The 461,373-nt window shown below is 72.4% G+C and carries 401 protein-coding genes, 3 tRNA genes, 3 rRNA genes and 30 pseudogenes (2 of these 437 running past the window's edge); 302 read left to right on the forward strand and 135 right to left on the reverse strand.

The annotated features are described in order from the left end of the window. On the reverse strand, positions 1 to 856 hold the 5' portion of the coding sequence (locus ET495_RS02560; protein ID WP_129202369.1) for a DUF58 domain-containing protein. Its footprint begins 443 nt before the window's first position; the window shows 856 of its 1,299 coding nt (coding positions 1-856); it begins with the start codon at positions 854 to 856; its stop codon lies beyond the left edge, outside the window. After that, on the reverse strand, positions 856 to 1,839 hold the full coding sequence (locus tag ET495_RS02565) for an AAA family ATPase (protein WP_211340953.1): 984 nt from the start codon (positions 1,837 to 1,839) through the stop codon (positions 856 to 858). Before ET495_RS02565 ends, ET495_RS02560 begins: the two co-directional genes overlap by 1 nt. A gap of 438 nt (positions 1,840 to 2,277) precedes the next feature. On the opposite strand from ET495_RS02565, the gene mraZ reads away from it, so the two are divergent. The 25 genes and pseudogenes from mraZ to ET495_RS02685 all read left to right on the forward strand — a co-directional run bounded on the left by mraZ (position 2,278) and on the right by ET495_RS02685 (position 28,933). Further along, positions 2,278 to 2,745, forward strand: a complete 468-nt coding sequence (mraZ, locus tag ET495_RS02570) for a division/cell wall cluster transcriptional repressor MraZ (protein ID WP_129202370.1) — start codon at positions 2,278 to 2,280, stop codon at positions 2,743 to 2,745. 173 nt (positions 2,746 to 2,918) lie between these two features. Next, the gene (rsmH, locus tag ET495_RS02575; RefSeq protein WP_129202372.1) at positions 2,919 to 3,941 is read left to right on the forward strand and encodes a 16S rRNA (cytosine(1402)-N(4))-methyltransferase RsmH; all 1,023 of its coding nucleotides are present in this window, start codon (positions 2,919 to 2,921) and stop codon (positions 3,939 to 3,941) included. Beyond that, positions 3,938 to 4,366, forward strand: a complete 429-nt coding sequence (ftsL, locus tag ET495_RS02580; protein ID WP_211340897.1) for a cell division protein FtsL — start codon at positions 3,938 to 3,940, stop codon at positions 4,364 to 4,366. The genes rsmH and ftsL overlap by 4 nt, the downstream gene beginning before the upstream one ends. Positions 4,367 to 4,440: 74 nt before the next feature. After that, complete coding sequence (locus ET495_RS02585; protein WP_129202374.1) at positions 4,441 to 6,444, forward strand: peptidoglycan D,D-transpeptidase FtsI family protein; 2,004 nt, start codon at positions 4,441 to 4,443, stop codon at positions 6,442 to 6,444. 109 nt (positions 6,445 to 6,553) lie between these two features. Further along, positions 6,554 to 8,251: a UDP-N-acetylmuramoyl-L-alanyl-D-glutamate--2,6-diaminopimelate ligase gene (locus ET495_RS02590; RefSeq protein WP_129202376.1), complete on the forward strand. Its 1,698-nt coding sequence runs from the start codon at positions 6,554 to 6,556 to the stop codon at positions 8,249 to 8,251. Further along, positions 8,248 to 9,462 (forward strand): annotated as a pseudogene (locus ET495_RS02595) (UDP-N-acetylmuramoyl-tripeptide--D-alanyl-D-alanine ligase); the annotation flags it as partial. The gene ET495_RS02590 and the pseudogene ET495_RS02595, both read left to right, overlap by 4 nt. Before the next feature lie 89 nt (positions 9,463 to 9,551). Further along, positions 9,552 to 9,737 (forward strand): hypothetical protein, encoded by a 186-nt coding sequence (locus tag ET495_RS19345; RefSeq protein WP_342770142.1) that lies wholly within the window; start codon positions 9,552 to 9,554, stop codon positions 9,735 to 9,737. After that, positions 9,734 to 10,816 (forward strand): phospho-N-acetylmuramoyl-pentapeptide-transferase, encoded by a 1,083-nt coding sequence (gene mraY / locus ET495_RS02600; RefSeq protein WP_129202378.1) that lies wholly within the window; start codon positions 9,734 to 9,736, stop codon positions 10,814 to 10,816. The genes ET495_RS19345 and mraY overlap by 4 nt, the downstream gene beginning before the upstream one ends. After that, positions 10,816 to 12,285: a UDP-N-acetylmuramoyl-L-alanine--D-glutamate ligase gene (gene murD, locus ET495_RS02605; RefSeq protein WP_245993267.1), complete on the forward strand. Its 1,470-nt coding sequence runs from the start codon at positions 10,816 to 10,818 to the stop codon at positions 12,283 to 12,285. The genes mraY and murD overlap by 1 nt, the downstream gene beginning before the upstream one ends. 25 nt (positions 12,286 to 12,310) lie before the next feature. Continuing rightward, positions 12,311 to 13,630 (forward strand): putative lipid II flippase FtsW, encoded by a 1,320-nt coding sequence (ftsW, locus tag ET495_RS02610; protein WP_129202380.1) that lies wholly within the window; start codon positions 12,311 to 12,313, stop codon positions 13,628 to 13,630. Between the two features lie 30 nt (positions 13,631 to 13,660). Then, the gene (gene murG, locus ET495_RS02615; protein WP_129202382.1) at positions 13,661 to 14,806 is read left to right on the forward strand and encodes an undecaprenyldiphospho-muramoylpentapeptide beta-N-acetylglucosaminyltransferase; all 1,146 of its coding nucleotides are present in this window, start codon (positions 13,661 to 13,663) and stop codon (positions 14,804 to 14,806) included. Between the two features lie 5 nt (positions 14,807 to 14,811). Beyond that, complete coding sequence (murC, locus tag ET495_RS02620; RefSeq protein ID WP_425471228.1) at positions 14,812 to 16,263, forward strand: UDP-N-acetylmuramate--L-alanine ligase; 1,452 nt, start codon at positions 14,812 to 14,814, stop codon at positions 16,261 to 16,263. Between the two features lie 540 nt (positions 16,264 to 16,803). Further along, on the forward strand, positions 16,804 to 17,493 hold the full coding sequence (locus ET495_RS02625; RefSeq protein WP_245993268.1) for a cell division protein FtsQ/DivIB: 690 nt from the start codon (positions 16,804 to 16,806) through the stop codon (positions 17,491 to 17,493). A 175-nt stretch (positions 17,494 to 17,668) separates the two neighbouring features. Continuing rightward, positions 17,669 to 18,967: a cell division protein FtsZ gene (gene ftsZ / locus ET495_RS02630; protein ID WP_129202388.1), complete on the forward strand. Its 1,299-nt coding sequence runs from the start codon at positions 17,669 to 17,671 to the stop codon at positions 18,965 to 18,967. Positions 18,968 to 18,998: 31 nt separating this feature from the next. Next, the gene (gene pgeF, locus ET495_RS02635; RefSeq protein WP_245993269.1) at positions 18,999 to 19,982 is read left to right on the forward strand and encodes a peptidoglycan editing factor PgeF; all 984 of its coding nucleotides are present in this window, start codon (positions 18,999 to 19,001) and stop codon (positions 19,980 to 19,982) included. After that, positions 19,933 to 20,421: a cell division protein SepF gene (locus tag ET495_RS02640; protein WP_129205850.1), complete on the forward strand. Its 489-nt coding sequence runs from the start codon at positions 19,933 to 19,935 to the stop codon at positions 20,419 to 20,421. Before pgeF ends, ET495_RS02640 begins: the two co-directional genes overlap by 50 nt. Positions 20,422 to 20,562: 141 nt before the next feature. Next, positions 20,563 to 20,850, forward strand: coding sequence for a YggT family protein (locus ET495_RS02645; protein ID WP_170220566.1), 288 nt, complete (start codon positions 20,563 to 20,565; stop codon positions 20,848 to 20,850). Positions 20,851 to 20,997: 147 nt separating this feature from the next. Further along, the gene (locus ET495_RS02650; protein ID WP_129202390.1) at positions 20,998 to 21,609 is read left to right on the forward strand and encodes a DivIVA domain-containing protein; all 612 of its coding nucleotides are present in this window, start codon (positions 20,998 to 21,000) and stop codon (positions 21,607 to 21,609) included. Between the two features lie 120 nt (positions 21,610 to 21,729). Further along, positions 21,730 to 22,203: a TraR/DksA family transcriptional regulator gene (locus tag ET495_RS02655; RefSeq protein ID WP_129202392.1), complete on the forward strand. Its 474-nt coding sequence runs from the start codon at positions 21,730 to 21,732 to the stop codon at positions 22,201 to 22,203. Positions 22,204 to 22,245: 42 nt separating this feature from the next. Next, positions 22,246 to 22,917, forward strand: a complete 672-nt coding sequence (locus ET495_RS02660) for a signal peptidase II (protein WP_129202394.1) — start codon at positions 22,246 to 22,248, stop codon at positions 22,915 to 22,917. Continuing rightward, positions 22,917 to 23,848: pseudogene (locus tag ET495_RS02665) on the forward strand (RluA family pseudouridine synthase). The gene ET495_RS02660 and the pseudogene ET495_RS02665 overlap by 1 nt, the downstream one beginning before the upstream one ends. Next, the gene (locus ET495_RS02670) at positions 23,841 to 24,308 is read left to right on the forward strand and encodes a GNAT family N-acetyltransferase (RefSeq protein ID WP_170220567.1); all 468 of its coding nucleotides are present in this window, start codon (positions 23,841 to 23,843) and stop codon (positions 24,306 to 24,308) included. Before ET495_RS02665 ends, ET495_RS02670 begins: the two are co-directional and overlap by 8 nt. A 64-nt stretch (positions 24,309 to 24,372) precedes the next feature. Then, the gene (gene dnaE / locus ET495_RS02675) at positions 24,373 to 27,945 is read left to right on the forward strand and encodes a DNA polymerase III subunit alpha (RefSeq protein WP_129202398.1); all 3,573 of its coding nucleotides are present in this window, start codon (positions 24,373 to 24,375) and stop codon (positions 27,943 to 27,945) included. 50 nt (positions 27,946 to 27,995) lie between these two features. Further along, positions 27,996 to 28,529: an NUDIX hydrolase gene (locus ET495_RS02680; protein ID WP_245993270.1), complete on the forward strand. Its 534-nt coding sequence runs from the start codon at positions 27,996 to 27,998 to the stop codon at positions 28,527 to 28,529. Further along, positions 28,529 to 28,933 (forward strand): pyridoxamine 5'-phosphate oxidase family protein, encoded by a 405-nt coding sequence (locus tag ET495_RS02685; protein ID WP_129202402.1) that lies wholly within the window; start codon positions 28,529 to 28,531, stop codon positions 28,931 to 28,933. The genes ET495_RS02680 and ET495_RS02685 overlap by 1 nt, the downstream gene beginning before the upstream one ends. Positions 28,934 to 28,985: 52 nt before the next feature. Here the strand turns inward: ET495_RS02685 and ET495_RS02690 are convergent, their stop codons facing one another. After that, entirely contained in the window at positions 28,986 to 29,219 is a 234-nt protein-coding gene (locus ET495_RS02690; protein WP_211340898.1) for an RNA-binding S4 domain-containing protein, read from the reverse strand. Positions 29,220 to 29,261: 42 nt separating this feature from the next. Between ET495_RS02690 and hisD the strand changes: the two genes are divergently transcribed. Together hisD and ET495_RS02700 are read left to right on the forward strand one after the other, a co-directional pair. Further along, positions 29,262 to 30,587, forward strand: a complete 1,326-nt coding sequence (gene hisD / locus ET495_RS02695) for a histidinol dehydrogenase (RefSeq protein WP_129202406.1) — start codon at positions 29,262 to 29,264, stop codon at positions 30,585 to 30,587. A gap of 27 nt (positions 30,588 to 30,614) precedes the next feature. Continuing rightward, positions 30,615 to 31,151, forward strand: coding sequence for an AAA family ATPase (locus ET495_RS02700; RefSeq protein ID WP_211340899.1), 537 nt, complete (start codon positions 30,615 to 30,617; stop codon positions 31,149 to 31,151). Between the two features lie 129 nt (positions 31,152 to 31,280). Here the strand turns inward: ET495_RS02700 and ET495_RS02705 are convergent, their stop codons facing one another. The 3 genes and pseudogenes from ET495_RS02705 to ET495_RS02710 form a co-directional block, all read right to left on the reverse strand. After that, entirely contained in the window at positions 31,281 to 32,108 is an 828-nt protein-coding gene (locus tag ET495_RS02705) for an alpha/beta hydrolase (RefSeq protein WP_129202408.1), read from the reverse strand. Positions 32,109 to 32,245: 137 nt separating this feature from the next. Then, on the reverse strand, positions 32,246 to 32,584 hold the full coding sequence (locus tag ET495_RS19610; protein ID WP_425471229.1) for a phosphoribosyltransferase: 339 nt from the start codon (positions 32,582 to 32,584) through the stop codon (positions 32,246 to 32,248). A 100-nt stretch (positions 32,585 to 32,684) separates the two neighbouring features. After that, positions 32,685 to 34,582: pseudogene (locus tag ET495_RS02710) on the reverse strand (RecQ family ATP-dependent DNA helicase); the annotation flags it as partial. A 181-nt stretch (positions 34,583 to 34,763) separates the two neighbouring features. On the opposite strand from ET495_RS02710, the gene ET495_RS02715 reads away from it, so the two are divergent. The 7 genes and pseudogenes from ET495_RS02715 (at position 34,764) to ET495_RS02745 (ending at position 39,849) form a co-directional block, all read left to right on the forward strand. Continuing rightward, complete coding sequence (locus ET495_RS02715) at positions 34,764 to 35,192, forward strand: QcrA and Rieske domain-containing protein (RefSeq protein ID WP_129202410.1); 429 nt, start codon at positions 34,764 to 34,766, stop codon at positions 35,190 to 35,192. Between the two features lie 79 nt (positions 35,193 to 35,271). Next, positions 35,272 to 36,458, forward strand: a pseudogene (locus ET495_RS02720) (histidinol-phosphate transaminase). Continuing rightward, entirely contained in the window at positions 36,458 to 37,060 is a 603-nt protein-coding gene (gene hisB / locus ET495_RS02725) for an imidazoleglycerol-phosphate dehydratase HisB (RefSeq protein WP_129202412.1), read from the forward strand. Before ET495_RS02720 ends, hisB begins: the two are co-directional and overlap by 1 nt. Beyond that, a complete protein-coding gene (locus ET495_RS02730; RefSeq protein ID WP_129202414.1) occupies positions 37,057 to 37,557 on the forward strand; it encodes a hypothetical protein in 501 nt (166 codons plus the stop codon). Before hisB ends, ET495_RS02730 begins: the two co-directional genes overlap by 4 nt. After that, positions 37,554 to 38,294 (forward strand): imidazole glycerol phosphate synthase subunit HisH, encoded by a 741-nt coding sequence (gene hisH / locus ET495_RS02735; RefSeq protein WP_129202416.1) that lies wholly within the window; start codon positions 37,554 to 37,556, stop codon positions 38,292 to 38,294. Before ET495_RS02730 ends, hisH begins: the two co-directional genes overlap by 4 nt. Before the next feature lie 48 nt (positions 38,295 to 38,342). Then, a pseudogene (gene priA, locus ET495_RS02740) lies at positions 38,343 to 39,073 on the forward strand (bifunctional 1-(5-phosphoribosyl)-5-((5-phosphoribosylamino)methylideneamino)imidazole-4-carboxamide isomerase/phosphoribosylanthranilate isomerase PriA). After that, complete coding sequence (locus tag ET495_RS02745; RefSeq protein ID WP_129202418.1) at positions 39,070 to 39,849, forward strand: SseB family protein; 780 nt, start codon at positions 39,070 to 39,072, stop codon at positions 39,847 to 39,849. The pseudogene priA and the gene ET495_RS02745 overlap by 4 nt, the downstream one beginning before the upstream one ends. A gap of 49 nt (positions 39,850 to 39,898) precedes the next feature. On the opposite strand, the gene ET495_RS02750 is transcribed toward ET495_RS02745, so the two are convergent. From ET495_RS02750 to ET495_RS02760, 3 genes are read right to left on the reverse strand one after another with little or no spacing between them, the layout of a single operon-like run. Continuing rightward, positions 39,899 to 40,684 carry a S1C family serine protease gene (locus ET495_RS02750; RefSeq protein WP_245993271.1) on the reverse strand — a complete coding sequence of 262 codons (786 nt, stop codon included), beginning with the start codon at positions 40,682 to 40,684 and terminating at the stop codon, positions 39,899 to 39,901. Then, the gene (locus tag ET495_RS02755; protein ID WP_245993272.1) at positions 40,681 to 41,307 is read right to left on the reverse strand and encodes a hypothetical protein; all 627 of its coding nucleotides are present in this window, start codon (positions 41,305 to 41,307) and stop codon (positions 40,681 to 40,683) included. The genes ET495_RS02750 and ET495_RS02755 overlap by 4 nt, the downstream gene beginning before the upstream one ends. A gap of 13 nt (positions 41,308 to 41,320) precedes the next feature. Next, entirely contained in the window at positions 41,321 to 41,686 is a 366-nt protein-coding gene (locus tag ET495_RS02760) for a DUF1844 domain-containing protein (RefSeq protein WP_129202420.1), read from the reverse strand. A gap of 452 nt (positions 41,687 to 42,138) precedes the next feature. On the opposite strand from ET495_RS02760, the gene infC reads away from it, so the two are divergent. The 7 genes and pseudogenes from infC (at position 42,139) to pheT (ending at position 49,347) form a co-directional block, all read left to right on the forward strand. After that, complete coding sequence (infC, locus tag ET495_RS02765) at positions 42,139 to 43,056, forward strand: translation initiation factor IF-3 (RefSeq protein ID WP_245993398.1); 918 nt, start codon at positions 42,139 to 42,141, stop codon at positions 43,054 to 43,056. A 102-nt stretch (positions 43,057 to 43,158) separates the two neighbouring features. After that, on the forward strand, positions 43,159 to 43,353 hold the full coding sequence (gene rpmI / locus ET495_RS02770) for a 50S ribosomal protein L35 (RefSeq protein WP_111249828.1): 195 nt from the start codon (positions 43,159 to 43,161) through the stop codon (positions 43,351 to 43,353). Between the two features lie 64 nt (positions 43,354 to 43,417). Next, the gene (rplT, locus tag ET495_RS02775; RefSeq protein WP_129202424.1) at positions 43,418 to 43,801 is read left to right on the forward strand and encodes a 50S ribosomal protein L20; all 384 of its coding nucleotides are present in this window, start codon (positions 43,418 to 43,420) and stop codon (positions 43,799 to 43,801) included. A 119-nt stretch (positions 43,802 to 43,920) separates the two neighbouring features. After that, entirely contained in the window at positions 43,921 to 44,784 is an 864-nt protein-coding gene (locus tag ET495_RS02780) for a TrmH family RNA methyltransferase (RefSeq protein WP_245993399.1), read from the forward strand. 73 nt (positions 44,785 to 44,857) lie between these two features. Further along, entirely contained in the window at positions 44,858 to 45,484 is a 627-nt protein-coding gene (gene thpR, locus ET495_RS02785) for an RNA 2',3'-cyclic phosphodiesterase (protein WP_129202428.1), read from the forward strand. Between the two features lie 175 nt (positions 45,485 to 45,659). Continuing rightward, positions 45,660 to 46,736 (forward strand): phenylalanine--tRNA ligase subunit alpha, encoded by a 1,077-nt coding sequence (gene pheS, locus ET495_RS02790; protein WP_129202430.1) that lies wholly within the window; start codon positions 45,660 to 45,662, stop codon positions 46,734 to 46,736. After that, positions 46,736 to 49,347 (forward strand): annotated as a pseudogene (gene pheT / locus ET495_RS02795) (phenylalanine--tRNA ligase subunit beta). The gene pheS and the pseudogene pheT overlap by 1 nt, the downstream one beginning before the upstream one ends. A 61-nt stretch (positions 49,348 to 49,408) precedes the next feature. On the opposite strand, the gene ET495_RS02800 reads toward pheT, so the two are convergent. Continuing rightward, positions 49,409 to 50,401, reverse strand: a complete 993-nt coding sequence (locus ET495_RS02800; protein ID WP_211340900.1) for a glycoside hydrolase family 43 protein — start codon at positions 50,399 to 50,401, stop codon at positions 49,409 to 49,411. A 315-nt stretch (positions 50,402 to 50,716) separates the two neighbouring features. Between ET495_RS02800 and ET495_RS02805 the strand changes: the two genes are divergently transcribed. Next, the gene (locus ET495_RS02805; RefSeq protein ID WP_245993273.1) at positions 50,717 to 51,301 is read left to right on the forward strand and encodes a TetR/AcrR family transcriptional regulator; all 585 of its coding nucleotides are present in this window, start codon (positions 50,717 to 50,719) and stop codon (positions 51,299 to 51,301) included. 4 nt (positions 51,302 to 51,305) lie between these two features. Here ET495_RS02805 and ET495_RS02810 read toward each other — a convergent pair whose 3' ends face one another. Beyond that, positions 51,306 to 52,289, reverse strand: a complete 984-nt coding sequence (locus tag ET495_RS02810) for a quinone oxidoreductase family protein (protein ID WP_129202434.1) — start codon at positions 52,287 to 52,289, stop codon at positions 51,306 to 51,308. A gap of 169 nt (positions 52,290 to 52,458) precedes the next feature. Here ET495_RS02810 and argC point away from each other — a divergent pair, with 169 nt between their 5' ends. The 27 genes and pseudogenes from argC to ET495_RS02945 all read left to right on the forward strand — a co-directional run bounded on the left by argC (position 52,459) and on the right by ET495_RS02945 (position 86,839). Next, positions 52,459 to 53,535, forward strand: a complete 1,077-nt coding sequence (gene argC / locus ET495_RS02815) for an N-acetyl-gamma-glutamyl-phosphate reductase (RefSeq protein ID WP_129202436.1) — start codon at positions 52,459 to 52,461, stop codon at positions 53,533 to 53,535. Then, entirely contained in the window at positions 53,532 to 54,734 is a 1,203-nt protein-coding gene (gene argJ, locus ET495_RS02820; protein ID WP_129202438.1) for a bifunctional glutamate N-acetyltransferase/amino-acid acetyltransferase ArgJ, read from the forward strand. Before argC ends, argJ begins: the two co-directional genes overlap by 4 nt. Then, positions 54,731 to 55,663 carry an acetylglutamate kinase gene (gene argB / locus ET495_RS02825; RefSeq protein WP_129202440.1) on the forward strand — a complete coding sequence of 311 codons (933 nt, stop codon included), beginning with the start codon at positions 54,731 to 54,733 and terminating at the stop codon, positions 55,661 to 55,663. Before argJ ends, argB begins: the two co-directional genes overlap by 4 nt. Continuing rightward, on the forward strand, positions 55,660 to 56,946 hold the full coding sequence (locus tag ET495_RS02830; RefSeq protein WP_129202442.1) for an acetylornithine transaminase: 1,287 nt from the start codon (positions 55,660 to 55,662) through the stop codon (positions 56,944 to 56,946). The genes argB and ET495_RS02830 overlap by 4 nt, the downstream gene beginning before the upstream one ends. Further along, a complete protein-coding gene (gene argF / locus ET495_RS02835) occupies positions 56,943 to 57,878 on the forward strand; it encodes an ornithine carbamoyltransferase (protein ID WP_129202444.1) in 936 nt (311 codons plus the stop codon). Before ET495_RS02830 ends, argF begins: the two co-directional genes overlap by 4 nt. After that, positions 57,875 to 58,387 (forward strand): arginine repressor, encoded by a 513-nt coding sequence (locus ET495_RS02840; protein ID WP_129202446.1) that lies wholly within the window; start codon positions 57,875 to 57,877, stop codon positions 58,385 to 58,387. The genes argF and ET495_RS02840 overlap by 4 nt, the downstream gene beginning before the upstream one ends. A 42-nt stretch (positions 58,388 to 58,429) precedes the next feature. Continuing rightward, positions 58,430 to 59,878 carry an argininosuccinate lyase gene (gene argH / locus ET495_RS02845; protein ID WP_129202448.1) on the forward strand — a complete coding sequence of 483 codons (1,449 nt, stop codon included), beginning with the start codon at positions 58,430 to 58,432 and terminating at the stop codon, positions 59,876 to 59,878. 163 nt (positions 59,879 to 60,041) lie between these two features. Then, on the forward strand, positions 60,042 to 60,662 hold the full coding sequence (locus tag ET495_RS02850) for a uridine kinase family protein (RefSeq protein WP_129202450.1): 621 nt from the start codon (positions 60,042 to 60,044) through the stop codon (positions 60,660 to 60,662). An 88-nt stretch (positions 60,663 to 60,750) separates the two neighbouring features. Then, positions 60,751 to 61,419: a DNA-3-methyladenine glycosylase gene (locus ET495_RS02855; RefSeq protein ID WP_129205856.1), complete on the forward strand. Its 669-nt coding sequence runs from the start codon at positions 60,751 to 60,753 to the stop codon at positions 61,417 to 61,419. Positions 61,420 to 61,515: 96 nt separating this feature from the next. Beyond that, positions 61,516 to 62,774: pseudogene (tyrS, locus tag ET495_RS02860) on the forward strand (tyrosine--tRNA ligase). A 486-nt stretch (positions 62,775 to 63,260) separates the two neighbouring features. Continuing rightward, positions 63,261 to 64,779: ribosomal RNA gene (locus ET495_RS02865) — 16S ribosomal RNA — on the forward strand. 449 nt (positions 64,780 to 65,228) lie between these two features. After that, a 23S ribosomal RNA gene (locus tag ET495_RS02870) occupies positions 65,229 to 68,334 on the forward strand. A gap of 75 nt (positions 68,335 to 68,409) precedes the next feature. After that, a 5S ribosomal RNA gene (gene rrf, locus ET495_RS02875) occupies positions 68,410 to 68,526 on the forward strand. The 16S, 23S and 5S rRNA genes sit together here, the layout of an rRNA operon. Positions 68,527 to 69,061: 535 nt before the next feature. Further along, positions 69,062 to 69,757 (forward strand): hypothetical protein, encoded by a 696-nt coding sequence (locus ET495_RS17485; protein ID WP_162616340.1) that lies wholly within the window; start codon positions 69,062 to 69,064, stop codon positions 69,755 to 69,757. 76 nt (positions 69,758 to 69,833) lie between these two features. Then, the gene (locus ET495_RS18410; RefSeq protein WP_245993275.1) at positions 69,834 to 70,874 is read left to right on the forward strand and encodes a tetratricopeptide repeat protein; all 1,041 of its coding nucleotides are present in this window, start codon (positions 69,834 to 69,836) and stop codon (positions 70,872 to 70,874) included. Continuing rightward, a pseudogene (locus ET495_RS02890) lies at positions 70,871 to 71,886 on the forward strand (HAD-IIA family hydrolase). Before ET495_RS18410 ends, ET495_RS02890 begins: the two are co-directional and overlap by 4 nt. Before the next feature lie 238 nt (positions 71,887 to 72,124). Next, positions 72,125 to 72,415, forward strand: coding sequence for a hypothetical protein (locus ET495_RS02895; RefSeq protein WP_129202452.1), 291 nt, complete (start codon positions 72,125 to 72,127; stop codon positions 72,413 to 72,415). Continuing rightward, entirely contained in the window at positions 72,412 to 73,395 is a 984-nt protein-coding gene (locus ET495_RS02900) for a TlyA family RNA methyltransferase (RefSeq protein WP_129202454.1), read from the forward strand. Before ET495_RS02895 ends, ET495_RS02900 begins: the two co-directional genes overlap by 4 nt. After that, positions 73,392 to 74,380 (forward strand): annotated as a pseudogene (locus ET495_RS02905) (NAD kinase). The gene ET495_RS02900 and the pseudogene ET495_RS02905 overlap by 4 nt, the downstream one beginning before the upstream one ends. A 1-nt stretch (position 74,381) precedes the next feature. Continuing rightward, positions 74,382 to 76,091, forward strand: a complete 1,710-nt coding sequence (gene recN, locus ET495_RS02910) for a DNA repair protein RecN (protein ID WP_129202456.1) — start codon at positions 74,382 to 74,384, stop codon at positions 76,089 to 76,091. Positions 76,092 to 76,096: 5 nt separating this feature from the next. Further along, a complete protein-coding gene (gene steA / locus ET495_RS02915; protein ID WP_170220568.1) occupies positions 76,097 to 77,299 on the forward strand; it encodes a putative cytokinetic ring protein SteA in 1,203 nt (400 codons plus the stop codon). A gap of 62 nt (positions 77,300 to 77,361) precedes the next feature. Continuing rightward, the gene (locus tag ET495_RS02920; RefSeq protein WP_162616341.1) at positions 77,362 to 78,450 is read left to right on the forward strand and encodes a copper transporter; all 1,089 of its coding nucleotides are present in this window, start codon (positions 77,362 to 77,364) and stop codon (positions 78,448 to 78,450) included. Continuing rightward, the gene (locus ET495_RS02925) at positions 78,450 to 79,280 is read left to right on the forward strand and encodes a hypothetical protein (RefSeq protein ID WP_129202462.1); all 831 of its coding nucleotides are present in this window, start codon (positions 78,450 to 78,452) and stop codon (positions 79,278 to 79,280) included. The genes ET495_RS02920 and ET495_RS02925 overlap by 1 nt, the downstream gene beginning before the upstream one ends. Further along, positions 79,277 to 80,920 carry a murein biosynthesis integral membrane protein MurJ gene (gene murJ, locus ET495_RS02930; protein WP_245993276.1) on the forward strand — a complete coding sequence of 548 codons (1,644 nt, stop codon included), beginning with the start codon at positions 79,277 to 79,279 and terminating at the stop codon, positions 80,918 to 80,920. The genes ET495_RS02925 and murJ overlap by 4 nt, the downstream gene beginning before the upstream one ends. Positions 80,921 to 81,112: 192 nt before the next feature. Further along, complete coding sequence (locus ET495_RS02935; protein WP_129202464.1) at positions 81,113 to 82,795, forward strand: CTP synthase; 1,683 nt, start codon at positions 81,113 to 81,115, stop codon at positions 82,793 to 82,795. Further along, positions 82,792 to 83,430, forward strand: coding sequence for an NUDIX domain-containing protein (locus ET495_RS02940; protein ID WP_129202466.1), 639 nt, complete (start codon positions 82,792 to 82,794; stop codon positions 83,428 to 83,430). Before ET495_RS02935 ends, ET495_RS02940 begins: the two co-directional genes overlap by 4 nt. 385 nt (positions 83,431 to 83,815) lie before the next feature. After that, positions 83,816 to 86,839 (forward strand): ATP-binding protein, encoded by a 3,024-nt coding sequence (locus tag ET495_RS02945; RefSeq protein ID WP_162616342.1) that lies wholly within the window; start codon positions 83,816 to 83,818, stop codon positions 86,837 to 86,839. 55 nt (positions 86,840 to 86,894) lie between these two features. On the opposite strand, the gene ET495_RS02950 is transcribed toward ET495_RS02945, so the two are convergent. The 5 genes from ET495_RS02950 to ET495_RS02970 all read right to left on the reverse strand — a co-directional run bounded on the left by ET495_RS02950 (position 86,895) and on the right by ET495_RS02970 (position 91,441). Next, complete coding sequence (locus ET495_RS02950; protein ID WP_129202470.1) at positions 86,895 to 87,719, reverse strand: ABC transporter permease; 825 nt, start codon at positions 87,717 to 87,719, stop codon at positions 86,895 to 86,897. Next, positions 87,716 to 88,699, reverse strand: coding sequence for an ATP-binding cassette domain-containing protein (locus tag ET495_RS02955; protein WP_129202472.1), 984 nt, complete (start codon positions 88,697 to 88,699; stop codon positions 87,716 to 87,718). Before ET495_RS02955 ends, ET495_RS02950 begins: the two co-directional genes overlap by 4 nt. A 93-nt stretch (positions 88,700 to 88,792) precedes the next feature. Then, complete coding sequence (locus tag ET495_RS02960) at positions 88,793 to 89,722, reverse strand: COX15/CtaA family protein (RefSeq protein ID WP_245993277.1); 930 nt, start codon at positions 89,720 to 89,722, stop codon at positions 88,793 to 88,795. Between the two features lie 94 nt (positions 89,723 to 89,816). Continuing rightward, positions 89,817 to 90,578, reverse strand: a complete 762-nt coding sequence (locus ET495_RS02965; RefSeq protein ID WP_129202476.1) for an ABC transporter permease — start codon at positions 90,576 to 90,578, stop codon at positions 89,817 to 89,819. After that, positions 90,575 to 91,441, reverse strand: coding sequence for an ABC transporter ATP-binding protein (locus ET495_RS02970; protein ID WP_129202478.1), 867 nt, complete (start codon positions 91,439 to 91,441; stop codon positions 90,575 to 90,577). The genes ET495_RS02965 and ET495_RS02970 overlap by 4 nt, the downstream gene beginning before the upstream one ends. Positions 91,442 to 91,594: 153 nt before the next feature. Here ET495_RS02970 and ET495_RS02975 point away from each other — a divergent pair, with 153 nt between their 5' ends. The 8 genes and pseudogenes from ET495_RS02975 to ET495_RS03010 all read left to right on the forward strand — a co-directional run bounded on the left by ET495_RS02975 (position 91,595) and on the right by ET495_RS03010 (position 98,305). Further along, positions 91,595 to 92,350, forward strand: a complete 756-nt coding sequence (locus ET495_RS02975) for a helix-turn-helix transcriptional regulator (RefSeq protein WP_245993278.1) — start codon at positions 91,595 to 91,597, stop codon at positions 92,348 to 92,350. Continuing rightward, positions 92,347 to 93,774, forward strand: a complete 1,428-nt coding sequence (gene sufB, locus ET495_RS02980; protein ID WP_129202482.1) for a Fe-S cluster assembly protein SufB — start codon at positions 92,347 to 92,349, stop codon at positions 93,772 to 93,774. Before ET495_RS02975 ends, sufB begins: the two co-directional genes overlap by 4 nt. Before the next feature lies 1 nt (position 93,775). Continuing rightward, complete coding sequence (gene sufD / locus ET495_RS02985) at positions 93,776 to 95,008, forward strand: Fe-S cluster assembly protein SufD (protein WP_129202484.1); 1,233 nt, start codon at positions 93,776 to 93,778, stop codon at positions 95,006 to 95,008. Positions 95,009 to 95,015: 7 nt separating this feature from the next. Next, positions 95,016 to 95,356: pseudogene (locus ET495_RS02990) on the forward strand (non-heme iron oxygenase ferredoxin subunit). Positions 95,357 to 95,380: 24 nt separating this feature from the next. Next, positions 95,381 to 96,148 carry a Fe-S cluster assembly ATPase SufC gene (sufC, locus tag ET495_RS02995; RefSeq protein WP_129202487.1) on the forward strand — a complete coding sequence of 256 codons (768 nt, stop codon included), beginning with the start codon at positions 95,381 to 95,383 and terminating at the stop codon, positions 96,146 to 96,148. Between the two features lie 9 nt (positions 96,149 to 96,157). Continuing rightward, positions 96,158 to 97,468, forward strand: coding sequence for a cysteine desulfurase (locus tag ET495_RS03000; RefSeq protein WP_129202490.1), 1,311 nt, complete (start codon positions 96,158 to 96,160; stop codon positions 97,466 to 97,468). A gap of 10 nt (positions 97,469 to 97,478) precedes the next feature. Continuing rightward, positions 97,479 to 97,958, forward strand: coding sequence for a Fe-S cluster assembly sulfur transfer protein SufU (sufU, locus tag ET495_RS03005; protein WP_129202491.1), 480 nt, complete (start codon positions 97,479 to 97,481; stop codon positions 97,956 to 97,958). Positions 97,959 to 97,969: 11 nt separating this feature from the next. Further along, complete coding sequence (locus tag ET495_RS03010) at positions 97,970 to 98,305, forward strand: metal-sulfur cluster assembly factor (protein WP_129202492.1); 336 nt, start codon at positions 97,970 to 97,972, stop codon at positions 98,303 to 98,305. A gap of 593 nt (positions 98,306 to 98,898) precedes the next feature. Here ET495_RS03010 and ET495_RS03015 read toward each other — a convergent pair. Continuing rightward, a complete protein-coding gene (locus tag ET495_RS03015; protein ID WP_129202493.1) occupies positions 98,899 to 99,087 on the reverse strand; it encodes a hypothetical protein in 189 nt (62 codons plus the stop codon). 510 nt (positions 99,088 to 99,597) lie between these two features. Between ET495_RS03015 and ET495_RS03020 the strand changes: the two genes are divergently transcribed. The 7 genes from ET495_RS03020 (at position 99,598) to ET495_RS03050 (ending at position 106,362) form a co-directional block, all read left to right on the forward strand. Beyond that, on the forward strand, positions 99,598 to 100,041 hold the full coding sequence (locus ET495_RS03020) for a hypothetical protein (RefSeq protein ID WP_245993279.1): 444 nt from the start codon (positions 99,598 to 99,600) through the stop codon (positions 100,039 to 100,041). Then, positions 100,034 to 100,858 (forward strand): zeta toxin family protein, encoded by an 825-nt coding sequence (locus tag ET495_RS03025; RefSeq protein ID WP_162616343.1) that lies wholly within the window; start codon positions 100,034 to 100,036, stop codon positions 100,856 to 100,858. Before ET495_RS03020 ends, ET495_RS03025 begins: the two co-directional genes overlap by 8 nt. A 298-nt stretch (positions 100,859 to 101,156) precedes the next feature. Further along, positions 101,157 to 101,414, forward strand: a complete 258-nt coding sequence (locus ET495_RS03030; protein ID WP_129202496.1) for an antitoxin — start codon at positions 101,157 to 101,159, stop codon at positions 101,412 to 101,414. After that, complete coding sequence (locus tag ET495_RS03035) at positions 101,411 to 101,764, forward strand: type II toxin-antitoxin system PemK/MazF family toxin (RefSeq protein WP_129202498.1); 354 nt, start codon at positions 101,411 to 101,413, stop codon at positions 101,762 to 101,764. Before ET495_RS03030 ends, ET495_RS03035 begins: the two co-directional genes overlap by 4 nt. 551 nt (positions 101,765 to 102,315) lie before the next feature. Beyond that, positions 102,316 to 103,137: an ABC transporter ATP-binding protein gene (locus ET495_RS03040; protein WP_129202500.1), complete on the forward strand. Its 822-nt coding sequence runs from the start codon at positions 102,316 to 102,318 to the stop codon at positions 103,135 to 103,137. A 77-nt stretch (positions 103,138 to 103,214) separates the two neighbouring features. Further along, on the forward strand, positions 103,215 to 104,234 hold the full coding sequence (locus tag ET495_RS03045) for an ABC transporter substrate-binding protein (protein ID WP_129202502.1): 1,020 nt from the start codon (positions 103,215 to 103,217) through the stop codon (positions 104,232 to 104,234). A gap of 4 nt (positions 104,235 to 104,238) precedes the next feature. Beyond that, positions 104,239 to 106,362 (forward strand): iron ABC transporter permease, encoded by a 2,124-nt coding sequence (locus ET495_RS03050; RefSeq protein ID WP_129202504.1) that lies wholly within the window; start codon positions 104,239 to 104,241, stop codon positions 106,360 to 106,362. Between the two features lie 153 nt (positions 106,363 to 106,515). Here ET495_RS03050 and ET495_RS03055 read toward each other — a convergent pair whose 3' ends face one another. The 4 genes from ET495_RS03055 to ET495_RS18420 all read right to left on the reverse strand — a co-directional run bounded on the left by ET495_RS03055 (position 106,516) and on the right by ET495_RS18420 (position 111,183). Further along, positions 106,516 to 107,349 carry an MBL fold metallo-hydrolase gene (locus tag ET495_RS03055; RefSeq protein ID WP_245993280.1) on the reverse strand — a complete coding sequence of 278 codons (834 nt, stop codon included), beginning with the start codon at positions 107,347 to 107,349 and terminating at the stop codon, positions 106,516 to 106,518. Between the two features lie 160 nt (positions 107,350 to 107,509). Next, positions 107,510 to 108,334, reverse strand: a complete 825-nt coding sequence (locus tag ET495_RS03060; protein WP_129202506.1) for an alpha/beta fold hydrolase — start codon at positions 108,332 to 108,334, stop codon at positions 107,510 to 107,512. Between the two features lie 96 nt (positions 108,335 to 108,430). Beyond that, positions 108,431 to 109,678 (reverse strand): helix-turn-helix transcriptional regulator, encoded by a 1,248-nt coding sequence (locus ET495_RS18415; RefSeq protein WP_245993281.1) that lies wholly within the window; start codon positions 109,676 to 109,678, stop codon positions 108,431 to 108,433. Beyond that, positions 109,675 to 111,183 carry an AAA family ATPase gene (locus tag ET495_RS18420; RefSeq protein ID WP_245993282.1) on the reverse strand — a complete coding sequence of 503 codons (1,509 nt, stop codon included), beginning with the start codon at positions 111,181 to 111,183 and terminating at the stop codon, positions 109,675 to 109,677. Before ET495_RS18420 ends, ET495_RS18415 begins: the two co-directional genes overlap by 4 nt. 108 nt (positions 111,184 to 111,291) lie before the next feature. Between ET495_RS18420 and ET495_RS03070 the strand changes: the two genes are divergently transcribed. Next, positions 111,292 to 112,134, forward strand: a complete 843-nt coding sequence (locus ET495_RS03070) for an alpha/beta fold hydrolase (protein WP_129202508.1) — start codon at positions 111,292 to 111,294, stop codon at positions 112,132 to 112,134. Between the two features lie 108 nt (positions 112,135 to 112,242). On the opposite strand, the gene ET495_RS03075 is transcribed toward ET495_RS03070, so the two are convergent. Next, positions 112,243 to 113,442, reverse strand: a complete 1,200-nt coding sequence (locus ET495_RS03075; RefSeq protein ID WP_245993283.1) for a GTP-binding protein — start codon at positions 113,440 to 113,442, stop codon at positions 112,243 to 112,245. A gap of 55 nt (positions 113,443 to 113,497) precedes the next feature. On the opposite strand from ET495_RS03075, the gene rpmB reads away from it, so the two are divergent. The 7 genes from rpmB to ET495_RS17490 all read left to right on the forward strand — a co-directional run bounded on the left by rpmB (position 113,498) and on the right by ET495_RS17490 (position 115,447). Beyond that, positions 113,498 to 113,734 (forward strand): 50S ribosomal protein L28, encoded by a 237-nt coding sequence (gene rpmB, locus ET495_RS03080; protein WP_129202512.1) that lies wholly within the window; start codon positions 113,498 to 113,500, stop codon positions 113,732 to 113,734. After that, positions 113,734 to 113,898 (forward strand): 50S ribosomal protein L33, encoded by a 165-nt coding sequence (gene rpmG, locus ET495_RS03085; protein WP_129202514.1) that lies wholly within the window; start codon positions 113,734 to 113,736, stop codon positions 113,896 to 113,898. The genes rpmB and rpmG overlap by 1 nt, the downstream gene beginning before the upstream one ends. Next, entirely contained in the window at positions 113,898 to 114,203 is a 306-nt protein-coding gene (gene rpsN / locus ET495_RS03090) for a 30S ribosomal protein S14 (RefSeq protein ID WP_129202516.1), read from the forward strand. The genes rpmG and rpsN overlap by 1 nt, the downstream gene beginning before the upstream one ends. Before the next feature lie 21 nt (positions 114,204 to 114,224). Continuing rightward, complete coding sequence (locus tag ET495_RS03095; RefSeq protein WP_129202518.1) at positions 114,225 to 114,506, forward strand: type B 50S ribosomal protein L31; 282 nt, start codon at positions 114,225 to 114,227, stop codon at positions 114,504 to 114,506. Continuing rightward, the gene (ykgO, locus tag ET495_RS03100) at positions 114,503 to 114,625 is read left to right on the forward strand and encodes a type B 50S ribosomal protein L36 (protein WP_111250312.1); all 123 of its coding nucleotides are present in this window, start codon (positions 114,503 to 114,505) and stop codon (positions 114,623 to 114,625) included. The genes ET495_RS03095 and ykgO overlap by 4 nt, the downstream gene beginning before the upstream one ends. Before the next feature lie 30 nt (positions 114,626 to 114,655). Then, the gene (rpmF, locus tag ET495_RS03105) at positions 114,656 to 114,823 is read left to right on the forward strand and encodes a 50S ribosomal protein L32 (RefSeq protein ID WP_129202520.1); all 168 of its coding nucleotides are present in this window, start codon (positions 114,656 to 114,658) and stop codon (positions 114,821 to 114,823) included. Positions 114,824 to 114,973: 150 nt separating this feature from the next. Further along, entirely contained in the window at positions 114,974 to 115,447 is a 474-nt protein-coding gene (locus tag ET495_RS17490; protein ID WP_211340901.1) for a hypothetical protein, read from the forward strand. An 81-nt stretch (positions 115,448 to 115,528) separates the two neighbouring features. On the opposite strand, the gene ET495_RS03115 is transcribed toward ET495_RS17490, so the two are convergent. The 4 genes from ET495_RS03115 to ET495_RS03130 all read right to left on the reverse strand — a co-directional run bounded on the left by ET495_RS03115 (position 115,529) and on the right by ET495_RS03130 (position 119,607). Then, positions 115,529 to 115,924 carry an MmcQ/YjbR family DNA-binding protein gene (locus tag ET495_RS03115; RefSeq protein WP_245993284.1) on the reverse strand — a complete coding sequence of 132 codons (396 nt, stop codon included), beginning with the start codon at positions 115,922 to 115,924 and terminating at the stop codon, positions 115,529 to 115,531. Positions 115,925 to 115,969: 45 nt separating this feature from the next. Then, a complete protein-coding gene (locus ET495_RS03120; RefSeq protein ID WP_129202522.1) occupies positions 115,970 to 118,033 on the reverse strand; it encodes an elongation factor G in 2,064 nt (687 codons plus the stop codon). Between the two features lie 178 nt (positions 118,034 to 118,211). Next, a complete protein-coding gene (locus ET495_RS03125; protein WP_129202524.1) occupies positions 118,212 to 118,550 on the reverse strand; it encodes a YciI family protein in 339 nt (112 codons plus the stop codon). An 82-nt stretch (positions 118,551 to 118,632) separates the two neighbouring features. Beyond that, on the reverse strand, positions 118,633 to 119,607 hold the full coding sequence (locus ET495_RS03130; protein WP_129202526.1) for a LysR family transcriptional regulator: 975 nt from the start codon (positions 119,605 to 119,607) through the stop codon (positions 118,633 to 118,635). On the opposite strand from ET495_RS03130, the gene ET495_RS03135 reads away from it, so the two are divergent. Next, positions 119,533 to 120,720, forward strand: a complete 1,188-nt coding sequence (locus tag ET495_RS03135) for a YeiH family protein (RefSeq protein WP_211340902.1) — start codon at positions 119,533 to 119,535, stop codon at positions 120,718 to 120,720. The two genes, ET495_RS03130 and ET495_RS03135, sit on opposite strands and share 75 nt — an antisense overlap. Positions 120,721 to 120,723: 3 nt before the next feature. Here the strand turns inward: ET495_RS03135 and ET495_RS03140 are convergent, their stop codons facing one another. Further along, positions 120,724 to 121,359 (reverse strand): dihydrofolate reductase family protein, encoded by a 636-nt coding sequence (locus ET495_RS03140; RefSeq protein WP_129202530.1) that lies wholly within the window; start codon positions 121,357 to 121,359, stop codon positions 120,724 to 120,726. A 174-nt stretch (positions 121,360 to 121,533) separates the two neighbouring features. Between ET495_RS03140 and ET495_RS03145 the strand changes: the two genes are divergently transcribed. Further along, the gene (locus ET495_RS03145) at positions 121,534 to 121,896 is read left to right on the forward strand and encodes a PadR family transcriptional regulator (protein WP_129202532.1); all 363 of its coding nucleotides are present in this window, start codon (positions 121,534 to 121,536) and stop codon (positions 121,894 to 121,896) included. After that, the gene (locus ET495_RS03150) at positions 121,896 to 123,278 is read left to right on the forward strand and encodes a permease prefix domain 1-containing protein (RefSeq protein ID WP_129202534.1); all 1,383 of its coding nucleotides are present in this window, start codon (positions 121,896 to 121,898) and stop codon (positions 123,276 to 123,278) included. Before ET495_RS03145 ends, ET495_RS03150 begins: the two co-directional genes overlap by 1 nt. Before the next feature lie 48 nt (positions 123,279 to 123,326). On the opposite strand, the gene ET495_RS03155 is transcribed toward ET495_RS03150, so the two are convergent. After that, positions 123,327 to 124,385: a DNA glycosylase AlkZ-like family protein gene (locus ET495_RS03155; protein WP_129202536.1), complete on the reverse strand. Its 1,059-nt coding sequence runs from the start codon at positions 124,383 to 124,385 to the stop codon at positions 123,327 to 123,329. Between the two features lie 43 nt (positions 124,386 to 124,428). Here ET495_RS03155 and ET495_RS03160 point away from each other — a divergent pair, with 43 nt between their 5' ends. Beyond that, positions 124,429 to 124,986 carry a P-loop NTPase family protein gene (locus ET495_RS03160; protein ID WP_129202538.1) on the forward strand — a complete coding sequence of 186 codons (558 nt, stop codon included), beginning with the start codon at positions 124,429 to 124,431 and terminating at the stop codon, positions 124,984 to 124,986. Here the strand turns inward: ET495_RS03160 and ET495_RS03165 are convergent. Then, positions 124,959 to 126,557 (reverse strand): ABC-F family ATP-binding cassette domain-containing protein, encoded by a 1,599-nt coding sequence (locus tag ET495_RS03165; protein WP_129202540.1) that lies wholly within the window; start codon positions 126,555 to 126,557, stop codon positions 124,959 to 124,961. The genes ET495_RS03160 and ET495_RS03165 overlap by 28 nt on opposite strands. Positions 126,558 to 126,676: 119 nt before the next feature. On the opposite strand from ET495_RS03165, the gene ypfJ reads away from it, so the two are divergent. Continuing rightward, the gene (ypfJ, locus tag ET495_RS03170) at positions 126,677 to 127,582 is read left to right on the forward strand and encodes a KPN_02809 family neutral zinc metallopeptidase (protein WP_129202542.1); all 906 of its coding nucleotides are present in this window, start codon (positions 126,677 to 126,679) and stop codon (positions 127,580 to 127,582) included. Positions 127,583 to 127,622: 40 nt separating this feature from the next. Here ypfJ and ET495_RS18425 read toward each other — a convergent pair whose 3' ends face one another. The 4 genes from ET495_RS18425 to ET495_RS03185 are packed head-to-tail and all read right to left on the reverse strand — an operon-like array spanning position 127,623 to position 129,156. Then, complete coding sequence (locus ET495_RS18425; protein WP_245993285.1) at positions 127,623 to 128,066, reverse strand: SURF1 family protein; 444 nt, start codon at positions 128,064 to 128,066, stop codon at positions 127,623 to 127,625. Positions 128,067 to 128,068: 2 nt separating this feature from the next. Beyond that, complete coding sequence (locus ET495_RS18430; RefSeq protein WP_245993286.1) at positions 128,069 to 128,524, reverse strand: SURF1 family protein; 456 nt, start codon at positions 128,522 to 128,524, stop codon at positions 128,069 to 128,071. After that, positions 128,521 to 128,775 carry a hypothetical protein gene (locus ET495_RS03180; RefSeq protein WP_129202544.1) on the reverse strand — a complete coding sequence of 85 codons (255 nt, stop codon included), beginning with the start codon at positions 128,773 to 128,775 and terminating at the stop codon, positions 128,521 to 128,523. Before ET495_RS03180 ends, ET495_RS18430 begins: the two co-directional genes overlap by 4 nt. Beyond that, positions 128,776 to 129,156 (reverse strand): DUF3099 domain-containing protein, encoded by a 381-nt coding sequence (locus ET495_RS03185; protein ID WP_245993287.1) that lies wholly within the window; start codon positions 129,154 to 129,156, stop codon positions 128,776 to 128,778. A gap of 251 nt (positions 129,157 to 129,407) precedes the next feature. Between ET495_RS03185 and ET495_RS03190 the strand changes: the two genes are divergently transcribed. The 3 genes from ET495_RS03190 to ET495_RS03200 are packed head-to-tail and all read left to right on the forward strand — an operon-like array spanning position 129,408 to position 131,431. Next, positions 129,408 to 130,073, forward strand: coding sequence for an SDR family oxidoreductase (locus ET495_RS03190; RefSeq protein ID WP_245993400.1), 666 nt, complete (start codon positions 129,408 to 129,410; stop codon positions 130,071 to 130,073). Between the two features lie 49 nt (positions 130,074 to 130,122). After that, positions 130,123 to 130,893, forward strand: coding sequence for an enoyl-ACP reductase FabI (fabI, locus tag ET495_RS03195; RefSeq protein ID WP_129202548.1), 771 nt, complete (start codon positions 130,123 to 130,125; stop codon positions 130,891 to 130,893). A 25-nt stretch (positions 130,894 to 130,918) separates the two neighbouring features. Next, a complete protein-coding gene (locus tag ET495_RS03200) occupies positions 130,919 to 131,431 on the forward strand; it encodes a SixA phosphatase family protein (protein WP_129202549.1) in 513 nt (170 codons plus the stop codon). Positions 131,432 to 131,526: 95 nt separating this feature from the next. Here ET495_RS03200 and serB read toward each other — a convergent pair whose 3' ends face one another. Both serB and glgC read right to left on the reverse strand, forming a co-directional pair. After that, a complete protein-coding gene (gene serB / locus ET495_RS03205) occupies positions 131,527 to 132,201 on the reverse strand; it encodes a phosphoserine phosphatase SerB (protein WP_129202551.1) in 675 nt (224 codons plus the stop codon). Then, positions 132,198 to 133,439: a glucose-1-phosphate adenylyltransferase gene (gene glgC, locus ET495_RS03210; RefSeq protein WP_129202553.1), complete on the reverse strand. Its 1,242-nt coding sequence runs from the start codon at positions 133,437 to 133,439 to the stop codon at positions 132,198 to 132,200. The genes serB and glgC overlap by 4 nt, the downstream gene beginning before the upstream one ends. 153 nt (positions 133,440 to 133,592) lie before the next feature. On the opposite strand from glgC, the pseudogene glgA reads away from it, so the two are divergent. Further along, a pseudogene (gene glgA / locus ET495_RS03215) lies at positions 133,593 to 134,836 on the forward strand (glycogen synthase). Between the two features lies 1 nt (position 134,837). On the opposite strand, the gene ET495_RS03220 reads toward glgA, so the two are convergent. Then, positions 134,838 to 135,491 carry a hypothetical protein gene (locus ET495_RS03220; protein WP_342770143.1) on the reverse strand — a complete coding sequence of 218 codons (654 nt, stop codon included), beginning with the start codon at positions 135,489 to 135,491 and terminating at the stop codon, positions 134,838 to 134,840. A gap of 161 nt (positions 135,492 to 135,652) precedes the next feature. Here ET495_RS03220 and ET495_RS03225 point away from each other — a divergent pair, with 161 nt between their 5' ends. The 8 genes and pseudogenes from ET495_RS03225 to ET495_RS03260 all read left to right on the forward strand — a co-directional run bounded on the left by ET495_RS03225 (position 135,653) and on the right by ET495_RS03260 (position 145,330). After that, positions 135,653 to 136,465, forward strand: a complete 813-nt coding sequence (locus tag ET495_RS03225) for an ABC transporter ATP-binding protein (protein WP_129202557.1) — start codon at positions 135,653 to 135,655, stop codon at positions 136,463 to 136,465. A gap of 112 nt (positions 136,466 to 136,577) precedes the next feature. Then, a complete protein-coding gene (locus tag ET495_RS03230; protein WP_129202559.1) occupies positions 136,578 to 137,036 on the forward strand; it encodes an NfeD family protein in 459 nt (152 codons plus the stop codon). A gap of 52 nt (positions 137,037 to 137,088) precedes the next feature. After that, positions 137,089 to 138,282, forward strand: coding sequence for an SPFH domain-containing protein (locus tag ET495_RS03235; protein ID WP_425471188.1), 1,194 nt, complete (start codon positions 137,089 to 137,091; stop codon positions 138,280 to 138,282). A 147-nt stretch (positions 138,283 to 138,429) separates the two neighbouring features. Beyond that, positions 138,430 to 139,125, forward strand: coding sequence for a TetR/AcrR family transcriptional regulator (locus ET495_RS03240; protein WP_129202561.1), 696 nt, complete (start codon positions 138,430 to 138,432; stop codon positions 139,123 to 139,125). A gap of 77 nt (positions 139,126 to 139,202) precedes the next feature. After that, on the forward strand, positions 139,203 to 140,954 hold the full coding sequence (locus tag ET495_RS03245; RefSeq protein WP_129202563.1) for an ABC transporter ATP-binding protein: 1,752 nt from the start codon (positions 139,203 to 139,205) through the stop codon (positions 140,952 to 140,954). Continuing rightward, positions 140,951 to 142,962 (forward strand): annotated as a pseudogene (locus ET495_RS03250) (ABC transporter ATP-binding protein). Before ET495_RS03245 ends, ET495_RS03250 begins: the two are co-directional and overlap by 4 nt. A gap of 119 nt (positions 142,963 to 143,081) precedes the next feature. Further along, on the forward strand, positions 143,082 to 144,371 hold the full coding sequence (locus ET495_RS03255; protein WP_129202565.1) for an endo-1,4-beta-xylanase: 1,290 nt from the start codon (positions 143,082 to 143,084) through the stop codon (positions 144,369 to 144,371). 87 nt (positions 144,372 to 144,458) lie between these two features. Further along, positions 144,459 to 145,330, forward strand: a pseudogene (locus ET495_RS03260) (TrmH family RNA methyltransferase). A 108-nt stretch (positions 145,331 to 145,438) separates the two neighbouring features. On the opposite strand, the gene ET495_RS03265 reads toward ET495_RS03260, so the two are convergent. After that, complete coding sequence (locus ET495_RS03265; RefSeq protein ID WP_129202567.1) at positions 145,439 to 146,293, reverse strand: hypothetical protein; 855 nt, start codon at positions 146,291 to 146,293, stop codon at positions 145,439 to 145,441. A 531-nt stretch (positions 146,294 to 146,824) separates the two neighbouring features. Here ET495_RS03265 and ET495_RS03270 point away from each other — a divergent pair. The 3 genes from ET495_RS03270 to ET495_RS03280 all read left to right on the forward strand — a co-directional run bounded on the left by ET495_RS03270 (position 146,825) and on the right by ET495_RS03280 (position 155,467). Further along, positions 146,825 to 147,796, forward strand: coding sequence for a siderophore-interacting protein (locus ET495_RS03270; RefSeq protein ID WP_129202569.1), 972 nt, complete (start codon positions 146,825 to 146,827; stop codon positions 147,794 to 147,796). Between the two features lie 439 nt (positions 147,797 to 148,235). Continuing rightward, the gene (locus ET495_RS03275; RefSeq protein ID WP_129202571.1) at positions 148,236 to 153,482 is read left to right on the forward strand and encodes a DUF7927 domain-containing protein; all 5,247 of its coding nucleotides are present in this window, start codon (positions 148,236 to 148,238) and stop codon (positions 153,480 to 153,482) included. Positions 153,483 to 153,610: 128 nt separating this feature from the next. Beyond that, complete coding sequence (locus ET495_RS03280) at positions 153,611 to 155,467, forward strand: sigma-70 family RNA polymerase sigma factor (protein ID WP_162616345.1); 1,857 nt, start codon at positions 153,611 to 153,613, stop codon at positions 155,465 to 155,467. A 223-nt stretch (positions 155,468 to 155,690) separates the two neighbouring features. Here the strand turns inward: ET495_RS03280 and ET495_RS03285 are convergent, their stop codons facing one another. Next, a complete protein-coding gene (locus tag ET495_RS03285) occupies positions 155,691 to 156,221 on the reverse strand; it encodes a YbhB/YbcL family Raf kinase inhibitor-like protein (RefSeq protein WP_129202575.1) in 531 nt (176 codons plus the stop codon). A gap of 201 nt (positions 156,222 to 156,422) precedes the next feature. On the opposite strand from ET495_RS03285, the gene ET495_RS03290 reads away from it, so the two are divergent. The 3 genes and pseudogenes from ET495_RS03290 to ET495_RS03300 all read left to right on the forward strand — a co-directional run bounded on the left by ET495_RS03290 (position 156,423) and on the right by ET495_RS03300 (position 162,568). Continuing rightward, entirely contained in the window at positions 156,423 to 157,301 is an 879-nt protein-coding gene (locus tag ET495_RS03290) for a hypothetical protein (protein ID WP_211340903.1), read from the forward strand. After that, positions 157,298 to 158,983, forward strand: coding sequence for a Y-family DNA polymerase (locus tag ET495_RS03295; RefSeq protein WP_245993288.1), 1,686 nt, complete (start codon positions 157,298 to 157,300; stop codon positions 158,981 to 158,983). Before ET495_RS03290 ends, ET495_RS03295 begins: the two co-directional genes overlap by 4 nt. Further along, positions 158,980 to 162,568, forward strand: a pseudogene (locus ET495_RS03300) (error-prone DNA polymerase). The gene ET495_RS03295 and the pseudogene ET495_RS03300 overlap by 4 nt, the downstream one beginning before the upstream one ends. A gap of 19 nt (positions 162,569 to 162,587) precedes the next feature. Here the strand turns inward: ET495_RS03300 and ET495_RS03305 are convergent. Further along, positions 162,588 to 163,409, reverse strand: coding sequence for a serine protein kinase RIO (locus ET495_RS03305; RefSeq protein WP_129202577.1), 822 nt, complete (start codon positions 163,407 to 163,409; stop codon positions 162,588 to 162,590). Between the two features lie 445 nt (positions 163,410 to 163,854). Then, positions 163,855 to 164,529 (reverse strand): annotated as a pseudogene (locus ET495_RS18435) (metal-dependent hydrolase); the annotation flags it as partial. Between the two features lie 188 nt (positions 164,530 to 164,717). On the opposite strand from ET495_RS18435, the gene ET495_RS03315 reads away from it, so the two are divergent. After that, positions 164,718 to 165,035, forward strand: coding sequence for a YrdB family protein (locus ET495_RS03315; RefSeq protein WP_162616346.1), 318 nt, complete (start codon positions 164,718 to 164,720; stop codon positions 165,033 to 165,035). Between the two features lie 38 nt (positions 165,036 to 165,073). Here the strand turns inward: ET495_RS03315 and ET495_RS03320 are convergent, their stop codons facing one another. Further along, a complete protein-coding gene (locus ET495_RS03320; RefSeq protein WP_129202581.1) occupies positions 165,074 to 166,441 on the reverse strand; it encodes an FAD-binding oxidoreductase in 1,368 nt (455 codons plus the stop codon). 129 nt (positions 166,442 to 166,570) lie between these two features. Then, complete coding sequence (locus tag ET495_RS17495; RefSeq protein ID WP_162616347.1) at positions 166,571 to 166,720, reverse strand: hypothetical protein; 150 nt, start codon at positions 166,718 to 166,720, stop codon at positions 166,571 to 166,573. A gap of 184 nt (positions 166,721 to 166,904) precedes the next feature. Here ET495_RS17495 and ET495_RS03325 point away from each other — a divergent pair, with 184 nt between their 5' ends. After that, a complete protein-coding gene (locus tag ET495_RS03325) occupies positions 166,905 to 169,880 on the forward strand; it encodes a glycosyl hydrolase 115 family protein (protein ID WP_129202583.1) in 2,976 nt (991 codons plus the stop codon). 92 nt (positions 169,881 to 169,972) lie between these two features. Here the strand turns inward: ET495_RS03325 and ET495_RS03330 are convergent, their stop codons facing one another. From ET495_RS03330 to ET495_RS03345, 4 genes are all read right to left on the reverse strand, one after another. Then, positions 169,973 to 170,917 carry a D-2-hydroxyacid dehydrogenase family protein gene (locus ET495_RS03330; protein ID WP_129202585.1) on the reverse strand — a complete coding sequence of 315 codons (945 nt, stop codon included), beginning with the start codon at positions 170,915 to 170,917 and terminating at the stop codon, positions 169,973 to 169,975. 9 nt (positions 170,918 to 170,926) lie between these two features. Further along, entirely contained in the window at positions 170,927 to 171,568 is a 642-nt protein-coding gene (locus ET495_RS03335) for an acetyltransferase (protein WP_129202587.1), read from the reverse strand. Positions 171,569 to 171,817: 249 nt separating this feature from the next. Then, complete coding sequence (locus tag ET495_RS03340) at positions 171,818 to 172,486, reverse strand: SIMPL domain-containing protein (RefSeq protein ID WP_162616348.1); 669 nt, start codon at positions 172,484 to 172,486, stop codon at positions 171,818 to 171,820. 269 nt (positions 172,487 to 172,755) lie between these two features. Further along, positions 172,756 to 173,091: a hypothetical protein gene (locus ET495_RS03345; protein ID WP_129202591.1), complete on the reverse strand. Its 336-nt coding sequence runs from the start codon at positions 173,089 to 173,091 to the stop codon at positions 172,756 to 172,758. Between the two features lie 580 nt (positions 173,092 to 173,671). Here ET495_RS03345 and ET495_RS03350 point away from each other — a divergent pair. Together ET495_RS03350 and ET495_RS03355 are read left to right on the forward strand one after the other, a co-directional pair. Beyond that, positions 173,672 to 174,019 (forward strand): hypothetical protein, encoded by a 348-nt coding sequence (locus ET495_RS03350; RefSeq protein ID WP_129202593.1) that lies wholly within the window; start codon positions 173,672 to 173,674, stop codon positions 174,017 to 174,019. Between the two features lie 80 nt (positions 174,020 to 174,099). Beyond that, the gene (locus ET495_RS03355) at positions 174,100 to 175,035 is read left to right on the forward strand and encodes a hypothetical protein (protein WP_129202594.1); all 936 of its coding nucleotides are present in this window, start codon (positions 174,100 to 174,102) and stop codon (positions 175,033 to 175,035) included. A gap of 159 nt (positions 175,036 to 175,194) precedes the next feature. On the opposite strand, the gene ET495_RS03360 is transcribed toward ET495_RS03355, so the two are convergent. The 4 genes from ET495_RS03360 to ET495_RS03375 all read right to left on the reverse strand — a co-directional run bounded on the left by ET495_RS03360 (position 175,195) and on the right by ET495_RS03375 (position 178,831). Continuing rightward, positions 175,195 to 176,442 carry an IS256 family transposase gene (locus ET495_RS03360; protein ID WP_129201780.1) on the reverse strand — a complete coding sequence of 416 codons (1,248 nt, stop codon included), beginning with the start codon at positions 176,440 to 176,442 and terminating at the stop codon, positions 175,195 to 175,197. A gap of 126 nt (positions 176,443 to 176,568) precedes the next feature. Beyond that, positions 176,569 to 177,024 (reverse strand): hypothetical protein, encoded by a 456-nt coding sequence (locus ET495_RS03365; RefSeq protein WP_129202596.1) that lies wholly within the window; start codon positions 177,022 to 177,024, stop codon positions 176,569 to 176,571. Positions 177,025 to 177,599: 575 nt separating this feature from the next. After that, complete coding sequence (locus ET495_RS03370; RefSeq protein ID WP_245993289.1) at positions 177,600 to 178,496, reverse strand: IS3 family transposase; 897 nt, start codon at positions 178,494 to 178,496, stop codon at positions 177,600 to 177,602. Positions 178,497 to 178,513: 17 nt separating this feature from the next. Then, positions 178,514 to 178,831, reverse strand: a complete 318-nt coding sequence (locus ET495_RS03375) for a transposase (protein ID WP_129202598.1) — start codon at positions 178,829 to 178,831, stop codon at positions 178,514 to 178,516. Between the two features lie 228 nt (positions 178,832 to 179,059). Between ET495_RS03375 and ET495_RS19615 the strand changes: the two genes are divergently transcribed. Beyond that, the gene (locus tag ET495_RS19615; protein ID WP_425471230.1) at positions 179,060 to 179,230 is read left to right on the forward strand and encodes a hypothetical protein; all 171 of its coding nucleotides are present in this window, start codon (positions 179,060 to 179,062) and stop codon (positions 179,228 to 179,230) included. 442 nt (positions 179,231 to 179,672) lie between these two features. After that, positions 179,673 to 180,086, forward strand: a complete 414-nt coding sequence (locus ET495_RS03385; RefSeq protein WP_211340904.1) for a hypothetical protein — start codon at positions 179,673 to 179,675, stop codon at positions 180,084 to 180,086. An 88-nt stretch (positions 180,087 to 180,174) separates the two neighbouring features. On the opposite strand, the gene drmC is transcribed toward ET495_RS03385, so the two are convergent. The 5 genes from drmC to ET495_RS03410 all read right to left on the reverse strand — a co-directional run bounded on the left by drmC (position 180,175) and on the right by ET495_RS03410 (position 189,134). After that, positions 180,175 to 180,924: a DISARM system phospholipase D-like protein DrmC gene (gene drmC / locus ET495_RS03390; RefSeq protein ID WP_245993290.1), complete on the reverse strand. Its 750-nt coding sequence runs from the start codon at positions 180,922 to 180,924 to the stop codon at positions 180,175 to 180,177. Continuing rightward, complete coding sequence (gene drmB, locus ET495_RS03395) at positions 180,908 to 182,782, reverse strand: DUF1998 domain-containing protein (protein WP_245993291.1); 1,875 nt, start codon at positions 182,780 to 182,782, stop codon at positions 180,908 to 180,910. Before drmB ends, drmC begins: the two co-directional genes overlap by 17 nt. Before the next feature lie 138 nt (positions 182,783 to 182,920). Then, positions 182,921 to 186,688, reverse strand: coding sequence for a DISARM system helicase DrmA (gene drmA, locus ET495_RS03400; protein WP_342770144.1), 3,768 nt, complete (start codon positions 186,686 to 186,688; stop codon positions 182,921 to 182,923). Then, positions 186,685 to 187,821 carry a PDDEXK nuclease domain-containing protein gene (locus ET495_RS03405; protein ID WP_245993292.1) on the reverse strand — a complete coding sequence of 379 codons (1,137 nt, stop codon included), beginning with the start codon at positions 187,819 to 187,821 and terminating at the stop codon, positions 186,685 to 186,687. The genes drmA and ET495_RS03405 overlap by 4 nt, the downstream gene beginning before the upstream one ends. Beyond that, positions 187,818 to 189,134 (reverse strand): recombinase family protein, encoded by a 1,317-nt coding sequence (locus ET495_RS03410; protein WP_129202604.1) that lies wholly within the window; start codon positions 189,132 to 189,134, stop codon positions 187,818 to 187,820. The genes ET495_RS03405 and ET495_RS03410 overlap by 4 nt, the downstream gene beginning before the upstream one ends. Positions 189,135 to 189,273: 139 nt before the next feature. Between ET495_RS03410 and ET495_RS03415 the strand changes: the two genes are divergently transcribed. After that, entirely contained in the window at positions 189,274 to 190,422 is a 1,149-nt protein-coding gene (locus tag ET495_RS03415) for a type IIL restriction-modification enzyme MmeI (protein ID WP_129202606.1), read from the forward strand. 55 nt (positions 190,423 to 190,477) lie between these two features. Here ET495_RS03415 and ET495_RS18440 read toward each other — a convergent pair whose 3' ends face one another. The 3 genes from ET495_RS18440 to drmD are packed head-to-tail and all read right to left on the reverse strand — an operon-like array spanning position 190,478 to position 197,642. Next, positions 190,478 to 190,672: a hypothetical protein gene (locus tag ET495_RS18440; protein ID WP_245993293.1), complete on the reverse strand. Its 195-nt coding sequence runs from the start codon at positions 190,670 to 190,672 to the stop codon at positions 190,478 to 190,480. A 20-nt stretch (positions 190,673 to 190,692) separates the two neighbouring features. Continuing rightward, positions 190,693 to 194,448 (reverse strand): Eco57I restriction-modification methylase domain-containing protein, encoded by a 3,756-nt coding sequence (locus tag ET495_RS03420; RefSeq protein WP_245993294.1) that lies wholly within the window; start codon positions 194,446 to 194,448, stop codon positions 190,693 to 190,695. Next, entirely contained in the window at positions 194,445 to 197,642 is a 3,198-nt protein-coding gene (drmD, locus tag ET495_RS03425) for a DISARM system SNF2-like helicase DrmD (RefSeq protein ID WP_342770145.1), read from the reverse strand. Before drmD ends, ET495_RS03420 begins: the two co-directional genes overlap by 4 nt. Positions 197,643 to 198,125: 483 nt before the next feature. Between drmD and ET495_RS18035 the strand changes: the two genes are divergently transcribed. Further along, positions 198,126 to 199,142, forward strand: a complete 1,017-nt coding sequence (locus ET495_RS18035) for a M15 family metallopeptidase (protein WP_129202608.1) — start codon at positions 198,126 to 198,128, stop codon at positions 199,140 to 199,142. Positions 199,143 to 199,201: 59 nt separating this feature from the next. On the opposite strand, the gene ET495_RS03435 is transcribed toward ET495_RS18035, so the two are convergent. Then, positions 199,202 to 200,449, reverse strand: coding sequence for an IS256 family transposase (locus ET495_RS03435; protein ID WP_129201780.1), 1,248 nt, complete (start codon positions 200,447 to 200,449; stop codon positions 199,202 to 199,204). Positions 200,450 to 200,598: 149 nt separating this feature from the next. Here ET495_RS03435 and ET495_RS17500 point away from each other — a divergent pair, with 149 nt between their 5' ends. Genes ET495_RS17500 through ET495_RS03450 form a run of 3 tightly spaced genes read left to right on the forward strand, consistent with a single transcriptional unit; the run spans position 200,599 to position 201,736 of the window. Continuing rightward, entirely contained in the window at positions 200,599 to 201,096 is a 498-nt protein-coding gene (locus ET495_RS17500) for a hypothetical protein (protein WP_162616349.1), read from the forward strand. Next, the gene (locus tag ET495_RS03445) at positions 201,093 to 201,368 is read left to right on the forward strand and encodes a hypothetical protein (protein WP_129202612.1); all 276 of its coding nucleotides are present in this window, start codon (positions 201,093 to 201,095) and stop codon (positions 201,366 to 201,368) included. Before ET495_RS17500 ends, ET495_RS03445 begins: the two co-directional genes overlap by 4 nt. After that, positions 201,365 to 201,736, forward strand: coding sequence for a hypothetical protein (locus ET495_RS03450; RefSeq protein WP_129202614.1), 372 nt, complete (start codon positions 201,365 to 201,367; stop codon positions 201,734 to 201,736). The genes ET495_RS03445 and ET495_RS03450 overlap by 4 nt, the downstream gene beginning before the upstream one ends. 38 nt (positions 201,737 to 201,774) lie before the next feature. On the opposite strand, the gene ET495_RS03455 is transcribed toward ET495_RS03450, so the two are convergent. Then, positions 201,775 to 202,737, reverse strand: a complete 963-nt coding sequence (locus tag ET495_RS03455; protein WP_129202615.1) for a hypothetical protein — start codon at positions 202,735 to 202,737, stop codon at positions 201,775 to 201,777. A 160-nt stretch (positions 202,738 to 202,897) separates the two neighbouring features. Here ET495_RS03455 and ET495_RS03460 point away from each other — a divergent pair, with 160 nt between their 5' ends. Continuing rightward, positions 202,898 to 204,145: an IS256 family transposase gene (locus tag ET495_RS03460; protein WP_129201780.1), complete on the forward strand. Its 1,248-nt coding sequence runs from the start codon at positions 202,898 to 202,900 to the stop codon at positions 204,143 to 204,145. Positions 204,146 to 204,669: 524 nt separating this feature from the next. On the opposite strand, the gene ET495_RS03465 is transcribed toward ET495_RS03460, so the two are convergent. Beyond that, positions 204,670 to 205,416: an MBL fold metallo-hydrolase gene (locus ET495_RS03465; protein WP_129202617.1), complete on the reverse strand. Its 747-nt coding sequence runs from the start codon at positions 205,414 to 205,416 to the stop codon at positions 204,670 to 204,672. 170 nt (positions 205,417 to 205,586) lie between these two features. On the opposite strand from ET495_RS03465, the gene ET495_RS17505 reads away from it, so the two are divergent. The 5 genes from ET495_RS17505 to ET495_RS03485 all read left to right on the forward strand — a co-directional run bounded on the left by ET495_RS17505 (position 205,587) and on the right by ET495_RS03485 (position 208,263). Next, on the forward strand, positions 205,587 to 206,069 hold the full coding sequence (locus ET495_RS17505; protein ID WP_162616350.1) for a hypothetical protein: 483 nt from the start codon (positions 205,587 to 205,589) through the stop codon (positions 206,067 to 206,069). Then, positions 206,066 to 206,380: a DUF2637 domain-containing protein gene (locus tag ET495_RS03470; RefSeq protein ID WP_162616351.1), complete on the forward strand. Its 315-nt coding sequence runs from the start codon at positions 206,066 to 206,068 to the stop codon at positions 206,378 to 206,380. Before ET495_RS17505 ends, ET495_RS03470 begins: the two co-directional genes overlap by 4 nt. Further along, positions 206,377 to 206,865: a hypothetical protein gene (locus tag ET495_RS03475; RefSeq protein ID WP_162616352.1), complete on the forward strand. Its 489-nt coding sequence runs from the start codon at positions 206,377 to 206,379 to the stop codon at positions 206,863 to 206,865. Before ET495_RS03470 ends, ET495_RS03475 begins: the two co-directional genes overlap by 4 nt. Beyond that, entirely contained in the window at positions 206,862 to 207,689 is an 828-nt protein-coding gene (locus ET495_RS03480) for a hypothetical protein (protein ID WP_129202623.1), read from the forward strand. The genes ET495_RS03475 and ET495_RS03480 overlap by 4 nt, the downstream gene beginning before the upstream one ends. A 109-nt stretch (positions 207,690 to 207,798) precedes the next feature. Continuing rightward, positions 207,799 to 208,263, forward strand: a complete 465-nt coding sequence (locus ET495_RS03485; protein WP_162616353.1) for a flavodoxin domain-containing protein — start codon at positions 207,799 to 207,801, stop codon at positions 208,261 to 208,263. 235 nt (positions 208,264 to 208,498) lie between these two features. Here ET495_RS03485 and ET495_RS03490 read toward each other — a convergent pair whose 3' ends face one another. Then, positions 208,499 to 209,659, reverse strand: coding sequence for a DUF3631 domain-containing protein (locus tag ET495_RS03490; protein WP_129202627.1), 1,161 nt, complete (start codon positions 209,657 to 209,659; stop codon positions 208,499 to 208,501). A gap of 61 nt (positions 209,660 to 209,720) precedes the next feature. Continuing rightward, positions 209,721 to 209,888 (reverse strand): hypothetical protein, encoded by a 168-nt coding sequence (locus ET495_RS17510; protein ID WP_162616354.1) that lies wholly within the window; start codon positions 209,886 to 209,888, stop codon positions 209,721 to 209,723. A gap of 308 nt (positions 209,889 to 210,196) precedes the next feature. Between ET495_RS17510 and ET495_RS03495 the strand changes: the two genes are divergently transcribed. Both ET495_RS03495 and ET495_RS03500 read left to right on the forward strand, forming a co-directional pair. Further along, on the forward strand, positions 210,197 to 210,406 hold the full coding sequence (locus ET495_RS03495) for a helix-turn-helix domain-containing protein (RefSeq protein ID WP_129202629.1): 210 nt from the start codon (positions 210,197 to 210,199) through the stop codon (positions 210,404 to 210,406). Continuing rightward, positions 210,403 to 210,666 (forward strand): hypothetical protein, encoded by a 264-nt coding sequence (locus ET495_RS03500; RefSeq protein WP_129202631.1) that lies wholly within the window; start codon positions 210,403 to 210,405, stop codon positions 210,664 to 210,666. The genes ET495_RS03495 and ET495_RS03500 overlap by 4 nt, the downstream gene beginning before the upstream one ends. Positions 210,667 to 210,808: 142 nt before the next feature. Here ET495_RS03500 and ET495_RS03505 read toward each other — a convergent pair. Continuing rightward, positions 210,809 to 210,893 (reverse strand) — tRNA-Leu (locus tag ET495_RS03505). Between the two features lie 164 nt (positions 210,894 to 211,057). Between ET495_RS03505 and ET495_RS03510 the strand changes: the two genes are divergently transcribed. From ET495_RS03510 to ET495_RS03520, 3 genes are all read left to right on the forward strand, one after another. Further along, a complete protein-coding gene (locus ET495_RS03510) occupies positions 211,058 to 212,188 on the forward strand; it encodes an AI-2E family transporter (protein WP_129202633.1) in 1,131 nt (376 codons plus the stop codon). 55 nt (positions 212,189 to 212,243) lie between these two features. Further along, positions 212,244 to 212,849, forward strand: coding sequence for a GNAT family N-acetyltransferase (locus ET495_RS03515; RefSeq protein ID WP_129202636.1), 606 nt, complete (start codon positions 212,244 to 212,246; stop codon positions 212,847 to 212,849). 177 nt (positions 212,850 to 213,026) lie between these two features. Continuing rightward, positions 213,027 to 214,646: an ABC-F family ATP-binding cassette domain-containing protein gene (locus tag ET495_RS03520; protein ID WP_129202638.1), complete on the forward strand. Its 1,620-nt coding sequence runs from the start codon at positions 213,027 to 213,029 to the stop codon at positions 214,644 to 214,646. 22 nt (positions 214,647 to 214,668) lie between these two features. Here ET495_RS03520 and ET495_RS03525 read toward each other — a convergent pair whose 3' ends face one another. Further along, positions 214,669 to 215,421 carry an isochorismatase family protein gene (locus tag ET495_RS03525; RefSeq protein ID WP_129202640.1) on the reverse strand — a complete coding sequence of 251 codons (753 nt, stop codon included), beginning with the start codon at positions 215,419 to 215,421 and terminating at the stop codon, positions 214,669 to 214,671. Between the two features lie 377 nt (positions 215,422 to 215,798). After that, the gene (locus ET495_RS03530; RefSeq protein ID WP_129202642.1) at positions 215,799 to 216,713 is read right to left on the reverse strand and encodes a VOC family protein; all 915 of its coding nucleotides are present in this window, start codon (positions 216,711 to 216,713) and stop codon (positions 215,799 to 215,801) included. Between the two features lie 108 nt (positions 216,714 to 216,821). Here ET495_RS03530 and ET495_RS03535 point away from each other — a divergent pair, with 108 nt between their 5' ends. Genes ET495_RS03535 through ET495_RS03545 form a run of 3 tightly spaced genes read left to right on the forward strand, consistent with a single transcriptional unit; the run spans position 216,822 to position 220,878 of the window. After that, complete coding sequence (locus ET495_RS03535; protein WP_129202644.1) at positions 216,822 to 217,421, forward strand: MarR family transcriptional regulator; 600 nt, start codon at positions 216,822 to 216,824, stop codon at positions 217,419 to 217,421. A gap of 53 nt (positions 217,422 to 217,474) precedes the next feature. Beyond that, positions 217,475 to 219,532 (forward strand): M3 family metallopeptidase, encoded by a 2,058-nt coding sequence (locus ET495_RS03540; protein ID WP_245993296.1) that lies wholly within the window; start codon positions 217,475 to 217,477, stop codon positions 219,530 to 219,532. Beyond that, the gene (locus ET495_RS03545; RefSeq protein ID WP_129202648.1) at positions 219,529 to 220,878 is read left to right on the forward strand and encodes a M20/M25/M40 family metallo-hydrolase; all 1,350 of its coding nucleotides are present in this window, start codon (positions 219,529 to 219,531) and stop codon (positions 220,876 to 220,878) included. The genes ET495_RS03540 and ET495_RS03545 overlap by 4 nt, the downstream gene beginning before the upstream one ends. Before the next feature lie 3 nt (positions 220,879 to 220,881). Here the strand turns inward: ET495_RS03545 and ET495_RS03550 are convergent, their stop codons facing one another. After that, complete coding sequence (locus ET495_RS03550; protein ID WP_129202650.1) at positions 220,882 to 221,100, reverse strand: DUF5703 family protein; 219 nt, start codon at positions 221,098 to 221,100, stop codon at positions 220,882 to 220,884. Positions 221,101 to 221,172: 72 nt separating this feature from the next. Here ET495_RS03550 and ET495_RS17515 point away from each other — a divergent pair, with 72 nt between their 5' ends. Continuing rightward, positions 221,173 to 221,475, forward strand: coding sequence for a primosomal protein (locus ET495_RS17515; RefSeq protein WP_162616355.1), 303 nt, complete (start codon positions 221,173 to 221,175; stop codon positions 221,473 to 221,475). 16 nt (positions 221,476 to 221,491) lie between these two features. On the opposite strand, the gene ET495_RS03560 is transcribed toward ET495_RS17515, so the two are convergent. Then, positions 221,492 to 222,364, reverse strand: coding sequence for an aldo/keto reductase (locus tag ET495_RS03560; protein ID WP_425471189.1), 873 nt, complete (start codon positions 222,362 to 222,364; stop codon positions 221,492 to 221,494). A 122-nt stretch (positions 222,365 to 222,486) separates the two neighbouring features. Between ET495_RS03560 and ET495_RS03565 the strand changes: the two genes are divergently transcribed. Continuing rightward, positions 222,487 to 223,359, forward strand: coding sequence for an undecaprenyl-diphosphate phosphatase (locus ET495_RS03565; protein ID WP_129202656.1), 873 nt, complete (start codon positions 222,487 to 222,489; stop codon positions 223,357 to 223,359). After that, the gene (mshC, locus tag ET495_RS03570; protein WP_129202658.1) at positions 223,359 to 224,567 is read left to right on the forward strand and encodes a cysteine--1-D-myo-inosityl 2-amino-2-deoxy-alpha-D-glucopyranoside ligase; all 1,209 of its coding nucleotides are present in this window, start codon (positions 223,359 to 223,361) and stop codon (positions 224,565 to 224,567) included. Before ET495_RS03565 ends, mshC begins: the two co-directional genes overlap by 1 nt. Before the next feature lie 9 nt (positions 224,568 to 224,576). Here mshC and ET495_RS03575 read toward each other — a convergent pair whose 3' ends face one another. Next, complete coding sequence (locus ET495_RS03575) at positions 224,577 to 225,440, reverse strand: PAC2 family protein (protein ID WP_129202660.1); 864 nt, start codon at positions 225,438 to 225,440, stop codon at positions 224,577 to 224,579. A gap of 99 nt (positions 225,441 to 225,539) precedes the next feature. Here ET495_RS03575 and ET495_RS03580 point away from each other — a divergent pair, with 99 nt between their 5' ends. Beyond that, positions 225,540 to 226,175, forward strand: a complete 636-nt coding sequence (locus ET495_RS03580) for an HAD family hydrolase (protein ID WP_129202662.1) — start codon at positions 225,540 to 225,542, stop codon at positions 226,173 to 226,175. On the opposite strand, the pseudogene ET495_RS03585 reads toward ET495_RS03580, so the two are convergent. After that, positions 226,168 to 227,030: pseudogene (locus ET495_RS03585) on the reverse strand (RecB family exonuclease). The gene ET495_RS03580 and the pseudogene ET495_RS03585 overlap by 8 nt on opposite strands. Before the next feature lie 72 nt (positions 227,031 to 227,102). Here ET495_RS03585 and ET495_RS03590 point away from each other — a divergent pair. The 23 genes and pseudogenes from ET495_RS03590 to pyk all read left to right on the forward strand — a co-directional run bounded on the left by ET495_RS03590 (position 227,103) and on the right by pyk (position 256,065). After that, complete coding sequence (locus ET495_RS03590) at positions 227,103 to 228,272, forward strand: site-2 protease family protein (protein WP_245993297.1); 1,170 nt, start codon at positions 227,103 to 227,105, stop codon at positions 228,270 to 228,272. Positions 228,273 to 228,422: 150 nt separating this feature from the next. After that, entirely contained in the window at positions 228,423 to 229,319 is an 897-nt protein-coding gene (locus tag ET495_RS03595; protein WP_245993402.1) for a tRNA (adenine-N1)-methyltransferase, read from the forward strand. A gap of 119 nt (positions 229,320 to 229,438) precedes the next feature. Further along, positions 229,439 to 231,073 carry a proteasome ATPase gene (arc, locus tag ET495_RS03600; RefSeq protein WP_129202666.1) on the forward strand — a complete coding sequence of 545 codons (1,635 nt, stop codon included), beginning with the start codon at positions 229,439 to 229,441 and terminating at the stop codon, positions 231,071 to 231,073. Positions 231,074 to 231,111: 38 nt separating this feature from the next. Next, on the forward strand, positions 231,112 to 232,746 hold the full coding sequence (gene dop / locus ET495_RS03605; RefSeq protein WP_129205867.1) for a depupylase/deamidase Dop: 1,635 nt from the start codon (positions 231,112 to 231,114) through the stop codon (positions 232,744 to 232,746). A gap of 39 nt (positions 232,747 to 232,785) precedes the next feature. Beyond that, entirely contained in the window at positions 232,786 to 232,986 is a 201-nt protein-coding gene (locus ET495_RS03610) for a ubiquitin-like protein Pup (RefSeq protein ID WP_129202668.1), read from the forward strand. Further along, on the forward strand, positions 232,983 to 233,801 hold the full coding sequence (prcB, locus tag ET495_RS03615; RefSeq protein WP_129202669.1) for a proteasome subunit beta: 819 nt from the start codon (positions 232,983 to 232,985) through the stop codon (positions 233,799 to 233,801). Before ET495_RS03610 ends, prcB begins: the two co-directional genes overlap by 4 nt. A 40-nt stretch (positions 233,802 to 233,841) precedes the next feature. Further along, positions 233,842 to 234,562: pseudogene (gene prcA, locus ET495_RS03620) on the forward strand (proteasome subunit alpha). Next, the gene (pafA, locus tag ET495_RS03625; RefSeq protein WP_129202671.1) at positions 234,562 to 235,923 is read left to right on the forward strand and encodes a Pup--protein ligase; all 1,362 of its coding nucleotides are present in this window, start codon (positions 234,562 to 234,564) and stop codon (positions 235,921 to 235,923) included. The pseudogene prcA and the gene pafA overlap by 1 nt, the downstream one beginning before the upstream one ends. 34 nt (positions 235,924 to 235,957) lie before the next feature. Then, positions 235,958 to 236,875: an FKBP-type peptidyl-prolyl cis-trans isomerase gene (locus tag ET495_RS03630; RefSeq protein ID WP_245993298.1), complete on the forward strand. Its 918-nt coding sequence runs from the start codon at positions 235,958 to 235,960 to the stop codon at positions 236,873 to 236,875. Beyond that, positions 236,872 to 237,641: pseudogene (hisF, locus tag ET495_RS03635) on the forward strand (imidazole glycerol phosphate synthase subunit HisF). Before ET495_RS03630 ends, hisF begins: the two are co-directional and overlap by 4 nt. Before the next feature lie 91 nt (positions 237,642 to 237,732). Next, complete coding sequence (locus ET495_RS03640; RefSeq protein WP_129205869.1) at positions 237,733 to 239,505, forward strand: ABC transporter ATP-binding protein; 1,773 nt, start codon at positions 237,733 to 237,735, stop codon at positions 239,503 to 239,505. Next, on the forward strand, positions 239,502 to 241,289 hold the full coding sequence (locus ET495_RS03645) for an ABC transporter ATP-binding protein (RefSeq protein WP_129202673.1): 1,788 nt from the start codon (positions 239,502 to 239,504) through the stop codon (positions 241,287 to 241,289). The genes ET495_RS03640 and ET495_RS03645 overlap by 4 nt, the downstream gene beginning before the upstream one ends. A 142-nt stretch (positions 241,290 to 241,431) precedes the next feature. Beyond that, positions 241,432 to 241,809 (forward strand): phosphoribosyl-AMP cyclohydrolase, encoded by a 378-nt coding sequence (hisI, locus tag ET495_RS03650; RefSeq protein WP_129202675.1) that lies wholly within the window; start codon positions 241,432 to 241,434, stop codon positions 241,807 to 241,809. Then, positions 241,806 to 243,359 carry an anthranilate synthase component I gene (locus tag ET495_RS03655; protein WP_129202677.1) on the forward strand — a complete coding sequence of 518 codons (1,554 nt, stop codon included), beginning with the start codon at positions 241,806 to 241,808 and terminating at the stop codon, positions 243,357 to 243,359. Before hisI ends, ET495_RS03655 begins: the two co-directional genes overlap by 4 nt. Continuing rightward, positions 243,356 to 243,937 carry a Trp biosynthesis-associated membrane protein gene (locus tag ET495_RS03660; protein WP_129202679.1) on the forward strand — a complete coding sequence of 194 codons (582 nt, stop codon included), beginning with the start codon at positions 243,356 to 243,358 and terminating at the stop codon, positions 243,935 to 243,937. Before ET495_RS03655 ends, ET495_RS03660 begins: the two co-directional genes overlap by 4 nt. 47 nt (positions 243,938 to 243,984) lie before the next feature. Beyond that, the gene (locus ET495_RS03665; RefSeq protein ID WP_129202681.1) at positions 243,985 to 244,248 is read left to right on the forward strand and encodes an HGxxPAAW family protein; all 264 of its coding nucleotides are present in this window, start codon (positions 243,985 to 243,987) and stop codon (positions 244,246 to 244,248) included. Further along, positions 244,245 to 245,069 carry an indole-3-glycerol phosphate synthase TrpC gene (trpC, locus tag ET495_RS03670; protein WP_129202683.1) on the forward strand — a complete coding sequence of 275 codons (825 nt, stop codon included), beginning with the start codon at positions 244,245 to 244,247 and terminating at the stop codon, positions 245,067 to 245,069. Before ET495_RS03665 ends, trpC begins: the two co-directional genes overlap by 4 nt. 49 nt (positions 245,070 to 245,118) lie before the next feature. Beyond that, positions 245,119 to 246,408 carry a tryptophan synthase subunit beta gene (gene trpB, locus ET495_RS03675; RefSeq protein WP_425471191.1) on the forward strand — a complete coding sequence of 430 codons (1,290 nt, stop codon included), beginning with the start codon at positions 245,119 to 245,121 and terminating at the stop codon, positions 246,406 to 246,408. After that, the gene (gene trpA, locus ET495_RS03680) at positions 246,405 to 247,235 is read left to right on the forward strand and encodes a tryptophan synthase subunit alpha (RefSeq protein WP_129202685.1); all 831 of its coding nucleotides are present in this window, start codon (positions 246,405 to 246,407) and stop codon (positions 247,233 to 247,235) included. Before trpB ends, trpA begins: the two co-directional genes overlap by 4 nt. Then, complete coding sequence (gene lgt / locus ET495_RS03685; protein ID WP_129202687.1) at positions 247,235 to 248,242, forward strand: prolipoprotein diacylglyceryl transferase; 1,008 nt, start codon at positions 247,235 to 247,237, stop codon at positions 248,240 to 248,242. Before trpA ends, lgt begins: the two co-directional genes overlap by 1 nt. A gap of 172 nt (positions 248,243 to 248,414) precedes the next feature. Further along, complete coding sequence (gltB, locus tag ET495_RS03690; RefSeq protein ID WP_129202689.1) at positions 248,415 to 252,986, forward strand: glutamate synthase large subunit; 4,572 nt, start codon at positions 248,415 to 248,417, stop codon at positions 252,984 to 252,986. After that, entirely contained in the window at positions 252,979 to 254,442 is a 1,464-nt protein-coding gene (locus ET495_RS03695; RefSeq protein ID WP_129202691.1) for a glutamate synthase subunit beta, read from the forward strand. The genes gltB and ET495_RS03695 overlap by 8 nt, the downstream gene beginning before the upstream one ends. 189 nt (positions 254,443 to 254,631) lie before the next feature. Next, positions 254,632 to 256,065: a pyruvate kinase gene (gene pyk / locus ET495_RS03700; RefSeq protein WP_129202693.1), complete on the forward strand. Its 1,434-nt coding sequence runs from the start codon at positions 254,632 to 254,634 to the stop codon at positions 256,063 to 256,065. A gap of 92 nt (positions 256,066 to 256,157) precedes the next feature. Here pyk and ET495_RS03705 read toward each other — a convergent pair. Beyond that, positions 256,158 to 256,239 (reverse strand) — tRNA-Leu (locus ET495_RS03705). Between the two features lie 114 nt (positions 256,240 to 256,353). Between ET495_RS03705 and ET495_RS03710 the strand changes: the two genes are divergently transcribed. Together ET495_RS03710 and ET495_RS03715 are read left to right on the forward strand one after the other, a co-directional pair. Then, positions 256,354 to 257,019 (forward strand): ANTAR domain-containing response regulator, encoded by a 666-nt coding sequence (locus ET495_RS03710; protein ID WP_425471193.1) that lies wholly within the window; start codon positions 256,354 to 256,356, stop codon positions 257,017 to 257,019. 5 nt (positions 257,020 to 257,024) lie between these two features. After that, positions 257,025 to 257,687, forward strand: coding sequence for a GNAT family N-acetyltransferase (locus tag ET495_RS03715; protein WP_129202697.1), 663 nt, complete (start codon positions 257,025 to 257,027; stop codon positions 257,685 to 257,687). Positions 257,688 to 257,705: 18 nt separating this feature from the next. Here the strand turns inward: ET495_RS03715 and ET495_RS03720 are convergent, their stop codons facing one another. Continuing rightward, positions 257,706 to 258,134, reverse strand: coding sequence for a PaaI family thioesterase (locus ET495_RS03720; protein WP_129202699.1), 429 nt, complete (start codon positions 258,132 to 258,134; stop codon positions 257,706 to 257,708). Between the two features lie 84 nt (positions 258,135 to 258,218). Here ET495_RS03720 and polA point away from each other — a divergent pair, with 84 nt between their 5' ends. The 4 genes from polA to ET495_RS03740 all read left to right on the forward strand — a co-directional run bounded on the left by polA (position 258,219) and on the right by ET495_RS03740 (position 263,298). Further along, positions 258,219 to 260,855: a DNA polymerase I gene (gene polA, locus ET495_RS03725; RefSeq protein ID WP_129205871.1), complete on the forward strand. Its 2,637-nt coding sequence runs from the start codon at positions 258,219 to 258,221 to the stop codon at positions 260,853 to 260,855. Positions 260,856 to 260,911: 56 nt separating this feature from the next. Next, complete coding sequence (locus tag ET495_RS03730) at positions 260,912 to 261,766, forward strand: DUF368 domain-containing protein (RefSeq protein WP_129202702.1); 855 nt, start codon at positions 260,912 to 260,914, stop codon at positions 261,764 to 261,766. Between the two features lies 1 nt (position 261,767). Continuing rightward, the gene (locus ET495_RS03735; protein ID WP_129202704.1) at positions 261,768 to 262,118 is read left to right on the forward strand and encodes a DUF2200 domain-containing protein; all 351 of its coding nucleotides are present in this window, start codon (positions 261,768 to 261,770) and stop codon (positions 262,116 to 262,118) included. A gap of 70 nt (positions 262,119 to 262,188) precedes the next feature. Beyond that, positions 262,189 to 263,298: a DMT family transporter gene (locus tag ET495_RS03740; protein WP_129202706.1), complete on the forward strand. Its 1,110-nt coding sequence runs from the start codon at positions 262,189 to 262,191 to the stop codon at positions 263,296 to 263,298. 16 nt (positions 263,299 to 263,314) lie between these two features. Here the strand turns inward: ET495_RS03740 and ET495_RS03745 are convergent, their stop codons facing one another. Continuing rightward, positions 263,315 to 264,136: a class I SAM-dependent methyltransferase gene (locus tag ET495_RS03745; RefSeq protein WP_245993299.1), complete on the reverse strand. Its 822-nt coding sequence runs from the start codon at positions 264,134 to 264,136 to the stop codon at positions 263,315 to 263,317. Positions 264,137 to 264,276: 140 nt separating this feature from the next. Here ET495_RS03745 and ET495_RS03750 point away from each other — a divergent pair, with 140 nt between their 5' ends. The 4 genes from ET495_RS03750 to ET495_RS03765 all read left to right on the forward strand — a co-directional run bounded on the left by ET495_RS03750 (position 264,277) and on the right by ET495_RS03765 (position 268,506). Further along, a complete protein-coding gene (locus ET495_RS03750) occupies positions 264,277 to 265,302 on the forward strand; it encodes a 6-phosphofructokinase (protein ID WP_129202710.1) in 1,026 nt (341 codons plus the stop codon). 174 nt (positions 265,303 to 265,476) lie between these two features. Next, the gene (gene rpsA, locus ET495_RS03755; protein WP_129202712.1) at positions 265,477 to 266,940 is read left to right on the forward strand and encodes a 30S ribosomal protein S1; all 1,464 of its coding nucleotides are present in this window, start codon (positions 265,477 to 265,479) and stop codon (positions 266,938 to 266,940) included. 84 nt (positions 266,941 to 267,024) lie between these two features. Beyond that, positions 267,025 to 267,579: an NUDIX domain-containing protein gene (locus ET495_RS03760; RefSeq protein ID WP_129202714.1), complete on the forward strand. Its 555-nt coding sequence runs from the start codon at positions 267,025 to 267,027 to the stop codon at positions 267,577 to 267,579. Between the two features lie 36 nt (positions 267,580 to 267,615). Next, positions 267,616 to 268,506: a TIGR01777 family oxidoreductase gene (locus ET495_RS03765; RefSeq protein ID WP_129202716.1), complete on the forward strand. Its 891-nt coding sequence runs from the start codon at positions 267,616 to 267,618 to the stop codon at positions 268,504 to 268,506. Positions 268,507 to 268,521: 15 nt separating this feature from the next. Here the strand turns inward: ET495_RS03765 and ET495_RS03770 are convergent, their stop codons facing one another. Continuing rightward, positions 268,522 to 270,429: an ABC transporter ATP-binding protein gene (locus tag ET495_RS03770; RefSeq protein ID WP_129202718.1), complete on the reverse strand. Its 1,908-nt coding sequence runs from the start codon at positions 270,427 to 270,429 to the stop codon at positions 268,522 to 268,524. Positions 270,430 to 270,513: 84 nt separating this feature from the next. On the opposite strand from ET495_RS03770, the gene ET495_RS03775 reads away from it, so the two are divergent. Both ET495_RS03775 and coaE read left to right on the forward strand, forming a co-directional pair. Further along, positions 270,514 to 270,945: a MarR family winged helix-turn-helix transcriptional regulator gene (locus tag ET495_RS03775; protein WP_129202720.1), complete on the forward strand. Its 432-nt coding sequence runs from the start codon at positions 270,514 to 270,516 to the stop codon at positions 270,943 to 270,945. A gap of 16 nt (positions 270,946 to 270,961) precedes the next feature. Then, complete coding sequence (gene coaE / locus ET495_RS03780) at positions 270,962 to 271,594, forward strand: dephospho-CoA kinase (protein ID WP_129202722.1); 633 nt, start codon at positions 270,962 to 270,964, stop codon at positions 271,592 to 271,594. On the opposite strand, the gene ET495_RS03785 is transcribed toward coaE, so the two are convergent. From ET495_RS03785 to ET495_RS19620, 6 genes and pseudogenes are all read right to left on the reverse strand, one after another. Then, the gene (locus ET495_RS03785; protein ID WP_162616356.1) at positions 271,522 to 272,301 is read right to left on the reverse strand and encodes a sortase domain-containing protein; all 780 of its coding nucleotides are present in this window, start codon (positions 272,299 to 272,301) and stop codon (positions 271,522 to 271,524) included. The two genes, coaE and ET495_RS03785, sit on opposite strands and share 73 nt — an antisense overlap. Then, positions 272,285 to 273,151 carry a class C sortase gene (locus tag ET495_RS03790; RefSeq protein ID WP_162616357.1) on the reverse strand — a complete coding sequence of 289 codons (867 nt, stop codon included), beginning with the start codon at positions 273,149 to 273,151 and terminating at the stop codon, positions 272,285 to 272,287. Before ET495_RS03790 ends, ET495_RS03785 begins: the two co-directional genes overlap by 17 nt. A 60-nt stretch (positions 273,152 to 273,211) precedes the next feature. After that, positions 273,212 to 274,585: a SpaH/EbpB family LPXTG-anchored major pilin gene (locus tag ET495_RS03795; protein ID WP_129202728.1), complete on the reverse strand. Its 1,374-nt coding sequence runs from the start codon at positions 274,583 to 274,585 to the stop codon at positions 273,212 to 273,214. A gap of 23 nt (positions 274,586 to 274,608) precedes the next feature. Then, positions 274,609 to 275,535: a prealbumin-like fold domain-containing protein gene (locus tag ET495_RS17520; RefSeq protein ID WP_162616358.1), complete on the reverse strand. Its 927-nt coding sequence runs from the start codon at positions 275,533 to 275,535 to the stop codon at positions 274,609 to 274,611. After that, positions 275,493 to 275,834, reverse strand: coding sequence for a DUF5979 domain-containing protein (locus tag ET495_RS17525; RefSeq protein WP_162616359.1), 342 nt, complete (start codon positions 275,832 to 275,834; stop codon positions 275,493 to 275,495). Before ET495_RS17525 ends, ET495_RS17520 begins: the two co-directional genes overlap by 43 nt. 74 nt (positions 275,835 to 275,908) lie before the next feature. Further along, positions 275,909 to 277,051: pseudogene (locus ET495_RS19620) on the reverse strand (choice-of-anchor A family protein); the annotation flags it as partial. Positions 277,052 to 277,258: 207 nt separating this feature from the next. Between ET495_RS19620 and uvrB the strand changes: the two are divergent. The 3 genes from uvrB (at position 277,259) to ET495_RS03815 (ending at position 281,547) form a co-directional block, all read left to right on the forward strand. Beyond that, complete coding sequence (uvrB, locus tag ET495_RS03805; RefSeq protein ID WP_129202732.1) at positions 277,259 to 279,373, forward strand: excinuclease ABC subunit UvrB; 2,115 nt, start codon at positions 277,259 to 277,261, stop codon at positions 279,371 to 279,373. A gap of 165 nt (positions 279,374 to 279,538) precedes the next feature. After that, complete coding sequence (locus ET495_RS03810) at positions 279,539 to 280,561, forward strand: TerC family protein (protein WP_129202734.1); 1,023 nt, start codon at positions 279,539 to 279,541, stop codon at positions 280,559 to 280,561. Next, positions 280,561 to 281,547: a TerC family protein gene (locus ET495_RS03815; RefSeq protein ID WP_129202736.1), complete on the forward strand. Its 987-nt coding sequence runs from the start codon at positions 280,561 to 280,563 to the stop codon at positions 281,545 to 281,547. Before ET495_RS03810 ends, ET495_RS03815 begins: the two co-directional genes overlap by 1 nt. Before the next feature lie 33 nt (positions 281,548 to 281,580). Here ET495_RS03815 and ET495_RS18445 read toward each other — a convergent pair whose 3' ends face one another. The 3 genes from ET495_RS18445 to ET495_RS03830 form a co-directional block, all read right to left on the reverse strand. Next, a complete protein-coding gene (locus ET495_RS18445) occupies positions 281,581 to 281,847 on the reverse strand; it encodes a hypothetical protein (RefSeq protein ID WP_245993300.1) in 267 nt (88 codons plus the stop codon). Positions 281,848 to 282,136: 289 nt separating this feature from the next. After that, complete coding sequence (locus ET495_RS03825; protein ID WP_342770146.1) at positions 282,137 to 282,439, reverse strand: YciI family protein; 303 nt, start codon at positions 282,437 to 282,439, stop codon at positions 282,137 to 282,139. Continuing rightward, positions 282,436 to 283,449, reverse strand: coding sequence for an alpha/beta hydrolase (locus ET495_RS03830; RefSeq protein WP_129202738.1), 1,014 nt, complete (start codon positions 283,447 to 283,449; stop codon positions 282,436 to 282,438). Before ET495_RS03830 ends, ET495_RS03825 begins: the two co-directional genes overlap by 4 nt. Before the next feature lie 122 nt (positions 283,450 to 283,571). On the opposite strand from ET495_RS03830, the gene ET495_RS03835 reads away from it, so the two are divergent. After that, the gene (locus ET495_RS03835) at positions 283,572 to 284,144 is read left to right on the forward strand and encodes a TetR/AcrR family transcriptional regulator (RefSeq protein ID WP_129202740.1); all 573 of its coding nucleotides are present in this window, start codon (positions 283,572 to 283,574) and stop codon (positions 284,142 to 284,144) included. Positions 284,145 to 284,154: 10 nt separating this feature from the next. Continuing rightward, the gene (locus ET495_RS03840; RefSeq protein ID WP_129202742.1) at positions 284,155 to 284,847 is read left to right on the forward strand and encodes an ABC transporter ATP-binding protein; all 693 of its coding nucleotides are present in this window, start codon (positions 284,155 to 284,157) and stop codon (positions 284,845 to 284,847) included. A 124-nt stretch (positions 284,848 to 284,971) separates the two neighbouring features. Here the strand turns inward: ET495_RS03840 and ET495_RS03845 are convergent, their stop codons facing one another. After that, complete coding sequence (locus ET495_RS03845; RefSeq protein ID WP_129202744.1) at positions 284,972 to 285,520, reverse strand: hypothetical protein; 549 nt, start codon at positions 285,518 to 285,520, stop codon at positions 284,972 to 284,974. 180 nt (positions 285,521 to 285,700) lie between these two features. Between ET495_RS03845 and ET495_RS03850 the strand changes: the two genes are divergently transcribed. The 14 genes and pseudogenes from ET495_RS03850 to ET495_RS03915 all read left to right on the forward strand — a co-directional run bounded on the left by ET495_RS03850 (position 285,701) and on the right by ET495_RS03915 (position 301,879). Then, positions 285,701 to 286,333: a hypothetical protein gene (locus ET495_RS03850; protein ID WP_129202746.1), complete on the forward strand. Its 633-nt coding sequence runs from the start codon at positions 285,701 to 285,703 to the stop codon at positions 286,331 to 286,333. 92 nt (positions 286,334 to 286,425) lie between these two features. Then, positions 286,426 to 289,317 (forward strand): excinuclease ABC subunit UvrA, encoded by a 2,892-nt coding sequence (gene uvrA, locus ET495_RS03855; protein WP_129202748.1) that lies wholly within the window; start codon positions 286,426 to 286,428, stop codon positions 289,315 to 289,317. A 212-nt stretch (positions 289,318 to 289,529) separates the two neighbouring features. Continuing rightward, entirely contained in the window at positions 289,530 to 289,877 is a 348-nt protein-coding gene (locus tag ET495_RS03860; RefSeq protein WP_129202750.1) for an OsmC family protein, read from the forward strand. Between the two features lie 35 nt (positions 289,878 to 289,912). After that, positions 289,913 to 291,954, forward strand: a pseudogene (gene uvrC, locus ET495_RS03865) (excinuclease ABC subunit UvrC). After that, positions 291,951 to 292,889, forward strand: a complete 939-nt coding sequence (rapZ, locus tag ET495_RS03870; RefSeq protein WP_129202752.1) for an RNase adapter RapZ — start codon at positions 291,951 to 291,953, stop codon at positions 292,887 to 292,889. The pseudogene uvrC and the gene rapZ overlap by 4 nt, the downstream one beginning before the upstream one ends. 51 nt (positions 292,890 to 292,940) lie before the next feature. Beyond that, the gene (locus ET495_RS03875; protein WP_129205873.1) at positions 292,941 to 293,906 is read left to right on the forward strand and encodes a gluconeogenesis factor YvcK family protein; all 966 of its coding nucleotides are present in this window, start codon (positions 292,941 to 292,943) and stop codon (positions 293,904 to 293,906) included. A gap of 178 nt (positions 293,907 to 294,084) precedes the next feature. Next, a complete protein-coding gene (locus ET495_RS03880; protein WP_129202754.1) occupies positions 294,085 to 295,914 on the forward strand; it encodes an AMP-dependent synthetase/ligase in 1,830 nt (609 codons plus the stop codon). A gap of 43 nt (positions 295,915 to 295,957) precedes the next feature. Then, positions 295,958 to 296,605, forward strand: a complete 648-nt coding sequence (locus ET495_RS03885) for a YgjV family protein (protein ID WP_129202756.1) — start codon at positions 295,958 to 295,960, stop codon at positions 296,603 to 296,605. A gap of 70 nt (positions 296,606 to 296,675) precedes the next feature. After that, the gene (gene whiA / locus ET495_RS03890) at positions 296,676 to 297,656 is read left to right on the forward strand and encodes a DNA-binding protein WhiA (protein WP_129202758.1); all 981 of its coding nucleotides are present in this window, start codon (positions 296,676 to 296,678) and stop codon (positions 297,654 to 297,656) included. A 282-nt stretch (positions 297,657 to 297,938) separates the two neighbouring features. Beyond that, positions 297,939 to 298,943 (forward strand): type I glyceraldehyde-3-phosphate dehydrogenase, encoded by a 1,005-nt coding sequence (gap, locus tag ET495_RS03895; RefSeq protein ID WP_129202760.1) that lies wholly within the window; start codon positions 297,939 to 297,941, stop codon positions 298,941 to 298,943. A gap of 144 nt (positions 298,944 to 299,087) precedes the next feature. After that, complete coding sequence (locus ET495_RS03900) at positions 299,088 to 300,308, forward strand: phosphoglycerate kinase (protein WP_129202762.1); 1,221 nt, start codon at positions 299,088 to 299,090, stop codon at positions 300,306 to 300,308. A 5-nt stretch (positions 300,309 to 300,313) separates the two neighbouring features. Continuing rightward, positions 300,314 to 301,101, forward strand: a pseudogene (tpiA, locus tag ET495_RS03905) (triose-phosphate isomerase). A 107-nt stretch (positions 301,102 to 301,208) separates the two neighbouring features. Next, the gene (gene secG / locus ET495_RS03910) at positions 301,209 to 301,451 is read left to right on the forward strand and encodes a preprotein translocase subunit SecG (protein WP_129202764.1); all 243 of its coding nucleotides are present in this window, start codon (positions 301,209 to 301,211) and stop codon (positions 301,449 to 301,451) included. Between the two features lie 122 nt (positions 301,452 to 301,573). Continuing rightward, positions 301,574 to 301,879 carry an RNA polymerase-binding protein RbpA gene (locus ET495_RS03915; RefSeq protein WP_425471194.1) on the forward strand — a complete coding sequence of 102 codons (306 nt, stop codon included), beginning with the start codon at positions 301,574 to 301,576 and terminating at the stop codon, positions 301,877 to 301,879. 89 nt (positions 301,880 to 301,968) lie between these two features. On the opposite strand, the gene pgl is transcribed toward ET495_RS03915, so the two are convergent. From pgl to tkt, 5 genes are all read right to left on the reverse strand, one after another. After that, positions 301,969 to 302,715 (reverse strand): 6-phosphogluconolactonase, encoded by a 747-nt coding sequence (gene pgl, locus ET495_RS03920; RefSeq protein WP_129202768.1) that lies wholly within the window; start codon positions 302,713 to 302,715, stop codon positions 301,969 to 301,971. Between the two features lie 118 nt (positions 302,716 to 302,833). After that, positions 302,834 to 303,661, reverse strand: coding sequence for a glucose-6-phosphate dehydrogenase assembly protein OpcA (locus ET495_RS03925; protein ID WP_342770147.1), 828 nt, complete (start codon positions 303,659 to 303,661; stop codon positions 302,834 to 302,836). Further along, entirely contained in the window at positions 303,658 to 305,199 is a 1,542-nt protein-coding gene (zwf, locus tag ET495_RS03930; RefSeq protein WP_129202770.1) for a glucose-6-phosphate dehydrogenase, read from the reverse strand. The genes ET495_RS03925 and zwf overlap by 4 nt, the downstream gene beginning before the upstream one ends. Beyond that, entirely contained in the window at positions 305,196 to 306,320 is a 1,125-nt protein-coding gene (gene tal, locus ET495_RS03935) for a transaldolase (RefSeq protein WP_129202772.1), read from the reverse strand. The genes zwf and tal overlap by 4 nt, the downstream gene beginning before the upstream one ends. Before the next feature lie 118 nt (positions 306,321 to 306,438). Then, complete coding sequence (gene tkt, locus ET495_RS03940; protein WP_129202774.1) at positions 306,439 to 308,547, reverse strand: transketolase; 2,109 nt, start codon at positions 308,545 to 308,547, stop codon at positions 306,439 to 306,441. A 301-nt stretch (positions 308,548 to 308,848) separates the two neighbouring features. Between tkt and ET495_RS03945 the strand changes: the two genes are divergently transcribed. From ET495_RS03945 to ET495_RS03995, 12 genes and pseudogenes are all read left to right on the forward strand, one after another. Next, positions 308,849 to 309,802, forward strand: a complete 954-nt coding sequence (locus ET495_RS03945; RefSeq protein ID WP_129202776.1) for a heme o synthase — start codon at positions 308,849 to 308,851, stop codon at positions 309,800 to 309,802. A 182-nt stretch (positions 309,803 to 309,984) separates the two neighbouring features. Continuing rightward, a complete protein-coding gene (locus ET495_RS03950) occupies positions 309,985 to 310,923 on the forward strand; it encodes a site-specific tyrosine recombinase XerD (RefSeq protein ID WP_211340956.1) in 939 nt (312 codons plus the stop codon). A gap of 84 nt (positions 310,924 to 311,007) precedes the next feature. Continuing rightward, positions 311,008 to 311,880, forward strand: a complete 873-nt coding sequence (locus ET495_RS03955; RefSeq protein ID WP_129205874.1) for a ParA family protein — start codon at positions 311,008 to 311,010, stop codon at positions 311,878 to 311,880. A gap of 29 nt (positions 311,881 to 311,909) precedes the next feature. Beyond that, positions 311,910 to 312,737 (forward strand): segregation and condensation protein A, encoded by an 828-nt coding sequence (locus ET495_RS03960; RefSeq protein ID WP_129202780.1) that lies wholly within the window; start codon positions 311,910 to 311,912, stop codon positions 312,735 to 312,737. Next, positions 312,734 to 313,435, forward strand: coding sequence for an SMC-Scp complex subunit ScpB (gene scpB, locus ET495_RS03965; RefSeq protein ID WP_129202782.1), 702 nt, complete (start codon positions 312,734 to 312,736; stop codon positions 313,433 to 313,435). Before ET495_RS03960 ends, scpB begins: the two co-directional genes overlap by 4 nt. 161 nt (positions 313,436 to 313,596) lie before the next feature. Further along, complete coding sequence (locus ET495_RS03970) at positions 313,597 to 314,340, forward strand: pseudouridine synthase (RefSeq protein ID WP_245993301.1); 744 nt, start codon at positions 313,597 to 313,599, stop codon at positions 314,338 to 314,340. Between the two features lie 92 nt (positions 314,341 to 314,432). Beyond that, a pseudogene (locus ET495_RS19350) lies at positions 314,433 to 314,960 on the forward strand ((d)CMP kinase); the annotation flags it as partial. A 66-nt stretch (positions 314,961 to 315,026) separates the two neighbouring features. Continuing rightward, positions 315,027 to 316,525 (forward strand): annotated as a pseudogene (gene der / locus ET495_RS18450) (ribosome biogenesis GTPase Der). A 74-nt stretch (positions 316,526 to 316,599) separates the two neighbouring features. After that, complete coding sequence (locus tag ET495_RS03980; RefSeq protein ID WP_129202784.1) at positions 316,600 to 317,829, forward strand: MFS transporter; 1,230 nt, start codon at positions 316,600 to 316,602, stop codon at positions 317,827 to 317,829. A 61-nt stretch (positions 317,830 to 317,890) separates the two neighbouring features. After that, entirely contained in the window at positions 317,891 to 318,490 is a 600-nt protein-coding gene (locus ET495_RS03985; RefSeq protein WP_129202786.1) for a GNAT family N-acetyltransferase, read from the forward strand. 43 nt (positions 318,491 to 318,533) lie between these two features. Beyond that, a tRNA-Pro gene (locus tag ET495_RS03990) sits at positions 318,534 to 318,607 on the forward strand. Positions 318,608 to 318,823: 216 nt separating this feature from the next. Beyond that, positions 318,824 to 319,558, forward strand: a complete 735-nt coding sequence (locus ET495_RS03995) for a hypothetical protein (RefSeq protein ID WP_129202788.1) — start codon at positions 318,824 to 318,826, stop codon at positions 319,556 to 319,558. A 252-nt stretch (positions 319,559 to 319,810) separates the two neighbouring features. Here the strand turns inward: ET495_RS03995 and ET495_RS04000 are convergent, their stop codons facing one another. From ET495_RS04000 to ET495_RS04015, 4 genes are all read right to left on the reverse strand, one after another. Beyond that, positions 319,811 to 320,104 carry a single stranded DNA-binding domain-containing protein gene (locus ET495_RS04000; RefSeq protein WP_129202790.1) on the reverse strand — a complete coding sequence of 98 codons (294 nt, stop codon included), beginning with the start codon at positions 320,102 to 320,104 and terminating at the stop codon, positions 319,811 to 319,813. A gap of 362 nt (positions 320,105 to 320,466) precedes the next feature. Further along, a complete protein-coding gene (istB, locus tag ET495_RS04005; RefSeq protein ID WP_129202792.1) occupies positions 320,467 to 321,273 on the reverse strand; it encodes an IS21-like element helper ATPase IstB in 807 nt (268 codons plus the stop codon). Then, positions 321,273 to 322,328, reverse strand: a complete 1,056-nt coding sequence (locus ET495_RS04010; RefSeq protein ID WP_211340849.1) for a Mu transposase domain-containing protein — start codon at positions 322,326 to 322,328, stop codon at positions 321,273 to 321,275. The genes istB and ET495_RS04010 overlap by 1 nt, the downstream gene beginning before the upstream one ends. Before the next feature lie 177 nt (positions 322,329 to 322,505). Beyond that, complete coding sequence (locus tag ET495_RS04015; protein ID WP_129201780.1) at positions 322,506 to 323,753, reverse strand: IS256 family transposase; 1,248 nt, start codon at positions 323,751 to 323,753, stop codon at positions 322,506 to 322,508. A 76-nt stretch (positions 323,754 to 323,829) separates the two neighbouring features. On the opposite strand from ET495_RS04015, the gene ET495_RS04020 reads away from it, so the two are divergent. After that, a complete protein-coding gene (locus tag ET495_RS04020) occupies positions 323,830 to 324,933 on the forward strand; it encodes an IS110 family RNA-guided transposase (protein WP_129202794.1) in 1,104 nt (367 codons plus the stop codon). A gap of 15 nt (positions 324,934 to 324,948) precedes the next feature. Here ET495_RS04020 and ET495_RS04025 read toward each other — a convergent pair whose 3' ends face one another. The 6 genes and pseudogenes from ET495_RS04025 to ET495_RS04050 form a co-directional block, all read right to left on the reverse strand. Then, the gene (locus ET495_RS04025; RefSeq protein ID WP_211340822.1) at positions 324,949 to 325,299 is read right to left on the reverse strand and encodes a helix-turn-helix domain-containing protein; all 351 of its coding nucleotides are present in this window, start codon (positions 325,297 to 325,299) and stop codon (positions 324,949 to 324,951) included. A 167-nt stretch (positions 325,300 to 325,466) separates the two neighbouring features. Further along, on the reverse strand, positions 325,467 to 326,717 hold the full coding sequence (locus ET495_RS04030) for an IS256 family transposase (RefSeq protein ID WP_129205876.1): 1,251 nt from the start codon (positions 326,715 to 326,717) through the stop codon (positions 325,467 to 325,469). A 129-nt stretch (positions 326,718 to 326,846) separates the two neighbouring features. Beyond that, positions 326,847 to 327,335, reverse strand: a pseudogene (locus ET495_RS04035) (transposase); the annotation flags it as partial. 41 nt (positions 327,336 to 327,376) lie between these two features. Continuing rightward, positions 327,377 to 328,453, reverse strand: a complete 1,077-nt coding sequence (locus ET495_RS04040) for an IS110 family RNA-guided transposase (RefSeq protein WP_129202796.1) — start codon at positions 328,451 to 328,453, stop codon at positions 327,377 to 327,379. Positions 328,454 to 328,754: 301 nt separating this feature from the next. Then, a pseudogene (locus ET495_RS04045) lies at positions 328,755 to 329,501 on the reverse strand (IS256 family transposase); the annotation flags it as partial. A gap of 69 nt (positions 329,502 to 329,570) precedes the next feature. Then, positions 329,571 to 329,909, reverse strand: a pseudogene (locus ET495_RS04050) (transposase); the annotation flags it as partial. Positions 329,910 to 330,287: 378 nt separating this feature from the next. Here ET495_RS04050 and ET495_RS04055 point away from each other — a divergent pair. The 20 genes from ET495_RS04055 to ET495_RS04145 all read left to right on the forward strand — a co-directional run bounded on the left by ET495_RS04055 (position 330,288) and on the right by ET495_RS04145 (position 351,528). Next, entirely contained in the window at positions 330,288 to 330,773 is a 486-nt protein-coding gene (locus ET495_RS04055) for a hypothetical protein (protein ID WP_129202798.1), read from the forward strand. A 1,014-nt stretch (positions 330,774 to 331,787) separates the two neighbouring features. Further along, on the forward strand, positions 331,788 to 332,297 hold the full coding sequence (locus ET495_RS18055; RefSeq protein ID WP_425471195.1) for an ISAs1 family transposase: 510 nt from the start codon (positions 331,788 to 331,790) through the stop codon (positions 332,295 to 332,297). Between the two features lie 1,023 nt (positions 332,298 to 333,320). Next, positions 333,321 to 333,590 (forward strand): helix-turn-helix domain-containing protein, encoded by a 270-nt coding sequence (locus tag ET495_RS04065; RefSeq protein WP_129202800.1) that lies wholly within the window; start codon positions 333,321 to 333,323, stop codon positions 333,588 to 333,590. Between the two features lie 203 nt (positions 333,591 to 333,793). After that, complete coding sequence (locus ET495_RS04070) at positions 333,794 to 333,949, forward strand: signal protein (RefSeq protein WP_129202802.1); 156 nt, start codon at positions 333,794 to 333,796, stop codon at positions 333,947 to 333,949. A 135-nt stretch (positions 333,950 to 334,084) separates the two neighbouring features. Next, positions 334,085 to 335,197, forward strand: a complete 1,113-nt coding sequence (locus ET495_RS04075; protein WP_129202804.1) for a serine hydrolase — start codon at positions 334,085 to 334,087, stop codon at positions 335,195 to 335,197. 15 nt (positions 335,198 to 335,212) lie between these two features. Further along, positions 335,213 to 336,223, forward strand: coding sequence for a phosphotransferase (locus ET495_RS04080; protein WP_129202806.1), 1,011 nt, complete (start codon positions 335,213 to 335,215; stop codon positions 336,221 to 336,223). After that, positions 336,220 to 337,161: a T3SS effector HopA1 family protein gene (locus ET495_RS04085; protein ID WP_129202808.1), complete on the forward strand. Its 942-nt coding sequence runs from the start codon at positions 336,220 to 336,222 to the stop codon at positions 337,159 to 337,161. The genes ET495_RS04080 and ET495_RS04085 overlap by 4 nt, the downstream gene beginning before the upstream one ends. Next, on the forward strand, positions 337,158 to 338,120 hold the full coding sequence (locus tag ET495_RS04090) for a 5,10-methylene tetrahydromethanopterin reductase (protein WP_129202810.1): 963 nt from the start codon (positions 337,158 to 337,160) through the stop codon (positions 338,118 to 338,120). Before ET495_RS04085 ends, ET495_RS04090 begins: the two co-directional genes overlap by 4 nt. Positions 338,121 to 338,122: 2 nt before the next feature. Then, on the forward strand, positions 338,123 to 338,323 hold the full coding sequence (locus ET495_RS04095; protein ID WP_129202812.1) for a PLDc N-terminal domain-containing protein: 201 nt from the start codon (positions 338,123 to 338,125) through the stop codon (positions 338,321 to 338,323). After that, positions 338,316 to 339,212, forward strand: a complete 897-nt coding sequence (locus tag ET495_RS04100) for an ABC transporter ATP-binding protein (RefSeq protein ID WP_129202814.1) — start codon at positions 338,316 to 338,318, stop codon at positions 339,210 to 339,212. The genes ET495_RS04095 and ET495_RS04100 overlap by 8 nt, the downstream gene beginning before the upstream one ends. Then, positions 339,212 to 339,964: a hypothetical protein gene (locus tag ET495_RS04105; RefSeq protein WP_129202816.1), complete on the forward strand. Its 753-nt coding sequence runs from the start codon at positions 339,212 to 339,214 to the stop codon at positions 339,962 to 339,964. Before ET495_RS04100 ends, ET495_RS04105 begins: the two co-directional genes overlap by 1 nt. After that, on the forward strand, positions 339,961 to 340,962 hold the full coding sequence (locus ET495_RS04110) for an ABC transporter ATP-binding protein (RefSeq protein WP_129202818.1): 1,002 nt from the start codon (positions 339,961 to 339,963) through the stop codon (positions 340,960 to 340,962). Before ET495_RS04105 ends, ET495_RS04110 begins: the two co-directional genes overlap by 4 nt. Continuing rightward, positions 340,959 to 341,774, forward strand: a complete 816-nt coding sequence (locus ET495_RS04115) for an ABC transporter permease (protein ID WP_129202820.1) — start codon at positions 340,959 to 340,961, stop codon at positions 341,772 to 341,774. The genes ET495_RS04110 and ET495_RS04115 overlap by 4 nt, the downstream gene beginning before the upstream one ends. Before the next feature lie 59 nt (positions 341,775 to 341,833). Further along, complete coding sequence (locus ET495_RS04120; protein WP_162616360.1) at positions 341,834 to 342,979, forward strand: iron-containing alcohol dehydrogenase; 1,146 nt, start codon at positions 341,834 to 341,836, stop codon at positions 342,977 to 342,979. Positions 342,980 to 343,001: 22 nt separating this feature from the next. After that, positions 343,002 to 344,009, forward strand: coding sequence for an ABC transporter ATP-binding protein (locus ET495_RS04125; protein WP_129202824.1), 1,008 nt, complete (start codon positions 343,002 to 343,004; stop codon positions 344,007 to 344,009). Next, positions 344,006 to 344,842 (forward strand): ABC transporter permease, encoded by an 837-nt coding sequence (locus ET495_RS04130; protein WP_129202826.1) that lies wholly within the window; start codon positions 344,006 to 344,008, stop codon positions 344,840 to 344,842. The genes ET495_RS04125 and ET495_RS04130 overlap by 4 nt, the downstream gene beginning before the upstream one ends. A 182-nt stretch (positions 344,843 to 345,024) precedes the next feature. Further along, entirely contained in the window at positions 345,025 to 345,195 is a 171-nt protein-coding gene (locus ET495_RS17535; RefSeq protein WP_162616361.1) for a hypothetical protein, read from the forward strand. 88 nt (positions 345,196 to 345,283) lie between these two features. Then, positions 345,284 to 348,241, forward strand: a complete 2,958-nt coding sequence (locus ET495_RS04135; RefSeq protein WP_162616362.1) for a type 2 lanthipeptide synthetase LanM family protein — start codon at positions 345,284 to 345,286, stop codon at positions 348,239 to 348,241. Next, positions 348,238 to 350,373 (forward strand): peptidase domain-containing ABC transporter, encoded by a 2,136-nt coding sequence (locus ET495_RS04140; RefSeq protein ID WP_129202830.1) that lies wholly within the window; start codon positions 348,238 to 348,240, stop codon positions 350,371 to 350,373. Before ET495_RS04135 ends, ET495_RS04140 begins: the two co-directional genes overlap by 4 nt. A gap of 96 nt (positions 350,374 to 350,469) precedes the next feature. Continuing rightward, the gene (locus ET495_RS04145) at positions 350,470 to 351,528 is read left to right on the forward strand and encodes a helix-turn-helix transcriptional regulator (RefSeq protein WP_129202832.1); all 1,059 of its coding nucleotides are present in this window, start codon (positions 350,470 to 350,472) and stop codon (positions 351,526 to 351,528) included. Between the two features lie 1,009 nt (positions 351,529 to 352,537). Here ET495_RS04145 and ET495_RS04150 read toward each other — a convergent pair. Continuing rightward, positions 352,538 to 352,894, reverse strand: coding sequence for a hypothetical protein (locus ET495_RS04150; RefSeq protein ID WP_129202834.1), 357 nt, complete (start codon positions 352,892 to 352,894; stop codon positions 352,538 to 352,540). 53 nt (positions 352,895 to 352,947) lie between these two features. On the opposite strand from ET495_RS04150, the gene ET495_RS04155 reads away from it, so the two are divergent. The 4 genes from ET495_RS04155 to ET495_RS04170 all read left to right on the forward strand — a co-directional run bounded on the left by ET495_RS04155 (position 352,948) and on the right by ET495_RS04170 (position 357,801). After that, positions 352,948 to 353,241 (forward strand): hypothetical protein, encoded by a 294-nt coding sequence (locus ET495_RS04155; RefSeq protein ID WP_129202836.1) that lies wholly within the window; start codon positions 352,948 to 352,950, stop codon positions 353,239 to 353,241. 167 nt (positions 353,242 to 353,408) lie between these two features. Beyond that, on the forward strand, positions 353,409 to 355,106 hold the full coding sequence (locus tag ET495_RS04160; RefSeq protein ID WP_211340907.1) for a DUF726 domain-containing protein: 1,698 nt from the start codon (positions 353,409 to 353,411) through the stop codon (positions 355,104 to 355,106). Positions 355,107 to 355,286: 180 nt separating this feature from the next. Further along, complete coding sequence (locus tag ET495_RS04165) at positions 355,287 to 355,805, forward strand: tetratricopeptide repeat protein (protein WP_129202838.1); 519 nt, start codon at positions 355,287 to 355,289, stop codon at positions 355,803 to 355,805. Positions 355,806 to 356,115: 310 nt separating this feature from the next. Further along, positions 356,116 to 357,801: a ribonuclease H-like domain-containing protein gene (locus tag ET495_RS04170; protein ID WP_129202840.1), complete on the forward strand. Its 1,686-nt coding sequence runs from the start codon at positions 356,116 to 356,118 to the stop codon at positions 357,799 to 357,801. Positions 357,802 to 358,318: 517 nt separating this feature from the next. Here the strand turns inward: ET495_RS04170 and ET495_RS04175 are convergent. After that, positions 358,319 to 358,504, reverse strand: a complete 186-nt coding sequence (locus tag ET495_RS04175; protein WP_129202841.1) for a hypothetical protein — start codon at positions 358,502 to 358,504, stop codon at positions 358,319 to 358,321. Positions 358,505 to 358,850: 346 nt separating this feature from the next. On the opposite strand from ET495_RS04175, the gene ET495_RS04180 reads away from it, so the two are divergent. Next, a complete protein-coding gene (locus tag ET495_RS04180; RefSeq protein ID WP_129202843.1) occupies positions 358,851 to 359,645 on the forward strand; it encodes an SDR family NAD(P)-dependent oxidoreductase in 795 nt (264 codons plus the stop codon). A 169-nt stretch (positions 359,646 to 359,814) separates the two neighbouring features. Here ET495_RS04180 and ET495_RS04185 read toward each other — a convergent pair whose 3' ends face one another. Further along, on the reverse strand, positions 359,815 to 360,735 hold the full coding sequence (locus ET495_RS04185; RefSeq protein ID WP_129202845.1) for a LysR family transcriptional regulator: 921 nt from the start codon (positions 360,733 to 360,735) through the stop codon (positions 359,815 to 359,817). Positions 360,736 to 360,855: 120 nt separating this feature from the next. Here ET495_RS04185 and ET495_RS04190 point away from each other — a divergent pair, with 120 nt between their 5' ends. From ET495_RS04190 to ET495_RS04235, 9 genes are all read left to right on the forward strand, one after another. Next, positions 360,856 to 361,398 carry a flavin reductase family protein gene (locus ET495_RS04190; RefSeq protein ID WP_129202847.1) on the forward strand — a complete coding sequence of 181 codons (543 nt, stop codon included), beginning with the start codon at positions 360,856 to 360,858 and terminating at the stop codon, positions 361,396 to 361,398. Between the two features lie 55 nt (positions 361,399 to 361,453). After that, positions 361,454 to 362,671 carry an acyl-CoA dehydrogenase family protein gene (locus tag ET495_RS04195; protein WP_129202849.1) on the forward strand — a complete coding sequence of 406 codons (1,218 nt, stop codon included), beginning with the start codon at positions 361,454 to 361,456 and terminating at the stop codon, positions 362,669 to 362,671. 54 nt (positions 362,672 to 362,725) lie between these two features. Then, entirely contained in the window at positions 362,726 to 363,088 is a 363-nt protein-coding gene (locus ET495_RS04200) for a hypothetical protein (RefSeq protein ID WP_129202851.1), read from the forward strand. Next, entirely contained in the window at positions 363,085 to 363,828 is a 744-nt protein-coding gene (locus ET495_RS04205) for an SDR family NAD(P)-dependent oxidoreductase (protein ID WP_129202853.1), read from the forward strand. Before ET495_RS04200 ends, ET495_RS04205 begins: the two co-directional genes overlap by 4 nt. Beyond that, entirely contained in the window at positions 363,825 to 365,450 is a 1,626-nt protein-coding gene (locus tag ET495_RS04210; RefSeq protein ID WP_129202855.1) for an AMP-binding protein, read from the forward strand. The genes ET495_RS04205 and ET495_RS04210 overlap by 4 nt, the downstream gene beginning before the upstream one ends. Then, on the forward strand, positions 365,447 to 366,628 hold the full coding sequence (locus ET495_RS04215; protein WP_129202857.1) for a thiolase family protein: 1,182 nt from the start codon (positions 365,447 to 365,449) through the stop codon (positions 366,626 to 366,628). The genes ET495_RS04210 and ET495_RS04215 overlap by 4 nt, the downstream gene beginning before the upstream one ends. 122 nt (positions 366,629 to 366,750) lie before the next feature. Further along, positions 366,751 to 366,996 (forward strand): hypothetical protein, encoded by a 246-nt coding sequence (locus ET495_RS04220; protein ID WP_129202859.1) that lies wholly within the window; start codon positions 366,751 to 366,753, stop codon positions 366,994 to 366,996. 253 nt (positions 366,997 to 367,249) lie between these two features. Continuing rightward, a complete protein-coding gene (locus tag ET495_RS04225) occupies positions 367,250 to 368,620 on the forward strand; it encodes an MFS transporter (RefSeq protein WP_129202861.1) in 1,371 nt (456 codons plus the stop codon). Positions 368,621 to 369,096: 476 nt separating this feature from the next. Continuing rightward, on the forward strand, positions 369,097 to 369,819 hold the full coding sequence (locus tag ET495_RS04235) for a dienelactone hydrolase family protein (protein ID WP_129202865.1): 723 nt from the start codon (positions 369,097 to 369,099) through the stop codon (positions 369,817 to 369,819). A gap of 68 nt (positions 369,820 to 369,887) precedes the next feature. Here the strand turns inward: ET495_RS04235 and ET495_RS04240 are convergent, their stop codons facing one another. The 3 genes from ET495_RS04240 to ET495_RS04250 form a co-directional block, all read right to left on the reverse strand. Beyond that, positions 369,888 to 371,147 carry an arginine deiminase gene (locus ET495_RS04240; RefSeq protein WP_129202867.1) on the reverse strand — a complete coding sequence of 420 codons (1,260 nt, stop codon included), beginning with the start codon at positions 371,145 to 371,147 and terminating at the stop codon, positions 369,888 to 369,890. Between the two features lie 185 nt (positions 371,148 to 371,332). Further along, the gene (locus ET495_RS04245; protein ID WP_129202869.1) at positions 371,333 to 372,511 is read right to left on the reverse strand and encodes a thiolase domain-containing protein; all 1,179 of its coding nucleotides are present in this window, start codon (positions 372,509 to 372,511) and stop codon (positions 371,333 to 371,335) included. A gap of 94 nt (positions 372,512 to 372,605) precedes the next feature. After that, on the reverse strand, positions 372,606 to 374,042 hold the full coding sequence (locus ET495_RS04250) for an RNA-guided endonuclease TnpB family protein (RefSeq protein WP_162616363.1): 1,437 nt from the start codon (positions 374,040 to 374,042) through the stop codon (positions 372,606 to 372,608). Between the two features lie 171 nt (positions 374,043 to 374,213). Between ET495_RS04250 and ET495_RS04255 the strand changes: the two genes are divergently transcribed. Further along, positions 374,214 to 374,942 (forward strand): IS5 family transposase, encoded by a 729-nt coding sequence (locus ET495_RS04255; protein WP_245993302.1) that lies wholly within the window; start codon positions 374,214 to 374,216, stop codon positions 374,940 to 374,942. Positions 374,943 to 375,008: 66 nt separating this feature from the next. On the opposite strand, the gene ET495_RS04260 is transcribed toward ET495_RS04255, so the two are convergent. Beyond that, positions 375,009 to 376,841, reverse strand: a complete 1,833-nt coding sequence (locus ET495_RS04260; protein WP_129202875.1) for a sigma-54-dependent Fis family transcriptional regulator — start codon at positions 376,839 to 376,841, stop codon at positions 375,009 to 375,011. A gap of 198 nt (positions 376,842 to 377,039) precedes the next feature. Here ET495_RS04260 and ET495_RS04265 point away from each other — a divergent pair, with 198 nt between their 5' ends. The 10 genes from ET495_RS04265 to ET495_RS17540 all read left to right on the forward strand — a co-directional run bounded on the left by ET495_RS04265 (position 377,040) and on the right by ET495_RS17540 (position 388,244). Continuing rightward, positions 377,040 to 378,953 carry a hydantoinase/oxoprolinase family protein gene (locus ET495_RS04265; protein ID WP_129202877.1) on the forward strand — a complete coding sequence of 638 codons (1,914 nt, stop codon included), beginning with the start codon at positions 377,040 to 377,042 and terminating at the stop codon, positions 378,951 to 378,953. Between the two features lie 36 nt (positions 378,954 to 378,989). Then, positions 378,990 to 379,418 (forward strand): acetone carboxylase subunit gamma, encoded by a 429-nt coding sequence (locus tag ET495_RS04270; protein WP_129202879.1) that lies wholly within the window; start codon positions 378,990 to 378,992, stop codon positions 379,416 to 379,418. Positions 379,419 to 379,444: 26 nt separating this feature from the next. Next, positions 379,445 to 381,574 carry a hydantoinase/oxoprolinase family protein gene (locus ET495_RS04275; protein ID WP_129202881.1) on the forward strand — a complete coding sequence of 710 codons (2,130 nt, stop codon included), beginning with the start codon at positions 379,445 to 379,447 and terminating at the stop codon, positions 381,572 to 381,574. A 26-nt stretch (positions 381,575 to 381,600) separates the two neighbouring features. Beyond that, a complete protein-coding gene (locus ET495_RS04280) occupies positions 381,601 to 383,901 on the forward strand; it encodes a hydantoinase B/oxoprolinase family protein (protein ID WP_129202883.1) in 2,301 nt (766 codons plus the stop codon). Between the two features lie 57 nt (positions 383,902 to 383,958). After that, on the forward strand, positions 383,959 to 384,759 hold the full coding sequence (locus ET495_RS04285) for a hypothetical protein (protein WP_129202885.1): 801 nt from the start codon (positions 383,959 to 383,961) through the stop codon (positions 384,757 to 384,759). 13 nt (positions 384,760 to 384,772) lie between these two features. Beyond that, positions 384,773 to 385,558, forward strand: a complete 786-nt coding sequence (locus tag ET495_RS04290; RefSeq protein ID WP_129202887.1) for a CoA transferase subunit A — start codon at positions 384,773 to 384,775, stop codon at positions 385,556 to 385,558. A 1-nt stretch (position 385,559) separates the two neighbouring features. Next, positions 385,560 to 386,195, forward strand: a complete 636-nt coding sequence (locus ET495_RS04295) for a 3-oxoacid CoA-transferase subunit B (protein ID WP_129202889.1) — start codon at positions 385,560 to 385,562, stop codon at positions 386,193 to 386,195. 92 nt (positions 386,196 to 386,287) lie between these two features. Then, a complete protein-coding gene (locus ET495_RS04300; RefSeq protein ID WP_245993303.1) occupies positions 386,288 to 386,761 on the forward strand; it encodes a PH domain-containing protein in 474 nt (157 codons plus the stop codon). Continuing rightward, a complete protein-coding gene (locus tag ET495_RS04305) occupies positions 386,758 to 387,714 on the forward strand; it encodes a PH domain-containing protein (RefSeq protein WP_129202893.1) in 957 nt (318 codons plus the stop codon). Before ET495_RS04300 ends, ET495_RS04305 begins: the two co-directional genes overlap by 4 nt. 50 nt (positions 387,715 to 387,764) lie before the next feature. Next, positions 387,765 to 388,244, forward strand: coding sequence for a PH domain-containing protein (locus ET495_RS17540; RefSeq protein ID WP_162616364.1), 480 nt, complete (start codon positions 387,765 to 387,767; stop codon positions 388,242 to 388,244). Here ET495_RS17540 and ET495_RS04315 read toward each other — a convergent pair. Further along, complete coding sequence (locus tag ET495_RS04315) at positions 388,216 to 389,016, reverse strand: fructosamine kinase family protein (RefSeq protein WP_129202897.1); 801 nt, start codon at positions 389,014 to 389,016, stop codon at positions 388,216 to 388,218. The two genes, ET495_RS17540 and ET495_RS04315, sit on opposite strands and share 29 nt — an antisense overlap. Positions 389,017 to 389,114: 98 nt before the next feature. Here ET495_RS04315 and ET495_RS04320 point away from each other — a divergent pair, with 98 nt between their 5' ends. The 12 genes and pseudogenes from ET495_RS04320 to ET495_RS04365 all read left to right on the forward strand — a co-directional run bounded on the left by ET495_RS04320 (position 389,115) and on the right by ET495_RS04365 (position 399,231). After that, positions 389,115 to 389,606, forward strand: a complete 492-nt coding sequence (locus ET495_RS04320) for a YbaK/EbsC family protein (RefSeq protein ID WP_129202899.1) — start codon at positions 389,115 to 389,117, stop codon at positions 389,604 to 389,606. Positions 389,607 to 389,754: 148 nt separating this feature from the next. Beyond that, entirely contained in the window at positions 389,755 to 390,531 is a 777-nt protein-coding gene (locus ET495_RS04325) for an ABC transporter ATP-binding protein (RefSeq protein ID WP_129202901.1), read from the forward strand. Continuing rightward, the gene (locus ET495_RS04330; protein ID WP_245993304.1) at positions 390,531 to 392,333 is read left to right on the forward strand and encodes an FtsX-like permease family protein; all 1,803 of its coding nucleotides are present in this window, start codon (positions 390,531 to 390,533) and stop codon (positions 392,331 to 392,333) included. The genes ET495_RS04325 and ET495_RS04330 overlap by 1 nt, the downstream gene beginning before the upstream one ends. Before the next feature lie 20 nt (positions 392,334 to 392,353). Beyond that, positions 392,354 to 393,097: an ABC transporter permease gene (locus tag ET495_RS18455; RefSeq protein WP_245993305.1), complete on the forward strand. Its 744-nt coding sequence runs from the start codon at positions 392,354 to 392,356 to the stop codon at positions 393,095 to 393,097. 108 nt (positions 393,098 to 393,205) lie between these two features. Further along, entirely contained in the window at positions 393,206 to 393,952 is a 747-nt protein-coding gene (locus ET495_RS04335) for an SDR family NAD(P)-dependent oxidoreductase (protein WP_129202903.1), read from the forward strand. 169 nt (positions 393,953 to 394,121) lie between these two features. Beyond that, the gene (locus tag ET495_RS04340; protein WP_129202905.1) at positions 394,122 to 394,883 is read left to right on the forward strand and encodes a DeoR/GlpR family DNA-binding transcription regulator; all 762 of its coding nucleotides are present in this window, start codon (positions 394,122 to 394,124) and stop codon (positions 394,881 to 394,883) included. Further along, a pseudogene (locus ET495_RS19115) lies at positions 394,880 to 395,338 on the forward strand (1-phosphofructokinase family hexose kinase); the annotation flags it as partial. The gene ET495_RS04340 and the pseudogene ET495_RS19115, both read left to right, overlap by 4 nt. A 137-nt stretch (positions 395,339 to 395,475) precedes the next feature. Then, on the forward strand, positions 395,476 to 395,835 hold the full coding sequence (locus tag ET495_RS19120) for a PfkB family carbohydrate kinase (protein ID WP_281276192.1): 360 nt from the start codon (positions 395,476 to 395,478) through the stop codon (positions 395,833 to 395,835). Between the two features lie 3 nt (positions 395,836 to 395,838). Then, positions 395,839 to 396,291 carry a PTS sugar transporter subunit IIA gene (locus ET495_RS04350; RefSeq protein WP_129202907.1) on the forward strand — a complete coding sequence of 151 codons (453 nt, stop codon included), beginning with the start codon at positions 395,839 to 395,841 and terminating at the stop codon, positions 396,289 to 396,291. Further along, positions 396,288 to 397,799, forward strand: coding sequence for a PTS fructose transporter subunit IIC (locus ET495_RS04355; RefSeq protein WP_129202909.1), 1,512 nt, complete (start codon positions 396,288 to 396,290; stop codon positions 397,797 to 397,799). Before ET495_RS04350 ends, ET495_RS04355 begins: the two co-directional genes overlap by 4 nt. 281 nt (positions 397,800 to 398,080) lie before the next feature. Beyond that, positions 398,081 to 398,404 (forward strand): hypothetical protein, encoded by a 324-nt coding sequence (locus tag ET495_RS04360; RefSeq protein WP_129202911.1) that lies wholly within the window; start codon positions 398,081 to 398,083, stop codon positions 398,402 to 398,404. Continuing rightward, complete coding sequence (locus ET495_RS04365; RefSeq protein ID WP_129202913.1) at positions 398,287 to 399,231, forward strand: acyltransferase family protein; 945 nt, start codon at positions 398,287 to 398,289, stop codon at positions 399,229 to 399,231. The genes ET495_RS04360 and ET495_RS04365 overlap by 118 nt, the downstream gene beginning before the upstream one ends. A 360-nt stretch (positions 399,232 to 399,591) precedes the next feature. On the opposite strand, the gene mgtE is transcribed toward ET495_RS04365, so the two are convergent. Beyond that, positions 399,592 to 400,692, reverse strand: a complete 1,101-nt coding sequence (gene mgtE, locus ET495_RS04370; RefSeq protein ID WP_129202915.1) for a magnesium transporter — start codon at positions 400,690 to 400,692, stop codon at positions 399,592 to 399,594. Between the two features lie 483 nt (positions 400,693 to 401,175). Here mgtE and ET495_RS04375 point away from each other — a divergent pair, with 483 nt between their 5' ends. Together ET495_RS04375 and ET495_RS04380 are read left to right on the forward strand one after the other, a co-directional pair. Beyond that, positions 401,176 to 401,847 carry a MarR family winged helix-turn-helix transcriptional regulator gene (locus ET495_RS04375; RefSeq protein ID WP_129202917.1) on the forward strand — a complete coding sequence of 224 codons (672 nt, stop codon included), beginning with the start codon at positions 401,176 to 401,178 and terminating at the stop codon, positions 401,845 to 401,847. 272 nt (positions 401,848 to 402,119) lie between these two features. Then, positions 402,120 to 402,374, forward strand: coding sequence for a hypothetical protein (locus ET495_RS04380; RefSeq protein WP_129202919.1), 255 nt, complete (start codon positions 402,120 to 402,122; stop codon positions 402,372 to 402,374). Positions 402,375 to 402,595: 221 nt separating this feature from the next. Here the strand turns inward: ET495_RS04380 and ET495_RS19625 are convergent, their stop codons facing one another. The 6 genes and pseudogenes from ET495_RS19625 to ET495_RS04410 form a co-directional block, all read right to left on the reverse strand. Continuing rightward, on the reverse strand, positions 402,596 to 403,483 hold the full coding sequence (locus ET495_RS19625; protein ID WP_425471201.1) for a GntR family transcriptional regulator: 888 nt from the start codon (positions 403,481 to 403,483) through the stop codon (positions 402,596 to 402,598). A 138-nt stretch (positions 403,484 to 403,621) separates the two neighbouring features. Continuing rightward, positions 403,622 to 404,343, reverse strand: a pseudogene (locus tag ET495_RS04390) (amino acid ABC transporter ATP-binding protein). Further along, positions 404,340 to 404,561, reverse strand: a complete 222-nt coding sequence (locus ET495_RS04395; protein ID WP_129202921.1) for a hypothetical protein — start codon at positions 404,559 to 404,561, stop codon at positions 404,340 to 404,342. Before ET495_RS04395 ends, ET495_RS04390 begins: the two are co-directional and overlap by 4 nt. Beyond that, positions 404,558 to 405,046 (reverse strand): amino acid ABC transporter permease, encoded by a 489-nt coding sequence (locus ET495_RS04400; RefSeq protein ID WP_129202923.1) that lies wholly within the window; start codon positions 405,044 to 405,046, stop codon positions 404,558 to 404,560. Before ET495_RS04400 ends, ET495_RS04395 begins: the two co-directional genes overlap by 4 nt. Next, positions 405,039 to 405,710, reverse strand: a complete 672-nt coding sequence (locus ET495_RS04405; protein WP_129202924.1) for an amino acid ABC transporter permease — start codon at positions 405,708 to 405,710, stop codon at positions 405,039 to 405,041. Before ET495_RS04405 ends, ET495_RS04400 begins: the two co-directional genes overlap by 8 nt. Before the next feature lie 59 nt (positions 405,711 to 405,769). Beyond that, positions 405,770 to 406,603, reverse strand: a complete 834-nt coding sequence (locus ET495_RS04410) for a transporter substrate-binding domain-containing protein (RefSeq protein WP_162616365.1) — start codon at positions 406,601 to 406,603, stop codon at positions 405,770 to 405,772. A 537-nt stretch (positions 406,604 to 407,140) separates the two neighbouring features. Between ET495_RS04410 and ET495_RS04415 the strand changes: the two genes are divergently transcribed. From ET495_RS04415 to ET495_RS19630, 3 genes and pseudogenes are all read left to right on the forward strand, one after another. Further along, on the forward strand, positions 407,141 to 408,193 hold the full coding sequence (locus ET495_RS04415; RefSeq protein WP_129202928.1) for an acyltransferase family protein: 1,053 nt from the start codon (positions 407,141 to 407,143) through the stop codon (positions 408,191 to 408,193). Beyond that, positions 408,079 to 408,591 (forward strand): hypothetical protein, encoded by a 513-nt coding sequence (locus ET495_RS04420; protein ID WP_129202929.1) that lies wholly within the window; start codon positions 408,079 to 408,081, stop codon positions 408,589 to 408,591. The genes ET495_RS04415 and ET495_RS04420 overlap by 115 nt, the downstream gene beginning before the upstream one ends. A gap of 137 nt (positions 408,592 to 408,728) precedes the next feature. After that, a pseudogene (locus tag ET495_RS19630) lies at positions 408,729 to 408,893 on the forward strand (TMEM175 family protein); the annotation flags it as partial. Between the two features lie 425 nt (positions 408,894 to 409,318). Here the strand turns inward: ET495_RS19630 and ET495_RS04430 are convergent. Continuing rightward, the gene (locus ET495_RS04430) at positions 409,319 to 410,542 is read right to left on the reverse strand and encodes a cation:dicarboxylate symporter family transporter (protein WP_211340908.1); all 1,224 of its coding nucleotides are present in this window, start codon (positions 410,540 to 410,542) and stop codon (positions 409,319 to 409,321) included. Between the two features lie 494 nt (positions 410,543 to 411,036). Here ET495_RS04430 and ET495_RS04435 point away from each other — a divergent pair, with 494 nt between their 5' ends. The 8 genes from ET495_RS04435 to metE all read left to right on the forward strand — a co-directional run bounded on the left by ET495_RS04435 (position 411,037) and on the right by metE (position 417,642). Further along, entirely contained in the window at positions 411,037 to 412,704 is a 1,668-nt protein-coding gene (locus tag ET495_RS04435) for a complex I subunit 5 family protein (protein WP_129202933.1), read from the forward strand. Then, positions 412,701 to 413,180 (forward strand): Na+/H+ antiporter subunit E, encoded by a 480-nt coding sequence (locus ET495_RS04440; RefSeq protein ID WP_129202935.1) that lies wholly within the window; start codon positions 412,701 to 412,703, stop codon positions 413,178 to 413,180. The genes ET495_RS04435 and ET495_RS04440 overlap by 4 nt, the downstream gene beginning before the upstream one ends. Continuing rightward, complete coding sequence (locus ET495_RS04445; RefSeq protein ID WP_129202937.1) at positions 413,171 to 413,434, forward strand: MrpF/PhaF family protein; 264 nt, start codon at positions 413,171 to 413,173, stop codon at positions 413,432 to 413,434. Before ET495_RS04440 ends, ET495_RS04445 begins: the two co-directional genes overlap by 10 nt. Beyond that, on the forward strand, positions 413,427 to 413,708 hold the full coding sequence (locus ET495_RS04450) for a monovalent cation/H(+) antiporter subunit G (RefSeq protein WP_162616366.1): 282 nt from the start codon (positions 413,427 to 413,429) through the stop codon (positions 413,706 to 413,708). Before ET495_RS04445 ends, ET495_RS04450 begins: the two co-directional genes overlap by 8 nt. Next, positions 413,708 to 414,475, forward strand: coding sequence for a hydrogenase subunit MbhD domain-containing protein (locus ET495_RS04455; RefSeq protein ID WP_129202941.1), 768 nt, complete (start codon positions 413,708 to 413,710; stop codon positions 414,473 to 414,475). The genes ET495_RS04450 and ET495_RS04455 overlap by 1 nt, the downstream gene beginning before the upstream one ends. Beyond that, entirely contained in the window at positions 414,472 to 414,621 is a 150-nt protein-coding gene (locus tag ET495_RS17545; protein ID WP_162616367.1) for a hypothetical protein, read from the forward strand. The genes ET495_RS04455 and ET495_RS17545 overlap by 4 nt, the downstream gene beginning before the upstream one ends. After that, on the forward strand, positions 414,618 to 415,004 hold the full coding sequence (locus tag ET495_RS04460; protein WP_162616368.1) for a sodium:proton antiporter: 387 nt from the start codon (positions 414,618 to 414,620) through the stop codon (positions 415,002 to 415,004). Before ET495_RS17545 ends, ET495_RS04460 begins: the two co-directional genes overlap by 4 nt. A gap of 292 nt (positions 415,005 to 415,296) precedes the next feature. Next, positions 415,297 to 417,642 carry a 5-methyltetrahydropteroyltriglutamate--homocysteine S-methyltransferase gene (metE, locus tag ET495_RS04465; protein WP_129202945.1) on the forward strand — a complete coding sequence of 782 codons (2,346 nt, stop codon included), beginning with the start codon at positions 415,297 to 415,299 and terminating at the stop codon, positions 417,640 to 417,642. A 39-nt stretch (positions 417,643 to 417,681) separates the two neighbouring features. Here metE and ET495_RS04470 read toward each other — a convergent pair whose 3' ends face one another. The 3 genes from ET495_RS04470 to ET495_RS04480 all read right to left on the reverse strand — a co-directional run bounded on the left by ET495_RS04470 (position 417,682) and on the right by ET495_RS04480 (position 421,357). Further along, positions 417,682 to 418,914 (reverse strand): cation:proton antiporter, encoded by a 1,233-nt coding sequence (locus ET495_RS04470; protein ID WP_162616369.1) that lies wholly within the window; start codon positions 418,912 to 418,914, stop codon positions 417,682 to 417,684. A gap of 84 nt (positions 418,915 to 418,998) precedes the next feature. Continuing rightward, positions 418,999 to 420,261, reverse strand: coding sequence for an MFS transporter (locus tag ET495_RS04475; RefSeq protein WP_245993306.1), 1,263 nt, complete (start codon positions 420,259 to 420,261; stop codon positions 418,999 to 419,001). Between the two features lie 115 nt (positions 420,262 to 420,376). Beyond that, positions 420,377 to 421,357: a helix-turn-helix transcriptional regulator gene (locus ET495_RS04480; protein ID WP_129202951.1), complete on the reverse strand. Its 981-nt coding sequence runs from the start codon at positions 421,355 to 421,357 to the stop codon at positions 420,377 to 420,379. A gap of 196 nt (positions 421,358 to 421,553) precedes the next feature. Here ET495_RS04480 and ET495_RS04485 point away from each other — a divergent pair, with 196 nt between their 5' ends. Further along, positions 421,554 to 422,054: a P-loop nucleotide/nucleoside kinase family protein gene (locus ET495_RS04485; RefSeq protein ID WP_129202953.1), complete on the forward strand. Its 501-nt coding sequence runs from the start codon at positions 421,554 to 421,556 to the stop codon at positions 422,052 to 422,054. Positions 422,055 to 422,103: 49 nt separating this feature from the next. Here the strand turns inward: ET495_RS04485 and ET495_RS04490 are convergent, their stop codons facing one another. From ET495_RS04490 to ET495_RS04520, 7 genes are all read right to left on the reverse strand, one after another. Next, positions 422,104 to 423,306, reverse strand: coding sequence for an MFS transporter (locus tag ET495_RS04490; protein WP_129202955.1), 1,203 nt, complete (start codon positions 423,304 to 423,306; stop codon positions 422,104 to 422,106). A 48-nt stretch (positions 423,307 to 423,354) separates the two neighbouring features. Then, positions 423,355 to 424,806 carry an isopeptide-forming domain-containing protein gene (locus ET495_RS04495; RefSeq protein ID WP_129202957.1) on the reverse strand — a complete coding sequence of 484 codons (1,452 nt, stop codon included), beginning with the start codon at positions 424,804 to 424,806 and terminating at the stop codon, positions 423,355 to 423,357. Then, the gene (locus ET495_RS04500) at positions 424,803 to 425,720 is read right to left on the reverse strand and encodes a class C sortase (RefSeq protein WP_129202959.1); all 918 of its coding nucleotides are present in this window, start codon (positions 425,718 to 425,720) and stop codon (positions 424,803 to 424,805) included. Before ET495_RS04500 ends, ET495_RS04495 begins: the two co-directional genes overlap by 4 nt. Before the next feature lie 94 nt (positions 425,721 to 425,814). Continuing rightward, entirely contained in the window at positions 425,815 to 427,227 is a 1,413-nt protein-coding gene (locus ET495_RS04505) for a SpaH/EbpB family LPXTG-anchored major pilin (protein WP_129202961.1), read from the reverse strand. A gap of 61 nt (positions 427,228 to 427,288) precedes the next feature. Then, positions 427,289 to 429,076, reverse strand: a complete 1,788-nt coding sequence (locus ET495_RS04510; protein ID WP_129202963.1) for a DUF7507 domain-containing protein — start codon at positions 429,074 to 429,076, stop codon at positions 427,289 to 427,291. Positions 429,077 to 429,494: 418 nt separating this feature from the next. After that, complete coding sequence (locus ET495_RS04515; protein WP_129202965.1) at positions 429,495 to 429,773, reverse strand: acylphosphatase; 279 nt, start codon at positions 429,771 to 429,773, stop codon at positions 429,495 to 429,497. A 68-nt stretch (positions 429,774 to 429,841) separates the two neighbouring features. Further along, positions 429,842 to 431,245 (reverse strand): hypothetical protein, encoded by a 1,404-nt coding sequence (locus tag ET495_RS04520; protein ID WP_129202967.1) that lies wholly within the window; start codon positions 431,243 to 431,245, stop codon positions 429,842 to 429,844. Positions 431,246 to 431,421: 176 nt separating this feature from the next. Here ET495_RS04520 and ET495_RS19125 point away from each other — a divergent pair, with 176 nt between their 5' ends. From ET495_RS19125 to ET495_RS04540, 5 genes are all read left to right on the forward strand, one after another. Beyond that, positions 431,422 to 431,553 (forward strand): hypothetical protein, encoded by a 132-nt coding sequence (locus ET495_RS19125; protein WP_281276171.1) that lies wholly within the window; start codon positions 431,422 to 431,424, stop codon positions 431,551 to 431,553. A gap of 117 nt (positions 431,554 to 431,670) precedes the next feature. Further along, positions 431,671 to 432,117, forward strand: coding sequence for an HNH endonuclease (locus ET495_RS04525; protein WP_129202969.1), 447 nt, complete (start codon positions 431,671 to 431,673; stop codon positions 432,115 to 432,117). Positions 432,118 to 432,237: 120 nt separating this feature from the next. After that, positions 432,238 to 434,172, forward strand: coding sequence for an ABC transporter ATP-binding protein (locus ET495_RS04530; RefSeq protein ID WP_342770148.1), 1,935 nt, complete (start codon positions 432,238 to 432,240; stop codon positions 434,170 to 434,172). Continuing rightward, on the forward strand, positions 434,169 to 435,971 hold the full coding sequence (locus tag ET495_RS04535; protein WP_129202973.1) for an ABC transporter ATP-binding protein: 1,803 nt from the start codon (positions 434,169 to 434,171) through the stop codon (positions 435,969 to 435,971). Before ET495_RS04530 ends, ET495_RS04535 begins: the two co-directional genes overlap by 4 nt. Before the next feature lie 116 nt (positions 435,972 to 436,087). Continuing rightward, complete coding sequence (locus ET495_RS04540; RefSeq protein WP_245993407.1) at positions 436,088 to 437,329, forward strand: Fic family protein; 1,242 nt, start codon at positions 436,088 to 436,090, stop codon at positions 437,327 to 437,329. Here the strand turns inward: ET495_RS04540 and ET495_RS04545 are convergent. Continuing rightward, on the reverse strand, positions 437,283 to 438,242 hold the full coding sequence (locus tag ET495_RS04545; protein ID WP_129202977.1) for a LysR family transcriptional regulator: 960 nt from the start codon (positions 438,240 to 438,242) through the stop codon (positions 437,283 to 437,285). The genes ET495_RS04540 and ET495_RS04545 overlap by 47 nt on opposite strands. 51 nt (positions 438,243 to 438,293) lie before the next feature. Between ET495_RS04545 and ET495_RS04550 the strand changes: the two genes are divergently transcribed. The 3 genes from ET495_RS04550 to ET495_RS04560 all read left to right on the forward strand — a co-directional run bounded on the left by ET495_RS04550 (position 438,294) and on the right by ET495_RS04560 (position 441,661). Beyond that, positions 438,294 to 438,914 (forward strand): L-threonylcarbamoyladenylate synthase, encoded by a 621-nt coding sequence (locus ET495_RS04550; protein ID WP_129202979.1) that lies wholly within the window; start codon positions 438,294 to 438,296, stop codon positions 438,912 to 438,914. Positions 438,915 to 438,954: 40 nt separating this feature from the next. Continuing rightward, entirely contained in the window at positions 438,955 to 440,364 is a 1,410-nt protein-coding gene (locus ET495_RS04555) for a UTP--glucose-1-phosphate uridylyltransferase (protein WP_129202981.1), read from the forward strand. Between the two features lie 127 nt (positions 440,365 to 440,491). Then, positions 440,492 to 441,661, forward strand: coding sequence for an FAD-dependent oxidoreductase (locus tag ET495_RS04560; protein ID WP_162616370.1), 1,170 nt, complete (start codon positions 440,492 to 440,494; stop codon positions 441,659 to 441,661). A gap of 91 nt (positions 441,662 to 441,752) precedes the next feature. Here the strand turns inward: ET495_RS04560 and ET495_RS04565 are convergent, their stop codons facing one another. Beyond that, positions 441,753 to 442,400, reverse strand: coding sequence for a YigZ family protein (locus ET495_RS04565; protein ID WP_129202985.1), 648 nt, complete (start codon positions 442,398 to 442,400; stop codon positions 441,753 to 441,755). Between the two features lie 71 nt (positions 442,401 to 442,471). Between ET495_RS04565 and ET495_RS04570 the strand changes: the two genes are divergently transcribed. After that, entirely contained in the window at positions 442,472 to 443,167 is a 696-nt protein-coding gene (locus tag ET495_RS04570) for a site-specific integrase (protein WP_245993307.1), read from the forward strand. 96 nt (positions 443,168 to 443,263) lie between these two features. On the opposite strand, the gene ET495_RS04575 is transcribed toward ET495_RS04570, so the two are convergent. The 8 genes from ET495_RS04575 to ET495_RS04610 are packed head-to-tail and all read right to left on the reverse strand — an operon-like array spanning position 443,264 to position 449,757. Further along, the gene (locus tag ET495_RS04575; protein ID WP_129202987.1) at positions 443,264 to 443,932 is read right to left on the reverse strand and encodes a GNAT family N-acetyltransferase; all 669 of its coding nucleotides are present in this window, start codon (positions 443,930 to 443,932) and stop codon (positions 443,264 to 443,266) included. Beyond that, positions 443,929 to 444,483: a Dps family protein gene (locus ET495_RS04580; RefSeq protein WP_129202989.1), complete on the reverse strand. Its 555-nt coding sequence runs from the start codon at positions 444,481 to 444,483 to the stop codon at positions 443,929 to 443,931. Before ET495_RS04580 ends, ET495_RS04575 begins: the two co-directional genes overlap by 4 nt. A gap of 26 nt (positions 444,484 to 444,509) precedes the next feature. Next, complete coding sequence (locus ET495_RS04585) at positions 444,510 to 445,055, reverse strand: hypothetical protein (RefSeq protein ID WP_129202991.1); 546 nt, start codon at positions 445,053 to 445,055, stop codon at positions 444,510 to 444,512. Further along, entirely contained in the window at positions 445,052 to 446,350 is a 1,299-nt protein-coding gene (locus tag ET495_RS04590) for a DUF58 domain-containing protein (protein WP_129202993.1), read from the reverse strand. The genes ET495_RS04585 and ET495_RS04590 overlap by 4 nt, the downstream gene beginning before the upstream one ends. Continuing rightward, a complete protein-coding gene (locus ET495_RS04595) occupies positions 446,347 to 447,330 on the reverse strand; it encodes an AAA family ATPase (RefSeq protein WP_129202995.1) in 984 nt (327 codons plus the stop codon). The genes ET495_RS04590 and ET495_RS04595 overlap by 4 nt, the downstream gene beginning before the upstream one ends. Further along, positions 447,327 to 447,854, reverse strand: a complete 528-nt coding sequence (locus ET495_RS04600) for a hypothetical protein (RefSeq protein ID WP_129202997.1) — start codon at positions 447,852 to 447,854, stop codon at positions 447,327 to 447,329. The genes ET495_RS04595 and ET495_RS04600 overlap by 4 nt, the downstream gene beginning before the upstream one ends. After that, positions 447,851 to 448,537 (reverse strand): DUF4129 domain-containing protein, encoded by a 687-nt coding sequence (locus tag ET495_RS04605; protein ID WP_129202998.1) that lies wholly within the window; start codon positions 448,535 to 448,537, stop codon positions 447,851 to 447,853. The genes ET495_RS04600 and ET495_RS04605 overlap by 4 nt, the downstream gene beginning before the upstream one ends. Positions 448,538 to 448,596: 59 nt before the next feature. Further along, the gene (locus ET495_RS04610) at positions 448,597 to 449,757 is read right to left on the reverse strand and encodes a DUF3866 family protein (protein ID WP_129203000.1); all 1,161 of its coding nucleotides are present in this window, start codon (positions 449,755 to 449,757) and stop codon (positions 448,597 to 448,599) included. A 34-nt stretch (positions 449,758 to 449,791) separates the two neighbouring features. On the opposite strand from ET495_RS04610, the gene ET495_RS04615 reads away from it, so the two are divergent. The 11 genes and pseudogenes from ET495_RS04615 to lnt form a co-directional block, all read left to right on the forward strand. Continuing rightward, positions 449,792 to 450,856 (forward strand): helix-turn-helix transcriptional regulator, encoded by a 1,065-nt coding sequence (locus ET495_RS04615; RefSeq protein ID WP_129203002.1) that lies wholly within the window; start codon positions 449,792 to 449,794, stop codon positions 450,854 to 450,856. Beyond that, positions 450,849 to 451,841, forward strand: coding sequence for a helix-turn-helix transcriptional regulator (locus ET495_RS04620; protein ID WP_129203004.1), 993 nt, complete (start codon positions 450,849 to 450,851; stop codon positions 451,839 to 451,841). The genes ET495_RS04615 and ET495_RS04620 overlap by 8 nt, the downstream gene beginning before the upstream one ends. Positions 451,842 to 451,851: 10 nt before the next feature. Continuing rightward, positions 451,852 to 452,238 carry a hypothetical protein gene (locus ET495_RS04625; RefSeq protein ID WP_129203006.1) on the forward strand — a complete coding sequence of 129 codons (387 nt, stop codon included), beginning with the start codon at positions 451,852 to 451,854 and terminating at the stop codon, positions 452,236 to 452,238. A 59-nt stretch (positions 452,239 to 452,297) separates the two neighbouring features. Then, positions 452,298 to 452,531, forward strand: a complete 234-nt coding sequence (gene tatA / locus ET495_RS04630) for a Sec-independent protein translocase subunit TatA (protein ID WP_129203008.1) — start codon at positions 452,298 to 452,300, stop codon at positions 452,529 to 452,531. A 37-nt stretch (positions 452,532 to 452,568) separates the two neighbouring features. Continuing rightward, a complete protein-coding gene (tatC, locus tag ET495_RS04635; protein ID WP_129205880.1) occupies positions 452,569 to 453,309 on the forward strand; it encodes a twin-arginine translocase subunit TatC in 741 nt (246 codons plus the stop codon). A 19-nt stretch (positions 453,310 to 453,328) separates the two neighbouring features. Continuing rightward, a pseudogene (locus tag ET495_RS04640) lies at positions 453,329 to 454,156 on the forward strand (diacylglycerol/lipid kinase family protein); the annotation flags it as partial. 107 nt (positions 454,157 to 454,263) lie between these two features. Then, positions 454,264 to 454,416, forward strand: a complete 153-nt coding sequence (locus tag ET495_RS19130) for a hypothetical protein (protein ID WP_342770149.1) — start codon at positions 454,264 to 454,266, stop codon at positions 454,414 to 454,416. A gap of 5 nt (positions 454,417 to 454,421) precedes the next feature. Beyond that, entirely contained in the window at positions 454,422 to 457,343 is a 2,922-nt protein-coding gene (locus ET495_RS04645) for a DEAD/DEAH box helicase (protein WP_129203010.1), read from the forward strand. 527 nt (positions 457,344 to 457,870) lie between these two features. Next, a complete protein-coding gene (locus ET495_RS04650; RefSeq protein WP_162616371.1) occupies positions 457,871 to 458,680 on the forward strand; it encodes an RNA polymerase sigma factor in 810 nt (269 codons plus the stop codon). Positions 458,681 to 458,739: 59 nt separating this feature from the next. Continuing rightward, on the forward strand, positions 458,740 to 460,401 hold the full coding sequence (locus ET495_RS04655; RefSeq protein WP_129203015.1) for an amidohydrolase: 1,662 nt from the start codon (positions 458,740 to 458,742) through the stop codon (positions 460,399 to 460,401). Positions 460,402 to 460,452: 51 nt separating this feature from the next. Beyond that, on the forward strand, positions 460,453 to 461,373 hold the 5' portion of the coding sequence (gene lnt / locus ET495_RS04660; protein ID WP_129203017.1) for an apolipoprotein N-acyltransferase. Its footprint extends 792 nt past the window's final position; 921 of the gene's 1,713 nt are visible here — the first part of the coding sequence; its start codon is at positions 460,453 to 460,455; its stop codon lies off the right edge, out of view.

Consider the following 461,373-nt stretch of genomic DNA (forward strand, 5'->3'; position numbering starts at 1 on the left):
CGAGCGACGCGACGAGCTCGACCGCCCACTCGCCGTCGCCGTGCAGCGTCCCGGCGACCGACCGCTGCTCCCCGGGAGCGGGCAGGAGCGCGCGGTCGAGCACGACGGAGACGGGCCGCACCCCGGCGGCCTCGTCGGTGCGCACCATGAGGCGTCCCTGCCGGGCCGCGGTCGGCCAGTGCACGCGGCGCGGGTCGTCGCCGGCCACGTACTCGCGCAGCACCGCGTCGTCGGGTGCGGTGCGGCGTGCGCCTGTGCCCACGTTCTCGAGGTCGCCCAGCAGACCGGTGTGCACCGCCAGCTCGGTCGTGCGGGGCCACACGGTGACGACGGTGGGTGCGCCGAGCGGCTGAGTGGTGCGGACGAGCCCGAACGCGTCGGTCCGCGTGGTCAGCAGCGGTCCCAGCGGCCAGTGCCCGCGCCGTGCGGGGTGGATCGCGTACCGGACCTGGATGCGGTCGGGTCGTGCGGACACGCGTGCGCGCACGCCCGAGGAGCCGGCGAGCTCGTGCGAGGCCTGCTCGGAGAGCCGGATGCGCGCGAGCCTCTCGAAGGCGGCCGCCGTCGGCCGCGCGGGGCCGACGAGCAGCTGTGTTGCGGCCTCCTGGCCACGCACGACGGGGTCGGGCGTCACCTGCCGTGTCACGGCCAGGGCGCCGCGCCCGGCGTCGAGGCGCTGCACCCCGTGGGTGATCCAGGCGACGGCCACGGCGCCGAGTGCGGCTGCGCCGAGGCCGACGGCGTCGGGCACGCGCAGCAGACCTCCGAGCACGGTGAGGACGACGCCGACCACGGCCAGCGTGACGCCGCGGCGTGTGGGGCGCACCCGCGCGATGCGGCGCAGCGTTCCCGTCATCAGCGACGGCCTGGGGCAGGTGGCACCGGCGTGCGCTCGACGATCTGTGTCACGACGTCCTGCGGCGTCGTGCCCTGCAGGCGCGTCTCGGTCGTGAGGATGAGGCGGTGGGCGATGACGGGGACGGCCAGCGCCTGGACGTCGTCGGGCAGGACGTGCTCGCGCCCGGCCATGGCGGCGCTGGCCTTGGCCGCCTTGAGCAGCTGGAGCGACGCGCGCGGTGACGCGCCGAGCCGCAGCGCGGTGTGCCCGCGCGTGGCGCCGACGAGCTCGAGGACGTACTGCTTGACGGCCGGTGCGGCGTACACGTGCCGCACGAGGTCCGCCAGCCGGAGCATCGTCGCGCCGGTGGTCACGGGCGCCAGGTGCGCGAGCGGCGAGGTTGCCTCCTGCCGGTCCAGCATGAGCATCTCGGCGTCGTGGTCCGGGTAGCCGACGGTCAGGCGGGCCATGAACCGGTCGCGCTGCGCCTCGGGCAGAGGGTAGGTGCCCTCCATCTCGACGGGGTTCTGCGTTGCGACGACGAGGAAGGGGCGCGGCAGCCGGTGCGTCGTGCCGTCGACCGTCGTCTGCCCTTCCTCCATGCACTCCAGGAGCGCCGACTGCGTCTTGGGCGACGCGCGGTTGATCTCGTCGCCGATCACGATGTTGCTGAAGACGGGTCCCGGGCGGAACTCGAACTCGTGCGTCTGGGCGCGGAAGATGTTGACGCCCGTGAGGTCGCTCGGCAGCAGGTCGGGCGTGAACTGGATGCGGCCGACCTGGCAGTCGATCGAGCGCGCGAGCGCCTTGGCCAGTGTGGTCTTGCCGACGCCGGGCACGTCCTCGACCAGGAGATGCCCCTCGGCGAGGAGCACGGCGACCGTGAGCCAGGCCAGGCTCGGCCGCCCCGTGGCGACGGACTCGATCGCGTCCCGGACGCGTGACGTCACGTCGACGAGCTCGTCCAGGCCGGCCCTCAGTGCACCCTGTTCCGACCCCAGGCCTGCCGACTGCTCGGCGCCCGGGGTGCCGGCGTCTGCGGGGCGGCGTGCGGGGGGTTCGGAGAGCGTCGGTGTGGCGGGCTCGGGGTGCACGGGAACCTCCGCGTCGAGGGCGAGAACCCCGTTCGGGGACACGGCCGAGCCTAATCGACCGACTCCCCGAACGGGGCTCTCCCCGCGCCTCCCTGCGGCCCCCCGGGACCCCGCGGGGCCGCGCCACGGTGGGTCGCGCAGCTGGTTCCGGGCCGCCCGAGGCGCCCGGGGTGTCGCGGCATGTCCAAGTCCCTCCACCGCTCTCCACTGCGGCTTCGTGGCGCTGACCTGCACCGTCGCTCGCTGTCTGCGTCGTGGTGGGCCCCGCGCCGCCGAGTTGCCGGGTCTGGTGGAGGGAAGTGGAGTACGGTGGAGCCTGCGGGAGCGCTGAGGGAGGTGCAGGCCGTGGCAGGAGTGGAGTCGTTCGTCGGCACGGGCCTGCTGCTGGGCACGTACACCCCGAAGCTCGACGAGAAGGGCCGGCTGATCCTCCCCGCGAAGTTCCGGGCCCGACTCGCTCCCGGACTGGTCATGACGCGAGGGCAGGAGCGCTGCCTCTTCCTCTTGCCGATGGACGAGTTCGGCCGCATGTACGAGCAGGTCCGGCAGGCTCCCGTGACCTCCCGTCAGGCGCGCGACTACCTGCGCGTGCTCCTGTCGGGGGCGAGCGACGAGGTGCCGGACAAGCAGGGCAGGGTCTCGATCCCGCCCGTGCTGCGCGAGTACGCAGGGCTCGACCGGGAGGTCGCCGTGATCGGCGCCGGCACCCGTGTCGAGGTCTGGGACCGCGTGGCGTGGGAGAGCTACCTGGCCGCACAGGAGTCGGCGTACTCCGAGACGGCCGAGCAGATCTTCCCGGACCTCGCCTTCTGACCGACAACTCCACAGCACGACCTCGGGGCCCCGCCCCGCGAGGCCTCCTCCCGCGAGGGGCTGACGCCACTTCCCCGGCGCCAGCAGGACGCGGAGGGAGACCTGGCCGGACGGGGTCCCGCTCGCCCCGGGTCCCTCCCGGGGCTCAGGCCGATCGAGACGAAGGAGGAGCCTTGGCCGACGACGAGCGCAGCACCGCGGACCGCCACCAGCCGGTGCTCCTCCAGCGTTGCGTCGACCTGCTCGCTCCGGCGCTCGCCGAGCCCGGCAGCGTGCTGGTGGACTGCACGCTCGGCATGGGTGGTCACACCGAGGCGGTGCTGGAGCAGGTGCCCGGTGCGCGAGTCGTGGGCATCGACCGCGACCCGCAGGCGCTGCGTCTGGCAGGCGAACGGCTCGCGCGCTTCGGCGACAGGTTCACCGCGGTGCACGCGGTCTACGACGAGATCGGCGACGTCGTCGCGCGTCTGGGGCTCGACGGCGTCCAGGGCGTGCTCATGGACCTCGGGGTCAGCTCGCTACAGCTCGACGAGGCCGGGCGCGGCTTCGCGTACGCCCAGGACGCGCCGCTCGACATGCGCATGGACCAGACGACCGGCATCACGGCGGCCGAGGTGCTCAACACCTACGACGAGCGCGAGCTCACGCGGGTCCTGCGCGAGTACGGCGAGGAACGCTTCGCCGCGAAGATCGCCCGTTCCGTCGTCCGACGACGCGTCGAGCGTCCCTGGGCACGCACGCACGAGCTCGCCGACCTGGTGCGCGCGTGCATCCCGGCCGCGACCCGCAAGACGGGCGGCAACCCGTCGAAGCGCACGTTCCAGGCGTTGCGGATCGAGGTCAACGGAGAGCTCGAGGTGCTCGAGCGGGCCGTTCCGGCCGCGATCGAGGCACTGGCCCTGGGTGGGCGCATCGTCGTCGAGTCGTACCACTCGCTCGAGGACCGCATCGTCAAGCGCGCCATCGCGCGCGGGACGACGTCGTCGGCGCCGCCTGGGCTGCCCGTCGAGCCCGAGACGCACCGGCCCTACCTCGAGGCGCTGACGCGCGGTGCCGAGGAGGCCGACGCCGACGAGCTCGTGCGCAACCCCCGCTCGGCCTCCGTACGGCTGCGTGCGGCGACCCGGACGCGGCCCACGCCCGCACACCTGAAGACAGGCACCCCCAGCATCACCCGCAAGGAGGAACGTCGATGAGCGCACTTCGAGCCCCGGCCGCAGTTCCGAGCCGCCCGGTCGCGCCGTCGCGACGCACCCGCCTGACCGCGCTGCCCGGAGGCCGCGCCGAACGGGGGCGGCGGTTCGCCGCCGTGCGCGCGCCGCTCCAGGCGCGCTCGGGCGTGCCGTTCCTGGTGATGTGCGGGTCGGTGCTGGCCGCGGCGCTGCTGGCCGTGCTCGTGCTCAACACCACGATGGCGCGGGGCTCCTACGAGATGACCCGGCTGCAGTCCGACGGCGTTCGTGCGGCGCAGGACGTCGAGTCGACGCAGGAGAGCCTGCGCGCGGCCGAGGCCTCGCTCGAGCAGCGGGCGACGCGCCTGGGCATGGTGCCGAGCGAGGGTGCGGCGTTCCTCGACGTCACGGCCGCGGCGGCCGCCGCCGTGCCCGAGGCCGGGCAGTGACGCGGCGCGAGGTTCCCGCGACACGCGCGGGCGCCTCGCGCCCTCCAACGGGCTCGACCGCGCAGAATCGGGACGTGACCGGGAGCCGGGGCGGTGCCCGCCAGCAGCCGAACGCGGCGCGCACGACGCGCGGTGCGGCGTCGGCCCGTACGCCGGCAACCGCGCGCGCGGGCAAGCCGGCCGTCGGCGCGGCCGCGAGGCCCGCGGCGGGGCGTGCCGCCCGGCCTGCTCGTACGACGCCGCGTGCCCAGGCCCGCCCCACGGCCGTTGCGCGCTCGTCGGGCACGGTCCAGCGCCGCGTCGTGCCACCTCGCCCGCCGCGCGCGGCGTCGCCCGAGAAGCGGCAGCGCTGGCTGACGGTGATCGCGGCGCTCGTCGTCGCCGTGTTCATCGGCCGGCTCGTCCAGGTCCAGGTCTTCATGGCGCCGGACCTGGCCGCGGAGGCGCGCAGCCTGCGCACCACGACCGTCGTCGAGCCCGCGCACCGCGGGGAGATCACCGACCGCAACGGCGTCGTGCTCGCGACGTCGGTCGACCGGTACACGGTGTCGGCCGACCCCAAGGCCGTCCAGAGCTTCCGCGCGTACGGCCGCACCGACGCCGACGACCACCCGGTCGCGGACGGGGCGCTCGGCGTGGCACAGCTGCTGGCACCCGTGCTGGGCACGAACAAGGCCGAGCTCGCCGCGAAGATCAACGGCACGTCGCGGTACGTGCTGCTCGCGCGCAACGTCGAGCCGGAGAAGCAGCGTGAGATCCGCGCGCTCAACCTCCAGGCGTACATCCGCACCGAGCTGGTCTCCAAGCGCGTCTACCCCGCGGGTTCGGTGGCGGGGACGCTGGTCGGCTTCGTCGACGACGAGCAGAAGGGGCAGGGCGGCCTCGAGAAGGCGTACGACGCCGTGCTCGCGGGAACGGCGGGCAAGGTCACCTACGAACGCTCGCTCGACGGCGTGCGCATCCCCGGCGCCGAGCAGGACTCGACGCTCGCCGTGCCGGGCGGCGACGTCGTGCTGACGATCGACCACGACGTCCAGTGGAAGGCCGAGTCGGCGATCAACGACATGGTGAGCAAGTCGGGTGCGGCCTACGGCATCGTGCTCGTCGAGGACGCGAAGACGGGGGAGATGCTCGCCATCGCCGACTCGGGTTCGGCCGACCCCAACGACCGCTCGACCGCGAGCGTCGCCAAGGGATCGCGTGCCGTTCAGGACGTGTTCGAGCCAGGCTCGACCGGCAAGGTCGTCACGATGGCAGCCGCGCTCGAGTCGGGGGCGTGGACGCCCGGCAGCCAGTTCACGGTGCCGTACATGTTCACCACGCCCAACGGGCAGACGTTCCGGGACTCCCACGACCATCCCGTCGAGCAGCTCACGCTCGCCGGGGTGCTCGCGCAGTCGTCGAACTCGGGCACGGTGCAGATCGCGGAGAAGATCCCGCCGCAGGTCCAGTACGACTACATGCACAAGTTCGGGTTCGGCCAGACGACCGGACTGGGCCTGCCGGGCGAGTCGCGCGGCATCCTGCACCCCGCCGACCAGTGGGACGGGCGCACCCGCTACACCGTGGCGTTCGGCCAGGGCGTCTCGGTCAACGCCATGCAGGCGACCGGCGTGTTCACGACGGTCGCCAACGGGGGAGTCAGCGTGCCTCCGACGCTGGTCAAGGGCACGCGTACCCCGGGCGGCGACCTGGAGCCCACCTCGACCGCCGCAGGGTCGCGCGTCATCTCCGAGGAGACCGCCGCGACGCTCCTGCACATGCTGGAGGAGGTCACCGGTGAGGACGGCACCGCTCAGGCGGCGCAGATCCCCGGGTACCGCGTCGCCGGCAAGACGGGCACGGCGCAGATCTTCCTGCCGAGCGGCGGCTACACCTACATGGCGTCGTTCATCGGCGTCGCCCCGGCGGACAACCCGCGCTACACCGTGTCGGTGTTCCTCAAGAGCCCGCACAGCTCGATCTTCGGCGGCGTCGTGGCGGCGCCGGTGTTCCGGGACGTCATGAGCTTCGTGCTCCAGAAGGAGGCCGTACCGCCGAGCGAGCCCGCGCCCGAGCCGCTTCCGCTGACCTGGTGAGCGCCGACCGACGGGTGCCGTGCCGGTACCGGTGTCCAGCCGCCGCGAACAGCGGCGGAGCGCGTCCGTCCCGGCCGGTTCCGGGCGTGGCACGGGCTAGGGTCTACTCGTGACATCCCCGTTCGACCGGATCCGGCCCGAGGCCACCACGCCACGCCGGGTGCGGGACCTGGCCCACACGTTCGACCTGAGCGTCGCCGCAGGTCTGCCGCCCGGTGACGGAGGGCCGACGGTCACCTCGGTCGCCTCGGACAACCGAGTGGTCGCCGACGGCGACCTGTTCGTCGCGCTGCCCGGCGCTCACGCCCACGGTGCCCGGTTCGCCGCCGACGCCGTCGCCCGAGGGGCGCGCGCGATCATCACCGATGGAGCAGGAGCGGCGATGCTCGGGGCGGCCACGGGTGTGCCGGTGCTCGTCGCGGCCGACCCCCGCACGGTGCTCGGCCCGGTCGCCGCGTGGGTCTACGGGGCGCCCGGAGAGCACCTGACGACGTTCGCCGTCACCGGCACCAACGGCAAGACGACGACGACCTACCAGCTCGACCACCTGCTGCGCGCGCTGGGCTTCACCTCAGGGCTCGTCGGCACCGTCGAGATGCGTTCGGGCGACCGCGTCCTGCCGTCGCGTCTGACGACGCCCGAGGCCGCCGACCTCCAGGCGCTGCTGGCGGCGATGCGCGAGGACGGCGTGCGCACGCTGGCCATGGAGGTCAGCTCGCACGCGCTCGCGCTGCACCGCGTCGACGGCGTGCGCTACGGCGTCGCCGGGTTCACCAACCTCAGCCAGGATCACCTCGACTTCCACGGCGACCTGCAGTCGTACTTCGCGGCCAAGGCACTGCTCTTCACACCCGAGCACGCGCGCTGCGGCGTCGTGGTCGTGGACGACGCCTGGGGCGAGCGCATGGCGGAGGTCGCGACCATCCCCGTCGCGACGCTGCGCACCACGCCGGCGCGTGACGACGGCGGCCACGCCGCCGACTGGGTCGTGACCGACGTCGAGCCGCACGGCACCGGGTCGGCGTTCACCGTGACGCACCGCGACGGCCGGTCGCTGCGCACCTCGACGACGCTGCCGGGCGGCTTCAACGTCGCCAACGCGGCGCTCGCACTGGTCATGGTGCTCGAAGGCGGGGCACACCTGGAGGACGTCGCCGAGGCGCTCGACGCGTCGGGCGGGCTCGCCGCCGTCGTCCCGGGGCGGATGGAGGTCGTGGGTGCCGGTGGAGCGGACGCGCCGCGGGTCGTCGTGGACTTCGCGCACAACACCGAGGCGCTCGAGCTCGCGCTGGGCGCGTTGCGGCCCACCACGCCCGGACGCCTGATCGTCGTGTTCGGCGCGACGGGAGACCGGGACGCGGGCAAGCGGCCGGCGATGGGCGCGGCCGCGGTCGCCGGCGCGGACGTCGTCGTGGTGACGGACGACGACCCGCACGGCGAGGACGCGGCCGCGGTGCGGGCCCAGGTCATGGCCGGAGCGCGTGCGGCGCGGGCCGTCGCCGCGCAGGCTGGACCCACGCACACCGGGTCCGTCCCGTCGGCTCCGGCGTCCGTACCGACCCCATCCGCGCGGCATCCTCAGGCCCGTACGGTTGCCGTGCACGAGATCGCGCCGCGGTCCGAGGCGATCCGCGTGGCCATCGCCCAGGCAGCCGAGGGGGACACGGTGCTCGTGGCCGGCCGCGGGCACGAGACCATCCAGGACGTCGCGGGGGTCGACGTCCTGCTCGACGACCGGGTCGAGGCCCGGGCCGCACTCGCGGCCCGGCCGGGCACCGGCAGGAACGAAGGGACCACCACCCCATGATCGAGCTGACCGCGTCCGAGGTCGCGCAGGCGACAGGAGGCCGGCTCGCGGCCGACCCGCAGGTGCGGGTCACCGGCCCGGTGGTCGCGGACTCGCGGCTCGTGGAGCCGGGGTCGCTGTTCGTCGCCCTGCCGGGAGAGCGCGTCGACGGCGCCGACTTCGCTTCCGGTGCCGTCGCTGACGGTGCCACGCTCGTGCTGACCGAGCGCGAGCTCGACGTGCCCGCCGTCGTCGTCGCCGACGTGCGCAGGGCGCTGGGCGACCTCGCACGGGCCGTGCTCGAACGGCTGCGCGCGCAGAACCCCGACGTCCACGTCTTCGGCATCACGGGATCGGTCGGCAAGACGACGACCAAGGACCTGCTGGGTCTGCTCGTCCAGGGGGAGGACCCGCGTGACACCATCGCGCCGCGCGGCTCGTTCAACAGCGAGGTGGGCCTGCCGCTCACGGTGCTGCGCGCGTCGGCCCGGACGCGGCACTTCGTCATGGAGATGGGCGCGGACCGCCCCGGCGACATCGCCTACCTGGCCACGATCGCGCCGCCGCAGATCGCGATCGTGCTCGCGGTCGGCACGGCGCACATCGCCAACTTCGGCAGCATCGAGGCCATCGCCAACACCAAGGCCGAGGTCATCACCGGCCTGCGCCCGAGCTCCGTCGCCGTGCTCAACGCCGACGACGAGCGCGTGCTCGGGCTCGCGCCGCGCGCGACCGGGCTGGGCCACCGCGTGGTGACGTTCGGCCGCGTTCCGTCGGCGGACGTGCGCGCCGAGGACGTGCGTATCGACGCGACGGGCCGGGCGTCGTTCACGCTGCGCGTCAGCGGCCGGCTTGCCGCCGCGGGCGAAACCGCCGAGGACGTGCGTGTCCCGGTGACGCTGCGCCTGGTGGGCGAGCACCACGTGTCGAACGCGCTCGCTGCCGCGACGGCCGCGATCCTCGCGGGGCAGGCGCCGGCCGTCGTGGCCGAGCGGCTCGGGCGGGCCGAGCCGGGCAGCCCGCACCGGATGGCCGTGACCGAGCGCCCCGACGGGATCACGGTCGTCGACGACGCCTACAACGCGAACCCCGAGTCGATGCGCGCCGCGCTCCGGTCCTTGGCCGTCATGGCGGGGCGTGAGCGGCGCTCGGTGGCCGTGCTCGGGGAGATGCTCGAACTGGGCGAGGGGTCGCGCGTGGCACACCACGAGATCGGCCTGCTCGTGGTGCGATTGAACGTCAAGCTCCTCGTCGTCGTCGGTGACGGGGCGTACCACATTCACGAGGGAGCGCTCCAGGAGGGCTCCTGGGGGAGGAGAGCGTGTTCGTGCCCGACCTCGACGCCGCGCGTGCCGTGCTCGACGAGCGCCTGCGCCCCGGAGACGTCGTGCTGGTCAAGGCATCCAACGGCTCGGGACTGTGGCGTCTCGGTGACGAGCTCGCCGCGGGCGAGGTCGGCGGGCGCGCCGCTGCCGGCGAACCCGGGGATCGGAGTGCCGCGCGGTGATCGCGATCCTCGTCGCCTCGGGCGTCTCCCTGCTCGTGGCGTTGTTCGGCACGCCGCTGTTCATCCGCTTCCTGGTGCGTCGCAACTACGGTCAGTTCGTCCGTCAGGACGGCCCGACGGCGCACTTCACCAAGCGTGGGACGCCGACCATGGGCGGCGTCGTCATCATCGGGGCGACGCTCATCGGTGTCGCGGCCTCGATGGCGGTGGCCGAACGCCTGCCGAGCGCTACCGCGTGGCTCGCCCTGTACCTCATGGTGGGACTGGGCGTCGTCGGGTTCGCCGACGACTTCACCAAGATCCGCAAGCAGCGTTCGCTCGGGCTGACCCCGCGCGCCAAGATCATCGGCCAGGGATTCGTCGGGATCACGTTCGCCGCGCTCGCGCTGCAGTTCCCGAACGCGAACTGGCGCACGCCCGCCTCGACCCGCATCTCGTTCTTGCGCGACACCAACCTCGACCTCGCGTTCGCGGGGACGACGGTGGGCCTGATCCTCTTCGTCATCTGGGCGAACTTCCTCATCACGGCGTGGTCGAACGCGGTCAACCTCACCGACGGCCTCGACGGCCTGGCGACGGGTGTCTCGCTCGTGGTCTTCCTCGGGTACGTGCTGGTGGGCATCTGGCAGCTCAACCAGTCGTGCCAGCGTTTCGCCGTCGCCGGGCCACGGTGCTACGAGGTGCGCGACCCGCAGGACATCGCGATCGTCGCTGCGGCCATCGTGGGCGCGTGCTTCGGGTTCCTGTGGTGGAACGCGAGCCCCGCCAAGATCTTCATGGGCGACACCGGTGCGCTCGCGCTGGGCGGCGCGCTGGCAGCGCTGTCCATCCTGTCGCGCACGCAGATCCTCGCGGCGATCATCGGTGGCATGTTCGTCATCATCGTGATGAGCGACGTCATCCAGATCGGGTTCTTCAAGATGACCCGCAGACGGGTGTTCAAGATGGCACCGCTGCACCACCACTTCGAGCTGTCGGGGTGGGGCGAGGTCACGATCGTCATCCGGTTCTGGCTCATCGCCGGGCTGTTCGCGGCGCTGGGCATGGGCATCTTCTACGCGGAGTGGGTGGTGTCGTAGTGGGCTTGCGGGATCACGGGCCCGTCGAGCCTCGGGTCCCTCTGGCGCAGGCACGCGTGCTGGTCGCCGGGCTCGGGGTCACGGGCCGTGCCGTCGCCGGTGCGCTGCCCGGGCGGGTGGCGTCGGTCGTGACGGTCGCGCCGGACGACGACGCCGACGTGGCGACGCCGTCCGACGACGCGGGCCGCGCTGCGCTGCTCGCTCGCGCCGACGTCGTCGTGACCTCGCCCGGGCTGCGTCCCGCGGACCCGCTGCTGGTCGCCGCGCGCGCGGCGGGGGTGCCGGTGTGGAGCGAGGTCGAGCTCGCATGGCGGCTGCGCGTCGCGCGGAGCGGGGGGCGCGGGCCTGCTCCGTGGCTGGCCGTCACGGGCACCAACGGCAAGACGACCACGGTCGAGATGCTTGCCTCGATCCTGGCCGCCGCAGGTCTGCGCACGCGTGCGGTGGGCAACGTGGGCACACCGCTCGTCGAGGCGGCGCTCGACCCGGACCTCGACGTGCTGGCCGTCGAGCTGTCGAGCTTTCAGCTCCACTTCGCGCACACGCAGCAGGTCCAGGCGGGGGCGGTCCTCAACATCGCCGACGACCACCTCGACTGGCACGGCTCGTCCGAGGCGTATGCCGCCGACAAGGGGCGCATCTTCGAGCGCGCCGAGGTCGCATGCGTCTACAACGCCGGCGACGCGCGCACCGAGGGCCTCGTGCGCGAGGCCGACGTCACCGAGGGCGCTCGCGCCGTCGGGTTCGCCGTCGGCGTCCCTGGTCCCGGCATGCTCGGGCTCGTGGAGGACGTCCTGGTGGACCGGGCGTTCCACGCTCCGGACGACGCCGTCGACCGGCTGACGACCGCGGCCGAGCTCGGCACGCTGACCGACCTCGCGCATCTCGCTCCGGGCGACGGCCCGACGCCGCCGCACGTCGTGGCCAACGCGCTCGCCGCGGCCGCGCTCGCGCGCGCGCACGGCGTGCCGGCCCGCGCGGTGCGCGACGGCCTGCGGGCCTTCCGCCCGGGCGGCCACCGCATCCAGCAGGTCGGGGCGCTCGACGGCGTCGCCTACGTCGACGACTCGAAGGCGACCAACGCGCACGCGGCAGCCGCATCGCTCGCCGGGTTCGCGCCCGGCAGCGTCGTGTGGGTCGCGGGTGGTCTGGCCAAGGGTGCGCGCTTCGACGACCTTGTCGCGCGACGCGCGGACCGGCTGCGCGCCGTCGTCGTCATCGGTGTCGATCCCGAGCCGTTCACGACGGCGCTTGCCCGACACGCGCCGAAGATCCCCGTCCTCGTGGTCGACCCCGGCGAGACTGACACGGTGATGCGCCGTGCCGTCGACGCCGCACGTTCGTTCGCCCGGGCGGGCGACACCGTGCTGCTGGCCCCGGCGGGTGCCTCCCAGGACCAGTTCCGCTCGTACGCGCAGCGGGGCGAGGCCTTCGCCGACGCGGTGGGGGCGATCGTCGCCGGCGCGTGAGGGCGGCTCACGCGGAAGGTGCGGCATGGCGGTGGCAACGACGGAGGAGCGGCCCTGGCTCGGCCAGTGGAACTCGGCCGTCACGTCCTATTACACCTTGGTCGGAACCACGAGCCTGCTGCTCGTGCTCGGACTGGTCATGGTGCTGTCCAGCTCGGCGGTGACGTCGATCGCCGGTGGGGCTTCGCCGTACGCGGCGTTCTTCAACCAGGCGAAGTTCGCCATCATGGGCCTGCCGGTCATGCTGATCGCGACGCGCATTCCGGTGCGCTGGTACAAGCGTGTGGCGTGGCCTGCCCTGCTGGTCGTGCTCGCGCTGCTGGTCGCGGTCATGTTCGTCGGCATCGAGGTCAAGGGCAACAGGAACTGGCTCGGGCACGGGTCGTTGCGGTTCCAGCCGTCGGAGGTCGCCAAGGTCGGGCTCTCGTTGTGGCTCGGTGCGGTGCTGGGCCGCAAGCAGCGCCTGCTGGGCAAGTGGAGCCAGGTGATCGTGCCGGCGGTGCCCGGCGTCTTCCTCGTTCTCGCGCTGGTGCTCGCGGGGCACGACCTGGGGACCGCGCTCATCCTCATCGCGCTCGCGCTGGGTGCCTTCTGGGTCTCGGGTGCCCCGGCCCGGCTGCTCGGCCTCGGCGCGGGGCTCGCCGCCGCCATCGTCGGGTACGTGTTCATCTACGCGCAGACGGGCAGCGACCGCCTCAACCGCATCCTCGCCACCTACGGTCCCTGCACCGACACGCAGGGCGAGTGCTATCAGTCGCTCCACGGCCTGTACGCGCTCGGCAGCGGTGGCGTGCTGGGGCTGGGCCTCGGGGCGAGCCGCGAGAAGTGGCGCTACCTGCCCGAGGCGCACAACGACTTCATCTACGCCGTCATCGGTGAGGAGCTCGGGCTGCTCGGCACGCTGACGGTGCTGGGCCTGTTCGTCGCCCTGGGCATCGCGATGAGCCGTGTGGTGCGACGCCATCCGGACCCGTTCGTCAAGGTCGCCACGGCCGCCGTGGCGTGCTGGGTCGTGGGCCAGGCCTTCGTCAACATCGGCGTGGTCATCGGCGTGCTGCCCGTCATCGGCGTGCCGCTGCCTCTGGTCTCCGCGGGCGGCTCGGCTCTCGTGACGACGATGGCGGCTCTCGGCATGGTCATCTCCTTCGCGAGAGACGAGCCTGGAGCCGCCGAGGCCCTGGCCGCCCGGGGGAGCGTCGTACGCCGGTCGCTCGCCGTCATCGGCGTGCAGCGGCCGGGCGGGCTCAGCGACCGCGCGGGCCGCGCGGGCTGGCGGGGACGTCTCGGGGAGCGACGGCGTTCACGCGGGCGCCAGAACCGCGCGCGTGGCGGGCGGGGGCGTTGAGTCGCTGCGCATCCCGGTAGGGTCGCGTGTGTGAGTGACAGCAAGGTCGAGTCCGTCGTGCTTGCCGGCGGTGGCACCGCCGGCCACGTCAATCCCCTTCTCGCGGTTGCCGACGAGCTGCGCGCGCGCGAGCCCGACGTCAGGGTGCTGGTGCTCGGCACCACGACGGGGCTGGAGGCAGAGCTCGTGCCCGCGCGTGGCTACGACCTGCGGCCCGTGCCGCGCGTGCCGCTGCCCCGGCGCCCTTCGGTCGACCTGTTGACGCTCCCCGGCAAGCTCAACGCCGCGGTCCGTGCGGCCGAGGCGGCGATCGAGGAGGTCGGAGCGCGCGTCGTGGTCGGTTTTGGCGGCTACGTCTCGACGCCCGCCTATCTCGCGGCACGCCGTCACGGCGTGCCCGTGGTGATCCACGAGCAGAACGCGCGCCCGGGCCTGGCCAACAAGCTCGGAGCCCGTTGGGCCGCGCGCGTGGGGCTGACGTTCGCGGGCACGCCGTTGCGCGGCGGCGTCGTCACCGGCCTGCCGCTGCGACGCGAGATCGCCGCGCTGGTCAGCGCGCGCGAGGCCGACGGCGCGGGCACGCGGGTCGCGGCCGCCGACGCGCTCGGCCTGGACCCCACGCGTCCGACCGTGGTCGTCACCGGCGGATCGTCGGGTGCGCTCAACCTGAACGCCGCGGTCGCAGGAGCGGCCGGCGCGCTGCTCGCGTCGGGAGCCCAGGTGCTGCACCTGACGGGCAAGGGCAAGGACGGACCGGTCCGTGAGGCTGTCGCCCTGCTCGGCTCGGCGGTCGAGGCCGGTCGTTACCAGGTGCGCGAGTACCTGTCCGAGATGCACCTCGCGCTCGCCGTGGCGGATCTCGTCGTCGCACGCTCGGGCGCCGGGACCGTCTGCGAGCTTGCGGCCCTGGGCATCCCCGCCGTGTACGTGCCGTTGCCCGTCGGCAACGGGGAGCAGCGGCTCAACGCCGCCCCGCTGGTGCGTGCGGGTGGCGGCGTGCTCGTCGACGACGCCGACCTGACCCCGAAGTGGGTGGCCGCCGAGGTTCCGGCGCTCCTGGGCGACTCGCCGCGACTGGCCGCGATGGCCGAGGCCGCGCTGCGCACCGGGGTGCGCGACGGTGCGGCCCGGGTCGCCGATCTCGTCGGCCAGGCGGCAGCCGGAGGTGCCGCGTGAGCGAGGTGCTCGCCCCTGACCGGCTGGGCCGGGTGCACCTGATCGGTGTCGGCGGGGCGGGCGTGAGCGTCGTCGCCCGCCTGCTCGCCGCGCGTGGCGTGCCCGTCCAGGGTTCGGATGCGGTCGCGGGTCCCGCTCTCGACGCGTTGCGTGCCGATGGCGTGCGCGTCTGGGTCGGGCACGACGCCGCCCACGTCGTCGCGCCTGACGGCAGCCCGCGGGCCGACACTGTCGTCGTCTCGACCGCGGTGCGTGAGTCGAACCCCGAGCTGGCCGCGGCGCGCGCTGCCGGGATCCGGGTGCTGCACCGCTCGCAGGCCCTCGCCTCGCTGATGCTCGGCCGGAGGGCCGTCGCGGTCGCGGGAGCGCACGGCAAGACGACGACGTCGGCCATGGTTGCGACGGTGCTGCGGGCCGCAGGGACGGACGCTTCGTTCGCCATCGGCGGCACCGTGCGCGTGCGCGGCGAGGACGGCACGGTGACCACCGTGCCCGGCGGCCACCTGGGCGACTCGGACGTGCTGGTGGCCGAGGCCGACGAGTCCGACGGGTCGTTCCTCAACTACGCCCCGACCGTCGCCGTCGTCACCAACGTCGAGCCCGACCACCTCGACCACTACGGCACGCGCGAGGCGTTCGACGCCGCGTTCGTCGCGTTCGCCGCGCGCCTTCGGCCCGGCGGCGTGCTCGTCGCGTGCGCCGACGACGCCGGCGCCGCCGCGCTCGCGGCGACGCACCGAGCGGGTGGGGGTGCCGCCGTGACCTACGGGACGGCGGAGGGTGCCGACGTCCGCGTCCGTGACGTCGTCTCGGCGCCCGACGGTGCGTACGCGACCGTCGGTGGCGGGCCCCTCGGGGACGTGTCGCACGAGCTGCGGCTCGCGGTCACCGGGGCGCACAACGTGCTCAACGCGACGGCGGCGGTCGTGGCCGCGGCCCTCCTGGGCACCGATGCCGCGGACGCCGTCGCGGGGGCTGCGGCCTTCGTCGGCACCGGGCGCCGCTTCGAGGCGCGCGGCGAGGCGGGCGGCGTGCGTGTGGTGGACGACTACGCGCACCATCCGACCGAGATCGAGGCGCTCCTGCGTGCGGCGCGGCCGGTGGCCGGTGCGGGGCGGGTGCTCGCGCTGTTCCAGCCGCACCTGTACTCGCGGACGCGCCTGTTCGCCGACCGCTTCGCGGACGCGCTCGCGCTGGCCGACGAGGTCGTCGTGACGGGGGTCTATCGGGCGCGCGAGGACGTGGACCCGGACGTGACGGCCCGCACGATCACCGATCTGCTTCCGGCGACCGCGTCGGGTGGCCAGGTGAGAGCGGTCGAGGACCGCCTGGCGGCGGCGCACGCCGTCGCGGCACTCGCACGGCCTGGCGACCTCGTGCTGACGGTCGGAGCCGGGGACGTGACGGAGCTGGGGCAGGTGATCCTGGACGATCTGGGGCGGGCCCCTGCGCCGTGAGCGGCCGCGCCGCCGTGCGGGTGATCCCTAGGTCGGCGCTGATGGGCGGGTGCTGTCGCGTGGTGGGGCGCCACCCGCGTGCTGCCGCCTGAGCCGAGGCACGTCCGGAACGCGGCCGCGGCACGGACGGCGGTCCCCCGGGCGCCACGGAGCCGGGCGCGCGGGATCGCCGACGGCCTGGCTCGTGCACGTATCCGCGACGGAGGTTGCGTGGATCACGTCCGCCGACGGCGGTGCCTGCCCCGGTTCGGTGGCCGCGCGCGGCAGGATGGCGATGTGCGCCCTCCTGCCCGTCCCCGCGTGCCGCCCAAGCCGCCCGTCGCGAAGAGCGCGATGCCGGCGCCGACGGCCCCGGTGTCGCGCGCCGCGCGGGCCGACGCGGGTGCGCGGACCGAGGTGGTCCCGCAAGTGCCCGTGCAGGCGCCTCGCACCCCGGCGCCCCGCACCCCGGCGCCTCCCACGCAGGCGCTCCGCACCGCTGCGCGTGGACGCCCGGCGGTCTCGACGGCCATGACGCGTCGCCTGGACGAGAAGCGCGCGATGGCGCGTCACCGTCTGGTGCGGCGGGTTGCCCTGTGGGCGTCGGGGGCAGCGGTACTCGCCGCCGTGGTGTGGGGGGCGTTCTTCTCGCCCCTGCTGGCGCTCGACGCGCGCCAGGTGGAGATCTCGGGGCAGGGAACGACTGTCGACGTGGCACAGGTGCAGGCCGTGATCGCCCAGAACGTGGGCGTCCCGCTGCCGCGTCTGGACACCGTCGGCCTGCGCGACCGCTTGCTCGAGCTCGGCGGAGTCAAGGACGCGCGCATCCTGCGTGCGTGGCCGCACGGCTTGGACGTCGCGCTCACCGCGCGCGAGCCTGCGGCCGCGGTGCCGGTCGCCGAGGGGTTCGCGCTGGTCGACACGGAAGGGGTCCGGGTCGGCTCGGCACCGGAGCCGCCTGCCGGGCTGCCGATCGTCGAGGCGAGCCTCGAGCCCGACGGCGCGCCGGCGCTCCTGGCCGCGCTGCGCGTGCTGGCCGGGCTGCCGCCAGACCTTGCGGGCGAGGTGACGCACGTGTCCGCGGCGTCGCGTGACGACGTGCGGACGACTCTGGCATCGGGCCAGGAGGTGCGGTGGGGGAGCGACGACCGCGTGCCGCTCAAGGTGGCGGTCGTCCAGACGTTGCGGCAGGCCGACCCCGGGGCGCGGGTGTACGACGTGGGCTCGCCCGACCTTCCGGTGACGCGCTGAGCGGATGCGTTCTCGTGCGCGGGGGCGACACGCCGGTGCGTGGTCCCCGTGAGGTCGCGCTGCGCCGCATACCGTCAGGGACAGCAGCAACCTGACATAACTCTGACCCTCAAGTCGAACCTTAGGGTTCAGAGCGCGGGCGTCGGGGACAAGGATCGACCCGAGAGGCATCGACGTGGCAACTCCGCAGAACTACCTGGCCGTCATCAAGGTGGTGGGCATCGGCGGCGGCGGCGTGAACGCTGTGAACCGCATGATCGAGGTCGGGCTCAAGGGCGTCGAGTTCATCGCGATCAACACCGACGCCCAGGCGCTGCTGATGTCGGACGCCGACGTCAAGCTCGACGTCGGCCGCGACCTGACGCGCGGCCTCGGTGCCGGCGCCGACCCCGAGGTCGGCCGCAAGGCCGCCGAGGATCATCAGGAGGAGATCGAGGAGGTCCTGCGCGGGGCCGACATGGTCTTCGTGACCGCAGGCGAGGGCGGCGGCACGGGCACGGGCGGCGCGCCCGTGGTCGCGCGGATCGCCCGCGCGCTCGGCGCGCTGACGGTGGGGGTCGTGACCCGGCCGTTCACCTTCGAGGGGCGTCGTCGCTCGGTCCAGGCCGAGCAGGGCATCGAGAACCTCCGCGAGGAGGTCGACACGCTCATCGTCATCCCCAACGACCGGCTGCTGCAGATGTCGGACCGCAACGTCTCGGCGATCGCGGCGTTCCATTCGGCCGACCAGGTGCTGCACTCGGGCGTCCAGGGCATCACCGACCTCATCACGACCCCGGGCCTCATCAACCTCGACTTCGCGGACGTCAAGTCGGTCATGCAGGGCGCCGGTTCTGCGCTCATGGGCATCGGCTCGGCCCGCGGCGAGGACCGCGCGGTCCAGGCCGCCGAGCTGGCGATCTCGAGCCCGCTGCTCGAGGCCAGCATCGACGGCGCCCACGGCGTGCTGCTCTCGATCCAGGGCGGCAGCGACCTCGGGCTGTTCGAGGTGCACGAGGCCGCTCGCCTCGTGCAGGAGGCCGCCCACCCCGAGGCCAACATCATCTTCGGCACCGTGATCGACGACGCCCTGGGCGACGAGGTGCGCGTCACCGTCATCGCCGCGGGCTTCGACGGCGGCGTGCCGCAGGCCCGCAAGGACGGGCGCGGACTGGGCCAGATCGCCGGCCAGCCGGCCCGGCCCGCCGTCACGACCTCGGCCACCGGCCAGGTCGCGGTCAGCTCCGCGGGTCCCGCCACGGTGCCGGTCCCGCAGCCTCCGGTCTCGGGCGCGCACACGCAGCCCCGGCCCATCCCGGCAGACCCGGACGACGTGCCGGCCAGCCTTCAGCCCGCGGCCCAGGGCAGGCAGGTCCCTGCCGCGGTGGTCGAGGAGGCCAACGGCGTGACCGTCGAGCGACCGGTCGAGGTGCCGCGCATCTGGGACGCCGCTCCTCCGCACGAGGAGCTCGACGTTCCCGACTTCCTCAAGTGAGCCGCGGCACGCGCCCGCGCGTGTGCGAGTCGTGACGGCCCAGCCGGCCGACGCACCGGCGCCGTCCGGGTGGTCGCAGGACTCCCTGCTGCCGGACGGCGTCGGCGCGGGCCTGTTGCGCGTCGAGCTTGGCGAGGGGGTCGTCGCGGGCTTCACCACCCGGCACGGCGGAGTCTCCCCGGCGCCATGGTCCTCGCTCGACCTCGGGCTCGGCACGGGGGACGACCCCGTGCGCGTGCGCGCGAACCGCGCACGGGTCAGCGCGTGGCTCGGCGCGCCGGTCGCGTACGCCGCACAGGTGCACGGCGACGACGTCTTGCTTCTTGGCGAGGCCGAGCGCGCGGAATGGGCGTCCGAGGCCCCGCCTGTCGCCGCGGGACAGGCCGACGCCGTCGTCACGACGGCCGGCGGACTGGGCCTGGGCGTGCTCGTCGCCGACTGCGTGCCCGTGCTGCTGGCCGATCCCGTGGCCCGCGTCGTCGGCGTCGTCCATGCAGGGCGAGCGGGTGTGCGGCTCGGCGTCGTGCACCGTGCCGTCGACGCGATGATGGCCGCCGGTGCGACGGCGTCACGGCTGCGCGCCGCCGTCGGACCAGCCGTGTGCGGGCGGTGCTACGAGGTGCCCGCGGACCTGCGCGAGGACGTCGCGGCCGTCGTGCCGGCCGCGCACGCCACGACCCGTGCCGGCACGCCGTCTCTGGACCTGCCTGCGGCCGTGCTCGCGCAGCTTGCCGAGCGCGGCCTCGCGGAGTGCACGCACGTCGACCGGTGCACGCTCGAGGACCCCGACCTGTTCTCCCACCGGCGGGCGACCGCCGCCGGGGGACCACCGGACGACAGGCAGGGGTGGTCGTGCTGGCGTGACCCGGCCGCGCCGACGCATCGGCGTGTCGCGTGCTCCTCAGCGTGTCGGCGTGGTTACCGTCAAGACACCGACCGCAGGGGCGACGAACGGAGTAGGAGCGATGGCCGGAGCGCTTCGCAAGACGATGCTCTATCTGGGGCTTGCCGATGATCAAGGGCAGCCGGACAACTACGCCGAGGAGTACGGCGATGAATTCGGGGATGAGCTGGAGGCACCCGTGCGCGAGCGCGACGACTACCCAGCCGAGGTGACGCCGTTGCGCCGACCCGCGCTGAGGGAAGTGGCGACGTCGTCCGAGCTGCGGCGGATCACCACGATCCACCCGCGGTCCTACAACGACGCCCGCCTCATCGGCGAGGCGTTCCGCGGCGGCACGCCCGTGATCATGAACCTGTCCGACATGGACGACGCCGACGCCAAGCGCCTCGTCGACTTCTCGGCTGGCCTGATCTTCGGCCTGCATGGCGCGATTGAGCGTGTGACGAACAAGGTCTTCCTCCTGTCGCCCGAGCACGTCGAGATCCTCGGCGAGGAGGACGTCGACGGCCCGCCGGCCAAGGGCCCCGGGCATTTCTACAACCAGAGCTGACCGGCTCCACGCCCCGTTCCGAACGTGGCGGCGGGTTCCGGCCCGGATGCCCGCCGCCATCGTCGTCAGCCCGTAGGGTGGTTGCGTGAATCTCACCCACGGTGTTGCTTGCCGATGCCACGGCCGCGCGGCGGTCTCCCGATGATCGCCCAGATCCTGCACGTCATCGGTCTTGTCCTATGGATCTACCTGGTGTGCCTGGTCGTCCGCATGGTGCTCGACTGGGTCCAGTACTTCGCCCGCGACTGGCGGCCCACCGGCGCCGTCCTCGTGCTCGCAGAGGTGGTGTACACGTTGACGGACCCGCCCCTGCGCGCCGTGCGACGCGTCATCCCGCCACTGCGCATCGGCAGCGTTGCCCTCGACCTCGGGTTCATGCTGGTGTTCCTCGTCGTGCTGATCGCGTCGCGGACACTGTCGCTGGCCTGAGACCCAGGCGGGGACGCGCGAGAAGATGCCCGCGAATCGGTGCAGGAACCGTGAGCGGGCGGCGACGTCACCATGCTGGTGACTGGCACGTCGGCTACCGTGGTCGTTCGACGGCGGGACGAACCAACTGAAGCGTGAGGTGAAAAGATGGCGCTGCTGACCGCAGAAGACATCCTCAACAAGAAGTTCGCGGCGACGAAGTTCCGTGAGGGCTACGACGTGGAGGAGGTCGACGACTTCCTCGACGAGGTCGTGCGCACACTCTCCGCGGTCCAGGAGGAGAACGAGGAGCTGCGGTCGAAGCTGACGGCGGCTGAGCGGCGTGTCGCCGAGCTGTCCCGTTCCGACGCCGCGGCCGCCGCCGCCGTGCAGGCCCCCGTCGCTGCCCCGGTGGTCCACGCGCCTCCGGCGCCGAAGGCCGCCGAGCCGGAGTCCGCGACGGGCATGCTCCAGCTCGCGCAGAAGCTGCACGACGACTACGTGCGCTCCGGCCAGGAGGAGGGCGACCGCCTGATCTCCGAGGCCAAGGCCGAGGGGTCGCGCATCGTGCGCGAGGCCGAGGAGACCAGCCACCGCACGCTGTCCCAGCTTGAGCAGGAGCGCTCGCTCCTGGAGCGCAAGATCGACGAGCTGCGGCTGTTCGAGCGTGACTACCGCACGCGTCTGAAGAGCTTCCTGCAGAACCTGCTCGGCGAGCTCGACGCGCGTGGCTCGGCGCTCCCGGCGCGCAACAACCAGGCGTCGGCGCCGCAGCTCTGACGCTGGATCCCGAGGTCACAGGACCGGCTCGCACCCATCCTCGCGCCGCCCGGCGTGGCGCGGGTTGTGCGGGCCGGTTCGCACCTCTACGCTGCGGTGACTTCGACCAAAGGGGATGCGATGAGCAAGGCAACTCCCGCAGCCGAGCCGACGGTGGCAGACGTGGTGCAGGAGACGTTCCCCGACCTCACGCGGGACGTCTCGACCTTCCCGGTGCGCGAAGGTGAGCAACCGTGGACCCTCGCGGAGATCCGCGAGCTCGCCGCGGGGCTGCTCGCCGACCGTGACCGGCTCGAGGCCGAGCTGGCAGCCGCAGACCGAGACCTGAGCGACCTGCTGCGCAACTCCGGCGACGGCGCCGGAGACGACCAGGCCGACTACGGGTCGAGTGCGCTCGAGCGCGAGCAGGAGCTCACCCTCGTGAACAACATGCGCGATCTGCTGGCGCAGACCAAGCACGCGATCGAACGCATCAAGGCCGGGACGTACGCGACGTGCGAGGCGACGGGGCTGCCGATCGGCAAGGCCCGCCTGCAGGCGTTTCCCCGGGCGACACTCTCGGTCGAGGCCAAGGCGCGCGAGGAACGGCGCTGACCGGCGCTCGTCACGTGACGGCGCGCCCTAGACTGGCGCGCGATGTCTACCGAACCCGACGCCACGCCCGTCGCACCTGAGTCCACGTCGGCGCCCTCCGGGAGCCGCCGACTCGCGGTCGCCACATTCGTGCTCGCGGCGGCCGTGCTCGCCGTCGACCAGCTCACGAAGTGGTGGGCGCTGACGGCCCTCGAACGGGGTGCGCCCCAGCGGCAGGTGATCGGGGACTTCATCACGTTCCGGCTCGTGCTCAACCCGGGCGCGGCCCTCAGCATCGGGTACTCCTACACCTGGGTGCTGACCATCGTGGTGATCGCGGTCGTCGTCGTCATCGTGCGCATGATCGGGCGCATCCGCTCGCGTGCCTGGGCCGTGACGCTCGGGATGCTGCTCGGCGGCGCCGTCGGCAACCTCGCCGACCGGCTGTTCCGCGAGCCTGGCTTCGCGCACGGGAAGGTGGTCGACTTCATCGGGTACGCGGACTGGTTCACCGGGAATGTCGCCGACATCGCCATCGTGGCCGCTGCCGTGCTGCTCGCGCTGCTGTCCATCCTGGGGATCGGCCTCGACGGGCGCCGCGAGGGACACGGCGCGGCCGGCAAGAAGGCCGACGACCGCGACGCCCACGAGGCGGACGGCGCAGAAGGCGCCGCCGAGGCCCGGGGCGCTGACACGACCGAGACGACGACCTCCGACGCGGAACCCGAGGCCTGATGACGCTGCGGACCCTCCCGGTCCCCGACGGGCTCGCGGGCGAACGCGTCGACGCCGCGCTCGCCCGCATGCTCGGCTTCTCGCGCACGCAGGCCGCGGAGCTCGCGTCCGCCGGTGCGGTGACGCTCGACGGGCGTCCGGTCGGCAAGTCCGACCGCCTGCAGGCCGGGGGTGGCTCGAGGTCGACGTGCCCGACCCGTCGCAGGCGCCATCCCCGGAACCCGAGCCGGTCCCCGGCATGGGCGTCGCGTACGAGGACGACGACGTCGTGGTGGTGGACAAGCCGGTCGGCGTCGCGGCGCATCCCTCGCCCGGCTGGACCGGGCCGACGGTCGTCGGGGCCCTCGCGGCCGCGGGGTACCGCGTCTCGACATCGGGTGCCGCCGAGCGCCAGGGCATCGTGCACCGGCTCGACGTCGGCACGTCGGGGCTCATGGTGGTCGCCAAGAGCGAGGCCGCCTACTCGGGGCTCAAGCGAGCCTTCAAGGAGCGAACCGTCGAGAAGGTCTACCACGCGCTCGCCCAGGGACACCCCGAACCGACGGTCGGCACGATCGACGCGCCCATCGGCCGCCACCCGAGCAACGACTGGAGGTTCGCCGTCGTCGCCGACGGCAAACCGTCGGTGACGCACTACGAGGTGCTGGAGATGCTGCCCGCGGCCTCGCTCGTCGAGGTTCACCTCGAGACCGGTCGCACGCACCAGATCCGCGTGCACTTCTCGGCGGTGCGTCACCCCCTCGTGGGTGACCTCACCTACGGCGCCGACCCCGTGCTGGCCTCGCAGACGGGGCTCACGCGCCAGTGGCTGCACGCCGTCCGGCTGGGCTTCGAGCAGCCGGTGACGGGCGAGTGGGTCGAGGCGACGTCTGCGTACCCGGACGACCTCGCGCACGCACTCGAGTCGATCCGGGGCGCCTACGGTGGCTGACGTCGAGATCGAGCGCGTGGCGACGCCCGCTCAGCTCGACGAGGCGTTCGCGGTGCGGCTGGACGTCTTCGTCGACGAGCAGCGGGTGCCGCGCGAGCTCGAGCTCGACGACCTCGACCACGCGCCGACGACGACGCACGTGCTCGCCCGGCACCCCGGTGGGGTGGCGGTCGGCACGGCGCGGCTGCTGGTCGATGCGCGCCACCCTGACGTGGTCCACATCGGGCGCGTGGCCGTGCGTGCGCAGGCGCGCGGTACGGGCGCGGGCCGGGCGCTGATGGGAGCGCTCGAAGAGATCGCGCTCGCCGAGCACGGTGCGCGCGGCAGCGTGACGGTGCAGCTGAGCGCCCAGGTCCAGGCCATCGGCTTCTACGAGCGTCTCGGCTATCAGGTGTCCGGGCCCGTCTACCTCGATGCGGGGATCGACCACCGGGACGCCGAGAAGGTGCTCACGGCGTAGCCCGCGTGGCGCGCGCCGGGCAGCGAGTCGGGTCCTGTCGGTGCCCGCTCATAGACTCGGCCCCATGCCCGCGGCGACCGACGACTTCGTCCACCTCCACGTCCACACCGAGTACTCGATGCTCGACGGCGCGTCGCTGCTCGACGGGCTGTTCGAGCGAGTGACCGACCAGGGCATGTCGGCCATCGCGATGACGGACCACGGCAACATGCACGGCGCCTACGACTTCTACTCCAAGGCCAAGCGCAGCGGCGTCAAGCCGATCATCGGGATCGAGGCGTACCTGACGCCGGGGACCGCGCGGGGAGACCGCACCCGTGTGCGCTGGGGCAAGGGCGAGACCGCTGAGGAGGGCGGCGACGACGTCTCGGGCGGCGGTGCTTACACGCACCTGACGATGTGGTCGGAGACAACCGAGGGCATGCACAACCTCTTCCGGCTCTCGTCGCTCGCGAGCCTGGAGGGCTACTACTTCAAGCCCCGGATGGACAAGGAGCTGCTCCAGCGGTACAGCAAGGGCCTCATCGTCTCCACGGGCTGCCCCAGCGGCGCCGTCCAGACGCGGCTGCGCCTGGGCCAGTACGAGGAGGCCGTCCGCGAGGCCGCCGACCTGCAGGACATCTTCGGGCGCGACAACGTCTACCTCGAGCTGATGGACCACGGCATCTCGATCGAGAAGAGGGTCCGGGACGACCTGCTGCGGCTCGGCCGCGAGCTCGGCCTGAAGCCCGTGGCGACCAACGACTCGCACTACAACAACCCTGAGGACGCCAGCGCTCAGGAGGCGTTGCTGTGCGTCAACTCGGGCAGCAGGCTCTCCGAGCCCACGTACGCGCAGGGCGGCAAGCGGTTCGCCTTCGACGGGAACGGCTACTACATCAAGTCCGCCCGCGAGATGCGTGACCTGTGGGACGGACAGGGCCTGCTGGAGGCCTGCGACACGACCCTCGAGATCGCCGAGCGGTGCGACGTCGCGTTCGTCGAGTCGACCGGCGGGTACATGGCCCGGGCCGACATCCCGGCCGGCGAGACCGAGGAGAGCTGGTTCCGCAAGGAGGTCTGGCGCGGTATCGAGTCGCGCTACCCGGGCGACGCGCTCACGCAGGAGGTGCGCGACCGTGTCGAGATGGAGCTCGGCGTCGTCGCCCAGAAGGGCTACTGCGGCTACTACCTCGTGGTGGCCGACTTCATCCAGTGGTCCAAGCGCAACGGCATCCGGGTCGGGCCGGGCCGTGGCTCGGGCGCCGGCTCGATCGCGGCCTACGCGCTGCGGATCACGGACCTGGACCCGCTCGAGCACGGGCTGTTCTTCGAGCGCTTCCTCAACCCGGAGCGCCCGTCGATGCCCGACTTCGACATCGACTTCGACGACCACCGCCGCGGCGAGGTCATCGCCTACGTGACCGAGAAGTACGGCACGGAGCGCGTCGCCCAGATCGCCACGTTCGGACGGATCAAGGCCAAGGCCGCGATCAAGGACGCTGCGCGCATCCTCGACTACGACTTCGCCACCGGCGACCGGATCACCAAGGCACTGCCGCCCGACGTGATGGGCAAGTCCATCAAGCTCAAGGCCGTCTTCGACGAGAAGGACCCGCGGTACGCCGAGGCGGGCGAGTTCCGCGCGCTGCACGACAGCGACCCCAACGTCCAGAAGATCTACAAGACCGCGCTCGGCCTCGAAGGCCAGATCCGGCAGACGGGCGTGCACGCCGCCGGCGTCATCATGTCGAGCGAGCCGATCATCGACGTCGTCCCGATCATGGACCCCAAGGGCGACGGTCAGGTCATCACCCAGTTCGAGTACCCGATGGCCGAGGCGCTCGGGCTGGTCAAGATGGACTTCCTCGGCCTGTCCAACCTGCACACGATCGAGGACGCCCTGGAGAACATCCGGGCGAACCTCGGCGAGGACCTGGTGCTCGAGGACGTCCCGTTCGACGACCGGGCGACGTATGAGCTCATGGGCCGTGGCGAGACGCTGGGCGTGTTCCAGCTCGATGGCAGTGGCATGCGCGCGCTGCTGCGCTCGATGCAGCCGGACGTCTTCGCCGACATCACCGCCGTCTCCGCGCTCTACCGGCCCGGGCCGATGGGTGCCGACTCGCACAACAAGTACGCGCACCGCAAGAACGGGCGCCAGCCGATCGAGCCGATCCACCCCGAGCTTGCCGAGGCGCTCGAACCGGTGCTGGGGGAGACCTACGGCCTGATCGTGTACCAGGAGCAGGTCATGGCGATCGCCCAGGTGCTCGCCGGGTACTCGCTCGGCGCCGCAGACAACATGCGCCGCGTCATGGGCAAGAAGAAGAAGGCCGAGCTCGACAAGCAGTTCGACGGCTTCCAGGCGGGCATGCTCGAGCGCGGGTTCTCGAAGGCCGCGGTCAAGACGCTGTGGGACATCCTCGTCCCGTTCGCCGACTACGCGTTCAACAAGTCGCACTCGGCGGCGTACGGCGTCGTCACCTACTGGACGGCCTACCTCAAGGCGAACTACCCGTCCGAGTACATGGCCGCGCTCCTGCAGTCCGTCAAGGACGACAAGGACAAGATGGCGCTCTACCTCAACGAGTGCCGCCGCATGCACATCACCGTCCTGCCCCCGGACGTCAACGACTCCGCGGCGAAGTTCACGGCGGTCGGCACGGACATCCGCTTCGGCCTGGGCGCGGTGCGCAACGTCGGCGCCAACGTCGTGGCCGCGATCGTCGAGGCGCGCGAGGCGGCCGGACGGTTCACGTCCTTTACCGACTTCCTCGACAAGGTCCCGGCCGTGGTCTGCAACAAGCGCACCATCGAGTCGCTCATCAAGGCGGGGGCGTTCGACTCGCTCGAGCGCTCGCGCCGGGCGCTGCTCGTCGTGCACGAGCAGGCCGTCGACGCCGTCATCGCGGTCAAGCGCAAGGAGGCCGAGGGCCAGTTCGACCTGTTCGCCGGGTTCGGAGGCGACGACGACGATGACGGCTTGAGCTTCGCCGTCGACGTGCCGGACCTGCCCGACTGGGACAAGAAGCAGAAGCTTGCCTTCGAGCGCGAGATGCTCGGCCTCTACGTCTCCGACCACCCGCTCTCGGGCCTCGAGCACGTGCTGGCGCGCGCCGCCGACACGTCGATCGCCGCGCTCGTTGGCGACGAGGGGCGCGCGGAGAACTCGACGGTCACGGTTGCGGGGCTGATCACCAGCCTGCAGCGCAAGATGAGCAAGAACGGCAACCCGTGGGCGGCCGTCACCGTCGAGGACCTCGAGGGCTCGGTCGAGGTCATGTTCTTCGGCGAGACCTACCTCGCCTATTCGACGGCGCTCGCCGAGGACCAGGTGGTCGCCGTCCGTGGTCGTGTGCGGCGCCGCGACGACCAGCTCTCGCTGCAGGCGATGGAGGTCGCGCTCCCTGACACGTCGGCCGTCGCGGACGCGCCCGTGCACGTCGCCGTGCCGCACACGCGGTGCGTCGAGCCCGTCATGGTCAGGCTGCGCGAGGTCCTCTCGTCGCATCCCGGGTCGGCCGAGGTGCACGTCACCGTCGCAGAGCCCGGCAAGCGCACCGTGGTGCGGGCCGCGGACTCGCTGCGCGTCGAGAAGTCGCCCGCGCTCTTCGGCGACCTCAAGGCGCTGCTCGGCCCGGCGTGCCTGGGATGACCGGGGCTGAGCCCGCCGCACAGGACGGACCGAGCCCTGCGCGGGCGGTCGTGAGGCCTCGGACGCCGGGCCGCGCGCCCGACGTCTCGACGGCCTGGACCGACGACGGCTCCGCGGACCACCGGTTCCGTGTCGTCCCAGCCGCGTACGTCTTCCTGCGCCGACGCGTCGGTGACGGCCCTGGGGAGGTGCTGCTCCAGCTCCGCGAGGGCACGGGTTTCATGGACGGCCACTGGGCCGCCGGTGCGGCCGGCCACGTGGAGGCGGGCGAGTCGGTCGTCGCGGCCGCCGTACGTGAGGCCCGCGAGGAGCTCGGCATCGCGATCGACCCCCGGGACCTGCGCCCCGTCACCGCGATGCACCGCGGTCAGCCGGGCGGGCCCGCGCTCGAGCAGCGGATCGACGTGTTCTTCGAGGCGTACCGCTGGACGGGCGACCCGAGGCGTGCCGAGGCGGCCAAGGCCGCCGACCTGCGCTGGTTCGCCGCCGACGGGTTGCCGGAGCCGGTGGTGCCGCACGAGCTTCGCGTGCTGCGGGCTCTCGCCGCAGGCGACGTGCCGAGGCTCATGGTCGAGGGCTTCTGATGCTGCGCCTCAACCCCGAACAGCTCGTCTTCGTCACCGAACGCCACCTCGCGACGCTGACGACGCTGCGCGCCGACGGCTCGCCCCACGTCACGCCGGTGGCCTTCATGTGGGACGCCGCGACGGGTGCCGCCGTCATGACGACCGAACGAGGGTCCGCCAAGGCCGTCAACGCGCGCCGCCGCGACCCGTCGGGGCGAGCCCCGCGCGCCGCGCTGTGCCAGGTCGACGGGGGCCGCTGGCTCACGATCGAAGGCACCATCGAGGCGGTCGACGACGAGGCCGCGGTCGCGGACGCCGTCGCCCGCCACGCACGGCGCTACCACGCACTCGAACCGGACGCGGCGCGCATCGTGCTGCGTCTGACGGCCGACCGTGTGCTCGCGAGCGACTACATGGCGTGACGGGCGACCGGGGGCCGTGGCGGCGGACCGACGACCGTGACGGGCCGACGGCCTACGCGACGACGGCGCTGCGCTCGCCCTGGGGGCTCGCGACCGACACGACGTCCCCACGGCCGAGCTGCCGCCCACGACGAGTCTCGACCTGGCCGTTGACGCGAACCTCGCCGTCGGCCACCAGGTCGCGGGCCTCGTTCCCTGTGTCGGCGAGGCCGGCGAGCTTGAGGAACTGGCCGAGCCGGATCATGTCGTCGCGGATCGGGACCGCTTGGGGACTCATGCGTGCCATTTTCCCCGGACTCGTGGTGTGCTCGGCACCTAGACTGGCGCCGTGATCCAGCGCATCGACCTCCGCGGCCGCACGCTCACGCGCCGCGACCTGCTCGCCGTCCTCCCGCGCGCCGAGGTGGGGGTGGACGAGGCGATCGAGTCCGTCGCCCCGATCGTGGCCGACGTCCGCGCGCGCGGCGCTGCGGCGCTGCGCGACATCGCCGAGCGTTTCGACGGCGTCCGTCCCGCCGACCTGCGGGTTCCCGCCCCTGCGCTCGCCGAGGCGCTGGCGAGCCTGACGGGTCCCGTCCGCGCGGGGCTCGAGGAGGCGATCGTGCGGGTGCGCGCCGTCCACACGGCGCAGGTGCCGCCCGAGCACAGCACGCAGCTTGCCGAAGGTGCCGTCGTGCGTCAGCGCTACGTGCCCGTGGAGCGCGTCGGCCTGTATGCGCCGGGCGGCCTGGCCGTGTACCCGTCGAGCGTGATCATGAACGTCGTCGCGGCCCAGGCCGCGGGCGTCGAGGGCATCGCGCTGGCGTCCCCTCCGCAGAAGGACCACGGCGGGCTCCCGCACCCGACCATCCTCGCCGCGTGCGCGCTGCTCGGCGTCGACGAGGTCTACGCCGTCGGCGGCGCGCAGGCCGTGGCCATGTTCGCCTACGGTGCCGCAGGCAGCGAACCGCAGGACGGTGCCGTGCTGTGCGAGCCGGTCGACGTCGTCACGGGCCCGGGGAACGTGTACGTCGCGGCGGCGAAGCGTCTCGTGCGCGGCGTCGTCGGCATCGACGCCGAGGCCGGGCCGACGGAGATCGCCGTCCTCGCCGACGACACGGCCGACGCCACGCACGTCGCGCTCGACCTCATCAGCCAGGCCGAGCACGACCCGATGGCGGCGTCGGTGCTGGTGACCCCGTCGGAGCGGCTCGCCGCGGCCGTCGAGGAAAAGCTGACCGAGCTCGCGGTCGCGACCAAGCACGCGGGCCGGGTCGCGATCGCCCTCGGTGGCCCGCAGTCGGCGATCGTCATGGTCGACGACGTCGAGCAGGGCGTGCAGGTGGTTGACGCGTACGGCGCCGAGCACCTTGAGCTGCACACCGCCGACGCCGCAGCGCTGGCCGACCGGATCCGCAGCGCGGGCGCGATCTTCGTCGGGCCGTGGGCGCCGGTGTCGCTGGGCGACTACATGGCCGGCTCGAACCACGTGCTGCCCACGGGCGGCACCGCCCGGTACGCGAGCGCGCTGAGCGTGCTCTCGTTCCTCAAGTCGGTGCAGGTCGTCGAGTACACGCGCGACGCGCTCGCCGAGCTCGCGGACCGGATCGTCGCCGTCGCCGACGACGAGGACCTGCCCGCGCACGGCGAGGCGGTGCGCGGGCGATTCCGGTAGCAGGCCGTGGGCGCGGGGTCGCAGGGCGTGACGGCGCCGCGCGTCGTGGTGCTGCTCACCGGGATGTCGGGTGCGGGCAAGACCGAGGCGCTGCGTGGTCTCGCCGCGCGCGGGCATGCGATCCGGGACCTCGACTATGACGGGTACTCCGTGCTGAGGCGCGCGCCCGATGCGCCGGTCGGCTGGGAACAGCTCTGGGACCTGCCCAAGGTCGAGGCGCTGATCGACGCCCACACCTCCGGGGCGCTGTTCCTGGCCGGGACCGTGCGCAACCAGGGCGTGCTCCGTGACCGGTTCGACGCGGTCGTGCTGCTCACCGCGCCCCGCGACGTGCTGCTCGCACGCGTCGCGGCCCGCAGCGACAACCCGTACGGCAAGGACGCGGCTGGTCGCGCCCAGATCGAGCACGACATCGACGCTGTCGAGCCGTTGCTGCGGCGGGGGGCGAGCCACGTCGTGCCGACGGATCGCCCGGTGGGCGAGGTGGTCGCCGATGTCGAGCGCATCGCCACGTGTGCCGGCGGAACCGGGAGGAAGGACGGTCCGCGCCCGACGCAGCCGTGAGTGCTTCGGGCCCGCCCGCGTCGCGCCCGGGAGGCGCGGCCGTCGCGCGTAGACCGCCGCCTGGGGCCGCTCCGTCACCCGGCCGCAACCGCGCTTCGGTCGACGACTGCGTTGCCCGGCGCCGACGTGTCACCCGGCCGCGACCGCGTCGCCCAGACGCTCGACCGCGTCGGCGACCGTCGGGCCGAGCCAGAGCGCGTCGTTGTGCCGGGCGCCCTCGACGACGAGGTGCTCGAAGAGGTTGCGCGCCGCTGCCGCGACGGCGTCGCTCTGCCCGGGTGGGACCACCTCGTCGGCCGATCCGTGGATCACCGTGACCGGGACATCGCTCGCGGCCACCTGTTCGGCGACGGGGTAGATGTTGCGGTCGATGATGAACCGCACGAGCGGGCGTGGCAGCGGCACGAGGCTGCGCGCGACGTCCTCGAACGAGGTGAAGGGCGAGCGCAGCACGAGCCCGGCCGGCGGTACCTGGGCCGCGAGTCCCGACACCACACCGGTGCCGATCGACTCGCCGAGGTAGATCGTGCGCTCGGGCGGGAACCCGCGTGCGGCCAGCTCGTTCTGCCCGGCGAGCGCATCGAGCACCAGACCGTCCTCCGACGGCGTCCCGGGGTTCCCCGAGTAGCCTCGGTAGCCGAGCATCAGCACGGCGAACCCGCGGTCGGCGAGCTCGGCGCCGAGCCGGGCACGCCCCGAGAGGGCACCGCCGTTGCCGTGCGCGAACAGCACCGCCTGGTCGCGTGCCGGGGACCCGGGGCTGGGCGGGACGAACCAGGCGCGCAGCGCGAGCCCGTCGTGCGTGGTCAGGGTGACGTCGTCGGCGCCCGGCAGGACGGACGCGGCGGCGGCGAGCGGGGTACGTGACGGGTGGTAGGCGAGGGTGTGCTGCATGGCTCGCGCTGCGAAGGTGAGGCCCACGGCAACCGCGATCGTGACCACGGCTGCGACGGCCACGCGCCGGACTCTCGCCCACCTGGGCCGTGCACTCCCCGGCCGTGCACTCCCCGGCCGTGCACTCGGTGGCCGTGCACTCCCTGACCGCGCGCCCACGGGCCGCCCGCTCGTCGCGGGCCGTCCCGGCGGAGGCGAGCTCACCGGATCCCCAGGACGAACGGGAACACGCGGGCCGCGCCGGCCTGCCGCAGGAGCCGCGCGGCCACCGTGAGCGTCCAGCCCGACTCGGTCCAGTCGTCGACCAGCAGCACCGTCCGGCCGGGCAGCCCGCGCAGCGCCGGCTCCGAGAGCTGGAGCTCGAGGCGCCGGGCGACACCCGCGAGCCGCATCGCCGAGTTGACGTCGTGCCGCCCGGGCTCCTCGAGCCCGGCCACGGGACCGACCGCACCGATGAGCGGGACCCCGAGATAGCGCGCGAGCCCGTCTGCCAGGTGGAAGGAGAGCCGGGGCCGGGTCACCGACCGGACGGCGACCACGCCTTCGACCAGCAGCCTCTGCCGGGCAGGTTCGCCCGAGCCGATCCCGGCGCCCCCGCGGAACCGGGGTCCGAGCCGGCAGCGAGATCGTCCGGCACCCCTGCGGCCTCCGGTGACGGGGCGCGGCCCGCAGGGCGCCCCAGTCGTCGAGCACGCGCGCCGCGGCGCGTCGCAGCGGGACGGGCAGCTCGCCGTCGTCTCCCTGCGCGTCCTGGGCCCGCCCGGCGGCGGGGACACCGCCGAACAGCTCGCGCAGCGGGCCGGACCAGCCCAGGCCGTCGAGGCGCGCGACGGCACGTCCGGTCTCGGCCAGCTCGTCCGTGCCGATCCGCCCGCGCAGGTCGAGGCCGAGCGACGCGAGCCCGGCGGGCCACAGGTGGCGAGGCTCGACCTCGACGCCCGGCCGGTCCATCTCGTGCCGGGCGGCGGCGACCGCCTCGGCGTCGGGCATGGTGGGCAGCTCGACGCCGTCGCACCGGTCGCAACGGCCGCACCGCCAGGCGGCGCCCTCGGGTCCGGCCAGCTCCGGGTCGTCGAGCTGTCGGCGCAGGAACGCCATGCGGCACCCGGGCGTGTGCACGTAGTCGAGCATCGCGCGCTGTTCGGCCTCCCGGGTCGCGCTCACGCGGGCGTACCGCTGGGCGTCGTACGCCCACGGCTGCCCGGTCGCCGTCCAGCCGCCCTGGACGCGGCGGACGGCGCCGTCGACGTCGAGCACCTTGAGCATCGTCTCCAGGCGCGAGCGCTTGAGGTCGACGAGCGGTTCGAGTGCCGCCGTCGAGAGGGGGGAGCCGGAGGCGGCGAGTGCCGCGAGGGTCGCGCGCACCTGCTCCTCCGCGGGGAACGCCTGCGCTCCGAACCAGTCCCAGATCGCCTGGTCTTCCTGCCCGGGCAGCAGCACGACGACCGCGGAGTCGACGCCACGGCCCGCTCGGCCAACCTGCTGGTAGTAGGCGATGGGCGACGCCGGCGCGCCCAGGTGGACGACGAACGCCAGGTCCGGCTTGTCGAAGCCCATGCCCAGGGCGCTGGTGGCGATCAGGGCCTTGACCCGGTTCTCCTTGAGGTCCTCCTCGAGCGACTCGCGCAGCGTCGGGTCGGTGCGCCCGGTGTACGCGGCGACACCCAGCCCCGCGGCGCGCAGCTGCTCGGCGACCTGCTCGGCCGCCGAGACCGTGAGGCAGTAGACGATTCCCGAGCCCTCGACGTCCTGGAGCGTCTCCGCGAGCCAGGCCACCCGCGTCGGCTGGTCGGGCAGCTCGAGCACGGCCAGGTGCAGCGACTCGCGGTCGAGGCCGCCCCGCAGCACCAGGACGTCCGTCGCGGGCGAGCCGTCGGCGTGCACCGCGAGCTGCTCCGCGACGTCGTGCGTGACGCGCTCGTTGGCCGTCGCCGTCGTCGCGAGCACGGGGATGCCGGGCGGCAGGTCGGCCAGGAGCGTGCGGATGCGGCGGTAGTCGGGGCGGAAGTCGTGGCCCAGTCGGAGATGCAGTGCGCCTCGTCGACGACGACGAGCCCGGCGTCGGCGGCCAGGCGGGGCAGCACCTCGTCGCGGAAGCCCGGGTTGTTGAGCCGCTCGGGCGAGCACAGCAGCACGTCGACCTCGCCGCGTGCGATGGCCGCGTGCACGTCGTCCCACTCGGTGACGTTGGCCGAGTTGATCGTCACGGCGCGGATCCCGGCACGCGCGGCGGCGGCGATCTGGTCGCGCATGAGCGCCAGGAGCGGCGAGACGATGACCGTCGGCCCCGCGCCGCGCGCCCGCAGGAGCGACGTCGCGACGAAGTACACCGCCGACTTGCCCCATCCGGTGCGCTGCACGACCAGTGCCCTGCGGCGGAACGCCACGAGCGCCTCGATCGCGCGCCACTGGTCCTCGCGCAGCGCCGCGTCGTCGCGGCCCACGAGCGCTCGCAGCGCCGACTCCGCCTGGTCGCGCAGCGTGCTCGCCCCGTGCTCGCCGTCGGCGCCCACGGAGTCGATGAGCCCGCGCAGCATGGCGAGGGTCGCGCGCTTGGCCGGGTCGATCGTCGGGTCGTCGTCCTGGGAGGTCACCCCGCGATCGTAGGCGGGGGCACCCACGCCCCGGTGCGGGGGGCGCCGCCCTGTGGACGACGCCGTCGCGCTGCGGTGCGACGGCCGGCTGGACCGTCACGGCGCACGTGGCCAAGATGGCGCCATGACCGACCTCTCTCGCCGCCAGGTCCTGGGCGTGGCAGGCGCCACCGTGGCGGGCACCTGCCTGCTGTCGGCGTGCGCCGCACCGCGCGCCACCCCCCAGGACGACGCCTCGGCGGTCGCGGCACGCGGCGCGGGCACGCGCGTGGCGGGCCTGGCCGACGTCGCGGTCGGTGGCGCGCTCGCGGTCGACGTCGACGGGCACGCGCTGCTCCTGACCCGGCCGGCCGAGCGCGAGGTGCACCTGTTCAGCTCGATCTGCCCGCACGCGGGCTGCAAGGTGGCGCCCGCCGGCGACGAGCTGGACTGCCCGTGCCACGGCTCGCGCTTCGCGCCGACCGACGGCGCCGTGCTCGGCGGACCCGCAGGGGCGCCGCTCGCGCAGATCCCGGTCGAGATCCAGGGCTCCGACGTCGTGCTGGCCGGGTGAGGCCCGCCCGGGGCGGGCGTCCCGCTCGCCCTGTGAACCGGCGTCCGGCCCTCCCGCGTGCCTTCCGTAGACTGACCCGGTGACGACCCACACCGCCGCGGCGACCCCCCGGGTCACCGCGCTGCCCCTGCGGCCCGAGCTCGCCGACGAGGAGCCCTACGGCGCCCCGCAGCTCGACGTCCCGGTGCTGCTCAACGTCAACGAGAACCCGTACGCGCCATCCGACGAGGTCGTCGCGACGATCGCCGCCGACGTCGCCGCCGCGGCCCGCGGCCTCAACCGGTACCCGGACCGCGACTTCCTGGGCCTGCGCGGCGACCTCGCCGCCTACCTGCGCCGCGAGTCGGGTGTCACCCTGCGCGCCGAGCAGGTGTGGGCCGCCAACGGTTCCAACGAGGTCATGCTGCACCTGCTGCAGGCCTTCGGCGGGCCCGGCCGCACCGTCGTCTCGTTCGCCCCGACGTACTCGATGTACCCCGAGTACGCGCGGGACACGCACACGCGCTGGGTCGCCGGTCGCCGCAACGAGGACTTCACGCTCGACGCGGCCCACGCCGTCGAGACGATCGAGCGCGAGCAGCCCGCGGTCGTCCTGCTGACCAGCCCCAACAACCCGACCGGCACCACGCTGCCGCTGGACGTCGTGGAGGCCGTGCTCGATGCCGCGGCGCGCGTGCGCATCGCCGACGCTCCCGACGGCGCGGGGGCGGTCGTCGTCGTCGACGAGGCGTACGCCGAGTTCCGGCGTGCTGGGACGCCGTCCGCGCTCGCGCTGCTGGACGCCCACCCGAACCTCGCCGTCACGCGCACCATGTCCAAGGCGTTCGCCGCGGCCGGGCTGCGGCTGGGCTACCTGGCCGCGAGCACCGCGCTCGTGGACGCGCTGCGCGTCGTGCGCCTGCCGTACCACCTGTCGGCGATCACGCAGGCGGCGGCACGGGCCGCCCTCAAGCACACCGAGTCGCTGCTCGCCCAGGTCGACGCGTTGCGCGCCGAGCGCGACGGGCTCGTCGCCTGGCTCCGGGCGCAGACCGGGACCGGGGGCAGCCGCTCGTCGTCGCCGAGACCGACGCCAACTTCGTCCTCTTCGGCCGGTTCGCCGACCGCCACGCCGTCTGGCAGGGCCTGCTCGACCGCGGGGTGCTCATCCGCGAGGTCGGCCCGGCCGGATGGCTGCGCGTGTCCGTCGGCACCCCCGAGGAGACCGCGCGATTCAAGGACGCCCTGAACGACGTCGTCACCGCCATCACCGAGCAGGAGGCCTGATGGGTACCCGCACCGCCCGCATCGAGCGGTCCACCAGCGAGTCCAGCGTCGTCGTCGAGGTCGACCTCGACGGCACGGGCCGCACGGACATCTCGACGTCCGTGCCGTTCTACGACCACATGCTCACCGCACTGGGCAAGCACTCGCTCATCGACCTCACGGTCAAGGCCACGGGCGACACCCACATCGACGCCCACCACACGGTCGAGGACACCGCGATCGTGCTCGGCCAGGCGCTGCGCCAGGCCCTCGGCGACAAGCAGGGCATCGCACGCTTCGGCGACGCGACCGTGCCGCTCGACGAGGCGCTGGCCCTCGCCGTCGTCGACGTGTCGGGGCGCCCCTACCTCGTGCACGAGGGCGAGCCCGCCGGGCAGGAGTACCACCTCATCGGCGGTCACTTCACCGGGTCGCTGACCCGGCACGTCCTGGAGTCGATCGCGCACCACGCCGGCATCTGCCTGCACGTGCGGGTGCTCGCCGGGCGCGACCCGCACCACATCGTCGAGGCCCAGTTCAAGGCACTGGCGCGCGCGCTGCGTGCCGCCGTCGCCCTCGACCCGCGCGTCGAGGGCGTCCCGTCGACCAAGGGAGCGCTGTGAGCCAGGACCTGCCCGAGGACTTCGAGGTCCCCGACGACCTGTCCGCGCTCACCGCGCCGAGCGAGCGCGAGCTCGCCGTCCTGCTGACCCAGATCGCGGACGCCGAGGCGCTCGCGGCCGCCTGTGCGCTCGGCGAGCTCGACGTCGACGCGGCCCCGTCGCCCGTCGGCGCGCTGGCGGTGCTGCGCGACGCGTCGGGCGAGGCGCCCGAGCGGGCCGCCGCGGCGGTCTCCCAGCTCGTCGCCGGGGTGCCGCTCGTCCTGGTCACGCGCGCCGAGGGGCAGCTCACCGCGGTGCGCTACCAGGACGGCAAGCCTGCCGGGGAGCTGCCGCCCGGGCTGGTGCTGTCAGGGGCCCCCGAGGCGCTCGAGGACCTGCTCACGGGCCAGCTCGCGGTCCGCGACCTGCCGGGCGTGATCGCCTCGGCGGGCATCGGCCGGTTCAAGGCCATGCGGATGCTGACCGGCGTCGCGCGCAAGGCCAGGAAGAACAAGTGAGCCTCCCACCGCTGCTGCCGCACGACGGCGTCGCGGCCGAGCTCAACCCGCGCGCCGCGGCCTCGCGAGGCGCCGGGTCGCGCGCGCCCCGGGTGGTCGTGCTCGACTACGGGTTCGGCAACGTCCGCTCGGCCGTGCGCGCGCTCGAACGCGTGGGCGCACAGGTCGAGCTCACCGCAGACAACGACGCCGCGCTGGCCGCCGACGGCCTGGTCGTCCCCGGCGTGGGCGCGTTCGCGGCGTGCATGGCAGGGCTGCGTGCGGTGCGCGGCGACCAGGTGGTCGACCGCCGCCTGGCCGGGGGCCGACCCGTGCTGGGCATCTGCGTGGGCATGCAGGTCATGTTCGACCGCGGCGTCGAGCACGGCGTCGAGTCCGACGGCCTGGGGGAGTGGCGCGGCGTCGTCGAGCGCCTGGACGCTCCCGTCGTGCCGCACATGGGCTGGTCCACGGTCGAGGTGCCCGCCGGTTCGCGGATCTTCGCCGGCGTCGAGCACGAGCGGTTCTACTTCGTGCACTCCTACGCCGCCCAGGCCTTCACCCAGGGGCACGACGACGCCGCCGACCCGCGCTTCACGCCCCCGCTCGTGACGTGGGCGCACCACGGCACGGCGACCCGCGGGGCGCGCTTCGTCGCGGCCGTCGAGGACGGCCCGCTCGCCGCCACCCAGTTCCACCCCGAGAAGTCGGGCGACGCCGGGGCGACCCTCCTCGAGAACTGGGTCACGTCCCTCTAGCACCAGCCGGTGGCCACTGCCGGGCCGCTGGGAACGAACGGAGAACTCATGACCGACCGCCTCGTGCTCCTGCCCGCCGTCGACGTCGCGGACGGCCAGGCCGTCCGCCTCGTCCAGGGCGAGGCCGGCTCTGAGACGTCCTACGGCGACCCGCTGGCCGCGGCGCTCGACTGGCAGTCGGGGGCGCCGAGTGGATCCACCTCGTGGACCTCGACGCGGCGTTCGGTCGCGGCTCCAACGCGGATCTGCTCGCCGACGTCGTCGCCCGTCTCGACGTGCAGGTCGAGCTCTCGGGCGGCATCCGTGACGACGCCTCGCTCGAGCGCGCCCTGGCGACCGGGGCGCGGCGCGTCAACATCGGCACGGCCGCGCTCGAGGACCCGGAGTGGACCGCGCGCGTCATCGACCGGTACGGCGACCAGGTCGCCGTGGGCCTCGACGTGCGCGGCACGACGCTCGCCGCGCGCGGCTGGACCCAGGAGGGCGGTGACCTGTGGGAGGTGCTCGCGCGCCTCGACGCCGCCGGCTGCTCGCGCTACGTGGTCACCGACGTCACCAAGGACGGCACGCTGCGCGGCCCCAACGTCGACCTGCTGCGCGAGGTCGCCTCGCGCACCCCGGCCGCCGTCGTCGCGTCGGGCGGCATCTCGTCGCTCGACGACCTGCGGGCGCTGCGTGCGCTGGTCCCCGGCGGGGTCGAGGGCGCCGTCGTGGGCAAGGCGCTGTATGCCGGGGCGTTCACGCTGCCCGAGGCCCTCGACGTCGCGGGCCGGCCGTGACCGGACCCGACGGGGTGCTCCCCGGTCACCTGCGGTCCATCCAGCCGACGTCGCAGTTCGCGGACGACGACGGCTCGGCCGACGCCGAGCTCGCGGCGCTGCTCGCGGGCCACGCGGAGGGGACGGTGCCGCTGCGCGACGTCGTCGCCCGGCTCGCGGTCGCGCGCGTGCTCGTGCCGGTCCTCGCCGAGCTCGAGGTCGGTGCGGCGGTCGCACACCCCGACCGGCCCGGGCAGGACCTGCACGTCGAGAAGGAGGCGTCGTCGGGCGTCGTCGCGCTGGAGGCTCCCGACGGCCGCCGGGCCCTGCCCGTGTTCACGTGCGTGGACTCCATGCGGGCGTGGCGGGCGTCGGCCCGGCCGGTCCCGGTCGAGGCGGCTCGGGCCGCGTTGTCGGCCGTGGGCGAGGACTGGGCGCTGCTCGTGGTGGACCCGGCAGGTCCGGTCCCGGTGACGGTGCCGCGCCCCGCGGTGTGGGCGCTGGCCCAGGGCACGACGTGGCGGCCCGCGCTGGTGACGACGGCTGACGGCCTCGCCGTCGACGACGAGGTGCGGGCGGCCGTGCGGTTGGCCGCCGAGCCGGTGCAGCACGTCGTGCGGGTCGACGCCGAGCCGGGGCGTTCGGCCGAGGTCGCCGTCGTGCTCGGCATCGACGCCGGGCTCGACCGTGCCGGCCTGGACGTGGTGCTGCGCCAGGTCAACGCGCGGCTCGGCGCGTCGGACGTCGTCGCCGAGCGTGTCGACTCGCTCGAGCTGCGCGTCGGCGCCGTCCGCTGAGCGCCCCGACCGGGCCGCGCGCCCCGCGCGGGGGCGGAGCCGCGGTGCGCTACGAGCAGGGCGTGACGGGCGTGAACGCTCCGGTGTCGGTCAGCAGCATGCGCAAGGTCGAGACGGGAACGAGCAGGGACCGCTCGTCGTCAGTCTTCGCGTAGACGACGCCGACGACCCGGCCCGCCTCGTCGAGCGCGGCCGACCCGGACGACCCCGGCTCCACCGGGGCGTCGGTGAGGAGCACCTCGCCGAGGTTCTCGTGCAGCGGGTCGCTCGTGGGCCCCAGCACGCGACCCTCGGTGACGGTCAGCGCTCCGCCCTCGGGGTAGCCGACGACGGTCACGTGATCGCCCGCGACGGGGTCGGCATCGCCGAGCTGAGGGGCCGAGGGCAGCGCGTCCTTGGTGCGGACGACGGCGAGGTCCGCGAGCGCGGCGGTGCTCGCCGTCGCGACGTCGAGGTCACGACCGTCGTACGTGCTGACCTGGAGCGATGCCGCGTCGGCGACGACGTGCCGGTTGGTGATGAGCGTGTGGTCGTCGATCGCGAAGCCCGAACCCGTCGAGATCCGCCCGCAGCCGACGTTGCGGATGCGCACCGCCATCCGCTGGACGGCGCCGAAGCCGTCCGGGGACAGCGCGGCCGCGTCGGACGGGGCGATCGACGGCGCGACGGGGGCGCTCGGGACGAGATCGCGCGCGGCGATATCGGAGGGCGCCGCCGTGGGCAGGGTGGGGAACGGCGGCAGGGCGCCGCACGCGGCGAGCGTGGCCGTGATGGTGAGCGCCGCCGCGGCGCCGCGCAGGGCGCGTCCTGTCTGCCACGAGGCATGTCCTGTCACCGCTGGAGCTCCTGCTGCAGCTGGCTGTTGGCCTCCGAGGCCTGCTGGCACAGCGTGTCGACCTCGTTCGCGTAGCGCTCGAGGTCCGCGGCGTCGTACTGGTCCGGCGTGCGCAGGTAGGTGATGAGCTGCGCCTGCCCGTCGGTGCAGCGGTCGAGCGCGTCGGCGACGACGCCGGCCGCGGCGCTGACGCGCTTCTGGTAGTCGACGTACTGCTGTGCGGCGGCGTTCGCGTCTCCGAGCTGCGCCTTCTCGTTCGCGAGCGTGGTGATGCGGGTGGTGGCCGTGGCGAGCTGGTCGCGTGCGGAGGTCAGCTCGTGGTTCGCGGCCTCGAGGTCGTTCTGCAGCTCACCGACACGCTGGGCCTGGGCGTGGGCCTGGGACTGCCAGGCGTTCGAGGCGGAGCGCCAGCGGTCCGCGGCGAGCCACAGGTATGCGCCGAGCCCGAGCGCGGCGACCAGCAGGACGCTCAGCGTGAGGACGGCGACTGCGCCGCTGCGGCGACGGCGTGGCGCCGGCGGGGCCGTGCGGTCGGCAGGGCCGGGCCAGGACGGACCCGCGGCCCCCGAGCCCGGGGCGACGGAAGGGGGGAGCGGTGGGCCGCCGGGTCGCTCGTCGCTCACGGGTCCTCCAGCGTCAGGCGTCGCCGGTGGGGGCGACGTAACCGGTGTACTTCTCTCCTGGGCCATCGCCCGGGGCGTCGGGGATGACGGACGCCTCGCGGAATGCGAGCTGGAGCGTGCGCAGCCCGTCGCGCAGCGAGCGCGCGTGCACGTTTCCGACGTCGGGCGCCGACGCGGTCACGAGCGCAGCGAGCGCGGTGATGAGCTTGCGTGCCTCGTCCAGGTCGAGGTGGCCCTGCTCCTCGGCGTCTTCGGCGAGCCCGCACTTGACGGCGGCGGCGCTCATGAGGTGGACGGCCGCGGCGGTGATGACCTCGACGGCAGGGACGTCGGCGATGTCGCGCGCGGCCTGCTCGGCGGCGTCGGGGGAGGTGCTCATGGGGGGATCATAGGTGGCGGCTCCTGCCGGGATGCCTCGCCGGACGCCTCGCCGGGCGCCCGCCTGCCATGGGCCGGGACGCTGGTCGGCCACGGGCCGGTTACGAGGAACGGGCTCGTGCGTGCTAGTCTTGGCGGCTGACCCACCCAGCCTGCCTTCCGAGGTCCGGCCGGGTGCATCAAGTGGAGAACCTCCCACCCGAGTTCCGACTGGCGGCAGCCGACAGGGGCCGGGTCCGGTCGGACGGCGGTGCCCTCGCCAGAGGGTCGTCGTCCATCCCGTTCGCGGGTGCGGCGTCGCCGCACCGTCGTCGGGTGTGCCGAAGGCCTCCATCCTGATGCTCAGGGCGGGGGCCTTTCCTCGTTCCTGATGGTCCACCGACGACTTCTAGGAGCATCACCATCAGCGAGCCTCGCATCAACGACCGGATCCGCGTCCCCGAGGTCCGGCTCATCGGTCCTGGCGGAGAGCAGGTCGGCGTTGTCGCCACGGCAGTCGCCCTGAAGCTCGCCCAGGACGCCGACCTCGACCTCGTCGAGGTCGCCCCGGACGCCCGGCCGCCGGTCGCCAAGCTCATGGACTTCGGCAAGTTCAAGTACGAGTCCGACATGAAGGCGCGCGAGGCGCGCCGCAACCAGGCGAACACGGTCCTCAAGGAGATCCGCTTCCGCCTGAAGATCGACCCGCACGACTACGAGACCAAGAAGGGCCACGTCGTCCGGTTCCTCGAAGGCGGCGACAAGGTCAAGGTCATGATCATGTTCCGCGGCCGTGAGCAGTCGCGCCCCGAGATGGGCGTGCGTCTGCTGACGCGTCTGGCGGAGGAGGTCGCCGACCTGGGCAACGTCGAGTCGATGCCGAAGCAGGACGGTCGCAACATGACCATGGTCCTCGGCCCGCTCAAGAAGAAGGCCGACGCCAAGGCCGAGCAGCGTCGTCGTGCCTCGGAGGTCAACGCCCAGCGCGTGACCAAGTCGGAGGCTCGCCGCGCGGCGACCGCCCCCGACGACCTGGTCGAGGAGCCGGAGAGCAGGCAGGAGCCGGAGCAGGACGTGACCGAGGAGGTCGCCGAGGTGTCGTTCGCGGACGCGGTCGCGGCCGCGACCGCGGAAGCCGTGGCGGCCCCCGCCGCGCCGGCCGCCCCCGCCGCAGCGCCGGCCCCGGCGCCGGAGCCCGTAGCGAAGGCTCCCGCCGCGAACGCTCCCGCCGCGCCGCGCCCCGTCACGCCGCGCCCCGCGCCCAAGCCGGCGACCGCACGGCCTGCCGCACCGCGACCGGCTGCCCCGACGTCTGCCGCCCCGAAGGCGGCGGTCCCCAAGCCGGCCGCGCCCAAGCCGGCACCGAAGCCCAGCCCGCGCGCCCCGCGCTGACGGGTGACCAGCAACCGATGAACCCGGGCGACGGCAACCCGTCGCCCGCACCACGTCCCCGCCGAACCTGACGGGCGACCGACACGAGGAGAGACGGCAGTCATGCCGAAGAACAAGACGCACTCCGGCGCCAAGAAGCGCTTCCGGATCACCGGGAGCGGCAAGGTCATGCGTGAGCAGGCGAACGCCCGCCACCTGTTCGAGCACAAGCCGAGCACCCGCACGCGCCGTCTGGCCCAGGACCAGGTCGTCGCGCCCGCCGACGTCAAGAAGATCAAGAAGCTGCTCGGTAAGTGACCTCCCGCCGCGGCCGTCCGGCCGCGCGGAGCAACTCGAGCCCCGATAACGCAAGGAGCATCACGTGGCACGCGTGAAGCGGGCGGTCAACGCCCAGAAGAAGCGCCGTACGACCCTCGAGCGCGCCAGCGGTTACCGCGGCCAGCGCTCGCGCCTCTACCGCAAGGCGAAGGAGCAGGTCACCCACTCCCTCGTCTACGCCTACCGTGACCGCAAGGTCAAGAAGGGCGACTTCCGCAAGCTGTGGATCCAGCGCATCAACGCTGCGGCCCGCGCCCAGGGTCTGACCTACAACCGCTTCATCCAGGGTCTCGGCCTCGCGGGTGTCGAGGTCGACCGCCGCATGCTCGCGGAGCTCGCGGTCAACGACATCGCGGCGTTCAACGCCCTCGTCGAGGTGGCCAAGGCCGCTCTCCCCGAGGACGTCAACGCGCCCAAGGCCGCCTGAGGCTCGCGCCCAGAGCGTCTGTTGTGAGCACGCCGGACGCCCGGACAGGTCCCACCGCCGACGAGTCGGCGCCCCCCGAGTCCCCCCGCCGCACGGCGGGGGCGACGGGGGCGCCGCCCGTGTCGCTCGCCAACCCGCGAGCCGACCGCGTCAGGCAGGTGCGGGCGCTGTCCGGGCGTTCGGCGCGTCAGCGTCACGGGCGGTTCCTCGTCGAGGGGCCGCAGGGCGTGCGCGAGGTCGTGCGCTGCGCGCCCGACGCCGTCCGGGACGTCTACCTGACCCCTGCGGCGGCCGAGCGGTACGACGAGATCGTCAGCGAGGCGCGCGCCGCCGGGCTCTTCGTCCACCGCGGCACCCCCGAGGTGCTGACCGCGATGAGCCCCGACGCGCAGGGGATCCTCGCCGTGGTCGACGCCCGCCCGCGCGGGCTGACCGAGGCGCTTGCCGCGCTCGCCGACCCGGACGGTGGGCGGCGTCGCGCGCTGCTGGTCGTCGTGCTCGCCACCGTGCGCGACCCCGGCAACGCCGGCACGGTCATCCGAGCCGCCGACGCCGCCGGTGCCGACCTCGTCGTGCTCGCGGGCGACAGCGTCGACCTGCACAACCCCAAGGTCGTCCGGGCGACCGCCGGGTCGCTGTTCCATGTGCCCGTCGTCGCGGGCGTGCCGCTGCCCGACGTCGTCGACACGCTGCACGCGGCGGGGCTTGCCGTGCTGGCGGCCGACGGCGCGGGCGACCACGACCTGGACGACCTGCTCGACGTCGCCGGGCCGGCGGGGCGCGGTGCGCGAGCGGCCGGCACCCCCGACCTCGCGGCATCGACCGCCTGGGTCTTCGGGAACGAGGCGTGGGGCCTGCCGCACGCCGACCGCGCGCTCGCCGACGCCGTCGTCCGCGTGCCGATCCGCGGGCGGGCCGAGTCGCTCAACCTCGCGACGGCGGCCACGGTGTGCCTGTACGCGTCGAGCCGCGCTCAGCGCTGAGCGCAGCGACCGCCCGGCCCGGGCAGGGCCGCGTCCCGCGACGGGGCAGGCGGGAACCTGCCACGATCGGGGCATGCGCCTGTTCACCGCGGTCTACCCGTCGGCAGCCGCCTCCGCCCACCTCGACCTCGCGCTCGGCGGCATCGGCGGTGCGACCGTCGCCGATCCTGGCGCAGGGCTGCGCTGGGTCCCCAAGGAGCAACGACACGTGACCGTGGCGTTCCACGGCGAGGTGCCCGACGGCGCGGTGCCCGGCTACGTCGCCGCGCTCACCGGCGCGCTCGCGCAGGTCGCGGCGTTCGACCTCGAGTTCGCGGGTGGTGGGTCGTTCGGCGGGCGCACGCTGTGGGTGGGGGTCGCCGAGGGCACGGGCGGCCTGCGCGCCCTCGCAGCCGCAGCCGAGGAGGCCGCCGCCGAGGCAGGGCTGCGCGCCGACGAACGAACGGGGCGCCCGCACCTGACGCTTGCCCGCGCCTCCGGGGCGCGGGGCGCCACCCGCGGTGGACCGCGAGGAGGGTCGCGCCGCCCGCGCGGGCGGTCCGACGACGGCGGTGTGCTCGCCTCCTGGGCGCGGGCGCTGGCCGTCTACCGCGGCCCGGCGTTCCGCGTCGAGGCGGTCCACGTCGTCTCGTCGCGCCTCGGCGAGGGCCGCTCGGGTGGCCCGCTGCACCGCGACGTGGCGGTGCTCGCGCTCGGGTGAGCGGCGATCCGCCAGGATGCGGCGGCGCGACCACGCGACGCCCGCCGACGGCGGCGCGACCGTGCCCCGAGTGCACGGCGCCTGCGGGCGGCCACCTAGACTGGTCTCGGCCTTGGCCCGGGCATGCACGTGCGCCTCGCGGGGCCGTGACCCGTCCCGACCTGCGGAAGGCACCATGTCTGCTCCTGCCGAGCCCCTGCCCGAGGGCCCGAGCCCCCTCGACGTCGCCGCGCTCGACGCCGTCGTCGCCAAGGCCCTCGCCGACATCGCGGCGGCGGGTGACCTCGACGCCCTCAAGGCCGCGCGCACGCTGCACACCGGCGACCGCAGCGCGCTCGCGCTGGCGAACCGCGCGATCGGCGCGCTGCCCGGCCCCGACAAGGCGGCCGCGGGCAAGAACCTCGGGCCGCGCCGCGGGAAGGTGGCCCAGGCGATCACGGCCCGGCAGGCCGAGCTCGAGGCCGAGCGCGACGAGCGGGTGCTGCTGGAGGAGGCCGTGGACGTCACGCTGCCGACCGGTCGCAGGCCCGCGGGGGCACGGCACCCGATCGAGGCGATCCAGGAGCGCATCGCGGACTTCTTCCTCGGCATGGGCTGGGAGATCGCCGACGGCCCCGAGGTCGAGGCCGAGTGGTTCAACTTCGACGCCCTGAACTTCGGCCCCGACCACCCAGCCCGGCAGATGCAGGACACGTTCTACGTGTCGCCGACGGACCAGGGCGTCGACAGCAACCTCGTGCTCCGCACGCACACGAGCCCCGTGCAGGCGCGGTCGCTGCTCGCGCGCGGCGTCCCGCTCTACGTCGCCTGCCCCGGCAAGGTGTTCCGCACCGACGCCCTCGACGCGACCCACACGCCGGTGTTCCACCAGGTCGAGGGTCTCGCGATCGACAAGGGGCTGACCATGGCCAACCTGGTCGGCACGCTCGACGCGTTCGCGCGCGCGATGTTCGGCCCCGAGGCCAGGACGCGCCTGCGCCCGAGCTTCTTCCCCTTCACCGAACCGTCGGCCGAGATGGACCTGTGGTTCCCGCAGAAGAAGGGCGGCGCGGGCTGGATCGAGTGGGGCGGCTGCGGCATGGTCCACCCCAACGTGCTGCGCGCCACCGGCGTCGACCCCGACGAGTACCAGGGCTTCGCGTTCGGCATGGGCATCGAGCGCACGCTGATGCTCCGCCACGCGATCGCCGACATGCACGACATCGTGGAGGGCGACGTGCGCTTCTCCACCCAGTTCGGGACGGAGATCTGATGCCCCTCGTCGTCACGGAGTGGCTCGCCGACCACGTCGAGCTTCCGCAGGACCTTACCGCCGAGCAGCTCGCGGCCGCCCTCGTCAAGGTCGGGCTGGAGGAGGAGGCGATCCACGCGGCGAAGGTCACCGGACCCCTCGTCGTCGGCCGCGTGCTGACGCAGGCCAAGGAGCCGCAGAAGAACGGCAAGACCGTCAACTGGTGCCTCGTCGACGTCGGCCCCGAGCACAACGCCACGGCGATCAAGGGTGTCGATCCCGCAGACGTCCCCGCAGGTGGCGCGCGCGGCATCATCTGCGGCGCGCACAACTTCGGGGTGGGTGACCTCGTCGTCGTCGCGCTGCCCGGGACGGTGCTGCCCGGCCCGTTCCCCATCGCCGCACGCAAGACGTACGGCCACGTGTCGGACGGCATGATCTGCTCGCAGCGCGAGCTGGGCCTGGGGGAGGACCACGACGGCATCATCGTGTTGCCGCGGCTCGGCTTCGACGCCGCCGCGCTGACGCCCGGCCAGGACGCGATCACGCTGCTGGGCCTGGGCGACGAGGTGCTGGAGATCAACGTGACCCCCGACCGCGGGTACGCGTTCAGCTATCGCGGCGTCGCGCGCGAGTTCGCGCACTCCACGGGCGCACGGTTCACCGACCGCGGCCTGGCCGAGAACCTGCCCGCCGCGCCTCCCGTCGCTACCGGGGACGGCTTCGCCGTCGACGTCGACGACGCCGCGCCGATCCACGGCGTCGTCGGGTGCGACCGGTTCGTCACGCGGGTCGTGCGCGGCATCGACCCCACGGCGGCCACCCCGGCGTGGATGAAGCGCCGCCTGGAGGGTTCGGGCATGCGCTCGATCTCGCTCGCCGTCGACGTCACCAACTACGTGATGCTCGACCTGGGCCAGCCGCTGCACGCCTACGACCTCGACCAGGTCGCCGCCCCGATCGTGGTCCGCCGCGCGAACCCCGGCGAGCGCCTCACCACGCTCGACGACGTCGACCGCGCGCTCGACACCGGGGACCTGCTCATCACGGACTCGCCCTCGGGCGAGCGCGCGAGCCGCGTGCTCGGCATCGCGGGCGTCATGGGCGGCGCGTCGTCCGAGGTCACGGACTCCACGACGGCGGTGCTCGTCGAGGCCGCCCACTTCGACCCGACGACGGTCGCCCGCAGCGCGCGCCGCCACAAGCTGCCCTCGGAGGCCGCCAAGCGATTCGAGCGCGGCGTCGACCCGCGGCTGCCCGCCGTCGCGGCGCAGCGCGTCGTCGACCTCCTGGTCGAGCACGGCGGCGGGGTCGCCGACCCGGCCGTGAGCGACCTCGACGCGACCACCGCGCCCGCTCCGATCACGCTGCCGGTCGGCCTGGCGACGCGCGTGGCCGGCGTCGAGTACGCGCGCGAGCGGGTCGTCGGCATCCTGGAGGAGATCGGCTGCGCCGTGGCCCCCGGGCCGGACGCGGACACCGTCCAGGTCACGCCGCCGACGTGGCGACCCGACCTGACCGAGCGCGTCGCGCTGGTCGAGGAGGTCGTCCGCATCGCGGGGTACGACCAGGTGCCGTCGACCGTGCCGGCAGCACCGGGCGGCACGGGCCTGACCGCCGAGCAGCGCACGCGCCGCTCCGTCGCGCGCGCGCTCGCCGAGGCGGGCCTCGTCGAGACCCTCAGCTACCCGTTCGTCGGCGAGGCCGAGCTCGACGCGCTCGGGCTGCCGCCGGGCGACGCGCGCCGCCGCGCGCTGCGGCTGGCCAACCCGCTCGCCGACGACCGGCCGCTGCTGCGCACGTCGCTGCTGGCCACGCTGGTCGAGACCGCACGCCGCAACGTCGCCCGCGGCCTGCCCGACGTCGCCGTCTTCGAGGTCGGTCTGGTGACTCTCCCGGCACCTGGCGCCCCGCGGCCCCGCAGCTGCCGGTCGGCGTGCGCCCGTCGGACGACGAGCTTGCGGCGCTCGCGGCTGCCGTCCCGGCCCAGCCGCGCCACGTGGCCGGCGTCGTGACCGGGCGCCGCGACCATGCCGGCTGGTGGGGTGCGGGCCGTGACGCCGACTGGGCGGACGCGATCGAGCTGGCACGCCTGGTGGCTGCGCGGGCCGGGGTCGAGGTCGACGTCGTCCCCGCCACCGACGTCATGCCGTGGCACCCGGGCCGCTGTGCGGCCCTCGTCGTGGCAGGGGGGCGCACGCCCGAGCGCGTCGTCGGCTACGCGGGCGAGCTGCACCCCAAGGTCGTCGAGCGCGCGGGGCTGCCACGGCGGTCCGTCGCGTTCGAGGTCGACCTGTCGGCGCTGGTCGACGCCGCCTCGGGCGATCCGGTCGAGGCGGCCGCCGTGTCGGCGTTCCCGGCCGCCAAGGAGGACTTCGCGTTCGTCGTCGACGCCGCGGTTCCTGCCGAGACGGTGCGTTCCGCCGTCGTGGCGGGCGCGGGCGACCTGTTGGAGGACGTCAGCCTCTTCGACGTGTTCACCGGCGAGCAGATCGGCGCGGGCAAGAAGTCGCTGGCGTACTCGGTGCGCCTGCGCGCGGCGGACCGCACCCTGACGGCCGACGACGTGCGTGCCGCCCGCGACGGCGTCGTCGCGCAGGCCGCGCAGGTCGGGGCCACGCTGCGAGGCTGAGCGGACAAGGGCTCGGCCACCGCGAGGTGGCCGAGCCCTTGCGTCGTCTACCGCCTGCTCGTCACTGGACGGCGGGCGTGACCGTGGTGATGGTGCCGTCCTCGGCGATCTCCAGCGGCGTGTACTTGATGTTGCGCAGCTGGGTCTTGCCGCCCGACAGCTCCGAGTCGTGGTAGAAGAGGCACCACGTGCCGTCGATCTCGACGATCGAGTGGTGCGTGGTCCAGCCGAGCACGGGCTCCAGGATGCGGCCCTTGTAGGTGAAGGGGCCGAGCGGCGTCTCACCCTCGGCGTACACGAGGTAGTGCGTGTCACCGGTGGAGTACGAGAAGTAGTACTTGCCGTTGAACTTGTGGACCCACGAGCCCTCGAAGAAGCGGCGGTCGGTGTCGGAGGCCTTGAGCGGCTCGCCGTTCTCGTCGCGGATCTCGATGGTGCGCAGCGGCTCGGCGAGCGAGACCATGTCCTCGTTCAGCTCGGCCGCGTACGGCAGCAGGGCCGGCTCGTCGCCCTGCGGGCCGTCCTCGCCGGCGCTGAGGCCGGGCGCGTCGACGAACTCGCCGGTCTGCCACTTCTCGAGCTGGCCGCCCCACAGCCCGCCGACGTACAGGTACGCCCTGCCGTCGTCGTCGACGAACACCGCGGGGTCGATGGTGAACGTGCCGGCCATGTAGTCCGGCTCGGGCGTGAACGGGCCGGCGGGGGAGTCGCCGACGGCGACGCCGATGCGGAAGATGCCGTCCTTGTCCTTGGCCGGGAAGTAGAAGTAGTACGTGCCGTTCTTGGTCGCGGCGTCGGGCGCCCACATCTGCTCGCTCGCCCACGGCACGTCCTTGACGTGCAGGACCTCGCCCTCGTCGACGGCCTCGGCGTCGAGCGACTCCAGCGAGAAGACGTGGTAGTCCTCCATCCAGAAGTGGTCGCCGCTGCCGTCGTCCTCCTTGTCGTTGCCCAGGTCGTGCGACGGGTAGACGTAGATCTTGCCGTCGAAGACGTGCGCGGACGGGTCGGCGGTGTAGATCCCGGTGACAAGGGGGGTGTTCGGCTGGGCCACGCTGTGCCTCATTCGTCGAGTGGTCCGTGCGGGTACACGGGGCGAAAACGGTTTCCGCGCGCCAGGTTAGCCCGCGCCGCGCCCGCCCACGCGCCGGATGTCTCCCAGCCCTGCGTGAGCCGTCCTCAGGCTCGCCCGGCCGCGCACATCGCGCCAGCCGACGGCCCCCGGCGGTGCCAGCCGTGGGCCAGTGGGCCGCGGGTCCCGGCCGCGCCGCGCGGGCGTGCGACTGCGTACGATGGGTGGAAAGTCCCGTTCGGCGGAGTTCTCCCCGCCGACGCACGAGCCGGGACCGTGCATGCACCAGGAGGCAACGTGGCCACCTCGTCCAGCGACCTGCCCGCGTGGCTCGGTGTCCAGCGCCCGCAGCGCGCCGACGCCCGCCGCAACTTCGACGCTTTGCTCGCCGCAGCGCGCGAGGCTTTCGCCGAGCGCGGCGCGCGCGCCTCTCTCGAGGAGGTCGCGCGGCGCGCGGGCGTCGGCATCGGCACGCTGTACCGCAACTTCCCCACGCGTGATGCGCTCGTCGAGGCGGTGTACGTCACGGAGATCGAGCGACTGGTCGAGGCCGGGCGCGACGCCCAGGAGCGCGGCCCGTGGGAGAGCCTGGCGGCGTGGCTCGCCAGGTTCGTCGACGACCTCGGCGCCCAACGGGTGCTGCTCGACGGGCTCAACCGCGACTCGTGCGACATGCGCGCGTGCCGGCGCGCCATCCACGTCGCGGGCGAGCCGCTGCTGCGCACCGCCCAGGCCGCGGGCGTCGCGCGCCAGGACGTCACGATCGACGACGTCGTGCGGTTGGTCTCGGGCGTGGCGGGTGTCGACTACCCGGACCCTGCGCAGCGCGCCCGCGTCGTCGGCATCGCGATCGACGGCCTGCGGGCTCGTCCATCGCGGTGACGGCTCAGGGGACGAGCAGCACCTTGCCCGTGGTGCCGCGGCCTTCGAGCGCGCGGTGGGCCTGCGCGGCGTCGGCCAGCGGGTACGTCGCCCCGACGCGCACGTCGAGGTCGCCTGCGGCGGCCGCCGCCATCAGCTCGCCCGATCGCCATTCGAGCTCGGCCCGCGTGGCGAGGTAGTCGCCGATGCTCGGCCGGGTCAGGAACACAGACCCGGCGCGGTTGAGGCGCTGGGGGTCGAACGGGGGCACCGGGCCCGATGCGGCGCCGAACAGCACGAGCATCCCTCGCGGCCGCAGCGAGGCGAGCGAGCCGTCGAACGTCGAGCGGCCGACGCCGTCGTACACCACGTGGACGCCGGCGCCGTCGGTCAGCTCGCGGACGGCCGCGGGCAGCTCGGTGGTCAGGTCGCTCATCGCCGCGTAGTCGAGGGTGTGCGCGGCGCCCGCGGCGCGCGAGAGGGCCGCCTTCTCGGCGGAGGAGACCGTCGTGATGACGCGCCCGCCCCGGGCGACGGCGAGCTGGGTGGCCAGCAGGCCGACGCCGCCGGCGCCCGCGTGCAGCAGGACGTCGTGGCCAGGGCCGACCTCGAACGTCGAGGCGACGAGGTAGTGGGCGGTCATGCCCTGGAGCGGCAGCGCGGCCGCGTGGACGAGGTCGAGCCCTTCGGGCACGGCGACGGCGTGGACGGCGGCCACGAGCACGAGCTCCGCGTAGCTGCCGGGGCCCTCGCTCCAGGAGACGCGGTCGCCGATGGCGAAGCCCGTCACGCCGTCGCCGATCCCTTCGACGACGCCGGCGCCCTCGACGCCGACCACGTGCGGGTACGGCATGGGGTACAGGCCGCTGCGGCGGTAGGTGTCGATGAAGTTCACGCCCGCGGCGGCGACGCGGACCAGGAGCTGGCCGGGGCCGGGCTCGGGGTCGGGGAGCTCGACGTAGGAGAGAACCTCGGGACCGCCCGCCTCGCGGGCCTGCACAGCGCGCATGGGGCGAGCGTAGTGCCGAGGGCGCGCCAGCGGGTGCGCGGATCGAGTCAGGGCCGCGGCGGGTCGCGTCGGCGTGTGCTGGGGTTGGGGCGGATGCCGTGGCGCGCGTCGTGGCCTGCCTGGTGAACCCCGCCCCACGTGTCGTGGCTATGCATTGCTATGTATAGTCATGCACATGACCAGTGTGCAGCGCGCACGCGTCGCCGTCGCCGGCGCGTCGGGTTACGCGGGCGGAGAGTTCCTCCGCATCGCCGCGAACCATCCCCACCTCGAGGTCGGCACCGTCACGGCCCACTCCAACGCCGGTGCCACGCTCGGCAGCCTTCACCCGCACCTGCGCTCGCTCGCCGACCGCGTGCTGGCCCCCACGAGCGTCGAGGCCCTCGCGGGGCACGACGTGGTCGTGCTGGCCCTGCCGCACGGAGCGTCGGGCGAGATCGCCGCGCAGCTTCCCGACGACGTCCTGGTGCTCGACCTCGGCGCGGACCACCGCCTCGTCTCCGCGGCGGCCTGGGAGCAGTTCTACGGCACGCCGCACGCGGGCACCTGGCCCTACGGCCTGCCCGAGCTGCTGCACGTGCACGACGGCGCCGTGACCGGCCGGCAGCGCGACGCCCTGCGCGGCGCAACCCGTATCGCCGTGCCCGGCTGCAACGTCACCGCGGTCACGCTCGGCCTGCAGCCGGGCGTCGCGGCCGGCCTGATCGAGCCGCGCGACGTCGTCGCGGTGCTCGCCAACGGCTACTCGGGCGCGGGCAAGGCGCTCAAGGCGCACCTGCTGGCGTCCGAGGCGCTCGGTGCCGCCGCACCGTACGCCGTCGGCGGCACCCACCGGCACATCCCCGAGATCCAGCAGAACCTGCTCACCGCCGGGGCCGACGCCGTCACGCTCAGCTTCACGCCCACGCTCGTGCCCATGGCGCGCGGCATCCTCGCCACCGCGACCGCCCGCCTCGTGCCGGGCGCCGACCCTGCCGCCGTGCGCGACGCCTGGGCGCAGGCGTACGCCGACGAGCCGTTCGTCCACCTGCTGCCCGAGGGCCAGTGGCCGAGCACGGCGATGACCCTCGGCGCGAACACCGCGCTGGTCCAGGTCGCCGTCGACGCCGCCGCGGGGCGCGTCGTCACGGTCACCGCGATCGACAACCTCGTCAAGGGCACCGCGGGCGGCGCCGTCCAGTCCCTCAACCTCGCCCTCGGCCTGCCGGAGACGGCGGGCCTGACCACCGAAGGAGTCGCCCCGTGAGCGTCACCTCACCCGCAGGCTTCCGGGCCGCCGGCGTGACCGCCGGCCTCAAGACGTCGGGCAGGCCCGACGTGGCGCTCGTCGTCACCGAGGGGCCACGCCACGTCGCGGCCGCGGTGCTCACGTCCAACCGCGTCCACGCGGCCCCGGTGACCTGGACGCGCCAGGCCGTCAAGGACGGCACGGCCCGTGCCGTCGTGCTCAACTCGGGCGGCGCCAACGCCTGCACCGGGCCCGAGGGCTTCGCCGACACGCACCGGACCGCCGAGCACACCGCGGCCGCGCTGGGTGCCGCGGGCATCGGCGGCGAGGACGGCGTGGGCGCGGGCGACGTGCTCGTGTGCTCCACCGGGCTGATCGGCGTCCGCCTGCCCATGGACCTGCTGCTGCCGGGCGTCGACGCCGCCGTCGCGGCGCTGGCCGCCGACGGCGGAGACGCGGCCGCGCACGCCATCATGACCACCGACACCCGCTCCAAGCAGACGCTCGTCACCGGCGAGACGGCCGGAGCGGGCTGGAGCGTCGGCGGCATGGCCAAGGGCGCGGGCATGCTCGCCCCAGGCCTGGCGACCATGCTGTGCGTCCTGACGACCGACGCCGACGTCGACGCCGCGACCGCCGACGCCGCGCTGCGCGCCGCCACCGCGGCGACGTTCGACCGCGTCGACTCGGACGGCTGCATGTCCACCAACGACACCGTGATCCTCCTGGCGAGCGGCGCGAGCGGCGCCACGCCGTCGGCGGCCGAGCTCACCCGGGCCGTCACCGCCGCCTGCGCGGACCTCGCCCGCCAGCTCGTCGCCGACGCCGAAGGCGCCAGCCACGACATCGCCATCACCGTCCGGGGCGCCACGACGCAAGACGCCGCCCTGGCCGTCGCGCGGGCCGTGTCGCGCTCCAACCTCTTCAAGGCCGCCATCTTCGGCAACGACCCCAACTGGGGCCGCGTGCTGTCCGCGGTCGGCACCGTGCCCGAGGACGTCGCCCCCTTCGACGCCCTGACCCTCGACGTGGCCGTCAACGGCGTCCAGGTCTGCCGGGCCGGCGGCGTCGGAGAGCCGCGCGAGCTCGTCGACCTCGCCGCCGCCCGCGAGGTCACCGTCGAGGTCGACCTGCACGCCGGGGACGCCGAGGTCACGCTGTGGACCAACGACCTCACGCACGACTACGTCCACGAGAACAGCGCGTACTCCTCATGAGCGACTTCGTGTTCGACACCCGCACCGACCTGCGCCCCGAGCAGAAAGCCGAGGTCCTCATCGAGGCCCTGCCGTGGCTGCAGGAGTTCTCGGGCGCGCTCGTCGTCGTCAAGTACGGCGGCAACGCCATGGTCGACGACACGCTCAAGGCCGCGTTCGCGCAGGACATGGTGTTCCTGCGCCAGGTGGGCCTGCGCCCCGTCGTCGTGCACGGCGGCGGCCCGCAGATCAACGCGATGCTCGGGCGGCTCGACATCCCCAGCGAGTTCCGCGGCGGCCTGCGCGTGACCACGCCCGAGGCCATGGAGGTCGTCCGGATGGTCCTCACCGGCCAGGTCGGCCGCGAGCTCGTGGGGCTGGTCAACGCGCACGGCCCGCACGCCGTCGGCCTGTCGGGCGAGGACGGGGGGCTGTTCCAGGCCACGCGGCGCACCGCCGTCGTCGACGGCGAGCCCGTCGACGTGGGCCTGGTCGGCGACGTGACCGCGGTCGACCCGTCGGCGGTCGAGGACATCCTCGCCGCGGGCCGCATCCCCGTGGTCTCCACGGTCGCGCCCGACGTCGCCGACCCCACGCAGGTGCTCAACGTCAACGCCGACACGGCGGCGTCGGCGCTCGCGGTCGCGCTCGGCGCCAAGAAGCTCATCGTGCTGACCGACGTCGAGGGCCTGTACACCTCGTGGCCCGACCGGTCGTCGCTGGTCGAGCGCATCACCGCGAGCGAGCTCGCCACCCTTCTGCCGTCCCTCGAGTCCGGCATGGTGCCCAAGATGGAGGCGTGCCTGCGCGCCGTCGAGGGCGGCGTGCCGGCCGCGACCGTCATCGACGGCCGCCAGCCGCACTCCGTGCTGCTCGAGGTCTTCACCGCCCGCGGCAACGGCACGATGGTCGTGCCCGACGCCGCCACGCTTCCTAAGGACCCTGCATGAGCGAGCTGCTCGACCTCGTCACCGAGCCGTCCGGACACGTCGCCACGGTCGCCGCCTGGACGGACCGCTACACGCACGCCGTGATGGACACGTTCGGGCCGCCGCAGCGCGTCCTCGTGCGCGGCGACGGCTGCTACGTGTGGGACGCCGACGGCAAGCGCTACCTCGACCTGCTCGCCGGGATCGCGGTCAACGCCCTCGGCCACGCGCACCCCACGCTGACCGCGGCGATCTCCGCCCAGCTCGGCACGCTCGGCCACGTGTCCAACTTCTTCGGCACGCCCACCCAGATCGCGCTCGCCGAGACGCTGCTGCGGCTGGCGCAGGCCCCGGAGGGGTCACGTGTCTTCCTCACCAACTCGGGCACCGAGGCGGTCGAGGCGGCGTTCAAGATGACCCGCCGGGTGCGCCCGGGCGGGCAGGTGGGGCGCGTGCTCGCGCTCGAGGGCGCGTTCCACGGCCGGTCGCTGGGTGCGCTCGCGCTCACCGCGAAGGCCGCCTACCGCGAGCCGTTCGAACCGTTGCCGGGCGGCGTCGAGCACGTGGCGTTCGGCGACACCGCCGCGCTCGACGAGGCGTTCTCGCCCGCCGCGGTGGCCGAGCGCGGCCCCGTCGCCGCCCTCGTCGTCGAGCCGATCCAGGGCGAGGCGGGCGTGCGCCCGCTCCCGCCGGGCTACCTCGCGCACGCACGCCGCCTGACGTCCGACGCCGGCGCGCTGCTGATCCTCGACGAGGTGCAGACCGGGATGGGCCGCACCGGCGCCTGGTTCGCCTACCAGCACCCCGAGGTCGGCGGTGGCGTGATGCCCGACGTGGTCACGCTCGCCAAGGGGCTCGGTGGAGGCTTCCCGGTGGGTGCCGTGATCGCCTTCGGCGAGCGCGCCGCGACGCTGCTGGGCCGCGGCCAGCACGGCACGACGTTCGGCGGCAACCCGGTCGCCGCGGCGGCCGCGCTGGCGACCATCGGCGTCATCGAGCGGGACGGCCTGCTGGCGCACGTGCGCACGGTCGGAGCGCTGCTGCGCGAGGAGATCGAGCTGAGCGGATCACCGCTCGTGCGCGAGGTGCGCGGGCGTGGTCTGCTGTGGGCGGTCGTCCTGAACCGCCCGGTCGCAGCACAGGTCGCGGCTGCCGCGCTGGAGGCCGGGCTCGTCGTGAACCCTGTCGCCCCGGACGCGATCCGCCTGGCCCCGCCGCTCATCCTCACCGCTGACCAGGCGCGCGTCGCCGCCCAGTTCTTCGCCACCCTGACCGTTCCCACCGAGCCGGAGGAGACCCCGTGACCGTCCGCCACTTCCTGCGCGACGACGACCTGACGCCGTCGGAGCAGAAGCAGGTGCTTGAGCTCGGCCTGGCGTTCCGCGAGGACCGCCACGTGCGACAGCCCTTGTCCGGCCCGCGCGCGGTCGCCTTCATCACCGACAAGCCGACGCTGCGCACCCAGGTGTCCTTCGCGACAGGCATCGCCGAGCTCGGCGGCTTCCCGCTCATGGTCGACGGCAACCTGGCGCAGATCGGGGTCCGCGAGTCGATCGCGGACACCACGCACGTGCTCGACCGCATGGTCTCGGCCATCGTGTGGCGCACGTTCGGCGACGACCGCATCCAGGAGATGGCCGCCGCGTCGCGCGTGCCCGTCGTCAACGCGCTCACCGACGGCTTCCACCCGTGCCAGATCCTCGCCGACCTGCTCACGGTCGCCCAGCACCGCGGGGGAGTCACGGCCCTGCCCGGGCAGGCCTTCGCCTACGTGGGCGACTGCGCGAACAACATGGCGCACAGCTACCTGCTCGGCGGTGCCACCGCAGGCCTGCACGTGCGCGTCGCCGGGCCGCAGGGCTACCTGCCCGACGCCGCGATCGTCGCCCGGGCGCGGGCGATCGCGGAGGAGACCGGGGGATCGGTGACCGTCACGGACGACCCGGTCGAGGCCGTCACGGGCGCCGACGCCGTCGCGACGGACACCTGGGTGTCGATGGGTGCCGAGGCGCAGGCCGCCGAACGGTCCCGGCCGTTCGTGCCGTTCCAGCTCGACGCCGGCCTGCTCGCGCACGCCCGGGCCGACGCGATCGTCCTGCACTGCCTGCCCGCCTACCGTGGCAAGGAGATCACCGCCGACGTCATCGACGGCCCGCAGTCGGTGGTCTTCGACGAGGCCGAGAACCGCCTGCACGCGCAGAAGGCGCTCCTGACGTGGCTGCTGGAGCAGCGATGACCGACGGCCCGGTCGCCCCGCTCACGAAGGCGGCCCGGCAGGCGCGCGTCGTGGACCTGCTGCGCCGCGGCGCCGTCCACTCCCAGTCCGAGCTGGCGCGCCTGCTCGCCGAGGAGGGCCTGTCGGTCACGCAGGCGACGCTGTCCCGCGACCTGATCGAGCTGCGGGCCGAGAAGATCCGCACCACCTCGGGCGCCCTGGTCTACGCCGTCCCCGGCGAGGGCGGCGACCGCAGCGTGCTCGCCGACCAGGACGGCGAGTACATGGCCGCGCGCCTGGCCCGCCTGTGCGCCGACCTGCTGGTGTCGGCCGAGGCGTCGGCGAACCTCGTGGTGCTGCGCACGCCCCCCGGGGCGGCCAACTTCCTCGGCTCGGCGATCGACCACTCGCTGTTCCCGAGCGTGCTGGGCTGCATCGCGGGAGACGACACGATCCTCGTCATCTCGCGCGACCCGGCCGGCGGCGAGGAGCTCGCGCAGCGGTTCCTCGCGCTCGCCACCTCGTCCTGACCCCGGACCACGCCCCTGACCGTTCCACCTGAAAGGCCCACCATGCCCGAGTCCGAGACCCCCGCCCAGCCGACCGCCGCCGCGCAGCCCACGGTGGCGCTGTGGGGCGGCCGCTTCGCGGGCGGGCCCTCGCCCGAGCTGCAGGCGCTGTCGCTGTCGACCCACTTCGACTGGGCGCTCGCCGCGTACGACATCCGCGGCTCGCAGGCGCACGCCAAGGTGCTGCACCGCGCCGGGCTGCTGACCGACGACGAGCTGACCGCGATGGCCGAGGCGCTCGACGTGCTCGCTGCCGACGTCGCGGACGGCACCTTCGGGCCGGCTCCCGACGACGAGGACGTCCACACCGCGCTCGAACGCGGCCTGATCGAGCGCGCAGGAGCCGAGCTGGGCGGCAAGCTGCGTGCCGGCCGTTCGCGCAACGACCAGATCGCCACCCTCGTGCGCCTCTACCTGCGCGACCAGGCCCGCACGATCGCCGGCCAGGTGCTGACCGTCGTCGACGAGCTCATCACCCAGGCGCACACCGCCGGGACCGCCGTCATGCCGGGCCGCACGCACCTGCAGCACGCGCAGCCCGTGCTGCTGGCCCACCACCTGCTCGCGCACGCGTGGCCGCTGCTGCGCGACGTCGACCGGCTCATCGACTGGGACGTGCGCGCCGCGCGCAGCCCCTACGGCTCGGGGGCGCTCGCGGGCTCGTCGCTGGGCCTGGACCCGGCGGCCGTCGCGGCCGATCTCGGGTTCGACGGCCCGGTCGAGAACTCGATCGACGGCACCGCCGCGCGCGACGTCGTCGCGGAGTTCGCGTTCGTGGCCGCGATGATCGGCGTCGACCTGTCGCGGCTCGCGGAGGAGATCATCCTGTGGAACACCAAGGAGTTCGGCTTCGTGCGCCTCGACGACTCCTACTCCACGGGGTCGAGCATCATGCCGCAGAAGAAGAACCCGGACATCGCCGAGCTCGCGCGCGGCAAGGCGGGTCGCCTCATCGGTGACCTGGCCGGTCTGCTGGCCACGCTCAAGGGCCTCCCGCTGGCCTACAACCGGGACCTCCAGGAGGACAAGGAACCGGTCTTCGACCAGGTCGCGACACTCACGGTGCTGCTGCCGGCCTTCGCCGGCATGGTGCGCACGCTGACGTTCGACACCGCCCGCCTGGCGGCGCTCGCCCCGCAGGGCTTCTCCCTGGCCACCGACATCGCCGAGTGGCTGGTGCGCGAGGGCGTCCCGTTCCGTGTCGCGCACGAGGTCGCCGGGGCGTGCGTCAAGGCGTGCGAGCAGCGCGGCATCGAGCTGTGGGACCTGTCGGACGCCGACCTCGCCGCGATCAGCGAGCACCTGCACCCCGAGGTCCGGTCGGTCCTGTCGGTCGAGGGCTCGGTCGCGTCGCGCGACGCCGTCGGCGGCACCGCCCCGGCACGCGTCGCCGAGCAGCTCGAGCAGGCGAAGGAGCGCGCGACGGAGTACCGGTTCTGGGCCCAGTCATGACGCGCGCGGGGCGACCGCCTGCGCGGCGCCCGGCCGGGCCGGGCGGGCGCGGCCCGGTCCGCCCGCCGGGCCGTGGCGGAGAGCGGCCGCACGGCCCCGGCGCGCCGCCGCGCGGTGTGGCCGCGGCGGCGGCACCGCCCCGCCGGCCTCGCTCGCGGTTCGCATGACCGTCTCGCCGGGGGTGCTGGCCGACCTGGAGGCGCTCGCGCGGACGTCCCGCGGCGCGGCACCCGCGCACGCTCCGTTCCTCGTCGTGGTCGACGGCCCCGCAGGGTCGGGCAAGACGACGCTCGCCGCCCAGCTCGCGCCCCGCCTCGGCGAGGGCTCGTGCGCCGAGGCACCCGTCGTCCACCTGGACGACCTCTACGAGGGCTGGGAGGCCGGCCCCGACGGCGGCGCCGAGCGCCTGGCGGCGTGGGTGCTCGACCCGCTCTCCACGGGTAGCACGGGCCGCTACCGGCGCTACGACTGGACGCGCGGCGCCTACGCCGAGGAGCACGAGGTCCCGCCCGCGCCGTTCGTCGTGATCGAGGGATGCGGCGCCGGAGCCCGCGCCGTCGACGCGCACCCGCGCCTGCTCGTGTGGGTCGAGGCCGACGACGCCGAGCGGCTGCGCCGCGGCCTGGCTCGCGACGGCCACGCCCAGGAGGCGCACTGGCTCGCCTGGATGCGCGACGAGGCCGCCCACTACGCCCGTGAGCGGACGCGCGAGCGCGCGGACGTGCGCCTCGACGGCGTCGGGCGCGTGCGCGCCTGGCCGGTCGCGCCGGCGGCGGGCTCGTGAACCCGCCCGTGCCCCGGCCGCCGTCCCGGAAGCCGGGCCCGGCCCCCAGGGGCTGCTCCGCCGTCGTAACGTCGGGCGGGTGAGCACGATCGCCGGTACGCCGGAATCCGACGCCGTCAGCCCGTGGGAGGTCCCGGGGCGCGCCTGGTACGCCCGGGGCGTGCACGACGTCGCCCGTGACCTGCTGGGCGCCTGGCTCGTGCGCCGCACGGCGGAGGGCGCGGTGGCGCTGCGCGTGACGGAGGTCGAGGCGTACGACGGCGAGAACGACCCCGGCTCGCACGCCTTCCGCGGCCGCACGGCCCGCAACGCCACGATGTTCGGCGAGCCCGGTCGGCTGTACGTCTACCGGCACCTCGGCCTGCACCACTGCGTCAACGTGGTGTGCGGCCCGGTCGGCCGCGCGTCCGCGGTGCTGCTGCGGGCGGGGGAGGTGGTCGACGGCGTCGCGCTCGCCCGCGCGCGCCGCCTCGCCGCGGGGGCCTGCGACACCGACCGCCAGATCGCACGGGGGCCCGCGCGGCTCGCGGTCGCGCTCGCCCTGACCCTGCCCGACGACGGCGCGGACCTCACCGATCCCGGCGCGCCGCTCGTCGTGACGCTGCCAGTGGACCGCGAGCGCGGTGCGATCGCCACGGGGCCGCGCGTCGGCGTGGGCGGCGACGGCGGCAGTGCCGATCGCTTCCCGTGGCGGTCGTGGCTCGTGGGGGAGCCGACGGTCTCGGCGTACCGGCCGGTCTCGCCGCGCCGACGATGACGTCGGAGCCCCGGGCCGCGCTCCCCGGGCGTCGCCGTCGGGCAGACTAGGGCGGGTGGCCCGACCGGGCCGCGCGACGACGCAAGGAGTACCACGGTGACCGACGTTCTCGACGAGCTGCAGTGGCGTGGCCTGGTGGCGCAGACCACCGACGAGGCTGCGTTGCGTTCCGCGCTGGCCGAGGGACCGATCACCTACTACGTGGGCTTCGACCCGACCGCGCGCAGCCTGCACGTCGGCCACATGGTGCAGCTGCTCAACATGCGCCGGCTGCAGCGGGCCGGCCACCGGCCGCTGGCGCTCGTGGGAGGCGCGACGGGCCTGATCGGTGACCCGCGCCCGACGACGGAGCGCGCGATGAACTCGCGCGAGGTCGTGGCGGGCTGGGTCGACAGCATCCGCCGCCAGATCGAGCCGTTCCTCGACTTCGAGGGCCCGAACGCCGCGGTCATGGTCAACAACCTCGACTGGACCGCGCCGATGAGCGCGATCGACTTCCTGCGCGACGTCGGCAAGCACTTCCGCCTCGGCACGATGCTCTCGAAGGACATCGTGGCGCGGCGGCTGGCCTCGGACGAGGGGATCAGCTTCACCGAGTTCAGCTACCAGATCCTGCAGGGCATGGACTTCGCGGAGCTGTACCGCCGCCATGGGTGCACGTTGCAGATGGGCGGCAACGACCAGTGGGGCAACCTGCTCGCGGGAGTCGAGCTCATCCGCAAGACCGAGCAGGCGTCGGTGCACGCGCTCGCCACGACCCTCGTCACCAAGGCCGACGGCTCGAAGATGGGCAAGTCCGAGGGGGCGCCGTCTGGCTCGACCCGGAGCTGACGAGCCCGTACGCCTTCTACCAGTTCTGGCTCAACGCGGCCGACGACGACGTCGTGCACTACCTCAAGGTGCTCACGTTCCGCAGCCGGGAGGAGATCGAGGCGCTCGCGGCCGAGGTCGCCGAGCGGCCGTTCGCCCGGGAGGCGCAGCGCGCGCTCGCGGGCGACCTGACCACGCTGATCCACGGCCAGGCGGCCACGGACGCGGTGATCTTCGCGAGTCAGGCCCTGTTCGGCAGGGGCGACCTGAGGGACCTCGACGAGGCGACCTTGCGTGGCGCCGTGGCCGAGCTGCCGCGCACGACGGCGAAGGCGGGCGATCTCGTGGTCGACGCACTCGTGGCGAGCACGCTGGTGGCGTCGAAGTCGGCGGCGCGTCGCGCGATCGCCGAGGGCGGCGCCTACGTCAACAACGTCAAGGTGACCTCGGAGGACCAGGTCCTTGCCGTGGACGACCTGCTCCACGGGCGCTACGCCGTGCTCCGCCGGGGCAAGCGCACACTCGCGGTCGCGGAGGCCTCCTGACGTCTTCCGGGGGCGCGGGGAGTGCCCTGACCTGCGGATTTGGCGCTCCCCGCCACCCCGTGTAATGTTCTTCGACGTCGCCCGGAACGGGGAACGGACACCGCAAGGTGGCCGGGCCGGCCGGGCAAGACCAAGAACCACTCTCCTTCACAGGGGCGTTCTGCGCCTCGGAGTGGGCTCGGTGCCTCTCGGTCCAGAATCGCTCGGAAGAGCGGATTGGACGAAGGGAAGCGGACCGGGTAAGGTTGAAGGGTTGCCCCGGACGGGGCCGGATCGCGGAAGCGGCTGGTCCTGATGGTGTGCGTCGGTTGTTTGAGAACTCAACAGTGCGTTTGATAGTCAATGCCAAATTTTTGAACCCGGGCCGCGCATGCTTTGGTGTGTGTGGTTTGGATTCCTTTGGACAAATCAAGCAGTTCAGCTTGGTTCTGTCAGTGTTGAATGAACCGTATGGTTGTTACCTCGTTCTCGGGGTGGCGCGATACTTTTACGGAGAGTTTGATCCTGGCTCAGGACGAACGCTGGCGGCGTGCTTAACACATGCAAGTCGAACGGTGAAGCCCTTCGGGGTGGATCAGTGGCGAACGGGTGAGTAACACGTGAGCAACCTGCCCTTCACTTCGGGATAAGCCTTGGAAACGGGGTCTAATACCGGATATGAGCCTTGCCTGCATGGGTGGGGTTGGAAAGTTTTTCGGTGAGGGATGGGCTCGCGGCCTATCAGCTTGTTGGTGGGGTGATGGCCTACCAAGGCTTCGACGGGTAGCCGGCCTGAGAGGGCGACCGGCCACACTGGGACTGAGACACGGCCCAGACTCCTACGGGAGGCAGCAGTGGGGAATATTGCACAATGGGCGAAAGCCTGATGCAGCGACGCCGCGTGAGGGATGACGGCCTTCGGGTTGTAAACCTCTTTCAGCAGGGAAGAAGCGAGAGTGACGGTACCTGCAGAAGAAGCGCCGGCTAACTACGTGCCAGCAGCCGCGGTAATACGTAGGGCGCAAGCGTTGTCCGGAATTATTGGGCGTAAAGAGCTCGTAGGCGGTCTGTCGCGTCTGGTGTGAAATCCCGAGGCTCAACCTCGGGCTTGCATCGGGTACGGGCGGACTAGAGTGCTGTAGGGGAGACTGGAATTCCTGGTGTAGCGGTGGAATGCGCAGATATCAGGAGGAACACCGATGGCGAAGGCAGGTCTCTGGGCAGTTACTGACGCTGAGGAGCGAAAGCATGGGGAGCGAACAGGATTAGATACCCTGGTAGTCCATGCCGTAAACGTTGGGCACTAGGTGTGGGGGCCATTCCACGGTTCCCGTGCCGCAGCTAACGCATTAAGTGCCCCGCCTGGGGAGTACGGCCGCAAGGCTAAAACTCAAAGGAATTGACGGGGGCCCGCACAAGCGGCGGAGCATGCGGATTAATTCGATGCAACGCGAAGAACCTTACCAAGGCTTGACATGCACCGGAAACTGCCAGAGATGGTGGCCCCGTAAGGTCGGTGCACAGGTGGTGCATGGTTGTCGTCAGCTCGTGTCGTGAGATGTTGGGTTAAGTCCCGCAACGAGCGCAACCCTCGTCCCATGTTGCCAGCGGGTTATGCCGGGGACTCATGGGAGACTGCCGGGGTCAACTCGGAGGAAGGTGGGGATGACGTCAAATCATCATGCCCCTTATGTCTTGGGCTTCACGCATGCTACAATGGCCGGTACAGAGGGCTGCGATACCGCAAGGTGGAGCGAATCCCAAAAAGCCGGTCTCAGTTCGGATTGGGGTCTGCAACTCGACCCCATGAAGTCGGAGTCGCTAGTAATCGCAGATCAGCAACGCTGCGGTGAATACGTTCCCGGGCCTTGTACACACCGCCCGTCAAGTCACGAAAGTTGGTAACACCCGAAGCCCATGGCCCAACCACCTTGTGTGGGGGGAGTGGTCGAAGGTGGGACTGGCGATTGGGACTAAGTCGTAACAAGGTAGCCGTACCGGAAGGTGCGGCTGGATCACCTCCTTTCTAAGGAGCTCACCAGTGTCTGCCTGGGGCCTTCGGGTCTGGGGTGGGTGCTCATGGTGGACCACGCGCCGGCCGAGTGTGCTGGTGGTGGTGCTCTGGGTGGAACGTTGACTGTTGTCCGTGCCCTGTGTTGGTGCTGGTCAGTACGCCTGCTTGCAGGTGGGAACGCTGGTGCTGGTGTGGGGTGGGGGCGTGAACGCACTGTTGGGTCCTGAGGCAACCGGCCGCGTGGTCGGGGGTGCTCAGTACGGGTCACTGGTGGGGTTTCCGAACCGGTCGTGTCCTTGCTTCCCTGTTGTGGGGGTGGGGGTGTGGTCAGGCGGTCCTGGTCTGGTGGGTTCGTCCGTAGCTTGAGAACTGCACAGTGGACGCGAGCATCCAAGATGTTCAAGGCGGCGATCCCTTCTGGGGGTTGTCGTCCCTGACGTCTCTGTAGTGTGATCATTTTTGTTGAAGTTTTTAAGGGCACAGGGTGGATGCCTTGGCACCAGGAGCCGAAGAAGGACGTCGTAGCCTGCGATAAGCCTCGGGGAGTTGGCAAACGAGCTGTGATCCGAGGATTTCCGAATGGGGGAACCCACCCGCGGTCATGCGCGGGTACCCGCACCTGAATATATAGGGTGTGTGGAGGGAACGCCGGGAAGTGAAACATCTCAGTACCGGCAGGAAGAGATATTCCGTGAGTAGTGGCGAGCGAAAGCGGATGAGGCCAAACCGCGGCAGTGTGAAAGCTGTCAGGCGTTGCTGTCGCGGGGTTGTGGGACCTTCTAGCAGTTGCTGACAAGACTGCAGCCAGTCAGAAAGTCGCGTCATAGTCGAACCGGGTTGAATACCGGACCGTAGAGGGTGGTAGTCCCGTAGACGAAATGTCGTGGCCTGGTTGAGGGGATCCCAAGTAGCACGGGGCCCGAGAAATCTCGTGTGAATCTGGCAAGACCACTTGCTAAGCCTAAATACTACCTGGTGACCGATAGCGGACTAGTACCGTGAGGGAAAGGTGAAAAGTACCCCGGGAGGGGAGTGAAATAGTACCTGAAACCGTGTGCCTACAATCCGTCGGAGCCTCCCTAGCTGGGGTGACGGCGTGCCTTTTGAAGAATGAGCCTGCGAGTTAGTGCTCGGTGGCGAGGTTAACCCGTGTGGGGAAGCCGTAGCGAAAGCGAGTCCGAATAGGGCGCCCATAGTCGCCGGGTCTAGACCCGAAGCGAAGTGATCTAGCCATGGGCAGGTTGAAGCGACGGTAAGACGTCGTGGAGGACCGAACCCACCAGGGTTGAAAACCTGGGGGATGACCTGTGGTTAGGGGTGAAAGGCCAATCAAACTTCGTGATAGCTGGTTCTCCCCGAAATGCATTTAGGTGCAGCGTCTCGTGTTTCTTGCCGGAGGTAGAGCTACTGGATGGCCGATGGGCCTCACCAGGTTACTGACGTCAGCCAAACTCCGAATGCCGGTAAGTGCAAGCGAGGCAGTGAGACTGCGGGGGATAAGCTCCGTAGTCGAGAGGGAAACAGCCCAGATCACCGGCTAAGGCCCCTAAGCGTGTGCTCAGTGGGAAAGGATGTGGAGTTGCACAGACAACCAGGAGGTTGGCTTAGAAGCAGCCACCCTTGAAAGAGTGCGTAATAGCTCACTGGTCAAGTGATTCCGCGCCGACAATGTAGCGGGGCTCAAGCACACCGCCGAAGCCGTGGCAGTGCAGCGATACCCTAGCCTTCGTGGTTCAGGGGCTGTGCTGGGTAGGGGAGCGTCGTGTGGGCGGTGAAGCCGCGGGGTGACCCAGCGGTGGAGACCACACGAGTGAGAATGCAGGCATGAGTAGCGAATGACGGGTGAGAAACCCGTCCGCCGAATGACCAAGGGTTCCAGGGCCAGGTTAATCCGCCCTGGGTAAGTCGGGACCTAAGGCGAGGCCGACAGGCGTAGTCGATGGACAAGGAGTTGATATTCTCCTACCGGCGAAGAACCGCCCGTACCGAACCTCGAGATGCTAAACGCCCCAAGACCACGCCGGCACCTTCGGGTGCCACTGTGGAGGCGGCGCGTGACCCGATCGGGTAGTAGGTAAGCGTATTAACAGGGGTGACGCAGGAAGGTAGCCCGGCGTGGCGATGGTAGACCACGTCCAAGCCCGTAGCCCGGTGTGTAGGCAAATCCGCACACCATCAAGGGTGAGAGGCGATAGTGACCGCGTATGCGGGATATCGGGTGATCCTCAGCTGCCAAGAAAAGCCTCGACGCGAGGTTCTAGCCGCCCGTACCCCAAACCGACTCAGGTGGTCAGGTAGAGAATACCAAGGCGATCGAGCGAATCGTGGTTAAGGAACTCGGCAAAATGCCCCCGTAACTTCGGGAGAAGGGGGGCCCGAACCGTGAACACCCTAGCGGTGGGAGCGGGGACGGCCGCAGAGACCAGGGAGAAGCGACTGTTTACTAAAAACACAGGTCCGTGCGAAGTCGCAAGACGATGTATACGGACTGACGCCTGCCCGGTGCTGGAAGGTTAAGAGGACGAGTCAGCGTAAGCGAAGCTCAGAATTTAAGCCCCAGTAAACGGCGGTGGTAACTATAACCATCCTAAGGTAGCGAAATTCCTTGTCGGGTAAGTTCCGACCTGCACGAATGGCGTAACGACTTCTCCGCTGTCTCAACCGCGAGCTCGGCGAAATTGCACTACGAGTAAAGATGCTCGTTACGCGCAGCAGGACGGAAAGACCCCGGGACCTTTACTATAGCTTGGTATTGGTGTTCGGTGCAGTTTGTGTAGGATAGGTGGGAGACTATGAACCCCGGGCGCCAGCTCGGGGGGAGTCAACGTTGAAATACCACTCTGACTGCTTCGGACATCTAACCTCGGTCCGTGATCCGGACCAGGGACAGTGCCTGGTGGGTAGTTTAACTGGGGCGGTTGCCTCCCAAAATGTAACGGAGGCGCCCAAAGGTTCCCTCAGCCTGGTTGGCAATCAGGTGTCGAGTGCAAGTGCACAAGGGAGCTTGACTGTGAGACCGACAGGTCGAGCAGGGACGAAAGTCGGGACTAGTGATCCGGCGGTGGCTTGTGGAAGCGCCGTCGCTCAACGGATAAAAGGTACCCCGGGGATAACAGGCTGATCTTGCCCAAGAGTCCATATCGACGGCATGGTTTGGCACCTCGATGTCGGCTCGTCGCATCCTGGGGCTGGAGTAGGTCCCAAGGGTTGGGCTGTTCGCCCATTAAAGCGGTACGCGAGCTGGGTTTAGAACGTCGTGAGACAGTTCGGTCCCTATCCGCTGCGCGCGCAGGAAACTTGAGAAGGGCTGTCCCTAGTACGAGAGGACCGGGACGGACGAACCTCTGGTGTGCCAGTTGTACTGCCAAGTGCACCGCTGGTTAGCTACGTTCGGGAAGGATAACCGCTGAAAGCATCTAAGCGGGAAGCCTGCTTCAAGATGAGGTTTCCATGACCTACGGGTCTGAAGGCACCCAGCGAGACCACTGGGTAGATAGGCCGGATGTGGAAGGCAGGACCAACGACTGCCGCAGCTGACCGGTACTAATCAGCCAACAACTTCAACACACACACACTTCATGCAACGCGTCCACTGTGCGGTTCCCGAGAAACGGGCAACCAACCCGAACAACTCGATAAAGTTACGGCGGTCATAGCGTAGGGGAAACGCCCGGTCCCATTCCGAACCCGGAAGCTCAGCCCTACAGCGCCGATGGTACTGCCCTGGAGACGGGGTGGGAGAGTAGGACGCCGCCGGACACCCTTCACGAAAGACCCCGCACCCACGGTGCGGGGTCTTTCGCATGTCGGCAGCAGCCCGATGTCACAACCCCGTGCGCGACGGCAGAAGGTGCCCGCCGGTGGCGGCGTGGGAGAATTGACTGACCACGAACCGAGAGGACGACCGTGAACGATTCTGCCCGTGAGCAGGGTGACGAGCGAGGCGGTGAGCGCCGCCCGCGGCGCTTTGACGACGACCGCCGGAGCCAGCGCCCCGGAAGCCGGGCGGGTGGCGACCGGTCAAGGCCGAGCAGCCCTCGCGGCGCTTCCGGGCGAGACGAGGGTCGGACGGGCGGGCCGAGTCGGGAGTACCGCGGCGGTGGTCGTGGATCCGACGGTCGCAGTGGCGCAGGGTGGCGCGACGATCGGAGCGGTGCGGAGCAGGGACGGAGCTCGGGTCGTGCGGCGGGGGACGACCGGCGACCTCGGGGTGCGGCCGGTCGCGATGGCGCCGGTCGCTCCGACGCCGGCTCCTTCCGGGGGAGCGCGCGCTCAGCCGATGCATCACGCGGTGGTGACCGCCGTGAGGGTGGTGCTCGCCGTGATGACCGGTGGGGTGGTGACCGCCGTGAGGGTGGTGTTCGCCGTGATGACCGGTGGGGTGGTGACCGCCGTGAGGGTGGTGCTCGCCGTGACGAGCGGTGGGGTGGTGACCGCCGTGAGGGTGGTGCTCGCCGTGACGAGCGGTGGGGTGGTGACCGCCGTGAGGGTGGTGCTCGCCGTGACGAGCGGTGGGGTGGTGACCGCCGTGAGGGTGGTGCTCGCCGTGACGAGCGGTGGGGTGGTGACCGCCGCGAGGCGCCGTTCCGCCGGGAGGACGGCGGGCAGCGCTATGCGGACCGACGCTCGGAGGGCTACGGCCGCGACTCCCGAGGCGACGGCGCGCGTCGGGACGATCGAGCGGGCGGGTTCGGCCGTGGCGGCGCGGAGCAGCGCGGGCCTCGGGACGACCGTCGCGACGGGGCACCCCGGCGGGACGACCGTTCTGGACAGCGTGACGGGTCGGGCTCGCGTGGTGCTGGCGCTTGGACTCCGGACCGTGATCGTGGAGCAGACCGCCGCGCGGGCGGGGCTGGGCGCGACGATCGCGGGGACCGGACCCCGCGGCGCGACGACTCGTCCCGGGGATTCCGGCGCGACGACCGTGGCGCGACGGGCGCGCGGTATGAGGACCGCCGCGAGGGGGCTTTCGGGGTGGCGACCGGCGTGAGGGTGGCTTCCGCCGGGAGGATCGCGGTGCGCAGCGGGGCGGCTTCCAGCGTGACGGTGGCCGTCCCGGAAGAGACGTGCGGCCCGCACGCGACGTGCGTCCGGAGAGGGAGCGTGTCGTCGAGCCGGAGATCGCCGAGGACGTCTCGTTCCGTCAGCTCGCCAAGGATGCACGCGAGCGCTTGCGCGGCCTGAACAAGGAGAACGCCGAGCGTGTCGGCGAGCACCTGGTGATGGCGGGTCGACTGCTCGACGTCGACCCTGAGCTGGCGTACGAGCACACGCAGGCGGCGGTTCGCCGTGGCGGTCGCATCGACGTCGTCCGCGAGGCAGCGGGCATCGCGGCGTATCGCACCGGCCGCTTCGCGGAGGCGTTGCGCGAGCTGCGCACCGTCCGTCGGCTCAACGGCTCGTCGGAGCACCTGCCGATCATGGCCGACGCCGAGCGTGGTCTGGGCCGACCGGAACGGGCGATCGCCCTGGCGGCGAGCCCTGAGGCCGACGAGCTCGATCCAGCGGGCAGGGTCGAGCTCGCGCTTGTCGTCAGCGGCGCCCGGTCCGACCTGGGTGAGCACGATGCTGCGCTGGCCGTCCTCGACAAGATCCCGCCGCAGCGCGGCGACCTGGGTCTGCGGGTCCTGGCGGCGCGCTCCGCGGTGCTTGAGGCCGCGGGCCGGGACGAGGAGGCGGCCGCCGTCCTGGCGGGCGTCGACCCGGAGGACCTGGAGCGTGCGACCGGCAACGCGATGCCCGAGGAGGACGTCGTCGTCTACGACGTGTACGACGAGACTCTGGAGGAGGAGGCCCCGGCGTCGGACGCCGGCGGTGGTGCCGAGAGCGGGGCCGGCGACGAGTCGGACGCGGAGTCCGGTGGCGACCGCGCGTCTGCGGACGAGTCGGACGAGGCCGGTGCGCCCGCGGACGCGCCGAGCGGTCGTCGCGACTCCGGCGACGAGTCCGACACCGGTCACGCTGATCGACGCGAGCCGGGTGTCGAGCCCGCCGGTGACCTCGGGCCGGACGACGTGCGAGGTGTCGAGACAGACTCACCGGAGCCTGAGGCCGGCGGCGTCGGGTCCGAGGGTGACGGCGAGGAGCGCGAAGGGGACCTGTCGTGACCGCGCAGGGACTGCTGGGCAGCGAGCTGGCGCTGGCCGACGCGCACGACCTCGCGCTCGTGGACCTGGACGGGGTCGCCTACCGGGGGCACCTGCCGATCGAGCACGCGTCCGAGAGCCTCGTCGAGGCTCGCTCACGCGGCCTGCGGCTGCTGTTCGTCACGAACAACGCGTCGCGGGAGCCCGAGGACGTCGCGCGCCAGCTCACCGGGCTGGACATCCCGACATCGCAGGACGAGGTTCTCACGGCGGCTCAGGCGTGCGCGGCGCTGCTGCGCACGCGGCTCGCGCCGGGGGCACGCGTCCTGGTGGTCGGCGGCGCCGGGCTGCTGACGGCGGTCCGGGCGGCCGGGTTCGAGGTCGTCTCCTCGGCCGACGACGCGCCGGCCGCGGTCGCGCAGGGGTTCGCGCCCGACCTCGCGTGGGCCGATCTGGCCGAGGCCGCGTACGCGGTCGCGGGGGCGCGTGGCATGTCGCGAGCAACCGCGACCTGTCGTTGCCGACGGCGCGCGGCTATGCGCCGGGCAACGGCGCGCTGGTCGGCGCGGTGGTGGCCGCGACCGGCGTCGAGCCGTCGAGCGCGGGCAAGCCGTCGCCGACGATGTACCGGCTCGCGGTCGACAGGGCGGGGGCAGCGCGCCCGCTCGTCGTCGGTGACCGGCTCGACACCGATCTCGCGGGGGCACGCTCGGGGGGCTACCCGGGCCTGCACGTGCTGACCGGAGTGTCCTCGGCGCGCGACGACGTCCTCGCCGAGCCGTGGCTGCGGCCGCACTTCGTGGGTGCCGACCTGCGGGCCTTGCTCGAACCGCATCCGCTCCCGGTGCTCGGCGCCGACGGCTGGTGGGAGTGCGCGGGGCGCGGTGCGCGTGTGGCCGCCGGGCGGCTCGAGGTCGACAGGCAGGGGCCGGTGGGCATCGACGTCGTGCGTGCGGCGTGCGCGGCGGCGTGGGCGGCCGCCGACGGCGGTGCACCGGTCGACCCGGCGAGCGTCCCGGAGCTGACGGCCTGAGCGAGGGCCCGTCGGCGCGGGCGACGCTCCGGGCGCGAGGCGGCGCGCGGGCCGGTGGACAGGTGGCGACACGGCCTGCCCGCGCCTGTGGGCGGACCGAGGTCGTCGTCGGTGGCAGCCGGTAGCGTGGTGGCGGGCAGGACGTACCCGACCGACGACCCGACCGACGACCGTCCGGCGAGCGACCGGCCAGGTCGTGACCGGCCGCGCGAGCAGCGCACGAGCAACGAGGAAGACGATGCCGCAGGAGCTGAGCGGGATGGGGGCCGAAGAGCGGCCGTCGGGTGCGCCGACGCCCGCCGACGTCGCTTCGCGGGCAGCATCGGCTCCGCCGTCGGGCCCGGCCGGGGTGGAGCAGGTGGCACCCACGCCGGTGGCCGACGTGCTCGCGGGACTCGACGACCTGCCGCTCGAGGAGCATGTGACGCGCTTCGCCGCGCTGCACGAGACTCTGAACGCACGGCTCGCCGACGGACCCGGCGACGACGGACCCGGAGACGTGGGGCCCTCCGACGGGGGACACGCGTGACGCCGGTGCGCGTCGACGCCGCTCTGGTGCGTCGACGCCTGGCTCGGTCGCGCGCGCAGGCCGCCGAGCTCGTGCGGGCGGGCCGGGTGACGGCAGCGGGGCTTCCTGTCACCAAGCCGTCGGCTCCGGTGCCGGACGACGCGGAGATCGTGGTGGTCGCCGACCCGGGTGATCCCGGGTGGGCGTCACGGGCCGCGCTCAAGCTGGCCGGTGCGCTCGACGCGCTCGCGGCCGACGAGGCAGGCGGTCGCCTGGCGAAGATCGAGGGGTCGTGGTGCCTCGACCTCGGCGCCTCGACCGGTGGGTTCACCGACGTCCTGCTGCGCCGGGGCGCCGCCCACGTCGTCGCGCTCGACGTCGGGCACGACCAGCTCGTGACGCGGCTGCGCGAGGACGCGCGCGTCACGGTGGTCGAGGGGTTCAACGTTCGCACCCTGGGGCGGGGGGACCTCGCTCGGCGTCCTGACGTCGTGGTGGGTGACCTCTCGTTCATCTCGCTGCGGCTCGTGCTGCCCGTGCTCGCGCCGGTGCTCGAGACGGGCGCACCTGCGCTGCTCCTGGTCAAGCCGCAGTTCGAGGTCGGCAGGGAGCGGCTCGGTGCCGGTGGCGTCGTGCGCGATCCCGCGCTGCGCGCCGCGGCCGTTCTCGACGTGATCGACGCGGGGGCCCGGGTGGGGCTTCATGCGCGCGCCGTCGTCCCCAGCCCGTTGCCCGGCCCCAGCGGGAACCACGAGTACTTCGTCGCGTTCGAGCGCGGGGAGCCGTCGCCCGCGCTCGGCGTCCGTGCCGGGGCGGGCGAGACGGGGCCGCCGGGCACCGGCACGCCGGGCGAGCGCATGCCCGGCGTCGTCACGCAGGTTGCCGCGGCCGTGCAGGCCGCGGTCGCGTGGCGCCCCGACGACGACGGCGCCGCGCGCCCGCCCGTCGTGCCGGTCGTTCCGCAGGCGCGTCCGTCCCTGGGCACTGGAGGTGCACCGTGACCCGCAGAGTCCTGGTCGTGACGCACGGCGGACGCGCGGAGGCGGTCGCCGCGCTCCGCGAGGCCGTGCGCGAGCTCGAGGCGTCAGGGTTCGAGGTCGTGCTGCACGACGACGACCTGGCCGAGAGGTTCGGAGACCACATGGTCGCCGCGCGGCTGCGCGAGGGCGTCACGGAGTCCGAGGTCGTCATGGTGCTCGGGGTGACGGCACGATCCTGCGTGCCGCCGAGCTCACGCACGGCACGCGCGTGCCGCTGCTGGGCGTCAACCTCGGGCACGTCGGGTTCCTGGCCGAGTCGGAGCGCGAAGACCTGCGCGCCGCGGTCCAGCGGCTCGCGCAGCGCGACTACGTCGTCGAGGAGCGCAGCGTCGTCGCCGTGCGTGTCCACCTGCCCGGTGAGGACGAGCCGATGACCGGCTGGGCGCTCAACGAGGCGACCATCGAGAAGGCCGAGCGTCAACGCATGGTCGAGGTCGGCATCGAGGTCGACGGGCGCCCGCTGTCGAGCTTCGGGTGCGACGGCGTCATCCTCTCGACGTCGACGGGGTCGACCGCGCACGCGTTCTCGGCCGGCGGACCCGTGATGTGGCCCGAGGTCGACGGCGTGCTCCTCGTACCGCTGTCGGCACACGCGTTGTTCGCGCGACCCCTGGTCATCGGGCCGCGGTCGGCGTACCGGATCACGGTGCTCGACCGCTCGCCGGTGCCTGCGGTGCTCACGTGCGACGGGCGGCGCACCATCGACCTGCCCGCAGGATCGACCGTCGAGGTGCGCCGGGGTGAGCAACCACTGCGCTTCGCGCGCCTGTCGACGTCGCCCTTCACCGACCGGCTCGTCTCGAAGTTCTCCCTGCCGGTGGTGGGATGGCGCGAGGCCGCCGACGACGCCGCCGCCGCCCGCGCCCGGGCCGCGGCCCTCACCGACGCCGCGACGGACGGCGACGAGGACGGCCTGCGCGACGCCGACGACGTCAGGAAGGTGTGAGGTGCTCGAGGAGATCGCGATCGAGAACCTGGGAGTCATCCGGGCAGCGCGTGTCGCGCTCGCCAGCGGCCTGACGGTCATCACTGGCGAGACCGGCGCGGGCAAGACCATGGTGCTGACGGGTCTCGGCCTGCTCATGGGAGGCAAGGCCGACGCCGGTGCGGTCCGCCCCGGCGCGCGCAGCGCCGCGGTCGAGGGGCGGTGGCGGGTCGCCGACCGTCCCGGCGTCGTCGAACGGGTCGAGGACGCCGGAGGCGCGGTCGACGACGACGGCACCGTGGTCGTGCTGCGGACCGTCGCCGCCGAGGGACGCTCACGGGCCCACCTGGGTGGGCGAGGGGTGCCGCAGGGCGTGCTCGCCGAGATCGCCGACGAGCTGGCGACCGTGCACGGGCAGGCCGACCAGCTCCGGCTTCGCACGCCGTCCAAGCAGCGCGAGGCCCTCGACGCGTTCGCCGGCCCGGCTCACCGTGCCGCGCTGGACGCCTACCGTGCCGCGTGGACCGAGCGGGCCGCGCTCCAGGCGGAGATCGACGACCTGACCCAGCGCGCTGCCGAGCGAGCACGCGAGGCCGAGCTCCTGCGGCTGGGGCTCGCAGAGATCGAGCGCGTCGACCCCCGCCCCGGGGAGGACGCCGAGCTGCAGACGCTCGTCACCAGGCTGGGCAACGTCGAGGAGCTGCGGGTGGGTGCGGGCGAGGCGCACGAGGCGCTCGCGGGCGAGAGCGACGAGGTCGCCTCGGCCGTCGCGCAGCTCACGCGGGCGCGGCGCGCACTCGAGTCGGTGGCGAGCGACGACCCGGCGCTGGCCGAGCTCGCAGGGCGCATCGCCGAGGTGGGCTATGTCGTCGCGGACGTCGCGACCGAGCTGTCCGCGTACGTCGACGACCTCCAGGCCGACCCGGCAGGCCTTGAGACGGCCCACGAACGGCTCGCCGCGCTCACCGCGCTGACCCGCTCGTACGGCGAGACGGTCGACGACGTGCTGCGGTGGGCCTCCGACGCGGGGCTGCGGCTGCTCGACCTCGACGACGGCGGCGAGAGGCTGCGCGGCCTGACGCAGCGGAGCGGCGAGCTCGACGACGAGCTGGCGCGGCTCGGGGCGGAGCTGAGCGAGGGCCGTGCGGCCGCAGGCGAGCGGCTGGCCGCGGCCGTCACGACGGAGCTCGCCGGCCTGGCGATGGGGGGCGCACACCTCGAGGTGGGCGTCGCTCCGGGCGAGCCCGGGCCCTTCGGTGCCGACCAGGTCACGTTCTCGCTGGTCCCGCACCCGGGTGCACCCGCACGTCCGCTCGGCAAGGGAGCCTCGGGCGGCGAGCTCTCGCGCGTCATGCTCGCGCTCGAGGTCGCGCTCGCGACCGCGGCCGTCGGAGGGGCCGGTGCGGCGAGCCTGCCCACCTTCGTGTTCGACGAGGTCGACGCCGGGGTCGGCGGGCGGGCCGCCGTCGAGGTCGGGCGCCGGCTGGCGGTTCTCGCGCGCGCCACGCAGGTGATCGTCGTCACGCACCTGGCACAGGTCGCGGCGTTCGCCGACACCCACCTCGTGGTCACCAAGTCGGCCGGTGAGGCGGGCACGGTGACCGGGGTCGAGGAGGTGTCGGCCGACGACCGGGTGCGTGAGCTCGCCCGGATGCTCTCCGGCCAGGACGACAGCGCGACCGCCCGGCGGCACGCGCTCGAACTTCTGGAGAGCTCGTCCGTGGGACGATGAGCGTGATGAAGCTGATTCCCCGCAGGTCAGGCAGCTCCCGCGCGCGCTCGCACGTCGCCGAGAACGGATCGGTGACGCGCGGTCCCGCACGCGTCGGGACCCGCACCAAGGACCTCACCAAACGCCTCGCGCCGGGCGACGTCGCGGTCATCGACCACGTCGACATCGATCGTGTCGCCGCTGACGCCCTCGTCGCGGCCCGGCCCGCGGCCGTGCTCAACGCCGCCCGTTCGACGTCGGGCCGCTACCCGAACGCTGGCCCGGGCATCCTCCTCGACGCGGGGATCTGCCTCGTCGACGATCTCGGACCCGACGTCATGCAGCTGCCGGACGGCGCCGACGTCGAGGTCGACGGCGGGCGCGTCGTCGTCGACGGGCAGACCGTGGCCGAGGGCACGAGGCAGACGGAGGAGACCGTCGAGGAGGCGGTCGCGGCCGCCCGCGAGGGCCTGTCGGCCGAGATCGAGCGGTTCGCCGAGAACACCATGACGTACCTGCAGCGCGAGCGGGACCTGCTGCTCGACGGCGTCGGCGTGCCCGACGTGCGGACGGTGTTCGAGGGCAGGCACGTGCTCATCGTGGTGCGCGGCTACCACTACCGCGAGGACCTCGCGATCCTGCGGCCGTACATCGTCGACAACCGGCCCGTGCTCATCGGCGTCGACGGTGGCGCCGACGCCATCCTCGACGCGGGGTTCAAGCTCGACATGATCGTCGGCGACATGGACTCGGTGTCCGACGCGGCGTTGTCGTCGGGGGCCGAGATCGTGGTGCACGCCTACCGGGACGGCAACGCGCCGGGGCTCGAACGTGTGAAAGCCCTCGGCGTCGACCCCGTCGTCTTCCCGGCGACGGGCACGAGCGAGGACATCGCGATGCTGCTGGCCGACGACAAGGGCGCCGAGCTCATCGTCGCCGTCGGGACGCACGCCACGCTCGTCGAGTTCCTCGACAAGGGCCGCGCGGGCATGGCCTCGACGTTTCTCACGCGGCTGCGCGTGGGCGGCAAGCTCGTCGACGCCAAAGGCGTCTCGCGCCTGTACCGCACGCGCATCTCGAACACCCAGCTCGCGCTGCTCTCGCTCGCCGGTGTCGCGGCGGTCGCGGCGGCGCTCTGGTCGACCAACGTGGGTCAGACGTTCTTCGGTATCGTGGCGGCCCGGCTCGACGACATCGCGTCGTGGATCGGCCGGCTCCTCGGCGGCTGAGCTCGCGACGTCCAGCACCCAGCAGCACCGACTCAGAACCGGCCAAGGAGCGCCTGCACACCGTGATCGACTTCCGCTACCACCTCGTCTCGCTGATCTCGGTGTTCCTCGCGCTCGCCGTGGGGATCATCCTGGGCGCCGGACCGCTCCAGGGAACGATCGGCGCCCAGCTCACCGACCAGGTCGACGCGCTGCGCACCGAGCGCAACGACCTGCGCGACTCGCTCGCGCAGGCCCAGGGCGACGCAGACGAGCGCCTGACGTTCATCGAAGCGGCTGGACCGGCGCTCCTGGAAGGGACGCTGCTGGGTCGTGACGTCGCCCTCGTCGACCTCGACGGCGTCGCCGACGACGTCCGCGAAGGCGTGCGCCAGCGCATCGAGGACGCCGGCGGCACGGTCGTGGCGTCTGCCGAGCTCACCAAGGCGTGGACCGACGACGACCACGCCGGGTTCCGCGACACGGTCGCGAGCGGCATGCGGCCACGCCTGGCCGCGGCAGTGCCCGGACTGCCCACGGACGCCTCGAGCGAGGCGCTTCTGGGGACGGCGCTCGCGGTCGCGCTCACGCACGAGTCGGGGGCCGGCGTGCGCAGCGACGACGCGACGGCTCTTGAGCAGCAGCTCGTGCAGGGCGACCTGATCGCGGTCGACGGCCAGACGCAGGACAAGCCCGCCGACGCCGTCGTGCTGCTGTCGGGTGCCGTCGGGTCCAAGGCCTCGACGTCCGACGGCGAGACGCCGCCGCCCGCCGAGGCGGAGGTGGCCGCGATGTCGGTGCTGGCGACGGCCGTGCAGGGGGTCGCCCCCGTCGTGGTGGCAGGGCCGACCCCGACGTCCGGCGACGTCGTGTCGGGCGTGCGCGGCGACAGCGCGGCGGCCGAGCACGTGACGACCGTCAGCGGTGTCGAGACGCCGACCGGCCAGATCGTGGTGCCGCTGGCCGTCGCAGCACAGCTCGCGGGCACGACGGGCCACTACGGGTTCGCCGATGGCACGTCCCCGCTGCCCCCGATCGTGCGCGACACGGGCACGCCGACCGGCCTGGGCGGCATCGGCGTGCCGACCAACGGCGACCTCACCGACGGGGCCTCCGACGACCCGCAAGCCTCCGACGACCCACAAAACTCCGACGACGGCGGGAACGACTGATGGGCGCCCGCCGGTTCCTGGGCGCCGCGGCGGTGGCAGCCGGGGTCGCGTCGGCCGCCCGTGCCGTCGCCGGACGCATGCCGCCCGGCGGTGCCGACCGCTGGACCCGCACCAACCACCGTGGCGAACCCATCAGTCTGCTCGAAGGCCCAGCCGTCGCGGCAGGGATCGCCGCCGGAGCGCTCGTCGCCGGGCAGGGCCGCGGCCGGGCTGCGGGCCTCGTCGCGGCCGCGGGCGCGGGTGCCTTCGGGCTCGTCGACGACCTCGCGGAGGACACCGCCGCGCGCACCAAGGGCCTGCGTGGTCACCTCGGCGCGCTCGCCGAGGGACGCCTGACCACCGGAGGCCTCAAGGTGATCGGCATCGGTGCGACGTCTCTCGCCGCGGCGGCCGTCGGCACCCGACGCACCGGTTCGGCCGGGCGCTGGGTCTCCGACGTCCTCGTCAACGGCGCCCTCGTCGCAGGCACCGCCAACCTGGCCAACCTCCTCGACCTGCGCCCGGGCCGTGCGCTCAAGGCGTCGGCCGTCGTCGCAGCCGTCCCCGCCGCCGGGCCGCTGGCCGCGGCGGGCAGCGGTGCGGTGCTCGGCGCCGCGACCGCAGCGTGGGCGGGGGACCTGGGGGAGCGCGACATGCTGGGCGACTGCGGCGCCAACGCGCTCGGTGCGCTGGCGGGCGCTCGGCTCGCGCTCGGGATGCCGCGTCCCTTGCGCGTGGCGGCGCTCGCGGGTGTCGTCGGGCTGACGCTCGCGAGCGAGCGGGTGAGCTTCTCGAAGGTCATCGCCGAGACGCCGTGGCTCAAGGCGGTCGACGACCTGGGCCGGCGGTGACCGACGAGCGCGGCCCGGCGGCGGGCACGCGCCGCGCGCAGTCGGTCGCGGGCGCGGCGCTGCTCATCACGGCCGTCACGTTGGCGAGCCGTGTCGTCGGGTTCGGGCGCTGGCTCGCCCAGGCGCAGTCGCTGGGCACCGGCGGCATCGACGGCCCGTTCAACTCGGCGAACATCCTGCCCAACATCCTCTTCGAGGTCGCGGCGGGCGGGGCGCTGGCGGGTGCGGTCGTCCCGCTCGTCGCGGGCCCGCTCAGCCGCGCGGCGCTGACGACCGAGGGGGCGGCGGCGGCGCGCGCGACGGCCTCACGCTCGGCGTCGGCGCTGCTGTGCTGGTCGTTCGTCGTGCTCGTCCCGCTCGGCGCGCTCACGGCGCTCCTGGCCGAGCCGGTCGCGGGCGCGCTGCGTCTCGACGACCCGGTGATGGTCGACGCTGCGGCACGGTTCCTGCGCGTGTTCGCCGTGCAGATCCCCGTCTACGGGCTGGCCGTGGTGCTCGGCGGGATCCTCCAGGCGCACAAGCGGTTCTTCTGGCAGGCGTTCGCGCCGCTCGTGTCGAGCCTCGTCGTCATCGTCGTCTACGTGGTCTTCGCGGGACTCGCGGACGGGCATCAGGGCGACGTCGGTGCACTGCCACGGGCCGCGTTCGAGTGGCTCGCCTGGGGGACCACGGTGGGGGTCGCGTTCCTGGCGCTCCCGCTGCTGCTGCCCGTGCACCGCACGGGGCTGCACCTGCGCCCCACCCTGAGGTTCCCCGCGGGGGAGGGATCCCGCGCGGCGCGGCTGGCGTTCGCCGGGATCGGCGCGCTCGTCGCTCAGCAGCTGTCGGTGTTCGTCGTCATGCGGACCGCCAACGCGGTCGGCGGGCTCAGCGTCTGGACGGTCTACCAGTACGTGCAGCAGGTCTATCTGCTGCCGTACGCGGTGCTCGCGTTCCCGATCGCGACGAGCGCCTTCCCGCACCTGACCGGGCACGCGGCCGCGGGGCGTCTTCAGGAGATGCGCGCGCTCGTCGCGAGCACCACCCGCAGCCTCGTGCTCGCCGTCGGGGCCGGCGTGGCGGCGCTGCTGGCCGCCGCGCCGTTCGTGCAGCTCGTCTTCGACGTCGTCGCGCGCGGCCGTGGCGCCGAGGGGCTGGCCACGGGTCTGACCTGGATGGCTCCCGGGATGGTCGGCTTCGCGCTCATCCTGCACCTGTCACGCGCGCTGTACGCGGTCGACGCGGGGCGTGCGGCCGTGACCGCGACGGCCGCCGGCTGGCTCGTGGTCACCGGTGCGGCGCTCCTGGTGCCCGTGGTCGTGTCGCGGATCGCCGGCGCAGACCCGTCGTGGGGCACCGTGCTGGGGCTGCTGGGCGGGGCGGGAACGCTCGGCATGTGCGTCGCCGGGCCGGGCTGCTGGTCGCGGTGCGTCGCCGGATCGGTGCGCAGGCGCTGGTGGGGGTGCCGTGGGCGCTGGGCCTCGTCGCGGTCGGCGCCACGCTCGGCACCCTCGTCGGCCGGCTCGTCCCCGTGCCGGGCACCCTCGGCGGGGCGTCGGCCATCGCCGCGGGCATCGGGCTCGGGGCAGCGGCCGGCGCGGCGGCGGCGGTCGTCGTGCTGCTCGTCGCGCTCGCCGACCCGCGCCTGCGGCGGCGGGTGACGGATCTCGGGCGGGGCACCGTGCGGCGGCTGCGCCGAGGCTGACGCCACCCGGATCGCGCGACGCCGTGCGGCCGCGCGGTGCCGCTCGGGCCGCGCTCGGGAAGGGGCCGTCGACCGCGCGCCCGACCGTGCCGCGTCCCACACCGCGCACGCCAGGCGCCCGAGGCAGCGTCGGATAGCATGGAGTTCCGTGGCAGACCACGTGAATCGACTTCAGCCCCGCTCCTCCGGCCGCTCGGGTGCCACGCACACGACGCGCCACATCTTCGTGACGGGCGGTGTGGTCTCCTCTCTCGGCAAGGGCCTCACGGCGTCCTCGCTCGGCCGCCTGCTGCGCTCGCGCGGCCTGCGCGTGACCATGCAGAAGCTCGACCCGTACCTCAACGTCGACCCGGGCACCATGAACCCGTTCCAGCACGGCGAGGTGTTCGTCACCGAGGACGGCGCCGAGACCGACCTCGACATCGGCCACTACGAGCGCTTCCTGGACGTCGAGCTGCCCGCGTCGTCGAACGTGACGACCGGCCAGGTCTACTCGCGCGTCATCGCCAAGGAGCGGCGCGGTGAGTACCTGGGCGACACCGTGCAGGTCATCCCGCACATCACCGACGAGATCAAGTCCCGCATGCGCGACCAGGCAGGCGACGACGTCGACGTCATCATCACGGAGATCGGCGGCACCGTGGGCGACATCGAGTCGCTGCCGTTCCTCGAGGCCGCGCGCCAGGTGCGTCACGAGCTCGGCCGCGACGACTGCTTCTTCCTGCACGTCTCGCTCGTTCCGTACATCGGCCCGTCGGGCGAGCTCAAGACGAAGCCGACGCAGCACTCGGTCGCCGCGCTGCGCAACATCGGCATCCAGCCGGACGCGATCGTGCTGCGTTCGGACCGCCCCGTCCCGCAGGCCATCAAGACCAAGATCGCGCTCATGTGCGACGTCGACAACGAGGCCGTCGTCAACTGCGCCGACGCGCCGAGCATCTACGACATCCCGCGCGTCATCCACACCGAGGGCCTGGACGCCTACGTGGTGCGCCGGCTCGACCTGCCGTTCCACGACGTCGACTGGGCCGGCTGGGACACGCTGCTCCAGCGCGTCCACGAGCCCGAGCGCACCGTCGAGGTCGCGCTGGTCGGCAAGTACATCGACCTTCCCGACGCGTACCTGTCGGTGACCGAGGCGCTGCGCGCCGGCGGGTTCGCCAACGACGCCAAGGTGTCGATCCGGTGGGTCGCGGCCGACGACTGCCAGACCCCGGAGGGTGCGCAGGCCTCGCTGGAGGGCGCCGACGCGGTGCTCGTGCCCGGCGGGTTCGGCGTGCGCGGCATCGACGGCAAGATCGGCGCGCTGCGCTGGTCGCGCGAGAACCTCGTGCCCACGCTGGGCATCTGCCTGGGCCTGCAGTCGATGGTCATCGAGTACGCGCGCAACGTGCTCGGCCTCGCGGACGCGTCGTCGACCGAGTTCGACCCCGCGACCGCGCACCCCGTGGTGGCGACCATGGCCGAGCAGCTCGCCATCGTGGACGGCAAGGGAGACCTCGGGGGCACCATGCGTCTCGGCGGGTACCCCGCCGCGCTGACGCCGGGCTCGCAGGTCGCCAAGGCGTACGGCACCGTCGAGGTCTCCGAGCGGCACCGCCACCGCTACGAGGTCAACAACGCCTACCGCGAACAGCTCGAGGCCGCAGGCCTGCGCATCTCGGGCGCCTCGCCCGACGCGAGCCTGGTCGAGTTCGTCGAGCTGCCGGAGCAGACGCACCCGTACTACGTCTCGACGCAGGCGCACCCCGAGTTCAAGTCGCGTCCCACGTCCGCGCACCCGCTGTTCTCGGGGCTGATCGCCGCGGCGATCGAGCGTCAGAGCGCGTGAGCGCGTCGTTGCACGACGTCGTCGCACCGCGTCCCGCGACGCGGCGCGACGGCGCGTTCGCGGGCCGCATCTTCGACGTCGTGCGTGAGGACGTCGACCTCGGCGACGCCGGGACGGTGCTGCGCGAGTACGTCGACCACCCGGGTGCGGTCGCGATCGTCGCGCTCGACGCCGACGACAACGTCGCGCTGGTCGACCAGTACCGCCACCCGGTGCGCTCGGTGCTGTGGGAGATCCCCGCCGGGCTGCTCGACGTCGAGGGCGAGGACGCGCAGCTCGCGGCCGCCCGTGAGCTGGCCGAGGAGGCCGACCTGCGCGCGGGACGCTGGGACGTGCTCGTGGACTTCCTGACCTCGCCCGGTGGCAGCAACGAGGCGCTGCGCGTGTTCCTCGCACGTGACCTGACGTCGGTGCCGGAGGCCGAGCGGCACGTGCGCACCGACGAGGAGGCCGCCATGCAGGTGCGCTGGGTGCCTCTCGACGAGGTCGTCGCGGGCGTGCTCGACGGGTCCCTGCACAACCCGTCGACGGCGGTGGGCGCGCTCGCCGCGGCCGCCGCGCGCGCCGGCGGGTGGGACGCGCTGCGTCCCGCAGACGCGCCCTGGCCGTACCGGCGCGGCGCCCTGCCGCGCTGATCCCGCCCGGGCCCGCCACAGGCCGGCGGGCGGCGGCGGCACACGACGTCACGCGGCCCGCCCGGTGGGGCGTCCGCGCAGGTTGCGCCAGTTAGGGTTGCCTCGTGCTCCACCCCGCCCCGCCCGCAGTCGGCGTCCTGGGACCCGTGACCGTCGCGGGTCCGGACGGGCCACGCCACCCGCGCGGCGAACGCGCCGCGGCGCTGCTGGTCGCGCTCGCGCTCGCGGACGGCCGGGCCGTGCCCGTCACGTCGCTGGTCGAGGACCTGTGGACCGACGGCATCCCCGCCGACCCTCGCGCCGCCCTGCAGTCGCTCGTCTCGCGGCTGCGCGCGACGGCGGGCGGCGCCGTCGTCGTCGCCCGGACCGGGGGTACGCGCTCGACGTGCCGAGCGACCTCGGCGCGGCCGAGGCCGAGCTGGCCGCGGCGCGGCAGGCGCTCGCGCACGGAGCCGCCGACGACGCCGCCGCGACCGCGCGGCGGGCGCTGGCACGCTGGCGGGGCACGCCCGGCGACGGCCTCGGCCCCGCGTTCGAGACCCTGGCGGGCGTGCTGCGCGCCACGGCGGAGCGGCTGCGTGACGACCTCGTCGCGGTGCACCGCCAGGCCGCGGTCGCCCTGGGCGACCATGAGACCGTCGTCGCGCTCGCGACGCCCGCGTTCGACGCCGACCCGACCGACGAGGTCGCGGCACGCGACCTGCTCACGGCGCTCGGCGCGCTCGGGCGCCGCGACGAGGCGGCGCGCGTCTACGCGCACCTGCGGCACGCGCTGGTCACCGAGCTGGGCAGCGACCCGTCCCCCGAGCTGGAGACCCTCGCCCGCAAGGCCGAGGCCACGGCGCCGGAACCCCGCGCCGCGGCGCCGGTGCCGCCGCGCGACGCGCGCGCCCTGCGCGCGGCGGGGCCCCCGCTGCTCGGCCGTGACGCCGACGTCGCCGCGGTGCTCGACGCCGTCGAGCGCCAGCGCCTGGTCACGATCCTCGGGCCGGGCGGGCTGGGCAAGACGCGCCTCGCGCTCGAGGTCGCCGGGCGCGTGCGCGACCGGACGCCCAGCGAGCCGCTCCAGGTCGCCGTCGCCGAGCTCGCCGGCGTGCGCACCGACGACGACGTGCCGCTGGCGCTCGCGGACGCCCTCGGCATCGCGGCGACCACCACGGCGCGCATCCGCGACCGGATGCTGGCCGGTGACGCGCGCGACCAGCTCCTGGAACGGGTGCGGTCGGTGCCGACGCTGCTCGTGCTCGACAACTGCGAGCACGTCGTGGCCGGGGCCGCGGAGTGGGCGGACGAGCTGCTCGCCTCGGCCCCCGGCCTGCGCGTGCTGACGACGTCGCGCGCCCCGCTGCGGCTCGCCGCCGAGCAGGTGTACGCACCCGCGCCGCTCGACGCGCGCGGCGCGGGCGCCGAGCTGTTCCGGCGGCGCGCCACGGCCGCGAGGCCGGGTGTCCACCTGCCCGACGACGTCGTCGTCAGGCTCGTCGAACGGCTCGACGGGCTGCCCCTGGCGATCGAGCTCGCCGCGGCGCGGGTGCGGACCCTGAGCGTCGAGGAGATCGAGGCGCACCTCGACGAGCGGTTCGCGCTGCTGCGCGGCGGCGACCCCACGGCCCCCGAACGGCACCGCACCCTGGAGGCCGTCATCGCGTGGAGCTGGAACCTGCTCGACCCCGCGCAGCAGGAGCTGTGGCGGCGCGTGGCCGTGCTTCCCGACGGCTTCTCCGCGCGGGCGGCGGCGGTGCTCGGCCGTCTCGACCCGGGAGCCCGGCCGTTCGACGCGCTCGACGACCTGGACGCGCTCGTGACGCAGTCGATCGCGGCCGCGACCGACGTGCCGGGCGGGACGCGCTACCGCATGCTCGAGACGGTCCGCGAGCTGGGCCTCGTGCGGCTCGACGAGGCCGGCGAGGCGCCCGCGGTGCACGCCGCGCTGTGGGCGTGGGCGACCGAGGTCGCGGACCGCTGCTCGAGCGCCCTGCTCGGGCCGGGCCAGCTCGACGCGCTCGACGAGATCGTGCGTGAGCACGAGAACCTGCTCTTCGCGCTGCGTGCTGCGGCGGCACCCGCAGACGGGCCGTTCCGGGCCGGTGCGTCCGCGGCGCAGCGACCGGACGTCGTCGTGCGCGTCTTCGTCTCGCTCGCCGGGCTGTGGCTGCTGCACGGCGCCCCGGAGCGGGCGGCGGGGCTCGCCTCGGCGGTCGCCGATGCCGCCACCTGGTGGGACGTGCCGCGATCCGACCGCGACCGCGCCGCGCTCGCCTTCGTGTTCGCGGGCGTGTCGCGCTTCATGGAGGGCGGGCCCGGGGCCGCCCGGCTGCTCGCCCGCCTGGTGCGCCTGCTGCGCACCGACGACGCCGACCCGGCCGGGACCACCATCGGGCGCCGGACACGGCTCGTGGCCCGGACGCTGCTGGCCGCGCTCGGACGCGAGCTCGACGACGTCGTGCAGGTCATGGCTGCGCTGCGCCAGGACGACGATCCGTTCCTCGTCTTCATGGCCCACGCGGCCCTCGCGCAGGAGGCCGAGAACGACGGACGCCTCGCCGACTCCGTCCGGCTGGCGATCACCGCGTACGAGGCGGCCGAGCCCGTGGGCGACGTCGCCTCCCGCGCGTTCGCGGCCATGCTCGCTGCCTCGGGGCTCAGCGAGGACGGCGACTCGGTCGCCGCCGTCGTGTGGTCGGCCCGCGCCCGCGCTGGGCTGGGGCGGATCGGCACCGGGGACGCGGCCCGCATGCTCGACTGGATCGACCTCGCCGCGGCGCTCGACCGCGGCGACCTCGCGGAGGCCGAGCGGCTGTGCGAGTCGCTCGACGACGCCGACGGCGAGGCCGTGCGCGGAGGAGGGGGAGTGGAGGGCAAAGCCGTCGTGTTTGCCGGTCGCGCCGAGGTGGCGCACGCGCGCGGCGATGTCGCCGGGGCGCTCGAGGCGTACCGGCAGGCCCGGGAGGCGCTCGCGGGCGAGGAGGGGCCGGCGGCCCCGTGGGCGATCATGATGGGTGCGGCGTCGGCGGTCCGTCTCGCGCAGGCCGGGCGCCGCGCGGAGGCGCTCGACGCGGCGCGTGACGCGAGCCGGCGGGCGTCGTCGTTCATGGCGTTCTGGGCTGCGCGCGGCGTGGACCGTCCGGTGCTGGGCACGACGTGCGTCGGTGCGGCCGCCGCGCTGGCGCTGGGCGCCGAGGCGGCGCCCGCCGACGTGGACCTGGGCCTGGAGCTGCTGTGCCTCGGGGACGCGCTCGGCGCGCGCCAGGACCTGGCGGCGCTGCGCCGCGAGCCGCTGCGCGCCGCGCTCGCGGCGTGCCACGGCGCGGCACTGGATGCCGCGGTCGTGCGGGTCGCGGCGCTCGATCGAGAGGACCACCCGGCGCGGGCGCTGGCCCTGCTGGAGTCGTTCGCCGGCCCCGCCTGACGCATGCGACCGGCCCCCGGCAGCGATGCTGCCGAGGGCCGGCCGGGCGAGCGGGCTACGCCTTGCGCATGTAGGCGCGCACGGCCAGCGGGGCGAAGACCACGACGACGACGGCGGCTCCGGCCAGGGCGAGGAGCACGTCGCTGCCGCCCGAGCCGCCCGACGCCAGCTCGCGCACCGCGGTGACCAGGTGCGAGACGGGGTTGACGTTGACGAACCCCCGCAGCCAGCTCGGCAGGGTGTCGGCCGGCACGAAGGCGTTGGACAGGAACGTCAGCGGGAACATGATCAGCATCGAGATGCCCTGCACCGACGAGGCCGTGCGGGCGATCATGCCGAAGAACGCCCAGATCCAGCTCACGGCCCACGCGACGAGCATCACCAGGAGCGCGGCGGCGATCACGCGGAGCGCGCCGCCGTCCGGGCGCCAGCCCATGATCAGACCCATGACGATGGTCAGCGTCGTGGCGATGAAGTAGCGCACGGTGTCCGCGAGCAGGGCACCGGCCAGCGGCGCGATGCGCGCGATGGGCAGCGACCGGAAGCGGTCGAACACGCCCTTGTCCATGTCCTCACGGAGCTGGGTGCCCGTGACGACCGACGTCGTGATGACGGTCTGCACGAGGATGCCGGGGATGATCGTCGGCAGGTAGTCGGTGACGCTGCCGGCGATGGCGCCGCCGAAGATGTACGTGAACATCAGCGTGAAGATGATCGGCTGCAACGTCACGTCGAAGAGCTGCTCGGGCGTGCGGCGGATCTTCACCAGCCCTCGCCAGGCCATGGTCAGGGACTGCGAGACCGTCGTGGCGAACGTGACGGGGTGCGCGGCGTGGGCACGCGACGTGCCGACGGCGGTGGGAACGGTCAGGGTGGTCATGCGAGCACCTTCTCTGCGGCGTGGGCGTCGTCGTCGCTGGTCGCGGCGTGCCCGGTGAGGGTGAGGAAGACCTCGTCGAGCGACGGCTTGGCGAGCGCCAGCTCGAGCACCTCGACGCCGGCCTCGCGCAGGCGCAGCAGCACCTCGGTGACGACCGTCGAGTCGTCGACGGGCACGGACACGCGCAGGCCGTCGGCGAGCGGCGTGGACGAGGGCGCCTGCCCGACGACGGAGAGCAGCACGCCCCGGGCCCGGTCGGCGCCCTGGCGGGCGATGGTCACCTGCAGGGACTGCTGGCCGACCGAGCGCTTGAGCTCGTCGGCCGTGCCCTCGGCGACGACGCGGCCGCGGTCGATGACGGCGATCCGGTCGGCGAGCTGGTCGGCCTCGTCGAGGTACTGCGTGGTGAGCAGCACCGTCGAGCCGTCCGCGACCAGGCGGCGGATGGTGTCCCACATCTGGTTGCGGGTGCGCGGGTCGAGACCCGTGGTGGGCTCGTCGAGGAAGATGAGCGGCGGCTGCGCGATGAGGCTCGCGGCCAGGTCGAGACGGCGGCGCATGCCGCCGCTGAACGCCTTGAGCGGCTTGCGTGCGGCCTCGGTCAGCGCGAACTCCTCGAGCAGCTCGACCGACTTGGCCTTGGCCGCGCGGCTCGACAGGCCCAGCAGCCGGCCGAAGATCACGAGGTTCTCGGTGGCGGACAGGGTCTCGTCGACCGATGCGTACTGGCCGGTCACGCCGATGAGGGAGCGCACGGTCTGCGGGTCGCGGACGACGTCGCGCCCGAAGACCCGGGCGTGGCCGCCGTCGGGCCGCAGGAGCGTGGCGAGCATGCGGATGGTGGTGGTCTTTCCGGCGCCGTTGGGGCCCAGGACGCCGTAGACCGAGCCGGTCGCCACCGTCAGGTCCACGCCGTCGACGGCGCGGTTGGCGCCGAAGACCTTGACGAGGCCCTCGGCCTCGATCGCGGGTGTGTTCATGCCCCCCACGATGGGCGAGGCCGCTGTCACGGCCCTGTCACGGGCCTGTCATGCGCTGTCAGCGCGCCGTCTCGCCCGCGCGCGGCGCGATGGTCAGGCGCGTGTGCGCAGGTGGAGCACCGTGTTCGCGGTCGCCCACAGCAGCAGCGCGGACCCGGCCATGTGGAAACCCACGAGCAGCGCGGGCAGGCCCGTGAAGTACTGCGTGTATCCGATGGCGCCCTGGGCGGCGGTGACGACGACGAGCAGCCAGGCGGCGCGGCGGGCCGCCGCGACCTGCGGCGTCGTCGTCGTGCGGTGCAGCAGCACGAGCAGCAGCGCCAGCGTCAGCACGAACAGCCACACCGTTCCCGAGTGGGACCGCGTGATCGCCTGGGGGTCGAGCGCGAAGCGGTAGCCGACGGTCGTGTCGCCGGAGTGCGGTCCCGAGCCGGTGACGAGCACACCGAGGGTGACGACGGGCACCAGCAGCACCGCGAGAACGCGCGCGGCCCCGGTCGTGGCGCGGCCGGCGACGGCGACGGGTTCCCCGTCGCCCTCGCCGTGGCGGTGCAGCAGGTAGGCCGAGCACCACACGAGCGCCGCGGACACCCCGAAGTGCAGCGACACCCAGCGCGGGTCGAGCTCGAGCAGCACGACGACGCCGCCGATGACGGCCTGGGCCACCACGCCCAGCAGGGGGACGAGGCCCAGCGCACGGTAGGCGTTCGATCGCGTCCGGTCGGTCCACACCAGCGCGAGCACCGCGAGCGCGAGGACCAGCAGGACGCCGGTCAGCGTGCGGTTCCCGAACTCGACGAACGCGTGGTACGTCGTGGCCGGGTGGTACTGGGGCGTGAAGTGCCCGGGGGTGCAGAAGGGCCAGTCGGAGCAGCCCAGGCCCGAGCCGGTCAGGCGGACGGCACCGCCCGTGACGATGATGAGCACCTGCCCGATCACGTTGGCGATCAGCACGCCGCGGGTCCAGCCGCGGAATCGGGCCAGGACGTCACGAGACTCGGGCGGGGTGGCGGTCGCGGTCACGGCGTCCACGCTAGCGCCCGCGACCGGCGCGACGAGCCGGGTCCGGGACGTGCGGATGTGAGATTGCCCGCTCGCCGCGGCCGGACCGGACCGGTCACTGCCACCGGAACAGCCGCGCGGCGCTCCACCCGAACGCGGCGGTCCAGGCGGTGAGCACCACGATCGAGGCCACCGGCACGCCGCCGCCGAGCAGCGCGCCGCGCATGGCCTCGCCCAGCGCACCCGAGGGCAGCAGCGCGGCGACGTGTGCGAGGGGGCCGGGCATGCGGTCGGGCGGGACGAGCACGCCGCCTCCGGCGATGAGCAGCACGAGCACGAGGTTGGCGACGGCGAGCACGCCCTCGGCGCGCAGGACGCCCGCGATGAGCAGTGCGAGCGCCGTGAACGCGGCCGTGCCCAGCAGCCCGGCGCCGACGGCGGCCGCGACGCCCGCGGTGTGCGGGTGCCAGCCGAGGGCGAGCGCCACGGCCGTGATGACGACCGCCTGGACGACCTCGACGGCGAGGACGCCGAGCACCTTGCCGGCGAGCAGGCCGCCGCGGCCGAGCGGCGTCGTGGCCAGCAGCCGCAGCACGCCGTTGCGCCGGTCGAACGCCGTGGCGATCGCCTGGGAGGTGAACGCCGTCGACATCACGGCGACCGCGATGACGCCCGGCGTGGCGAAGTCCACGCGGGTGGCGCCCGCGGTGTCGAGCTCGAAGATCGACGTGCGCACGAGCCCCACGAGCAGGAACAGCGGCAGAGCGATCGTCACGAGGAGCTGCTCGCCGTTGCGCAGGATGGTGCGCGTCTCGAATCCGGCCTGGGCGGCGACGCGGCGCCAGGCGGGTGCCGCGACGGCAGGAGCGTGGGTCATCGCAGGTGCCTCCCGGTGAGGTCGAGGAACACGTCCTCGAGCGTGCGGCGCCCGACGCTCACGCTCGGGTCGACGACGCCGCGCCCGGTGAGCCAGTCCGTCAGCACGGCGATGTCGAGGCCCGCGGGTGCGGCGAACCGGACGGTCACCTCGGTGTCCCCGCCGCCGTCGCGGGCCAGCAGCTCGGGCACGGTGCCCGAGGCGATGACCTTGCCGTGGTCGACGACGTGGACGACGTCGGCCAGCGCCTCGGCCTCGTCCATGAGGTGGGTGGTGAGCACGACGGCGACGCCGTCGGCCCGCAGCTCGCGCACCAGGTCCCACACGGCGTGCCTCGACTGCGGGTCCATGCCCGCGCTGGGCTCGTCGAGGAACACCAGGTCGGGCCGGCCGACGACGGCGCACGCGAGCGCGAGCCGCTGCCGCTGCCCGCCCGACAGCCGCCGCACGGCGGTGCGCGAGAACGAGGCGATGCCGAGCCGTTCGACGAGCTCGCCGACGTCACGCGGGGCCGTGTACATCGCGGCCACGTGCCGCAGCACCTCGAGCGCGCGCGCACCGCTGGGCAGGCCGCCGTCCTGCAGCATGACGCCGACGCGCGGGCGCAGCGCGGCCGCGTGGGCGCGCGGGTCGCGGCCCAGGACGCGCACGGTGCCGGCGTCGGGCGTGCGCAGGCCCTCGCAGCACTCGATGGTGGTGGTCTTGCCGGCACCGTTGGGGCCGAGGACGGCCGTGACCTCGCCGGCGCGTGCGGTCAGTGCGAGCCCGTCGACGACGGCGCGGCCGGCGTAGCGCTTGACGAGCCCGTCCACCTCCAGGGCGGCGCCGGGCGCGCGCGGGAGCGGTGCGGAGGGGGAGGGCACGTGGTGATCGTACGGGTCCGGCCGGGTGCGGCGGTCTCGAAGTGAGGTAACCCTTGCTTGACACGGTGGATTACGCAACAGGTATGTTCCGTATATCGCGTGCGGCGCTCGGCCGTGTGCGGATCCGACGACAGACGCCAGGGGGTGAGGACTGTGAGCACACCTGCCCACGCCGACCCCGACGGCGTTCCCCTGGAGGCCGCCGACGACTCGGCCGAGTCGACGCGCCGGCGGGTCCTGGAGCTCGTCGCGAGCGACGGCCCCGTCACGGCCGCGGACCTGGCCACGTGCCTGGGCCTCACGGCCGCCGGCGTGCGGCGCCACCTCGCCCAGCTCGAGGACGACGGCACCATCACCGTGCACGCCGCCCCCGGCGTCGCACCCGTGCGGCGCGGGCGGCCGGCGCGCGCCTACGTCGTGACCACGGTCGGTCAGGCCGAGCTGCACGACGCCTACTCCGACCTCGCCGTCCAGGCGCTGCGGCACCTGCGCGCCGTGGGCGGGGACGCCGCCGTCACGGTCTTCGCGGCCCACCGGTACGACGACCTCGTCGAACGCGTCGGGCCACGGCTCGCGTCCACCGACCCTGCTGAGCGGGCGGGCCAGCTCGCCGCGGCGCTCTCCGAAGAGGGCTACGCGGCCTCCGTGCGACCCGTCGCGGGCGCCACGCTCGTGCCGATCGCCCAGCTGTGCCAGGGCCACTGCCCCGTGCAGCACGTCGCCGAGGAGTTCCCGGAGCTGTGCGAGGCGGAGGCCCGCGCGTTCTCCGAGCTGCTGGGCACCCACGTCCAGCGCCTGGCCACCATCGCGGGCGGCGCCCACGCCTGCGTCACGAACCTCCCCCTGGGCACCGCCCATCACGCCACTCTGGGCGTCGCCCAGCACGCACCCGCGGAAGGAACACGATGACTGCACCCACGGAGCAGCGCACCGATGAGGAGATCATTGCCTCCATCGGCTCCTACGAGTACGGCTGGCACGACTCCGACGCGGCCGGCTCGACCGCGCAGCGCGGCCTGAACGAGGACGTCGTGCGCAACATCTCGGCGCTGAAGAACGAGCCCGAGTGGATGCTCAACCAGCGCCTGCGCGCGCTGCGCCTGTTCGGCAAGAAGCCCATGCCGAACTGGGGTGCCGACCTGACCGGCATCAACTTCGACAACATCAAGTACTTCGTGCGCTCGACCGAGAAGCAGGCCACCTCGTGGGAGGAGCTGCCCGAGGACATCCGCGCGACCTACGACCGGCTCGGCATCCCCGAGGCCGAGAAGCAGCGCCTGGTGGCCGGCGTCGCCGCGCAGTACGAGTCCGAGGTCGTCTACCACCAGATCCGCGAGGACCTGGAGGCGCAGGGCGTCATCTTCGTCGACACCGACACCGGCCTGCGCGACTACCCGGAGATCTTCCAGGAGTACTTCGGCACCGTCATCCCCGCCGGCGACAACAAGTTCGCGGCGCTCAACTCCGCGGTGTGGTCGGGCGGCTCGTTCGTCTACGTCCCGCCGGGCGTGCACGTCGAGATCCCGCTCCAGGCGTACTTCCGGATCAACACCGAGAACATGGGCCAGTTCGAGCGGACGCTGATCATCGCCGACGAGGGCTCCTACGTGCACTACGTCGAGGGCTGCACCGCGCCGATCTACTCCAGCGACTCGCTGCACTCCGCCGTCGTCGAGATCATCGTCAAGAAGAACGCGCGGGTGCGGTACACGACCATCCAGAACTGGTCGAACAACGTCTACAACCTCGTGACCAAGCGGGCCACCGCGGCCGAGGGCGCCACCATGGAATGGGTCGACGGCAACATCGGCTCCAAGGTGACGATGAAGTACCCCGCGATCTACCTGCTGGGCGAGCACGCCCGCGGCGAGACCCTGTCGATCGCGTTCGCGGGCGAGGGCCAGCACCAGGACGCCGGCGCCAAGATGGTGCACGCGGCCCCGCGCACGTCGTCGTCCATCGTGAGCAAGTCCGTGGCGCGCGGCGGCGGGCGCACCTCCTACCGCGGGCTCGTCCAGGTGCTCGAAGGCGCCGCGCACTCGGCGTCCAACGTGCTGTGCGACGCGCTGCTGGTCGACCAGATCTCGCGCTCCGACACCTACCCCTACGTGGACGTCCGCGAGGACGACGTGTCGATGGGTCACGAGGCCACCGTGTCCCGCGTCAGCGAGGACCAGCTGTTCTACCTGATGTCCCGAGGCATGCCCGAGACGGAGGCCATGGCCATGATCGTGCGCGGGTTCGTCGAGCCCATCGCGCGCGAGCTGCCCATGGAGTACGCGCTCGAGCTCAACCGCCTCATCGAGCTGCAGATGGAAGGGTCCGTCGGCTGACATGACCAGCACCACCGAGATCACCACCGACCACACGCGGGCGAAGGCCGACGGCGCGCACTCCCACTCCTTCGGGCAGGGCGTCGTACCCGCCGGGTCACGCGCGGAACGGCTCACCTCCTTCGACCTCGCCGACATCCCCGTGCCCACGGGCCGCGAGGAGGAGTGGCGGTTCACCCCCGTCGCCCGCCTCCAGCCGCTGTTCGCGGCCGAGCTCGGCGACGCCGGGGTGACCGTGACCGTCACGCCCGCCCCCGAGGTCAAGGTCGAGACCGTCGGCCGCGACGACGCCCGGCTCGGCACCGCGGGCAAGCCCGGCGACCGCACCGCAGTCACCGCGTGGAACGCGTTCACCGACGCCACCGTCGTGACCATCCCCGCCGAGACCGTGGCGTCCGACGTCACCGCCGTGCGCGTCACGGGCGTGTCGGCCCAGGCGAGCGCCGCGCACCTGCTCGTGCACGCCGAACGGTTCAGCCAGGCCGTCGTCGTGATCGACCACGTCGGGGACGCGCTGCTCACCGAGACCGTCGAGATCGTCGTCGACGAGGGCGCGCACCTGACCGTCGTCTCCGTCCAGGACTGGGCCGACGGGGCCGTGCACGCCTCCTCGCACCGCTCCGTCGTCGGGCGCGACGCACGCCTCAAGCACGTCGTGGTCACCTTCGGCGGCGACGTCGTACGGCTCACCCCCGACGCGTCGTTCGCCGGCGAGGGCGGCGAGGTCGAGATGGTCGGCCTGTACTTCGCCGACACCGACCAGCACCAGGAGCACCGCCTGTTCGTCGACCACGGACAGCCGCGCTGCCGCAGCCGCGTCACCTACAAGGGCGCCCTCCAGGGCGCCGGCGCACACGCCGTGTGGGTCGGCGACGTCCTCATCCAGCACCACGCCGAGGGCACCGACACCTACGAGCTCAACCGCAACCTCGTCCTGACCGACGGTGCCCGCGCCGACTCGGTGCCCAACCTCGAGATCGAGACGGGCGAGATCGAGGGCGCCGGGCACGCGTCGGCAACCGGCCGGTTCGACGACGAACAGCTCTTCTACCTGCAGTCGCGCGGCATCCCCGAGGCCGACGCCCGGCGCCTGGTGGTGCGCGGCTTCTTCGCCGAGCTCATCGACCAGATCGGCGTGCCCGCCGTGCAGGAGCGCCTGCTCGCCTCGATCGAGGCCGAGCTCGAGAAGTCCATGAGCGTCATCACCGGGGTCGCCCCCGCCGACGCGGAGTGACCACGCCGTGACCCTTCAGTACGCCTGCGGCGTCGCCGACCTCGCCCCGAGGAGGCCATGCTCGTCGAGCTCGACGGGCTCGACGGCGCGGCCGTGCCCGTCGCCGTCGTGCGCGACGGCGACGGCGGCTACCACGCGCTGAGCGACATCTGCTCGCACGGGGCGGTCTCGCTGTCCGACGGCGAGGTCACCGGCTGCCTCGTCGAGTGCTGGCTCCACGGCTCGCAGTTCGACCTGCGCACCGGCAAACCCGTCCAGCTCCCCGCGATCAAACCCGTGCCCGTGTACCCCGTGACGATCGACGGCGAGAACGTCCTGGTCGACGTCGACGCCCCCGTCACCTTCTGATCTTCGAACGAACCTGGAGTAGATATGGCCACCCTGGAGATCCGCGACCTGCACGTCTCCGTCGAGACCAAGGAGGGCGCCAAGCCCATCCTGCGCGGCGTCGACCTGACCATCGGCAGCGGCGAGACCCACGCCATCATGGGCCCCAACGGCTCCGGCAAGTCCACGCTCGCCTCGGCGCTCGCGGGCCACCCGAAGTACGCGGTCACCTCCGGCACCGTCACACTCGACGGCGACGACGTGCTCGCGATGTCGGTCGACGAGCGCGCCCGCGCCGGCCTCTTCCTCGCCATGCAGTACCCCGTCGAGGTGCCGGGCGTGTCGGTCGCGAACTTCCTGCGCACCGCCAAGACCGCCATCGACGGCACCGCCCCGGCCCTGCGCACGTGGGGCAAGGAGGTGCGCGGCGCCATGGAGAACCTGCGCATCGACCCGACGTTCGCCGAGCGCTCGGTCAACGAGGGCTTCTCCGGAGGCGAGAAGAAGCGCCACGAGATCCTCCAGCTGGAGCTGTTCAAGCCGCGCTTCGCGATCCTCGACGAGACCGACTCGGGCCTCGACGTCGACGCCCTGCGCGTCGTGTCCGAGGGCGTGAACCGGGCGCTGGCCGCGACCGACGTCGGCGTGCTGCTCATCACGCACTACACGCGCATCCTGCGCTACATCAAGCCCGACTTCGTCCACGTGTTCGTCGACGGGCGCATCGCCGAGGAAGGCGGCCCCGAGCTGGCCGAGCGCCTCGAGAACGAGGGCTACGACCGATTCGTCGGCACCGGCGCCACGATGGCGTGAGGACCTGACATGACCGTGACTGACACCGTGCTCCCGGGCGCCGCGGGCGCCCCCGCAGCCGTCGACTGGGCCGCCGTCCGGGCCGACTTCCCCCTGCTCGGGCGCACGGTGCGGGGCGGTCGACCACTCGTCTACCTCGACTCGGGCGCGACCTCGCAGAAGCCGAACGTCGTGCTCGAGGCCGAGGTCGACTTCTACGAGCGCCGCAACGCCGCCGTCCACCGCGGCGCGCACCAGCTCGCCGAGGAGGCCACCGAGGCGTTCGAGTCCGCGCGTGCCGCCGTCGCGTCGTTCGTCGGCGCCGACGACGACGAGATCGTGTGGACCTCCGGCGCGACCGCGGCCCTCAACCTGATCGCGTACGCGTTCTCGAACGCGACCCTCGGGCGCGGCGCACCCGAGTCGAGCCGGTTCGTGCTCAGGCCCGGCGACGAGATCGTCGTGACCGAAGCCGAGCACCACGCCAACCTCGTGCCATGGCAGGAGCTGTGCGCGCGCACCGGGGCGGTCCTGCGCTGGTTCGGCGTGGGGGAGGACGGTCGGCTCGACCTCACCGACGTCGCCTCGGTCATCGGGGAACGCACCCGGATCGTCGCGTTCGGGCACGTCTCGAACGTCACCGGAGCCGTGGCCCCCGTCGCCACGCTCGTCGCCGCCGCGCGCGCCGTGGGCGCCTACACGGTGCTCGACGCCTGCCAGTCCGTGCCGCACCTGCCTGTCGACCTGCACGCGCTCGACGTCGACTTCGCGGCCTTCAGCGGGCACAAGATGCTCGGACCCACCGGCGTCGGCGCCCTCTACGGGCGGCGCGAGCTGCTCGCCGCCATGCCGCCCTTCCAGACCGGCGGGTCGATGGTCGAGGTCGTCACCATGCAGACCACGACCTACGCGCCGCCACCCCAGCGGTTCGAGGCCGGCACGCAGATGGTCGCCCAGGCCATCGGCATGGGGGTCGCCGCACAGTGGCTCGGCGAGCTCGGGATGCCCGCCGTCGCCGCACACGAGCAGACCCTCGCGGCCGAGCTCCTCCAGATCGCGACCATCCCCGGCGTCCGCGTCATCGGGCCCCTCGACACCACCGACCGGCTCGCCGTCGTCAGCTTCGTCGTCGACGGCGTCCACGCCCACGACGTCGGACAGGTGCTCGACGACCAGGGCATCGCCGTGCGCGTCGGCCACCACTGCGCCCAGCCGCTGCACCGCCGGTTCGGCATCGCCGCGACCGCGCGCGCCTCCGCGTCGGTCTACACGACGCTCGACGAGGTCAGGGCGTTCCGGGAAGCACTGGCCGGGGTCCGCGCGTTCTTCGGAGCGGAGTGAACGGAGCATCATGAGCGCGCTCGAACAGCTGTACCAGCAGGTCATCCTCGACCACGCCAAGCACCCGCACGGACGAGGGCTTCAGCCCGCCCGGCCCGACGGGCTCGTGGGGGAGTCCCACCAGGTCAACCCGACCTGCGGTGACGAAGTGACCCTCCGCGTCGCCGTGGCGACGCGGGCAGGAGCGCCCGTCGTCGACACCGTGTCCTGGGAAGGGCAAGGGTGCTCCATCTCGCAGGCGTCCATCTCCGTGATGACCGAGCTCGTCAGCGGGCAGACCGTCGACGACGTCGAACGGCTCGACAAGCTGTTCCACGACCTCATGGCCTCCCGCGGCAAAGGACTCGCCTCCGAGGACGACGAAGACCTGCTCGGGGACGCGACAGCCTTCACCGGCACCTCGCAGTTCCCCGCCCGCATCAAGTGCGCGCTGCTCGGCTGGGCCGCGCTCAAGGACTCGCTGGCGCGCAGCGGCGCGCTGGCCCAGTGAAGGATGACCACATGACAGATTCGACGGTGTCGCCCGGAGCGACCACGGTGGCCGACGTCGAGGAGGCCCTGCGCGACGTCATCGACCCCGAGCTCGGAATCAACGTCGTCGACCTCGGACTCGTGTACGGAGTCCAGATCGACCAGAACAACGTGGCCACCATCGACATGACCCTCACCTCGGCCGCCTGCCCGCTGACCGACGTGATCGAGGACCAGTCGGCGGCCGCACTCGAAGGGCTCGTGGCGGACTTCCGGGTCAACTGGGTCTGGATGCCGCCGTGGGGGCCGGAGAAGATCACCGAGGAGGGGCGGGAGCAGCTGCGGATGTTGGGGTTCAACGTCTAGGCGGAGCAACTTCTGCACCGCTGGACTTGAGGCCGTTGGCACGCTGGAAGACCCACCGTGGCCCCATGGCCGGCCGGGCGGCCACGTGGACGCAGGTCAGCGACCGAGCCGCCACTAGCGTGAAGCAAGTGACGCGGCGACAGACGGCCGCCACGGTCCATCTCGGGAGGCAGTCGGGTCGCAAGGTGGCAGCGTTTCCAAAGGTCACACGGCATGGAGGGTCATGCGCGAGTACTCGGCAGGGCTCGAGGCGCTATCTGCGCGCCTAGCGGGCGGTCCGGCCTTCCTGATCAGTGGAGCGCGGCCGGATAGGCCCTCCTCGACCGTCGTCGACAAGGGGTCGGTTCCTCGGTGAGCCGACCCCTTCTCTGGCTGCGTCTCTGGCGTTTACCGATCGGTCCAGCTGCGACGGGGCGGTTGTGCGTGGTCAGTCCCGAGGCTAGCCTCGCACTGGCCGAACCGGATCCGCGCTTGCAGCGACGACACCAGCGGTTCACCCACCCGCCCCGGGCGGTCTCGTGGCGGTGAAAGCGTGCGTCGACGGCGAGGGCGCGAGCAGTTCGCGGGAGGTCTCGGCGTCCATGGCGCACTGCTCAGGTCATGGGCGGGCCGTCGAGACCCGAGTTCCCGAGTCTGGGTGTTCGCCGTGGAAGACCTCCGCCGTCGACGGTCGGCGAGTCCAGGGTGTGCGGCGCCTTGACCTCGTTGTGGATCGCGAGGACGCCCCTGCCGGCGACGTACTCGGCCTGCTCGTATGCGATGCCGTCGTGTCGTGCGGCCATAGCGATGTGCCCGAGCGCCGCACGCAGCTCTTGGCATACTTGCCCGGGCTTCCGGTCACGGTGAGGATCGGGTCGCCGGTGGGTCGGTGGAGCGCTCCGACCTGGCCGAGCATGTGCTCGGGGTTCCTGGCGAAGTACGTGTTGATCGGGATGCGGACGCCGTCGACGGGGACGTGCACGGCGTCGACGAAGTCCCGCGTTCGCGAGGGCGTGGTCTCGGGCCGACGGGCGAACAGGAGGATGTCGGTTCTCGGTTCGGGAAGGTGGGGGTCACTGGGTCGGCGTAGCAGAGGTGGCTCCAGGGGCCGGCTCCAGGCGATGGCTTCGCGGGGCGCTCGACTTGGGCGGCCAGACTGGTGGGGTGCGCGCGGCAAGCGCCAGCCAGCCGAGCACGGGCCGAGACGTCGACGGCGTTGACACTGCGCAAGGGAACAGGTGCACGCCGTCATGTGCGTGGGCGAGTGGACTCCCGATGGCGGGTTGATTCATGATGAATCACACCGTAGCCTGGTGGCCGAGGAGGACGCCATGTCTGCTGTGACTGTTGCCGCCCACGAGCCGAGCCTCAGGCTGTCCTATGCCCGGGCTCGTCTGGCTGAGATCGACCGGATGCGGCAGGTGTACCTGGCGTCGCTGGACGGGGTGCCGCAGCGAGACATCGCTGCGGCGGTGCACCTGTCTCAGGCCAGCGTGCACCGGTTGATCGTCCGGGCACGCGCGTTGGGTATGCCGCGTGAGTCGGTCGAGGAGGTCGTCCTCCAGCGGTTCGTCGGGGGCATCTCGACCGTGCAGATGCTCGAGCGCCTGGCCTCGATCGAGTCGTGGGTGCCGCGCGTGGTCGACCCGGTCGATGGTGTCCTGCCCGGCGACTCCCAGGCCGACCTGGAAGAACTGTGCGAGGACGGGCTGATCAGCGAGGATGAGGTCAACCAGGTTCTTGACGAGCATGAGTGACCTGCGCGGGAGCACGCACGCTGCGGCGTGCGTCGCTGTCCGCGGCGGGGCCCCGTTGGACTCGCTGCTGACCCGCGGGGAGCAGCGGCGCCTGGTGCGCGAGGCTCGCGACTGGTACCTGAATGTCCATGCCGGGAACGTCACGCGCCAGGGCACCTGTGTGGTCGCCACGGCTGGGCCGCCAGGGGCGGGCAAGTCCTCGGTCCTGCCCGCCGCGGTCCCGGATCTGGGTTCCCGGTTGGTGATCGACCCGGACACGGTCAAGGACTACCTCGCCCGCTGGTGCACCGAGCACGGCGCGTACTACGACGACCTGCTGGCCACGGTCCTGCCCGACGGCGGCACCCTGCGTCCCCTGGAGTTGTCACCGCTGCTGCAGACCATGTCTACCGAGGTGGCGAACGCGGTGCGCCGCGACGCCCTCGCCCAGCGCATGGACATCGTGGTCGAGGCCACCATGGCATCACCCGCGTACGGCGAGCGGCTCCTGCTGTCCCTCGCGAAGGCCGACTACCGGGCGTTGCTCATCGTGTCCGTCGAGACCGACCAGCAGACCGCGCATGCCCGCGCCGTCGAGCGGTGGTGGACGGGCCGCCAGGCCGAACCTGAGCTCGGCGGACGCCTGGTCCTGCCCGAGACCATCGACGCCGCCTACCCCGGCACCAGGTCGGCCAGCGCCTGCCGCACCAACGCCCGCAACCTCACCGAGACGATTCGTGCCGGCGGGAGCGCAATCGAGCACGTCACCATCGCCGAGTACGACGACGGCGCACTCGCCCGACTCGACGCCGACCCGCCACGCGCACTCGACGCCTGACACCCCTGGTGTTGAGCGCCGCGTTGGACATCACCACCGGGCAGGTCGCCGCGGCGCTCAAGCGTCGCCGCCGCTGCCGGGAGTTCCTCGCCGTCATCAAGCAGATCTCTCTCGCCTACCCGACCGGCAGTTGCACCCGGCGATGGACAACTGCGCCTCGCACAAGCCTCCCAGGGTCAAGGCGCGTGTCTGGCGGCCAACCCCGTGGATCGTCGTCCACGTCACCTCGTACTTCGGAGTCGCGCCGATCTGACCGCTCCGGGTAGGACCTTCGCTGAAGCGAAGTAGGATCGTTGGTATGACCGTTGGTGCGAGGGACCGTGGGACCGTCAAGCTCAGTGCAAGCCTGCCGGCCGCAGACGTGGCGTACCTGGAGCGCTACGCAAGGCGCCACCGGCTGCCCTCGCGATCGGCCACACTGCACGCCGCGGTGCAGGCCCTTCGCGAACGCGAGCTCGAAGCGCAGTACGCGGAGGCGTATCGCGAGTGGGAGGAGTCCGGAGAGGCGGCGGTGTGGGACGTGGCGGTTGCCGACGGGATCGAGCCGGTCGCATGAGGCGTGGCGAGGTCTGGGCGGTCGAGCTTGACCCTGCGCGAGGCTCGGAGGCATCCAAGACAAGGCGGTGCGTGATCGTCTCTCGCGACGCGAGCAACAAGGCCGTCGAGACGCACGGGAGGGGTGTCGTCACGGTGGTTCCGTTGACGTCGTCCGTTGCTCGAGTTCTTCCCTTCCAGGCGCTCGTCCCTGCGGAGCCAGGAAACGGACTCGACCACGACTCGAAGGCTCAGGCCGAACAGGTCCGCTCCGTGGATGTGTCGCGGCTGGTGGCCCGCGTCGGGACGCTTCGCTCCGAGCATGTGGGTGCGGTGGACGACGCGCTGATCACTCACCTGGGCCTGGACTGATCGCACCGAGGCCCGCGGCCCCGCTGCACAGCAGGCAGACCGGAAGGCCGGCGCCGAGCGCAACCGCGACGAGCCGGAGTGCACCGCCGTTCCGAGGGAACGCCGAGCCGGCGGCCGCGACGGCCGCGACGACCGAGGCGACGGCCAGGCTCAGCGCGGTAGTGACCGGCCCGATCCACGACGCGTGCGCGGCGACGCGAAGGGGGACGGGTGGTGCGGCGGTGTGGAGGGGGCCGCGGGCTGGGTCCCGTCGTCATCGTGGCCGACGTCGGACAGGTTCGGCGCCGCCCGGCCAGCGCGTCACCGGAACCTTCACCGGCCCGCTGGGGTCGCTGCACGGATCGGTGACAACCGACGTGGCCTGCCGAGGCGGGCTGAAGGGACCCAAAGCCGCACCCGCAGAGTCCCGCGCCTCGGGGTCCCTGCCGTCCGTTTCGCTGCGGATTCTTGCCAACCTACCTGGCGGGTCCTATAGGTTAGGCGTGCCTTACCTCACTTGAGGGAAGGCTTCGTTTTGCGACCCCTGACGTCGCCACCGACAAGGAGCACCCGTGACGGCCACGACCGCCCTGCGAGGCGAGAACCTGGTGCTCGGCTACCAGCGCACCACGGTCGTGCACGGCGTCGCCGTGTCGCTCAGAGCCGGGTACGTCACCGCGCTGGTCGGCCCCAACGGGTCCGGGAAGTCGACAGTGCTGCGCTCGCTCGCCCGCCTGCATCACCTGGACGACGGCGAGGTCCGGCTCGACGCCGGCGGCGCGGTCGCCGTCGACGTCGCCGCGCTCTCCGCGCGGGACTTCGCCCGGCGCGTGACGTTGCTCGCCCAGTCTCGCCCGCACCCGTCCGGGCTCGAGGTGCGCGACGTCGTCGGGTTCGGGCGGCACCCGCACCGGCGCCGCTTCGCGGGCCTGACCGGCGCGGACGTCGCCGCGATCGACCGCGCGATGGCGATCACCGGCATCGACGCGATGGCGCGGCGCGGAGTCGACCAGCTCTCAGGCGGCGAGCTCCAGCGCGTCTGGCTGGCGACCTGCCTCGCGCAGGAGACGGGCGTCGTGCTGCTCGACGAGCCGACCAACCACCTCGACCTGCGCTACCAGGTCGAGACGCTCGACCTGATGCGCGACATGGCCGAGGTGCACGGCACCGCCGTCGGCGTCGTCCTGCACGACCTCGACCACGCGGCATCGGTCGCCGACGACGTCGTGCTGCTGCACCACGGACGGGTGCTCGCCGCCGGGGAGCCCGCCGAGGTGCTGACCAGCGAGCACCTGTCGCACGCCTACGGCCTTCCCATCGACGTCACCACCGACCCCGGCACGGGCCGCGTCCGCGTGCACCCGCGCGGTCGCCACCACGGCCGGACCCGCTGAACCCTCCGATCCCCGCGTGCGGCCGCTGGTCCGCGCGCTCCGCCACGACACATCGTCACGACCGTTCGAGGAAACCCATGTCTTTGCGCACGACCGCGTCCCTGGTGGGCGCTGCCCTTCTGCTGCCCCTGGCACTGTCAGCCTGCGGTACCACCGACCCCGGAGCGGCCGCGGCCGCGCCCACCGCGGCCGCGAGCGGCGAGTGCGCCGGCGTCGCCACGTCCACCGGCCCCGTCACTCTGACGGACTCGTTCGGCCGCACCGTCGAGCTCGACAAGCCGGCCGCGCGGGTCGCCGTGCTGGAGTGGCAGCAGGTCGAGGACGTGCTCACGCTGTGCGTCGCCCCCGTCGCGGTCGCCGACGTCGCCGGCTACACGACGTGGAACGGCGCCGAGACGCTGCCCGAGGGCGTGACCGACGTCGGCACCCGTGGTGAGCCCAACCTCGACACGCTCTACGCCGCCGAGCCCGACCTCGTCATCGTCGAGGCGTACACGCCCGACGACGAGATCATCGCGACGCTCGAGGCGTACGACGTGCCCGTCCTGGCGACCAAGGGCGCCGACGCCGCCGACCCCGTCGCGAACATGCTCGCGACGTTCGACCTGATCGCCCAGGCGACCGGCCGGGAGGAACGTGCCGCGACCGTCGTCGACGAGTTCGAGACGCACCTCGCCGACGCGAAGCAGCAGATCGCCGACGCCGCCCCCGAGCGCACGGACTTCGTCTACTTCGACGGGTGGATCGACGGCGGCAACGTGGCGCTGCGCCCCTTCGGCCAGGGGTCGCTCGTGGGCGAGCTCGGCGAGGCGCTGGGCCTGACGAACGCGTGGACAGGCGAGGTCGACCCGGCCTACGGGCTGGGGCAGTCGGACATCGAAGGCATGTCCGCCGTCGGAGACGCGACCTTCCTGTACACCGGGACGCAGGACGACGAGGACTGGACCGCCGGGCTGACGAAGAACGCGGTCTGGGCCAACCTGCCTGCCGTCGTCGACGGCCGCACCCACGCGTTCCCCGCGCACACCTGGACCTTCGGCGGGCCGCGGTCGTCCGAGAAGGTCATCGACGCCTACGTCGACGTCTTCACGAAGTGACGTGATGACGGCCACCACGTCCCGCACGGACGCACCGCCGCTCGCGGAAGGGCTCGCGAGATCGACCCGGCCCGCCGTCTGGGCCACGGGGGCGGCCGCGGTGCTCGCGCTCGCCCTCGCCGTCGTCCTGGTCGGTGCCTGGCACCTCACCCAGGGCACGTCGGACGTCGGGGTGCGGGAGCTGCTCGGTCTGCTGACCGGCGGCGGCGACGTGGCCGTCCGCGACATCCTCGTCGGCTCACGCCTGCCGCGCCTCGCGGCGGGCGTGGCCGTCGGGTTCGCGCTCGGCGTCGCGGGGGCGCTCTTCCAGTCCGTGTCACGCAACCCCCTCGCGTCGCCCGACACCCTCGCCGTCACAGGCGGCTCCTACCTGGCGGTCGTGATCGTGGCCGCGTTCGGCCTCTCCGTGCCGTTCTGGGCGTCAGGAGCCGTCGCGTTCGCCGGGGGGATCGCCGCGGCCGCGCTCGTGCTCGGTCTCGCCGGTGGGGCCGGTGCCGGCGGCAGCAGGCTGGTCCTGGCCGGCGCCGCCGTCGCCATGGCGCTCCAGGCCGCCGTCTCCGCCCTGCTGATCCTGTTCGAGACGGAGACGACCGGGCTGTTCGCCTGGGGCAGCGGGTCGCTGAGCCAGCTCGACCTCACGGCGTTCTGGCGCGCGCTGCCCGTCGTCGTCGCGGCCACGGCCGGGGGGATGCTGCTCGCACGCCGCCTCGACGTCCTCGGGCTCGGTGACGACACCGCCCGGGCCCTGGGCGTTCCCGTGCGGGGCACCCGTGCCGGCGCCGTCGTGCTGGCGGTCCTGCTGACGGCGGCGGCGGTCACGCTCGCAGGGCCGATCGGGTTCGTCGGGCTCGCCGCACCCGTCGTCGCACGCCTGCTGGCGCGCGTCCTGCCCGCGCTGAACCGGCACGTGCTGCTTCTCCCGGCGGCGGGCCTGCTCGGCTCGTTCGTCGTCGTGCTCGCCGACGCCGCGGTGCGCGCCCTCCTGGGAGCGGACGCGGCGCTCGCCGTGCCCACCGGCGTGGCGACGACGGTGATCGGCGCGCTGATCATGGTGCTGCTCGCCCGCCGTCTGCGCGACGCCGGGCCGACGAGGCGGCCGCCGGCGGCCGTCGGCGGGCCGCGGGGCACGCGACGCTTCGTCGTCGTGCTCACCGGCGCGGCCCTGCTCGCAGGGGCCGTCGTCGTGGCCGGGCTGCTCGCCGGGTCGACGTGGCTGCGCACGGGAGACATCGCCCTGTGGATGCAGGGCGAGGGTCCTGCCGTCGTCCGGTTCGCCCTCGACGAGCGGGCTCCGCGCGTCGCGGCCGCCGTGGTCGCCGGGGCCGCGCTCGCACTCTCGGGAACGATGGTGCAGGCCACCGCCCGCAACCCGCTGGCGGAGCCCGGCATCCTCGGCATCACCGGCGGCGCCGGCCTCGGCGCCGTGGTGGCCGTGACCGCGGTCGCGGGCACCGCCTGGGGCAACGGGGTCGCGGCCAGCGCCGGCGCCACGCTCGTCGCGGCCGTCGCCGGAGGTCTGGGCGCGTTCGTGCTGGTCTTCCTGCTCGCGTGGCGCTCCGGCCTCCTCGCCGACCGGCTCGTGCTCGTCGGCATCGGCCTGTGGAACCTGACCGCCGCAGTGTCGGCGTTCCTCCTGCTGCGCGCGGACCCGTGGAACACCCCACGCATCTACACGTGGCTGTCCGGGACGACCTACGGACGCGACTTCCCCGAGGTGCTGCCCGTCGTCGTCCTGCTCGGCCTGGCCGTGCCCCTCGCCGCCGCGATGCCGCGCGAGCTGGACCTGCTCGCGCTCGACGACGACACGCCCCGCCTGGTCGGGATCGGGCTGGAGCGCACGCGGCTGCTCGTCCTGGCCGTCGCGGCGGCGCTCGCGGCCACGAGCGTGACCGCGGTCGGCGTCGTCGGGTTCGTCGGCCTGGTCGCACCGCACGCCGCGCGCGCCCTCGTCGGCGGACGCCACGCGCGCGTGCTGCCCGTCGCGATGCTGCTCGGCGCCGTGCTGCTCGGCCTCGCGGACCTGGCGGGCCGCACCGTGATCGCACCCGCGCAGCTCCCGGCGGGTCTTGCCGTCGCGCTGCTCGGGGCGCCGTACTTCGTGTGGCTGCTGGCGCGGTCGCGCCGCTGAGGCGGGGCCGCTACGCCGGACGGCCGGTGCGTCCACCCGGGCGCGGCCCGTCGGGCCCCGCCCGCGCACCGCGCACACGGCCGCCCGCCCAGGGCGAGCGCCCCGGTCGAGGGCCACGCCCAGCGCCCGGCCCTCCGGCGTCGTCGGCGGTGTTCACGGACCATGCAGGGCGAGGGCCGCCGCGCGCCCTCGCTCAAGCCAGGTGACGGTGGTTCCGGCGGGTAGCCGATCCGCGTGGAGGTTCTCGCGTGCCCGTTCTTCGGCTTCGGAGAAGTGCGACCACCCCTCGTAGTGGACGGGCACGACGACGCGCGGCCTCGTCGCGGCGAGGAGTCCCGCCGCGTCCGTGCTGTTCATGGAGTAGCGCAGCGGGCCGGTGAGCGGGAAACGCACCGCTCCGAGATGCAGCAGGAGGACGTCCACGTCCAGATGGCGTGCCGCCCGCCGCAGCGGCCGGTGCAGCACGGTGTCGCCGGTCATCCAGACCGCGGTCCGTGGGCTGCCGGCGAGGGAGACGGCGAACCCGATCACCGTTCCGGCAACGGGCCGGCTCAAGGGCGGCCCGTGCCTGCAGGGTGTGGCCAGGACGTGCAGGTCCGGCCGTCCGACGGCGGAGGCGGTGGTGGCCTGGCCCGGCCGCAGGCCTCGCGTGTTCGGTGCGCGCAGCCGCCGCGCGCCGGGAACGGTGGTCAGGACGGTGCCCGCGGAGGGCAGGAGGCTGCGGCCGTGGTCGTCGAGATTGTCCGCGTGGTGGTCGTGGCTGAGCAGGATCAGGTCCACCGGACCTACCTCGTCGGGCGCGACGGCCGGGCCGGTGGTCTTGGTCGAGCGGGTGCCGAGCCCGAACTCGTACGTGCGTCCGGGAGGGTCGAACGTGGGGTCGGTCAGGATGCGCCAGCCGGCGAGCTCGATCAGGACGGTGGGCCCGCCCACGTGCGTGACGCTCAGCGTGGGTGAGCCGGCCGGCGTGGGGTCGATGCCGGTCACGCGACGGAGCCCTCGGATTCGGCGCACGCCCGGTCCGAGACCGGGGTGCGGTCGGATGCGTCGCGCGAGCGTGGCGTCGGGCCGGCGACGGCGGCTGCGGTGGCCTGTCTTCGGACGTTCCGGTGCACGGTTGCGGTCCTCGGGGTGAGGGGTCGCCCGCTCAGGCGTCGACGAACGCCAGCAGGTCGGCGTGAAGGCGGTCGCGGTCGGTGTCGGGCAGGGCGTGGCTGCTGCCCTCGTAGACGGTGAGGGTCGCGCCGTCGACCAGCGCGGCCGACCGCTTGCCGCCGACGGCGAACGGCACGATCTGGTCGTCGTCGCCGTGGATGACCAAGGTCGGCACGTCGACCTTGGCCAGGTCGGGACGGAAGTCCGTGGCGGAGAACGCCGCGATGCACTCGTATGCGCCGCGGTGGCCGGCGGCCAGACCCTGGAGCCAGAACGCGTCGCGGAACCCTTGGTCGACGTCCTGGTGCCGGTTGTGGCCGAAGAACGGGCCGTCGGCAAGGTCTCGGTAGAGCTGGGACCGGTTGGCCTTCTCGCCCGCGCGGATCGTGTCGAAGACCTCGATCGGCAGGCCGTCAGGGTTGTCGTCGGTTTGCAGCATCAGGGGCGGGACCGCCGAGACGAGGACGAGCCTGGCCACGCGGGCGGTGCCGTGCCGCCCGATGTAGCGGACGATCTCGCCACCGCCGGTCGAGTGGCCGACCAGGGTCAGGTCGTGCAGGTCGAGCGTGTCGATCAGGCAGGCGAGGTCGTCGGCGTAGGTGTCCATCTCGTTGCCGCCCCACGTCTGGCTGGACTTGCCGTGCCCGCGCCGGTCGTGCGCGATGGCGCGGTGACCGTGCTCGGCGAGGAACAGCGCGGCCGCCTCCCACGCGTCGGAGTTGAGCGGCCAGCCGTGGCTGAGCAGGACGGGCGTCCCGCCGGTGCCCCAGTCCTTGTAGAAGATCTGGGCGCCGTCATCGGTGGTGACGTAGGGCATGGCGACCTCCTCGGGTCCGGTCGTGTTCTGGCCGTTCGACCTTGCCCCGCGGCGTGACGTGTCCGGACCACGTGCTCCCCGTAGTCCGTGCTGCGCCTACGGCGTGGTCGTGTGGCCTGCGGCCGACGGCGTGAGCCGGTCGGCCAGCTGCCGCCGCGAGGACACTCCGAGCTTCTGGAAGACCTTGCGCAGGTGGTAGTCGACCGTGTTCGTGCTGATGAACAGGTTCGCGGCGATCTCGGAGTTGGTGCGTCCTTGCGCGGCGAGCCGCGCGACCGTGTGCTCCTGGGTTGTCAGGTCGGAGCGTCGCGGCGCGCTCTCGACGTCACCGGCGTCTCCGAGGGCCGCCAGCTCGGCGGTGGTGCGGGCGACGAACAGGTCGGCACCGCTGCGCCGGAAGTGCCTGAGGGCGAGGTGGAGCTGTTCGCCTGCCGCGTGGCGTCGGCGCGCGCGGCGGAGCCATTCCCCGTACACGAGGTGGGACCGTGCCAGGTCCATCTCTGCCCCGGTCGTCCCGAGGGCCTCGATCGACGCCCGGTGGTGCGGCTCGGCGTCGTCCGCGCTGGTCAGCGCGAGCGCTCGTTCGGCCACGCCGCGGCACCATGCGGAGCGGTTCGCGTCGGCCAGCGACGTCAGCAGCCGCGAGACCGTGGCTGCCTCCTGCGGGTGCCGGCTGCGTGCCGCGGCCTCGACGTAGTCGGGGTACTGGACGGGTGTGGCCTGGAGGAACGGGTCGTCGACGAGCGGGCCGAGGCGGTCGAACGCGCTCTGGTAGCGGCCTTCGGCCAGGTCGCGGACCGCGAGCGACGCGGTGCCGGACGCCGCGACCCCGCCGAAACCCGTCCGGGCCGCGTCCTGTGCCATGCCCTCGACGACGTCGCAGGCGGTGCCGGTCCAGGCCAGGACCGCGACGTTGGGGACGTTCTCGCCGTCGTAGCCCATCGCTCGCCGCACCTCGCGCACCAGCTCCTCGACCCGGACGGCCCGGCGCACGGTGCCGCCCCACAGGTCCGAGAGGGCCGTGGTCCACAGGAGGCTGTCGAGCGCTTGCAGCGCGCCCGTGTCTCGCGCGGCCTTCGCCGCGTGCTCAAGTGCGGCCGAACGTCCTGCCGCGTCCCACAGGAACGTCCCGAGCGATGCGACGGCCGAACCCAGGTGCATCATCTCGGCGTCGGGCAGGGTGCGGATCGCGTCGAAGGCGGCTCGGGCCGGGGCGACGGCCTCGGCGTAGGGGAGGAGGATGATGGCTCCCAGCCCGCGCAGGATCTGCGACGTCGGGCCCCCGGCGAGGTCGGCGCCGGCGACGAGCCGGTGCCCCAGTTCGTCGCGCGTGACGCCGTTCATGAGCCGGTCCGCGACGACGCATCGCTCGAACGCGTGCAGCAGCGCGCGCTGTTCGCGCGCCGTGTCCCGCCCGCGGTGGAACTCGTCGGCCGCGTCCAGGTACGCCGCCGTGCCCCGCGCACACCGTCGGCGTCGGCCGAGAAGAGGCCGAGCGCGCTGCGCACGGTGACCGCTCGGCCTCGCGTGACGGCGTCGACTGCGGTCACGTCGATCTGGCCGACGAGCCGCTGGGCGACGTGGGCGGCCCCTGCCGCCAGGGCCGCCTCGGCCGCGCCGATCTGTCGTGAGTCACGGTCCGGCCCGGGCAGGCTGAGCTCTGCCGCGCGGGCGAGGATCGTCGCCTGCGACGCCAGACCGCCGCGCTGTGCGGCCAGGTCGGCTGCGTGTGCGAGCCGGTCGGCGACCGCTGGGTCGGTGCCCAGGACGGTCCGGGCGGCATGCCAGGCCTCCACCTCCACCAGGCCGAGAGCGTCGGCCGCGCAGGCGAGGGCGCGGTGCGCCCGCCGTCGTTCGGCCCCCGGCGCCGCGTTGTAGACGGCCGACCGCACCAGCGGGTGCCGGAACCGCACGACGGGCGCCAGTTCCACCAGGCCGGCGACCTCGGCCCGGTCGCTGCCGTCCGGGCTCAGGCCCAGGTGCTCGGCCGCCGCGGCCAGGAGGTCGACGTTGCCGGTCGAGTCGGCGGCGGCCAGCAACACCCAGGTCTGGACCTGCGGATCGGCCTGCCGCACCTGACGGATGTAGTGCGCCTCGAGATGCCGGCCGACGGGGACGGGCGCGTCGGAGAGTCCCAGGTCGGGTCGCTCGTGCACGAGCACCTCGCCGGCCAGATCGACCAGGGCCAGCGGGTTGCCGCCGGTGGCCCGGGCGATCGCAGCGGCCGCCGACGGCGCGAGCGGCGCGGCCGCGGAGCGGTTGAGAAGCCGCACCGCTGCGTCCAGGGTCAGGCCGGTCAGGACGAGCCGCGGGACACCGCCCATGCGGTCGACCACGTCGGCGTCGTCTCTGGCCGCGAGGACGACGGCGACGTGCTCGACGGCCAGGCGGCGGGCCACGAACGCCAGCACGTCCAGGCTCTCAGCGTCGATCAGGTGCGCGTCGTCGACGACGCACACCACGGGCGCGCGAGCGCCCGCCGCCGCGAGGAGCCCCAGCACCCCGAGCCCGACGAGGAACCGGTCCGGCGCCGGGCCGTCCGTCATCCCGGACGCGACCTGCACGGCCTGCCGCTGACGTTCGGGCAGCTGTGCGTGGTGCTCGTGAAGGGCGGCGGCGAGCCGCTGCACGGCGGCGAACGGCATGGCCGACTCCGACTCGTACCCGTCGAGCCGCACGAGATCGACGCCCGCGTCCCTGATCGCCTCGGCGACGAGGTACGTCTTGCCGATCCCTGGTTCGCCGAGGACCAGCAGCGCGCCCCCGCGTCCGTTGCGTGCGCCACCGACGAGCGTCGCCAGCGTGCGCAGCTCCTCGTCGCGACCCAGCACGCCGCCGGCGGTCGTCATGAGCCCACCGTAGGACGGCTCGCGCGGGACTACGCGGCGCACGTGGTCCAGTTCACCCGCCGTCGTACCGATGATCGTCGCGTCCCCACCCCGACAGGAGGCTTCCCGATGACCAGGAGAGGCATCAGCCGCCCCACCGCACTGATCGCCGCGCTCGCCGCGGCCCTGCTCGCGCTCGCACCCGCAGCCGGCTCGGCGTCGCCTGCGCGCTCGCACGGCTCGCACGGCGGGGGCACAGGCTCCCACGCGAAGCCCACCATCGTTCTCGTCCACGGGGCGTTCGCCGACTCCAGCGGCTGGGACGCCGTCGCCGCGCGCCTGATCGAACGTGGCTACCCCGTCCTGGCGTTCCCCAACCCGCTGCGCGGCCCGGTGACCGACGGGGAGTACCTGCGTCAGTTCCTCGACACCGTCTCCGGGCCCGTGGTGCTCGTCGGGCACTCCTACGGCGGCGCCGTCATCACCAACGCCGCGACCGGCGACCCCGACGTCGAAGCGCTCGTGTACGTCGCCGCCTACGCGCCGGCCGAGGGGGAGAGCGTTGCCGCCGCCAACGAGCTCGGCGGCGGTCACACCGTCGTCACCGACCACCTCGTGCTGCGCCCGTATCCTGGAGCGCCCGCGGGCGACGCGGACGCCTACATCGATCCCGCCTGGTTCCACCAGCTCTTCGCCCAGGACCTCCCGCGCGACACGGCACGCGTCATGGCCGCCAGCCAGCGCCCCGGCGCGCTGGGCGCGCTGCTCACCCCGTCCGGCGCCCCGGCCTGGGCCGACATCCCCAGCTGGTACGTCGTGGCGAAGCAGGACCGCATCATCCCGCCCGAGGCCGAGCGGGCGATGGCCAGGCGGGCCGGAGCACTCACCATCGAGGTCAAGAGCTCGCATGTCGTCATGGTGACCGAGCCCGGCACCGTCACCAAGGTCATCCTCGACGCTGCGCGCGACTGACGGCGTCGGCCGCACGCGGTCGCCACCGCCTGCGCCCGGTGTCGCGCCCGCGCCGACCGGCCCGTGCCGGTGCCGCCCGCGCGGCGTCGCCCGATCGACGGCCCGAGCTCAGACCGCCGTGCGCTCGCCGAGCCAGGGCGCGAGGACGTCGTCGCGGCCGAGCCAGCGCAGGCCGCCGTCTGCGGCTTCGCCGGGGGTGGCGAGCGCCGTGCGGAAGGCGTCGCTGATCCGCTGCCGCAAGACCTGCGCATCTGCGTCGTCGCCCGCGCCGACGACGCAGATGCGCGTGCGCGGGCCGGACCCGGTCATGGCCTCGCCCCAGGGGCCGAGGCCGGCGATGCACGTCTGGCCGCCGGCCGAGTCCCACAGGCAGGCCGAGTCGGGCCGGTTGGCGACGTGGAAGACGCCGCGGGAGCGGATCCGGCCGGTGCCGAGCGCTTCGACCTGGGCCAGCAGACGCTCGGGGTCGAACGCCTGGGACGAGTCGAGCACGAGGGTCCAGCTGCGGTCCCCGCCCGGCCCGTGCGCCCCGCCGATGGCGTCTGCGCCTCGCGCGCGCAGCGGGTTGGCTCGCCGCTCGGCGGCGACCGGGTCGTGCCGGAGGGCGGCGAGGTCTGCGGCGTCGAGGTGGTGGAGGCCGTCGGTGCGGGTGGTTCCCTCGCCGCGCAGCCGGTCCACCAGTCCGAGGCCGGTGGGGGACGTCCCCGTGGTGACGACGAGGTCGGCTTGCTCGAGCTGGGCCGCGAGCGCCTCGCCGACGGAGCGTTCGTCGTCGTCGGCGAGCTCCAGGCCGCGGTCCCCGCAGAGCTGGTCGCCGAGGAGGTCTTCTTCGAGGGTGTCCACGTCGGCGACTGCCGCGGTGGTCGCCAGCCGGTAGCGCGCCAGCGGGCCTCCCGGCTCGGTGGCGATCTCGAGGGCGCGGACGACGGCGATCGGCTCGGCCGTGGCGGGCAGGGCGAGTACCGCGTCGGTCCATCGTCCGTCGTCGGCGAGGCGGGTGAGCGTGGGGATCGCGTCCTCGCGCACGCAGCACGACAGGCACGCGTGCTCCAGGGGCAGCAGTGCGTCCTCGACGACGCCGCTCGCGTCGACGACGACGCGCCGCAGGGCGCCGTCGTCGACGAGCAGGTCGTGGCGGACGGCGACGGTGCCGGGTGAGCCGAGCACGATGCCGGTGACGGCGGCGTCGCGCAGCACGGGGTCGATGGCGGCCAGCACGCTGAGGCGGAGCTTCTCGGGCGTGCCGGGGGCGGGGGAGCGGGGTGCACGAAGCCTCCTTGTTGAGAACGGTTCTCGGTTGTGCTTCACTATAGCCGGTTGAGAAGCGTTCTCAACAACCCTTTCATGCGACGAAGGAGGCACGGTGTCAGCCCGCTGCCAGGTGCTCGGAACCATCCCGGGCTTCGGAAACTCGATATCCCACTCCCATGTGCGCACCAAGCGCCGGTGGAACCCGAACATCCAGACCAAGCACTACTGGGTGCCCTCGCTGGGCCGCAAGGTCACGCTGCAGGTCAGCGCCAAGGGGATCAAGACCATCGACCGGCAGGGGATCGACGCCGTCGTCGCGCGCATCCTCGCCCGAGGGGAGAGGGTCTGATGGCCCGCACCGACCTGCGCCCGATCGTCAAGCTGCGCTCGACCGCCGGCACGGGCTTCACGTACGTGACGCGCAAGAACCGGCGCAACGACCCCGACCGGATCGTGCTCAAGAAGTACGACCCGGTGGTCCGCAAGCACGTCGACTTCCGCGAAGAGCGCTGATGGCCAAGAAGTCGAAGATCGCCGCGAACGAGCGCCGCCGTGCCGTCGTGGCCCGGTACGCCGCCCGGCGCGCCGAGCTCAAGGCCGTGATCGTGGCGCCGTCGTCGAGCGCCGAGCAGCGCGCGGCCGCGGCCGCCGAACTGCGGCGCCAGCCGCGCGACGCCAGTCCCGTGCGCGTACGCAACCGCGACGCGGCAGACGGACGCCCGCGCGCCTATCTGCGCGCGTTCGGGCTCTCGCGCATTAACGTGCGCACCCTCGCCCACCGTGGCGAGCTGCCCGGCGTGACCAAGTCCAGCTGGTGACCAGCGAACCCGAGGAGAACAGTGAAGAAGGACATCCACCCCGCCTACGGGCCCGTCGTCTTCCGCGATGCGAGCGCCGGGTTCGCCTTCCTGACCCGCTCGACCCTGAGCGCGGACGTCCCGGGTGGGCCAGGGCGCCCCGCGAAGACCATCGAGTGGGACGACGGCCGCACCTACCCCGTCGTCGACGTGGAGATCTCCAGCGCGTCCCACCCCTTCTGGACCGGCAGCGCGCGCGTCGTCGACACCGCAGGCCGCGTCGAGAAGTTCCGACGGCGCTACGCCGCGAAGGAGGCACGGTGAAGGTTCGCGCCTCCCTGCGCTCGCTCAAGCTCGCTCCGGGCTCCAAGGTCGTCCGGCGCCGCGGCAAGACGTACGTCATCAACAAGCAGAACCCCCGGTTCAAGGCCCGTCAGGGCTGAGAACACCGCTAGAGAGACGAGGAGGGCGCCATGGCAGTCCCGAAGAGGAAGACGTCGAGATCCCGCACACGGTCCCGTCGGGCACGATGGACGGCCTCGGAGCCGGCGCTGGTCCCCGTCGTCGTGCAGGGCAGGACCGTCCTCGTGCCGCCGCGGCTGACGCGGGCGGTCCGGCGGGGACTGGTCGCGGCCGACTGACGCGGGCACCCCGTCGCCTGGCGGCGTGCGAGGCCCGGCGCCGCGCCGGCCGCCCTGCACGCCTCTGCGCTGATAGCGTCGCCAGCCACGTGATCACGATCGGGAGGGTCCATGCGCGGGATGCGGGCGGTAGGGGCATCAGCCTTGCTGATGGCGGCTCTGATGGCGGCAGGCTGTGACGCTGCAGGCGGCGCGGAGCCCGAGCCCGACCCCGCACGGGAGGCGGAGCAGGGTGACGAGGCTCAGGCGGACGCGGCCCCGGACGAAGCGCCCACGGCTGACGCTGCACGGGAGGCCGCCGCGTGCGCGGCCGTCTCCGACGTCATGACGATCGTCGAGAACGCCGACAACGCACTGCGCGAGGGCCGCATGACCGCCCAGGAACAGCGAGGCTGGTACGGAGTTGCGACACGCTCGCTCGGCCGCATCCCCGCGGCCGGTGCCGGTGCTGTCAGCCAGGGGGTCGCCGACCTGCAGGCGGCTGCCCCCGCGGTCGACGCCGGGGCGGCCGACGAGCCCGCCGGGATCGGGACGGCGGCCTGGGACGACGCCCTGGCCGCGCTCGCCGAGCCCTGCCTGGCGGCGGACGCGGAACTGACCGTCTCCGCCTTCACCGGTGGCTGACGTCGTCCCGCACACGGTCGCCGACGGCCACGTGCCGCGCAGTGCGCCGACCGGTGCGCGCCCGGCGCGGCGGGCCGACCGTCAGCCGTCGCCGAGGCCGGCCAGCTCGGCCTGCCGGTAGCGGGGCAGCTTCGCACGGATGAAGTCGTACGCCTCGTCGGTCATCTCGATCAGGTGACCGTCAGGCACGCCGCCGTCGAGCGGCATGGTGTTGGCGTACCGGGCCTCCGCCGGCGGGCAGTGGTACCCGCGCACGACGACGCCCGGGTACATGTCCCGGTAGGTCAGGGCGGCGTCGTGCTCGCAGCGCAGCGTGGCGACGTCGACGCCGCGCAGCGTGAACACCTCGGCGAAGATGCGGCCCTTGTCCATGCTCGGGGTCTTGAGCCGGACGGCGGTGTGCTCAGGGTGGAACGGGTGGTCGAGGTAGGCACCCGGCATGGCGAGGCAGTGGCCGAGCAGCGCGTCCGGTGACATGGCTTCGACGCTACCCGGGGAACGTGCCAGGAGTCGCCGCACGCGTCAGGGCACCCGCGACGGCGTCGACGCCACCTCGTAGTGGTCCGGCTCGATCGTGAGCTGCCCGTACCCCTGCGTGAGCGAGCGCAGGTCGAGCACGTAGCGCTGCAGCTCCACGTCAGGCACGGTCGCGATCACGACGGCGTCCCCGGCGTCCGTCATCCGGGTGTCGTGCACGCGGCCGTGCCGTCCTGCCAGGTCGGTCATGACGGCCCCCTGGTAGGCCACCGGGACAGTGACGGTCACGGCCGAGACGGGTTCGAGCACGACCGTCCCGGCCTTGGCGAGAGCCTCGTGCACCGCCAGCGACCCCGCGGTGCGGAACGCCATGTCGGAGGAGTCGACCGAGTGCGACTTGCCGTCGACGAGCTCGACCCGCACGTCGACGACGGGGTGCCCGTGCGGGCCACCGCGTTCGAGGGCGTCCCGCACGCCCTTCTCGACGGCGGGGATGTAGTGCCGTGGTACGGCGCCCCCGACGACGGAGTCGACGAACTCGAACCCGCCACCGGGTCCGAGCGGGGAGACGACCACATGCACGACGGCGAACTGGCCGTGGCCGCCCGACTGCTTCTTGAGGCGGCCCTCCGCCCGGGTCTCGCGCGCCACCGTCTCGCGGAACGCGACGGGTGCGGGACTCGTCGTGACGCTCACCCCGAAGATGCGCTTGAGCCGGTCGACCAGGATCTCGAGCTGGGTGTCGCCGAGGCCGTGCACGATGGTGCGGCCGTCGCTGTACTCGACCGAGAGCGTGTGGTCCTCGGTGAGCGCGCGTGCGAGCGCCGTCGAGAGCTTCTCGACGTCGGGCTGGCTGACGGGGTCGAGCGAGAGCGAGTACACCGCGGGGTGCTCGGGGAGCGCCCGCGGCCGCGCCTGGCCGGTGGGCCGGGACCACAGCAACGACCCGGCCGGGGTGCCCACGAGCTTCGCGGCACCGCCGACGTCACCGGCCCGCAGCTCGTCGCAGGGCAGGCGCTGCGCGCCGCGCAGCCGGAAGAGGTTCCCGAGACGCTCCTCGGTGCCCGTCGTCGCGTTGCGCAGCCGGTCGCCGGCGCGGACGGTGCCCGAGAGCACCTTGAGCATGGTGATCTGCCCGAGGAACTGGTCGGCGACGACGTCGAACGCGTACGCCAGCGGCTCGCCCTGCGGATCGCGGGCCACGGAGACCTCGGTGCCGTCGGACGCGACGATGGCCGAGTCGCGCGCGCTGAGCGCGGGGATGAGCTGGCACAGGATGTCGATGAACCGGTCGACCCCCGTCTCGGTGACGCCCGACGAGACGACGACCGGCACGGCGTCGCCGGCGGCGGTCTGCTCCGCGAGCCGCCGCTGGAGCTCGTCGAGCGAGGGCTCCTTGCCCTCCAGGTACGCCTCGAGCAGGGCGTCGTAGTGCGAGACGATCTCCTCGGTCACGTCGCTGTGCAGGGTCTGGCTCTCGTCGGCGACGTCGTCGGGCAGCGGTTCGACGATCTGCTCGTGCTTGGGGCCCTGCGCGAGCGCCCGGCTGCCGAGCACGTCGGCCACGGCACGGAAGTCCTCCTCCGAGCCGATGGGCAGCTCGATGGGCCACAGGTGGGGCCCGAACGTCTCGCGCAGCTCGCCGAGCACGCGGTGAAAGCTGGCCTGGGGGCGATCGGCGCACGTCACCATGACGATGCGGGGCACGCCTGCGGCGTCGGCCGCGGCCCAGGCGGCGCGCGTTCCGGCGGTGACGCCCGCGACCGCGGACACGACGACGACGGCGAGGTCGCAGGCCGACAGGGCGGCGTCGACGCTCCCGATGAAGTCCGGGTGCCCGGGCGTGTCGGCCAGCGTGAGCGTGTAGTGCTCGCCGTCGTCGGAGTCCCACTCCAGATAGGTCAGGCCGGTCGTGAGCGTGGTGCCGCGCGCGACCTCCTCGGGCTGGTAGTCGCCGACCGTCGTGCCTGCGGCGATCGTGCCCGGACGCGCGATGGCCCCCGATCGGTGCAGGACGGCTTCGACCAGCGTCGTCATGCCGGATCCGGCGCTGCCCACGAGGGCCGCCATGATGTGTCGGTTGACCTGAGCCTCAGCGTCGAGTGCCATGGTCCGAACCTAGCGGGAGGGGGGCGTGGCGGCGCGCGTTCCGACCGATCCCGGCGTCCGTGAGATTCGTCTCGGCGGCCGCTTAGCACCGTCGCGGGGTCGTTCCGCCGTGTGACGGTGCGCTCGTGGGGCGGCGCGGCGTCACCGCCGCAGCGGTCGGCTCGTGTCGGGCCGCGCTTCAGCCGGCCGGGTCGTGCATGATCTCGCGCACCTCCTGGGCGCACCGGCATGCGGCCGCGAGCCGGGCGGCCCACGCCAGCGCGTCCTCTCGCGTCGGCACGTCGATGACGCTGAACCCGCCCAGCACGGCCTTGGTCTCGGGGTAGGGCCCGTCGGTGACCGCCCCGTCGGTAGCCACGATGCTCGCCCGCTGGCTGAGCAGGCCACCGCCGTAGACCCAGACCCCGGCGTCTCGGGCCTCGTCGACGACCGCGTGGCTCGCCTCGGAGACGGCGGGAAGGTCCTCCGGGCTGACGATCATCGTGCCGTCGTCGAACGAGATCAGGTAGTGCGGCATCACGTGGCTCCTTGCTCGTGACCGTGGGTGCGGGGTGCGCCCTCGTCCAGGGTGGACCTGGGGTGACCGCCCGGCACCTCGGTCACTCCACCGCGCCGCCGCGTTCGTCGTCCGCCGCGACGTCGTCGAGGAGCGCTCCCGCCCGTGTCGCGACCGCCGCGAACCGCCGCGCCGTGGCCGACAGCCCGGCGCCGTCCTTCCAGACCAGGCGCAGGCGCCTGCGCAGGTCGAGCCCGGCGATCGAGACGCGCGCGAGCGAGCCGCGCGCGACGTCGTCGGCCACGCCCAGGGCCGAGACGACGGTGACCGCGCCGCCGTGCACGACGGCGGAGGTGAGCGCCACGGTCGAGCCCATGGTCGGCAGGTGCGGGGGCAGGGCGTGCCCTGCGCGCTCGAGTGCGGCCTCCAGCACCTCGCGCGTGCCCGAGCCCGCCTCGCGCACCACCAGCCGGGCACGGAGCAGGTCGCCGACGGCGACGGTGCGGCGTCCGGCCCAGGGGTGTGTGGGGGCGACGACGGCGACGAGCTCGTCGTCGGCGACCGTGCGGCTGCGCAGGCCCCGCCGCACGCCCGGCCCTTCGACGAAGCCCAGGTCGGCGCCGTCGGCGAGCACGAGGTCCATGACGTCGCGCGAGTTGCGGACGACGAGCTCGACGTCGGGGGCCGCGCCGGCGCGCGGGGCGGCGGCGAGCGCGGCGAGCCAGCGCGGGGCGAGGTGCTCGGCGACGGTCAGGCTCGCGGCGACGCGCAACCGCTCGTGCGTGGTGGTGCGCAGCGCGGTCACGGCCTCCTCGAACCGCTCCGACGCAGCCACGAGCTCGCCCGCCCAGGTGGCGACCAGGCGGCCGGTCTCGGTGAGGCTCGTGCCGCGCGGGGCCCGCACGAGCAGGTCGATGCCGAGGCGGCGTTCGAGCGTGCGGAGCCCGGCCGAGGCGGTCGGTTGCGCGACGCCGCGAGCGCGGGCCGCGGCGCTGATCGAGCCGTGCTCGTCGAGCGCGACGAGCAGCTCGAGCAGGGCGAGCGACGTGCGTTCGGTGCGGCGGGTCCGATCAGCCATAGGCGAATCCTATGGCTCTCTCGGGCGGTCGGGCTTCCGCGGCCGCCGCCGGCGCCCGACGCTGGGAGTCGTGCGCCTGATCCCCGGACTTGCCCTCGCCGTGCTCGCCGGGGCCGGCCTGCTCGCGGTGTCCCCCTCGTTCCCGCCGTCTCCCCGCTCGTCCTCGCGCTCGTCCTGGGTGCGGCCGTCGGCACGGGCGCAGGCGCGTGGGTGCGCCGCGCGCCCGTCGAGCGGGGGCCGCTGTGGGCGGCGCTCGCGCCGGGCACGGCCGTCGCCGCCAAGCACGTGCTGCGCACCGGCGTCGTGCTGCTGGGGCTGCGCCTGTCGGTGCCCGACGTGCTCGCGCTGGGCTGGCGCGGGCTCACCGTCGTCGTGGTCACGCTTGCGGTGACGTTCGCCGGCACGCAGTGGGCCGGACGCCGGCTGGGCGTGCCGCGCGAGGCGGCGCTGCTGGTCGGCACGGGGTTCGCCGTGTGCGGGGCCGCGGCCGTCTCGGCGATGACGGGCGTGGTCGAGCGTTCCCGCCCGCCCGAGGCGCGGCACACCGCCGACGCCGACGCCGTCGCGGCGGCGCTCGCGCTCGTGACCGTCTACGGCACGGTCGCCGTGTTCGTGCTGCCCCCGCTCGCACGCGCGATCGGGCTCGACGACGCACGCACCGGCCTGTGGATCGGCGCGAGCGTGCAGGAGGTCGCCCAGGTGGTCGCGGCCGCGGGAGCCGTCTCGGCAGCCGCCCTCGCGACGGCGACCATCGCCAAGCTGGCGCGCGTCGCGCTGCTCGCGCCGATCGTGGCGGGCACGGGCGCGGTGCTCGTGCGCCGCGAGCCCGGGCGCGCGCTGCCGGAGGAACGGCGCACGCCGCCCGTTCCGCTCTTCGTCCTGGGGTTCCTCGTCGCCGTCGCCGCGCGCTCGACGGGCCTGGTGCCTGCTGGCGTGCTGCATGCCGCAGACGCGCTGACGACGGTGCTGTTCGTCGTCGCGATGGTCGCCCTCGGGCTGGGCGTCGACGTGCCCCGGCTGGTGCGCACCGGGCGCCGCACGCTGCTGCTGGGCGGGATCTCGGCGCTGCTCGCGTCGAGCGTGTCGCTGGCCGGGGTGCTTGCGCTCGGGTGAGCCTCACACCCCGTGGTCGGCGGCCGCCATGTCGCCCGTGCCGGGCACCCCGTCGGCCAGCGCGTAGCGCAGGAACACGGTCCCCGACGGGCTCGCGGCCGGCGGGGCGGCGAGCGTGAGGTTGGCGGGGACCGCGCCGCCGTCGAACACCTTCTTGCCCGTGCCGAGCACGATGGGGTGGACCCACAGGTCGAGGCGGTCGAAGAGCCGTTCGCGCAGGAGCGTCTGGACCAGGTCGAGGCTCCCGACGACCCGGACCTGCTCGTGGCGCTCGCGGATCTCGCGCACCGCGTGCGGGAGGTCGGGCCCGAGCAGCGAGGACCCGGCCCAGTCGAGCCGCGGGCGCCCGCGCGAGGCGACGTACTTGGGGACGGTGTTGAACAGGGTGGCGAACGCGGCGTCCTCGCCTCCCTCGTAGCGCGGCCAGTACGCCGCAAAGATGTCGTAGGTGCGCCGGCCCAGCAGCAGCGCGTCGGTGCCCTCGTAGGCGGCGGCGATCTGCGCGCCTGCGACGTCGTCGAGCAGGGGCGCCTGCCAGCCGCCGAACGCGAAGCCGCCGTCCGGGTCTTCCTCCGGGCCGCCCGGCGCCTGGGCGACGAGGTCAAGGGTGGTGAACAGCTCGATCTGGATCAGGCCCACGATTCCTCCCGGGTGGTGGTGGTTCCCGGGGTAGACGCGCGCGCCGTCCCGGACTCATCGCCGGCCGCGGGCGCCGTCGGCGGGTGTGCGTGGCCGCGCGGCAAGGCTCGTGGTGCTATGCCTTGTGGTGCTAGGGTACGAACCCCTAGCACCACAAGGTATGGGAGCACTCTCGTGCACATCGACAAGGACCTGGTCGCGGCGTCCGCGACGCCGCTCGTCCTCGGCATCCTCGCCGACGGCGACCTCCACGGCTACGCCATCCTCAAGAGGGTCGGCGAGCTCTCGGGCGGGCGCATGCAGTGGACCGACGGCATGCTCTACCCGCTGCTGCACCGGCTCGAGCGCAACGGCTGGGTGTCCGCCCGGTGGGGCGTCTCGGAGGCGGGGCGCAAGCGCAAGCACTACGCGCTGACCACCGCCGGGCGCGAGGCCCTGGGCGAACGGCAGGCACAGTGGAGCGTCGTCGCCGACGCGCTGCGGCAGGTGTGGGACCGGCTCGAAGGCGGCCACGCCGCGGCGGAGGTGTGGGCGTGATGACCGAACCGATCCACGAGCCGCTCGACGCACACGCGGCGCTGGAGGCGCAGATCGACCAGTGGCGCCGCTGGGTGGTGCGCCGCACGGCGATCGCGGTCACCGACGCCGAGGAGCTCGAGGACAACCTGCGCGGCCAGGTCGCCGACCTGCGCGCCGGCGGCCTCGACGACGACGAGGCGTTCCTCGTCGCCGTCAAGCGCATGGGCAACCTCGACGACGTCTCGCGCGAGTTCGCGCGCGAGCACTCCGAGCGGCTGTGGAAGCAGCTCGTGCTCGTGCCCGAGGAACCCGTCGCCACCTCGCCTCGCCTGCGCGAGCTGGGCGTCGTCGTCACGCTCGCCGTCGGCGCCGGCATCGCGGTCAAGGCCCTGCTCGCCACCGGCGACGACCAGGTGCTCGTCGCCAACGTCGCGTTCGCCGTCCTGCCCTTCCTCGCCGCCTACTTCGCCTGGTCGCGGCGGCTGCCGGGGCGCATCAGCGGGATGCTGGTGGCGCTCGCCGCGGTGCCCGCACTGGCGGTCAACCTGTTCCCGTTCGAGAACCTGGCCGGCGGCGGGTCCGGGATGACCTTCGTCCTGGCGGCGACTCACCTGCCCGTGCTGCTGTGGCTGCTGCTCGGCGTCGCGTACACCGGAGGCGACTGGCGTTCGGACGCCCGGCGCATGGACTTCGTCCGGTTCACCGGCGAGCTGCTCATCTACTTCGCGCTCATCGCGATGGGCGGTGGGCTGCTGATCGGCCTCACGGTCGGCACGTTCACCATCGCGAACGTCGACATCGAGCCGTTCCTCGGGGACTGGCTCATGCCGTTCGCCGTGCCGGGCGCGTTCCTCGTGGCCGCGTGGCTCGTCGAGGCGAAGAAGAACGTCGTCGAGAACATGGCGCCCGTGCTGACGCGCGTCTTCACGCCCCTGACCATCGTCATGCTGGCCGCGATGCTCGTGGTGCTGCTGGCCCACGGGTCGCTCATCTCCGTCGACCGCAACCTGCTGATCCTCATGGACGCGGTGCTGGTGCTCGTGCTCGCGCTGCTGCTTTACTCGATCTCGGCGCGCGACCCGCTCGCGCCGCCCACCGTGTTCGACTGGCTCCAGCTCGTGCTGGTCGCGGTCGCGTTCGCCGTCAACGCCGTCGCGCTCACCGCGATGGTCTCGCGCATCGCCGAGTTCGGCTGGACGGCCAACAAGTCGGCGGCGCTGGGCCTGAACGTCGTGCTGTTCGCCCACCTGATCGGCACGGGCTGGCTGCTGCTGCGGTTCCTGCGCGGCACCCGGCCGTTCGGTGCCACGGAACGCTGGCAGACCCGCTACCTGCCGGTCTACGCGGCCTGGGCGGCGCTGGTCACGCTGGCGTTCCCGCCGCTGTTCTCCTTCTCGTGACGCGCGCGCCCGGGTGACGCCTCCGGGCCACGCTCGGTGTCCGGCGCCTCAGGCGCGGACGCTGAGCGTGGCCCGCACGCCGTCCCCGGCGAAGGCTGCGAAGCGCGCCGCCTCCGCGTCGAGCGCGGCCCCGTCCGGGACCGCGAGCGGGGTGGTGACGGTCAGCGCCACCCCCGCCGCCGACGTCGAGCGGGTCCACGAACCGGCCAGGGCGCCGTCGAGCAGGAGCAGACCCTGGGCTCGCAGCACCGCGTCGGTGCCGTGCGGTCCCCAGTCGCCCGGGTCCCGTCGGTAGGAGATCAGCTCGTCGTAGTTCGAGATCAGCAGAGCCCCGGGCACCGGCACCGGGTAGGCCCCCGGGGCGTCGGTGAACAGGCCGACGCCCGCGAGCGTGACCGGCCGCAGTTCGGCGAGCGCGAACGCGCGGCGTGCCACGGTGACCGGCAGCGACGCCCACCACGCCAGGTCCTCGGGCCGCGCAGGCCCGTGCCCGCGCACGTAGGTGCGCGCGAGCCACGCGAGACGGTCGTCGGGCGTGCGCGACGACGTCGGCAGGTCGAGCGCGCGATAGGTGTGCTGCCTGCCGCGCACGGGACCGGAGCCGACCTCTCCGCGCAACTCGGCCTCCATGAGCACGTGCGCGAGGGGCTGCGTCGACCACCGCCCGCCCGGCCCGCCGAGACCCGCACCGGTCAGCCGGTCGGCGACCTCGCCGCGCGTGAGCGGCCCGTCCGCGCGCACGGCCTCCACGACGACGTCGGCCGCGGCGTGCCGTCGTGCCGGCGGCAGCCCGGCGCCGGGGGCGGCCGTGTCGAGCGTGCGGCGCACCCGGTCCGCGGTGAGTGCCAGCAGGTCCGGCAGGTCGGCCGCGAGCACGTGGTGCCAGGTGGGTCGCAGCACGTGCGTGCGGACGAACGCCCCCGCGTCGAACTCCGCCGACAGCTCGGCCCGGGTGCGCCCCGTCCGCCGCGACAGCGCCCACAGCGACATGTCGTGCAGCTGCGCCTGCACCGCCCCGAGATGCCCGACGGCGGCCGCGCCGTCGGACGCCGCCGGCCCCGCGAGGAGCTGGGCGCGCAGCCGGTACGGGAGCAAGGCGGCCTTCATGCCGCTACCGTGCCACGCGCCACCGACGCTCTACGCTGGCGCGATGCGCAGAGTGTCGGTGGTCGGGGCGGCGGGTGCCGGGAAGACGACGCTGTCGGCCCGCCTCGCCACCGCTCTCGGGAGCCGGCACGTCGAGCTCGACGCGTTCTTCTGGGGGCCGGACTGGACGCCGCGTCCTCCCGAGGCGTTCGAACGCGACGCCGAGCGCGCGCTGGGCGGCGAGACCTGGGTGGTCGACGGCAACTACGCCGGGTTCCAGCCCCAGGTCTGGGCGCGTGCCGACACGGTCGTATGGGTCGACCCGCCGCGAGCCGTCGTGCTGCGCCAGGTCGTGGCGCGCACGCTGCGGCAGGCGGCCGGCCGCCGTGAGCTGTGGCCCGGCACGGGCAACCGGCAGCGCCTGACATGGCTCTGGCCGGCGCACGAACGCTCGATCCTGCGATGGACGTGGCGCCAGCTCGGCGAGCTCCCGCAGCGGTACGCCGCCGCGATGGGCGATCCGCAGAACGCGCACCTGACGTTCCACCGCCTGCGCACGCGCCGCGACATCGAGCGATTCCTCGCCGAGGCATCTCACGCCAGCGACACGAGCTCCCGGTAGGCGTCGCTCCACAGGTCCTCGTCGCCGTCGGGCAGCAGCAGCACCCGCTCGGGCTCCAGCGCGTCGACCGCGCCGTCGTCGTGCGTGACCATCACGACCGCGCCCTCGTACGTCTTGAGCGCGCCCAGGATCTCGGCGCGCGAGGCGGGGTCGAGGTTGTTCGTCGGCTCGTCGAGCAGCAGCACGTTGGCGCTCGACACCACGAGCGTCGCCAGCGCCAGGCGCGTCTTCTCGCCGCCCGAGAGCACGTTCGTCGGCTTGTCGGCGTCGTCGCCCGAGAACAGGAACGACCCGAGCACCGAGCGCACCTCGGTGTCGGTGAGGTCGGGAGCGGCGTGCCGCAGGTTCTCCACGACGGTCACGTCCATGTCGAGGGTGTCGTGCTCCTGCGCGTAGTAGCCGAGCTTGAGGCCGTGGCCGGGCACGACCTCGCCCGTGTCGGGCTTCTCCACGCCCGCGAGGATGCGCAGCATCGTCGTCTTGCCTGCGCCGTTGAGGCCCAGGATGACCACGCGCGAGCCGCGGTCGATCGCCAGGTCCACCCCGGTGAACACCTCGAGCGAGCCGTACGACTTCGACAGGTCGGAGGCCGTGAGGGGAGTGCGACCGCTCGGCGCGGGCTTCGGGAACCGCAGCCGCGCCACCTTGTCGGCCTGGCGCACGCCCTCCAGCCCGCCCAGCATCGTCTCGGCGCGGCGGATCATGTTCTGCGCCGCGACGGCCTTGGTGGCCTTCGCCCGCATCTTCTCGGCCTGCGCGAGCAGCGCGCCGGCCTTCTTCTCGGCGTTGGCACGCTCGCGGCGGCGGCGCTTCTCGTCCTGCTCGCGCTGTTCGAGGTACTTGTCCCAGCCGAGGTTGTACTGGTCGAGCTCGCCACGGTTGGCGTCCAGGTGGAACACCTTGTTGACCGTGTTGCGCAGCAGGTCGACGTCGTGGCTGATGACGATGAACCCGCCCGGGTAGGTGCGCAGGTAGTCGCGCAGCCAGACGATCGAGTCGGCGTCCAGGTGGTTGGTCGGCTCGTCGAGCAGCAGCGTGCCGACGCCGGAGAACAGGATGCGGGCCAGCTCGATGCGGCGGCGCTGGCCACCCGACAGGGTGCGCAGCGGCTGGGCGAGCACGCGGTCGTCGAGGCCCAGGTTGCTGGTGATGCGGTGCGCCTCGGACTCGGCGGCGTACCCGCCGGCGGCCAGGAACCGCGCCTCGAGCTTGGGGTAGCGCTCGAGCGCCGCCGTCATGGTGTCGGGGTCGGGGTCGGCCATCCTCGCCTCGGTCTCGCGCATCGCCTTGACGAGGTAGTCGAGGCCGCGCGCCGAGAGCACGCGGTCCATCGCGATGACGTCGAGATCGCCCGTGCGCGGGTCCTGCGGCAGGTAGCCGACGTCGGAGGCGCGCACGATCTGCCCGGCCGTGGGCTGGGTCTCGCCCGCGAGGGTCTTGGTGAGCGTCGTCTTGCCGGCGCCGTTGCGGCCCACGAGGCCGATGCGGTCGCCTGCGGCGATGCGGAAGCTCGTCTCGTGCAGCAGGACGCGGGCGCCGATGCGCAGCTCGACGCCGTGGGCGGTGATCACGGTGGGGGTGCCTCGAAGTCTGTGGGGGAGCGGGTGCCGTCGCGCGAGGGTCGGGCGTCGGCGACAGCGCCCGAGTCTAGCGGTGCGCGGGTGTCGGCCCCGCGACTTACCGTGAGCGCATGACGTTCACGGAGGGCGGGAAGTTCGAGGGCGGCCGCGTCCGCAAGGGCGGCGGGGGCGGCCGGACGGGCATGATCGCGGGCGGCGGGCTCGGCGCCGTCGTGGTCGCGCTCCTGGCCTTGTTCTTCGGCAACGGAGGTGATCTCGGGCAGCTCGCCGGCGCACTCTCGGGCGCGGGCGAGCAGTCCCAGCCGCAGGTCGGTGACGGCGGGTTCGTCGACGAGTGCACGGCCGCGCAGGCGAACACCGACCTGGAGTGCGGGCTGTCGGCGACCATCCAGTCGCTCGACGCGTACTGGCAGGACGTGCTGCCCCGGCAGGCGGGCGTGCCGTACGCCCAGCCCGACGTCGTGAGCTTCAGCGGCTCGACGAACACCGCGTGCGGTCCCGCGACCGCCGACGTCGGCCCCTTCTACTGCCCGCCCGACCAGACCATCTATATCGACGTCAGCTTCTATCAGGAGCTGGAGACCCGGTTCGGCGCGTCGGGCGGCCCGCTGGCGCGCGAGTACGTCGTCGCGCACGAGATGGGCCACCACATCGAGAACCTCATCGGGGCGATGGACGAGGCGCAGCGCGGCGGATCGGGCGCCGACTCGGACTCGGTCCGCATCGAGCTGGAGGCCGACTGCCTCGCCGGCATGTGGGCCTCGGCGGCGTCGTCGACGATCGACCCGGACACGGGAGTGGTGTTCCTCGAACCGCTGACGCAGCAGGACCTCCAGGACGCCGTCTCGGCCGCGCAGGCCGTCGGTGACGACCACATCCAGCAGCAGGCGACGGGCCAGATCCGCCCCGACCTGTTCACGCACGGCACGTCCGCACAGCGGGTGCGCTGGTTCCAGGTGGGTTACGACGGGGGCACGCTGCGAAGCTGCGACGCCCTGCACGCCGAGCAGCTCTGACCACCCGCGCGGTCCGGACCGCCTGCGCGACGAGCGCCGGTCACTCCTCGCCCAGTCCCGCGTCCTCGATCTCCTCGTCCGACGGCCTCCGCCGGCGTGGCGCGCGCGGCGCGCGCGTGCCCGCCTCTCCGGTGGCGAGCAGCAGGTCGCCCGCGGACGGCTGGGAGCCGCGCGTCTCGCGGCGCCACAGCACGAGGTACCCGCCGATCGCGCCGGCCGCGAAGACGCACCACTGGAACGTGTATGACAGGTGCGAGCCGGGGTCGAGGTCGGGCGCGGGGAGCGCGAGCAACGACACCGGCAACGGCTCGGCCCCGACGGCGGTCCGCTCCGAACGCAGCTGCCCGTAGGTGCCCACGGTGCGACCGCCCGCCCACGTGTCCCCGTCCGCCCCGGCCGCCAGCACCTGCGCGGTCGAGATGGCCTGCACCTGGCCTGCCGGGGCCCCGCGGGTCGACGCCGGCTCGTCGGGGCGCAGCGTCACGGTCACGGTGACGTCGCCGCCCGGGGAGCGGCGAACGCGTCCGGTTCGCTCGAGTCCTCGCCGAGCGGCACGAACCCGCGGTCGACGACGATCACGATCCCGTCGTCGGACTCGAACGGCACCAGCACGTGGAAACCGGGCGTCGACTCGACCGGCCGGTTGCGCAGCAGCACCGTGTCCTGCGGCCGGTACCTCCCGGTCACGGTCGCGGGGCGGTACGCGTCGCCGGGTGCGAGCACCGCACCCGGTGCGGGCACCAGGTCCCGCAGCGCGACCGGCGTCGCACCGTAGTTCGCTTCCACGAGGTGGATCTGCGCCTCACGCGCGGTGTACCGGTGCCACTGCCAGACGGCTGCCAGCACGCACAGCGCGGCGAGCACGACGGCGCCGACGCCCAGCGTGACCCACTGACGGCGCGTTCGGGGCGCCGCGGCCTGGGGCGCGGTCGCGAGCGTCATGGGCGGGCGTCCGGGTCGAACCGGGCGAGGTCGGCGACGGGCACCGTCTGCTTCCAGTAGTCGCGGCGGCCGAGGAACTCCTCGAGCGTGGGCCGGTGCGTGTCGCACGCGAGCCAGACCTTGCGGCGCTGCGGCGTGTGGATCTTCGGGTTGTTCCACAGCAGGCCCCACGCTGCGGGGGCGCGGCATCCTTTGGCGGAGCAGACGAGATCGCCCTCGGCGACCGGGTCGGCAGAGCCCAGCAGGTCCATTCAGCCCTCCTCGTGCCCGGGTGCGGGGTCGACGTCGACGTGCTCGACGACGACCGCGCCGTCGCGTGCGGGCGGCAGCTCTCGGGGCTGTGCGGGAGCCACCGCCGACGTGTCGTACTCGACCTTGTCGCGCCCCGCGTTGACGAGCAGCACGGCCACGTACGGGATGACGACCGCGAACGCGACCAGCGTCCAGCGGAGCCAGCCCGAGGCGACGTAGGCCCCGAGGAAGCACACCACACGGAAGCCCATCTGGAGCAGATAGCGGCGCATGCGGCGCGACTGGTCGTCGGCCAGGGACTGCGGCGCGTTCGTGATCGACGGCACCACGTCGTCCCGCCGGCGCGCGGGGATGTGCGGCGTTGCCGCAGGGGTGCTCACCCGGCCAGTCTACGAGCGCGGGGGAACACCTCCGTCAGTTGTAGGAATCCGGCAACTCAGGGCCGCGAAGCGGTCCGACGCGTGCGCGTGGCCGACGCCCGTGGCGGGGTACGTTCGCAGACGGCCGACCTCCGACGAAAGGAACCGCTGTGACCACGACCCCTCGTGTCCCCGCCCCGGATGCCTCCGCGCCGCGACCCGAGGGTGGCCGGCCACCCCGCGTCGTCGTCGTCACCGGGGCGTCGCGCGGCATCGGCCGGGCGACCGCCGAGGCCTTCGTCGCCGCGGGAGACACCGTCGCTGCGCTGCACCGAGGCGGCGACGTGCCCGAGGGGGCGCACGGATATGTGGCCGACGTCACCGACGCCGACGCGGTGGACCGTGCCTTCACGGCGATCGAGCAGGAGCTCGGCGCGGTCGAGGTGCTCGTGGCCAACGCCGGAGTCACGCGCGACGGGCTGCTGCTGCGCATGAGCGACGAGGACTTCGACGCCGTCGTGAACACCAACCTCACGGGCACGTTCCGGGTGGTCCGCCGCGCGTCCAAGGGCATGATCCGCCTGCGCCGGGGCCGCATCGTGATGATCGGGTCGGTCGTGGGCCTGTACGGCGGCGCAGGCCAGGTCAACTACGCGGCGTCGAAGGCGGCGCTCGTGGGCATGGCTCGCTCGATCACGCGCGAGCTCGGCGGGCGCGGGATCACGGCCAACGTCGTCGCGCCCGGCTTCGTCGAGACGGCGATGACGGCCGTGCTGCCCGAGGACACGCAGAAGCAGTACAAGGCCGCGATCCCCGCAGGGCGGTTCGCCACCGTGGACGAGGTCGCGGGCGTCGTCCAGTTCCTCGCCTCCGACGCCGCGGCCTACGTCTCGGGTGCGGTGATTCCCGTCGACGGTGGTCTCGGGATGGGCCACTGACGGCCGCCTTCGCTACTCTCCCCCCAGCACAGTCCACCGAAAGGTCATCATGGGTCTGCTCGACGGCAAGAAGCTCCTCGTCACCGGTGTGCTCACGGACAGCTCGATCGCGTTCCACGCGGCGCGCCTCGCGCAGGAGGAGGGTGCCCAGGTCGTGCTCTCGTCGTTCGGCCGCCAGATGAAGCTCACGCAGGCGTTCTCGCGGCGACTGCCCGTCGAGGCGCCCGTCGTGCCGCTCGACGTGACGAGCCAGGAGGACCTCGACGGCCTCGCCGACGCGGTGCGGGCCGCCGGTCTGGACCGCCTCGACGGCGTCGTCCACTCGATCGGGTTCGCGCCGCAGTCGGTCATGGGCGGCAACTTCCTCACGGGCACCTGGGAGGACGTCGCCACCGCGATCCAGGTGTCGACGTTCTCGTACAAGTCGCTCGCCGTGGCGGCCAAGCCCCTCATGTCGGCGGGCAGCGCCGTCGTCGGCCTGACGTTCGACGCCCAGTTCGCGTGGCCCGTCTACGACTGGATGGGCGTCGCGAAGGCCGGGCTCGAGTCGGCCAACCGCTACCTGGCACGCGACCTCGGCCCCGACGGCATCCGCGCGAACCTCGTCTCGGCAGGGCCGATCCGCACGACGGCCGCGAAATCGATCCCGGGCTTCGAGACGATGGAGGACGCGTGGCCGCGCCGGGCGCCGCTGGGCTGGGACCAGACGACGGCCGAACCTGCTGCACGCGCTGTCGTCGCTCTGCTGTCGGACTGGTTCCCCGCCACGACAGGTGAGATCGTTCACGTCGACGGTGGCGTCCACGCCATGGGGCAGTGACGACGGTGACGACCAGTGAGGGACGATGAGCGCACGACGTCTTGTGCTCCTGCGGCACGCCAAGGCTGAGCCAGGCCGTGACCGCGTGCCGGACGAGATGCGACCGCTGACGACCAACGGCCGCAACCAGGCCACCCGTGTCGGCAAGGCGTTCGCGGGTGCGGGCCTGGTCCCCGATCTCGTCCTCGTCTCGACGGCGCTGCGCACGCGCCAGACGTGGGAGCTGTTGTCGCGGCAGGTCGACGACCTCGCCGCGGACGTGCAGCTGCGTGCCGAGCTCTACGAGGCCTCGGTCGCCGACGTCCTCGACCTCGTCCGCGAGGCCGACGACGGCGTGGGCACGGTCCTGGTCGTCGGCCACGAGCCGACGATGGCGGCCGCCGCCGCGCACCTCGCGGGGCCGGGCTCGGACGACGCGGCGCTCGCCCAGGTGCGCGTGGGCGTGCCGACGGCGACCTACTCGATCCTCGAGTCGGACTCCGAGTGGGCAGCGTGGGGCCGTTCGGGTGCCCGGCTGCTGTCGGTCGCCCGGCCGTAGGACCCGCAAAGGGACCCGGGTCTGCCGTCGGTCACGACGGACGGGCCCGGGTCCCTTCGCGCACGGTCTTGCCCGACGCCGTCGGGCGAGCGGTGTCAGGCGTGCGGTGTCAGGCGGTCCACGATCTCGAGGACCTCGTCGAGGCGCCCGTCGACCGCGTGGCCGGCCTGGGCGCGCACCACGGGCTTCGCCCGGTAGGCCACGCCCACGCCCGCGGCCGCGATCATGTCGAGGTCGTTGGCGCCGTCGCCGACGGCGACCGTGTCCGCCAGGGCCACGCCCTCGGCGTCGGCCCACTCGCGCAGCGTCGCCGCCTTGACCGATCTGTCGACGACCGTGCCCACCGTGCGGCCCGTCAGCACCCCGTCGGCGATCTCGAGCCGGTTGGCGCGCACGCGCGTGATGCCCAGTGACGCCGCGAGCGGCCCGACGACCTCCTCGAAGCCTCCCGAGACCAGCCCGAACGCCCAGCCTCGCCGATGGCACTCGGCGACGAGGTCGGCGGCACCGGGCGAGAGCACGACCGCCGCACGGACGTCGTCGAGCGCGCCGACCGGGACCCCGGCGAGCGTCGCCACGCGTTCGCGCAGCGACGCCGCGAAGTCCAGCTCGCCCCGCATGGCACGCTCGGTCACCGCGGCGACCTGGTCGCGTGTGCCAGCATGCTCGGCGAGGAGCTCGATGACCTCCTGCTGGATGAACGTGGAGTCGACGTCGGTGACGACGAGGCGTCGTCGAGACGGGGCCTGCGGCCCGGGGGCGTGAGTCACGTGACGATTGTGCCCTTCGGCACCACGGTGATGCCCGACTCGGTCACGGTGAACCCGCGGGCCCGGTCCTCCTCGTGGTCGACGCCGATGCGGGCGCGCTCGCCCACGACGACGTTCTTGTCGAGCACGGCGCGGTGGACCTGGGCGTGGCGGTACACCTGCACGTCGTCCATGAGGACGGCGTTGGTGACCGTGGCCCACGAGTGGAGGTGGACGCCCGGCGACAGGATCGACCCGGCGACCGTCGCACCCGAGACGAGCACGCCGGGGGAGACGATCGAGTCCGCGGCGTGACCGAGGCGACCGGGGCCCGCGTGCACGAACTTGGCCGGCGGCAAGCCGATGTACCCCGTGTAGACAGGCCACTCGTCGTTGTAGAGGTTGAACACCGGCTGGATCGCGATGAGGTCCTTGTTGGCCTCGAAGTAGGCGTCCATGGTGCCCACGTCGCGCCAGTAGTCGCGGTCGCGGTCGGTCGAGCCCGGCACGTCGTTGCGGATGAAGTCGTAGACGCCGGCGGTGCCCTGCTCGACGAACGCCGGGATGATGTCGCCGCCCATGTCGTGGCGCGAGTTCGGGTCGGCGGCGTCCTTGGTGACGGCCTCGACGAGCGCTTCGGTGTCGAAGACGTAGTTGCCCATGGAGGCCAGGACCTCCTGCGGGGAGTCCGGCAGGCCGACGGGGTTGACCGGCTTCTCGAGGAACTCGCGGATGCGGTCGGGCTGGGTCGGGTCGACGTCGATCACACCGAACTGGTCGGCGAGCGCGATCGGCTGGCGGATCGCCGCGACGGTCGCGCGGGCTCCGGTCTCGACGTGTGCCGCGACCATCTGCGAGAAGTCCATGCGGTACACGTGGTCGGCGCCCACGACGACAACGATGTCCGGTCGCTCGTCCTCGATGATGTTGAGGCACTGGTAGATGGCGTCCGCGCTGCCGAGGTACCAGTGCTTGCCCACGCGCTGCTGCGCCGGCACCGACGACACGTAGTTGCCCAGCAACGGAGACATGCGCCACGTCTTGGACACGTGCCTGTCGAGCGAGTGCGACTTGTACTGGGTCAGCACGACGACACGCAGGTAGCGGGAGTTGATGATGTTCGAGAGCGCGAAGTCGATGAGGCGGTAGATCCCGCCGAACGGCACCGCGGGCTTGGCGCGGTGAGCGGTCAGCGGCATCAGCCTCTTGCCCTCGCCACCGGCGAGGACGATCGCGAGCACGCGGGGGTTAGACGCCATGGCATGACCCTATTGCCGAGCGCGCCGACGTGCGCTGCCAGGCCGCGACGTGTCCGTAGCGTGGCGCCGCGTCGCTCGCTACCGTGAGCGCGTGACCGAAACGAACGGCCCTTCCCCCTCGCCATCGACCTCCACGCCGTCCCGGGGGGACGCCTGCACGTCGACCTGCTGACCCGCGAGTTCCCGCCACACGTGTACGGCGGAGCGGGGGTGCACGTCGCCGAGCTGTCGCAGGTGCTGCGACCGCACGCCGACGTGCGGGTGCGGGCGTTCGACGGCCCCCGCGGCCCCGAGGCCGCGGCCGAAGGGATCTTCGGCTACGACGTCCCCTCCACGCTCGCGACGGCGAACCCGGCGCTGGCGACGCTCGGCGTCGACCTCGCGATGGCGAACGATGTCGGCGGCGCCGACCTGGTCCACTCGCACACCTGGTACGCGAACATCGCGGGCCACCTCGGCGGGCTGCTGCACGGCATCCCGCACGTCGTCTCGGCGCACTCGCTCGAGCCGCTGCGCCCGTGGAAGGCGGAGCAGCTCGGCGGCGGGTACGCCATCTCGAGCTGGGCCGAGCGCACCGCCTACCTCGGCGCTGCGGGCATCATCGCGGTCTCGGGTGGCATGCGCGCCGACATCCTGCGCTGCTACCCCGAGCTCGACCCGGCCACGGTGCACGTGGTCCACAACGGCATCGACCTGGCGGGCTGGAAGCGCCCTGCCGAGACCGGCCCGGAGGCGGACGCCGCGTTCGCCGCGGTGCGCCGCCTGGGCATCGACCCGTCGCGGCAGTCGGTGGTGTTCGTCGGCCGTATCACGCGGCAGAAGGGCCTGCCGTACCTGCTGCGCGCGGCCGAGGCGCTGCCGCACGACGTCCAGCTGGTGCTGTGCGCCGGCGCCCCCGACACCCCCGAGATCCTCGCCGAGGTCAAGTCGCTCGTCGCCAACCTGCGTGAGCGCCGCGGCGGTGGGTCCGCCGGCGACGCGGGTGTCATCTGGATCGAGGAGATGCTGCCGCGCCCCGACCTCGTCGCGGTGCTCGCCGCGAGCACGGTGTTCGTGTGCCCGTCGGTCTACGAGCCCCTGGGGATCGTCAACCTCGAGGCGATGGCCGTGGGCCTGCCCGTGGTCGGTTCCGCGACGGGCGGCATCCCGGAGGTGGTCGACGACGGCGTCACGGGGTGCTCGTGCCGATCGAGCAGGTGAACGACGGGACGGGCACGCCCGTCGACCCGCCACGGTTCGTCAAGGACCTCGGCGACGCGCTCCTGCGCGTCCTGGCCGACCCGCAGCGGGCGGCCGACATGGGCGCCGCCGGCCGGCGTCGCGCGGAGCAGCACTTCGCGTGGGAGGCCATCGCGGTGCGGACCATGGACGTCTACCGCCGGGTCCTGGCCGGCTGAGTCAGTCTCCGACGCGTGCGTAGGTGGCGGCGGACAGTGCGTGGCGGGCCGTGCGCTCGACCTCGCGCAGCGCCGTCGAGCGCTGGTCCGCCTGCCACACGTTGACGGCGCCGCCGTCGTCCGTCCCGGCGACGCCGACGATCGCGAGCAGCCGCGTGGCGAGCTGGAGCACGCGTGCTCGTCGGCCGTCGAGCGGCGGCACCGGCCAGGCGTCGGTCGACGAGCGGCGCACGGCCTCGATGGCGTCGGCGGCGTCGTCGCGCCAGCGGGCCACGTCGAGCTGGTCGAGCGCCTCGGTCGCGGTGACGAGCGCGGTGCGCAGCTCGCGCTCGGCCTCGGCGAGCGAGCCCAGCGCGCCGGCCACGGCCGTCGACCACGGGGGTACGTCGAGCACGCGCCACTCGACCAGGTGGCCCTGTTCGAGCGCGCTGCCGAACGTCGTCACCTGCGGCACGGCGACCCACGCCCCGTCCGGTGTCGCGACGGCGAGGCACTCGCCGGCCGCGGTCGCGTCGGTCGTGGCGGCGGCGGGAACGCCTACCGGGTCGCCTGGCGCCGGCCGCAGCGCCACCAGCTCGCGCGGGCCGGCCGACCACGTCTCGACGAGGTCCCTGAGAGTGGCGGTGTCGGCGCCGAAGCCTGGGAGGCCGGTCACGGTGTGCGGCTCGTCGTCGCCCTGCACGCACCGGACGACGGCGCCGGGGGCGGCAGGCTCACCTGCGAGCCACAGCGCGAGCAGGGCGCTGCGGGGAGCCCGGCGGGGTTCACAGCGGGGGTCACGGGCACCGGCTCAGGTTACCTATAGGGTCGGGCACCATGAGCTGGGTTCTCGACCTGCAGGGCGTCACTGTGCGACGCGGGACCACCACGATCCTCGACGAGCTCGACTGGCAGGTCGAGGAGGGTGAGCGCTGGATCGTCCTGGGACCGAACGGCGCCGGCAAGACGACGCTCATGCAGATCGCGTCGGCGCGCATGCACCCTACGTCCGGCACGGCCACCCTGCTGGGCGAGACGCTCGGGAGGGTGGACGTCTTCGAGCTGCGCCCGCGTATCGGTCTCGCGTCGGCCGCGCTGGCCGAGCAGATCCCGGGCGGCGAGCTCGTGCGCGACGTCGTCATCACGGCCGCCTACGGCGTCACGGGCCGCTGGCGGGAGCAGTACGAGGAGCTCGACGCGCGGCGCGCGACACAGCTCCTCGTGGCGTTCGGCGTCGATGCGCTCGCGGACCGCACGTACGGCACCCTCTCGGAGGGTGAGCGCAAGCGCGTGCAGATCGCGCGTGCCCTGATGACCGACCCCGAGCTGCTCATCCTCGACGAGCCGGGCGCCGGCCTGGACCTGGGCGGCCGTGAGGAGCTCGTCGGGGCGCTGTCGGAGCTCGCGAGCGACCCACGGTCACCGGTGCTGCTTCTCGTGACGCACCACGTCGAGGAGATCCCGCCCGGGTTCACCCACATGCTGCTGCTCGGCGCGCACGGGCGGGTCCAGGCATCGGGTCCGCTCGCGGAAGTCCTGACGGCGGAGAACCTGTCGGCGGCGTTCGGCCTCGACCTCATCGTGGCCCACGGAGGCGGGCGCTGGCTGGCGCGCGCGGCGGCATCGGCCGCGGGCCGAGGGCGTCACTGACCATTCGGTCGGAATCGGTCATCTTGGGGTGTGCCGCTGGCCGCTGAGGCTGCTCGCGGGTAAAGTTCAGGCAAAAGGCTGCGGTCGGCTGGCTCTCGTCGGAAGGTGCACGATGGACTGGCTCTGGTGGGTAGGCGCGGCGATCGCGCTGGGGATCGTTGAGATCATCGTTCTGGATGTCGTCGTCCTGATGCTGATCGGTGGCGCGCTCGCGGGAGCGGTCGCCGCTGCGCTCGGGGCGCCCGTCTGGGTGCAGGTCGTCGTGGCTTGCGCGACCTCGGCGCTGCTCGTGGTGACGTTGCGCCCGTGGGTGCTGCGCACATTGCGCAAGCGGGTCTCGCTGGCGGAGACGAACGCCGCCGCGCAGGTGGGCCGGCGTGCCGTCGTCGTCGCCGAGGTGAGCGAGGCCGGCGGGCGCATCAAGCTGGTCGGAGAGGTGTGGACCGCCCGCCTCGACGACGACGGGCTGCCCGGGTCGCCCGTGCTGGCCGTCGGGACCGAGGTCGAGGTCGTCCGGATCGACGGCGCCACGGCCGTCGTCGCGCCCGTGGGCGCGGCTTCCACGACCTGAGTACGTCCTCCGTCGCCATCGCGGCGGGGTCAAACCATCGAAGGGAGGCGCATTGATCGACAACGGCAGCTTCAACCCCGCCACGATCGTGCTGTACCTGGTGCTCATCGTCCTGCTGATCTTCGTCGTCACGGCGCTCGTGCGGGCCGTGCGGATCGTCCCGCAGGCCGTCTCGCTCATCGTCGAACGGCTCGGGCGGTACCAGAAGACGCTCGAACCGGGCCTGCACATCCTGGTGCCGTTCATCGACAAGGTGCGTGCCGGCGTCGACCTGCGTGAGCAGGTCGTCAGCTTCCCGCCACAACCGGTGATCACCTCGGACAACCTCGTGGTGTCGATCGACACGGTCATCTACTTCCAGGTGACCGACCCCAAGTCGGCCGTCTATGAGATCGCCAACTACATCACCGCCATCGAGCAGCTGACGGTCACCACGCTGCGTAACGTCGTCGGGTCCATGGACCTCGAGCAGACGCTGACCAGCCGCGACCAGATCAACGGCCAGCTGCGCGGCGTGCTCGACGAGGCGACCGGGCGCTGGGGCGTGCGCATCAACCGCGTCGAGCTGCGCTCGATCGACCCGCCCGCGTCGGTGCAGGGCTCGATGGAGCAGCAGATGCGTGCCGAGCGTGACCGCCGCGCCGCGATCCTCACGGCCGAGGGTGTCAAGCAGTCGCAGATCCTCACGGCCGAGGGCGAGAAGCAGTCGGCCATTCTCCGCGCCGAGGGTGACGCGCAGTCGCGCGTGCTGCGGGCCGAGGGTGAGGCTCGAGCGATCCTCCAGGTCTTCGACGCCATCCACACGGGTGACGCCGACCCGAAGCTGCTGGCGTACCAGTACCTGCAGATGCTGCCGCAGATCGCCAATGGCACGGCCTCGAAGCTGTGGGTCGTGCCCACGGAGTTCACGGCTGCGCTCGGCTCGATCTCCAAGGGCTTCGGCGGGTCGGGCGTGCCGGGAGTTCCGGTGGCACCGGCACCCGAGCCGCCCGCGCAGGAGGAGTCGGCCGCGGCCCGCGCGCTGCGCCAGGAGCGCAAGGAGCGCATGGAGGCCATGGGTGGCGTCGCGCTCGCCGACGCCGCGGAGGCGCTGCGTGAGGCGCAGCGGCAGTCCGAGGCCGCGGCGGCCGACGCGACGGCGTCGGGGACGCGGTCGGGCCTGCCGTTCGACCCGGCGCACGAGGCCGGGCAGCACCCGGGTGAGCCGCCGCTGCCGCCCGTCCCGCCCGCTCCGCCGGCGGTCTGACCGGCCGTACACCCATGACGGGCCCGTGGCCCCGACGACGCGACTCCTGGTCGCTCGTCGGGGCCACGGGTCTTTTGTCGCTCACCGGGCGTCACACGGCCCGGCTGCTTGCGGAGTGAGCGCTCACTCACTTAGCGTGGCGGTGTGATGACCGTCGAGCAGGACGCCGGGCGGCGCCGCGCCACTCCGCTCTCTCCCGACGAGCGGCGCGCGGCGATCGTCGAGGCCGCGCTGCCGATCGTCGCCGAGCACGGGCTCGACGTGACGACGAGGGAGCTGGCCGCCGCCGCGGGCGTGGCCGAGGGCACGCTCTTTCGCGTCTTCCCCGACAAGAACACGCTCGTGGGCGAGGTCGCGATCACGGGCCTGCTGCGCGCCTCCGAACCCGCCACGACGCGCGACGACCTCGCCTCCGTCGACCGCGACCTCCCGCTGGTCGAGCGGGTCACCCGCATCATCGAGCTCGGCCAGGAACGCATGGGCGAAGCCGCGCAGTGGATGACGGTGCTGCACACGCTGCGCGGCCGCGTGGGTGACTCCGTGCCGCGCACCCCCGAGGACGAGGCGCGCATCGCCGAGCTGCGTGGCCGGCTCATGGCCCAGCACGAGCTGCACCGCGCCGTGATCGCCGAGGGCCTGCGGACAGCGCTCGCCCCCGACCTGGACCGGCTGCGCGTCCCCGTCGACGTCGCCGCCTCCCTCATCGAGGCCGCCGTCGTCCACCGGCGTGCCGGGCCGAACCGGCTCACGCCGCCACTGTCGGCCGACGTGCTGGCCGACGCCGTGGTGCACGGGATCGTGAGCGACGAACCGCGCGACCACGCCCGCGCGGGCGCTCCCTGAGCGCCGCAGCACGCGTTCCCGCGCGACCCTCCCGCAGTCGTGCCCCCGCACAGCCCATCCAAGAGCAAGGAACCCTGATGCTCCTCACCCTGGCCCGCAGATACCTGCGGCCCTACGGCGCCGCCGTCGGCGTCCTGCTGGTGCTGCAGCTGCTGCAGACGCTGGCCAACCTCTACCTGCCCACGCTCAACGCCGACATCATCGACAACGGCGTGGTCGCGGGCGACATCGGCTACATCTGGCGCACCGGCGGCTGGATGCTCGCCGTCAGCCTCGGGCAGATGGCGTGCTCCATCGGTGCGGTGTTCCTGGGCGCGCGCGCCGCGACGGCGTTCGGGCGCGACCTGCGGCACGACCTGTTCGACGCCGTCCAGGGCTTCAGCGCCCGTGAGGTCGGCAAGTTCGGCGCGCCGTCGCTCATCACCCGCACCACCAACGACGTCCAGCAGGTCCAGATGGTCCTGCTCATGACCTTCACGATCATGATCATGGCCCCGATCATGGCCATCGGCGGCGTCATCATGGCGCTGCAGCAGGACGTGACCCTGTCGGGCCTGCTCCTGGTCATCGTGCCGGTGCTCGGCGTCGTCATGGGCCTGCTCCTGTGGCGCATGGTCCCGTACTTCCGTGCGATGCAGGGCCGGATCGACGTCATCAACGGCGTGCTGCGCGAGCAGATCTCGGGTCTGCGCGTGGTGCGCGCGTTCGTGCGCGAGGGCCGCGAGATGGAGCGGTTCGGCGACGCCAACCGGAAGCTCTTCGAGACGTCGCTGGGCGCGGGCAAGCTCATGGCGCTCGCGTTCCCCACGGTCATGCTCATCATGAACGTGTCCTCGGTCGCGGTGCTGTGGTTCGGTGCGCGGCAGATCGACACCGGCGGCATGCAGGTGGGCTCGCTGACGGCGTTCCTCAGCTACCTCATGTACATCCTCATGGCCGTGATGATGTCCACGATGATGGTCATGATGGTGCCGCGCGCCGCGGTCGCCGCCGACCGCATCGGCGACGTGCTCGGCACGACGTCGTCGGTCACCGAGCCGCAGGTGCCCGTCACGCTCGCCTCCCTGAACGACGGCGCGGGGCCGCGGGGCCGCCTGGAGCTCGACGACGTCGAGTTCCGCTACCCGGGCGCCGACGCGCCCGTGCTGTCGGGGCTGACGTTCACGGCCGAGCCCGGCACGGTCACCGCCGTCATCGGCTCGACCGGCGCGGGCAAGACGACGCTGCTCAACCTGGTGCCCCGGCTGTTCGACGCGACCGGGGGAGCGGTGCGCGTCGACGGCGTCGACGTGCGCTCGCTCGCGACCGGCGACCTGGGCTCGGTGCTGGGCCTGGTGCCGCAGAAGGCGTTCCTGTTCAGCGGGACCGTCGCCTCCAACCTCCGGTACGGCAAGCCCGACGCGACCGAGGAGGAGATGTGGGAGGCGCTCGAGGTCGCGCAGGCGCGCGACTTCGTCGAGGCGCTCCCGGGCGGGCTCGAGGCGCCGGTCGCCCAGGGCGGCACGACGTTCTCGGGTGGCCAGCGTCAGCGCCTGGCCATCGCGCGAGCCGTGATCCGCCGGCCACGCGTCTACCTGTTCGACGACTCGTTCTCGGCGCTCGACTACACCACCGACGCGCGCCTGCGCGCCGCGCTCGCGCCGCGCACCGTCGACGCGACGGTGCTCATCGTCGCGCAACGCGTCGCCACCATCCGCGACGCCGACCAGATCCTCGTGCTGGAGCACGGCCGCATCGTCGGGCGTGGCACGCACGCCGAGCTGCTCGCGAGCAACGAGACGTACCAGGAGATCGTGACCTCTCAGATGTCGCTGGAGGAAGCAGCATGAGCGAGCACAAGCCCGCAGCGCCCCCGCGCCCGCACCGCCGGGGCCCCGGCCCGGGCGCCGGAGGGCCCATGGGCATGGGCATGCCGGGCGAGAAGGCGATGAACTTCAAGGGGTCGCTGCTGCGCTTCGCGCGGTCGATGCGGCCTGAACGCGGCAAGGTGCTCGCGCTCGCCGCGTGCGGCGTCGTCTCGGTCGCGCTGACGGTGGTCGGGCCGCGCATCCTCGGTCACGCGACCAACATCATCTTCGAGGGTGTCGTCGGCAAGATGCTGGGCGCCCACCTTCCGGCCGGCACGACCGCCGCGCAGGCCGTCGCCGGCCTGCGGCAGTCCGGCCAGGACCGCATGGCCGACATGCTCGCCGGGGTGCCGAACGCGGTGTCCGGGCAGGGCATCGACTTCGACCGCCTCGGTCAGGTGCTGCTCGCCGTCCTGGCGATCTACGCCGGTGCGTTCCTGTTCGGCTGGCTCCAGACGTACATCATGACGATCGCCGTGCAGAACACCATGCGGCGCCTGCGCGACGAGGTCGAGGCGAAGCTGCACCGGGTCCCGCTGAGCTATGTGGACCAGCACCAGAAGGGCGAGATCCTCTCGCGCGTCACCAACGACATCGACAACGTCGCCCAGACGACGACGCAGACGCTCGCGCAGCTCATCACCTCGGTGCTGACCGTCGTCGGCGTGCTCGCCATGATGTTCTCGATCTCGTGGGTGCTGGCGCTGGTCGCGCTCGTGACCGTGCCGTTGTCGGTCGTGGTGACCACGCGCATCGCCAAGCGCAGCCAGCCGCAGTTCATCGCCCAGTGGGCCTCGACGGGGCGCCTCAACGCGCACGTCGAGGAGATGTTCACGGGGCACTCGCTGGTCAAGGTCTACGGCCAGCAGGAGGCGTCGGCCGAGCGGTTCGCGGTCGAGAACGAGGCGCTGTTCAAGGCTTCGCGCAACGCGCAGGCGATCAGCGGCACGATCATGCCGTCGATGGGGTTCCTGGCGAACCTCAACTACGTCGTGGTCGCCGTCGTCGGCGGTCTGCGTGTCGCGTCGGGGACGCTGAGCCTGGGGACGTGCAGGCGTTCATCCAGTACTCGCGCCAGTTCACGCAGCCGCTGACGCAGGTCGCGTCGATGATGAACCTGCTCCAGTCGGGCGTCGCCTCGGCCGAGCGGGTCTACGAGCTGCTGGACGCGCCCGAGCAGGTACCCGACCCGGACAGCCCCGCCGTCATCCCGTCGGTGCACGGGCGGGTCGCGTTCGAGGACGTCACGTTCTCCTACGACCCCGCCAACCCGCTCATCGAGCACCTCGACCTCGTGGCCGAGCAGGGGCAGACGGTGGCGATCGTCGGGCCCACGGGCGCCGGCAAGACGACGCTGGTGAACCTGCTGCTGCGGTTCTACGAGGTCGACGGCGGGCGCATCACGCTCGACGGCGTCGACACCCGTGAGCTGACGCGCGACGCGCTGCGGTCGAGCATCGGCATGGTGCTTCAGGACACGTGGCTGTTCAAGGGCACCATCGAGGAGAACCTGCGCTACGGGGTCCGGCGCGAGGTGGGCGAGGAGGAGTTCCTCGCCGCCACGCGCGCGACGCACGTCGACCCGTTCGTTCGCACGCTGCCCGAGGGGTACGCCACCGTGCTCGACGACGAGGGGTCGTCCCTCTCGGCGGGCGAGAAGCAGCTCCTGACGATCGCGCGGGCGTTCCTGGCCGACCCCGAGATCCTCGTCCTCGACGAGGCGACCAGCTCTGTGGACACGCGCACCGAGGTGCTGGTGCAGCAGGCGATGAACGCGTTGCGCAGCGGGCGGACGAGCTTCGTCATCGCCCACCGCCTCTCGACCATCCGGGACGCCGACGTCATCGTCGTGATGGAGCACGGGCAGATCGTCGAGACGGGCGACCACGACTCGCTGCTCGCGGCCGGGGGCGCGTACGCGCGCCTGTACCAGTCGCAGTTCGCGGCCCCGGCGGTCGACGAGGAGGAGGCCGTCACCGGGCGGGTCTAGGCACGTGCCGCACCACCGCCCCGGGCCGTCACCGGCCCCGGGGCGGTGGTGCGCGCGACGTCGCACGGAACGCGTCGAATCGATTCGCGGATCCGGGTGCGCCGTGACAGGCTGCGCGCGTGAGCACAGCGACATCCCACTTCACCCCGCCCGCCCGCTACACCGTCGACCCGAGCCTGGCTCACCGGCGCGCCACCGCCGTCGTGACCGTGCGGGGCGCCGACGGGGCACCGCTCGCCGACGCCGACGTCGTCGTCGAACAGACGAACCACGAGTTCCTGTTCGGCAACATCGGCTTCGAGCTCGTCGCCCACGCCAACCGGCTCGCCGCCGGCGAGCCCACCGACCAGTACGACGAGACCTTCGCCGAGCGCTGGTTCGACCTGTTCAACCAGGTGACGCTGCCGTTCTACTGGGGCACGTTCGAGCCGGTCGAGGGCGCGCCCCGCACCCAGGAGCTGCTGACCGCCGCACGCTGGTTCGCCGAGCGCGACGTCGTCGTCAAGGGCCACCCGCTCGTGTGGCACACCGTCCAGCCCCGCTGGCTGCTCGGCAAGCCCCTGGAGGAGGTCGAGCGGCTCCAGCGCGAGCGCATCCGCCGCGACACCGCCGACTTCGCCGGCGTCGTCGACCTGTGGGACGCCATCAACGAGGTCGTCATCATGCCCGTCTTCACCGCGGAGGAGAACGGCATCACGCCGCTCGCCCGCGCCAAGGGGCGGGTCGAGACCATCCGCATGGCGTTCGAGGAGGCACGCGCCGTCAACCCCGGCGCGACGCTGCTGCTCAACGACTTCGACATGTCGACCGCCTACGAGTGCCTCATCGAGGCCGTGCTCGAAGCCGGCATCACGATCGACCGGCTCGGCCTGCAGTCCCACCAGCACCAGGGCTACTGGGGCCGCGAGAAGACGCTGCGCATCCTCGACCGGTTCTCGCGCTACAACATCCCCATCCACATGACCGAGACCACGCTGCTGTCGGGCGAGCCCATGCCCAAGCACATCGTCGACCTCAACGACTGGCAGGTCGCCTCCTGGCCCTCCACGCCCGAGGGCGAGCAGCGGCAGGCCGACGAGATCGAGGAGTGGTACCGCACGCTCCTCTCCCACCCGCAGGTCGAGGCCATCACCTACTGGGGCCTCGGCGACCGCGGCATGTGGCTGGGCGCCCCGGGCGGCCTGCTGCGCGAGGACGCCACCCCCAAGCCGTCCTACGACCGCCTGCACGCCCTCGTCAAGGGCGAGTGGTGGACGCCGCCGACGACGCTGCGCACCGACGCCGCGGGCCGCGTCGACGTCACCGGGTTCCGGGGCGAGTACCGGGTCAGCGCAGCAGGGTCGTGCGCGGGGTTCACGCTCGCCACCGACGCCGGCGACGCCGAGGTCACGCTCACGACGGCGCGCTGACCGGCACGGGCGCGCAGGGCAGGCCGGGGCACGCCGGGGCACGCCGGGCAGGCGCGGGCACGCCGGGCGGGCTGGGAGAATCGGCGGGTGACAGCACCCGATGTCGTGCGGATCGCCGACCCCGCCGACTCCCGCCTGACCGACTACACCGACCTCAAGGACGTCGCCCTGCGGTCCCGCCGCGAGCCCGCCGAGGGCCTGTACATGGCCGAGTCCTCGACGGTGATCCGGCGCGCGCTCGCCGCCGGCCACCGGCCGCGCTCGTTCCTCATGGCCGACCGCTGGCTGGAGTCCATGGCCGACGTCGTCGCCTGCTGGCCGGGCGTGCCCGTGTTCGTCGCGGACGAGGACGTGCTCCAGCAGATCACCGGGTTCCACCTGCACCGGGGGCGCTCGCGGCCATGCACCGGCCGGTGCTGCCGACGGTGCACGAGCTCGTGCACGCGGCGCGTGGGGGAGCCGGGGCGCAGCGGGTCACGGGTGACCGGCACGGATGCGTGCCGCGCGAGCGATCCAGGATCGCGATCATGGAGAACCTGGTCGATCACACGAACATCGGGGCCGCGTTTCGTAGCGCGGCGGCGCTCGGCGTCGATGCCGTGCTGGTGACCCCGCGGTGCGCGGATCCGCTCTACCGTCGCTCCATCAGGGTCAGCATGGGAACCGTCTTCCAGGTGCCGTGGACACGGATCGAGTCATGGCCGCAGGGCATCGGGATGATCAAGGAGGCCGGCTACGTCGTGGCCGGGATGTCGCTTCGGGAAGACTCGATCACCCTTGACGAGCTGGTCGAGCAGGACCACCAGCACCTTGCGCTGGTCTTCGGCACCGAAGGGCACGGGCTCATACCTGCGACCGAGCGGATGCTCGATGCGAAGGTCACGATCCCCATGTTCAACGGCGTGGACTCGCTCAACGTGGCGGCATCGTCGGCCGTCGCGTTCTACGCGACACGCTGACGGTCAGCCCGGGTGACATCGGGCGCGTCTGCGGCATGCCCCGGGTCTTGCCAGCGAACGACAGCTACCGGCGGCAGTCCCCGGAGTCTCGCGTGCTTTCCGGTGTTGCTAATCGCGCTGCTGGGCGCGCAACTCGTCTCCAAGCGCCTGCACAAACTTGTCTGGAACTGCAACGTATAACTTCACTTCTCTCGCCGTGTACGCCGAAGGGAGAACCTTCTTCGACACGGGCGGAAGCGCCTCGACAGGCTTGGCAAACTTGATCCTGACATCCGTTCCGGTTAAGTTCGTGAGTACCACAACATCACCGTCGACTCTCGGCTGGGTGTACCTGAAGTCATTCACGCGACCCACGTCCTCGATATGACTGATCGCAGTGGATACGACCGTCCGATTCCCCCGTTTCAGGACCAGGAGACCGTCTCCGACGAGATGAGGGTTGGCCACCCTGGAGGCCAGGACACCGAACGCAAGAATCAACGTGTATAGAGCTGCTATCAGCAGGGCTATCTGCAGCCACGGCCAGGGTACGACCAGATGAATGATGAGCACTTCTACCAGGGTGATGGCAAGCATTGCTACAGGCACGGACATCGAACCCTTCGCGTAGCCAAAGCCTGACACTCCCGGGCGAACACCGTTTCGGCGTCCGGAAATCAAAGTTGCGATGCACCGAAGAGTCTTGACCTCGGCAGCCGCGAACCGCAATGCCGGCTCTTCCTCTTCCAGCAGGCGTAGGATCTCGGCTCCGCGAGCTCCGGTAGACCGTCGCAGCGCGCGTATTCTCCACAGTGAGATCAGCAACAGCGTGGCGATGAGAGGGGCTTCCAGTCCCAAGAACAACGTCAACAGCGTCTCGCGTGACAAGAGTCCCAGAAGGTGCGTCACCGTGGAAGCAAGGGCCACAAGAATTACCGCAGAGGCCCCAAACCGATGGAGTCGTTTGAGGTCGAAGCCGGTCATGCAGCCAATCATGGACCGTGAGACGCGGTCGTTGTCAATGCTCGGTGTACGACCGTGAAGCCCGGGTCAGACTTCGTCACCTACACCGGCTCTTCGCCGATTCGGCGGGAATGAACGAGTCGGCGAAGAGCCGGTTGGTGGGTGGCGCCCGCGTGCCCGGGGTGGTGTTGTCGGTCGGCGCGTACTGCCACGGCGGGGCTGATGCGCGCGGCCCGGACGGCGGGGTTGGCCGGGGCCAGGAGGCCGACGAGTGCCCCGATCACGGGGCCCGCCGCGATGGTCCACGGGACCAGGGCGGCTGACCGGTGGTCGACGGCGGCGAGTGCGTGGTGATGGCCGGGCCCGCCGGGATCGCTGCACGCGGACGGCTTCGCCGTCGACGGACGATCCCGATGGCGAACGGGGTCGACTCGCTCAACGTGGCGCATCGTCGGCGGTGTCGTGCTGCGTGACCCGGTGGGCGGGCGGGCTCCCGTCCGCGAGACGGACGTCACGGACAGGCACCCCGGAAGTGAGGTTAGGCTGACCTTCGTGACCGAGACCCTGGCCGCCACGACCACCCAGGTGCAGCCGTGGCGCATGTTCGACGTCGAGGTCAAGCGGGTCGTGCGGCTGTGCCCGTCGTTCGTGCGCATCACGTTCACTGGACCCGACCTGCACCTCGTCGCCGACAACGGCCGCGACCAGCGCATCAAGCTGCTGCTGCCCGCCCCCTGCGGCGGCTGGGAGCACCTCGACCGGCAGAACCCCGACTGGTACACCGCCTGGCGAGAGCTGCCCGAGGAGCGACGCAACCCGTTGCGCACCTACACCGTCCGCGCCGTGCGCCAGAGCGTCAACGAGGTCGACGTCGACGTCGTCCTGCACGGTGACACCGGCCCTGCCTCGCGCTGGGCCCAGACCGCGCGACCCGGCACGCCCCTGGTCATCATCGCGCCCGACGCCCGCTACGCCGGCCCGCACGGCGGCGTCGAGTTCGCCCCGCCGGCGCGCGCGCACGCCCTGCTGCTCGCGGGCGACGAGACCGCGGTGCCCGCGATCGCCGCCATCTGCGAGTCGCTGCCCGACGACGCGTTCGGCGAGGTCTACCTGGAGGTGCCGCACCCCGAGGACCGGTGGACGCTCGCGGCACCCGCCGGCGTCCACGTGCACTGGCTGGGCAGGGACGGCGCCGCGCACGGGACGCTGCTGGTGCCCGCGGTCGAGGCCGCGGCCGATCGGCTGCTCGCGATGGGCGTGCGTGCCTCCGCCACGGCTCTGCCGACCGGGTCGTCGTCCGCCGCGGTGCTGGAGGACGTCGACGTCGACCGCGACGTGCTGTGGGAGGTGCCGATCGACGACGACGGGCACGCCCTGACGCAGGACGCCGTGCTCTATGCGTGGCTGGCGGGTGAGGCCGGCGTCATCAAGACGCTGCGGCGCCACCTCGTCGGCGAGCGCGGCGTCGACCGCAAGGCTGTCGCGTTCATGGGCTACTGGCGGCGAGGCAAGGCCGAGATCTGAGGTCGCGGCGCCGTCGGCGCCCGACCGCCCGCAGGCCGTCCACCGGCACGATCGCGCTGCTCGCCGACGTGCCGAGCCGGCGAGGCCCCCGGTACGGGCACGCCCACCCGGTAGCAGAGGGGACTCTGCGTGCCACGCGACCGGTCGGAGCGCGACACATTCCTATAGTTCAACTGTTCGTCGCAATTGCTGCAGAGAAGCCCGCGCTTGGCCTCAAGGCCGACCGGCGCGTGCAACCGGGCTCCTGACCTGCAATGACGTCGGCCATCCGAATCATCCGTGAGATCCCCTGTCGCGGGGGAGCAACACTCACGGCCTGACGCGATGTCGGTTGGCCGTCAACGGTCGTCACGACCGCGTCGTCGCCGGGTCATGTCGGGAAACCACGGTTGCCCGCGTGCGGTGCGCGGCGACGGGGAAGCGCGTCAGGAGCAGGAACATGAACTACAGCCGGAACAACGCGAGACATGTGACGGTGCACACCCGATCACGTCGCCGACGCGGAGCCCTGTGCCGCAAGATCATGGCGGGCATCGGAGGGCTCGCGGTCGTGCTGACTCCGCTGGTGGTGCCAGCCGCGGGTGCCGACGATCTGGCAGCTGCCTTCGCCTCAGGCGTGGTGATCGTGGACGCGAACAACGACGGCGCCGTCGGCGCGGCGTCCCCCATGGCCGGCGCGTCGGACGCGCCCCTGGCCGGGGTGGCCGTCGTGCTGCGTGGCACCGATCCGCAGCATCCGGGGTGGACGACGACGACGGCTGCGGACGGGACCTGGGCGTTCCCGGAAGGCGACTACACGGCGTCGCCCGGCCCGTACACCGTGACGATCGACGTCGACGGTGTGGGGGGAGACGTCTACGCAACGTCGCCCCCGGGGAAGAGCAACGCGTTCACGCCGGTGCCCGACGAGGCGCAGCAGGCGAAGTCGGCCACGTTCGAGGCCGGCGGGTCGATCGTGCTGAACGCCCTGGTGTACCCGGCATGGGGGTTCGACCTCGCGCTCGCCAACGACCCGGTCGGGTATCAAGGCAAGTCGCTCTACACGGGCACGACGCCGTTCGACGCGGCCGAGGGCGTCGGCAACGACGTGTCACAGGCTGATGCCGTGGTCCGGACCGGAGACGTGGTCTCGCTCAACTGGTCGTTGACCGCAGCGCACAACGTGGCGGTGTCGGACACTCTCCCCGACGCGACGCTCGAGCAGACGATCACCCTGGGTGACGGGGCGGTCGCCAACTTCGCCGAGGTCCCGCCCATCTGCGCGTCCGCCACGATCGTGGCTCGGCCGTCGGGCACGGCGATCGCGCCGCGCACCGACCCGCCTGCCGGGACGAAGAGCGTGGTGCTGACGTGCGGCCTCGGTGACATGGGCGAGGACCGTGCCGCGATTCTCCTGCCGACCAGCATCTGGGTCTCGGGCAACTCGACCTCCGGCGCGCAGTTCTCGACCAGCGCGCGCGCCTACGCGACCGGCGCGGACGGCGTGGCCGTGGCCCGGCCGTCCGACGCGGGGGAGTACGGGCCGTTCACGATCACAGCGGCTCCGCACTACGACATCGCCAAGTGGGGAGCGATCACCGCAACCGGGCCGACCAACGTGACCTTCAACGGGGTGGCGAGCACGAGCGTCTACACGCTCACCTACGTCGTCACCATCTCGACCGACCGTGCGGGCGGCGCGGAGGCGTTCTCGCAGCCGATCACGGTGCAGGACGCGTTCTGGGCGACGTACGGCGACGGCCAGACCGGCGAGTCGGGCACGGTGGTTCCGGACCTGAAGTACGAGATCTCGACCTGTGCGCCGGTCACGCCGAGCAACCTCAACAACACCGCGGTGCCCGTGTGGGGTGCGCTGACCGGAACCGCGACGACCGCGAACACGGTCGCGGGCTCGGGGACCTGCGCGACATCGCGCCCCAGCGGGTCGGACGAGCCGTACACGCTGACGCTCTCGGGCATCGACACCTCCGCGTCGCGCTACCCGACCCAGACGGTCAAGGGCGCCGACCTCTCGGCCGGGCCGTTCTACGTCGCCTCGTACCTCGTCACCGTGCGTGTCCCCGTCTCGGAGATCGACCGCGCCACGGGAGCGGCAGACGACGGCTCCGGCTCGCTCACGTTCTACAACCGGGTCGGAGGCTTCGACCCCGTGGGTGCGTCGGGGACGAGCAACTACGGCGCGGGCGAGGAGCCCGGCTACTGCGAGGTCGGGCCGGCCGACGACGGGGTGGACAACTGCGACCTCATGCCGGATTCCGCCGCCGAGCGGAGCAACAACGTCGCGGGGCCCAAGACCGTGACCGTCACACCGTCGACGCCGTCGCCCACCGCTCCGACCTGGGCGAAGTACTTCCTCGACAACACCACGCCGTGGAGCTACTCGTTCGCGCTGCTGCCGGAGGCCCAGGCCAACCACGACGGCGCCGCGCTCGTCCAGCCCGGGGAGGTCCACACCACCGACATGACGGTGACAGCCGGCTCGAGTACCCCGCTGACCAACGTCCAGCAGTGTGACGTCTTCGACAACTCGATGGCCACGCTCGCCCCGCTGAACGCCACCACCGGGAAGACGGCGATGCGGAGCCTCGCCGACGACCGGTACTCCTACGTCCTGCGCAGCGGTGGCAGCGTGGCGGTGAACCAGGCGTTCAACGACAACTTCGTCGTCGAGTACGCGCACGTCGACCTGACCGGCAACGACCCGGACACCGGCAGCTTCGACGCCCTGAACAACCGTTGGAAGGGGGACTGGACCGCGCAGAAGGCCGTGAGCTGCGCGCAAGTCCCCGAGGATCAGTGGAAGTCCGATCCGAACGCTGTGCCCGGCGGTATCGACGAGGTGAACGTCGCTCGGATGAGCGCGAAAGACGGCTTCGTCATCGAGCCGGGCCTCAAGTTCGCGTGGTGGCTCGCGTTCGAGCAGCGCGAGACGTTCCACGGCGGACCGCACGACGGCCAGGCCATCCCGGGCGGCACCGTCTTCGCGAACTTCGGCCGGGTGCGCAGCGACGAATGGCAGCCGGACTGGAACGCCTCCAGCTACATTCCGGGCGCCGGCACGACCGACGGCATCGCGCGAAACGCGGAGTCGACCAGCAGCCAGGGTGACCGCTGGACCGTCACGCTGGCGACGATGCGGCTGACCAAGCGGACGATCGCCGCCGACGTCGGCGGCGTCCAGGCCACCGGGGTCGCCGACGTCGGGGTCACCGGCTCGGCGATCGCCGGACGACCGGTGGTCTGGGAGATCACCCCGACCTTGTCGGCGACGTCCGACGCCCCCGCGCCGATCAGCGACGTCGTGGTGACCGACACCTTGCCCGCCTTCGTGACGTACGACGACGCGGCTACGGCCGCCGTGGCGGGCGGTACGCCGGCGTCGACCTATCACGTCAACGCCGACGGCACCACGACGCTCACGTGGACGCTGGGGCGGCGGACCCCGAACGAGGCGATCACTCCGTTGCGGGTGGTCACGGGTACCGACCCGCTCGCGCCCAACGGCACCACGCTGGTCAACACGGCCACGATCACGGCCTCCGGGGTCGTCCCGCGCGCGACGCACACCGACACCCACACCGTGCGCCTGGCGCAGACAGGTGAGGTTCAGCTGAAGAAGACCGTGGATCACACGCTCGACCTGCAGGACGGTCAGCAGGCCTACACGCTGCGGCTCAAGAACTTCTCCGCGACGCTGCCGATCGCCGCGCCCACGCTGATCGACGTGCTGGCCTACAACGGGGACGCCTCGGGCAACGCCCGCGTCAATCGTTCTCCGGAGTCGGCGTACTCCGGGACGAACACGCTGGCCGCGCCGCCGCAGGCGTTCGAGTTCGACGGCACGACGCCGCTGAGCGGCACGTTCTTCTACACGACGGTCCCTGCGGCGCAGGTTCCGCAGTCGCTCAACGACGACACGGATCCAGCCATCTGGACCACCGAGTTCACCACTGACGCGACGGCGGTCAAGTTCGTCGCGGGGCAGAACCTGGCGACAACGGCAGACCCGTCGGCCTCAGGCCTGACCATCACCTACACGACACAGCAGGCCGGCAACCGGGCCGGCGACCTGTACGCCAACCGGTTCACCGCGTTCTCCGACACGCTCATGAACGGTTCGAGGTACCAGATGCTGGCCTCGAACCAGACGACGGTGCGTGTGCTCGGGTTCAGCCTCGGCGACCTGGTCTGGATCGAGACGGATGACGACGGGGTCTACACCCCGGGCGTGGACCTGCCCGCTCCGGCCGGCGTCGTGGTCGAGGTGTACGACGGCGACGACACCCTGGTCGCCACGAGCACGACCGACGAGAACGGCCGGTGGGTGGTCGACGACCTGCCGCAGGGCAGCTACTACGTGCGGATCCCGGCGTCACAGTTCGCCGCGGGAGGACCGCTCGCGGGCCTGCGCGCCTACCCGGATCCTGAGGAGGACCCGAACGGGGACCTCAACGAGCAGCAGGGGCACAACGGCGTCGCGGACTCCGGCCCCGGCGCGACGCCCTACTCCGTGGTGACGGCGCCGATCACGCTGAGCGCCGCCGTCGACGGCGACACGATCACCGGCAAGGAGCCGCTGGGCGACAACACCGCAAGCATGCGTTTCTCCGCGCTCACCACGGACGACTTCACCAACCTCACGCTGGACATCGCCCTGTTCGCGGCAAGCGACTACACGTTCGCCAAGACCGCCGACCCGGCGTCGGGCACCGCGGTGGCGCCGGGCGACACCGTGACCTACACGCTGACGGGCACGAACACGGGCGGCACTCCGCTCGAGGTGACCATCACCGACGACCTGTCGGCCGTGCTCGCGCACGCCGGCCTGGTCGACGGCTCGGTGGTCGCGACCGTCGACGGTGCGGGCGCGCAGCCCGCCCCGGTCGTGAACGGCACGACGCTGTCGTGGACCGGACGGCTCGATCCGGGCCAGGTGGTCCACGTCACCTACGCGGTGGTGGTCAACGCCGGGAGCGAGGGCGCAACCCTGCGCAACCTGGCGAGGTCGACGGCCGTGCCTCCGTCCGGCACCGAGATCGTCCCGCCCGAGCAGGAGACCACCCACCCGGTGCCCGGGTACGAGCTCACCAAGACCGCGGACCCGGCCGACGGGACGAGCGTGCGCCCGGGGGAGAAGGTCACCTACACGCTGACCGGGACCAACACCGGCGCGACCCGGCTCGACCCGGTGACCATCACCGACGACCTCGCTCACGTCCTGGACCACGCGAGCCTGGACGGTGACCCCGTCGCGACCGTCACCGGATCCGACGGCGCAGCCCGCACCGCGGGAACGACGGCCGTCAGCGCGACCGGCCTGGTCTGGACCGGGGTCCTCGAGGTGGGCGAGACCGTCACGGTGACCTACACCGTCACCGTGGACGCCGACTGCCCCGACACGAGCCTGGTCAACGTCGCGGTGTCGTCGGCCACACCCCCGGGGACCGACCCGATCACCCCGCCGGAGGCCGACACGACACACCCTGTCGACACCCCTGAGCCGACGCCTGCGGTCGGCGTGCCGTCCGCGCCGCCCGCCCCCTCGAACGAGGTCGTCGAGCATGCGCACGCGTCCTGGTTGCCGCGCACCGGCGCCGAGATCGGTGTCGCGTCCGCCGCGGTCGTCGTCCTGCTGGGAGCGGGCGTGCTCCTGATCGCGGCGACCCGCGCCCGCCGCCGCCTGTAGAGCGCAGCCCGCGAGGCCCGGTCACCGGCAGTCGTGACGACCCGGTGACCGGGCCCCGCAGCGGGATCAGGTGCTGCTGACAAGCGCCGCCGATCGGGACCGGCGGCATGAAGGAGAGGGAACCTGCGATGGCACTGGCGGCCCACGCGGAGCAAGCCGACGACCCCACGGCGTTGTCCGACGCCGAGCTCGTGGACCGAGTTCGCCTTGGAGACACCGGCGCATACTGCGAGCTGTGGGACCGGCACCATGGTGCGGGGCTGCGCGCGGCAGCCAAGATCACGCGGCGCTACGACCCGGACGACATGGTCCAGGAGGCATTCGCTCGGATCCTGTCCGCAATCCGCCGAGGATGCGGCCCACGAGAAGGGTTCCGCCCGTATCTCTACGCCACGATCCGCAACCTCTCGGTGAACTGGACACGCGACCTGGCGGCGTCCGACACGCTCGACGACCTGATCGACGTCGTCGACCCGGAGTCGGTCTTCGACGACGCCGTACTGGACCGGACGATCACCGGACGTGCCTTCCGCAGCCTGCGCACCGAGTGGCGCACCATCCTCTGGTACACGTCGGTCGAGGGAATGCCGCCCCGCGAGGCGGGCCGGTATCTGGGCCTGTCCGCGAACGCGGCCGCCGCGCTGGCCTACCGCGCACGCGAGGCGCTGCGCGTGGCCTGGATCCAGGCCCATGTGTCGACGGCGGGTATCGACGAAGGGTGCCAGACCTCTGTCGCGCAGCTGGGCGCGTACAAGCGCGGTCAGCTGTGCACGGCTGAGGTCGACCGGCTCGAAGACCACCTGAAGGTCTGCCTGCGCTGCTCGATCCTCGTCGAGGAGCTCGACGACGTCGCGGACCGGCTGCGCGCCGTTCTCGTGCCGCTGATCCTCGGGCCGGGCCTGGCCGGCGCCTTCGAGGGGATGGCTGGGGCGGGCTTCTCGGCCTCCGTCCCCGCCCCGGCGGCGCGGCCGGCTCCTTCCGGCGCCGGGGAGGGTGCGGGCGGCGTCTCCCGCGGTCCGGGGCGGTTGAGGCCGACCCATGCCGGGCCAGGGGCGAAGGTGGCCGCGCTGGTGCTCGCGACGGCGCTCGGCCTGACCGCCGGCTGGGCCGTGTGGCGCAGCCTGGGTGGCGAGCAGCCTCAGAAGGACCCCGCCGCGATGGCGCTGCCGGAGCGGGCGCCTGCCGCGGAGGACGACGGGGATGCGTCTGATGACCCGCCGACGGTCCCCGGTGGGGACCCCGGTCCTGCGGGGGCGGTGCTTGTGCCCGAGGGCCTGAGCGACCTGGCCGACCCTGACACGCGGCCTGGAACCGCGACGCCTTCCGCGTCCGCGGGACCCGGCGACCAAGACCGCTCAACGGATCGCGCCGGTGCGATCTTGCCGTCGGCGGAGGACATGGCGTTGCCTGCCCGCGACGCCGACGGCACTCCGAAGGACCCGGGGACCGCTGCGCCACAGCCGTCGCCCGAACCTCTCCAGGCGCCACATGTCGACGGGGTGACGCAGAGCCTCTACCTGCCCGAGGTCCGCGGCACTGCCGATCCGGGCGCCAGCGTGACCGTCGTCGCCGACGGCGTGCCCGTGGCGCGGACGACGGCGGACGCTCACGGCGGCTGGTCGGCCACGCTGGCGTTCGACGTGGCGCCCGCCGCGCCCCCCGTCGTCGCCGCGTACCAGGAGGTCGACGGACGGCGATCGCCGTCCGCGCCGATCGCCGAACCCCTCGACATCAAGACGCCGACCGTGGAGGCCGTCTCCGTCGTCCCGTCGCCCACCGTCACGTTCACGGCGGTGCCGGGGACCGTGGTCCACGTGTCCGTGGACGGGCTGGTCACCGGTTACCCCCACGCCGTGCTGGGAGGAACGACCGTCCGGGCGCTCATCGGACTCCGCCCGGGACCCCACACGGTGGCGGTGCGCTACGCGGACCCGGCCACAGGGCGGTACGGGGCGTGGGCGCGGACAGGGTTCACCATTCCGTGAACCGTGGGAGCAGGGGGACCCGGAGGCTGCGAAGCCGGTCGTGACGGGTGGGTGCGGCGGTGGTGGCGAAGGGTCGCGCCGGCCGCCCGCCAGGCGTGCTGCTCGCAGTCCGCGGACTGCGAGCAGCACGCCAGGCGAGCCCCGGGTGCGGGGCAGACGACGGGGCCGGCGACGGGGGCCGCGGCCCGGGGCGTTCAGCCCAGGTCGCCGAGGGTCGGGAGCGTCACCTCTGGTAGGTGCCGACGATGACGGCGCGCGCGAGCGTGTGGAACACGACGTTGAACGCGACGGCGGCGTTCGACGCCTCCGGCCCGACGCCGAGTCGCGGGACGTCGAGGGCGTGCACCGCGAAGAAGTAGCGGTGCTCGTGGTCGCCGGGCGGCGGGGCGGCGCCCATGTATCCGGGCTCGCCGCCGTCGTTGCGCACGTGGTAGGCGCCCGCGGGGAGCGCGGCGCCGCCCAGGGCCCCCGCGCCGCGGGGCAGCGACGTCGTCGTCGCGGGGATGTCGACCGCGTTCCAGTGCCAGTACCCCGAGGGCGTCGGCGCGTCCGGGTCGAAGGCGCTCACCACGAAGGACTGCGTGCCCTCCGGGAAGCCCGACCAGGCGAGGGCGGGCGAGGCGTTCTCGCCGTCGACCGTGAAGGCGGTGTCGAGGCGCTGCCCGTCGGTGACGTCCGGGCTGGTCAGTGCGAACGAGGGGGCGTGGGGAAGGAGCGAGTAGGGGTCCGGGGGGTACGGGCGCTCGAGTGACATGCCGTCATCCTGCCCCGTGGGGGTCGACGCTCGCCACCCTGTTGACAGAGCCTCCGCGGCAGCGTTGACTAGAACACGTGTTCGAACACCTGTTCGGCGCGGCCATGTGCGTCAGCCTGCGGGCGAGGCTCGCAGGCTCGACACGGTTCTGGCAGGCGCGGCTTGGACGAGCCGGTGCCGCCCGCGGGGAGAGGGGGTCCCATGAGCGTCGCCGTCACCGACGATCATGCCCGCTCCGGGGAAGCCGCGGGCGGCACGGGCCGCTGGGCGCATGCGCGTGCCGCGCTCGCCGCGGCCGAGCAGCGCACCGGGGTCCGGCGCCCGTCGCCTGGCCCGGTGCGGGCGCCGGCCGCGCACGTCCGCAGGCCCTCCGCGGCTCCGGGCCTCGGCGTGGCGCGTGGGCTGCCGGTCGATCCGCGGCTGGCCGCGCTGCTGCCCGACGGCGTGCTGACGCCGGGCGGGGTGATCGCCGTGCACGGGTCGATGTCGCTGCTGCTCGGGATGCTCGCAGCGGCCTCGCGCGACGGGGCGTGGGTCGCGTTCGTCGGAGCGCCCGCGGCGAGCATGCTCGCCGCGTCCGACGCGGGCCTGGCGCTCGAACGTGTCGCGCTGGTGCCGGACCCGGGACCGGACGCCCCTGCGGTGGTCGCCGCGCTGCTCGACGGCATGGACGTGGTGGTGGCAGGGCCGCGTGCGGCGCTGCTCGACCCCGACCGGCGCCGTCTGGCCGCCCGTGCCCGCGAACGCGGGGCCGTCATCGCCTCGACGGTGCCGTGGCCCGGAGCGCTCGTGGCCCTCGACGTGTGCGCCGGAACGTGGTGGGGGGTCGACGCCGGGGCTGGTTGGTTGCAACGGCGGAGCGTGCGCGTGCGGCGCACCGGGCGCGGCGCGGCGGGCAGACCGGTCGAGCTGGACGTGGAGGTCCCGGTGGTGGCCAGGGAGGCGGTGCCGGGTGCGGCGGTGAGCTCGTCTGCGGGTGTGCGGGCCGGGGGGCCGGCGGGGGCTGAGGTGCCGGGCCCTGCGGCTGCCGAGCCCGCGCCGGCGGCGTCCCCGGTCGGCGGGCTGCAGGTGGTCGCATGACCGGAGCGCCGCCCGTGCCGGTGGCGCAAGGCTCGCCCGCCCTCGTACCCGCGCCTGCGCCGACCGGGGGACCGGTGCGCACCGCCGTCCTGTGGGTCCCCGACTGGCCGGTCGTCGCGGCGATGGCCGTCGCGGGCGTCGACGCGCACGTCCCGGCCGCGGTGCTCGCGCACCAGGGCGTGGTCGCGACGTCGGCGGTGGCGCGCTCGGCGGGGGTGCGCCGTGGGATGCGCCGCCGGGTCGCGCAGGAACGCTGCCCCGGGCTGGTGCTGCTGCCCGCCGACGACGTCCGCGACGTGCGCGAGTTCGAGCCGGTCGCCGCGGCCGCCGAGACCGTGGTCGCGGGCGTGGAGGTGGCCCGGCCGGGGCTCCTGCTGCTGCCCGCCGACGGCCCGGCGCGCTTCCACGGCTCCGAGGAGGACCTGGCGCGTGCCCTGGTCGAGGCGGTGTCCGAGGCCGGGTTCGAGGCGCAGGTCGGCGTGGCCGACGGCATCCTCGCGGCCATCCTGGCGGCGCGTGCCGACGCCGTCGTGCCCGCCCGCGGATCACGTGACTTCCTCGCGCCCTACCCGGCGGCCGGGCTGCTGCACGCCGTCACCGACCCGGGCTCCGTCACCGCGGTGCGCGCCGCCGTCGACCTGTGGTGGAGGCTTGGCGTGCGCACCCTGGGCGATCTGGCAGGGCTGCCACCGCAGAGCGTGAGCGGGCGGTTCGGCGGCCTGGGCGTGTGGGCGCAGCGCCTGGCGTGCGGCGAGGATCTGCGCCCGCCGGCGCGTCGCCGTCCCGAGGAGGACCTCGCCGTCGGGGCGGAGCTGGACCCGCCTGCGCTGCGCGTCGACGTCGCGACCTTCGCCGCCCGCCGCCTGGCCGAGGAGCTGTACGAGCTGCTGACCCGGCGTGGGCTGGCGTGCGGGCGGTTGCGCATCACGGCCCGCACGCAGGAGGCGACGCTCGAACGGGTGTGGCGTACCGACGACGCGGCGACGGGGGGTCTGAGCGCCGCACGCATCACCGACCGGGTGCGCTGGCAGCTCGAGGGCTGGCTGACCGCCGCGACGGCGCGGCGCGGGAACGAGGGCGACGCGGCACCCGCTCCGATCGTGCACCTGGCGCTCGCAGCGGAGGAGGTCGTGCCCGCAGGAACGCACCAACCGAGCCTGTGGGGAGCGGACGCGGGCGGTGACGTGCGCGCCCGCCGCGCGCTGGGGCGCGTCCAGGGTCTGCTGGGCGGCGACGCCGTGCTCACGGCCACGGTGCAGGGCGGGCGTGACCCGCGTGACCGCGTCCACCTGGTCCCGTTCGGTGAGCAGGCGCCCCCCGCCCGCGATGCGGCGCTCCCGTGGCCGGGCGCGCTCCCGGCCCCGGCCCCGGCCACCCTGGTCGCCCCTCCGCTGCGTGTCGACGTCCTCGACGCCCACGGCACCCCGATCCACCCCACCCCCGCCTCCATCTCCTCGCACCCCGGCCGCGATCGCGGCCGGCGGACCCGGGGCCGGCGGAGGCCGGGGAGGGACCGGGGACCGGGGCAGGGTGGTCGCCTGGGCCGGTCCCTGGCCGGTGCTGGAGCGGTGGTGGGAGGACGACGGGCAGCCACGGGTGCTGATCCAGGTGGTGCTCGACGACGGGCGCGGGCTGCTGCTCGCCGCCAGCGGCGGCGTCTGGCAGGTGGAGGCCGTCTATGACTGAGCCGTCACCCCGCTATGCCGAGCTGCACGCGCACTCGAGCTTCAGCTTCCTCGACGGCGCCTCGCACCCGGAGGAGCTCGTCGCCGAGGCCGCGCGCCTCGGGCTGGGCGCGCTCGCGGTCACCGACCACGACGGCTTGTACGGCGTCGTGCGCCACTCGCAGGCGGCGGCAGCCGTCGGGGTCGCGACCGCGTTCGGAGCCGAGCTGCACCTGCCGGTTCCCTCCGGGGCGGGACCGGTGCTCGACCCGCCCACGGGTGTGCCCGACCCGCGCGCCGATCACCTGCTGGTGCTCGCGCGCGGAGCCGAAGGCTACGGGCGGCTGTCGAGCGCGATCGCCACCGCTCACCTCGATGCGGGAGTCAAGGGCAAGGCGACCTACCACCTGGAGCACCTGGGGAGCAGGCGGCCGGCGAGTGGCTGGTGCTCACCGGGTGCCGCAAGGGCGCCGTGCGGCGCGCGCTCGCCGCCGGTGGCCGCGACGCGGCCCGTCGCGAGCTCGATCGGCTCACGGCGCTGTTCGGCCACGACAACGTCGCCGTCGAGATCACCGCGACCGGCGACCCCCGCGACTCCGGTCTGCACGATGCGCTCGCAGACCTCGCGCGCGAGGCCCGGCTGCCGCTCGTGGCCACCTCCAACGCGCACTACGCGCGCCCCAGCGACGCGACCCTCGCGAACGCGCTCGCGGCGGTGCGGGCGACCACCAGCCTCGAGGCGATGGACGGCTGGCTGCCGGGCGCACCCACGGCCCACCTGCACTCGGCCGCCGAGATGACCCACCTGCACCACCGCCACCCGCAGGCCGTGCCCACCGCCGCACGGCTCGCGGACGAGTGCGTGTTCGACCTCGGCCTCGTCGCCCCGGACCTGCCGCCGTACCCGGTCCCCGAGGGTCACGACGAGGCCTCGTGGCTGCGTGAGCTCGTGCGGCGCGGCGCGGTCGACAGGTACGGGCCGCGCGAGGCCGAGCGGATCCCCGGGGCGTGGGCTCAGCTCGACCACGAGCTCGCCGTCATCGAGAAGCTGCACTTCTCCGGCTACTTCCTCGTGGTCTACGACCTGGTCACGTTCTGCCACCGGAACGGGATCCTCGCGCAGGGGCGGGGGAGCGCGGCCAACTCCGCCGTCTGCTTCGCCCTGGGCATCACCGCGGTCGACGCCGTCAAGCACGGCCTGCTGTTCGAACGGTTCCTGGCGCCCGAGCGTGACGGCCCGCCCGACATCGACGTCGACATCGAGTCGGTGCGTCGCGAGGAGGTCATCCAGCACGTCTACGAGAGGTTCGGGCGCACGCACGCCGCCCAGGTCGCCAACGTCATCTCCTACCGTCCGCGCTCCGCGGTGCGCGACGCCGCCCGCGCGCTCGGCTACGACGTCGGGCAGCAGGACGCGTGGTCCAAGTCGATCGAGCGGTGGGGGTCGCTGCGGGACAACCCCAAGGTCGAGCCCACGGTGGTGACCCGGGCTGCCGCGAAGGACGCCCGGGGCGCCGCCGTCTGGGGCGGCGCGAGTGGTCACCGAGCCTCGGCCACGTCCGTGACCCGCTCGCCGACGACGCCGACCGTGACCGCGCTCACCGCCACCCGGACCGCCCACCGGCCCGTCCGGTGGTGCACCCCGGCGGCACGCACCCCGACGACGCCGGGACCAGCGCTGCCCGAGCCGGTGCCGCGCGGTCCGGTGCCACGGGGTCCCAAACCACCCGTTCCGACGACCCCCACGACGTCGTCCCCGTCCGCCGCCCCCCGTCGTCGGCCGACACCGGCGACATTCCCGAGCACGTCATCGACCTCGCCGAACGCTTCCTGCGCCTGCCCCGGCACCTCGGCATCCACTCGGGTGGCATGGTCATGTGCGACCGGCCCGTGATCGAGGTGTGCCCCGTCGAGTGGGCGCGCATGGAGGGGCGCACCGTGCTCCAGTGGGACAAGGAGGACTGCGCCGACGCGGGACTCGTCAAGTTCGACCTGCTCGGGCTCGGCATGCTCACCGCGATCCGGTACGCCTTCGAGGGCATCGAGGCGCGGACGGGCGAACGGCTGCACCTGCACGACCTGCCCGACGAGGACCCCGCGGTCTACGCGCTGCTGTGCGCCGCGGACACGGTCGGGGTGTTCCAGGTCGAGTCGCGCGCGCAGATGGCGACGCTGCCGCGCCTGCGGCCGCAGAACTTCTACGACATCGTCGTCGAGGTCGCGCTCATCCGCCCCGGCCCGATCCAGGGCGGCTCGGTCCACCCGTTCATCGAGCGCCGCAACGGCCGGCAGGCGGTCACCTACCCGCACCCGCTGCTGGAGAACTCGCTCAAGCGCACGCTCGGGGTCCCGCTGTTCCAGGAACAGCTCATGCAGATGGCGATCGACGTCGCCGGGTTCACGCCCGCCGAGTCCGACCGGCTGCGGCGGGCCATGGGGTCCAAACGGTCGGTCGAGCGGATGGAGGCGCTGCGCGAGCGGCTGATGCAAGGGATGACGGCGAACGGGGTCCCTCCTGACGTGCAGGAGCAGATCTACGACAAGCTCAAGGCGTTCGCCGACTTCGGCTTCCCCGAGTCGCACGCCTACTCGTTCGCCTACCTCGTGTACGCGTCGAGCTGGCTGAAGGTGCACCACCCGGCCGCGTTCTACGCGGGCCTGCTGGCCGCACAGCCGATGGGCTTCTACTCGCCTCAGACCCTGGCCGCCGACGCCCGCCGCCACGGCGTGACGGTGCTGCGACCCGACCTCAACGCGTCGGCGGCGCTCGCGGGCGTCGAGCGGCTGGCGAACCCTCCGGGCGGGGACGGTCCAGCACCCGGGGACGCCCAGGGGCCCGCGCACGTGACCACACCGCTGCCGCGTTCCCACCCGTCCTACGGGCCGGAGGCCGACCTGGGCCTCGCCGTCCGCCAGGGGCTCGTGCAGGTGCGTGGCCTCGGCAAGGACACGGCCGAGGCGATCGTCGCCGAGCGCGAGGCGCACGGCCCGTTCCGTGACCTGCGCGACCTGGTGCGCCGCGTGGACCTGGCGACGGCGCAGCTCGAGGCGCTCGCCACGGCCGGGGCCACCGACTGCCTGGGCGTGAGCCGCAGGGAGGCGCTGTGGGCGGCGGGCGCTCTCGGCCAGGAGGGGCCGGACACGCTGGAGGGCGTCTCGGTGGGCGTGGCCGCGCCCACGCTGCCGGGCATGACCGAGGTGGAGACGGCGGTCGCGGACGCGTGGGCGACGGGGATCACGCCGGGCCTCTCGCCCGTCGAGCTGGTACGCGACACCCTGCGGAGCGCGGGGGTGGTCACGGTGGCCGAGGCGGTCGGGGGCGAGCACGGGCGTCGCTTCGCCGTCGGCGGTGTGGTCACGCACCGGCAGCGGCCGGGCACCGCGGGCGGGGTGACGTTCCTGTCGATCGAGGACGAGACGGGCCTGCTCAACGTCGTGTGCTCGCCCGGGCTGTGGCAGCGGTTCCGCACCGTGGCGCGGGACGCCCCGGCCATGGTGGTGCGCGGCCGGTTGGAGAAGGCCGACCGTGCCACGAACTTCGTGGCCGAGCACCTGGCGCCGCTGCGTCTGCCGGTGTCCACGCGCTCGCGGGACTTCCGTTGAGGGGCGGCGCCAGGTGATCTCACCACGCCTGCGCGTACACGTCCGCGAACAGCTCCTCGGGATCGGCCTCGACCCCGCGCGCGGCGAACCACGCACACATGTTCACGCAGTCGCGGTGCAGGTACTCGACGGCGAAGGGGCTCGCCGCGAGGTCCACGACCTGTGGCACGTCGATGACCACGAGGCGCTCGCCGTCGGCGAGCACGTTGTAGGGCGAGAGGTCGCCGTGCGCCCACCCGAGCCGCGCGAACACGCCCATCGCGTCGCGAATCTGCTCGAGGTAGCCGGCGACGACGTCACGCGGGGGCCGCACCTGGGCGAGCCGTGGTGCGGCGACCCAGGCGCCGTCGTCGCCGGGGGAGCCGACGAACTGGAGCAGGATCTCGGTGCCGTCGAGCTGCACGGGGTAGGGCACGGGTGCGCCCGCCTCCCACAGCGCGCACAGCGCGGCGAACTCGGCGTGCGCCCAGTGCCCGGCCCGCACGGAGCGTCCGTAGGCGGACTTGCGGTCCTCGGCGGCGCGCTGGTCGCGTGTGCGGCGCAGCTTGCGGCCTTCGGTGTAGGAGTCGTCGCGGTCGAAGTCGCGGCGCTCCTGGCTGCGGTAGCGCTTGGCGGCGAGCAGGCTCCACCGCGCCGGGTCGTCAGGGACGGCGCGTTCGACGAGGTGGACGTCGGCCTCCTTGCCGGTCTTGAGGATGCCGAGCTCGGTGTCGAGGGCGGCGGCGTCGGTGACGACCCAGGAGGGGTACGGCTGGGGGCCGCGCTGTCCTTTGGCGACGGTGGCCCACGTGGACCAGCGCGTTCCGGGTGCGGGCAGGTCGGGGGTGTCCGGGACGGACATGGGTGGGATCTCCTCGGGAGGGAAGGTGCGGGGCTGCGGTGCCCGGCCTCCCGGAGGCGCGTCGGTCGGTCAGCGACGAGGCTGCAGGAGGCGGGCAGGGGCGACGACGGTCATGGCTGCCTCCCTTCACGGATCGGATGGGGCATGAGCGGGGTGCTCGGTTGCCGTTGTGGTGCCGATGCTGGCATGCGCGTCGTGCTGGGGTCGAGCGATTTCTCGGCGTCTCCCGCGAGCGAGCCGCCCGTAGCCGCCCGTCGTCAGGCGTTCGTCCCGGCCGGGTGTCAGACCCCGAGGACGGCTCCCGCGGTCGTCGTCGCCCATGACGCCGCGGCGTCCCACCAGGCGAGCGTGTCGACGCCGAGCAGGTCCAGTGCCGCCCAGGCCACCCGACGACGGCGTACGCGCTCACCGGCGACATGACGAGCCACTCGCGCCACGACCCGGCGTCGCCCAGCAGCGGGACCGAGAGGTTCCCGCCGGCGCGCCAGACGTCGTCGAACGGCAGCACGCGATGGCGGCGCACCCAGCGCGGAGAGCGGACCCGCAGCGGCCACAGCAGGGGGACGCCGTGGGTCGTGAGCAGGTCACCCACCAGGTGGACGAGGGAGCCGAGGCCGACGCAGAACGGCAGCCAGTACCACTCCTCGGGCGCGTACGCCGCGACCAGCGCGGCGAGCGAGAGCGACGCCAGCCACGGCCACACGCGGCCCTCGCCCGTGAGGTTGAGCGCACGCAGTGCGAACGCGATGAGCAGCACGGCCATGATGCCGGGGCCGACGAGCACCTGCCCGAACGTCGTCGTGCTGACGGTCACCTGGCCCGCGACCCACGCGATCGCGGTGAAGGCGGCGACACCGAGCAGCGAGTGCGTGGCGCCACGGTGCCCGCCCGAGACGGCGGCGACCACGCGGGTCACGGCCTGCGAGACGGGAGGCAGCGACCGTGCGATCGTGCCCGACTGGTGGTCGGCGTCGGGCAGCAGCGCGGCGCCCGCGCACACGAGCGCGCCCGTGACGACGCCGACGTCGGACACCGGGTACCAGCCGAGTGCCAGCGGCGTGGTCGCCGTGACCGCGACCCAGGCCGCGGCCCCCGACGCCGCGTGGTGCCCACCCATCATCGTGCCCGTCCCCCTTTGCGCGACGGCGCCGGGTGTGCCCGGTGCGCCTGGTCCGGGGCGAACGTACACGTTCCCCCCGACAGCGGTGCCGCACGGTACTGTCGCGCCATGACTGCAATGGGGCAGCCTGATCCGGACCTTCCGGTCGACCACGTCCGCGGTACTGCGGTGCGGGGGCCGCGCTGCTGGTGCGGTTCGCGCTCGAGCTGGCGTTGCTGGCGGGAGTCGCGTGGTGCGCGTGGGCGGCCGCGCGCGGGTACTGGTGGCGGTGGCCGGCCCTGGGTCTCGCGCCGGTCGCGGTGGGTGTCGCGTGGGGTGCGTGGCTGTCGCCGCGCGCGCCGCACAGGCCCGCAGAGCCAGCGCGCGTGGTGATCGAGGTGCTGCTCTTCGGCGGGGTCGGCGGGTGGTTGTGGTGGCACGGACATCCGTGGCTGGGTGTGGCGCTCGCCGGCACGTGGGCGCTGGACCGCGCCGTGATCGAGAGGTCGTCCTCGCGCCCTGTCTGACGGCGTCCGGACGCCCCGCGCGGTGCCGCGTCCGCCGTCTACGGCACGGGATGGTTCGCGACGACGTGCCGGTCGGGGTCGACGCTCGCGCGCACGGCCTGCAGCAGCGCCCATGCCTGCGGGTCGTACCCGGTGCGCGGGTCGATCGGGTTCTCCGCGAAGCCGAGGTAGTGCCGTCCGGTGGTCCACGGCCCGAGTGCCGTCACGACGCTCTCGGTCTGGCCGTGGGCGCGCCGGACGTCGTCGGGGGTCGGCGCGACGGCGACCGCGAACGCCAGGAACGCCCCGGGCAGCGCGGGCAGGGCGCCGCCGTCCTCGGCCGGGCGGGCCAGCGCGCCGCCGAGCTGGCGCAGCTCGACCATGAGCAGCCCGGGTGCGCGGTCGGCGGCCCCGAGCAGGGCGTCGACGGCGTCGTCGGGCAGGGCGCCGAGGGTGGCCGATGCGGACACCGAGGGCGTGGGCCCTTCGGGGTCCATGTGCAGGCGGGCGACGGCCGCGGCGGGCACGCGCGCGAACGTGTCGACCTCGGGTCCCAGGGCGCGCAGCGGCGCGAGGAGCTGCGCCGCACGCTCGTCGGTGTCGAGCACCGCGCCGTCGAGCACGACGACGTGGCGGCCCCGCAGCAGGTCGGGCACGTCAGGCAGCGGTGGCACCCGCAGGACGCGCAGGGCGGTGGTGACCTCGTCGGGTGCGCCGGGTGCCCAGCGCGCCCACGCGCGGATGACGTCGCGGGCGTGTGCGACGTCCCAGAGCATGAGCCCGGCGTGGACGTCGGGCAGCGGGAAGAGACGGACCTCGAGGGCGGTGGCGATGCCGAAGCTGCCGCCGCCGCCGCGCAACGCCCAGAACAGGTCGCGGTTCTCGGTGGCGCTCGCCCGCACGAGCTCGCCCGAGGCGGTCACGACCTCGACGGCGGTGAGGCTGCCGGCGGTCAGGCCGAGTTTGCGCCCGTACAGGAACGTGCCGCCGCCCAGGGCGAGCCCGGCGAACCCGACGTCGGGCGCCGACCCGTGCAGCACGGCCAGCCCGTGGGCCGCAGCGGCGTCGACGACGTCGATCGCGAGCGAGCCGCCGAGCACGCGCGCGATGCGCGTGGCCGGGTCGACGGTGACGCCGCGCAACCGGTGCAGGCGCACCAGCACGACGTCGCCGAGCCCGCGTGCGGCGAGCGGGGCGGCGTTGTGGCCGGTGCTCTGCGGGGCGACCCGCAGCCCCGCGACGCGCGCGGCGCGCACGACGGCGGCGACCTCTCCGGCGTCGGCGGGTTCGGCGACGGCCGCGGGGCGCTGGTCGACGGCGACGTTCCACGGGACGCGGGCGTCGTCGTAGCCCGGGTCGCCCGGCAGGTGGACTGTGCAGGCCGCGGTGAGCGCCTCGCGGCCTTCGCGGGTCGTGACGATGGTCATGGGATGGGTCCTCTCTGCGCCGGCAGCCGGTCGTGCGCCGGGAGGCGCATGGGAGTACGAGAGGGACCGGGGGTGGCTCCCGATACATCGAGGCCACGGTTCAGCGGGTGAAGTCCGCGGGGCGTCCGCTCAGGCGGGGCAGGCGCGGCGCCCGTCGGCGTCGTCGGAAACCTCGGCCCGGAGGGCGGCCAGGTCGCGGCGCAGCTGGTACCAGGTGAGCACGGGCTCGACGAACGAGAGCCAGCGGGGGAGCGTCAGTTCGGGGGTCGAGAGACTCATCGGAACCTCAATTCCTCGGAGCGTTACCGAGCAGAACCTGGAGGGTGGCTCCGGTAATCCGGAGTGACGTTCCGGTTCGCTGTGAGCGAACAGCGCGCGCACGCCCGGCGGTGACCCACGACACTCACCGCTCCGTGCGCCAGCCGTCGCGGGACGGCCGTGCGGTGCGGGACGATAAGGTCCCGTGCAAACGATTCCCGCCTCACGCGTGACCCTCGTCGTCGAGCCGGAGGCTCACGAGGGCGTCCGGCGCGTCGCCGCGACGGTGGCCCGAGACTTCGCCACGGTCACCGGCGTCACGCCCGCCGTGTCGGCAACCCTGCCCGACGACGGCACGACCGCCGTCGTGATCGCGACGCTGGGGCGCTCGCCGCTGACCGACGCCTACGCCGCGCGCGGCGAGTTCGACCCGGCCGCCATCGCCGGCAAGGACGAGGTCTTCCAGATCACCGGCGTCGACGGCCCCGCCCTGCTCGTCGTCGGCGCCGACAAGCGCGCGACGATCTACGGGGCGTTCGCGCTCTCGGAACACCTCGGGGTCTCGCCCCTGCACTACTGGGGCGACGCCACCCCGCAGCGACGCCCCGACGCGACGCTCGGCCCCGAGGTCGAGCAGGTGAGCCGCCAGCCCTCCGTCCGCTACCGCGGCTTCTTCATCAACGACGAGTGGCCGTGCTTCGGCACCTGGACCCACCGCACGTTCGGCGGGTTCACGGCCGAGCTGTACGACCACGTCTTCGAGCTGCTGCTGCGCCTGCGCGGCAACTACCTGTGGCCGGCCATGTGGACGAGCTCGTTCGCCGTCGACGGCCCCGGCCAGGCGGCCGAGGAGCTCGCCGACCTGTACGGCATCGTCGTCGGTGCCTCGCACCACGAACCCTGCCTGCGCGCGAGCGAAGAATGGGAGCACGACGCGGGGGAGGGCACCGCCTACGGATCGGCGTGGGACTTCACCACCAACGCCGAGGGCCTCACGCGCTACTGGGCCGACGGCCTGCGGCGCAGCGGCGGCCACGGGCGCATGATCACCATCGGCATGCGCGGCGAGCGCGACTCGGCGATCCTCGGCGACGACTCCCCGATCCAGGCCAACGTCGACCTGCTCACCCAGGTCATCACCACCCAGCGCGCGCTGTGCGCGGCCCACGCTCCCGGCGAACCGCAGATGCTCGCCCTCTACAAGGAGGTCGAGGACTACTTCTACGGCAGCGCCGACGTCGCGGGCCTCGCGGACTGGGACGGCCTCGACGACGTCATCCTCATGCTGTGCGACGACAACTTCGGGTTCGTGCGCTCGCTGCCCACCCCCGAGCTCGCGGGCCGCCGGTTCGGCCTGTACTACCACTTCGACTACCACGGCCAGCCCGTGTCCTACGAGTGGATGCCGTCCACGCCGTTCGAGAAGACGTGGGAACAGCTCAGCAAGGCGTACGAGTTCGGCATCCGCGACACGTGGGTCGTCAACGTCGGCGACCTGAAGTTCAACGAGGTCTCCCTCGCCCACTTCATGGCACTCGCCTACGACATGGACACCTACGGCGCGCACCACCTGGACAGCGTCACCCGGTGGGCCGACACGTGGACCGCGGCGACCTTCCCCACGGCCGACGCGCCGACCCGCGAACGCATCACCGCCGTGCTGCGCAGCTACGTGCGCCTCAACGGCCTGCGCCGCCCCGAGGCGATCGACGCCACCGTCTACCACCCCGCCCACCACGGCGAGGCCGACCGCCTCCTCGCCGAGACGGCCCGGATCCAGGACCTCAGCGACCAGGCCCTGGCCGCGCTGCCCGAGGCCGCCCGCGAGGCCTACCGCTCGATGATCGACCTGCCCGCCAGTGCGAGCCTCAACCTGCTGCGCATGCACCTGTTCGCCGCGAAGAACCACCACTTCGCCGCCCAGGGCAAGAAGATCGCCAACGACTACGCCGCACACGTCACCGACTGCATCGAGAACGACCGTCGGCTCACCGGCGAGATCGCGGCGCTCGCGGGCGGCAAGTGGCACGGCATGGAGCTCGCCGAGCACGTCGGGTTCACGCAGTGGAACGACAGCGGGAACCGCTACCCGCTGCGCATGCAGGTCGAGCCCGTGCGCGGCCCGCGCATGGTCGTCTCCCGTCCCGACGGCGCGGCGACCTGGCACCAGCAGTACGGCCGCACGCCGTCCGTCGTCGTCGACGACTTCCTCGACGCCGGCGTCGACGAGGTCACCATCGAGATCGCCAACGACGGCACGGGCGCGCTCGACTTCACCGTCGAGGCGCCCGACCGGCCGGACTGGCTGACCGTCACGCCCACGTCGGGCACCGTCACCGGGCAGGGCGAGATCACGCTGCGCTGCGACCGCCCCCGGCTCGGGCCGGGCGTCCACACGGCACGCCTGCTCGTCTCCGACGGCGCGACGACCGTCGCGCTCGACGTCGCGGCCGCCTACCCCGAAGGCGCAGACCTGCCGCCGACGACGTTCCTGGCCCGGCGCGGCGTCGTCGCGATCGACGCCCACCACGCGGCGTCGGCGACGGCCACGCCGGACGCCCGGTTCGTCGCGCTCACCGACCACGGGCGCAGCGGGACGGGCGTGACGGTACGGCCCGTCACCGCGAGCTTCACCGAGGCGGACCTGCGGCCGAGCGTCACCTACCGCTTCGTCCCTCCGGCCGCGGGGGAGTGCACGGTCGAGTTGTGGACGACGCCGGTCAATCCCGTGCGGGCACACACACCGCTGCGCCTGACCCTGGAGACCGGCGGGCACCGCAGCGTGGTCACCACCGTGCCCGCCGGCTACACCGCGTTCCACACCGACCCGGTGTGGGAGACCGGCGTCCTCGACAACATCCGCGTCACGACGACGACGATCCCGACCACGGAGGACGTCACCGAGCTCACGCTCGCGCCGCTCGAACCGGGGCTGATCCTCGAACGGATCCTTGTCTACCCGTGGGGCGCCGCCCGCCGCGTCGTACCTCGGGCCGCGGGAGAGCTGGCGCAGCGGCGGGCTGGACGCCGCGACACGCGGCTGGGGCGGCGCCGCGACGGACGCGTAGGATCGGTGCAGGCTTCCGGCGGGCGATACCCGCCGGCGGGATCCGATGAGACAGCGGATCGAGACGCCCCGCCGCTCCACACGGCGGGGCGTCTTGCTGTCGCGGGCCGCTGACGGGGCGCACCGGCGAGGGGCCGACGGCGCCGCAGTCGTCGCCGCGCTGTCGCGCAGCACGCCCCTCGCGGTGACCGTGACCCGCTGCGCGGTCAGCCGCCGAGCACGCGAATCGGTGACCCCGCAGCCCAGGCGGCGATGTCCTCGACCACCTGCCGGAACCAGACCCGGTACGTCCCGTCGGTGACGTACCCCAGGTGCGGGGTGAGCACGGTGCGAGGCGCGGACCGTAGCGGGTGGTCGGCGGGGAGCGGCTCGGCGTCGTACACGTCCAGCCCCGCCCCGGCGATGCGCCCGTCGTGCAACGCCCCGAGCAGCGCGTCGGTGTCGACGAGCGGACCACGCGAGGTGTTGACCAGAAAGGCGGTGGGCTTCATCAACGCGAGCTCCGCGGCCCCGACGATCCCGACGCTGCGCGGCGACAGCTTGTAGTGGACGCTCACGACGTCTGCCGTGGCGAACAGCTCGTCCTTGGCCACGGCCCGCACGCCATGCCGGGCCGCGGTGGCCGGGTCGAGGTTCTGGCTCCACGCGACGACATCCATGCCGAACGCCTGCCCGACCGTCGCGACGCGTGCGCCCAGCCGCCCAAGCCCGACGACGCCGAGCGTGCGCGTGTCCAGGTCGGTCCCGATGGTCTGCTGCCAGCCCCCGGCCCGCATCCGGGCCGACTCCTCAGGCACGTGCCGCAGCAGCGACAGGATCAGCGCCCAGGTGTGCTCGGGCGTGGCCGACGACGGCGAGTCCGTCCCCGCGACGACGACGCCGTGGGCGCGGGCGGCGTCCAGGTCGATCGCCGCGTTGGCTCTGCCTGTGGTCACGAGCAGACGCAGGTCGGGCAGGCGGGCGAGAACCGCGGCGTCGAACGTGGTGCGCTCGCGCATCGCCACGACGACGTCCACGCCGGCCAGCGCGGCCACGAGCGCATCGGCGTCGGCATGGTGCTCGGAATGGAAGACGACGTCGGCGCCGAGGGAGTCCCAGTCGGCGTACGTGCGGGCGACCATCTGGTAGTCGTCGAGGACGGCGATGCGCACGAGACTCCCTCAGCCCAGGCGGGTCGTGATCGGTTCGGGCGCCCGGTAGTCGTACCAGTGCTCCTCGACGACGTACCCGAGCCCGCGGTTCATGGCGAGGCTGCCCGCGTTCGCGGCAGCGCCGCCGGTGCCGAACACCGTGAACCCCTCCGCGATCAGCGCGAGGACCGCGGCGGCCTTGACCGCGTAGGCGAGTCCCCGACCGCGGTGATCGGAGCGCACCGAGGTGAACCCCGTCTCGGCCCGGTCGGCGCGACGTTCGATCGTGCTGACCGCGACGAGCTCGCCGTCGCCGGTGCGAGCCCCGAAGAACCGCACCCCGTGCGCGAAGAGCGTCCTCAGATCCTGGGCCCCGGGTGCGGAGTGCGCTGTCGAGGGCGTCGACGGGTAGTCGGGCTCGGTGGACGCCTCCAGCGCGGCGATGGCGGCGACGTCGTCGGGCCCGAGCTCGACGACGTCGTACCCACGGGCGCGCGCGGCAGCGACGGCGTCGTGCAGGCGCGCTTCGGCCGCAACGCGTTGCGACGTTCCCGGCTCCGCAAGGCGCAGGCGGGCACCCCAGGATTCACCGGCCACCGTCCACCCCGCGCGCTCCAGGTCGGTCCGCTGGGGGTCGTCGCTGCGAACGGCGATGGTCTTGTGGTGGGTCACGTGGGGCCTTTCGACGCGGAAGCAACGCGGCGTACGGTACCGAACCAGAAGCTCACCCACGTCGTTCGCGAAGTGGCGGTCGAGGGCGAGCGCCATCATCTGCTCGATCGATCGATCAACGCGACGCTCGGTGGTTTGTGCTCACCTTGCCGCTGTCCTTCTCGACCTCGGCAGGCGTGGGCAACTCGAGGTCCAGTTCCGACTGAATCGGAGCGTGTGCGCGGAGGGCTCCTAGTCCGGCGACAGCCGTCACTCTGCCTCGAAGTCGGCCGTGATGACCGTCGTGACAGTGATCTGGTCGGGGTGGAGGGAGAGGTCGCCAGTGTCTCCCGCGCTCGCCACATCGTTGCGTGCTCCGACGCCGGACTCCTCTCCACGGTGTCCCAGTCCGGGCCGCAGCCGCTCCTCGTACAGATGCACGAGGGCCACCGAGGTGTAGCCGGCGGCCGTCGCGTACGCCTCGGCGCGCGCACGGGCGTCCGTCACTGCCGCGACTCGCGTGGTGCTGACGGCGGCGTCGCGCGTGTTCTCGGTCAGGGCCCACTCGATGCTCGTCACACGTACGGCTGGCACGGCGGCAGCGGACGTGACGAAGGTGTGCAGACGTCCAAAGTCGGCGAACTTCACTCGGAGCGTGGCGCCTGCGAAGTGACGGTCGACGTACGTCCCGTCCAGATGCGGCTTGGGTTTGTGCCACTCCTTGGCCGACCAGTGCACGACGCCGTTCGCGCCCCACCAGGTCGCGGCGCCGTCGGCGGCGGCTCCCTTGGCCAGCTCCACGACGGTGCCGAAGGCGCGATTGGCTGCGAACTGCGCGGACTGCGGATCGTCGGACTGTGCTCGGATCGCTACGTACACCGTCCCGCGTTCCGCTGGCAGGTGACGGACGGCGCGTCCTTCGACGGTGAAGAGCGGCATGGACAACTCCGAGTCTGATGGGATCGCCTGTCGGATCGCGTCGACGCAGGTCGGGACGGTCGCAACTGCGGGTCCTGCGCGAGCCGACTGTCGCGCCGGAGAGGGTGAAAATCGGAGACCGGGCAAACGCGACGTTGGGCCGTGTCCGACGCCGCTCGTGCCGCCCAGAAAGGCCAACGCTACTAGGCTATCGGCGCCAGTTCTGATTCGTCGTGTGACCTGCAGGTGAGACCTGGCGCCGCCGCGGGGCATGGATGGCGGCACCGAGGTCAGGCCCTGCGCGTCACGACAGCAAGTGGGAGCGCGCCGACGGAGATGACGATGGCGCCGAGTCCGAGGCGGATCATGTTGGTCTGCTGCGTCACGGAGATCATCTGCGCCCCCAGGGCATTGGTGCCCGTCACGATCGACTCCTCGACGTTGGCGAGGCGCTCCGCGGTTCTGTTCGCGCCGTCGACGACAGCAGCCTCAGTGTCCGAGGCGGCGTTCTGAATGCCGGTGTACGCGTCGCCGCCGTAGGCGCTCCTGTACGACCGTGTGTTGAGTTCGCCCTCGGCGCGGGTCAGCGTCTGGATCGTGCTGAAGTCGTCGCCGCCGGGAACCATGACGAGGATGCCGATGGCGAGGCAGGCGACGAGCCAGACCCCGAGACGACCACTGCGACGGTGTGGATGGTCGAGGCGGGGATCGCCTTGAACCAGGACGTACGCGGGGCAGTTTGTACCCGTTCTGGCAAGTTCCCGCTGTCCTCCGATGCGCTGGAAGCGGGCTGGGCGATGGTCTGATCGATGGCGTCCATCCGTCCACAAGACACCACGGCGTCCGATCGGCCCAAGCGCGGCACGACCGTGGCGCGCTCTGCGCTGCGCCGCCTTGGCGCACTGCCGCCGCTTCTGCGGCGATGCGTCTGCTGCCGTCCTCCAGCAAACATGCTCGGCACGACGCGTGGCGCCAAGGAGGCGGCACATCACGTCGGGGCAGCCAGGCCACCCAGACGCGCGGGCGTCGTCGTCCCACTGTCCGGAGACGACCCGCGCCGCCGGCCCACGAAAGAGCCGACCGGTGTGTCATCATCCCGCAATGGTCCTGGAAGGCCGCCGACGCTGGCGATCTCGCGGAGTCCGACTGGTCGTGTGCGTGGTGGTTGGCCTTTCCCTCTCTGCATGCGGGGCGGCCACGGACACAGTGAGCGACGCGGTCGCCGAAGGCGTTGACAGGGGGATGGCTCGCACCGCCGAGGAGATCACGCACCTCAGCCAGGACCTCGCGAAGAAGGATGCGGAGATTGCCCGACTTCAGGCCTCGCTCAAGGCGAAAGAGCTTGAGTCACGAGGACTCGCGGCTCGTCGGCAGAGTGCCCAGGCCGAGTTGGAGGGCGCGCTCAACGAGCTCGCCAGGGTCCGCGTCGAGCAGGAGGACCGAGACAGCATGGCATTGGTGCTCGTTCCCGGGCTGTTCGTCTCCGGGGTCGCAGGATGGGCGCTCAACTCTGCGATCGGTGCGCGGCGGCGCCGGCGAGTTGTCCAGGAGTAGGCCTCGTGTCGTCGTCACGTTCCAGTGCCATCGTCCGGACCTCATTGGTCGCCTATGTTGTCAAGGCGTACGGAGTCGTCTTGGGCTTGTTCCTGTTCGGCGTGCTGGCCGACGCGGGCCTTGTCTCGGCGTCCATGCTCGCCTCGGCGGGCCTTGTTGTCAGCGTCCCGATCGCTCTGGTGGGGGCGCGCGTTCTCGTGCACCGCAAGCAGGTCAGGGCGACGCACCTCGTTGAGCGCTCGGTTCTCGCGGGCGTCAACGGACGCAAGACGCTGGGCCTTGTCGTTGCGGTCGTCGTCGGATGGTGCAGTGCCGCAGTCCTGCTGCTTGACGTTCCGGGCTGGACGAGCGCCGAGTGGCTCACCGTCATCCTGGCGATCCCCGCCTTCTGGCTGGCCGGCCTTGCCGTCGACCGGAGTCTCGCAAGGCAGTTCCAGCAGCCGAAACTCGAGGTGGTCTCGTCGTGGGCGCGGGTGATCGGTGCCACCGCTCTGGTGGTCGTACTCGCTCTGCTCGTGTTTGCGTTCGCTCACCCTGGCCGGGGAGTGGCCGGTGCCGAGTACCTCGCGGCGCTGAGCCGCGCACGCAACGGGCTCGTAGAATCCCCGTCTGCTCTGGTCGGCGACGTCGCGAGCATCGGGTCTCAGGTGGCGGCCATTCGCGAGCACCTGTCGGCCACTGCGGCACGCGGCGCGTTCGGGTTCCTGGCGTATGTGGTGTTCGCAGTTCAAGCCGCAATCGTCGCCGTGGGCGTCGCGGGCCTGTTCGAGTTCTGCAGGCTGCCTGCCAGGGACTTCAGGAGGGTCTTTGAGCCGGTGGCCGGGTGCCGGTCGGATGCACCCCGTGACACGGTTCCGCCCGTCCCTGTCCCCGTGCGCGGTCGCGAGGTCGCGATCGTCCTTGCCGCGTACATGATCCTTCTTGCACTGACGCTCGTGATCGACCGACTCTACGCGGAGCACGCCAGCCTCCAGGTTCCTGTGCGCACCGTCGTCGGCTGGCTCGATCGCTGGTGAGTTCCGACCTACACCGACACGTTGCTGCAGACGGCCCGCGTTCGCTGCGCTACGAGCACGTACTGACTCCATCCGGCAACGTCGACAGATGTCCAGATCGGCCGGTCAAGCCCCAGCAGGTGGTGTAGCGCGTTGTGATCCTTCGTCGTGTCGGTCAGGTCAGGCGGCGGCTCCGAGGGTCAGCGGCTGGGCGGGGACGACGTCGGTGGAGACGGCCAGAGGGGTGCGTGCCTTCTTGAGGGCGTCGAGGGAGAAGTAGCGGCGCCCTTCGGCCCACTCGTCGTGCTGTTCGGCCAGGACGGCGCCGACGAGCCGCACGATGGCGTCACGGTTAGGGAAGATGCCCACGACGTCGGTGCGACGGCGGATCTCCTTGTTGAGCCGTTCGTTGGGATTGTTCGACCAGATCTGTCTCCAGATCTCCTTGGGGAACGCGGTGAACGCGAGGATGTCGGCGCGGGTGGCGTCGAGGTGGTCGTGCACGTCGGGCAGCGGGGTGGCGACCATGTCGAGGAGCTGGTCGAACTGCGTGGTCACCGCCGCGGGGGTGGGCTGGTCGTAGACAGAGTGCAGCATCGCCTTGACGGCCGGCCAGGACGCCTTGGGGCACACGCTCATGAGGTTCGCGGCGTAGTGAGTGCGGCAGCGTTGCCAGGTCGCTCCGGGCAGGTTCGCCGCGATCGCTTCGACCAGGCCGCGGTGGGCGTCCGAGGTCACCAGGCGCACCCCGGTCAGGCCGCGGGCGACGAGGTCGGCGAAGAACTCGTTCCACGCCGCGCCGGTTTCCGAGGTCACCACGCGGGTGCCGAGGACCTCACGGTGCCCGTCACCGTTGACGCCCGTGGCCACGAGCACGACGGCGTTGATCACCCGGCCGGCCTCACGGACCTTCATCGTCAAAGCGTCCGCGGCGACGAAAGTGAACGGGCCGGACTCGTCCAGCGGGCGGTGGCGGAACGCGTCGACCTGCTCGTCCAGGTCGGCGGCCATGCGGGAGACCTGCGACTTCGAGAGCCCGTCGATCCCGAGGGTCTTGACGAGCTTGTCCATCCGGCGCGTCGAGACGCCTGCCAGGTAGCAGTCCGCGACCACGGTGGTCAGGGCGGACTCGGCCCGCTTGCGGCGCTCGAGGAGCCAGTCTGGGAAGTAGGTCCCCTCGCGCAGCTTGGGGATCGCCACGTCGATCGTCCCGACCCGGGTGTCCAGGGGCCGGTGCCGGTACCCGTTGCGCTGTGTCGTGCGCTCGGGCGAGCGTTGGCCCCACTCGGCGCCGACGACCGTGTCGGCGTGCTCGGAGAGCAGGGCGTTGATGATGTTGCCCAGCATCGTGCGCATGAAGTCCGGGGAGGACTCGGCCAACGCTTCGTGAAGCAGGCGGGCAGGGTCGATCATGTGAGGTGCGGTCATCGCGGGTACTCCGTTCGAGCGAACTTGGGAAGGTTCAACTCGAAGGATCACGCGGTGGCCGCCTCTCATCTCCCGGCTGTCACGCCGGCGACGGCCACCTGGCCGACCTACACCACTCTGCGGGACTCAACTGAGTGTGGACGCGGTCCACACCGTGGGGGCCGGGAAGGAGGGCTGCTTGTGGCGTCCGTTCGGCATCGTGTGATGGGCAACGGTTCGATCGTCTGGCAGGTCCGGTTTCGGCTCTACGGGAAGCAGACGAGCGAGACTTTCGACACCGAGCGGGCGGCGCAGCAGTTCGGGAAGCTCGTTGACGAGGCAGGGGTCGAGGCAGCGCTTGAGGTTCTCGACAAGCGTCGCAACGCGGCACGCGCATCGGAGGCCCATCCGACACTCTCGACGTTCGCGCACGCCGTCATCGACGCACGAACGGGCCTCGAGCCGGCCACGCGCCAGCGATATCACCGGCAGATCGACACCGTGTTCGGTGAACTCGCCGAGATGCCCGTCGACGCGATCCTTCACGACGACGTCGCGGCATGGGTCAACCGTGTCGCGAACGCAAAGACGAAAGACGGGCATCCGAAGACGTCTGGGAAGACGCTCTCGAACTGGCGGGGGCTCCTCTCATCGGTGTTCAAGGAAGCTCAGCGGCAAGGGCTGATGGCGTCCAACCCGTGCGCGGGGATCCGGATCAGTCGCACGGTGCAGCGCGAGATGACGTTCCTGACATCGGCCGAGTTCGCCCACGTGCTCTCCCACACGCGTTCGTTCGGATCGGGCATGGTCGTGCTGCTTGCTGCGACCGGGCTGCGCTTTGGCGAAGCGTCGGCGTTGCAGGTTCGGGACGTTGACTTCGGTTCCGGCACTGTGACGGTGTCGAGGGCGTGGAAGGAGTCCGAGGAGGACACCCCCGCCGGAGACGGCGTTCGGGCCAGGCGCAAGCGGGTCCTTGGGCCGCCGAAGTCGCGCAAGTCGCGCCGTACCATCCACGTGCCGCCGCAAGTCATCGCCATCATGAAGACTGCCGCCACAGGGCTCGGTGATCGTGACTTCCTCTTCCGCACGCCGGGGCGCACCGATGGTGCCCGCGACTGGAACGCAATCGACGGCGTCGTCTTGTCTCGCGTCAAGCGGCTGGCAGGATTTGGGTGTTCTCAAAGTTGGGGATGGTGGGGTCGGCCAGGCCGAGGTGCACCTCCAGGGGCCGGTTCCAGGCGATCGCCTCGTGCGGGCGCACGGTGTTGTAGTCGTCGCGGTAGTCGTCGGCGTACTCGACGAGGGCCAGGACGTCGTCGATCTCTTCGAGGAAGAGCCTCGTACTTCAATGACTGGAAGCCGCGTTCGCGTGACCCGTTCTGCCCGGGCGTGCGCACGCGGGTGCGCACGTGCCGCAGCTCGGGGTGGGCGGTGATGAAGTGCTCGAACCGGAACGAGCGGAACGGGCCGCCGTTGTCCGTGACGACCGTGACCGCCGAGATGACGTTCCCGTCGCCGTCTCGCTCGCAGGCGTCGATCAGCGGGCGGCCGAACATCGTCTCGTAGTCGGTCAGCGCGAGCTCGATCGCGGCGATGGCGTCGTGCTGGTTCGCGGTCGGGGACACATGCCAGGGGTGCTCGTACTTGCTCCAGTAGTCCCGGCACCCGGCGATCCGCCACGTCCCGCCGGTGGTGGTCTCGAACTCGGAGAAGTCCAGCTGCCACACCTGGTTCGGCCCCGTCGGCTCGGTCGCGAACGCCGCCTTCCTACGCGCGGCGAGCTGGCGGCGTTCACGCTGGTAGGCCGCGGGCAGGATCAGCCCCTCGTCGCGCAGCAGCCGCAGCACGGACGCCTGCGATGCGGTGTGACCCTCGTAGCGGCACATGGCCCAGATCTTGCGGTGCCCCCACGCGGGATGCTTGAGCGCGTGCCGACGGGCAGCCTCGGCGACACTCTCGCGGGCCGGGCGCGGCCACGGCCCCTTCGTCGGTGCTCCGGTGCGGGCGCGGGCCTGCCAGCGCCGCCACGTGCGTTCGGGCACGCCGATCAGAGAGCAGAACCTCGTGGTCGGCATGCCCGCATCCAGACGGATCACCTCGAGGTCCTCGAAGGGCCCAGCCGGCCCTCCGCGGACTTCTTCCACACCCGGACCTCCAGGTGCGCCTCGCCCAAGGCCTGCGTCAACTCGGCGACCTCGGACTCCAGCTGCTGCTCCCGCGTCGAGGGGCCCGACTTCCCCGCCGCCAGGCCGGTCTTGCCAGCCTCGAGGAATTGCCGCTTCCAGTTCCCGACCGACTGCTCGGACACCTTCGCCCGCCGGGCGGCCTCGGCGACGGTGACCTCCCCGGCCAGGACCGACAACACGATCCTGGTCTTCTCCTCAGCCGGAACGGCTGCTGGTCTTGCCATGAACGATCAGACTCCTCACAGGTCAGGCCCGCAACCAACGGGCCCTGCCACATAGTCTGACGCGCGACAGTCTGGACCCACGACAAGTTCGGCCGCCGCGTGTGGGCGCCAGCGATTGAGGCCGCACGTTCTGATGCGATGCACGACGTGAAGGTCGGCACCTGCCAGCACCCGCGGCTCACCAAGGAGCCCCGTGTCCACGATCTTCGGCACACTGCAGCGTCGTGGATGCTCGCGGGTGGCACGCCAATCGCGGCGGTGTCACGGCACCTGGGGCATGAGTCGATCACGACGACAGTCGACAGGTACGGGCACCTCGACCCGACGGTCGCTCGTCAGGCGGCGGATGCTGCGGCGGCTGCGCTGGCGGTAGCCATCCCGATCCCCGGGCAACCTTGAGGCCTGCGGCGGAGGGCATCGCAGAGGGCTGTCCTGGGGTGCGCCTTGACGGGGTTGGAGACTCTAGGCTGTCGCGCGCGGACGACTTGCCCGGGAAAGGCGTAACCCCGGCGATGTGGCCGAGGCCAGTGATCGTTCCGGGGTCTTCATTGACGAGTCTACGTGGGAGGTCGTGGGTGTCAACCACGGGGCGCGCTGTCGAGCATCGCTGGAGTGACGAGACGTTGCGCGACCTCCTGACAGCGGAGCGGCTTCGGTCATACCTTGCGGCCAACGACGGCGACGTCTCGGCGGCGCTGCGTCTGTATGACTGGAACGCCGATGTTGCGGGATCGGTCCTCGTGACGTCGGGCATGGTCGAGGTCATCGTCCGCAACGCGATGGACGCCAGCCTCGTCGCCTGGGCACGAGACCGTTCGCAGGACCGTGGTTCGACGCCGCCGTGTTCGACGCCCGTGGGGCGCGGGACATCTCGAAGGCTCGAGAGCGTGCGACGTCGTATGGCCGCGTCCCGGAGGTGCACGGCAAGGTGGTCGCCGAGCTGACGCTCGGGTTCTGGCGTTACCTCGCTGCGCAGCGGTACCTGACCACGCTGTGGGTTCCCGCGCTGGCGGCCGCGTTCCCGCACGGACCGGCAGACCTGGGCGTCCGCCGGCGTGAGGTCGACCGACGGCTTGCCTCGCTCCACCTGGTCCGCAACCGTGCCGCGCACCATGAGCCGATTCACCGCCGCGACCTGTCGAGCGACTGGAAGGTCGCCGTCGAACTTGCCGCGTGGGTCCATCCCGACGCCGGTGCTTGGGTTGCCGCCCGCTCGACGCTCAACGCTGTGATGGCGTCGCGACCCAGGCGCTGAGGTCGGCCAGATCGTCCCTTGCTGGCAGATCGATCCTCGGAGCCTTGTGGGACGAGGGTGTCGGCTTGCCCAGTCGTCTTGTTGCGAGTCAGGCTCTGGCCGGGGGCTCGTACAGGTAAGGCTCAGCGTCTCTGATCTCGTCTTCGATGCGCGCTGCAAGCCTTGCGTCGTCGATGACGACGCCGAACTCGACGTTTCCGTACTCGGCGCTCCAGGAGAAGTTCGCGCTAGTGACGACCACGAACCGGTGGTCGATCGAGAGGAACCTGCCGTGGTTGCGGACGCGTTTGCCTTCGAAGCGCTTGGTCTGGAGGACAGTGCCGGGGGAGAGCCAAGCGGCAACCTCGGCAGTGCTCGGTCCTGGGCCACCGCCCTCGTTCGCCTCGGCGTCGATGTAGACGCGCACCGACACCCCGGCCCGTTCGACGGCGCCGCGCAGCGCGCGCCACATACCCGAGGTCTTCTGGAAGTTGTAGGTGGAACACACGACGGACTGACGGGCGTCGTCGACGAGGGACGCGAGCGATGTTGTCAGGCCGCCTGACTGCGCGAGGTGGCCGGGCATCGTCCAGATCGTGTCGACCGCACGCGTGGTGGACCGGGCGCCCTCGATGCCACGCAGCGCTGCGGCGAGGATCTCGGTCTTGAAGCGGAGCCCGGCGCCCGCAACGAGGTCGGTCACCTTCGCCTTCTTGGCGAGGTCGATAACCCCGATCGCGGAGGTGAGGCTCTCGCCGTCCTCAAGCGACTCCGCGACGAGGCCAGCTTCGGTCCCCGTCAGCAGCCGTCCGAGTTCACGCAGCGCGTCGGCGCGGGTCGCATCAGCGGAAGAATCCAAGGTCCACCGCCCCGGGGAGGTCGATGAGGAAGCGGCGGTCGAGGAATCGGTTCGCCCTCTCGCAGGACGTCTCCGACGCCATGGCGCACGTGTGGCAGGCGGCCCCGTGGAGGAAGTCCTCCGGGTCCTTGGGTGTGCGGTGGGCGCAAATGGGGTCGGACGAGCATCGCTTTGCCCGGGTCAGGGCTCGGGTCACGACGTCGTTGAGCCGTCCTTGCTCGCTGAGCTGGACGAGTCCGCCGAGGGTCCCGTCGGAGTCGGACGCCGTGGTGACGATCAGGAGGCCTGCCGACGCCGGCCGACCGTCGTCCGCCTTCCAGGCGTAGATCCGCTCGGACAGGGATGCGGCCGAGTAGCCGGAGTACATTGCCATCTCGCGGATGAGGACGTGCGCGAGGGTGTGGAGCAACCAGTACCGCGCGGGCCGGAACCGAGTGTCGGGGTCGACGTCCTTTGCCGTCTCGGAGAACCGCGCCCGGAAGTTGCGTTCGTGCGCGGCACGATGGGCATCCCAGAGGTCGGTCTTCTCGATCGCCGACTCCCAGGCGGAGACGGCGGCCTCGTCGAGCTGGATGTAGATGCCCTCGCCCTTGTCCTCGCTGGCCACGGCCCAGCGAGGTCTGCCGTCGCGGTTGAGCGGGACGAGGCGACGGGCGATGTCGTTGGCGCGTTCCATCTCGTCGATGCGTGTGAAGCCGAGTACCGCGTTGACCTTGCGGAGCTTGTCGACAGCGAGCACGCGGGAGACGTTCCGCGCGGTGAGCTCGGGGTGGACCCCGCCGTCAGGAGGGGAGAGCACGAGTCCGCTCTTCTTGTCAGCCTGGTGCTGCTTGCCGATTGGGTCGCGTTGGAGGAAGTGCCACTCGGGCACCAGGAGGCTGACGGGGTCGAAGGTGCGCCGCAGCTCGGCGATCTCCTCTTCAGACGGCGCGGGTGCGACCAGTTCCGCCAGGGCCGCGGCGAGCGCGGCGTCGGTGCGATCTGCGAGCGGCGAACCGTCATCCTCAAGGAACTCGCGCCACTTGTCGACGTCGTCCCCGAGGCGTTCGAGTCGCTTCTCGGTCTTGGCCGCAACGCGCAGCTCGTCGGCGAGGGACTTTGCCGTCTCCTCGGCGGCCTCGGGCATGACGACGATCGACAGCGTGGCCGGGAACCAGAGGTTGGAGGCGCCGAGGATCATCAGTTGGGTGTCGATGGTGCAGCCGCCCTTGACAAACAGTCCGAGGTGCGGGTGGCGTCCGCGGCAGCGCGGCAGTTTCGGCCGCCCGATCTCGCCCTGGGCTTCGTTCATCGGGCGCGACATCCCGCAGGACTTGCAGAGGATCGTCGCCGAGGCCCCCTTGCCGACCGAACGTTCGGGCATCGCCAACGCCGGCGACTCTGCAGCTGCACACGCCCCGCCCTGGTGGACCCACCAGGAGTACGGGAACTCGTCGAGGTGCCCTTCCGTGCAGGCGATCAGGTAGCGGGCAGGAACAGCGGGCACGGGCTTGCGTGACGGCCGACCCGAGTGGCCGGGGCACTTCTCGTGCTCGAAGCGGGCCTGGTCGGGCCGGAAGGGGTTCGTGTTGGCGTATGCGAACTTGGTGAGCGGCCCGAGCATGTCGCAGCCGGTGCAGCGGAGCCACTGCGGGAACACACGCGACGGCACGCCGAGGTCGTCCCCCTCCTTGCTTCGAGCGTTCGCCTTGGGCGCCCACGGAAACGGGCGCAGCTCAGCGACCTGCGGGCCGAGATGGGTGCGGACGGCATCGAGCAGGCGTGGTGCATGAAGGCTCGGGATGCCGGCGCGGCGCTCCCAGATCCGGTCCCAGTCGTCGAGGCCGGCGGGCATGACGGTGAACGACGGCAGGTCCATGGTGGAGCCGGGACCGTAGGTGTAAAGCAGCGACGACGGGCGCGCAGAGCCCACCTTCGCGCGGTTCTTGGTCGCGGTCTGCGTGTCGCCCGCTTCGAGGTCCCGAGCGGGTCGAGCACCGCGCCCGGTTCGAGCAGGTCAGTCATCGTTCGCGTCCTTCTGCTCAGGTTTGGGCAACCACGTGGGCTGGTGGTTCAGCTCGTACGACATGAGCTTCTCTTTGCGTGGCGTGACCAGGAGGTTGATCTCGGGCTGGACCTCGCGCATGGAGTTCGCCACCCGGAACGGGGGGCTGTCCTGCATCCCGGCGTCGAGGCGGGAGTTCTCGGGCGACAGCAAGAGCGCGCTGTACTCGCCGTCCTTGCCGGGCGGGATCTTCTCGTAGACGAGCTGATGCTGCTTCTGGCGCACGTACGCGCGCCGCTTGGACCACTGATCTCTGCGGTTCTTGAGCCGTTCTCCGACGACGTGCGCGGCCTCGTCACCGCCAGCGACCTTTGCGCGGACGACGATCTGCTCGATGAGCGCGTCCAGCCGCCCCATGGCGTCATCGACCCGCCACGCTTCCTTCTCGGGCGAGAGCCCGTCGTCCCGCACGGCATCGAGCACGCGGGCAGCGCTGACGAGCACGCCGTCCAGCGAACGGTCGATTGACGTATACGAGTACGGCGTCACCGACAGCGGCTCAACCTGGGAGTAGAACGTCTCGTGGTAATGCCGGAACGCCTCGAAGTGCGCAAGGTCGCGGGGGCGGGCCCAGTTGCCAAGCGTGACGACCAACCCGGGCCGGTCGGCGTCACGGCCAACGCGAGAGGACGCCTGGATGTACTCGGCGGTGTTCTTCGGCTGGCCGACCATGAGCATCAGGCCGAGCCGCGTGACGTCCACGCCGACCTGAAGCATCGACGTCGCCAGGACGGCGTCGAACGGCACGTCCTCACGGTAGGCGTACCGCTTGCCCGAGTCCCGAGCGGCCCTCGCCGCCGTCGCGCGATCCTTGCGGCCTGCGGTCGAGTCCCATGTGGGGTCGAACGTGACGCCCATCTGGTCGAGCGTCCCGGTGATCTCGCTCGACGCGACGCGCGAGGTCAGCTCGGCGACGTTGAGGCCGGCGGGCACGCTCCCGAACCTGAGCGGGAAGAACCGGCCGGGCCGATGTTTCTTGATGGCTGTCTGTACGTCGTCGGAGATGTACCGCGCCATGCCGGCCAGCTCCCTGGTGGCGTTGAAGTAGCCCACCAGTGTCATGTACGGGTCCGCCGACGTCGGCTTGCCCTCGGCCGGTGGGACGGCCTGGTCCATGAGAACTTGGCCCGCCGACAGGAGCGTGCTGGCGACCACGATCTCGGCGGACGTCAGGCGGACGCCGGTCGTGCTGATGCCGATGTAGCGGCGGCCCGGGTTCTCGGGCGACACCTCGACCTCGCGGGAGAAGAACGTGTCGGCGACGTCGAGCACCTGGGGCGGGAAGATCGTCACCCTGCGTCCGTAGAGCGCCCTGATCTGCTCCGAGGCATTGCGGACGGTCGCCGTGGAGGCGACGACGAGCGGGCGGATGGTGTTGCCATCGGCGTCCTTCCAGGTGTTGAGGACGTCGACGGCGAGCTCGAACGCCCCGACGGCGGTCCCGAGGGCACCGGTGATCAGGTGGAGCTCATCCTGGATGATGAGGTCCGGCGGCCGGAGTCTGTCGGCGGCACGTACCGCGGCGGCGGGCAGGCCAACCTTGGTGGGGTGCTTTCCGCCGATGTCGATCGAGCAGATGGCCCCCTGGTCGTCGTGAATGTAGCCATGTCGGTCGCACCGCTTGCGGACGTATCCGAACAGTGCGGCGGCCTCGCCCTCACGGGCAAGGCGAGCGAACTTGTCGACGGTCGCGATGACGAACGACGGTGTCAGGCGGTAGATCTCCTCATCGACCGTGAGGACAGGCAGCCCTTCGTCGCTGGTCGCGCCCTCGGAGAATGGGCAGTCTCCGAAGGCGTCCCCGCAGTACACGCGGATGCGGCGCTGGTCCTTGTCGCCCTTCATGTTCTTCGGCTCGATCGGGGTGCCGCACCAGGGGCAACGCTGAAGCTGAAGCACGGTCAGTCCGTACTTGCGGCCGTCGTTAGCCTCTGCGAGTTGCTGTTCGGCCTCGTCGTACCGCTTGGGTGAGACGGCCGTGCCGACCCACAGTCCGATGCGGAACGGCTCAGTGCCCCACGTCTCCTCGTCCTCGCGGCGCACCACCTCCGCGGCGCACACCATCGCCGTCGCACGCTGGAACTGCTGCGCCGTCAGGAGACGCAGTGTGTAGCGCATGAGCACGGCGACACCCGCCGTTCCATCGATCCGGCCATCGGCGCCTTCGATCACACCGACCCGTCGGCGAATGGCGAACGTGAACGCAGCGAGCCCCAAGTAGGCCTCCGTCTTGCCACCACCGGTCGGGAAGAACAGCAGCTCTGCCTTGGCGCCCGCAGATGAGCGACGCTTGACCGCTGGCCGCGCCAGCGCCTCGATCTGCATGAGCACAAACGCGATCTGGAATGTGCGCCACGAGTGCGCCTTCGGCCCGCGGGCGAGCACGTCGTCGCGGGCCGCCGCAATGCCAAGGCGAGGGTTCGCGGCCCGCAGCTCTCCGACTTGCGACTGAATGCGCTGGTCAGCCATCACCTGGTTCATGAAGCGGAAGCACCGCAGCGCTTCCTCGTCGGCTAGGAGGAACGCAAGTCCGGCTGCCAACTGCTTCGCGACGAGTTCTGCGTCCACGACAGCCTCGGTCGCCACGTCGCGTAGGTGGTCCGGGAGCGCGTTGATCGCTGCTCGCTGCGCAGCGAGCCACTCTTGGTAGCCCTTGACGATCGGCTGGAGTCCGGCGGCGAGGTTGTCCTTGCTTGCGGTCGCGAGCCGCGCCATGTCGAGCATCGCGTCGTCGATGTCGAGTGCCCGGGTCTGCGGCGTTTCCGAGATCGGCAGCCAGGTGGTCCGCACCTGCGTCGCCCGCCGGGCACCCTTCTCTACCGTCCAGTCCACGGAACATGTTCGGCCGATCGCGAACTCCAGCCGGTCCCGATACTGCAGCTGAAGCCGGGCAAGCTCCGGCTCGTGGTCGAGGAACGCGTCCTCGACCACGTCGGATACCGGCAGGAACACGTCCTTCGCGGGAGCGTTCACGTCGGCCTCGACGTACAACTGGGTCTGGTACAGCCAGGCGTCGATCGGGATGTGGCGCGGGGTCTCCTGGTCGTTGCACAGGGCCGCCTCGATGATCCGCTTGCCCTCGAAGTCCATGACGTCGACACGGATCAGGATGTCGTCCTCGAGGCGGTAGTCCTTCGTCTCACCCGCCTCCAACGCAGAGAGCACGATCGGCTGTCGGTGCGCGTGCTGGGTCCGGCGGTACTTGCGGCGTTGCCGTCCGGACGCCGTGACCTCGTCCGTCTCCTCCGACCGGTAGGTCCCCCACTCCGCGCGAATGACCACGCGCTCCGTCTCCGGTGCAACCTGGAACCGCAGGCCCATCGAGGCTGGGATCATCAACCCCCGTCGCAGCGGGACATCCTCGGCACCTTCGTCGTCGGACCCGGCCGTCTCGTCTGCGACTGAACCCACCGGCACGCCGCGCCCGAGGTCCGCTTCCTCGGCCGGAACGACGTCGTCGTCCGCCGCCGACGCGGCGTCCTCAGCCAGCGTCACGCCACCCTTGCCGGTCAGCTTCGCTGGCGCGATCCGGCCGACGAGGTAGAGCGCATCCGGCTGGGCGTCAAGCAGTTCGTCCTCGCCGTGGGCAGGCCCGAGGAGCTCGCGCTTGAGGATGTCGGTGAGATTCTCGCGATCGGTCCACGATGTGCCGTCGGGCATCGTCGTGAGCTCGTAGTCAGGGAACGGCGCGCGCTCGGGTCCAGCCGTTGCCTGGCTCACAAGCCTTCGTCCTCTCCTGGCGCCGCGTCATTGTCGGCCGGCTCGACGTGGCCGTGCAGGAGCGCGGTCTGGTGGGCGAACTCAGCCCGAACCACACCTTCGAGCTCCTCCACGCTTGGCAAAGCGCCTCGCGCGTCGGCCGGCAGACCTTGCCACTGCGCGACGGCGACCGCGGCGGCCGTGGACGCGAGCGCATACCGGACGGTCGCCTCTCGCTTGCCCGTGCACAGCAGCAGGCCCACCGTCGGGGCGTGGACGTCCTTCTTGCGGATCAGGTCATCGACCATCGTCACGTACGTGCCCAACTGCCCGAGGTACTCCGGCTCGAAGTCAGTGACTTTCAGCTCGATGACGACGTACCGGAACTGCTCGGTGTGGAACAACAGCAGGTCGATGTACCGGTCCACGCCGTCGACCGACAACCGCACCTGTCGACCGACCAAGGCCATCCCGCGCCCGAGCTCCAGGAGCGTGGACTCCAGACGGTCCATCAGGGCCTGCTCCAGGTCACGCTCCTTGACTCGCCCGGTCAAGGTGGCGATCTCGAAGACGTACGGATCCTTGGTCAGCTGCTGAGCAAGGTCGGAGTCGGCGGGCGCGAGCGTCGCCGTGAAGTTCGACGGCGCAGCCCCCGCCCTGGCCCGCAGGTCGTTTGTGATCTGGAAGCGCAGCACGTCGCGCGACCAGCCTCCGGCGACGGCCTCGCGGGCGTACCAAGTGAGCTCGTCGGTATCGTCGGTCTTGTCGAGCAGCGCCATGATGTGGCCCCACGGCAATTGCTCAGCAAGCTGCTGAGAAATGTCGTCGGACGGCCACCGCTTGGCGAACATGCGCATGTAGTTGAGGTTCGACGGCGACCACCCACGTTGGTCGGGGAACTCCCGCGTCAAGTCTGCCGACAGCCGCCGGATGACCTTGGCGCCCCACCCCAGGCGTTCCTGCCGGTCAAGAATGTCCAGACCGATCGAGCGGTACAGGCCGATCGTGCCAGCGTTGGCGATCCTGGCGATCCGCACCTGGGTTGCCCTGACCCGGGTCGTGACCTCGACGAGCCACTCTTCGTAACCCGCCGGCGGCACCGCGTCGACGGTGCCACCAGCGGTGGAGTCAGGGGACTGCGCTGCTTCGCTCACGCCCGCGATTCTGCCGGAGGCACCTGACACCCGTCGAAAGGCACAGCGGACGGTCGCCACTCGAGCAGCACCCTGTCGGCGTCGAACCGGCGCCCGACGACGCCGCGGCGGACCCGTAGCCGCTCGATCTGGCTGAGCAGGATCTCCCGGCGTGCCGTGTCGTTCGTTCCGACGTTGCCCCATCGCACCTGGACCGTGGTCCCGGCGAGCGGCTCGCTTCCTCGCTCGGTCAGAAGCCGTTCGATCAGCCAGTCGTCGAACACGGCTCGGCTCAGGGTCTGTCGACACGACGGGCAGGTAAGCACCGGGCGCCGCTGGTTCGTCCCGCGGCACATGAACACACTGCAGTCATCGCACACGACGACGCGTGAGAGGAATGGGCTCGTGGCCAACCGCTCCCCGACCTTGCGCGCCTGTGGTGTGTCCCGGCTGTCGAGGATCCGCTGGAGCTCGATGAACTCCTCAACCGTGATGACGGCGAGCGCGAGGTTCACGACGGGATCGCCCGCCGGCGAGCGGACCACCGCCATGGGACTGACGGGGCCACCTGTTCGCCCGCGCCCAGGGTTGTGGGGCGTCATCCCCGCGAGGATGGGGTTGCGGAGGAGCCCTTCGACCGTCTGTCGGTTCCACACGGTCCCTCCAGTACGGCGGCGACGCGCCGCCTCCGGCAGCGGCGCGCCGACCTCCGTGAGCCAGCGAGCGAGCGCGTTGACGACGACTCCCTGAAGTGCCCGACCGGCTACGGCACCGAGCCACGGGTGCGTGTGCGGGTCGACGGCGAGCACGCGGCCCGGTCCGTGGGGGTTCGCCGCGGACCGGAAGCCGTAGGGCACCCCACCGCCTGGCCAGCGCCCATCGTTGAGTAGCTGGACCCGAGCTGCGCGAACCCGAGCTCGGATCGCCTCCGCCTCCATCTCCCCGAAGACGGCAAGCATGACCGCAAACGCTCTACCCTGCGGACTCGTCATGTCGATGGGGTCCTCAACAGCGACCAGACCGGCGCCGCGAGCCTGGAGCGCCTCGTCGGCGTGGAGGAAGTCGAGCACGCGCCGCGCGAGCCGGTCTACCTTCCAGATCACGACGGCGTCATAGCCGTCCGCCACGAGGAGGGCGCGCCAGCCCTTGCGGTCCTCGGGACGGTTCGCGGTTGCCGAAACGCCGTCATCGACGAACTCCCCGACGACCGCCCATCCGCGGGCCTCGGCGTACCTGCGGCCTGACGACAGTTGTCGCTCGATCGAGACCGACTCCTCCTTGGTGACGGAGAGCCGGGCGTACAGAGCACACTTGCGTTGTTGGGTGATGTCCACGCCCAACCGTGGACACGTAGCTCGTCACGCCGATGGCGGTGGCGCCCTCTGCCGGTGCCGCGCGACGTCGCTGTTGTCGGCGAACGGCACGCTGGGACTGATCGCTACGAACACAATCGCGCAGGGCGACACTCGCGCTGTGGGCCTCGATGCGATGGTCGCCGGCGGGTTCACGCTCACCCGCGCGATCCAGTCTCGATCCTGGCCTGCCGAGAGTGCGAACCTGGAGTTCTCTGCCGTTTGGGGAACCAGGGGACGAGTTGCGAGCGACGTCAAGAAGATCTCCGACGGTGTGGCAGTGGCGCGGATTAGCCCGCTACTGGAGCCAGCCGGAGCGATCGACTGGACACCGGTACCGCTAGCCGAGAACAAGGGCATCGCATTCCAAGGCACTAACGTCCGCGGGCTGGGCTTTACCATCGATCCCGCCGAGGCTGCGGACTGGATCAACGCCGACCCGAGTAACCGGGACGTCGTGTTCCCATACCTCGGGGGGACGGATCTTTACGGCAGCCCGACTGCCACAGCCTCACGTTGGGTCATCGACTTCAACGACCGTTCAGAGGAACAGTCATCCCGATACACGCTCCCGTTCCAGAGAGCAGTCGCAAAGGTAAAACCTGAACGTCTGCGGAACAGCGACCAGGCGGTGCGGGAGTATCCCTGGTGGCGCTTCTGGCGCCCAGCTTCGGCAATGAGAGCGGCGCTTTCTGGTCTTGTAGAAGTGTTGGCCCTTGTTCAGACAAGTAAGACGCAGTTGCCGATCCGCGTCCCCACGGGGCAGGTGTTTAGCCACAAGCTGGTGGTGTTCGCGACTGACGACTACGGTCACCAGGCACTGTTGTCATCAAGTCTGCACCAACTCTGGGCGCAGCGGTACGGATCTTCGATGCGCCTGGATCCCGTGTACACTCCGTCTGACGTTTTCGATACCTTTCCACGAATCACGCCAACGGCGCAGCTCATCGATCTGGGAAAACTGCTCGATACCCGACGCACTGCCATTATTGCGCGTCGGAACCTGGGCGTGACTGAACTCTACAACCTGGTGAATGATCCACGCGTGAAGCCAGGCGATGACACGGATGTCGATGAGATTAGGACCATCCACTCGCGACTCGACCGCGAGGTTATCGTGGCCTACGGCTGGTCAGATGTCGAACTTGAGCACGGTTTCCATGCGTACAAGCAGGTCCTTAAGTGGTCCGTGTCACCTGTGGCACGCTACGAGCTGCTCGACAGGCTGCTCTCCGAAAACCGTAGGCGTTCGCTCCTATTGGCCAGTTGAGCGACTGCGGTTCAGTTCTAGCAGACGGTCCAGAATCTCCTGACGCGTCGCGGGATCAACCGAGAAGCGGTCGAGCTGCTTGTAGTTGAACACCCATGCTCTGGCTCGAGGTCGCCCAGCCATAGGCTCCAATGACCTCTACGTCGATCTGCCGGTGTAGTTCTCGAAGCGCTTCGACATCCCGACCTGCATCAAGCGTGCTGTTCACCATGTTGTAGAGCGTGGTCAGTCCGATGTTTCGTCCCGTCATCGTTGAACGCTGGGCGCGATCTAGCTGTTCACCCAAGTCGTTGAGCCTGGTGTTTCCTGGGGCATCGGGTAGGTCTCAAAGACATCGGACGGAGTGTAAACCGGTCGCGTCTCGAGTGTTGATCCGAACCGCTGCGCCCAGAGTTGGTGCAGACTTGATGACAACAGTGCCTGGTGACCGTAGTCGTCAGTCGCGAACACCACCAGCTTGTGGCTAAACACCTGCCCCGTGGGGACGCGGATCGGCAACTGCGTCTTACTTGTCTGAACAAGGGCTAGAACATGGTCGAGGTGGGCGATAGAACTCCGAAGCCCCGGGGCACGTTCGGCGAACTGCCACCAGATTTCGCGCCTCTGTCGCCGGTTGTTACGGGAGCGCTCAGGTTTTACCTTTGCGACTGCTCTCTGGAACGGGAGCGTGTATCGGGATGACTGTTCCTCTGAACGGTCGTTGAAGTCGATGACCCAACGTGAGGCTGTGGCAGTCGGGCTGCCGTAAAGATCCGTCCCCCCGAGGTATGGGAACACGACGTCCCGGTTACTCGGGTCGGCGTTGATCCAGTCCGCAGCCTCGGCGGGATCGATGGTAAAGCCCAGCCCGAGAACATTGCATCCTTGGAATGCGATGCCCTTGTTCTCGGCTAGCGGTACCGGTGTCCAGTCGATCGCTCCGGCTGGCTCCAGTAGCGGGCTAATCCGCGCCACTGCCACACCGTCGGAGATCTTCTTGACGTCGCTCGCAACTCGTCCCCTGGTTCCCCAAACGGCAGAGAACTCCAGGTTCGCACTCTCGGCAGGCCAGGATCGAGACTGGATCGCGCGGGTGAGCGTGAACCCGCCGGCGACCATCGCATCGAGGCCCACAGCGCGAGTGTCGCCCTGCGCGATTGTGTTCGTAGCGATCAGTCCCAGCGTGCCGTTCGCCGACAACAGCGACGTCGCACGCAAGAAGAAGTAGGCAACCAGGTCTGCGCTACCTCGCCTGCCTTCCGCCAACACGTTGACGAACCAGTCGCGGACGTTCGTGCCCATCGCGCCGGTCAGCTTCTGACCGCCGAGGAAGGGCGGGTTGCCGATCACCGCGTCGAACCCGCCACGCTCCATCACATCCGGCACCGCGAGGGCCCAGTGGAGCGGCTGCCAGCGCTCGTAGTCCGTCTCAACGGTCGGGGTGAGGCCGTGCTTGATGATGCTGTCGAGGGTCTCGCGGTTCCCGGTGCCGTCGGCATGGAATGCGGCGTCGACGGCGATGCGGAGATCGTCGTATCGGTCGTTGAGCTTCTTGCCGGGTTTGCCGCCCTCCTGGAGGCCGGCGGCGATGACCCCGTCTGCGACGTCGCGGAGTTGGGCGGTGAGGTGCTGGTACTGCGCCCAGAGGCGGCGTTTGGTGTTGGTGGATCGGGCGGGGTCGTTCTCATCGACTGGGCTCGCGAGTTCGATGCGGAGTCGGGCGGCCTTCTGGATGACGGCGCGGACGTCGAGCATCTCGATCCCCTGTGCCTCGGAGCCGGAGCCGAACAGTGCCGTCGTGGAGTACGCCTTCTCGCGGTCAGACGCGCCCGTGAAGGTCTTCGCCTTCGAAGGGTCGATGTGGAGCGTCTCGATTTGACGGACGTCGGTGATGCCGAGCAGAGAGTTGCCGTGGAGCAGTTTGTCGTCGACGAAGGAAAAGGGAAGGTCGGGGTCGAGAGAGACGAGCCAGAGGGAGAGCTTGCACATCTCGACGGCCATGCCGTTGATGTCGGCGCCGTAGAGGCACTTGGCCACGACCTGACGCTTGGCCTTCACCTCAAGCGCGTGCGCGCTCCCTCGCTCGCCCTCGGCCTGCCAGGCTTCGAGAACGCGGGCGGCAAGGTACTCGGCGGCCGCGACGAGGAAGGCGCCGGACCCACAGGCGATGTCGGCGACCTTCAGGTCGAGCAGGTCGTTCGAGCTCCGGAGCTTCCACTGGGCCTCGTCCACAGTCTGGTGGGGTCCGGGTTGATAGACGAGCGGTTCGAGCGCGTACCGCACGACTTCCTGGGCGAGTGACTTCGGCGTGTAGTGGGCACCGGAGTTCGCGCGGGATGGCGTCTCCGCGACGGCGAGTCCGCCGGGCAGGAGGACGACTGGGCGGTCCCGCAGGTCGCGGCGGATGAGTCCGACATACGGGCGCAGGCGGGTGAGCAGGGTGTCGTCGCGTGTGACAGTGAGCAGAGAGCGGTCGGCGTCCTCGAGTTGGTCGCCGCTGGCGAGCGCCTTCTTCAGCGCTGCCGCCGACTTCGACTTGGCCGATGGCTGGTCAGTCTTGATCCACGCGAGCAGCGCGGTGACGAACTTGGCGTCCTCGCCGGCTGCCTCGTAGAGGTCCTCCAGCTTCGACAGAGGGATCTCGGGTTCCTGACCCTGAGTGCCGAGCAGCCCGACGGTCACCTCGTGAACGTCCTCGGCGGTGTAGCCGAGCAGGCCCTCGTAGATGTAGCCGATCTGCTCGACGTCGACGTCGCGGAATGAGACACGATGTTGCTCGGCGCCGATGGTGGCGTACTGGACGGCGCGCAGGACTTCGAGCATGACGCGGTCGGGGATGCTGACCGCGAGGCCGCCGCGATCGTCAACTGCGGTGAGGAACGGGAACCGAAGCGGGTCGAACAGGGAGCCGCCGTATGCGGGCAGGCGCATGTCCTCACTGGTCACGCCTTCGTACAGCGCCTGGGAGGTGGCCAGGAGGCGGTGCCACGTGTAGTGGGTCGCGTCGAGCGCTTCGGCGCCCTCGTCGCGAGCCCGCTTGTCGAGCGTGTCCAGCAGGCCGGAGACGCCGTAGCCCTCGGTGAAGAGTGCGGACTGCGGCAGCATCGAGCGCTCCTCGGCGAACAGCAGGAACACGACGCGCATCATCGCTGTGACCGCACCCTCGTACACCAAGCCGCGATCACCGGGCAGGGGATCGGGTCGGCCGGCACCGCGCGCGTCGACGGCAGCCTCGGCGAGCGCGGTGACGAGTAGCTCAACGGCGCGGCGGACCTGCGTGCCAAGCGCGACAGTGATGTCTTCTGCGGCGGTGACCGACTCGCGGAACAGGCCCGGTAGGCGGTCGGCTTCCTTGCCGCCCGCGAGGCGGATCGGTGAGAGCAGTTCGAGAAACGCGTCGCGGACGTCGGCCTCCTCGATCCAGGTCTGGGAGTCGACAACGCCGGACGCGGTCATGATGCCGTCCTGTGTTGAGACCAGGCCCCACCAGCGGCCGTCGGTGACGACGCCGACCTTGTGCCCGGAGGAGCGCAGGATCGCGTCCATGCGGTCGATCGGGCTCGCGGTCCACGGCTGGTCCGTCAGGGGGTCGCGCAGGGAGGCGACGGGGTCGACGACGAGGACGACGGCGTGGACCGCGTCGCTGCGCACGAACGCGCCCGTTGCCTCGACGGTGACCGACCGGCTCGGTGAGTTCGCCGTCGGCGTCGTGCCCCGGAAGGCGTCCTCACCCCAGGCGAGGTGCACGTCCCAGCGGGCGACGTCGCGCAGCACGGCGTCGATCCACTTGTCGCGCGCACCGCGCACCTGCTCGACGGCCTTCTCGTCGACCTGACCCTTGGCGGCTTGCCGGTTCCAGGCGTCCCAGGCGCGGTCGAAGTCGGGTTTGGCGTCGCGCAGGGCGGCCTTCTCGTTCTCGCCGAGTTGGGGCACGCCCTGCGGGTACACGCGGCGCAGCGCCGGAATCGCGATAAACGGTCCCTCGCGGTCGACGAGCTCGAGCCAGTCGCGGTGCGTGCGGGTCTTGCGCGGGGTGCGGGGAATCATGCGAGCTCTCCCTGAGCGGCGTCCTGCGGGGTCAGGGCAAACACGACGGCGGCGGCCGAGACGAACGGGCGAATGTCGGTGTACCTGTCCTTGATGGCCTGGATCTCGCGCGCCTCCTCGGCGGCGAGGTTCTCCAGGCGGTTCTCCATCGAGCGGATGTCCATGCGGTACTGCTCCGCCTGACGCGGGTCGAGATCGAAGAGGAAGCCCTCGATCTCGGCCTGCTTGGCGCGCCGGTCGCGGAGCGATTCCTGAAGGTTGCGGCGGAAGCTGCCGAAGATCTGCCGGGCACGGCCGATGTCTGCGTCGCGCCGCTTCTCCAGGTCCGCCGTCACGGACTCCTGGTGGCTTGCCGCACGCTTACGCATCTCGGACTCAAGCCTGCTGCGAAGGCGGCCGTTGTCGGCGTTCCACGCGGCTGCCAGACGCGTTCGGATGCGCTCATCGGCCAGGTGCAGGTCTGCGGCGTCAAGTGTCTGCTCCAAGAGCGTCTCTGCCTTGGCCTCGGCGAGGCGCTGACCCTTGACGCGGACGCCCGTCACGAACACCTCCTCGTGCAGGCGCAGCCCGCCACGTCCGACGAGGACGAGGCGAGAGATGGCCGCGACACACGACTCGTCGATGTCGTCGACGACGACCGCCGTGACGCGGTTGACGGAAGACTCTGCGCTGAACAGTGCGGCACGCAGGATCCGAGAGGCCTTCTGCATGAACGTGTGGCCGAGGTGGACGTGGACGACCTTCTCGAAGCCGCCGTCGAGGATGGTGTCGTCAAAAGTGATCGGTCGGTGCAGGCCCGGGGCGAGGCGCGTGTCGAGGCCAGCGACGGCCGAGTCCCACGAACGGGCAAGGCTCGGAACGCGGAAGATCTCAACGTCGTAGTCCTGCGATCCCTCTTCGATCAGGGTCGGCTGGCTCGTCAGCGTCAAGGCCGTGTCGACCACCCGGCGGGCGTTCGACGGCGTCAAGTGCATCCGCAGCTTCTGGTCGTCGTACGTCGAGGCCAGTTGCGTCAGTGCACGGTTCAGGTCCTGGTCTCCCGCCAGCGCACGGTTGCTGATCGCGCTGCCCTCGTCCTTGACGATCTGCGCGCGGGCGGCGACCTTGACCCGGCCAAAGTGGTTCTGAATGTCGGCGTCGATCACCAGGTTCACCGACCCGAGATCGTCTGCGACGTTCGTGACCTTCTCGGCGATCCGACGCATGAAGTCCATGTCCGCGCTGTACGAGCCCGCAGCCTTCTCAGGCAGGAACTGGAAGATCTGCGGCGTCCGCGTCTGCCCGTACCGGTCGATACGTCCGATGCGCTGCTCCAGGCGCGACGGATTGAACGGCACGTCGAAGTTGACCAAGCGGTGGCAGTGCGCCTGGAGGTCGATGCCCTCACCCGCGGCGTCGGTGGCGACGAGCACCCGGATGGGCTCCTCGCTCGGGTCTGCGCTGAACCGCGCCCGCGTCAGCTCCCGCTCCTCGGTCGGCGATGACCCCTCGATCGTGGCCAGTCGCTTCTCGTCGAAGCCGCGCTGGCGCAGGTTCTCAACGATCCACCGGAGCGTGTCGGCGTACTCGGTGAAGATCACGACCCGCTCGTTGGTCCAGGTCTTGCCATCAGGCCGGCAGATGGCAGTCAGCCAATCGATGAGTGCGCGCAGACGGGAGTCGGGCTTGGCCTCGTACCCCAGCCCCCACGCAACGAGCTCCGCGATCTCCTGTGACGTCGCAGCGACCAACGGGTCGTTCGCCTTCGACTGCCGCAGGGCGTCGAACTCAGGGTGCTCGGTCGCGCCCTCTTCCTCGTCGGACTGGTCGGACCCGAGCACCGCGGCGTAGTACGCGTCCTCGTCGTCCCACTTGTCTGCGCTGCCCGTCGTCGCGTCGCGGTACCCCGCGAGCGTTGAACCGAACGCATACGGCGACGACAGGAAGCGCTTCTTCAGGAGCATCGAGACGATGTCACCCGAACGCCTCTTGCCGTTCGCCTCGGCCGACGCGTTCAGGATCGAGTCGAGCTTCTCGAACGCGGCCTCCTCGTCAGCGTTCGGCGTGAACGTGATCGTGTTGAGCTCGCGCGCCTTGAAGCCCTTCTCCTTGATGTCCCTCTTCAGGCGCCGGACCGTGACTTCCTTGAGCGCGACCGGGTCCACCGTCGCGCCGCGCGAGAAGCGCCGGTTGTCGATCATCTCCAGCAGCGCCGTGAACGACTCTGAGTGCCCGTTGTGAGGCGTCGCCGACAAGAACAGCCGGTGCTCGCAGACCTTCGCCAGATCCCTCACAGCGTTCGTGCGCTGCGAGTCGACCGCGTACCCGCGCGCGCCACCGATCGACGTCGGGCTGGACGGCGCGACGTGGTGGGCCTCATCGACCACGAGGACGTCGAAGGCGTAGTTGCGGGCCGAGTTGGCCTTGTCCACCTCGGAGTACACGTCACGCAGGAGGCGCTGTGCGCGCAAGCCCGGCAACCAGGCCATCGACACGATCACCCGCGGGAACAGGCGGAACGGGTTCGCGTTCAGGCCGTGGCTACGACGCACCTCGGCCATGAGCTCAGAGTTGACGATGACGAAGTCGAGGCCGAACTTCTCCCGCATCTCGTCCTTCCACTTCAAGGCGAGGCTCGGCGGACAGACGATAACGACGCTCCTGGCCCGGTGGCGAAGCAGGAGTTCCTGGACGACAAGGCCGGCCTCGATCGTCTTCCCGAGACCGACGTCATCAGCAAGCAACAGGTTGGTGCGCGGCGCCTGGAGTGCGCGGCGCAACGGCTCCAGCTGGTAGGCCTCGACATTCGCACCCGAACGGAACGGCGCCTGGAACGCGCCCTCGTTCGCCGACGTGACTGCACCCCAGCGCACTGCGTCGACGAACGCGGCGAGACGGTTGGGATCGTCGAACCCCTCAGCGGTGATCAACTCGGGCAGGCCCTGGTCGGGCGCGACCGAGTGGCCCACCTCAAGCTCCCAGATAACACCGAGCTCCTCACCCATCCGGTCCTCGGCGAGCGACTGCAACCGGACGACATGGTTGAGTCTCGCGCGACCGTCGTCGGCCGAGCTGCGAGGCAGGCCCTGCTCCTCAACGGTCATCACGGCCCACGTCGCGCCACGAACCTCGACGATCTGGCCAGGCTCAGGGATCGGCGGAAGGCCGACGTTCTTCGGCTTGCTGCTCTGATCGATGTCGACCGCGGTACTCACGTGGTTCTGGGTCCCTCGTCCTGGTGGAAGCGCACTTCACCGTGCTCGTGGACGACTCTATGCAGGCCCGAGGGCATGGTCGTAGCACCGATACCTGTGGCGCTCGGAGTGTCGGCGTGATCCTGCGACTACGCACCAGCCGCCGAAATCTCCAACCCTGCGATTTCACCCTCTCGGGCCGCCCGACCAGACCGTGCCGCTCCGATGATGATGCGTCCTCAAGCGGCCGAACCGGTCCACGCGCGACTGACCAGGACCAAGGCGTGCCACTCTCCGCCCGGCCGGACGGGTTGAAGCGTCCTCACGCTGAGCCCGTGCGGACCCCGCACCTACCAAGCGCCAACACCACTCCCGTTGGACGCTTCGGACGGATGAGTCCGGGTCAACGCAGCCTCGCCGTCGTCTGCCGTCCTCTCTCGCCGCAGGCGATGTACCTCGCGAAGGCCGCGCTTCCCGCGTGACCCGCACCGCGAGGAGGGTCGAGTGGCAGGCGCAACCGTCGCAGCAGGCGCGCGTGCGACCAGGACCAAGAGCGGCCGCCGTGTCGTCGTCGCGCTCGCCCTCGCGTTGCTGGCCGTCGTCGTCGCGCCGATCGCCGCAGTTGTCGGCGTCGTCGCCGTCGTCGTGAACTCGTTCGTCGCAACCGAGACCGACAGGATGCAGACCGACGGCACGGTCGCCTACAACGTCGAGGACTCCACGTTCGTCGACGTCGACCCGAACGCGAATGGCTGGGGTGGCTTCACCAACGGCAACGTCGCCCCCGAGGACCTGTGCACGCTCCCGACCGCCCCGACGATGCGTGCCCGCTGCGACGCCGCCGAGGCGTTCGGAGCCCTCACCGCCGCGTTCCGTGCTGAGTTCGGCCACGACATCGCCGTCACTGACGCCTACCGCTCCTACTCGGAGCAGGTCGCGGTCAAGGCGTCGAAGGGCTTCCTGGCCGCGGCGCCGGGCTTCTCGAACCACGGCTGGGGCCTCGCGCTCGACCTCGGCTCCGGCATCAACTCCTACGACACCGCCCCGTACGCCTGGATGAAGGCGCACGGCTGGCGCTTCGGGTTCTTCCACCCCACATGGGCCGAGCCCGCGTCGCCCGACTTCACGAAGTCCGAACCGTGGCACTGGCAGTACCTGCCGGCCGCCGTCGTCGCCCAAGCAGACCCGGGCAGCCGGACCTCGGACGGCACCCCGGACAGCAACCGCGCCCTCGGCAAGGCGATGGCCGCCGAGCGTGGCTGGACCGGTGCTGAGTGGACGTGCCTGGAAGAGCTGTGGACGGCAGAGTCGGGCTGGAACCACCGGGCCGACAACCCGACGTCGTCCGCGTACGGCATCCCGCAGGCGCTGCCTGGCTCGAAGATGGCGAGCGTGGGCCTGGACTGGGCGTCCAACCCGGCCACGCAGATCGCCTGGGGGCTGGGCTACATCGCTGAGCGGTACGACACCCCGTGCAGCGCGTGGGGGTTCTGGAACGGCAACTCGCCGCACTGGTACTGAGGGGGTCAAGCCCCAGCAGGTGGTGTAGCGCGTTGTGATCCTTCGTCGTGTCGGTCAGGTCAGGCGGCGGCTCCGAGGGTCAGCGGCTGGGCGGGGACGACGTCGGTGGAGACGGCCAGAGGGGTGCGTGCCTTCTTGAGGGCGTCGAGGGAGAAGTAGCGGCGCCCTTCGGCCCACTCGTCGTGCTGTTCGGCCAGGACGGCGCCGACGAGCCGCACGATGGCGTCACGGTTAGGGAAGATGCCCACGACGTCGGTGCGACGGCGGATCTCCTTGTTGAGCCGTTCGTTGGGATTGTTCGACCAGATCTGTCTCCAGATCTCCTTGGGGAACGCGGTGAACGCGAGGATGTCGGCGCGGGTGGCGTCGAGGTGGTCGTGCACGTCGGGCAGCGGGGTGGCGACCATGTCGAGGAGCTGGTCGAACTGCGTGGTCACCGCCGCGGGGGTGGGCTGGTCGTAGACAGAGTGCAGCATCGCCTTGACGGCCGGCCAGGACGCCTTGGGGCACACGCTCATGAGGTTCGCGGCGTAGTGAGTGCGGCAGCGTTGCCAGGTCGCTCCGGGCAGGTTCGCCGCGATCGCTTCGACCAGGCCGCGGTGGGCGTCCGAGGTCACCAGGCGCACCCCGGTCAGGCCGCGGGCGACGAGGTCGGCGAAGAACTCGTTCCACGCCGCGCCGGTTTCCGAGGTCACCACGCGGGTGCCGAGGACCTCACGGTGCCCGTCACCGTTGACGCCCGTGGCCACGAGCACGACGGCGTTGATCACCCGGCCGGCCTCACGGACCTTCATCGTCAAAGCGTCCGCGGCGACGAAAGTGAACGGGCCGGACTCGTCCAGCGGGCGGTGGCGGAACGCGTCGACCTGCTCGTCCAGGTCGGCGGCCATGCGGGAGACCTGCGACTTCGAGAGCCCGTCGATCCCGAGGGTCTTGACGAGCTTGTCCATCCGGCGCGTCGAGACGCCTGCCAGGTAGCAGTCCGCGACCACGGTGGTCAGGGCGGACTCGGCCCGCTTGCGGCGCTCGAGGAGCCAGTCTGGGAAGTAGGTCCCCTCGCGCAGCTTGGGGATCGCCACGTCGATCGTCCCGACCCGGGTGTCCAGGGGCCGGTGCCGGTACCCGTTGCGCTGTGTCGTGCGCTCGGGCGAGCGTTGGCCCCACTCGGCGCCGACGACCGTGTCGGCGTGCTCGGAGAGCAGGGCGTTGATGATGTTGCCCAGCATCGTGCGCATGAAGTCCGGGGAGGACTCGGCCAACGCTTCGTGAAGCAGGCGGGCAGGGTCGATCATGTGAGGTGCGGTCATCGCGGGTACTCCGTTCGAGCGAACTTGGGAAGGTTCAACTCGAAGGATCACGCGGTGGCCGCCTCTCATCTCCCGGCTGTCACGCCGGCGACGGCCACCTGGCCGACCTACACCACTCTGCGGGACTCAACTACTGAGGGGAGATCGCGATGGTCCACAGTCGTGGAGGTCGCCGGCTGGCGTGGGTGGTCGGGGCGGCGGCGCTCGTCACCGTCGCCCTCGTGGTCGGCGTGGCGGTGTGGTTCGCCGTCGGGCGGCACGACGACGTCGTAGCGGCAGTGGGCGACGGCGCCCCTGGGGCGGCGGCGACTACTGGAGCGACGCCGACCTGGTCGCCCTTGCCCATGACCTTGCGCGAGCGCGTCCGAGCGCGCGAGGACGCGGCCGCCGAGCTCGCGGCCGCCGAGCTCGCGGCCGCCGAGCTCGCGGACGCCGCGGGCGGCGCTGGGGTGGGGTCCGACGATGCCGTGACCGGTTCGCCCCGGCTGCCGATGCGGCACCGGTCGGCGACTCCGGACGGGAGGCAGCGCGCGGCTGGCTGGAGGCGGCTCTGGCGTGGCGTGAGGACGACGCAGACGTTGGTGCATGGGACCGGGCAGTCGAGCGCGCGAACGCCGAATGGGCTACGGCAGACGCGCAGACCGTGATCGTTCCGAAGACGGCGCTTGAGCACATCGCCTTCGACGCGGCCGTCCACGCGGCCCTGCCACGCATCGTCTCGATCACTGACGAGACCGACCAGACGATCGACCCGGCTGACGTCGTGACGCTGAGGGCGGAGGTCGTGTTCGGGAGCGGCGAGGGCTGGGCGCGTCCCGGGATGCGGCTACTCGTCGCCATGCGGGTTGCCGACGACAAGGTCACGGGCGTGTTCATCGACGACGGCTACGTCGTCTCGGACCCGGAGCTTGTCCCGTGAGCGGCGCGCTCGGGCGGGTGATCGCGGGCGACGACTCGGTGACCGTACCGGGCCTCGACTTCACCTGGCTCGACGGTGGCGACAACGGCACGACCGGCGACACGCTCCGCGCCGTCGTCGGCACGGCGCTCGGCATCGCGATCCTCGTCTGCGCGATCGCGTTTGTCCTCGGCGTCGCCTGCTGGGTTGCCTCCCGCGCCACGGGCGGCTCGCTCGGTGGCAAGAACGCGACGTTCTTCGCCGGCGGCGCCGGAGCCGCGCTCCTCGGGATGGTGCTCCTCGGCTCACTGTCCGGCGCCACCGGCTGGGGCGCGGGCGCCGTCGGCGACTGGATTGCGACATTCGTCCCGGTCGGCCAGAGCCACTGAACTATGTCCGTGCACCACCCCGCTGCCAATGCTTGAGACTATCTTCGGAGGGGCGGCGTGAATGGGTTTGCGGCTCCAGCAGTCCACATGAACGTTGGAATTCTGTCATCGGCGAACAGTGCCCCGGTTAGGGCAAGTGCCATTTCGGCGTGCCATGAATCAGAGTCGTGCCAGGGCGAGCGGTTCAAGATGCGCCCGACGAGGTCACGAAGTGCCCGGCCATACTCGAAGCTACCAAGAATGTCGGTCGCGAGACGATACCCGGGCGCCGAGTCTTTGAATGACGCCAGCATGTACTTCTGGGCCGCCTTTGACATCCGCCCATCCAGGCCTGGCGCTCGTCGCCCAAACTCTCTGTACATGAAGGCGTTGGCAAGGCCCTCCTCGAGTGGCTCGTCCAAGGAACGCGCCTCTTTGTAGACCAACCGGTGGTACTCCGGGTATGTCGAACGCTCGGCGATGGCGCTCACTCGGATGGATGCGGACTCCATGCGGTGATGGAAGACCTCGTGCGTGAAGAGCATGGCCTGGGCCGCTGCGAGAGCGCTCTTCTTTGCTGTCGCAGAGATAGGGCCCCCAGCGGCGAGATACTTAAGCAGCACCTGGTTGGCGATTCGAACCACAGCCTTCTCATCAATGAAGATCCCCCAGTTCTGCCCGTAGTAGTGGATCTGCTGGTACCAGGCGGCGGTCTCCCAAGCCACCCTGGTGTTCACGGGTTCATCGGCCGAGATCAGTTCATCTAGTTCCGCGCAAAGATCCCAGTCGCCCGAAGCCAAACGTATCCAATCGACGCTGAGATCGTCAGATGCGTGGCCGTCTTCACCGGTCCCCGTGATGGTTTCGACGTGCAGGCTCGAAGTGCCTACACGTGGCGTGACGTTCGCGCTCAGGTCTCCTTCGATCGGCGGAGGTGGCCCGTTGGGCGCAAGCGGAAGTCGGTTGATGTCGACTGCTCCAACGCGATTCAGCAGCCCAAGGATCTCATCGAGATTCGGCACGTGACTCCTTACGGAAGTGGACGGGCGTAGTTGAGTCCCGCAGAGTGGTGTAGGTCGGCCAGGTGGCCGTCGCCGGCGTGACAGCCGGGAGATGAGAGGCGGCCACCGCGTGATCCTTCGAGTTGAACCTTCCCAAGTTCGCTCGAACGGAGTACCCGCGATGACCGCACCTCACATGATCGACCCTGCCCGCCTGCTTCACGAAGCGTTGGCCGAGTCCTCCCCGGACTTCATGCGCACGATGCTGGGCAACATCATCAACGCCCTGCTCTCCGAGCACGCCGACACGGTCGTCGGCGCCGAGTGGGGCCAACGCTCGCCCGAGCGCACGACACAGCGCAACGGGTACCGGCACCGGCCCCTGGACACCCGGGTCGGGACGATCGACGTGGCGATCCCCAAGCTGCGCGAGGGGACCTACTTCCCAGACTGGCTCCTCGAGCGCCGCAAGCGGGCCGAGTCCGCCCTGACCACCGTGGTCGCGGACTGCTACCTGGCAGGCGTCTCGACGCGCCGGATGGACAAGCTCGTCAAGACCCTCGGGATCGACGGGCTCTCGAAGTCGCAGGTCTCCCGCATGGCCGCCGACCTGGACGAGCAGGTCGACGCGTTCCGCCACCGCCCGCTGGACGAGTCCGGCCCGTTCACTTTCGTCGCCGCGGACGCTTTGACGATGAAGGTCCGTGAGGCCGGCCGGGTGATCAACGCCGTCGTGCTCGTGGCCACGGGCGTCAACGGTGACGGGCACCGTGAGGTCCTCGGCACCCGCGTGGTGACCTCGGAAACCGGCGCGGCGTGGAACGAGTTCTTCGCCGACCTCGTCGCCCGCGGCCTGACCGGGGTGCGCCTGGTGACCTCGGACGCCCACCGCGGCCTGGTCGAAGCGATCGCGGCGAACCTGCCCGGAGCGACCTGGCAACGCTGCCGCACTCACTACGCCGCGAACCTCATGAGCGTGTGCCCCAAGGCGTCCTGGCCGGCCGTCAAGGCGATGCTGCACTCTGTCTACGACCAGCCCACCCCCGCGGCGGTGACCACGCAGTTCGACCAGCTCCTCGACATGGTCGCCACCCCGCTGCCCGACGTGCACGACCACCTCGACGCCACCCGCGCCGACATCCTCGCGTTCACCGCGTTCCCCAAGGAGATCTGGAGACAGATCTGGTCGAACAATCCCAACGAACGGCTCAACAAGGAGATCCGCCGTCGCACCGACGTCGTGGGCATCTTCCCTAACCGTGACGCCATCGTGCGGCTCGTCGGCGCCGTCCTGGCCGAACAGCACGACGAGTGGGCCGAAGGGCGCCGCTACTTCTCCCTCGACGCCCTCAAGAAGGCACGCACCCCTCTGGCCGTCTCCACCGACGTCGTCCCCGCCCAGCCGCTGACCCTCGGAGCCGCCGCCTGACCTGACCGACACGACGAAGGATCACAACGCGCTACACCACCTGCTGGGGCTTGACCGGCTGGCTCCTGTTGCTCGGGGATGTCGTCGTGTTCTTCGCCTGTGTGGGCGTGGGCGGCTCTGTCGCAGGGTTTCTCTGATCGGCTGATCGGCTGATGGTCGCGCGGCGCGAGACGAAGGTGTCGGAGTTGAGGCGGACCTCGCGGTGGCGGGTCGCCTGCACGCTGCGGGCTCCATCGTCGTCTTGGACACGGTCTGCGACTTCGTTGACGACGCTCCGCCGACGTCGCCCCGTGGGCGGGTCCGCGGTCGGTCCCGTTGTGGCTGCCGCGCCCGGAGTACGACGGCATGCTCGCCCACGACGACGCACCCGCCGTCACCGCGGGCCTGCGCACCCGGTCCGTCTCTGTCACGGCCCGCGACACGCTCGCCTGGCTGCGCTTAACTCCCGTAGCGGTGGTTACCGGGCTCACCGCAGACGAGGAGGCAGCAGTTCGGGTTCGACGGCCGGTCTGATTCGTCCCGGATCAGAGGTGGATCGGCCGCCCGGGCGCCGCGGGCAAGAGCACGTCGGCCAGGCCTGCTGCATGGAACGCGGCTCGCAGGCTTGCGCCGTCCTGGCTGAAGTGTGCCCAGCCGTCGGTGTGGACGGGCAGTGTCCGGGGTTGCCCAAGGCGTCGCACCGCCTCGACCGCGTCGTGGCTCGTCAGGGTGAGGAACCCGTCGACGAGCGGTGTGCGCGCCGCGCCGGCAAACAGCACCGCGATGTCGATGTCCGGGAACCGGGTCGCGATCTCGTCCACGACACGCAGGGAGGCGTTGTCGCCGCTGATGTAGATGGTCGGCTCGCCCGGGGCGGTCAGGACGAATCCGGTGACCGGGCCCGTGAGGTGCTCGACGCCGTCCGGGCCGTGCTGGGCGGGGACGGCTGTGACGGTCACCGTGCCGATGACCGCGGTCTCCCACGAGGGCAGCGCCCGCGCGGTGCCGCCCAGCCGTTCAGCGGCCAGCGCGGTGGTCAGCGTGAGCGGCGCCGTCGCGAGGTACGTGCGGCCGGCGTGATCGAGGTTGTCGGCGTGCTGGTCATGGGAGAGCAGCACGGCGTCCACGGGGCCGACCCGCTCGGCGGTCCACGTCGGGCCGCTCGTCTTGCGCAGGGACCGCGCCCCGACGGGGTACTCCTGCGGCACGTCGAACGTGGGATCGACGAGCAGCCGAGTCCCGGCGAACTCGACGACGACGGTGGGTCCATCCAAGGGGATCAGCGTGGTCACCGCACGAGCCTACCGACGCGGCAGGAGCGGGCTCGGTATCGCCCGGGGGCATCGCCCCACGGTGGCGGGCTATTGGGCAACCTGTCCGGGTCGCCCCAGGGGTGTTACCGCAGGGGCCCCTCAGGGGCTTTCCCCGGGCGTAGGCAGAAGCCAGCCCGAAGGAGCCAGCGGTGGATACCAGCACGCGTGAGTTCGGTGACGAGATGCGCGAGGAGGTGCGCGACCTGCTCGCGCGTGGTCTCAAGCGGCGGCAGATCGCGTTGAGGTTGGGGATCTCCGAGACGAAGGTCTCGGAGTTCAAGGCGGACCTCGCGGCGGCCGGTCGCCTGCCCGCCGTGGGCTCCGTCGTCGTCCTGGACGCCGCCCGCGACGTGGACGACGATGCTCCGCCGACGCGCAGGTCACGCTCGGCGATCTTGCTTGAGCACGCCGCGCTCAAGGCGACCACGCTGGGTTCGACGACGCGCACCCTGCTTGACCACATCGTCCTGGCAGACGAATGGGTCACCGACTCCGCCTACGCCGACGCGGTGCGCGCCGCGGTCAGCGACGCCGTCCAGGAGGCGATCACCGTCCTCGATCAGATCGCGGCCGAGCTCGGCATCGACGAGCCAACCGCTGCCGGGCCGACCCGTCAGGGGTCGCGAGCATGAGCCGTCGGGGGTTCGCGTTCGCGCTGTGGCCGGGCGTGCTGCTGTGCGTCGTGGCGGCGGTCATGGCGTTCACGTTGTCGTTCACGGCGTTGCGTGCGGTGGGGATCGCGTCCGGGATCAGCCCGCGGATCGGATGGATGTTCCCGCTGACGATCGACACCGTCATCTTGTTCGGCACCTGGGCCGCGTTCCGGTTCCGTGCCCGGGGGCGGCCGGCACCTGGTACGCGTGGGTGCTCCTGGTCGTGTTCGCGGCCGCGTCGTGGACGGGCAACTTCCTGCACGCCCAACCCGTCCCGGTCGGGCACATGAGCCTGTCGCGGCCGGTCGCGTCCCTGTTCTCCTCGGTGCCGTCGTTGTCGTTGCTGTTGACCACGCACATGCTCGTCCTCATCGCGGTGCGCCGCGGTGAGGAGGCCGCGCGCGAGAACGGCGTCGAAGCGAGCACCGTCACCGCGTGGCCGCGCGTCACAGCGAACGACGACGACGTCCCGAAGATCGCCGTCGGTGGCGCCAGCGTCCGTGCCCTCTCCGGCATCGCGATGCGGGACGCCGACGAACCGGGCGCAGTCGAGCCGCAGTACGACGACGTCGACTCACGCCCCGACGTCGCCGCGGCGACCCGCCGTCCGGTTACGGACCTCGCCGCGTGGGTTGCCTCGCGCGTCCCGGCCGGTCTTCCTGTGCGCGGGACCGACGTCGTCGACGCGGGCCTGGCGAACTCCGCGGCGACCGCACGCCGCAAGCTGGCGACCTTGCGCCAGACCCACCCCGCACTGTTTGGAGGCCAGGCATGAACACGGACACCCAGATCGGCGAACGCATCTGCGACCTCCAGCGCCAGGTCCGCGGCTTCGTCGCAGGCCGACTGCGGGCGGGCACGACGGCACCAGTCGTGCGCGACGAGCTCGGCGACATCACGACAGCAATCGATGACGTCCTCGGCGACGTCGCCGCGACCCTGTGGGCCAAACGGGACACCTGGACCCCACTGGGCGGCGTCGACCAGCGGCGGTGGACCTTCACCGTCGCGAGGAACCTCACCGAACGCCGCCTGGCCGCCGCCCGGGGTGTCATGGTTCGCAAGACGAAGATCGCGCCCGTCCTTGACGGGCTCGGCGACGCCCACCACGCCAACGACGACCTGCTGGCCGCGGTCGCTCACCTGCGGGGCGTCATCGACCGAGAGGCCGGCCCTGGCGCCTGGGACCACGTCTTGGCCGGGGCTCTGCGCAACCATTCCGCAGGCCTGCGTGCCGACCTGCGCGCCGCGATCGAGGCCGCCCGCGACGGCGACGAGATCGCCATCAAGTCCATCCTGCGTCGCGTCCGCGCCGACTGGCGCGCCTGGGCGACCGCCCGCATCGAGACCGGGGAACCCCTGCGGCCGGTCGACGCCGTCGACCTGGGCCTGTTCCCCGGCACGGTCGCCGCGACGTCAGCGCTCACGGCCTGGTGGGCCGAACGACGCCACGCCCTCGGCCAGCCCGTCGACCGCCACGCACTGTGCGCGTCCGGCCTCGTCGACCACCTCGGAACCTCCGACGGCGCCCGCCTGCAGGCGGCCGACGACCTCCTGATCTGGTTGCGCCGGTCGGCGTCTACTGTCGCGGCGGCGTGACGTCACGGAGTCCTGCTGCACCGACGGTGCCACTGGACCGGCCGGGCGGAGTCGGCGGGTGACACACTCGACGCATCGTGAGCGCGAGGAGTCCCCGGTGAGAGCAGTTGTGGTCATCGCGACCAAGCACGGCACCACGGCCGAGATTGGTGCCCGGGTGGCGCGTGCGCTCGGCGCCGATGTGCCGGTCCTGGACCTCGCCGAGGAGCGCGACCCCGACCTGTGTGCGTTCAACACCGTCGTCCTCGGCACGGCCGTCTATGTCAGTCAGCCGCTTGCGCCCATGAAGGCATTCCTGAGTGCTGCTGACCTCGGCGGCAAGAGACTTGGGCTGTTCGTCAGCGGCATGGTGCCGGGGCCGGACGACCGTTCGAAGGAGCTGGTTGCGGCCTATCCGCCTCAGCTCAGGGAGCGAGCGGTGGTGTCCGCGTTCCTTTCCGGAGCCTTCCGGCTCGACCGGCTCAACAGGTTCGAGCGGTTCGTCGTCAAGAAGACGGCGAAGGTCACGAGCGACGTCGATGCCGTCGACGACGCGGCCATCGAGGTGTTCGCCAGGGAGCTGGCGCCGACCTGACCCGACCGCTCGCACCCGGGGTGCGAGCGGCGTCCCGCAGTTGCTGGGCCGGTCGGTGTGCCGTGATCAGTGCAGCGCGCCGCGACCAGGCAGGCATGACCCCGCCGTCGACGGGACCCGTCTGGGCGAACCGTCCGTAGCGTCCGCACTCCGTGATGACCTGAGGCGACGTGTGGAAGAGTCGATCATTCTCCTTGGCCGCGGCCGCTTGTTTGCGGCCGCAGCCGACGAACCGTCACACGTGTTCCTGCTGGTCAGGGGGCTGCGTGGTCGTGTCGGCCGGTTGCGGCCGCATTGCGGGGCCGGGGCCGGGGGTGGGTTCGGGGGTGTGGAGGTAGCGGGCGAACGCGTCGCGGAAGTCGCGGTGGTGGTATCCGCGGTCGCGCATCCGGTTGTTGGCTCGCCCGACGGTGATGCCGTAGGGGCGGAGCAGGATCGCGAGGCGCCGTCCGGTGAGTCCTTCGTCTTGCCATCGGGAGTCCGGGATGCGGGTCAGCCGGGAGATGAGGGCCTCTGTCGGGATGAAGTCGCCTTCGAACTGTTCGAGCACGGCACGGGTGTCCAGGAGTAGTTCGTGTGAGGGGGAGTGGTCGGCGTCGGCGGTGGCGGCGTCGGCGGTCAGCCCGGTGGCGGCGTGGCGGGCGCGTTCGGGCCAGCGCCCGCTGGCGAGGTCGGCGACGGCGACGAGCGGTTCCCACAGGTCTGCGGCCCGGTCGTAGACGGGCAGCAGTGGGCGTGCGTGTTTGAGGGTCTCGTGGTTGTCGGTGATCCAGCAGTCCAGCTCGTAGGCCAGGGCTTGCAGTGGTTCGACGTCGCGGGTCACGCGGAAGGGTTCGACGTGCTCGCCCGGTTTGCGGCGTCGCATGGCGATGTTGACCGCCCGGTCGGTGACGGTGTCGGGGAGGCGGCCGATGGCGGCCAGGACGACGGGGGCGAAGGTGTGCAGTTCCATGACGGTCTTGGCGGAGGCGTCGTAGCGGATCACGGGGGTGCCGCGTTGGAAGCCGGCGTTGAGCAGGCCGCGTAGGTCTTCGTTCTGTTCGGCCTTGTGCCGGGTGCCGAACACGGTGTCGGCCTCGTCGAGCAGCAGGGTTCGCGGTCTGGCCAGTGACCGGTACAGGGCGGCGGTCGAGGCGTTCGCGGTCCACAGGGGCCGGTGGGACAGGTGGCCGATGATCTCCAGGCACCGGGTCTTGCCGGACCGTTTCTCCGGGCTGGACAGCACGAGGCGGGGTGCGTAGTCGAACACGGACGCGGCGTGGGTGTAGGCGATGAAGAGCGTGACGGCGGTGACCGCGTGCCGGTTCGGCAGGATGCAGTACCGCTGCACCGTGGCCTGGACACGGTCGAGGATTCCGGCGCCGTCGTACTCGACAGCCGCGGGTTCGGTAGTCACAGGCTGTGCCTCTCGTCCGGTGTGCCGGGGGTCCAGGTGGATGCGGCGGGAACGCGGCGCATCACGCCGCCCGCCCGGGGCCGGGGATGCCGCGCACGACGACGGCGCCGGTGACCTGGGTTCGCAGGATGACGCGGCCGCGGGAGTGGGTCAGGGCGTCCATCGCGCAGGCGAGGCAGGCGAGGCAGGCGTGGTAGTCGTGGCGGCCGTCGTCGGCGAACAACGACACGACACCGACCGCGAGGTCACGGCAGGAGTCGCACCGGCGACGGTGGTTGCGAAGGGGCAAAGGTGTGGCGGGCCTGTTCATGGCGTCCGGTCCTCTCGTGGCGAGCGAGGAGTTGATCCCTCACAGCCAGGAATGCCGGCCACCGCGGCCGGCGGTAACACGCGCCGCCGAACGGTGGACAGGCGCTCACGAGCGCCGTCGTTGTGGACGGTGTTACCCAACCGGGCCCCGGCGGGCTTTCCCCGGGCGAGAAGCAGACTCCGCCGTCCGGGACGGGACCGGCGGACCGAGCGACCGTGGAGGGGACGATGAGCAAGAAGGAACAGCCCGGCGCCAGGCCGGGCGAGCCGCTGGCCGACACCGTCGAGGAAGCCGCGCTGGCCCTTGGCAGCGGTCGTACCCGCGTCCACGAACTCGTCGGCAGCGGACCGACACAGCTCGTCAGGATCGGTGCCAGCCTCCGCGGGTCCGACGAAGCCATCTGCGAGCTCATCGCGCGGGTGGAGCGTGCAGCGTGACCGAACTGATCGAGCGCCCCGCTCGCGTTCCGGCCCGCGACCCGCTCCGAGGCGAGGAGTGGTTCGCCGAGCAGATCGGTAAGTCGGTCCAGTGGTGCCGCAAGAACCGCATCGAGCTTCCGCACCACATGGTTGGGGAGTCACCCCGGTACGACGACCACTGCGTCGACCTCTACCGCGCGCAGACGTTCCGCCCGGCGGTCGACCCGTTCGTGCGTCAGAGCCCCGCAAAGGGGCGCGGCCGGGCGCGCAGGGAGTAGGCATCCGGCGCGACCTCAGCCATACAAAGATCGCCTCTCTCGCTCGCGCGGGAGAGGCGATTCTGCTGCTGCCGCACCCCCGATGTGGACGGGATGTGTGGACCAGAAACAGGAAAACCAGCGTTTCCGCTGGTCAAAGCGGTGTCCGGAGGGGGACTTGAACCCCCACGCCCGATAAAGGGCACTAGCACCTCAAGCTAGCGCGTCTGCCATTCCGCCACCCGGACAGGTGACCCGATCCGGCGTTCCCGCCGTCTCGGTGCGGGCAGAAACATAGCACGCACCGAGCGGCCCCTCGCAATCGAGTGCGGCGGTCCGCGCCAGCGTCGGGCGCAAGGGGCAGACTGGGCGGACGACGGCGGCGTGGGGCTGCCTGAGTGCACGGTGGAGGGTGAGGGCGTTGCCGCACGACAGGCCGACGGAGAACGTGCCGCAGTGGCTGCTCACGACGGCCGGGTGGTCGTGGCGGTTCGTCGCCCTCGTGGCCGCTGTGTCGTTGCTGGTGTACGCCGTCGTCCATGTGCGGCTGGTGTTCGTCGCGGTGTTCCTGGCGCTCGTCCTGACGTCGGTGCTCAAGCCGGTCGCCGACCTGTACGGCCGCGTCATGCCGCGTTCTCTCGCTGTCGGGCTGTCGTTGCTGTCGGCGTTGGTCGTCTTCGGTGGGCTGGTGGCGTACGTCGTCGCGTCGGTGGCTGGTCAGTGGCAGACGCTCGCCGACCAGTTCGCGAGCGGCATCGACCAGATCATCGACTGGGTGCAGCACGGCCCGTTGCCGGTGGACGTCTCGTGGGCGCAGATCAACGACGCCATCGAGGCCGGCCGCAAGTGGGTCGCCGACAACAGTGCGGACCTGGCGAGCACGGCCGTCGCGAGTGCGGGCACAGTGGCCGAGGGCTTCGCGGTGATCGCGCTCGCGGTGTTCTGCACGGTGTTCTTCCTCATGTCGGGCGGGTCGATGTGGAGCTGGTTCCTCACGCAGGTGCCCTCCGATCACCGGGAACGCTGGGAGAGGGCCGCGGACGCGGGCTGGTACAGCTTCTCGGGGTACGCGCGCGGCACGGTCATCATCGCCGTCACCGACGGCATCATGGCGGGCATCCTGCTGGCTGCGCTCGGTATCCCGCTGGCCGCTCCGCTGGCCGTGCTGGTCTTCATCGGTGCGTTCATCCCCCTGATCGGCGCGCCCGCCGCGATGGTCATCGCGGGTGTCGTGGCGCTCGCCGCGGAGGGGCCGTTCAAGGCGCTCATCGTGATCATCGGTGTCGCGCTGATCGGCCAGATCGAGGGGCACCTGCTGCAGCCGCTCATCATGGGCAAGCAGGTCGCTCTGCATCCTGTGGTGATCGCGCTCGGCGTCACGGCAGGCACGGTGCTTGCGGGCATCCTGGGGGCCGTGGTCGCGGTGCCGGTGCTCGCCGTCACCTGGACCGTGTATGCCACGCTGCGTCCGCCGCGTGTGGCGACGGTGCCCGACGGCGACGACGACGGCGGGGGCGACGGCGGGGCCGCCGAGGCGGAGTGAGCCGCGCCCCGGGAATTCCCGGGACCAGGGCTCGGACGCCTGGCATGCTGCGCGGATGCAACCCTTCGTGCTGACCGGCGACCACGTCCGGCTCTCGACCCCCACGGCCGCCGACGTCGAGCGGATCCTGGAGATCTGCCAGGACGCGGCGATCCAGCGTTGGACGACGGTCCCGCGGCCGTACCTGCGCGAGCATGCCGAGGGGTTCGCCACCTCGATCGTCCCGGCGGGGTGGGAGGCGGGCACGAGCCTGGTCTGGGCGGTGCGCGCTGCGGGGGACGTGCTGCCGGGTTCGCCCGAGCCGCCCGTGCTCGGCATGGTCGAGCTGCGTCTCGACGACGCGCCCGCGGGTGCGCGCTCGGGTGAGGTCGGGTTCTGGGCGGCGCCGGAGGCTCGGGGGCGCGGGCTCACGACCGAGGCGGCCCGGCTCGTCGTGGACTACGGGCTCGACCCGGAGGGGCTGGGCCTCGCGCGGGCCGTGTGGCGCGCCGAGGTCGGCAACTGGGCGTCGCGTCGCGTGGCCTGGAAGCTCGGCATGCGGGTCGAGGGTCAGGTGCGCGGGATGCTCCTGCACGAGGGCCGGCTCGTGGACGGGTGGATCGGGACGCTGCTGGCCGGTGACCGGCGCGAGCCCGACGAGCCGTGGCCCGAGTCGCGCTGACGTGCCGCGGGGCGCCGCGCCCGGAATTCTGCTTGCGCGGGTGTGGCGCACGTGGAAGTGTGTCGGCGTCCCCGCGGCCTCGTCGCGCGTGAGAGGGGACGGTCGCACTCTGAAGGGCACGAGATGACGGGTCTTCGAACCGCCGCCTGACCGGCGTCGGCCCCTGCCACGGCAGGGCTGTCGGCGCACCAGCCGACCTTCGGAGACCCTCCCCATGCCTTCCCCTCGCCCTCTGTCGTCCTGCGCGACCTCACGTTCTCCTGGCCCGACGGCGCCACCCCGATCGACCATGTCTCGGGCACGTTCGGTGCCGGGCGCACCGGCCTGGTCGGCCTCAACGGCGTCGGCAAGTCGACGCTCCTGCGGCTCGTGGCCGGCCTGCTGCGGCCGACGTCGGGCGCCGTCGTCGTCCACGGCGTCGCCGACTACCTGCCGCAACGCCTCACGCTCGACACGCACCTGACCACCGCCGACCTGCTCGGGATCCGCGAGGTGGTCGACGCCGTGCGCGCCATCGCCGACGGCGACGTGCGGCCCGCGCTGTTCGACGTCGTCGGTGACGCGTGGGATGCCGAGGACCGGGCGCGCGCCGAGCTCGCCGCGCTCGGCCTGCCCGACGACCTCGACCGGCCGGTCGGCACGCTGTCGGGCGGCGAGGCCGTGCTGACCGCCGTCACCGGCGTCCGGCTGAGGCGTGCCGACGTCGCACTCCTGGACGAGCCGACGAACAACCTCGACGGCGCCGGGCGCGAGCGCCTGCACGAGCTGGTCCGCACGTGGCGCGGCGCCGTCGTCGTCGTGTCGCACGACAGGGATCTGCTGGAGCTCGTCGACGAGACGGCCGAGCTGCGGGCGGGTGCGCTGGAGACGTTCGGCGGCCCCTACTCGGCGTACGAGGGGCAACGCGACGCGCAGCAGGAGGCGGCGCGCCGGACGCTGCGCGACGCGGAGGCGCTGCTGCGCCGCGAGAAGGCCGAGCGCATCAAGGCGGCCGAACGCATCGCCCACTCGGAGCGGCGAGGGCGCACGGACGTCGCCGAGGCGCGCTACGTCAAGGCGGCCATCAACGACAGGCGCAACTCCGCCGAGAAGTCGCAGGCCGCGCGCCGGGCGCAGGCGAACGCCAAGGAGGACCTGGCGCGGGCGGCCGTCGAGGCCGCCGAGCGGGCGGTGCGCGACGACGACCGCATCGCGGTCGACCTGCCGGACCCGGGAGTCGCGCCGGGGCGCAGGCTGGCGGTGCTGCCGGGCGCCGACGGACGCGAGATCGTCGTCCAGGGACCCGAGCGGGTCGCGCTGACCGGACCCAACGGGGCCGGGAAGACGACTCTGCTGGAACGGCTTGTCGCGGGGGAGGGGCTGCTGACCGATCGCGTCGGCTACCTGCCGCAGCGCCTCGACCTGCTCGACGACTCGGCGACCGTGCTCGACGCGGTGCGCGCCGGCGCCCCGGGTGTCGCACCGGGCGTGCTGCGCGGCCGGCTCGCACGGTTCCTCGTGCGCGGCGACGCCGTCGACCGGCCCGTGGCGACGCTGTCGGGCGGCGAGCGGTTCCGGGTGACGCTGGCACGGCTGCTGCTCGCCGACCCGCCCGCCCAGCTCCTGGTGCTCGACGAGCCGACCAACAACCTCGACCTCGCCTCGGCCGACGGCCTCGTGGAGGCGCTCGCGGCCTACCGCGGCGCGCTGCTCGTGGTGAGCCACGACCGGGCCTTCCTGGACCGCCTGGGGGTCGACGTCACGCTGACGCTCGATGCCGCGGGCCTGCATCGGCACGCGGGCTCCGGACGACCGTGAGCGCCGCGACCGGCGCGCGCGGTCAGGCGAACGGGTCGGGGACCAGCTTCTGGCCGTAGTTCGTCCAGAAGTTCTGGACGACGAAGCCGTACTCGGACAGGTGCCGCAGGAAGGGGTCGAGCACAGCGTCGGCCGACGGCCTCTTCCAGTCCTCCTGCAGCTCGCAGGCGAGCGCGAACGTCGTGACGGGCTGGGCGCCCGCCTGCACCATGCGTGCGACGGCGGCGTCCGCCTCGTACCGGTTCCAGGCACCGGCCGCGTCGATCACCGGGAACACCTCGTAGCCGTCGTTGCGCAGCGACAGCGTGGGGAAGAGCGTGCACGTCCCGATGGTCACCCCGGCGAGGATGATGTGCGTGCGCCCGGTCTCTTCCACGGTCCGTTCCAGGGCGGCGCGGAACGTCGGGTCCTCGTAGGCGTTGATGATGCCGGTGCGGCGGATGATCGGAGTGTCGGGGAACAGGTCCTTCAGCTCGGGCAGGATGTCGCCGTTGTGCCACTGTGCGTTCGACGAGGTGATGAGCACGGGCAGGCCCAGCGCTCGTGCAGTCCGCCCGAGCCCGAGGATGTTGCTCTTGAGCTCGGCTGCGGTCGAGGTGTCGCGCGTCGAGGCGAGCAGGCCGATCTGGTGGTCGATCAGCAGCACGATCGCGTTCTCGGCGGTCGGCTTGGAATGGCCGAACCGCCCGGCGGCGCGAGCCTGGTCGAGCGGGACCCTGTCGGGCATCGGGGCGTCGGTGATGGGGCTGACGACGTCGGTCACGCGGTCGGGCATGGGCGGCGCTCCTGGGGTCGGGTGGGTCTGGTTCGGACCGCGTCCGTCGCGCACGCCGTACGGGCGGGGCTCGCACGCAGAGGCATGACCGGTACGCATGACATGGAGAAGAGACCCGATCGGCCCGGGGATGACGCGCTCAGCGCGCAGGTCGGCCACGCGTGCGCATCCGATGTCGCCGGAGAGGCCGTCGTCCCCGACGCCGGTGGTCCCGCGATGTTTCCGCGGTGGGCCAGCGGTGGGCCAGCGGCGGGGCCGCGTGGGCGCGCACCACGACGTCGTCGGTGTCGGCGAGCGTCGGGGCGGCCGGCGTCGTCAGCCGGCACCGAGGGAACCGTGACGGGAAGGCGTGGACCGCCGCACGTCGTGTGCGTGCGTCAGCGATGCATCAGCTCGTCGACCGTGAGGTCGGGCAGAGCGACCGTGACCTGGGTGCCCCATGGGTCGAGCACGCGCACCGACCGGCCGTCGGCCGAGTAGTCGAGCCGTCGTGCGCGCAGCCGCTCGGCGAGAGCGTCGAGGTCGGCCGGTCGCGGCACGGTGACGGCGACGTCGCCCAGCCCGAGGCTCGCCGCGCGCGGTCCGGCGCCGGCGCTGTTCCACGTGTTCATCGCGAGGTGGTGGTGATAGCCGCCCGCCGAGGCGAACAGTGCTCCGGGGGAGGTGGTCAGCGTGACGTCGAACCCGAGCGCGTCGACGTAGAAGGCGCGCGCGGTCGCCAGGTCGCCGACCTGGAGGTGGACGTGGCCGACGGTCCCGGCGAGCGTCGGCCCGGCGTCGAGCGGGTCCTGGGTCAGGTGGCGGCGGAGGTAGGCGTTCGGGTCGAGGTGGCGTGTGGTCATGCGGATCTCGGTGCCGTCGTGGACCCACGACGAGCGGTCCCGGTCGGCGTAGAGCTCGACGCCGTTCCCCTCCGGGTCGGTGAAGTAGAACGCCTCGCTCACGAGGTGGTCGCTCGACCCGACGAACCGGCTGCGCGGGTCCTGCGCGGCGCGGTAGACCGTCGCGGCCAGGCTCTGCGGGCTCTCGAACAGGAACGCCGTGTGGAACAGGCCGGCCTGGCCGGGGTCCACCGCGGGCAGTCCGGGCGTGTGCACGAGGCGGACGAGGGGCGTCGTCCTGCGACCCAGCACGCGGTGCACCTCACGGCCGCGGCTGCGCTCCTCGAGCGGCTGCATCGCGAAGGCCTTCGCGTAGTAGTCGGACATGCCGTCCAGGTCGCCGACCCGCAGGGACACCGCGCCCATGGCGGTCGCGGGGTCCAGGACGTGCTCGTCGGTGCGCTCGGTCATGATCGTCTCCGTTCCCGGTGGGCGGTCGTCTCGCGGTGCGCGACGGCGGTCACCGTGAACCTAGAGGGATTTAGTTGTAGATGCAACCATCGCGTACCATCGGGCGGTATGGACGGGTTGAGCCACCAGGAGCGGGTCGCCGTCGCTCGTCTGCGCGCCCTGCTCGAGCTCCTCCCGGTGGCGCTCGACCGGCACCTCGTGGAAGCGGGCATCACGTCTTTCGAGTTCACGCTGCTGGAGGCGCTTCACGAGGATGCCGAGGCGCGCCTGCGGCTGAGCGTGCTGGCCGCGCGCACCAACGCGACGCTGCCGCGGCTGTCGCGCGTGGTCACATCGCTCGAGCGCAAGGGCCTGGTGACCCGGACCCCGTGCCCGCAGGACGCCCGCGCGACCAACGCGACGCTGACGGCCGCGGGGGAGACGGCGTACCGGCACGCCCGGCCGCTGTACGAGACGGCGGTGCGCCGCCTCGTGCTCGACGGCCTCGGCGACGACGGCGCGTCCCGCCTCGCCGAGCTCGCGTACGCGATGCTCACGCGGCTCGATCCCGCCCGCCGGCTCGCGGTCACCGCGGACGCCGACTGCCCCGCCGACCCGGCTCCGTGTCCTGCGGACCCGGAACCATGTCCCGCGGACCCGGCTCCGCGCGAGCCCTCGTGCCCGGCCGACCCTGCAGCGCGGGCCACGCCACCGAAGGCCGCACCCTGAGACGCTTCCGCGCGGCGGCCGCCGACGGCGGGCCGACGGTGTTGGATGGGCGGGTGACTGCCTTCGACGAGCGTTCCGCGTTGCCGTACGAGCTGCCCGACTACGCCACGATCACCCCGGAGCACTACGAGCCGGCGATCCTGGCCGGCATGGCGGCCCAGCGCGCGCAGGTCGAGGCGATCGCCGCCGATCCCGCGCCGCCCACGGTCGAGAACACGCTCGAGGCGCTCGAACGGTCGGGTGGCGCGCTGGGCAGGGCCCTGGTCGCGTTCGAGAACCAGCTCGCCGCGGACGCCACCCCGTTCCTGGAGGACGTCGAGGAGCGCCTCGCGCCGCAGCTCGCCGCGCACCGCGACGCCGTCCTCATGCACCGCGCGCTCCACGCGCGGCTCGAGGCCCTCGAGCGGGCGGAGGGCACCAGCCTGGCACCCGACGCCGCGTGGCTGCTGCGCCGTCGGCTCGTCGATGCCCGCCGTGCCGGCGTCGCGCTCGACGACGACGCGCAGGCCGTGCTGCGGGAGCTCAACGCGCGCCTGACGACGCTTGAGGCACAGTTCGGCCGCAGGCTCCTGGCCGGGGCGAACGCGGCCTCCGTGCTGGTCACGGACGAGTCCGAGCTCGACGGGCTGCCCGAGGACGCCAAGGACGGTGCCCGCGCGGCCGCGCAGTCGCGCGGACGGGACGGCTGGCTGCTCGAGATGCAGCTGCCGACGCACCAGAACGTCGTCGCCGCCCTGACCGACCGCGACCTGCGCGAGCGCGTCCAGCGCGCGTCCGAGTCGCGCGGCGCGGACGGCTCCGAGCACGACACGCGCGCGGTGCTGCTCGAGATCGTGCGGCTGCGGGCGCGCCGCGCCCGCCTGCTCGGCTACCCCCACCACGCCGCGTACGTCGCGGAGGACTCGACGGCGCAGACGGCCGACGCCGTCGCAGCCATGCTCGCGCGCCTCACCCCGCCCGCGGTCGCCAACGCGCGAGCCGAGGCCGCCGAGCTCGAGGCGGCGCTGCGCGCCGACGCGGGCCCCGACGCCACGCTGCGCGCGAGCGACTGGGCGTTCTACGCCGAGCGCGTGCGCAAGGAGCGCTACGCGCTCGACGACGCCCTCCTGCGGCCCTACCTGGAGCTCGAGCGCGTGCTGCACGACGGCGTCTTCGCGGCCGCGCACCGGCTCTTCGGGCTGTCGTTCGCCGAGCGCGACGACCTGCGGGGCTACCACCCCGACGTGCGCGTGTTCGAGGTCTTCGACGCGCCCGAGCCGGGCGAGCCGGACCAGGGGCTCGGCCTGTTCCTCGCCGACCTGTACACGCGCGAGTCGAAGCGCGGCGGGGCCTGGATGAACACCCTGGTCGACCAGAACCACCTGCTGGGTCAGCGCCCCGTCGTCGTCAACAACCTCAACATCGTCAAGCCGCCCGCCGGCCGCCCGGCACTGCTCGCGTGGGACGAGGTCATCACCCTCTTCCACGAGTTCGGGCACGCCCTGCACGGCCTGCTGTCGGACGTGCGCTACCCCTCGCAGTCGGGCACCGAGGTGCCGCGCGACTTCGTGGAGTACCCGAGCCAGGTCAACGAGATGTGGGCCTGGGACCCGAGCGTCCTGGAGAGCTTCGCGGTCCACCACGCCACAGGCGAGCCCATGCCCCGGGAGTGGGTCGAGACGCTGCGCGCCTCGCGGCAGTACGGCGAGGGCTTCGCCACGACCGAGTACCTCGCGGCGGCCCTGCTCGACCAGGCGTGGCACCGGCTCGCACCCGAGGACGTCCCCGCGTCGGTCGACGACGTCGTCGGCTTCGAGGAGCGTGCGCTCGAGCAGGCCGGGGTGGCCTACGCGCCCGTGCCGCCGCGGTACCGCACCACGTACTACAACCACGTGTTCGGCTCGGGGTACTCGGCCGCTTACTACGCATACATCTGGTCCGAAGTGCTGGATGCCGACACCGTGCGCTGGTACGAGGAGAACGGTGGCCTGACCCGTCGCAACGGCGAGACGTTCCGCCGCTCTCTGCTGGCCAAGGGCGGGTCGCAGGACCCGCTCGCGTCGTTCCGCGACCTGCGCGGACGCGACGCCGACATCGCACCGCTGCTCGAGAGACGAGGACTGGGAGCATGACGACACCGGACCCCACGCCCACGGCACGCACGTCCAGCGCCGTCACCGCGCAGGACGAGGTCGCGCGCATCTGCCAGGACCTCCTGCGCATCGACACCTCGAACTACGGCGACGACTCGGGCCCGGGGGAGCGCGCCGCCGCCGAGCACGTGGCCGGGCTGCTGACCGAGGTCGGCCTCGACGTCGACGTCTTCGAGTCGCGCCCGGGGCGCACCTCCGTGGTGACACGCCTCGCCGGCACCGACCCGAGCAGGCCGGCGCTCGTGCTGCACGGGCACACCGACGTCGTGCCGGCGCGCGCCGAGGACTGGAGCGTCGACCCGTTCGGCGGCGAGGAGCGCGACGGCCTGCTGTGGGGCCGTGGCGCCGTCGACATGAAGGACATGGACGCGATGATCCTGTCCGTGGTCCGGCAGTACGTGCGGGAGGGACGCCGGCCCGCGCGCGACGTCGTCGTCGCGATGTTCGCCGACGAGGAGGCGGGCGGCGTCCACGGCGCCCAGTGGGCGGTGAACCACCGCCCCGACCTGTTCGAGGGCGCGACCGAGGCCATCAGCGAGGTCGGCGGGTTCTCCGTCGACGTCGGCGGCACGCGTGCCTACCTGCTCCAGACCGCCGAGAAGGGCCTCGCCTGGTTGCGGCTCGTCGCCGACGGACGAGCAGGGCACGGGTCGGCCGTCAACCACGACAACGCGGTCACGGCGCTCGCCGACGCCGTCGCCCGCATCGGCCGGTTCGAGTGGCCGTACACGCTCACGCCGACCGTCGAGCGGCTGCTGCGCGGCGTCGCCGACCTGACCGGCCTGCCGTTCGACGGCGAGGACCCCGCCGCGATCGACACCCTGGTGCGAGCGCTCGGCCCGGCCGCGCCCTTCGTGGGCGCGACGGTGCGGCACACCGCCAACCCCACGCAGCTCGCCGCCGGGTACAAGGCCAACGTCATCCCCGGACGGGCCGAGGCGTCGGTCGACGTGCGGTTGCTGCCCGGCTACGAGGAAGAGGGCATGGCGACGCTGCGCGAGCTCGCGGGGCCCGACGTGCGCATCGAGCCCATCCACCAGGACGTCGCTCTGGAGGTGCCGTTCACGGGGTCGCTCGTCGACGCGATGGTCGACGCCGTGACGGCCGAGGACCCGGGGTCGGTGGTCCTGCCGTACACGCTCTCGGGCGGCACGGACAACAAGTCCCTGTCCCGGCTCGGCATCACGGGCTACGGGTTCGCCCCGCTGCGGCTTCCCGTCGACCTCGACTTCGTAGGCATGTTCCACGGCGTCGACGAACGGGTCCCGGTGGACGCGCTGCGGTTCGGCACGCGGGTGCTCGACAGGCTGCTCGCGACCTGCTGACCGTCACAGGGTCGAGACGACCCTGATGATCTTGCGGCGCAGCCAGACCTTGCGCTGACCGCCCTGGTAGAGCCGGGTGCGCGCCAGCTCCCACCGGCCGTACTCGGCCTCGTCGGTGAGCATCTTGCGTGCGTCCGGGACGCTCGTGCTGCGGTCGATCGTGAGGACTCGGTACTCGTACTGGTGCTGCAAGGAGCGTGTGCGCGTCGTGCTCTGCGTCATCTCACCGTCCCTGGAGTGCCCTGGGGTGCATTCGCCTGCCCATTGTGCCCTGGTCGGGGTAGCGTTCGGACCATGACCGCTGACCCGCGCGCCGCGCTGGACCGTCTCATCGCCGCGCTGGAGGCGCACTTCGACGCCGTGTCGACGCGCCGCAGTGACGACGACCCCCGGGTCGACGACGCGTACGACGTCCTGGCTGACGCCTTCGAGGTGTACGACGACGCGCTGGCCCAGGTGTACGGCGAGGTCACCCCGTTCGTCCTCGAAGAGGAAGAGGACGACGACGAGTCCGACGACGACGAGTCCGACGACGAGGACGACGACCTCGACGAGGACGACGACCTCGACGTCGAGCTCGAGGACTCGCGCCCCTGACCCGGCCCGCCTGCGGTCACCAGCGCTCCGGGTAGCCCACCTCGACGGTCGACACGTCGTCGAGGGCCGAGAGCACCTCGTCGGGCAGCGTGAGCTCAGCCGCGCCGAGCGACTGGCGCAGTTGGGCGGGCGTGCGGGCCCCGACGATCGCCGACGCGACGGCGTCACGCGACAGCACCCACGACAGCGCGACCTCGGCCGGGGTGCGGCCCAGGCCCTGAGCCGCGGTCACGGCGGCCTCGACCACCGCGGCGGCCGCCGCCGTCAGGTACGGCTCGACGAACCCCGCCAGGTGCGGCGACGCGGCCCGCGAGTCGGCGGGCACCGTGCGGCGGTACTTGCCCGTCAGCACGCCGCGGCCCAGCGGAGACCACGCCAGCAGGCCCATGCCGAGGGCGGTCGCGGCCGGCTGCACCTCGCGCTCGACGCCACGCTGCAGCAGCGAGTACTCGACCTCGAGCGCGGTCAGCCCGACGTCGTCGAGCAGCGTCGCGGCGTGCGCGCCCGCCCAGCCCGGGTGGTTGGACAGCCCGACGTACCGGGCGCGACCCGAGGTGACCGCCAGGCGCAGCGCCCCGACCGTCTCGGCGAGCGGTGTCGCGGGGTCGGGGCAGGCGACCAGGAAGAGGTCGACGTGGTCGGTGCCGAGGCGGGCCAGCGAGCGGTCGAGATCGGCCAGCAGCGCACGCCGCGACGCGTCCCGTCCACCCTTGGTGCACAGCACCAGGTCGTCGCGGACGCCCGTGTCCCGCAGCACCTCGCCGATCACGCTCTCGGCGTCACCGCCCCCGTAGGACGACGACGTGTCCAGCAGCGTGCCGCCCACGTCAAGGAAGTCGCGCAGCATCTCCGCGGCGTCGTCGGCGCTCGTGTCGCGGCCCCAGGTCATCGTGCCGAGGCCGAGAGCGGACGTCCGCAGGCCCGAATGTCCGACTCGTCGTTCCATCACCGTCGCAGGTTATCGGCCGCGTGGTCCCCGAAGAGGCTGTGGCAAGGATATGGTCGGCCATCGTGACTGCGTGGGAAGCGATCGTTCTAGGCCTGGTGCAGGGGCTCACCGAGTTCCTGCCGATCTCGTCGAGTGCGCACCTGCGCATCGTCGGCGAGCTGATCGGCTCCTCGGACCCGGGGGCCGCCTTCACCGCGATCACCCAGATCGGCACCGAGACGGCCGTCGTCCTGTACTACCGGCGCACGATCCGCGACATCCTGGTCGACTGGTGGAAGGCCCTGCGCGGCGACGACGGCACCGACCGCGCCGCGCGTTTCGGCGCCCACCGCGAGAACGCGCGCATGGCCTGGTACATCGTGCTCGGCTCGATCCCGATCGTCGTCCTGGGCCTCGTGCTGCAGGACTGGATCGAGACGTCGCTGCGCAACCTGTGGATCACCGCGACCATGCTCGCCGTCTTCGGCCTCCTGCTGGGCTGGGCCGACAAGATCGGGGCGCGGCAGCGCACCTTGCACGAAATCACCCCGCGGCGCGCCGTCGCGTTCGGTCTCGCACAGGCGATGGCGCTCATCCCCGGCGTGTCCCGCTCGGGCGGCACCATCACGGCGGGCCTGCTCATGGGCTTCACCCGCAAGGCGGCCGCCGACTATGCGTTCCTGCTGGCCATCCCCGCCGTCATGGGCTCGGGCTTCTTCCAGCTCTTCCGCTCGCTGAGCGACAGCCCACCACCCGGGTCCGCGAGCGGCCTGGAGACGCTGCTCGCCACGATCGTCGCGTTCGCCGTCGGCTACGTCGTCATCATCGGCTTCCTCAAGCTCATCTCGACGCACTCCTACCGTGGGTTCGTCGTCTACCGCATCGTGCTGGCCGTCGTGGTCGTGGCCCTCCTGGTCGCGGGCACCCTCACGGCACAGGGAGGGATCTACGTCTGATGCGCACCTGGCCCGCCCCCGCCGTCCCGGCTCTGCCCCGCCTCGCCCCGCCCGACCCCGTACGCGTGCACGACTCCACGACGCACCGGCTCGTCGAGGCCGCGCCAGGGCAGACCGCGAGCCTGTACGCGTGCGGCATCACCCCCTATGACGCCACCCACCTCGGACACGCCAACACCTACCTGACGTTCGACCTGCTGCAGCGTGCGTGGCTCGACGCCGGCAAGACCGTCGTCTACGCCTCCAACGTCACCGACGTCGACGACCCGCTCCTGGAGCGCGCTGCCGCGACCGGTGTCGACTGGCGCGAGCTCGCGCTCGAACAGATCGAGCTGTACCGCACCGACATGACCGCCCTGCGGATGCTGCCGCCCGCGACCTTGACCGGGGTCGTCGAGTCCATCCCCGAGGTGGTCGCCACCGTCGAGAGCATGCTCGCCTCCGGCGCCGCCTACCGCCTCGACGGCGACGTGTACGCCGACACGGCCGCCGACCCCGCCTTCGGCACCGTCGCCGGGTTCGACGACGCGACGATGCTCGCGCTCTTCGCGGAGCGTGGCGGCGACCCCGACCGTGGCGGCAAGCGACACCCGCTCGACCCCGCGCTGTGGCGCGGCGAACGCCCCGGCGACCCCTCGTGGGACGGCGGCACGCTCGGACCCGGCCGGCCGGGCTGGCACATCGAGTGCGCCGTCATCGCACGCAACGGCCTCGGCCTGCCCTTCGACGTCCAGGGCGGCGGCGCCGACCTGCTCTTCCCGCACCACGAGATGTCGTCCTCGCACGACCGGATGCTCGGCGCCGCCGCGCGCGTCCACGTCCACGCCGGCCTCATCGCCTACCAGGGCGCCAAGATGAGCAAGTCGCGCGGCAACCTCGTGTTCGTCTCGCGCCTGCGCGCCGCCGGGGTCGACCCCATGGCGATCCGGCTGGCGCTGCTCGCCCACCACTACCGCGAGGAGTGGGAGTGGGTCGACGGCGAGCTCGACGCCGCGGTCGAACGGCTCGCCACCTGGCGTTCCGCGCTCGCGGCACCCACAGCGGGCGACGGCACCAAGGTGCTCGAGGGCGTGCGGGCCGCGCTCGCGGACGACCTCGACGCGCCTGCGGCGCTCGCGGTCGTCGACGGGTGGGCGGCCTCCCCGGCGCGGGAGGACCCTGCGCTCGTGGCCGCCGCGGTCGACGCGCTGCTCGGCGTCGCGCTGTAGCCGCAGCCCTCAGCCGTCGCGGCCCGTGTCGCGGCGCCGCAGCCAGCGCTCGAACTCGCGCGCGATGGCCTCGCCCGACGCCTCGGGCAGGTCGGCGGTGTCCTTGGCCTCCTCGAGCTGCTTGACGTACTCGGCGATCTCGGCGTCCTCGCTCGCCAGCTCGTCGACGCCGTGCTGCCACGCCTCGGCGTCCTCGGGCAGCTCGCCGAGCGGCACGGTCTCGCCCAGCAGCTCCTCGATGCGCGCCAGGATCGCGAGCGTCGCCTTCGGTGACGGCGGGTTGGCGACGTAGTGCGGCACCGCCGCCCACAGGGAGACGGACTGGAGCCCGCGCTGCGACGCGGCATGCTGGAGCACGCCGACGATGCCTGTCGGGCCTTCGTAGGTGTTGGGCTCGACGTCGCTGAGCGCCGCGCGCAACGCCTTGCTGTCGCTCGTGGCCGTCATCGGGATCGGGCGCGTGTGCGGCACGTCGGCGAGCAGCGCCCCGAGGGTCACGGCGGTGTGCACGCCGTGCTCCTCGGCGAGGTCGAGGAGCTCGTCGCAGTAGCGCCGCCACCGCATCGACGGCTCGATGCCGTGGACCAGCACGACCGTGCGCTGTGGGAGCTCGGCGACCCAGACGGACGTCGTGGGCCAGGTGATGCGGCGCCTGCCGTCCGGGCCTGCGCCGACGACCGGGCGGTTCACCTGGAAGTCGTGGTACTCCTCGGGGTCCAGCTCGTGCACCTTGCGGGCGCCCCACACCTCGCCGAGGTGCTCGAGCGCGGCGGTCGCAGCGCCGCCGGCGTCGTTCCATCCCTCGAACGCGGCCAGGAGCACGGTCTTGCGGGCGCTGTGACGCCCGACGGGCTCCGTCTCGGGAGAGGTCATCCGCCCAGCGTAGGGCGTTAGGCTCGGGGCGTCGCCGTCTCGTCACCTCACGTCGAGGAGCTCGCCCTGAACACCCTGCCCGCCGCAGTCCTGTGGGACATGGACGGCACCGTCGTCGACACCGAGCCGTACTGGATCGCCGCCGAGCACGAGCTGGTCGCGGAGCACGGCGGACGCTGGTCGCACGAGCAGGCCCTCGACCTCGTGGGGAACTCGCTGCCCGACTCGGCGCGCATCCTCCAGGCGGCGGGCGTGCGGCTCGGCGTGGAGGAGATCGTCGACCGGCTGCTGGACGCCGTCGTCGACGCCGTCCAGCGGCACGTGCCGTGGCAGCCCGGGGCGCTCGAGCTGCTGGCCGCGCTCACCGAGGCGGGCGTCCCGTGCGCGCTGGTGACGATGTCGTACCGGCGGCTGGCATCCGTCGTCGCCGAGCGGGCGGGCGGGGCGTTGCAGGTCGTGGTGGCGGGGGACGACGTGGCCCAGGGCAAGCCGCACCCGGAGGCCTACCTGAGGGCGGCCGAGCTGCTGGGGGTCCGGGCCGAGCAGTGCGTCGCCATCGAGGACTCGCCCCCGGGCATCGCCTCCGCGCGCGCCGCGGGCGCTCGCGTCCTGGGCGTCGAGGCCATGGTGCCGGTGCCTCGCGAACCCGGGTTGAGCCGTACGACGTCGCTCACGCACGTGGGGCTGGCCGAGATTGCCGGCATCCACGCCGGGGCGGTGCTCGACCTCAGCTGACGCCCAGCCGTTCGGCGGCGAGCGCGGGGTCGAACGCGGGCGGCGTCCCCCCGAACTCGGGGCACACCGCCTGGTGCGCGCACCAGCCGCACAGCGCCGAGCGGCGTGCCCGGAACTCTCCCGCGTGCGCTGCGGCGCCGATGGCCGACCACAGGGCACGCACCTTCTGCTCCGTGGCCTCCAGTTCGCGTTCGCGCGGCTCGGCCCGCAGCACCTGTCCGTCGCCGAGGTAGACGAGCTGGAGCATCTTCGGCAGCACGCCTCGCTCGCGCCACAGCACCAGCCCGTAGAAGCGCATCTGGAACAGCGCCGACGCCTCGTAGCCGGGGCGGGGCGAACGGCCCGTCTTGTAGTCGACGACGCGCAGCGCGCCGTCGGGAGCGACGTCGAGCCGGTCGACGATGCCACGCAGCATCGGGCCGCCGTCGGCGAGCCGGTGCTCGACGCGCAGCTCGCGCGCCTCCGGTTGGAGCCGGTTCGGGTCCTCGAGCGTGAAGTAGGTGCCGAGCAGGCGGCCTGCGCCGGAGAGCCATTCCTGCACGCCCGCGTCGTCGTCGGGGCGAAGAGGCCGGCGTAGCGCGGCTCGGCCTCCAGCAACCGGTCCCACTCGGTGGGCAGCAGCTCGAGCGCCGCGTCGCGCGTGCGCTGCCCCAGGGGTGCGTCGTAGAGCCGCTCGAGCACGGCGTGCACGAGCGTGCCGCGGGCCGCGGCCGACGACGGCGGCTCGGGCAGCCGGTCGACCACGCGGTAGCGGAACAGCAGCGGGCACTGCATGAAGTCGTTGGCGCGCGACGGAGACAGTGCAGGCACTCGCGGCGGATCCAGGACCGGCACCGGGGGCGTGGGCAGCGTCATGGCGCCCACAGTAGGCGCGGATGCCGACAGGACCGTGCGGTCGTGCACAGCGCGTCCCGTTACGCTGCGCCAGTGGCTTCCAAGCAACCCCGCAGTCGCGGCTGGGTGATCGGCCGGCTCGCCGGCGCACCGGTGGTCGTGACGCCGTCGTGGTTCGTGGCCGCGGCGGTGCTCACGTTCTTCTTCGCCCCGGCCGTGCGCAGCCGTGCACCGCAGCTGGGCGGCGGCGGGGTCACGCTCGTCGCCTTCTCGTTCGTGCTGCTGCTGTTCGTGAGCGTGCTGCTGCACGAGGCCGCGCACGCCTACGTCGCCCGCTCGCGCGGGCACCAGGTCACCGAGCTGGCGATGACGCTGTGGGGCGGTCACACCGCGTACACGGGAACCCAGCGGCACCCCTTGGACGGTGCGCTGATCGCCGTCGTCGGCCCGGCCACCAACCTCGCCCTCGCGGTGCTCGCGGCGTGGGCGGCGTGGGCCGCCGACGGCGTCGCCTTCTGGGACGTGCTGGCGGGGCCGGCCTCGGTGAGCTCGGTCGGCGTGTGGCTGATCGTCGCCGCGGGGTTCTCGAACGCGTTCGTGGGGTTGTTCAACCTGCTGCCCGGCCTGCCGCTCGACGGCGGGCAGATCCTCGAGGCGCTCGTGTGGCGCGTGACGGGGTCGCGTCGCCGCGGCACGGTCGCCGCGGGATGGATCGGGCGGGTCGTGGCCGTCGGTGTGCTGGCCGCGGTGCTGGGGTGGCCCGTCCTGCACGGCAGCCTGCCGACCACGGCGAACGTGATCTGGGCGGCGATCGTCGGGGCGTTCCTGTGGCAGGGTGCGGGCGAGGCGATCCGGGGCGCCCGGCGGCGGGAGGTGGTCGACGGGCTGCTCGCGCGCTCGTTCGCGGGTGCGGCGGTCTCCGTGGTCAGCGGGTCGAGCGTCGCCGACGCCGCACGGGCCGTGGCCGGAGTCCCCGACGCCGCGCTCGTGGTGGTCGACGCCGCAGGCTCGCCGCTGGGCTGGGTCGACCCCGCGGCAGCAGCCGCCGTACCGCCGGGAGCGGCGGTCTCGACCCCCGTGGACGCCGCCGTCGTACCCTTCCCGCCTGGGTCTGCTGTCGAGGAGTCGATGGGCGGCCAAGAGCTGCTCGAGCACCTGGCTGCGACGTCTGCGGGGGCGCGCTTCGTGCCCGTCGTCCTGCGCGGGAGCGTCACGGGCGTGCTCGACGTCGCGCGCGTCGCGGCGGCCCTGCGGCCGCGCTGAGCCGCGCCCCGCGGGTTCGGTGGCGGCGGTCGGCCGGTAGGCTCGACCGCCGTGACCTTCACTCCTGCCGGCGAGCCCACCGGAGCGGCCCTGCGCCGCGGCCCTCTGCGTGAGGGCGACAAGGTGCAGCTGACCGACCCGCGCGGCCGCATGCACACGATCGTCCTCAAGCCGGGCGGCACCTTCCACACCCACAAGGGGTTCTTCCGCCACGAGGAGCTCATCGGCCGCCCCGAGGGCTGGGTCGTGTCGAACACCGCAGGCGTCGAGTACCTTGCCCTGCGCCCGCTGCTGAGCGACTACGTGCTGTCGATGCCGCGCGGGGCGGCCGTCGTCTACCCCAAGGACGCCGGGCAGATCGTCCAGATGGCCGACATCTTCCCGGGCGCCGTGGTCGTCGAGGCCGGCGTCGGGTCGGGCGCGCTGACCATGTCGCTGCTGCGGGCGGTCGGCGACGGCGGGACGCTCCACTCGATCGAGCGCCGCGAGGACTTCGCGGCGGTCGCCCGCGGGAACGTCGAGGCGTTCTTCGGGGCCGCGCACCCCGCCTGGCACCTGCACCTGGGCGACTTCGCCGACGTCGTCGGCCAGGTGGCGCAGCCGGGCACGGTCGACCGCGTGGTCCTCGACATGCTCGCGCCGTGGGAGAACCTCGACGCCGCGGCGTCGGCGCTCGTGCCCGGGGGCGTGTTCCTCGCCTACGTGGCGACGACGACGCAGCTGTCGCGCCTGGCGGAGGACCTGCGCGCCGACGGCCGGTTCGCCGAGCCCGCCGCGTGGGAGTCGATGGTGCGCGGCTGGCACCTGGAGGGGCTCGCGGTCCGCCCGCAGCACCGCATGATCGGCCACACCGGCTTCCTGCTGACGGCCCGCCGCCTCGCCGACGGCGTCGTGCCGCCCGAGCGCAAGCGCCGGCCCGCCAAGGGAAGCTACCCGGCCGCCGAGGCCGAGTGGAGCGAGGAGGACCTCGGCGAGCGGCCGGTCTCGGACAAGAAGGTGCGCAAGGTCGTGCGCGGGTTCGAGGCGGGCGAGCAGTCCACGATCTGAACGGTCTCTTCGGCGCTGGGCGAAACGCGCGGGTCCTCCTACCTGCGTGTCGGCGTTCGTGCGTAGTGTGCTGTCTCCGGGGGGTCGGTCCTCCCGGGCCTGCACGAGAGGGGACCACCATGACGGACAACCCCGGGGCCAGCCCCGCCATCTCTCGAGACGCCCAGCTCGCCCTGCTCGCCGCCAAGAACGAGCGCCTGGCCGAGGCGCTGCGCGCCTCGCGCGACCAGATCGTGGAGCTGCGCAAGCAGATCGACGAGCTCGCCAAACCTCCGGGTACCTACGCCGTCTTCCTCGCCGCGCACGACGACGGGACGGTCGACATCTCCTCGGCGGGCCGCAAGATGCACGTAGGGGCCAGCCCGAGCCTCGACGTGACGACCCTGCTGCCCGGGCAGGAGGTCAAGCTCAACGAGGCCATGACGGTCGTCGAGGCCGGGGGGTTCGAGCGCGTCGGCGAGCTCGTCACGGTCAAGGAGGTGCTGGACGACGAGCGCGTGCTCGTCGTCGGGCGTGCCGACGAGGAGCGTGTCGTGCGCCTCGCCGGGCCCGTGCGGGAGCACCCGCTGCGTGTCGGCGACTCGCTGACGGTCGACGTGCGCTCGGGCTTCGTGTTCGAGATCGTGCCCAAGTCCGAGGTCGAGGAGCTCGTCCTCGAGGAGGTCCCGGACATCTCCTACGAGGACATCGGCGGCCTGGGGCGGCAGATCGAGGCGATCCGCGACGCCGTCGAGCTGCCGTTCGCCCACCCCGACCTGTTCCGGGAGCACGGCCTGCGCCCGCCCAAGGGCGTGCTGCTGTACGGGCCGCCGGGGTGCGGCAAGACGCTCATCGCCAAGGCCGTCGCGGCTTCGCTCGCGACCATGGTCAACGGCGGTCAGGGCGACCCGGGCGTGCGGTCGTTCTTCCTCAACGTCAAGGGTCCCGAGCTGCTCAACAAGTACGTCGGCGAGACGGAGCGGCACATCCGGCTGATCTTCGCCCGCGCCCGCGAGAAGGCCACCCAGGGCATGCCCGTGGTCGTGTTCTTCGACGAGATGGAGTCGCTGTTCCGCACGCGCGGCACCGGCCTGTCCTCCGACGTCGAGACGACGATCGTGCCGCAGCTGCTGGCCGAGATCGATGGCGTCGAGCGGCTCGACAACGTCATCGTCATCGGCGCCTCCAACCGGGAGGACATGATCGACCCGGCGATCCTGCGCCCGGGACGCCTCGACGTGAAGATCAAGATCGAGCGGCCCGACGCCGAGGGCGCGCTGGAGATCTTCGGCAAGTACCTCACGGCGGACCTGCCGATCCACTCCGACGACCTGGCCGAGCACGGCGGGGACCGGGCGGGCACGGTGTCGTCCATGATCCATTCGGTGGTCGAGCGCATGTACGCCGAGGACGAGGACAACCAGTTCCTGGAGGTCACCTACGCGTCGGGCGACAAGGAGATCCTGTACTTCAAGGACTTCAACTCGGGCGCGATGATCCAGAACGTCGTCGACCGGGCCAAGAAGATGGCCATCAAGGACTTCCTGTCGACGGGACAGCGCGGCATCCGGGTGGACCACCTGCTCGCCGCCTGCGTCGACGAGTTCAAGGAGAACGAGGACCTGCCCAACACCACCAACCCCGACGACTGGGCGCGCATCAGCGGCAAGAAGGGCGAGCGGATCGTCTTCATCCGTTCGATCGTTCAGAAGAAGGGCGAGACGGGTGCACCGCGCTCGATCGAGCAGGTCACGAGCACCGGGCAGTACCTGTGACGCAGCACATGGGACACCGTGCGCCGCTGCGGCGCGTCATGGGCATCGAGACCGAGTACGGCGTGCTCGCCCCCGGGCGCCCCGCCGCGAACCCGATGCTCCTGTCGAGCCAGGTGGTCACCACCTACCGCGCCCTCGTCGCGCGGGCCGGGGCACGCCCGGCGGCGCGCTGGGACTACGACGACGAGGACCCGCTCGCGGACGCGCGCGGGTTCCATCTCCCGCGCGCCGCCGCCCATCCGTCGCAGCTCACCGACGACCCGTCGCGTCCCGCCCCGGCGGGCCCGCTGCCGGCGGCGCGCGTCGCGGGCCCGGGCGCGGGCCCGGCCGACGAGCCCGAGGACCCGTCGGCCGCCAACTGCATCCTCACCAACGGTGCGCGACTGTACGTCGACCACGCGCACCCGGAGTACTCGTCGCCCGAGGTGACCGGCCCCCGCGACGCGGTGCTGTGGGACGTCGCGGGTGAGCGGGTCATGCTCGCGGCGTCGCGCGAGCTGGCCGCGCTGCCCGGCGCCGCCGGCCATGGCGTCGTCCTGTACAAGAACAACGTCGACGGCAAGGGCGCGAGCTACGGCACCCACGAGAACTACCTCGTGGACCGTGCGCTGCCGTTCGGCGTGCTGGCGGACCTGCTCACCGCGTTCCTCGTGACCAGGCAGGTGTTCTCTGGCTCCGGGCGGGTCGGTGTCGGGCCGACGGGGGACACGCCGGGGTTCCAGATGTCGCAGCGTGCCGACTACATCGAGGCCGAGGTGGGCCTGGAGACGACGCTGCGGCGGCCGATCGTCAACACGCGAGACGAGCCGCACGCCGACCGCACCCGGTGGCGTCGCCTGCACCTGATCCTCGGCGACGCCAACCTGTTCGAGGTGGCCACCTACCTCAAGCTCGGTACCACGTCGCTGGTGCTGTGGGTGCTCGAGCACCTCGACGACCTGGCCGACGCCGGTGTCCCGGCCCGCGCCGCGCTCGCCGCCCTCCGGCTGGCCGACCCGGTCGCGGACGTCCAGCGGGTGTCCCGCGACCTCGACCTGGACTCGAAGCTCGACCTCGCGGACGGACGCACCATGACGGCCCTCGAGGTGCAGGGCGCCTACGCCGACGTCGTCGGGCAGGCGCTGCTCGCGATCGGGCCCGAGCCTGAGGCCGACGTCGAGACGCACCGGGTGCTCGACCGGTGGCGGTCGCTGCTGGCACGGCTCGACACGGCGCCGGAGTCGTGCGCGCGCGAGGTCGAGTGGATCGCCAAGCGCCGTCTGCTCGAGGGTCTGCGCCGCAGGGACGGTCTCGACTGGGACCACCCGCGCCTGCATGCCCTCGACCTGCAGTGGTCGGACGTGCGCCCCGAGCGCAGCATCTACCACCGCCTGCTCGCGGCCGGGGCGGTCGAACGCCTGGTCGACGAACGGGCCGTCGCGGACGCCGTGCACCACCCGCCGACGGACACGCGCGCGTACTTCCGCGGCGAGGTCATGGCCCGCTACGCCGACCAGGTGTCGGCCGCGAGCTGGGACTCGGTCATCTTCGACGTGCGGGGGGCCGCCGCGCTCCAGCGCGTGCCGATGCTCGACCCCCTGCGCGGGACGCGAGCACACATCGGGCAGCTCCTGGACGACTGCGCCGACGCGGCAGCCCTGCTGAGGGGCCTGCGCGGCGGCGACACGGCATAGGGTGACGGGTAGAGCACGACCTCGCACAGGGAGGCAGTCATGGCAGGTCAGGAACGCATCACTCCGCATCACGAGGACCGCACGCCCGACGACGAGACGCCGGAGCCGGCGGCGCCCGCGGCGGGCGCTGCACAGGACCGTGATGCCGAGGTCGACGCGCTGCTCGACGAGATCGACGACGTGCTCGAGACGAACGCCGAGCAGTTCGTCCGCGGGTTCGTCCAGAAGGGTGGTCAGTGAAGCAGCCGGGGCGGCTCGGGGACGCGTTCTTGCGCCCCGGGTCGTCGTCGTTCCTCGACTTCCTCGGTGAGCAGGCGCCCGAGCTGCTTCCGGGCCGTGCCGATGCCGTCGTCCCCGGTGGCGCCGGGCTCGCGCCTCACGCCACGACGATCGTCGCGCTCGTGTTCGCCGACGGCGTCGTCATGGCCGGTGACCGCCGTGCCACGGCGGGCACGATGATCGCGAGCCGAGAGATCGAGAAGGTGTTCCCGGCCGACGAGTACTCGGCCATCGGGATCTCGGGCTCGGCCGGGATCGGCGTCGACCTGGCCCGGCTGTTCCAGCTCGAGCTGGAGCACTACGAGAAGATCGAGGGGTCGCTGCTCTCGCTCGACGGCAAGGCCAACCGGCTCGGCACGCTGCTGCGCGGGCACCTGCCGCTGGCGTTGCAGGGCCTGGTCGTCGTGCCCCTTTTCGCGGGGTACGACCTGGACCGCGAGGTCGGGCGGATCTTCTCCTACGACCCGACGGGTGGGCGCTACGAGGAGCACGAGCACCACGGCACGGGTTCGGGATCGGTGTTCGCGCGCGGCGCTCTCAAGAAGCTGTGGCGTCCCGGGCTGGATGCGGCCGACGCGGTGCGCGTCGCGGTCGAGTCGCTCTACGACGCCGCCGACGACGACTCGGCGACGGGCGGCCCCGACCCGGTCCGGCGGATCTGGCCTGTGGTCGCGACCGTGACCGCGCAGGGTTACCGGCGGGTGCCGGACCAGGAGCTGGAGGCCGTGGTCGAGACGCTCGTCGCGACCCGGCGTGCCGGGGGTCGGCAGGCATGAGCGCCGCCCGCACCGTTCGCGACCGCAAGGGGGCCCCCGAATGACCATGCCGTTCTACGTCTCGCCCGAACAGCTCATGAAGGACCGGGCGGATTTCGCGCGCAAGGGCATCGCGCGCGGACGTTCGGTCGTCGTGCTGGCCTACGACGGCGGCATCCTGTTCGCGACCGAGAACCCTCCCGTGCGCTGCACAAGATCTCGGAGATCTACGACCGCATCGCTTTCGCCGCGGTCGGCAAGTACAACGAGTTCGAGAACCTGCGCGTCGCCGGCGTGCGGTACGCGGACCTGCGCGGGTACTCCTACGACCGCAAGGACGTGACGGCGCGGGCCTGGCCAACGCGTACGCACAGACGCTCGGCACGGTGTTCACCACGGAGTCCAAACCCCTCGAGGTCGAGCTCGTGGTGGCCGAGGTGGGCGCCGACGCGGACGCGGACCAGGTGTACCGGTTGTCGTACGACGGTTCGGTGGCCGACGAGCGTGGGCACGTCGTCATGGGCGGCCAGGCCGAAGCGCTCGGCGCGCGGCTCGCCGAGGGCTGGAGCGAGGGCCTGGGGCTCACGCCTGCGCTGCGGCTGGCCACGACGACGCTCGGCGGGGTCGGCACCGACGGGTCGCTGCTGAGCGTGGGGTCCGAGCGCACGATCGAGCCCGCCCAGCTCGAGGTCGCCCTGCTCGACCGCGAGCGCCCGAGGCGTGCCTTCCGCCGCCTCCAGGGTGCGGCGCTGGCCGAGGCGCTGACCGAGGCGCTGAGCTGATGGACCGCCGGATCCTCGGCCTGGAGACGGAGTACGGCGTCACGTGCGCTGCACCGGACGGGCGCGGGCTGTCCGCGGACGAGGTGGCGCGCTACCTGTTCCGCAAGGTGGTTGCGTGGGGACGGTCGTCCAACGTCTTCCTGCGCAACGGTTCGCGGCTGTACCTCGACGTGGGCTCCCACCCGGAGTACGCGACGGCCGAGTGCGACGACGTGCGTCAGCTCGTCACCTACGACAAGGGCGGCGAGCGCATCCTCGAGGGCCTGGTAGCCGACGCGCAGCAGCGGCTGGAGCACGAGGGCCTTCCGGGCACCGTGCACCTGTTCAAGAACAACACCGACTCGGCGGGCAACTCCTACGGCTGCCACGAGAACTACCTCGTGCGTCGGCAGGGCGACTTCTCGCGGCTGTCGGAGATCCTCGTGCCGTTCCTCATCACGCGGCAGGTCCTGGTCGGTGCGGGCAAGGTGCTCGCGACGCCGCGCGGCGCGGTCTACTGCCTGTCGCAGCGCGCCGACCACATCTGGGAGGCCGTCTCGTCCGCGACGACCCGTAGCCGGCCCATCATCAACACCCGCGACGAGCCGCACGCCGACGCCGAGTTCTACCGGCGGCTGCACGTGATCGTCGGCGACTCGTCGATGGCCGAGCCGACGACGATGCTCAAGACCGGGGCCACCGACCTGGTGCTGCGCCTGGTCGAGGCGGGTGTGCCGATGCGCGACCTGACGCTGGAGAGCCCGATCCGGGCGATCCGCGAGATCAGCCACGACCGCACGGGCCGTCACCAGGTCCAGCTCGCGGACGGTCGCTCGATGAGCGCGGTCGACATCCAGGCCGAGTACTACCAGCGGGTGCGCGGCTATGTGGACGCCCACCTCGACCCGTCGCCCACGACGAAGGCCGTGCTCGACCTGTGGGAGCGCGGCTTGCGCGCCCTGGAGTCGGGTGACCTCACGCTGGTCGAGCGCGAGCTCGACTGGGTCATCAAGCTGCGGCTCATCGAGCGCTACCAGGCGAAGCACGGGGTGTCCCTCGACGACCCGCGCATCGCGCGGCTCGACCTGGCGTATCACGACATCTCTCGCACCGAGGGCCTGTACAACCTGCTCGCGGCGCGCGGCCTGGTCGAGCGTGTCACCACCGACCTGGAGATCCTGGAGTCGACGGCGGTGCCTCCGCCCACGACCCGCGCCCGGTTGCGCGGTGAGTTCGTCCGTGCGGCGCAGGAGGCGCGACGCGACTACACCGTCGACTGGGTCCACCTGAAGCTCAATGACCAGGCACAACGCACCGTGCTGTGCAAGGACCCGTTCCGGTCGGTCGACGAACGCGTGGACAGGCTGATCGAGTCGATGTGAGTGCGTGGTCGGCCGGTGTGGTTCACTCGTCGCCGTGCCTGGCCGTTCTCGCTCCGCCCTGCTCGTCCTGGTGACCGCCCTCGTGCTCGCCCTGGCCGGGTGCGGGGCGCACGGGTCGTCGTCGGTTCCGCAGGCGAGCGTCGAGGTCACCGGCGACGCGGGTCAGGAGCCTGCGCTGCGGTACGACAAGCCGCTGACGATCACCGAACCGGGCGTTCGCATGGTCTGGCCCGGGACGGGCACCGCCCTCGCGGAGGGCGGGCCGGTGATGCTCAACCTCTACGCGCAGGACGGACGTGACGGCTCGGTCCTGCAGACGACGTTCGTGGACGCCCCGGCATGGCACACGATGAGCGTCGCGTCGCTCGGGGACCACCTGCACGCGGCTCTCCAGGGCCAGCGCGTCGGCGCGCGCCTGCTGTACCTGGAGCAGCAGGGCGAGGTCCCGCTGGTGCTCGTCATCGACATCCTGCCCACGCGTGCCTCGGGCGACGCCGTTCAGCCCGCGTCAGGCCTGCCCACGGTCACGCTGGGTGCCGACGGTGCCCCGACGGTCACGGTGCCTCCCGGCATCGACCCGCCGTCGGATCTGGTGGTGCAGCCGCTCGTGCGCGGGACCGGCCCCCAGGTCGAGACCGGCGAGGTCGTCACCGTGCGCTTCACGGGCGTGCTGTGGAGCGACGGCAGCGTCTTCGACACCACGTGGGACAACCCCGACGGCCCCGAGGCGGTGCAGTCGGTCATGGTCGGGATCGGCCAGGTCGTGGACGGCCTCGACCAGGGGCTCGTCGAGCAGACGGTCGGCTCGCAGGTCATGATCGTGGTGCCGCCGTCGCTCGGCTACGGTGGGACGTCCGACCCCCGCGCCGACCAGACGCTGGTGTACGTCGTCGACATCCTCGACGCCCACTTTCAGGTGAACGACGAGGCAGCAACCGAAGGAGCCCCGTGACCGTCTCCGTCCGTGTCATCCCGTGCCTCGACGTCGACGCCGGGCGCGTCGTCAAGGGCGTGAACTTCCAGGGCCTGCGGGACGCCGGCGACCCGGTCGAGCTGGCCGGGCGCTATGACGCCGAGGGCGCCGACGAGCTCACGTTCCTCGACGTCTCCGCTTCCTCCGGCGGCCGCGAGACCATGGTCGACGTCGTGCGCCGCACCGCCGAGCAGGTCTTCGTCCCGCTGACCGTGGGCGGGGGGGTGCGCAGCACCGACGACGTCGACCGGCTGCTGCGCGCGGGTGCCGACAAGGTGGGTGTCAACACCGCGGCCATCGCCCGCCCCGAGCTGGTCGCGGAGATCGCCGACCGGTTCGGTTCGCAGGTGCTGGTGCTGTCGGTCGATGCGCGCCGCGTCACGGGCGACGTGCGCACCGAGTCCGGCTACGAGGTCACGACGCACGGGGGCGGCGCGGCACGGGCATCGACGCGGTCGAGTGGGCCGAGCGTGCGGCCGGCCTGGGCGCGGGGGAGATCCTGCTCAACTCGATGGACGCAGACGGCACCAAGGACGGGTTCGACCTGGAGATGCTGGGTGCGGTGCGTGAGCGCGTGCAGGTTCCGCTCATCGCCTCGGGCGGCGCGGGCAGGCCGGAGGACTTCGTCGCGGCCGCGCTGGCCGGGGCCGACGCCGTGCTCGCGGCGAGCGTGTTCCACTTCGGGCAGCTCACCGTCGGCCAGGTCAAGGCCGCGCTGGCCGCCGCGGGCCTCGAGGTGCGCTGACACCCGTGGGAGGCTGGCCCCCGTGGGAGACCCGACCGTCGCGCTGACCGGATCGCGGCCGCGCCGATCGGTCCAGCTCGTCTGGCGCGGCATGGCGGCGTCCCCTCGCACGTACGTGCTCGCCGTCACCGCCTCGGCGCTGTTCGGCGCCGCGACCGTGGGCGTGAGCCGCGCGGTCGGCTGGGCCACCGACGCCGTCGTCGTCCCCGCCATCGCCGGCGACGCTGCGGCGCGCGGGCGCATCTGGCAGGCCGGCCTCGTGCTCGTCGCCGTCGCGGTGTGCCTGACCGTGGGTGTGTGGGGTCGTCGCGTCTGGGCGGGCTGGGGCTTCGTCGACGTCGGCGCGACGCACCGCCGCCGCCTGGCGGACGCCTACCTGCGCCTGCCGTTGTCGTGGCACCGCGCGCACCCCGCCGGCCAGCTCCTGGCGCACGCCAGCTCCGACGTGGACGCCGCCACGGGCGTGTTCAACCCGCTGCCGTTCGCGCTCGGCGTCGTCGTGATGATCGTGGTGGCGGCCGTCATGCTGCTGCTCGTCGACCCGTGGCTGGCCGCCGCGGCGCTGCTCGTCATCCCGCTGACGATCGCCGCGAACGTCGTGTTCCAGCGGCACATGACACCGGCGGTCATGCGCGCGCAGCGCCTGCGCGCCGAGGTCGCCGACGTCGCGCACGAGTCGTTCGAGGCCGCGCTGCTGGTCAAGTCGCTCGGCACCGCCGACCGCGAGGAGGCCCGGTTCGCGGAGCGCGCCGACGACCTGCGCGCCGCCAACGCGCGCGTCGGCGCCGTGCGTGCCGTCTTCGACCCGGTCGTCGACCTGCTGCCGGGCCTGGGCACGCTGCTCGTGCTCGCGGTGGGCGCGTGGCGGGCCGGGTACGGCGCGGTCGGCGCGGGCGACGTCGTCTCCGCCGGATACCTGCTCACGGTCATGGCGGTGCCGGTGCGCGCGTTCGGATGGGTGCTGGGCGAGCTGCCGCGCGCGCTGGTCGGCTACGAGCGCATCGCCGCCGTCGTGGACCGGCGCGAGTCGCTCGCCCCGGGCACGGCGACGCTGCCGCGCGACGCGCGCGGCCTGGCCGTGCGGTTCGACGGGGTCGGGCTCGACGTGCGCGGCTTCGGGGGCTCCGCCGTCACGCTGCTCGACGGCGTCACGCTCGACGTCCCGGCGGGGGCGACGGTCGCGGTCGTCGGCGCGACGGGCGCGGGGAAGACGACGCTGGTCTCGCTGCTGGCCCGGCTGTCCGACCCGACGCGCGGGGCCGTGCTGCTCGACGGCGTCGACGTGCGGGACCTCGCGGCGGGCGAGCAGTCTGCCCAGGTGGCGCTCGTCGCGCAGGCCACCTTCGTCTTCGAGGACACGGTGCGCGGCAACGTCACGCTCGCCGACGCGGGGCAGTCTCCGTATGGGGACGACGAGGTGTGGCAGGCGCTGCGCCTGGCCCGGCTCGACGAGGTCGTCGCCGCGCTGCCGGGCCGCCTCGACGCACCGCTCGGCGAGCGCGGCGCGAACCTGTCGGGCGGGCAGCGCCAGCGCCTGGCCATCGCCCGCGCGCTCGTGCGCCGCCCGCGGCTGCTCGTGCTCGACGACGCGACGTCGGCCGTCGACCCGCGCATCGAGCAGGAGATCCTGCGCGGCTTCGCCGGCGACGTGCCGGGCGCGGGGACCACCGTGGTGATGGTCGCCTATCGGATGTCGTCGGTCGCGCTCGCCGACGTCGTCGTCCACCTCGACGCGGGCCGCGTCGTCGACGTCGGCACGCACGCCGAGCTCCTCGCGCGCGACCCCGGCTACCGGCAGATCGCCACGGCGTACGAGGCCGAGGCACGACGGCGCGGCGACGAGACGCTGCGGGAGCCGGCATGAGCGCCCGCATCGCGTCCGCCTCGGACCTCGGGGTCCTGGCGACGCTGCGCCAGGGGGTGCGGATCAGCCCGCAGATCGTCCAGGGCATCGGATGGACCCTCGTGCTCGCGGTGCTCGCCGCCGGCGGCCGGGTCGTCGTGCCGCTGGCCGTGCAGGCCACCATCGACGACGGCATCCTCGCCCCCGGCGGGCCCGACGCGGGGCGTGTCGCCGTCCTCGCCGCGCTGGCCGCAGCCGCGCTGCTCGGCGCGGGCCTGTGCGCGTCGCTCGTCAACATCCGGCTCGTGCGGCGCACCGAGGCCGGGCTGGCCGCCCTGCGCGTGCGCGCGTTCCGGCACGTGCACGACCTGGCGACGCTCACGCAGAACACCGAACGGCGCGGCGCCCTCGTCTCGCGCGTGACCAGCGACGTCGACACCATCTCGCTGTTCGTCCAGTGGGGCGGCATCATGCTGCTCGTCTCGACGCTGCAGATCGCCGTCGCGACCGCGCTCATGCTCACGTTCTCCTGGCAGCTCACCCTCGTCGTCTGGGTCTGCTTCGTGCCGCTGTTCCTCGTGCTGCGGTTCGGGCAGAAGCGGGTCAACGCGCGCTACACGCGCGTGCGCGAACGCGTGGGCGGCATGCTCGGGGCGATCTCCGAGGCCATCGTCGGCGCCGAGACGGTGCGCGCCTACGGCGTCGCCGCCCGCACCGGGCGCCGCATCGAGCACGCGATCGAGACCACGCGCGTCGCCCAGGGCCGCGCCCAGCGTCTCGTGGCCACGACGTTCTCCAGCGGCACCCTCATGTCGACGCTGGCGCTCGCGGCCGTCGTCGTGGTCGGCGCGCACCTGGGCGTCGACGGAGACCTCACGGCCGGGCAGGTCGTGGCCTTCCTGTTCCTCGTGCAGCTCTTCACCGGTCCGGTGCAGCAGGCGACCGAGATCCTCAACGAGCTGCAGAACGCCGTCGCCGGGTGGCGTCGCGTGCTCGCCGTCGTCGAGACGCCCGTCGAGGTCGCGCAGTCGCCCGACGCCGTCGCCTCGCCGCGCGGACCCGCGCACGTCGCGTTGCGCGGGGTGCGGTTCGCCTACCCGGACGGACCCGAGGTGCTGCACGGCGTCGACCTGGTGCTGCCCGCGCGGGCCAAGGTCGCGGTGGTCGGGCAGACCGGCTCGGGCAAGACGACGATCGCCAAGCTGGTCACGCGGTTGATGGACCCGACGCAGGGCTCGGTGCTGCTCGACGGCGTCGACCTGCGCGACCTGACGCTCGACTCGCTGCGGGACCGGGTCGTGCTGGTGCCGCAGGAGGGCTTCCTGTTCGACGGCACGGTGCTCGACAACGCCGCCTACGGGATGCGCGGCCCCCGTCCGGCCGACGTCGAGGACCGCGTGCTCGCCGCGTTCGCGGCGCTGGGCCTGGCGGACTGGCTCGCCGACCTGCCGCAGGGCGTGCACACGTCCGTCGGCCAGCGCGGCGAGTCGCTGAGCGCGGGGGAGCGGCAGCTGGTCGCCATCGCGCGCGCCTACCTCGCCGAGCCGGACCTGCTGGTGCTCGACGAGGCGACGTCGGCCGTCGACCCGGCCACGGAGGTACGCATCGCTCGCGCGCTCGACTCGCTCAGCGCGGGCCGCTCGACCCTGACGATCGCCCACCGCCTCTCGACGGCGGAGGCCGCCGACCTCGTCGTCGTGGTCGACGACGGGCACGTGGTCGAGGTCGGCCCGCACGCACGGCTCGCGGCCGGCGAGGGCGTCTACGCGCGCATGCACGCCGCCTGGGTGGCGCAGACGCGTTGACGTCGCCTTCGGCCGTCACCCGGCCGGCGCGGGCCGCGTCGCGTGAGGGCCCGCCCGACGACGCCCTCGCCCGTAGGGCGTGGCGCGCGCCCCGAACCCGGGGCACCGCTGGTGGGGTGGCAGGGCGTGAAAAGATGAGTCCGTGCCCGAGACTCTCGACCCGCAGACAGCCGCACGCCTCAAGCGCGACGAGCACGGACTGGTCGCCGCGATCATCCAGCAGCACGACTCCGGCGAGGTGCTCATGCTCGGCTGGATGGACGACGAGGCGCTGCGCCGCACGCTCACGACAGGTCGCGTGACCTTCTGGTCGCGTTCGCGGGGCGAGTACTGGCGCAAGGGCGACACGTCCGGCCACCGGCAGTACGTGAAGTCGGTCGCGATCGACTGCGACGGTGACGCGCTGCTGGTCCGCGTCGACCAGGTGGGTGCCGCCTGCCACACGGGCGCGCGCACGTGCTTCGAGCAGGGCGGCGCGCTGCCGGCCGTCGTCGGGGACCGCGCGGAGGTGGGCGCATGAGCGCGGTCGCCGCCCCGCCCTGGGGCCAGACCTGGCCGGCTCTCGACACCTTCCGTGAGCTGGCCGCCACGCACCGGCGCGTCATCCCCGTGGTGCGCCGCGTGCTGGCCGACGACGCCACGCCCGTGGGCCTGTACCGGGCGCTCGCGCACGGCGTGCCGGGCACGTTCATCCTCGAGTCGGCCGACGCGTCCGGTGCGTGGGCCCGCTGGTCGTTCGTGGGCGTCGCCTCGCGCGCCCAGCTCGTCTCGGACGGAGGCCAGGCCGTCTGGACGGGTGACGTGCCGGCCGGCATCCCGACGTCGGGCGACGTCGTCGAGGTGCTGGAGGCGACGCTCGCGACGCTGGCGACCGAGCCCGTCGACGGGCTGCCGCCGTTCACCGGCGGGATGGCCGGGGTGCTGGGCTGGGACGTCGTGCGGCACTGGGAGCCCACGCTGCCCGCGACCGCGCCCGACGAGCTGGGCGCCCCCGAGCTCGCCCTGTGCCTGGCCACGGACCTTGTCGCGGTCGACCACCACACCGGGGCGGTCTGGCTCGTGGCCAACGCGATCAACATGGACGCGACCGACGAGCGCGTCGACGAGGCGCACGCCGACGCGCTCGCGCGGCTCGACGCGCTCGAGGCGCGGCTCGCCGCGCCCGGTCCGCGCGTGGCCACGGTGCTCGACCCGGACGCCACCGAGCCCGAGCTGGAGTTCCGGTCGACGCGCGAGCAGTTCGAGGCGGCGGTCGACGCAGGCAAGGCCGCCGTCCGCGACGGCGAGGTCTTCCAGGTGGTGCTCTCCCAGCGCCTCGACCTCGACTGCCCGGCCGACCCGCTCGACGTCTACCGCGCGCTGCGCACCATCAACCCGTCGCCGTACATGTACTACTTCCACCTGACCGACGTGCGGGGGCAGGGCTTCCAGGTGGTCGGGTCGAGCCCGGAGACGCTCGTCAAGGTCGACTCGGGGCACGTCACCACCTACCCGATCGCCGGGTCGCGGCCACGCGGCGCGACCGTCGAGGAGGACCTGGCGCTCGGCGAGGACCTGCTGGCGGACGCCAAGGAGCTCTCGGAGCACGTCATGCTCGTCGACCTCGCGCGCAACGACCTGGTCAAGGTGTGCGAGCCGATCTCGGTCGAGGTCGCCGAGTTCATGACGCTGCGGCGCTTCAGCCACATCATGCACCTGTGCTCGACGGTCGTCGGGCGGCTGCGACCGGGGCGTACCGCGCTGGAGACCCTCAAGGCGACGTTCCCCGCCGGAACGCTGTCCGGGGCGCCCAAGCCGCGCGCGATCGCCCTGATCGACGAGCTCGAACCGGCCTCGCGCGGCATCTACGGCGGCACCGTCGGCTACCTCGACTTCGGTGGCAACCTCGACATGGCCATCGCGATCCGGACGGCGTTCGTGCGGGGCGGGCGGGCGTCGGTGCAGGCCGGCAGCGGCATCGTCGCCGACTCGGTGCCCGCGCTGGAGTACGCCGAGTCGCGCAACAAGGCCGCCGCCGCCGTGCGCGCCGTCCAGCTCGCGTCCCGGTTCCGGGCGCTCGGCACCTCATGAGCCTGAGCCGGGGACGCGCGGCCGTCCTCGTGATCGTCCTCGGCGCGCTCACGCTAGCGACCGCCGGACCGGTGTGGGTGCGCTCGCAGACCGCCACGGCGCTCGACCCGAGCGTCGCGGTGAGCGTCAGCGGCGGTGACGCCGCGCCCGCGGTCAACGCGGCCGGGCTCGTCCTGGTGGCCGCTGGGCTCGCGCTCGCCCTCGGCGGGCGGGTCGCCCGCCGCATCGTGCTCGTCGTCGCCGCAGGAGCCGGGGTGCTGGTCGCCTGGTCCGCGGTCGCCGTCGCCACGAGTCCCGTCGAGGCCGCGACGGCGGGAGCGGGCGAGGCGGCCGGCGTCACGGACCTCACCGGGCCGGTGACCGTCACGCCGTGGCCGTGGCTGTGTGCCGTCGTCGGCGCGCTGGCCGTGGCCGCCGCGGTCGTCGTGGAGATCGCCGGGCGCAGGTGGGCCACGTCGTCGCGCCACGAGCGCACGCCCGCTCCGGCGGCGAGCGCCGGCGACTCGCGGGTCGACGCCCACGATGCGTGGGACACCCTCAGCAGGGGGGCGGATCCGACCGCTCCGGAGGACCGCTAGGCTGACTCCAGCCGAGCCGGAACATCACGAGAGGCACCACCACGATCATGGCCGAGAACCCGAACGCTGAGAACCCCTACCTGCCCAGCGCGGCCCCGTTCCACAACGAGGGCAAGACCGTCGCCGCGTGGGTCGCGATGATCGGTGTGACGCTGGGTGCCATCATCGCCGCGGTGGGCTTCCTCTCCCCGACTCTCTGGATCATCGTCGCAGGTGCCGTCGTCGTCGTGGCCTCGCTCATCGCGGGCGCGGTGCTGCGCGGCATGGGTCTGGGCCAGCCCGGCGCGGCCGTTGGCGAGCGCCGCGCATGACGGTCCTGGAGGGCATCGTCGCGGGCGTGCGCGAGGATCTCGCGGTCCGCCAGGCCGCCACGAGCCTGGACGCGCTCAAGGAGCGCGCCTCGCGTGCCGAGGGCGCGCTCGAGGTCGTCAGCCGACTGCGCAAGCAGGACTCCGTCGCGGTCATCGCGGAGGTCAAGCGGTCGAGCCCCTCGAAGGGTGCACTCGCGGCGATCTCCGACCCGGCCGCGCTCGCAGCCGAGTACGCGACGGGCGGCGCGAGCGTCATCTCGGTGCTCACCGAGGAGCGCCGGTTCGGCGGCAGCCTGGCCGATCTCGACGCGGTGCGCGCGAAGGTCGACGTGCCGGTGCTGCGCAAGGACTTCGTCGTCACGCCCTACCAGGTGTGGGAGGCACGGGCGCACGGCGCCGACCTCGTGCTCCTGATCGTCGCGGCGCTCGAGCAGACCGTGCTCGAGTCGCTCGTGGAGCGCGTGCACTCGCTCGGCATGACCGCCCTCGTCGAGGCGCACACGGCCGACGAGGTCGCGCGCGCACTGGACGCCGGGGCGCGTGTCGTGGGCGTCAACGCCCGGGATCTCAAGACTCTCCAGGTCGACCGCTCCGTGTTCACCCGCCTGGCACCGCTCATCCCGGACGACGTCGTCCGGGTCGCGGAGTCCGGGGTGCGCGGGCCGCACGACGTGATGGACTACGCCAGGGCCGGCGCTCACGCCGTCCTGGTCGGCGAGGCGCTCGTGACCGACGCCGCGCCGCGCCGCTCGGTCGCCGACCTCGTCGCGGCGGGTCAACACCCGTCGTTGTGGTCGGTGCGTCCCGCCGCGCAGTCCTGACACCAGCCGAGGAGACACCTTGTCGCACGACCCAACGAGCGGCTCTGCCGTGAGCGACGCCCTGTCCAGCACGCTCGCGCACCAGGTGCTCGGGCGCCTGTCCGAGCAGCCGGGCCCGTACTTCGGCGAGTTCGGCGGTCGCTGGGTGCCCGAGGCGCTCATCGCCGCACTCGACGAGCTGGAGACCGAGTACCGCAAGGCGCTCGAGGACCCCCAGTTCACGGAGGAGCTCCAGCGGCTGCACCGGGAGTACGTGGGCCGCCCGTCGCCGCTCACCGAGGTCGCGCGGTTCGCCCAGCACTGCGGCGGCGACGCGGGCAACCGCGTGTTCCTCAAGCGCGAGGACCTCAACCACACCGGCTCGCACAAGATCAACAACGTCCTGGGCCAGGCGCTGCTCGTCAAGCGGATGGGCAAGACGCGCGTCATCGCCGAGACGGGCGCGGGCCAGCACGGCGTCGCGACCGCGACGGCCGCAGCGCTGCTCGACCTCGAGTGCGTCGTCTACATGGGCGAGGAGGACACCCGGCGCCAGGCGCTCAACGTGGCCCGCATGCGCCTGCTCGGCGCGACGGTCGTCCCGGTCCAGATCGGGTCGCGCACCCTCAAGGACGCCATCAACGAGGCGCTGCGCGACTGGGTCGCCAACGTCGACTCGACGCACTACCTGCTGGGCACCGTGACGGGCCCGCACCCGTTCCCCGAGATGGTGCGCGAGTTCCACCGCGTCATCGGGCAGGAGGCGCGCGCCCAGATCCTCGAACGCACCGGTCGCCTGCCCGACGTCGTCGCCGCGTGCGTCGGCGGCGGGTCCAACGCGCTGGGCATCTTCAACGCGTTCCTCGACGACCCCGACGTGGCGCTCTACGGTTTCGAGGCCGGCGGCGAGGGCGTCGAGTCGGGCCGGCACGCCGCCCGCTTCAGCGGCGGCGCGCCGGGCGTGCTGCACGGCGCCCGTTCCTACCTGCTCCAGGACGACGACGGGCAGACCCTGCCGAGCCACTCGGTGTCGGCGGGCCTCGACTATCCGAGCGTCGGCCCGGCGCACTCGTGGCTGCACGACCTGGGCCGCGCCACCTACCGGCCCGTGACCGACACGCAGGCCATGGACGCGTTCCGCGTGCTGTGCCGCACGGAGGGCATCATCCCGGCGATCGAGTCGGCGCACGCCCTGGCCGGGGCGATCCAGGTCGGCACTGAGCTGGCGGCCGCGGGCAAGCGCGACCAGGTCCTCGTGGTCAACCTGTCCGGCCGCGGCGACAAGGACGTGGCGACCGCCGCCCGGTGGTTCGGCCTGCTCGACGACGAGGGCCTCGCCGGCCCGGAGGGAGACCAGTGAGCACCACCGTGGCCTCGCAGACGGCCGCGCGGATCGACGCGACCCTGGCACAGGGGCGTCCCGCGCTCGTGGGCTACCTGCCCATGGGGTTCCCCACGATCGAGCGTTCCGCCGAGGCGGCGGCCGCGATGGTCGATGCCGGTGCCGACGTCGTCGAGCTCGGCGTCCCGTACACCGACCCGGTCATGGACGGGCCGGTCATCCAGCGCGCGGCCGAGACGGCGCTCGCGGCGGGCGCCCACGTGCGCGACGTGCTGACGGTGGTCGAACGGCTGCGCGCGCACGCGTCCCAGGTCCCCGTGCTGGTGATGACGTACTGGAACCCGGTGCTGCGCTACGGCGTCGACGGCTTCGCCCGCGATCTTGCCGCGGCCGGGGGAGCGGGGCTCATCACGCCCGACCTGATCCCCGACGAGGGCGGCGACTGGATCGCGGCATCGGACGCGCACGGGCTGGACCGCGTGTTCCTGGTCGCTCCGAGCTCGACGCCGGAGCGCCTGCGCCTGACGGCGGCCGCGTCACGCGGTTTCGTCTACGCCGCATCGACCATGGGCGTCACAGGCGCCCGGTCGCAGGTGGGGGAGCGCGCCGAGCAGCTCGTGGCGGACACGCGCGCCGCCGGCGCGCCGCGCGTGTGCGTAGGCCTCGGCGTCTCGACGGGGGACCAGGCCGCGCAGGTCGGCGCCTACGCCGACGGCGTCATCGTCGGCTCCGCCTTCGTCAAGGCGCTCCAGGGCGAGGAGCCCTGGTCGCGGCGTCTCGACGCCCTCCAGGCGGTGACGGCCGAGCTGGCCGCGGGCGTCGCCCGCGCCCGGAAGGACGGCTGATGCTTCCCCTGTCCATCCCCAGCCCGTCCCAGGGCGTGTGGCACCTCGGTGCGCTGCCGCTGCGTGCGTACGCGTTCGCGATCCTCGCGGGCATCGTGCTCGCGGCCTGGATCGCCGGGCGCCGCTTCACGCGGCGCACCGCCGGAGGCACGTTCGACGACGTCCTGGAGATCACGTTCTGGGCCGTGCCGTTCGGCATCGTCGGGGGCCGGATCTACCACGTGATCACGACGCCTGGGCCGTACTTCGGAGCGGGCGGCGATCCGATCCGCGCCCTGTTCATCTGGGAAGGCGGCCTGGGCATCTGGGGCGCCGTCGCCTTGGGCGGGCTCGGTGCGTGGATCGGCGCGCGGCGCCAGAACGTCCGGCTGCCGGTGTTCGCCGACGCCCTCGCCCCGGGCCTGCTCGTCGCGCAGGCTGTCGGGCGGCTGGGCAACTGGTTCAACCAGGAGCTGTACGGCGCTCCCACGACGCTGCCGTGGGGTCTGCAGATCGACGCCGCGCACCTGGTGACCGACCCGGCGACGGGGCTGCGCTTCGCGGAGGGGACGCTGTTCCATCCGACGTTCCTGTACGAGCTGCTGTGGAACCTCGCGATGGCCGGTGTGCTGGTGTGGATCGACCGCAAGTTCCGGCTCGGGCACGGGCGCGTCTTCTGGGCCTACGTGGCGCTCTACACGCTCGGACGTGGCTGGATCGAGGCGCTACGCATCGACACGGCCGAGCATCTGCACCTGTTCGGTACCGACGTGCGCCTCAACGTGATCACGTCGATCGTGGTGTTCGCCGGCGGCGTGGTCGCCTTCGTCCTGGTGGGGCGGCGGTTCCCGGAACGGGAGGCCGACGCGCGCCGGGTGGTCCCGGCCCTCACCTCGGACGAAGTGCCGGACGACGCACCGGACGACGTGCCGGACGAGGCGTCAGGCGACATTCCGGACGACGCGCCGGAGGGCGATGGCAACCCCGTGGCACCCGATGACCCTGTGACAGGCGCGGAACATCCGTGAACTAGACTTCAGCACCACTCCCCTCTTCGGGCGAGCGCCATCGGTCGACCGACCCGCGACGCGACCCCACCCGGCGCCCCCACCTGGGCGTGTGAGACCAGCGGGCCGACGGCGTCCCGAAAGCATGACGGACGAGCCGCCCGGGGTACGGGCGTAGAGAAGGACGGTGTTGATGACCACGCCGCAGACCGGGAGCCTCGCTCCTGGGCGCCAGGGGCTGTACGACCCGGCAGCCGAGCACGATGCGTGCGGTGTCGCCTTCGTGGCGACGCTTCGCGGCACGCCTGGACGCGACATCGTCGACGCGGGCCTGACGGCGCTGCTCAACCTCGACCACCGCGGTGCGGTGGGCGCGGAGGAGAACTCGGGCGACGGCGCAGGCATCCTCACCCAGATCCCGGACGCGTTCCTGCGCGACGTGATCGCCGCGGAGCTGCCGCCTGCCGGTCACTACGCGATCGGCACGGCGTTCCTGCCGAACGACGTGGCGCGCGCCGACGGGCTCGCCCGCAGGTTCGACGAGATCGCGGCGGAGGAGAAGCTCGACGTCATCGCCTGGCGTGACGTGCCCGTGACCGCGGACCTGGTCGGTCCCTCGGCACGCGCCTCGATGCCGTTGTTCCGCCAGGTCGTCGTCGCCGACCCGTCGCGCGAGCTGTCCGGCATCGACCTGGACCGCCGCGCGTACCGCGTGCGGCGCCGGGCGCAGCACGAGCTCGGCCTGTACTTCGCGTCGCTGTCAGCCCGGACCGTCACGTACAAGGGCATGCTCACGACGGCGCAGCTCGAGCCGTTCTTCCCGGACCTGTCCGACCCGCGCTACGCCTCCGAGCTCGCGCTCGTCCACTCGCGGTTCTCGACCAACACGTTCCCGTCGTGGCCGCTCGCGCAGCCGTTCCGGCAGATCGCGCACAACGGCGAGATCAACACGGTGCGCGGCAACCGCAACTGGATGGCCGCGCGCGAGGGAAGCCTCGAGAGCGCCGCGCTGGGCGACCTCGCACCGCTCCTGCCGGTCTGTACCGACGGCGCGTCGGACTCGGCGTCGTTCGACGAGGTGCTCGAGCTGCTGCACCTGGCGGGCCGGTCGCTGCCGCACGCCGTGCTGATGATGGTGCCCGAGGCGTGGGAGAACCACGCCGAGATGGACCCTGCACGCCGCGCCTTCTACGAGTACCACGCCAACCTCATGGAGCCGTGGGACGGGCCGGCCGCCCTGACGTTCACGGACGGCACCGTCATTGGGGCGGTCCTCGACCGCAACGGACTGCGCCCCGGCCGGTACTGGGTGACGCAGGACGGCCTCGTCGTGCTCGCCTCGGAGTCGGGCGTGCTCGACCTGGACCCCGCGACCGTGGTGCGCAAGGGCCGGCTCGAACCGGGCCGCATGTTCCTGGTGGACACGGGCGCCGGACGCATCATCGAGGACGACGAGGTCAAGGGCCAGCTCGCCGCTCAGCAGCCGTACCAGCGCTGGATCGACGAGTACAAGATCACGCTCGAGTCGCTCCCGGAGCGCGAGCACGTGGCTCACAGCCCCGCTTCGGTGCAGCGCCGGCAGCGCACGTTCGGGTACACCGAGGAGGAGCTCAAGGTCATCCTCACCCCGATCGCGAACACGGGCGCCGAGCCGCTGGGCGCGATGGGCACCGACACGCCGATCGCGGTGCTCTCGAGCCGGCCGCGCCTGTTGTTCGACTACTTCACCCAGATGTTCGCGCAGGTGACCAACCCGCCGCTGGACGCGATCCGCGAGGAGCTGGTCACGTCGCTCGGCAGCGCGATCGGCCCGGAGCCGAACGTGCTGTCCGACGTCCCGGAGCACGCGCGCAAGCTCGTGCTCGACTTCCCCGTGGTCGACAACGACCAGCTCGCGAAGATCGTCCACGTCGACCGCGACGAGCGCCTCGAGGGCGTCTTCCGTTCCTACACGGTGCGCGGCCTGTACGCGGTCGCGGGCGGGGGAGCCGCACTGTACGACCGCCTGGAGGCGATCTTCGCGGAGGTCGACGACGCCATCGCGCGCGGCGCGACGCACATCGTGCTCAGCGACCGCGAGTCGAACTCCGAGCTCGCGCCGATCCCGTCGCTGCTTCTGACGTCGGCAGTCCACCATCACCTGCTGCGCGAGCGCACGCGCACCCGGATCTCGCTCGTCGTCGAGGCCGGCGACGTGCGCGAGGTGCACCATGTGGCGCTGCTCGTCGGCTACGGCGCCGCGTGCGTCAACCCGTACCTCGCGATGGAGACCGTCGAGGACCTTGCCGTGCGCGGATACCTTGACGTCACCCCGGAGAAGGCGGTCGCGAACCTCATCAAGGCGCTCGGCAAGGGCGTGCTCAAGGTCATGAGCAAGATGGGCATCTCGACCATCATGTCCTACCGCGGAGCGCAGATCTTCGAGGCCGTGGGCCTGTCCCAGGAGCTGGTCGACGACTACTTCGCCGGCACCACGAGCCGCCTGGGCGGCGTCGGGCTCGACGTCGTCGCGGCCGAGGTCGCGGCGCGGCACGCGGAGGCCTACCCGCCGTCGGGCAACCGCGACCCGCACAAGCGCCTGGTCACCGGCGGCGAGTACCAGTGGCGCCGCGACGGCGAGGAGCACCTGTTCGACCCCGAGACGGTGTTCCGGCTCCAGCATGCGACGCGCACCGGCCGGATGGACATCTTCCGGCAGTACACGCGGCGTGTCGACGAGCAGTCGCGCCGGCTCATGACGCTGCGCGGACTGCTGCGATTCGCCCCCGACCGTGAGCCGATCCCGCTGGACGAGGTCGAGCCGGTCAGCGAGATCGTCAAGCGCTTCAACACCGGTGCCATGTCGTACGGCTCGATCTCGGCCGAGACGCACGAGACGCTCGCCATCGCGATGAACCGCCTGGGCGCGCGCTCCAACACCGGCGAGGGCGGCGAGCACCCCGAGCGCCTGTACGACGCGGAGCGCCGCTCGAAGGTCAAGCAGGTCGCCTCGGGCCGGTTCGGTGTCACGAGCGAGTACCTGACGCAGGCCGACGACATCCAGATCAAGCTCGCGCAGGGCGCCAAGCCGGGCGAGGGCGGCCAGCTCCCGCCGGGCAAGGTCTACCCGTGGGTCGCGCAGGTGCGGCACTCGACGCCGGGCGTCGGGCTCATCTCGCCGCCGCCGCACCACGACATCTACTCGATCGAGGACCTCGCGCAGCTCATCCACGACTGCAAGAACGCCAACCCGGCCGCGCGCATCCACGTCAAGCTCGTCTCCGAGTTCGGCGTGGGCACCGTGGCGGCGGGCGTGTCCAAGGCGCACGCCGACGTCGTCCTCATCTCGGGGCACGACGGCGGCACGGGTGCCTCGCCGCTGACGTCGCTCAAGCACGCCGGGACGCCCTGGGAGATCGGCCTGGCCGAGACCCAGCAGACGCTCGTGCTCAACGACCTGCGCGACCGCATCACCGTCCAGGTCGACGGGCAGATGAAGACGGGCCGCGACGTCGTCGTGGCCGCGCTGCTCGGTGCCGAGGAGTTCGGTTTCGCGACGGCGCCCATGGTCGTCACGGGCTGCGTCATGATGCGCGTGTGCCACCTCGACACCTGCCCCGTGGGCGTCGCGACCCAGAACCCCGAGCTGCGCGCGCGCTTCACCGGCAAGCCCGAGTTCGTCGTCAACTTCTTCGAGTTCATCGCGCAGGAGGTCCGCGAGCACCTCGCCTCGCTGGGCTTCCGCTCGATCGACGAGGCCGTCGGCCAGGTGCAGGCGCTCGACACCCGCAAGGCCGTCGACCACTGGAAGGCGCAGGGTCTGGACCTGACGCCCGTGCTCGAGCAGCAGGTTCCCGCGACCGGGTCGGCCGTGCGCCGCACCAAGGCGCAGGACCACGGCCTGGCGAAGGCGCTCGACAACCAGCTCGTGGCCCTGGCCGCCCCCGCGCTCGAGGACGGCACCCCCGTCACCATCGAGCTGCCGGTGCGCAACGTGAACCGGACGGTCGGCACGCTGCTCGGCCACGAGGTCACCAAGCGCTTCCGAGGAGCCGGGCTGCCGGACGGCACGATCGACGTGACGCTCAACGGGTCGGCCGGGCAGTCGTTCGGCGCGTTCGTGCCACGCGGTATCACGCTGCGCCTGTTCGGTGACGCCAACGACTACGTCGGCAAGGGCCTGTCAGGTGGCCGCATCGTCGTCCGGCCGGACCGGTCGGCGGTGCTCGAGGGCGCCGCGAACGTCATCGCCGGCAACGTCATCGGTTACGGGGCGACGTCCGGAGAGATCTTCCTGCGGGGCCGCGCGGGCGAGCGTTTCGCCGTGCGCAACTCCGGTGCGACGCTCGTCGTCGAGGGCGTGGGCGACCACGCGCTCGAGTACATGACGGGTGGCACGGTGCTGGTGCTCGGCCCCACGGGCCGCAACCTGGGGGCCGGCATGTCGGGCGGTACGGCCTACGTGCTCGACCTGCGCGCCGCTGCGGTCAACACGACGGCGGTCGCCGCGAAGGAGCTCGAGGTCGGCCCGCTCGACGACGCCGACTGGGACGTCGTCCAGACGCTGCTGCGGCGGCACGCGGAGGAGACCGGCTCGAACGCCGCACGGTCCCTGCTGGCAGACCCCGGCGCCCGCGCCCGCTTCTCGCGCGTGCTCCCGCCCGGCTGGGCGCGCGTGCGCGCTGCGCTCGCGCAGGCCGAGGCCGACGGCGTCGCGCTCGACGGCGACGCGGGCGAGTGGGACGAGAACGTCTGGAACAACATCGTGGAGGTGGCTCGTGGCTGACTACCGTGGCTTCCTGAAGGTCCGGGACCGCGAGCTCCCGCCGAACCGGCCCGTCGAGGTGCGCCTGCGTGACTGGAAGGACGTGCATGCCCACCTCGAGGAGGGCCAGCCGTTCCTGAAGGACCAGGCCGGGCGGTGCATGGACTGCGGCATCCCGTTCTGCCACCAGGGCTGCCCGCTGGGCAACCTCATCCCCGAGTGGAACGACCTGGTGTGGCGTGGGCAGACGGGCGACGCGATCGACCGCATGTACGCGACCAACAACTTCCCCGAGCTCACCGGCCGCGTCTGCCCTGCACCGTGCGAGTCGGCCTGCGTGCTCGGCATCAGCCAGCCGCCCGTGACGATCAAGAACGTCGAGCTGTCGATCGCGGAGGAGGCGTTCCGGCGCGGCCTGACGCCGCAGGTGCCCACGCACCTGACGGGCACGACGATCGCGATCGTCGGCTCCGGTCCCGCGGGCCTCGCGGCGGCGCAGCAGCTGACGCGTGCCGGGCACACCGTCGTGGTGTACGAGCGCGACGACGCCGTCGGTGGCCTGCTGCGCTACGGCATCCCGGACTTCAAGCTCGAGAAGGACATCATCGACCGTCGCCTGGAGCAGATGGAGGCCGAGGGCACGCGGTTCCGCCCCGGTGTCGAGATCGGCAAGGACATCACGTGGGACGCGCTGCGCCGCCGGTTCGACGCGATCGTGATCGCCACGGGCGCGACGGTGCCGCGCGACCTGCCGCTGCCGGGTCGCGAGCTGCGCGGCGTGCACTTCGCGATGGAGTACCTCACGCCGGCCAACAAGGCCGCGAAGGGGGAGCCGGTCGAGGGTGCGCCGGACGCTGCGGGCAAGCACGTCATCGTGATCGGCGGCGGCGACACGGGCTCGGACTGCGTCGGCACGGCGCTGCGCCAGGGTGCGGCGAGCGTCACGACCCTCGCCATCGGCAAGAAGCCCCCACGGGAGCGCCCGGCCAACCAGCCGTGGCCCACCGACCCGATCCTCTTCGAGGTCTCGTCCTCGCACGAGGAGGGCGGCGAGCGCGCCTACCTGGCGTCGACGGTCGAGTTCCTGGACGACACGACGGGCGGCGTCGTCGGGCTGCGGGTGGCCGAGACGGAGTACCTGCCGGACGGTCGCCGCGTGCCCAAGGAGGGCACCGAGCGGGTCCTGCGCGCCGACCTCGTGCTCGTCGCGATGGGCTTCACCGGTCCGGAGACGAAGGTGCTCGCCACGCAGACCGACGTCGAGCTCACCGAGCGCTCACTGGTGCGGCGAGGGAGCGACTTCGCGACCAGCCTGCCGGGTGTCTTCGTCGCCGGCGACGCCGGCCGCGGCCAGTCGCTCATCGTCTGGGCGATCGCCGAGGGACGTGCGTGCGCGGCCGCCGTGGACGCGTTCCTGCGCGGGTCGACCGAGCTTCCAGCGCCGGTGGGGCCACGGACGGTCGCCCTAAGAGGGTGAGCGTGGCCCGTTCGGGGCGCGCTGCGCGCCGCGAGCAAGCAAGATTGCTGCAAGACCGTCTTAGATAGTCGTGGTGTGCGTCGGCCCCCGGGCTCACGGCGCGCAGCTGGCAAAGACCACGGGCGCGAACGTGCGCCCGCGCTAGCCCCGGGGAATGCCGGGGCACCCCCTGATGACGAGGCTGGAGACATGCGCAGAGCCAAGATCGTTTGCACCATCGGACCCGCCACGAGCAGCCCGGAGAACCTCCGGAAGCTCATTGACGCGGGCATGGACGTGGCCCGGATCAACCGCAGCCACGGTTCTTTCGAGGAGCACGAGGCCGTTTACACCAACGTGCGGGAGGCCGCCAAGGCCTCGGGCCGCAACGTTGCGATCCTGGTCGACCTCCAGGGCCCGAAGATCCGCCTCGGCAAGTTCGAGGAGGAGAAGAAGTACTACCTCGAGGTCGGTGACGAGTTCACCATCACGACCGAGGACATCGTCGGCAACCAGTCGATCGTCTCGACGACCCACAAGGGTCTCGCGGACGACGCCAAGGCCGGCGACGCGCTCCTGATCGACGACGGCAAGGTGCGCCTGCGCGTCACGTCCGTCGAGGGCCCGAAGGTCCACGCGGTCACCGAGATCCCCGGCCCGATCTCGAACAACAAGGGAATCAACCTCCCGGGTGCCGCGGTGTCCGTCCCCGCCATGAGCGAGAAGGACATCGAGGACCTGCGCTGGGCCCTGCGGATCGGCACGGACTTCATCGCCCTGTCCTTCGTGCGCAACGCCAAGGACTACGACGACGTGCGCGCGATCATGGAGGAGGAGGGCCGGGTCGTCCCGGTCATCGCCAAGCTGGAGAAGCCGCAGGCGATCGAGAACCTCGAAGAGGTCATCGCGGCGTTCGACGCGTTCATGGTGGCCCGTGGCGACCTGGCGGTCGAGATGCCGCTCGAGCAGGTCCCGCTCATCCAGAAGCGCATCGTCGAGCTGGCGCGCCGCAACGCGAAGCCGGTCATCGTCGCCACCCAGGTGCTCGAGTCGATGACGAACAACCCGCGCCCGACGCGCGCCGAGGCCTCCGACTGCGCCAACGCGGTGCTCGACGGCGCCGACGCGGTCATGCTCTCGGGCGAGACGTCGGTCGGTGACTTCCCGATCATCACGGTCGAGACGATGGCCCAGATCATCGAGGCCACCGAGCAGCTCGGTGCCGAGCGCATCGCCCCGCTGGGCTCGCGCCCGCACACCCGCTCGGGTGTCATCACGCAGGCCGCGAAGGAGGTCGGCGAGCAGCTCGGCGCCAAGTACTACGTGACGTTCACGCAGTCCGGCGACTCCGCCCGCCGCATGTCCCGCCTGCGCTCGCAGATCCCGCTGCTGGCCTTCACGCCGGCGCCGGCGACCCGCAAGGAGCTGGCCCTGAGCTGGGGCACGCAGGCCTACGAGGTGCCGAAGGTCGACTCCGTCGACGCGATGGTCGCCCAGGTCGACTCGACCCTGCAGGCCAACGGCCTCGCCGAGCCGGGCGACCGGGTCGTCATCGTCTCGGGTGCGCCTGTCGGCGTGCCGGGCACGACGAACTCGATCCTCGTGCACAAGGTCGGTTCGACCGACACCGGTCGCGGCCGCTGACGGTCCGCCGTCCGTCCTGAACGACGCGAGAGGCCCGTGGGGGATTTCCCCACGGGCCTCTCGGCGTCACGGCGCTCACGGCCGTTCTCGCGTGCCCCGGGCGGGACTCGAACCCGCACTCCTTGCGGAACCCGGGTTTGAGCCGGGCGCGTCTGCCAGTTCCGCCACCGGGGCGTGCGGGCACCATCGAACCACACCGGCAGGGGTGCCGCGGACGGTCTGCCGCGTGCCCGACCCTGGGGCGACGCTTTGGCTGGTGAGGGCGTGTTCGCGGACTACGATGTCGGAGTGACCGAGAAGCCTGCCGCGAAGCTGCCGCTGGACCTGCCTCCCTTGCTGGAGTCTGAGGCCCCCGCAGCTGCCAACCCGTCTGCCCGTCCCGCGCGACGCGTCGTCGTCGCCGAGGACGAGGCGCTCATCCGCATGGACGTCGTCGAGACTCTGCGTGAGGCAGGGTTCGAGGTCGTCGGCGAGGCTGGCGACGGTGAGACCGCCGTCGGCCTGGCCATCGAGCTCAAGCCCGACGTCGTCGTCATGGACGTCAAGATGCCCGAGATGGACGGCATCACCGCCGCCGAGAAGATCGGCAAGGCGCACGCTGCGCCCGTCGTCCTGCTCACCGCGTTCTCGCAGACCGAGCTGGTCGAGCGTGCCCGCGACGCCGGTGCGATGGCCTACGTCGTCAAGCCGTTCACGCCCGCGGACCTGCTGCCGGCCGTCGAGATCGCGATCTCCCGCTACCAGCAGCTCGGTGCGCTCGAGGCGGAGGTCGCCGACCTTCAGGAACGTTTCGAGACCCGCAAGCGCGTGGACCGGGCCAAGGGCTTGCTCCAGACCAAGATGGGCCTGTCGGAGCCTGAGGCGTTCCGCTGGATCCAGAAGACGTCGATGGACCGGCGTCTGACGATGCGTGAGGTTGCCGACGCCGTCATCGAACAGGTCGGCGGGGCCTGAGCGGAATGCGCTCCACGCCGGAGGTGAGGTCGGCCGACCGCGACGACATCGTCGTGGTCGCGGCGCTGGTCGCCGCGACGCGCCCCAGCTCTGTCGGGGCGCAGGTGGATCACGCCGGCGAGGATGTGGTCCGCACTCACCTGTCCGTCTATGTTGCGGCCGGTGGGACGGTGCTCGTCGCGTCGCTCGACGGTCATGTCGTCGGCTTCCTGCTGGTGCGCTCGGTGGGGCCGCACCTGTTCGCCACGGAGACCGCGTTCGTGATCGACACGCTGCTCGTGACTCCGGACGCGCGGCGTCGCGGCATCGGGCACGCCCTGGTGGGCGGCGTCGCCGCGCTGGCGGGCGAGGCGGGAGCCGCGTACGTGTACGCGGGCGTTCCGGCCGGAGATCGTGGCATGCACCGGTTCCTTGCGCGGCTCGGATTCGCGCCGACGGCGGGGCACCGCGTCGTGGCGACGTCGACGCTCCTGCGCCGCCTCGCGCAGGAGGGAGGCTCGGCCTCCGGCCGCGACAGCCGCCCGCGCGGCCCTCGCGTCACGGGGCGGGCGGCGCTGGACGACATCATCGCCCGGCGACGCCGCGCCCGGGAGGCGGGTCTGCCGTCGGGGCCGGTCGACATCCGCTCGCTGCGGGGCCGGCACGGCCCGGAGCGCACGGCGTCCTGACGCGGGTGCAGGCGCGGGTTACCGCGGCGCGGCGTCGAGGATCATGCAGGTCAGCCGCGCGGTGGCGACGCGGCGCCCGGCGTCGTCGCTCACGGTGATCTCGTAGGCCGCGAGGCTGCGCCCCAGGCGCAGTGCGCGGGCCTCGCCCGTGACGACGCCCTCGCGGACCGCGCGGTGGTGGGACACGTTGAGCTCGATGCCGACGCTCGCGCGCGACGGACCGGCGTGCTGCGCCGCGGCGACGGAGCCGAGCGTCTCGGCGAGCACGGCCGACGCTCCGCCGTGAAGCAGGCCGTAGGGCTGGGTGTTTCCGGCCACGGGCATGGTGCCGCAGGTGCGTTCGGCGCCGATGACGGTCAGTTCGATGCCCATGCGCTCCAGGAGCGTGCCGGTGATGTCGGGCATGCCGGTCATGGAGGTGCCCGTCGCCGGGGGAGTGTCGGTCATGCCAGGTAGGTTGGCCCAGTGACGACCCTCGCGCCAACCCGGCACACCGGCCGGCCCCGTCTTCTGCTGGTCGACGGGCACTCGATGGCCTACCGCGCGTTCTACGCGTTGCCCGACACGATGGCCACGACCTCGGGCCAGGTGACCAACGCGGTCTACGGCTTCACGTCGATGCTCACCAAGCTGCTCGGCGACGAGCAGCCGACCCACCTGGCGGTCGCGTTCGACGTGTCGCGGCGGTCGTTCCGCACCGAGCGTTTCCCCGAGTACAAGGGCACCCGCAGCGAGACGCCGGCGCCGTTCAAGGGCCAGGTGCCGCTGATCAAGGACGTGCTGGAGGCGCTGCACGTCCCGGCGATCGAGCGCGAGGGCATCGAGGCGGACGACATCATCGCGACGCTCGCGGGGCAGGCGTCGGCGGCAGGCATGGAGGTGCTCGTCTGCTCGGGCGACCGCGACTCGCTCCAGCTCGTCGACGGCGACGTGACCGTGCTCTACCCGGTGCGCGGGGTGTCCGAGATGGTCCGCATGACTCCGGAGACTGTCGCCGGCAAGTACGGCGTGCCGCCGCAGCAGTATCCGGACCTGGCCGCCCTCGTGGGCGAGACGAGCGACAACCTGCCGGGCGTGCCCGGCGTCGGCCCGAAGACTGCGGCCAAGTGGGTCACGCAGTACGGCGGCCTGGACGCGCTGCTGGCCCACGTCGACGAGCTCAAGGGGAAGGCGGCGGACAACCTGCGCGCCGCCGTCGACCAGGTGCGGCTCAACCGGGAGCTGAACGCGCTGCTGCGCGACGTCGAGCTGCCGTTCGGCCCCGACGACCTGCTGCTGCGCGGGTTCGACCGTGAGGCGGTCCACCGCATCTCCGACGCGCTGCAGTTCGGCGCGCTGCGCGACCGCCTGCTGGCCGTCGACCCGGCCGCCGAGCAGGCCACGCAGGCTGCCGTGGAGCAGGGGTTCGAGCTCGACGTCGTCGAGCTGGCTCCCGGCGGGCTCGGCGCGTGGCTCGAGGCCCGTGCCGGGCGGGGCGTCGGCGTCGACGTCTCGGGCAAGGGCACGCCCGCGCTGGGCGACGCGTGGGGCATCGCGCTGGCCGAGGGCGGGGAAGCGGTGGCCTACGACCTCGCCGACCTCGACCCGGCCGACGAGCGGGCACTCGCCGCCTGGCTCGCCGACGCGGCGCAACCCAAGGTGCTGCACGGGGCCAAGGCGGCGTGGCACGCGCTCGCGGCGCGCGGGCTCGCGCTCGACGGCGTCACGTTCGACACCGAGCTCGCGGCCTACCTGTGCTATCCCGACCAGCGAGGCTACGACCTCGGCGACCTCGTCGCCCGGCACCTCGGCCGCGAGCTGGGCGCCGAGGACGACGGCGCGCAGGGTGCGCTCGACCTCGACCTGGACTCCGCGGGTGCGCGGGGCCGGCGCGAGGCGACCCGGGCGGCCGCGGTCGCCGACCTCGCGGAGGCGCTCGCCGGCCAGCTCGCCGACCGGGGTGCGACGTCCCTGCTGACCGACGTCGAGCTGCCGCTGTCGTGGGTGCTCGCCCGCATGGAGGCGACCGGGATCGCGGCGGACACCGCGTACCTCACCGAGCTCGAGGCCGGGTTCGCCGGCCAGGTCGCGCACGCCGCGGGCGAGGCGTACGACGCCATCGGTCACGAGGTCAACCTGGGCTCGCCCAAACAGCTCCAGGAGGTGCTGTTCGGAGAGCTCGACATGCCCAAGACCAAGAGGACCAAGACGGGGTACACGACCGACGCCGCGGCGCTCGCAGAGCTCTACGCGCGCACCGGGCACCCGTTCCTGGAGCATCTGCTCGCGCACCGGGACGCGAGCAAGCTGCGGGTGACCGTCGAGGGCCTGCTCAAGTCGGTGCTCCCCGACGGGCGCATCCACACCACGTTCCAGCAGACGATCGCCGCGACGGGGCGCCTGAGCTCCGCCGAGCCGAACCTGCAGAACATCCCGATCCGCACCGACGCCGGGCGCCAGATCCGCAAGGCTTTCCGCGTCGGGGAGGGGTACGAGACGCTGCTCACGGCGGACTACTCGCAGATCGAGATGCGGATCATGGCGCACCTGTCGGGCGACGCCGGACTCATCGAGGCGTTCCGCACCGGCGAGGACCTGCACCGCTACGTCGGCTCGCGCGTCTTCGGCGTCGAACCGGCGGACGTGACGCCCGCGATGCGGTCGAAGGTCAAGGCTATGTCGTACGGCTTGGCCTACGGGCTCTCCGCGTTCGGGCTGTCGCAGCAGCTCGGGATCACGACGGGTGAGGCGCAGGGCCTCATGGACGACTACTTCGCGCGGTTCGGGGGCGTGCGCACCTACCTGGACGGCGTCGTCGAGGAGGCCCGGGCGACGGGGTGGACCGCGACGATCCGCGGGCGGCGCCGCTATCTGCCCGACCTGACGAGCGACAACCGTCAGCGAAGGCAGATGGCCGAGCGCATGGCCCTCAACGCCCCGATCCAGGGCAGCGCGGCCGACATCATCAAGATCGCGATGCTGCGCGTGCAGCGCGAGCTCGACGCGCGCGGGCTGCGCTCGCGCCTGCTGCTCCAGGTCCATGACGAGCTGGTGGTCGAGGTGGCACCCGGCGAGCGCGAGGCGGCGGAGGAGGTGCTGCGCACGCAGATGGGCGCGGCCTACCCGCTCGACGTGCCGCTCGACGTGTCCGTGGGCGCCGGCGACACCTGGCACGCCGCGGGGCACTAGTGCGCGACGCCACCCGTCCGGCGCACGCCCGGCAGACGCTTACGATCGGCAGTCCTATGGGCTGGTTCATCCGCGTGGTCAAAGGCATGGTCATCTCGCTCGGCTTCATCCTGCCGGGCGTGTCGGGGGGCGTGCTCGCCGCGATCCTCGGCATCTACGAGCGGATGCTGCGCTTCCTCGCGCACCTGACGCGCGACTTCAAGGCCAACATCCTGTACTTCCTGCCCGTCGGCATCGGCGGGATCCTCGGGCTCGTGCTGCTCAGCCGGCCGCTGGAGTTCCTGCTCGAGCAGTGGCAGGTCGTGGTGCTGTGGGGCTTCGCGGGCGCCATCCTCGGCACGCTGCCGTCCCTGGTGCGTGAGTCCGGCGCCCGCTCGCGGCGCGACCGGGCGGACGTCGTCTGGCTCGCCGGGACCTTCGTCGTCGCGCTCGTCGTGCTCTACCTCCTGCCGGCCGTCGCGGGCACGGTGCCTGCGAACTTCGCCGGGTTCGTGCTCGCGGGGGCGCTCATCGCGCTCGGCGTGCTGGTCCCGGGGCTCTCGCCGTCGAACCTGCTCCTGATCCTCGGGCTCTTCTCGCCCATGCTCCAGGGGTTCCGCGACCGCGACCTGGGCGGCACGTTCCTGCCCATCGCGATCGGCGCGATCGCGGCCATCCTCGCGTTCTCCAAGCTCATGGAACGGCTGATCGAACGCCACCACTCGCGGGTGTACCACTTCATCATCGGACTGGTGCTCGCCAGCACCGTGCTCATCGTGGTGCCGACCCGCAGCGCCGAGACCATCGACTACGCGGGCGCCGGCGCCGGGACGTTCGCCCTGGCGGTCGTGGCCTTCGGCGCGGGCCTGGCGCTCGGCCTGTGGACCGCCGTCCTCGAAGGCAGGTACAAGTCCGCACATCCGGGGGAGTGACATGGCCGCCGACCGCCTCACCACGATGACCTTCGCGAGCATCTACCCGATGTACGTGCAGAAGGTCGAGCGCAAGGACCACACGACCGCCGAGCTGCACCAGGTCATCACCTGGCTGACGGGCTACGACGACGCCGGGATCGCCGCCGCCGTGGCCGACGGGCGCACGCTCGCGGAGTTCTTCGACCGCGCGCCGGCGTTGAACCCGAACGCCACCCTCATCACGGGCGTCATCTGCGGGTACCGCGTCGAGGACATCGCGGACCCGCTGCACCAGAAGGTGCGCTGGATGGACAAGCTGGTCGACGAGGTCGCCCGAGGCAAGAAGATGAGCAGCATCCTGCGCGCCTGAGTGCCGCATCGCCGCGCGCAGACCGCCTGGCACGGCCTCGGGCCGGGCGGCACTCCTAGCCTGGAGGCTCGTGACCACCACCGCGTCCGAGCGCTCCGCCGCCCGCCCGTCCACGACCCGCCCGCCCGCCGGGCGCCCGTCCGGGACGGGGTCGTCAGACCGGGTCCGGGCCGCCGGGGTCGCCGCCGCCGTCGGTGCGGGGCTCGTCTCAGCCGTGCAGAGCCGCGTCAACGGCTCCTTCGGCGCCGCGCTCGGCAACGGCTTCCTCGCCGCCACGATCAACTTCGCGTCGGCGCTCGCGATCCTCGCGCTCCTCGTCGGCTGCTCCCCACGTGCCCGCACCGGCCTCGGGCGGGTCAAGGACAGCCTGTGGGCCGGCCGTGCGCGCGCGACCGACGCCGACCGCGCCGTGCACCGGGGTGTGCCCGGGATCGGCCGCCTGCGCTGGTTCCAGGTCGTCGGTGGCGCCGCCGGCGGCCTGTTCGTCACCGCCCAGGGCGTGACGGTCGGCTCGCTGGGTGTCGCGCTGTTCGTCGTGGCCGTCACCGCCGGCCAGTCGGTCAGCTCGCTGTTCTGCGACCTGCTCGGCTTCGCGCCGGGCGGCAGGCGTGCCATCACCGTGGGCCGCGCGGTCGGCCCGGCGCTCGCGGTGGCCGCCGTCGTCGTCAGCCAGTGGCCGAACCTCGGCTCGTCCGAGCATCTCGGCCTCGTCGCGCTGCCGCTGGTCGCGGGCGTGTTCGTCGCCGCGCAGCACGCGGTCAACGGTCGGGTCGAGACGACGGCGAGCCACGCCCCGTTCGGCGACCGGGTCGACCGCGGCGCGGGCGCTCTCGCCGCGACGTTCGTCAACTTCCTCGTCGGGACGCTCGCGCTGCTCGTGGTGCTGACCGTGTCGGCGCTGGTGCAGGGCCTGCCGGACGTCGCGTTCCCGGGCGAGTGGTGGATGTACACCGGCGGCGCCCTGGGCGTGGTGTTCATCGGCACGGCGGCCGCCGTCGTGCATCGCATCGGGGCGTTGCTGCTCGCCCTGTCGCTTATCGCCGGTCAGATCACGGGTGCGCTGCTGCTCGATCTCGCCGCCGGGGGCACCCCCGCCGTCTCGACGCTCGCGGGCGTCGCCCTGACGCTCGCCGCGATCGCCGTCCCGGTGCTGACCTCGCGTTCGCGGCGCGGCGCCTGACGGGGCAGGGCGCGGTTCAGCGCGTTCCCGTGCCCGCGGCGGGCTTGCGGGTGACGAAGACGGCCGTGCCCGGCAGGAAGGCGCCGCGCTCGGGACCCCAGCCACCCCAGACCTCGCGGTTCCACGCGGGCCACTCGGGTTCGACGACGTCGTGCAGCCTCAGGCCCGCGGCGACGACGTCGCGCACGTGGTCGCCCAGGGTGCGGTGGTACTCGGCGTAGACGACTCGCCCCGCTGCGTCCTTCTCGACGTAGGGGCGGCGGTCGAAGTAGGAGCGGTCGGCCGTCAGGCCGCGGGCTGTCGGGTCGTCGGGGAAGGCCCACCGCACGGGGTGGGTCACGGAGAACACCCACCGGCCGCCGGGGCGCAGCACGCGCGCCGCCTCGGCGTGGACGCGCGCGGCGTCGGGCACGAAGGGGATCGCCCCGAACGAGGTGAAGACGACGTCGAAGGCGCTGTCAGCGAAGGGCAGGGCGCGCGCGTCCGCCTGGAGCACGGGAACGTGCACCCCTGCGGCGGTGTCGAGGGCCGCGGCCCGGGCGAGCATCCCGTGCGAGATGTCGGTCGCGACGACGTCGGCGCCGCGCGTCGCGAGCCAGCGTGAGCACTGCGCCGCTCCCGCGCCGACCTCGAGCACGCGCAGTCCGGCGACGTCGCCGAGGAGCCCGGCCTCTGCCTCGCTGAGGCCTTCGGGGCCCCAGCGGAAGCCGGCGGTGCCGAGGAACGTGCCGTGCTCGTCGAGGTACTCGGCGGCGTTGGCGTCCCACCAGCCGCGGCCCGCGGCGCCGCCCTCGGCGTCGGGAATGTGCTGGTATCCGGCGGAATCGATGTCGGTCACGATCCCATCCTGCCCGTGCGCCGCAGGGACCTGCACTGCACGACGTCCAGCACGACGTGGACTGGCCACACGGCTAGGATCGCGGCGGTGCATGTGATCCGCACCGCAAGCTGGGACGTCAACAAAACTGTGGAGGATGCGTGCGAGTCGGACTCCTGACCGGTGGCGGGGATGTCCCCGGCCTCAATGCTGCGATCCGCGCCGTGGTCAAGCGTGGCGAGGGCGAGCACGGTCACTCGATCGTGGGGTTCCGCAACGGCTGGCGCGGCCTGGCCGACGGTGACGTGATGCAGCTGGGCCGCCAGCACATCCGCAACGTCCTGGCGACCGGCGGGACGCTGCTGGGTACGGCGCGGTACCACCCGCACGCCGACGACGGCGGCATGGACGCGGTGCTCGCCACGCTCGAGGCCGAGCGCATCGAGGCGCTGATCGTGGTCGGAGGCGACGGGACGCTGCACGCGGCGAGCAAGGTCGCCGAGGCAGGCATCCGCATCGTCGCGATCCCCAAGACGATCGACAACGACGTGTGGGGCACCGACCGTTCGATCGGCTTCGACACCGCCGTGACCATCGCGACGGAGGCCGTCGACCGTATCCACACGACGGCCGAGTCGCACAACCGCGTCATGCTCGTCGAGGTCATGGGCCGCACGGCCGGCTGGATCGCCGCGACGGCGGGCATCGCCGGCGGCGCCGAGGTGGTGCTCGCTCCCGAGCAGCCCTTCGACATCGACAAGATCGTCAAGTTCCTCAAGCACCGGCACCGGGCGCACGCGAGCTTCTCGATCATCGTGGTGGCCGAGGGCGCGGTGCCGGCCGAGGGCACGTCGATGCAGTACGAGACGCAGCTGGGCCGGTTCGGCGAGATCGTCGCCGGGTCGATCTCGGAGCGGCTCAAGGTGGAGATCGCCGACCGCACGGGGTTCGACACGCGCGTGACCGTGCTGGGTCACATCCAGCGCGGGGGTTCGCCGACCGCGACCGACCGCATCCTGGGCTCGCGCTTCGGCGTCGCGGCCATCGACGCGGTGACGCGCGGGGAGACCGGTGTGATGACGGCGCTGCGCGGTGACGAGATCGAGCTCGTGCCGCTGGCCGACATCGCGGGCAAGGTCAAGCATGTCCCCATGGAGCTCCTCGACGTGGCCCGGACCCTGGCCTGACCGAGACCTTCAGGTGTCGATCCGTACTCGGCCTGACCTGGTCGAGTACGGATTGACCCTTCCAGTCGGCCGCCGCTAGGATGGTCGGCGGTGCCGTGCGCCCGCCCTCAGGCCGGGCACAGCGCCACAGACCCTGTCCGCACGACTCCTTGTCCACATCGGAGCATTCACTTCATGACCATCTCTACCACGAGGTCCGTCCCGCAGGTCGCCGTCAACGACATCGGCACCGAGGAAGACCTTCTTGCCGCCATCGACGCCACCATCAAGAACTTCAACGATGGTGACATCGTCGAGGGCACGATCGTCAAGGTCGACCGCGACGAGGTCCTCCTCGACATCGGCTACAAGACCGAGGGCGTGATCCCCTCGCGCGAGCTGTCCATCAAGCACGACGTCGACCCGTCCGAGGTCGTGAACCTCGGAGACGTCGTCGAAGCCCTGGTCCTCCAGAAGGAGGACAAGGAAGGCCGCCTGATCCTGTCCAAGAAGCGCGCACAGTACGAGCGCGCCTGGGGCACGATCGAGAAGATCAAGGAAGAGGACGGCGTCGTCACCGGCACCGTCATCGAGGTCGTCAAGGGCGGCCTCATCCTCGACATCGGCCTGCGCGGCTTCCTGCCCGCCTCGCTCGTGGAGATGCGTCGTGTCCGCGACCTCCTGCCGTACGTCGGCAAGGAGATCGAGGCGAAGATCATCGAGCTCGACAAGAACCGCAACAACGTCGTCCTCTCGCGCCGTGCCTGGCTCGAGCAGACGCAGTCCGAGGTGCGCTCGACCTTCCTGCAGACGCTGCAGAAGGGCCAGGTCCGCCCCGGTGTGGTCTCGTCGATCGTCAACTTCGGTGCGTTCGTGGACCTCGGCGGCGTCGACGGTCTCGTGCACGTCTCCGAGCTGTCCTGGAAGCACATCGACCACCCGTCCGAGGTCGTCGAGGTCGGCCAGGAGGTCACGGTCGAGGTGCTCGACGTCGACTTCGACCGCGAGCGCGTCTCGCTGTCGCTCAAGGCGACGCAGGAGGACCCCTGGCAGACCTTCGCCCGCACGCACGCCATCGGCCAGGTCGTGCCCGGCAAGGTCACCAAGCTCGTCCCGTTCGGTGCGTTCGTGCGCGTCGAGGACGGCATCGAGGGCCTCGTGCACATCTCGGAGCTCGCCGTGCGTCACGTCGAGCTGCCCGAGCAGGTCGTCACGGTCGGCCAGGAGGTGTTCGTCAAGGTCATCGACATCGACCTGGAGCGCCGCCGCATCTCGCTGTCGCTCAAGCAGGCCAACGAGGGCGTGGACCCGGAGTCCGAGGACTTCGACCCGGCGCTGTACGGCATGGCCGCCGAGTACGACGAGAACGGGGAGTACAAGTACCCCGAGGGCTTCGACCCGGAGACCAACGAGTGGCTCGAGGGCTTCGAGACGCAGCGCGAGGCGTGGGAGGCCGAGTACGCGAAGGCGCACGAGCGCTGGACGGCTCACCGCGAGCAGGTGCGTGCGGCCTACGCCGCCGACGCCGACGCCGCGGCCGACACGGGTGCCGGCGCGTCGTCGTCGTACTCCTCGGCCGCTCCGGCCGTCGAGGCCACGGGCACGCTCGCCTCGGACGAGGCGCTCGCCGCTCTGCGCGAGAAGCTCACCGGCAACTGACCGCCTGAGCCGATCGGCTGATCGCACGCGAAGGCCCGCCACCCGACAGGGTGGCGGGCCTTCGCCGTTGTCTAGGGTGGCCGCATGCCTTGGCACACTCGCGCGTCGCGCACCGTCTACGAGAACCGCTGGATCCGTGTCCGGGAGGACGACGTCGAGATGCCTGACGGCAGGGACGGGATCTACGGCGTCGTCGAGCTGCGCCACCCCGCGGTCTTCGTCGTGGCGCTCGACTCCGACGACCGCGTGCTGCTCGTGGACGTCGACAGGTACACGGTGGGACGTTCGCTCGAGGTCGTGGCCGGTGGCAGCGACGGTGAGCCGGCGCTCGTCGCCGCCCAGCGCGAGCTGCGCGAGGAGGCGGGGCTCGTGGCGGACGAGTGGGTGCGGGCGGGGGCGATGAACGCGCTCAACGGCGTGTGCGTGGCGCCGGAGGTCGTGTTCGTCGCGCGCGGACTGCGCCCCGTAGGCGACGCGGCCGAGGCGGCCGCGGCGAGGGCCGAGGAGGGCATCGTGCAGGTGCGCTGGGTGCCGGTCCGTGAGACGTTCGCGATGATGGCGGGCGGCGAGATCACCGACGGCGAGACGATCGCCGCCCTTGCCCTCGCGCACGCGGCGGGGCTGGTCACCACGAGCTGAGGCGAGCGCGGGGGTTCCGCACGGGAGGAGCGCGCTTTGGACGTTGCCGTGTCAGGGGCCGCCGGGCTCGTCGGGCGTGCGTTGTGCGTGTCGCTGGAGGCGGACGGGCATCGGGTGGTCCCGCTCGTGCGGCCGGGGAGGCCGGGCGGCGGTGTGGCCTGGGACCCGGTGGGCGGCACGATCGATGCTGCGGGGTTGGAGGGCATCGACGCCGTGGTCCACCTCGCGGGTGCGGGCGTCGCGTCCCGTCCGTGGACGGCGGCGCACCGTGACGCCGTGCTGCGCAGTCGCGTGGAGGGCACGGCGCTCGTGGCGGGTGCGCTGGCGCGGCTCGCGCACCCGCCGCGCGTGCTGGTCTCGGGGTCGGCGATCGGCTACTACGGCAGTCGGGGCGACGCGGTGCTGACCGAGGCAGCGGGCGCGGGCGACGACTTCCTCGCGTCGGTCTGTGTCGCCTGGGAGGCTGCGACCGGGGCCGCGCAGGCTGCCGGGATCCGCACGGTCCACGTCCGCACGGGCATGGTTCTGGCGTCTGCGGGTGGCGCGCTCGGCCCGCAGCGCCTCCTGTTCCGGCTCGGCCTGGGCGCCAAGGCCGGTACCGGCACGCAGTGGATGTCGTGGATCCACCTCGACGACGAGGTGGCGGCCATCCGCCACGCGCTCGTGACCGACGCGCTGTCGGGCCCGGCCAACCTCGTCGCCCCGCACCCGGTCACCCAGGCCGAGTTCGCTCGCGCGTTCGCCGCGTCGCTGGGGCGGCGCGCGCCGCTGACCATCCCTCGTGCGGTCACGCGCCTTCCGCTCGGCGTGGGAGCGCTGGCCGACGCGCTGCTCTTCGCGAGCCAGCGCGTCGAGCCTGCGGCGCTCCTGCGCAGCGGCTTCCGGTTCGCCCATCCGTGGGTCGGGGAGGCGCTCGCGTCGCTCTGAGCGGGCTCCCGGCGCTCAGACGGTCGTCGTGTCCGCGAACTGCGTCGCGTACAGGTCGGCGTAGAGGCCGCCCGCCGCGAGCAGCGCGGCGTGCGTGCCCGACTCGGCGACCCGCCCGTCCTCGAGGACGACGATGAGGTCGGCCGCGCGCACGGTCGACAGCCGGTGCGCGATGACCAGGCTCGTCCGTCCGGAGAGCGCGACGTCGAGGGCGGCCTGCACGGCGGCCTCGCTCTCGGAGTCGAGGTGCGCGGTCGCCTCGTCGAGCACGACGACGTCGGGCGCCTTGAGCAGCAGCCGGGCGATGGCCAGGCGCTGGCGCTCGCCGCCCGACAGGCGGTAGCCGCGGTCGCCGACGACGGTCTCCAGGCCCTCGGGCAGCCCGGCGACGAGGTCCCAGATGTGGGCGCCGCGCAGCGCGGCCGCGAGCTCGGCGTCGGTGGCGCCGGGGCGCGCGTAGCGCAGGTTCTCCGCGATGGTGTCGTGGAAGAGGTGGGCCTCCTGCGAGACGACGCCGACGGTGCCGCGCAGCGAGTCGAGCGTCACGTCGCGCAGGTCGAGTCCTGCGATGCGCACGGACCCGGACGTCGGGTCGTACATGCGGGACACGAGCTGGGAGACCGTCGTCTTGCCAGCGCCCGACGGACCGACGAGGGCGACCATGGCGCCGGCGGGGACCGCGAAGGAGACCTCGTGCAGGGTGTCGCCCACGGGGTCCTTGCGGAGCGTTGCGACCGCCTCGAGCGAGGCGAGGGACACCTCGTCGGCACGCGGGTAGCGGAACGTGACGGCGTCGAGCTCGATGCTCGCGCCGCGCGCGGCGACGGCGCGGCGCAGGTCGGCGGCGTCGGGCTTCTCGGCGACGGAGGGCTCGAGGTCGAGCACCTCGAGCACGCGCTCGAAGCTCACCAGCGCCGTCATGACGTCGACCTGCACGTTGCTCATGGCGGTGAGCGGCCCGTAGAGGCGGCCGAGGTAGGCGGTCAGCGCGACGACGACGCCCACGGTCAGCTCGCCCGAGATCGCCTCGAGCCCACCGAGCCCGTACACGACGGCGACGGCGAGCGAGGCGAGCGTCGTCAGCCCGACGCGGAACCAGGTGCCCAGCAGGGCACGGCGCACGCCGAGGTCGCGCAGGCGGCGAGCCAGGGCCCGGTACCGCTCGGACTCGCGGGCGGGGTCGCCGAAGACCTTGGCGAGATGCGCCCCGGCGACGTTGAACCGCTCGTTCATGAGCTGCCCGGCGTCGGCGTTGAGCTCGTAGCCCTCGCGCGTCAGGGTGGCCAGCCGCTTGCCGAACCATCGGGCGGGCAGCACGAACGCCGGCAGCAGCACGAGCGCGAGCAACGTCAGCCGCCAGGACATCGCGAGCATCGCGGCGAGCGTGAAGGTGATGGTCAGTCCGTTGGAGACGACCGTCTGGAGGGTCGAGGTGAACGCCTGCTGGGCGCCGAGCACGTCGCCGTTGAGGCGTTGCACGAGGGCGCCGGTGCGGGTTCGGGAGAAGAACGCGAGCGGCATCCGCTGGACGTGGTTGAACACCGCGGTGCGCAGGTCGAGGATGAGCCCTTCGCCGACGAACGAGGAGACCCAGCGCTCGGCGACCGACAGGCCGGCCGAGAGGATCGCGAGCAGCGCCGCGCCGGCGGCGAGCGTGACGACGAGGCCGCGGTCGCCCGCGCCGATGCCGTCGTCGATGAGGTGGCGGAACAGCAGCGGTGTCGCGGCGCCCGCGGCGGCGTCGAGCGCGAGCAGCACGAGGAAGAACGCGAGCCGGCCGCGGTAGGGCCGGGCGAAGGTGAGCACGCGGCGCAGCGTCGTGCGCGCCAGGCGGTGCTCGGTGACGGACGAGTCCTGGAGGAAGGTCCGCATTCCGCGGCCTGCGCCGCGTCCGCCCATGGCGGGGGAGTGAGGCATGGTCATGTGGCCTCCTGGGGTGTCGGGGTGGAACTTGGTGAGTCTAACTCAAGATGTGTGAACCTCAGAAGTTGCGATAGTATTCCCCGCATGGAGCACCAGCACGACGACGTCGCCTGGGCCTTCGTCGACGCACTGCACGCGGCGAGCCGCAGCCTGCGCCGCGACACCCTTGCCGCGGGGACGACCGGGGTGAGCCCCGGGCAGCTGCGGCTGCTGCGCACCCTGGCGCACGCCCCCGGTCCGCTGCGCGCCGTCGACCTCGCCGACGCGCTCGGCGTCGCGCCCCGATCCGTCACTACCAAGGTCGACCAGGCCGAGGAGGACGGGTTCGTGCGGCGTCTGGCCGATCCGAGCGACCGCCGCGCCCGCCTCGTCGCGCTCACCGACGCGGGTCGCGAGGCCCTCGACCGGGTCTCGCTCGAGCGCCGGCGCGGTGCCGCGCAGCGCCTTCGCCGGCTGTCGCCGACCGAGCGCGAGGAGCTCGTGCGGCTGCTGCGCGTCGTCGCCGCCGACGACTAACGGCAGGATGGGTCCCATGCTTCGCATCGGCCTCACGGGCGGGATCGCCGCCGGCAAGTCCGTCGCGTCACGTCGCCTCGCCCAGCTCGGCGCCGTCGTCGTCGACTACGACCAGCTCGCTCGTGAGGCGGTCGAGCCCGGCTCGGCAGGCCTGGAGCAGGTTCGCGAGGTCTTCGGACCGGGCGTCATCGCCGCCGACGGGACCCTCGACCGGGCCGCACTGGGTGCGCGCGTCTTCGGCGACGACGAGGCGCGGCGCGCGCTCGAGCGCATCGTCCACCCCGCGGTGCGGCGCCTGGCCGCCGAGCGTGAGGCGGCCGCCGCCGCGCGCGACCCGCGCGCCGTCGTCGTCCACGACATCCCCCTGCTGGTCGAGACGGGGCAGGCCGACCGGTTCGCCGTGGTCGTCGTCGTCGACGCACCCGCCCCGCTGCGCATCGCGCGCCTCGTGAGCCGGCGCGGGCACGACGAGGAGGCCGCTCGCGCGCGGGTCGCGGCGCAGGCCACGGACGAGGAACGCGTCGCCGCGGCCGACGTGCTGCTCGACGGCACCGGCTCGGAGGAGAACCTGCGTGCTCAGGTCGATGCGCTGTGGGACCGCGTCGCCGCAGACGCCGCAGCCGGCGTCGAGGCGAGGCCCTCGAGCTGAGGCGGCAGCCCGGCGTCGTGCTCCAGCCACCCGACCGCCTCGGCGTGGACCACGATGCGGTGGTCGTTGCCCCACGCGCCTTCGGTCACCGAGTGGCAGGACACGAGCGTCAGGTAGCGACCGTCGTCGGGCATGCCCTGCGGGGCTCGCGCCAGGACGGCGGCCCCCTCGTTCGGCGCGACGAGGTAGCCGGGCACGCGGACCTCGTAGACGAACCAGGCGTCGGCGGTCTCCACGACCACGCTGTCGCCCTCGACGAGCTTGTCGATGTGGAGGAAGTTGTCGCCGTAGGTGCGGCGGTGACCGGCGAGGGCCATGTTGCCGACCTCGCCTGGGCCCTGGCTCTGCGGGAACCAGCCGGCCGCGCCCGACGACAGGACGGCCGGCGTCACCCCGGCCTTGATCGGCGTGCGTCCGTCGTTGGTGTCCCGCTGGACGCCCTTCTCGCCCGCCCAGGCGGGGATCCACAGCGTGCCGATGACACCGTCGCGCGGCCCGGAGGGCGCGTTCTCGAAGTCGGTGCGCAGCTCGGTCACCTGGTGCGGCAACGGGTTCTCCTGGGCGAACGCTCGCAGCTGCGCAGACTCCTCGCGGTTGGCGACCCAGGACGTCCCGAGGTTCTGCCAGACCCACGTGCCGCCGACCGCGAGACCCGCGAGGAGCGCAAGCGCGGCAGCGATCCGCAACGGGTCACGGCGACGTGACATCGGCGGTCCTCTCGGTCGGTGGTCCGGCCAGGTGCCGGGCGCGCGCGCGGTCGGCGCGGTCGAGGGCGCAGCCGACAAACGCGGCACCCACGACGCTGACCACGAGGGTAGCGGACCACCAGGCGACGCCAGGCTCCGCGGAAGCATCGGCAAGGTGGTGGGTTGCGTGCGGGCCGTCGTCGGCGAACGTGCGGTGGCCGCGAACGAGCAGCCGGTGCGTGCTGAGCCCGGTCGGCGTGCAGGTCACGAGCGTGACGAGGTCCTGATCGGGGACGGGATGCAGCAGAGAGTCGTCGTCCGGCTCGACGACGGCGATCGAGTCGACCTCGTAGACGAGGCGTCGTCCTGCGACGTCGAGCGTAAAGACCGCGCCGACCTCGACGCGGTCGAGGTGGGTGAACAGCTCGGCGCCGGCGAGTCCCGAGTGCGCGGAGATGACCGCGTGCGTGCCGCGCCCGCCGACGGGCAGCGACGTCCCGTGCAGGTGCGCCGCCCCACGCGCCGGAACCTCGTCACCCGTGTCGTGCAGGACGGGCAGCGCCAGCCGCAGAGACGGGATCGTCAGGGCGGCCATGATCGTGCCGCCCGGCGGCGCGAGCTGTGCGCGGTACGAGCCGCCGGTCCCGTCGCCCCCGTCCCGGTCGCCCCGTGCGAGACGGGCGTTGTACTCGTGCGCGGCGGCCAGCAGGCGCTGCTGCTCCGCGTCCGGGAGCGCGGTGACGGCCTGCCCGTAGGACGCGAGCGACCGCGACTGGTCCCGCGTGGCGAACCCTCGCGACGCCGTGGGGAACAGGAGCAGCCCGGCCCCGATCGCGACCAGGGTCACGAGAGCGAAGGTTCGTCGGGACACGGGCTGCATCGGCTCGGGAACCTCAGCGCCTGGAACGCGGACGGGACCGGACCACGAGGGTCACGGCGCCCGCGAGCACGAGAGCGCCCCGAGGGTGAGCGGCCACGTCCCGGCGCCGCCGGTCTGAGGCAGGGTCGGGTCCTGGTCGATCTGCACGTTCGTCACGGTGAGCGTGGTCGTGGCGCTGTCGACGGTGAAGGGGATCGGCTCGGTCAGGCGTGCGTACCCGGCAGGCGCCTGGACCTCGACGAGCCAGTAGAACCAGGTCGCGTCGTCCCCCGGAGCGAGCGGGCCGCCGTTGGCGAAGGTGCCGTGCCTCAGCGTTCCCGACGACGTCCGGCCGGTGCCGTCGGTGGGCTCAAGGGGTGCGACGACCTTGGCCGCGGTGAAGTCCTGGACACGGGCGGCCCAGACCTCGAACACCGCGCCGGCCAGCGGACGGCCGGCGCGGTCGGCCTTCATGACCTCGAGCCGTCCCCAGTGGGTCTCGACGCTGTCGGTGGTGATGGCGAGCGTGGGGTTGCGGTTGATGTCGGCCGTTGCCGCGTTCGCGATGGCGCCCGTCCCGGTCACGGTCGTCTCGAACGTGAGGACGACGGTCGCGCCCACCGCGTCGTCGGCCATGAGCCGGGCGATGCCGACGTCCGTGAACTCCAGCTGGACGACGCCGGCCTTGTGCGTGACGACGTACTCCAGGGGAGTGAAGGCTGTCGGCGGACGCTGGTCGGCCGTGACGAGGCTGACCGCGGGCACCTGGTCTGCGACGTAGGCCAGCCGTGGGTCGAGCTCGTCCCTGATCGTGAACGACGTCAGCGGGACCGGGGGGACCGTGAACGCGACGGTCCAGGTGACGGGGCCGACCGCGCCGAGGTCGGAGACGGTCTTCGTGCCGTCGCTCTCGACGTCGCTCTTGGGATACGCGGCGACGTCGTAGAGCCACGCTCCGGGACGGACCGGGTCGGCGAAGGGGATGCTGACCCAGAAGTCCTGTGCGGCGGCCACCCCTGCCGGCGCGTCGGTCTGCGAGACGCGGTAGACGCCCAGCGGCAGGAGCGCGAATGTGGCCTGGCCCGCGCGGTCGGTCACCCTGGGCGGCTCCGGTGCGTCGAACGTCGCGGCGGCAGTCCGGTCCAGCGACGGCGGCGCGGCGAGGAACGCCTGCGCGGTCTGCCAGCCCGCGCTCGTCGAGAGGTCGACGGGCTCCGCGCGGTAGGTTGCCAGGCGCTCGACGGTGAACTCGACACCGGCGATCGCCTGCGGCGACGCGCCGTCCTGCGGGGACCGGTTCTTCGTCACGGTGATCGATCCGGTGCGCTGCTGGTCGATGCCGGCGGCACCGGCGGCACTGGCGGCACTGGTCGTCCAGGCGGCAAGGAGCGAGGCGGCGAGGAGCGCCAGGCCGACCCTGCGGGCAAGCCGAGTGTGGGTGTGCATCGCGTGTTCCTGAGTGTGGGTGGTCAGCGGGATGGTTCCGCATGGCGCGGGCGCCGGTCGCGTAGGCGATCGCTCGCAAGGAGGGGGATCGTCGCGAGGCAGGAGAGCAGTCCCGCTGCGAGAATCGCGTGCTCCAGCAGGCGGTCGCCCCCAGCCTCGGGCAGCCGGAGGCCGGGGAGGTTCATGACCGTCAGGTGTGGTCCTTCTCCGGACGCCACGGTCTGGGGGTCGGCCAGCGAGACCTGCGGGTGGGGTTCGACGAGCTCGATGCGCCCGCTGTCGTGCACGACCAACGGCACTGCGCCGACGAGCGCCTGGTAGCCGTCCGGTGCGCGCGTCTCGGTGAGCCAGTACCGCCCGGGCGAGAGCCCTTCCGCATGGAACAGGGAGCCGTCCTCGGTGCGGACCGGGATGCTGTCACGGCCGGGGGCGCCGTCGTCGTCCGGGTGCAGCGCGAACGACGCACCCGAGAGGGGCTGGGGCCCGCCGTCCGGCGTGGGGCCGACCTTGAGGAGGCGCAGGTCGTGCAGGAGCGAGTTGGTGAGCGTGACCGTGACCGGGCCGGCCGGCAGGGTGAGCTCCGCGCCGGCGAGCTCGGCGCCGTCCACGGTGAACGACGGCGGCGCCCAGGCGACGGGTTGGCCCGTGGGCAGGGTCTCGGAGAACGCGACGACGTCGCCGGGGCTGAGCCCGTCGGGACCGGCGACGGGTGTCCCGTCTCGCGGGACGGCGAGGCAGGCTGGCGTGCCGTGGTTGACCGTGTAGCAGACCTCGAAGGTGGCAGGCTCCAGCAGGTCGGCCGCCGCTCCCTCGAGCCTCTTCTCGATGCTGAAGGAGGCAGTCGTGGCCGGATCGCCCGAGTCGTTCGGGTCGGCGGAGTCGCTCGGGTCGGCCGTGGCCGTGTTCGTCAGCGTGATGTCGACGACCTCGGTGCCCTCGACGGTGAGCACGCCCCGGGCAGCGCGGTTCCGGCGACCGAGAACGACGGCTCCTGCCACCGCACACCGTCGACCTGCGGGAGCTCCTCGGCGAAGGCGACCTTGTCGCCGGGTGCCAGACCCTCGATGCTGAGGGGTTTCGGTTCGCCGTCGGCGGTGACGACGACCTGCTGCGGATCGCCGTCGTTGACCTGGTACGTGACGGTGAACGACAGGCCGCCGTCGACGAGCCCGGACCCGTCGCCCACGACCACCTTCCGCAGGCGGAGGGACGGTTCGGGATCCTGGGCCGTCCAGTCCTGGGGCCGCACGACGTCTCGTCGGCCCCGGTCCACGGGTAGTTGTGGTGCTCGTGCCCGACTCCGGGGTTCTGCGTCAGGTCTCCACCGACGTAGAGGCGCCCGTTGGTCGACACGTCCGAGGTGACGTCTGCGTGTGGGGCGAGGATCGAGCCGACGGTCTGGGAGACGGCCCCGGCGATGGCGAGCGCGCGCGCCTCGGGGAAGTTCCACATCAGCGCAGAGGCGCCGGCGCCCACGTTGGCGTTGTCCATGACCGCGCCGTTGATCGTGACCGCGGCGACGTGGCGCAGCGTCGCGGACCGCCCGAGGACGTTGATGACGACGGGCGCGAACCCGTTCGCAAGGTCGCCGGGGATGTTCGTGAAGGCGAACGCCTCCCACCGGTCGAGGTCCGCGGCGGAGACGTCGAAGACCTGCGGCACCGATGTGCCGTCGCCGCGAAGCTCGCCCTGCTTCGACCAGTCTCCCTGGCTCACGCTCCCGGTGGGGGCGAGTGCGGCCAAGTCCTCGGAGAGCGTGGTGATCGCCTCGAGCATGCCGCTCCAGGGCTCGACGGCGGCGGCCCGGAGTCTGGTCTGGACCGTGCCGCCGTAAGGGGTGATGAGGCGACTGCCGTTGCTGGCGGTCACCTTCGCGATGGTCCCCATGCCCGCGGCGAACGGCGTGGCCTTGGGAAGGACCGTGCCGCCGATGCGGGCGCGGCCGCCGATCTCGCGGTCGCCGACGGAGATCGTCTGATCGGCCGTCTTCATCACGACGTTGCCTCCGACGGCGAGGATCACGTCGTTCTCGGGCGGGACGATGCCGGAACCTCCGCCGACGACGCCGATGCCGAAGTGCTTGGTGTTGGCGGCCTCGCGGGCGAACGTGGCGTCGCCGAGCACGACGTGCTGGCCCTCGACCTCGGCCTTCGCCCCGCCGACCGTCCAGTTGCCGCCGACGAAGACCGCGACGTTGGGGTCGCGGTACCTCGGCTGGGCGGTGCCCAGGCCGGGCATCGAGTCGATCTCGGGGCATCCGGGAGTCGCCGGGCCGGTGTCCGTGGCGCCGGCCGTGTGAGGTGCCGGCGGGGAGGCGACGGCCGAGGGCGAGCCCGTGGCGACGAGAGCAACGACGGCGGCTGCCACGATCGCGACGACCGCCGGGGACCCGTTGCCCCGGCGCCCAGAGCCGAGGGAGATCCCAGGCCTCATCGTGCCGTGTCTGTTGCGCTGGTGTGCCCCCATGCGATCCAGGGTGCATCGTCCTTGAGACAATGGTGCTGAAAGGTGACGCGATCTGGCTGTTGCGTAAAGGTTTAGTAATGTCCTGACCTCATATGTTAGGAATCCTGCCTTGGCGTCCGATGATCGTTCCGTCAGGGGCGGCAGGTCACCCGGCGGGCACCCTTGGCCCGCTCCCCGCAGTGTCGGTGGCTCGGCTTACGGTGGGGCATGCGACCCGTGACCGACCTGCAGCGCACGGTGGCCCCGTTCGAGGTCATCTCGGAGTACACGCCGTCAGGCGACCAGCCGACGGCGATCGCCGACCTCACCCGGCGCATCCAGGCGGGGGAGAAGGATGTCGTGCTCCTCGGCGCGACCGGCACGGGCAAGAGCGCGACGACGGCCTGGCTCATCGAGCAGCTCCAGCGGCCCACGCTCGTGATGGCGCCCAACAAGACGCTCGCGGCCCAGCTCGCCACCGAGTTCCGCGAGCTGCTGCCGAACAACGCCGTCGAGTACTTCGTCTCCTACTACGACTACTACCAGCCCGAGGCGTACATCGCGCAGACGGACACCTACATCGAGAAGGACAGCTCGATCAACGACGAGGTCGAGCGGCTGCGCCACTCCGCGACGTCCTCGCTGCTCACGCGGCGTGACGTCGTCGTCGTCGCCTCCGTGAGCTGCATCTACGGCCTGGGCACGCCGCAGGAGTACGTCGACCGCATGGTCCGGCTCGACGTCGGCGACGTCGTCGAGCGTGACGACCTGCTGCGGCGGTTCGTGCAGATGCAGTACACGCGCAACGACATCGCGTTCACGCGCGGCACCTTCCGGGTGCGCGGCGACACCGTCGAGATCATCCCGGTCTACGAGGAGCTCGCGGTGCGCATCGAGTTCTTCGGCGACGAGATCGAGGCGATCCAGACGCTGCACCCGCTCACGGGCGACGTGGTGCGCGAGGAGCAGAGCGTCTACCTCTTCCCCGCGACGCACTACGTCGCCGGGCCCGAGCGGATGGAACGGGCCATCGGCGGCATCGAGAAGGAGCTCGAGGAGCGGCTTGCCGCGCTGGAGAAGCAGAACAAGCTCCTCGAAGCGCAGCGGCTGCGCATGCGTACCACCTACGACATCGAGATGATGCGCCAGATCGGGTCGTGCAACGGCATCGAGAACTACTCGATGCACATCGACGGTCGCGCCTCCGGCACCCCGCCGCACACGCTGCTCGACTACTTCCCCGAGGACTTCCTGCTGGTCATCGACGAATCGCACCAGACGGTGCCGCAGATCGGCGCGATGTTCGAGGGCGACATGTCCCGCAAGCGCTCGCTCGTCGAGCACGGGTTCCGCCTGCCGTCCGCGATGGACAACCGCCCGCTGCGCTGGGAGGAGTTCGTCGAGCGCATCGGGCAGACGGTCTACCTGTCCGCCACGCCCGGGGCGTACGAGCTCTCGCTGTCCGACGGCGTGGTCGAGCAGGTCATCCGGCCGACGGGCCTGATCGACCCCGAGGTCGTGGTCAAGCCCACGACGGGGCAGATCGACGACCTGCTCGAAGAGATCCGCGTGCGCACCGAACGCGACGAGCGTGTGCTGGTCACGACACTGACGAAGAAGATGGCCGAGGACCTCACCGACTACTTCCTCGAGAAGGGCGTGCGCGTCCAGTACCTGCACTCCGAGGTCGACACGCTGCGACGCGTCGAGCTGCTGCGGGAGCTGCGCCTGGGGCAGTTCGACGTGCTCGTGGGCATCAACCTGCTGCGCGAGGGCCTCGACCTGCCCGAGGTGTCCCTCGTCGCGATCCTCGACGCCGACAAGGAGGGGTTCCTGCGGTCGGCGACGTCGCTGATCCAGACGATCGGCCGAGCCGCCCGCAACGTCACCGGCCAGGTCCACATGTACGCCGACAAGGTGACCTCGGCCATGGCGCAGGCGATCGAGGAGACCAACCGCCGCCGGGACAAGCAGATCGCGTACAACCGCGACAACGGCATCGACCCGCAGCCGCTGCGCAAGAAGATCGCGGACGTCACCGACATGCTCGCGCGCGAGGACATCGACACCCAGCAGCTCCTCGCCGGCGGCTATCGCAAGGCGGTCGACGGCACCGGACGCAAGGCCAAGGCTCCCGTGCCCGGCACCCCCAAGGAAGGCGCCACGACAGGCAACCGGCTGGCGGGCGTCGCGGCGAGCGAGCTCGCCGAGCTCATCCAGGAGCTGTCGGACCAGATGCACGCGGCGGCCGCCGAGCTGCAGTTCGAGGTCGCTGCGCGCCTGCGCGACGAGATCTCGGGGCTCAAGAGAGAGCTGCGGCAGATGCGGGCGGCGACCGCCTGAGCGCCGCGGATCGGCTAGGGTTTCCCGCCGGAGGGGAGTACCTCACCTTGGTCGAGTCGTCAGCACGGCGAGCAGCGTGGCTCTCCCGGCTCGGTTGCTCGCGTCGTCGGCGCGAGGAGGAAGACCTTCGGTGATTCGTGCTACCCACCGAGAGGCGACCAACACGTGACCGTGCCCGTCTGGGCTTGGGCCCTGACCATCCTGGCGATCCTGGCGATGCTCGCCATCGACTACATCGGTCATGTGCGCACACCGCACGCCCCGACACTGCGCGAGGCCGCGCGGTGGTCCGCGATCTACATCGCCGTCGCGCTCGTGTTCGGCGTCGTCGTCTGGGCTGCGTGGGGCGGCGAGTACGCCGGGGAGTACTTCGCCGGGTACGTCACGGAGAAGTCGCTGAGCGTCGACAACCTCTTCGTGTTCGTCCTCATCATGTCGAGCTTCCGGGTGCCGCGTGAGTATCAGCAGAAGGTCCTGCTCGTGGGCATCACGGTCGCGCTCGTGCTGCGCACGGCCTTCATCGTGGCCGGCGCCGCGCTCATCGCCAGCTTCTCGTGGGTGTTCTACCTGTTCGGCGCGTTCCTCGTGTGGACGGCGATCGCCCAGCTCCGGCACGCGGCCGAGCACGAGGAGGAGTTCCACGAGAACGGCGTGCTGCGCCTCGTGCGCCGGGTGCTGCCGACCACCCCGGCCTACGAGGGCGACCGGCTCACGACCCGGGTCGACGGCAAGCGGCTCATCACGCCGATGCTCGTCGTCATGGTCGCGATCGGCTCGGCCGACCTGCTGTTCGCCGTCGACTCGATCCCCGCGATCTTCGGGCTGACCGAGCAGACCTACCTCGTGTTCGCCGCTAACGCGTTCTCGCTGCTGGGGCTGCGCCAGCTCTTCTTCCTCGTCGACGGGCTCCTCGACCGGCTCGTCTACCTCGGGTACGGGCTCGCGGCGATCCTGGGCTTCATCGGCATCAAGCTGCTGGTCCACGCCCTGCACACCAACGAGCTGCCGTTCGTCAACCACGGGCACCACGTCACCGTCGTGCCCGAGATCCCCACCGCGGCGTCGCTCGCGTTCATCGTCGTCGTCCTGGGGATCACCACCGCGGCGTCGCTCTACCGCGACCGGCGAGTGCGCGCACTGCATGCCACACAGAGCCATGAACGTGACATCGAGCAGAGGGAGAACTGATGGTCCACGAGCTGCCGGCCTGGTTCCAGGCGGTCGCCCTCGGCGCGATGGGCGTCCTGCTGGTCGCCGACCTCGTCGTCGTCGCACGGCGCCCCCACGTCCCGAGCCTGCGCGAGAGCGCGCTGTGGGTCGCCTTCTACGTGGCTCTCGCGCTCGCGTTCTTCGGGATCCTGTGGGCCGTGGGCGGCCAGGCTCCGGCCGGCGAGTTCGTCGCGGGCTGGCTCACCGAGTACTCGCTGAGCGTCGACAACCTGTTCGTCTTCGTCATCATCATGACCAGGTTCTCCGTGCCCCGGGAGTACCAGCAGCGCGTCCTCATGGTCGGGATCATCGTCGCCCTCGTCCTGCGCGCCGGGTTCATCCTCGCCGGGGCCGCCGTGATCGAGCGGTTCGTGTGGGTGTTCTACCTGTTCGGCGCGTTCCTCATCTACACCGCGATCAAGCTGCTGCGCGGCGACGACGACGCCGAGGAGTTCGAGGAGAACGCCCTCATCCGCGCGCTGCGCCGCGTCCTGCCGCTGCACCACGAGTACGACGGCGGCCGGCTGCGCACCGACGTCGGCGGCAAGCGGCTGTTCACGCCGATGGTCGTCGTGTTCGTGGCGATCGGGTCGACCGACGTGCTGTTCGCGCTCGACTCGATCCCCGCGATCTTCGGGCTCACGCAGGACCCGTTCATCGTGTTCTCCACGAACCTGTTCGCCCTCATGGGGCTGCGCCAGCTCTACTTCCTGCTCGGCGGCCTGCTCGAGCGGCTCGTCTACCTGCCGTACGCGCTCGCGGTGATCCTCGGGTTCATCGGGCTCAAGCTCATCCTCGAGGCCCTGCACGCCAACCAGCTCTCGTTCCTCAACGGCGGGCAGGGGGTGTCGTGGGCGCCCGAGATCCCGATCTGGCTCTCGCTCCTGGTCATCCTGGGGTCGCTGACGACGGCGACCGTGGCGAGCCTGGTACGCACCCGGCGCCGGGACGCGCTCGCGGACTGACGGGAGCCCGGCGCGCGGAGCGCCGCGGGCCGGTCACCCCTGTGGTGGCCGGGCCGCCGGATCGAGCGAGCGCAGCCAGCGCCGCGCCTCCCGCGGGGAGCGCAACCGGACGACGCGTGGGTCGGTCGCGGCGAGGGCCGCATAGCGCGCCCGATAGCGCGCGTGCTCGGTCCACGCCCAGCGCACGATGTTCTGCTCGGGGTCGCGTGACAGGAGGTTCGCGAGCCGCTCGCGGTTGCCGTGCCACAGCTCGCGCCTGGTGATGCCGCGGGCGAGCGTCCGCCGGATGACGCGCCGCATGACCAGTCGCCGGGGTAGTCGAGCCACAGCACGGCGTCCGCGTCGTCGAGCGCGCCGCGCAGCGTGGAGGCCCAGTTGCCGTCGGCGACCCAGCCGGCCGCGCCCGGCCCGGCGAGGAACTGCGCGAGGCGCCGGTGGGCGTCGTCGATGTCCCGGTGGGTCCAGTCCGTGTCCCAGAACACCTCGTCGAGCTCGAGCCGCGGGACCGCGAGCCGGCGGGCGACGGCGCGTGCGAACGTCGACTTGCCCGCGCCGGAGTTCCCGACGACGCGCACGCGCCGCGGCGCGCTCATCGTGCGAGCGAGCCGATCACCGGGACCCACTCGCGCACGGTGCGTTCGGTGACGAGCCCGGCGTGGCGGAAGGGGTCGGCGTCGAGCAGCGCCGCCGCGGCGGCGGCGTCGTCCGCGTCGACGACGATGAGCGCGCCCGCGGGGGCGCCGTCGTCGGGCACGAGCGGTCCGGAGACGACGACGCGGCCCGCGTCGTGCAGCGCGCGCAGGAAGGCTCGGTGCTCGGGCCGGAGCGCGTCGAGGCGCTCGGCGTCGGGGGAGTAGACGTAGGTGACGGCGAAGACGGCCATGCCCGTCATCCAAGCACCGTCACCGGCGCCTGAAGGACACCCGTACCGGGACGGGCGTCCTTCAGGCGCCGGGATGCGCTGCGTGCCTGTCCGCACGTGATCGAGGCACCTGGCGGAGAGGCTGGCTCTGGCCGCCGGAGGTCAGGCGCGGGCCGTCGGCGCTGCGGGTTGGGGGCCGCGTGCTCGGTCGCCCAGGTCAGGGCGTAGTCCGCGATCTCCTCCCAGCCGTCCTGTGAGACCAGCCGGTGGGTGCGCCCCGTGAACTCGCGGTACTCGACGACGGCAGGCGAGCTCGTGGCGCGGTACTTCTTGACGATCGCCTTGCCGATGGCCGGCGGGACCACGTGGTCCTTGTCGCCCGTGAGGATCAGCAGCGGGGCACGGTCGGCACGCGCGAAGTCGGCCTGCGTGACTCCCTTGCCGCCGATGGCGCCGGCGACGCCCTCGAAGAACACGCGGTTGTAGGAGTTGACCGCCTGCTCGGCCCAGATGCGGTCGCTCTCCGAGCGGGGCAGGTCGTTGCCGAACGTGAAGTGGAAGTGGCGTTTGCTCAGCGGTTTGGCGCCCTTGCGCCCGAAGGGGTTCGCCAGGATGGGCGCGCCGGTCCACGCCGTCGACGGCGGGAGGGTCGAGATGCCGGCGGGCTGGCCCGGTGCGACTCCGACGTAGGCGACGCCCAGGCCACGGTCGGCGAGGAGCTGGGTGATGAGGCCGCCGAACGAGTGGCCCATGATGATCGGCTTTGCGGGCAGGGCCCGGATGATGCGCTCGTAGTGGTCGACGATCTGGGCGAGCCCGATGCCCCGCAGCGCCGACGGGTCGCGGCGTACGTCCTGCGGCGAGCGGTCGTCGATCCCGGGCCAGCCGGGCACGATCACCTCGTGGCCGGCGGCGCGGAAGCGGGCGGCCCAGGTGTCCCAGCTTTTCGGGGTCATCCAGAGCCCGTGGATGAGGACGATCGGGGGTTTGGGTGCGGTCCCGGTGGGGGTGGCGGCCGGGGTGGTGGCGGTGGCGTTCATGGTCTCGGTCCTGTCGGTGCGGGAGTCGGTGCGGGGAGTCGTGGTGGCTCCGTCCGTCGTGTAGAACGATCATTCTCCCGGGGGTGTTCCCACCACAAGACCGATCGTTCTATTCTGGGTGGGTGAAATCCGAGAGCCTTGCCCGCGCGCGCCTCCTCGACGCCGCCACCCGCCTCTTCTACGCCGAGGGCATCCACACCGTGGGCGTTGACAAGATCGTCGCGCACGGGCACGTCACGCGCGCGACGTTCTACCGGCACTTCCCGGCCAAGGAGAACCTCGTCGAGGCGTACGTCGGCGTCGAGGACGCCGCGATCCGAGCCGCGTTCGACGCCGCGCGCGCCTCCTCGTCCGACCCGCGCGAGCTCGCCGAGGCGGTCGTCGCCGGCATCGCCGACGACGTCGCGCACCGGCACTCGCGCGGCTGCCCGTTCATCAACGCGGCCGCCGAGTACCCCGACGCCGAGTCGGGCGTGCGACGAGCCGTCCGTGAGCACCGCGAGTGGTTCCGCGCGGCGCTGCGCGAGGTGGCCACGGGCGTCGGCCACCCGGAGCCCGACGTCGCCGCGGGCCGTCTCGTGCTGCTGCGCGACGCCGCCCTGGTGGGCGGGTACCTCGACGGCTGGGAGCGGGTCAAGCAGGTGTTCGTCGACTCCGCGCGTGCTGTCCTGGGGCTCGACGGCGAACCCCGCTAGGGTCGGCGACATGTCCGGACCCGAACGCGACGTCGCGGTGTCCGTCCGCGAGGCGACCCGCACGCACGGCACCGTGCAGGTGCTCGCCGCGACCTCGGCCGAGATCGCCGCCGGGGAGGCGCTCGTGGTCTGGGGCCCCAACGGGTCTGGGAAGACGACGCTGCTGCGGCTCGTCGCGGGCACCGACCTCCCGACGTCGGGCAGCGTGCACGTGCTGGGATCACCAGCATTCGACGCGCGACGCACCCGGCGCGAGGACATCGCGGTGCTCCTCGACGGACTCTCGTCCTACCCCGACCTGACCGTCGCCGAGCACCTCGCCCTCGTCGCCTCCGCCTGGGGGCGCCGCCACGTGCTCGGCACACGCCCGGCCCCCAGCGTCGACGACGCGCTCGACGCCGCCGGTCTCACCCGCGTGCGCGACCAGTACCCCGGCGAGCTGTCGTCCGGGGAGTCGCAGATGTTCGCCCTCGCCTGCACTCTCTACCGGCCCGGAGCGCTGGTCGTCCTCGACGAGCCCGAGCAGCGGCTGGACGCCGCGTGGCGGCAACGGTGCCGCGCGCTGCTCCTGGCCGCCCTGGACGCGGGGCGCACGCTCGTGGTCAGCACGCACGACAGGCTCCTGCGTGCGGCGCTGGTCGAAGACCGCACCGACGGCACCCGGCGAGGCGTCCAGATCGAGCTCGCAGCGCCCGCACGATGAGCGCGCGCGATCCCGCAGGCGCCGCGGCCTACCGCGTCTGGCGTCGCCCGCTGCTGCGACGGCGCGCCGAGAGCGGAAACGGCACCGCCTATGTCGTCTACGTGACGGCGCTCGTCGCCGGGACCTACGGCTCGATGCTCTGGTCCTTCGTCGCATCGCTCGGCCTGGGCGCGACGGTGCCGGGCTGGCCCCTGGAGCGCGTCGCGCCGCTGACGGCCGCAGCGGCCGCGGTGGCCGCCGTCGCGCTCGCGCGGGTCGGCCTGCCGCTGATCGTCCAGCCCCGCGAGGCGGTCTTCGCGCTCGGCGGCCAGTTCCGCCCGGGCGTCGTCCTGCGCGGGCGCGGCATCGCCGCGCTCGTGGGCGGCGCCGCGCTCGGCGCACTCGTCGGCGCGGCGGGTGCCGTCGGCGCGGGTGCGCACGCCGTCGCCGGGGGCGTGTACGGGGCAGCGGCGGGCGACGTCGCCGTCGCGCTCGGCGCCGCCGCGCAGGTGCGGCGCTGGCGGCGCGCGGCCGACATGACGGCGCTCGCGCTGCTCGCCCTCGCCGGCGCCGCGGCAGCAGGCGAGCGCGCGACCGCCGCGATCGCCTGCATCGACGTCGTGACGGGGCGATATGCCGCGTGCCCGGGGACGACCGCGGCCGGCGCCCCGTTCGCGGCCGGTGCCGCCTGCATCGTCGCGTGGTGGGCGGTGCTCGGCGCGGTGCCGCGCGCGCTCGACGTCGACGACGCCGCGCGCCGCGGGGCGCAGGCGGGCGGAGCCGCGCAGGGGCTGGCGATCGGCGACCTGCAGGCCGTGGCCCGCATCGTCCCCAGCGGTTCGCCGGCTCGCGCCGCGCCCTGGTCTCCTGGCCCGTGCCCTGGCTCCTTCGGCACCGGCCCGTGCTCGCGCGCGACCTCGTGGGCCAGGCCCGGCGACCGGTCACGACGCTCGTCGCGGTGGCCGCCGGGGTGCTCGGCGGGTTCAGCTCACTGGCGTTCCCGTCGTCGGCAGGACGCGTGTCGGGGGCGCTCCTGCTGTTCGCCGCGACCGGAGGGCTCGCGCGCGGCCTCGTCGCCTTCCTGCGCCAGCCCGCCCCAGGCGGGCTGCTGCCAGGACGTGGACGCCGGGTGCTCGCGGAGCATGCGGCCGTCCCGCTCGCGGGCACCGGCCTGGCGCTCGGCGTTGCGGGCGTCGTCGCGGCTGCGCTCGGCGCCGGTGCGCCGGGGTGGGGCGGCGTCGTCGGACTCGGCCTGCTCGTGGTCGCGGCCCGGGCATGGGTCGCGAGCACGCCGACAGTGCCGGCCGCGCTCTACGCGCCGATCGTCACGCCCATGGGCGACCTGTCCCAGGTGGTCGTCGGGGCGTACGTCGTGCGCGGGTGGCTCGTCGTCGCGGGCGTCGCCTGGGCCGCAGGGGACGGCTCTCCGGTCCGGCAGCGGGCGGTCGTGGTGGCGGCCGTCGTCGTGATGGGGGCGCTCGCGGCCGAGCGCGCGGAGCGGGTGTGACCGGTCGCCCACCGCTCTGCGAGGCGCGCTGCGTCCTCCGACTTGCGTCGAACACTTGTGCGAGCGTGGGTGGGCGGACCTAAGATGCCGTGGTGAGCAACCGCCTCGTCATCTCCGGCGCCCGCGAGCACAACCTCAAGAACGTCGACCTCGACCTCCCGCGCGAGCGCCTCATCGTCTTCACAGGCCTGTCCGGCTCGGGGAAGTCGTCGCTGGCGTTCGACACGATCTTCGCCGAGGGCCAGCGCCGCTACGTCGAGTCGTTGTCTGCCTACGCACGCCAGTTCCTCGGCCAGATGGACAAGCCGGACGTCGACTTCATCGAGGGTCTGAGCCCGGCCGTGTCGATCGACCAGAAGTCGACCAACCGCAACCCGCGCTCGACGGTGGGGACGATCACCGAGGTCTACGACTACCTGCGTCTGCTGTACGCGCGGGCGGGCACGCAGCACTGCCCGGTGTGCGACGAGAAGGTCCAGTCGCAGACGCCGCAGCAGATCGTCGACAAGCTGCTCGAGCTGCCCGAGGGCACGCGCTACCAGGTGCTCGCACCCGTGGTGCGCGGGCGCAAGGGCGAGTACGCCGACCTGTTCAAGGAGCTTCAGGGGCAGGGCTTCGCGCGTGCCCGCGTGGACGGCGAGGTCGTCCAGCTCACGAGCCCGCCGTCGCTGGAGAAGAAGCTCAAGCACGACATCGAGGTCGTCGTGGACCGTCTCGTGTCCCGCGAGGGCGTGCAGCGGCGCCTGACGGACTCGGTCGAGACGGCGCTGCGCCTGGCGGGCGGCCTGCTCATGGTCGAGCTGGTCGACGCGGACATCGACGATCTGGGCCGCATCCTCAAGTACTCCGAGAAGCGTTCCTGCCCCAACGACCACCCGCTCGCGCTCGACGAGGTCGAGCCGCGGACGTTCTCGTTCAACGCCCCCTACGGCGCCTGCCCTGAGTGCACGGGCATCGGCTTCCGCCTTGAGGTGGACCCCGAGCTCATCGTCCCCGACGTCGACAAGACGCTGCGCGAGGGCGCTGTCGCACCCTGGTCGCAGACGTCGAGCGAGTACTTCGCACGGGTCCTGACGGCGTTGTCCGAGGAGATGGCCTTCTCGATGGACGTCCCGTGGCGTGCCCTGCCCGAGCGGGCCCGGCAGGCGGTGCTCTTCGGGCAGAACCACCAGGTGCATGTGCGCTACAAGAACCGTTGGGGGCGGGAGCGTCAGTACTCGACAGGCTTCGAGGGCGCGGTCACCTTCATCGAGCGCCGGCACCACGAGACGGAGTCGGACTGGTCGAAGGAGAAGTACGAGGCCTACATGCGCGAGGTCCCGTGCCCGGTCTGCCAGGGTGCCCGCCTCAAGCCCGAGGTGCTCGCCGTCAAGGTCGGTGGCCGGTCCATCTGGGACGTGTGCCGGATGTCGATCGACGCGGCCGCCCAGTTCCTCGGCGCGCTCGAGCTCGGCGTGCGCGAGCGCCAGATCGCGGCCGAGGTGCTCAAGGAGATCAACGCCCGGCTCGGGTTCCTGCTCGACGTCGGTCTCGACTACCTGTCGCTCGAACGGCCCGCCGGGACGCTGAGCGGCGGCGAGGCGCAGCGCATCCGCCTGGCCACGCAGATCGGGTCGGGCCTGGTCGGGGTGCTGTACGTGCTCGACGAGCCGAGCATCGGCCTGCACCAGCGCGACAACCGGCGCCTCATCGAGACGCTCACGCGTCTGCGCGACCTGGGCAACACGCTCATCGTCGTCGAGCACGACGAGGACACGATCCGCACGGCGGACTGGATCGTCGACGTCGGCCCCGGCGCGGGTGAGCACGGCGGGCGCATCGTGCACTCGGGCGACTACGCCGGCCTGCTCGCCGCACCCGAGTCGATGACGGGCGCCTACCTGGCGGGCCGTCGGCAGATCGGTGTGCCCGAGGTGCGCCGACCGGTCGACACGTCGAGGCAGGTGCGCGTCGTCGGCGCGCGCGAGCACAACCTCCAGGGCATCGACGTGGACTTCCCGCTGGGCGTGCTCACCGCCGTGACCGGGGTCAGCGGCTCGGGGAAGTCGACGCTGGTCAACTCGATCCTCTACACCGTCATGGCCAACCAGCTCAACGGGGCCCGCCAGGTCGCGGGGCGGCACACGCGTGTCACGGGCCTGGAGCACCTCGACAAGGTCGTGCACGTCGACCAGGGGCCGATCGGCCGCACCCCGCGCTCCAACCCCGCGACGTACACGGGCGTGTGGGACCACGTGCGGCGGCTGTTCGCCGAGACGGAGGAGGCCAAGGTGCGCGGCTACGGGCCGGGCCGGTTCTCCTTCAACGTCAAGGGCGGGCGCTGCGAGGCGTGCTCGGGCGACGGCACGCTCAAGATCGAGATGAACTTCCTGCCCGACGTGTACGTGCCGTGCGAGGTGTGCCACGGCGCGCGCTACAACCGCGAGACGCTCGAGGTGCACTTCAAGGGCAAGACGGTCGCCGACGTGCTCGACATGCCGATCGAGGAGGCCGCAGAGTTCTTCGCCGCGGTCCCCGCGATCGCGCGGCACATGAAGACGCTCGTCGACGTCGGTCTGGGCTACGTGCGGCTCGGCCAGCCCGCGCCGACCCTCAGCGGCGGCGAGGCGCAGCGTGTCAAGCTCGCGAGCGAGCTGCAGCGGAGGTCCACGGGCCGCACCGTCTACGTGCTCGACGAACCGACCACGGGCCTGCACTTCGAGGACATCCGCAAGCTGCTGGGCGTGCTCCAGTCGCTCGTCGACAAGGGCAACTCGGTCATCGTCATCGAGCACAACCTCGACGTCGTCAAGAGCGCCGACTGGGTCATCGACATGGGGCCCGAGGGTGGGTCGGGCGGCGGAACGGTCGTCGCGCAGGGCACGCCCGAGCAGGTGGCCGCCGTCGAGGCGAGCCACACGGGCCGGTTCCTCGCAGACGTGCTGGCTGCGCACCCGCCGGTCGTGCAGCCCAAGCGCACCCGGAAGAAGGCCGCTGCCGCGTAGGCGCACCTGCGCCAGCCCGCACCCTGCGTGGCGCCATGCGCGGGCGTCGCCCGACGGCCCCCCTAGCGTTGCGTCATGACAGTGCAGCACGACTACTCGGTGGACCTGACGTGGTCGGACGCCGCCGGGACGGGTTCGTTCGGCGGGTATTCGCGCGACCACGAGCTCGTGGCGCCGGACAAGTCCGAGCCGCTGCACGCGTCGGCGCCCGAGTGGTTCCGGGGGACAAGGCTCGCTACAGCGCGGGCGAGCTGTTCCTCGCCGCGGTCGCTTCGAGCCACATGGTGCGCTTCCTGGAGATCGCCTCCCAGGTGGGGCTCGTCGTGGTCGAGTACACCGATCATGTCGTCGCCACGGCCCGGCTCGGCTCGCGTGGTGACGGCATGCTGACGGACCTGACGCTCCACCCGAGCGTGACCGTGCGGCCGGGGCCGCACGCCAACGCCGCGGAGGTCCTGCTGCTGCACGAGCGCGCGCAGTCGATGAGCCTGGTGCGCCCGTGCCTGACGATCGGGGTCGGCATCATGTCGGGCCGGCTGACGGTGCTCGCCGAAGAGTGACCGGGTCTGTCGGGCCCTCGTCATAAGGTGGCCGTATGCCCGATCCCGCCACCTACCGCCCGGCGCCGGGGGAGATCCCGACGTCGCCGGGGGTGTACCGGTTCCGGGACCCGCACGGCCGGGTCATCTACGTCGGCAAGGCCAAGAGCCTGCGCCCGCGACTGTCGAGCTACTTCCAGGACATCGCGAACCTCCACCCGCGCACCCAGACGATGGTCACCACGGCGGCGTCCGTCGAGTGGACCGTCGTGGGCACGGAGGTCGAGGCGCTCGCCCTCGAGTACTCGTGGATCAAGCAGTTCGACCCGCGGTTCAACGTCAAGTACCGCGACGACAAGTCGTACCCGTATCTCGCGGTGACGATGGGCGAGCCGTTCCCGCGTGCCCAGGTGATGCGCGGGGCTAAACGCTCCGGGACGCGGTACTTCGGGCCGTACGGCCATGCGTGGGCGATCCGCGAGACGCTCGACCTGCTGCTGCGGGTCTTCCCGATCCGCACGTGCTCGGCCGGGGTGTTCAAGCGTGCCGGTCAGGCCGGGCGCCCCTGCCTGCTCGGCTACATCGACAAGTGCTCGGCGCCGTGCGTGGGCCGTATCAGCCCCGAGGACCACCACCAGCTCGCGCAGGACTTCTGCGACTTCATGGCCGGCGACACCCAGCGCTTCGTGCGACGGCTGGAGAAGCGCATGCGGGAGGCGGCCGCGAGCCTGGAGTACGAGCAGGCGGCGCGGCTGCGCGACGACATTCAGGCGCTGCAGCGAGCGCTGGAGAAGAACGCCGTCGTCCTGGGGGACGCGACCGACGCCGACGTGTTCGCGCTCGCCGGCGACGAGCTCGAGGCGGCCGTCCAGGTCTTCCACGTGCGAGGGGCCGCATCCGCGGGCAGCGCGGCTGGGTGGTCGAGAAGGTCGAGGACGTCACGGACGCCGAGCTGGTCGAGCACCTGCTCCAGCAGGTCTACGGCGACACGGTCGACGACGGCGGGGCCGCGGGCGTGCCGCGCGAGGTGCTGGTCCCGGTGCTTCCGCCCGACCCGCGGCAGGTCACGGCCTGGCTCACGGGCCTGCGCGGCGCCAAGGTCGAGGTGCGCGTCCCGCAGCGGGGCGACAAGCGCGAGCTCGCCGAGACCGTGCGCGCCAACGCCGAGCATGCGCTCGCCTTGCATCGCACGCGCCGCGCCGGCGACCTGACGACGCGCAGCCAGGCGCTGCGCGAGCTGCAGGAGGCGCTCGACCTCGACAGCGCCCCGCTGCGCATCGAGTGCTACGACGTGTCGCACACCCAGGGCACCTACCAGTCGGCGTCGATGGTGGTGTTCGAGGACGGGCTGGCACGCAAGAGCGAGTACCGGTCGTTCAGCGTGCGCGGGCCCGAGGGCGAGGGCGCACGGGACGACACCGCCGCGATGCACGAGGTCATCACGCGGCGGTTCCGCCGTTACCTCGCCGACCGGGCGCGGTCGAGCGAGCTGGAGCTGGAGCTCGAGTCGGGCGAGGTCGACGCGGAGGTCGAAGAGCCGGGCGGCGGCAAGCAGCGCTTCGCCTACCCGCCGCACCTGGTCGTCGTCGACGGCGGACCACCCCAGGTCGCCGCCGCACAGCGTGCCCTCGATGAGCTCGGAGTGACCGACGTCGCCCTGTGCGGGCTGGCGAAACGGCTGGAGGAGGTCTGGGTGCCGGGGGAGGAGTACCCCGTCATCCTCGAACGCTCGTCGGAGGGGTTGTACCTGCTGCAGCGCGTCCGCGACGAGGCGCACCGCTTCGCGATCACCCAGCACCGCAAGCGCCGCTCGAAGGGCATGACCGCCTCGGTGCTCGACGGCGTCGCGGGCCTGGGTCCGGCGCGGCAGAAGGCACTGCTGACGCACTTCGGCTCGGTCAAGCGCCTGCGCGCGGCGAGCGTCGAGGAGATCGCCAGCGTCCGCGGCATGGGGACGGCCACCGCAGAGGCGGTGGTCGCCGCGCTCCACCCGGCGCCGGACGCCGCCGCCGCGCCGGACGACACGACGGTGCCGGACGACGCCGCGGCCGCGCGGGAGGGGTCGCACGGCGAGACGGCTGGCATGCTGGGCGCATGACGGAGCCGACCAACCCGCCCACGGTCCCGCACGGGGTTCCCGCGGTCGAGGCCGCCGCGCACCCGCCCGAGCGGCAGGAGCCCGAGGTTCTCGTCATCACGGGGATGTCCGGTGCGGGGCGAACCCGTGCCGCGAGCGTGCTCGAGGACCTCGACTGGTTCGTGGTCGACAACCTGCCACCGATGATGATCATCCCGCTCGTCGACCTCATGACGCGGGCGGGCTCGGCCGTCGAGCGGCTCGCCGTCGTCGTCGACGTGCGCGGCCGGCAGTACTTCGCCGAGCTGGCGGAGTCCCTGGGGCACCTGCGCGACGCGGGAGTGCAGTACCGGATCCTGTACCTGGACGCCTCGGACGAGGAGCTCGTGCGGAGGTTCGAGGCGGTGCGGCGGCCGCACCCGCTCCAGGCCGACGGGCGCATCCTCGACGGCATCGCCGAGGAGCGCCGCGCCCTCGCCTCGCTCGTCGAGCGCGCCGACACCGTCATCGACACCACGACGCTGTCGGTGCACGACCTGGCACGCGAGGTGCGCGCGGCCGTCGGCGACGGGGCACCCGAGGTGCTGCGCGTCAACGTGGTCGCGTTCGGCTTCAAGTACGGCCTGCCGCTGGACGCCGACCACGTCGTCGACGTCCGCTTCCTGGCCAACCCGTACTGGATCACCGAACTGCGTCATCTCACGGGCCGCGACGCCGCCGTGCGCGACTTCGTGCTCACCCGCCCGGGAGCCCGCCAGTTCGTCGATCGCTACGTCAGCGCGCTGGAGCCCGTGCTGGCCGGCTACCTGCACGAGGAGAAGCGGTACGCGACCCTCGCCGTCGGGTGCACGGGCGGCAAGCACCGTTCGGTCGCGATCGCCGAGGAGATCGCCGCTCGGCTGCGCGCCCAGGGTCTGCGCGTCACCGTCACCGCCCGCGACCTGGGCAAGGAGTAGCCCGTGACGTTCCCCTCCGGCAAGCCGGCCCCCTCCCTGCGCGTCTCCGGGATCCGGTCCGGGACCCCGCGCGGCCCGCAGGTCGTCGCACTCGGCGGCGGCCACGGCCTGTCCGCGAGCCTGCGCGCGCTGCGCCACGTGTCGGAGCGCCTGACCGCCGTGGTCACGGTGGCCGACGACGGCGGTTCCTCGGGCCGGTTGCGCGAGGAGCTCGGCGTTCTTCCGCCCGGGGACCTGCGCATGGCGCTGGCCGCGCTCACGGACGACTCCGACTGGGGTCGCACCTGGTCCGCCGTGCTCCAGCACCGGTTCCGCACGGACGGCCCGCTCGACCAGCACGCGGTCGGCAACCTGCTCATCACCGCGCTCTGGGAGCTGCTGGGCGACACCGTCACGGGGCTCGACTGGGTGGGCCGCCTGCTCGGCGCTCGCGGGCGCGTGCTTCCGATGGCGTCGGTGCCGCTCGTCGTCGAGGCCGACGTGGTCGGCGACGACGGCACGCTGCGCACCGTCGACGGGCAGGTCAACGTCGCGACGGCGCACGGGCGCATCGACCACCTGCGCCTGCATCCCGCGGACCCGCCGGCGTGCGAGGAGGCCGTCGCGGCCGTGCACGCGGCCGACTGGGTCGTTCTCGGCCCCGGCTCCTGGTACTCGTCGGTGCTCGTGCACCTGCTCGTGCCGCGCCTGTGCGACGCCCTGCTGAGCACGAAGGCCCGGCGTTGCGTGACGCTCAACCTGTCGCCCGATGCCGAGACCTCGGGTCTGACGGCGGTCGACCACCTTGAGGTGCTGCACCGGCATGCGCCCGACCTGCGGATCGACGTCGTGCTGGCGGACCCGTCCGCGGTCGAGGACGTCGCTGCTGCCGAGCGTGCGTCCGCTGCCCTCGGTGCGCGGCTGGTGATGCGGCAGGTCGCGCTCGGCGACGGCACCGCACGGCACGACGCGTTGCGGCTCGCGGCGGCCTACCGTGACGTGTTCGACGGCGTGCTGGGCGACGTCGGCGGGCCGTGACCGCACCGCCCACCTCATCCGGGAGGCGGATGGCGTAGCGGTCGAACACATCGAACACGCGCGGAAACTGCGGAAGTCTCCAAGCGCGCCAGCCCATGGCCCTCGGGCGTGACCGCGCCGCCCCGCGCCTGTGAGACTTCGTGGCGTCCCCCCGCTGAACGCTGCCCAAGGAACGCCCATGATCGAGAGCACGACCCCGCTGCGGATCGCCCTCCCGCCGACGGCGAACATCGACGCGATCCTCCGTGAACGCCTGCGTGCCGAGCCCGGCGCGGTGCTCGCCGAGGTGCGCCGCGACCGGGCATGGGAACCGGTCACGGTGGCCGAGTTCAACGACAAGGTGGTTGCCGTCGCCAAGGGACTGGTCGCCCTGGGCGTCGAGCCGGGCGACACGGTCGGCATCATGTCCCGCACGCGCTACGAGTGGACGCTGCTCGACTTCGCCGCGTGGGCCGCGGGCGCGGTGCCGGTCCCGATCTACGAGACGTCGAGCGCCGAGCAGGTGCGCTGGATCCTGTCGAACTCGGGCGTCTCGCTGCTCGTGGTCGAGACGGCCGCGAACGCCGCGACCGTGGCCGAGGCACGCGACGGCGCGCCGATGTGCCGCGAGGTGCTCGTGCTCGACGGCCCTGCGGGGAGCGGGGCGGTCGAGGTGCTGACCACCGCGGGGGCCGGCGTCGCCGATGCCGAGATCGAGCGCCGTCGTCGGCTGGCGACCCTCGACGACCTGGCGACGATCATCTACACGTCGGGCACCACGGGCCGCCCGAAGGGCGCCGAGCTCACGCACGGCAACTTCGCGACGCTGGCGCTCAACACGGTGGCCGACGTGCCGGAGGTGTTCAACGGCCAGGGCCGCACCATGCTGTTCCTCCCGCTGGCGCACGTGTTCGCGCGATTCATCGAGGTCGTGGCGGTCGCGGGGGGCAGCGTCCTGGGGCACTCACCCGACATCAAGACGCTGACGCTCGACCTGCGCGCGTTCCGCCCGACGTACGTGCTGGGCGTCCCGCGCGTGTTCGAGAAGGTGTACAACGCCGCCGAGCAGTCGTCGGCGGCGGAGAAGGCGCGCGGGTACTTCAACTGGGCGACGGCGGTGGCGATCGCGTACTCGCGGGCGCTGGACACGCCGCGCGGCCCGTCGCTGTGGCTGCGGTTCCAGCACGTGTTCGCCGACGGGCTGGTCTACTCCAAGCTGCGCGACACCCTGGGTGGCAAGGTGACGCACGCCGTCTCGGGCGGCGGACCCCTGGGGGAGCGGCTGGGTCACTTCTTCCGGGGCGTGGGCCTGAACATCCTGGAGGGCTACGGCCTGACGGAGACGACGGCGCCGACGTCGGTCAACCGTCCGGGCCGCACCCGGATCGGCAGCGTCGGCCCGATGATGCCCGGCTGCTCGGCCCGTATCGCGGACGACGGCGAGATCCTCCTGAAGGGTCCGCACGTCTTCCGCGGCTACCACGGCAACCCGCAGGCGACGGCCGAGGCGTTCGACGGCGAGTGGTTCCGCACGGGTGATCTCGGCGTCCTCGACGACGGCTACCTGCGGATCACGGGCCGCAAGAAGGAGTTGATCATCACCGCGGGCGGCAAGAACGTCGCCCCGGCCGTGCTCGAGGACCGTGTGCGGGCGCACGCCCTGGTCAGCCAGTGCGTCGTCGTCGGCGACAACCGTCCGTTCATCGGCGCGCTCCTGACGATCGACCCCGACGGCCTCGCGGGCTGGCTGACGATGCACGGCAAGCCTCGGGTCACGGTCGAGCAGGCGCTCGCCGACCCCGACGTCATCGCCTCGCTCGACAAGGCGGTCGCGCGCGCGAACGAGGCGGTCTCCAAGGCCGAGTCGATCCGCAAGTTCACGGTGCTGCCGGGTGACTTCACGATCGAGAACGGCTATCTGACGCCGTCGATGAAGGTCAAGCGTGCGCTCGTCCTGGCGGACTTCGCCGACGACGTCGACCGGCTCTATGCCGCGGGCCGTGACCGGCAGGCGGCGCTGACGCGCTGAGCGCGTCACGCCCGACACCACGACCCGGACAGGGAGATCACTCATGGAGCTTCTGGGAATGCCGATCGACGTCGGCCTGGAGCGTTTCGTCCTCGCGCAGGCGTTCGGTCTGCTGACGCTCGTCTTCAACTTCTGGTCTTACCAGATGGAGGACCAGCGCAAGTACTTCTTGCGGTTCACCATCGGCAGCGCGTTCTGGCTGGCGATGTTCCTGACGATGGGGGCGCAGGTCCCCGTGATCCTCGTGGCGGTGTTCTCGACGCTGCGCGGGATCGTGTTCTGGTGGGCGCTGGGCGTGGACTCGCCGTGGCGGCGCATGCTCGCGCGCCGGGTCATGTACACGACGCTCGCGATCGCGTTCGTCTCGGCCGCCGTCGCCATTCCCGGCGCGCGTCCCGAGACGCGGCCGCTGCAGGTGCTGCTGCTGCTCGCCGTCGTGCTGTTCGTCGTCGGGCAGTACCTGCCAGGTGTGTACCTGGTGCGCGTCTTCGCGACCGTGTACGCGGTGGCGGTGCTGCTGCTCAACACGCCGCTGGACACGTTCAACCCCGTGGGCATCGTCATCGAGCTGAACAACCTCGTCGCGATCGCGGTGTTCTTCGTGCTCCTGAGCCGTAGACGCCGGGAACGCGCGCGGCTGGCGGCCGTCCCGCCGAAGGCGCTGGCGCTCGGCACGCCCGTGGCGGCCTGATGCGCCGACCGAGCGTTCCGCGACACGCCGGTGGGGAACCGGCGCGACACGCCGTGGCAGGATGACGGCCATGGCGCTCACGGCACAGGTCAAGGAAGAGCTCGCCCGGTTGCGCGTGACCCGCACTTCGAGCCGCAAGGCCGAGGTGTCGGCGATGCTGCGGTTCTCCGGGGGGCTGCACATCATCTCCGGTCGCGTGGTGGTCGAGGCGGAGCTCGACACCGAGTCGGTGGCGACGCGTCTGCGCGTCGCGATCGCCGAGCTCTACGGCCACCAGAGCGACCTCATCGTCGTCCAGGCCGGGGGTCTGCGGAAGAACAACCGGTATGTGGTGCGCGTGGTGCGTGAGGGCGAGTCGCTCGCCAGGCAGACCGGCCTTCTCGACCAGCGGGGCCGGCCGGTGCGCGGGCTCGCTCCCGACGTCGTGTCGGCCGGCGTGAGCGAGGCCGAGGCGGTGTGGCGTGGCGCGTTCCTCGCGCACGGTTCGCTCACCGAGCCGGGCCGGTCGATGGCCCTGGAGATCACGTGCCCCGGTCCGGAGGCGGCGCTGGCCCTCGTGGGGGCTGCCCGCCGGCTCGGTGTGCAGGGCAAGTCGCGTGAGGTGCGCAACGTGGACCGCGTCGTCGTCCGCGACGGAGAGGCGATCGGCGAGATGCTGCGGCGCATGGGCGCCACGTCGACGCTCATGGTGTGGGAGGAGCGGCGCGCGCGGCGCGAGGTGCGCGGGACCGCCAACCGCTTGGCGAACTTCGACGACGCGAACCTGCGCCGCTCGGCGCGGGCTGCCGTCGCCGCGGGCGCGCGTGTGCAGCGCGCGTTCGAGATCCTCGGCGACGAGGTGCCGGACCACCTGCGCGAAGCGGGAGAGCTGCGCCTGGCCAACAAGCAGGCCTCGCTCGAGGAGCTCGGGCAGCTCGCCGACCCGCCGCTGTCGAAGGACGCCGTCGCCGGGCGCATCCGCCGGCTGCTCTCGACGGCGGACAAACGTGCAATGGACCTCGGGATCCCGGACACCGAGGCCGACCTGAGTCTCGACCTTCTGGACCTGTGACCTGCACGGGGACCGGTGGACGGGCCGGGGTGTGACGCAGGTGACGCCGCGTGGTCCGACCACCTGCGCCACCCAGGCTCCCACGAGCCGCGAGAACCCTCCGGCCGGTATAGGCTCGTCCGCGTCAGGTGACGACGACGTGACCTTCCCCACGGGAATCGCGGGCCCCTAGAGTCTGCTGCCGAGGGGAGAGGTCCGCGAAGTCACCAGCGCGCTTTCCGCGCGCAGCCAGGCATCTACGTGTGCGTCGGGACGGCCCGGCGCGCCCCTGAGGAGGGCATTGTGACCATCCGCGTCGGGATCAACGGCTTCGGTCGTATCGGACGGAACTTCTACCGCGCCATCGTCGAGTCGGGTGCGGACATCGAGATCGTGGGCGTCAACGACCTCACCGACAACAAGACGCTGGCCCACCTGCTGAAGTACGACACGGTCCTGGGCCGTCTCGGCCAGACGGTGGACTTCGACGACGAGAACATCATCGTCGACGGCAAGAAGATCCGTGCCCTCGAGGAGCGCGACCCCGCGAAGCTGCCGTGGGCCGAGCTCGGCGCCGACATCGTCATCGAGTCGACCGGCTTCTTCACGGACGCCACCAAGGCCAAGGCCCACATCGAGGCCGGCGCCAAGAAGGTCATCATCTCCGCTCCGGCGAAGAACGAGGACGCCACGTTCGTCATGGGCGTGAACAGCGACCAGTACGACCCGGCCGCTCACCACATCATCTCGAACGCGTCGTGCACCACGAACTGCCTCGCCCCGCTGGCGAAGGCGCTCAACGACGCCATCGGCATCGAGCGTGGCCTCATGACCACGATCCACGCCTACACCGGCGACCAGAACCTGCAGGACGGGCCGCACCGCGACCTGCGCCGCGCCCGCGCCGCCGCGCAGAACATCGTGCCGACCTCGACGGGTGCCGCCAAGGCCGTCGCCCTCGTGCTCCCCGAGCTCAAGGGCAAGCTCGACGGCTTCGCGATGCGCGTGCCGACGATCACCGGCTCGGCCACCGACCTCACCTTCGAGGCCGGCACCGAGGTCACCGTCGAGTCCGTCAACGCTGCCGTCAAGGCCGCCGCCGAGGGCCCGCTCAAGGGCGTCCTGGCCTACGTCGAGGACGACATCGTCTCGTCGGACATCGTCACCGACCCGCACCAGTCGATCTTCGACGCCAAGCTGACCAAGGTCATCGGCAACCAGGTCAAGGTCGTCTCCTGGTACGACAACGAGTGGGGCTACTCCAACTCGCTCGTCGCGCTGACCCAGCTCGTGGGCGAGAAGCTCTGACTCTCGCGTAACCCAGCGTGAACCGAAGGCCGCGTGCGTGGCGCCGACCAGCTCGACCTTGGTGGTCGAGCCCGTCGGCACCGCACGCGGCCTTCGCCGTTCCGCACCCCTGACCACCCTCACACTCGACCATCAGGAGCACTTGTGAAGACCATCGCCTCCCTCGGCGACCTCACGGGCAAGAAGGTCCTCGTCCGTGCCGACTTCAACGTGCCGCTGTCCAAGGACGGCACGAAGACGATCACCGACGACGCTCGCATCGTCGCGGCCCTGCCGACGATCAACGCCCTGCTCGACGCCGGCGCGGCCGTCATCGTCATGGCCCACCTCGGCCGCCCGAAGCCCGTCGGCGAGTTCACCTTCGACGAGAACTTCACGCTGGCGCCGGTCGCCGCGCGCCTGTCGGAGCTGCTCGGCAAGCCCGTGCCGCTCGCCAAGGACCTGACCGGCCCGTCGGCCCAGGAGACGGTCGCCGCGCTCCAGCCGGGCGAGGTCGCCCTGCTCGAGAACGTCCGCATGGACCCGCGCGAGACGTCGAAGGTCGACGCCGAGCGTCAGGCCGAGGCGGCCGAGCTCGCACAGCTCGCCGACGTGTACGTGTCGGACGGCTTCGGCGTCGTCCACCGCAAGCAGGCCTCGGTGTACGACATCGCGCAGATCCTGCCTGCCGCGGCGGGCACGCTGGTCTTCAAGGAGGTCGACTCGCTGTCCAAGGCGACGACCGACCCCGAGCGGCCCTACGTCGTCGTCCTCGGCGGTTCCAAGGTCTCGGACAAGCTGGGCGTCATCTCGAACCTCATCGAGAAGGCCGACCGCCTGCTCATCGGCGGCGGCATGATGTTCACCTTCCTCAAGGCCCAGGGCCACGAGGTCGGTACGTCGCTGCTCGAGGAGGACCAGATCGAGACGGTCCGCAGCTACCTCGCCCGCGCCGCCGAGCGCGGTGTCGAGATCGTCCTTCCGATCGACGTCGTCGTCGCCGACGCGTTCGACGCCCCGGCTCCCGCCGGCGTCGTTCCGGCCGACGCGATCCCCGCCGACAAGATCGGCCTGGACATCGGCCCTGCCTCCGGCGAGCTGTTCGCCGCGAAGCTGGCCGACGCGAAGACGATCGCCTGGAACGGCCCCATGGGCGTGTTCGAGCGCGAGGAGTACGCGGGCGGCACGCGCGCCGTCATGGACGGCCTGATCGCGGCCGGCCGCAACGGCGCCTTCACGATCGTCGGCGGTGGCGACTCCGCGGCGGCAGTCAAGACGCTCGGCTACGACACCGCGGACTTCGGCCACATCTCGACCGGTGGTGGCGCGTCCCTCGAGCTGCTCGAGGGCAAGACGCTGCCGGGCATCGCGGTTCTGGAGGGCTGAGCATCATGACGAACCGCACCCCGCTCATGGCGGGCAACTGGAAGATGAACCTGGACCACCAGGAGGCCATCGCCACCGTCCAGAAGCTCGCCTGGACGCTCAAGGACGCCAAGCACGACTACGCGGCCGTCGAGGTCGTCGTCCTGCCGCCGTTCACCGACCTGCGCTCGGTCCAGACCCTGGTCGACGGTGACAAGCTGGACGTCAAGTACGGCGCCCAGGACGTCTCCAAGCACCCGCACGGCGCCTACACGGGCGAGATCTCGGCCACGATGCTGGCCAAGCTCGGCGTCTCGTACGTCGCCGTGGGCCACTCCGAGCGCCGCGAGTACCACGGCGAGTCGGACGCGCTGGTCAACGACAAGGTGCGCGTGCTGACTGCCGCGGGCCTGTCGCCCATCGTGTGCGTCGGGGAAGGCCTGGACATCCGCAAGGCCGGCGAGCACGTGGCCTACACGCTCGCGCAGATCGAGGCCGGCCTCGCCGACCTCACCGACGAGCAGCTCGCCAAGGTCGTCATCGCCTATGAGCCCGTGTGGGCCATCGGCACCGGCGAGGTCGCCACCCCGAGGACGCGCAGGAGGTCATCGGCGCGATCCGCGGCCAGCTCGCGGAGCAGTTCTCGCAGGACGTCGCGGACGCGACACGCATCCTGTACGGCGGCTCCGTCAAGTCGTCCAACGTCGCCGAGATCATGGCGAAGCCGGACATCGACGGAGCCCTGGTGGGCGGAGCGAGCCTCGACCCTGAGGAGTTCGCAAAGATCGTGCGCTTCCAGTCGCACGCCGTCTGACCCGTTTTCCGCACCTCAACCCTCAATCGGTGACGTGCGGCCCCGGATCTGCGGCCCCGGACTACCGGGGTTCGCTTCCAGGGCCGCACGTCGCCTAGGCTGGAGCCATGGACGTCCTTCGCATCATCCTCCAGGTCCTGCTGGTCTTGACCAGTGGGTTCCTCACCCTCCTGATCCTGCTCCACAAGGGCAAGGGTGGGGGTCTGTCCGACATGTTCGGCGGTGGCATCACCGCTGGGGCCGGCAGCTCCGGGGTGGCAGAGCGCAACCTCAACCGCATCACCGTCTCGTTCGCCGTCGTGTGGGCGATCGTGATCGTGCTGCTGGGACTCATCCAGAAGCTTGGCTGAGGCGAGTACGCTCGGGCTGACGTCCCCCGGCACTGGCGCCGGGACCGACTCGAAGGTGAGGTCGACCTGACATGGCTTCGACGGGTCATGTGATCCGGGGCTCGCGCGTAGGCGCGGGCCCGATGGGTGAAACAGAGCGGGGCGACGTTGCGCCTCGCACCCGCATCTCCTACTGGTGCGCGAACGGGCACGAGACGCAGCCGGCGTTCGCGGTCGGCTACGACTTCGAGCCTCCCGAGCAGTGGGAGTGCCCGCGTTGCGGGCTTCCCGCGGGCCTCGACAGGTCCGCGCCTCCGCCACCTGTGCACAACGAGCCCTACAAGACGCATCTCGCGTACGTGAAGGAGCGCCGCTCGGACGCCGAGGGCGCCGCCCTCCTCGACGAGGCGCTGAACGTGCTGCGCCGCCGCCGGGGCGAGGTCGCCTGACGGACGGCCCGTCGGGCGACCTCGTCGCCGCGGGCTCCTTTGTGGTGCCCGCTGACAGGGATGTCCGGCGACGCGACACGCCCGTGCAGCTACGGCGCGTCCGCCGACGCGGTGTCCAGCAGCCACAGCGTGCGGTGCGTGCCCCTGACCCCGGACGCCGGGACCTCGGCGACGGGCTGACCGGCAAGCGCTGAGGCGACCTGCTCGGCCTTCTCCGCGCCCGCCGCCACGACCCAGACCTGGCGTGCGGCGTTGATCGCCTCGAACGTGAGCGACACGCGCTCGGCCGGCGGCTTGGGCGAGCCGTGAACGCCGACCGCCGCACCCGTGGCCGCGAGCTCAGCGTGCCCAGGGAACAGCGAAGCCACGTGCCCATCGGGTCCCATCCCGAGCAGCAGCACGTCGAAGGCGGGGACGCGCCCGTCGTCGGCCTGAGCGGCGAGATCGGCGGCGTAGGCGGCGGCCGACGCGGCGGGGGAGCCGGCGACGTCTGGGCCCGCGATGGGGTGCACGTTCTCCGCGGGCAGGCCCGCGGTCGCCTCGAGCGCGTCGACCAGAGCCGCACGCGCCTGTGTCTCGTTCCGGTCGGGGTCGCCCGACGGGAGGAACCGCTCGTCACCCCACCACAGGTGGACCCCCGACCAGTCGACGGCCGCGAGCAGCGGGCTCTGCGCGGCGGCGGCCAGCGTCGCGATCCCGACCGTGCCGCCCGTCAGGACGACGTGGACGGGCCGGCGCACCGACTGCACGTCGAGGATCCGGGTCAGGAGCCGTGCCGCGGCGGCCTGGGCGAGCACGTCGGCGTCCGGGTGGACGACGACGAGCCGCCGGGTCACGCGGCGCCGCCCGGGGCGGCAGCGGCGACGGCGTCCACGAGCGGCAGGCCCTTGATGAGCGCCTCCTCGTAGATCTCGTCGGGGTCGAGTCTGCGCAGCTCCTCGATGAGCGCCTCGCTCAGCCTGCGGATCGGGAGCGCGATGCGCCTGTCGGGGAGCCGGCCTGCGAGATCGTCACGACACGGCCGTCGGGTCGGTCGAGCACGATGTTCCCGCCCTTGCGCTCGAGCGTCACTCGCGTGATCGCCGTCGCGCCGGGCTTGTGGACGATCCTCGCCGCGCAGCGCAGGCGGACGGCGAGCCAGCCTGCCAGCAGGTCGAGCGAGGTGTGGTTGCGTTCGCCCTCGATGACGACGCCGGTGACCGGCTCGTACGGCGGCTGCTCGAGCGCCGCGGCCAGGAGCCCGCGCCACAGCGTGACGCGAGCCCACGCCAGGTCGGTGTCGCCGGTCGCGTAGTGCATCCCGAGGGAGCGGATCATCGCCGTCGGCTCCGCGGCCATCACCGAGTCGGTGATGCGCCGCTGGGCGATCCGGCCGATCGGATGCTCGGCCGGGGTCTGCGGCGACTCGCGCGGCCACCACACGACGATCGGCGCGTCGGGCAAAAGCAGCGGCATCACGACGGCGTCGGGCTGCTCCTGGAGCGGGCCGGACGTGCGCAGGACGACCACCTCCGACGCCCCGGCGTCGCCGCCGACGCGGATCTGGGCGTCGAGCTGAGGCTCGGCCGTCACCGGCCCGGCCGACGCGAGCACCAGCACGCGGCACGGGTGCTCCCGGCTGGCGTCGTTCGCGGCCTCGACGGCCGCCTCGATGTCGGCCTCGTCGGCGATGACCACGAGCGTGAGCACGCGGCCGAGCGCGACGGCACCGCCCTCGTCGCGCAGGCTCACCAGCCGCTTGTCGACGGCGGTCGTGGTGGTCTTGGGCAGGTCGATGATCATGGACGCCTCCAGGCACGGCCGTCGCGGGCCATCATCGCGTCGGCCGAGGCGGGACCCCAGGTGCCGGCGGGGTACTGCTCGGGCTTGCCCTGCCGGGCCCAGTACGCGGTGATCGGGTCGAGGATCTTCCAGGACAGCTCGACCTCCTCACGCGTCGGGAACAGCGGGGGGTCGCCCAGCAGCACGTCGAGGATGAGGCGCTCGTACGCCTCGGGGGAGGACTCGGTGAACGCGTGCCCGTACCCGAAGTCCATCGTCACGTCACGCACCTCCATGGCGGTGCCGGGCACCTTGGCGCCGAAGCGCAGCGTGACGCCCTCGTCGGGCTGCACGCGGATGACGAGGGCGTTGTTGCCCAGGTCGGAGGTCAGGGACGACTCGAACGGCAGGTGCGGCGCCTTCTTGAAGACGACGGCGACCTCGGTGACGCGCCGGCCCAGCCGCTTGCCCGTGCGCAGGTAGAACGGCACTCCCGCCCAGCGGCGGTTGTCGACGTCGAGGCGCACGGCGGCGTAGGTCTCCGTCGTCGACTCGGGGTTGAACCCCTCCTCCTCGAGGAACCCGACGACCTTCTCCCCGCCCTGCCACGCCGCCGCGTACTGGCCGCGCGCGGTGTGCCGGCCCAGGTCGCGCGGCAGCCGCACGCACGACAGCGCCTTGATCTTCTCGGCGCGCAGCGCGTTCGCCTCGAAGTTCACGGGCTCTTCCATCGCGACCAGGGCGAGCAGCTGCAACAGGTGGTTCTGGATGACGTCGCGTGCCGCGCCGATGCCGTCGTAGTAGCCGGCACGGCCGCCGATGCCGATGTCCTCGGCCATCGTGATCTGCACGTGGTCGACGTAGTTGGCGTTCCAGATCGGCTCGAACATCTGGTTGGCGAAGCGCAGCGCCAGAAGGTTCTGCACCGTCTCCTTGCCCAGGTAGTGGTCGATGCGGAACACCGACTCCTGGTCGAACACCTCCGACACGACCGCGTCGAGCTCGCGCGCGCTGGCGAGGTCGTGCCCGAACGGCTTCTCGATGACGACGCGGCGCCACGCACCCTGCTGGGGCGTCGACAGGCCGTGCTTCTGGAGCTGGCTGACGACCGTCGGGAACGCGCTGGGCGGGATCGACAGGTAGAACGCGTGGTTGCCACCCGTGCCGCGCTCGGCGTCGAGGGACTCCACGGTCGAGCGGAGGGCGGCGAACGCGTCGTCGTCGTCGAACGCGCCCTGGACGAACCGGATGCCCTCGGCGAGCTGGCGCCACGTGGCCTCCCGGAACGGGGTGCGTGCGTGCTCGCGCACGGCGTCGTGCACCACCTGGGCGAAGTCCTCGTCCGCCCAGTCCCGGCGTGCGAAGCCCGTCAGGGCGAAGCCGGGCGGCAGCAGGCCTCGGTTGGCGAGGTCGTAGACGGCGGGCATGAGCTTCTTGCGGGACAGGTCACCCGTCACGCCGAAGATCACCAGCCCGCTCGGGCCGGCGATCCGCGGCAGGCGCAGGTCGCGCGGGTCGCGCAGCGGGTTGTGCCCCGCCGAGATCTTGGCGGGTCTCACCGTGCGCTGCCTGCGGCGTCGAGCCCGGCCTGCGTGGTCTGCAGGAGCTGCGACCAGCTCACCTCGAACTTCTCGACACCCTCGGCCTCGAGCTGGGTCGTGACGGCGTCGAGCGAGATCCCCTGCGCCTCGACGGCGGCGATGGCGGCTGCGGCGTCGTCGGCCGTGCCGGAGACGGTGTCGCCGATGACGATCCCGTGGTCGGCGAACGCGTCGAGCGTCGCCTCGGGCATGGTGTTGACCACGCCGGCCACGACGAGCTCGTCGACGTACATCGTGTCCCGGTAGTCGGGGTTCTTGACACCGGTCGAGGCCCACAGGGGGCGCTGCGGCTGCGCGCCCGCAGCGGCCAGCGCCTGCCAGCGTGCGCCCGCGACGACGTCCTCGTAGGCGGCGAAGGCCAGGCGCGCGTTGGCGATCGCGGCCTTGCCGCGCAGTGCGCGTGCCGCGTCCGTGCCGACGGCGTCGAGCGCCGCGTCCACCGCGGTGTCGACGCGCGAGACGAAGAACGAGGCGACCGAACCGATCGCGGCCAGGTCGTGCCCGTTCGCCCGCGCCTGCTCCAGGCCCGCGAGCCACGCGTCCAGCACGGCGCGATAGCGCTCGATCGAGAAGATGAGGGTGACGTTCACGGAGATGCCCTGGGCGAGCACGCGCGTGATGGCAGGCAGCCCCTCGACGGTCGCGGGGATCTTGATCATGACGTTCGGGCGGGCCACGGTCGCCCACAGGCGCTCGGCCGTGGCGACGGTCGCCTCGGTGTCGCGGGCCAGGCGCGGGTCGACCTCGATCGAGACGCGGCCGTCGACGGCGCGCGTCGCGTCGTAGACGGGGCGCAGCACGTCGGCCGCGTCGCGCACGTCGTCGGTGGTGATCCGCTCGACGGCGGCCTCGACGTCGGCGCCCGCCAGCGCGGCCAGCGCGTCGGCGTAGGCCTCGCCCTTGCTCAGGGCGGCCGCGAAGATCGTCGGGTTGGTGGTGACACCCACCACGTCCTTCTCGGCGACGAGCCGCGCGAGGTTGCCCGTCGTCAGGCGCTCGCGGGACAGGTCGTCGAGCCAGATGGACACGCCGGACTCGGAGAGGCGGTGGGTGGGACGGGTGTCGGCGGAGGGGGTCATACGGGGTCGGACCTTCCTTTCGTGGAGCCGGTCCCCGTGGATGCGGCGGCGGCCGGCTGGGTCTCTCCGATGATGGCGAAGGCCGGCCCGCGTGGTCGGGCCGGCCTTCGCCGTCAGGTCACGCCTGCGCGGCCGCGATCGACTCGCGGGCAGCGGTCGCCACGGCCTCAGCCGTGATCCCGAACTCGCGGTACAGCGTCTCGGCCGGGGCCGAGGCGCCGTAGTGCTCGAGCGAGACCGAGCGGCCGGCATCCCCGACGATACCGGCCCAGCCGAGCCCGATGCCCGCCTCGACCGAGACGCGCGCCTTCACGCCCGCCGGCAGCACCGACTCGCGGTACTCGTCCGACTGCCGGGCGAACCACTCGAGCGACGGCGCCGAGACCACACGGGCCTGGATGCCCTCGGCCGCGAGGGCCTCGCGCGCCTGGACGGCGAGCTGCACCTCGGAGCCGGTGCCGATGAGGATGACGTCCGGCGTGCCGTCGGTGTCGAGCAGCGTGTAGGCGCCCTTGAGGACGCCGTCGGCCGGGGCGTAGCCCTGCTCGCCACGCGGGAACGTCGGCAGGTTCTGGCGCGAGAGGATCAGGCCGGCCGGGTTGGTGGTGTTCTCCAGGATGCCGCGCCACGCCCAGGCGGTCTCGTTGGCGTCCGCCGGACGCACGATGTCGAGGCCGGGGATCGCGCGGTAGGCCCACAGGTGCTCGACCGGCTGGTGCGTCGGGCCGTCCTCGCCGAGGCCGATCGAGTCGTGGGTCCACACGAAGATCGACGGCGTCTGCATGAGGGCCGCGAGACGCACGGCGCCGCGCATGTAGTCGGCGAACTGGAAGAACGTGCCGCCGTACGGGCGGGTCAGGCCGTGCAGGGCGATGCCGTTGAGGATCGCGCCCATGCCGTGCTCGCGGATGCCGAAGTGAAGGGTGCGGCCGTAGACGTCGCCCTTCCACGTGCGGGTCTGGTGGTTCGGGGTGATGAACGACGGCTCGCCGTCCATGGTCGTGTTGTTCGAGCCGGCGAGGTCGGCCGAACCGCCCCACAGCTCGGGCAGCACGGGGGCCAGCGCGGTCAGCGTCTTGCCCGAGGCGACGCGCGTGGCGACGCCCTTCGGGTCGGCCGGGAACACGGGCAGCGCGGACTCCCAGCCCTCGGGCAGCTGCTTGGCGCTCAGACGCTCCAGCAGCGCCGCGGCCTGCGGGTTGGCCGACTTCCAGGCGGCGAACGCCTCGTCCCAGGCGGCACGCTCGGTGGCGTGGCGCTCGGCGATGCCGCGCGTGTACTTGAGCACGTCGTCGTCGATCTGGAACGACTTCGTGGCGTCGAGGCCCAGGATCTCCTTGAGGCCGGCGACCTCGTCGGCGCCGAGCGCCGAGCCGTGGATCGCGTAGGTGTCCTGCTTCTTGGGCGACGGCCAGCCGATGATCGTGCTCAGGCGGATCAGCGTGGGCTTGCCGGTCTCGGCCTTGGCGGCCTCGATCGCCGCGGCCAGGGCAGCGACGTCCTCGGTGTAGCCCGCGCCCCCGTTGGTCCAGTCGACGTGCAGCGTCTGCCAGCCGTAGGCCTCGTACCGCTTGACGACGTCCTCGGAGAACGAGATGTCGGTCTGGTCCTCGATCGAGATGCGGTTGTCGTCCCAGATGACGATGAGGTTGCCCAGCTCCTGGTGGCCGGCGAGCGAGCCGGCCTCGGCCGTCACGCCCTCCTGGAGGTCGCCGTCGCCCGCGATGACGTACACGTGGTGGTCGAACGGCGAGGTGCCCGGGGCGGCGGCGGGGTCGAGCAGGCCGCGCTCGCGGCGCGAGGCGAAGGCGAATCCGGTCGCGGCGGCCAGGCCCTGGCCCAGCGGGCCGGTCGTGATCTCCACGCCGGCCGTGTGGCCGACCTCGGGGTGGCCGGGGGTCTTGGAGCCCCACTGGCGCAGCGCCGCGATGTCGTCGAGCTCCAGGCCGTAGCCGGCCAGGAAGAGCTGGAGGTAGATGGTCAGCGAGGAGTGGCCCGCCGAGAGGATGAACCGGTCGCGGCCGACCCACTGGGGGTTCGCGGGGTCGTGGCGCATGACCTTCTGGAACAGGAGGTATGCGGCCGGGGCGAGGGAGATCGCCGTGCCGGGGTGGCCGTTGCCGGCCTTCTCGACGGCATCGGCAGCCATCGCCTTGACGGCCGTGACCGCGCGGTCGTCGAGCTCGGTCCACTCGAGCGGCGTCAGTGCGGGGTCGAACGTGCTCACGAATGCCTCTTTCCTGTCCAGGGCATCGCGGCCCCGGGGTCATGTTCGGGTTGCCCCTTCGAGTGCCGACGCGCAGCGTCCCTGACGAACTCCAGGCGGGCGAACTCCAGGTGGGCCCTCGGCCTCGGCGGCGGCCAGGTGCGGGTCCAGCGTATATCGCACACGCACGCACGCAGGGTTGCTGTCCGCATGCACCCCGGTGCACGGCCTGAACAGTCGCGGGATGCTCGTTGTTCCCTGTCCAGGACGGGAAGGCGTCACATCGGACCCGACACCCGCGAGGGCGCCGCGGCCGTAGGATGTGGCTGAAACCCCACCCCACGAGAACGGAACTCGCGCGCGTGACCACGAGCCCGACCGCCCCGGTCACCTGCGCGACCGGGTGGGCGCCTATGTCGCCCTCACCAAGCCGCGCATCATCGAACTGCTCCTGGTCACGACGATCCCCACGATGTTCCTTGCCGAGCGCGGCCTGCCCGACGTCTGGCTCGTCCTCGCCACACTCGTCGGCGGCGCGTTCGCCGCCGGGTCGGCCAACGCGTTCAACTGCTACTACGACCGTGACATCGACGCGCTCATGAGCCGCACGAAGCGGCGTCCGCTCGTGACGGGTGAGATCAGCCCGCGCAACGGCCTCATCTTCGCGACGGCGCTCGGCGTCGTCTCGCTCGTGTGGTTCGCGTTCCTGGTCAACCCGTTCTCCGCCTGGCTCACCTTCGCCGCGATCGCGCTCTACGTCGTCTTCTACACCATGATCCTCAAGCGGCGGACGTCGCAGAACATCGTGTGGGGCGGCGTCGCGGGCTGCATGCCCGTGTTCATCGGGTGGGCGGCCGTGACGGGCAGCCTGAGCTGGGCGCCCGTCGCGCTCTTCGGCGTCATCTTCTTCTGGACGCCGCCGCACTACTGGCCGCTGTCGGTGAAGTTCAAGAAGGACTACGCCGCGGCAGGCGTCCCCATGCTGCCCGTCGTCGCCTCGGACCGGCGCGTCGCGGTCGAGATGGTGGTCTACACCGTGGCGATGGTCGCGTGCTCGTTCGCGCTCGTGCCGCTCGCCGGCATGACCTGGGTCTACACGACCGTCGCCGCGGTGCTCGCCCTGTGGTTCGGGTGGCACACCTGGCTGCTGCTCGACCACGCGCGCCACGGACGCCCCCGGGCAGGCAAGATCGCGATGAACGTCTTCCACGCCTCGATCACCTACCTCACGGTCCTGTTCGTCGCGGTGGCCGTGGACGTGTTCCTCCCGTTCTAGAGCAGCGTCTGCGCGCAGCGCTCGGGCGCCGTCCAGGGCGCCCGCCGACGGCGTGGGCAGGTGACTGGGGCCGGTGAGGCAGCCATCATGAGCCCGTGAGCAGCAACGTCGTCGCGGCAACGGGGTCCCCGCAGACCCCCGGCGCGACGCGCTCGGAGCCCTGGGGTGCCGTCACCGGCCCGCTGGAGACGGCGCTCGACGACTACCTCGCCCACCTGCGCGTCGAGCGCGGGCTGTCGGCGAACACGACGGCCGCCTACCGCCGCGACCTTGGCCGGTACCTGCGACACCTCGAGGCAACCGGCCGCACCACCCTCAGCAGCGTGCGCGAGGACGACGTCACCGCGTACGTCACCGCCGTGCGCACGGGCTCCGACGGCGGCACGCGCCTGTCGCCGTCGTCGACGGCGCGAGCGCTGGCCGCGGTGCGCGGCTGGCACCGGTTCGCCCACGCAGAAGGTCTCTCCTCGCAGGACCCGGCCGCCGAGGTGCGCGCACCCACGCAGCTGCGGCGCCTGCCGCACGCACTGAGCGTCGACGCGGTCACCCGCCTGCTCGACGCGGCCGGGCAGGGCGAGGGCCCCGTCGCGCTGCGCGACCGGGCGCTGCTCGAGATGCTCTACTCCACCGGCGGGCGCATCAGCGAGGTCGTGGGCCTCGACGTCGACGCCCTCGGCTGGCTCGACGCCGCGCCCGGGACCGACCCCGGCGCGTCGGGCGTCGTGCGCCTGCTCGGCAAGGGGGACAAGGAGCGCGTCGTCCCCGTCGGGTCGTACGCCCGCGACGCGCTCGACGCCTACCTCGTCCGGGCGCGACCGGCGCTCGCCGCGGCCGGGACCGGCGTGCCGGCGCTGTTCCTCAACACGCGAGGGCGGCGGCTGTCGCGACAGTCGGCGTGGGCGGTGCTTCAGGCGGCGTCGCAGCGCGCGCAGCTCGAGCACGTCTCGCCCCACACGCTGCGCCACTCGTTCGCCACGCACCTGCTGCAGGGCGGTGCCGACGTGCGCGTCGTCCAGGAGCTGCTCGGGCACGCGTCCGTCACCACGACGCAGATCTACACCATGGTCACGCCTGACACCCTGCGCGAGGTCTACGCCGCGACACACCCGCGTGCACTCTGAGCGGCACGCCGGGCCGGTCCCGAGGTCGTGGGGAAGTGCTGCGGTAGCGTGGCGCGCGTGAGCGATGCACTGGGGAACGACACCTTGTTCGCGCCCGCCGCCACCGAGGCCGAGGAGCGGCGGGACGCCGTGGGGCGCGAGCTGCCCCACTTCCCTGATCCTGCCCCGCTGGCGGGGCACGGCCCTGCCCGCATCATCGCGATGTGCAACCAGAAGGGCGGCGTCGGCAAGACGACGACGACGATCAACCTGGGCGCGGCGCTCGCCGAGTACGGGCGGCGCGTGCTGCTGGTCGACTTCGACCCGCAGGGAGCCGCGTCCGTGGGCGTCGGCGTCAACCCGCACGAGCTCGAGCTGAGCGTCTACAACCTGATCATGGAGCGCACGGTCCAGGCGACCGACGTGATCCGGGAGACGACGATCGAGAACCTCGACGTGCTGCCGGCCAACATCGACCTGTCGGCGGCCGAGGTGCAGCTGGTCGGCGAGGTGGCCCGGGAGTCGGTGCTCGCGCGCGCGCTGCGGCCCGTTCTCGACCGGTACGACGTCATCCTGGTCGACTGCCAGCCGTCGCTGGGCCTGCTCACCGTCAACGCGCTGACCGCCGCGCACGGCGTGCTCATCCCGCTGGAGTGCGAGTTCTTCGCGCTGCGCGGCGTCGCGCTGCTGGTCGAGACCATCGAGAAGGTGCGCGACCGCCTCAACCCGGGGCTGGAGATCGACGGCATCCTTCCGACCATGTACGACTCTCGGACCCTTCACTCGCGCGAGGTCGTCGCGCGCGTCCACGAGGCCTTCGGCAGCACGCTGCTGCACACCGTCATCGGGCGCACCGTGAAGTTCCCGGACGCGTCGGTCGCCGCGGAGCCCATCACCGCGTACGCCCCGAACCACCCCGGTGCGGTGGCCTACCGCCAGCTCGCCCGCGAGCTCGTGGCGCGCGGGGACGCCGCCTGAACGCAGCCGTGGCCTCGGGCGAGGTCGTGATGGAGTCGCAGGAGCCGCACCGCGCGGGGGGCGCCTCGCGGTCCTTCGAGGTTCACCTGGCCAACTTCAGCGGTCCGTTCGACCTGCTGCTGAGCCTCATCGCGAAGCACGAGCTCGACGTCACCGAGGTCGCGCTCGCCGTCGTGACCGACGAGTTCGTGGCGTACACCCGAGCGTCCCCGCAATGGGATCTCGGCACGGCCTCGGAGTTCCTGGTCATCGCGGCGACGCTGCTGGACCTCAAGGCCGCCCGGCTGCTGCCGGGGTTGGCCGAGCAGGACGTCGAGGACCTGGAGCTGCTGGAGGCGCGCGACCTGCTGTTCGCGCGGCTGCTGCAGTACCGCGCCTACAAGGAGGTGGCCGCAGTGCTCGCCGAGCGGCTCGCCACCGAGGGGCGGCGGGTGCCCCGGTCGGTCCCGCTCGAGCCCGAGCAGGTGGCGCTGCTGCCCGAGCTGGTCTGGACGCTCACGCCCGAGCGGCTCGCCGAGCTCGCGGCCCGGGCGCTGACGCCCAAGGCGCCGCCCGTCGTCTCGCTGACGCACCTGCACGCGCCCGCGGTCAGCGTGCGCGAGCAGGCGGCGATCGTCGTCGGGCGGCTGCGGCGCGAGCACGCCGTCACGTTCCGGTCGCTCGCCGCGGGGGAGGAGCGGCTCGTCGTCGTGGCGCGCTTCCTCGCGCTGCTGGAGCTGTTCCGCAGCGGGCAGGTCGCGTTCGAGCAGGCCGCCGCGCTGGGCGAGCTGACGGTGCGGTGGACGGGGGACGCCGACGCCGCCTGGGGCGAGGACTTCGAGGAGTTCGACGGCGACACCCAGGAGGCCCGCGCATGACGCACCCCCCACTGCCCGCGCCCGGCGTGCGGCCCGAGAGCGGCGGTCCCGCGTCCGACGGCGAGACGCAGGCCGCAGCGCCCCACGACCAGCCGGCCGGCACGGACGGGACGGTCGAGATCGACGTCGGCGCGCTTCCCGGAGGCGCCGAGGCCGCGCTGGAGGCCGTGCTCATGGTCGCCGACACGCCCGTGAGCGCCGAACGGCTCGCGGCGATCGTCGAGCTGCCCGTGGGCGACGTCGTCGGGATGCTGCAGGGGCTCGCCGCCGAGTACCGCGGCGAGGGCGGAGCGCGCCCGCGCGGGTTCGAGCTGCGGGAGGGGGCGCAGGGCTGGCGCGTCTACTCGGCGCCGGCACACGCCGACGTCGTCGCCCGCCTCGTGCTGGAGGGCCAGACGGCGCGGCTGAGCCAGGCCGCCTTGGAGACCCTGGCCGTCATCGCGTACCGTCAGCCGGTCACGCGCGGGCAGGTGTCCGCGGTGCGCGGCGTGAACGTCGACGGCGTGGTGCGCACCTTGCTCGCTCGCGGGCTGGTCGCGGAGGTGGGGCACGACCCGCTCACCGGGGCCGTCCTGTTCGCCACGACGGGCGACTTCCTGGACCGGATGGGCTGGCATTCTCTCGACGAGCTGCCGCCGATCGCACCACACCTGCCCGGCATCGACGCGCTGAGCGCGCTGACCGAGTCCGACGGCTGAGAGAATCACCCCATGAGCCCCACCCCTCCGCGCCGCGGCGCTTCCGGCGCCGGCGCGCCCCGACGCGGCGGCGCACCCGGTCGCGGCACGCAGCGCCCGCAGCGTCCCCAGCGCCCGCAGTCCCCGCGCCCTGCGCGTCCCGCGCGTCCCGCGCAGCCCCCGTGGACGTCCACGTGCCCGACGGCGTCCGCCTCCAGAAGGTGCTCGCCCAGGCCGGGTACGGCTCGCGCCGCAAGGCCGAGGAGCTCATCGCGGACGGCCGGGTGAGCGTCGACGGGCAGATCGTCATCGAGCTCGGCGTGCGCGTCGACCCGGCGAAGAACGTCATCCACGTCGACGGCATGCGCGTGCAGCTCGACTCCTCGAAGATCACGCTCGCGGCCAACAAGCCCTTCGGCATGCTCTCCGCGATGGAGGACGCGCAGGGGCGCCCGACGCTCTCCGACCTCGTGCGCAACCGCGAGGAGCGCCTCTTTCACGTGGGCCGCCTCGACGCCGACTCCGAGGGTCTGATCCTGCTGACCAACGACGGCGAGCTCGCCAACCGCCTCGCGCACCCGAAGTACGAGGTGCCCAAGACGTACCTGGTCACCGTCTCGGGCGGCGAGGTCTACCCGCGCATCCTCAAGGCGCTGCTCGACGGCGTCGATCTGGAGGACGGTCCCGCGCGCATGGACAAGGTCAAGATCGTCCAGCCGCTCGGCGACGTCACCATGGTCGAGGTCGTGCTGCACGAGGGCCGCCACCGCATCGTGCGGCGCATGTTCGAGGCGGTCGGCCGCCCCGTCGAGCGCCTGGTGCGCACCCGCATCGGCCCGATCGCGCTGGGCGACCAGCGCCCCGGCACCACGCGCGTGCTCGGCCGCACCGAGCTGGGCAGCCTCATGGCCGCCGTGGACCTGTGAGCCGCACCGTGACCACCAAGGAGAACACCCCCGTGCTGACCATCGCCGTCGACGGGCCGTCCGGCTCGGGCAAGTCCAGCGTCTCGAAGGAGGTGGCGCGCCGCCTCGGCCTCGCCTACCTCGACACGGGCGCGATGTACCGCGCGGCGACGCTGTGGGCGCAGGAGTCCGTGGGGGACCTGACCGACGGCGGCCGCGTGGCTGCCGCCGTCCGCGCGATGCCGCTCGTGCAGGGCCTGGACCCTGACGCGCCGACCGTCCACCTCGACGGCACGGACGTCTCCGAGGCGATCCGCACCACCGAGGTCTCGACCGAGGTGTCGAAGGTCGCGACCAATCTCGCCGTGCGCGACGAGCTGCGCCGCCGGCAGCGCGAGATCATCGCCCATTCCGCGGGGATCGTCGCCGAGGGCCGGGACATCACGACGGTCGTCGCGCCCGACGCCGACGTGCGCGTGCTGCTCACCGCCTCCGAGGAGGCGCGCCTGCGCCGTCGCTCGCTCGACGTGCACGGCGTGGCCGACGCCGACGCCGTCGAGGCGACACGCGACCAGGTGCTGCGCCGCGACCGGGACGACTCCACCGTCATGGAGTTCCAGGTGGCCGCCGACGGCGTCGTCACGGTCGACTCCTCCGACCTGGACTTCGAGCAGACCGTCCAGGCGGTGCTCGCCGTCGTCGCCCAGGTGACGGCGGGGCAGGCGGACGTCGAGGACGACCAGGAGTTCACCTTCGATCCGCAGCAGGACGCCGACGACGAAGCGCGTGAGCGCGCACTGCGCGCGGGCCTCGCGGAGTTCGAGCTCGACGCCGACGACGTCGCTCTGCTGGACGGTGAGTGGAGCTCGCAGGAGCTGGAGGCCGCCGAGGGACCGCTGCCCGTGCTGGCGATCATCGGCCGGCCGAACGTCGGCAAGTCGACGCTGGTCAACCGCGTGATCGGCCGCCGCGAGGCCGTGGTCGAGGACAAGCCGGGCGTGACCCGCGACCGCGTCACCTACCCGGCCGAGTGGGCCGGGCGCGACTTCCACGTCGTCGACACGGGCGGCTGGGAGGTCGACGTCGCGGGCATCGAGTCCAAGGTCGCCGAGCAGGCCGAGGTGGCGATCTCGCTGGCCGACGCGGTGCTGTTCGTGGTCGACGCGACAGTCGGCGCGACGGCGACCGACGAGCGCGTCGTCGAGCTGCTGCGCCGATCGGGCAAGCCCGTGGTGCTGGCAGCCAACAAGGTCGACGGGCCCTCGGGGAGGCCGACGCGGCCTACCTGTGGAGCCTCGGGCTGGGGGAGCCGCACCCGATCTCCGCGCTGCACGGCCGTGGCGTGGGCGACCTGCTCGACGCCGCCCTCGCGGTGCTCCCGCAGGTCTCCGAGCACGGGGAGCTGCGGCCCACGGGACCGCGCCGGGTCGCGCTCGTCGGCCGACCCAACGTCGGCAAGTCGTCGCTGCTGAACAAGGTGGCCGGGTCCGAGCGTGTCGTCGTCGACGAGCTTGCCGGCACCACGCGCGACCCGGTCGACGAGCTCATCGTCATCAAGGGCGTGCCCTACTGGTTCGTGGACACCGCCGGCATCCGCCGTCGCGTCCACCAGTCGTCCGGCGCGGACTTCTACGCCTCGCTGCGCACGGCCGCGGCCATCGAGAAGGCGGAGGTCGCCGTCGTGCTGCTGGACGCCTCGCAGCCGCTGACCGAGCAGGACACGCGCGTGCTGCAGCAGGTCGTCGACTCCGGGCGCGCGCTCGTCATCGCGTACAACAAGTGGGACCTCATGGACGACGACCGCAGGCCCTACCTGGAGCGGGAGATCGAGAAGGAGCTCGTGCAGCTCACCTGGGCGCCGCGCGTCAACGTCTCGGCCCGCACCGGGTGGCACACCGAGCGTCTGACGGGTGCGATCGAGACCGCCCTCGAGTCGTGGGACACGCGCATCCCGACCGGGAGGCTCAACGCGTTCCTCGGCGAGCTCGTCGCGGCGCACCCGCACCCGCTGCGCGGTGGCAAGCAGCCGCGCATCCTGTTCGCGACGCAGGCCTCGACGCGACCGCCGCGGTTCGTGGTCTTCGCGACAGGGTTCATCGAGGCGGGGTACCGGCGGTTCATCGAGCGGCGCCTGCGCGAGACGTTCGGGTTCGAAGGAACGCCCCTCGAGATCAGCGTGCGCGTGCGGGAGAAGCGCAAGCGCTGAGCGGTCGCGCCGGGTGATCGAGACAACACCGTGTCACCTTGCGCAGGACGCCGGACGGAGCGCATGGTGTGGTCATGCCACACACCGCTCCGGCGACAGCCGTGCCCGTCGCGACCCGCCAGTGGTGGCCGGTCGCGACGGCGATGGCAGCCGTCGCCTGGGGCGGCAACGAGTTCACGCCGCTGCTGGTCATGTACCGAGCAGACGGGCTCGACGCCGTCACCGTCAACGCGCTGCTCGGCGCCTACGTCTTCGGCATCGTGCCCGCCCTCCTGCTCGGCGGTCCCCTCTCCGACCGGTACGGCCGCCGCCCGCTGCTGCTGCCCGCCGCACCCATCGGCGCCCTCGGATCCGTGACCCTCGCCCTGGGCGCCGGAGTGCCCTGGGTGCTCGGCGCCGGACGCGTGCTGTCCGGGATCGCGCTCGGGCTCGTCATGGCCGTCGGCACCACCTGGGTCACCGAGCTGGCCGCACGCAGCGGAGACCCCGCCGCAGGCGCACGACGCGCCTCGCTCGCACTCACCACCGGGTTCCTCGTCGGAGCCGGCGTGGCCGCAGCACTCGCCCAATGGGCGCCCTGGCCCGCCCACCTGGCCTACGCCGTCCACGCCGCCCTCGCCGCCGGCGCCGCCTGCTGGGTGCTACGCGTCCCGGAAACCTGCCCCACCGCCGGCGCCCGCGTGCGACGCCTCCGCGACGACCTGCGCGTCCCCGCCGCCACCCACCCGCGGTTCCTGCGCGTCGTCGTCCCCACCGCACCCTGGGTCTTCGGCTGCGTCGGCGCCGCCTACGCCGTGCTGCCCAGCCTGCTCGCCGCCCACGCCGGGACCGTACCCGTCGCGTTCGCCGGCCTCATGACCGTCCTCACCCTCGGCTGCGGCATCGGCATCCAGGTCGTCGCCCGGCGCATCGACACCCACCGCTCCGCACGCGCCTCCGTCGTCGCCATGAGCCTCATCGTCGTCGGGCTCGGACTCGGCGCCCTCGCCGCCCACACCCTCGACCTCGTCGCAGGAATGATCGCGGCCGCCGTCCTCGGCACGGGCTACGGACTGGCACTCGTCGCCGGGCTCAGCGAGGTCACCCGCATCGCCGGCCCCCGCCACCTCGCCGGACTCACCGCCGTCTACTACTCGATCGCCTACCTCGGATTCTTCGTACCCATGGCGCTCGCCTGGCTCGCACGCACCTGGAGCTACACGCAGATGTTCGGCGGCGGGCTCCTCATCGCGACGGCGTGCCTCGCCGTCGTCGGCACCGCATGGCGGGCACACCTTCCCCACGCCAACGCACTCGCCGACTGACGCAACCGCCCCCACCCCGGCACCAGTTGACCGCCGCAAGAGCAGCGGAGAGGCTGCGGGCATGGACGTGCCCACCCACACCGACGGCACCGTCGCACGCACCCCACGGCTTGCGCTGCGACACGTACGACCCGACGACGCCGAAGCCTTCCTCGCGTGGCGCTCGCGTCCCGACGTCATGAAATACCTGTACCTCGAGCCCTGGACCATGCCCGTGGCACGCGAACGGGTCGCCACCTGGGCCGACGCCTCATTCTCCGCAGCAGGCGACGTCCTCACGCTCGCCGTGGAGACACCCACCACGGTCATCGGCGAGGCCCTGCTCAAATGGGCGGCCGGCGAAGGACAGGTCGAGATCGGCTACGCGTTCCGACCCGACGTCGCAGGGAAGGGCTACGCGACCGAAGCGGCGCGCGCCCTGCTCGGCATCGCGTTCGAGGACTACGGGTTCCACCGCGCCTTCGCGCGCATCGACGCCGAGAACCTCGCGTCCGTGCGCGTCGCCCAGCGACTCGGCATGCGCCTGGAGGCAAAGCTCGTCGAGAACGACCGGCGTCCCGCCGACGGCGTGTGGGCCACCGAGGTGGTGTACGCCGTGCTCGCGACCGAACACGCGGCACGACGACGGGACTGGTCCAGGACGGGTGCCCGCGTGGGGTAGTATTTCGTCGGCCCTCCGGGGTCGGGAGTCCGCAAGGGCTCCTCGGGCTGTGGCGCAGCTTGGTAGCGCACTTGACTGGGGGTCAAGGGGTCGCAGGTTCAAATCCTGTCAGCCCGACGTTTGCCCAGGTGAGAGAGGGTTTCTCACCTGGGCATCGTCGTGTTCGGGGACAATGTGACCGCTAAGGTGACCGCTAGGACAAGGGGACCTCGCGCTGACGCGCGGGGTCCTTCGCCGTCTCGGTCGCCCGGCGGGGCCGCGGGTACGCCGCAGGACGTTGGGCCGCCGACCCCGACCTGAACCACTCCCTGTCTGGCGGGCCGGCGATCTGGCGTGATCAGCGGAGTGGCCGTCACGCTCTCAGAGGAGGAACCGCTCAAGCTGCTGCCCGGCGTCTACGACATGGCTGTGGACGTGCCACAGGACGACGCGCTCTGGGCTCCGCCTGGATCGCCTGAACCGGAGACGGTCATGCTGGGGCCCGGCGGCGACCACGTCATCGAGCTCGGAGCGCCCGAGGTCACCGAGGCCGGACGTGCTGCGGTGCAGGAGAAGCTCGAGCAGCTCGCGCAGGCCAAGGTCGCCGCGATGACGGACCTCCAGGTCTCCGACAGGGAGAGGCAGTGCGGGCTGCTGGCGCCGAGCGGCGGGTTCTCGGCGAAGGACAAGTTCGACGATGACTGGTTTGACGCCACGACCACGAACATCGCGAACGGGGCGACCACTGTGCGGGCCGTCTCCGACAACGGCGCGCAGGGGTCGTCGGTGGGGAACGGCTCGAGAGACACGTTCGCCGACGAGGCGTTCTGCGCGGGGGTGTCGAGCCCAGACTCCGACGTCTACGACGTGCCGGTGTCTGTCGTGTCATCTGCGCTGACGCCGGGCAAGGTCACTGTTGCCGCCGACGGAACGTTCGGGACGACGACGCCGTGGTCGCTCTTCATGGAGACCCAGATCGCCACGTGCGGAGACAGGGACGCTGCCGGCGTCCGCGTGGGGTGGGACGAGGACCAGGTACATACCACGTACACCGCGACGGTCGAGCTGACCTGGGAATCGACGGGTTAGCTCACCAGCGATGGGGAGGTCGAGCCGGAGGCGACGGGGGAGTAGCAGGAGAACACGCAGTAGATGGCCTCGGCAGAGAGCTGCCGGGGCCATCTACTGCGTGGAGGCTTCTCACCACGCAACCGTCTCGAGAGGTGCTGTCCGGCCGCGTCGCCGGTGCTGGGGCTCTCGGGCAGCGCGACACCATGGCCAGGACGACGTGGCGCGAACATGGGCGGTCACTTCGAGGTCACCGGGTGCGTAGAAGCGCGATTATGACGCCATGACCGCGACACGGTCGATCGGGTACGCCCGGGTGTGGCCGGCAGCGACGAGCCGCTCGCCCTTGTGGAACTCGCCCATCAAGCCCGCGGCGAGCCGGCCGTAGAGCGCGAGCGTGTGGAACGACGGCTCGGCCTCGGTGTGCGTGCCGTCGAGCGCGGCCCGCCAGTGCTCGACGCCGACACGCGCCGACCGGCGGTACCTGCCGGCGGCTGTCGTGACGCGCCTGGGCTCGGTGACGATGAACCCCGCGAGCGACTCACGGGTCGGGATGGACTCGGACATCAGTGGCTCCTGACCAACCGTGCTAACCGGTACTGGACGCAGGTGCGTGGCGGCCACCAGGCAGGCCAGTGCGCCACCACCTGCCGCCGGACGCGCGGCGCGGCGCAGACCGGGTGAGCGCGCAGCGTCACGTGCCTGCGTGGAGACCGTCGCTGCTAGCGTTTGGAACCGACCGACGGGGTCATCAGAGACAGCACTCAGGAATGGCGATGGGCACGCACATGGGCACGATCCAGATCGGCAGGGGGTCTGTCCGATAGACGGTGGGCGGGGCCCGGCGTCTTCTAGTTGTTCGAGGGTGTCGACGACGCTCGAAAACTGAACACTTTCGGCGTTCGAAAAGTGAACGGTGTGGGGCCAGCCTAGGTCGGCTGGGGGTCGGTGGTCTCGCGGATGCTGGGCAGGGTGTCGAGGCCGCGGTTGCGTAGCCGGTAGCTGGCGCCTTTGAGGGTCAGGACGTCGGCGTGGTGGACGATGCGGTCGATCATCGCTGCGGCGACGACTTGGTCGCCGAAGACGCCGCCCCAGCCGCTGAAGGGCAGGTTGGAGGTCAGGATCAGCGAGGCGTGTTCGTAGCGGGCCGAGACGAGTTGGAAGAACAGGTTCGCGGCGTCTTGCTCGAAGGGCAGGTAGCCGACCTCGTCGATGATGATCAGACCGTAGCGGCGCAGTTTCGCCAGGTCCTGGGGCAGTTTGCCAGCGCGGTGGGCGTCGGTCAGGCGGGTGACCCAGCCGGTTGCCGTCGCGAACAGGACCCGGTAGCCGTGATGAGCGGCGGCGATGCCCAGACCGATGGCCAGGTGGGTCTTGCCGGTGCCGGGTGGCCCGAGCAGCACGACGTTGCGTGCCTCGGTCAGGAACCCGCCGGAGGCCAGCGCGGCGATCGGCTGGCGCACGGCGGGCTGGGCGTCGAAGTCGAACTCCTCGATCGCCTTGCGGGCGGCGAACCCGGCGGCACGGATGCGTAGCTGAGCGCCGGAGGCGTTGCGTGCGGCGACTTCGCGTTCGAGGACGGCGGCGAGGTACTCCTCATGGGTCCAGCCGGCATCGCGGGCGTGGTCGGCCAGCCGGGCGGCGGACTCGGTGATCCGTGGTGCCTTGAGCGCGGCGGCAAGGTAGTTCAGCTGCTTGAGCGTCTCGCCCGCCGCGGGCTTGGCCGCGGCCGCCATCAGACCGCCACCTCGCCGGTGATGATGCCGAACGCGCGGTCGTACTCGCCCAGGTCCCGCACCATCGACTCGGCCTGTGCCGGGCGGGGCGCCTGGAACCGCTCGCGCAGCATCTTCGCGGTCGCCACGTGGGCCGGGTCGGTGATCGTCATGCCGCGCGCCCAGACCCGGTCGTGGGCGGCCACCACGCGCCCGGCGTGGCGGACCTCGACCCGGGCCAGGTCGGCGTGCACGTCCACGAACCGGCCGATCATCGCCGGGTCGACCGAGTAGTCGTTTGTACCGGCACGCACGTAGTAGTCGTTGCCCAGCCGGATCCGGTTGACCCAGCCCACCGCCGGCGCCACCGGCGGCAGCGGCAGCATCGCGGCCTTGTCGGCCTCGAGCAGGTCCAACGGCCTGGTCCGGATCGTGCGCACGATCCTCGCGTTCGCCCCGGTCAGCCAGTCGGCGAACTGGTCGTTGAAGTCGCCCGGAGAGGCGAAGTCGCGCCCGGGCATGAACGAGGTCTCGAAGAACCCGTTGCGTCGTTCCACCACGCCCTTGGACTGCGGGTCATACGGCTTCAGGCGCAGCAACGTCGTGGCCAGGGTGCCGGTGAACGCCGCGACCCCCTCGGCATGCCGCTTGCCGCGCCCGATGCCCGACTCGTTGTCCCAGATCAGCCGCCGCGGAACCCGGCCCAGCTGCTGCAGCAGCACCCACATCCCCAGCAGCAGATCCTGCGTGTGCCGAGTCGGGATCATCGTGGCGAGCATGAACCGCGAGTACGCGCACGTGAGCACCAGCACCGGCAGCAACGTCATCGACCCGTCCTCGAGCGGGATCTTGCGCGGCGGGAACCACAGATCGCTGTGAGTATCCCGGTGGCTGATCTGGGATCGGCTCGTCAGGGTGGTGCTGGCCGTCCTGCCCGTGTGTGACTCGACAGATCGCTGACCCCGGCTCTGGGTGTCGTTGCAGTGACTTGTCCGCACGAGCAGGCGGCCGGCGCCGCTCTGGCCCACCTCGGTGTCCTGATCAGGAGACTGCCCGACCTGCGGGTCGTGGCCCATCACAGTGTTGCCCCGGAGTGACTCTTCCCCAGACCGGCGCCGGCCCTCGACGGCCGTTCAGTTCCCGATCTGGAAGGAAGCACGACCGCCGTGACCATCGTCGCGCAGGCCCGCCCCTACGGGTCAAGCCCCAGCAGGTGGTGTAGCGCGTTGTGATCCTTCGTCGTGTCGGTCAGGTCAGGCGGCGGCTCCGAGGGTCAGCGGCTGGGCGGGGACGACGTCGGTGGAGACGGCCAGAGGGGTGCGTGCCTTCTTGAGGGCGTCGAGGGAGAAGTAGCGGCGCCCTTCGGCCCACTCGTCGTGCTGTTCGGCCAGGACGGCGCCGACGAGCCGCACGATGGCGTCACGGTTAGGGAAGATGCCCACGACGTCGGTGCGACGGCGGATCTCCTTGTTGAGCCGTTCGTTGGGATTGTTCGACCAGATCTGTCTCCAGATCTCCTTGGGGAACGCGGTGAACGCGAGGATGTCGGCGCGGGTGGCGTCGAGGTGGTCGTGCACGTCGGGCAGCGGGGTGGCGACCATGTCGAGGAGCTGGTCGAACTGCGTGGTCACCGCCGCGGGGGTGGGCTGGTCGTAGACAGAGTGCAGCATCGCCTTGACGGCCGGCCAGGACGCCTTGGGGCACACGCTCATGAGGTTCGCGGCGTAGTGAGTGCGGCAGCGTTGCCAGGTCGCTCCGGGCAGGTTCGCCGCGATCGCTTCGACCAGGCCGCGGTGGGCGTCCGAGGTCACCAGGCGCACCCCGGTCAGGCCGCGGGCGACGAGGTCGGCGAAGAACTCGTTCCACGCCGCGCCGGTTTCCGAGGTCACCACGCGGGTGCCGAGGACCTCACGGTGCCCGTCACCGTTGACGCCCGTGGCCACGAGCACGACGGCGTTGATCACCCGGCCGGCCTCACGGACCTTCATCGTCAAAGCGTCCGCGGCGACGAAAGTGAACGGGCCGGACTCGTCCAGCGGGCGGTGGCGGAACGCGTCGACCTGCTCGTCCAGGTCGGCGGCCATGCGGGAGACCTGCGACTTCGAGAGCCCGTCGATCCCGAGGGTCTTGACGAGCTTGTCCATCCGGCGCGTCGAGACGCCTGCCAGGTAGCAGTCCGCGACCACGGTGGTCAGGGCGGACTCGGCCCGCTTGCGGCGCTCGAGGAGCCAGTCTGGGAAGTAGGTCCCCTCGCGCAGCTTGGGGATCGCCACGTCGATCGTCCCGACCCGGGTGTCCAGGGGCCGGTGCCGGTACCCGTTGCGCTGTGTCGTGCGCTCGGGCGAGCGTTGGCCCCACTCGGCGCCGACGACCGTGTCGGCGTGCTCGGAGAGCAGGGCGTTGATGATGTTGCCCAGCATCGTGCGCATGAAGTCCGGGGAGGACTCGGCCAACGCTTCGTGAAGCAGGCGGGCAGGGTCGATCATGTGAGGTGCGGTCATCGCGGGTACTCCGTTCGAGCGAACTTGGGAAGGTTCAACTCGAAGGATCACGCGGTGGCCGCCTCTCATCTCCCGGCTGTCACGCCGGCGACGGCCACCTGGCCGACCTACACCACTCTGCGGGACTCAACTCCCCTACGTCATCGGCGTGGACACCCACGCCCGCACCCACACGCTGAGCGTCCTGGAGGCTCCGACGGGAGGCTTCATAGACTCGGCCCAGTTCCCGTCAACGCCCGCAGGACTCAAGCGAGCAATCGCCTGGGCGGCCCGCCGGACTGTTGGTGATCTCGATGCACTGTGGGTCATCGAAGGCATCGGTACCTACGGGGCGCTGCTCTGCCGTGCCGTGCTCGAGTCCGGATACGACGCCGTAGAGGCTCCACGCATGGCGGCGCGCAGCAACCGGGGACTCGGGAAGTCCGACGAGCTCGACGCCCGCAGGATCGCAGCGGCGGCCCTGCCTCTGACGGAGAACGAACTGCGAGTTCCTCGCACCAGCGACGGTGAGCGGGCAGCGCTGCGGGTTCTCGTCACCGCACGCGAGCACATGACGACCGAGCGCACCGCTGCCATCAATGCGCTGACCGCTCTGGTGCGCGCCATGGACCTCGGAGTCGACGCCCGCCGACCCTTGTCTGCCAAGCAGATCACCGAGGTCTCGCGCTGGCGCGCCCGGAAGGAAGAGATCGGCGCTGCCACCGCTCGCGCGGAGGCCGTGCGGCTGGCCAGCCGAGTCCAAGCCCTGGACGACGACCTGTCGACCAACGCCACGCGGATCGACGCCCTCGTGCGGACCACCCCTGCGGCCGGACTGCTGGAGAAGGCCGGGATCGGGCCAGTCACGGCAGCCGTCGCACTCACTGTCTGGTCGCACCCGGGACGCGTACGGTCTGAGGCCGCGTTCGCGGCGATCGCGGGAGTCAACCCGATCCCCGCATCGTCGGGAAACACCACCAGGCATCGCCTCAACCGCGGAGGCGACCGACGCCTGAACCGCGCCCTCCACATGGCCGTGATCACACGCATGGCGCACGACCCGGCCACCCGCGCCTACGTCGCTCGACGCACCGCCGAAGGATCCACGACGCGCGAGATCCGCAGGTGCCTCAAGCGCTACCTCGCACGGCACATCTACCGCTACCTCAACGCGGCCGCCGTGCCACTGCTCACGACTTGACGAGACATAGGAGAGTCACTGGCACGCGTCCCCGGCCAGCCACGTCAACCGGTCAGCGGGATCCACCGGCGCCTGCTCGGGCCGCAACCGCCGCACGTTGTCCCGAAACCACGTGATCGACCCCGTCCACCCGACCCGCTCGGCGATCACCGTAGCCGGCATGTCCGGGGTGTCGTTCAGCAACCGCCGCACCGCCGCCTCGAACGGCGTGAACGCCGTCGACGCTGCCCGCCGCTCGTACCTCGGCGGCCCGGCAGAGGCCACCGCCTTGACCACCGTCGTGCGCGAGATCCCCAACCGCGCCGCGATCTGAGCCTTCGGAACGCCCTCGCCGGCCAACCGCCGGATCAACGCCCAGTCCTCCAAAGTGATCACTCTCCGATCGTCGTGAGTGTTCACCTTTCGAGCGTCGCAACCGTCCAGACTTCAGGCGTCGTCGACAGAGGGGCTGATGCGTCCCTCGAAGGTGATGGCGAGGTCAAGCCCCGCGGAGTGGTGTAGCGCTTTCTGATCCTTCGTAGTGCTGGGTCAGGTCAGGCGGCGGCTCCGATCGTGAGGGCCTGGGTCGGGACGACGTCGGTCGTCATGACGGTCAGCGGGGTTCGTGCCCGCTTGAGCGCGTCGAGGGAGAGGTAGCGGCGCCCTTCGGCCCATTCGTCGTGCTGCTCGGCTAGGACGGCGCCTACGAGGCGGACGATGGCGTCCCGGTTGGGGAAGATCCCCACGACGTCGGTGCGGCGGCGGATCTCCTTGTTGAGACGCTCGTTGGGATTGTTCGACCAGATCTGGCGCCAGATCTCTTTCGGGAAGCTCGTGAAGGCGAGGACGTCTGCGCGGGCGGCGTCGAGGTGGTCGTGCACGTCGGGTAGGGCGGCGGCGACCATGTCGAGGAGCTGGTCGAACTGGGCGTGGACCGCGGTCTCGGTGGGCTGGTCGTAGACCGAGTGCAGCATGGCCTTGACCGCGGGCCAGGACGCCTTGGGGCAGGCGGCCATGAGGTTCGCGGCGTAGTGGGTGCGGCAGCGCTGCCAGGTCGCGCCGGGCAGGTTCGCCGCGACGGCCTCGACCAGGCCGGCGTGCGCGTCGGAAGTGACGAGCTTGACGCCGGCCAGGCCGCGCGCGACGAGGTCGGCGAAGAACTCGTTCCACGCCGGCCCCGTCTCGCTGGTCACGACCCGGGTGCCGAGGACCTCGCGGTGCCCGTCACCATTCACACCGGTCGCCACGAGGACGACGGAGTTGATCACGCGGCCGTGCTCACGGACCTTCATCGTCAGCGCGTCCGCGGCGACGAACGTGAACGGACCCGACTCGCCCAGTGGGCGGTGGCGGAACGCGTCGACCTGGTCGTCGAGGTCTGCGGCCATGCGGGAGACCTGCGACTTCGAGAGGCCGTCGATCCCCAACGTCTTGACGAGCTTGTCCATCCGGCGGGTGCTCACACCTGCCAGGTAGCAGTCGGCCACGACGGTGGTCAGAGCGGACTCGGCGCGCTTGCGGCGCTCGAGGAGCCAGTCCGGGAAGTACGTTCCCTCGCGCAGCTTTGGGATCGCGACGTCGATCGTGCCCACCCGGGTGTCCATCTCACGGTGGCGGTAGCCGTTGCGCTGCGCCTGACGGTCTGGGGAGCGTTGGCCCCACTCCGCGCCGACGACGGCGTCGGCGTGCTCGGACAGCAGGGCGTTGATCATCGTCTGCAGCAGTGAGCGCATCAGGTCGGGTGACGACTCGGCCAGCGCACCCTTGAGCAGACGTGCGGGGTCGACAATGTAGGGAGCGGTCATCGTGTGCTTCTCCATCCAAGAGTGCTTTCGCAAGGTCTCTTGAAGGATCACGCGGTGACCGCCTCTCATCTCCCGGCTGTCACGCCGGCGACGACCACCTGGCCGACCTACACCACTCTGCGGGACTCGACTGATGGCGAACGCGTTGAGTGCGGCCTTCCACCGGATGACCCATCGTGCCCGGCCACGGCCGGTGGGGTCCAGGGACCTCGTGACGAGGTAGAGGCACTTCAGGGCGGCGGTGTCGTTCGGGAAGTGCCCGCGGGCGCGCACGGCTCTCCGGTAGCGGGCGTTCAAGCTCTCGATCGCGTTCGTGGTGCAGATGATCTTGCGGATCTCCACGTCGTAGTCCAGGAACGGGACGAACTCCGGCCACGCGGACCGCCACAGCTTCACCGCGGCCGGGTACTTGCCCGCCCACTTGTCGGCGAAGTCGTCCAGGCGCACCTGCGCGACCTCGGCGTTCACCGCGGTGTAGATCGGCTTGATGTCCCGGGCCATGGCGTCCCAGTCCTGCCGGGCCGCGTACCGGAACGTGTTGCGGATCAGGTGGATCACACAGGTCTGGACCTGCGCAAGCTCCCAGGTCGTGGTGATCGCGTCGGGCAGCCCCTTGAGATTCTTCTATGTTCCGCAAGTCGGGATCGATGTAGCGCTTGTCACGCGATGATGGGCTCGGCGGTTCGCGTCGTGGCGGTGAGGGTGCGGTAGATCTGTCGGGCGAGGTAGCGCTTGAGGCATCGGCGGATCTCCTTCTTCGTGCGGCCGTCCGCAGAGCGGCGCTCGACGTAGGCCTTGGTCTCGGGGTCCCAGCGCATGCGTACGACGACCGCCATGTGAAGGGCTTGGTTGAGGCGCCGGTCTCCGCCGCGGTTGAGCCGATGGCGCACGGTGTTGCCTGACGAAGCGGGGATGGGGTTCACGCCGGCGAGTGCGGCGAACGCGGCCTCGTCGCGCAGGCGGCCGTCGTGGGACCAGGCGGCCATGGCCACGGCTGCTGTCACCGGACCGATGCCCGGCATCTCCAGGAGCGCTCGGGCGGGGCTCTGGTGCAGCAGTTCGGTCATCGTCTTGGTGTTCGCGGCGATCTCCTCGTCGAGCGCGATGACACGGCGCGCCAGGCGGAGGGCCTCAGCGCGAGCGGTCGCGGCGCCGATCTCCTCGGTCCGGGTTCGCCAGCGGGAGACCTCGAGGATCTGCGCTGAGGACAGGGGCTTACGGGCGTCGATGCCCAGGTCCACGGCGCGCAGCAGCGCAATCAGGGTGTTGATCGTCCCGGTGCGCTCGCTCGTCATGTGGTCTCGGGCCGCGACCACGACACGTAGCGCAGCACGGGTTCCGTCGTCCTTTCGCAGGTGTCGCAGGTTCAGGACGTTCAGGGGCAGGACGGCGGCGGCGATCCGGCGAGCGTCAAGGGGGTCGGACTTGCCGAGCCCCCGGTTGGCCTTGGCGCTCATCCGGGCAGCCTCCACGACCTGGTAGCCCGCGGCAGTGACGGCTTTGGCGAGCTGAGCGCCGAACGTCGCGGCGCACTCGATCACCCACAGGGCGGCCAGATCGCCACCGGTCCGGCGGGCAACCCACGCGATCGCACGGGCAAGGCCGGCCGGCGTGGTCGGGAACTGCCCGTCATCGACGATCTCGCCGGTGGGTGCGGCGAGGATCGACAAGGCGTGGCTCTTGGCATGGGTGTCCACGCCGATGACGAACGGATGGTCGTGCGCGACGATGGTCACGGCGGTTGGTGCCTTCCTCGTTCGGGAACTCCGGTCTGACCGTCAAGGCCGGCGCCGGTCCGGGAGGAAATCACTTCAGGGCATGTCTGTGATGGGTCACAGCCCCGTGCCACCGTGAGGCTGGACAGTCTTCTGATCAGGCCACCGAGGTGGGCCGGAACGGCGCCGGCCACCCTGCTCACGCGGACAAATCTCAAGAAGGGCACGCTCGCAGCGGCCAGCCGTCACAAGAGTCACACCCGAGCAGAACAGCCGACGCCATCCTCGACAGCCAGTCCCAGACCAGCCACCTGAAGACTCACAGGCCGTCGCACACCGCGATGCACACGTCCCGCACACCCCGGTTCTTGATCTCGGTGAGCACGCTCAGCCAGAACTTCGCGCCCTCACCACCGTCGCCGGCCCAGATCCCCAGGATGTCCCGTTCCCCGCGGGTCGTGACGCCGATCACGACGTAGAACGGCTTGTTCGTGACCTGCCCGTCACGGACCTTCACGACCAGGGCGTCGATGAAGATCACCGGATACACCTCGTCGAGCGGGCGGGTGGACCACTCGGTCATCTCCGCGACGACCTTGTCCGTGATCCGCGAGACGGTGTCCCTCGACACCGACGCACCGTAGACCTCGGCGAAGTGCGCGCTGATCTCCCCGGTGGTCAGCCCCCGCGCGGTCAGCGACAGCACGAGCTCGTCGATCCCGTCCAGGCGCCGCTGCCGCTTCTTGACGATGACCGGGTCGAACGTGCCCTCCCGGTCCCTGGGCACGTCGACCTGCACCGGCCCGATCTCGGTGATCACCGTCTTCGACCGCGTCCCGTTGCGCTCGTTCGAGCCCGCCTTCGCGTCCCGGTCACCGGCCTCGTACCCGAGGTGCTCGGTGAGCTCCTCCTCGAGCGCGGTCTCCAGCACCTGCTTCGTCACCTCGGCCAGCAACCCGTCCGGGCCGACCAGACCGACACCCGTCGACCTCGCCTGCGCCACCAACTGCTGGGCGAACCGCTGCCTGTCCTCATCCTCGAGCATCACGGGCTCGATGATCTCGGTCATCCTGCCTGCCTCCCCGCCAAGCTCCCGCCCGGCGTGTCAGGCCGACCCCCACCCACCGTTAATCGGAAAGACCCCGTGCAGGTAGGCCTCCATCACGACCGCGAACAGCGCCTGGTCCACGCGGCGGCGCCGCTCGAGCAGCGACGGGAAGAACGACCCCGTGCGTAGCTTCGGGATCCGCAGATCCAGGTCACCGGCCGTGGTCGTGAGCACCCGCGCCCGCGAGCCGTTGCGCTGGGCCGTGCGCGAGCTCGTGCGTTCGAACGGGGCCGCGCCGATCACCGCGGTCGCCTCTGCGTCGATCAGCTCCTGGTAGAGCGTCTGGGTCGCGACCCTGATCCGATCGGAGACATCCGTGCCCTGGAGCTCATCGAGCAGCGCGAGCAGGGCAGACTGGTCCATAGCCATCGTGCGATGTGTCCTTCCGTGAGTTCCCTAGTCCGGTCTCACTGACCATCGCACGATGGCCTTCTACGTCGTGGCCACGACGCTCAGGCCCGCGGAACTACACCACCACCAGGGACGTCACCCAGTGTCGTGCCGTGGCGTGTTTTGCACACGACCGGGTGATTCTTCGGACGTGGGCGAGTTCTCTGACCTGCGGTGCAAGACGCCTGGTGCCGTGTGTGGCCGCGGACCGTGTGCGAGCGTCTGACGACTGTTCGCGTGAAGGGGCGCGTGCAAGCGTTACCATCGCGCGAAAATTGGCAAGAAGCCGAGCGGTACGCTTGGTGCATTGGCATGCGGGTGAGTTCTGGAATGCGTCAGAGCATGAGGAGTTTCAACGTGAAGCGACACCTGAGAGTGGTCTCTGCCGGGATTGGCCTGGTCGGCAGTGCTGCGCTGATTTTGGGACTGGCGGGGTGCCGCGATTCGTCAGACGTCGATGGTGCGGCGGAGGTCGGCTCATCCGAGCAAGCAGCAAACAGTACGCCGGCAGAGACGGAGACTCCGTCGGCCGAGACGGAAACGCCAGATGCCCTTGAGCCTTTGGCTGTGACGAACGAACCCGAAAAGTCGGCTGATTCTGATGAGGTAGTTATGGCCAAGGCGTGCTACAACTTGTTTCTCGCCAATGACACTGATCCAGAATACCCCAATACGACCATTGATGCTATCGATAACCCCGATGGGACCGTCACATTCACTCTCTTGCCCTTGAAAGACATGGTCGCCAATGGCGTGAGATTTACTCCCAAAGAGACATGTTCTGTCACCGTGCGACCATCAGGTCAAAAGGGTGTGCCCGCAGATCTAGTGTTGCCGGAGTAGCAGTGCAACGTACTGACGGTTTGCCAAGCGATGATCGCTGAGGAGTTTTCGACGTGAAGCGACACCTGTGAGTGTTTTCTGCTGGGATTGGCCTTGTCGGCAGTGCTGCGCTGATTCTGGGACCGGCGGGGTGCCGTGATTCGGCGGACGTCGATGGTGCGGCGGAGGCCGACTCAAGTACGGCGGCTGCGACAGAAGTGCCTGCAGAGACAGAGGCACCAGACACGACTGAGTCATCAGGATCCTCGACTGAGCAAGGAACTGCTACAGATCCCAACGAGATTGCATACAACCTGTGGCACAACGGAGAGGATGGCATAGGTTTTGCCTTGGTTTCGTCGGGGGATGCTTATGTGGATAGCAATGGCAAGCAGGTCAAGTGGCGGAGTATCTTGCTCTTGGAGGACGTTGAAGGACTAGGCACACTTGGCGACGTCGCTGAGTTTCTCTTTATTGGCGCCCCGGACGATGGTGGTACGCCACAGTTTGTGCCTGGCAATCCCGACGTCTACATTTACTAGTAGTGGCAGCATTGCACGTGATGCACCACGTGGCTTGACCGTGTGACCCTCGCCCTCCCAGGGGTCCGGCAAAGTTGCCGGTGGCGGGTTGACAGCGCATGACGTGCGTCTTTGCAGGTGAGACGGGGTGTGCGGGCGGGCTGCTGCCCGGTTGGATCGGGGGTTCCTACACCATCCGGCCTCACGGAACGGGAGTCCGCCCGCACCATTCCGTCGTCGCGTACGCATGCTGTCGTCTCCAAGCCTGTCTCGCGGCAGGCACTGTTGTTGGAGATGCTTGCCCCGGTGGCCGATCCGCGTGACCCGCGCGGGCGGCGGCACACCGTCGCTGCTTTGCCCGCGGTCGCGGTGGGCGCGGTGTTGACCGGGGGGCGCGCGGGTTCACGGCGATCGCGCAGTGGGCCAAGGACGCCGACTGGCCGCGCTCGGCACGAACCGGGTAGCGGACGAGTCGACGTTCCGGCGGGTCTTCGCCCGCCCAGGCGCCGACGCCTTGGATCAGGTCCTCGGCGCCTGGGCCGTGACCCGCACCAAGGCGGTCGGCGCCCGGCGTGTCCTGGCGATCGACGGCAAGGCGGCCTGCGGGGCACGCAAACGCTGTGCGGCCGTCTCCTTCCTCGTCGCGGCGCTCGACCACACCACGGGTGTCGTGGCTGGGCAGGTCGGCATCGACGACAAGGGCTCGCAGATCGTCGCGGCCCGGACCTTGATCGAGCGGCTCGACCTGCGCGCCGCCGTGGTGACGTTGGACGCTCTGCACACACAGCGGGAGACGGCCGCGAAGATCCGCGCCGCGGGCGCCGACTTCGTCCTCGTGGTCAAGGGCAACCAGAAGACCTTGCACAGCCGGCACAAGGCCCTGCCGTGGAAGGACGTCCCAGCCTGGACCACCACGCAGCGTGGGCACGGGCGGCGGGCGACCCGCACGATCAAGGTCCTCCAGCCCCCGCCTGGATCGAGTTCGACGACACCGTCCAGGTCGCCCAGCTGCTCCGCACCGTGACCGTCAAGGGGAAGAAGAGCGTCGAGGTCTGCTACGTCATCACCTCCGCCGACGCTCGCGTCGCGGACCCCGCCACCCTCGCCGCCTGGGTCCAAGGACATTGGGCAATAGAGGTGCGACTGCATTGGGTGCGGGATGTGACGCTTGACGAGGACCGCTCCCAGGCCGCGACCGGCGCCGACCCGCAGGTCAGGCATCGATCCGGAACACCGCCATCGGCATCCTGCCCATCACCGGGGCCACGAACATCGCCCACGCGCTACGACATCACGCCACGACCTCGAACGGCCCATCCGCGCTGTCCTCACAGCATGACGTCACCGCAGGTCACAGACCCAAAATGCCGACAACGCCGGAGCCCTGCAGGAGCCCCTGATTCAACGCTTCTGCGGTGCCTCCCGGCGACTCCTGCGGGTGGGTGTGCCCGACCCGCGCCGAACGCGGTGTCCACTTGCTGCCGTGTCCAGAACATGCCATGGCGGTCCCACGCGCCTTCCCGTCTGACGTCCCTCAGGCCGAACCGCGGAACCACGCCGCTGACGGCGCCGAGCGGACCACGTCCTGGGGGCTCAGGTCGTAGGAGAAGGCAGCAAACTGCCGTGACCGGAACCGGGTGTTGTGGGGCGCTGGGCGTGCTGTGCAGGCTTGTCGCGGCACGCCGACCGGACACCCGGCCGGGTGGCGAGAGCAAGCAGGCACCACCCCACGACGTCTGGAGTCACCATGTCGAAGGTCCTCGGCATCGCCCCGACCACACCGCTGGCCTGCAGCGACGAGGGGGCATCGCAGGACGCGCCTGCCCCGAGCCTGGAGTTGCTCCACAGGACCGCCGGGATGGCGCGCCGGACCGCCTGCGGGACCGGGAGTGGGCGAGGATGCTCTGGCTGTCCGTGACGCGCCGTCGATGGTCGTCGGGGCTCTGCCTCTCCGCCGCCGGAACGCCTTGACGCTCGTTACTGCGTCGACAGTCTCGTCGGGCGTGCGCAGGACCGAACCGCCTCGAGAAGACGAAGGGTTCCCAGCATGGACTTGCGTGGATTGGCCGCATTGATCGCCGTCGCCGATGCGGGATCCGTGACGCTCGCGGCCGCCACCCTCGGCTACACCCAGTCGGCGGTCAGCCGGCAGCTCGCCGGACTGGAGCGGTCGGTGGGCATGCAACTCACGGTTCGGGTGCGGGGCGGCCTCGCCTTGACACCGGGCGGTGAGGCGTTGGTGCCCGTCGCGCGCGAGATCGTGCGCCTGTGGGAACGGCGGGCAGCTCCCCAGGAAGCCGCACCGGCGGTGCGATAGCGCGCCGTTTTGGGCGATGTCAACAGTCTTGACTAGAAGGCATTCTGCTTTCGTCCTGTGTGCGTCGTGGTTAATGCTTCAACACGTCAGGGATGCGAACGGGAAGGCCATCGATAAGTCGACAGGCAACTCGGTGACGAGACCGGACGCATTTCCTGGGGTGCTGCACCAGGCGGCACCCTCCACTCGGAAGGAGCAAAACCATGCACAACGTCCTTGGCGGATACACCGCCTACGCCTCGCCGTCGGAGATCCAGAACATCGCCCTCAACGAGGCCGAGCTGGGCAACGTCGGTACCTCGGTCTCCCTGAGCGTCAGCTACTCGTTGTCGCTCTCGTGGTCGTGGTCGTGGACGTGATCGGTCCGTTTCGCCGCGAGTAGCGGATAGGAGTGTGCTGCCGGGCCACATGGAGCGTGGCCCGGCAGCACACCCGTCCAGTCTAGTCAGAAGCGATCGGAACGCTCTTACCATGCGCACAGAAAGGGCACGGAAATGGTGTCTGTCGTCGATGCTGCCATCTCGGCGCTGACCGATGTCGAGCCGCCGTCACGCGAGTTCGTGGACGAGGCGCTGGCTCGTCCCGCCGACAGCCCGCACTCCTCGCGGGTTCACGAAGTCATCGACTCCGTGCGCATGAGCAGGCCGCGCGTCACCGCCGTCGCGGAGCGCGGGCCGCTGCTGTCCGTCGTGACGCTCGAGGCGGAGTGCGGGATCCTCGTCGACACCTACGTCCTTGCCACGCGGGAGCGCCGCCTGGACGGCATCCGCTTCGAGGCGCAGACCCCGACGGTCCGTGACGTGCACGGCTTGGCGACAGCGCTCGCCGACCTGGGCGCTGACGCCGTCTCGACCTGCACGCGCCGCGGCGAGCACGTCGAGGTCGTGCGCCCCGGACCGCTCGCGGTCGCGTCGCTCATGAAGGTCTTCGTGATCGAGGCGGTGCTCGCCGGCGTCGACGACGGCGTCCTCGCGCTGGACGAGAGCCATCGGCTGCGCGACGTCGACATCGCCTACCTCAGCGCCGGCCTCGGAGCCGAGCACGTCGGGACCGAGGTGACGGTGGGCGAGCTGTGCAGCCTGTCCGCGTTGCAGTCCGACAACAGCGCTACCGACCTGCTCGTGCGGCTCATCGGGCCCGATCGGGTTCTCAAGACGTTTGAGCAGCACGGTGTGGAGCGCGGGCTCAACGAGCCGTTTCGCACCACGAAGGACACGTTCCTCGCCGCATGGGGCGAGGGGATCAGTCCCGATGCGCCGCACGCCGAGGTCGACGCCACGCTCCGGGTTCGCGGGCTGGAACGGGTCGCGCACGGTGACGGTCACGACTACGTCTCGACGCTCACCGCCGTCGACTCCGTGATGGGCGCGCTGGCCGCCCGGCCCTGGCATCCCTGGTCCGTGACCGGTGCGCGGGCGCCGGTGCTCTTCAAGGGCGGTTCGGCCCCCGGCGTCCTCGCCGGAGCGTGGTTCGGGCCAGGCGCCGACCGGGCCCCGGCGGGCATGTCGTTCTGCGTGAACGCGGGGGCACCCCTCGGGGCGCTCGAAGAGATCTACGCCTTCAGCTGCGCCGAGTCGCTCCGCGAGCGGCTTGGACTCGGCGCCTGACAACGGGAGCAACTGATGCTGACTGAACTGGTCGAACGCAAGGTGGGGCGCAACCTCACCACGATCGAGGCCGACGCCTCCGGGCTCGTGGTGCGCAAGCAGTTCTCCGGTGAGCCCGACGACGCCGAGCGACGTTTCCGGAACTCCCTGCGCTGGGATGCCGTCCGCGCCGCAGCGGCACCCGACCTCGCGCCACCGATCCTGGACGTCGACGAGACGACGCGGACGGTGACGTTCCCGTACCTCGTGGACGCGCAGTCGTTGCAGGAACTGCTCGACACTGCGCACGATCCGAGCGACGTGCTCGTGGAGTTCCGGAAGGCAGGCCAGCTTCTTGGCACCCTCCACGCTCTGCTGCCCGAGGACGTGGGCCCGGCACGCGCCCCGGACGACCTCGCTGCGGCACCGGTCTCCGCGTTCGACTGGATCACCGCGGAGGGTTTCGCGCGGGCCAGCGGGGGAGAGCTGGAGTGCTGGCGTCTGCTGCAGCACGATCCGGAGCTGTGCGAGACGATCCGGCACTGGGTCGCGTCCCAGCGTGACGCCGAGGTCCGACCGGCCCACGGCGACGTGCGCCCCGACCAGCTCCTCGTCGACCCGGCGGGGGGAATGCTCCTCGTCGACTGGGAGGAGTTCACCCTCGCGCCACCCCAGCGAGACCTGTGCGGACTGCTCGGTGCGGTCTTCTTCGACGCGCTCACGCGAACCTTCGCCTCGCTCGACGGCGGGCGCGCCTCAGCGCTGGAGACGCACCAGCTGCTGCTGGAACGCGGCGAGCAGCTGATCGACGGCGCCCGCCCCGTCATCGACGCGACCATCGAGGGCTACACCTCCACCTCCGACGTGACGCCGTCCCCGGTCGATCTCGCTCGCGGGACCGGGTGGTACGTGCTCGACCGTGTCATCGCCCGCTCGATGATGTCGTTCGCCATGAGCCCGGTCGACAGGGGCCTCGCGGGGATCGGACGCCAGCTCGTGATCGACCCGGAGAGCGCCACGCAGATGTTCGAGGGAGCTGCTCGATGAACGCCCATCTGAGGGGACCGTCCGCCGCCGACCTGGCAGCGATGATCGATGTCGACACCGACCACCGCACGATCACGGTACGGGGCGAGACGCTGGCGCTTGACGGGGACAACCCTGGTCGCGGCCTGACCGCCTGGCTGTACGCCACCCTGCACGCGGGGAGCCCCGGAGCCATCGCGACCACGGCACTGCTCCCCGACGAGGCGTTCGAGCGCGAGATCCGGGAGGCGCTCACCGACCCGGGCGTGCAGGTCGCGATCGACCCGGCCCGGATCGCGGTGTCGGCACCGGTCGGCGAGGTCGCCGAGCTGCACCGTGTCCGTGTGCTGTTTGACGAGGCCGACATCACCGAGGTGGACGGGCGCCGGTACGCGCGTGTCTCCAGCCTCCGCCCGAACCTGACACCCGGCTTCTTCATGTTCGTCCACGATGCGGCGCAGGCTGCGACGCCCACGGCCGAGGTGCACCGCCACTATGTCCGGTTCGAGGACCCGCGGGCCGCGCTCGCCTTCTGGGCACCGACGCTCGACCTGCTGGTCGCGGCAGGGCTCTCGTTCCGGTCCAAGATCCTGTCTCGTCCGGGCTCCTTCCCGCGCAACGACTCGGTCGTCTTCTACTCCTCGACCGACGTCGACCGCGTGGAGGGGATCATCGCCGGCGAGATGGCCACACTGGCCATGACGCCGACCGGGTCGCCGCTGTGCGCGCAGGTCGCCCCCGGGTTGTACCGGGCGGCGGACCCGCTGCGACTCCAAGGTCGCGAGGAGAGCTTCGGGCAGAGCCGCTGCGCCGCCGTCGCCGCCGCGATCGTCGCCACCCTGACCCGTGCGGGCGCGTTCCAGGACCACCTGGAGGAGGCACTGGCGGGCGCCGGGATCCTCATCGAGGACGTGTCCCGCAACGCTTCCCGCCCGCACGCGGCCCAGGTGGCGGCATGACCGAGATCTCGCTCCTGTGCCCGCACCAGCCCAGCGACGCGGCGATGGTGCGGCAGTACGCCCGGGTGGTGCGCGAAGGCGACTACGCCCGGCTTTGGACGGGGCAGTCGTTCATGCTCGAGAGCCACATGGCGCTCGCGACGCTCGGCGGCACCGAGGACGCCGTTCCGGTGGGAATCGGCACCGCTCTCGCGCCATTGAGGACCCCCTACGACGCGGCACTGCAGGCCCGGTCGCTGGCGCTGGCCTTGGACCGCCCGGTGTCAGTCGCCTACGGCGCGGCGGACCCGGACTTCGTCCGTGCGGTTCGGGGTGAGCCCTTGAGACGTCCCGCGAGCTTCGTGTCCGCGTATGCGCGGACCGTCCGGTCGCTGCTGGACGGCGAGCTCGTGACCAGCGAGGAACCCGGCACCGAGACCCGTGCGGCGCAGCTCCCGGACGTGCCGCGCCCGGTGGTCGAGGTGGGTACGGGCGTGCTCCGGCCGTCGATGGCGGCCAAGTCTGCGAACGCGGACTTCGTCGTCACGTGGCTCACGCCGCGCAACTACGTCCGCGACGTCCTCCTCCCGCGACTGACCCGCCCGGACGGCGGACGGCCCCGCGTCGTCACCAACGTACACATCGGCCTGGAACGACCCGGCAGAAACGCGAACTTCCTGGCCCAGACCGGATGCTTCCGGCATCTCGGCCGACCGCACTACGTCGACATGCTCCAGCGCGCCGGACTTGACGTCCATCCCAGCGACATCGTGTCCAGCGCCCGGGAGCTCGTCCGCAAGGACGTCTTCGTCTACGGGGATGTCGAGTCCATCGCCGAGCATCTCGCCGACATCGGTCGCTGCGGCGTCGACGAGATCGTGCTGAACCTCACCGCGGTCGCCTTCGTCCACGGGGACGCCGCCGCCATCGACGACCTCCACACCCTCGCCGAGCACCTCGCCACCAGAAAGGTCTCCTGACCATGGACCAGCCTGCCATCCTCGTGCCCGCCGTCGTCCTGGCGGCGGCGTTCGTCGTCTACTGCTACGTCGAGCTCGCCCGCGCGACCGAGGTGCGATTCCTCCCGAAGTGGGGCTGGGCCGTCGCCGTCGCCATCTCGGTGCCGCTCGGCGGGATCGTCTACCTCCTGGCAGGCCGGTCGGAGACCGGTTCCGATGCGTGACGACGCTCTCGTCTCTGCGGACGGCGTCACCGTGCGCTTCGGCGACGTCACCGCTCTCGACGAGGTCTCCTGCGCGTTCGGGTCGCACGGTGTGCACGGGCTCATCGGCGTCAACGGTGCGGGGAAGACCACGCTGCTCCACGCCATCCTCGGCCTCGTCCCTGTCACCGCGGGAACGATCGCGCGCCCGGCGGAGGGCATCGCGTACTGCACGGACACGCCGAGCTTCGAGCCGTTCCTCACCGCGAGCGAGGTCATGGCGCAGTCGGCCGCACTCGGTCGCGGCAGGTCCGCCGTGCCGTCGCCGCGCGAGATCGGCGAGCATCTGGACGCGGTCGGCCTCGGAGACGCCGCGAACCGGCGGGTGGCCGGCTTCTCCCGCGGCATGAAGCAGCGCCTCGGCATCGCCGCGGCGCTCGTGCGGTCACCCGCGGTGCTCGTGCTCGACGAGCCGACGAGCGCGCTCGACCCCGTCGGCCGCGAGGCGGTGGTCCGCATCGTCCGCGAGATCGGCCGCGAGCGCTGCGTCATCATGTCCAGTCACACCCTGGGCGACGTCGAGTCGGTCGCGGACCGGCTCGTCGTGCTCGACCACGGCTCGCTCGTCTTCGGGGGCACCATGGATGGCTTCCTCGCGTCGACGGCGGCAGACCAGGTCATCGTCGTCGACGCGGTGACGGATCCCACGGGGCTGTGTCGCGTCCTGGCCGCCCGGGGCGCGCGGCCAGACGTCGCACCGGAAGAACCGTTCTCGGTCCGGCTGCGTGAGCGCGATCTGCCCGCCCTGTTCGAGGTGCTGTCGGGCGGGGCGCACGGGATCCGCCAGATCAGCTTCGGTGAGCGGTCGCTCCAGCAGGCGTTCGTCACCCGGATCAAGGAGGTCGCGTGATGAGCTTCGTCGTCGAGCTGCGCCGGTGGGTCCGGACCCGGCGCCTGTTCGTCCTGTGCGCGGTCTTCCTGTTCTCGGGGATGACGTCGCCTCTGCTCGCCTACTACAGCGGTGAGATCTTCCGGTCGCTCGGCGCATCGGAGAACATCACCGTCATCGTCGGCGAGGCCTCGTGGCAGTCCCTCGTCTCGTCGTACTTCAAGAACTCGTCGCAGCTGGCGTTGCTGCTCGCCGCGTACCTTGTGGGTTGGGCGTGCGCGATCGGCCCAGACGATCGGCTCCGGCTGTACTACCGGTCGCGTGTCCCGGGTGCCTGGCAGGTCTACGGGGCGCGGCTCGGAGTCGCCGGGATCGGGGTCGCGGCCGCCGGTGTCGTCGGTGCGGTCGTCGCCGCGTACGTGACGTTGGTGCTGAACACGGCCGCGGATGTGACCACGCTCGCGCTGGCCCTGGCGGTACAGTCCGTCGGCATCATCATGTTCGCAACGTTCGCGGGCGTGATCGCCTGCTGGACCAACGCGCCGTTCGTCTCGGCCGTGCTGGTCGCCGCCGTCGTACTCGTGGCCGGGCTGTTCTCGGCGGCGAACGGGTTGATGGCCTGGTCGCCGACGACGCTGCTGTCGCCGGACGGACTGCTCTCCGGCGACTCGATCACGTCGGTCGCGCGCCCGTTCCTGGTCGGTTGCCTGGTGCTGGCAGCGGGTGTCATGAGCACCGCCACGATCCCCTGGAAAGGAAGGACCGGACGATGAGAGGGGACACCACCTTGAGCGCCGAGAGTGCGGCGGGAGCCGCTGTCGGAGCGTCGCTGGAGCTCGCTTTCAGCCTGGACGGCATCAGCAAGGAGTACGGCAGCCGACCCGTGCTGACGGAGGTGAGCCTGTCAGCGCCCCGGGGCTCCGCATTCGGGCTCCTCGGTCCCAACGGTGCCGGCAAGACCACCTTGATCCGGGTGCTGACCGGGCTGCTGACCCCCAGCCGCGGGTCGGTTCGGCTGCTCGACGAGCCGCTGACCGCCCGGTCCGCCGACACGTTGCGCGCTCGGGTCGGCGTCCAGTGTGACGGCAACCTGTACGACCTGCTGTCATTGCGCGACAACCTCGCCATCTGGGGTGATCTGTTCGGGCTGGGACGCGAGCGGCGGGACCGCCGGATCGTCGAGGTGCTCGAGCTGTTCGGGCTGTCCGACCGGGCCGACGACCCGGTGGGCTCGTTCAGCAAGGGCATGCGGCAGAAGGCGGCCGTCGCGCGCGCCATGCTGCACGAGCCCGAGCTGCTGATCCTCGACGAGCCGACGGCGGGACTCGACCCTGAGGCGGCCGCGGACCTCATCGAAAACCTGTCGACACTGCTGCGCACGCGCGAGGTCACCGTGCTCATCTGCACCCACCAGCTGCAGGGTCTCGAGACGCTGTGCGACCAGGTGGGGATCCTTGTCGCCGGTCGGATGCGCGTCGCGGGCGCAGTTGACGACCTGATCCGTGCGCGGTGGCCGCGGCTCGACGTCGACTTCACCGTCGAGGGCCCGATGGCGGCGGCGCGGCAGGTACTGGCGGAAGCCAGCCAGGTGCCGCCGCTCGACCTGCCCGACGGCGGTGTCCGGGTCGAGCTCGGTTCGTCGCGCGACGTCCCCGCGGTAGTGGCCCGGCTGGTCGAAGCGGGGGCCGACGTGCTGGCAGCCGTGCCGCGCCGGCACACGATCGAGGACCTGTACTTCGCGACGATCGACGACGACGGGAGCGACCGATGAGCTGGCAGCGTGTGAGGGCGCTGATGCGCAAGGACATCCTTGAGGTCGGGAAGAACCCGCAGGCCGTCGCCCCGGTGATCGTCCTGCCCCTCGTGCTGGTCGTCGTCCTGCCCGTCGTCGTCCTGCTCGTGGGCGCGAACCCGGTGGTGACCTCCTCGATCAACGGGGTCGACTCGTTTCTCCGGAACCTGCCGGACGGTGTGGTCCCCGCGGGGCTCGACGAGTCCCAGACGATGGCGTACGCCCTGCTGATCTACTTCATGGCACCGCTGTTCCTCATGATTCCCGTCCTCGTCGCGACCGTCACGGCCAGCGCGAGCTTCGTGGGGGAGAAGGAGAAGCGGACGATCGAAGGGCTGCTCTTCTCGCCGCTGACGAACCGGGAGCTGGTCCTCGGCAAGATCCTTGTCTCGCTGGTTCCGTCGGTCCTGGTGGCCTGGGTGGCTTTCGTGGTCTACGGCGTGATTGTCAACGCCCTCGGGTACAGGGTGTTCCACCAGGTCGTCTTCCCGACGGCAGCATGGCTCGTCGCGGGCCTGCTGCTCGTCCCGCTCGTGGCGTTCCTCGCCATCGGCCTGATCGTCGCGATCTCCCAGCGGGCCACCACCGTGCAGGGCGCGCAGGGCATCGTCGGACTCCTCGTCCTGCCGATCGTCGGCATGATGGTCTCGCAGGCCGTGGGGGCGACCCTGTTCAGCGCGCCGGTGGCGCTGGCCGCTGCGGCCGTGCTGGCCGTCGTCGACATGGCCTGCTTCCTGCTGATCGTTCGCCGGTTCGCTCGCGAGAGCCTCGTCGTCCAGGTCACGGCTTGAGCGCGCCGACGACGGCGGTCCGCAGCCGTCCCAGGGGACCGGGCGCGCACGCGGCACCGGTGGGGGCGCGGGAGGCCGCCCGGTGGCTGGCAGCCCGCGAGCCGAGGCGGATCGCGTTCGTCGTGGACGCGGGTCTGCGCGACGCCCCGGGCATCGCGGGCGTCCGGGAGTGGTGCGAGGTCGCCGACGACGTCGTCGAGCTCGCGGTCTCCGGGCTGGGGTCGGTCGACGACGCACAGCACCTGGCGGCGCGGCTCGACGCGTCGGACGTCGTCGTCGCCTGCGGCGGAGGGTCCGTCTTGGACCGCACGAAGCTGGCGCGTGCGGTCGGAGCCGGGGTGGATGTCCGGGCGATCCGGCACGCCACGGCGGGGCACGTGCGGCTGACGTTGCCGCAGGGCGGACCACCGCTCCTCGCCGCCCCGACGACGATCGGCACGGGGAGCGAACGCAACGGCAACGCGGTGACCGCCGTCGGGGACCGTCGCGTGCTCGTCTCGGGGCCCGCGCTCGTCCCGGATCTGGCGGTCATCGACGGCAGGCTCACCGCCTCGCTCGACCGGACGGCCTGGCTCGCCGGACTGTACGAGGCGTTGGCCCGGACCATCGAGCCGTTCGCGGGCGGGCGGGCCGGCTCGGCGGCGGACCAGCTCGCCCTCGCTTCGGTGGTTCGGCTGGCGCAGTTCGGGGAGCGACTCCTCGCGGGCGAGACGCTGGACGCCGCGAGCCGTGAGGAAGCGGCCCGGCTCACCGGGCTGAGCCACACCCCGGCCATGCAGCAGGGCAGGGATCCGTTCTCGTTCAGGTCGTGGTACCTGGCGCACGAGCTTGCGACGGCGACAGGGCTCGGCAAGGTCGCCTGCCTCGCGGCGGTGCTCCCGGCAGTCGCGGACCGTTCGCGCTCCGGTCAGGCGATCTGGGGCAGCCACGCACGGCGGCAGGCGATCGTGGAGCGGATCGGGGCCGTCGCCGGCGGCACGGGTGACGACGCCGAGCCGGTGATGGGTGCGCTGGCGCGGCGCTGGGGTGTCGCCGCCACGACGCCGATGCGCTTCGACCGGGACGCCGTCACGGATCGGGTGCTCTCCGCGTGGGGGACACCGCATCTTGAGGGCGTGTCACACGACGAGGTCGACCGCGTTCTCGCCGCGGCGCAGGCGGCCCTGGCCGGGGGGACGGGACGAGCGCCGCACGACGACTGTTGATGACAACCAACACGGAGGGACGATGATCGAGTCGCACGGCCTGACCAAACGGTTCGGGCAGAAGATCGCGGTGGAGGGGGCCACGTTCACGGCGCGCCCCGGTGCCGTCACGGGCTTCCTCGGGCCGAACGGTGCGGGCAAGTCCACGACGATGCGGATGGTCATGGGCCTGGACCGGCCCACCGCCGGGACCGTGACCGTCAACGGCAAGCCCTACGCGCAGCACCGTCGGCCGTTGCACGAGGTGGGCGGGCTGCTCGAGGCCAAGGCCGTGCACCCCGGCCGGACGGCACGCCAGCACCTGCAGGCGCTCGCCGCCTCGCACGGCATCCCGCGTCGGCGCGTCGAGGACGTCCTCGAGCAGACGGGGCTGGCGTCCGCCGCCGGCCTCCGGGTCAAGGGATTCTCGCTCGGCATGGGGCAGCGGCTCGGCATCGCGACCGCACTCCTGGGCGACCCGTCGACCGTCATCCTCGACGAACCGGTCAACGGCCTCGACCCCGAGGGCGTCCAGTGGGTGCGCAACCTGGCCCGCTCCCTCGCGCAGGAGGGGCGGACGGTGTTCTTGTCCAGCCACCTCATGAGCGAGGTCGAGGAGACGGCCGATCACGTCGTCGTCATCGGACGGGGCAGGATCCTCGCCGACGAGCCGCTGCAGGGGCTGGTCGAGCGGTTCTCCCGGAAGATCGTCCGGGTGCGCTCGCCGCAGGCGGACGAGCTCGCCGCACTGCTGCAGCGCGGCGACGCACAGGTTACGGCCACCGGGGAGCCGGGGCTGCTCGAGGTCACGGGCGCCGACGCGGCCGAGATCGGCGCAGCGGCCGCGGCGACGGCCGGGAGGGTCGTCCTGCACGAGCTCACGCCCATGTCGTCGACGCTGGAGGAGGCGTTCATGGAGCTGACGGCGGACGCGGTCGAGTACCGCACGGACGCCCGTGACCCCGGAGATGGCGCCCGCCCGCCGGGCGGCCCGCCTGCCGCCGCCGGGCCCGAGAACGCCAGCACGACCCTCAAGGGAGCGAACGCATGACCGCCACCATCCCGCCGGGCCCGACGCGGCGCCCTGTCGACGCGCGCGCGGGGACGTTCGCGCGCGCGGTCCGCTTCGAGTGGGTCAAGCTGCGCACGCTGCGCTCCACGTGGTGGACCGCAGCCATCGCGGTCGGCGTGCTGTGTCTGTGGGCCTTCTTCACGGTGAACGTCTACAAGGCCATGGACGAAGCGCGGGTACACCTGGTCGCCGACGCCGCGACCGGCGGTGTCAGCTTCGCCGAGCTCGCGCTCGCCGTCCTCGGGGTGCTCGTGATCACGAACGAGTACTCCAGCGGGACGATCCGCACGACGTTCGCGGCGGTCCCGCGCCGGACGACGGTGCTGGCGGCCAAGGTGGTGACGCTGTCCGGGTTCGCTGCCGCCGTCGTGGTGGTCGGCCTTGCCCTGGCGTGCGTGGTCGCACGGGGAAGCTTCGCGCTGCTGGGGGTCGCCTTCGCCGACGACCTCGCGGCGAACGCGAAGGCGCTCGCAGGGTCGGGTTTCGCGCTGCTGTGCGCCGCCCTGCTCGCTCTCGGGCTCGGGACGATGCTGCGCTCGACGGCGGGCGCCGTGTCCGCCGTCGTCGGCATTCTGTTCGTCGCGTGGATCGCCCTGGCGCCGTTTGCGACCAGCGAGACAGCGGGCACGATCTACAACCTGCTGCCGACGAGCGCCGGAACCTGGCTCTTCTCGACGCCCGAGGTGATCCGGGACGCCCTCGAGGCCGGCTACCAGACCCTCACCCAGGCGCAGGCGTTCACGATCGTCGGCCTGTGGGCCGTGGTACCGCTGCTACTCGGCGGGCTGCTCATCAATAGACGCGACGCCTGACATTCTCGGCGGACCCCGTGCGCGGCTCCTTTTTCGACGCCGTGCACGGGGTTTTTCTTGTGCCTCCCGACCGATCGCGCGGAATTATGCTGAACTCGCATATGCGCTTCCCGGGAAAGCAGGTTTCTCTATGCTTGTGTTGTCGGCAGTCGCCGGCAACACAAGAGAGAAGGGGAATCGTGATGAACAACGCCTACGCCGCGGCGGGAGATGTCACGCTGGAACTCACTGCACACCAGGTCGACGCTGAGGCGGACGCTACCGCGGGAGGTCTGTGGACCATCCCGGGCACGTCGACGATCGGCCGCTTCTGCACCCTCTCGTGGGAGTGCCAGGGAATCGCCTGCGGCTGATCGTTCCCTTCGGCGGCCGCCGTGCGTATTCGCACCGGCGGCCGCCGCTCCATTCTCGCTGGCTAATGAGAGGCGCACCATGCCGACGATGACCGCGTCTGTTCGCGAGTTGTTTCCCGAGATCACCGCCGACGACGACCTCGCTGCCCTCTTCGACGGCGTCGGGCTCGGCGTCGCGCAGGACGACCGAGCGGCGCGTGGCCTCGACCGGATCGCCCGCGTTCCCGCCGAGGCATTCGTGGCACCGGCGGTCGCCGATGCCGACCTGACGGCGTTTGCCGTGACCGCGACCTCCGCGTCCGTCACCCGGCTCGAAGCGGTCTTCGCGACGTCCGCCCGCACCCGTGAGCACGCCGCCGCGCTCGCCCAGGCGCGGTACCGACACCTCGTCGAGCGTGTGCACACCGCATCCCTGCGAACCCTCGTCGCCGTCCTGCACGCCCTGCGTGACCGGGGCGTGCTGCAGGGGGCCACCACCGAGGAGCGTTATGCAGCGTTCTGCGCCCTCGGGCATCACGCCCCCTTCCAGGCCGCGGTCCGCGACGCCTTCCCGGGCCTCGCCGCCCAGGTCGACGACGCTGTCGAGACGACGTTGACGGCGACGGCTCAACTCGTCGATCGCCTCGACGCTGCGGTCGCCGACGGGGTTCTTGCGGGACTGCTTCCGCCCGCGCCCGTCGTCGTGCGCGTCGACGGGCCCGAAGGTGATCTCCACGCCGGGGGACAGGGGGTCATGATCGTGACCTTCGCGTCGGGCGAGCGGCTGGTGTACAAGCCCCGCTCCCTCGCCGCCGAGGCCGGCCTCGCCGAGCTGATCCGCCGGTGCGGCACGCACGCCGGCACCCGAATAGACGCACTGCGGACCGTCGACCGGGGCGACCACGGCTGGCAGGAGTTCGCCGACGGAGCCGAACGAACCCCCGGCCCCGCCTTCTTCCAGGCGTGTGGGGAACTGCTTGCGGTCCTGCACCTCGTGCGCGCCTCCGACATGCACTTCGAGAACGTCCTCGTGCATCGCGGCCTGCCGGTCGCGATCGACGCCGAGTCCCTGTTCTCGGCCAACGAACGTGCCGGTGACGGGGGCCGGCGCCCTGCGGCGCGAGCGCTCGCGGACTCCGTGCTCTCCACGGGGCTGCTCCCGTCCCGGGTGGATCTCGACGCGTCCGGCAAGCTCTCCGCGGAACTCGGTTTCCTCGGAGCCAATCCAGGGTTCCCGCCGGTGACGGCCCAGGACGTCCTGCTCGCACCCGGGACGGACCAGCTCCGGCTGCGCGGCGTGGACCAGCGCCTCCCGGAGCCGGCACGGGCCGTCGCCGACGTCGTCTCCCGGGCGGAGCTCGACGCGCTGACGGACGGGTTCGAGCGGACCTACACGTGGGTCGTCACGCACCGGGAGACCGTGCGCTCGTGGCTCGTCGAGCTGTTCCACGGGGTCCGAGTCCGCACGGTGCTGCAGAACACCTGGGCGTACACGCGCCTGCTCGGCCTCGCCACGCACCCGCGCTTCCTCGAGGCCCCCGCGCTGCGGCGCGCACTGCTGCACCGCACCGCGATCGGACGGGTCACGCACTTCTCGGCCGCCGCCGTCCGAGCAGAGATCGCCGATCTCGAGCGCGGCGACGTCCCGTACTTCGGCCTGCGCACCGACGACACCGGCCTCTATCACTGGGACGGAACCCGACTCGCGGACGTCCTCGCGAGCGCGCCCCTCGACCGCGCCCTGCGCGGTCTCGACGAGATGTCGCCCGCAGTGCGGCGACGACACACGCGCGCCATCCGCGCGTCGTTCGTCGACCGCCTCGCCCCTGACGACGACCGCCCCACCTGGCCGCATCGCGCGGCCCCGCCGGCCACCCCGCGGGCCCGCCACCGCGCAGTGCGCGACGTCGTCGCCCGCATCGCGGGAGACCTCGCCGACACCGCCGCGCGCGGCACCGCCGGCACCCCGACGGGCTGGGTCGGAGCGACGATCACCGACACCTCCCGGCCGGACCCGTGGCGGGTGACCATGCTCGGCGACGAGCTGTACGCCGGTGCGACCGGTATCGGCTACTTCCTGGCGGCAGCCGGTACCAGCCTCGACGACGAGAGTCTCGTCGACCTCGCCGAGAGTCACCTCCTCGTGCGCGCCCACGAACTGCTCGACGACGACGTCCGACGCCGTGCCGCGGTCACCGGCGGCGTGACCGGCGGCTACCCAGGCATCGCGTACGCCCTCGTCAACGGAGGCCGCCTGACGGGTCGCAGCGAGTGGACGACCGCCGGACTCGCGCTGTGGAGAGCACTGGAAACAGACCTCGTCGACCTCACGAGCGACGACTTCCTCGCCGGCACCACCGGCGTGTTCGCCGCCCTCCGTGGACTGGCCGACGCACCGTGGCTGCCCGCGGCCGATCGCGGCCCGGTCGAACGGCTCCGCGACCGGGCGCTCGCCGCCGTCGTCGCCGCCACCGCCACGCTCCAGGACGAACCCCTCGTCTACAGCGGCTTCGCGCACGGCCTCGCGGGAACGGGCGCCGCGCTGGCCCCGTACGCGCGCCGCGACCCCGCCGCGGCGCGAGCCCTCGCCCAGGCCGGTGCGGCACGGTCGCGGTTCGGTGCGGACCCGTGGGCCATCAGCACCCAGAACCCGCAGCGTGCCTTCGGGTGGTGCCACGGAACCCCCGGGCTGCTGCTCTCCCACATCGTCCGTGCCGAGCACGGCGGCGACGACGGCGACGGCGGCGCCACGATCGACGCGCTCGTCCAGACCGTGCAGGCCACGGCGTTCGAGCTCAACCTCTCGCTCTGCCACGGAGACGTCGGCAACCTCGTCATCCTGCGCCGAGCCGCCCTCCATACCGGCGACGATGAGCTGCTCGACCTGGTCGCCAGCCGTACCGACCACCTCACGCTGACCCTGCCAGGGCGGCTGGACGCGGGCATCGGCAAGTCGGTCCAGAACTCCTCCCTCATGGTCGGCCAGGCGGGCATCGGGTTCGGGCTCCTGCTTCTCGACGCGCAGGCCGAGGTCCCCAACGTCCTCGAGCACGAGATCGCCCGATGAGACGCCGCGCAGTGCACCTCGTCCGCCAGGGCGCCGACACCGAGTGCGCCCTCGCCTGTTGCGCGATGGTGCTGCACGCCGCAGGCAGCGGCACCCGGATGGCCGACCTCCGGCGGCGGTACGAGCCCGGACGCGACGGTCTGAACGTCAAGCACATCACCACGGTGCTGCGCGACCACGGCTGCGAACCGCACGTCTATCGCACCACGGCCGCCGGCCTCGCGACCGTCCCGCTGCCCGCCATCTGCTACTGGGATCGCCGCCACTACGTGGTCGTGACCCGCGTCGACAGCCGCGGCGCCACCCTCTACGACCCCGGCACGGGAAGGGCACGCATCTCGCACGCGCAGCTCGACGTGCACTTCTCAGGGCTTGCCGTCACCTCCGAACCGGCGTCCCGCCGCACGCCCAGCACGGTGCCGTCGCCCGCACGGGTGCTCGCGCGGCTGGCACGCCCGCACGCCGGGGTGCTGCTCGGGGCGCTCGGTGCGGCGCTCGTGTCGGCGCTCGCGGTCATCGGCCTGCCGTCGGTGCTGGGCGCCGTGCTCGACGGCAGCCCGTCCGACGGCTGGGGGGCGACCGCCTCGGTGCTGCTGGGGATCGCCGTCATGTACGCGCTGCTGCTCGTCGCGCGTTCGTCCGTGTCGATCCTCGCGTCCGTCGTGCTCGGCCGGTCGCTGGCCGAGCAGGTGTTCCATCGGCTCGTGCGTCTGCCGTACAGCTACTTCGTCAATCGCGGCACGGGTGCGGTCCTGTTCGACCTCGATGCCGTGCAGCAGCTGCGCGTGCTGCTGACCACCGACGTGATCGGCGTCGCCGTCGGAGTGATCGTCAGTGCGGCACTCCTCGGATGGATCGGGACGCAGTCGGTGACGGCTCTGGCCGCGATGGGCGCGGTCATCATCGTTCTCGTCCTGCTCACCGTGGTGTCGAGCAGAGCGGTCCGGGCGACGGCGGTCGACGAGACCGCGCGACGGGCGGAGCTGCAGGGCGTCCAGGTCACGGCCGTCTCCGGTATCGAGGCGATCAAGACGAACGGTGCCGAGGAGCGCTACGTCCGCACGTGGCGGAGCCTCAACAACCGTGTCCAGCGGGCTTTCGCCCGGCTGCAGGGAGTGCAGGCGGCGTTCACGGCGCTGACCGCCGGGCTGCAGCTCGTCGCACCGATCCTCATCGTCGTGATCGTCAGCTCGCAGCGTGAGGCCGATGTCGCCACCGTCGTCGCCGTGCAGGCACTGAGCGGGTTCCTGCTGGGCCAGGTGGCAGCAGTCGCCGGCTCGCTGACCGCCGTCGCCGAAGGCTGGGCGATGCTCGACCGGGTAGCGGCCGTGCTCGTGCACCCGGTGGACGACCGGTTTCAGGGCGATCCCGGATCGGCACCCACGTCCACGGAGATCGCGGTGCGTGCCGCGAGCTTCGCCTACGCGACGTTCTCCACCCCCGTCGTGCGGTGTGTGACGCTCGACGTCCCGGCGGGGTCCATGGTTGCGCTGGTCGGTCCTTCGGGGTCGGGCAAGAGCACTCTGGGTCGACTCATCGTCGGACTGCACCGCCCCACCGAGGGCAGTGTCGCGGTCGGAGGGAACGATCTCGCGCACTACGACCGCGACGCGTACTACGCGCACGTCGCCTACGTGCCCCAGTCGGTCGTTCTCGACCACGGGACCCTGCGCGACAACCTCTTGCGGGGGGTCGGCGACGTGTCTGACGACGCGATCGCCAAGGCTCTGGAGTGCGTGGGTCTCGCCCACGACGTCGCTGGGATGCCGCTCGGGCTGGAAACGCCGGTGGCCCCCCTCGGCCAGAACCTCTCGGGCGGGCAGCGCCAGCGGGTCGCGCTCGCGCGTGCCGCGCTCAAGCGTGCGTCGGTCATCGTGCTCGACGAGGCGACCAGCTCGCTCGACCACGAGGCCGAGTCGACCGTCACCGAGTACTTCCGTGGACTCAACGCGACCCGCGTCGTCATCGCGCACCGCCTCTCGACGATCATCGACGCCGACCTCATCTGCGTCATGGACGAGGGCCGGATCGTGGAGCGGGGGACGCACGCCGAGCTCGTGGCCCGACGCGGCCGGTACTGGGAGCTCTACTCGTCTCGAACCAGCGCCGCGGCGGGATTGATCCCTGTGTGAGATGTCCGGAATGTGACCCTCTCGCGCGCATGTTGGCGGAGGTCCTGCACTTCTGCGTAGGGTTCTGGTGTGACCGACGTGGCGCCAAGCACCAGCATGCTTCGTGCAACAGCGGTGGATCTCTACCTCTACATCTGTGCTCGTGGCGGTGACTGGACGATCGAGACGGCGTCCGAGGACCTGGGCCTCCATCTGGACGAGGTCGAGGGTGCGCAGGCGGAGCTGGTCAGGTTCCGGCTGCTCACCGCGGTTCACGCGGGCGGCGCCGAAGCGTTGGTCGCGAGTGCCCCCGACGTCGCGCTCGCCGAGCTGGTCGACGACGACGAGCGCCAGATCCAGGAGCTCCGCGCGGCGGTCACGAACCACCGCCGCGAGCTGTTGGCGCTTCTGCCGGCGTATCGACGAGCGCGCGAGAGCGCCGTGGCGAGTTCCCAGGTCGAGACGATCGAGGATCCGGAGAGCGTGCTGCGCTTCCTCATGGACGTCGGACGACGGGTGACGCGTGAGGTGCTCATCGTCCAGCCCGGTGCAAACGGCAGCGTGAAGCGCCACGAGGAGTCCAACGAGAAGGACCGGGCGCTGCTCGAGCAGGGCGTCGCGCGCCGCACGCTCTACCACCACCGTCGGCGCGACCATCTGCCGACGCAGCGGACGGTCGCCGAGCTGGAACCGCTCGGCGCGCAGTTCCGCACCCTGCCCGTCGTCCCCTTCCGCATGCTCATCTTCGACCGGCAGTTCGCGCTCGTGGCACGTCAACGGGATGCCGCCGACCGCGCCGCGCTCGTGTTCCGCGCCCCGGACGTTGTCGCCGCGTTCGCGGCGGTCTTCGACGCGGCCTGGGAGTTCGCCAGTCCGTTCCACGCGTCCCCCGACCCGGAAGGCGCGGAGGGCGGCGACGGCCTGGCGGCGCTCCAGCGGACGATCCTCTCCGGGCTGAGCATGGGCCTCACCGACCAAGCGTTGGCGGGCAGGCTTGGCATCTCGGTGCGGACATGTCGTCGGCACATCGCCGCGTTGTTCGAGCAGTTGGGTGCGGAGAGCAGGTTCCAGGCCGGGGTGCTCGCGGTCGGACGCGGGTGGATCCCGCCGTCGACGGCGACGCGGCTGGCCGAGTCGCGTGTGACCCGGGCGGTACCGCCTCCTGAACGACGGTGACGAGCGGACGGGCCCGGGCACACCGCTCGCTCGTCCTTCGCCATTCTCGTGGATCCGCCCGATGGCCGGTGTCGGCCGTGACCTCTTCTTGCCATCGGGGCCGTACGAGTGTGCTGCATTCCGCCGCACCTCGCGGAACTGACGGAACTCCACGATTGTCAACACCGTCCGACGGTGCCTGAACGGTCTGGCCCGAACGATCCTGCAGCAACCTGTCATGACCCGAACCGGGCATTGTGGTCATACTGGCGAGCCGCGCAGGATGGCGCCGTCGCCAGGCCCCGAGAGGGGGCCTGGAACAACAAGCACAAAGCACATCGATCACTACGTCTGGAGTCGATATGTCGACGATCCGTACCACCGTGTGTACTGCCGCGCTCGCTGCAGTTGCCGCTGTCTGCGCCGCGGTATCGGCTCAAGCAGCGTCCACCTCCGACATCACGGGTGCGTCCGTCGCGGTGATCGCCTCACCGCTCAATGGCGGTGGGAACCACGAGCCCGGGATCCGCATCTGGGACTGGTGACCCAGAACCGCGTACCGGCTCAGGGCGCAGCGCCGGGCACTGGAGGTGGCGGGACATGGTGGACGACCACGGCGCCGTGCATCGCACCTGGAGATGATCTTCCATTGCGGTGATCCTCCTTTGACGGATGGTCCACGGCGTTCGACGACGCCATGACCGAGCTTTGGGAGAGCATCGAGTCGGCCCCCGAGGTCTTCGACCTGAACATGCAACGGTCGGACATGGCGGAGGCCAGGTTCGGTGCTGATGGCCTTCAACGCCCAGTCGGCGTCCGCCGCACGGGCGGCGATCGTGCGCGAGACCGTCGGGTCCGACGCGGTCGGCACGTGCGGGAGGGGGGGCGGGCGGATCGTTCACGTGTATGGGGACGGCTCGCGGTGGCGGTGCGCGTGCGGGGCGGCTCCGCTCGCGGGACAGAAGCCGAGACCGTGCAAATGGACGAAGAACCCCGCTCTCCAGACGGAAGGCGGGGTCACTTGCGTTAGTCAGGCGGGCGCGCACAGCCATGCCTCGAGGGCGATCTGGGCTCCGACGAACGCCGGGAGGACCTCCGCCCGGGCCTCGGGCGGCGTCGCGGAGTAGGTCTGGAGGCACACACCAGCGAGGGCCGACACGAGACGCGGGGCGACGTCGGGAGCGTCCGCGGGGCGCGGCGTCACGCCGTCGTCAATCCACGCCGAGAGGGCCTCCCAGAGGCGCCCGTACCTGACCAGCGAGGCGGCCCGCTCGGCGTCCGGCGCGCCCGCGTGTTGGGCCTCCAGGGCGGCGAGGTAGGACCCGCGGGCGGTGGCCTCTTTCAGCGTCGGGCGGGCGTCTCGGAGGGCGTCAGAGGACGTGAGCATGGCGCCGAGGGTAGGGGCAGCCGGTGACGCAGACGGGCCGATAGCATCCCGCGTTGACTTCTGACGATCGGGTGGCCCTCGCGGTGGGCCTCGTGACGCTCGCAGTGGCGGTCTTTGCGTGGAGGCACGCGCGCCCCGGCGCGCCGTTCAAAGTGACCAGTTCCTCTCAGGAGGAGTTCGGTCTGGAGCGCACGGGCTACGCCCCTGTCGTGGTCGAGGCTGTGTACGTGCCACACCATCGGAGGCTCGTGCGTGCCAACGAATCGGCCTCCGAGGGCCCGCACTCGACGGGTCACGGAGACCCGTTCTTCTTCGACCTGCACGGGGCTCGCCCGCACCGGTGGTGAAGCGCAGCGGTCGCTCGTGGTGCTCGCCACGGTTGATCTGGCGTTGGTCGGCGCCGGCAGAAGGTGCGCGGGACCATATGCCGGGATTGGGTGGGATGTCCGAGCGTGTGTTCCCGCGAACGCCATCGTGCTGCGCTGCCAGAGGCTTGGTGTGCCACGATGCGCGGATGCCGGGCACTCTTCACGCGTATGTTGTCGATGGAACGCAGCTCAAGGTCAAGGTCGTCTCGGATCAGGGTGTTGAACTCACCTTGGGTGGTGCGATCGACGACGTCGCTCCGGTCCCCGAGGCGGGGAGCGCGCTGGACGGCAACCCGGCGCTCGTGAGCAATATGTGGGCCTTCGCGAAGGCCTGGTACATGGTGCACACGACGTCGGACGCTCTCGCCGCCGAGATTCCCGACCCCGAAGAACAGCGGGCGGCCTTCGAACTCGTCGCGGCGGGCCGAAAGCTCGCGGAGAAGCAGTCCGAGGCGTTCGCGAAGGTGGCGCAGTGGATCGCTGATGTTGCGGATGAAGTGAACGCTGATGAGTCGAGGACCGGCTGGTGCTCGTCGTGCTTCACCAAGGCGGAGCACCACAAGTCGAACCGCCCCGGTGGCCAGATGCCCGTGTATGTGTGCCAGGCGTGCGGGACGCCGACCCTCCCGTGCGTGGCGCCGGGATGCGGGAGTATGGCGATTCGTGAAGGGGGTGCCGTCCGGGTGCCGCAGTACTGCGCCGAGCACCGGCACGACATCCCTGGCTTCGAGAAGGCCGTTCAGAACATCGGCGGTCTGCATGACTACGAGGACTACCTCAAGTACGAGAAGGCCAACCTGAGCAGAGCCACGAAGATCGCGGTGCTCGGGGCTGCAGGACTCGCGATCGGGACACCGGCGGCGCTGCTAGCGGCACCGGCCGTCGGTGGGGCGATCGGATCCCTCGGGATGTTCGGCGGGCTGTCTGGCGCCGCCGCAACATCCCACGGTCTTGCGCTCCTGGGTGGCGGCGCGATCGCGGCGGGCGGCCTCGGAATGGCGGGTGGCACCGCCGTCGTGACTGCCGTCGGCGCTGCGGTGGGTGGTGCGCTTGGCGCGTCCGTGTCGAACGCTTACGTCCGGGAGGACAAGTCGTTCCGCATCGAACTGCTGCGACCCGGCAGCGGTGGTGTCCCGGTCGTCGTGGCCAATGGTTTTCTCACCGAGGGCGACGCGGAGAAGTGGGGTGGCTGGCGCGGTCTGGTCGACGCGCGGTACCCGGACTCGCCGGTGTATCGCGTCCGCTGGGGGGCCAAAGAGCTCAAGGACTTCGGCGTGCTGGGCGCGGGGATTGCCGGCAAGCAAAGCGGCATCCTCGTCCTCAAGGGCGGCGCAGCAAAGGCGACCAAGCTGGGAGCGAAGCTCCTCGGAAAGGCGTTCGGACCGGCCCTGCTCGCGGCGGATCTCGCCAAGAATCCGTGGCACGTCGCGAAGAACCGTGCGGACAAGACGGGCGTCGTCGTCGGTGACCTCCTGGCCCGTACGGACGCGGAAAGCTACGTGCTCATCGGTCACAGTCTGGGGGCACGCGTGATGGCGGTGGCCGCGGAAGCCTTGAGCACGAAGCCCGGCGGCCCGCGGGTGCAAGCCGTGCATCTGCTCGGTGCCGCGATGGGCGCCAAGGGGGACTGGACCGCCCTGACCGCGGCCGTTGACGACGCCGTGTACGGGTACTACTCCGCGAACGACAACATCCTCAGGATTGTCTACAAGGTGGCACAGGCTGGCCAGACCGCGGCGGGCCTGGTCGGGTTCACGCCCCCGACAGCCAAACTGGTGAACGTCGACGTCTCCGAGGTCGTGAAAGACCACTTCCAGTACCAAGACCGCATCCAGCTTTCCTGAGCGGTGTCCGGCGTCGGTACCTGGGTCGGCACGTCGCCGCCGGGCCATGTCATACGCATGCAGTCACATCCACTCTGGTCACCAGCGTTCTCCATCGGCCGAGCCAGCAAGCCCCGGGGAGCTGTGTTGCGCCGCCGGACACTCCAGCCTGGGTAGTAGCGGGGGCCTACCATCGCGCCCATGACGCTCAGCATCACCCCCGAGCTCGAAACCGCGATCGCGCTCGGCTACGAGCGCCGCGATCGAGACAACATGGCACCGACGATCGACTACTTCGAGGATCTGCTCGCTCAGCACCCGGGCCATCCCGTCCTGACCTACGAGGTCGCAGGTGCCTATGACACTGCGGGTCACGAAGCCGAAGCGAGGGCTCGCTATGAGGAAGCCCTCGGCCTCGGGCTCACGGGCGAGAATCTCCGTCGCTGCTTGTGCCAGTACGGCAGCACGCTGCGCTGGCTCGGTGAGCACGACGCCTCGCTCGACGTGCTGGACCGCGCCCGCGGTGAGTTCCCGGAGTCCGACTCGGTCCGGGTCTTTCGTGCCCTCACGCTCAACGAGGTCGGACGTCATGACGAGGCCGTCGCCGAGTTGCTCGCCATCGTCACGCGGCACGCCGAGGTCACCGACCTGGGCCGCTACGCGACCGGGTTGGAGGGGCTCGCTGCTTGGTACGACCGGGGCCGTCCGGCGCACGAGTAGCACTCGAACGCCGACCCTCGACGAGCCACGTCTGTGGTGTCGAGCGAAAGGTCGCGCCGCATCGACAGCCCGCGCGGCCACGCACTGATGACGACAGGCATTCCAGGGACGTCCTCGGCGTAGATTTCGGCGCGGAGCCGCGCCGATGTCGCTAGGGGCTGGGGTACTGCGGCCTCCGCGATCCGGGTCGTCGTCGTTGCGCTCCGGAGCGCTGCCCCGCTGCGTCGCGCGCTCGACGACACGCGGCCGCGAGGGCTGCGACGCTGTCGCCGCTCGGCAAGGATGGGGGGCAGCAGCGAGGGGAGCATCGATGCCGTCCGCCGAGATCGTCCTGGGTGGGTACCCGGCGAAGAACTGCGCCCGCGCGGTGCACAACGACTTCTCGCCGGCGTCGCCGCCCAAGCCGCCGCTCGACGAGGCGACGCAGCTCCTCCTCGGCGAGGGCGTCGCGTTCGAGGAACACGTCAACGCCCGCCTCGCGCGCACGTCCGGCGCTGTCCTGCTGGGTGACGAGAACGGGTGGGACGCCAACCGGGAGGCGACTCTCGCGGCGATGCGCGACGGCGTCGCCGTGATCGTCAACGGCCGCCTGCCCGACGTCGGACCGCGCACCGGAGCGCCCGACGTGCTGGTGCGGATCGGGGACGGGTACGTGCCCGTGGACGTGAAGAACAATGGCACGCGCGCCGAGGCGAAGACCCGGTCGGCGATCGTCTCGACCGTGGACGCGCCAGCCGACCTGCACCCCGTGGCGGGACTGTCCGACTCGGGCACCCACCGTGAGGACGAGGGCGTCCAGCTCGCGCACTACACGCGCATGCTGCAAGACCTCGGGTTCCACGCCGGCGACGAGCACCTGATCGGCGGGATCATCGGCAACTCCGACTTCACGCCCGAGGGCGGCGACCCGTGGCTGATCCGGTGGTACGACCTGACCACGCCGTTCAAGGCCACCTACTCGGCGTCCGCGTCTGCCGGGCGGGCGAAGCGGTCGCTCCTGGACCGGTACGACCATGAGTTCGCGTTCCGGCTGAAGGTCGCGCACGCCGCCCGGTCAGGGAAGGAGCTGGTCCGCCCGTTCCACGTGTCCGAGTGCGGCGCCTGCGCGTGGTCCTCGTACTGCCACCAGGTCGCAGGGCCCGACGACGCATCCTTCGCCATCGACACCGGACTGCCGACCGCGCAGCAGTGGCGACACCTGCGCGACGCCCACCAGATCACCACGTTGACCGACCTTTCCGCGCTGGACCCAGCAACCTGTACCGGGTGGGACGCCCGCGACACCCAACCGGGCACCCGCGCCCAGCGCAAGCTCGCCACCCTGGTGCGCCGCGCCGGCATGACCACTGCGGGCGTCGAGATCGAGCCCCTCGACGCCTGGCCTGAGATCCCGTCCGCGGATGTGGAGGTCGACTTCGACATCGAGTGGGACCTCGACGGGCGGATCTACCTGTGGGGCGTACGCATCCGCGAGGGGCAGGACGACGCCACCGCGGTCTTCGATCCCGTCGTCTCCTACGTCCCCCTCGACGACGACGGCGCCCGCGCCCTCGCCGTCGAGTTCGCGGCAAAGGTCGAGGCGCTGGCCGCGTCCGCGGCCGCGGAGGGCAAGGCGCTGCAGATCTACCACTGGACGAGCCCCGAAGTGAGTCGCACGTTCAAGTACGCCGAGGTGCGTGCGGCCCTGGAGGGCCGCACGTTCGACCTGGAGGCGTGGCTGCGCGCGTCCTTCCTCACCCGAAGGGGCACGTCCATCAAGGTGGTCGCGCCGCTGTTCGGGTTCTCCTGGTCCGTCGACGACGCCGGTGGCCTGCAGTCACAGACGCACATCGAGACGGCGCGCGGCGACGACCCCGACGCGGCGGCAGCGTCGCGAGCCTGGCTGCACGCCTACAACCAGTCCGACGTCGCCGCCCAGGCGGCGATTCGCGATGGCCTGCGCGCGGCCAAGAGCGGCGACGGAGCCTCAAGGTCCTGCCCAGCGGCGCAGAGATGACGGTCGGCGACGGGGGCGGCGCGACGAGCTGCGGGGGAGCCGTCGAAGCGCTTGACGTGCGTGCGCCCGCCGCCGGGCCGGGGTTCCAGCAGCCGACGTGATCTGTGCGATCGCCGCCGGTCGTCGTTGCGGAGCACGCGCCACCGACTACCGCGTCTCCGAACGGCACCCTCAAACCGTCTGGGGTCCAGGGGTCCGGGGTCCAGGGGTCGGCGGTGAGCAGATCTGCGTGTCAGTCAGCGCCACCGGGCGTGGAACCTGCGGCCGGCGCGGGAGCGTCGCGAGCGCCCATGACGCCCAGAGCACGCCGGGCGGCCAGACCACCGATGAGTGCGCTCCCAGCGAACACGACGCACGCGCCCTTGCCAGGAGCCCGCCTCGCAGGTGATGCCGGCGATGATCGCGGCGACTCCGGCGCCTGCGAGGCCGCAGGCCTCGTACAGGTCGTCGAGCCAGGACTGCAGACGTCGCGCGTCGGCCGCGTCCAGGTCGATCCCGGCCCGGACCTCCCAGGGGATCAGACGGTCGCGTGCCGTGCCGTGCCGTGCCGTGCCGTGCCGTGCCGTGCCGCGGTCGGTCCGCGAGTGCGTCGCGCCGACGGTGTGCGTGGGGCGAGGTCCCAGGTGTCGACGGCGTTCGGGGCCGCGAGCGCGGGGCCGTCTGCGACGATGTGGGGAACCGGCGGGGGAGCGGAGTCGACCATGTGCCACCTCGGGTGTGGACCGTCTTGACGGCGTCGGGGTGCCGCCGGCCCGGGTCTTCTCCAGAAGGCACCGTGCCGGGACGCGGTTGCCGTCAGCCTATGTCCGGACGCGTGCGGGCCGGGCGCTTGACCGGGCCAGGTAGGAACAGAGCACGACCGGCGCTGTCAACGAGAAGCCCCGGGCGACTCGATCCGAGCGGACCATCCGAGCGGACCGTCCGACGTCGGCCGCCGGGCACGGGGGCCGGCATTCCGGGGTACCGTCGCTCGCGGCCACACCGTTCGCCGAGGCGCTCGTGACACCGGTCGCGGGTGCCCGCCGGCCTTCCCCCTGCGAGGCAACTTCATGCTCATCGACCTCAGCGGCAAGACCGCGCTGGTGACCGGCTCGACGCAGGGCATCGGTCGCGCGATCGCCGGCACACTCGCCGACGCCGGTGCTCGCGTGGCGATCAACGGCCGCACCCCCGACACCGTCGAGGCGGCCGTCGACGCGCTGCGCGCCGACGGCGCCGGGCGGGACCTTGTGGCGGCGCCGGGGGATGTCACCGACGAGGCGGGCGCGGCCGCTGTGCTCGCGGCGAGCGGCGACGTCGACGTCCTGGTCAACAACCTCGGCATCTTCGGCGCCACACCCGCTCTGGACATCACCGACGAGGAGTGGCGCCGGTACTTCGACGTCAACGTGCTCGCCGCCGTCCGCCTCATCCGGGCGACCCTGCCCGGGATGACCGGGCGCGGCTGGGGGCGGGTGCTCAACATCGCCAGCGACTCCGCGATCGTCATCCCCGAGGAGATGATCCATTACGGCGTGTCCAAGACGGCGCTGCTCGCGGTCTCGCGCGGCTTCGCGAAGGAGGCCGCGGGTTCCGGCGTCACCGTGAACTCGGTGATCGCGGGCCCCACGCGCACCGGCGGCGTCGAGCGGTTCGTCTACGAGCTGGTCGACCCGACCCTTCCGTGGGAGGAGGCTCAGCGGGAGTTCATGCGGCTCCACCGCCCTCAGTCACTGCTGCGTCGGTTGATCGAGCCGCAGGAGATCGCCAACCTCGTCGTCTACCTCGCCTCCCCGCTCGCCTCCGCGACGACCGGCGCCGCGGTGCGCGTCGACGGTGGCTACGTCGACTCCATCGTTCCGTAGCAGGGCGCCGCAGCCGGCCTCGGGTCTGACGAGCGCGGGTGCGTCGCCGGACCTGACCTGGCCTGTGTTGCGAGGAGACGGTCGCCCAGCCGGGGCCGGGCGGGCCGTCCGGGCGGGTGGCCGGCCGCCGCCGCCGGCCGTGGGAGGGAACGGCCGGCGGCGAGGGGTGTCACGGGCCGAGGTGCCGTTCGCGTGCGTGCGCGGCGAGGATGTCGTTGGCGAGCCGGATCTTGGCGCTCGGCCTGGCATGACGGGTGAGGGTGCCGAGGCGCAGCGGGGTGACGTCGTCGGCAAGCTCGACGGTGACGACGCGATTGCCGTCGGCTGCGATCCCTGAAGCCCAGCGCTGGTTGAGGATGGCGAACCCCAGACCCGCTGCGACCAGTGCCCGCGTGGTCTCGATGGTGGAGGCCAGGACCTGCGGCGGAGGTTCCAGGCCGCTGGAGGTGAACAGCTGCCGGGATCGGCGGACGGCGAACGGTGTGTTGAACGTGACCATGGTGCCGGACGCCAGGTCGGCGAGACGGACAGACTCCCGCTGGGCGAGGTCGCAGGTCGCAGCGACGATGACGTGGGGGCGAACCGTCGTCATCGCGTGGAAGGCGACGCCGGCCGGGACCTCCTGGACGTAGGTCAGGGCGAGATCGAGCTCGCCGTCGGCAAGGAGCTGGTGCAGCACGTCGGTGGTCGCCTCGTGCACCTCGACGGTCACCTGCGGAGCCTGCTGGCGCATCTGCGCGAGGAAGTCGGGCACGTAGAAGGCCGTGAGCGAGACGAAGCAGCCCAGCCGGACCTTTCCCACAAGCTCGCCGCGCTCCGCGCTGCACCACTCCTCGAGCTCGCGGCCGGACGCGAGGATGTGCCGGACCTGTGCGAGCGCCTCGCGCCCGGCGGGTGTGAGCGTCACGCCCCGGGCCCGATGGCGCACCAGCAGCTCGACGCCCAGAGCGCGCTCCAGCTTTGACACGGCGACCGAGACGTTCGACGGCGTGGTGTGCAGGCGCTGCGCGGCTTCGGCCATGGAACCGAACTCGGCGGCGGCCTCGAAGGACTCCAGCTGGGCAATGGTGATGGAGCGGCGAGAGGACACGCGCCCGAGTACATCGCTTGTGACGATGAATCACAACATATTCATCCGTTTGCTGCGAGAACCGGGGTCGGCCGAGACTTGGGCGATGGCCGACTGTGGCCCACGACACAAAGGAGTGTGATGGTGGCCGCCTTGTCTCGGACGCAGCCGCGTGAAACGCCCGAATCGCGGGCCACTGACGTGCGAAGCCGATTTCTGGAAGGGTTTCGGCGCACTGCCGGATCGGTCACCGTGGTGACCACCGACGGAATCGCCGGCCGGTTCGGGCAAACTGCCACGGCGGCGATGTCCGTGAGCGCGGATCCGCCGACTCTCATCGTCGGGCTCTTTCGGGGCGTGCCCGTGGCGGAGGCCGTCACGACGAACGGCGTCTTCGCACTGAATGTCCTGGCGGCCGACGACGTGCAGATTGCGCACGATTTCTCAGGCCAGTCGACGCAGGCGTCGCGGTACAAGTTCGGGGAATCGTGGGGTGCGCTGAGAACCGGCTCGCCCGTTCGCCTGACCGCCTCCGCGACATTCGACTGTCATGTCGAGCGGTTCCTCAGCGCCGGCAGCCACATGCTGATTCTCGGCCGGGTCGTCGAGGTGCACACCAACGACGTCCAGAGCCTCACCTACTCCAACCGGAACTACGGGATCCACGTCCCGTTCGTGCGTTGAGCGTCACCCCGTCTCGCCGAGCGCCTCGAATCCGATCCGCCCCAAGGAGGGAACGATGAAGCAACTCCTCACGAACCGCCAGCAGGAACTCGTCGCGCTCGTCGAGCCGCTGGTTCCGCTCTTCCGGGAACGTGCCGCGCAGCACGACCGGGAGAACTCCTTCCCGCACGACAACTACGACGACCTGCGCAGAGCGGGACTGCTCAACCTGTCGATCCCGGAGGAGCTCGGCGGCCTGGGCGCGACACAGGCGGAGATCATCCCCGTGATCGAGCGTCTGGCCGCCGCCGACGGTGCGACCGCGCTGGCGGTCAACATGCACATCGTCCCGCTCGGGCAGTGGGCTGCGGTGTGGCGCAAGGACCACGACCCCAGGCTGGAGCGTCTGCTGAAGCAGGCCGCGTCCGGCGAGCTCATCTGGGCGGCAGTGACCAGCGAGTTCGGCTCGCCCAACCTGATGTACGACGCGCGCACGCGGGCCATGCGCGTCGACGGCGGCTTCGTGGTGACCGGCCGGAAGAACTTCGGCACGAACACGTCGGTCGCCACACACGCGTCGACGACCGCGCGGTGGGACGACCCGGAGCGTGGCCCGCAGCTGCTCCAGCTCAAGATCTCGCTCAAGGACCCGAGGGTGACCGTGCACTCGACCTGGGACATGATGGGAATGCGGGCCACGCAGAGCAACGACCTGGAGTTCACCGACCTGTTCGTCCCCGATGAGGACGTCATCCACTCCTTCCCCGTGGGCCACCTCGATGCGCGCGTGACCGAGACGGTCTTCGGCTGGTCGCAGCCCGCCTTCGCGGCCGTCTACACGGGGATCGCCGTAGGGGCCGTGGACTGGGCGAGGCAGCAGATCAAGAGGCGCGGGCTGAGCGACAACGCCCGGGCGCAGGACGCGCTGGCGGATGCGGAGATTCTGGTCGAGACCTCCCGGGCGCTGCTGTACCGGCACACGGCCCAGTTCGGGACTCCCCAGTACTTCGCCGAGTTCGACCTTCAGGAGATCGTCGCGCACAGCGCCCTGGTCAAGCATGTGGCGACGAAGAACGCGGTCGAGGTGTTCACGCGCCTGATCGACGTGGTCGGCGGCGCGGCCTATGTGCGGTCGCTTCCCTTCGAGCGAGCCTGGCGCGACGTCCAGGCCGGGCTCTTCATGCCCGTCTCCACGTTCGCGGCCCACGAGTTCATCGCCGCGACGTCGCTCGGGCTCGAGATGGCTCCGACGCACGGGACGCTCCGCACGACGCCCGACCAGGCGATGGTCTAGGGCACACCTCACCGAGCGACTTCCATGAGCCCGCACAGCAAAGGACGAACACAGATGAGCTCCACGGCACAACCCATGCGCGCGCTCGTCGCTATCGGCGTCACCGAGCGGTTCTTCGCGGCCCCAGAGAGTGAGCGGAAGGCCGTGTTCCTCGCGACCAAGACCGCCTTCGCGGGCCTGGCCGGACGGTTCGGCGTGCGCGTCCTGGGGACCTTCGACGACGACACGCTCCAGATCGGTCCGTCCACGACCTTCCCGTGGACCTGCTACCTGCTGCTCGAGGTGCCCGGCTACGACGAGGTGCGCGCGATCACCAACGTCTTCCGCGAGACGCCCGTCGGAGACCACCAGCTGTGGCGGTACTACAAGGTGGAGGCGCGCCTGGGCCGACCGCTGTTCTTCGGGGAGGACACGTGAGCGCGGCGCGACCGGAACGGGCGGCGTTGGTGACCGGAGCCGCCCAGGGTCTGGGGGAGGCGATCGCCCGGCGGCTGCACGCGGACGGGTTCCGCGTCGCCGTCGCCGACATCAACGTCGAGGCCGCACGGACGGTGGCGGCATCGCTCGACGCGTCGGGACGGACGGCGTTCGCGCTGCCGGTCGACGTCGCGGACCCCGTGTCCATCCACGACGCGGTGGACACCTTCGTGCGCCGGTGGTCGGTGCCCGACGTCTTGGTCAACAACGCGGGACGGACGGTTCGAACGGCCCTGTGGGACATCACCGCCGACGAGTGGGACGCGGTGCTCGAGACCAATCTGCGCGGATGCTTCCTGCTGACCCAGCGCGTGGCGAGCCTGCTGCGCGGTCGCGGCTGGGGCCGGATCGTGAACGTGGCGTCGCTGGCCGGGCAGCAGGGTGGCCTCGTCGCGGGCGCGCACTATGCGGCGTCGAAGGCGGGGATGCTCGTTCTGACGAAGGTGTTCGCGCGTGCCGTGGCGGGCGACGGGATCACCGTCAACGCGGTCGCGCCGGCCGCCGTGCGCAGCCCGGCCATGCGTTCCGGCGAGGAGGGCGCGCTGGCGGAGACGATCCCGGTGGGGCGGGTCGGCAGTGCCGAGGAGGTCGCCGCCGCCGTGGCGTACCTGGTCGGTCCGGACAGTGGCTATGTCACCGGCGCCACGATCGACGTCAACGGGGGTGTGTTCACCCGATGACGCACCTGCGTGTGCGCGAGCATCCGTGGCGCGACTGGGCGCCCGGGCGCCGGACGGTCTCGCAGATGCTGACGCATGCCGCCGAGACCGAACCGCGACGGCTGGTCCTGACCGTCGGCGAGCGCCGGTACACCGCGCAGGACCTGGTCGGCACGGCGGCGGGCGTGGCCGCGGCGCTGCGAGCGCTCGGCGCAGGCCGTGGGTCACGGGTCGCGATGCTGAGCCCCAACCGTGCCGAGTCGCTCGAGGTGCTGTTCGGTGCTGCGTGGAACGGCAGCGTGCTCGTCCCGCTGAACCCTGCGCTGCGCGGCGACTCGCTGCGTCATCAGCTGCTCCGGACCCGGCCCTCCGTCGTGGTGTTCGACCGGTCGACGGCCGCGCAGCTGCGGGCGGTGTCCGACGTGCTCGACGAGATCGGAGACCCGCCGCGTGTGATTGTCGGGTCGGACGCGCTCGACGCCGTCGACCACGACCTGGCGCCCGAGGTCGAGGAGTGGCTGGCTTCGTCGGTTCCCTACGCGCCCGCTCCCGCGGGTGCGGGCCCGGTCGAGGTGAGCCCGTCGGACCCCGCGGCGGTGCTGTTCACGTCGGGGACCACGGGCCCGCCCAAGGGCGTCGTGATCCCGCACGGACAGCTGTGGTGGTGGGCCGTGATCAGCGGCGAAGAGCTCGAGCTGGGCAGCGACGACGTGCTGTACACGTGTCTGCCGTTGTTCCACACCAACGCGCTGACCACCCCCTTGCAGGCGCTGGCCTCGGGGGCGCGGGCCGTCATCGGGCCCAAGTTCTCCGTCTCGCGGTTCTGGGGCCGGGTCGCGCAGGCCGGTGCGACCGTCACCTATGTGCTCGGGGCGATGAGCACGATGCTCTGGAACCGGCGGCCGGCGCAGTTCGAGCCCGCGCAGCGAGGTCGCCTGCGCCGCATCCTCGGACCCGGCATCGATCCTGCGCTCAAGCCCCGCTTCGAGGCGTTCTTCGGCGTGGCCGTCGTGGAGGGGTTCGGGATGACCGAGATCGGCGTGCCGTTGTATACGCCGGTGGGCTTGCCGATGTGCGGCGCGGTCGGTGTGCCGCACCCCGACTACGAGGTCGCCCTGCTCGACGCGGACGGGACGGTCCTCGAGGGCGTGGCCACCGGGGAGCTTGCCGTGCGGCCCATGCAGCCCTCGATGATCTCGACCGGGTACCTCGACGATCCCGCGGCCACGTCGGCGTCGCGGACCGACCTGTGGTTCCACACCGGAGACCTGGTCGCCCGCGATGCCGACGGCGTGTACCGGTGGCGCGACCGGATCAAGGACTCGATCCGACGACGAGGCGAGAACATCTCGAGCCACGACGTCGAGCAGGCCGTGCGCAGGCACCCGGCGGTCGCCGACGCCGCTGCGGTCGCGGTGCCGAGCGAACTGGGCGAGGACGAGGTGCTCGTCGTCGTGCAGCTCGCGGACGGTCACGCGTTCGAGCCCGAGGAGCTCATCGCCACGGCGGCCGAGAACCTCCCGGCCTTCGCGCTGCCGCGATTCCTGCGCGTCGTGGACGAGCTCCCGCTGACGGCGAACGGGAAGGTGTCCAAGGCGATGCTGCGCGCGGCGGGTGTCACGGCCGAGGTGTGGTCGCGATGACGATCAGCGCGGTGCGCGACGTCGACGGGGCAGTGATCGCGGGGTGGTGCGAGCTGCCCGTCAGCAGGCGCCCTCACCGCCCAGCCCGGGAGCTGCTCGCCCAGGCGGTTGCCGGTGCGATCGCGCACGCGGGGATCGTCCCGAGCGAGGTCGACGGTTTCGCCGTCGGCGGGTTCACGCTGGGGCCCGACCACGCGGTGGACCTCGCCCTCCGTCTCGGACTGCGCGTGCAGTGGCTGAGCCCCCAGGACCCGGGCGGTTCCGGCGCGCTGAACGGAGTCCTCGGGGCCGCGCGCGCGGTTCTGGCCGGTGACGCGGAGGTGGTCGTCTGCGCGGCTGCGGACACCACCGACCCGGCGTCGCTGGCACGCCTCAACGCGACCTTCTCCACGTCGTTCGCCGAGGCGCTGGCGCCGATCGGGGCGGCGTCGGCACCGGTCGTGTTCGCGTTCGTGCAGAACGAGCACGCGCGGCGGACGGGGACGTCGCGCGAGGACCTGGGGCGTGTCGCCGCCGCCCAGCGCCGCTGCGCGTCACGCAACCCCGTGGCGATGTTCCGAGCGCCGCTCTCGGTGCCGCAGTACCTCGACGCGCCGGCGGTCGCGGAGCCGATCGGCCTCTACGACTGCGTCTATCCGGGCTCGGGTGCGGCGGCCGTGGTGGTCATGTCGGAGGACCGGGCGAGGAGGATCCGCCGTCCGGTCGCCCACCTTCGCGCCGGGTTCTCGGTTCACGGCCACGGAAGCCGGGCGGCCATGACGTTCGGGTGGCGGGAGCACGCGGCCGCCCTGTATGACGCGTGCGGGTTGGGCCCCCGAGACCTCTCCGTGCTGGAGCTGTACGACGACTTTCCCGTGATGGTGGCGATCCAGCTCGACGAGCTCGGGCTGCTCGGCGGGGGAGGGCTGCGCGCGTTCCTGGACCGGGAGTCGCACGGTGTGGCGGGAGCCGTGCCGTTCAACACCGGTGGCGGGATGCTCAACATCGGTCAGGCCGGTGGCGCGGGCGGGTTCGTGCCGCTCGTCCAGGCGGCCCGGCAGGTCACCCACCAAGCCGGGGACACCCAGGTCGCGGGCGCGAGCGCGGCGCTGGCGACCGGCCTGGGCATGATCGACCAGGACGGCCCGCAGTCGGTGGGGGCGCTCGTGATGTCGCGGCCGGGCGTGGGGCGGGCCTGATGCCGGGCGGGAACGGGTACCCGCGCCGCGTGGGCGATGACATCGCCTTTCCCCGGTGCGGGCGCTGCGGCTCGTGGCGGTGGCCCAGCGGAGAGACGTGTCGCCGGTGCGGGAGCGGTGAGGTGCGGCCCGCGGTCTGGACCGGGTCGGCCGTCGTCGTCGACGAGGTGACGGTTCACCGTGGCGTGCCGGAGCAGTTTCTCGCGGAGGGCCCGTTCGTCCTGGTCCGGCTCGACCTGGGCGGGCTCGAGCTCATCACCCGATGGCAGGACCGGCCCGACGACGCGGGGCCGGGCACCGTCTGCTCGCTTCGGTGGAGTCAGCAGGGGTGGCCCCTTGCCGCCCCGGTGAACGACGCCGGTCATTGATTCTCAGAATGGCGGGAAAGGTCTAGGAACTCACAGCCGACATAGTGCCGGCCGGTCGCAGTCGGGCGAGGTGTGTACCACCTCGCTCCGGGGCGTGCGCGCGTTTTCACCATTCAGTTGCCAGCGCGTCGTAATGGTCCGGGAAGGCGCATGACAAACCGTTGACGAACGTGCGTGGAATGCTGCAAACTCGGCGGGTCGGTGCGCACCGAAACGCTCATGACCAGTTCGTCTCAACGGAAAGGATCGTCAGATGACTTCCGTCCTGGACCCGGTGAGGACAGCCGTCGACCGACGGCGGGTGTTTGCTGCGACGATTATCGGCACCACCATCGAATGGTACGACTTCTTCATCTACGCGACGGCCTCAGGAGTCGTGCTCGCTCCGCTGTTCTTCGCGCCCGCAGGGCGGCAGGTCGCCGTTCTCGTGGCATTCGCCTCGAGTGGAATCGGCTTTCTGTTCCGCCCGCTCGGGGCGTTTATCGCCGGCCATCTCGGAGATCGAGTGGGGCGGCGTCCCGTCCTGGTCGGGACGCTGATCCTGATGGGTGTCGCGACGACGGCCGTCGGGCTGCTTCCCACCTACCACCAGATTGGCCTGGCCGCACCGGTGCTGTTGCTGGTCCTGCGCGTCCTGCAGGGCCTCTCGGCAGGTGGCGAGTGGGGAGGAGCGGTCCTCCTGGCGGTCGAGCACGCGCCGGTGCGACGTCGCGGGTTCTTCGGGACGGCGCCGCAGATCGGCGTCCCGCTGGGGCTGCTCCTGGCCTCCGGCGCGCTCGGGCTCATGAGCGTCCTGGCTCCCGGAGACGCGTTCCTCGCCTGGGGCTGGCGCGTGCCGTTCCTCGCGAGCGTCGTCCTGATCGCGGTCGGCCACTACGTGCGGCGCAGGGTCGGCGAGTCGCCGGTGTTCACGGAGCTGGCGGCGCGCAAGAAGGTCACCAGCCGGCCCATCGCGGCCCTGTTCCGCACGCATGCGCCGCTCGTGCTCGTCGTCGCGCTCGTCATGGCCGGGACCAACGGCCCCAGCTACATGATCCCCGGCGGGTTCCTGCAGCAGTACGTCACGGATCCCGACACGGGGATCGGGCTCGAGCTGAGTCCCGTCCTGGCAGCGGTGACGTTCTCCAGCCTCGTGTGGCTCGCCACGACCTGGATTGCGGGCACCCTCTCGGACCGCGTCGGGCGGCGGCGGATGTTCATGATCGGGTGGGCAGTGCAGGCCGTGGCCGTCCTGGCGCTGTTCCCCCTGGTGAACACCGGTGAGATCGCGCTGTTCCTGCTGGCGATCTGTCTGCTCAACGGGGCGACCGGGATCACGATGGGCCCGATGTCCAGCTTCTTCGCGGAGCTGTTCCCGAGCTCCATCCGGGCTTCCGGGATCTCCATCTCCTATGCCGTCGGTGCCGTGCTCGGCGGGGCGTTCGCTCCGCTCATCGCGCAGTGGCTGCTGCGGACGACGGGCACCTCGGGCGCCATCACCGTCTACCTCGTGCTGCTCACCGCCGTCGGTCTCGCCGCGACAGCGGTGCTCCGCGACCGCACGGGCATCGCTCTCGGCGCCGATGCGGGCGCCGAGGAGGCGCTGCCGTTCGTGGGAAGACGCGGCACGCCGGCGCAGAGCTGACGCGGTCCAGGCTCGCGCATGACGGGACCCGGTGGCGGGGACACGCACACTGCTCGCAGGGCAACGTGCGGGTCTCCGCTCCCGGCCGCCCCCGGCCGCACCCGGGGCGGGACGGCCCGGCCGCGCCGCGCGGCGTCGGCGAGAGGCCCCCTCACCCCGCCGGCCGCGCGTGGACGCGGTGGTCCTGGTGACGGTTCCCCGGGCCGGCCGGACCCGGGGCGCTTCTGGTCGCCCTGCCTGCGGGCACCTGCCCACGGATCGTCGCGGCTGCCCGCGCCCGCCCGACGGGGACACGGGGAGAGCCCCCGAAAATCGTTGAACGAGGCGCGGCAAGCGCTGCTAGCATCCGCAAGGCCGTGCACGTGAACGAGGAGGTGGTACCCGTGAGCAAGACGATCTGGGTGCTCCCTCGCGGAGGCATGGTCGGGCGGTAGGTCGTCCGGGAGCGCCGTTCAGCACTCCCGAGAGGCACGACCATGCACTTCACGTCAGAACGGCTCATCGACGGCGACGTCGTCGAACGCCGGTTCACGCTCGGCGACATCCCCGGCATCCTGTGGACGCCGGCGTCCCGGCCCGCACCCCTGATCCTGCTCGGACACCCCGGTGGACTGGACACGATGTACCCCCGGCTGGCCGGGCGGGCGCGGCGGTCCGCCGCCGACGGCTTCGCCTCGGCGACCATCGAGCTGCCGGGGTCGGGCGACCGCCCGCCGTCCCCCGACGCCCAGGCGGCCCGCGCGGACCTGCGCAGCGCCCTGGCGCACGGGGAACCGGTGGGTGAGATCGTGGACCGGCTGGTCCTCCCGCTGGTCGAGCAGGCGGCCCCGGAGTGGCAGAGCGCCATCGACGCGCTCCTCGCGCTGCTCGAGATCAGCGGCCCTGTCGGCTACTCGGGCGGGCTCGTCGGCGTCGGGATCCGGCTGGCACGCGTCGAGCCGCGCATCGTGGCCGCAGGCCTCTTCGCAGGCAGCTTCGTGCCACGGTCGATGGTCGAGGAGGCCCGCGAGGTCACGATCCCGCTGCACGTCCTGCTGCAGTGGGACGACAAGGGCAACGACCGGCAGCTCGCGCTGGACCTGTTCGACGCGTTCGGCTCGGCCGAGAAGACGCTGCAGGCGAACCTCGGCGGGCACACCGGCGTCCCCCCGCACGCGGGGGAGGACGCGGCACGGTTCTTCTGCCGGCACCTGAGGTGAGGCACCCGAGGTGAGGCACCCGAGGTGAGGTCCCGTGCCGGGCGGCCCGGCCGCCCGGCACGGGAGCGTCAGCCGTCCACCGCGTCCCGCGCGAGCGGGCACGTCATGCAGTGCCCGCCGCCGCGCCCGCGCCCCAGCTCGGCGCCGACGATCTCGACCACCTCGACCCCCGCCTGCCGCAGCAGCGCGTTGGTGTGCGTGTTGCGGTCGTAGGCGAACACCACGCCGGGCTCGACGGCGACGACGTTGTTGCCGCTGTCCCACTGCTGCCGTTCGCCCGCGTACCAGCCGCCGCCCGGCTCGACCGTGCGCAGCCGCGCGATCCCGAGGGCGTCGGCGACGACGTCGACGAACGGCGTCGGCTCGGCGGTGATCTCGACGCCGCCGTCGTCGGCGGGGCGCAGCGAGAACGGGCGGATGCCGTCGACGATGTCGGGGTAGTAGGTGACCAGGTCGCGGTCGGCGAACGTGAACACGGTGTCGAGGTGCATCGCCGACCGCAGCCGGGGCAGGCCGGCCACGACGACGCGCGTCGCCGCACCGGCGTCGAACAGCCTCGCCGCGACCTGGGTGATGGCCTGACGCGAGGTGCGCTCGCTCATCCCGATCAGCACCGCGCCGTTGCCGATGGGCATGACGTCGCCGCCCTCGAGCGTGGCCCGGCCCCAGGAACGCTCCGGGTCGCCCCACCACACCCGGCTGCCGGCGAAGCGGGGATGGAACAGGTAGATCGCCTTCATCAGGAGCGTCTCGCCGTGCCGGGCCGGCCAGTACAGCGGGTTGAGGGTCACGCCGCCGTAGATCCAGCACGTGGTGTCGCGCGTGTAGATGGTGTTCGGCAGGGGAGGCATCAGGTACTCGTTGCCGCCGGTGGACTCGTGCGCGAGGGCCAGCTCGCTCGCGTGCAGCGAGGCGGGCAGGTCGCGCGTCGACAGGCCGCCGACGAGGTGCTCGGCCAGGGCGACGTCGTCGAGCGTCTCGAGGTAGGCGCGGGTATCGGTCAGCAGGCCGAGGCCCACCTCGTCGGGGACGATCTTGCGGTCGAGCAGCCAGTCCCGGGCGCCCGGCACGGCCAGGGTCTGCGCCAGCAGGTCGTGCAGCTCGACGACGTCGACACCGCGCTCGCGCAGCCGGCGCACGAAGTCCTCGTGGTCGCGCACCGCGTTCTGCACCCACAGGACGTCGTCGAACAGCAGGTCGTGGTTGTTGCGGGGCGTGAGGCGTTCGTGCGCGAGCCCCGGGCGGCACACGAGCACGGTGCGCAGCCTGCCCACCTCGGAGTGGACGCCGAACCGCGCGCCCTGCGTCTCGGCGTCCTGCGGTTCCATGTGCCCTCCAGGCGCGACGTCATCGCTCCAGGGGACGTTACCCAACGTGCGGGGCCGCCGCCGGTCAGGGAAGCGCCGCCGGCGACCGGCCACGCCTCTGCGGCCCGTCGCGAGGCGTCGATGCCTGAGGCGACGGTGCTCGAACCGTCCGCCGCGTCTGCCGAGGCCCGGCCCGGCCCGGTCGGCTACGCCGCCGCGAGCACCGTCGCATAGTTCGCGACGGCGAGCCCGCCCATGTTGTGCACGAGGCCCGCCGACGGAGCCGCGAGCTGGAGGTCGCCCGCGCGGCCTGCGAGCTGCAGGGCCGCGAGCACGTGCTGGGAGACGCCGGTCGCCCCCACCGGGTGGCCCTTGGCCTTGAGGCCGCCCGAGACGTTGACGGGCAGACGCCCGTCACGCTGGACCCAGCCCTCGTCGATCGCGCGGCGCCCCTGGCCCGGCTCGGTGAGCCCGAGCATCTCGTAGATGACGAGCTCGGCGATCGTGAAGCAGTCGTGCACCTCGGCGAACGACAGGTCGTCGAGCGTCAGACCGGCCATCGCGAGGGCACGCTGCACGGCGAGACGCCCCGCGGCGAAGTCGGTGATGTCGCGGCGCGCGGCCCGCAGGTGGTCGTTGGCGTGCCCGAACCCGGTGATGCTCGCGAGCCGCGTCGCGGGTGACCGGCGCAGCAGGAGCGCGGCGGCGCCGTCGCTCACCGGTGAGCAGTCGGTGCGCCGCAACCGCCCGGCCACCACGGGGTTGAGGTCGGAGACGGTCGAGCAGAACTCGACGCCGAGGTCCTTGCGCAGCTGCGCCCACGGGTTCGCGCACCCGTTGGCGTGGTTCTTGGCCGCGATCCGCCCGAGCACGTCGCCGAGCCAGGGGTCGGCGTCCCAGCGGGCGGCGTAGGCGTCCGCGACGGCGGCGAACACGCCCGCGAACCCGGCCGGCGCGTCGGACCCCGCGCGGTCGAGGTCGGCGCCCAGCAGCGCGCGTGCGACGTCGGCGCCGCTCGCGTGCGTCATCTTCTCGACGCCGACGACCAGGACGGTGTCCGCGAGCCCGGAGGCGATCGCTCGCAGTCCCTGGTGGACGGCGGCCGACCCCGAGGCGCACGCGTTCTCGACGCGCGTCATCGGCGTGCCCCACAGCCCGGCATCGGCGCCGATGGGCAGGGACGACGGGAAGGCGAACGGTGTGAGCCCGCTGTTGAACTGCGAGACGAACACCTCGTCGACGTCGAGCGCGTCGACGTCGGCGTCGTCGAGCACCTCAGCGGTGACGCGCTCGACGAGCGAGACGACCGTCTCGTCGGGCAGCTTGCCGAACGGTGTGTGCGCGACACCGATGATGCCGACGTCGAGCAGCGGGGGAGCGGTCATGGGGTGCCTCCTTTGGCGCCGGTCCTCCACCCGGAGCCTAAAGCCTGTCGAACAACCTCGGTGAGGTGTACGGCAGCGTCCTTCTCGGACGTCCTTATGCCGCGGTGGCGGTGAGGGTTCCCACGTCATCCCGGCTGGTTTCGTCTGCGCGTGCGCGCGGGCCAGAGCCGTCTGGTCGGTGGGCGTTGGTGACCTGGCCTCGTGCTTCGGGGTCCAGGACCTGGGTGGTGTGGTGCTGTTCGCCCCAGGTGGCGAGGTTGATCGCGGCGTTGCGGTCGCGATCGATCGTCAGCCCGCAGTCCTCGTTCTCACAGGTGAAGACGCGGTCGCCGAGGGTGAGCGTGGTCTTCACATCACCGCAGGCCGAGCAGGTCTTCGACGAGGGGAACCACCGGTCCGCTGTGACGACTTGCCCGCCGCGCCAGGCCATCTTGTAGCGCAGTTGGCGGGCGAGCTCACCCCAGGCCGCATCGGAGATCGCTGCGGCGAGCCGGTGGTTGGCGAGCATGCCGGTGATGTTGAGGTCTTCGATGACGAGCCGGTCGTGGGTCTGGACCAACGAGTTCGAGACCTGGTGCAGGAAGTGGTGACGGCGGGCACGGACCCGCTCGTGGTGACGGGCGAGGCGGCGCACGGCGGCACGCCGGCTGGCGGAGCCCTTGACCTTGCGAGACACCGACTTCTGGAGTCGCCGGGTGACCGGTTGCGCGGTAAGCAACGCTTTGGGTGCCGTGGCCACACGCAGCACCTCGCTGCCATCGCGGGTAGCGGCGACGACGGGTGCGTGCAGCCCGCGGTCCACACCGGCCCACCCAGCGTGATCGGCGTCGTCACGGGCGGGGTGCTGGGCGGCGGGGTGCAGGTCGGCGGCTTCGACGTTCAAGCTGATGCGCCACCGGCCGCCACGCCGCGAGACGGTTGCGAACAAGATCCGTGCCCGGCCCTTGGCGAGCATGCGCCGCAGGCGGCGGGTGTCGTCGTGGACCTTGATGGCGCCGATCCCGGGCAGCGTGACCGAGCGGGGACCGGCCTCGCCGAGACGGATCGTGGTCCGCTGGCCGGTCCTCGTCTTGGAGGTCTTGTTGCGCAGGCGGAATGAGCCGCGCTCGTAGTTCTTCTTCTTGAACCGTGGGTGCCCGACCGGCCGGCCGGCGCGCTTGCCGCGCCGGGAGCTGGTCCACGCCCCCAGTGCTTTGCCGAGGTCGACGACGGCTTCCTCGAAGACCTGCGCGGATACCTCCGAGCGCCACGCAAGACCTGTGACCTCCAGATCAGCAGTCCCGTCGGCGGCGACGACGAAGCGGCGGCCGGCGTCCTCGGTCTTCTTCCACGCGTTGAACGCGTTGATGAGGTCGAACCCCGTCCACGGGACCAACACCGCGTCGGGGTCGTCGCCGGTGAGCACCTCGGTGGCGTTCTTGGATGCCTGGCGGGCGTTCAGGTGCAGTCGCAGGCCCTGGTTGAACGCGAACCGTGCGGCGCCCTCGTGCCGGGCCAGGGCACGCGCCTGCTTCGCGGTGGGGTCAGCCACCAGTTGGAACGTCGTATGCCGGGCCACGACCAGGACGCTACCGGCGGGCACCGACACGACCAGGGATGTCAGGCCTGACGGCGACGATGCCGTGGGTGTGACCGCTCCCGCCCGCGCCGCCAGTACCCGTCCGACCTGACCGGCACCGCATGGTCGCGGATCAGCGCGCTCGTGATCCCAGCCCACACCCGTGGCGGGCGGCCGTGCCGTGAGCACCGGTGGCGTGAGTACGTCGACGCGCTGCTGTTCGTCGTGACCACGGGCATCCCGTGGCGGGCGCTCCCGCACGACTTCACCATCACCTGGTCCGCGACGCACAAGCACTTCACCAGATGGACGAACAGACGGCTGTGGGAGCAGGTCCTCGCTGTCCTGCGCGCCGAGGACCGCGTCCAAGACGGCCGCGACCAGCGGCCGACGGCGGCCGTTGTCGACTCCTCGTCCGTCAAGTCCACCCCGGTGCCCGGCGAGCGCGGCTTCGACAGCGCGAAGAAGGTCGACGGGATCAAACGCCACATCCTCGTCGACACCGCCGGACGGCTCCTGGCCGCCCACCTGACCGCGGCGAACATCCAGGACCGGGTCGCGTTCGCCGACCTCCTCGCAAAGAACCCCTGCCCCTCCGTAGCGCACGTGTGGGCCGACAAGGGCTACACCGGCCAGGCGCCCGCTGACGCTGCGGCAAAGGCTGGGATCCAGTTCCAGATCGTCTCCGGCCCCAAGCCTGCCAGCGGTTTCATCGTTCAACCACACCGGCGGGTGGTCGAGCGGACGAACGGGCGGATCAACCGGCATCGCCGCCTCGCGCGGCAGTACGAAGCCACCCCCACCGCCCACGAAGCATTCGTCATCCTGTCCCAGATCCAGCTACTCCTGCGCCGGCTCGACCGCTGCGGGTAGTTGTTCGACAGGCTTTAGGAGCAGGCCGGGCGGGCGCGGTGTCCCAGATGCGGACACGTGCCGCCGTCAGACGTTGATGCCGAAGGCCTCGAGCTTGCGGTACAGGCTCGAGCGGGACATGCCCAGATGCTGGGACGCGGCGACCCGGTTGCCGTCGTGGGCACGCAGCGCCTCGACGATCGTGTCGCGTTCGGCTGTCTCCAGCGGGGTGAGGGTGCGCCGCGCCGTCGTCTGGCAGTAGGCGGGCAGGTCGTGCGCCTGGAGCTCGCCGACCGGACGCAGGCGCAGCGCGTGGGCGAGCGCGTCACGCAGCTGGGCGACGTTGCGCGGCCAGGTGTAGCGGGCGACGACGCGCTGGGCGTCGGGGCTGATCCGCACGCCACGGTCAGGGGCGATCTCGCGCAGGACTGATGCCACGATGTGCGGCAGGTCGGCGGTGCGGGTGCGCAGCGGCGGCACGGTGACTGCCGCGTCGAAGTGGCGCAGCAGCGCGTGGAAGGGCAGGTCGGAGTCGAGCGCGGAGTCCGACAGCGTCGCGACGAACCACACGTGGTCGGCTCTCTCCCTGACGGCCGTGAACGCCTGGCCGATGTTCTCGACGGCCGCCGTCCCGGCCTGGTCGATGTTGCGCGCGATGAGCAGCGTCAGCTCCTCGTCCCCGCCGAGCAGCGAGTCGAGGCTCGCCTGGCCGCCGAGCTCGTCGGCGTCGACGCTCACGGCGCGACCCGTGGGGTGGACGTCCTGGAACATCTCGACGACCAGCGAGAACTTGCCGGAGCCCGACTCGCCCAGCACGAGCGTGGGGACGCGGTCGGTGAGCTGCTCGCGCAGCTCGGCGCACGCGCGCTGCCAGGCGGGGCACTGTCCCGTCGCGATCGTGCCGTGCGGCCGGGACAGCCCGCCCGCGAGCTCGGAGGTCTGCGGGGTCGCGACCGCGACCTGCGGCAGCACCCGTTCGGCGAAGTCCGTCGCGTGCGGGCTGCGACGGGTCGCGACCTCGGCGACGACGACGAGCCCGGCGACCTCGGTGTCCGCGACGATCCGGGTGCCGCGCAGGTGGACCCGGCGCCCGTCGGGCAGGGCGACGTCGTCGCTCGCCCGCGAACGGTGTGCCACCAGGAACGCGCTGTGGTCGCGCAGGATCCGCTGCTCGTCGGCGTCGAAGAGCTCCTGGGCGCGCGGGTTCGCCATGAACACGTTGCCCCCGAACGCGAAGACGGCCTGCTGCGCGGACCTCGCGGCGGTCCGCACGAACGTCTCGAAGATCGCCTGCTGGGCCTGGCTGCGGTCCATGAGCAGGTTGCGGCCGATGTCGGCGGCCGCGCTCTTGACCAGCGCATGCATGATCGGCGTCCACGTCTGGGCGAGGCACGTGATGTCGAGGACGCCCTCGACGCGACCGGTGACGGGGTCGATGATCGGTGCGCCCGCGCAGGCGAACGGCTGAAGGTTGTCGGTGAAGTGCTCGGGGCCGACGACGGCCAGGGCACGCCCGGCCTCGAAGACGGTGCCGACGCCGTTGGTCCCCATGGACGACTCGGCGTAGTTGTAGCCGGGAGCGAAGTCGACGCGGTCCAGCAGGCGGCCGACGGCCGCGGAGGAGTCGATGCGCTGCACGATCCGGGCGCGCTGGTCGGTCAGGGCGATGACGAGAGGCACGTCGGCCGCGTCGACCTCGATGCGGTGCAGCACGGGCAGCGCGCACCGCACGAGCAGCGAGGCGGGGTCGACGTCGTCGTAGTCCGTCGAGGGCTGGGTGACGTCGACACCCGCGGACTGGCTGCGTTCCCAGGACGCCGCGACCAGGTCGGGTACCCCTGCGGCGCCCTCGCGCCCGCCGGCGAGGAAGTCGGCGCGCGCCGCGGCGACCCGCAGCAGACGGCTCTCGGGGTTCGGCATCCTTCTCGCCTCCTCTCGGGCGTCGTTGCCCGTCGGGCATCCATCCTCACATCGCCTCCGCGACGCCCGAAAGTCCCGCCGGTGTCCCAACTTGGGACGCCGGGGGGTCTGGGACAGCGGTCAGAGTGGTCCAGGTCACAGTCTGCCGCACTCTGCGCCGCTGTACAGCGGTGCGACCACCTAGGACGGAGGGACCGGATGGACACGCTGATCAACATCGACAACGGGGGCACGCTCACCGACATCTGCGTGTGGGACGGCGAGCAGTTCACGTTCACCAAGACGCTCACCACGCCGCACGACCTGTCGGAGTGCCTGTTCGTCGGGATCGAGAAGGCGTCGGCCGCCCGCTACGGCGCGGCCGACCTGGAGAAGCTGCTGCACGAGGCCCGGCACATCAGGTACTCCACGACGCAGGGCACCAACGCGCTCGTGCAGCGGCGTGGGCCCATGATCGGGATCCTCACCTCGATCCCCGGGCTGCGCGACGCGATGCGCGCCACGGACGCCGAGGCCGACCTGTTCGACGGACTGGTCGCGGACCGCGTCGAGACGATCGACGACGCCGCGGACGCGGCGAGCGTCGAGTACGAGGTGGTCCAGCTCGTCAACCGGCTCACGACACAGGGTGCGGCGCGCGTCGTGGTCGCGTGCGAGACGCCCGAACGCGAGCACCGGCTGCGCGAGGTGCTGCTGCGCAAGTTCCCGCGCCACCTGCTCGGCTCGATCCCGCTCATCTACTCCTGGGACCTGGCGGGCGACCGCACGACGCCGCGGCGCGTGTGGTCGTGCGTCGTCAACGCGTTCCTCCACCCCACGATGGAGCGCTTCCTGTACGGGGCCGAACGGCGGCTCAAGGAGTACCGGGTCGCCAACCCGCTGCTCGTGTACCGCAACGACGGCGCGTCGTCACGTGTCGCGAAGTCGATCGCGCTCAAGACGTACTCGTCGGGGCCGCGCGGCGGACTGGAGGGGACGGCCGCGCTGACGCGCGTCTACGGCCTGACGCACACGCTCATGATGGACATCGGCGGCACGACGACGGACGTCGGCGTCGTCGAGGGCGACCGTGTGGCCGTCGAGCCGCGCGGCACGATCCGTGGCGTGCCCATCTCGTACCCGATGAGCGGCGTTCACTCCAAGGGAGTCGGCGGCTCCTCGGTCATCTCGGTCGTCGACGGCAAGATCGCCGTCGGGCCGCGCTCGGTCGGCGCGGCGCCGGGTCCCGCGTGCTTCGGGTTCGGTGGCAGGGACGCGACGATCACCGACGCCAACCTGCTGCTGGGCGTGCTCGACGCGAACACCTACCTCGACGGCACGTTCGTGCTCGACCCGGAGCGGTCGCGGGCCGTGGTCACCGAGACGGTCGCCGACCCGCTGGGCATCAGCCTCGACGAGGCGCTCGTGCGGATGGAGGCCGCCTACACCGCCGCCGTCGCCGACTCGTTCGCGCACCTGGTGCGCGAGGACTCGACGGTCGCAGCGTTCGGTGGTGCCGGCCCCATGAGCGCCACGGGCGCCGCCCGCCTCGCGGGGGTGCGCCGCGTGCTCATCCCGCGCACGGCGGCCGTGTTCTCGGCCCTCGGCATCTCGTTCTCCGACGTCGGCAAGACGTACGAGGTGCACGTGCCCGAGCCGACGACGGAGGCGACCGCCGCGACGTACGCGTCGCTCGTGGCGCGCGCCGAGCGCGACATGTACCAGGAGGGGTACGAGCTCGCCGAGTGCCGCGCCCGCTGGGAGCTGGTCGTGGAGTCCGAGGACGGCGAGCCGGTGCGGCAGCGCGAGTATGCCGTCGGCGACGCCGTCGACGAACCCGGGTTCGCGCTGTCGCTGCGGCTGACGGTCTCCGCCCCGCTCGGGCAGCCGACCCTCCCGCCCGACTCCGTGCTCGAGGCGACGCCGGCGGCCGTGGCCGGCAAGCGCATGGTGCGCACGTCCGGCGACGTCGTCGACGAGGTCCCCGTGCATGTGCTCGACGACCTGACACCGGGGGCGACCGGCCAGGGCCCGGCACTGATCGAGGGCCCGTTCTTCACCGCCCGCGTGCTGCCGGGCTGGACGTTCCGTGTCACCGCGTCGGGCGACCTGCTGCTCGACGACACCCTCTGACCCGCTCGCCCCTCACCGCCCCGAAGGAGTGCTCCCATGCGAGTCCCGATGACCGAGTACCTCGTGATCGACCTCGACACCGAGCGTTGGGTGTGCCGCGTGTGCGCCCACGACATGGGTTCGGCGCACGACACCTACAAGCGCGGCACGCTCGCCTACGACCGCGACCCGCGCGAGATCCACCAGCCGATCATCGACCCGGAACGGTACGAGTACACGTTCAGCCCCGACCCCGCCTACTGCCGGATCGTCGAGTACTACTGCCCGGGCTGCGGCACGCAGATCGAGGCCGAGTACCTGCCGCCGGGCCACCCGCCGACGATCGACATGCTCATCGACGTCGCCGCGCTGCGCGAGCAGTGGGCCGAGCGCGGCGTCGACGCCGAGGAGGTCCACAACTACGGCCCGGGCGACGACGCGCAGGCGTACACCGCGGCCCTCAAGGCTGCCGGCCAGGTCCGCTGAAACCGCACCCGTAGGAGGGACACGACATGAAACGCATCTCCGTCGACATCGGCGGCACGTTCACCGACTGCTTCTTCGTCTGGGACGACACGTATGTCGAGGCCAAGGCGCTGACCACCCACCACAACCTGGCGCTCGGGTTCAACGAGGCGCTCGACCTGGCGTGCACCCGCGCGGGGCTCGAGCGGCAGGCCGTGCTGTCCGCCGTCGACTCGGTGCGGTACGCGACGACGCTCGGCACCAACGCGCTCATCGAGCGCAAGGGCCCCAAGGTCGCCGCGATCGTCACGCACGGCTTCGAGGACACGATCCCGCTCTCGCGCGGACGCGGCTACGGCGAGGGCCTCGACCACACCATGCAGCAGAACCTTCCGGCCGCCGAGCGCCCCGAGCCGATCGTGCCGCGCTCGATGATCCGGTCGGTGCGTGAGCGCGTGAACTCGGCCGGCAGGATCGTCGCACCGCTCGACCGCGACGACGTGCGGCACGTGGTGCGCGAGCTGGTCGACGCCGGGGCCGAGGCCATCGTCGTCTCCCTCGTCAACGCGACCGAGAACCCGGCCCACGAGCTGGCGATCCAGGAGATCGTCCTCGACGAGTTCCCCCCGCACGAGCTCGGCGCGATCCCCGTGCTGCTGGGCCACCAGGTCTCGGGGCGCAAGGGCGAGTACGTGCGGGCGACGTCGACGATCATCGACGGGTTCCTGCACGAGATCATGTTCCACGCGCTGTCGCAGCTGTCGACCAACCTGCGCGACTCCGGCTACACCAAGCCGATGCTCGTGATCCACAACTCGGGCGGCATGGCGCAGATGAACTCGACGGACGCGCTCCAGACGATCCATTCGGGCCCGATCGCGGGGGTCGGGGCGGCCGAGCACCTGTCGACGGAGACCGGCCTCGGCCACGTCATCTCGACCGACATGGGCGGCACGTCGTTCGACATCGGGCTCGTGCCCGAGGGCGGGGTCAAGCACTACGACTTCCTGCCCACCATCGACCGCTGGCTCGTGTCCGTGCCCATGGTCCACCTGGACACGCTCGGCGCGGGTGGCGGCTCGATCGCCACCTACGACCGCATCCACGACTCGATCAAGATCGGGCCCGAGTCGGCCGGCTCCAACCCGGGCCCGGCGTGCTACGACCGCGGCGGGCTGCGTCCGACGGTCACCGACGCGGACCTGCTGCTCGGCTACCTCGACCCGGGGAACTACGCCAACGGGTTCATCACGCTCAACCCTCGCCGCGCGCGGTTCGCGATCGAGGAGACGCTGTGCGACCCGCTCGACATGGACGTCGTGGACGTGGCGCGCGTCATCAAGGACGGCGTCGACGAGCAGATGGCCATCGGCATCGGCAAGGAGCTGCGCGTGCGCGGCTACCTGCCGGAGGACTTCACCATGCTCGCCTACGGCGGCAACGGGCCGCTGCACGCGTGCGGCATCGCCCGGCACGCCGGGATCAAGCGCGTGCTCGCGCCGCCGTTCTCGTCGGTGTTCTCGGCCTGCGGTGCGGGCAACATGAAGCAGCTGCACTTCCACGAGCGCGGCGTGCACATGACGATGTACAACGCGACCAGCAGGGAGCTGTTCGACGACTACGAGGCCTTCAACGCCGTCGTCGAGGAGCTCGAGGCCCGCGGCCGGGAGGACCTGCTGCGCCAGGGCGTGCGTGCCCAGGACGTGCGGCACCGGCTCGAGCTGGACATGCGCTACGGCAACCAGCTGCTGACGCAGGCCGTCGCGCTCGACGGCATCGACCGCGTCCACGGCGTCGGCGACGTCCTGTCGATCATCCGCACCTTCGGCACCGTCTACAGCCACCGGTTCGGCGCGGAGTCGGCCGCCCCGGAGGCGGGGATCCGCTGCAACACGGTGCGCGTGGCGTCCTACGTCGACGGCGACGTGGTCAAGTTCGCCTCGCTCGAGACGGGCGGCACCCGCACGACGCCGCAGCCCGTCGGCAGCCGTCCGGTGTACTTCATCGGGCACGCGAAGGCTCTCGACACCCCGGTGTACGACCAGACGGCGCTCACCGCGGCCCACGTGATCGCCGGGCCGGCGATCGTCACGACAGAGAACACGACCTTCCTCGTCGAGCCGGGCTGGCGGCTCGAGCCCACCCGTCAGGGCGCGGTGTGGTTCCTGCAGGACTGACCGTCGACAGCAAAGGAGCAACCGACATGACCATCAGCCAGGAACGCCCGGCGCCGCTGCTCAGCGAGCAGGAGCAGGAGTGGGTCGACCAGTTCATGGACGAGACCACGCTGTTCCTCGGGCCGGACCCGCAGATCATGCGCGACCACTCGATCGCGTCCCGTTCGGTGCGTGAGGACGAGGCGATCGCCCAGGGCGTCGACCGCCTCCAGGTCGAGCGCATCCGCAAGCGCATCGCGGGCGCTCTCGACGAGGGCTACGAGATGTGCGAGGCGCAGGGTGCCGCCCCGGGCGCCAAGTGGGGCGACCTGACGACGGCGATCTACACGGCCGCCGGCGACGTGTCGTACCTGTCGTGCCACGGGGTGATCGCGTTCAGCGCGATCCTGCACCACCCGATCCGCTACATCATGAAGTACTGGAAGGACGAGCCGACGGTCGGGGTGTACCCGGGCGACGGGTTCATCCACAACGATGCCCGCTACGGAAACGTCCACAACACCGACCAGTCGATGATCATGCCGATCATGCGCGACGGCGAGATCATCGCGTGGGTCGCCGCGACCATCCACGAGGGCGAGAACGGCGCATGCGAGCCGGGCGGCATGCCGTCCGGCTCGGAGACGCCGTTCGACGACGGGCTGCGCATGAGCCCGTTCAAGATCGTCGAGCGCGGGCACCTGCGGCGCGACCTGCTGACCTTCCTCCAGCACTCGGTGCGCGACCCCAAGCTCCAGCTCGCGGACCTCAAGGTCAAGATCACGGCCGTGCGCAAGATCATGGACCGCATCGACGCCGTCATCGACGAGGTGGGCGTCGACACGTTCATCGCCGCGCTGCGCGTCACGGTCGAGGACGTCGACGCCGAGGTGCGCCGGCGCATCGCCGAGCTGCCCGACGGCACCTACCGCTTCGACCAGTTCATGGACTCGACGCTCAAGGAGAACATCCTCATCAAGTTCGCCTGCAAGATGACGGTCAAGGGCGACACGATGACCGTCGACCTGCGCGGCACCGGCCCCGAGATCCTCAACCGGGCCATCAACTCGCCGCTGTGCTCGGTCAAGTCGATGTTCATGCAGGCCGTGCTCGCGTTCTGGTGGCCCGACCTGCCGCGCTGCACCTCCGCGATGAGCTGCATCGAGATCATCTCCGACGAGGGCACGTGGGCCGACGCGTCGTACGACGCGCCCATGGGCCAGTCGTTGCAGGCCTCGTTCCGCGGGTTCAGCGCGTTCCAGGCGCTCTACAGCCGCGTGTCCTTCTCGACGCCGAACAAGTACAGCAACACCGTCGCGAACTGGTTCAACCAGATCAACACGTTCCTGTGGGGCGGGGTGACCCAGCACGGCGACGCCGTGGGCAACCTGTGCGCCGACCTCAACGGGATGCCCGGCGGGGCCAAGCCGTTCCGCGACGGCGAGGACTCCGTCTCCCCGCTGTTCTGCGCGATGGCCGACACCGCCGAGCAGGAGGTCATGGAGGAGGAGGTGCCCTTCATGCAGCTCGTGTCCAAGCGCCTGGTGCGCGACAACATGGGCTTCGGCAAGTTCACCGGCGGCATGGGCTACGAGATGATCGTCGCCGCCGAGGGCACGCCCGAGTGGGGCTTCATGACGGTGACCTCGGGCTCGAAGTTCTCCTCCGTCTACGGCATGTACGGCGGCTACGGCTGCGGCGCCTACCCGCTGGCCATGGTCAAGGGCGCCAACGTCTACGAGCACATCCGCCGGGACCCGAAGACGTTCGACCTGTCCATCGAGAAGGTCATGAACGAGCGCCCGTTCGAGGACGGCCAGTACACGACGTCCCACATGGGCCTGCAGTACGACCGCGCCAACGACGGCGAGCTGTACATGATCAGCCAGGGCGCCGGCGGAGGGTACGGCGACCCGCTGGAGCGAGCGCCCGAGTCGGTGGTGCGGGACGCCGAGCTGGGCCGCATCAGCCGCAAGGTCGCCGAGGACGTCTTCGCGGTCCGCTACGACCCCGAGACGTACCGCCTGGACGCGGCGGCGACCACCGCGGCCCGTGCCGCCGCCCGGCAGGCGCGCCTGGAGCGCGGCAAGCCGTTCGACCAGTTCGTCGCCGAGTTCGTCACTCCCGAGCCACCCGCGGATCTCCTCTACTACGGGTCGTGGGGCGAGACGGACGAGCTGACCGCGACCGTCTTCGCGATCGACGGACCCGAGCGTGTCACCGCCCCGATCGAGGACCTGCCGATCGTCGTCGTGCCGGACCGGCGCGAGCTGAAGATCGCCAGGCTCGAGGCGCGCGTGCGCGAGCTCGAGGACAGGCACGGCGAGCAGGTCACCCGGCTCACCTGAGGCACCACGGGAGGCCGGGCCGCACGGGCCCGGCCTCCCCGAACGGAAGGGACGACCATGGCAAACCTCTTCGACATCCTGGTGCAGGCACCGCCCAGCGGCCGGCGCCGCGCGCTGCTCATCGACTCGGACGCCTACGCGCGCGCGGTCATCCGCCAGGGTGCGCCGATCCCGTGGGGCGACCTCGCGGCGTTCACGGGCTTCGCCGGCCAGGTGCAGGCGCTGCTGGGCCCCGACGCCGGCTGGGTCGACGTCGCGTCCCTGCACGCCGCGCACCTGGCCCGCCACCCGCAGCTCGTCGCCGCGATGGGCGAGCGCTCACGGCCCGGCTACGCGCTGCGCACCCTCCTCGCGTCGGCCGAGGCGACAGAAGAGGTGCTCTCGCACCTGTCGACGATCGCGCTCCAGACGCAGCGCCCGATCGTGCTCGCGTGCCCGTCGCCGGGCCGCTGGGCCGCGATCGCCGCCGCCGCCGCGGGCACGCCGCTCGACGTGGTCGACGAGGACGCCGCCGACACCGCCTCGGTGTACGTCGCCGAATGGCTCGGCAAGCTCGCCGGTGCGCGCGTGGCACTCGTGCTCTCCGAAGGCGCGGGCGACACCGGCGGCGCCGTCGTCGCACCCGAGTCGCTCGCCTCCTACACGTCGATCGCCAACGTGGCCGCGCACCTGGGCTGGGCGGTCGCGCTGCGCTCCGCCGGCGAGGTCGAGACGCTGGGACCGGCGTCGATCGGCCAGATCCCCTCCGAGTACTGGGCGGGCGGCGACCCGGACATCGACGGCGACGTCCTGCTGGCCACGCTGCCGGCCGACGCCGTGCCCGAGCGCGTGCTCGAACAGCTCGCCCGGCTGAACTGAGGAGACGACGAACATGGACAAGCTGGTCACCGACCCCGCCACGGCGGTCGCGGTCGTCCGCGACGGGATGACCGTCGCCACGGGCGGCTTCGGCGTCTGCGGGATCCCCGCGGTGCTGCTCCAGGCGCTCGCCGATCGTGGCACCGCAGACCTGACGATCGTGTCGAACAACTGCGGCCTGGCGGGGATCGGCAACTCGCTGCTGCTCGAGAACGGCCAGATCCGGCGGCTGATCGCCTCCTACGTGGGTGAGAACCGCGAGCTGGAACGCCAGTACCTCGCCGGGCAGGTCGAGATCGAGCTCAACCCCCAGGGCACCCTCGCCGAGCGGCTGCGCGCCGGCGGCTCGGGCCTGGCGGCGTTCTACACGCGCACCGGCGTCGGCACCGTCGTCGCCGACGGCGGGCTGCCGATCAGGTACGCGCCCGACGGCTCCGTGGCGCTCGCCTCGCAGCCCAAGCCGACCGAGACGTTCGACTGGGACGGCACGCCCACGGTCTTCGTCCGCGAGGAGGCGCTGCGTGCCGACGTCGCTCTCGTACGCGCCTGGAAGGGCGACACCCACGGCAACCTCGTGTTCCGCAAGGCGGCACGCAACTTCAACCCGCTGTGTGCCATGGCCGCACACGTCACGATCGCCGAGGTCGAGGAGGTCGTGCCCGCGGGCACGCTCGACCCCGACGCCGTCCACCTGCCGGGCGCGTACGTGCAGGCGGTGCTACGACTGACGCCCGCCCAGGCGTCCCTCAAGGGGATCGAGAGGCGCACCGTGCGCCCCGCGCCGGACAAGGAGGCCTGAGATGGTGTGGACACGCGAGCAGATGGCGGCCCGCGCAGCCCAGGAGCTGCGCGACGGCGACTACGTGAACCTGGGCATCGGCATCCCGACGCTCGTGCCGGGGCAGATCCCGCCAGGCGTGCAGATCGTGCTCCAGTCGGAGAACGGCATCCTCGGCCTGGGGGAGTACCCGTGGGAGGGCGAGGAGGACGCGGACCTCATCAACGCCGGCAAGGAGACCGTGACGACGACGCGCGGCGCGTGCTTCTTCGACTCGGCGACGAGCTTCGGCATGATCCGGTCGGGCAAGATCGACGCCGCGATCCTCGGCGGCATGCAGGTCAGCGCACGCGGCGACCTGAGCAACTGGGTCGTGCCGGGCAAGCTGGTCAAGGGCATGGGCGGCGCGATGGACCTGGTGCACGGCGCCCGGCGCGTCGTCGTCCTCATGGAGCACACCGCCAAGGACGGAACCCCCAAGATCCTCGCCGAGAACACGCTCCCGCTGACCGGCGCGGGCGTCGTCGACCGCATCATCACCGACCTCGCGGTGCTCGACGTGACCGCCGACGGCCTGGAGCTGGTCGAGCTCGCACCCGGGGTCGGCGCGGACGACGTGGCCGCCCGGACGGGCGCCCCGGTACGCGGCGCCGCCTGACCGCGACGTCCGCACCACCTGCCGGGCGACGGCGGATCGAGTCCCGTCGCCTCGTTGACCAACGGCAGCCCGCACCGGCACGCTGAATCACCGTGAGCGCATGCCCTGGTCTCGACGACGTCGCATGGAAGCCCGTCTCGCCCCGCCTGGTCCGCGGGCGCGTCCTGGCCACGCTGGCCTGGTGCGCGGTCCCGGCCGCCGCCGGGGTGGCGCTCGCGGTGGTGGTCTCGCCGTGGTGGTGGTTCCTGGCGGGTCCGTTCCTCGCCGTCCTCGGGTCGGCGGCGGCCTCGCCCGCGCAGGTCGCCGCCATCGGGTGGGCGGAGCGTGACAGCGACCTGGTGGTCCGCAAGGGCTGGGTCTGGCGTGAGACGAAGGCGCTGCCCTACCACCGGCTCCAGTCCGTCGAGCTGGTCGAGGGCCCGATCGACCGTCGCCTGGGTCTGGCCAGCGTCTCGTTCCGGGCGGCGGCGAGCTCGACGTCGATCCCCGGGCTGCCCACGGCGGAGGCCGAGGCGCTGCGGGACCGGCTGGTGGCTCGCGGCGTGCGGCTGCGGAAGGCGACGTGAGCGTGCCGCCAGGCCCGAAGCACACGTCCGCCGTCACGCCGCCCGAGGAGTCCGTCACGCCCGACGCGCCCGGTGCGGCGCCGTCCGGCATCGCGGCGCCGGCGGAGCCTGCGGTTCCGCCTGCCGACGACCCGAGGTGGCGCCGCACTCACCCGGCGTCCGCCCTGGTGGACAACGCGGGCCGGGTCGGCATCGCGGCCTTCTTCCTGCTGCGGGAGGCGCGTGCGGCGCTGTCCGACGGGGTGAGCCTGGCCGGGCTCCTGTCGGGCGGGTTCTGGCGCTGGGGCGTCGTGGCGGGGGTCGCCGGGGCGGCGATGATGATCGGCGCGGACCTGGTCGCGTGGCGCCATCGGTGGTTCCTGGTGGGCGACGACGCGGTCCATCTCCGCTCGGGCCGGGCGAGGCGCACCGTGCGATCGGTGCGGCTCGACCGCATCCAGTCGGCCGACCTCGTGCGTCCCGTGGCGGCGCGCCTGTTCGGGTTGTGGGGCCTGAGGGCCGAGGTCGCGGACGACGGCGAGCGGGCCGTCGCGCTCACGTACCTGCGGCGCGAGGACGTGTTCGCGGTAAGGGCACGCCTGCTCGGCCAGGCGCAGCGCGACGGGGAGCAGTGCGGTCAGGAGCCGGAGCCGGTCGTCGCCGTCCCGGCGAGCCGCGCGTGGCGCGCGGTGCGCCGGTCGCCCGCCGTGTGGGGTGCGGCCGTCGGCGCGCTGTGGACGCTCGGCGCGGGCGTCGGCGCGTGGGCGGGCGGCGGGTCGGCGGGGGTGGTCGGCACCGTGCTGCTGGCGGGCACCGCGGGGGTCGCGGGGGTGGCGCGTGCCGGCTGGGCCGTCGTGGAACGGTCCGTGCGCTTCCGCGTCGGGTACGACGGGCAGTCGCTGTCCCTGCGGCACGGTGTCGCCGAGACGCACCGCCGCACGCTCGCCCCCGGCGCGTCCAGGCGCTCACGCTGACCCAGCCCCCGTGGTGGCGAGGTCAGGGCTGGTGGTCGGTCAAGGTCAACGTGCCGGGCGTCGACGACGAGGAGGACGACGACGCGCCCTCGCCGTCGGACCTGTGCCCGCTCGCCACGGTGCCCGAGGCGCTGCTGCTGGCCGGGCTCACCCTGCCCGGTGCGGGGCACGACGGGACCGACGCGATCGCGGCCGCGCTGAGCGGCCGCGACCTGGCGGAGTGCGGGTTCCTCGTCGCGCCGCGCCGCGCCCGCGCGCTGGCCCCGGTCGGGTGGCGGCACGCGGGCGTGCGAGTGACGCCCGCGATCGTCGTCGTCCGCTCGGGGCGGTGGCGGCGCCGCGTCACCGTGCTGGGGCACGAGCACCCGCAGGCGGTCACGATCAGGCAGGGCTGGCGGGCGCGACGACGGCGGCTCGCCACGGTGACGTTCGCGCTGCCCGACGGCCCCGGCGGGACGACGCGCGTGAGGCACGTGGACGACGTCGCGGCGTGGGCGCTGTTCAATGCGCAGGCGCGGCGCGCGTGCTGAGCAGGTCGAGCAGCCGCCGCGTCTGGCCGACGTACCCGCCGCCGAACAGCACCGCGTGGGCCGCGACCGGGAACAGGTGGTGGAGCGGCACGCGCTCACGCCAGCCCGGCGCGAGCGTGTGCGCGCCGTCGTAGGCGGCCAGGGTCTCGGCGAGGTGGGGCGCCCCGAACAGCGCGAGCATCGCCAGGTCGCACTCGCGGTGCCCGCCGTGCGCGGCCGGGTCGATGAGCACCGCCTGCGTGCCGCCGCCGGGACGCGGCGCCCACAGCACGTTGCCCGACCACAGGTCGCCGTGCAGGCGGGCGGGGGCGTCGTCGGCGGCCGGGCCGGCGAGCCGGCCGAGGCGTGCTGCGACGGCGTCGAAGGCGGCCTCGTCGGCGCGGTCGAACACGCCGCGCCGGCGGCCCAGCGCGCACACGGGCTCCAGGCGCGCCTCGCAGTAGAACTCCGCCCAGGTGTCCCACGCGCCGCCCGGGACGGGGAGCGGGTCGTCGAGCGGGCCGAAGAACCCCGCGTCCGCGCCCGGGGGCAGCGCCCCCCACGCGGGCGCGCCGGCGTCGTGCATCACCGCCAGGCGGCGCCCGAGGTCTGCCGCGGCCGCGGGCGTGGCCGGGACCTGCGGCACGCGGGCGAGGGTCAGGGACGCCTGCCCGGCGTCGAGCACCTCGACGACGCGCGGCCCTCCGGGCACCGCCAGCCAGCGCAGACCGGCCGCCTCGCTCCGGAAGTACCCGGGCGGGGCGCCGGGGCGGGCCTTGACGAACGTCTCCATGGCGGCCTCACGGTAGCCGCCGCCCGGCGGGGGTGCCTGGCGGGAGTGCCCAGCGGGGGCTTGATCGGCCGCCGGGGTTGGGCCCTACGATCGGCGCCATGTCCCTCGACCTGGCCCGCACCCATCTCGCCCGCTTCGGGCTGGACGACCGGATCATCGTCACCGACGCGTCGTCCGCCACGGTCGACCTGGCGGCGGCGGCGCTCGGCGTCGAGCCCGCCCGCATCGCCAAGACGCTGAGCTTCCGCGGCCCCGAGCCGGGCACCGCCATCCTCGTGGTCCTCGCCGGTGACGCCCGCACGCACAACGCCGCGTTCAAGGCGGCGTTCGGGGTCAAGGCCCGCATGCTCGGCGGCGACGAGGTCGAGCAGCTCACGGGCCACGCACCCGGCGGCGTGTGCCCGTTCGGCAACCCGCCCGCCGCGACCGTGTACCTCGACGAGTCGCTGCGCCGGTTCGAGACGGTGTTCCCGGCGTGCGGCACTGCCACCTCCGCCGTCGAGCTCACGCCCGAGGAGCTCGCCGAGGTCACCGGGCACCACGGCTGGGTCGCCGTCGGCCAGGTGCCGCAGCCCGCGCCCGAGGCGTGAGGGGGGCCCGCTCAGGGGCCGTTCAGGGTCTGTCTCCAGGGCCTCCCCGATAGCGCCGCCGCCCGGCGCGGGAGAGTCTCGTGGCTGGTGGGCGCGCGCCCGCCCCGCGGCGCGCGGCGGTGCGCCGCCGGAACGTGAAGGAGCCCGCATGACGAACGACGACGGCCTGATCGCGACCGCGCGAGGTCTGGTGAAGACGTACGGGACGGGGGAGACGGCCGTGCGCGCGCTCGACGGGGTGGACGTGGACTTCCGCCGTGGCGAGCTCACCGCGATCATGGGCCCCTCCGGCTCGGGCAAGTCGACCCTCATGCACTGCATGGCCGGCCTGGACCGCCCGAGCGCGGGCGACGTCGTCGTCGACGGCGAGCGCGTCAGCTCCATGAACGAGCGCGGGCTGACGAAGCTGCGCCGCACCCGGCTCGGGTTCGTGTTCCAGGCGTTCAACCTGGTGCCGACCCTCACCGCCCTGGAGAACATCACGCTGCCCCTCGACATCGCGCGCCGCCGGGTGGACCACGCGCACCTCGACGCCGTCATCGAGGCCGTGGGCCTGGCCGACCGGCTCGGCCACAAGCCGTCGCAGCTCTCGGGCGGCCAGCAGCAGCGGGTGGCGTGCGCCCGCGCCCTCGTGGCGCGCCCCGCCGTCGTGTTCGCCGACGAGCCCACGGGCAACCTCGACTCGACCTCGTCGGCCGAGGTGCTCGGGTTCCTGCGCCGCAGCGTCGACGGCCTGGGCCAGTCGGTCGTCATGGTCACGCACGACCCGACGGCGGCGTCCTACGCCCACCGCGTGCTGTTCCTGGCCGACGGGCGGCTCGTGGGCGAGACCGTCGACCCGACCCCGCAGTCCGTGCTCGACGCCCTGGGTGCGCTGCGCGCGACGGGTGCGGCGTCCGTCGCCGTGAGCGGGGCGAGCGCCTGATGCTGCGCATCGCGCTGCGCGGCATCAGCGCGCACCTGGTCCGCTTCCTGATGTCCCTGCTTGCGGTCGCGCTGGGCGTCGCCTTCATGGCCGGAACCCTGTCCCTGCGCACGATGCTGTCGACGACGTTCGACGGCATCGTCGAGGCTGGCGCCAACGCGGACGCGTTCGTGCGCGGCTCGCAGGAGGCCGCCTCGGCCAACCCGATGGACTTCGCCGGGTCGAGCCGCAACACCGTCGACACCTCCCTGGTGAGCCGGATCGACGCCGTCGACGGCGTCCGGGTGGCGATCCCCGAGCTGTCGGCCCCGGTCGTGCTGGTCGGCAAGGACGGCACCGCCGTGCAGTCCACGCAGGCGCCCAGCTTCGCGACCGGCATCGGCCCCGACGACCCGACGGCCACCCTGCTGGCCGGGCACGCGCCGCGCGGACCGGACGAGATCGCGCTCGAGGAGGCGACCCTGGAGGCGTCGGGGCTCGCCGTCGGCGACACCACCCGGCTCGTCGTGGACGGCGAGGTCCGCACCGTCACCGTCGTGGGCGAGATGTCTCTCGGCGGGCCCATGGCCGGGGCGACCATCGTGCTCATCGACCGTGCCGTGGCCGCCGCCCAGTTCGCCCCCGACGGGCGCGTGCCGACCATCGCGGTCTACGCCGACCCGGGCGTCAGCGAGCAGGAGCTGGTCGAGCGCGTCGCCCCCGTGCTCGAGGGCGCGCCCACGCCCAGCGAGGTCGTGCGCGGGCAGCAGTTGCGCGACGAGACCCGTGCCGACATCGACGAGATGCTCGGGTTCATGACGACGTTCCTCGTCGTCTTCGCCGCCATCGCCCTGTTCGTGGGCGGGTTCATCATCGCCAACACCTTCTCGATGGCGGTGCGCCAGCGCGTGCGCGAGTTCGCGCTCCTGCGCGCCGTGGGCGCCTCGCCGCGGCAGGTGTTCGCCTCGATCGTGCTGCAGGCCGCCGTGGTGGGCCTGCTCGGCTCGGCGATCGGCGTGCTGGCCGGGTTCGGGCTGGTCGAGCTCGCGCGCGCCGGCCTGGAGGCCGTCGGCATGGACCTCGCGGGCGAGGTCCCCGTGACCGTCACGACCGTCGTGGTGTGCGTCGTCATCGGCGTCGTCGTCTCGGTCGTCGCGGCGGCGCTGCCCGCGCGCCGCGCCGCCGTCGTGCCGCCCGTGGAGGCCATGCGTGACGAGGTCTCCACGAGCGACCGCACCTCACGGTGGCGCGTCGTGGTCGGCCTGGTGCTCGCGGTGGGCGGCGCGGCCCTCGTCGTCGGGGCGGGCGTGCGTCCCGACGCCGACGGCGCGGGCCCCGCGCTGGGCGTGGGCGCCGCCGGGGTGCTGTTCGGGGCGCTCGCCCTCGGGCCCTGGCTGGCCCGCGTCGTCGTGGGCGCGCTGGGCGCCCCGGTGGCCGCGCTCGCCCGCCCGGTGGGTGGCCTGGCGCGCGGCAACGCCACCCGCAACCCCAAGCGCACGGCCGCCACCGCGGGCGCGCTCATGATCGGCATGGCCCTGGTGGGCGCCGCGTCGGTGCTGGCCGCGAGCGCCAACGCCTCCGTCGCGTCGGCCGTCGAGGCGGAGGCGCACGCGGACCTGGTGCTGCGTGGCCCGAACATGGGCACCATCCCGGCGGGGGCGCTGGCGGACGTGGCGGCGCTCGACGCCGTCGGGCGCGTGGACCCGGACTGGTGGTCGGGGGTGCTGGTCACGTCGGGCGAGCAGACGCCGTCGGCGGCGGACATGGCCCTGGTCATGGGGCTGGAGCCGGGGGTGCTCGGGGGACGTTGCGGCCCGAGGTGATCGAGGGTCAGGCGTCGGCGGTGGATCGCGGGCAGGCCCTGGTGGCCAAGTCGGCGGCTCGTGACGGCGGCTGGGCCGTGGGCGACACGCTGACGCTGACGGCCGACGGCGTGGCGCGCCCGGTGGTCGTGGGCGGGGTCTTCGACTCGTCGGCGATCGGCGCGTCGGTGATCGTGGGGCGCGACCTGCTCGACGCGCTGGTGCCGCCCGAGCGTCAGGTCGCGGACGCGGCGTTCGTGGTGGCCGCGCCGGGGGTGGACGCGGAGGCGCTGCGTGCCGAGGTGACCGCGGCGGTGCGCCCGTACGTGGTGGTCTCGGTCATGGACTCGGACGAGTTCGTCTCCAGCCTGGCGGCGCAGATCGACCAGATGCTGGCCGTGTTGTACGCGCTGCTGGGGCTGTCGATCGTCATCGCGGTGCTGGGCATCGTGAACACGCTGGCGATGTCGGTCATCGAGCGCACGCGCGAGATCGGGCTGCTGCGGGCGGTGGGCCTGGGGCGTCTGCAGCTCGCGGGGACGGTGACCATCGAGTCGGTGCTGACGGCGGTGTTCGGGACGGTGCTGGGGCTGGGCATCGGGGTGGGCATCGCGTCGGTGTTCCCGCGCGTCCTGGCCGACCAGGGCTTGAGCACGCTCGTGGTGCCGTGGGGGAGCCTGGGCGCGATGGTGGCGCTGGCGGTCGTCGTCGGCGCGGTGGCCGCGGTGTGGCCGGCGGCGCGGGCGGCGCGGCTGCGGGTGCTGGACGCGATCAGCTACGAGTGAGGGGCGGTGTGAGCAACGGCTCAGGGCGGTGACCGCCGTGGGCGGGGCGGGTGTGCCGGGACGCTCGTACGGTCGCGGTATCTGCCGTCCGAGCCTGGAGGTTGAACGATGAGATTCCACGGGAAGTGCGCGCTGGTCACGGGCGCCGGGTCCGGCATCGGCCGGGCGGTGGCGTTGCGGCTCGCGGCGGAGGGCGCGGCGGTCGCGGTGAGCGACCTGGACCTGGCTGCGGCGCAGGCGACGCTGGCGCTGGTCGAGCAGGCCGGGGGGCGCGGCATCGCGCTGCGGCAGGACGTGGCCGACGCGGACGACGACCGCCGGGCCGTCGAGACGGTGGTCGCGGAGCTCGGCGGCCTGCACCTGGCGGTGAACAACGCGGGCATCCCGGGCCCGAACCTGCCGATCGCCGACCTGCCGGTCGAGGACTGGGACCGGGTCATCGCGGTCGACCTGAGCGGGATCGCGTACTGCCTGCACTACGAGCTGCCGGCCATCATGGCCTCGGGGGGCGGCGCCGTGGTGAACATGTCCTCGATCGCCGGGTCGATCGCGGTGCCGAGCAACCCGGCGTACACGGCGGCCAAGCACGGCATCGTCGGGCTGACGAAGGCGGTCGGGTCGGACTACGGCCGTTCGGGCGTGCGGGTCAACGCCGTGGGCCCCGGGTACATCGCGACGCCGCTGCTGACGGCGCTGCCCGAGGAGATCACGGCCGACGTCGCGGCGAAGCACGCGATGGGCCGGCTCGGTGAGCCGGACGAGGTCGCGGGGGTGGTCGCGTTCCTGCTGAGCGACGACGCGGCGTTCGTCACCGGCAGCTACCACCTGGTCGACGGCGGGTACACCGCGGTCTGACGAGGCGATCGGGGGCGGTGGCGCGTGCCACCGCCCCCGACCCATGTCTGAATCGATCCGAAACCGCGCTCATTGCGCCAAAACAATAGACAGCGGACAGAACCGGGCGTACAACAGACTCAAACAAAAGGACACCGCTCACAGCGAGCGGTCGGACGACGGAGTCGATGTGTACGCACAAGAACGGCTGCGGGCGATCGTGGATCGGGCCCGCGCGGACGGACGGGTCGAGGTGGCCACGCTCGCCGCGGAGCTCGACGTGACACCCGAGACGGTGCGCCGAGACCTGACGCAGCTCGAACGGCGCGGGCTGCTGCGCCGCGTGCACGGCGGGGCGATCCCGCTCGAGCACCTCGGGTTCGAGCGCGGGGTCGACACGCGACAGGGCGTGCACTCGGCCGAGAAGCAGGCCATCGCCCAGGCGGCGCTCGCCGAGCTGCCCGACGGCGGGTCGCTCATCCTCGACGCCGGCACCACGACCTACCGCCTCGCCGAGCTCCTGCCGGCCGACCGGGAGCTCAGCGTCGTCACCCACTCGCTGCCCATCGCGACGCTCCTCGCAGGCCGGCCCCACATCACCCTCCACCTGGTGGGCGGCACGATCCGCGGCCGCACGCTCGCCGCCGTCGGCGCCTGGGCCCAGCGCTCGCTGGCCGACGTGCGCGCCGAGGTCGTCTTCCTGGGCGCCAACGGCCTGACGGTCGAGGACGGCGTGACCACGCCCGACCTGGCCGAGGCCGAGGTCAAGCGCGCCCTGGTGCGCGCCGGCAAGCGCGTCGTCGTCCTCGCCGACCACACCAAGGTCGGGCGTACCGACCTGGGCCTGGTGGCGCCCGTGGGCGCCGTCGACACGCTGGTCACCGACGCCGGCCTCGAACCCGTGCTCGGGGACGAGCTGCAGGCCGCAGGCGTCCGGGTGGTGCGCGCATGATCGTCACCGTCACGCCGAACCCGAGCCTGGACCGCACCTTCCAGGTGCGGGACCTGACCGTCGGCACCGTCGTGCGGGCGGCCGCCGCGCGCAAGGACCCGGGCGGCAAGGGCGTCAACGTCGCACGCGCCCTGACCGCGCACGACGTCGCCGCCACCGCCGTCTTCCCCGCCGGCGGCGAGGACGGCGACCAGTTCGTGCGCCTGCTCGCCGAGGCGCACATCGCGACGGTGCCCGTCGCGGCCAGGGGAGAGACCCGCTCCAACGTGACGGTCGTCGACGACGCCGGGCGCACCACCAAGCTCAACGCCCCCGGCGTCGTGCTGTCGAGCGACGAGGTGCGCGCGGTGCTGGACGCCGTGCGGTCCACCCTCGTGCAGGCCGGCCCGGGTGCCGTCGTCGTGGGCGCCGGGAGCCTGCCGGGAGGCGTGGCCGACGACTTCTACGTGCGGCTCGGACGGGTCTGCGCGGACGCCGGGGCCCGCTTCGTGCTCGACACGTCGGGGCGCCGCTGGCGTACGCCGTCAAGGCCGGAGTCGCGAGCCTGGTCAAACCCAACGAGGACGAGCTCGCCGAGCTGGTCGGGCGCCGCCTGCACACGCTCGGGGAGGTCGTGCGCGCCGCGCGCGAGGTCACCACCGCCGGCGCCGACGAGGTGCTCGTGTCGCTGGGCGCGCACGGCGCCGCGCTCGTCACCGCGGACGCCACCTGGTGGGCGGGCGGGCCCCGGCTCGTGCCGCTGTCCACCGTCGGCGCGGGCGACGTGACCCTGGCCGGCTACCTCTCCGCGAGCGACCGCGGACCCGAGGAGGCGCTGCGCACCGCCGTCGCCTGGGGCCGTGCCGCCGTGCGGCTGCCCGGCAGCAAGGTGCCGGCTCCCGCCCAGATCCACCCCGACGACGTCGACGTCGTCACCAACCCCAACCTCGCCGTCGCAGTTGAGGAGCTGTAGGACATGACCGCACTGACCACCCCCGAGCTCGTCGCGATCGACGTGACGAGCACCGACCGCCAGGCCGTGATCCGGCAGCTCGCCTCGCTGCTGGCCGCGGCGGGACGCGTGAGCGACCTGGACGGCTTCGTCGCCGACGTCCTCGCCCGTGAGGTCACGACCGCGACCGGCATGCCCGGCGCCGTCGGCCTGCCGCACGCCAAGTCGGCGCACGTGACCGTGCCGTCGCTCGCCGTCGGGCGGGTGCCCGGCGGCGTCGACTTCGGCGGCCCCGACGGCGACGCCACCCTCGTGTTCCTCATCGCCGCGCCCGCCGGGGGCGCCGAGGAGCACCTGAAGATCCTCGCGGCGCTCGCGCGGCGCCTCATGCACACGAGCTTCCGTGACGCGATCCGCACCGCGCCCGACGCCGACGCCGTGGCCGCGATCATCGCCCAGGAGGTCGTTCCCGCATGAGACTCGTCGCCGTGACGTCGTGCCCGACGGGCATCGCGCACACCTACATGGCCGCCGAGGCCCTCGAGCAGGCGGGCAAGGCCGCCGGTCACGACGTCGTCGTCGAGACCCAGGGCGCGGCGGGCTCCACCCCGCTCGACCCGGCCACCGTCGCCGCCGCGGACGGCGTCATCTTCGCCGCCGACCTCGAGGTCAAGGACAAGGGCCGGTTCGCCGGCAAGCCGACGGTCGACGTCGGCGTGAAGAAGGCCGTCCACGACGCCGCCGGCGTCATCGCCCAGGCCGTCGCCGCCGTCGAGGCCGACCCCGCACCGGCGTCCCCGGCCCCGGCCGCAGCACCCGCCACCAAGGTCGAGGCCGGAGCGTCCACCGCGACGCGCGTGCGCCAGTGGCTCATGACGGGCATCTCCTACATGATCCCGTTCGTCGCCGCGGGCGGCATCCTCATCGCGCTGTCCTTCATGCTCGCCCAGGCCGCGTGGGGGCGCAACGGTGCCGTCGAGGTCACCCAGGTCGGCGCCGACACGCTCATCCACGACTTCTCGGTCGCCTCGGGCCAGCACTGGGCGGCGCTGCTGTTCGTCGTCGGCGGTGCCGCGTTCGGGTTCCTCGTGCCCGTGCTCGCCGGGTTCATCGCCTACGCGATCGCCGACCGGCCCGGCATCGTGCCCGGGTTCGTCGGAGGAGCGGTCGCCGTGACCGTCGGCGCCGGGTTCCTCGGCGGGCTCGCCGCGGGCTTCCTCGGCGGGTTCCTCGCCCTGTGGATCTCGCGGTGGCCCGTGCCGCGCGGCGTGCGCGGCATCATGCCCGTCGTCGTCATCCCGCTGCTGTCGACGCTCGTCACCGGCGGCCTCATGCTCGTCGTCATCGGCCGCCCCATCGCCGCGCTCATGGACGCGCTGACCAGCTGGCTGGGCGGGCTCTCGGGCCAGAGCGCGATCCTGCTGGGCGTCATCCTCGGGGCCATGATGGGCTTCGACCTCGGCGGCCCCGTCAACAAGGTCGCCTACGTCTTCGCCACCACCGGCCTGGCGACGCCGGGCCTGGCCCCCGACGCCGCCCAGTACAAGATCATGGCCGCCGTCATGGCGGCCGGCATGGTCGCCCCGCTCGGCATGGCGCTGGCCACCCAGGTCCGCAAGGCGCTGTTCTCCCAGGCCGAGCGCGAGAACGGCAAGGCGGCGTGGCTGCTGGGCGCATCGTTCATCTCCGAGGGTGCCATCCCGTTCGCGGCCCTCGACCCGTGGCGCGTGCTCGCGTCCTCCATCGTCGGCTCTGCCGTCACCGGCGGGCTGGTCATGGCGTTCGGCTCGACGCTGCGCGCCCCCCACGGCGGCGTGTGGGTGCTGCCGCTCATCGGCAACCCGCTGGCGTTCGCCGTCGCCGTCGTCGTCGGGTCGGCCGTCTGCGCCGGGGTGGTCATCGCCCTGAAGTCGCTGCGCCGCGAGGCCACCGAGGCCAGCGAGACCACCGACGTCGCCGCGGAGGCCGGGGCCGCTCGCGCCTGACCCGCCACCGCCTGACCCGCCACCGCCTGACCCGCCACCGCCTGACCCGTCACCACCTGACCCGCCACCGCCTGACCCGCCACCGCGCACCCGGCGCGCCCACGACCCGCACGGTCGTGGGCGCGCCGCCGTGTCCGCGGCGCACCCACCGCGAGCACGGCGCCCCCGGGCGCGGCACGAAGCGCCGCCGCACGCGCACCGCGTCTGCGTCGGCGAGACTGACAGGGTCCCGTCCGGGACGGCGGGGCGTGCCCCGCACGCACCCCCGTACGGAGGACCCCGTGAGCGACCGCCCCGCCGAGCGCACACCTTCGAGCCTCGACGCGCTGGTCGACGCGACACCCGCGAGCCGCGAACGCGTCGTCGACCTGCTGCGCGTGCTCGCCATCGGCGTCGTCGTGCTGTGGCACTGGTCCCTCTCGCTGACGCACTGGCGTCCCGACGGCGTGCTGACCATGCCCAACCCGATCCCCGACGTGCCCGGCGGATGGGCGATGACCTGGGTGTTCCAGGTCATGCCCGTCTTCTTCCTCGTCGGCGGCTACGCCAACCTCGCCGGCTGGCAGGCCGTGACCCGCGACGGCGGGGCGCCGCCCGCTTCCTGAAAGCGCGCCTGCGCCGGCTGGCCCTTCCCCTCGTGCCCTGGGTCGCCTGCTGGGCCGTGTTCGACCTCGCGATGCTCGCCGCCGGACGGCCCAGCGTGCTGCACTGGGGAGCCGCCGTGCTCGCCCCCCTGTGGTTCCTGGGCGTCTACGGCGCCGCCGTGGCCGCCGTGCCGCTCACCGCCCGCGCGCACCTCGCCTGGGGGTGGCGGGTGCCCGCCGTGCTCGCCGTCGCCGTGCTCGCCGCCGACACCCTCCGGCTCGGCCTCGGGTGGGGGCAGCCCGTGGTCGGGCTCGCCGGGTCGCTCGCCGTGTGGCTGTTCGCCCACCAGCTCGGGTACTTCTGGCGCGACGGCACGCTGCTGGCCGGCGGGTGGCGGCGCCCCGCGGCCGTGGCCACCGCCGGCCTCCTGGGCCTCGTCCTGCTCACCACGCTGGGCCCCTACCCGCGCTCCATGGTCTCGGTCGCCGGTGAGCGGATGAGCAACATGTTCCCGACGACGGCGCCCGTCATGGCGCTCGCGGTCTTCCAGCTCGGGCTCGCGCTGCTGGCGCGGCCCGCGCTGGCCGCGTGGCTGCGGCGACGCGGACCGTGGCGTGCCGTGGTCGTGGCCAACTCCCTGACGATGCCCGTGTTCGTGTGGCACATGACGGCGCTGGTGGCGTTCCTGTGGCTGTACGAGCGGGCGGGGTTCGTGCTCGCGACCGAGACGTCGACCACGTGGTGGCTGACCCGCTGGGTGTGGGTCGTGGGGCCCGGCGTGCTGCTCGCGGCGATCCTCGCCGTGCTGGCGCGGGTGCGCCGCGTGCGACGCGCGGGTGCCCGGTGAGCCGAGGCGCGCTCCCTCGGGCGGGGCGGCGAGCCGTCTCAGGTTCACGTCGAACGTGAGGGTTGGGGGCGGAGTCCCGCGGCGGGCGATCCTCGGGTGGGGGCGGGATGTGGCCGGATCGTTGGGCTGACGCCACCGTGACTGTCAGGTGGAACGTGAGGGTTAGGCGTGCTCCACGGGCAGGTGCCGGTGATCAGGTGACCCGTGGTCGTGCTGGTTCCCTGCCGAGTCCGGGTTCCCCCGGCAGAACCGTGCTGGGTCTCGTGGGGCGTGGGGTCCCTGGAAAAGAGGATGGCGCCATGCCGAGCGCGCGCCGCTGGTCCACCGCCGGGACGGCGGCGCGCGCTCGCCTCGGGGCGGTCACATCAGGTGGGCCAGGAACAGGCTCACGAACCCGAAGTAGATGAGCAGCCCGGCGATGTCCTTGATGGACGTGATGATCGGCGCGGACCCGGCGGCCTGGTCGATGCCGAGCCGGATGAGCACGTACGGCACGAGGAACCCGAGCAGGGAGGCGAGCGTCATCGCCGCGACGAGCGCCAGCCCCACCGCCAGGCCCAGCAGGGGCATGCCCTGCCACAGCGCGGCGATGACGCCCGAGACCGTCCCGACGAGGACGCCGAGGCTCAGCCCGACGCCGACCTCCTTGAGGAAGTGGTCGCGGAACCGCGACATGTGGATGTGGCCGAGCACGACGCCGCGGGCGAACACCGTCGAGGACTGCGTGCCGACGTTGCCGCCCATGTCCATGATGAGCGGGATGAAGACGGCGACCGCCGCGATCGACTCGAGCGCCTCCTCGAAGCCTTCGATGACCAGGCCGGCGAGCACCCCTGCGACCAGCGTGATGAGGAGGAACGGCAGGCGCACCTTCCAGATGTGCGCGATGCTGCCGTGGACCAGGAGGGCGCTGCGGTCTGCCTCGTTGCGGGCGTCGGCGAGGCCGGCGTGGCCGGAGACGTCGTCGGCGGTCACGATGCCGACCAGACGGGCCTCCTCGTCGACGACGGGCACGGCGAGCAGGCCGAGCTCATGGAGCAGGCGAGCGACCTGCTCCTGTGCGGTGCCGGTGGCGACCGCGACGTCGGTGCGCGACATGAGGTCGTCGACGACCGAGCCCGGGTCGGCGGCCAGCAGGTCGCGCAGCGTCAGCACGCCTTCGAGCCGGCGGCCGGCGCCGGTCACGTAGAGGGTGTCGATGGTCTCGGTCTCGTTCGCGAGCCGGCGCACCTGCTCCAGGGCGGCAGCCGCGGTCTCGTCGCGGCGCACGCTGACGAGCCTGGTGGTCATGATGCGCCCGGCCGTGTGCGGCTGATGGCCCGTGCGGAGGTTCGTGGCGGCCTGCCCGGCGGCGGGGGAGTGCCCGGTGCGCGGCCTCTCCAGGACGCTCGTGCCGCTGCGGCGGGCCCGGGGGGTCTCGACTGCGAGCGCGTCAAGGCGCGCGGTGTTCTCCAGGAGCATGGGTGTTCTCCGGTTCGGTGTGGGGGGTCGGTGAGGGCGGGACGGTCGTGCGACTACTCGCAGGTTCCACGTGGATCACCTCCCGGGTCCGAGGGCCGAGGTGCGCGTGCGAGGCACGCGTGCACCAGGAGAACGCCGAGAGCGCCGGGGTTGCTGACGCCGGGCAGCTCTCGGAGGCGCGCCGACCGTATCCGGCGGTGCGCGGGCCGGGCGGGTGAGGGGCGCGCGATGCGGGGGAGCGTGGCACGGGCGCGATTGTCAGGGCCAGACAGTCAAGCACTTGACAAACGGGATTCGAGGGCGCATCCTTTCTGTCAGGTACCTGACAACACCCGAGTCTTCCTCCCCAGGAGTACGCACCATGAACGAGAACGACAACACCCCCGACGTCACGCCCACCGAGCGCCGTGACGACCAGACGCCCCCGAGGGCCAGGCAACCGACCCGCGCCAGGAGACCGCCCAGCGGCTCGCCACGGTCGGCATGCTCCAGATGCGGCTGCTGCGCCGCGCGGCTCGCCCCGGACGGGGCGCACCCTGGCTCGACCCGAGCCAGGGCCAGGGCCGAGTGCTGGCCCTGCTCAAGCTCAAGCCCGAGACCACGCAGCGCGAGCTGACGTTCCTGCTCGGCATGTCACGCCAGGCGCTCGCCGAGCTGCTGGCCAAGCTCGAACGGCAGGGCCTCGTCGAGCGCGAGCCGTCCGCCGAGGACAAGCGCGTGGTCGTCGTGCGGCTGACCGAGGCCGGGCAGGCCGCCGAGCAGGCGGCCGAGCTGCCCGTCACGGGCGACGACCTGCTCGACGCCCTCGACGACGACGAGGTGACCCGGCTCTCGGGCTACCTCGCCCGCATCCTCGACCGCGTCGACCAGGAGCTCGGCGACGACGGGTGGCGGCGTCGCGGGTTCGGCCCGCACGGGTTCGGCCCCGGCCCCGAGGGTTCGGCCGGCCGGCCGCACCGTGGGGCGAGGCGCGCGGCCCGTGGGCCACGCAGGACGGCCCGCGCGGCCACCGTGGCCCGGGCGAAGCCCGCGGCCCGCGGCGTGGTGGGTCGCGGCGCGGCGAGCCGTGGGGCGACGACCCGCGCGGGACGGCCGGTCCGGACCGTCCGTGACCACGGCGTCCCGCCAGACCCGATCGGTCCCCCCGATGGGTAAGCCTCGGGGTCGTGTCACGTGACGTGATCTCCGACGCGGCTCGGGCCTTGCCCGGGCCGCTGGTCCCCGCCGGGCGGGCCGGGTCTGGGGCGTGCTTCCGGTGTGCCAGATGCGCGTTCGCGTGCCGCCAGACGGCGTTCGCGCCCACCGTGGGCTGCCAGGGTCTCCCACACCAAGCCGGAGACCGACGACCCGTCGGCCCCGCGGTCCCCAGCCGCGACCGCGACCTCGACGACGGGCCTGGCCAGACCAAGGCCCCGGAGACGACACCCATGAGCACGCGCACCAGCAACACCCGCCACACCCTCCCCGCCCTCCCCGCCCTGTCCGCCGCCATCCTCGGTGGCGCCCTCCTTCTCGCGGGGTGCGGCACGTCCGACGCCGCAGGATCCGGGGAGGCCACCGCCACCGGCATCAGCCTCGATGCCGCCAAAATCGTCGCCCCGGCCCCTGCCCCGTCCGCTCCCGCCGCTCCGACCACCGGCAACGGTGAGATCACCCTCGCCGAGGCCAAGCAGATCGCCTGAGCCACGTCGGCGATGGTCGCGTCACCTCCTGGGGCCATGAGGACGACCACGGTGCCCGCTGGGAGATCGAGATCACCCGGCCCGGCGGGCGGGAGGTCGACGTCTACGTAGCCGCCGACGGCCGCGTCGTCGCCACCCGCTGAACGCACCACGCCCCACCATGACGCCGGCCCGAAGACTCCGGGGCCGGCGTCGTCGTGCCGCCGTGGCCGGCGGGTCGGTCACGCATCGGCGACGACCTCGACCCTGAACCCGGCCGAGTTTCCCAGCCAGCCCGCGTAGTGACCGGGACCGCCGCGAGGGCCGCTCCTGGTCCAGCTCGAACCCGAGCCTGACCAGCAGCTTCGACAGCACGGCCTAACCGGTCTGCGGGTCCAGGGCGAGGGCCGCGTCGAGCGACGGATGCGCTCCGTGGTGCGGCAGCGACGCGACCTCCGGCCGGCCGTGGAACGCCGAGGCGGCCCTGCGGAACGAGCTGCGGATGTGCTCGGCCATCGCGTTCTCGGCGCCGTCGGGGTCGCCCGCCCGGATGGCCTCGCAGATGGCACGGTGCTCCGTGACGGTGAACGCCCGTCGGCGTCCGCCGGAGCGAGCCGGAAGACGTGCAGGTGGCAGTGCGTCTGGGCGTAGGCGTGCCGCACGACCTCGTTGCCCGTCGCCGCCAGGATCAGGTCGTGGAACCTGGTGTCGTGCGTGAGCATCTCCTGGCGCTCGCTGCCGCCGGCCTCGATCGCGGACACGAAGGCGCTGATCTCGGTCTCGAGCGGCGACGCGGGGTTCACCAGGCGGTCACCGGCCACCGCACGGGCCGCCCAGGGCTCGACGAGGAGGCGGAACTCGAAGATCGCCCGCAGCTCGGCCAGGTCGATCGTGGGGGTGGTGCGATAGCCGCGCCCCGGCGTGTAGACGAGCAGGCCGTCGGCCTCGAGCCGTTGCAGCGACTCGCGCACGGGCGTCTGGGAGACGCCGAGGTCGCGCGCGAGCGCGTCGATGTTGATCCGCGTCCCGGGCGCGATGCGGCCGTCGACGATCGGCATGCGCAGCGCCGTGTACGCCAGGGTGACGGCAGCACCCGCCTCTGCGCCCGAGCTGGTCGGCCTCGTTGCCACGGGCAGCTTCCTTTCGTCGTCGACGTCCTGGGATCGCGGTCCGATTCTCACATCTTCGCCGTGCGTCGGGCCTGGTCCGCGCGCCGGGCACGGCCGCTGGCACGGTCGTTGGCACGGTCACGGGCACGGTCGCGGTGATCACAGCACCTTGCTCAGGAAGTCGCGTGTGCGCCGGTGCTCCGGGTCGGTGAACACCTGGACCGGGAGCCCGTCCTCGACGACGACGCCCGCGTCCATGAACAGGACCCGGTCGGCGACCTCGCGCGCGAACCCCATCTCGTGGGTGACCACGACCATGGTCATCCCATCCCGGGCGAGGTCCTTCATGACGGCGAGCACCTCGCCGACGATCTCGGGGTCGAGCGCCGACGTCGGCTCGTCGAAGAGCATCACGGCCGGGCTCATCGCCAGCGCCCGGGCGATGGCCACCCGCTGCTGCTGCCCGCCGGACAGGCTGCCGGGGAACTGGTCGGTCTTGTCGCTGAGCCCCACCTTGGCGAGCAGGGCCAGGGCCCGGTCGCGCGCCTCGTCCTTGGAGGTCTTGAGCACCTTCAGGGGGCGAGCATCACGTTGTCGACGACCTTGAGGTGGGGGAACAGGTTGAAGTGCTGGAAGACCATCCCGACCTCGCGGCGCACCGCGGTGATGTCCGTCCTGGCGTGGGTGAGCTCGTGGCCGTTGATCGACACCGAGCCGGACGTGATGCGCTCCAGGCCGTTGAGGCAGCGCAGCAGCGTGCTCTTGCCCGAGCCGGACGGCCCGATGAGGCACACCACCTCGCTCTCGCCGACGTGGCAGTCGATGCCCCGGAGCACCTCGTGGCGGCCGAAGCTCTTGTGAAGACCGGTGACGGTGATCATGTGACCCCTTCGAGCGGGACGGCGTGGGCGCCGTCGTCTGCGGCCGTGCGGTCGCCGGCCGCGCTGCGGGCCTCGTACCAGCGGCCGAGCCGTGAGACGCCGAAGCAGATGACGAAGTAGCAGGCCGCGACCGCGGTGTAGGCCGTGATCGGGTCGGCGGTGAGGTTGCTGACGATGGTGCCCGCGTGGGTGAGCTCGACGAACCCGATCACGGTCACCAGCGACGAGTCCTTGACGAGCGCGATGAGGAATCCGATGCCCGGGGGACGGCGATGCGCAGGGCCTGGGGCAGGATCACGAACCGGTGCTGGCCCGCGTACCCCAGCCCGAGCGCGGAGGCCGCCTCGTACTGGCCGGCCGGGACCGCGTTGAGGCTTCCGCGGAAGACCTCGGCCAGGTAGGCGGCGGCGAACACCGTCAGCGCGACGACGGCGGTGGCGAACGCGGACAGCTCCAGGCCGGGCAGGAACAGCGGGATGCCGAAGTAGGCGAAGAACACCAGGATCAGCAGCGGGATGCCACGCACCAGCGTGACGTAGCCGTGGGCGAGCCAGCGCAGCGCACGCACGGGCGAGGTCGCCGCGAGCGCGATCGCCAGCCCCAGGACGGTTCCGAGCAGCCCGGCGGTGACGCACAGCGTGATCGTCCAGACGGCGCCGCGCGCCAGCGCCTGCAGGTCGGACCAGGCGAAGGACCTAAGCATGCTTCCTCGCTCCCCACCGGAAGAAGTAGGCCTCGCTCGCCCGGGACGCGAGCACCAGAAGCCCTGAGGTCAGGAAGTACAGGAGCCCGCCGACGGCCAGGACCTCGAAGGTCAGGTACGTCCGGTTGTTGATGTTCAGGATCTGGTTCATCAGCTCGGGCAGGCCGATGATCGACGCGATCGACGAGGCGAGGAAGAGCAGGATGAACTGGTTGGTCAGGGCGGGGAAGACGTTGCGGGTCGCCGGGACCAGCAGGATGTGCCGGAACACGTGCGTGCGCGTCATGCCCAGCGCGTGGCCAGCCTCGCGCAGGCCCTCGGGCACCGACTCGAAGCCCGCCCGGTAGATCTCGGCGGTGTAGGCGGCGTTGTTGAGCGTGAGCGCGACGATGCCGGCCCACAGCGGGTTGAGGTTGATCCCGGCCTCCGGGAGGCCGAAGTAGATCAGGTACAGCTGGACGAGCAGCGGGGTGTTGCGGAACACCTCGATGTAGGCCCGGCACAGGTGCGACACGACCGGGACCCGCGCGGCCTTGCCCAGGTACAGGGCCACGCCGAGCGTGCTGCCCGCGGCCATCGCGACCAGGGTGATGGAGGCGCTTGTCCACAGCGCGGCCGCCAGCACGGGCGCGTAGTCGAGCAGGTCCCCGAAGTAGAACGTCATCGCGGTTCCTCTCGGTGCGGTGCGGCAGGGCGTGCTCCGCCCTGCCGCACGCGGGGCTGCTACTTGAGGAACTCGGGCAACGGCTGGCTCAGCCACTTCTGGCTGGCCGTGTCGTTGCGGCCCGAGATGTTGTAGTTGCGGATGAAGGTGTCCAGGTAGTTGAGCCACACCTGGTCGCCCTGCTGGACGCCCATCGAGATCAGCGACGGTTCCAGCACGGGGCCTTCGAGGATGCGGAACCGCGGGTCCTGCGCGACGAGCTGGGGCACCACCACGTTGTTCTCGATGAGCGCGTCGACCTTGCCGCTCTTGAGCGCCTGGACGGAGTCGGCGAACGTGTTGAAGGGCGCGACCTGCGCGTCCGGGAGGTGGGCCATGAGCGCGGCCTCGCCCTGGCTTCCTCGGCTCGCCGACACGGACTTGCCGGCGAGGTCGTCGTAGCTCGCGACGGGCGAGTCCGCGGGGACCGCGATCAGGGTTCCGCCGGCGGCGTAGGGCACGGTGAAGGCGACCTGCTGCGCACGCTCGTCGGTCGCGGTGAACGAGGCGATGATGACGTCCGCCTTGTCCGACTGGAGCAACGGGATGCGCGACTCGTTGGTGACGGGGATGAAGACGACCTCGGACTCGAGGGACTCGCCGAGCGCGTTGGCGATGTCGATGTCGAAGCCCTCGTAGCTCCCGTCGGACTGCTGCACGCCCCACGGCGCCGCCTCCGACTGCACGCCGACGCGCAGCTTGTGCGAGGAGAGCACCGAGGTCAGGTGGCTGCCCGCCGCCCCGCCTTCCGTGCCCTTGCCACCGGTCGTGGCACCCGAGGTGCATGCGGCCGTCAGCGTGACGGCCGCGGCGACGGCGCCTGCGGCGAGGATGCGTTTGCGGATCCGGAACATGTCACTCCTTTGTGATGGTGCGGACGGGTTCGCCTTCGTCGCGTGCGTCGCCGTCTGCGGTGCGGCGCACGACCACCTGCCCTGACGACCGCGGTGCCGAGGTGCGTCGCGCCGACGCCGTTCACGGTCGGGGAGCATCGTTGCCGGCCCGATCTCGTGCGCGCCGGGAGGGCGCAGGTCGTAGGCGAGAACACACGTGACGACGTGGACGAGGACCCTCTCCGTCGAGGAATCCTATAGGGAGATTCAGGAACATATAGGGACGATTGACGGGCGTCAACCCCCCTCGAGACGGGGCCGACGATCACCCGCACCGTGCCGCCGGGCGCCGCCGGGCGCCGTCGGCGTGCCGCAGACCATGACGCACCGGGCCACCCCTCCTGGCCGACGCCGGTCGGCCGACGCCGGGAACCACGCACGGTGCAGCGTGGTTTCCCGCACCCGCCCGCCGCTCCGCCGGCGCCGCACCCGAGACTGGGGGCGAGCGTGAACCGCACCGACCCGGTCACGCCGCCGACGCGACCCAGGGGACCGCCCATGCCGACGATCACCACGCTCGCCGCCCGCACGCCGGCCACACGCCGCCGCCACGTCGACCTGCTGCGGGCGCTCGCCATCAGCGCCGTCGTCGTCGGACACTGGCTCGTCATGACGGTCCAGCGCGGCGGCGACGGCCTCCTGACGGGCTTCACCGCGCTGCCGCACCTGACGGTGCTGCACCCCCTGACCTGGGTGTTCCAGGTCATGCCGCTGTTCTTCCTCGTCGGGGGAGTGTCGAACGCGATCTCCTGGACCCGGCACCGCGACCGCGGCGGGGACGCCCGCACCTGGCTGCTGGACCGCAGCGCCCGCCTGTTCCCGCCCGTGACCGCGCTGCTGGTCACCACCGCGGTCGGCGCCGTCGTCGCGGGCTGGGCCGGGACCCCCGTCGCGTTCGTGGCCCGCGTCGTCGAGCTGGTCGTGCTGCCGCTGTGGTTCCTGGTCGTCTACCTGTCGGTGATCACGCTGACCCCGGTGATGCACCGGCTGCACCGCCGGTGGGGGCTCGCCCTGCCGGCCGTGCTCCTCGTGGGCGTCGTGCTGGGCGACGTGGTCCGCCTGACGACGGGCGTCGAGCTGGGCGCGGCCGGGAACTTCGCCTTCGCGTGGATCGCCATCCACCAGATCGGGTTCGCCTGGCAGGACGGCACGCTGCGGCTGACGCGCCGCCGCGCGGCGCTGCTGCTCGCGGGCGCGCTCGCCGCGCTCCTGCTGCTGACCGGCCCCGGACCGTACCCCGTGAGCATGGTGTCCGTGCCGGGCGCCGCGATCCAGAACCCCTCCCCGCCGTCGCTCGCGCTCATGGCCCTGGCCGCCGCGCAGGTCGCCCTCGCCGTCCTGGTCGCCGGCCCCGCCGACCGGTGGCTGGCCCGCCCCGCCCGTGGGCCGCCGTGCTCGGCGTCAACACCGCCGTGCTCACCGTGTACCTGTGGCACATGGTCGCCTCGTTCGTCGGCGCGATCGCGCTCGACGCCGTCGGCCTGCTCCCGTCCGCGGACGTGCACTCGTCCGCGTGGTGGTGGGGGCGCATCCCGTGGATCGCGACGCTGACCGTCGTCCTGGCCGCGTTCGTCGCCCTGTTCGGCCGCATCGAGACGCGCGCGCTCGCCCGCAAGCTGACCGCAGGCCCGGCCGCCACCCCGCGCGGACCGCTCGCGTCACTGCCCGTCGTCGTCGGCGCCTACCTGGCCGCGACGCTCGGCATGTACTGGCTCGCGTCCTCCGGGCGCGGCCCGTACGGGCCGTTCATCGTGCCGACGGGCGCGCTCGTGCTCGTGCTCGGCGCCGCGGCCGTGCTGCGCGCCGGACGCCGCAGCGGGGGCAGGGCTCTCGCACCCGCGGACGCCGCCCACGCCGGCGAGGCAGCGCTCGCCGACGGCGCAGCGAGCGCCGACGACGCCGGGGACGCCGTGCGCTCCCTGGCGGGCGCCGGAGCGACCACGGCCTGAACGGCCCCGGCTCCGCGTGCGCGAGCGGCGCACGCCGCCGCACACTGGCAGCCATGAGCGAACAGGCAGCGCTACGGCCGGGCCTGGGCACCTTCAGGCGGCTGGAGTTCTTCACCGACGGCGTCTTCGCCATCGTCATGACCATCATCGTGCTCGAGGTCGGCATCCCCGAGGGGCCCGCCGCCCAGCTGTGGGCGCAGCTCGGCGAACGCCTGCCCGAGCTCGGCACGTACGCGCTCACCTTCGTGACCCTCGGCGCCCTCTGGTTCGGCAACCGCACCCAGGGCGAGTTCCTCGAACGCGCCGACCACCCCCTGGTGTGGCTCGTGCTCGCACTCCTGCTCACCGTCGCCCTCGTGCCGTTCTCCGCCGGCCTGCTGGGCGAGTTCCCGACGGCGCGCCCCGCCGTCGTGTTCTTCGGCGCGCACCTGACCGTCGTGTACATGCTGCATGCCCTCGTGTGGACCTACGCGTCCGGGCACCCCGGGCTGCTGCGCGACGGCGTGCCCGCCGGGTACCGGCGGCGCTCGCGGCTGTACTCCTGGATGCCCGCGGGCGGGTACGCGCTGGCGACCCTGCTGGGGCTGGCGGTGCCCGTGGTCGGGCTCGCCGGGTTCCTGCTGGTGCCGGTGCCGCTCGTCAGCGGGCTCTTCTACCGGGGCTGGGGCGGCTGCACGACAGGGAGCAGGCGGCGGAGCCGGCGTGAGCGCGCGGCGGGGCCGCACGCTCAGGCCGCGAGGGCCGCGGGGGCGGCCTCGCGCGCCGGTGCCGCCGACGGCGTCCGCGCCCCGATGCCGCGCCGCTGCGCGTACCGCGACAGGATCATCAGCAGGGGCCCGTCGCTGGTGATGTTGGCGGCCGTCCCGAACGAGTCCTGCAGGGCGAAGATCGCGAGCATGAGGCCGGTGCCCGCCTCGTCGAACCCGAGCACGGTGGTGACCAGGCCGAGCGAGGCCATGAGCGTGCCGCCGGGAACGCCGGGCGCGGCGACGGCGAACACACCCAGCAGCACCACGAACAGCAGCATGGTGCCCGCGGCGGGCAGCTCGCCGTACAGCACCTGGGAGACGGTCATGGCCAGGAACGTGATGCTGATGACCGAGCCGGGCATGTGGACGTGCGCGAGCAGCGGCACCCCGAAGTCGACCATGCGCTTGTCGAGAGAGCGCGACGCCGACGCACCCTTGAGCGCGACCGGCAGGGTCGCGGCCGAGGACATGGTGCCGACGGCCGTCAGGTACGCCGCGCCGTAGTGGCGCACGACGTCGAACGGGTTGCGCCGCGAGTACGCCGCCGCGGCCACGTACAGCACGGCGATCCACGCGACGTGCACGGCCACGACCACGCCCAGCGCCTGGAGGAACACGGGGACCTGCCGGGTGATGCCGCCCTGGTAGGCCAGCAGCGCGAACACCGACGCGATGAACACCGGGAGCACGGGGACCACGACCCGGGTCACGATCGCCAGCACGATGCGGTGCAGCTCGTCGAGCGCGGCCGCGAACCGGCGCGCCCGCGTCCAGGAGACGGCCAGGCCCAGCAGCAGCGCCAGGACGAGCGCGCTCATCGTCGGCATGATCGGCGCGATGGTCAGCTCGAACAGCATCTCGGGCAGCGCGCGGCCGCCGTCGACGGCCCCGGGGACCGACAGCCCCGGCACGAGGGCGAACCCGGTGAGCGCCGCGAGCAGCGCGGCCGCGACCGCCGAGCCGTACCCGAGCCCGAGCGAGACGCCCAGCAGGCGGGACGCGTCGGCGCCCGACCGGGCGATCGACGGGGCGACGAACCCCAGGATGATCAGCGGCACCGCGAAGAACACGACCTGACCGGTCAGGTGGCGGACGGACTGGACGACGGTGATGGCGGTCTCGCCGACCGTCAGGCCCACGGCGACGCCCAGGGCGATGGCCACCAGGAGCCGGAACGGGAGAGAGGACAGGAAGCGGTTCACGTGCGCGATCCCTACAGGTCGAGGACGCCGGCGCGCCGGCATGGCAGGCAGCGGCGCGGCGGGCACACGAGAAGGCCGGCCGCGCACGAGGGCGACGACCGGCCACAGACCACACGTCCCGTCGCGACGGGACCGTGCAGGGCGCGCGGACGCCGCCCTAGGGACACGTCCCGGGGGCGACGGCGAAGGTCGGCGTGCGCGGCATGCGGGCAGCCTCCCCGCTGCGGCCGCCCCGGATCAAGCCGGGTGTCCGGAACGCCGGGAACCCCCCGTTGGTCCGGCGCACCATGCACGCCGGCCTGGCGCAGCCCCCGGTGCGGGCGGGCGTACCGTGACGCAGCGCAACGCAGCGCCGGACCATCCCGAGAGACGCACGCCACGCACGACTAGGCTCGTCCGGCAGACCGGGGACGGCGGTGGGCCTCCCCGAACCATGCCCTCAACGCCACGCCCGCGACGGCAGCGCTGAGCACCGCCCGGGACGAAGGAGGACCATGGTCGCCCTGGTACTCGTGCCCGTCCTGCTCGGCGTCGCGCTCTACAAGGTGCCCGCCCGGCCCGCCAAGGCGATCGCCCTCGCCGGCCAGGGCTGGCTCGCCTGGCGAGCCCTCACCCTGTTCGCGCGCGCCACCCGCGACGGCACCTTCACCCAGGTCCTCGGCGGCGACGACACGCTCCTGTACGTGTCGCTGCGCGCGGAACGCACCGCCCTCGCGCTCGTGCTGCTGACCGTCCTGCTGATCACCGCCGCCCTCGTCTACGCCCTCGGCGAGCCCTACTTCGACACCAAGCTCCTGCTCCTGCTGCTGGTGCTGCAAGGACTCGTCGCCGGGCTCTTCCTCACCGACGACGTGTTCAACCTCTTCGTCCTGTTCGAGGTCACCACCCTCACCGTCATCCTCCTGGTGATGTTCAAGAAGGACCGCCGCAACACCTACGACGGCCTGTACTACCTCATGGTGCAGATCGTCGCCATGACGTTCTTCCTCTTCGGGCTCGCCTACCTGTACCGCACCTTCGGCGTCCTGTCCGTCACCGAGATCGGCCTGCTCGTGCAGCACGGCGTCGACCCCCGCACCCTCGTGCTGCCCTTCGCGTTCATGCTCACCGGCATCGCGCTCAAGGCAGGGCTGTTCCCGCTGTTCTCCTACGTGCCACGCTCCTACGGCAACCCCGGCGCCCCGACCGTCGTGCTCATGCTCATGTCCGGGCTGCTGGTCAAGGCCGCACTGTTCTGGATCGCCCGCCTCGTCACCCTGTTCGCCCCCGCCCTCGACACCAGCCGCCTCCTGCTGGCCATCGGCCTGGCGACCGGCGTCGCGGGCGCCGCCTGGGCCCTCGCCCAGACCGACGTGCGCCTCCTGCTCGCCTACTCGACCGTCTCCCAGGCCGGGCTCATCCTCCTCGGCCTGGCCGCCGGCACCCCGGCCGCGACCGGCGGCGCGACCGCCCACCTCATCACCCACGCCCTGGCCAAGTCCGTGCTGTTCCTCACCGCCGCCATGATCGCCCGCCGCTACGGCAGCACACGCCTGGCCGACCTGCGCGGCGTCGCCCGCCGCATGCCGCTGCTGACCGTCGTGTCGGCCGTCGCCGTGCTCGGCATCGTCGGCGCCCCCTTCACCGCGGGCGCCGCCTCCAAGGACCTCATCCTCGCCGGGTCCACGGGACCCTGGGCGCAGGCCGCCGTGTGGACCGTCAACCTCGCCACCATGCTCGTCTTCGTGAGGTACGCGGCCATGTTCGTCGGCACCCCCCAGCGCGAACCTGCGCCGCGCGCCGCCGCCGGGGCGGCGCACCCGGGCACCGGCACCGGCACCGGCACCGGCACCGGCACCGGCACCGCCGCCAAGACCGGCGTCGTCGCGGCGCTCGCGGCCGTGCTGCTCGCGGCGGGGGTGCTCGCGCCGCAGGCGGGGCGCCTGCTGCTGGGTGACGGCGTCGCCGTCCCGGCGGGCACGACGGCGGCCAAGGTGGGCGCGTTCGCGCTGACGCTCGCCGTCGCCCTGGCCGCCCACCGGTTCGCCGCCCCGGCCGTGCGCCGGTGGCGTGCCCCGCTGGGACGGTCGCTGTCGCTGCCGCACGCGTGCCTGGCCGTGACGGTGTTCTTCGCCGCGACGGCCCTGTACGCCACCCTGGTGACGCGGGCGGTGCCGGGATGATCCGGCGGTACGGGCCCGTCGTGGTGGTCTTCACCGTGATCTGGGTCGTGATGAACGAGGTCCTGAGCGTGGTCTCGGTGGTCTCGGGCGTCGTGGTCGCGGTCGCGGCGCTGTGGATGACGCGCCGCGTGCTGCACGTCGACTACGCGACGGTGTTCCTGCGCCCGCTGGCCACCGCACGGTACGTCCTGCTGCTGCTGCGCGAGATGACGGTCGCGGCCTACGGCATGGCCGTGGTCATCGTGCGCGGGCACGCGCAGGTGACGCAGTTCGTCCACGAGAGCGCGCTGGACGACGACCTGCTGCTGTTCCTGCTGGCCAACAGCCTCATCCTCACGCCCGGCTCGGTCGCCGTGGACCGTGAGGGCGGCCGCCTGACCGTGATCACGGTCGACGACGACGCGCGCGCCCGTGCCACGTGCGTGCGTCTCGAGCGCGCGATCGCGCGGTTGGTGAAGGAGGACGCGTGTTCCTGAGCGTCGTGTCCTACACGCTGCTGCTCGCGTCGGTGCTGACCGGCGTCGTCGTGCTGCGCGGCTCCGACCCGTGGAGCCGGCTGCTGGGCTACTGCCTGGTGGCCGGCAAGGTCAACATGCTCGTCGTCATCCTCGCGCTGGTCACGGGGCACAGCTTCTACCTCGACATCGCGCTCGTCTACACGCTGCTCAGCTATGTGGGCGTGCTGGTGCTGTCGGACTACATGGCCGGGAGGGGGAGCGACCTTGGCTGAGATCGTGGGGAACGTCGTCATCGGGATCGGCGTGGCCGTCGTCGTCCTGGGGCTCGTGGGCCTGCTGCGCTTCAAGGAGTTCGACCTCAAGCTGCTGGCCGGGGCGAAGATCGACACCGTCGGGTTCATCGTCATCGTGCTCGGCGCGGTCATCCGCAGCGGGTTCACCTGGTTCAGCGCGAAGGCGCTGCTGATCCTCGCGATCGTGCTGCTGGTCAACCCGGTGGTCACCAGCACGCTCGCGGCGGGCTCGCGCCGCAGCCGGGAGCGGTGATGGGCCTGGACCAGATCGTCTTCGTCTTCCTCATCGTGTTCGCGGTGCGGGCCGTGTTCGCCTCGTGCCTCAAGCACGCGATCATCACCTCGGGCGTGTTCGGCCTGTGGGCGTCCCTGGCGTACCTGCTGTACCACGCGCCCGACGTCGCCGTCTCCGAGGCCGTGGTCGCCTCGTCGCTCGGCACGGTGCTGCTCATCCTCACGATCCGCAACTACGGCGACATCACCGTGCCCGGCATCCCGCTCATGGTCTGGCGGCGCAAGGGCGCCGACCTGGTCATGCTGGGCGTGTGCGCGCTGGTGCTGTACCTGACGGCGACCGCGCCGCCGGTCGAGGTCGGGCCGCTGCGCGAGGCCGTCATGACCGCCTACCTGGACTCCCCGCGCCTGGTCAACCCGGTCACGAGCATCCTGCTGCACTACCGCGTCTTCGACACGGTGCTCGAAGCCCTGATGCTGCTGGTGGCCGTGCTGGGCGTCATGCACCTGCGCGACACCGGCGGCGGGCCGTCGCCCGCCGGGTACGGGTCCCTCGGCGCGCGGCACCCCACGCTCGTCACCGCGCTGCGCATCCTGACGCCCGTGCTCGTCGTCGTCGGCGTCGCCCTCGTCGTCGGCGACCCGCACACCCCCGGCGGCGGGTTCCAGGGGCGGGGCTGCTGGCCGCCGTCATCGTCAGCCGCTACCTGGTCGGGATGCGCGGCCCGGCCAGCACCGCGGGGCTGGAGACGCTGGAGAAGGTCATCTTCGTGGTGTTCGTGGTGAGCGTCGCCCTGTACATCTTCCTCGGGCTGCAGCACGCGACGCCCGAGGCGTACGCGCCGTTCATGATCGCGATGAACGGGCTTCTGGGCCTCAAGGTCTTCTGCGGGCTGTCCATCATGTTCCTGTACTTCGCGAAGGAGGCGTGAGCGTGCCCGACCTGTCGTGGCTCGACGGCGCGAACGTCGCCGTGATCCTGTTCTGCATCGGCCTGGCCGGGCTGGTGCTGCGCAAGAACATGATGATCTCCGTCATCTCGCTGTCGGTGATGAGCACCGCCGTCATCCTCGCGTTCGTCACGCTCGGCTCCAGCCCGGCGCACGAGGCGCCCATGACCGCCCAGACGGTCGCCGGGGCCGCCGACCCCGTGCCGCAGGCGCTCATGATCACCACGGTCGTCATCGGCGTCGCCGTGCAGACCGTGTGCCTGGTGCTGATCCTCAACCACTACCGCGAGCACAAGACCCTCGACTGGGACGAGGCCAAGGCCATCCGCGAGGGCGGGGCGCAGACGGGCCCGAGCCAGGGCTGAACGCCCCCGGCCGCCGGGAGCGGCGGCGGCCTGTCCGGCTGGCGGGACACCCGCCCCGTGCCCTTGACCGGGCAGCGCGGACCGTCATAGCGTTCCCGCGCGTTTCCCCGCAGGGCGGTTGGCCCCGGCAGCGCCGCACACGCAGCGGCGCGAGCCGTCGCGGGGAGCTACACGGCACATGCACATGCTCATGAGAAGGCCCGCTCGGGGGCGACCACCCCGGCGGCTGCGGCAGCGCAACCTGGCCTGACGGCCGAGGGCCCGAGCAGTCCACCCTCCGAGAGGACTCCTCATGCCCATCGTCAACCCGTTCCCCGGCGGCACCATCCTCGGCTACCCGCGCATCGGCCGCCGCCGCGAGCTCAAGCGCGCGCTGGAGGCCCGCTGGGCCGGGCGCACCACCGACGCCGACCTCGAGGCCACCTGCCGTGCGCTGCGCCTGGCCACCGTGCGCCACCTGGCCGGCCTCGGCCTCGACCCCGCCGACGGGTCGATCCCGTCGTCGTTCTCGCCCTACGACCACGTGCTCGACGCGGCCGTCACCCTCGGCGTCGTGCCCGCCGCCGACTACCACGTCGCCGCGCGCGGCGACGGCACCCGCCCGCCGCTCGAGCTCACCAAGTGGTTCGACACCAACTACCACTACCTCGTGCCGCAGATCGGCCCCCACACCCCGCTCGCCTTCGCCGACGACGCCCCCGTGCGCTGGTTCGCCGAGGCCGCCCACCCCGACGACGGCGGCCTGCCCGTGGTCACCCGCCCCGTCGTCGTCGGCCCCGTCACGTTCCTGCTGCTCGCCAAGGCCGCCGCGGACGCACCCGCCGCCTTCCACCCCCTGGACCGGCTCGACGACGCCGTCGCCGCCTACGCCGGCCTGCTCGCCGCGCTCGGCGCCACCGGCGCCCCCTGGGTGCAGCTCGACGAGCCCGCGCTCGTCGCCGACACCGTCACCGGGCACCTGCCCGCCGGAGCCCTCGCCGACGCCGTCGCCCGCGCCTACGGCGCCCTGACCGCCGTCCCCGGTCGCCCTGCCATCCTCGTGACCGCCCCCTACGGCGACCTGCGCGGCACCACGGGCGACCACCTCGCCCCGCTCGCCGCCACCGACGTCGAGGCGATCGCCCTCGACCTCGTGCGCGGAACCGCCCCCGCCGGCCCCGTCCCCGGGCTCGCCGGCAAGACCCTCGTGGCCGGGCTCGTCGACGGGCACAACGTGTGGCGCACCGACCTGGCGCGACGGCTCACCCAGGCCACCGCGCTCGGCGCCGCCACCGGGGCCGGAGCCGTCGCCGTCGCCACCTCCACCTCCCTGCTGCACGTGCCCCACGACGCCGACGACGAGACGTGGGACGCCACCCACGGCCGCGACCCACGCCTGCGCGACTGGGTCGCCTTCGCCGACCAGAAGGTCACCGAGGTCACCACCCTCGCCCGCGGCCTCGCCCACGGCCCCGACGCCGTCGCCGACCAGGTCGCCGCCGCCACCGCCGCGCTCGCCGACCGCGCCCGCGCCGCCGGCGTCGTCGTGCCCGCCGTGCGCGCCCGCGTCGCCGCCCTGCGCCCCGCCGACCAGACCCGCGCGCCCTACCCCGAGCGGGCCGCCGCCCAGGCCCGGCGCCTGCGCCTGCCGCTGCTGCCCACCACCACCATCGGCTCCTTCCCCCAGACCCGCGAGATCCGCGCCGCCCGCGCCGCCTGGACCCGCGGCGACATCGACGACGCCGCCTACCAGTCCGCCATGCGCGAGGAGATCGCCCGCGTCGTCACCCTCCAGGAAGACCTCGGCCTCGACGTCCTGGTGCACGGCGAACCCGAGCGCAACGACATGGTGCAGTACTTCGCCGAACAGCTCGACGGGTTCGCCGTCACCGCCCACGGCTGGGTGCAGTCCTACGGCTCACGCTGCGTGCGCCCACCCCTGCTGTGGGGCGACGTCACCCGCCCCGCACCCCTGACCGTCGCATGGACCAGCTACGCCCAGTCCCTCACCAGCAAACCCGTCAAGGGCATGCTCACCGGCCCCGTCACCATCCTGGCCTGGTCGTTCGTCCGCGACGACCAGCCCCTGACCGACACCGCCGCCCAGGTCGCCCTCGCCCTGCGCGACGAGGTCACCGACCTGCAGGCAGCCGGCACCGCCGTCGTCCAGGTCGACGAACCCGCCCTGCGCGAGCTGCTGCCCCTGCGCCGCGAGCACCAGCACGCCTACCTCGACTGGGCCGTGCGCGCCTTCCGCCTCGCCACCGCGGGCGCGGACACCGCCACCCAGATCCACACCCACCTGTGCTACTCGGAGTTCGGGGACGTCATCGACGCCATCGACCGCCTCGACGCCGACGTCACCTCCGTCGAGGCCGCCCGCTCCCGCATGGAGATCGTGCCCCAGCTCGACCGCGCCGGGTACGGGCGAGGCATCGGACCGGGCGTGTACGACATCCACTCACCCCGCGTCCCGTCCGCCGGCGAGCTCACCGAGCTGCTGACGCTCGCGGCGACGTCGATCGACCCGGCGCTGGTGTGGGTCAACCCGGACTGCGGTCTCAAGACGCGCGGCTACGCCGAGACGACGCAGTCGCTGCGCCACCTGGTGGCGGCGGCCCGAGCGGTCCGCTCCACGCTCGCCGGGTCGGGCAGGTGAGCGTGCGGCCGGTCACGCCCGCGCGGGCGTGACCGGCCGCTACGCCCGGTCGGCGGTCGCCCGGCGGCGCACCGCCAGGGCCGCCGTCGGGAAGGTCAGCATCGACACCATGCCCGCCCCGACCATGGCCGAGCCGAGGACGCTGCTCAGGACGCCCGAGGACACGGCGATGTCGACGACGGCGACGATGACGGCCAGGCCCACCGACGTCCAGAACATCGCGGCGACCCGGTCCCGGGCGGGGGCCCGCCACGGCAGGACGAACGAGCCGGGCAGGCCGCGCGCCACGAACATCACCACGAGGAAGACGGGCACGAGCGCGAGCGCGAGGGGCTGGGCGAGCAGGCCGCGCAGGTCGAAGGCCACTCCCGTGGAGACGAAGAACAGCGGGGTGAGGAACCCGAACGCCAGGCCCTGGAACTTGCGTTCGGTCAGCTCGCGGTCGACGGGGTCGACGTTGCTCACGAGCTGACGCACGAGCACGCCCGCCGCGAACGCGCCGACGAGCATGTCGAGGTCGAAGACGTCGACGCTCACGGCCGTCAGGAGCGCGACCGCGAACACCACCAGGCGCACCGCGAAGTGCCCCGAGGTGTGCATGGTGGCCGTCACGAGGCGGCGCGCCGCCGCGGGCAGCCCGCGCGAGGCGATCCGCAGCGAGACCAGCACGAGCCCGGTGAACAGGGCCAGGGCGAGCACCGACCACCACACGTGGCGGCCACCGAACACCACCGACAGGGCCAGCAGGGGGGCGAGCTGCCCGACCGTCCCGGCCGCGATCATCGCGCGGCCGAACGGGGTGGTCAGCTCCCCGGCGTCGCGCATCGAGGGCATGGCGGTGCTCAGCGCCGTGGACGTCAGCGCGATGCCGGCGAACACCCCGGCGGTGACCAGCGACGAGCCGCCGTCGCCGCGCACCTGCAGGCCGCCGGCGTCGGCGGCGACGACGACGCCGATCCCGGCGAGCACCGCCAGCACGAGCGACAGCACCCAGCCCGCCGACGCCCACCGGAGCTGGGTGCGCGAGATGGCGCGGTACTCCAGCTCGTAGCCGGCGATGAAGATGATCGCGGCCAGGCCCATGCGCCCCACGGTCGCGGGCAGGCCGCCGGGCTCCACCAGCCCGAGCGCGGCCGGGCCGATGACCATGCCGAGCGCGATCTCGACGACCGGCAGCGGCACGGGGATCAGGCGCCTGCTCAGCGCGGACAGCGGGGGAGCGACGACGACGGCGGCGAGCACCGCGGCAAGGCCGAGAAGGGCTGAGTCCACGCCGAGAACTGTAAGGACGATCGCACGGTGCGGGCGCGCCGAGGCTGCACGGGCTCGCGTTCGTGGCGGGCGGGAGCTGGCAGGTCAGGTGCGGCGGGTGCGCAGCGGCGGCACGACGATGCCCGCGGACGCGCGGGCGCGCGGCCGCGTGAGCAGGATCCCGGCGACGCCGACGGCCAGCGGCACCGCCACCACGGCCAGCGCGACCCGGTAGTCGGTGAGGGTCGGGACGCCGTCGGGCGCGCGACGGTCGAGCACGACGCCGACGGCGAGCATGACCAGCACGGCCCCCGCGAACCCGCCCATGTTGGCCACCCCCTGCGCGGTGCCGCGGCGCGCGGGCGGGTTGAACCCGGCGGCCAGGTCGAGCCCGATGAGCGAGGCGGGCCCGCCGACCGAGATGAGGACGACGAACACGGTCAGCACCCACAGGGGGCGCGGTGTGGCGGGCACGAGCACGAGCGCCCACCCCGCCGCGGTCGTCGCGGCGACGGCCAGCACGACCCAGGTGCGGCGCAGCGGGTGGCGGGCGGTGACCTCGCCGACGACGGGTCCGGTGACGATCGACACGCCCACGCTCACGGTCAGCAGCATGCCCGCCTGCCCCGCGGTCAGGCCCTGTCCCCGGACGAGGAACGGCACCCCCCACATGAGCACGAACACGCTGACGCTCACGCCGCCGAGCAGGTGGGCGAAGAAGCCGAGCCACGTGCCGGCGCTGGTGAGGGTCGCTCCCAGCCCGGCCAGTCCCCGGCGTAGGGGCGGCTCGTCGTGCGGCCCGGGCCGCACGCCCACGGCGGCGACGACGGCCGTCAGGAGCCCGGCGACGGCGAGCGCGGCGAACGCGGGCGCCCACCCGGCGCGGCGCAGGGCGAACGCGAACGGGATCGCCGACACCACCTGCCCGAGCTGGCCGACGATCCCGGTGACCTGCGTCAGCAGCGGCACCTGTCGGCGGTCGAACCAGCCCCACACGAGGCGGACCGCCGAGATGAACACGGCGGCGTCGCCCGACCCGACCAGCACCCGCAACGCGATGGCCACCCCGACACCGGGCGCGACGGCCATCCCTGCCTGGCCGACCGCCATCGTCAGGGCGCCGAGCGTCAGGAGCCGTCGCGGGCCCCAGCGGTCCAGCGCGATCCCCATGGGGATCTGCAGGGCCGCGTACGTGGCGACCTGCACGACGACGAACAGCGACAGGACGGTCGCCTGCGCGCCGAACCTGTCGGCCGCGGCCAGCCCGGCGACACCGAAGGACGAGCGGTGAGCGACGGCGAGCACGTAGACCGCGAGTCCCGCCGCCCACACGAGCCAGGGGGTCGCGGAGGTCCGGGGGCGGGGCACGGGCCCCATGCTCCCACGGGCGCGGGTCGCAGCGACCCGCGCCGGACTCTCGCCGTCCGGACTCTCGCCGTACGGACCCGCGCCGTACGGACCCGCGCCGGGCAGGACGCCGGCGTCAGGACTCGGACAGTCCGCTCTCGGCGTCGGTGAGGTCATGCTCGCCCGGACCGGACAGGGCCGCGTCGCGGCGCAGGTCCGACGGCGTCATCCCCGTCGCCTCCTGCACGGCCCGGCGCATCGCCACGGTCGAGCCGAAGCCCGACAGGGTGGCGATCTCGGTCAGCGAGGCCGCGGCCAGGCGCGCGTCACGCAGCCGCGTGATCGCGTGCTGCGTGCGCACCTCCTGGATGCGCTGGGCGACCGTGCGGTCCTCGTCCTCGAACAGCCGCTGCAACGAGCGGCGCGAGAGCCCCAGGTGCTCGGCGACGGACGCCGAGCTCAGTTCGGGGTCGGTGTACTTGGCCGCGATGTGCCGCAGGGCGGCCAGGCGCTGCCGCCGCAGCTCCCACCCCGAGCAGCCCGCGACCGCGAGCGCGGTGATCGTGCTGGTGGCGAGCGTGCGCAGCACGTCGGCCACCTGCGCGCGCGCCAGGGGAGCGAGGCGCTCGGAGTCCTGGCGCAGCAGGTCGAGAAGGAACGCGCCCAGCGCGCAGGGCACGGCCGCGTCGGCCCGCCCGACGACGAACGGTGCGGACCGTGGCAGGGCGGACAGCCCGCTGTACTCGGCCGGCAGGTCGCACAGGACGACGCGGGCCGGTGCCTCGGAGGCGTAGGTGACGGGGCTCGTGCCCAGGACCAGCGCGCTGTCGCGGGGCCGCAGGGTCGCCGTGGCCTCGGGGTGGCGCAGGCTCACCTCGCCCTCCACGACGATGACGAGGCGAAGCGTCTCGCAGTCGGTGCCCCACATGCGGTCGGGGGTGTCGAGCAGCACGGGGCCGTGCTCGAGGTAGGTGACCTGGAGGTCGCCGAACTTCGCGCTGCGCGAGCGTGCGTGGTCGCGTTCGGCGGTGGACGTCGGTGCGGGCTGGGGGGCATGGGCGCGCCGCGAGGGCACGCCGCGGTGGCGGTGCAAGGTGCGCTGGGGGCTCGGAGACATCAGCCGGGTCCCTTCGTGAGTTGGTTTTGCTCCATCTCACGCGCAACCGGGCGCCGCCCCGCGTGGTCGTGCGTGGAACTACGCAGACCGACGCCTGCCACCCGTCGCCGCCCAGCACAGCGCGCCCCGGTCGCGGTCCGGGTGCGTCACCGGCGCCGAGCGCCAGCGCTTGTGCGCGGGTGCCCCGGCTGGTCGTATGGACCTTGTGAACCCGGCAAGACTCTCCCTGGTGTGCGGGCTGCCCGGCGCGGGCAAGACGACACGCGCACGGCAGATCGTGGAACGGGCGAGAGCCGTGTACCTGAGCCCCGACGAGTGGATCGTGCGGCTGGGCGTCAGCCTCGTCGACTACGAGTTCCGGTTCAGGCTCCAGGACTGCATGCTCGAGCAGGCCGGCGAGATCCTGCGCTGCGGCGCCAGCGTCGTCGTGGAGTTCGGCTCCTGGACCCGCGCCGAACGCGACACGATCCGGCAGGTCGCGGTCCGGGCCGGCGCCCGCACCGCCCTGCACTTCGTGGACGGCCCGCTCGACGAGCTCGCGCGCCGCGTGCGGGCCCGCGGCGGCCCCGACGCCGAGGCGCTCGCGTCGGACGTGCTGCTGGCCACGTGGCAGCAGTTCGAGCGCCCGACACCCGACGAGATCGCCCTGTACGACCGTTACGTCGGACCCGACGCCGTGTGGCGACCGGGCCGCTGACGCCCGCTCAGCGCCGTCCGCTCAGTGCCGTCCGCACAGTGCCGCCCGCTCAGTGCCGCCCGGACGCGCGGCCGCGCCGCAGCCGCCACGCGAGGGCGGCGGCGCCGCCCAGCACCGCCGTCGCCACGTACATCGCCCGGTACGACGACGCCTCCACGACGCGGCCCATCACCACCGGGCCCACCCCCGTACCGAGGTCGAGGAAGAGGAAGAACGTCCCGACCGCCACCCCCGTGCGCAACGGACCGGCCAGGCGCACCGCCTCCACCTGGAACGCCGGCACCAGCACCCCGTGCCCGAACCCCACCAGCACCCCCGCCGCCGCGACCTGCACCCCCGACCGCGCGAAACCCAGCACCACGAACGACGCGGTCAGAGCCGCCAGAGCCGGGTACACGACGACGCCGGAACCGAACCGGTCCTGGATCGGGCCCGCCGCAAGACGCGACGCCAGCACCGCGGCCGCATACACGACGAAGAACGCCCCCGCCGCCGCCGGCGCACCCACGGACTGCGCCAGGGGATAGGTGAACGTCAGCACGACCGACGCGGCAACACCCAGCAGCAGGACGGGAACACCGATGCTCGCCACACGCGGCTCCACGATCCCCGCATCCCGCCACGACCCGCCGGCGACGACCCCCCGCGGCTCACGAGACACGACCGCACGCGGCGCCGTCACGGCCAGCGCCGCCCCGAACGCCCCCGCCGCGACCACGGCCGCCCCCGCGAACAACCAGTCGTACCCGAACCGGTCGACCACCAGGAACGCCGCAGGCGGCCCCGCCGCCGACGCCAGGGGCAACCCGAGAGTGAAATAGCCCGTCCCCTCGGCCCGGCGAGCCTCCGGAAGCAGAAGCTGCGCCGCGGTGTTCGTCGCCGTCGTCGCAACCCCGAACGCGAACCCGTGCACCGCACGCACCGCCAGCAACGCGCCCAGCGAGTCGGACACCAGATACGCCGCCCCCGCCGCCGCGAACACCCCCAGCGACACCACCAGCACCCGGCGCGGGCCGAACACGTCCACGACCCGCCCCGCCCCGAACCGCGCCACCAACGCCGCCACCACGAACACCGACGCCGCCAGCCCGGCCGCCGCCCCGCCCGCACCCAGCACGTCCGCCGCGAACACCGCCATGAGCGCCATGAACGTGTAGAAGACGGCCATCACCGCCGTGTTCACCACCGTCACGAGCACGAACTGCCCCGACCACACCACCGGTCCCCGCGAGTCACGCTCCGGCGTCGGCATGCGCCGATGCTACCCAGCCGGCCACCGGCAGCCCGCGACCACCACCCCTCAGCAGTCCGAACCGCGCCGCCGCCCCGCGACCCGCACCACGGCACCCCCCGCGACGACCAGCCCACCCGCCACAGCAAGCATCACCGCCACATCGGCACCGGTCCGCGGCAGGAACCTGCCCACCGGGGACACCCCGGACGGCGCGGAACCCACCACCAGCAGCAAGGCCCCGTCGTGGTCGTCCTCGTCGTTGTCATAGTCGCGCACCCCGTCGTCCGGGCTCATCGACGTGTTCGACTCACCGATCTCGTTGTCCTCCCACGAGTGGTACACGAGCGCCGAACCCTCCACCGCACCATTGACACGGTCAGGGGTCGAGTCGACGTCCGCGACCGCCCCCCAGGTGCCCACGACCCCGTCGAACCGGTCCCCGAGCAGAGGCTGCGCCGCCCACCCCGCGGCCACGACACCCGAGTCCGGAACGGACATGACGTCGCCGGAAGACGACCCGGCGCTCGCGGTCTCGGCCTGGGCCGGGACCCAGCCGCTGAACTTCGAGATCTCGGCGAAGCTCGGCACGACGGCGCTGTCGGCGCCCGTGGCGAGGGCCTGCGGCGTGACGCGCAGCGTGTGGTGGACCTCGTACTCCTCGTGGGGGGCCAGGACGATGCCGGCGTCTTCGAGCGACAGGTGCCACAGCCCGTCAGTACCCAGCTGCCAGCCGTCGTTGTCGTGCCCCGGGACGGTGTTCATGTACTGCGTGGCGGCGTGGTCGAGGCCGTCGCCGAAGTAGCTGACGATCTCGTCGACGCGAGCCGTGCGGTTGCCCTGGTTGAACAGGTGGATGTCGTGCACCACGAGGTCGCCCACCTGGATGTCGACGTCGTCGCGGTCGAAGGTGACGTGCGGGACCACGAAGTCGGGGCCCGGGTGCGTCGTCGGGGCCATGCGCTCGAAGATCAGCGTGCCGTCGCGCCAGATCTCCGACACCCAGGTGCGCAGCGCCAGGTCGTACACGGCGTGCGACCGCGTCCTCGCCGCCTTGGGGTAGGCGACGACGTCGTAGAGCCACCGGCCGTCGGTGTCGGGGTCGGCCGTCGGGAGCATGACGAGGAACGGGTCGACGGTGTCGAGCCCCGCCGGGGCGACCTCGCGCACCCGGTACAGCCCCACCGCGAGGTTGCGGAACACGACCTCGCCGGTGCCGTCCGTGACGGCCTGCGCCACCTGCTCTGCGGCGACGGAGGCGGTGTCGGTGCCGAGAAGGTCCCGTGCGGCGTCCCGGCCCTCGGGGGTGGTCAGGTCCAGCCCGGGCACACGCTCGACGACGAGGGTGAGCCCGGCGCCGGGCGTGCCCGACGGTGAGCCGGTGGCGTCGAGCCCGGAGGCGCGCACCGTCAGGGTGCAGGAGCGGTCGGGGTCGACCGCCGCGGCTGCCGCGGGGACGTCGAGCAGCAGCGCGACGACCGCGACGAGCGCGACGATCCAGGGAGTGAGGTGCTTCCTCACAGGTGCCTCCCGTGGTAGTTGGGTGTGGTCGTGCGTCGGGTGGGCCACAGGGCCAGCGCCATCACGCCGGCGCTTCCGCCGCCGGTGATCGCGGCCCACCACGGGAAGCCCGGGTGGGCGCCGGCCGTGTGCGCGAGCGCACGGCCGGGGTCGGGTGCCGGGTCGGCGGTGCGCTCGCCGCGCACCAGGAGCCGGTGGGTGTTGACGTAGGTCGGGAAGCATGTCGTGAGGGTCACCAGGTCCTTGCCCTCCTCGATGCCGATGAGGTCGGTGGACTCGGTCGCCCTGACCGGGGTGATCGCGACGACCTCGTAGGCGAGCTGACGGCCCATGACCGCGATCGTGAACACGTCGCCGATCTCGACCTGGGAGAGCCGGTTGAAGAGCGTCGCCCTGTTCCACCCCGAGTGCGCCGCGATCACCGCGTGCGACGACGGACCGCCCACGGGCAGCGACGTCCCGTACAGGTGGCCGGCGCTGGTCTCCAGCGCCGCGGGAGAGGTTCCGTGCACGACGGGCACGCGGGTGCCGATCGACCCGACGGCGACGTCGGCCATGAGCGGCGTGCCGTCCACGGAGAGCAGCTCCTGGTACCGGCGGTACTCGGGTGTGGTCTCGTCCGCGGCGCCGAGCTCGTGCAGCTCGTGGCCCAGGGTGCCCGCCCCGCCCGCAGCGAGCCACGCGTTGTACCGCTGGGCGGCGGCGAGCTGGGCATCCTGCCGCGCCGACGGCGTCGCCGCCTGGGCAATGGTGAACTCGGCGGTGCGGTGGGCGGCGCCACGGTCGTTGAACCAGGCGAGCGCCGGGTTCCACTGCCAGACGGCGAGGGCGGCGAGCACCGCGACGGCGACGGCGACCCGGCCGGCCAGAGCCTTCCGGCCCGCTGGGGTGCGCGGAGTGCGGTGCTGCGCCATCGTCGTTCCTTCCTCGTGCCTTGTCCGGGTCTTCGGTGGTGGGTGCGGCCCCGGGAGTGACGATCTCGGGGCCGCACCGGTCCGCTGCGTGGCGTCAGCCGTGAGCGCGCCGCGAGCGGACGAGCCAGGCGGCACCGCCGGCCACGACCATGAGCGCGAGGACGGGCAGGACGGCGCGGCTGCCGCCGATCGTGGGCAGCGCGAACGGCGGCGTCGGAGCGTTCTCGACGGTCAGCGCGTAGACGCCGTCGCGGAAGGTCTCGGCCAGGACCGGGACGGGAGTCGCGTCCAGGACGTGGCCCTGCGGGGGACTGGTCTCGACGATCCAGTACTGCAGGTCGTCGATCGGGCCGTTGTCGGCGAAGTCGTCGTACCGGACGAGGAACTCGGCGACACCGTCAGTCCCCGTCGTTCCCGACGCGACCCGGTACGCGGACCTCGCGTGGGTGTCGCCGGTGTACAGGTCGAACGTGGCTCCCTCCAGGAGGGACCCGTCGGCCGAGCTGACCTTGGTGACGCGCAGCGTCGCCCACTTGGTCAGGACCTCGTTCGACGCGCCTTCGAGCACGTCGGCGTTGGCGAGCGTGAACGCATAGTGCGCCACGTTGTCGATCACCCCGTGGGCGTTCGCGCTGACCGAGATCCGCACGCCGACGCGCGCCTGGGCGGCGAGCGTCGCGGCGTCGAAGGTCACGGAGATCGCGCCGTCGGGGGAGTGCGTGACGGTGCCCTGCCAGTCGGTCTCGGCCAGAGCGCCGCCGTCGGTCGCCTGCGTCAGCAGGTGCGTGACCTTGCCGAACGTGAGCCGCTCGTCGAGCGTGTCCGAGATCGTCAGCGACTGCGCGCCCTCTGGAACGTCGGCGACGAGGTCGTAGGTGAACTCCTCGCCGCCGCTGAAGGTCGCCGAGTCCTTGACGGTCTTCGTGAGCCAGTCGACGTGGTTCTTCGGGTAGACGTGCACGGTGTACTCCCACGTCGCGGGATGCTCAGGGTGCGCGATCGGGAGCGTGACGAGGAACGGCGGGCCGAGGTGGGCGTTCGAGGGGCCGCTCACCTCGGTCACGAGATAGAGCCCCACGGGGATGCCCTCGATCCGCACCGTGCCGGAGGGCCCGGTGGTGAAGGGCGCCGTCGTGCTGAAGGCCTCCAGGGTGGAGCGTCCGCCGTCGGTGAGGACGTCGCGGATGTCCGCGGCGGCGTCCAGCCCTTCGATCCCGCCGGCGTAGGCGGCCGCCTTCGCCCATCCCTGCTCGGTGTGCAGGTCGACGTCGGGCACGCGCTCGAGCGTGAACGTGACGCCGCCGATCCCGACGCTCGGGACCTCGCTGAGAGCCTGTCCCTTCCCCGCGTCACCGGCGCTGCCGCGTTCTGCGAGCTTGGTGATGACCAGCGTTCCGGTGGCGGGACCGCCGACGACGGGGCCGGCGTGTGCGGGCAGGGGGATCGCGGCGAGGGCGAGCGCTGCCGCGAGAAGGGCGGCGATCCGCCCGCGAGGACGTCGGTTCATTGCAGTTCCTTCGGGTGTCTCGGATCCCCGGCAGGCGAGGAGGTGCGTTCGTGGTCGTTCTTCAGCGGACGCGGTGGGTCGTCTTGCGTCGCAAGCCGACGGCGAGGAAGGCCGTCAGCGCCGCGGCGACGGCGAGCGCGACGGGCCCGACGGCCGAAGGCGCTCCGCCGACGGCGGGCAGGACGATGCCGTCCGCGGGCGGGGATGACTCGCAGGTGCCGGCCGGGCCGTCCGTCTCGACGCAGGACGGCGCAGGGGCGACGGGAACGGAGGCGTCGTCGGAGTCGGAGTACGGTGCGCCACCGAACGTGGTCGTGACGGTGGCGGTGTTGACGAACGTCCCCGACGATGTGCCCGCGGCCGTGGCGGCCTCCTCCTGTCTGATCCGGTGGGTGGCGTAGAGCGTCACGGTGTCGCGGCCGCCTCCCGGCACCCCGAGCGAGTCGATCGTCGCCTCGTATCCGATCTGGGCGTCGGTGACGACGAGATCGGTCAGCTCGGTGTCGCCCGTGTTCGACACCGTGAAGCGATAGCAGACGACGTCGTCGACGTCGTAGGTGCGCGCCCCGGGCTCTTGGGCGGCCGCCGGAGCGCTCGGGGCGGAGCCGGCGCTGCACGCGTCTGCCGGGACGTCGAGCGCGTCCTTGTCGATGCGGACGCCCGGGTGGGCGGGCACGAGCGTGGAGATCTCGAGGGTCCGGATGAGGTGCACGTCGGTGAAGTCGCCGGTCGACCCTGCGAAGCCGAACTTGAACGTCTTCGGCATCGGCTGCGTCATGTGGTGCGTGAGCACGTGGTCGTCCTCGGTGAGCGTGCCGTCGGGCTCGAACTCGACGTAGACCTTCACCGTCGGGCCCGTGCCCGGGCGTGGTTCGAGGGTCACGCGGACCTGGCGCCGGGCGTCCCCCGGGTCCGTGGCCTCTGGGTTGCCCATGAGCTTGGGGAGGAAGCTGCGAGGCGTTTCCACGCCGGGGACCTTCTCGACGGTCGACGCGAGGTACGGGTAGCCGCTGAACCCGTTGCCCGGACCGCGTAGCGTGATGGTGTTGGGGACGTTGTCGCCCCAGGATGCTCCGGCCGGCGACTGGCTGTCCACGAGCGCGCACTCGTCGGTGGCCGTGCGCGAACCACCGCGGCACTCGGTCGCGTCCTGGATGAAGTTGCCGAGCACGTCGAAGCCGATGCCGAGGTAGCCGCCGGCGACGCCTTCCTTCCATCGGGCCTCGCCGCTGGCCCACTCGTCGTACTTCTGCGCGTACCCGAGCGAGCCGCCGTAGGCTCCCGCCTTGGTCAGCGTCGCGGACCCGTCGACGATGAAGAACCCGATCCCGTCGGCGGGGTGTGCCGAGGCGTGCTTGCGCACTGCGGCTCCCTCCGGGGTCGTGGTGTGGTACTGGTACATCTCGAAGGTGATGTCCAGCCCACCCTCGGTCCTGAGCGGCTTGTCGTAGACGACGCCGCCCACCTTGTCGTGGTTGTTGTCGGTGAGCTGGAGGTAGCCGTTGCGGTCGGCGGGGTCGGCCGACCTGGGCGGAGCGCCGCGTCGGGCGCTGCCCTGGAGCACCCGCTCGTCGACGGGGATGGCATCGCCTGCGCTGGTCTTGAGGTCCTTGCCGAGCTTGGGCGCTTCGGGGGTCCCGTCGGGGGCGTTCGTCAGCCCCGCGTGGTCCAGGAGGTCGAAGTCGTTGTGAAGCGTGGGTCCGCGGAAGTCCTCCCGGAGGAGGACCGCCGGCGTGCTCGGGGCGTGATCTGCGCCGTCGGCCAGGGCCGGGCGGGCCGTGATCTCGAGCCCGACCGTGACTCCCGCCGCAACCACCGCGATCCCCGCGATCGCTTTCCGCAGCCGCATCGACAGCACCTCCCGTACATCCGTTGGGTCGTCCCGGACGGCCGCGTGGCCGTCCGGAGGTGCCTCAACGTAACGAGGGCAGGGCGGGGGGAGGGGGCCGCGGGGCGTCGGGTGCCGGGTGGGCTGGCGACGAATTGCGCCCTCGGCTTGACATGCCCCGAGCGGGTATGGCTTAGGCAAAGAACCGGCTATGCCTGGGGCTGTTGATTGTCAGGTGGGCGCGCGGTGCGGATCGCATCGCCGCTGGCCGGAGCGGTCGCGGGCCGCCGTCGCCACCCCGGTCGTGGTCACGGCGCTGGCCAGCGGGTTCACTCGCGCAGGCGGCTCGAAGAGCTGCGGGGCCCACGCCTGGGCGGGCTCCGGTCGCTCGTGAGCGATCGCACCGCGCCACTGCCGTGAACGAGGCGCGGCTCACACCTCACCGGGCGATCCGGAACCCGTCCTCGCCCAGCGCCGGCATGTCCTGCACGTGGATGGCGGTGACGTGCGCGAGCGGCGGACCTGAGCGCAACGCGACCAGCAGGCGCGCGACGTCGTCGGCGTCTCCCTCGATCTCGGCCTCGACGTCGCCGCCCGGCAGGTTGCGCACCCAGCCGGCGAGCCCGGCGGCGCGGGCGGCGTCGCACGTCCACCAGCGGAAGCCGACTCCCTGCACCCGCCCGCTGACCCGCACCTGCGTGCGCCTTCGCTCCGTCATGCGTCCTCCCGCGGTCTCGTGGCCGGTCGAGGTCTCCTGGCCGGCCGAGGTCTCCTGGCCGGCCGAGGTCAGTCGAAGAGGTCCCCGATGCCGTCGAGGATCCCGCCCAGCACCATGCCGCCAAGGATCCCGCCCAGCACGTCACCACCTGATCGCTGCTGAGCGCCCTGCCAGCCGCCGTACCCCTGCCCGTACCCCTGCCCGTACCCCTGGTTGGCGATGTCGCGGTGCGCGATCGCCGCCGCCTCCGCGGCGAGGGACGCCGCGCGGCGGGCCCGGGCGAGCCGTCGTTCCGGGTCGGTCTCGGCGCGTGTCTCGGTCAGCTCGCGTTCGGCCTCGGCGAGGCGGGTGCGAGCCTGCGGGCCGACGGGGGCCCGATAGTCGTCCACGGCCCGCCGCGCGGCGAGCACCTGGCGTTCCGCGTCGTCGAGCGCGGTGCCCAGCTGGGCGCTGGCGGCCTGCGCGCGCCGCCCGGCCTCCGTGACGGCCGCCACGGCGTCGTCGAGCGCGGTGTTCGCCTGCCGCACGCGGGTGAGCCCGCCGACGGGGTCGGACGGAGCACCGGGCGCGGGAAGCTCGGCGAGCGCCTGCTCCAGGCTGCCGATCGCGGCGTCGACGGCGCCGGCACGCTGCGCGGCCGGTATGGCCCGGGCGGCGGCGATCTCCTCGCGCGACTCTGCGATCATCGCGCCGAGCGTCGCCTCGGCGGCCAGGGCCTCCATCTCGAACCTGTCGACCGCCTCGAGCAGCCCCTGCGCGCGGCGGGCCGCGTCGGCGGCCGCCGTCGCCGCGGACTCGGCGTCGCGGCCCCGGGACTCGGCAAGCTTCCTCGCGGCGACCTCGGCGCTGCGGACCGCGAACTCCAGCAGTCGTGCGGCCTGCTCGGGGTTGGCCGCCACGGCCTGCAAGGCCGCGTCGGTGTAGCGCGAGCGCAGACCCGTCAGAGTCGTCTCGGCGCCGGGCAGGGCGGCGCGCAGCCGGTCGGCCTCGGCGCGCACCTGGGCGAGCGCGGCCGGCGTGCGCCCGGCCGCGGCGCGGCGGGCGGCCAGGGCGGCACCCTGCTCACCGGCGATGGCCTCCGCGGTGCGGCACAGCTCGAGGATCCGGGTGTACCACTCGTGGCGTTCCGCGTCGGTGTCGGGGATCGCATCGTGCAAGAGCTGCTGAAGGTGGAACGCCTCCTGCAGGTGACCGCGTGCCTGGGCGAGCGCGACCGACAGCTCGTGCGCGTCCTGCTCGCCGAGCTGTGCGAGCGCGTAGCCGGCCTCGTCGTCGGCCAGGCGCAGCCGCTCGTCGGTGCGTACCAGCGCCGAGCCGGCGTCGCGTTCCAGTCGCGCGAGCTCGGCCTGGAGCTCGGCGAGCCGGGCCTGTTCGCGGGCGCGGCCCCGCCTGCCGGCGAACATCCCGCCGAGCACGGAACCGAGCACCACGACGGTGCCCACGCGCCTGAGGGCAGCCACGGTCAGATCCATGCGTCGATGGTAGGGCGCACGGGCGGGGGAGCAGCGGAATGTGGTGTCGGTCGAAACCTCTGGCCTCGGGCGCCGACGACGCGTAGATTCTGTGCGGATGCAGGGCGCACGCGCTGCACGTACGAGCACGCTCGCCGCCGGACGGCGTCGGGCACACGGACGGAAGGAGGGCGGCCATGAGCGTCACGTCGAGCACCGTCTCGCGCACGCACGGTGTCGTCGTCCCCCCGGGGCTCGGCGCGCAGCGGCGGTTCGACCTGCACCGCACCGACCTCATCGACCATTCCTGCGGCCCGCATCACGCCTGACCGGGCACAGCCCGGCCAGCCCCGAAGCCGTCGCAGGGACACGTCCCTGGGCGGCTTCCGTCGTCCTGGGGCATGACCACTCACCCGACGACGACGTCCCACACCCGGGAGGCGGCCATGGCAGACGTGCTAGTCCTCAACGCCGGCTACGAGCCGTTGCACCGCGTGTCCGTGCGCCACGCGATCCACATGCTCGTGCGCGGGGTCGCGGTCGTCGAAGAGTCCGTCGTTGGGCGCACCTTCGGCCCCTACCCGCTGCCGCGCGTGCTACGCCTGGTGCGGTACGTGACCATGCGCTGGCGGTACCGGCGCGACCACGCCCCCGCCTGCACCAAAGCCGGTGTGCGTGCCCGCGACGGGCGGTGCGCCTACTGCGGCGGCCCCGCCGACACCGTCGACCACGTGCTGCCCCGGTCGCGCGGGGGAGCCTCCTCCTGGCTCAACCTCGTCGCCGCGTGCAACACGTGCAACGCCCGCAAGGCCGACCGGACGCCGCAGGAAGCCGGGATGGAGCTCCACCTCGTCCCGCACATCCCCGACCTGTCCTGGCGTCCCGCCGCCTGACCGGCGCACATCGGCGCACGCCACCGCACACCACCGCACACCGGCCCGCGCACGCCCCGGTCGGCCAACACCGATGACCCAGGCAACGGGTTCGTTCACCGCGGGTGCAGAATGTCGGTGATGCCCACCAACACCGGCGCGACCGCGCCCGCCCCGGCACGCCCCGGCACGCCCGCCGCAGGCGCCACCCCCTCGGCCCTCGCCGCCCTGCGCCGGCTCAAGCCGTTCGTGCGCCCCGCCCTGCCACGACTCGTCGCCGGCATGCTCTCCGCACTCGGCGCCTCGCTCGCCGCCCTCGCCATCCCGCGCGTGCTCCAACGACTCGTCGACGGCCCGCTCGCCGCGAGCACACGCACCCACGACACCACAGCACTCTGGGCAGCGATCGCAGCCGTCCTCGCCCTCGGCCTCGCCGAGGCAGGACTCATCCTCGTACGACGCAACCTCGTCATGCTGCCCGGCACCCGCGTCGAAGCCGACATGCGCATGGCCCTGTTCCGCCACCTGCAAGACCTGCCCATCGCCTTCCACGACCGCTGGGCAGGCGGCCAGCTGCTCTCCCGCTCCATGTCCGACCTCGGGCTGCTGCGCCGCTGGCTCGTCTTCGGCCTCCTCCAGCTCGTCGTCTCCTGCGCCACCGTCGTCGTCGGCGTCACCCTGCTCGTCACCACCACCGGATGGCTCGGACTCGTCTACCTCGCCGGAGCCATCCCCGTCACCGTCATCACCTACCGCTTCTCACGCCGCTACCGCGTCATCGCCCGCCGCTCCCAGGACCAGTCCGGCGACCTCGCCACCACCGTCGAAGAGTCCGTCCACGGCATCCGCGTCCTCAAAGCCTTCGGCCGCGGCCGCGACGCCCTCGCCTCGTTCACCGGACAGGCCGAACGCCTCCGCACCACCGAGCTCGCCAAAGCCCGCGCCCAGGCCTCCGTCAACGTCGCCCTCACCCTCATCCCCGAGCTCACCCTCGCCGCCTGCCTCGTCCTCGGAACCCTCCAAGCCCACCACGGCACCATCACCATCGGCGCCCTCACCGCGTTCTTCGCCACCGCCGCCGTCATCAACGGCCCCGTCGTCGACCTCGGCATGACCCTGTCCATGACCCTCAACGCCCGCACCGCCGTCGACAGATACTTCGACGTCCTCACCACCACCAACCCGCTCACCGACCCCGACCACCCCACCGAACCCGGGCAACCCCGCGGCCACGTCCGCCTGCGCGACGTCACCTTCCGCTACGACGACGCCACCACCCCCGTCCTGCACCACGTCGACCTCGACCTGCCCGCCGGCACCACCACCGCCCTCGTCGGCCTCACCGGCTCCGGCAAGTCCACCCTCGCCATGCTCATCCCACGCCTCTACGACGTCACCGGCGGCACCGTCGAGATCGACGGCACCGACGTGCGACACCTCCGCCGCGCCGACGTCCGCCGCACCGTCGCCGTCGCCTTCGAAGACCCCACCCTCTTCTCCGCCACCGTCCGCGAGAACGTCCTCCTCGGCGTCGACGACACCCTCCCCGACACCACCAAGAACGAACGCCTCACCGAAGCACTCGACGTCGCCCAAGCACACTTCGCCACCCGCCTGCCCCACGGCGTCGAAACCCGCATCGGCGAAGAAGGCCTGTCCCTGTCCGGCGGACAACGCCAACGCCTCGCCCTCGCCCGCGCCATCGCCGCCCACCCCCACGTCCTCGTGCTCGACGACCCCCTCTCCGCACTCGACGTCACCACCGAAGAAGCCGTCACCACCCGCCTACGGCAAACCCTCACCCACACCACCACCCTCGTCATCGCCCACCGGCCGTCCACGGTGGCGCTCGCGGACCGTGTCGCGGTGCTGCAGGACGGGCGGATCACCGCCGTCGGCACGCACTCGCAGCTCCTGGCCGCCGACCCGCACTACCGGTACGTCATCTCCAGCCTGGAGGACGACGCCGCCCGGCACGGCGTCGGCACGCTCCCGGAGCCGGACCTCGGGCCGGGCCTGGCGGGCGAGGCAGAGACGGACCTGCACGACGACGAGGCGACGGGAGCGCGGCTGTGAGCGCCACGAACAACGAGGCCGCAGAGGACACGCTGGACCGCGCCGCGGCACGAGCGGTGCGCGCCCGGTCGCTGGGGCTGCTCGGCGACCTGCTGCGCCCCCACGGGCGGCGGCTGGCCTGGTCGGCGGTGCTCGTCGTCGCGTCCACGCTCGGCCAGGTCGCCGGGCCGGCCCTCGTCGCGGCGACCATCGACCACGCCCTGCCCGCGCTCGACGACGGCCGCTCCGGGCCGCTGGTCAGCTACGGCGTGCTCATGGTGGTCGCCGCGGTCGCGGCCGGTCTCGCCAACGGGGCGTATGTGCGGGCCGCCGCCGTGATCTCCCAGGCCGTGCTGCTGGAGCTGCGCCGGCGCGTGTTCCGCCAGACGCAGAGGCTGAGCCTGGAGTTCCACGAGTCGTACACCTCGGGGCGCATCATCTCCCGGCAGACGTCGGACCTGGAGGCGCTGCGCGAGCTGCTCGACGGCGGCCTGACCGGCGTCGTCTCCTCGGTGCTGACCATGGTGTTCACCGCCGTGGGCCTCGCCCTGGTGGACTGGCGCTCGGGCGCCGTGCTGCTCGTCGCGATGGTGCCCGCGTGGCTGCTGACCCGCTGGTTCCAGAAGCGTTCGCAGGTGTTCTACCGCCGGCAGCGCACCGCCTCCGCGCGCCTCATCGTCAAGTTCGTCGAGACGATGACGGGCATGCGCGCCGTCCAGGCGTTCCGCCGCGAGGCCACGACCGAGCGCGAGTACGGGCGCTACGCCGAGGACTACCGGGAGGCCAACCTGGACACGTTCTCCCTCAACGGCCGCTACCAGCCCGGTCTGGTGCTCATCGGCAACCTCACCGTCGTCGCGGCGCTCGGCTACGGCGGGTGGCGGGCGCTGAACGGCGACCTGCCCGTCGGGGTGCTCGTCGCCGCCCTGCTGTACGTCAAGCGGTTCTTCCAGCCCATCCAGCAGGTCGGCATGTTCTACAACTCCTTCCAGTCGGCCTCGGCCGCCCTGGAGAAGCTCTCCGGCCTGCTCGCCGAGGAACCCACCGTGGTCGAGCCCGTCAGCCCGACGCCGCTGCCCGATGCCCGCGGCGACGTCCGCCTCGACCACGTCACGTTCCGTTACGGCAGCGGGCCCGTCGTGCTGCCCAGCCTGGACCTGCACATCCCCGCGGGGCAGACGGTGGCCCTCGTCGGTACCACCGGGGCCGGCAAGTCCACCCTCGCCAAGCTCGTCACGCGCTTCTACGACGCCACGGCGGGCAGCGTCCTGCTCGACGACGTCGACGTGCGCGACCTGGCCACCCCCGACCTGCGGCGCGCGGTCGTCATGGTGACCCAGGAGGCGTACCTCTTCAGCGGGTCCGTGCGCGACAACATCGCTCTCGGCCGGCCCGGCGCCGCCCAGGCCGACATCGAGGCGGCCGCGCGCGCCGTCGGTGCCCACGACTTCATCGTCGCGATGCCCGAGGGCTACGACACCGACGTCAACAAGCGCGGAGGACGCGTCTCTGCGGGGCAGCGCCAGCTCCTGTCGTTCGCCCGGGCGTTCCTCGCCAACCCCGCCGTCCTGGTGCTCGACGAAGCGACCTCGTCGCTCGACATCCCGGGCGAGCGGCTCGTGCAGCGTGGCCTGAAGACGCTGCTGGCGGGGCGCACCGCGATCATCATCGCCCACCGCCTGTCGACCGTCGCGATCGCCGACCGCGTCCTGGTCATGGAGCACGGCCGCGTCGTCGAGGACGGCACGCCGGCCGAGCTGGTCGCGGCGGACGGCCGCTACGCCAGGCTCCACGCGGCGTGGCGCGACTCCCTCGTGTAGCCCGTGCTTCGCCTGACCGGGGCTTGGCCCCGGCGCAGGCTTGCCCCCAGCCTCCCTAGGGTTAAGGATAGCGAGATAACCTATACCCAAGCGCACACGGAAGAAGGGACGTGGCGATGCCCCCGGACGGCGACGGAACGCTCTGGCAGCGCGAGTACCAGGCGGGCGACCTCGGGGCGATGCGCTCCGCCGACAGGCGCGGGGGCACCTACCGGCGCTACTTCCCCGCACCCCTGGGGGAGTCGATGCACCCCTACGTCAGCGCGGCGGCGATGATCGCCGTCTCCGACGTCGCGATCGCCGTCGCACGCATCGGGCAACGCCTGCGCGAACGGCCCATGCCGATCCTCTACGCGACCCTCCTGCGCAGCGAGTCGATCTCGTCGTCCTGGGTGGAGGGGTTGCGTGAGACGCCACGCAACGTGATGGTCGCCCAGCTTCAGGATCGCGACCCCGGGCTCGAGGGCTACCAGTTCGAGCGGCTCGGCACCGCGCACACCATCCTGGGCAACCTCGACTCGGTGCGCCGTGGCGTCCGGTCCCTGCGCGCGCCGTGGACGCACGAGTCGATCCACGAGATCCACCGCACGATCGCCCCGCACGTGCATGACGGCGCCTACCGCGGGGTCGACGTGCAGATCGGCGGCACGTCCAAGGTGACGGCGTCCTACGTGGCACCGCCTCCCGGGCGCGTCACCCCGCTCATGGCCGACCTGCTCGACTACGCCAACGAGTCGGGCGACAACCCGCTCGTCAAGGCCGCGATCCTGCACGCCCAGTTCGAGACCGTCCACCCCTACGAGGACGGGAACGGCCGCACCGGGCGCGTGCTCGTGCACGGCTACCTCGCGCGGGCCGGCCTCCTGGACGAGGGCGTGCTGCCGCTGTCCGTCGTGCTGCGCCGCGACCCCGACGAGTACGTGCGACAGCTCACCGCGTTCCGCCACGGCGATCCCGCGGCGCGCGGCGATGCCGTGAGCGGCTTCGTGACGTACTTCGCCGAGGCGCTCGCGCGTTCCTGCGAGGAGGCCGAGTCGGTCATCGCCGCGGCCGCCGACGTCGAGGCCGACTGGGCGCAGCGCACGGCACGGTTCCGTTCCGACTCCCGCGTCCATGCCGCCGTCCGGGTCCTGGTCGAACAGCCGGTGGTGACCGCCCGGTACCTCGAGACGGCGCTGACGACGTCGAAGGTCACCGCGCGCAAGGTCGTCGACTCGCTCGTGCAGGTCGGCATCCTCGAACCGTCGGGTGGGCGGTTCCGCCGAGCGGAGGTCTACCAGGCGTCGGCGCTGCTGCGGATGATGGACCGGCTCATCCCGGGGGTCCAGCCGACGCCGCTGCCCCGGATGGTGCGCTAGCCGGAGCTCCCCGGTGGGCCGCCCCGGCAGCGACGAGCCTCACCAGCAGCTCACGCGCCGGGGGAGTGGGCTTCCCCAGGGTCAGCGCGAGCACACGCCGGCGCGCCCCCGGCAGAGCCGAGGTGACGACGCCGGGCGAGCGGTGGGCGCGCAACGCGAGCTCGGGCAGCAGGCTGACCCCGACACCCGCCGCGACGAGCGCCTGCACGGCCATCGAGTCGTCGGTCTCGAACGTGATGCGCGGCGCGAACCCGGCGGCCCCGCAACGGGCGACCAGGTCGGCCCGGCAGCGCGGGCAGCCCGCGATCCAGTCGGACTCGGAGAGCGCCGCGAGCGGCGGGAAGCTGCCGTCGTCGTCGGCAGCGGGGCGGACCAGGTGGACCGGCTCGTCGAGCACGGGCGTCACCGAGTACCGTGCGAGATCCTCGACGCCGCCCGCGTGCGGAACGTCGGAGTGCTCGAAGACGAGCGCGACGTCGACCTCGCCCGCGGCCAGCGCATCGACCGCCTCGGGCGGCTCGGCCTCGACGAGCCCCACGCTCAGCCCCGGATGGTCGCGCACGAGAGCGGCGATCGCCGTCGGGACGATGGTCGCCAGCGCTGACGGGAACGCCGCGAGGCGTGCACGGCCCGCACGCAGCCCGGCGAGCGCGTCGAGCTCGAGGCGCACGCTCGCGACACGGCCGAGGATCTCCTCGGCGCGCACGGCCAGCAGGCGGCCCGCCTCGGTGAGGTGAATGCCGCGTCCCGCGCGTTCGAGCAGCGGCAGGCCCGCTTCCGACTCCAGGCGGGACAGATGGTGGCTCACCGACGGCTGCGCCACGCCGAGCTCGCGCGCGGCTGCCGTGACGGAGCCCGTCCGGGCGACCGCAGCGAGGACGCGCAGGCGGGTGAGGTCGAGATCCGCGGGCATCGGTCCAGGCTACCGGGGTCGCCACGGACGGCGAGGAGTAGCCTGCCGAGCATGGCGCGCTACTTCGACGTGCACCCGGTCGACCCCCAGGCGCGGGCGATCGGGCAGGTCACCTCCCTGCTCCGCGAGGGCGCGCTCGTCGCGTACCCGACCGACTCCGGCTACGCCCTGGGGTGCCGGATGGACTACCACGACGGCACCGACCGTATCCGGCAGGTGCGGCGGCTCGGCGACAAGCACCATTTCACCCTCGTGTGCGCGGACTTCGCCCAGCTCGGGCATCTGGTCCACCTCGACAACAGCGCGTTCCGCGCGATCAAGGCAGCCACGCCAGGGCCGTACACGTTCATCCTGCCCGCGACACCCGAGGTGCCCCGCCGCCTGGCCCACCCGAAGAAGAAGACCGTGGGCGTGCGGATCACCGACAACCGGGTGGCGCAGGCCCTGCTGCACGAGCTCGGCGAGCCGCTGCTGTCCTCGACGCTCATCCTGCCCGGGCAGACGGAGCCGCTCATCGACGGGTGGACCATCAAGGAGGATCTCGACCACGTGCTCGACGCCGTCGTCGACGGAGGAGAGGTGCCCGAGCGGCCCACCACCGTCGTCGACTGGTCGGACGGCTATCCGGACGTGGTGCGTGTCGGAGCGGGGGATCCGACGCGCTTCGAGTGATCGGACGCAGCCGAGCGCCGGTCCCGTTAGGGTGCGGGGCATGAGCGACGGTGGCCTGGCGCTGGCCCGCGAGAAGATGACGGAGGCGGGCGTGGCGCCCGCGGCGATCGAGACGTTCAGCCGGTTCTACCGGTTGCTGGAGTCGGGCGCGACAGGACTGGTGCGGGAAGCGGACGTCGACCCGCTGCCGCCCCTGGCGCGTGCGGCAGACCTGGACCTGACCGACGACGACGCCGCGAACGCGCTGGCGAAGACGGCGATCATCAAGCTCAACGGCGGGCTGGGCACGTCGATGGGCATGGACCGGGCCAAGTCGCTGCTGCCGGTGCGCCGCACGGCGGACGGGACGGACCTGACCTTCCTGGACGTGATCGTGGGCCAGGTGCGCGCGGCGCGGGCAGCGACGGGGGCACGGCTGCCGTTGCTGCTGATGAACTCCTTCCGCACGCGGGACGACACGCTGGCGTTGCTGGCGCGGTACGAGGACCTTCCCCTCGACGGTCTGCCCCTGGACTTCGTGCAGAACCGCGAGCCCAAGCTGCGCGCCGACGACCTGACCCCGGTGTCGTGGCCAGCCGACCCGGACCTGGAGTGGTGCCCGCCGGGGCACGGCGACCTGTACCCGGCGTTGCACGCGGCCGGTGTGGTGCGAGCGCTGCTGGACGCGGGGTTCCGGTACGCGTCGGTGTCCAACGCGGACAACCTGGGTGCGGCGCCGGACGCGCGGATCGCAGGCTGGTTCGCCACCTCGGGTGCCCCGTACGCGGCCGAGATGTGCCTCAAGACGCCCGCGGACGTCAAGGGCGGGCAGCTCGTGGTGCGCAAGGCCGACGGGCGCATCGTGCAGCGCGAGACCGCTCAGACCCACCCGGACGACCTGGCGGTCTCGCTGGACCCGGCACGTCACCGGTACTTCCACACCAACAACCTGTGGTTCGACCTCGAGGTGCTGGCCGCCGAGCTCGACCGTACCGGCGGGGTGCTGGAGCTGCCGCTGATCCGCAACGCCAAAACGGTCGACCCGGCCGACCCGTCCTCGACCCCGGTGGTCCAGATCGAGTCCGCGATGGGTGCCGCCGTCGCGGTGTTCGAGGGGGCCACGGCCATCGAGGTCGGCCGGGAGCGGTTCCTGCCCGTCAAGACGACCAGCGACCTGCTCGTGCTGCGCTCGGACGTCTACGACCTGACCGCCGACCACCGCGTCGTGGCCCAGGTCCCCGCCCCCCTGGTGACCCTGCCCGCGCCTTACAAGACCATCGCCGCGTTCGACGCCCGGTTCCCCTGTGGGCCGCCCTCCCTGCGCGCGGCCACCGCGCTCACGGTCGAGGGCGACTGGACCTTCGGGGCTGAGGTCGCCGTGCAGGGCGAGGCCACGCTGCACGACGCCGGTACGGCCGGCGTCGTCCCCGACCGGGCAACCGTCGGGCCGCACGGGATCGCCGCCGGGTGACGCCCGGCTGAACAGCGGGTGGACCGGAGCGGGACGCGTCGCGGCTCCGATGAACTTCGCGTGAACAAGGTCGTCCGGCGGTCGTCCCGGCTTGATTCTGGCCCCGCTCGTGGCGGATCTTCCGGGCGTGCCACGTCGAACGATCCCCGCACGCGCCGCCACCGACCGACCCGCAGGCCTCCCGAGCGAGGTCGAGGTGGTCGTCGTCGGTGCCGGCATCGTCGGTCTCGCGCATGCGATCGAGGCCGAGGCGCGTGGGGCGAGCGTCGTCGTCATCGAGCGGGACGCGTGCGCGCGCGGTGCCTCGGTGCGCAGCCTCGGGCACGTCGCGGTCGCCGCGCAGGACGGGCCGACGCTCGCCTGCGCGTTCCAGACGCGTGACAAGTGGCTCGCGCTGCGTCGCCAGGCGGGACTGGTGGTGGGGGAGTCGGGCAGCGTCGTCGTCGCGTCCGCGGACGACGAGATGGCGGTGCTGGAGGACTTCGTCTGCGCCCGTGACGGTGCGGCCACGCTCCTGGACCGTGCGGGCGTGGCCCGGTACGTGGCCACGGTCGGCGACGACGTCGTCGGCGGGGCGTTCCTGACGACCGACCTGCGGGTCGACCCGCGCTCTGCGCTGCACCAGCTGGCGCTGTGGTTCGGGCAGCGGCCGCGAGCGTCGGTCGTGACCGGGACGGCGGTGCTCGGCGTCGAGCCGGGTCACGGGCGGACGCTCGTGCGCACCTCGCGGGGCGACGTCGTCGCCCGACGCGTGGTGATGGCTGTCGGCGCCGACGTCGACAGGCTGTACCCCGGCGTGACCGAAGGACGGCTGCGCCGTCGTCGTCGGCACGGGCTGCGGGTGGCACTGGAGTCGCCGGTCTCCGGCGACTCTCCGGTCGTGCTCGGGGGGACGGCGCTGCTGCACCACGCGGGTTTCACGCGGTCCCCGCACCACACGGAGGTGCGAGGGCGGCTCGACCAGGAGCGGCCCGCGGTTGTCGGCGCGGGGCTCAACCTGCGCGCGACGCCGCTCGCGGACGGCACGCTGCTGCTGGGGGACGCCGGTTCGGGGGACGCCGGCCTGTCTCCGTTCCGCGACGAGTCCGTCGACGGCCTGCTGCTCGACGAGGCGTGGCGGCTTCTGGGCGCCCGCCCGCGGGTGCTCGACCGATGGACGGCGACGGAGGCCGTCGCGGACGAGCCGTTCGTCGCGACGGAGCCGCAGCGCGGGCTGCTGGTGGTCGAGGCGACGGGCTCCACGGGCTTGTCGACGGCCTTCGGCCACGCCGCACGCAGCCTCGACGGGTTCCTGTAGCAGTCGAGCACGCCGGGAACGAGGCCGCACCCGTGCGCGCGATCCTCGCGCGGCTGATCGGCGTCTGAGAACCCCAGACCGTCGAAGGGACCTACTCCGGGACGTCGGCGATGCGCTGGGCGCCCAGCACCGGGGCGAGCGCGCCCGACGTCGTGGCAGCGATCTCGGCAGTGAGTCCTTCGACCTCGGACGGCGGCACCAGGAGCGTCAGCCGGGCGACCTCGCCGTACTGCGGCTCGCCCAGGACGGCCCCGTGCGCGGCTGCCCAGTCGCGCAGCATGTTGTCGAGCCGGCCGGCGTCGGCGTGGGGGACGTCGAGGTGCACCTGGGTCAGGACGCGGCGACGCACGAGGAGGGCACGGTCCAGCGCCTCCGAGACCGCCGTGGAGTAGGCGCGCACGAGCCCGCCGGCGCCGAGCAGGACGCCACCGAAGTACCTGGTGACGACGGCGACGACGTCGGTGACCTCGCGGTGGCGCAGCACCTCGAGCATCGGGACGCCGGCGGTGCCGGAGGGTTCGCCGTCGTCGGTGGAACGCTGCTGGTCGGAGTGGGTGCCGACCACGAGGGCGACGCAGTGGTGGCGGGCGTCCCAGTGCTCCTTGCGCCGCCGTGCGACGACGGCGTCGGCCTCCTCGACCGAGGCCACCGGGTGCAGGTGGGTCAGGAACCGGGACTTCTTCACGAGGAGCTCGTGGTCCACGGGATGGGCGATCGTCGAGGGCAGGGCGCGGTCCACCCGCCGAGCCTAACGGCGACACTCCGACGGCGATGCCACGAAAAAGTGTGCCAAGCGGCCACGATGGAGCTGTGAGCAGCCACGACACCGGCAGGGACGAACTCCCGGCGGACACGCCCGAGGCAGCGGATCACGCCACCGGGCCCGGGCACTACCCGCGCCCGGCCGTCTCGCTCGACGAGGCCGAGTGGGTGTGGCGCGAGCTGGGCGTCGAGGCGCTGCGCCCCGGGAGCAAACCCGAGGTCGTGCGGCTCGCCGTGATCGCCGGCCTGACGCGCGCGACGGGTGCCCGCTACGGCGACCTGCTGCGTGTGCGGGCCGAGGATCTCGACCTGGGCGCGCTCGGAGCGCACGCGGGGGAGGGGAGCGTCGTCGTGCGGCACGGCAAGCACCGCACCGCACGGATCCATCGCGTGCCGCCCGAGGTGGTGCTGGTGCTGCGGCGCTGGATGGAGGTGCGCCTGGAGCTCGCGGCCGAGCTGGAAGGGTCCGTCCCGCGGGCGCTGCTGCTGACGGTCCACCACACGCACGACAACGGGACCACGGTCTCGAGCGGGCTCCCGATCACGCGGCAGGGCCTGGTGCTCTCGTGGCGCCGCTTCGCGATGCGCACGAACGCCCGCTACGGCGCCCTGCGCCCGCCGCTGCCGACCCGCTTCGAGCAGGTCCGTCGTGCGTGGACCGGCTCGCCGCTCCCGGACCCGGGCCGGGAGATCGCACCCACAGAGGCCCCTTCAGAGCCGGGGCCGGGCGGGGCACAGACCTGACAAGAGACGGAAGTAGCGGTCACTTCAGCAAAAATAGTGTGCCAAGCGCATAGAACCCGCCTGTGGACCCGTCAAAACCAGCCCAGACCACGGGCTTCAACCCGCGGTGAGAAGCCCCAGGAGCGGCGACGCGGTGGTCGAACCGGGGAGCTCTCGGAAGCCCAGCCGGTCGTAGAACGCGCGGGCGTTCGTGTTCGTCGGGGAGTACGAGAGATGGACGCCCGGCACACCCCGAGCCGCGAGCGCGGCACTCAGCGTGGACACCATGCGCCTGCCCCAGCCCTGCCGTTGCGCGCGGGGGAGCAGGTCGATGTGGAGGTGCGCGGGGTAGGCCGCGAGAACACCCGGCGGGGCGAGCATGCGCTCGGGGTGGACGCCGTCGTGCCACAGCGAGGCCTCGCTGTACGCCGGTCCTCCCGCCGCGGGGGCCGGGTGCCGCTCCAGGAACCCCGGTGTCCACTCGAGCCGCCAGCGCTCGACGAACCGCCGGGTGTCGGGTGCCGCGACGACGTACCCGCAGACGACGCCGTCAGGCACGTGCAGCACGGCGTCGTCGTCCTGCACCGCACCGGAGTCCAACGGCTGTACGACGACGAACGCCGTCGCGGGCTCCAGGTCCACGTACGGCAGCGCGTACACGTCGGGCATCAGCAGGTCGTCGGAGTAGAGCCCGCGTGCGTCCCCGCCGTCGGCGGCGGTTCGCACGCACACCTGCGCGACGGCGGCGCGGTCGAGCGGGGAGTAAGGGCGCAGAGTCCCCGTCACGAGGCGCCGAGCGCGTCGCGCGCGGCGTCGAGCTCGGTCCGGGCGCCGTTCGTGGACAGGTCGCCGCCCGAGCTCTCCAGGTGCGCCCGGATGAACCAGTGGAACTGCTCCAGCTCACGCAGGTGGCCGATGAGCAGGTCGTTGGTGACGACGTCGAGCACCTCGGTGTCCGCGACGGCCTGGCGGTGGGCGGCGATGACGCCCTGGTAGACCTCGTCGAGCGCCCCGAGGTGCGCGATGGCGCTGGCACGGCCGAGAGCGTAGTCATCCCAGGTGCGCGCCGCGACGAGCGCCCCTGGCGTACCCACGGGTGCCACGCCCAGCGTGGCGATGCGCTCGGCGATCGAGTCGACCATCAGCCGCACGGCGTCGACCTGCGGGTCGATCATCTCGTGCACGGCGATGAAGTGGGGCCCCACGACGTTCCAGTGCACGTGCTTGAGCGTCAGGTGCAGGTCGTTGAGGGAGTGCAGCCGCTCCTGAAGGATGGCCGCGACCTGGCCGCCCTCCTCAGGGGTCAGGGACGGGACGGTGTAGCGCGGCACGGACATCGCAACCTCCGAGGTGAGGATCGGTCTTACCCGTCATCCTCGTGCCCCAGCACCCACCATGCCAACGCGAGCAGCGCCCCGGCACCCGCCACGAGCACCGCCGGCGACGACCCTCGCACGGTGAGTCCCAGCGCCCCGACCAGCAACGTCGCCGCCATCACGACGGCGTCGCGCAGCGCCGGCCGGCCCAGCGCGCCGAGCTCGACGCGGCTGCCCCAGCCGACCGCACCGGCCCAGTTCGAGAGTCGAAGCGCGCCATACCCCAGCGGGGCGAGCCACAGCGCGGCGACGTCGGGGCCGCTGCCCCAGGTGAACGCGGCCAGAAGTGCGGCCGTCGCGATCGCGGTCAGCGAGGGCCCGTGACCGGGCCGCCACAGCCCCCACGCCAGCAGCGCGATCGTCCCGACGGTCGCCGTCGTCCCGACGTCGAAGGGCAGCGTGGACCGCGACAGCGCGGCGAGCACCACGGCGGGCGGTGCCACGGCGCCCAGGACGCGCAGCACGGCACCCGGCACCCACGCACGGGTCTCGACGCCGACGCGCGGTGCGCGCGCCCGGCCTTCCCCGATCACCGCCGCGCTCCGGCGACGGGACGGTGCCGTTCGCCGGCACGGACGAGCACCTCGAAGCGTGCCGCAGCCTCGGCGCGCTCGGACCCGGCCCACCGGACCACCGGCACCCCGCGCGCGGTGAGCGCGCGGACGCGGTCGGCGCGCTCCATCGAGGTGATGCGCCACGCCAGCGTCAGGTGCCGCTCGGGCACGGGCTGGACGTCGGGCAGCGTGTCGACGACGACGGTGGGCACGCCCTGCTCGGCCCACGCCTCCACCAGCGCGACGGGTGCGTCATCGAGCAGCGTCGTGAACAGGTAGACGATGGCGTCGGCCGGCACCTGCGGAGGGCGCACCCGCGTCGTCGGCGACCCGACGGGCGCGGCGAGGGCCAGCGCGTGCAGGATGCGGCGCAGGTGTCTCTTGCCGGTCGCGGCGGGGACGGGGCGGCGACGGAACGCGAGGTCTTCGAGACCGACGCGGTCCCCGGCGCCGACCAGCGACGTCGCGATCGACGCGGCGGCGTGCCGGGCGAGGTCGAGTGACGTCGGCTCGTCGACGCGCAGCGGCTCGGTGCCGCGCCAGGTGCGCGGGTCCGGGCCGACGTCGTCGCGCGAGTCCAGCACGAGCACGGCGCCCGCCTCCGCGGTGGCGAAGGTGCGGCGCACGTAGAGCGAGTCGAGCGCGGGCGAGCGCCGGGCGGTGGCGCGCCAGTCGACGCGGCGCAGCCGGTCGCCCGGGCCCATGGGATGGACGTCACGCAGCTCGGTGCCGTCGCCCAGGCGGCGCGAGGCGCGCGGGCCGGTCAGTCCGCGCAGGCGCGAGGGCAGCGGCACGCGCCCCAGCCGCGACGCCTCCGGCAGCACGAGCCGGCCTGGCGCCTGCGCGCCGTGCGCGTCCTCGGCCGAGCCGCCGTACGGCCCCAGCCCGCGCACGTCGGCATGGAACGTGCGCTGCGGTCCGGTCCGCACCGTGGCGAGGTGCAACGGCAGCGCGCGCTCGTCCGTCCCGGGCAGGACGACCTCGGCAGGCCGGTGCCCCGGGGCGAACACCCGCACGTGGACGACGTCGCAGCCGGGGGCGGGCGTGACCCTCAGCTCCTCGGCGATCTCCCCGGGCTGCGCGGCCTGCCCGGCGTCGCCGAAGGTGGCGGCGGAGGGTGCGTCGGGACGGCTCACCCGGCCGAGCACGAACGCCAGCACGAGCGGGACGCCGAGGAGAGCGACGTCGGGGCGCGCCAGGAGCACTCCCAGGGCGAGCACGGCGATCCCGGTGGCGGCCGCCCCGGCCGCCGCACGCGTGGGACGCCAGGTCACGCCCGCCCCACGGTGGCCGGACCGGCGACCGACCCCAGCAGCTCCCGGACGACGTCCTCGGGTCGCACCGCGGACGCCCACGCCGTCGGGCTGAGCGTGATGCGGTGCGCGAGGACGGGCACCGCGACCCGCTTGACGTCCTCCGGCAGCGCGTAGTCGCGGCCGTCGAGGACGGCGACGGCGCGCGCGAGCAGCAGCAGGTTCTGCGACCCGCGGGGCGACGCACCAACCTCCAGCGCTCCGTGCCCGCGCGTGGCCGCCGCGAGGTCGACGCAGTACCGCACGACGTCGCGGTCCACCTCGACGGCCTCGACGCCGGCCTGCATCGCGAGCACGGTGGCGGCGTCGACGACAGGACGCACGGGCGCGGCCTCCTGGCGTCGCGCGACGCGCCGCAGCAACACCTCGGCCTCCTGCTCCCGGTCGGGGTAGCCGACGGCGAGACGCACCATGAACCGGTCGAGCTGGGCTTCCGGCAGCGGGTAGGTGCCCTCGTACTCGACGGGGTTGGACGTCGCGACGACGTGGAACGGCGCCGGCAGCGGGCGCGTGACGCCGTCGACGGACACCTGGCGTTCGGCCATGGCCTCCAGCAACGCCGACTGCGTCTTGGGGGCGGTGCGGTTGATCTCGTCGGCCAGGAACAGGCCGGTGAACACGGGGCCGGGGCGGAACTCGAACGTGCGGCTCGCGGGGTCGAAGACGGACGACCCGGTCACGTCGCTGGGCAGCAGGTCGGGGGTGCACTGCAGGCGCGCGAAGTCGAGGCCCAGCGCGGTCGCGAGCGACCGCGCCGCGAGCGTCTTGCCCAGGCCAGGCACGTCCTCGAACAGCACGTGCCCTCCGGCCAGCACCGTCGCGAGGGCGATCTCGAGCGTGTCGCGCATGCCGACGACGGCGGTCGCGACCTCGTCGAGGACGCGCCGGCCCAGGTCGGCGACGTCGGGCACGGACAGGGCGGTCGGGGTGGGCTCGGTCATCGGTGGCTCCTCGGAGCGTCGGGCGCCTCGACCAGCCGGTCGAGTGCGCTGAACCAGGTCTCCAGCGTGCGCGGGCTCAGCGAACGCCGCGTGGTGAGGTCCGCGAGCAGCTCACGGCCCAGCAGCGCCTCGGCTCGCGCGTGGTGGTCGTCGGCGTCGTGCGGCCCGTGGCCCCAGCCGGACAGGTCGGGATGCAGCAGCCCGTCCCACAGCACGCCGTGTGCGGCGAGGCGCCGGGCGGCGATGGCGCGCACGCGGCGCAGGACCCGCTCGGTGACGCGCCCGTCGCGGGTGAACGCCGCCCACCCGAGCTCGCTGAGGTCCTTGCGCGCGCCGGGCCGTGCCTCGGCCGGTGGCCGCGGCCACCCCGTCTCGCGCGGTCCGACGGCGCGCGAGACGAGCGAGGTGACGAACGCGACGGCGGCGAGCACGACGGCGTGCGCGACGTCGAGCGTGCCGGTGACGGCGAGGGCGGCGGCCCCGGCGGTGAGCAGGACGGCGAGCACGACGTGCGACCGGCTCATGGCGTCCTGCCGTCGAGCGCGCGTGCGATGGACTCGAGCGCGGCGCGCGCCCGTGACACCTGGGCGGGCGTGACCGGGTGGGTCGTGAACCGCGCCTGCTGGTAGAGGCGGCGCAGCGTCGCCACGTGCTCGGGCGGGGCCGGCGAGACGCCGAGGAGGCGACCGGTGAACTCCGTGCTCGTCTCGAACGCGTGCCGTTCCCAGCCGTGCCGTGCCGAGGCGCGCTCGAGCTCGACCCACGCCGCGACGACGGCGTCGTGGGGCGTGCCTGCGTCGTCGAGGCGGGCGAGGGCGGCGTCGACGGCGTCGACGAGCGCGGGCAGGTCGACGAGCCCGCCGGGCGTGACGGCCCCGCCCAGGAGCCGGTCGGGCTCGGACGGCTGGGTGTCGGGGCGGCGGCCGGAGACGATGCGCCGCACCACGCTGCGCGCGAGCAGGAACGCCGCGGCAAGAAGGAGGACCCACAGCAGCGCCACGAGCCACGCCGTCAGCGTGGAGTCGTCGCCGCCGACCGGGTCGGGCGGCGGCACGAGCGTGGGCGCTGGCAGGACCGAGGGCGCCTCGGCCGGTGACATGCGCGCCTCCGGCAGCGTGAGCCGCCACGGCGAGGCGACCGCTGCGGCCACGACGACGAGCGCGAGCAGCGCGAGCGCTCCGACGGCGGGGACGGCACGGCTGCGCACACGCGTGATCGTACGCACCGGCCCACCGGTCCGTGCGGTCGGCGCTGCCGTGCGCGGTCTCACGTGCGCGCGAGGCTCTGGGCGTGGATCCCGGCGACGGCGGCCGCGACGAACGCGGCCGGGTCGGCGTCGAGGCCCCGGCCCATCGTCGACAACCGCACGGGGGTGTCCGCGAGCGCCGCGAGGAGGTCGGTGTCGGCGGGGATGTCGGTGAGGTGGTGGCGGCGGGCGAGGGTGGCGGCCTGGGTGCGGATGCGTGCGGTGAGGGCGGGTCCCCAGGCGGGGTGGTTCTCGAGGTCGGGGGTGGGGGCGGGGACGGGGATGTCGGCGGGGGTGTGGGCGACGCGGCCGTAGGCGGTGAGGGAGTGGTGGGAGATGCCGCGGTGGCGGTCGCGGGGGTCGGCGCCGGAGATGCGCAGGGACGCGACGGCTCGCCCGCGGAGGGTGGTGGTGGCGTTGAGTGCTTCGCCTGCGGCGACGCCGGAGTAGCCCCAGCGGGTGCCGGTGCCGAGGTTGCCGGGTCCTTGGGCGACGACGGCGAGGTCGGCGTGGGTGATGTGGTGGGCGGCGAGGAGTCCGGTGTGGACGGTGACGGCTTCGAGGTCGCCGCCGAAGGCTTGGCCGACGGTGATGCAGGTGTCGAGCCAGCCGGTGTCGCGGAGGGTGGCGACGGTGCGGGAGAACGCGGCGGGCAGGGCGCCGCCGTCGGTCATGACGTAGGCGATGCGGGGGGTGGGTTGTCCGGTGCGTGCGGCGGCGAGGCGGGCGCCTGCGATGACGGCGGGCAGGGCGGAGTGCAGGTCGGCGACGACGACGGGCAGGGCTCCGATGTCGTCGGCGTTCTCGAGGAGGTCGTGGTGGGGGGACTCTTGTTCGTCGACGCCGAGGACCATGGCTTGCAGGGGGGTGTAGCGGGCTTTGACGAGGTGGCCGGGGCCGGGTCGGGGGTCGGGGGGTGTGGTGCCGACGGGTCCGACGACGAGGGCGTAGCCGCCGGTGCCGAGGCCGCGGGCGAGGGCGGAGCAGTTGAGCAGGAGGGTGTCGCCGGGGGCGGGGTCGCCGACGAGGGTGGTGTAGGCGAGGGCGCGTGCGCGGACGTCGTCGGGGGCGCGTCCGGGCAGGGGGCGGTCGAGGTCGACGGTCAGTTCGCGGGCGCCGTTGTGGGAGTCGCCCCACGTCGTGCCGCGCGACACCACGGTGCCGGTTCGCCAGGTGATCACGCGTGGCAGGCTACCTGCGGATAGCCTCGTCCCGATGTCTGCTGACCTTCCTTCTCCCGTGCCGGTGTCGCCGGGGGTTCCGCCTGCGGAGCGGCTGCTGAACTTGGTGATCGCGCTGGTGAACACGAGCGTGTCGATGACGAAGCAGCAGATTCGTCGTGGGGTGGCGGGGTACGGGGACGCGCCGACGGTCGAGGCGTTCGAGCGGATGTTCGAGCGGGACAAGGACACGTTGCGTTCGCTGGGTGTGCCGGTGGTGACGGTGGATGCGGGCGGGCACAGCGACGACGTCGGTTACCGGATCGACAACGATGCGTATGCGTTGCCTCCGGTGGATCTGACGCCGGCGGAGCTGGGGGTGCTGGCGCTGGCGGCGCAGCTGTGGGGTGACAAGTCGTTGCGGACGGACAGCTCGCGGGCGATGACGAAGCTGCGGGCGGCGGGTCCGGCGCAGGTCGAGGTGGATGCGCTGGCGGGTCTGGCGCCGCGGGTGCGGGCGGTGGGTGACGCGTACGGGCCGCTGCTGGAGGCGGTGACGGAGCGGCGGGAGGTGCGGTTCCGGTATCGGGCGGCGAGCACGGGGGTGCTGGCGGAGCGTCGGGTCGAGCCGTGGCGGATCGCGGCGCGGGGCGGTGGCTGGTATCTGGTGGGGCGGGACGTGGATCGGGCTGCGCCGCGCGTGTTCCGCCTGTCGCGCATCGAGGGCCGGGTGCGGGTGGGGGCGCGTGCGGCGGCGTTCGAGATTCCGGCGCACGTGGATGTGGACGCGGTGCTGGGCGCGGCGGGGCAGGTGCGGACGGCGGTGCTGGCGGTGGTGCCGGAGCGGGCGTCGGCGGTGCGGGCCCGGGCGGTCGCGGTGCCTGAGGGGGTGCCTGAGGGGGTGCCTGAGGGGATGCCGGAGGGGGTGGCGCCCGGCGAGGTGCCGGAGGGTCGTGACGTGGTGGCGGTCCCGTTCACGTCGGTCACGACGCTCGCCGAGGAGCTGGCCGGGTACGCGGACGCCGTCGTGGTGCTCGCTCCGGGCGAGCTGCGCGGCGAGGTGGTGCGCCTGCTGGAGGCTGCCGCTCGCCTCGACGCGGTGGAGGTGCCGCGTGGCTGAGCGCGCCGACGACCGCCTGGTGCGGCTCCTGGGGCTGGTCGCCTACCTTGACGGGCACGGCCCGGTGCCGGTGCCGCAGCTCGCGGAGCGGTTCGGGGTGTCGGAGAAGCAGATCCACGACGACGTCGACCAGCTGTGGGTGACGGGCACGCCAGGCTACTGGCCGGACGACCTGATCGACTTCGACGCCGACGCCGTCGAGCGCGGTGTGGTGCACCTGACGAACGCGCGCGGCCTGACCCGCCCGTTGCGGCTCGGTACGCGTGAGGCGGTCGCGCTGGTCGCGGCCTTGCGAGCCCTGCTGGAGTCGCCGCCGGTGCGGGCGGACGTGCAGCGCACGGCGCTCGTGCGGTCCGCGCTCGCCAAGCTGTCGGCCGCGACGGGCGAGGCCGCGAGCGCCGTGGACGTGCGTCTGGCGCGGGACGGCGACCCGCGGGTGCTGGCTGCGGTGACCGACGCGTTGGCGGGGCGGCGCCGGTTGCGGATCCGGTATGTGACGGCGGGCGACGTGGTGGGGGAGCGGGACGTGGACCCGGCGCGGCTGCTGACGCAGGACGGTGCGGGGTATCTGCTGGCGTGGTGTCATCGGGCGCAGGGGCGGCGCACGTTCCGCCTGGACCGGGTGCTGGAGGCGCGGGTGCTGGACGTGCCGGTGGATGCGGTGCGGGTGGCCGAGGTCGATCAGGACGTGGATGTCGCGCGGTCGGTGGCGGGCGCGGGGGACGGTGAGGCGCCGCTGGTGACGGTGACGTTCGCGTCTCCGGCGCGGTGGCTGGCGGAGGAGCTGCCGTCGGAGTCGGTGACCGAGCTGGCGGGCGGCGCGTTTTCGCTGCGGCTGCGGGTGTCGAACCCGGCATGGTTGCACGGGCTGCTGCTGGCGGTGGCTCCGCTGGTCCTGGCGGTGGACCCGCCCGAGGTCGCGGCACGGGTCGCGACGGCGGCGCGGGCGGCGTTGGCGGCGTACGGCGTGCGGGGGGCCTCGTAGGGTGGGTGGCATGTGGTGGCTGGTGTGGGGTGTGCTGGTGGTGGGCACGCTCGTCGGCGCGTTCTTCCTGGGGCGTGACCTGTGGCGCAAGGCGGTCGCGCTGGGTGGTGCGCTCGGCGAGGCCTCGCGGGCGTTGGGGGACGCGTCGGCGCGCATCGGTGATGCGGTCGAGGACGCGGCGGCCCACCCGGTCGACACGAGCCCGACGTTGTTCGACGACATGACGTCGCTTCACGATCGCGTGGTGGCGCAGCGCGAGGCTCGCGCGCTGCGGGCCGCGGAGCGCCGGGAACGCCAGCTGGCGACGGTGCGGGGCTGGTCGGTCGAGGCGTGGCTGGAGGCCCGGCGGTCGGGGCGGTCCACCGGCGTTCACGGTCCGGACGCTCGCAGGCCGTAGGCTGAGCGGCACGCGCACGCCGCAGCGCGGATTCGCAAGTCGAGCGAGGGGTTTCTCAGATGGGCGCACTCAGAGGCTGGCACATCATCGTCCTGGTCGTCGTGATCCTGCTGCTGTTCGGGGCGAACCGGCTTCCCGACCTGGCGCGCAGCGTGGGTCAGTCGCTCAAGATCTTCAAGAACGAGGTCAAGGACCTGACCGACGACAAGGGCGACGGCCCGGCGTCCGACGCCGGCGGCGACTCGTCCCCGCAGGTTCCGGGTCTGACCGACCCCAAGTCTCCCAAGGCGTAGCCGCGTGGCGGGGCGCCCTCGGGACACCGAGGGGCGGATGCCGCTGCGCGAGCACCTGCTGGAGCTGCGCAAGCGGCTCTTCCTGGTGGCGTGCGGTCTCGTCGTCGGGGCCGTGGCCGGCTGGCTGCTGTACGACCCGTTGCTGGAGGTGCTGCGCCGTCCGCTCGACCTGGCGGCGGCCGCACAGGGCAAGGACATCGCGCTGAACTTCACGGCGCTCGGGTCGCCGCTCGACATCAAGGTCAAGGCGGCGCTGTTCCTGTCGGTGGTCGTGACCTGCCCGTGGTGGCTGTACCAGGTGTGGGCGTTCGTCACCCCCGGCCTGACCCGCGCCGAGCGGCGGTACGCGTACGGGTTCCTCGGGGCGGCGGTCCCGCTGTTCCTGGGCGGGGCGACCCTGGCGTGGTGGGTGCTGCCGCACGCGGTCGACATCCTGGCGACCTTCGTGCCCGACGGCACGTCCCAGCTGGTCACCGCGCAGGACTACCTGACCTTCGTCATGCGGCTGGTGCTGGCGTTCGGGATCGCGTTCGTCTCGCCCGTCCTGCTCGTGGGCCTGAACCTCGCGGGCCTGCTGCGGCACGAGACGCTCGCCAAGGGCTGGCGGTGGGCGGTCCTCATCGCTTTCGTGTTCGCGGCCGTGATGACCCCGACCCCGGACGCGCTGACCATGATCCTGGTCGCGCTGCCGATCTGCGTGCTCTACTTCGGCGCACTGGGCGTCGCGATGGTGCACGACAGGCGCGCAGACCGTCGGCGCGTCGCCGCAGACCGCTGAGCCAGGTACGGTTTCCGCCGTGCCCGGCCCCATCTCGCCCTCCCCGTCACCACGCACGAGCGCCACGCTCCGCCTGGGCGTCGTCGTCAACCCCACGGCGGGCAAGGGCCGCGGCGCGCGCGTCGGGCATGACGTCGTGGACCGGCTCGCGTCGGCCGGACACGACGTGTGGGACCTGTCGGGGCACAGCGCCGATCTCGCGCTCGAGCACACGCGCCGCGGCCTGGCCGACGGGATCGACGCGCTCGTCGTCGTCGGCGGTGACGGCATGGTGCACCTGGGGGTGCAGGCCGTCGCGGGCACGTCGACGCCGCTGGGCATCGTCGCGGCCGGCACCGGCAACGACTTCGCGACCACGCTCGGCCTGCCCGTGCGCGAGCCAGCACCGGCCACCGACGCGCTGCTCGGCGCGCTCGACGCCGGTGCCACGCGCACCGTCGACGCCATCCGGGTGACGGGCGACGGACTCAGCAGCCGCAAGCAGGCCGGCGAACCCCTGCGCTGGGTTGCCGGCGCGGTGTCCGCCGGGCTCGACGCCGCCGTCAACGAACGCGCCAACGCCATGCTGCGCCCACGCGGTTCGGCGCGCTACGTGGTCGCCGCGCTGCGCGAGATCGCCGCCTACCGCGCCTGGGAGTACCGCCTGACGTTCGAGCACGTCCAGGGCGACGACGCCACGCTCGCCACGCTGCACAGCCTGCCCGGGTTCACCGACCTCGGCCCCGAGGCCGACGGCGACGGGCGGCGCCTGACCTGGCGGTCCGGTGGCGCGCTCGTCACCGCGTCCAACGGCGCCACGATCGGCGGCGGCATCCCCGTGGCCCCGAACGCCGCGATCGACGACGGCCTGCTCGACGTCGTGATCGCCGGCGACGTCGGACGCGGCGGCGCGTCCGTGCTGTTCCCCAAGATCCTCGCCGGGGCCGCCACCTGGGCCACCCGCTCGTGCGGGTCGTGCACGCCCGCGCCGTCACCATGGAGCCCGCCGGCGCGGCCGGAACCCACGTCCCGTCCGCGTTCGGCGACGGGGAGCACCTGGGTGCCCTGCCGTTGCGTGCCGAGCTCGTCCCCGGTGCGCTGAGAGTGCTCGTGCCGCCCGTAGGCTGACGCCCATGGCTTCCGCCGACCGCTCCCCGCAGAGCGGCACCCTCAGCCCCGCCGAGCGGTACGCGGCCGCCCAGGCCCGCACGTCCCGCTCACGGGTCGGGTCCGGCACCCGGCTCGCCGAGTTCCGCGCCGGGCTGGAGTTCGAGCTCGACGACTTCCAGGTCGCCGCATGCCAGGCCCTGGAGGACGGGCGCGGCGTCCTCGTCGCCGCCCCCACCGGGGCGGGCAAGACCGTTGTGGGGGAGTTCGCCGTCCACCTCGCGCTCGCCCAGGGCGGCAAGGCGTTCTACACCACCCCCATCAAGGCGCTGTCGAACCAGAAGTACGCCGACCTCGCACGCCGCCACGGCGCCGACCAGGTGGGCCTGCTGACCGGTGACACCACCATCAACGGGGAGGCCCCCGTCGTCGTCATGACGACCGAGGTGCTGCGCAACATGCTCTACGCCGGGTCCACGACGCTCGACGGGCTCGCGTTCGTCGTCATGGACGAGGTGCACTACCTCGCCGACCGGTTCCGCGGACCCGTGTGGGAAGAGGTCATCATCCACCTCGCCGACCACGTGCAACTGGTGTCCCTGTCGGCCACCGTGTCCAACGCCGAGGAGTTCGGCGACTGGCTCGAGCTGGTCCGCGGCGACACCGCCGTCGTCGTCTCCGAGCGGCGGCCCGTGCCGCTGTGGCAGCACGTCGTCGTCTCCTCGCCCGAACCGCGCGGCGTGCCCCGCCTGTACGACCTGTACGCCGGGCACGTCGACCCCACCGACCCCGGCGTCAACCCGCCCATCAACCCCGACCTCGCCCAGGTCTTCCGCGTCGCGGGCAGGCGCCCCGCCGACGACGGCGGACGGCGCGGGCCCGGCGACCGCGGCTACCGCGGCCGGGGCGGCCGCCGCCCCGGCACGACCGGCGGGCTGGCCCCGATGCGGCGCACCCCGCCACGCTTCGCCGTCGTCGACGCCCTCGACGCCGACGGGCTGCTGCCGGCCATCTACTTCATCTTCTCCCGCGCGGGGTGCGAGGGAGCCGTGCAGCAGTGCGTCGGCGCCGGGCTGCGGCTCACCTCACCCGCGGAAGAGGCCGAGATCCGCCGCGTCGTCGAGCAGCGCACCGCGACCATCCCGCCCGAGGACCTCGACGTCCTCGGCTACTGGACGTGGCTGCAGGCCCTGTCCCGCGGCATCGCCGCCCACCACGCCGGCCTGCTGCCCGTCTTCAAGGAGACCGTCGAGGAGCTGTTCGCCCGCGGACTGGTCAAGGCCGTGTTCGCGACCGAGACCCTCGCCCTGGGCATCAACATGCCCGCCCGTTCCGTCGTGCTCGAGAAGCTCGTCAAGTGGGACGGCACCGCCCACCAGCCCGTCACCCCCGGCGAGTACACGCAGCTCACCGGCCGCGCCGGCCGGCGCGGCATCGACGTCGAGGGCCACGCCGTCGTCGTCGACCACACGGGGCTCGACCCCGTGGCCCTCGCCGGGCTCGCCAGCCGCCGCCTGTACCCGCTGCGCTCCAGCTTCCGGCCCACCTACAACATGGCCGTCAACCTCGTCTCCCAGGTCGGGCACGACAGGGCACGCGAGGTGCTCGAGACGTCGTTCGCGCAGTTCCAGGCCGACCGCGGCGTCGTCGGGCTCGCCAAGCAGGCGCAGGCGCACGCCGAAGCCCTCGCCGGGTACGCCCAGGCCATGACGTGCGACGCCGGCGACTTCGCCGAGTACATGGGCATCCGGCGACGCATCAGCGACCGCGAGAAGGAGCTGGCGCGCGCCGCGACCGGCTCCCGGCGCGCCGAGGCCGTCGCCTCGTTCGAACGCCTCCAGCGCGGCGACGTCGTCGAGGTGCCGTCAGGGCGCCGGCGCGGATACGTCCTCGTCCTCGACCCCGGGCACGACGCACGCGGGTTCGACGGACCGCGACCCACCGTCCTCACCCAGGAGAAGCAGGTCAAGAAGCTCACCCTCGCCGACGCCCCCCAGGGCGTCACCGCCGTCACCCGCGTCAAGATCCCCAAGGCGTTCAACGCCCGCCGCCCCGACGCCCGCCGCGACCTCGCCGCCACCATGCGCAACGCGCTCGGCGCCCTCGCCGACGGCCCCGCCACCCGCGGCCGACCGGGTGCCGCCCGCCCCGGGCACGGGCCGGGCCGCCGTTCCGACGCCGCCTCCGACCGTGAGCTGCAGTCGCTGCGGGCCGCGCTGCGCGCCCACCCGTGCCACGCGTGCCCCGACCGCGACGACCACGCACGCTGGGCGCAACGGCACGACCAGCTCGCCGCCGAGCACCGCCGCCTCGTGCAGCGCATCGAGGGCCGCACCGGCTCGGTGGCGCGCACGTTCGACCGCACGTGCACCGTCCTGGAAACCCTGCACTACCTCGAACGGTCCGCACCCCACGGCACGGGCCGCGGCGAGCTGCGGGTCACCGACGACGGGCGGTGGCTGCGGCGCGTCTACGCGGAGAACGACCTGCTGCTGGCCGAGTGCCTGCGCCGCGGCGCGTGGGACGGGCTCGACGCACCCGGGCTCGCTGCCGCCGTGTCCACCGTCGTGTACTCCGGCCGGCGCGAGGACCCCGGCGAGCCGTACGTGCCCGGAGGGCCGCACGGCCGCCTCGCGCAGGCCCTCGACGCGACCACCCGCGCCTGGTCGGAGGTGACCGACCTCGAGGAGGCGCACGGGCTCGACGCCACCGGCCCGCTCGACCTGGGCATCGTCGCACCCGTCCACCGCTGGGCGAGCGGCAAGGGACTCGACGCCGTCCTGCGGGGCACCGACCTGGCCGCCGGCGACTTCGTGCGCTGGTGCAAACAGGTCGTCGACGTGCTCGACCAGCTCGCGCAGGCCGCGCCCCGACCCGCCCTGCGCGCCACCGCGCGCAAGGGCAAGGAGGCGGTGCTGCGCGGAGTCGTGGCGTACTCGAGCCTGTGACCCGTTTCCCCCCGGACCCCGGCCGGCGCTGAATCGTTAGCGGAAACAACGCAGGTTCTTCGCCGCAGAGCCGTCATGGTCCAGACCAGTTGCGCGTCTGGGTGTGAGAGGTACCAACTCACACGCGAAGGGACGGGTGCCGTGGGGGACAGCTCCGCTCCGGGAGACGAACGGGACGCGACAAGGCGCTTGTCCTCTAGCCGAGAGGGGTCTCGGCGCGGTATGTGTGGTCCTGTACTCGCAGTGCGGCGAGGCGGGCGACCCCGGCAGCGGCCCGCTGAGCGGGGCGATCTCCCCCTCCGGCTCACCGCCGCGAGCGAGATCGACGTCGCCGACGACGTGCCCCGTGCCCGGCCGCGCCCGGGAGCAGGACCCGACACCCAGGCAGCGCGCATCCCGTCGAGCGGGCCGGACGGGCTGATCGCCGCCGTCGGCACGCCACACCCGGCCGCAAGGCCGTGCCCGCCACCCGTCCGGGCCGTCCACCGCGACGGGTGGCAACGCGCGTTCGACGAAGTGGGTGCGCGGTGAGGAACGGTAGCCAGCAGGCAAGCGACGCGGACCTCGTCGCCCTCGTGCGCGCGGGTGACCCGTCGGGGCGGGCCTACGCCGAGCTGTTCCAGCGGCACTGGCACGTGGCCAGGTCCGCGGCGGTGCGGTTCGGCGCCGGCGGCGACGCCGACGACCTGGCCCAGGAAGCGATGGTGCGCGTCTTCCAGGCGATCGCCGAGGGCGCCGGCCCGGAGACCGCGTTCCGCGCCTACCTCGTCGCCGCGGTGCGCAACCTCGCCATCTCCCGGTCCCGTCGCACCCAGCCCTACCTCGCGGGCGACGCCATGGACCTGGAGGAGCTCGCGTTCCTCGGCGAGGACGGGCGCGAGGTCGACGAGGACCTCATGGACCGGTCGCTGCTCGCCGCCGCGTTCCACAAGGTGCCCGACCGCTACCGCGAGGTGCTGTGGTACACCGTCGTCGAGGGCATGCACCCGCGCGACCTCGCCCCGCGGTTCGGGTTGTCCGCCAACGGCGTGGCGGTGCTCGCCGCCCGCGCCCGCGAGAGCCTGCGCCGCGCCTGGATCGCCGTGCAGCTCGACGACGGCAGCCTCGACGAACGGTGCGCCTGGGCGCTGCACTCGCTCATCAGCCTCCAGCGCGAGGACGCGCTCGGGCGCACCACCCGCGACCGGCTCGCACAACACCTCAGCGAGTGCAGCCGCTGCCGCACGGCAGCGGTCTCGGTCCAGGTGACCTCCCGCACCGTCTCCCGCCCGAGGTCCCACCGCACGCACGCCACCGCACGCGACGGCCCGTGCCCGACGGTGATCCCGGACACCTGACCGCGGACGTGAGGTGACGCCCGTCGCACAGGGCGCGCCGGAAGCTCTAGGGTCGGCACGTGACCTCGACCCTGTACCGCAACGGCGCCATCCACTCCTCGGCCGACCCGTTCGCCGAGGCCCTCCTGGTCGATGACGGTGTGATCGCCTGGATCGGCGCCGACGACACGGCTGCAGGTCTCGCCGCCCGCGCCGACCGCGTGATCGACCTCGACGGCGCTCTCGTCGCACCCGGGTTCGTCGACGCGCACGTCCACACGCTCGAGACCGGCCTCGCGCTCGAGTCGGTCGTCCTGTCCGCCGCAGGCGCCCCCACGCGCGCAGCCGCGCTCGACGCGCTCGCCGCCGGGGCGCGCGCCCTCGACACCGCAGACCCCGACGGCGACGAGGTGCTGCTCGCCTTCGGGTGGGACGAACAGGGCTGGCCCGAGCGCCGCCCGCTGACGCGTGAGGAGCTCGACGCCGTCGCCGGCGGGCGCCCCGTCTTCGCCACCCACGCCGACGGGCACCACGCCGTCGCGTCGACCGCGCTGGCCGCGCGCGTCGGCGCCGATTCCCTGCCTGGGTGGGACCCGTCGGGGCTGGTGGTGGGGGAGGCGCTGCGAGCGGTGCGTCAGGCGGCCCGGGACCTGCCGCCCGCGCGGCGCACGCGCGCCTACCGGGTGGCGCTCGAGCGCGCGGCGGCGGCGGGGATCGTGGCGGTGCACGAGATGTCGGCACCGCACACCGACACGCGCGACGGGCTGCGCGAGCTGATGGACCTGGCGGGCACGGGCGTGCTGCCACAGGTGGTGGCCTACCGGGGTGAGCAGGTGGAGACGGAGGACGACGCTCGCGCGCTGCTGGCGGCCCTGCCGTTCCTGACGGGAATCGGCGGGGACGTCAACGTCGACGGGTCGATCGCGTCGCGCACGGCGGCGATGCGCCAGCCGTACTCGGACCGCCGGGCCGTGCCAGGTCTGGCGCCCGAGGACGGCCACGGGTTGCTGTTCCTGACGGCCGAGGAGATCGCGGCGCACCTGGCGGCGTGCGGCGCCGTGGGGGTCCAGGGCGGTTTCCACGTGATCGGCGACCGGGCGATGGACGAGGTGGTGCGCGGCCTGGACATCGCGGCCAAGGAGCACGGGGCGGGACCGCTGCGGGCGGCACGTCACCGGGTGGAGCACGCGTTGTTCGTGGACGCGTCCGCGCTGGCGTCGTTGCTGCTGTACGGCGTTTCCTTGTCGATCCAGCCGGCGTGGGACTCCCTGTGGGGCGGACGCGGTGGATTGTGGGCGGCGCGGCTGGGTGGTGCGCGGGCCCAGAACATGTCGCCGTTCGCCGATCTGGCGGGGGCGGGCATCCCGTTGGCCTTCGGGTCGGACTCGCCGGTGACGCCGCTGGATCCGTGGCAGGCGGTGCGGGCCGCGGTCTCGCACGACGACGAGTCGCAGCGGTTGTCGGGGCGTGCGGCGTTCCGTGCACACACGCGCGGCGGCTGGCGGCTGGCGGGGCTGGACGGAACGGGGGCGGGAGAGCTGGCCGTGGGGGCGCCCGCCCACCTGGCGGTGTGGCGGGCCGAGGCCTACGGGGTGCGCTCGTCCGGCCGAGGTCTGTCGTCGTGGAGCGAGGAGGCGCGCGCGGGGCAGCCCGTGCTGCCGGACCTGGATCCGCAGGCGTCACTGCCGCAGTGCCTGCAGACGGTGCGGGCGGGCGTCCCGATTCACGACACGTTCGCCTGACCGCTCGGCCGTCGGGACCGTTCGTCCGGCTGGCTCGCGTACGCTGCCCGCGTGCCCCGTCCCGCCACGTACTCCCTCTGGGCGTCTCGACCAGTGACCTTGCTGCTCGCCGTGCCCGTGGGCGGGGCGCTGTGGGCCGCGTTCCCGGACCAGGGGTGGTGGCCGCTGGGGATCGTGGCCGTCACGCTGCTGCACCTGGCGCTGGGTCGCGACGGCGCGGGCTGGAACTTCCTCGTCGGGCTGGTGGCCGGCCTCGTCTTCTTCCTGCCGCACCTGTGGTGGGCCCTGGACGCGACGGCGGCGGTGCCGTGGGTCGCGGTGAGCCTCCTGGCGGCGCTCGGTCCGGCGGTGTTCGGCACCGTGTGGACGTGGGCGCGGCGGCTGCCGTGGGTGCGGGACCGGGAGTGGGCGCAGGTGCTGGCGTTCGCGACCGTGTGGACCGCGGTCGAGCAGTGGCGGTCCGAGGTGCCGTTCGGCGGGTTCCCGTGGGGGCGGCTGGCGTGGTCGGTCGCGGGAGCGCCGACCGGGCGCGCGGCCTGGCTTGGCGGCACGCCGCTGGTGTCGTTCGTGCTGGCGGCGGCGGGCGTGCTGCTGGCGGTGGCGGTGCGGCACGCAGCAGGTGCGGTGCGTGGGCGAAGCGGGCGGCGTCGTCACCTGGGCGCGGCGGCGGTCGCCGTCGTCGTCGGGGGAGTGGGCGTGCTGGGGCCGGTGTGGCTGCCGCTGCCGACGGCGGGCGACGAGCGGCCTGTCGCCGACCCTCCGGTGACGGACGTCGTCGACGTGCCCGACAGGTCGGTGTTCGCCGACGCGGGGACGGGGGCGCAGCAGTCGGGCGTGCTGCGGGTGGGCATCGTGCAGGGCAACGTGAGCGAGCCCGGCCTCGGCTCGTTCGCCAACCGTGCCGAGGTGCTGAACAACCACCTGGACGGCACCCGTGACGTGGCCGACGACGTCGCCGCCCGCGCGGCGCGC

Origin of the sequence: Xylanimonas allomyrinae, assembly GCF_004135345.1 — a bacterium.
Taxonomy (GTDB): domain Bacteria; phylum Actinomycetota; class Actinomycetes; order Actinomycetales; family Cellulomonadaceae; genus Xylanimonas; species Xylanimonas allomyrinae.

Bases quoted from the DNA above. Each gene is read 5' to 3' on its own strand.
- ET495_RS04405 (WP_129202924.1), bottom strand. From the start codon at position 405,710: ATGACGTTCTACTTCGGGGACCTGCTCGACTACGCGCCCGTGCTGGCG.
- ET495_RS03225 (WP_129202557.1), top strand. From the start codon at position 135,653: ATGAGCTGGGTTCTCGACCTGCAGGGCGTCACTGTGCGACGCGGGACC.
- ET495_RS03150 (WP_129202534.1), top strand. From the start codon at position 121,896: ATGACCGAACCGATCCACGAGCCGCTCGACGCACACGCGGCGCTGGAG.
- ET495_RS02640 (WP_129205850.1), top strand. From the start codon at position 19,933: ATGGCCGGAGCGCTTCGCAAGACGATGCTCTATCTGGGGCTTGCCGAT.
- rpmF (WP_129202520.1), top strand. From the start codon at position 114,656: ATGGCAGTCCCGAAGAGGAAGACGTCGAGATCCCGCACACGGTCCCGT.
- ET495_RS04210 (WP_129202855.1), top strand. From the start codon at position 363,825: ATGACGCACCTGCGTGTGCGCGAGCATCCGTGGCGCGACTGGGCGCCC.
- sufB (WP_129202482.1), top strand. From the start codon at position 92,347: ATGACTGCACCCACGGAGCAGCGCACCGATGAGGAGATCATTGCCTCC.
- glgC (WP_129202553.1), bottom strand. From the start codon at position 133,439: ATGGCGTCTAACCCCCGCGTGCTCGCGATCGTCCTCGCCGGTGGCGAG.
- ET495_RS04285 (WP_129202885.1), top strand. From the start codon at position 383,959: ATGGCAAACCTCTTCGACATCCTGGTGCAGGCACCGCCCAGCGGCCGG.
- scpB (WP_129202782.1), top strand. From the start codon at position 312,734: ATGACGCACCCCCCACTGCCCGCGCCCGGCGTGCGGCCCGAGAGCGGC.
- ET495_RS03735 (WP_129202704.1), top strand. From the start codon at position 261,768: ATGGCCGCCGACCGCCTCACCACGATGACCTTCGCGAGCATCTACCCG.
- ET495_RS03575 (WP_129202660.1), bottom strand. From the start codon at position 225,440: ATGACCTCTCCCGAGACGGAGCCCGTCGGGCGTCACAGCGCCCGCAAG.
- ET495_RS04455 (WP_129202941.1), top strand. From the start codon at position 413,708: ATGGGCCTGGACCAGATCGTCTTCGTCTTCCTCATCGTGTTCGCGGTG.
- ET495_RS03035 (WP_129202498.1), top strand. From the start codon at position 101,411: ATGAGGCGTGGCGAGGTCTGGGCGGTCGAGCTTGACCCTGCGCGAGGC.
- ET495_RS04510 (WP_129202963.1), bottom strand. From the start codon at position 429,076: ATGCGGCTGCGGAAAGCGATCGCGGGGATCGCGGTGGTTGCGGCGGGA.
- ET495_RS04135 (WP_162616362.1), top strand. From the start codon at position 345,284: ATGACCGCGTCTGTTCGCGAGTTGTTTCCCGAGATCACCGCCGACGAC.
- ET495_RS17515 (WP_162616355.1), top strand. From the start codon at position 221,173: ATGACCGCTGACCCGCGCGCCGCGCTGGACCGTCTCATCGCCGCGCTG.
- ET495_RS04015 (WP_129201780.1), bottom strand. From the start codon at position 323,753: ATGACCGCACCTCACATGATCGACCCTGCCCGCCTGCTTCACGAAGCG.
- ET495_RS18430 (WP_245993286.1), bottom strand. From the start codon at position 128,524: ATGACGCTCGCGACCGCGCCCCAGGCCGCGGCGCCCCGAACGCGCCGT.
- ET495_RS04145 (WP_129202832.1), top strand. From the start codon at position 350,470: ATGCTTCGTGCAACAGCGGTGGATCTCTACCTCTACATCTGTGCTCGT.
- ET495_RS03985 (WP_129202786.1), top strand. From the start codon at position 317,891: ATGGACGTGCCCACCCACACCGACGGCACCGTCGCACGCACCCCACGG.
- ET495_RS04150 (WP_129202834.1), bottom strand. From the start codon at position 352,894: ATGCTCACGTCCTCTGACGCCCTCCGAGACGCCCGCCCGACGCTGAAA.
- ET495_RS02715 (WP_129202410.1), top strand. From the start codon at position 34,764: ATGACCGACCTCTCTCGCCGCCAGGTCCTGGGCGTGGCAGGCGCCACC.
- argH (WP_129202448.1), top strand. From the start codon at position 58,430: ATGCCCGAGTCCGAGACCCCCGCCCAGCCGACCGCCGCCGCGCAGCCC.
- ET495_RS03295 (WP_245993288.1), top strand. From the start codon at position 157,298: ATGACCGGAGCGCCGCCCGTGCCGGTGGCGCAAGGCTCGCCCGCCCTC.
- ET495_RS04280 (WP_129202883.1), top strand. From the start codon at position 381,601: ATGACCATCAGCCAGGAACGCCCGGCGCCGCTGCTCAGCGAGCAGGAG.
- tatA (WP_129203008.1), top strand. From the start codon at position 452,298: ATGGGCGCACTCAGAGGCTGGCACATCATCGTCCTGGTCGTCGTGATC.
- mshC (WP_129202658.1), top strand. From the start codon at position 223,359: ATGCGCACCTGGCCCGCCCCCGCCGTCCCGGCTCTGCCCCGCCTCGCC.
- ET495_RS04160 (WP_211340907.1), top strand. From the start codon at position 353,409: ATGCCGGGCACTCTTCACGCGTATGTTGTCGATGGAACGCAGCTCAAG.
- ET495_RS03660 (WP_129202679.1), top strand. From the start codon at position 243,356: ATGAGCCTGAGCCGGGGACGCGCGGCCGTCCTCGTGATCGTCCTCGGC.
- ET495_RS03530 (WP_129202642.1), bottom strand. From the start codon at position 216,713: ATGACCGAGCGCACCGACGAGCACGTCCTGGACCCCGCGACCGCCATG.
- pafA (WP_129202671.1), top strand. From the start codon at position 234,562: ATGGACCGCCGGATCCTCGGCCTGGAGACGGAGTACGGCGTCACGTGC.
- ET495_RS03730 (WP_129202702.1), top strand. From the start codon at position 260,912: ATGGGCTGGTTCATCCGCGTGGTCAAAGGCATGGTCATCTCGCTCGGC.
- ET495_RS03060 (WP_129202506.1), bottom strand. From the start codon at position 108,334: ATGCCCTACGTCACCACCGATGACGGCGCCCAGATCTTCTACAAGGAC.
- rapZ (WP_129202752.1), top strand. From the start codon at position 291,951: ATGACGGAGCCGACCAACCCGCCCACGGTCCCGCACGGGGTTCCCGCG.
- ET495_RS03480 (WP_129202623.1), top strand. From the start codon at position 206,862: ATGAACACGGACACCCAGATCGGCGAACGCATCTGCGACCTCCAGCGC.
- rpsA (WP_129202712.1), top strand. From the start codon at position 265,477: ATGACCATCTCTACCACGAGGTCCGTCCCGCAGGTCGCCGTCAACGAC.
- ET495_RS04645 (WP_129203010.1), top strand. From the start codon at position 454,422: ATGGCTTCCGCCGACCGCTCCCCGCAGAGCGGCACCCTCAGCCCCGCC.
- ET495_RS03595 (WP_245993402.1), top strand. From the start codon at position 228,423: ATGCACACGATCGTCCTCAAGCCGGGCGGCACCTTCCACACCCACAAG.
- rpsN (WP_129202516.1), top strand. From the start codon at position 113,898: ATGGCCAAGAAGTCGAAGATCGCCGCGAACGAGCGCCGCCGTGCCGTC.
- metE (WP_129202945.1), top strand. From the start codon at position 415,297: ATGCCCATCGTCAACCCGTTCCCCGGCGGCACCATCCTCGGCTACCCG.
- ET495_RS03070 (WP_129202508.1), top strand. From the start codon at position 111,292: ATGACCAGGAGAGGCATCAGCCGCCCCACCGCACTGATCGCCGCGCTC.
- ET495_RS03825 (WP_342770146.1), bottom strand. From the start codon at position 282,439: ATGACGGGCATGGCCGTCTTCGCCGTCACCTACGTCTACTCCCCCGAC.
- ET495_RS03365 (WP_129202596.1), bottom strand. From the start codon at position 177,024: ATGCCCGTCTTTCGTCTTTGCGTTCGCGACACGGTTGACCCATGCCGC.
- ET495_RS03880 (WP_129202754.1), top strand. From the start codon at position 294,085: ATGATCGAGAGCACGACCCCGCTGCGGATCGCCCTCCCGCCGACGGCG.
- ET495_RS04190 (WP_129202847.1), top strand. From the start codon at position 360,856: ATGGTGGCCGCCTTGTCTCGGACGCAGCCGCGTGAAACGCCCGAATCG.
- ET495_RS04410 (WP_162616365.1), bottom strand. From the start codon at position 406,603: ATGTTCCGGATCCGCAAACGCATCCTCGCCGCAGGCGCCGTCGCCGCG.
- lgt (WP_129202687.1), top strand. From the start codon at position 247,235: ATGCTTCCCCTGTCCATCCCCAGCCCGTCCCAGGGCGTGTGGCACCTC.
- coaE (WP_129202722.1), top strand. From the start codon at position 270,962: ATGCTTCGCATCGGCCTCACGGGCGGGATCGCCGCCGGCAAGTCCGTC.
- ET495_RS04380 (WP_129202919.1), top strand. From the start codon at position 402,120: ATGAGCACGCGCACCAGCAACACCCGCCACACCCTCCCCGCCCTCCCC.
- ET495_RS04180 (WP_129202843.1), top strand. From the start codon at position 358,851: ATGCTCATCGACCTCAGCGGCAAGACCGCGCTGGTGACCGGCTCGACG.
- ET495_RS04600 (WP_129202997.1), bottom strand. From the start codon at position 447,854: ATGAGCCGGTCGCACGTCGTGCTCGCCGTCCTGCTCACCGCCGGGGCC.
- gltB (WP_129202689.1), top strand. From the start codon at position 248,415: ATGACCACGCCGCAGACCGGGAGCCTCGCTCCTGGGCGCCAGGGGCTG.
- ET495_RS04275 (WP_129202881.1), top strand. From the start codon at position 379,445: ATGAAACGCATCTCCGTCGACATCGGCGGCACGTTCACCGACTGCTTC.
- ET495_RS03120 (WP_129202522.1), bottom strand. From the start codon at position 118,033: ATGGCACTCGACGCTGAGGCTCAGGTCAACCGACACATCATGGCGGCC.
- ET495_RS03345 (WP_129202591.1), bottom strand. From the start codon at position 173,091: ATGGTTCCCGGCGGCGACGACTTCAGCACGATCCAGACGCTGACCCGC.
- ET495_RS03470 (WP_162616351.1), top strand. From the start codon at position 206,066: ATGAGCCGTCGGGGGTTCGCGTTCGCGCTGTGGCCGGGCGTGCTGCTG.
- ET495_RS04085 (WP_129202808.1), top strand. From the start codon at position 336,220: ATGAACGCCCATCTGAGGGGACCGTCCGCCGCCGACCTGGCAGCGATG.
- ET495_RS03125 (WP_129202524.1), bottom strand. From the start codon at position 118,550: ATGCCGCACTACCTGATCTCGTTCGACGACGGCACGATGATCGTCAGC.
- ET495_RS03130 (WP_129202526.1), bottom strand. From the start codon at position 119,607: ATGGCTGATCGGACCCGCCGCACCGAACGCACGTCGCTCGCCCTGCTC.
- ET495_RS03240 (WP_129202561.1), top strand. From the start codon at position 138,430: ATGACCGTCGAGCAGGACGCCGGGCGGCGCCGCGCCACTCCGCTCTCT.
- ET495_RS04420 (WP_129202929.1), top strand. From the start codon at position 408,079: ATGGTCGCCTCGTTCGTCGGCGCGATCGCGCTCGACGCCGTCGGCCTG.
- uvrB (WP_129202732.1), top strand. From the start codon at position 277,259: ATGCGACCCGTGACCGACCTGCAGCGCACGGTGGCCCCGTTCGAGGTC.
- ET495_RS04320 (WP_129202899.1), top strand. From the start codon at position 389,115: ATGTCCCTCGACCTGGCCCGCACCCATCTCGCCCGCTTCGGGCTGGAC.
- ET495_RS03475 (WP_162616352.1), top strand. From the start codon at position 206,377: ATGAGCCTGTCGCGGCCGGTCGCGTCCCTGTTCTCCTCGGTGCCGTCG.
- ET495_RS03720 (WP_129202699.1), bottom strand. From the start codon at position 258,134: ATGACCGACACTCCCCCGGCGACGGGCACCTCCATGACCGGCATGCCC.
- ET495_RS03115 (WP_245993284.1), bottom strand. From the start codon at position 115,924: ATGTCACCGGACGCGCTGCTCGGCCACTGCCTCGCCATGCCGGGTGCC.
- ET495_RS04225 (WP_129202861.1), top strand. From the start codon at position 367,250: ATGACTTCCGTCCTGGACCCGGTGAGGACAGCCGTCGACCGACGGCGG.
- ET495_RS04010 (WP_211340849.1), bottom strand. From the start codon at position 322,328: ATGGGCCACGACCCGCAGGTCGGGCAGTCTCCTGATCAGGACACCGAG.
- ET495_RS04525 (WP_129202969.1), top strand. From the start codon at position 431,671: ATGGCAGACGTGCTAGTCCTCAACGCCGGCTACGAGCCGTTGCACCGC.
- ET495_RS04595 (WP_129202995.1), bottom strand. From the start codon at position 447,330: ATGACCGAGCCCACCCCGACCGCCCTGTCCGTGCCCGACGTCGCCGAC.
- ET495_RS03420 (WP_245993294.1), bottom strand. From the start codon at position 194,448: ATGATTCCCCGCACCCCGCGCAAGACCCGCACGCACCGCGACTGGCTC.
- steA (WP_170220568.1), top strand. From the start codon at position 76,097: ATGAAGCTGATTCCCCGCAGGTCAGGCAGCTCCCGCGCGCGCTCGCAC.
- ET495_RS03265 (WP_129202567.1), bottom strand. From the start codon at position 146,293: ATGACCGGCTTCGACCTCAAACGACTCCATCGGTTTGGGGCCTCTGCG.
- ET495_RS03580 (WP_129202662.1), top strand. From the start codon at position 225,540: ATGGACGGCACCGTCGTCGACACCGAGCCGTACTGGATCGCCGCCGAG.
- ET495_RS04355 (WP_129202909.1), top strand. From the start codon at position 396,288: ATGAGACTCGTCGCCGTGACGTCGTGCCCGACGGGCATCGCGCACACC.
- ET495_RS04515 (WP_129202965.1), bottom strand. From the start codon at position 429,773: ATGACGGAGCGAAGGCGCACGCAGGTGCGGGTCAGCGGGCGGGTGCAG.
- ET495_RS04350 (WP_129202907.1), top strand. From the start codon at position 395,839: ATGACCGCACTGACCACCCCCGAGCTCGTCGCGATCGACGTGACGAGC.
- tatC (WP_129205880.1), top strand. From the start codon at position 452,569: ATGCCGCTGCGCGAGCACCTGCTGGAGCTGCGCAAGCGGCTCTTCCTG.
- ET495_RS19125 (WP_281276171.1), top strand. From the start codon at position 431,422: ATGAGCGTCACGTCGAGCACCGTCTCGCGCACGCACGGTGTCGTCGTC.
- ET495_RS17495 (WP_162616347.1), bottom strand. From the start codon at position 166,720: ATGAGTCTCTCGACCCCCGAACTGACGCTCCCCCGCTGGCTCTCGTTC.
- secG (WP_129202764.1), top strand. From the start codon at position 301,209: ATGGACGTCCTTCGCATCATCCTCCAGGTCCTGCTGGTCTTGACCAGT.
- sufU (WP_129202491.1), top strand. From the start codon at position 97,479: ATGAGCGCGCTCGAACAGCTGTACCAGCAGGTCATCCTCGACCACGCC.
- ET495_RS03760 (WP_129202714.1), top strand. From the start codon at position 267,025: ATGCCTTGGCACACTCGCGCGTCGCGCACCGTCTACGAGAACCGCTGG.
- ET495_RS03775 (WP_129202720.1), top strand. From the start codon at position 270,514: ATGGAGCACCAGCACGACGACGTCGCCTGGGCCTTCGTCGACGCACTG.
- ET495_RS03515 (WP_129202636.1), top strand. From the start codon at position 212,244: ATGCAACCCTTCGTGCTGACCGGCGACCACGTCCGGCTCTCGACCCCC.
- ET495_RS03160 (WP_129202538.1), top strand. From the start codon at position 124,429: ATGCGCAGAGTGTCGGTGGTCGGGGCGGCGGGTGCCGGGAAGACGACG.
- trpC (WP_129202683.1), top strand. From the start codon at position 244,245: ATGACGGTCCTGGAGGGCATCGTCGCGGGCGTGCGCGAGGATCTCGCG.
- ET495_RS18415 (WP_245993281.1), bottom strand. From the start codon at position 109,678: ATGAACGGCGTCACGCGCGACGAACTGGGGCACCGGCTCGTCGCCGGC.
- mgtE (WP_129202915.1), bottom strand. From the start codon at position 400,692: ATGCTCCTGGAGAACACCGCGCGCCTTGACGCGCTCGCAGTCGAGACC.
- ET495_RS04315 (WP_129202897.1), bottom strand. From the start codon at position 389,016: ATGGAGACGTTCGTCAAGGCCCGCCCCGGCGCCCCGCCCGGGTACTTC.
- ET495_RS18420 (WP_245993282.1), bottom strand. From the start codon at position 111,183: ATGACGACCGCCGGCGGCGTGCTGGGTCGCGACGAGGAGCTGCGCACG.
- ET495_RS04265 (WP_129202877.1), top strand. From the start codon at position 377,040: ATGGACACGCTGATCAACATCGACAACGGGGGCACGCTCACCGACATC.
- rpmG (WP_129202514.1), top strand. From the start codon at position 113,734: ATGGCCCGCACCGACCTGCGCCCGATCGTCAAGCTGCGCTCGACCGCC.
- ET495_RS04215 (WP_129202857.1), top strand. From the start codon at position 365,447: ATGACGATCAGCGCGGTGCGCGACGTCGACGGGGCAGTGATCGCGGGG.
- ET495_RS04115 (WP_129202820.1), top strand. From the start codon at position 340,959: ATGAGCTGGCAGCGTGTGAGGGCGCTGATGCGCAAGGACATCCTTGAG.
- ET495_RS04500 (WP_129202959.1), bottom strand. From the start codon at position 425,720: ATGGCGCAGCACCGCACTCCGCGCACCCCAGCGGGCCGGAAGGCTCTG.
- ET495_RS04295 (WP_129202889.1), top strand. From the start codon at position 385,560: ATGGTGTGGACACGCGAGCAGATGGCGGCCCGCGCAGCCCAGGAGCTG.
- ET495_RS04540 (WP_245993407.1), top strand. From the start codon at position 436,088: ATGCCCCCGGACGGCGACGGAACGCTCTGGCAGCGCGAGTACCAGGCG.
- ET495_RS17490 (WP_211340901.1), top strand. From the start codon at position 114,974: ATGGCGGCTCTGATGGCGGCAGGCTGTGACGCTGCAGGCGGCGCGGAG.
- ET495_RS03550 (WP_129202650.1), bottom strand. From the start codon at position 221,100: ATGACGCAGAGCACGACGCGCACACGCTCCTTGCAGCACCAGTACGAG.
- ET495_RS03320 (WP_129202581.1), bottom strand. From the start codon at position 166,441: ATGACCATCGTCACGACCCGCGAAGGCCGCGAGGCGCTCACCGCGGCC.
- ET495_RS04140 (WP_129202830.1), top strand. From the start codon at position 348,238: ATGAGACGCCGCGCAGTGCACCTCGTCCGCCAGGGCGCCGACACCGAG.
- ET495_RS04070 (WP_129202802.1), top strand. From the start codon at position 333,794: ATGCACAACGTCCTTGGCGGATACACCGCCTACGCCTCGCCGTCGGAG.
- argC (WP_129202436.1), top strand. From the start codon at position 52,459: ATGCACATGACCAGTGTGCAGCGCGCACGCGTCGCCGTCGCCGGCGCG.
- ET495_RS03340 (WP_162616348.1), bottom strand. From the start codon at position 172,486: ATGCCGCTCTTCACCGTCGAAGGACGCGCCGTCCGTCACCTGCCAGCG.
- ET495_RS02685 (WP_129202402.1), top strand. From the start codon at position 28,529: ATGCTGCGCCTCAACCCCGAACAGCTCGTCTTCGTCACCGAACGCCAC.
- ET495_RS03610 (WP_129202668.1), top strand. From the start codon at position 232,786: ATGGCAGGTCAGGAACGCATCACTCCGCATCACGAGGACCGCACGCCC.
- ET495_RS02950 (WP_129202470.1), bottom strand. From the start codon at position 87,719: ATGACCACCCTGACCGTTCCCACCGCCGTCGGCACGTCGCGTGCCCAC.
- ET495_RS03925 (WP_342770147.1), bottom strand. From the start codon at position 303,661: ATGATCATCGACCTGCCCAAGACCACCACGACCGCCGTCGACAAGCGG.
- ET495_RS04240 (WP_129202867.1), bottom strand. From the start codon at position 371,147: ATGGAACCGCAGGACGCCGAGACGCAGGGCGCGCGGTTCGGCGTCCAC.
- ET495_RS04200 (WP_129202851.1), top strand. From the start codon at position 362,726: ATGAGCTCCACGGCACAACCCATGCGCGCGCTCGTCGCTATCGGCGTC.
- ET495_RS04080 (WP_129202806.1), top strand. From the start codon at position 335,213: ATGCTGACTGAACTGGTCGAACGCAAGGTGGGGCGCAACCTCACCACG.
- ET495_RS04415 (WP_129202928.1), top strand. From the start codon at position 407,141: ATGCCGACGATCACCACGCTCGCCGCCCGCACGCCGGCCACACGCCGC.
- ET495_RS03785 (WP_162616356.1), bottom strand. From the start codon at position 272,301: ATGTCACGTCGCCGTGACCCGTTGCGGATCGCTGCCGCGCTTGCGCTC.
- ET495_RS03280 (WP_162616345.1), top strand. From the start codon at position 153,611: ATGGCACTGGCGGCCCACGCGGAGCAAGCCGACGACCCCACGGCGTTG.
- ET495_RS04485 (WP_129202953.1), top strand. From the start codon at position 421,554: ATGGACCTTGTGAACCCGGCAAGACTCTCCCTGGTGTGCGGGCTGCCC.
- ET495_RS04375 (WP_129202917.1), top strand. From the start codon at position 401,176: ATGCTCCAGATGCGGCTGCTGCGCCGCGCGGCTCGCCCCGGACGGGGC.
- ET495_RS03155 (WP_129202536.1), bottom strand. From the start codon at position 124,385: ATGAAGGCCGCCTTGCTCCCGTACCGGCTGCGCGCCCAGCTCCTCGCG.
- ET495_RS04335 (WP_129202903.1), top strand. From the start codon at position 393,206: ATGAGATTCCACGGGAAGTGCGCGCTGGTCACGGGCGCCGGGTCCGGC.
- ET495_RS03370 (WP_245993289.1), bottom strand. From the start codon at position 178,496: ATGCCGACCACGAGGTTCTGCTCTCTGATCGGCGTGCCCGAACGCACG.
- ET495_RS03375 (WP_129202598.1), bottom strand. From the start codon at position 178,831: ATGGCAAGACCAGCAGCCGTTCCGGCTGAGGAGAAGACCAGGATCGTG.
- fabI (WP_129202548.1), top strand. From the start codon at position 130,123: ATGGGTCTGCTCGACGGCAAGAAGCTCCTCGTCACCGGTGTGCTCACG.
- tal (WP_129202772.1), bottom strand. From the start codon at position 306,320: ATGACCCCCTCCGCCGACACCCGTCCCACCCACCGCCTCTCCGAGTCC.
- ftsW (WP_129202380.1), top strand. From the start codon at position 12,311: ATGGCGGTGGCAACGACGGAGGAGCGGCCCTGGCTCGGCCAGTGGAAC.
- ET495_RS03535 (WP_129202644.1), top strand. From the start codon at position 216,822: ATGGACGGGTTGAGCCACCAGGAGCGGGTCGCCGTCGCTCGTCTGCGC.
- ET495_RS03795 (WP_129202728.1), bottom strand. From the start codon at position 274,585: ATGCACACCCACACTCGGCTTGCCCGCAGGGTCGGCCTGGCGCTCCTC.
- ET495_RS03560 (WP_425471189.1), bottom strand. From the start codon at position 222,364: ATGACCTGGGGCCGCGACACGAGCGCCGACGACGCCGCGGAGATGCTG.
- ET495_RS03245 (WP_129202563.1), top strand. From the start codon at position 139,203: ATGCTCCTCACCCTGGCCCGCAGATACCTGCGGCCCTACGGCGCCGCC.
- ET495_RS03845 (WP_129202744.1), bottom strand. From the start codon at position 285,520: ATGCAGGCGGCACCGGCCGCGAACGGGGCGCCGGCCGCGGTCGTCCCC.
- ET495_RS03495 (WP_129202629.1), top strand. From the start codon at position 210,197: ATGAGCAAGAAGGAACAGCCCGGCGCCAGGCCGGGCGAGCCGCTGGCC.
- ET495_RS03640 (WP_129205869.1), top strand. From the start codon at position 237,733: ATGGCGGCGTCCCCTCGCACGTACGTGCTCGCCGTCACCGCCTCGGCG.
- ET495_RS03275 (WP_129202571.1), top strand. From the start codon at position 148,236: ATGAACTACAGCCGGAACAACGCGAGACATGTGACGGTGCACACCCGA.
- ET495_RS02625 (WP_245993268.1), top strand. From the start codon at position 16,804: ATGGCGCGTCACCGTCTGGTGCGGCGGGTTGCCCTGTGGGCGTCGGGG.
- ET495_RS04435 (WP_129202933.1), top strand. From the start codon at position 411,037: ATGGTCGCCCTGGTACTCGTGCCCGTCCTGCTCGGCGTCGCGCTCTAC.
- ET495_RS04065 (WP_129202800.1), top strand. From the start codon at position 333,321: ATGGACTTGCGTGGATTGGCCGCATTGATCGCCGTCGCCGATGCGGGA.
- ET495_RS04175 (WP_129202841.1), bottom strand. From the start codon at position 358,504: ATGGTCGACTCCGCTCCCCCGCCGGTTCCCCACATCGTCGCAGACGGC.
- ET495_RS04545 (WP_129202977.1), bottom strand. From the start codon at position 438,242: ATGCCCGCGGATCTCGACCTCACCCGCCTGCGCGTCCTCGCTGCGGTC.
- ET495_RS03665 (WP_129202681.1), top strand. From the start codon at position 243,985: ATGGCCGAGAACCCGAACGCTGAGAACCCCTACCTGCCCAGCGCGGCC.
- ET495_RS04520 (WP_129202967.1), bottom strand. From the start codon at position 431,245: ATGGATCTGACCGTGGCTGCCCTCAGGCGCGTGGGCACCGTCGTGGTG.
- ET495_RS03045 (WP_129202502.1), top strand. From the start codon at position 103,215: ATGTCTTTGCGCACGACCGCGTCCCTGGTGGGCGCTGCCCTTCTGCTG.
- ET495_RS04170 (WP_129202840.1), top strand. From the start codon at position 356,116: ATGCCGTCCGCCGAGATCGTCCTGGGTGGGTACCCGGCGAAGAACTGC.
- ET495_RS04000 (WP_129202790.1), bottom strand. From the start codon at position 320,104: ATGTCCGAGTCCATCCCGACCCGTGAGTCGCTCGCGGGGTTCATCGTC.
- ET495_RS02850 (WP_129202450.1), top strand. From the start codon at position 60,042: ATGACCGTCTCGCCGGGGGTGCTGGCCGACCTGGAGGCGCTCGCGCGG.
- ET495_RS04125 (WP_129202824.1), top strand. From the start codon at position 343,002: ATGATCGAGTCGCACGGCCTGACCAAACGGTTCGGGCAGAAGATCGCG.
- ET495_RS02810 (WP_129202434.1), bottom strand. From the start codon at position 52,289: ATGCGCGCTGTGCAGGCCCGCGAGGCGGGCGGTCCCGAGGTTCTCTCC.
- ET495_RS03770 (WP_129202718.1), bottom strand. From the start codon at position 270,429: ATGACCATGCCTCACTCCCCCGCCATGGGCGGACGCGGCGCAGGCCGC.
- ET495_RS02830 (WP_129202442.1), top strand. From the start codon at position 55,660: ATGAGCGAGCTGCTCGACCTCGTCACCGAGCCGTCCGGACACGTCGCC.
- pheS (WP_129202430.1), top strand. From the start codon at position 45,660: ATGTCTGCTCCTGCCGAGCCCCTGCCCGAGGGCCCGAGCCCCCTCGAC.
- hisB (WP_129202412.1), top strand. From the start codon at position 36,458: ATGGGTACCCGCACCGCCCGCATCGAGCGGTCCACCAGCGAGTCCAGC.
- ET495_RS03645 (WP_129202673.1), top strand. From the start codon at position 239,502: ATGAGCGCCCGCATCGCGTCCGCCTCGGACCTCGGGGTCCTGGCGACG.
- thpR (WP_129202428.1), top strand. From the start codon at position 44,858: ATGCGCCTGTTCACCGCGGTCTACCCGTCGGCAGCCGCCTCCGCCCAC.
- ET495_RS03200 (WP_129202549.1), top strand. From the start codon at position 130,919: ATGAGCGCACGACGTCTTGTGCTCCTGCGGCACGCCAAGGCTGAGCCA.
- ET495_RS04440 (WP_129202935.1), top strand. From the start codon at position 412,701: ATGATCCGGCGGTACGGGCCCGTCGTGGTGGTCTTCACCGTGATCTGG.
- ET495_RS04505 (WP_129202961.1), bottom strand. From the start codon at position 427,227: ATGAACCGACGTCCTCGCGGGCGGATCGCCGCCCTTCTCGCGGCAGCG.
- ET495_RS04075 (WP_129202804.1), top strand. From the start codon at position 334,085: ATGGTGTCTGTCGTCGATGCTGCCATCTCGGCGCTGACCGATGTCGAG.
- ET495_RS04365 (WP_129202913.1), top strand. From the start codon at position 398,287: ATGGGCGATGACCTGGGTGTTCCAGGTCATGCCCGTCTTCTTCCTCGT.
- ET495_RS02955 (WP_129202472.1), bottom strand. From the start codon at position 88,699: ATGAACACACCCGCGATCGAGGCCGAGGGCCTCGTCAAGGTCTTCGGC.
- ET495_RS17500 (WP_162616349.1), top strand. From the start codon at position 200,599: ATGGTCCACAGTCGTGGAGGTCGCCGGCTGGCGTGGGTGGTCGGGGCG.
- sufC (WP_129202487.1), top strand. From the start codon at position 95,381: ATGGCCACCCTGGAGATCCGCGACCTGCACGTCTCCGTCGAGACCAAG.
- ET495_RS04105 (WP_129202816.1), top strand. From the start codon at position 339,212: ATGAGCTTCGTCGTCGAGCTGCGCCGGTGGGTCCGGACCCGGCGCCTG.
- ET495_RS04530 (WP_342770148.1), top strand. From the start codon at position 432,238: ATGCCCACCAACACCGGCGCGACCGCGCCCGCCCCGGCACGCCCCGGC.
- ET495_RS03030 (WP_129202496.1), top strand. From the start codon at position 101,157: ATGACCGTTGGTGCGAGGGACCGTGGGACCGTCAAGCTCAGTGCAAGC.
- dnaE (WP_129202398.1), top strand. From the start codon at position 24,373: ATGCCCGCGGCGACCGACGACTTCGTCCACCTCCACGTCCACACCGAG.
- ET495_RS03980 (WP_129202784.1), top strand. From the start codon at position 316,600: ATGCCACACACCGCTCCGGCGACAGCCGTGCCCGTCGCGACCCGCCAG.
- ET495_RS03230 (WP_129202559.1), top strand. From the start codon at position 136,578: ATGGACTGGCTCTGGTGGGTAGGCGCGGCGATCGCGCTGGGGATCGTT.
- ET495_RS02690 (WP_211340898.1), bottom strand. From the start codon at position 29,219: ATGGCACGCATGAGTCCCCAAGCGGTCCCGATCCGCGACGACATGATC.
- ET495_RS02760 (WP_129202420.1), bottom strand. From the start codon at position 41,686: ATGAGCACCTCCCCCGACGCCGCCGAGCAGGCCGCGCGCGACATCGCC.
- whiA (WP_129202758.1), top strand. From the start codon at position 296,676: ATGGCGCTCACGGCACAGGTCAAGGAAGAGCTCGCCCGGTTGCGCGTG.
- argB (WP_129202440.1), top strand. From the start codon at position 54,731: ATGAGCGACTTCGTGTTCGACACCCGCACCGACCTGCGCCCCGAGCAG.
- ET495_RS03655 (WP_129202677.1), top strand. From the start codon at position 241,806: ATGAGCGCGGTCGCCGCCCCGCCCTGGGGCCAGACCTGGCCGGCTCTC.
- ET495_RS04235 (WP_129202865.1), top strand. From the start codon at position 369,097: ATGCACTTCACGTCAGAACGGCTCATCGACGGCGACGTCGTCGAACGC.
- ypfJ (WP_129202542.1), top strand. From the start codon at position 126,677: ATGACGTTCACGGAGGGCGGGAAGTTCGAGGGCGGCCGCGTCCGCAAG.
- ET495_RS03015 (WP_129202493.1), bottom strand. From the start codon at position 99,087: ATGGCCGCACGACACGACGGCATCGCATACGAGCAGGCCGAGTACGTC.
- ET495_RS03915 (WP_425471194.1), top strand. From the start codon at position 301,574: ATGGGTGAAACAGAGCGGGGCGACGTTGCGCCTCGCACCCGCATCTCC.
- ET495_RS03305 (WP_129202577.1), bottom strand. From the start codon at position 163,409: ATGTCCGTCCCGGACACCCCCGACCTGCCCGCACCCGGAACGCGCTGG.
- ET495_RS03010 (WP_129202492.1), top strand. From the start codon at position 97,970: ATGACAGATTCGACGGTGTCGCCCGGAGCGACCACGGTGGCCGACGTC.
- ET495_RS04260 (WP_129202875.1), bottom strand. From the start codon at position 376,841: ATGCCGAACCCCGAGAGCCGTCTGCTGCGGGTCGCCGCGGCGCGCGCC.
- ET495_RS04480 (WP_129202951.1), bottom strand. From the start codon at position 421,357: ATGTCTCCGAGCCCCCAGCGCACCTTGCACCGCCACCGCGGCGTGCCC.
- ET495_RS18445 (WP_245993300.1), bottom strand. From the start codon at position 281,847: ATGCGGCGCGTCATCCGGCGGACGCTCGCCCGCGGCATCACCAGGCGC.
- ET495_RS02660 (WP_129202394.1), top strand. From the start codon at position 22,246: ATGTCTACCGAACCCGACGCCACGCCCGTCGCACCTGAGTCCACGTCG.
- istB (WP_129202792.1), bottom strand. From the start codon at position 321,273: ATGGCGGCCGCGGCCAAGCCCGCGGCGGGCGAGACGCTCAAGCAGCTG.
- pyk (WP_129202693.1), top strand. From the start codon at position 254,632: ATGCGCAGAGCCAAGATCGTTTGCACCATCGGACCCGCCACGAGCAGC.
- ET495_RS04615 (WP_129203002.1), top strand. From the start codon at position 449,792: ATGTCTGCTGACCTTCCTTCTCCCGTGCCGGTGTCGCCGGGGGTTCCG.
- ET495_RS02895 (WP_129202452.1), top strand. From the start codon at position 72,125: ATGCCGCAGGAGCTGAGCGGGATGGGGGCCGAAGAGCGGCCGTCGGGT.
- ET495_RS19615 (WP_425471230.1), top strand. From the start codon at position 179,060: ATGCTCGCGGGTGGCACGCCAATCGCGGCGGTGTCACGGCACCTGGGG.
- ET495_RS03360 (WP_129201780.1), bottom strand. From the start codon at position 176,442: ATGACCGCACCTCACATGATCGACCCTGCCCGCCTGCTTCACGAAGCG.
- ET495_RS03545 (WP_129202648.1), top strand. From the start codon at position 219,529: ATGACGACACCGGACCCCACGCCCACGGCACGCACGTCCAGCGCCGTC.
- ET495_RS04245 (WP_129202869.1), bottom strand. From the start codon at position 372,511: ATGACCGCTCCCCCGCTGCTCGACGTCGGCATCATCGGTGTCGCGCAC.
- ET495_RS03290 (WP_211340903.1), top strand. From the start codon at position 156,423: ATGAGCGTCGCCGTCACCGACGATCATGCCCGCTCCGGGGAAGCCGCG.
- sufD (WP_129202484.1), top strand. From the start codon at position 93,776: ATGACCAGCACCACCGAGATCACCACCGACCACACGCGGGCGAAGGCC.
- ET495_RS02655 (WP_129202392.1), top strand. From the start codon at position 21,730: ATGAGCAAGGCAACTCCCGCAGCCGAGCCGACGGTGGCAGACGTGGTG.
- ET495_RS03435 (WP_129201780.1), bottom strand. From the start codon at position 200,449: ATGACCGCACCTCACATGATCGACCCTGCCCGCCTGCTTCACGAAGCG.
- ET495_RS04165 (WP_129202838.1), top strand. From the start codon at position 355,287: ATGACGCTCAGCATCACCCCCGAGCTCGAAACCGCGATCGCGCTCGGC.
- ET495_RS03960 (WP_129202780.1), top strand. From the start codon at position 311,910: ATGGAGTCGCAGGAGCCGCACCGCGCGGGGGGCGCCTCGCGGTCCTTC.
- ET495_RS03050 (WP_129202504.1), top strand. From the start codon at position 104,239: ATGACGGCCACCACGTCCCGCACGGACGCACCGCCGCTCGCGGAAGGG.
- ET495_RS02840 (WP_129202446.1), top strand. From the start codon at position 57,875: ATGACCGACGGCCCGGTCGCCCCGCTCACGAAGGCGGCCCGGCAGGCG.
- ET495_RS03830 (WP_129202738.1), bottom strand. From the start codon at position 283,449: ATGAACGCCACCGCCACCACCCCGGCCGCCACCCCCACCGGGACCGCA.
- drmB (WP_245993291.1), bottom strand. From the start codon at position 182,782: ATGGACCTGCCGTCGTTCACCGTCATGCCCGCCGGCCTCGACGACTGG.
- ET495_RS02925 (WP_129202462.1), top strand. From the start codon at position 78,450: ATGGGCGCCCGCCGGTTCCTGGGCGCCGCGGCGGTGGCAGCCGGGGTC.
- ET495_RS04550 (WP_129202979.1), top strand. From the start codon at position 438,294: ATGGCGCGCTACTTCGACGTGCACCCGGTCGACCCCCAGGCGCGGGCG.
- ET495_RS04110 (WP_129202818.1), top strand. From the start codon at position 339,961: ATGAGAGGGGACACCACCTTGAGCGCCGAGAGTGCGGCGGGAGCCGCT.
- ET495_RS04625 (WP_129203006.1), top strand. From the start codon at position 451,852: ATGTGGTGGCTGGTGTGGGGTGTGCTGGTGGTGGGCACGCTCGTCGGC.
- ET495_RS18440 (WP_245993293.1), bottom strand. From the start codon at position 190,672: ATGACGGGACGAAACATCGGACTGACCACGCTCTACAACATGGTGAAC.
- ET495_RS03025 (WP_162616343.1), top strand. From the start codon at position 100,034: ATGAGTGACCTGCGCGGGAGCACGCACGCTGCGGCGTGCGTCGCTGTC.
- ET495_RS03715 (WP_129202697.1), top strand. From the start codon at position 257,025: ATGCGCTCCACGCCGGAGGTGAGGTCGGCCGACCGCGACGACATCGTC.
- ET495_RS02650 (WP_129202390.1), top strand. From the start codon at position 20,998: ATGGCGCTGCTGACCGCAGAAGACATCCTCAACAAGAAGTTCGCGGCG.
- ET495_RS03885 (WP_129202756.1), top strand. From the start codon at position 295,958: ATGGAGCTTCTGGGAATGCCGATCGACGTCGGCCTGGAGCGTTTCGTC.
- dop (WP_129205867.1), top strand. From the start codon at position 231,112: ATGGGCATCGAGACCGAGTACGGCGTGCTCGCCCCCGGGCGCCCCGCC.
- arc (WP_129202666.1), top strand. From the start codon at position 229,439: ATGACGGACAACCCCGGGGCCAGCCCCGCCATCTCTCGAGACGCCCAG.
- ET495_RS03840 (WP_129202742.1), top strand. From the start codon at position 284,155: ATGTCCGGACCCGAACGCGACGTCGCGGTGTCCGTCCGCGAGGCGACC.
- ET495_RS03180 (WP_129202544.1), bottom strand. From the start codon at position 128,775: ATGGACCTGCTGGGCTCTGCCGACCCGGTCGCCGAGGGCGATCTCGTC.
- ET495_RS03815 (WP_129202736.1), top strand. From the start codon at position 280,561: ATGGTCCACGAGCTGCCGGCCTGGTTCCAGGCGGTCGCCCTCGGCGCG.
- ET495_RS04330 (WP_245993304.1), top strand. From the start codon at position 390,531: ATGCTGCGCATCGCGCTGCGCGGCATCAGCGCGCACCTGGTCCGCTTC.
- ftsL (WP_211340897.1), top strand. From the start codon at position 3,938: ATGAGCGCACTTCGAGCCCCGGCCGCAGTTCCGAGCCGCCCGGTCGCG.
- ET495_RS02645 (WP_170220566.1), top strand. From the start codon at position 20,563: ATGATCGCCCAGATCCTGCACGTCATCGGTCTTGTCCTATGGATCTAC.
- ET495_RS03285 (WP_129202575.1), bottom strand. From the start codon at position 156,221: ATGTCACTCGAGCGCCCGTACCCCCCGGACCCCTACTCGCTCCTTCCC.
- ET495_RS03525 (WP_129202640.1), bottom strand. From the start codon at position 215,421: ATGCCCGACCGCGTGACCGACGTCGTCAGCCCCATCACCGACGCCCCG.
- ET495_RS04100 (WP_129202814.1), top strand. From the start codon at position 338,316: ATGCGTGACGACGCTCTCGTCTCTGCGGACGGCGTCACCGTGCGCTTC.
- ET495_RS03000 (WP_129202490.1), top strand. From the start codon at position 96,158: ATGACCGTGACTGACACCGTGCTCCCGGGCGCCGCGGGCGCCCCCGCA.
- ET495_RS04400 (WP_129202923.1), bottom strand. From the start codon at position 405,046: ATGCTTAGGTCCTTCGCCTGGTCCGACCTGCAGGCGCTGGCGCGCGGC.
- ET495_RS04270 (WP_129202879.1), top strand. From the start codon at position 378,990: ATGCGAGTCCCGATGACCGAGTACCTCGTGATCGACCTCGACACCGAG.
- ET495_RS04195 (WP_129202849.1), top strand. From the start codon at position 361,454: ATGAAGCAACTCCTCACGAACCGCCAGCAGGAACTCGTCGCGCTCGTC.
- ET495_RS04290 (WP_129202887.1), top strand. From the start codon at position 384,773: ATGGACAAGCTGGTCACCGACCCCGCCACGGCGGTCGCGGTCGTCCGC.
- ET495_RS04325 (WP_129202901.1), top strand. From the start codon at position 389,755: ATGACGAACGACGACGGCCTGATCGCGACCGCGCGAGGTCTGGTGAAG.
- ET495_RS03460 (WP_129201780.1), top strand. From the start codon at position 202,898: ATGACCGCACCTCACATGATCGACCCTGCCCGCCTGCTTCACGAAGCG.
- polA (WP_129205871.1), top strand. From the start codon at position 258,219: ATGGCCTACCGCGCGTTCTACGCGTTGCCCGACACGATGGCCACGACC.
- ET495_RS04090 (WP_129202810.1), top strand. From the start codon at position 337,158: ATGACCGAGATCTCGCTCCTGTGCCCGCACCAGCCCAGCGACGCGGCG.
- ET495_RS04490 (WP_129202955.1), bottom strand. From the start codon at position 423,306: ATGCCGACGCCGGAGCGTGACTCGCGGGGACCGGTGGTGTGGTCGGGG.
- rpmI (WP_111249828.1), top strand. From the start codon at position 43,159: ATGCCGAAGAACAAGACGCACTCCGGCGCCAAGAAGCGCTTCCGGATC.
- ET495_RS04030 (WP_129205876.1), bottom strand. From the start codon at position 326,717: ATGACCGCTCCCTACATTGTCGACCCCGCACGTCTGCTCAAGGGTGCG.
- ET495_RS17535 (WP_162616361.1), top strand. From the start codon at position 345,025: ATGAACAACGCCTACGCCGCGGCGGGAGATGTCACGCTGGAACTCACT.
- ET495_RS04095 (WP_129202812.1), top strand. From the start codon at position 338,123: ATGGACCAGCCTGCCATCCTCGTGCCCGCCGTCGTCCTGGCGGCGGCG.
- ET495_RS04555 (WP_129202981.1), top strand. From the start codon at position 438,955: ATGAGCGACGGTGGCCTGGCGCTGGCCCGCGAGAAGATGACGGAGGCG.
- ET495_RS04130 (WP_129202826.1), top strand. From the start codon at position 344,006: ATGACCGCCACCATCCCGCCGGGCCCGACGCGGCGCCCTGTCGACGCG.
- ET495_RS04580 (WP_129202989.1), bottom strand. From the start codon at position 444,483: ATGTCCGTGCCGCGCTACACCGTCCCGTCCCTGACCCCTGAGGAGGGC.
- ET495_RS02965 (WP_129202476.1), bottom strand. From the start codon at position 90,578: ATGACCCACGCTCCTGCCGTCGCGGCACCCGCCTGGCGCCGCGTCGCC.